Origin of the sequence: Rhodococcus sp. NPDC077669, assembly GCF_040686915.1 — a bacterium.
In the GTDB taxonomy this organism is placed as follows: Bacteria; Actinomycetota; Actinomycetes; order Mycobacteriales; family Mycobacteriaceae; genus Rhodococcoides; species Rhodococcoides fascians.
Window position 1 is genome coordinate 57,672 of the sequence record NZ_JBFBMD010000001.1, and the last position, 461,373, is coordinate 519,044.

Genomic DNA, 461,373 nt, shown 5'->3' on the forward strand with positions numbered 1-461,373 from the left:
ACCAACGCCACGTCCCGACGACGACGCACACTCCCCGGAGAGACTCCCATCGCCCGTTTGAACGCTTTGCCGAATGCTGCCTCCGACAAATAGCCACTGCGCCTGGCCAATTCGGCCAGCACCACGTCCTCGGACCGCAATGTGTCGTACGCGACCTGCATCCGCCACGTCGCCAGGTAACTCATCACCGAATCGCCGACCAATGCGGTGAATCGAGCCGAGAACGCCGAACGTGACATGTGTGCACTCGACGCCAGGGCCGCAACGGTCCATCGCTCGTGGGGATTTCGATGAATGCGAGCCAGCGCGCCCCCGATGCGCTCGTCCTGCAACGCTCCCAGCCAACCGGACTGCGCGCTCGGAGTGTCCGCAATCCATGACCTCAACGCCTGAATCACCAGAACGTCGGAAAGCCTCGTGATCACTGCCTCTCCCCCGGGCTCGAGCGATCGTGCCTCGTCGGCCACCATCGCGAGGACGGTCTGCATACGTGTGCGCCGCCGTTCGCTGTCTGCGTCGATCACGATCAGCGCCGGCAACAAACGAAGAAGCTGCTGCGCCGCAGGATGATCCATCCGGACGGCCCCGCAGACCAACACGGTGTCGGGTCCGCTCGCATCGCACTGGGCGATCACCGCGTACCGGTCGCTGACGTAGTCGTGTGGCACCTCGTACACGCTGGTCGCGTCGCCGACAGACTCGATGTCGGCCGCCAATACGTGCCCACGCCCGTGGGGAACCAAGGCGAAGTCGCCGGGAACGAGCTCCCGCGTCGACTCCCCGGGGACCGACAGCACACACGACCCGTCGACCACGGTGTGGAACCACACAGCGTCGTCCATCGCGGGCAGGGCCAGCCCCCACGAGCCACTCATCTCGGAACGCACGTAGAAGGACCCGGTCATTCGGAGGAAATGCAAAGCCTCACCGAGCGGATCGGGTGACTTCCAGGGGTCGGCTCCACGCACCGGACAATTGTCCCCCACGGCCGGGACGATCGGACATGAATTCGAGCCCTGCGCGCATTGTCCATCCACCCGTGACGCGGAAAGGTCGGAAGCGCACGACGAATCCCCGGGAAGGAAAACCGATGATCGACAAGATCTCCTCGATCGCCACCCTGGTCGCAGCAGTCGGATGCGGCCTCGTCGCGGGCGTCATGCTCGCGTTCTCGGTCAGTGTTCTTCCTGGCCTGGCGTCGTTACCGGTGCCCGACGCGATCGCCGCGATGCAGAGATCGAACGCCGCGATCCTCAACCCACTGTTTCTGACGCTGTTCGTCGGTACGGCGTTGACCTGTTCTCTCGCAACCGTTCTCGCGATCACCACGGAGGGTGGGCGATCGACCTGGGTCGGCGCGGGAGCAGCGCTCTACGTGGTGGGCTGCTTCGTGGTCACGGTGGCGTTCAACGTCCCACTCAACGATGCATTGGCAGCGGTGGATCCGGCGAGTCCGTCGGGAGCCGACATGTGGCAGTCGTTCACGTCGAACTGGACGCGGTGGAACACCGTCCGGATCATCTCGTCGACGGCGGCGTGCGCCGTGCTGATCCTCGGTCAGGGCAGATCCGCGCTGGGCTGATCGGACTCACCGTCCTGGTGACGCCTGCGAATCTCGTCCTCGAAGCGGGCGATGAGATGATCGGTATCGGCAGTGGACACATCTCGCGCGCCTTCGTCCATCGCGGCGTCGCGTCCTCTGCGCAAGGCGGCGAGTTCGGCTTCGAGTTCGTTGTTGTCGAGTACGCGTGGATCCAACATCTCTCCATTGTGGTCCCACCCGAGTGCCTGCGCGCGCTGTTTGCTGTAATCGCGACATGAACGTCGTGCACAGCTTCGAACCGATAGTCGACGAGCACGCTCACACGCTGATACTCGGTTCGATGCCCGGTGTCGCATCGCTTGCTGCTCAGCAGTATTACGCTCATCCCCGAAATGCGTTCTGGCCGATCATGGGCGCGCTGTTCGGTGCCGGTCCCGAACTTCCGTACAAGGCGCGAACTAAGCGACTGGCGCGCAGCGGGATTGCCGTATGGGACGTACTGAAGCTGTGCACTCGGACCGGAAGCCTGGACTCGGCCATAGTCGAATCATCCATCGTGGCAAACGATGTCGCGAACCTCATCGCAGGTCATCCCGGCATCGACACCGTGCTGTTCAACGGAGCCAAAGCTGCCGACAGCTATCGCAGATACGTCGCGAACGCGGTGCAGCAGGACGTCGAGTGCATCCGTCTGCCGTCCACCAGTCCAGCGCACGCCTCACTCACCCTCGAAGCCAAGACTCGACTGTGGTCGGCAGCACTCAGGCGCGAACGCGTTTCGGGAAGTGGCGAATGAGGCCCTCCTGCACGACGGTTGCGAGCAACTGACCGTCCATCGAGAAGAACCGGCCGGTGGCGAGTCCCCGCGATCCGGCCGCGACCGGCGATTCGGTCGCATACAGAGCCCACTCGTCGAATCGGAACGGTCGGTGAAACCAGATGGAGTGGTTGACCGTCGCCGCCACGATGCGGTCGAGTCCCCAGGACAGTCCATGGGTGGTGATGATCGAATCGAGCACCGTGGTGTCCGACGCGTAGCCCATGGTCGCGGCGTGAAAGATCGACTCGTCCGGCAGATCGCCGTCCGCTTTCATCCACACTCGATTGTGGTTTAGCTTCTCACCGGTGCCGTGCATGATCCACGCCGGATCGTTCGCGTACCGCATGTCGATCGGTTTGAGTGCGTCGACGAACATCTGCAGTCGGTCCTCGAACCCCACGAAGTGGTCGCCGAGAGGCGGCAGAGCATCGGGATACGGAACCTCGGGCACCTCGACGCTGTGCTCGAGGCCCTTACCGAAATCCTGGAAAGCAGCGAGCATGACGAACAGCTCGTTACCGTCCTGCAGCGCAGTGACCTGCCGGTTGGCGAACGCCCGGCCGTCGCGCTGACGACTCACCCGGTATTCGATGGGCTTCTTGACGTCACCACCGCGGATGAAGTGCGCATTGATCGCATGAACGTCCCGGGACGTTCCGGATACGGTCCGGCCGGCGGCGATGAGCGCCTGAGCGACGAGCTGCCCACCGAACGTCCGGCTCCCCACCTGCTCCGGATGCTGTCCGATGAACACATCCTCCTCGGTCTCCTCGAGGGCGAGGAGACCGAGAAGGGTTTCGAGATCGGTTCCGCGTACTGCTGTACTGCTCGGCGCGCTCTCGCTGACGCCGGTTCCCCCCGCTTCGACCACTTACCGGTCCTCTTCTCCGATTCGGTGCACATGGATCAAGTTGGTCGAGCCTACTGTGCCGGGAGGGGCACCGGCGACGATCACGACCTGATCGCCTCGGTTGTAACGACCGAGTTCGAGCAACGCCTTGTCGACCTCTTTGACCATCGCGTCCGTCGAGCCCACATCGGGAACCAGGAACGTCTCGGTGCCCCAGCTCAGGGACAGCTGACTGCGGACCTCGGAGATCGAGGTGAATGCGAGCAACGGCAGTTTGGTGTGGAGGCGAGCCAACCGTCGCACGGTGTCACCCGACTGGGTGAAGGCCACGAGGGCCTTCGCGTCCAGACGCTCGCCGATATCGCGGGCGGCGTAGGAAATGACACCGCGCTTGGTGCGAGGAACGTGAGTCAGAGGAGGAACGCTGTCGCCTTCGGTTTCCACGGTCTCGACGATCCGAGCCATCGTCCGCACCGTCTCCATGACGTACTTGCCGACCGAGGTCTCGCCGGACAGCATGACCGCGTCGGTACCGTCGAGCACTGCGTTGGCGACGTCGGACGCCTCGGCGCGGGTGGGACGGGAGTTCTCGATCATCGATTCGAGCATCTGGGTCGCAACGATGACGGGCTTGGCGTTGGCGCGGGCGATCTGGATCGCGCGCTTCTGCACCAGGGGCACCTGCTCGAGTGGCAACTCGACGCCGAGGTCACCGCGGGCGACCATGATCGCATCGAACGCGAGCACGATGGCTTCGAGGTTGTCGACGGCCTCGGGCTTCTCGAGCTTGGCAATGACCGGAACTCGGCGGCCGACGCGGTCCATGACTGCGTGGACGAGTTCGACATCGGCGGGAGAGCGCACGAAAGAGAGCGCGATGAAATCGCATCCGAGCGCGAGGGCGAACTCGAGGTCCGCAATGTCCTTCTCGCTCATGGCAGGAACGGAGACGTCCATGCCCGGGAGGGAGACGCCCTTGTTGTTACTGACCGGACCACCCTCGGTGACCCGACACAGCACGTCGTTGCCTTCGACGCCGGTGACGACGAGGCCGACCTTGCCGTCGTCGACGAGCAGGCGGTCGCCTTCCTTGGCGTCCTGAGCCAGCTCCTTGTACGTGGTCGACACGCGATCGTGGGTGCCCTCGCACTCCTCGACGGTGATGCGGATGAGTTCACCGGCGGCCCAGGTGGTGGAGCCCTCGGCGAATCGGCCGAGTCGGATCTTCGGTCCCTGCAGGTCGGCCAGGATGCCCACGGCTTTGCCGGTGGCGTCCGATGCGGCGCGAACTCTCTCGTAGTTGGCCTGGTGATCGGGGTGATCGCCATGGCTGAAGTTCAGTCGTGCGACATCCATTCCACTCTCGACGAGTTCGCGGATGCGCTCTGTGGTTGCGGTTGCGGGTCCAAGGGTGCAGACAATCTTCGTACGTCGGCTCACGGTTGCGAGCGTAGCCGCTGGACGCCTTGTTCTCTATCGCAGAGGAACCCGGCCGGATACTACCGACGGGTAGCCTCGCCGGGCCGCTGCTGAAAGCACCTGTACCGGTACAGAGACGAGTGTCACACCACCGCCAGAGGCAGTGCCGTGGGGTGTACCGGGGACGGCAATTCCGAGTGTCCGGTGAGGTAAGCGTCGACCCCGTTGGCAGCCGAACGCCCCTCGGCGATCGCCCACACGACCAACGACGCACCGCGGTGGGCATCCCCACAGACGAACACACCCGGGGCCGTCGTCTGCCAATCGGGACCACACGACAACGCGCCGCGCTTGGTCAGCGCCAGGCCGTAGTCGTCGAGCAGCGGTCCGTGTTCGACACCCTCGAATCCGATGGCGAACAATGCCAGATCACAGGGCAATTCGACCTCTTCACCGATGGGCGTCACGATGCGTCGCCCGTCCGCGTCGCGCTGCACCTCGACCTCGGCGAGCACCATGGCGCGCACATGTCCGCGCTCGTCGCCGAGAAATCGCTGCACCGCGACCTGATGACGCACGACGCCACCCTCCGCATGAGCAGGCGACGTCCGAAGCACCAACGGCCACGACGGCCATGGCGAAAGGCCGTCGTCACGGGCACCGGGAAGAGCAGGGTTGTAGTCGAGCTGAGTGACCGACGCGGCACCCTGACGGTGAGCCGTGCCGAGACAATCGGCCCCGGTGTCTCCGCCGCCGATGATCACCACATGCTTGCCGGCAGCGGATATCGACGTCGGCCCGTCGCCCTCACATTCCTTGTTCGACGGCACCAGATGCTCCATCGCGAGGTGAATGCCGTCGAGTTCGCGGCCGATCACCTCGGTATTGTCGCGAGCCCGCAAAGCGCCGACGGCGAGCACGACCGCATCGAAGCTCGCGCGCAGTTGCTCGACGGTGAAGTCGATGCCGACCTCGCACTCGGTGACGAAATGCGTGCCCTCGGCCCGCATCTGCATCAGCCGCTGATCGAGCACCGACTTCTCCAACTTGAATTCGGGGATTCCGTATCGAAGCAATCCACCGAGCCGATCGTCGCGCTCGTACACGGTGACATCGTGCCCGGCCCTGGTGAGCTGTTGCGCCGCAGCCAGTCCCGCCGGACCCGAACCCACGACGGCCACTCGCTTACCGGTGGTGATCGTCGGAGGCTGGGGAACGACGCTGCCCTGTTCCCAGGCCAGGTCTGCGATGGTCTGCTCGACCCGCTTGATCGTCACACTTCCGCCGGTGGCGGCCTCGGAAATGGACAGGACACAGGCAGATTCACACGGAGCCGGACACACTCGTCCGGTGAACTCCGGAAAGTTGTTGGTGGCGTGCAACCGATCACTGGCCGCGTCCCACCGATCGCGGCGCACGAGATCGTTCCATTCCGGAATCAGGTTGCCCAGCGGGCATCCGGCAGTTCCGGAGTGGCAGAACGGAATTCCGCAATCCATGCAGCGGCGCGCTTGTTCCGAGACCTCGGCTGCGCGTTCGCTGCTGGGCTGATCCGAGTACACCTCGTTCCAGTCCCTGACCCGTTCGTCGATAGGACGCTTGGCGGCCTCACGCTTGACGACCTTCAGAAATCCCTGTGGATCAGCCACGTGCAGCCTCCATGATCGCAGCGTCGACGTCGCGCCCCTCGGCGCGCGCCATTCGTGTCGCCTCCAGCACTCGCTGGTAGTCGACGGGCATGACTTTGGTGAACAGAGCGGACCGGCGGGGCCAGTCGGCGAGCAGCGATGCCGCGACGGTGGAGCCGGTCCAGCGCTCGTGGTTCTCGACCGTCTCGCGCAGCCACACCAGATCGTCCGGATCGGGAACCTGCAACTCGACCATTGCCGTGTTCACGTCCGCGGGGTCGAGACCCAGAACGAAGGCGATACCGCCCGACATGCCGGCCGCCATGTTGCGTCCGGTCGGCCCGAGCACGACCACCCGTCCGCCCGTCATGTACTCGAAGGCGTGATCTCCCACGCCCTCGTTGACCGCAACGGCTCCGGAGTTGCGCACGGCGAACCGCTCCCCCGCCTTACCGCGCAGGTACACCTCCCCCGACGTGGCTCCGTAGAGAATCGTGTTTCCGGCAATGACGTTGTCCTCGGCAACGAACGGTGCGTCCTCGGCCGGTCGGACGACGATGCGTCCTCCCGACAGGCCCTTGCCCACGTAGTCGTTCGCGTCGCCGACGAGATCGATCGTGATTCCGGGCGGCAGGAATGCCCCGAGCGATTGCCCGGCAGAGCCGGTGAACGACACGCGAATCGTGTCGTCGGGTAACCCGGCCGCGCCGTAGCGTCGCGTGACCTCGGACCCCAGAAGTGTTCCGACCGTGCGGTTGACGTTGCGCACGGGCAGCTCCAGCGTCACCGGATGCGCGTCCTCCAATGCGCCCTCGGCCAGCTGGATCAGCGTGCGATCCAGCGCGAAATCGAGGCCGTGGTCCTGATCGCGTAGGCGTCGACGCTGCGTCATGGGCGCGCCGTGTCGATCCACCGGCATCGCGAAGATGGGTGCGAGGTCGAGTCCCTTGCTCTTCCAATGTGCGACGCCGGCAGCGGTCTCGAGCACGTCGGCATGGCCGACGGCCTCGTCGATGCTGCGGAACCCGAGCTGCGCGAGGTACTTTCGCACATCCTCGGCGACGAACCTGAAGAAGTCCTCGAGGAACTCGGGCTTGCCGGTGAATCGCTTGCGCAGTTCGGGGTTCTGAGTCGCGACACCCACTGGGCAGGTGTCGAGATGGCAGACCCGCATCATGATGCATCCCGCGACGATCAGAGGTGCCGTCGAGAACCCGAATTCCTCGGCACCGAGCAGCGCCGCGACGATCACATCACGGCCGGTGCGCATTCCGCCGTCGCACTGGACGGTGATGCGATCGCGAAGTCCGTTGAGCACCAACGTCTGTTGGGCGTCGGCCAGCCCGATTTCCCAGGGCGCACCGGCATGCTTGAGAGACGTCAACGGAGCCGCGCCCGTGCCACCGTCGTATCCCGAGATCAGTACGACGTCGGCGTGCGCCTTGCTCACTCCCGTCGCCACCGTGCCCACTCCTACCGAGCTGACGAGTTTGACGTGGACGCGCGCGTTCTCGTTGGCGTTCTTGAGATCGTGGATCAACTGCGCGAGATCCTCGATGGAATAGATGTCGTGGTGCGGAGGCGGGGAGATCAGGCCGACCCCGGGCGTCGAGTGCCGAGTCTTGGCCACCCACGGGTACACCTTGTAACCGGGCAGCTGCCCGCCCTCACCGGGTTTGGCACCCTGCGCCATCTTGATCTGAATGTCGGTGGCGTTGACCAGATAATCGCTGGTCACCCCGAACCGTCCACTCGCGACCTGCTTGACCGCACTGCGCCGGCTCGGATCGTAGAGGCGGTCGACGTCCTCTCCGCCCTCACCGGAGTTGGAGCGCCCACCCAGATTGTTCATTGCAACGGCCATGGTCTCGTGCGCCTCGGCAGAGATGGATCCGTAGCTCATCGCGCCGGTGTTGAACCGAGTGACGATGGACTCGACCGGCTCCACCTCGTCGAGCGGAACAGGCGTGCGCACCTGGTCTTTGAACTCGAACAGGCCCCGGAGTGCGCCCCCCTCACGGGCGAGCCGGTTCACTTCGTCGCTGTATTTCTGGAACACGTCGTAGCGACCGGTGCGTGTTGCGTGCTGCAACAGGAACACCGTCTCGGGAGTGAACAGGTGAAGTTCGCCCTCACGCCGGAACTGGTACTCGCCGCCGATCTCGAGGCGGCGGTGAACACGGTCGGTGGGATTCTCCGGGTATGCCTTCCGGTGACGGAGTTTGACCTCTTCGGCGAGGACGTCGAGACCGACTCCGCCGAGCTTGCTGACGGTGCCCTTGAAGTACTCGCGCACGACCTCGCGATCGAGACCGACCGCCTCGAAAACCTGTGCGCCGGTGTAGGACCCGACGGTCGAGATGCCCATCTTGGACATGACCTTGAGCACGCCCTTGCCGAGCCCGTACAGGTAGTTGCGCACCGCGACAGTGGGTTCGACCCCGGTGAGCTCGCCTTCGCCGACCAGGTCCTCGATCGACTCCATGGCCAGGTACGGGTTGACCGCCGCCGCACCGAATCCGATCAGCAAGGCCAGGTGGTGCACTTCTCGTGCATCGCCGGACTCGACGACGAGAGCGACCTTGGTGCGTTCCTTGGTGCGCACCAAGTGGTGGTGCACAGCTGAGGTGGCCAGCAGGGACGGAATCGGTGCCCGAGTGTGGTCCGAATCGCGATCGGAGATGATCAGCGTGCGGTAGCCGGCAGCGATGGCTTCCGATGCCCGCATGCGCAGTTCTTCGATGGCCTCGGCCAGACCTTCCCCACCACGCTCGACCTCGTACAGTGCGCGCAGCACGATCGCCGACAGACCGGGATGATCACCGTCGTCGTCGATGTGGATGATCTTGTTGAGTTCGTCGTTGTCGAGCACCGGCCACGGCAACACGATCTGCCTGCACGACGCGGCAGTGGGCTCGAGCAAATTCTGCTCCGGTCCCATCACTCGCGACAACGACGTCACGATCTCTTCTCGGATGGAGTCGAGTGGCGGGTTCGTGACCTGCGCGAACAGTTCGATGAAGTAGTCGTACAGCTGACGAGATCGCTGGGACATCACCGCGGACGGGGTGTCGGTCCCCATCGACCCCAGTGGCTCGCCCCCGGAGGCGGCCATCGGCGTGAGCACGACGCGGAGATCTTCCTCGGTGTAGCCGAAGGCGATCTGTCTGCGAATCACGGACTCGTGGTTGTACTGAATGTGGGCGCGCTCGGGCAGGCTCTTGATTTCCAGCAATCCGGCGTGCAGCCATTCCTGGTAGGGATGTTCCTGCGCCAGTTGCAGTTTGATCTCCTCGTCGGGAACGAGACGCCCGGCGACGGTGTCGACCAGAAACATCTTGCCCGGTTCGAGGCGGCCCTTGGCGACGACCTGAGATTGCGGCACGTCCAGGACACCCGCCTCGCTGGCGAGGATCACCCGACCGTCGGCCGTCTGCCACCACCGACCGGGGCGCAGACCGTTGCGATCGAGAACGGCCCCGACGTAGCTACCGTCGGTGAACGTGACGCAGGCCGGACCGTCCCACGCTTCCATCATCGACGAGTGGAACTGATAGAACGCCCGTACCCGCGGATCCATCGTGCGATGGTTCTCCCACGGCTCCGGCACCATCATCATCACGACGTGGGGAACGCTCCGGCCGCCCAGGTGCAGCAATTCGAGGACCTCGTCGAGCGACACCGAATCGGATGCATCGGGATTACAGATGGGGAAGAGCCGCTCCAGATCGCCGGGGATGAGATCGCTGGACAGCATCGCTTCCCGAGCTCGCATCCGGTTCCTGTTGCCCTTGACCGTGTTGATCTCTCCGTTGTGCGCTACGTAGCGGTGCGGGTGCGCCAACGGCCACGACGGGAAGGTATTGGTGGAAAAACGACTGTGCACGATGGCAATTGCACTCGTACACAACGGGTTACGCAGCTCCGGGAAGAACAGGGGCAGCTGCATGGTGGTGAGCATGCCCTTGTAGACGATGGTGCGTGCGGACAGCGAAGGGAAGAACAGGCCCGAGCCTTCTGCCTCGATCTCCGGGGTGACGCGCTCCGACCGCTTACGCAGCCCGTACACCAATCGGTCGAGTTCGAGACCGGCCGGACGTGAACCGTCGACCTCGGGGGCCGCGACGAAGAGATAGCTCATGTACGGCATGCATCCGAGCGCCGTCAGTCCGACATCGGCACGATCGGGATCGACCTCGACCGGAACCCACCCCAGGACCTCGAGACCCTCTTCGGCTGCAATGGATTCGACTCGCTGCACGGCCGACCCGCGCTCACGGATGCCCTGCGGCAGAAAGCAGACACCCGCCGCGAAGGTGTTCTCGCCGTCGCCGTTGGCGGACGGTAACTCGAACGACGACAACGAATCGAGAAGTTCTACGGGCAGCTGGATCAGAATGCCCGCGCCGTCACCACTGTTGGGCTCGGCACCGGCAGCACCACGATGTTCCAGATTCTCCAGTGCCAGAACACCGTCGGACACGATCGAGTGCGAACGGCGTCCGGCGATGTCCGCGATCATCGCGACGCCGCAGGAGTCCTTCTCCGCGCTCGGGTCGTACAGTCCTTGCTCGGCAGGCATCCGAGAAAACAACACCACGATCACCTCCACGTAGACCGGTGGGTGCTTCGGATGGCGCAGTGTCGACACGCTGCACTGTGAGCCTCGGCTACCCCGCCGGCTGGTCGCCCGAACCGACATAAAGTGCCGGATCGACCGAATTCGATGCCTATCGGGAATTCACCGGGACAGCTCTGGCCCGCGAAAGAATCCGAGATCGCTCTCGGATGGCGAAATCGTATCAGTTGCCGATCGCAACGATGCAATCGCGAACGGCGCTGGGCTCAGTCGCGCAGGGGGCGCCCGTGTTCATCGCGCACGCTGCCCGTGAGCATCATGATCCCGTCGATCAGCGGCCAGATACCGCCGATGCCGCACGTGAGCCACGTGACCGCGATCTGCGCCACCGCAATTCCCGGCTGATTCAAATAGAAGCGTCCTGCGCCGAAAACACCCAGCAGGATGTTCAGCAGCCCGGCAGTGAGCTTCTGCTTGTCCGAGAACGGTTCACCGGTGACGGGATGCCGTCCGTAAGGAGCGCTCGGATCCACCCAACCGGGAGCACCGGCGTACTGGGGGCCTAGGTAGTGGGGTCCTCCGTACTGGGGTCCTCCGTACTGGGGACCTCCGTATTGGGGACCGCCCGGAAACGGGGGCGGCGGGTAACCCGCACCGGGCGGTGGACCGTCCGGTGCACCGGAGCTACGGTCGTCACCTCCGGACGCGCCGTACGGATCACTGCCCCAATTCGGCGGACCGTAGCTGGGGTCGGGTGCGCCGTACACCGGGCCCGGTGCCGCGTTCTTCTCGAACGAGATGGTGGGCTCCGAACCCGAGCCGTCTCCCGCCGATCCGCCCGGTGTCGATCCGTCCGATGACGATGTACCTGAATCACTCACAACGAACTCCCTCGACGACGCGCTACGGGTAGGTCGATCAGTCTCGCAGCTTGAGCCCGCGACTGTCGGGAACATTGCCGACGAGAATCAGCACGGCGTCCACGACATGCCACACGAACAGTCCGAACAACAGAATCAAGCCGAGGCCGAACACCACGGTCAGCAGCACGCCGAAGAAGAACAGCAGCAACTGCGCGACACCGATTCCGGTGCTACCGATGTAGAAACGACCCACACCGAGCCAGCCGAGGAACAGCTGAAGTAGTCCAACGACGATCTTCGATTTGTCCGACAACGGTTCACCGGTGACCGGATCCCGCCCGTACGGCGCGTCGGGTCCGACACCGAAACCGGGCCCGGCCGAAAAGCCCTGTGCTTGGCCATAGGCCTGCTGGCCATACCCCTGCTGGCCGTAACCCTGCTGGCCGTAACCCTGCTGGCCGTACCCTTGCTGGCCGTAGCCCGACTGCTGGCCGTAGCCCGAGTGCTGGCCGTACCCCGGCTGGCCATACCCCTGTTGGCCGTATCCCCCAGTCTGGCCGTACCCCTGTGGTGGACCGTAGGGCGACTGTTGGCCGTAACCCGGCTGACCGTATCCCTGGTACTCGGATCCCGGTGTCGGGTAACCGGCGGACGGCGGAAGGCCACCGATCGAATTGTCGATACTGCCGTCTGGGCTGGGGGCCGGATAGCTAGGAGTACTGGACCAGCCGGGCCCGTTGCCGATACCCGAATAGGTGTCCCAGCCCGGTCCGGTAGAACCGGCGGGACCGTGCGAGGGTGCAGACTCGGATGTCGCGGGCGGCTCGGAGAGCGACGCCTCGGCCGTTGCGTCGTAGTCGAACGGTGTACCGAAAGAGCCGGCCGACTTGTCGGTGCCGCCGCCCGAATCAGCAGGGTCGGGGTGTGCCCTCTTCTCGAAATCAACCACGGGTACTGCCTTCTTCCTCGGCTTTCTTCTCGGACGATGTCTCGCCCGTGCCTTCCTGCGTATCGCCGTCGGCGGACTCGCCACCCGTCTTGTCTTCGCTGTCGCGACCGTCGTCGTCGTTCGACTTCAATGCCGCCGGGTCTTCGCGACCCTTGGTGGCGAGAACGAAATACGCGACCGCGAGCACGAAGATGATCGCCGAGGTGAACGAGTTCACGCGAATGCCGGCGATCTTCGTCGCGAAGTCGTCTCGCATGAGTTCCACCCAGAACCGACCGACGCAGTATCCGGCCACGTAGAGCGCGAACAGTCGACCGTGGCCGATCGTGTACTTCCGGTCGACGAGTACCAGGAGGACGACGATCAGGACGCTCCACAGCAGTTCGTAGAGAAACGTCGGGTGGACGACCTTCTCGACCATTCCGGTGGACACGCCGTTCAGCGGATCGAGCCGGCCGTTCGCATCGAGTCGCTCGTAGATCTCGAGACCCCACGGTTGCGTGGTTTCGCGACCGTAGAGCTCCTGGTTGAAGTAGTTGCCGATGCGGCCGATTGCCTGGGCCAGCAGGATCGGCGGGCCTACCGCGTCACCGAATGCCGGGAGTGGGATGCCGCGTCGACGACACGCGATCCAGGCGCCGACTCCGCCGAGGAACACCGCGCCCCAGATTCCGAGGCCGCCATTCCACACGTAGAGCGCCTCGATCGGCCGACCGCCGGCACCGAAGTACGTCTTCCAGTCGGTGGCCACGTGGTACAGCCGGCCACCGAGAAGCCCGAAAGGTACGGCCCACACGGCGACGTCGAGGACCGTGCCCTTGGTTCCGCCGCGAGCGACCCACCGGCGATCTCCCCACACCACGGCCACCACGATGCCGATGATGATGAACAGGGCGTAGGCACGGAGCGCGAGCGGTCCGACGTGCCACACCCCCTGCGCGGGACTGGGAATGTAGGCCAGGAAGGCGGTCGAAGTCACGACGCTACGTTAGCGGAGCGGACACCCTCGGCGAGTTCGGTCGTCAGGTCACGAACCGCGTCGAGACCGTTGTCGACAGCGGTCACCAAAGCCGAGCCGACGATGACCGCGTCGGCATACTTCGCGATCTCGGCAGCCTGTGCGCCCGACCGAACGCCGAGACCGACGCCGATCGGAATGTCGGAATGCTCGCGGATACGCGCCGCCAACGCCGGTGCCATCGAGGACACCGCGTCGCGGGCACCGGTCACGCCCATCGTCGAGGCGGCGTAGACGAAGCCGCTGCTGGCTTCGACGGTGCTGACGAGTCGCTCCTCCGTCGTCGACGGTGCGACGAGGAAGATTCGGTCGAGTCCGTACCGATCCGAGACCTCGATCCATTCCTGAGCCTCATCGGGGATCAGGTCGGGAGTGATGATTCCGAGTCCACCCGCATCGGCGAGGCTCCGGGCGAAATTCTCGATGCCGTATTTGAGCACCAGATTCCAGTAGGTCATGACGACCGCTTTGCCACCCGCGGCTGCGACCTGCTCGGTGACGGCGAAGACGTCCTTGACCCGGGCACCGGCCCGCAGCGCCACGTCTGCAGCAGCTTGGATCGTGGGGCCGTCCATCACCGGATCGGAGTACGGGATGCCGACCTCGACGATGTCGCACCCGGCATCGACCATGGTCTTGAAGACCTCGATCGACCGGGGGACGGTCGGAAAGCCGGCGGGCAAGTATCCGACGAGTGCAGCGCGCCCTTCGGCACGGCACTGGGCGAACGTCCCGGAGAGGCGAGAGTCGTTGTTGCTCATGGCTTGATACCTGCTTCGTCGTCCACGTTCGCTTCGCCGTCTCCGTCGATCAGACCGAACCACTCGGCTGCGGTGTCGACGTCCTTGTCGCCGCGACCGGACAGGTTGACCAGGATGATGGCACCTTCACCCAGTTCCTTGCCGAGGGTGAGTGCGCCGGCGATGGCGTGCGACGATTCGATGGCCGGGATGATGCCCTCGGTGCGGCACAGCAGCTTGAAGGCGTTCATCGCCTCGGTGTCCGTCACGCCGCGGTACTCGGCGCGCCCGATGTCGTGCAGGTACGAATGCTCGGGTCCGACCCCGGGATAGTCCAATCCTGCTGAGATGGAATGGGATTCGACTGTCTGGCCGTCCTCGTTCTGCAGCAGGTACGAGTAGGCACCGTGCAGGGCTCCAGGCGTACCACCGCTGATGGTCGCCGCGTGACGACCGGTCTCGACTCCGTCGCCGGCAGCCTCGAACCCGACGAGACGCACATCGGCGTCGTCGATGAACGCGTGGAAGATTCCGATGGCGTTGGACCCGCCGCCGACGCATGCCGCGATGGCATCGGGCAGGCGGCCGGTGGATGCGAGGACCTGCTGCCGCGCTTCGAGGCCGATGATGCGCTGGAAATCGCGGACCATCACCGGGAACGGATGCGGCCCCGCGACGGTTCCGAAGCAGTAATAAGTGTTGTCGGCGTGGGTGACCCAGTCTCGCAGTGCCTCGTTGATCGCATCCTTGAGAGTGCGCGAACCGGACTTCACTGCGACGACTTCCGACCCGAGCAAACGCATCCGGGCGACGTTGAGGGCCTGGCGCTCGGTGTCGACCTCACCCATGTAGACGACGCAGTCGAGACCCATCAGGGCACAGGCCGTGGCGGTCGCGACGCCGTGCTGACCGGCACCGGTCTCTGCGATGACACGAGTCTTGCCCATTCGCTTGGCGAGCAGAACTTGCCCGAGCACGTTGTTGATCTTGTGAGAACCGGTGTGATTCAGGTCTTCTCGCTTGAGCAGGATCCGAGCGCCACCGGCATGCTCGGACAACCGGGTCGCCTCGAACACCGGAGATGGGCGACCGGTGTAATCGCGCTGCAGCCGATCCAGCTCACCGAGGAACTCGTTGTCGCTGCGCACTTTCTCGTACTCGGCGGTGACTTCCTCGATCACACCCATCAACGCCTCGGGCACGAACCTGCCCCCGTACACGCCGAAGTGACCGCCCACGTCGGGCTCGTGCGCGCTGCGATCGGTGAGGCCGATGCTGCTCTGCGGCAGATCAGCGCCCTTGAAGCGGACTACCTGAGGGGCGTCCGCGGCGGAAGAAGTTTGGCTGGTGCTCACCCCTCCAGTGTGCCCCAACGGCGGACCGTCGCCGCGTTCGGGTGGGGTGCCGGTTCAGCGTGCGGGTTTCGGGCACGACGGGTGCGTGCCCGCCGTCACCAGGTCCGAGACCGCAGTGCGCGGATCGCCCGCGGTGACCAGACCTTCTCCGACCAACACTGCGTCGGCGCCGGCTCCGGCGTACGCGAGAAGGTCGGCAGTGCCCCGCACTCCCGACTCGGCAACGCGAATGATCTCACTGGGCAGACCGGGCGCGATACGGCCGAAACTGTCGCGATCGATCTCGAGGGTCTTGAGGTTGCGGGCGTTGATACCGATGACGCTGGCACCCGCCTCGAGTGCGCGATCGGCCTCGGCCTCGGTGTGGACCTCGACGAGTGCCGTCATGCCGAGTGACTCCGTGCGATCGAGAAGAGACGTGAGTGCGTCCTGCTCCAGGGCCGCGACGATCAGCAAGATGACGTCCGCGCCGTGGGCTCGGGCCTCGTGGATCTGGTACGGACCGACGATGAAATCCTTGCGCAGCACAGGAATCGAGACTGCGGCTCGCACCGCGTCGAGATCGGCGAGCGATCCCCGGAAACGACGCTCCTCGGTCAACACGCTGATGACCCGAGCGCCACCCTGCTCGTAGGCACGCGCGAGCACCGCAGGATCACCGATGTCGGCCAACGCGCCCTTGGACGGGCTCGCACGCTTGACCTCGGCAATGACGCCGATGCCGTCCTCGCGGAGGGCAGCCGCCGCGTCGAGAGGTGCCGGGGCCAGCTTCGCTGCTGCCTTCACCGCAGCGAAATCGATCACCGATTCACGCGCGGCGACGTCGGCTCGTACACCGTCGAGAATCGAGTCGAGAACAGTCATGGTGCCCCAGTCCTTTCTGAGCATCGACATTCGATGTGAGGAATCTCATCGAGGTCGGAACCTAGCGTAGAGGGCCGAATCAATCCGACGAACGCCGGGTACCGGACTCGTCGGTAGGGTCTTCACCGGCATCGAGCGCGTCCCACATCATGCGCTCGGTCAGGTCTTCACCCTCGTCCTGTGCACCCACGGCGGACGTGGTTCCAGCGGCCCGGCGAGCCACTTCGTCGCGCCGCACAGCCGGAGCTGCGTACTTGGACGAGAGTACCTGTGGGCCAAAAGATTTCCGAATCGACAGGGCAGCCGCCGCGAACGCACACAGGGCCCCTGCGAGCGTGATCAGCGCGGGCAGTGTCGATGCCGTCGTCATCGTCACCTCGGCACGAGCCGGGAGCTCGGCGAGCGCAGCCGCCTCCGAGTCCGAAGCCCCCGCGGCGAGTAGCCGAACGGCCGGAATCGCCGCAGCGATCGCAACCACCGCGATGAGCAACGCCAGAACCCGAGATGCCCACCCGCGCACCGCGAACGAGGCCGCCACAGCAGCGACAAGCACCAAGGCGAGAGGAGTCGTCGCCGCGGCCCAGGTACTGCCGACGAGATCGTCGGTCCGGCTCTCGCCGAGACCGTCGGAGGACGTCACGCTCACCCACGTCATTCTGGGCGCACCCCACAGGCATGCGGCCGCAACCACGAGCAGCACGACAGGCAGAACGGCCGATCCGCGGCCGCCGGAGCGTTCGGTCATCGGCCACCTACCTCACGCAGCGTTTCGGCTGCTGCGACGGCACTCAGCACGGCCATGGCCTTGTTCCTCGCTTCTTCGTCCTCGTACTCCGCTACCGAGTCGGCCACGACTCCGGCACCGGCCTGCACGTACGCCGTGCCGTCCTTGATGAGCGCGGTGCGAATCGAGATTGCGGTATCGGCGTCCCCGGCGAAGTCGAGATAGCCGACGATGCCGCCGTAGATGCCACGCCGCGTCGGCTCGAGCTCGTCGATCAGTTCCATCGCCCGCACCTTGGGTGCACCCGACAGCGTGCCCGCGGGGAAGCACGCCTTGACTGCGTCCAGAGCCCGCTTTCCCTCGGCGAGCCGTCCCGTCACCGTCGACACCAGGTGCATGACGTGGCTGTAGCGCTCGATATGGCGATAGTCGCCCACGCGCACCGTCCCGGGAGCACACACTCGGCCGAGATCGTTGCGACCGAGATCGACGAGCATCAGATGCTCCGCGTTCTCCTTCTCGTCGGCCAGCAGATCCTTCTCGAGCAGCACATCGTCCTCCTCGGAGGCACCGCGCCAGCGCGTACCGGCGATCGGGTGCGTGGTCGCGAGACCGTCCTTGACCGTCACGAGAGCTTCGGGGCTGGATCCGACGATCGAGAACGCAGTCTCGTCGTTCTCCCCTGGTACGTGCATCAGATACATGTACGGGCTGGGATTCGAGGCCCGCAGCATGCGATAGACGTCGAGAGGAGACGCCTCGGTGTCCATCTCGAAGCGCTGCGAGAGCACCACCTGAAACGCTTCACCGGCCTCGATCTCCTCGACCAGCCGCTCGACATCGGCACCGAATCCCTCCGATGTCCGCTGCCTGCGGAAACGGGGCGCGGACTTGGAGAAGACCGACACCGTCGACGCAGCAGGCTCGGACAGATCCGCGCACATCCGGTCCAGGCGACTCACCGCGTCGTCGTAGGCCCGGTCGACGTGCTCGTCGGTGCCGTTCCAGTTGACCGCGTTCGCGATCAGGGTGATCGATCCTTCGTGATGGTCCACGGCCGCCAGATCGGTGGCCAGCAACATGACCATCTCGGGAATGCCGAGATCGTCCTGCGCATGTTCGGGCAACTTCTCGATGCGCCGCACCGAGTCGTATCCGAGGTATCCGACCATTCCGCCGGTCAACGGCGGCAGGCCCGGCACGCGCTCGGAATGGAGTAGCTCCAAGGTTCGGGCCAACACGTCGAGGGGGTCACCGCCGCTCGGGACGCCTGCGGGCACGTTGCCGCGCCACGCCGCCTCGCCGTCGACCACCGTCAGCGCCGCAGGCGCACCCGCACCGATGAACGACCATCTCGACCACGAACGCCCGTTCTCCGCGGATTCGAGCAAGAACGTTCCGGGTCGGTCGGCGGCAAGCTTGCGGTACGCCGACAACGGAGTTTCGGAGTCGGCGAGCACCTTTCGCGTCACCGGCACCACTCGATGCTCGGCGGCGAGCTGGCGGAACACCTCCCGGGACGTGGTCGAGTCCGCGGCATCGGTGGGTTGGGCGTCGATGGGTGCGGCGTCCATGGATGCGGTCTCGGTGGGGCTCGTGTGGGGAGTCGTCTCGCCGTGCATGACCCCATCCTCCCAGGTTCGGCGGCGACACCCTCGCGCGCGGTAACCTGCCGACCATGAAACCAGGCGAGCTCGTTCCCGATTTTTCCCTGCCGGACCAGACCGGAAAGCTGCGAACGCTGACCGAATTGCTGACCGACGGTCCGATAGTGCTGTTCTTCTACCCGGCTGCTTTCACCCCCGGATGCACCGCCGAAGCCTGCCATTTCCGCGATCTCGCAGGCGAATTCGCCGAGGTGGGTGCCACCCGGGTCGGCATCAGCGCCGACGCGGTCGCCAAGCAGGCCGAGTTCGCCGCCGCCAAATCGTTCGACTATCCGTTGCTCTCCGACGAGGACGGTGCCGTCGCGACGGCATTCGGGGTCAAGCGCGGCCTGCTCGCCAAGCTCTCCCCGGTCAAGCGCGCGACGTTCGTCATCGGTACCGACCGCAAGGTCCTCGAGAGTTTCTCCAGTGAGGTGCGATTCGAGGCCCACGCGGACAAGGCGCTGGAATACCTGCGCGCGCACCGCAGCTAGGTCGATTGTTCGACGCGATGCCTCGGGCCCGGGGATGCTCGAGGCATCATGTGCAGAACACAACTGTCTCGATCGAAAGGTACCCGCGATGGACACGTCGGCGACACCGAATGATGCGGTGGATCCCCGCTGGCTCACCGAGAGCCAGCAAGAGGCGTGGCGTGCGCTCGTCGCCCTGGTCACCCGACTGCCCGCAGCATTGGACGCCCAGCTGCAACGCGATTCGCAGTTGACCCACTTCGATTACTTCGTCCTCGCGGTCGTCAGCGAGAATCCACAGCGACGAATTCAACTGCGCGATCTCGCGGAGTACGCCAACGCGTCACTGTCACGTCTGTCGCACGTGGTCACCAAGCTCGAGAAAGCGGGATGGGTTCGCCGCGAGAGTATTCCGGGGAGCCGCGGTTCCTATGCGGTGCTGACCGACGCCGGTATGGAGAAGGTCGTGGCGTCGGCACCAGGACACGTCGAGACAGTGCAGGCTCTGATATTCGACGGATTGTCCGACGCGGAGGTGGGTCGACTGTCGACTCTGAGTACGACGCTACTCACTCAGCTGGACAAGGGAATTGCCGCAGGAACCGGTCACGCCTGAGCCGCGGGCCCCAACAGCACGTCGGAGTCGAAGCAGGTGTGGGTGCCGGTGTGGCATGCCGCGCCGATCTGGTCGACGACCAACAGCACTGTGTCCCCGTCACAATCGAGCCGCACCTCGTGCACGTACTGCGTGTGCCCCGAGGTCTCGCCCTTGACCCAGTACTGCTGCCTGGACCTGGAGTAGTAGGTGCCCTTGCGCGTCGCGAGCGTGCGCGACAACGCTTCGTCGTCCATCCAGGCAACCATCAGTACCTGGCCGGTCGAGCGCTCCTGCACCACAGCACTGAACAGCCCGGCCTCGTTTCGCTTGAGCCGGGCGGACAGCGTCGGGTCGAGAGTCATCGAAAACCTCTTCGCTAGCGGACGACGATGCGCTCGGCGCGCATCGATTCTTTGACCTGGCCGATGGTGAGGTCCCCGAAGTGGAACACGCTTGCGGCAAGGACGGCGTCGGCTCCGGCGTGGACGGCGGGCGCGAAATGTTCGACGCGCCCTGCTCCTCCGCTGGCGATGACGGGAACGTGCACGGCGGACCGGACCGCCGCGATCATCGGCAGGTCGAATCCGGCCTTCGTGCCGTCGGCATCCATCGAATTGAGAAGGATCTCACCGACTCCCAGTTCGGCACCGCGTACTGCCCATTCGACAGCGTCGATACCGGTTCCACGCTTGCCGCCGTGGGTGGTGACTTCCCAGCCCGACGGGGTGTCCTGCTGTCCCTGCGGGACGGTGCGTGCATCGACCGACAGGACGATGCACTGGGACCCGAATCGCTCACTGAGCTCGCGCAGCAACTCCGGCCGAGCGATGGCCGCGGTGTTGACGCTGACCTTGTCGGCACCGGCCCGCAGCAGTAGGTCGACGTCGGCGACAGTGCGTACTCCCCCACCGACGGTCAGGGGAATGAACACCTGCTCGGCGGTGCGGCTGACGACGTCGAGCATGGTTCCTCGATCGGATGTGGACGCCGTGACGTCGAGGAACGTCAGTTCGTCGGCTCCCTGTGCGTCGTACGCTGCCGCGAGCTCGACGGGATCACCTGCGTCGCGGAGGTTTTCGAAGTTGACGCCCTTGACGACACGTCCGGCGTCGACATCGAGGCACGGGATCACTCTGACCGCAACGCTCATCGCACCGGTCCTTCCAGATAGTCGCCGGGTGCACCGAGTTCGGTGATCACCTTCAGCAGTTCGCCGTGTACTCCGGGGCCGGCCGCGAGCACCGACTTCGAATCGATGGTCCACGGTCGGCCATCGAGATCGGTGACGATTCCGCCCGCAGCACGAACCAGCAGGGCCCCGGCAGCGTTGTCCCAGGCGCGGTATCCGAAGACCACCGCACCGCCCAGTACGCCGCTGGCGGTGTACGCCAGATCGACTCCGGTGGCACCGTGCATGCGCAGCCGCGAGGAGTGCATCGACAACTCTTCGAGAATGCGAAACCGGAAGCGGCCGGGGATGGATCCACGGCTGGCAACGTTGAACGCACCGAACCCGATCATCGACTCCCGCAACGACTTCGGTTGCAGTGCGGGTAGCGGTGCCCCGTTCAGAAGCAACGGGCCGTCTGCCACGGCAGAGAATCGCTGATTCACCAGCGGTAGCCACGTGAGCCCGAGGACCGGCACCCCGTCGTCGAGCAACGCCAACAACGTTCCGGCAGAGGGCAATCCGGACGAGTAGTTGAATGTGCCGTCGATCGGGTCGAGTACCCATACGAGACCGGAGTTCAGATCGGGACCGCCGAACTCTTCACCGTGAACGGCGATTCCGGTGGCGTCGTACAGTTCCGCGCCCAGACGACGCTCGAGTTCGAGATCCACCGCGGTGGCGAAGTCGTCGGGGCCCTTCTGCACGGCACTCGGTGCGCCGACGCCCGCGAGGAACCGATCATGGATGCCGTCGAGCAACCCACGGGCGATCTCGAGCAGACGACTCGGTTCCTCGGGAAGGGTCATTCGTCGTTACCGAGACACTGCCGCGAGGGCATCGGGCAGTGTGAAACGCCCGGCGTACAAGGCTTTTCCGACGATGGATCCCTCCACGCCACGGTCGACCAGTCCGGCGATCGCTTCGAGGTCGGCGATCGTCGACACGCCGCCGGACGCGATGACCGGCTTGTCGGTCCTGTCGCACACGTCGGCGAGAAGTTCGAGGTTCGGGCCGGTCAGGGTGCCGTCCTTGGTGACGTCGGTGACGACGTACCGCGAGCAGCCGTCGCGTTCGAGCCGCTCGAGTACCTCCCACAGGCCACCGCCGTCACTGACCCAACCGCGGCCACGCAGACGAGGCGCGCCGTCCACCATCAGCACGTCGAGGCCGACCGCGACACGATCGCCGAATTCGCCGATCGCCCGAGCGCACCACTCGGGGTCTTCCAGAGCCGCCGTACCCAGGTTGACGCGTGCGCATCCGGTTGCGAGGGCGGCGCGCAGGGAATCGTCGTCGCGAATTCCGCCCGAGAGCTCGACCTTCACATCGAGCTCACCGACGACCGAGACCAACAGTTCACGGTTGGACCCGCGCCCGAACGCTGCATCGAGATCCACCAGATGGACCCACTCGGCGCCGTCGTTCTGCCACGCCAGGGCGGCATCACGGGGCGAACCGTACTTCGTTTCGCTACCGGCTTCCCCTTGAACGAGACGGACAGCTTCGCCGCCTGCGACATCGACAGCAGGCAATAAGACCAGGCTCACGTGCGGTTATGCTACGGGCCGACTCGCGTCGAATTCAAAACGGGTCAGCACTGCCTGGATCCGCAGGCCGCCGGGACGAACCGTCAGCTGTCGGGACCGAGTTCCTTGCGCGTCATGCGCGTGGACACGACCCCCATGGCCGTGATCGCCCCGACAACTCCGGCCAACGCGATGAGCAGAGCAACGCCGGCGGTGGGCTGCCACACAGCAATCGACACGGTCGCGAGGGCGAGTACCGCAACTGCCGCCCCGAGCGCTCGAAACGCCAACCGGCCGAGCGAGAACTCGCGTTCGCTCACACCGATCGAACCCAGTTCTCGAGCAACGCGGCACCGGCGTCGCCGGACTTCTCCGGGTGGAACTGCGTGGCCGAGAGCGCGCCGTTCTCCACGGCAGCGAGGAAGCGGCCACCGTGATCGGCCCACGTGAGCAACGGCGCGGCGATGGTCTCGCTCGGTTCGAGTTCCCACTGCTGCGCGGCGTACGAATGGACGAAATAGAACCGTGTCTCGGGGTCGATGCCGTCGAACAGCACGCTGTTCTCCGGAGCCTCGACGGTGTTCCAACCCATGTGCGGGAGCACTTCGGCCTGCAGGCGTTCGACGGTGCCCGGCCATTCGCCGCACCCGTCCGCCTCGACGCCGAACTCGACACCGCGATCGAAGAGGATCTGCATTCCGACGCAAATTCCCAGCACCGGGCGGCCACCCGCGAGACGACGCCCGATGATGCGCTCACCTCGAACGGCCGTCAGACCCTCCATACAGGCGGCGAATGCACCGACCCCGGGAACCACCAGCGCTTCTGCATTCAGGGCTTCGTCGAAGTCGGAGGTCACCGTCACGTCGGCACCGACGCGGGCCAACGCCCTTTTCGCCGAGTGCAGATTGCCCGAGCCGTAGTCGAGCAACACCACAGAAGTCATGGAACGAGTCTATCGGGGACGTGGACGCGCGATCAGTGCCACCGCCGCGACAACGGCAACGGTGGCTGCACCTGCAGTGAACCCGGCGGTGTAGCCCACACTCGTCGCGATCACACCGAGGGCGAGCGCCCCTGCGCCGGTACCGGCATCGAAGCTGATGTTCCACACGGCACTGGCGCTGCTGTACCGCGCGGGCCCCGCCGCGTCGAAGGCCATCACCAGACTGTCGTTCTGGCATGCGCCGTAACCGATTCCGAACAACACCGCGGCAACGAAGAACAGTGCGGCAGGCATGGCACCCGCGGCGGCAACGGCGAACAAACCGACGCCCAGGGCCGCGGAGATGAGCGCAGGCACCACCGACCGGCCGATTCCGATGCGATCGGCAACCGAGCCGGCGGCATATCGACCGACCAGCATCGCGGCACTGACCACGGCGAGGGCCACGCCGATCATCGCGGCTCGCTCGGATTCGGCGATCGGCAGCAGACTGGTGATGCCGCCGTACGACGCCGACACCGACGCAACGACGAGGCACGGCACCAGGAACCGCCGAGCGTCGAGGCGGACCCGGTCGACCCGAGCCGGTTGCGGTGCGGGGCGGGTCGGCGGTAACAGAGCCACCCCGATCAAGCCCGCAGCGGGAACCAGAGCCCCCAGTACGAACACCGCCGTCGGGCTGGCCGCGAAGATCACCAGGCCCAGCGGCAACGTCACCATCTGCGACAACGCAACCGCGATCCCCTGTGCTCCCGTCGCGCGGCCGAGCAAGTGGGTCGGTGCCAACTCGGCGACGATGGCGGCCCCGGCGACCGTCAACATTCCGAAACCCGTGCCCCGCAGCGCCGATACGGCCAGTGCCGGTACGGCCTGCACCGACACGATGAACAGCAACGCCGGAACACCCAGAAGCAGGCAACCGGCCGCAAGTACGGGCCGATGGCCGACGCGAACCAGCATCGAGGGAACGAACAGTTGGGTGATGACCGTGGTGGCCATGAAGATCGCGGTGCTGGCTGCCGCCACCGCGTCGGACGAACCCGATTGCGACACCGCCAGCGGAACCACCGGGAGCAACAGGCCCCAGCCGCCGAACGCGGCCGCACCCATGGCCATCGCGGCCGGGAGGCCACGAATCGAACTCAGACCACTCAACGCACGAGCACCGCTCGACCGATCACAGACTGCCCTTGGTGGAGAGAATTCCGGTGACCCGAGGGTCGTATTCGGTGGCCTGACGCAGCGCCCGAGCGACGGCCTTGAACTCCGCCTCGGTGATGTGGTGCTGGTCGCGGCCGTAGATGACGCGGACATGCAACGCGATCCGAGCGTTGGACGCCAAGGTCTCGAACACATGCTTGTTGATCACGGTGGAGTAAGGAACACCCGGGTAGCCGCCGATCACCGAGTGCACCATGTAGTCCGGCTCGCCGGTGTGCACGCAGTAGGGACGGCCGGACACGTCGACCGCCGCATGCACGAGTGTCTCGTCCATCGGAATGAACGAGTCGCCGAAGCGGGTGATGCCGGACTTGTCGCCGAGGGCTTGGCCCAACGCTTGCCCGAGCACGATCGCAGTGTCCTCGACCGTGTGATGCGCCTCGATCTCGATGTCGCCCTTGGCCCGCACAGTGAGATCGAAGCGGGCATGGGTGCCGAGGGCAGTGAGCATGTGGTCGTAGAACGGCACGCCGGTGGAGATGTCGACGATGCCGGTGCCGTCGAGGTTCAGCTCGACGGAGATGTCGGATTCCTTGGTGGTGCGCTCGATCTTGGCGATACGGGGAGCGGGTGTGGTCACTGCAGTGCCTCTGCTCTTTCGGTCGATGCGAGTTCCGAGCTGACGGTGAGGAATCGGTCGTTCTCGTGGGCGAGTCCGATGGTGACACGCAGATACCCGGGAATACCGACGTCGCGAATGAGGACGCCGTCGTCGAGATATCGCTGCCACGTCCGGGCGGCATCGGCGAATCGGCCGAAGAGCAGGAAGTTGGCGTCGGACGGGATCACGTCGTATCCCTGGTCGGCGAGTGTTTCGGCAACACGATCGCGTTCGGCCGACAGTTCGGCCACGCTCGCGAGGGTGTCGTCGGCATGCCGCAACGCGGCCCGAGCGGCGGCTTGTGTGACCACCGAGAGGTGATAGGGCAAGCGCACCAACAGCATTGCGTCGATCACGGCCGGGGCCGCAACGAGGTATCCCAGCCGTCCGCCGGCGAACGCGAATGCCTTGCTCATGGTCCGACTGACGACGATCTTGCTGGGGTAGCTCTCGATCAATCCGATTGCGCTTGCCGCCGAGGAGAATTCGGCGTACGCCTCGTCGACCACGACGATTCCCGGTGCGGCGTCGAGGATTCGACGTAGATCTGCCTCGTCGATACTGTGCCCGGTCGGATTGTTGGGGCTGGTCACGAACACGACGTCCGGCTTACGCTCCTCGATCGCCTGCACGGCGTAGTCGACGTCGAGAGAGAAATCCGCCCGACGCTGCGCCGGAATCCACTCGGTCTGAGTCCCCGACGAAATGATCGGGTGCATCGAGTACGACGGCACGAAACCCAGCGCGGTACGGTCCGGCCCACCGAAGGCCTGGAGGAGTTGCTGCAGAATCTCGTTGGAGCCGTTGGCCGCCCACACGTTGGCAGTGTCGACCGCAAAGCCGGTTTGCCCGGTGAGATAACGCGCCAGGTCGGCTCGCAAGTCGTCTGCGTCGCGATCCGGATACCGGTGCAGCTGCGCCGCGGCGATGCGCACCGATTCGGCAACGTCGTCGATCAGTGCCTGCGTCGGCGGGTGTGGATTCTCGTTGGTGTTCAACTGAACCGGCACGGTGAGCTGCGGCGCGCCGTACGGCGACTTGCCGATCAGCGCCTCGCGCAACGGCAGATCGTCGAGCGAAATTGATTGCCCCAGAGCATCACTCATGATGTACCACCGGTACGCAACCCCTCGAAACGCAGCCGAACGGCCTCACCGTGAGCCGGGAGATCTTCGGCGTTGGCCAGCGCAATGACGTGCGCAGCAACATCTTTCAGTGCGGCCTCGCTGTAGTCCACCACGTGGATCCCACGCAGGAACGTCTGCACACTCAGGCCGGACGAATGCCGAGCGCACCCGGCCGTCGGCAGTACGTGATTGGAGCCGGCGCAGTAGTCACCGAGGCTCACTGGAGACCACGCCCCCACGAATACAGCACCGGCGCTGCGCACGCGAGCGGCGACGTCGGACGCGTCCTTCGTCTGAATCTCCAGGTGTTCGGCCGCATAGGCGTTGACCACGGCCAGGCCCTGTGTGACGTCGTCGACCAGAACGATTCCGGACTGGCTACCGCTCAGCGCCGTGGTGACGCGTTCCGCGTGCCGGGTGGACGCCATCTGCGCATTGACAGCCTCGTCGACGGCATCGGCGAGTTCGAGGCTGTCGGTCACCAGCACACTGGCGGCCATCACGTCGTGCTCGGCTTGACTGATCAGGTCTGCTGCGACGTGCAGCGGATCCGCGGTGGCGTCGGCGAGAATCGCGATCTCGGTAGGGCCTGCCTCGGAGTCGATTCCGATGAGCGAACGACACAGTCGCTTGGCCGCCGTGACGTATATGTTGCCCGGGCCGGTGATCAGATCGACCGGCGCCAGTTCTTCGCCGTCGGTGTCGACACCGCCGTACGTGAGCAGAGCGATGCCCTGACCGCCGCCGACGGCCCAGACCTCGTCGACTCCGAGGAGCTGCGCGGCCGCCAGGATCGTCGGGTGGGGTAATCCACCGAAGTTCTTCTGCGGCGGCGACGCCACCACCAGCGAACCGACGCCAGCGATCTGCGCAGGCACCACGTTCATCACGACCGACGACGGGTACACAGCGTTGCCACCGGGCACGTAGAGACCCACGCGATCGACCGGAATCCAGCGCTCGGTCACCGTGCCGCCGGGCACGACCTGGGTGGTGTGGTCGGTGCGGCGTTGATCCGAGTGCACCAGGCGGGTTCGCTCGATCGCGACCTCGAGGGCGGCCCGGACGGCCGGGTCCAGCTCGTCGAGAGCTCGAACCAATTCCTGCTGCGGAACCCGAACGCGGTCCGGACGGACTCCGTCGAACTTCTCGCTGAACTCGAGGGCCGCGTCGGCCCCACGGTCCTTGACGGCGTCGACGACGGGCCGAACCTGATGCAGCACCGAATCGACATCCACTCCGCCTCGGGGAAGAGCGCCGCGTAGTTCGGCAGTGGATGGAGTTCGTCCGCGTAGATCGACGCGGGCGAGCTCGATGCGGGCAGGCATAGTGGGCCCCTTCGTGGAGTCGGTTCGGTGCCGGGGTTCGGTCGAATCAGTGTTGTCCGAACCACCAGGATAGTTCCACCGAATTCGGCTCAGCCCCGCACGTCCCACAGATGGTGGATGGGATCGTGAATGTAGTAGGCCGCCAGAGTTTCGACGGTGAAGTGGGAACCGTCGCTGCGTCGCCCTCTGCGATCACGGTCTTCCGGCGGCACAGCCGAGAAGGCGTCGGCCAATGCATGTGCCGCTTCCCCGAGTTCCGACGCCACCGTCGCCGGACTCTGCGCGTTGTAGTTCTCGGCCACGGCCGTGGCATCCTGATCCCAGTTGTCGAACTCGGGATCGTCCTCGGTCAGCACCAGCGCCAACCGAGTGCGGAATATGCGGTGTGCATCCCGAACATGTGCGCCGTATTCGAGCGCCGACCACGTCGAATCGTCGGGCCGCACTGACGCGTCCTCACGATGGAGCACTGCGATCCATCGATCCACGTCGCCGCGAATCAACTCGGGCACGGCGTCGTATTCGACGGAGCTCGAGTCGAACCCGCAGTCGGGGCAGGCACTGTCGAGGACCCACGTCCAGTTCTTGGTATCGGGTTCGATCGGCATGCGGGTCACTGTAGAGCAGGGCCCGTACCGCCACGGGCTGTCCGAGAGGTCAGGCGTAACGAGCAGCCAGATTGTGCAGTGTGCTCGTGATGCCCTGCGCATTCTTCTGCGGCATCTTGAACAACTCGAGCATTTTCGGAACCTTGGCGGTGCCGTAGACGAAGCTCTCGGTGACAGTGGTCAGGCCCGGCTGCTTCTCCTCGAATTCCCAGCGCCAGCTGTGGCCCATCGGGTGCTGCCACTCGATGATCTTGTGTCGATCCGCATCCACGAACTCGGTCACGGTGCTGGTGATCTTGTACGGCACGCCGTACTGCTTCATGCCGACGGAGAATTTCGCGCCGCTGCTCAGCCTCTCGGGTCCACGGACGGTGTCCTTGACTGTGCCGGATCCGTCCAGCTCGCCGTGCCGGGTGGGATCGGCCACGATGTCGAACAGTTCGGCTGCCGGTGCCCGAACCTCGGTCTGTCTCGTGACCTGCTGGGGACCGCTGTCGATGGTTCTGATGTCTGCCATCTGCAGCGTCTACCCCACAATGACCGTATCGACACCCGGCCACCGCGCAGAATGCGAATTGACGGGCGTAGTTCAATGAACACATGTCCTGGTCAGTGTGGCTCGCCTTCCTCGGCGCGAGCATCGTCATCAGTCTGTCTCCCGGAGCCGGAGCCATCGCGTCGATGTCCACAGGTCTGCGCTACGGCCTGCGCCGCGGCTACTGGAACATCTTCGGGCTGCAGATCGGCCTGCTGGTCCAGATCGGCATCGTCGCAGTCGGACTCGGTGCTGTCCTTGCCAATTCGGCCCTGGCCTTCACCGCGATCAAGTGGTTCGGTGTCGCCTATCTGGTCTACCTCGGCATTCGCCAGTGGCGGTCGGCTCCGTCCGAAGTCGCGGACGCCCCCGCGGTGGCGGATCGAGGCACGACGATGCTCGCGCGAGGATTTCTCGTCAACGCGAGCAACCCGAAAGCCGTCGTGTTCATGGTCGCTGTACTGCCCCAGTTTCTCGACCCGACGCGGCCGCTGATCACCCAGTACCTCGCCATCGCCGCGACCATGGTCGTCGTCGACATGCTGGTGATGACCGGTTACACCTCTCTGGCATCGCGAGTCCTCCGCATGATGCGGTCGCACCGTCAGCAGAAGACCATGAACCGCACGTTCGCCGGCCTGTTCTTCGCCGCCGCAACATTTCTGGCCACGGTACGAAGGGTGACCCCATGAGGAAATACCGCGTGATCATGAAGAATGCGCTCGGCGGAGATCCGATTCCGTTGGGGCTGTTCGACACTCTGCTCGAAGCCAACACCTGGATTCAGGACGTGGGCAAGCGGGACGAGCACGAACTCGGTACCTACACAGTCGAAGTGGAGGTCGACGAGTGAGTACACGGTGTCCGTGTTCGAGTGGGGACACGTTCGATGCCTGTTGCGAGCCGTACCTGACGGGCTCCGTCGAAGCGCCGACGGCCGAGAAGCTGATGCGCTCGCGCTTCACCGCGTTCGCCGTCGGCGACGTCGCCTACCTGCGGACGTCCTGGCATCCCGACACCGCACCGGCCGACCTGGAGTTGAACCCCGACCAACGGTGGTATCGACTCGACATCCTTGCCGCCGACGCAGGCGGGATTTTCGACGAGACCGGCACCGTGCAGTTCGAGGCACGGTACAGGCATCCCGACGGTGCCGGCACGATGTCGGAGATCAGCCGTTTCGTTCGGGTCGACGGCCGGTGGCGATACCTCGACGGAGTCGTCGCGCCCTAGAGGTTGCGTAGTTTCGTGGGCCGATTGCCCGCAGTGCGACGCGCTTCCTGCTTCTCCTTGATGCGCTCGGCATCCTTGCGAACCTGGATCTGAGTCCGACGCTCGCGTACCAGCCACTGCGGTGGGCTGGCGATCAATTCCTCGATCTCCACACTGGTCAACGCTTCGGTGACTCCGCCGCGTGCCAATCCGGCGATGGACACGTCGAGCTTCTTCGCGATCACGTCGCGGGGGAAGGGTCCGTCGGTCTGCAAGTCGGTCAGCCACTGCGGCGGATCGCTGCGCAGGGCGTCCAGGTCGGATCTGCTGATCATCGAGTTCTGGAACTCTTTTGGCGCTGCGGGTAGATAGATGCCGAGCTTGTTCGCCGCGGTCAATGGCTTCATGGTCTGCTGTTTGTTCTCCGGGCTCACCGGACCAGCTTATCCGGCAATCGGCGGTCCCGACGCCACCGTCCCGCGCTTCGTGCACCGTCCCATAGGCTCGACTCCGTGAACATCGATGTGCAGACACTGCGCTGGTATGCGGCAGTGGCGCAACAACTGCATTTCGCCCGCGCTGCTCAGTCGCTCGGAATCTCCCGAATCCGCCTCAGCAAGACCGTGGTGGAACTCGAAGAGTTGCTCGGCGTCGACCTGTTCGTGCCGGGTGCCTCCCCCACCGAACTCACCGCCGACGGACGCGATCTGCTCGAACGCGCGTTGGTCGAGATCGCCGAGGACGATCGGCGTTCGGAGGTTGCACAGGTTGCTGCCGGCGAGCCGCGCAGTTTCACCATCGGATACGCCGAGGGCGTGACACTGACCAAGTGGACGCGAATCTGGGCCGATCGGTTTCCCGATGTCGCGTTGTCCGTCGTGGCGACGACTCCGGACACGCAGGTGTCTCATCTGCGTGACAGAACGGTCGACGTCAGCTTCGTCAGGCCGCCGATCGACCGTGAGGGTCTGAACGCCATCGGGCTGTATCAGGAAGTTCAGGTCGTGGTGGTGCCCAAAGACCATGCGGTCGCAGCATTCGACTCGGTCACCGCGCTGGACCTCGCCGACGAACACCTGCTCGCCGATCCGACCTCGGTGCCCGAATGGGCCGCTGTTGCAACAGAACTGAGCACCGGCGATCGTCCCGCACTGCCACCGATGACCAGCACAGCGGAGACTTTCGAATACGTGGCTGCCGGGCTGGGCGTGGCGATCGTCCCGCACTCGGTTGCGCGATTCAACGCTCGCAAAGATCTCGTGTACCGCCCGGTCACCGACGTCGAGCAGTCGCAGATCGCACTGGCCTGGGTGGCGGAGCGGGAAGACGACCGCATCGAAGAATTCATCGGCATCGTGCGGGGCCGGTCGACGCGAAGTTCACGCGGATCGTCGGACGACGCGCCCGTCAAGAAGAAGGCGCAGCCCTCCAAACCGGCTCGACCGGTCGTCAAGACGAAAACGAACGCACGTCGCAGCGGAAAGAGACGCTAGCCGGGCTTCGCCCTCGAGCGCGTTGTGCGCCCCCGGAGGTACGCAAAACGCTCACGACTACGAGGGGCGCAGCCGCAGCCGATCGATGTCACGTCGATCACGCTTGGTCGGACGGCCCGTTCCGCGGTCACGTCGGGGAACCGACGCCAGAACCTCTTTCGGTGGCGGCGGCGGACTGCGATCGATCATGCACTCGGCTACCACCGACGCGCCGACGCGTTTGGTGATGGCACGTACGACGACGACGATCTTCTCCACGCCCTCCACGCGCAGCCGGATCTCGTCGTCCGGCCCGACGCGTTGGCCGGGCTTTGCGGGGGTGCCGTTGACGCGGACATGCCCACCGCGACAGGCTGCGGCGGCGGCAGACCGCGTCTTGAACAGTCGCACCGCCCAGATCCAGCTGTCCAGACGGGCACTCTGCAATTCCATCTTCGAACGTCTTCCTCGAATCGTGAGGCTCGGCTACATGTCCAGGCCGAGGTCGAGCACTGTTACCGAGTGTGTCAGACCGCCCACCGCCAGGAAGTCGACCCCCGTACGCGCGAAATCCCGAGCCACGTCGACGGTCAGTCCACCCGAGGATTCCAACTTGGTGTCCGGCGCGAACTTGTCGCGGCGCTGCACCGCCATCTGCGTCTGCCACAGCGCGAAGTTGTCCAGCAGAACGAGTTCGACGTTCTCGGCGAGCACCTCGTCGAGTTGTTCGAGACTGTCGACCTCTACCTCGCAGGCGATGTTCGGCGCAGCGGCACGCACGGCTCGCAGGGCAGCGACGACGGAGCCGGCCGCCGCGACGTGGTTGTCCTTGATCAGCGCGGCGTCACCGAGACCCATCCGATGGTTGACACCGCCGCCCGCCCGTACCGCGTACTTCTGCAGCGATCGCAGTCCGGGCAAAGTCTTTCGACTGTCTCGAATGCGACACTCGGTCTCTGCGACCTCGGCGACCCAGCCGGCCGTGGCAGTTGCGATACCCGACAGGTGACAGACGATATTGAGCATGGTGCGCTCGGCGGTGAGCAATCCACGGGTGGGAGCTTCGACCGTCAGAACAGCCTGTCCGGGTTCGACATTCGATCCGTCGGCGGTCCTGTGGCGGATCGAGTACGCGCCCGAACCGATCACCTCGTCGAGAACCAGCAGTCCGACATCGAGGCCCGCGAGGGTGCCGAACTGTCGAGACACCACCGACGCCGTGGCCACGGCGTCCTCGGGAACCGTTGCCATGGTGGTGATATCCGGCCCGTACCGGAGATCCTCGTCGAGCGCGGTGCGGATGAGTGCGAGAACCTCGTCGCGGTCGACTCCCGGGTTCACTTCGTCGGCAGTACCGGTCATGTCAGCTTGCTCCCGTCATCACGTCATCGTTCACGATCGTCAGTCGTCCGTTCTCGTCGCGTTCGACATACGGGCTCCGTCGGTACTCGGGCATGCTGTCCGGGAAATCCCGTCGGGTGTGACACCCTCGGCTCTCTCGGCGGTGCGCCGCAGCCAGCACGATCACGTCTGCCGCTGCCGTCAGGGCGGCATCCTCGACCGCTACGCCGTCGACCGGCGGTTCCGACACCACGCCGTGTGCCAGCACGTTCTGTGCGTCCGCAAGACCGGACGCATCGCGGACGACACCGACGTGCGTGGTCATGGTTCGCTGCAGTACCGCGCGATCGATCCGCCGGTAGACAGGCAGTGCGGTATCGGACACCGCGACCGTGGTTCCGACCCGCTCCGCGGCGACGAGCGCAGCGCGTTCGCCGACCACCAGACCCTCGAGCAGACTGTTCGACGCCAGCCGGTTGGCACCGTGCAGCCCGGTGCGCGCCACCTCACCCGCAGCGAGCAATCCCGAGACGGACGTCCGTCCGAACGTGTCGGTCACGACTCCCCCGCACGAGTAGTGCGCGGCGGGTGCAACGGGGATGAGATCCGTTGCGGGATCGATGCCGGCGTCCAGGCACGATGCCGTCACGGTCGGGAAACGCTCACGCACGTGCTCCACGCGACGGGCGTCCAGCAACACGTGGTCGTCGCCGCTGCGGTACAGCAACTCGGCGATGGCACGCGAGACCACGTCGCGTGGTGCGAGGTCGCCCATGGGGTGAACACCGTCCATGAATGCGCGGCCGGTGGCATCGACCAAGCGTGCACCCTCTCCACGCACCGCTTCGCTGATCAACGGGCGACGGCCCGTCGACCCTGCGGCGAACAGCACGGTCGGGTGGAACTGAACGAACTCCAGATCCGCGACACGTGCGCCCGCATCCAGAGCCAGCGCAATGCCGTCGGCCGTGGCACCGGCCGGGTTGGTACTGCACGAGAACAGTTGTCCCAGGCCGCCTGTCGCGAGCAACACCGTCGGAGTGCGAACGACGCCGACACCGCGAGGCCCGCGCACGAGGAGTCCGGCCACCTCGCCGTCGGTGGTCAGTACACGGAGCGCGGTGGTGTCGAATTCCACCGAAGGCACTGCGGAGTCCAGTGCGCGTTGTACCTCCGCTCCGGTGGCATCGCCGCCGGAATGGATGATTCGGCGCACACTGTGGCCACCCTCTCGGGTGCGGGAAACCGAACCGTCGGGCGCACGATCGAAATGTGCGCCGGCGACTTCGAGCGACGCGATCGCCGCACGGCCGCCGGACACGATGGAACGCACCGCATCCTCGTCGCACAGGCCCGCGCCTGCTGCGCAGGTATCCGACACGTGCGCATCGATCGAGTCGCCGAGATCGGTGCCGACGACTGCGATTCCGCCCTGCGCATACTTGGTCGCGGTGTCGACCGAACTGCCCTTGCTGACCGTCAGCACGCGCAGACCGCGAGCGGCGGCCGTGCGAGCCGCGGTCAGTCCGGCGATTCCGCCGCCGACGACGACGAGGTCGGCCGCGGTTTCCCAGGCGACCGACGGGTTCACTCGCCGCCGCCGGGTGTGCCGATCTCGATCATGCGTTGCACCGACTTGCTGGCGATGTTCGCCGTTTCGAGGTCGACGTGGACCTCGTCGCGCCCTTCGACGAGGCAGCGCAACAGCGCGGCGGGCGTGATCATCTTCATGTATCCGCACGACGCGCGGTCGTTGACGGCCAAGAAGTCGACATCGGGTGCAGCCCTGCGGAGTTGATGCAGCATCCCGATCTCGGTGGCGACCAGAACCTGCTTGGATTCGGTGGCGCGGGCCGCGTCGAGCATGCCGCCGGTGGAAAGGATCTTGACCTTGTCGGCGGGCACGAATCCTTCGCCGGCGAGGTAGAGAGCCGAGGTGGCGCAACCGCATTCGGGATGCACGTACAGCTCCGCATCGGGGTGGGTCCGAGACTTCTCGGCGAGCTCGTCGCCGTTGATGCCTGCGTGGACGTGGCATTCACCGGCCCAGATGTGCAGATTCTCTCGCCCGGTCACGCGCTTGACATGAGCCCCGAGGAACTGGTCGGGCAGGAAGAGGATGTCGCGGCTCGGATCGATCGATTGCACGACCTCGACCGCGTTGGACGAGGTGCAGCAGATGTCGGTGAGCGCCTTGATCTCAGCGGTGGTGTTGACGTAAGAGACGACGACGGCATCCGGGAAGTCTGCCTTCCACTCGCGCAACTGCTCGGCAGTGATCGAGTCGGCGAGCGAGCAACCCGCACGCTGGTCCGGGATCAGGATCGTCTTCTGCGGGCTGAGGATCTTGGCGGTCTCGGCCATGAAGTGCACGCCGCAGAACACGATGGTGTCCTCGGATACCTCGGCGGCCATGCGCGAGAGCGCGAGCGAATCACCGACGTGATCGGCAACGTCCTGAATCGCAGGCAGCTGATAGTTGTGCGCCAGCAGGGTCGCACCTCGCAGATCGGCGAGCCGTCGCACTTCCGCGGCCCATTCCGCCGACGCGTCGACTCCCCCGTAACCACCGGCTCCATCGACGATGTCGCGGACTCCGGCGAAAGCCGAGTCCAGGAAGTTCACCTGGGTAGCGCTGCTGGTCATGACGGTTCTCCTTCACCGATCATCCGGTCGTCGGTGACCGAATTTCCTCCGAGGAAGTTTTCGACTTATGATCGAAAACATGATTCATCGTAGCACCGTCCACGAAGTACTCATTGCGGTGTTCCAAGTTCGGGTCTTTTCCGACCCCGACACCCCTGAACTGGCGGTCCTGCTGTGGCAGCGTGCGCTCGACCCCGAGGCGGGCACCTGGTCACTCCCCGGGGGCACCCTGCGCTACGACGAGAACCTGGCCACGTCCGCGCGGAGGCAGCTCGCCGAGAAGGTCGACGTACGCAAGGTGGCACACCTCGAGCAGCTGTCCATCTTCAGCGAGCCCGACAGAGTGCCGGGAGATCGCCGAATCGCGTCGACGTTCCTGGGCCTCGTACCGATCGCGGCCGAGCCGACCCTGCCCGCGGATACGACCTGGTACCCGGTGTCGGAGCTGCCCGCCATGTCGTTCGATCACGGAACGGTCGTCGAGCACGCACGGCATCGACTGGTCGCCAAACTGTCGTACACCAACATCGGATTCGCCCTCGCTCCTGCAGAATTCGCGATTTCGACGCTTCGCGAAATCTACGGCGCAGCCCTCGGCTATCAGGTCGACGCCACCAATCTGCAACGGGTACTGAGCCGCCGCGGCGTCATCGAACCCACCGGACGGCGTGCACCGTCGGGTCGAGTGGGTGGACGGCCTCCAGCATTGTTCCGGTTCGCCGACAACAGCATTCGCGTCACCGACGAGTTCGCGGCATTGCGGCCACCACAGGCATGAACGAGATCCGCCGTCAGTCGGGCACCCGCGAGTCGAACGACGGCGGCGGCGGAGCGACGTCGAATTCGATCTCGTCGAGCTCGGGATCGGAATCGGGGTGCTGCAGATCGTCGTTGGGATTCATCGCCGCGAGCAGCAGTATCACCAACGACGCCGTCAGCGCCTGCACGATCAGTGCCGTTGGCGTGTCGATACTCGGTGCAACCCGGACGATCGATCCGACGGCCGGCTCGTCCGCCCTCGGGAATCGCAGCGCCGCAACGCCGTTGCCCACCAGCACTGCTGCGATCGAGCCGACGAACGACCCGACGAACACGGCCACGAACAGCCGTGGACCCCGCTGGGAAATCCACAGCCACCACCCGATCGGCACGAGAATGCCGAGAGCGAACGAGACGAGGACGAACAGGGCGAGAGCGTCGAATCGATGCAGACTCTCCCCGGTCAGTGTTGCTCCTCTGTCCTGCGCGACGACGAGCAACTGCTGGCTCGGTGCCAGGAATCCCCACAGCAGACCGCCGACGGCGGACAGCGCGATCGTCACACCGCCGACCAGAGCCACAAAGCGAAGCGTTCGACGCCGCTCCGGAGTCTCGACGGCAGACGAGGTCGTCACCTAACGCCTACCCGTCGCGGCGGAATCGATCAGGCCGTGCCGCGAGCACACCGACGTCCATCCGTCGGGCACGATCTGCACCACCATCCTGCGACCGCACCGGTCGCAGTACCTCGGCGGCTCCAGCCCGAGACCGACGGCAACCGAGAACGACGGTGCCCCCGCATCCGTACCGACCTCGACAGGCCGACCGGTGTGCGGGTCGTACCGGCTCTCGCTCGTCATTCGACCCACCTTAATACGCGCATCAGATCGTCGAGTTCAACGCTTTGATCGGCATCTGCAGTTCCCCGAGAAGATCGAGATCCTCCTCGGCGGGACGACCGAGCGTCGTCAAGTAGTTTCCGACGATGATCGCGTTGATGCCGCCCAGAATTCCCTGCTGAGCTCCGAGATCACCGAGAGTGATCTCGCGGCCGCCCGCGAATCGAAGAATCGTCCGCGGCAGGGCCAGCCGGAAGGCGGCAACGGCTCGCAACGCATCCGATGCAGGCAGCACGTCCAGATCTCCGAACGGCGTTCCGGGACGTGGGTTCAAGAAATTCAGGGGAACCTCGTCGGGTTCGAGAGCGCCGAGATCGGCTGCGAACTCAGCTCGCTGCTCCAGCGTCTCGCCCATACCGAGGATGCCTCCGCAACAGACCTCCATGCCGGCCTCGCGGACCATCCGCAGTGTGTTCCAGCGTTCCTCCCAGGTATGGGTGGTGACCACGTTCGGAAAGTAGGACCGCGAGGTCTCGAGGTTGTGGTTGTAGCGGTGCACACCCATTGCGGCGAGTTGGTCGACCTGATCCTGGTCGAGCATGCCCAGCGAACAAGCGATGTCGATGTCGACCTCGCCGCGAATGGCCTCGATTCCTGCGGCGACCTGCGCGAGCAGTCGAGCGTCCGGACCCCGCACTGCGGCCACGATGCAGAACTCCGTGGCTCCGGTCTTCGCGGTCTGTTTCGCCGCCTCGACCAACGACGGAATATCGAGCCAGGCCGCCCGCACCGGAGAGGCGAACAGGCCCGACTGCGAGCAGAAGTGGCAGTCCTCGGGGCAGCCTCCGGTCTTGAGGCTGACGATCCCCTCGACCTCCACTTCCGGTCCGCACCATCGCATCCGAACCTCGTGCGCCAGTTGCATCGTCTCTTCGAGACGATCCTCTCCGAGCTCGAGTACCTCGAGCACCTGGGATCGATCGAGCGCAATGCCGTTGTCGAGCACCTGCAGGCGCGCCGTACGCAATATGTCCATACCGGTCCCCTCGTCGTCGAACGGTCTCGGAATTGAACACCGTTCAAGTTGAACGGCGTTCACGTTAGGCACCGCACTCGGCTACTGTCAAAGCGAAACACCGCGTCGAACGGCAGGGGTAGGAAGTGCAGCTACGCAGGCAGGACGTCCTGGACGGTGCAATAGCCATTCTCGACGAGTACGGCCTCGCGGATCTGACCATGCGCCGCCTGGCGACCTCACTGCACGTCCAACCCGGAGCGCTGTACTGGCACTTCCCCAACAAGCAGACGCTGCTGGGAGCGATCGCAGATCACATACTGTCCGGTGCCGACGCACCGTCGACGGAAGAACTGTGGGACGCGCAGATCTCGCAGATCGCACATCGACTTCGCGACGCGCTGCTCTCCCGGCGCGACGGAGCCGAACTGGTCGCCTCGACCTACGCCTCGCGGCTCACCACCAACCGCATCCGTGAACGCATCGCCGCGGTCTGCATTCGTGCCGGGTTGCCCAGAGTCGACGCCGAACTGACCGCCGATACGTTGCTGTACTACGTGCTCGGCCATACCGTGGACGAACAGGCTCGGCTCCAGATGGACTCGGCCGGGGCGCTGACCGCCGACGCGTCCCCGATGTTCGAGCGCCCCGATCCCACCAGCAAATTCGACTTCGGTCTCCGGCTCTTTCTGGACGGCGTGCGCCACGCCGCGTCCGAACCACGCTCCGTCAGGATTCGGTGAACACGATTCGGTCGCGTCCGTTGTCCAGAGTCATCGTGTCGTCTTCTCTGGACCATTTCGGCTTCGAGGACAGAAACTCCGACAGCCACCGATCCTGCTCCATGAGCTCGGCCGGGCACCCCATCCGCGTGGCACCCAGGGAATCGACGGTGAGCGTCCCCAGCGAAGTGTCGACGGTGCCGAACAACCTGTTGCATCCGGCTTCGGCCGAGATGCGGTCGTCGGCGAACTCGAGCCGGATCGTCGTACCCGAGACCGGGGTGTAGGAACCGTCGGCATCGACGGAGGTGTAATTCTTGTCTGCCGGGAATTCCCCGTACGAATCGGTGCAGCCCGAGGCCAACACGCTCACGCCACAGGCGAGAGCGAGCAGTGCCCGGCGCGCGTCAGCCACCGAAGATCGGCCCCAGACCGGCCGCACCGGCATTTCCGCGGGAGGCAAACGGGTTGTCGTGCACCATGTACGTCCACGTCGACGTCGGTCGGCGCATACCGGCATTGTCGAGATCGATTCCGTCGGAGGTGATCTCGGCCGACTCGAATGTCGCGTGGGACAGATCCATGGCCTTGGCGGAGACAGTCTTGAAGGCCTCGACCGCAATTCGGTGGTACTCGTCGAGTGGATTCTCGCGACCCAGCGCACGGAGGTGGATGCTCTCGCGCACGTCGGCCAGGTGCGCTAGGTAGTCCGACCACGCGCGGTCGAGGTGGTGAAGAACGATTCGGCGGGCGACCACCACGAGGGTCTCCTCCGACACGTTCTCGCGAAGTTCCTTCGATCGCGTCGGCGACTGCTCCTCGAGCAGAGCCAACGCCTCTCCGGTGTCCAGCAACGCTGCCCTACGACGGTCCAGAATCTCCCGATGCTGCGCCGTCAGTTGGTTGTAGCGCCAGGTACGCGAGTGTATTTCGAGCATCTGTCCTTCGGCGATGCGCTGGGCATGATCGACTCGATCGGCTGCCGCGGCAGAGGTGAACAGGCCGCTGTCGTCGATGCCTTTCGGTGCGTCCTTGTCACCGATGTTGTTCTTGACGACGTCGTCCTCCCAACTGCCGAAGAACACCGAACGGCCCGGGTCGCCCTGCCTGCCCGCACGTCCTCGCAATTGATTGTCGAGCCGCTCGGTGGTGTGGCGGCCGGTGCCGACGACGAACAGCCCACCCAACTCGGCGATGCGGTCGCGGTCGGTCCCCTCCGGTCCCCCGAGCTTGATGTCGGTTCCGCGCCCGGCGATCTGCGTCGAGACGGTGACCGCGCCGTGCACTCCGGCGGCAGCGATGACCGCGGCCTCCTCGGCGTCGTTCTTGGCGTTGAGTACGACGGCGTCCACACCGGATTCCGCGAGGATCGCCGCCAGCGTCTCCGACTCCGCGACATCGTGCGTGCCGACGAGTATCGGTTGCCCGGTCTCATGAATTTCCTTGACCTGCTGCGCAATTGCGGCATTCTTGTGCTCGACCGTGTCGTACACCCGGTCGACCTCGTCGACCCGCAACGTCGGCACGTTCGGCTCGATGACCGAGACGCCGAGCCCGTAGAACGTACGCAGCTGCTCCCCCGCCGCCATTGCCGTGCCGGTCATTCCACATACGGTGGCATACCGGTTGATCAGCGCCTGCACCGTGATCGTGTCGAGAATTTCACCGGTCTCGGTGGGCTCGAGCCCCTCCTTGATCTCTACGGCCGCCTGTAACCCGTCCGGCCAACGCTGCAAGTCCGCCACTCGGCCACGGGAAGCGTTGATCAGCTGAACACGTCCCTCACGCACGATGTAGTCGACATCGCGTTGCACCAGCACCTGAGCGTGCAGCGCGACATTGACCGCAACGAGGGTCGATCCGACGTGCTGCTCGGAGTAGAGATCGATTCCGCCGAGTTCCTTCTCGAGCCGAAGCGCGCCCTCGTCCGTGAGGAACACATTGCGTCCTTCGGCATCGGTGTCGAAGTCGATCCCCTTGTCCAACAGGCGGACTGCGTCCATCACCGTCGAGGTCGACACGTCACCCGATACCGAGCCGGCCAACACCAACGGCACCAACGCTTCGTCGACCAACACCGAGTCGGCCTCGTCGATCAGTGCGACATCCGGGACGGGCGACACCAGATCGGCACGATCGTCGACCAAATGGTCACGGAGAACATCGAATCCGACCTCGTTGACCGACGCGTACGTGATATCGCACGCGTAGGAATCCCGACGTTCCTGCGCGGAGGACGACTCGGCGATGGAACCGACGGTGATACCCAGAGCCTCGAACAGCGGAGACATCCACCGCGCATCACGTTGTGCGAGAAAGTCGTTGACCGAGATGACGTGAACCCTGCGACCGGACAGAACGTATCCCACCGCAGCCACGGCCCCGGACAACGTCTTTCCTTCGCCGGTCGCCATTTCCACCACGTCACCGGCGAGCAGTCGCTCGGCTCCCAGAAGTTGTACGTCGAACGGTCGCATGCCGAGCGTGCGGTCGCTCGCCTCACGCGTCAACGCCAGGTACCGCGGAACGTCGAGTTTCGACGCGCTCGGGGCCCGCAACGCAGCGGCCTCGGTGGCCAATTCGGCGTCCGACAAGCCCGAAGCCCAGCTCGCATGGTCTCCTGCCTGCTCGACGCGCCGACGCGACGCGCTCTGCGCCTTCTGCGCAGAGCGGCCGAGTACACGCCAGAACCGGTCGGAGCCCACAGCCATCTGTCATCCCTACTCGAGAAAGTACGTGATCTTCTTTCCCACAGTACCGAGTGCCGATTGCCCACTACCCCGCGTCGAGCGGCGTTGTCACTGCAATTCTGCGCGTGCCGTCGGCCGACGTCACCACCTGGTAGGCGTTGCGCTCGGTTCCCACGGGCGAGCCGTCGGCGTCGAGGTTCTCCAACAGCAGATGCCCGACCCACACACCGGGCGTCTCGATCTCGGTGACGATGCCACGTGCGCGAACGCCCTCGATCCCACGCGAGCGATAGTAGGACTGGCCCTGGGCGAAGAAGTCTCGGGTCTGCTGCGGGTCGGAGATGGCGGCGCATCCCCCAGCCGTGACGGCCAACGCCGGGTAGTTGTAAATATCTGCTAGCCCGTCCAAATCGCCGGCCGACAAGTAGGCGGTGTAGCGAGCGAAGAATTGGTCGATCGTTTCGGTGTCGGGTGTCATGTCGTAGAACGCTACGACTCGCTCCCGCGCTGCCACTGTCACCGCGCTGATCGCCCTCCGAATATCGAGATCCGAACAGAGCATGGACAAACCGAGGGGTACGTATTAACGTCTTCCACTAATCAACTAGTGAAAGGCTTCTGGTGATCGCCTACCGTATCGATCGTCAGTCCGGCATTCCCACCTATGTCCAACTGATACTGCAGACCAAACAGGCCCTACGACTGGGAACACTCGCCGTCGGTGACCGACTGCCGACAGCAAAAGAAGTGGTCACGGCGCTGGCCATCAATCCCAACACCGTCCTCAAGGCGTACCGAGAACTCGAACGCGACGGGCTGGTCCAACCACGAACCGGTTCCGGGACGTTCGTCGTCGCCTCGCTCGCAAAACCTGGCATGGCCGAACGATCGGCGCTCGAGACCGAACTCGACCGCTGGATCCGACACTGCACGGCCGCAGGACTGGACAGACCTGACCTCGAAGCCATCGTCACCGCCGCACTCGACAAGCAATTCGACCGAACCGAAAGAGACGAAACATGACCGACGCGGTGCTCACCATGGACGAGGTGGCCAAATCGTTTCGCAGGAAGACCGTCCTCGACGGATGCTCGTTCGCAGTCGAAAGAGGAAGCGTCACAGCGCTGGTCGGCTCCAACGGTGCCGGAAAGTCGACGCTGCTGTCGCTGGCGGTCGGCCTGCTGACACCGGACGGCGGAACCATTCGGGTTCTGGGCGAAAGCGTGACCCAACGCGGAATCTCGCCCGGCCTGTCCTATCTGGCGCAGCACAAGCCCCTCTACCCACACTTCACCGTCGCCGAACTGTTGCGATTCGGCCGAAACACGAACTCGCACTGGGACGATGCGTACGCGAAGGAAATCGTCGACGCCGCAGGAATCGCCACCTCCGCTCGGGTCGAGTCCCTCTCCCCCGGCCACCGCACGCGGATTGCCCTCGCACTGGCACTCGGGCGTCGACCCGAAGTACTGCTGCTCGACGAGCCGCTTGCCGATCTCGATCCGGTCGCTCGCAGGGCGGTGGCACGCACCCTGATGCGCGATGCAGCCGAGAACGGTACGACGATCGTGCTGTCCTCACACGTGCTGTCCGAGCTCGTCGACGTCGCCGACCGGCTGTTGCTACTACGCGGTGGGCGAATGCGACTCGACGGGGACCTCGACGCCATCACCGCCGACCACCACCTTCTCGTCGGCAGCTCCGACGCCGACCCGACGGTCGAGGACGGCACCATCGTGTCCGAGGTGTTCGGTTCCGGGGCAACAACATTCGTCGTACAGGGCAAACAACCGACAACGACACCACCGGGGTGGACAGTCGAGAACGCCACCCTCGACGACGTCGTACTCGCCCACCTCGGAACGGAGACCACCTGATGATCTGGGTGACTTGGAGACAATTTCGCGCGACCATCCTGTTCGGGGCGTTGACGCCACTGCTGTTGGCTGCGATCACGATTGCCGTCACGGTGATCGGCGGCGGTGTGATTCCGTCTCCGTATCTGCAGGGTTGTCGATCCTTCGGTTCGTCCGACTGCACCGTCGGGACCGTGCAGACTATAGCGATACTCACGACGATCGTCTTGCCCGTCGCCCTGGGGGCATTCGTCGGGGTGACCGTCTTCTCCCGCGATCTCGAACGTCGCACCCACGTACTCGGTTTGACTCAATCCGTGAGCAGACGCCGCTGGTACAGCGTGCGCATTCTGGTCGTGTTCACACCGATCGTCGGGGCGATGACGGTGCTCGGATGCGTGCTGTTCGCAGCCAAGTACAACACTGCACCCGATTCCTTCGCGATGTCCTTCGCGGGGTCGAGCGCATCGCGGTTGGACTTTCCCATCTTCGGGGCCACGGGATTCGTCGCAGGCGCGTACACGGCCGTCGGATTGATGGTCGGTTCGGCATGCGCACTTGCGATGCGGAACACGATCGCTGCGATGATCACCACCGTCATCGTGTCGACTGCATTCCTGGCACTGCTGCCGACGCAGTTACGCGAGCACTATGCGACTCCCCAGACAGACCGAGTATCGGTGGAGCAGAAGGTCGACGACATGTACGGCGGCACTCCGGACTACTACAGACCAGGCGACTCGATCAGTTTGTTCCCACGTTGGGAATTCTCTGCCGACTACGTCGACAGCAACGGCAGTCCGGTGCCCGTCGACTTGATGGACTGCAATTGGACCCAGAACTACAGGGATCTGAGCGAATTCGAGACGGTCGCCGAGTACGAGGAGTATTCCGACCGCAAGAGCGTGGAACGTCGCAACATCGAGATCCAGTGCATTCGGGATCAGGGTGCCGAGGCCTACGAGACGCGCTATCACGAGGACAGATCGTTCTGGCGGTTCCAGGCGATCGAGTCGGCGTTGTCGTTGGTGGTTGCCGGGCTTCTCGGGGGCGTATCACTCCTGCTGCTGCGCAGGCTGCGTCCCTAGGGCAGGTCTGCCGCAGCTACCTCTGCGCTGGAATTCCGAGCGGTTTCCGATTCCTGATCACTGTGGCCACGAGGGCGGGGAGGCCGAGGACCAGAACCATGATTCCGACTACGAGTGCAGCAGTGGACCACGGCCTGGACACCCCCAGCTGATCGGCCAGGGTGACCGCGCCGACGATGCCGAGGATCCAGGCGAGAAATTCGATTCGGCGAACGCGTCGAGATGTCGGATCCGAGGTTGCCCACCACGCACCGACGGACGAACACGCGAGGGCGCACACGAGCAACCAGTACTCCGCCATCTCGGCCTCCTCGAAGTCGATGGTGTGATCAGGGTAGTTCGCGCGCCGCCCGTCCGTTCACAATTGTGCGACCAGCAGTGGCAGACCCACCGCGGCCGTTGTGCGCCATCGGTGGTCGGCCATGTCGGATACCTCGGTCTCGACCGGGTTGATCTCGACCACCGTTGCGCCCGCACTGCGTGCGACGGCGGGCAGTCCGGCGAACGGGTACACCACGCCCGACGTACCGACCACGAGCACCAGATCTGCAGCGCGCACAGCATTCTCGGCTGCTTCCCACGCCTGTTCGGGCAGCGATTCGCCGAACCACACGGCCCCGGGACGGATGAGTCCGCCGCACCGGGGACAGTCCGGCGGCGGAACACGCTGATCTGCGTCGATCAGAATGCCGTCGTCCAGAATGTCGGTGTCGTCGAGTTCCGCGCGCACTCCACACTCGCTGCAGTACGGCTCGAAGAGGCTTCCGTGTACGTGTGCGAGCACTGTGGATCCGGCTCGTTCGTGCAGATCGTCGACGTTCTGCGTGGCGATGTCCACCTGCGCATGCTGCTGCCATTGCGCGACGGCGCGGTGGCCGGCGTTGGGTTCGGAACGACGAACCAATGCTGCACGCCACCGGTACCAACCCCACACGAGGTCGCTGTCGGCGAGCCAGCCCTCGGGACTGGCGAGGTCCTTCGGATCGAAGTCCTGCCACAGACCGGTCCGGTCGTCGCGAAACGTTGCAATTCCGGATTCGGCCGACATGCCGGCCCCGGTCAGAACGACGATGCGCGATGCCGCTCGTGCGGCGTCCACGATGGGTTGTGGAACGGCGTCGACCGTCTGCTCGTGCGAATGGGTCACACAGCTATTGTGCCAACCGGTGTTCGCTCACGCGCTACCGTGTGGGCATGAGCATCGACACCGATACCCGCACGCGGCGACGCTGGCCCCTGTGGACCGCAGCGGTCACCGCTGTGGTCGTGGTGGTGGCCGTCGGTGTTCTGTGGCTCGCCCCGAGTCGCTATCTACCGTGGGACACCGAATCGTTCCCCGAGGTGAACAGCGCCGAGTTGACCGTCGACCAGGCACGTGTGGTGGACCTGCTGCGAGTCGAGCACGAGAAGCAGCGTCCGGGAACCTTCTATGCAGAGGGCGTGGACGAGGCCTGGTGCGCCGACTTCGTCAGCTGGATCATGAAGGAAGCGGGCATGCCGTTGTCGAATCCCAACTCGGGTTCGTGGCGCATTCCCGGCGTCTACACGCTGCAGGAGTACTACCAGCAACAGGGACGGTTCGAGACCGTCGGCAACTACACGCCGTCGGTGGGTGATGTGGTGTTGTACGACAACAGCAGTTGGGTCGGCCAACACACCAACGTCATCGTGGCTGTCGACGGCAGCGAGGCCGTCACCGTGGGCGGGAACGAAGCCGGCAAGATCAGGATTCACACTCTGAATTACGAATCCGACTCGGGTGTAGTCGGATTCGGCCGATTGGCATCCTGAGGGCCGTCATTGCGACGGGGTGCTGGAACGGTCGCCGAGTGATCGCGCCCCTCCGTCTCTCTTCGCTCTGTACAGCAACAGGTCTGCTCGGTCGAAACAGTCGTAGAGCGATTCCCCCGGACGCAATGTCGTGTAACCGGCGGAAAATGTCTGCTCGTCCGGGACGACGGCTGCGAGTTCGGTCAGCACGGTTGCCATCGTCGTCGACCCGGTATCGGGCATCGCGATGGCGAATTCCTCCCCGCCCCATCTGGCGACATACGCTCGCCCTGCAAGCAACTGCATTGCAGCAGTGGAGAACTGGACCAACAGGCGATCGCCGCGGCCGTGTCCGTATTTGTCGTTGAACGACTTGAAGCGATCGAAATCGATCATCGCCATGGCCAGCGACACGTCGAATCCGCGCGGAGTCGTCAACTGAGACAACCGATCTCGCCAACCGCGCCGATTGAGCAGCCCGGTCAAGGGATCGGTCAGCGCAGCCTCCCGTAGGTCGTCCTCCAACCGCCGCCGGTCGGTGACGTCGTGGACCACCGCCATGGTCCATCGTCGGCCGTCCGGGCCGGGGACCTCGCTGGCCGACACCCAACCCCACCGCACTGTGCCGTCGGGATGCAGGTATCGCTTCTCGACGTGTACGGATTCACCACGGGCCTCGGCGTCGTCCATCATCTGTTCCATCGCCGCGTGTTGGTCCAGGTCGTCGGGGTGGGTGAATTCACGGGAGGATCGGCCCCACAGTAGATCCCTGGGGCACCCCACGATTGCCGCATACGCCTCGTTCGCGAGTAACAGCAGCCCGTGTTCGTCGGCGAGTGCCATTCCGACCGTGCTGGCCTCGAACATCTCCCGATACCAGCGATCGGCGTCGACCATGATTGTCCGGTTCACTTCCTCGAACGGTGCGAGCCACATCGATTCACACGACACACCGACGATACGCCGTCGTGGGGACCCGAACAGTATCCGGCGATCGGTCTTGACCTTGACGCTACGTCAACGTTCACACTGGACGCATGAGAATCGGATCCCTCGCCGATGCCGCCGGAACGACCCCGCGGACGGTGCGCCACTACCACCGACTCGGCTTGCTCTCCGAGCCTCGGCGGCTGTCCAACGGCTACCGCGAGTACACGATCGACGACGTCGTTCGGCTGATGCGAATCCGATGGTTGGCCGAGTGCGGAATGCCGCTGGGCGCGATAGCGGCAGTGCTCGACGGAAAAGCGACGGACGAGCCCGACGTGGTCGGGGACCTGCGAGCCCTGCTGGCCGGCATCGAGACCGAGCAGACGGCATTGGCACACAAGCACAGTCGCTTGTCGGCGTTGCTCGACGACGCTGTCGCACGGCGTCCTCTGACCGCGCTCCCACGAGATGTTGCCGCGACGTTCGGGTCCTTGCTCGATGCAGCGGACGAACGGGACCGGCCCGCGCTGATCCGCGAACGCGATCTACTCGAAGTGATGGCAATTTCGGGCCGCGTCCCGGCGGCATTCTTCGAGACGATGTCCGCCGCGCTCGACGATCACGACCTACGTCGGAAATACCTGGTGTTGCTACGACGCTTCGGTGCCCTCGAGGGCCGAAGCGTCGCCGAATCCGAGCACGACATCGACGCGTTGGCCGACGAGTTGGTGTCCGTACTCGATGTCGAGTCCTTCGCTCAGGCGCCCGAGTCCGCTGCGCTCGGTAGCGACTCGACCGCGCTGCTCGACATCGAGGACATCGTTCCCGACGCGGCCCAACGCGCCGTCGTCCTCCGCACCACAACTCGTCTGCTCGACGGTGCGCATCCGGCAGGAACCTCACAGTGACCCCGGATCGGGGTGCCCAGGTCGGCAGATGGCACGCACTGCTGTTGTGGGCACGCGGCCGCCACGCTCCGATCGGGGCCGACTCTGCCGAGTTCACCGCGGTGCGCGGAACGGGTTCGATGCCGTTGATGTTCGGTGTGGCCTCGGTCGTCGAGATCGTCGTCGTGCATCTCCTGGTTCCGTGGTTGTGGCTCGATATCGTGCTCGGTGCGCTCTCGGTCGTATCGATCGTTCTGCTGGTGTCGGCTTTAGCCGTCGGCCGGGTGCACCCCCATGTCCTCACGCCCGAAGCACTCGTCCTGCGCACCTCCGGCGAGGTCGTCACCACGGTGGAGAGATCGACGATCGTCTCGGCCCGACTCCATCGCCGGTTCGGCGTGGTGGCTCCCACTGTCCGCGACGACCGAGCCGTGTTACCGAACCAGGACGGCACGAACGTCGACATCACGTTGTCGACCCGCACCACAGTCGTCGTACCCGCACCCCTACGTCGGTGGCGGGTCGAGGGCACCGCGACGTCCATCGGCCTGTACGTGGACGATCCCGTGGCCCTGGTCGCCGCGTTGTCCTCGGTTCCGGCCGACGGTGGCATGTGAACCCGAACTGCTGCGGGACCGGTGAGACCACGCTGTGAGAAACCGGCGACGAGCTGGGACCGGCACCGCAGTACGGACTCCGAGGAGTGCGTCACCGCGCGTACACGTATTGTTTGCTCAGAACGTCTTCTTGTTTGCGACGAACCTCGTAGTCTGCCGAGCAGCTTCCGAGACGAACACCACCGACCGTGACCGCCCGACCAGTGGTCGATCGACAGCCGGAGCCATTCCCCTTTCATGCAGGTACACCCGAGCGGCACCGATCACGAATCGGCAACCGATTCCGCGGCCCCGAGTTCGGTGTCGGCTCCCGTCGTGCCGCGACCACCACAGCGCCAGGATCTGAACGGCCTGCGTGGTGTCGCCATCGCTCTGGTGGTCGTGTTCCACATCTGGATGGGCCGGGTGTCGGGCGGAGTGGATGTCTTCCTCACGCTGTCCGGCTTCTTCTTCACTGCGTCGTTGCTTCGATCGGCCGAGGCCGGTGCGAGCCTGAACCCGATCACCCGCATCGTTCGCGTGCTCCGCAGACTCGGACCGCCTCTGGCGCTCACCCTGTTGGCGGTAGCGGCCGCGTCGGTGTTCCTGCTACCGAGGACCCGCTGGGCCGACGTGGGCGACCAACTCGTCTCCGGCGTCTTCTTCTTCGTGAACTGGCAGTTGGCGACGACAGCCAACGACTACCTGGCGGCCGACCCTTCGGTGAGCCCGGTCCAGCACCTGTGGTCCGTCGCGGTGCAATTCCAGTTCTATCTGCTCGCGATTGCCGTCGTGTTCGGTCTGGCGTGGATTCTGCGGACGATGCGACCGGAAGGACCGCGAAGTCTGCGACCACAGACCTTCGCCGTGATCTTCGCCGTCATCGCGGTGTTGTCGTTCGTGTATGCAGCGGACGGTGCTCGACGCCATCAAGCGTGGAACTACTACGACACGGGCGCGCGACTCTGGGAGATCATGCTCGGTGCGGCGGTCGCGGCCACGTTCGCGGCATTTGCCGGCAGAAACACCGGGGCCGATGCCCGCGTGAGTCGGGTGGGATCGACCGCCCGGGGCGCGCTCGCCGCCGGTGCGATGTTCGTCATCGTCGTCTGTGGATTCGTGGTGGACGGCGTGACCGCGTTCCCCGGTCCCTTGGCGCTGATTCCGGTACTGGCCACTGTGGCGCTGATCGTCGCAGGCTCCAACACCGTGGTCGCCGCGACGTTGTCCAACCGGTTCTTCGCCTGGGTCGGCTCGATCGCGTTTCCGTTGTACCTGTGGCACTGGCCGCTGTTGATCTTCTACCTGTCGGCCACCGGCAGGTCCCACGCGGACATACCCGGCGGACTCGGCATCGTCGGTGCATCGGTCGCACTCGCGTGGCTCACCGTCCGCTTCGTGGAGCGTCCTACGCAGGCCACCACATTCACTCCCGGCCGCATTGCGGTCACGGCCGTCGCCCTCGTTGCTGCCGTGGCGGTGACAGCCGGTTCGGTCGGCTGGAACGCCTACATCGAACGATCGATCTCGGCCGTGCAGGCCGACGAATCGGTCGACGAAGCCACGCACCCGGGGGCGCTGGAATTGACCGACGGCATTCGCGTCGAACCGGCCGAGATGACGCCTCCCCTGTACTCCGCTCCCGAGGATCTTCCCGTCACCACCCTCGAGGGCTGCATCGCGGATTTCGAGACTCGCGACGCTCTGTCCTGTACCTACGGCGACGTCGATGCGGCCCGAACGATCGTGCTGGCGGGGAGCTCACACGCCGAGCACTGGGTGACGGCTCTCGACACTCTGGGGCGGCGGCACGGCTTCAAGGTGGTCACGTTCGTGAAGATGGGGTGCCCGCTCAGCCTGGACACGATGCCGATGCTCGGGCAGAACGAGTACCCGGATTGTCTGGACTGGACCCGGACCGTGCTCGACGACGTCGCATCGATGCAACCGGAATACGTGTTCACCACGGCCACCCGGCCCCGCGACGACTTCCCCGGCGACTTCACCCCGCCCTGGTACGTCTCGGTCTGGCAGCAGTTGATCGCCGACGGTGTCGGCGTCCTCGGTATCAGGGACACCCCGTGGCTCGCGTATCGCGCCATCGACTGCCTGGCCGACGGCGGCTCCGCCACCTCGTGCGGCATCCCGCGAGACGAGGCGCTCGACTCGGTCAACCCCGCTCTGGCGTCCTCGTTCCAGCTGAGCGGATTCTCCGCCCTCGACCTCTCGGACGCGGTGTGCGACGACGCCGTCTGTCGCGTCGAGCAGGGGAACGTACTGATCTATCGCGACGAGCATCATCTGACCGCCACCTACGTGCGAACCCTGACCACCGAGCTCGGCCGGCAGCTCGGATCTGCGACCGGCTGGTGGGCCGGACCGTGAGCGGAACGGCTCGCGCTCGGTAAGCCTGGTCCCACCGGTCACAGTAGGGTTGATCCATGCTGCACGACGCCTCCGACGACACGCCCGCCATCGCCGTATGGCCGGGATCCCCTTATCCACTGGGAGCGACCTACGACGGAGCAGGAACCAACTTCGCCTTGTTCTCCGAGGTCGCCGAGGCCGTGGACCTGTGCCTGATCGCCGAGGACGGTACCGAAACTCGTATTCGTTTCGAGGAGTCCGACGGCTATGTGTGGCACGCGTACCTGCCCACGGTGGTGCCGGGACAACGCTACGGCTACCGCGTCCACGGGCCGTGGGATCCGGCTGCCGGACATCGTTGTGATCCCAGCAAGTTGCTGGTCGATCCTTACGGAAAAGCATTCGAGGGGTCGTTCGACGGAGACCGATCGCTCTTCTCTTACAACATCGACATCCCGGCCGCCGAACCCGAGCCCGTGGAGTCCACGGACTCCGCAGCCGCGGATCCACTCGACGCCGACGGCGGGTTCGAGGACGCGGCGGATCTTGCCGATCCGGACGGCGAAATCGTCGACGAGGCACCGATCGCCCACGACGACGAGCCGAACAACGATTTCCCTCAGCACGATTCGCTGGGGCACACGATGACCACTGTGGTGATCAACCCCTTCTTCGACTGGCAGGCCGACCGCGCACCGAAGAGGCCGTATCACGAGACGGTGATCTACGAGGCCCACGTCAAGGGCATGACGATCACCCATCCGGACATCCCCGAGGCCGAGCGCGGCACCTATGCCGGTCTGGCACATCCGGTGATCATCGAGCATCTGCAGCACCTGGGCGTCACCGCGATCGAGCTGATGCCGGTGCACCAGTTCATGCAGGACCAGGTACTTCTGGACAAGGGACTGCGAAACTACTGGGGCTACAACACCTTCGGATTCCTCGCGCCTCATGCGGAGTATTCCTCGCATCAGTCGCCCGGTGCCGCGGTGACCGAATTCAAGGCGATGGTCCGTTCTTTCCACGCCGCCGGCATCGAGGTGATCCTCGACGTGGTCTACAACCACACCGCCGAGGGAAACCACATGGGCCCCACCATCAGCTTCCGCGGCATCGACAACGCGGCCTACTACCGACTGGTCGACGGCGATCTCGAGCACTACATGGACTACACCGGGACGGGCAACAGTCTCAATGCTCGACACCCACACACGCTGCAGCTCATCATGGACTCGCTGCGCTACTGGGTCACCGAGATGCACGTCGACGGATTCAGGTTCGACCTCGCATCCACCCTTGCCCGTGAACTGCACGACGTGGATCGACTGAGCGCGTTCTTCGATCTGGTGCAACAGGACCCGGTCGTCAGCCAGGTGAAGCTGATCGCCGAGCCGTGGGATGTCGGCGAGGGCGGATACCAGGTGGGTAATTTCCCCGGTCTGTGGACCGAGTGGAACGGCAAGTACCGCGACACCGTTCGCGACTACTGGCGCGGTGAGCCCGCGACGCTGGGCGAGTTCGCGTCCCGCCTGACCGGATCGTCGGATCTCTACGAGGCGACGGGCCGTCGCCCCGGTGCCAGCATCAACTTCGTCATCGCGCACGACGGCTTCACCCTCAACGACCTGGTCTCGTACAACGACAAGCACAACGAGGCCAACGGCGAGGACAACAACGACGGCGAGAGCCACAACCGGTCGTGGAACTGCGGCGTCGAGGGTCCGACCGACGATCCCGAGATCCTCGATCTGCGTGCCCGCCAAATTCGAAACATCATGGCCACGCTGCTGCTCAGCCAAGGCACGCCGATGATCGCGCACGGCGACGAACTCGGCCGAACTCAGCAGGGCAACAACAACGTCTACTGCCAGGATTCGGAACTGGCGTGGATGGATTGGTCCCTGGCCGAGACCAACGCCGACCTGATCGAGTTCACCCGCAACGCAATTGCGCTGCGCAACGAGCACCCGGTGTTTCGCCGTCGCCGATTCTTCGAGGGCAGGCCCATCCGATCGGGCGAACAGGCACGTGACATCGCCTGGCTCACCCCCGCAGGCGAGGAGATGACTCCCGAGGACTGGGACAGCGGTTTCGGCAAATCGCTTACCGTGTTCCTCAACGGTGAGGGCATTCCCGAGCCGAATCAGCGCGGGGAGCGGGTGGTCGACGACTCGTTCCTGTTGTGCTTCAACGCACATCACGAGACGATCGAATTCGTCACCCCGGACGGAAACTACGCCAAGGAATGGACGGTCGCCCTCGATACGGCAGCGCGCACGGGAGCGGGTGAGAAATCGATCGAAGCGGGTACACCGGTGGAGGTCACCGCTCGATCCCTACTCGTTCTACGAAAGACTGCCTGACTCATGCCGCTGCCCACCAGCACATACCGGTTACAACTGCGGGGCGATGCCTTCACCCTGGCCGACGCCTCGGACGTGGTCGACTACCTGCACGACCTCGGAGTGAGCCATCTCTATCTCTCGCCGATACTGACCGCGACCGACGGTTCGACGCACGGGTACGACGTCACCGACACCTCGAGCGTCTCCGCCGCCCTCGGCGGGCGAGATGCATTGACTCGCTTGCACACTCGGGCTGCCGAGGTGGGCATGGGGATCATCGTCGACATCGTTCCCAACCACGTCGGGGTGGAGGATCCACGACAGAACGCGTGGTGGTGGGACGTTCTGCGGCGCGGTCGTGACTCGGAGTTCGCCACCTACTTCGACATCGACTTCGCAGCGGACAACGGAGTGGACGGCAAGATCGCGATCCCCGTGCTCGGCAGCGCGAGCGATGTCGCCGAGCTCACCGTCGACCGCTCCGAGGACGAGCCTCTGCTGGCGTTCTACGAGCACCGCTTCCCCATCGCCGACGGTACCGACGGCGACGACGCCCAGGCCGTGCACGACCGTCAGGCCTACCGCCTCGTCAGTTGGTCCGCCGGGCTGATCGGCTACCGGCGCTTCTTCTCGGTGAACGGCCTGGCCGGTGTCCGGCAGGAAGACCTCGACGTCTTCACCGACTCGCATCGCCAGGTGGCGAGCTGGATCGAGGACGGGCTGATCGACGGTTTGCGCGTCGATCACCCCGACGGCTTGGCCGATCCTGCCGGTTATCTGACCGAGCTACGCGGGCTGCTCGGTCCCGACCGCTGGCTGGTGATCGAGAAGATCTTGGCCGACGGCGAACCGTTGGACGAGTCGCTGCCCGTCGACGGCACGACAGGGTACGACGCGTTGGCGGCCGTGGGCGGGATATTCGTCGACCCGGAAGGGGCGCCGGCACTGACCGCACTGTCTCAGGTGCGCTCCGGCATCGCCTACGACGACGAGACGTTGCACGAGACAGAACTCGATCTCAAGACCGCTGTCGCGCGCGGCGACCTGTCCCCCGAGGTGCGACGCCTCGCCCGCGCCGTGGTTCGTGAATCGGGTACCTCCATCGAGCTCGAATCGGTGATCGACGCCATCGTCGCCGTTGTTGCCGCAGTTCCGGTGTACCGCACCGACTACGCGCCGCTGGCCGGTGTGCTTCCGGGTGTCGTCGCCGCCATCGGTGAAGAGCAGCCGGAATTGGCCGGCGGTCTCGACGCTCTGACAACCGCCTTGATCGCCGGTACCGAATCCCCCGTGCGTTTCGATCAGGTGTGCGGTGCCGTCACGGCCAAGGGCGTCGAGGACTGCCTGTTCTACCGCGCCAACCGGTTGATCTCGCTGCAGGAGGTCGGCGGCGATCCCGCTCGGTTCGGTTGCAGCCCAGCGTACTTTCATCTGAAGAACGCCGACCGCGCGAAGCGCTGGCCCGCCGCGATGACGACACTGTCCACGCACGACACCAAACGCGGTGAGGACGTGCGGGCGCGTATCGGCGTGCTCTCGCAGACGCCGGAGCTGTGGGCCCGGTCCATCGCCGATTGGGAGGAGCTGACCCCGAGCCCCGACGGCACCACCGGGATGTTCTTGTGGCAGAACGTCTTCGGTGTCTGGCCGGTCGACGGGGTGATCACGTCGACCCTGCGGGAACGGCTACACGCCTACGCCGAGAAGGCCATTCGCGAGGCCGCTCTCCGTACCACGTGGACCGATCCGGACGAAGATTTCGAGACTGCCGTTCACAACTGGCTCGACGCAATTCTCGACGGTCCGGTGGCACGTTCGATGACTATGCTCGTCGAAAAGCTCTCGCCCCATGGACACTCCGATGCACTCGGGCAGAAGTTGCTCACACTCGTCGGTCCCGGAATCCCGGATGTGTATCAGGGCACCGAGCTGTGGGAGGACTCGCTCGTCGACCCCGACAACCGCAGACCCGTCGACTACTCGGTACGCCGGTCCGTTCTGGCCGGACTGAACGGATCCGCGCCGTCGGTCGATACCGGTGCTGCGAAGCTGGCCGTGGTTCGTTCCGCGCTGACGGTACGACGCGAACGGCCTGCGAGCTTCGTCGGCGGTAGTTACACGCCGATCGTCGCGGACGGGGCCGCGGCCGAGCATGTCGTCGGATTTGCCCGAGGTCCGTTGCCCGGCAACTCCGATGTGGTCGCGCTGGCCACGAGGCTGTCCCTCGGTGTGGCCGAGGCAGGGTGGGGCGAGACATTCGTGACACTGCCCGACGGTCGGTGGCGCGACCGCATCACCGACGTCGAACACAGCGGGACCGTTGCGGTCGCCGAGCTGTTCGCCTCCCTGCCGGTTGCACTTCTGGTGCGCAACAACGAAGGAGAGTCAGCACGATGACATCCTCGACCACTACATCCCCGGCCACGACATCTTCGGCCACCACCCGTGAATTCGCAGTATGGGCACCGACCCCGGAACGAGTACGTCTGCAACTGGACGACTCGGTCCACGACATGGAGCAATCCTCGGACGGCTGGTGGCGAGCAGAGGTGGCCGCCGCCGCGGACAGTCGCTACGGATTCCTCCTCGACGACGCCGAGAAGGCGCTGCCGGATCCACGCTCGCCTCGGCAACCCGACGGTGTGCACGAATTGTCCCAGGTGTTCGAGGTCGATCCGTCGTTGTGGACCGATTCCGCATGGACCGGTCGTCAACTCCCCGGATCGTCGATCTACGAACTCCACATCGGCACCTTCACTCGCGAGGGAACGTTCGACGCGGCGATCGACAAGCTCGATCACCTCGTCGACCTCGGCGTGTCTTTCGTCGAAATCATGCCGGTCAACGGATTCAACGGCGTGCACAACTGGGGCTACGACGGCGTCCTCTGGTACACCGTGCACGAGGCCTACGGTGGCCCGGAAGGGTTGCAGCGCTTGGTCGATGCATGCCACGGCCGCGGGATCGGTGTGGTTCTCGACGTCGTCTACAACCATCTCGGCCCGTCCGGCAACTACCTGGAACGCTTCGGTCCCTACATGACCGAAGGGGCCAACAGCTGGGGCCAGGCGATCAACTATGCCGATGCAGACTCGGGCGAGGTGCGGCGCTACGCCCTGGACAACGCGTTGCGCTGGTTCTCCGAGTTCCACATCGACGCGTTGCGTCTCGACGCGGTGCACGCCATCGTCGACCACACCGCTGTGCATCTCCTCGAGCGGCTCTCGATCGAAACGCGCACCCTGTCAGCGCATCTCGGCCGTCCACTGACCCTGATCGCCGAGAGCGACCTCAACGATCCGTCGCTGATCACGGCACGGTCGGGTGGCGGCTACGGACTCGACGCACAGTGGGACGACGACATTCACCACGCGATCCATGCTGCGGTCTCCGGCGAACGGCAGGGCTACTACGGCGACTTCGGGTCCTTGCAGGGCCTGGCGAACACGGTGCGGCAAGGCTTCTTTCATGCCGGAACGTACTCCAGCTTCCGCGGCCGAATCCACGGGCGACCATTGGACACCCGCCGCATTCCCGCCAGCTCTCTGGTGGCCTACACGACCACCCATGATCAGGTCGGTAACCGTGCGATCGGAGATCGCCCCGGCTTCTACCTCTCCCCCGGACAGCTCGCGATCAAGGCAGCTCTGGTACTCACCTCGCCCTACACTCCGATGCTGTTCATGGGCGAGGAATGGGGAGCGTCGACTCCGTTCCAGTTCTTCACCTCGCACCCCGAACCCGAGCTCGGCAAGGCCACGGCGGAAGGACGCAAAGCCGAGTTCGCCGCACACGGGTGGGACAAGAGCGACATCCCCGACCCACAGGATCCCGAGACGTTCACACGATCGAAATTGAATTGGTCGGAACTGGGCGACGGCGACCATGCCCGACTGTTGGCCGTCTATCGAGACCTACTGGCCCTGCGCCGCGAGCGGACCGAACTGACCGACCCGTGGCTCGATCACGTGAAGGTCGAGTACGACGAGGACGCCCAGTGGATCGCGATTCGCCGCGGCCGCGTCAGCGTGGTGTGCAATCTGTCCGAGTCCGCGGTGACGGTGCCGGTCGGCGGCTCCACACTGCTCGAGTGGGAGCCGACGACCTCGAACGACACCGGGTCTGCCACCACGGTTCCCGGTCACTCCTTCGCGGTGCTCGAATCCTGATGAACCCGTAGGTTCACCAGCACGAACACGGCGGTGACCGCAAGGACCACCGCGGTGGCGACGGCCGCAACGTGCATGCCCGAGACGAACGCGGCATGCGCGGAGTCCAGGAGGACCGTCGCCACCGAGTCCGGTAGCTCACGGGCCACCGCGTCTGCGCCGCCGAGCGTTTCGGCTGCTCTGGCACCGAGCTCGGGTGTGAGCTGCGAGGTGTCGATCCCGCGTCGGAAGATGGCCATGACGACCGTGCCGAGGATCGCCACTCCCAGCGCGATGCCCAGCTCGTACGCGGTTTCCGAGACCGCGGACGCAGCCCCAGCTCGTTCGGGTTCGACGGCGCTGACCACGAGGTCGGACGTCAGAGTGAGCGCGAAGCCGACGCCGGCACCCACCAGGACGAATCCGGCGATGAACAACGCCGGGCTGGTGTCCGTGCCGAGACCGACCAGGATGCCCGCGCCCGCAGCGGCAGCGATCATGCCTGCGCCGAGGACCGTGCCTGCGGTGAAGTACCGAACCAGAACCGCCGCGAGCAATGAGGTCACGATGCTGGCGGCCGTGCCCGGCAGCAACAGCAGTCCGGCTTCGAGCGGGCTGTTGCCCAGGACGAGCTGCAGGTACTGCGAACCGAAGAACAGCACGCCGGCGAGTGCGAACACGGACAGGAAGTTCGTCGCCACACCCGTCGAGAAGGCACGGTTGGCGAACAGCCGGATGTCGATCATCGGGGCGTCCAGAATTCGCTGCCGCCGCACGAACACCACACCGGCGATCATGCCGACGACGGCGGAGACCACGTAGGCCGGGTGAAGGCCGTGCGCTGCGATCTCCTTGACCGCGAACACGATCGGAACGATAGCGAGCATCGACAACGCCGAGCTGGGGAGGTCGAAACGGCCCGGGTTCGGATCCTTGGACTCGGGAATGACCAACGGCCCCAGCGCGATCAGCGCAATCATGACGGGAATGTTGATGAGAAACACCGAGCCCCACCAGAAGTGCTCGAGCAACCACCCGCCCACGAGCGGACCGGCGGCCGCGCCGCCGCCAGCCATTGCGCCCCAGACGCCGATAGCGGTCACCCGTTGGCGCGGATCGAGGAAGATCGTGCGAATCAAGCCGAGAGTGGCGGGCATCAAGGTCGCGCCGGAGATACCCTGCAGAACTCGCGCCGCGATGAGCATCTCCGGGCTGGTCGAGACAGCCGCAACGAGAGAGGCGATTCCGAAGCCCGCTGCTCCGATCAGCAGTAGGCGACGCCGACCGATCCGGTCACCGAGCGTGCCCATCGTGATGAGCAAGCCGGCCAGTACGAACGAGTACACGTCGATGATCCACAGCAGCTGATTGCTCGACGGTGCCAGATCGGCGCTGACGAACGGCAGGGCGAGATCGAGCACGGTTCCATCGACCGCGATGAGAAGGACGGCAAACGCGAGCACCACCAAACCGAGCCAGTCACGCGCGGTGGCCCTGGAGGCCGATCCGCCGTCGATCTCGTGCACCGCACCGGTCCGCACGTCGCTCACCATGACTCCATTTCGCCCGCCCGGTCCGCGACCGGGCACATTCTCGATACCAACCGTCCAGCCGGTACAGCTCCGAAGACTACCTCGAACCGTCCAGCCGGTAAAGTGAGTTTCATGTCATCTGACACACGCGACCGAATTCTGGATTCGCTCGAGACATTGCTTCTCGAACACGGCATGACCAAAGTGACCCTGGACAGCGTCGCCGCCGCCGCCGGGGTATCGAAGGGCGGCTTGCTGTACCACTTCAAGACCAAGGACGCTCTGGTCGCTGCCATGGTCCGGCGGCTCGCCGTTCAGGCCGATCAGCAGCGAGCCGACGCCGGCGCAGGTGGCACCTCCGTGGCGGAGTGGTATCTGCAACCACCCGATTGCATTTCGGAGAAGGAAATCGCGCTCTACCGCTCCACGCTGGCGGCACTGCGCAGCGTCGACGGAAACTCCGGTGAGGTGCAAGACGCCGTCACGGACATGATGCAGCAGTGGGACGAGGGCTTACGGACCGAGATCGACGATCCGGTGCAGGCCGAGATCATCCGACTCGTCGGCGACGGGATATACCTCGGAGCCGTCCTCGACCTGCCCGCCGTCGACCCCGAACTGCACAAGCAGGTGGTCGACCGCCTGCTGGGTCGGTGACTCAGGTCAAGTAGCGGTAGACGGGCGAACCCGGCTCCAGCTGCTCCACCTGAAGGTGCGAGGACCGCATACGTTCGAGGAGGGCCGAAAGGCCGTGCGCCGCACCGAGTTGGATGCCGACGAGCGCGGCACCGGTCTCCCGGTTGTTTCGCTTGACGTACTCGAACAAGGTGATGTCGTCCTCGGGCCCGAGTACCTCGTCGAGAAAGCGACGCAGTGCGCCGGGCTCCTGCGGAAAGTCCACGAGGAAGTAGTGCTTGAGGCCGAGGTGGACGAGCGATCGTTCGAGAATCTCGCCGTACCGTGAGACGTCGTTGTTTCCCCCGGACACCAGGCACACGACGGTACTTCCCGGTGCGATGTCGAGGTGCTCGAGCGCGGCGACCGCCAACGCGCCTGCGGGCTCGGCGATGACCCCTTCGTTCTGGTACAGCTCGAGCATTGCGGTACAGACCGCGCCCTCGTCGATCTGGGTGATCAGGAACGCACCGGGGCCGGAACTTTCGAACACCGGCGCGGTGATCAGGGGCAACGATGCATGGGACACCACCGTCGCGCCCAACGACCGCAGCGCCGAGTACGGAACATCGCCGATGCGCCGGACCGCAGCCCCGTCGACGAACGGATCGATATCCGACAGCGTCACCGGCCCACCAGCAATCAACGCAGCGGTCATCGACGCAGCACCGGATGGTTCGACGCCGACCAACGATGTCTGCGGAGCGCGCTCACGCAGGTAGCTCGAGATACCCGCGATGCAGCCGCCCCCGCCGACGGGCATCACCACCACATCGGGTGTGCCGCCGAGCTGATCGACGATTTCCTTGGCGATCGTCCCTTGGCCCGCCACCGTTCGTGGATCGTCGAACGGCGGGACCATGGTGGCCCCGGTGCGGGCCACGTCCGCGGCGGCCGCCGCAGCTGCGGCGTCGAACGTGTCGCCGATGACGATGAGCTCCACGAAATCGCCTCCGTGGACCCTGATCCGGTCACGCTTCTGCTTGGGGGTGTTGGCCGGCACGTAGATCCGACCTCGCACCTGCATGGACCGACAGGCGAATGCCACACCCTGCGCGTGGTTACCGGCACTCGCCGTGACCACGCCGACGCTGCGCTCGGCATCGGTCAGCTGATCCATCAGGTTGTAGGCACCGCGGATCTTGTACGAGCGGACGATCTGCAGGTCTTCGCGTTTGAGGTAGACCGTCGCTCCGGTCTCTGCCGACAGGCGCTCGCACAACTGCAGGGGTGTCGCGGCGACCACCGAGGAAATTCGCATCGCAGCTGCATCGATGTCGGCCGCGGTGACGGCTACCGACGAAGGGTGCTGGGAGGCGAGCTCAGGTGATGAAGACACCAGCACATGCTGCCACCAGCGTGGAACGGTCACCCACTCGGGACCGTTCCACGGGCAGGCCGATCGTGCTCAGGCGCGCGCGAGGACGAACACCGGGATCTCCCGGTCGGTCTTCTTCTGGTAATCCGCGTAATCGGGGTAGACCGCGACCGAGCGCTCCCACCACACGGCTTTCTCGTCGCCGGTTACCTCCCGAGCGACGTAATCATGCTTTTCGGGTCCGTCCTGCAGCTCCACCAGCGGCTCGGCTTTGACGTTGAAGTACCAGACGGGATGCTTCGGCGCACCGCCGAGGGAGGCCACGATGGCGTACTCCCCATCGTGTTCCACCCGCATCAACGGCGACTTGCGCAGCTTTCCGCTCTTGTTTCCCTTGGTGGTCAGCAGCACGACCGGCATCCCGTTCATCGTCGTGCCTTCGGTTCCGCCCGAGTTCTCGTACAGCTCGGCCTGCTTTCGGGCCCAGTCGGATGAACTCGGTTCGTATTCTCCTGTCAATGGCATGGTTTCAGTCAACACCCACGACCGCCGAGACGCCACCGAATCTCGATCGTCGCAGGTCGGAACCGCGAGTTCGGTGGACCGAATCTTTGCGTGGGTATAGTCTGAACTTCACCCGCCGGACACCCGAATCATCGAACCGGACGGGCGTACCCGAGGAGGACGCGATGACCTACACGAGCAACCAGGTGAGCCGTCGAACTGTCCCCGTTCTGCGCACGGTCGATGTCGCCGGAGTCGAATGGCCTCTGTACAAGCTCGAGTCATCGGCGATCGGGCTCGTCGTGTTCGTCGCCACCCTCGCGCTGGTCGGATCACTGCAGGCAGCCGTCCTCGGCGGCGCAGCAGTCGCAACCGCCGCGTGGTGGACTCTCCGATTGACCGAGGTCCACCCCGCCCGGACCGGCTCACCCCGTCAGGCAGCCGGGCCCCAGTAGCGCCTTCAGGTCTCCCATCAACGCCGACGTCGGCGTCACCCGCAGACTGTCGTCGAGCTTCATCGTGGTGATCTTGTCGCCACTGACCAGACGTAGATGCACGTCCGAGGTCCCAGGGTGGCTGATCAACACCCGCTTGAGCGCGCCGACCTTGTCGGCCGTGCACAGTCTCGTCGGCAAACTCACCGCGAGCGGCTTGTCGATACCGATCGCCGAAAGATCCGGCACCGCAAGATCGTTCGCAATCAACGACACCCGGTCGTCACGCACCGACACGCGACCCTTGACGAGCACCACCGAGTCCTCGGTGACGTCGGCACCGAACACCGAGTAGGCCTGCGGGAAGAACAGCACCTCGATGCCGCCGGCAAGGTCCTCGAGCTGAGCCGACGCCCACGTCAGACCGTTCTTGTTGATCCGCCGGTTCACCGAGGCCAGAATTCCGCCGACGGTGACCTGGGTGCCGTCCTTGATGTCCCCTTCGAGAATGGTCGGGATGTTGCAGTCGGACTTCGCGGCCAACATGTGCTCGACACCGAGCAGCGGGTGACCCGACACGTAGAGACCGAGCATCTCGCGTTCGAGGGCCAGACGGTGCTTGGACTCCCACTCCTCGTCCGGCACGCGGACGTTGAACACCGAGGAAATGGACTCGTCGGCGTCCTCACCGCCGAACAGATCGAACTGTCCGATCGCCTCGGCCTTCTTGGTGCCCATCACCGCATCGATCGCGTCGGCATGGATCAACATCAGACCCTTGCGCGGATGATCGAGAGAGTCGAAAGCGCCTGCCTTGATCAGAGATTCGGTGACCTTCTTACTGCACGCGATCGCGTCGATCTTGCCCAGGTAGTCCGAGAAATCCGTGTATTTGGACTTCTCCGACCGCGCTCTGATGATCGATGCGACCACGTTCGTGCCGACGTTGCGCACCGCGCCGAGACCGAATCGGATGTCCTTGCCCACCGATGCGAAGTTGAGCTCGGATTCGTTGACGTCCGGTGGCAGCACCGTGATGCCGAGCTTGCGGCAGTCGGCCAGGTAGATCGCGGCCTTGTCCTTGTCGTCACCGACACTGGTGAGCAGGCCGGCCATGTACTCGGCCGGGTAGTTGGCCTTGAGGTACGCAGTCCAGTACGAGACCAGGCCGTAGCCGGCCGAGTGCGATTTGTTGAACGCGTAGCCGGCGAACGGCAGCACGGTGTCCCACAGCGCCTTGATCGCGGCCTCGGAGAAGCCGTTGTCCAACATGCCCTGCCGGAATCCGGCGTAGGCCTTCTCGAGCTCGGAGAGCTTCTTCTTTCCCATGGCACGACGCAGCAGGTCGGCTTGGCCCAGGGTGTACCCGGCGACCTTCTGCGCGAGCTGCATGATCTGCTCCTGGTAGACCACCAGGCCGTACGTCTCGCCGAGAATCACCTTGAGCGGCTCTTCGAGCTCGGGGTGAATCGGCTTGACCTCCTGCCGCCCGTTCTTGCGGTCGGCGTAGTCGTTGTGCGAGTTCATGCCCATCGGACCCGGGCGGTACAGCGCGAGCACGGCGACGATGTCCTCGAAACCGGTGGGCTGCATGCGGCGCAGCAGGTCTCGCATCGCGCTGCCGTCGAGCTGGAAAACACCGAGAGTGTCTCCGCGAGAAAGCAATTCGAAGGTCGCCGGATCGTCGAGCGGCAACGCGTCGAGATCGATGTCGATGCCGCGGTTGGCCTTGATGTTGTCGATCGCGTCGCCGATGACCGTGAGGTTTCGCAGACCGAGGAAGTCCATCTTCAGCAGGCCGATGGCCTCGCACGACGGGTAGTCCCAGCCGGTGATGATCGCGCCGTCCTGGGCCCGCTTCCACACCGGGATGGCGTCGGTGAGCGGCTCCGAGGACATGATGACCGCGCAGGCGTGCACGCCCGCGTTGCGGATCAGGCCTTCGAGGCCCTTGGCCGTCTTGTAGATCGTGGCCACGTCGGGGTTGGAGTCGATGAGCGCTCGGACCTCGACGGCCTCCTTGTAGCGCTCGTGCGACGGATCGGTGATGCCGGCCACCGAGATGTCCTTGGCCATGATGGGCGGCGGCAGAGCCTTGGTGATCTGATCGGCGATGCCGAAACCGGGCTGGCCGAACTGCACACGTGCGGAGTCCTTGATGGCAGCCTTGGTCTTGATGGTGCCGAAGGTGATGACCTGCGCAACCCGGTCGCTACCCCACTTCTCCGTGGCGTAGCGCACCATCTCACCGCGACGACGATCGTCGAAGTCGATATCGATATCGGGCATCGAGACGCGCTCGGGGTTGAGGAATCGCTCGAAGAGCAATCCGTGCGGGAGCGGATCGATATTGGTGATGCCCATGGCGTAGGCAACCAGGGATCCGGCGGCGGAACCACGGCCCGGTCCGACGCGGATGCCGACCGCTTTCGCGTGGTTGATGAGGTCGCCGACCACGAGGAAGTAGGCCGGGAAGCCCATCTCCAGGATCACCTTGATCTCGTACTCCGCTCGCGCGAGGTAATCCTCGGCCGGACCGTCGGGGAACCGACGTTCGAGTCCGGTCATGACCTCGTGCCGCAGCCACGTTCCCTGCGTGTATCCCTCGGGAACCGGGAAGATCGGCATCCGGTCGCGGTGCGCCCACACCTCGTCGTAGGGCTGGACTCGCTCGGCGATGAGGAGCGTGCTGTCGCAGGCACCGGGTACCTCGTCGTCCCAGAGGGCACGCATCTCGGCAGCGGACTTGAGGTAGTAGCCGTCGCCGTCGAACTTGAAGCGCGTGGGATCGCTGAGCGTCTTACCGGTCTGGATGCACAGCAGAGCCTCGTGGTTCTCGGCGGCGTCCTTCGTGACGTAATGGCAGTCGTTGGTGGCCAACGGCGGAATGGACAGCTTCTTGCCGATGTCGAGCAGGCCTTCGCGGACTCGTCGCTCGATGGACAGACCGTGGTCCATCAACTCGAGGAAGAAGTTGTCCGGTCCCCAGATCTCCTGCCACTTGGCCGCGGCCTCGAGTGCTTCGCGGTCCTGGCCCAGACGGAGGCGCGTCTGAACCTCACCGGACGGGCATCCGGTGGTGGCGATGATGCCCTCGGCGTGCTGAGCGATGATCTCCTCGTCCATGCGGGCCCACTTGCCGAGCTGACCCTCGATGGACGCCAGCGAAGACAGCTTGAACAGATTGCGCACGCCGGTCGCGTTCTCCGCCACCATCGTCATGTGCGTGTACGCACCGCTACCGGAGACGTCGTCGGACTTCTGGCTTCGGTCGCCCCACAGCACGCGCTTCTTGTTGAACCGGGATTCGGGAGCGATGTAGGCCTCGATGCCGATGATCGGCTTGATGCCGGCCTTCTTGGCCTCGTTGTAGAACTCGCTGGCTCCGTACATGTTGCCGTGGTCGGTCATGCCGACCGCCGTCATCTCCAACCGCGCCGCCTCGGCGAACATGGCCCCGATCTTGGCGGCACCGTCGAGCATCGAATATTCGGTGTGGTTGTGCAGATGAACGAACGAATCGGCCACGAAGGTTCTCTCCTGAAGGTCGTGCGTTTTCGAAAATACGAGCCGCGAATGCACCCACTCTAGGCGGTGGAACCGACAGATTTTTCAGGCCGACGGTGTGTCCTGGGAGGACGTGACGGGTGTGACGAACGAGACTGAAGTTGCCTCATTCGGCGGGAACCGGCCCGTCGTCCGGCAGCGGCCCGACGACGTCGATGTGCTCCGGAAGCAACGGCTCGACGGCGAACTTCCCGGACACCGCGTCGGGCGGAAGTGCCTCCACCGCCCGCACCCCGTCGCGGCCTGCCACCTCGCTCAACTCGGCCGCGGTGCCCCGCACGACCACCGTCACCACGCATGCGCATCCGCTCAGCAACCGGCGCTGCGACACAGCGTCTATCTGAGCCTGCCGGTCCTCCACGCCGAACGATTCCTGGATCTGGCCGGCAGCGCGCGCGGTCGCATTCAGTATCGACCGTTCACTGCCGGGAACACCGACCGTGAGGATCGGAGTTTGCACGCGATCGAGCGGTACTCGAAAGAGCACCATCGAGATGCGCACGCCGTTCGCGGCGGCGTAGGCCTGTTCGGCGGTGAGTTCGCGATCGAACGACACCGATCCCCAGCGAGGTTCGGCATCGTTGCCGAGCAGACTCGCCTCGGCGCGAGCCAGGTAGTCGGTCACCTGCTCGCCGCTCTCCGGGCCGAGCCGGTCGGTGCCCACGCGCAGCTGCCGTTGCGGGTTCAGATGGCCGACGACGGCCAGGCCACCGACCACCAGAGCGATCGTGACGACGACACCGACCACACCCGAGACTCCGCGCATCACGCCTTCCGGAGCACCTCGAGAGCGTGTTCGAGGTCTGCCGGGTACTTGCTCTCGATCTCGACCCAGCGGCCGTCGGACGGGTGCGCGAAGCCGAGCGAACGCGCGTGCAGCCACTGACGTTCCAGGCCCAACCGTTCGGCCAACCGCGGGTCGGCCCCGTAGGTCAGGTCGCCGCAACACGGGTGCCGCAGCGCCGAGAAGTGCACGCGGATCTGGTGCGTGCGACCGGTTTCCAGGTGGACGTCCAGCAGGCTCGCGGCCTGAAAGGCCTCGACCGTGTCGTAGTGGGTGACGCTGGGCTTGCCGTCCGCGCGGACGGCGAACTTCCAGTCGTTGCTGCCGTGCCGTCCGATCGGAGCATCGATGGTTCCACTGCTCGGATCCGGATGTCCCTGCACCAGGGCGTGATAACGCTTGTCGATCGTACGAGCCTTGAACGCCCGCTTGAGCACGGTGTATGCCCGTTCGGACGTCGCGACCACCATCACCCCGGACGTTCCCACATCGAGTCGGTGCACGATGCCCTGACGCTCGTGCGCGCCGGACGTGGAGATTCGGAAACCGGCGGCCGCGAGGCCGCCGATGACGGTCGGCCCGGTCCAGCCCACACTGGCGTGCGCGGCGACGCCCACGGGCTTGTCCACGGCCACGACGTCGTCGTCGGCGTAGAGAATCTCCATCCCTTCCACCGGCTCGGCCTCGATCGTCAGCTCACGTGCAGGTTCGGGCAGAGTCACTTCGAGCCACGACCCACCCGAGAGGCGATCGGACTTCCCGACGGCACTGTGATCGACCAGCACCGAGCCCTCTTCGGCCAAGGCTGCGGCGACCGTGCGCGAGAGCCCGAGAAGTCGCGCCAGGCCGGCGTCGACGCGCATGCCGTCCAAACCGTCGGGCACCGGCATGGAACGCGATTCCCTCACGAGTCGGCCTTCTGCGGGGCATCGGACGTGGACTTCGTCACCCGTTCGCCGTTGGGCTCGAAACCGAACAGGCTGAGCGCGACGAGCAGGATGGCCCCGCACACGATGGACGAATCGGCGACATTGAACACCGGCCACCATCCCACCGATACGAAATCGACCACGTGACCCTGGAACGGGCCCGGTGCGCGGAAGAACCGGTCGATCAGGTTCCCCAGAGCGCCGCCGAGAACCAGCCCCAGACCCAGCGCCCACCACGGCGAACGCAGCGTTCGACCGATCTTCACGACCCCGATCACCACGGCCACGGCGACCAGCGTCAACAACCACGTCATTCCGGTGGCCATGGAGAACGCCGCTCCGGGATTGCGCACCAGCCGCAGTGTCACGACGTCGCCGATGATCTCGATCGGGTTTCCAGGCTTCACGTAGTGCACCACCACGATCTTCGTGATCAGGTCGAACAGCAGAATCACTGCCGCGATCGCCACCAGGAGTCGGGTACGCAGAGGTGCGGCGGGCCGAACCGCAGCACTGTCGGCACCGGACACCTGCTCGTCTGCAGCCTCGTGGAGGTCGGGGGTTGCACTGGTCTCGGTGGTCGGATCGTCGGGTCGGTCGTCACTCACCCGTCCATCATGGCGCATCGACAACCGTCGGTCCGCATCCGAGCCGCGTGGTAGCGGTCTGCGCACCCGGTGTCATCAGTAGCCTGGTGCCCGTGAAGTCGACCGATCGCACCCGCACCGTCCGCTCCGGCTTCGTGGCCGCCTCCTGCGCAGTGGCTCTACTGGCCGGATGCTCGAGCGGTGATTCGGATCCCGCACCCGAACAGACCCCGTCTTCGAACGAGGTCACGATCGCGGTGACGCCCACAACCACCACCGTCGTCGATCCCGGTAGCGAGCCACGGCGCGCGCTCACCTTCGACAGCTCCGACACGGACGCGCAGAACCAGAGCGTCGACCTCACCACCACCTCGACCGTGCAACAACAGATCAATGCTGCTGCGCCGCAAGACTTCTCCAGTCCGGAACTGACCGTGCCACTGACTGCCTCGGCGTCCGACACCGTCCCGGACGAGGACGCGTCGAGCGGGGCCACCACCTCCGTCGAGCTGACCATCGGAGCCGCGACGTCACCGGACGCGGGACTGACCGACGCACTCTCCGCATCCGAGGGATCGACTGCGCGATTGGCCAGGACCGATTCCGGAGCGATCACCGCCCTACACATCACGCCGGCCGACGATGCCCTCGATACCGCCCGCGCCGCGATCGAACGCTCCTTGAACGCGGCGGTGTACCGATCCATCGACTTTCCCGACGAGGAAGTGGGGGTCGGCGCGGTCTGGACCGTCGATCAGCAAGTGCTCAGCGGCATCACACTGAACCAGCGCACCACGGTCACCTTGCGTGCACTCGACGGCGACCGCGCGACCCTCGACGTGGCCATCACCCAGACGCCCGAATCGTCGGTGTGGAATCTGCCCGACAATGCGGGCACGCTCAACATCGCGTCCTACACCTTCACGGGCGCGGGAACACTCGATGTCGATCTCTCCCGACCACTTCCGGTCGGAGGTTCGATCACCGCAGGCGGCGAGCAGATGTACACCGACCCCGACAGCACCACGGTGCTCCGGCAAACCGTCGGCGATTCGATCACCTGGACCGCCCGATGACGCGCGCTGCCACCCGGGTACTGGCGACGTTGTCGATTCTCGGGATCGCTGCTGCCGCCGGATGCAGCACGGACGAGCCTGCCGAAACGGCCGCGCCTGCCGTCACCACCGTCGCGGCTCCCGACCCGCTGCGCAGTCCGCCCATCACCGACCCGGCGGCGCTGACTGCCGCGATGCTGGGGCTCGCAGACCTGCCGGACGGCTTCTCCTCGATTCCCGATCCGGTTCGAGATCTGGGATTGGATCCGGCGCCGGAGTACGACTCGCCTGATCGCTCGAGCACCGACCCGGCCGAGTGCGCCGCCGTCCTCGCGCCGGTATCGCAACAGCAGGCCGGAGCCGCGTCGAGCGCGGTGGTCCGCTTCTCCGGTCCGAATTTCTCGTCGATCGACGAGGACGCGGCGAGCTATCCCGTGCCGGGAGCCGCCGAGGCTTTCGCGAACATTCAGCGAGCGTGGGCCGCGTGCTCGACGTTCACCGGAACCGACGCGGACGGTATCGGCGTCGACTACTCGGTGGCGGGGCGTGACCAAGCGACCGTCGGCGACGCGTCCGCATCGATTCGACTGACCACCACGAGCGAGGGCTTCACGCTGGTCTCCGACGTCGTGGTGGCGGTGGTCGACTCGACCGTGGTGCAGATCGTCGTCTCCGACCAGAGCGGACTCGAACCGGAGACCGTCACCGCCGTCGCGGGGTCGGCAGCGGATCGCATTCGATCGGCCGTGCCCAGCGCCTGACCGCCGTCCCTACGCAAAACAAACTGCCGGTGACGCCCACTCGAAAGAAGGCGTCACCGGCAGTTCGCGGTTGGTCAGAGACGATCGGCAGGACTCAGGGTGCGGGGCACGCCGGGCTGGTCAGCTGCGCGAGAGACACGATGCCGCAGGCGTTCTCCTTGGAGAGCTTCCACACACCGTCCTCGGGGACGAACTTGAACGTGCCGGGGTTGGCCTGGCCGTTGAGGGTGATAGTGATGCCGGCGTTGAGCTCACCGGTGCCCAGATCGTCGATGCTGGTGATCTCGATCTGTGCGTTGTTGGCCACAGCAGCGGCGGCAACCTGGTTGATCAGACCCGGATCCTCGGACGCACCCTGGATCAGAGCAGCCTTCTCCTCGACCGGAACGTTGGGATCGAGTCCGCGGTTGAGCTCGGTGTTGAGCTGCTCGACGGTGGGCACCGGCGGGTAGTCCCCGCCCGCGGGTGGCGCGGCGGTGGTGGTGGCAGCCGTCGTCGTCGTGGCAGTCGGCTCGTCGCCGCCACCGGAGCTGCAGGCAGACATCGTCAGTGCACCGGCAATGGCGATACCGGCAACCATGGCCCGTCGGGTGTTGCGAAGCTTCAAGTGCTTGTCCTTTTCACTCTGAGTCACGTATCGATCGTTCTGTGACTCGTCGGTCGTCTGTATGGGGGTCGTCTCGGACCGAGTCCACTATGTCAGCTCGACTCGCCCGAGTCACAACGCGAAGGGCATACCTGTGAAACCTCACAGAGTTTCCTCAGCCGCGCCACAACTCACGCCAAGCTGTCCAGAACATCGGCCACGACCAGGTCGGTGTCCGATTCTGCAAAGGTGCGGGCCGTTCCCGGACCGGTGGTCCGTGTCTCGAAACGGACCGTCACCACCGAGTGTCCCGCGCCCTGCACCCACCCGTGACCGTACCGAACATGCCGAACGTCCATACCCGGTTGCCACCGCGGACCGTCCTCGACCACGGCGAGATTCGCGGCCTCCTCCGTCGCGGGTAACGGCTCGTCCGGGACCGGAGCAACCGGCTCGTACTCGAGTTCGGGGAACAACGATCCTTGCCGAACCGCGGACAGACCGGCGAGCCCTACACCGACGAGCCGGATCGGTCCGACATCCACCGGATCGACCGCCAACCGCTGAGCAGTGGCCACGATCGTCTGCTTGTCCACCGTCGCGTAGGGCAATGTCGCCGATCTGGTGATGATGCTCATGTCGGACTTACGCAACTTGAGCACGACCGTGCGGGCCCCCCGGCCGTCCTTCAGCAACCGGCGATGAGTCGACTCGACGATGGACTCGATCGCCGGGCGTAGTTGAACGAGAGTCGTCAGGTCGTTCGCGAACGTCGTCTCGGCACTGACCTGCTTGGCCTCGGCCCGCTCGGCCACCACCCGGTTGTCGATGCCGCGCGCCAGCTGATGCAGGCTCGGGCCCATGGTCGCGCCGAGAATCGACGCCACCTCCGACTCGGGCGTAGCCACGAACTTGCCGATGGTGTCGATCCCCAAGCGGTGCAACCGTTCTCCGGCAACAGGGCCGATCCCCCACAACTTGCGCACCGGCAGATCGGCCATCAACTCGGCCTGGATGCCGGGCGCTACCACCGTGATTCCATCGGGTTTGGCCAGACCCGACGCGATCTTGGCGATCTGTTTCCCGGACCCGGCACCGATGGAGGCGACGAGCCCGGTCTCTGCCAGTACCAGCGCCCGCAGATCGGCACAGAAGCGCTCGACCTCGGCGACCGTCGCGCCCGCCAGCTCGAGCGGCTCGCCGAAGGCCTCGTCGATCGAGAGCTGTTCCAGCACGGGCATGCGCACCCGAAGCGCCTCGAAGGCACGTCTGCTCAGCTCCGAGTACAGCGGGAAGCGCGGCGGCAGGACCACTGCGCTCGCACCGACGAGTCGACGGGCCTGATGCATCGGCATCGCCGAACGAGCCCCGAACGCCCGGGCCTGATAGCTGCACCCGGCCACCACGCCTCTGCCGCCTGCACCGCCGACCAACACCGGCCGACCCCGCAGCGTCGGCCGCGTCAGCTGCTCGGCGGACGCGAAGAACGCGTCCATGTCCAGATGCAACACCCAACGCCGGCTCCGCAGAGTCCGATCGACACTGTCGGGCATGGTCAACGACGGCCGTCGGGCGGCTCGGACGGGGCGTCGGCACCGAAGCCGAGCACACGTGCGGCCCGCTCCGGTCCGGGATCGGACCACCGTGCGGAGTACTGCTCCGTCGTGGTCAGCGACCGTGTGTGCGCACGATCGATGTACAGCGTGCCGGCGAGGTGATCGCTCTCGTGGGCCACGATCCGTGCGGGCCAGCCACGCACCACCTCGTCGATCTCTCGGCCGGTCTCGTCGGTGCACAGAAGCCGGACTTCCGCGGCGCGGGTGACGACGGCCTGATACCCCGGCACACTGAGGCAGCCCTCGTAGAACGAGGCCGTGCGTCGCCCTACCGGGGTGTACCGAGGATTGATCAACGCTCGGAACGACAACGGGGTGCGCTCCCGGACCCGGGCGACGCCCTCCGCGACATCGAAGAGATCCTCGATCACCGCGATCTGCAACGGAATTCCGATCTGCGGTGCAGCAAGGCCGACACCGGGCGCATCGTGCATCGTCGCACGCATCACCTCGATCAACTCCATCAACACATCACGCTCGAGCTGGCCGGTGTAGCGCAGCGCCGGGGCACGCAGCACCGGATGGCCGGCGGCGACGATGGGAACGACGCCGCCGCGAGCCTCGGAGAGACGCTCGTGGACGGCATCGACCACCTCCTCCTCGGTCACGACGACCCGGTGCCCCTCGCTCATATGCCCTCGGTCACGACGACTTCGTGATCGCTGCCCGAACTCCCTCACCGAGATCGCTGCCGTCGTCGCCGACCGAGCCGTCGACCAGCGACAACGCGAGTACCTCGCGCGCGATCAGATCCCGATGAGCGTCCAGCCACGCCCGTCGATGTTCGGGTACCTCGATGACGATGTCGATACGGTCGGACACATCGAGTCCGTGGCTACGACGCGCATCCTGCAGCTCACGGATGCGGTCCTTGGCCCACCCCTCGGCCTCCAGCTCTTCGGTGACCGCCGAATCGAGCACCACGAGTCCTGCGTTCCCGGGCAGCGGTGCCGTCGATTCCGGCTCCGCGGCAACGAGTCTGCGGGTGTACTCCTCGGGCAGCAACGCGATGCCTGCGGCGCTCACGACATCGGCTTCGTCCTCGGACCAGTCACCGGCCTTGACTGCCTTGATGACCTTCTGGACATCCTTGCCGATTCGCGGCCCGGCAGCGCGTGCGTTCACGACGAGCTCGAATTTGCCGTGCACGGCAACGTCTTCGGTCAGATCCACCTTCTTGACGTTGACCTCGTCGGCGATGATGTCGAGGAACGGACGCAGCCGCTCGGCGTCGGCGGCCGCGACGGTCACCTCGGGCAGCGGCAGCCGCACGCGCAGATTCTGTGCCTTACGCAGACCGAGCACCGTGGAGCACACGGTACGAACCTCGTCCATGCTGTCGACCAGCTCCGGGTCGGACGGCAACTCGTCGGCCGTCGGCCAATCCGTCAGGTGCACCGATCGGCCACCGGTCAACCCGCGCCAGACCACCTCACTGATCAACGGCAACAACGGAGCGGCGATGCGGGTGAGCACTTCGAGCACCGTGTGCAGGGTGTCGATCGCGTCGGCGTCCTCGCCCCAGAAGCGTGAACGTGACCGTCGCACATACCAATTGGTCAGTGCGTCACAGAACGTACGCAGTTCGTCGCACGCCCCGGCGATGTCGTTCCCTTCGAGCGCGTCGGTGATCGCATCCCGCGTGGCGGACAGTTTGGCCAGCACGTATCGATCGAGCACATGCGGAGAATCGGTCCGCCACTGCCCCGGCGTCGACGCGTAGAGCTGCAGAAAGCTCCACGCGTTCCAGATCGGCAACAGCGCCTGCCGTACTCCCTCGCGGATGCCCTGCTCGGTGACGATCAGGTTGCCACCGCGCAGGATCGGCGACGACATCAGGAACCACCGCATGGCATCCGAGCCGTCGCGGTCGAAGACCTCCTTGACGTCCGGGTAGTTCCCCTTCGACTTACTCATCTTCAGACCGTCGTCACCGAGCACGATGCCATGGGCAGCAACGGTTTTGAAGGCAGGCCGGTCGAACAAAGCAGTCGCGAGCACGTGCAGGGTGTAGAACCAGCCGCGCGTCTGACCGTTGTATTCGACGATGAAGTCGCCCGGGTTGTGCGTCTGGAACCACTCCTCGTTCTCGAACGGGAAGTGCACCTGCGCATACGGCATCGAGCCCGATTCGAACCAGCAGTCCAACACCTCGGGAACGCGACGCATGGTCGACTTGCCGGTCGGGTCGTCCGGGTTGGGACGCGTCAGGTCGTCGATGTACGGCCGATGCAGATCGGTGGGACGCACTCCGAAGTCACGCTCTAGTTCGTCCAGGCTGCCGTACACGTCGAGACGAGGGTAGGCGGGGTCGTCGGACGTCCAGGCCGGGATCGGGCTGCCCCAGTACCGGTTTCGGCTGATGTTCCAGTCGCGGGCACCTTCGAGCCACTTGCCGAACTGACCGTCCTTGATGTGCTCGGGCACCCAGGTGATCTCCTGGTTGAGCTCGACCATCCGATCGCGGAACTTGGTGACCGCGACGAACCACGACGGAACCGCCATGTAGATCAGCGGCTGACCACTACGCCAACTGTGCGGGTACGAGTGCTCGATGGTCTCGTGCCGCAGCAAGCGGCCCGAGGCCTTGAGATCCTTGATGATCACCGGATTGGCGTCGAACACCATCAGGCCCTCGTAGGGCGGCACCAACGACGTGAATTTGCCGCCCGCATCGAGCGGTTGCACGACCTCGATCCCGTTCGCGGTGGCGACGTCCATGTCCTCCTCACCGAATGCCGGTGCGAGATGAACGATTCCGGTGCCGGAGTCGGTGGTGACGTAATCGGCCTCCAGAACGCGATGCGCATTCTCGTGGCCGAGGAAGAAGTCGTAGGGCGGTGCGTAGGCGAGGCCGACCAACTCCGCGCCGGTGTGCTCCGAGAGCACCTCCGGCTCCTCCCCCAGTTCCTTCGCATAGTGCGCGAGTCGGGCAGAGGCGAGCACGTAACGCTCACCGTCGGCACCGCGGACCTGAACGTAGTGCACCTCCGGATGCACCGCGATCGCGAGGTTCGACGGCAGAGTCCACGGAGTGGTGGTCCAGATCAGTGCGTTCGCGCCGTCCAGGGGTGTGCCCGGTGCCGTCAGGGGCATGGTGACGGTGACCGCGGGATCCTGACGCATCTTGTAGGCGTCGTCGAGCCGGGTCTCCTGGTTGGACAGCGGCGTCTGCTCGTACCAGCTGTACGGCAGCACTCGGTAGCCCTGGTAGATCAGGCCCTTGTCGTGGAGCGTCTTGAACGCCCACATGACGGACTCCATGAATTCGACGTCGAGGGTCTTGTAGTCGTTGTCGAAGTCGACCCACCGCGCCTGCCGAGTGACGTAATCCCGCCACTCGTCGGTGTACTGCAACACCGATTTCTTGCAGTAGGCGTTGAACTTCGCCAGGCCCATCTCGTCGATCTCGGACTTGTCCTTGATGCCGAGTTGCTTCTCCGCTTCCAATTCGGCGGGAAGGCCGTGACAGTCCCACCCGAAACGACGCTCGACCTTCTTGCCGCGCATGGTCTGGAACCGGGGCACGAGATCCTTGACGTACCCGGTGAGCAGATGGCCGTAGTGCGGCAAGCCGTTGGCGAACGGGGGTCCGTCGTAGAAAACGAATTCCTCGGCATCGGCGCGGTTGTCGATGCTGGCGCGGAACGTGCCGTCCTCGGCCCATTCGTGCAGCACGATGCGCTCGAGATCGGGAAACGGAACGCTTCCCGATCGACCTTCGGCCAGATCCACCAGCGGGTACGACGCGTTCTCGGGGCGTGCGCTCGAATCTGTCATATCTGTCTCCTCCGTGCCGGACGCGTACAGGACGCGACATCGATTGGCACGGGGACGACATTCGGCGATGGGGACGCCGAGTACCGCGGTACCACCCCGCTTGCTCGGACCGATGGAACCCGTCGGACCGAGCCTCTCCACACGAGCTGTGACGGGCTCACCCGTTCGGTTCTACTGAACAGCCCATTTCGGTCGTTGCAGACCGAATCGTCACTGTCGTTCTTCCGAAGGCTCCCCGGTGATGGCCGGATCGATGCCTGATTGTTCTTTCGTCTGACAACCGTCGAACTGATGCACTACCGCCTGGTGTACTGCTGCCTGATGCACTACCGCGTAGATGCTACCTGTCGATCTCGGGCGGTGGCCGTCGCCCGAGCAGGGCCCCGACCAGGAGCAGCACCGCCCCGACTATGCAGATCACGATGCAGGCCCAGGCCCAGACGACCGATCCGGTCATCAGGGCCAACACCAGGAACCCGAACCCGACAGCCGCCGCGCCGAGAGTCAGAATCAGCACAGGATTCCTCGCTCACCACTCGACGCTACAACCGAGCCCGACGCTGCCCCGAGAGGCAGCGTCGGAGAACGATCGCGTCAGTTGTTGCCCTTGGCGTACGACTGGCTGTAGCCGGACGTCTGGTTGTCCTGGTTGAAGTTGTCCTGGCCGTTGTCCACCGGCAGCGCCGAGGAACGGTTCTCGAGCTCTTCGAGCTGCGATTCGAGGTACGACTTGAGGCGCACCCGGTATTCGCGCTCGAACGTCTTGAGCTGCTCGATGCGACCTTCCAGCACGGACCGCTGCTGGTTGATCGTCGCCATGATCTCGGTGTGCTTGCGCTCGGCGTCGGCCTGCAATGCGTCGGCCTTCTCCTTGGCCTGGCGAAGCTGGGTCTCGGAGCGAGTCTGTGCATCGGTGAGCAGCGACTCGGACTTCTGCCGTGCTTCGGACATCATCGACTCCGAGCGAGCGCGGGCATCCGACACCAGCCGTTCGGCGTTGGTGCGCGCATTGCCGAGCAGCTGCTCGGACTCGGTCTTCGCATCGCCGGTGAGGCGATCCGCCATCTCCTGCGCGAGACCGAGAATCTTCGCGGCCTGCATGTTGGAGTCGCCGCTCTGCTGCGGTGCTGCGGCCACGGGAGCGACCGGCGCGGGCTGCTGAACCACTGGTGGCGGCTTGGGGGGATCGACCGGCCGCTGCGGCTCGGCTTTCGGTGCGGCGACCGGAGCCGACTGTGGGCTCTGGCGCGCAGAGTTCTTGGCGTCCGCAAGCTCCTGGTCGAGCTCACCGACGCGCTGGCGCAGGTCGGCGTTCTCTTCGATCAGTCGGGACAACTCTTGCTCGACGAGGTCGAGAAATGCGTCGACCTCGTCTTCGTTGTAACCGCGCTTACCGATGGGCGGCTTGCTGAACGCAACGTTGTGCACATCAGCTGGAGTCAGCGGCATGGAAGGATCCCTTCACGCGTCTTGGGGCGGTAGAGCAAGCATTCAGTTATATGCCATTCCGCGCGAGTGCAGAACAATCAAACTGTAACTGGCGTCCATTCTGTCACACGGGACACGCAGCTTGCGCTGGGTCCCGAGTTCTAACATTCCATCTTCGGCCTCAGGCCGCGAGGCTGCTGGTCACATTCCACAGAATGAACACAACGAACAGCAAGACCATGATCGACAGGTCCAGTCGCACACCACCGAGGTTGAGCGGCGGAATTATCCTGCGCAGGAACTTCACGGGCGGGTCGGTGACCGTGAAGATCGCCTCCAGAAGGATGACGACCAGCCCGGTCGGTTGCCAATCTCTCGCGAAAGTCCTGATGAACTCGACGATGATTCGACCGATGAGAAGGAGCCAAAAAAGAAACAATACGATGTTGATCACCGTGAACACGATCACGGCTATACTCTGCCTGACTTCGCCGGGCTGAGCAAAGTGCGCTGGTCACAGCTCCGACTTGCCGCCCCAAGGGGAGAAACGATCACTGCTGGCTGTAGAAGCCGGTTTCCGCGATTCGCCTGCGCTCCTGCGGGGATACATCGACATCGGCCGGCGAAAGCAGGAACACCTTCGTGGCCACCTTGTCGAACGATCCACGGAGCGCGAAGGCCAATCCGGCAGCGAAGTCGACGAGTCGCTTGGCGTCGGCGTTGCTCATTTCGACGAGATCCATGATGACCGGAGTGCCGTCACGGAAACGCTCACCGATGGTGCGCGCCTCGCTGTAGTCCCTCGGGCGCAGGGTGGTGATCTTCGAGAGTGGGCCGCCGTCGTCGACGATCGGGCTGCGTCGGGTCTCGGCCCGCACGTCCATGCGGGTGTCCATCGCCAGCGCGCCACGAGTGGCAGCGCCTCGGGTCGACGGTCCTGCTGTGCCGCGTGCGCGTCCACCGATCGGAGCGAGCGTCGCAGCGGGGCGAGGAGCCTCGTAATCGTCGTAGTCGTCGTCGGCCTGCGCGTGCCGCGAGCCACCGAACGACGGCTTGACGAAGTCACGATCGTCGATGTCGTCGTAACCGTCACGGCCACCACGGGGACTGCGGCGGGTGTCCGGATCGTCGAGGTAGTCGTCCTCGTAGTCCGCGAGCGGAACCATGCCGAAGTACGCCTTGAACTTGTGCAGGGTGCTCATCGTTCTGCCTTCCGTGGCCGTGTCTACTGTCCATCTCCAGGTTCGCAAGTGTCTGTTGTGACTGATGTGATCCGTGGACTGTTATTGGGAGGCTATCGGCCGCGCACCGAGTATTGCGGTACCGACACGCACGCACGTCGATCCGTGTCGCACAGCAGCTTCCAGGTCCCCCGTCATGCCGGCCGACAACTCGCGGGCATCGGGATGATCACGCAGAAGTCGCTGATGCAGCACCTCGAGATCACCGAACGCAGCGTCCGCATCGGCGTCCAACGGAGGTACGGCCATGAGTCCGGCCAGACGCAAGCCGGGTGCGGTCGACACCGCGTCGGCCAACTCGTACAGGTCCCCGCGTTCGACGCCGCCGCGGTGGACATCGCCGTCGAGACTGACCTGAACGAGGACGTCGAGCGGCGTCGTCCGAGCGCCGTCGTCGAGTGCTGTCTCGGTGGCCTTGGACAGCGCGGTGACCAATCGAGCACTGTCCACCGAGTGAATGGAGTGCGCCCACGCAGCGATGGACTTCGCCTTGTTTCGCTGGAGATGCCCGATCATGTGCCACCGCGGCGGATCACCGCGGAACTCTTCGGCGGTCTCGGCCACCTTGGGCGACGCATCCTGCTCTCTGGACTCGCCGAACTCACGGCAGCCCAGCTCGTACAGGATCCGAACGTCGGACGCGGGGAAGAACTTCGTCACCGGCAGCAGAGTCACGGTCGAGTCTTCACGACCTGCGTCCGCACATGCTCGCGCCAGTCGTTCGCGTACCGACGCCAACGCGGCGGCGATCTCGGCAGCTCGGTCGGTGGACTCGCTCACGACATCCTCTCCTGGCCGGAGTCGGGAACCTCGTCTGCGGATGCGGAATCCATCCACACGACGCTCGCGATACGGCCGGTCGAACCTTCCCGGCGATGGCTGAACAGGGTGCGATCCTCGATGGTGCACCGGGGATCCTGAGCCACTCCGTGCAGTCCTGCGGCGATCAGCTGCGCGCGCACACCTGCCGGAATATCGAGACCGGGGGTGTTCCGAACCGTCGTCGTCGCGCTTCCGGGAAGGTGCTTGTCGACGTCGGCACGCATGTGTGCGGGTACCTCGTACTGACGCCCACTGGCCGCCGGGCCGAGGAAGGCCCCGATCCTCTCCGGGACCGCGCCCAGCTCGACCATCGACGCAAGTACCCGAGGAATGATGCCGATGCGGGCACCGACGCGGCCGGCGTGTACCGCGGCGATCACGCCCGCCTCTTCGTCGGACAGCAATACCGGGACACAGTCGGCGGTCAACACCACGAGCGCGAGATTGCGCTGCGTCGTCACCAACGCATCGGTCATGGGAACGGGCTCGGACACCGGCCCGTCCACCACCGTGACGGTGCGGCCGTGGACCTGTTCCATGAACACCATACGTTCGATGCCCATACCCAACCGGTCACCGAGGCGCCGACGGTTGGCCTCGACAGCAGCCGGGTCGTCGCCTACGTGGTCACCGAGATTGAAGGTGTCGAACGGCGGGGCCGACACGCCGCCTGCTCGCGTCGTCGACACCCGCCTGACCCGAAAGGAGTCACTCACCGCCGCATGAAGGACGGCACGTCGACCTCGTCTTCGCCGTCGTCCTCGGCGACGGGAACGCGGCGTCCGGATCCGACCGACTCACGGCCCTGACCGCCGGAATCCCGGCCGTGACCGGCTGCGGACTCGCGGCTGGACGATTCGCGGTTCGACGAACTGGACGAGTTCAGCGGGGGCAGGCTCGATCCGCTGGGTGCGCCGACCGGGTCGCGGAACACAGCGCCTTCGGTGCTGTCGTTGGAGCGTGAGGAGACCTCACCCGAGCGTGCCGATCCGATCGGGCCGCGGGTGGATGCCGCTGCCTCGACCGGACGACGCGTGGGCGTTCCTCCGTCGAACCCGGCGGCGATGACGGTGACACGAACCTCGTCGCCGAGAGAGTCGTCGATGACGGTTCCGAAGATGATGTTGGCGTCGATGTGCGCAGCTTCCTGGACCAGCGAGGCGGCCTCGTTGATCTCGAACAGGCCGAGATCCGAGCCACCCGCGATGGAGAGCAGCACTCCGCGGGCACCTTCCATGGACGCTTCCAGCAGCGGCGAGTTGATCGCGGATTCCGCGGCCTTGATCGCGCGGCCTTCACCGCGGGAGGAACCGATGCCCATCAGCGCACTGCCTGCGCCGGACATGACGCCCTTGACGTCGGCGAAGTCGACGTTGATCAGCCCGGGGGTGGTGATCAGATCGGTGATGCCCTGCACACCGTTGAGCAAGACCTCGTCGGCACTGCGGAACGCATCCATGAGGCTGACGGCCGCGTCGCCGAGCTGAAGCAGACGATCGTTGGGAATGACGATGAGCGTGTCGCAGGATTCACGCAGCTGCTGGATACCGGTGTCGGCCTGGCCACCACGGCGCTTGCCCTCGAAGGAGAACGGACGCGTCACGACGCCGACGGTCAGCGCGCCGAGCTTGCGCGCGATGTTGGCGACGACGGGAGCGCCACCGGTGCCGGTTCCGCCGCCCTCACCTGCGGTGACGAAGACCATGTCGGCACCCTTGAGGACCTCTTCGATCTCGTCCTTGTGGTCGTCCGCTGCGCGGCGACCCACCTCGGGGTCGGCCCCGGCACCGAGTCCGCGAGTCAGCTCACGGCCGACGTCGAGCTTGACGTCGGCGTCACTCATCAGCAAGGCCTGAGCGTCGGTGTTGACGGCGATGAACTCGACTCCCTTGAGTCCCTGTTCGATCATCCGGTTGACCGCGTTCACGCCGCCGCCGCCGATGCCGACGACCTTGATTACGGCGAGGTAGTTGTGCGGGGGCGTCATGGGCTCTCGCCTTCCGTGGATTGTTGCTCGAAAAATGTGGAAAACCCTCAACCTAAACCACAGGCTTAGAGCTATGTCAAGTACTCGACTGATCGGAACGCTATTCACCGACGGCCACGATCGCCATTAGGCGCGCCGATGCCGCGCCGAAAATATGAGCCTTTCGGGCCCGTTGCTATTTCGTGGTCGGAAGATCGGGACTGGACACGTCGAAAATCTGACCCGGTTGCGACAGCAACGCGATCGCCACCGCCCCCTTGCGCTCGGAGTTGTCCTTGTTCCCCCACACGACGGTCCGCCCGTCCAACAGGAGGATCGAGATGTCGGACAGCGTGCTCGCGCGCACTTCGCCGACCTGACCTCGGATCAGCGGCGGCAGCGAATCGAGCACAGTCAGTGCATCTTTCGTCACCGGATCGCCGAAGACAGGATTGTCGGTCACCAGTCGGACCACCCCGGGCGGAGGCGGTGCGACGGCGAAGTCCACGCCCGTTGCATCGAGCAAGTGAGCGCCGTCGGGGGAATCGACGAACGCCACCGGGACACGTTCTTCGACGGTGACCTGCACGGTGGACGGGTATTTCCGTTGCACCCGAACCGATGCCAGCTCCGGTATCGACGCAACACGCTGGGCCGCGGCCGCGGCGTCGACACGGACCAGCGGCAGGCCGGTCGGCACCTCGAGTCGGTCGAGGATCTCCTGTTCGGACACCGACGAGGCTCCCACGACCGAGATCGTCCGAACCGACAGCAGCGGCGTGAAGTAGACCAGTACTGCCGACCCGACGATCACTGCGACAACCGCCACGACGGCAAGCACCGCGCGACGGCGTGACCGTTTCACGCGAGCGCGCTCTTCTTCCCTGGCCTGCGCGCGAGCTTGCCTGTCTGTGACCGACGACGTCGAATCACCCTGCCCGGCAACGGGTTCCGATCTGGAAGCGCGGTCTCGATCGGACCGACGAGTCACGTCGACGGCCGATCCTTCGGTACCGCGCGGCCGGTCGTGGCACCGAAATCGGTTTTGGAACGAAGGGCGTCGAGAATGGGACCGCCGAGCATGGTCACGTCGCCCGCACCCATCGTGATCACCACGTCGCCGGGACGGCTGAGATTGGCCACCTGCTTGGCGACCAACGACAGATCCGGTTGGTAGTTCACCGGTTTGGTCACCGACGCTGCGACCAAGGCCCCGGTCACACCGGGCAGGGGTTCCTCGCGAGCGCCGTAGACGTCGAGCACCACGATCTCGTCGGCCAACGACAGTGCGGTACCGAATTCCTCGGCGAACGTCGCAGTACGTGAGTACAGATGCGGTTGGAACACCACCACGACCCGCCCCCGCTCGCCCGGAAGTGCTTGACCCGCGACCAACGCCTGCGCAGCGGTCAGCACGGCCCGCACCTCGGTGGGGTGATGGGCGTAGTCGTCGAACACTCGTACTCCGTGCTCGCGTCCGGTGAACTGGAACCGCCGGTGCACTCCCCCGAATCCGGTCAGCCCGGCCAGCAACTCCTCGACCCCCGCGCCCACCTGGCGGGCAGCCACGAACGCCGCCAGGGCGTTGAGGGCGGTGTGCCGTCCCGGTACTCCCAGCCGAACCGTGCGGGCAGAGTCCTCACCGGCGATCTGCAACTGCGCGACGCCGCCGATGTCCTCGGGCTCCCAGGCCAACAGGCGAACGGCCATCTCGACCGGTCCGGCGTCGACGTCGGACGACCCGTAGCCGAGCACCGTCACTCCGGGGAGATTCTTCTCGACCACGCGGCGGGCCAGAGCTGCCGAACCCGGATCGTCCATGCATGCCACCAGCACACCGCCCGGGTGCAGCAGCGCGGCGAAATCGTCGAACACCTTCACGTAGGCCTCGGTCGTACCGAAGAAATCGAGATGATCGGCCTCGATGTTCGTCACGATGATCACGTTCGCGGAGTACTGCAACAGCGAACCGTCACTCTCGTCCGCCTCGGCGACGAAGACGTCGCCACTGCCGTGATGCGCGTTGGTGCCGGCCTCGTTGAGCTCACCGCCGACGGCGAACGACGGGTCGAACCCACAGTGCTGCAGTGCGACGACCAACATCGATGTGGTCGACGTCTTGCCGTGCGTGCCCGACACCAGCAGGGTGCGGTACCCCTCCATCAACGACGCGAGGACGGCGGGCCGCAACACCACCGGAATCCCGCGATCGCGAGCCTCGACGAGTTCGGGGTTGGTCTTGGGTATGGCCGCGTGGGTCGTCACGACCACGGTGGGGCCGCCGTCGATCATGTCCAGCGCGCTTGCATCGTGCCCGATTCGCACCAGCGCACCGCGGGCTCGCAGCGCCAACACCCCGCGCGATTCCTTGGCATCCGATCCGGACACCTGACCACCGCGCGCCAGCAGAATGCGTGCGATCCCGGACATCCCGGCACCGCCGATTCCCACCATGTGCACCCGTTCGAGCACTGCCGGCAACTCCGACATCGCCGCACCCTCAGTTGTCACGCGGACGTCTCCCTCGTTCTGTGGCATTCTCGTCGCCGCCCGGTTCAGCGCCGCGCCGCGTGCGCGGTATCGAGCACGATCTGCGCAACGGCAGCCGCAGCACCCTTGTGACCGGCTCCTGCCGCAGCACGGGACATCGCGGCGATGCGCTCGGTGTCGGCCACCAAAGCGACGACCGTGTCGGTCACGTACTGCGCGCTCAGCGTCGCGTCGGCTACCAGGATGCCACCTCCGGCGTCGACGACGGGACGGGCATTGAGCTCCTGCTCACCGTTGCCGTGCGGTAGAGGCACGTACACGGCAGGAAGCCCGGTCGCGGAGACTTCGGCGACCGTCATGGCACCGGACCGGCAGATCGCGAGGTCGGCCGCCGCGTAGGCCAGGTCCATCCGGTCGATGTAGGGCACTGCGACGTACGGAGCATCCGGATTGCTCTGCTCCGCGTCCAGTGTGTTCTTGGGACCGTGTGCGTGCAGAACCGAGATGCCGGCGGCGGCAAGGGCGGCCGAGGCACCGGACACTGCGTCGTTGAGTGAACGCGCGCCCTGTGAACCGCCGAACACCAGCAGCACCGGCCCGTGTTCGGGCAGACCGAAATGAGCGCGAGCCTGCGACCGCATCGCTGCGCGATCGAGACCGGTGATGGTGGGCCGCACCGGAATTCCGATCACTTCTGCATCCTCGGACCCCGGTGCAGAGATACCAGATCCGGCGACGGCGGCAAGGACTCGTTCGGCGCTGCGTGCACCGACCTTGTTCGCGATGCCGGCGCGGGCATTGGCCTCGTGAATGATCACCGGAATACGGCCGCCGCGACCGAGAAGACGACCGCGGGCAGCGAGATACGCAGGAAGCGCGACGTAGCCGCCGAAGCCGACCAGTACATCGGCCTCGACCGCAGCGAAGATCTCCCGGGTTCGACGCACCGACCGTGCGACCCGAACCGGTAACTTCACCAGGTCGAGAGTGGGCTTGCGCGGCAGCGGCACGGGCGGTATCAGTTCCAGCGCGTAGCCGCGGGCGGGTACCAGTGTCGTTTCGAGCCCCCGGCTGCTGCCGAGGGCCGTGACGGTGACGGTGGGGTCGAGCTCGCGTAGGGCGTCGGCCACGGCGAGCGCGGGCTCGATGTGTCCGGCGGTTCCGCCTCCGGCCACCACCACGGATATCGGCCTCGATGTCTGCTTCACCGTCGATATCCTCGCTCACCCGAGCGGACCGGCGGACGACCGGGTTGCGGTTCCGGACGCGGCCGATACGGCGACCGAGGTCCGGCGGCGTACCCGCTGCCGGTGTCTCGGCGTTGGGGCTCGGCACGGCGGGCGTGGCCACGGGGTGCGTTCCTGACCGACCCGTTGGGGCCGGCCGTGTCCACCCGTGAACTCGACACCCGGGTACGTCCGGGCTCGGGTGACCGTGCCCCGCGGCCGTCCTTGTTCTTGCGGGACTCGAGACGTGTGCGATCCTGCGCCGCCAACGTGGGACGGGTCGATTTGGAGCGTGCCATCGCGGCCCGCTTCGGTGAGAAGACAGCAGGCAGCGGCAATCTCAGAGCTCGGGCGATACGACCCTCTTGCCCGGCGTGCAGTGCGGCGATGGCTTCCGGTTCGTGTCGGGCCGCACTGGCGATGATCCCGAACATCAACAGCGTGATGGCCGTGGACGTACCGCCGTAGGACACCAGCGGAAGCTGCAGACCGGTCACCGGCAGCAGCCCGACCACATAGCCGATGTTGATCATGGCCTGACCGAACACCCAGCACGTTGCGCCTGCAGTCAACAGACGCAGGAACGGATCGACCGACCGCATCGCGATGCGTAGGCCGGTGTAGACGAAGAGACCGAACAATCCGATGACGGCAAGGCAGCCGATCATGCCGAGCTCCTCGCCGATGATCGCGAAGATGAAGTCGTTGTGCGCGTTGGGGAGGTAGCTCCATTTCGCGCGACTCTGTCCCAATCCGCGACCGAAGAGTCCGCCGTCGGCCAAGGAGTACTTGGCCTGGGTGGACTGATACGACAGACCCTGGGTGTCCTCCCCCGGGTTGAGCCAGGCCTTGACGCGGTTCGAGCGGTAGCCGGCGGTGAACGCGAGCACGGTCGCCAGAGCCAAACCGGTCACCAGGACTGCTCCGAACAGCCGGGCGTTGAGGCCGGCGAACCACAGCAGTGCGACGAGAATGATGCCCAGGGCGATCGCGGTACTGAGGTTGGGCTGGAGCACGACGAGCAGACACATGAGCAGGCCCGCAGGCAGCAACGGCACCAGCAGTGACTTGATGTTGCCGTGCTCGCTGCGACGGGAGGCCAGCAGGTGCGCTCCCCACAGAACCAACGCGACCTTCGCCAGCTCGGACGGCTGGAACGAGACGACACCGAAGTCGAACCAACGCCGTGCGCCCTGACGCTCGGCACCGATACCGGGGATCAACACCAGCATCAACATCGTGATCGAGACCAGGAAGAGCGGGAACGACAATTTGCGCAGGTATCGCACCGGCAGTCGAAGCGCCGCATAGAACGCGACCACACCCAATGCGACACCGATCAGCTGTTGCGTGAACAGCGCGTAGCCGGACTCGTCGGCTGCGAACGATTCGGCCGACGACGCGGACAGCACCATCACCAGTCCGAGCACGGTGAGCAGCACCGCGATCGTGACGATGAGGTGGAACGACGCCAGCGGCCGACCGAACCACAGTCCGATTCGGGTGCGCGGCGTGGTGGTGCGACGAGGTGGACGCGCCGGTCGAGCTGCGGTGGTCACGATCGCGGCGATCCGAGGGCGGCGATGTCGAGGCGCTCGACGGACTCGGCGAAGCTTCGGCCGCGGTGACCGTAATCGACGAACATGTCCAACGACGCAGCCGCGGGGGCCAGCAGGACGGTATCGCCGGAGGCGGCGAACCCCGCAGCGTGGTCGACGGCCGCTCGCATCACCGCATCTGCATCTTCAGCCTCATGAGTCACACCAGCATCGTCTCCCGAAGGGAGCCTGACGACCGGAACATCGGGGGCGTGTCGCGCCAAAGCCTCTGCGATCTGCATCCCATCGCGGCCCAACACCACCGCAGCCACGAGCCGATCGGCGATTTCGACGACCAGATCGTCGATCACCGCACCCTTCAACAACCCGCCCGCGATCCACACGACCCGATCGTGCGCGAGGATCGACGAGCGCGCGGCATGCGGATTCGTCGCCTTGGAATCGTCGACGAACGTCACCCCAGCGAGTTCACGCACCACTGCGGCCCGATGCGGTCCCACCCGGTACGTCCGCAAACCGTTTCGGACGGCCTCGGCGTCGACACCGATCGATCGCGCCAACGCAGCCGCGGCCAACGCGTCGAGCACACCGGACGGGCCACTCGGTTCCACCTCGTCGGCCCGGAGCAACTCGACGTTGTCCCCGAACGCACGGTCGACGAGCATTCCCGCCCGCACTCCCAACTCGCCCGCGGCGGGTTCGTCCAGCCGGAAACCGACGACCGTCTCAGCAGGTGCCCCCGCCCGCAGACCGGCCGCCACCGCATCGTCGAGTCCCACGACCCCGACGTCCCCGCTCAACGCGCGCGCCTTGGCCTGGACGTACCCGTCCATGCCCCCGTGCCAATCCAAATGATCCTCGGCAATGTTGAGCACCACCCCCGCCGCGGGACGAACCGACGGTGCCCAGAACAACTGGAAGGACGACAGCTCGACCGCGAGGACACGGGGATGCGGGGTACCGCGCAACGCGTCGGCGATGGGGAGGCCGATGTTTCCGCAGGCGACGGAGTCGATTCCGGCAGCGACGAGGATCGACGCGAGCATCGAGGTGGTGGTCGTCTTACCGTTCGTGCCGGTGACCACCAGCCAGCGAGCTCGCGGGCCGTACACCTCGGCGCGGTCGAGATGCCACGAGAACTCCACGTCGCCCCACACCGGGACGCCGTGGTCGGCGGCCGCAGCCAGCACCGGAGAGTCCGGCCGGAACCCGGGACTGGTGACGACGAGCGCAAAGGCCGCGATCGCGTTCGAATCGGCGAGCAGATCGTCCTGAACCACTACGGCAGCACCGAGCGCCGACGCCTCGTCGAGCGCAGCTCGGTTCGAGTCGGTGACGGTCACGAGTGCGCCGAGGTCCAGCAGTGGGCGTACGACGGCCAGCCCGGAGATGCGCGCACCGGTGACCAGCACGGAACTACCGCGCAACCAGGACAGATCGGTCGAGGCTTCGGTCATCGCCTAACCGCCCACAGCCGCGAGGTATTCGCTGTAGAACAGTGCCAAGCCGACGGCCGAGGCAATCGCGGCGAGCAACCAGAACCTGATGATGACCGTCGTCTCGGCCCAACCGGCCAACTCGAAGTGGTGATGGAACGGGGCCATTCGGAACACGCGTCGCCGACTCGACCGGAACACTGCAACCTGGATGACGACCGACGCTGCTTCGGCGACGAACAACGCGCCGATGACCACCATGATCAGTTCGGTCTTGGTGACCACGGACAGTCCTGCGATCAGGCCGCCCAGAGCGAGGGATCCGGTATCGCCCATGAAGATCTTGGCGGGCGCGGCGTTCCACCACAGGAAACCGATGCAGGCACCGGCCGCCGACGCGCACACCAGCGCCAGGTCGAGAGGGTCGCGTACGTCGTAGCAACCCGGCGCAGGACCGGCAGGCCCTGCACACGCCTGCCGGTACTGCCAGAAGGTGATGACGGTGTACGCCCCGAGGACCAATGTCATGGACCCGGCCGCCAGGCCGTCGAGGCCGTCGGTGAGATTGACCGAGTTGGACCACGCGATCACCAGCAGACAGACGAAGAACACGAAGACAGCAGCCGACATCGACCACGTTGCGATGTCGCGCACATACGACAGTTGAGTGCTGCCCGGAGTCAATCCGTCGTCGCTGCGAAACTGCAGGACCAGGATGGCGAACAGCACCGCCGCGGTGATCTGGCCGACGTACTTGCCGGTGGCGTTCAGACCGAGGTTCCGCTGCTTACGAATCTTGATGAAGTCGTCGAGAAAGCCGACGAGGCCGAGCACGGTGGTCAGGCCGAGTACGAGTAGAGCCGAGGCCGACGGCCCCTCGGCGTCGTATCCGATGCCGATCAGGTGCGAGCCCCAGTAGCCGGCCCAGATCCCGACCAGGATCGCCACGCCGCCCATGGTGGGAGTACCGCGCTTGGACTGATGGCTCGCCGGGCCCTCGACCCGGATCTCCTGGCCGAAGCCCTGTTTCGAGAAGGTCTTGATGAGCACCGGAGTCAGCAGAATTGCGACTGCAAGTGCGATCCCTCCGGCGAACAGGATCTGTCTCACTGCTCGCCCTCCGACGGTTCGGCCAACAGGGCGTCGGCCGACGGTTCGGCCAACAGGGCGTCGGCAACGGTCCACATCGCGCCCGACTGCGAGGCCTTCACCAGAACGATGTCGCCGGCGCGAACCTCGTCCTCGAGCACGGCGATGGCGGTCTCGCGGTCGGGTACGAGCATCGATTCCTCGCCCCAGGACCCTTCCATGACGGCACCCTGATGCAGCGCACGCGTGGGCCGACCCGAATCGACGATGATCAACCGATCGACGTCCAGGCGGACGGCGAGCCGACCGATCGCATCGTGCTCCACCACCGATTCGCCGCCTAGCTCGCCCATCTCCCCCAGCACCGCCCAACTGCGCCGCTTCGGCCCGTCATCACGCCGCGACATCGACACCAGCGCCTTGAGGGCGGCCCGCATCGAATCGGGATTCGCGTTGTACGAGTCGTTGATGACGGTGACGCCGTCCGCGCGGGTGCGTACATCCATCCGGCGGATCGAGGTGGGTACCGCGGTCGAGAGCGCTTCGGCAACCTGGGCCACGCCGGCCCCGCACTCGAGCGCGACGGCCGCGGCAGCCAGGGCGTTGCCCACCTGATGTTCACCGTGCACCGCCAGGGTGATGTGCGCTGTGCCTGCCGCACACACGAGGGTGAACGACGCTCGCGCATCGGTGTCGACCACGACGTCGACGGCCCGGACGTCGGCGTCCGCGTTGAGTCCGACGGTGACGACGGCCGCCTTCGTGCGTGTCGCCATCTCGGCGACCAGACGATCGTCGATGTTGAGGATCGCCACGCCGCCGTCCGCGGCAGCGGGCAGTGCCTCGACCAATTCGCCCTTGGCCAACGCGATGGCGGCACGTGAACCGAACTCGCCGAGGTGCGCGGTTCCGACGTTGAGGACCACCCCGATCCGCGGCGGCGCAAGCCTGGCGAGCTCGGCGATGTGGCCGATTCCCCGGGCGGACAGCTCGAGGGCGAGGAAGTCGGTATCGGCGTCGGCCCGCAGAGCAGTCCATGGATGCCCGAGTTCGTTGTTGAACGATCCGGGTGGGGCCACCACGGATCCGAGCGGACGCAGCACCGCCGAGATGAGATCCTTCGTCGACGTCTTGCCCGACGACCCCGTCACGCCCACCACGGTCAGGTCGTGGCGCGCGGTCAGTTCGAGCACCGATTCCCGGGCCAACGCACCGAGCGCGGTCAGCACCGCAGCGCCGGCCCCCTCCGGGTCGTGTTCGAGTGCCATCGCACGGCTCGAGTGCGGTGCCGGCCGAACGACGACAGCCGGGACGCCTACCGGACGCGCCGCGAGAACGACAGCAGCGCCTGCGGCCACGGCGTCGGCCGCGTGCTCGTGGCCGTCCACCTTGGCACCGGGCAGGGCGAGAAAGACACTGCCGGGTGTGACCTTGCGTGAGTCGAACTCCACCGGCCCGGCGACCAGCACCGTCGGGTCCGCCACGTCGTGCAGTTCGCCGCCGACGATCTCGGCGATGCGAGCGATCGAGAGCGGTATCACCGTGCGCCTGCGCTCGTGGTGACCAGTCGTGCGTCGATGGCCGATGCGAGTACCACTCGGTCGTCGAACGGATACTTCACCCCCGCCACCTCCTGGCCCGTCTCGTGTCCTTTACCTGCGATCAACACAACGTCCCCCTCACGTGCCCACGCCACGGCTTGTTCTATCGCCGCTGCGCGGCCTTCGACATTTCGTACTTCGCCACGAGCGTCGTCGGGCACCGACAGTGCACCGTCTTCGACGGCATGCCGTATCGCTGCCGGATCCTCACTGCGCGGATTGTCGTCGGTCACCACGAGCAGATCGGCACCGCGCGCTCCGGCCGCGCCCATCAGAGGGCGCTTGGCGGTGTCTCGATCCCCGCCGGCACCCAACACGACGGCGATACGTCCACGGGACGACTCTCGCAGAGTCGCCAGCACCGCTTCGACCGCAGCGGGCTTGTGGGCGTAGTCGACCACCGCGAGGAAGTCCTGGCCGCGATCGATTCGTTGCACTCGACCGGGCACGTCGACGGTCGCGATTCCGGGCGCCGCCGTCGCGGCATCCACGCCTGCCGCTTCGCAGGTCGCGAGCGCGAGCACGGCGTTGGCGACGTTGTAGCGACCCGGCAGACGCACCGACACCGGCAACGACGTTCCGTTCGGATCGGCAACGGTGAACGACTGCGTTCCGTCGTCGTGCTTGGCCCACTCGGAGACGGTCCACTGCGAGTCGGCACCGGTGGACACCGTGACGACCGTGGATCCTGCCGACCGGGCGATATCGGCCATCCGCACGCCCCAGGCATCGTCGACGCACACGACCGCTGTGTCTGCCCGTACCGGCGAATCGACCCCGAACAGCCGGCTCTTGGCCAGAAAGTAGTCCTCGAGCGAGTCGTGGAAGTCGAGATGATCCTGGGACAGGTTGGTGAACGCGCCGACCGCGAAGTCGGTGCCGTCGACTCGGCCGAGGGACAACGCATGGGAGGACACTTCCATCACCACGGTGTCGACTCCGGCCTCGACCATGACGGCGAAGAGCGCGTGCAACTGCGGAGCCTCGGGGGTGGTGAGAGCGCTCGGTACGTGCCGGCCCACTACGCGGGTCTCGATCGTGCCGATCAGTCCGCAGCGGCGGCCTGCGGTTGTCAGGCCGGCCTCCACGAGGTACGCGGTCGTCGTCTTGCCCGACGTGCCGGTGATTCCGACGACCGTCATCTTCGACGACGGATTGCCGTACACGAGGGCGGACACGGTTCCGAGCACCTGGCGTGGTCGGTCGTGCACGAGGACAGGAACCTGGCGATCGGCGGTGGCGAGGACGCGGCGGACGATGTCGGCACCGGATGGGTCGGTGAAGACCGCCGCTGCACCCCGCTCGATCGCGTCGGCGGTGAACTCGGCTCCGTGCCGAGCGGATCCGGGTAGCGCGGCGAAGAGATCGCCGGGACGAACGGACTGCGCTCGCAGATCGATTCCGGTGACCTGCACTCCGTCGAGGTGTCCCCACTCGATCGTTGCACCGACAGCGGACGCCACGTCGGATACGTCGGTGTGCGGCGGATTCGCCGGCCGAGACCCCGGAGCGGGTTGTGAATCCGATGACACAGTCACTCCTGCTCCCTTCCTCTGTACTGCCACCGCACACTGCGTCAGCTCGAACACGCTGCGGTGGCTGATCGACGAACACGCCTCGAGCCGATGTGTCAGATTACCGGCGACCGCGATCGGCATGCTGCCGCCCCGATTCCCGGACCGACAGATTCGAGCCTCAGTCGGCCTGAAGAACCAACTTGGGGCCCGGGTCTGCGGACATCGGAACACTGTCGCGCTGCAACAGCCAGCTGGCGATGTTGTGGAACAGCGGTGCGGCCGATTGCCCTCCCGAGCCGTCGGCACTGCGGGACGGCGCGTCCAGCATGATCCCGATCACGTAGCGAGGATCGTCGGCCGGAGCGATACCCGCGAACGTGATCCAGTACTTCGAGTTCGAGTAGCACTTGCACTCGGGATCGACCTGCTGGGCCGTGCCGGTCTTACCACTGATCTGGTAGCCCTCGACACCCGCGGCGACTCCGGTACCGCGCTGATTTCCAGTGTCGTCCTGGGTGACCGACCGGAACATGTTGCGGACCGTCTTCGCCGTATCGGAACTGACCACGTACACCCCGTCGGGTCGCGGCGTCTCGGATCGTTCGCCGTTGGCGTCCACCGTTGCCGCGACGATCCGAGGCGGGATGCGCACACCGTCGTTGGCGATCGCCTGGTACATCCCGGTCATCTGCAGGAGCGTCATCGACAGACCCTGCCCGATCGGCAGGTTGGCGAAGGTACCGCCCGACCACTGATCGCGGCTGGGCACGCTGCCTGCGCTCTCGTTGGGGAGGCCGACGTCGCTGCGCTGGCCCAGGCCGAACTTGTTCAGCATGTCGGCATACCGATCCTCGCCGACACGTTGAGCCAGCATCAGAGTCCCCACGTTGGAGGACTTACCGAACACTCCGGTGGAGGTGTACGGCGCAACTCCGTGTTCCCAGGCGTCCCGGACCGAGACACCGGACATGAAGATGTTGCCCGGTACCTGCAGCACCTCGTCGGGTGTGGTGAGCCCGTACTCGATAGCGGCTGCAGCAGTGATGATCTTGTTGACCGAACCGGGCTCGAACGGCGTCGTGACGGGCAGATTGCCCATCTCCTTGGTCCGTTCGTTGTTTCCGACGCCGATTCCGGGGTTGAACGTGTTGTCGTTCGACATGGCCAGCACTTCGCCGGTGTGCGAATCCTGAACGTAGGCAGACGCATTCTTGGCCCCGGACAGATCTTTCGCCAGCTGCACTTGCTGCTGTACGTAGTACTGCAGGTCCGCGTCGATGGTCAGTTCCACGTTCGAGCCGTTGACCGCGGGCTGCTTGTCGCGCCAGCTGCCGGGAATGACGGCCCCGTCGGAGCCGCGATCGTAGGTCTGCGATCCGTCGGTACCGGCGAGCGTGGCGTCGAGCGAATCCTCGAGCCCGAGCAGGCCGTGTCCGTCCCACCCGGTGGCCCCGACGATGTTCGCGGCGAGCGAGCCACCCGGGTACTCGCGGATGTCCTGACGTTCGAGCCCGACCTGCTTGAATTCCTTGCTGATGTTCGACGCCACGGTGGCGTCCACACCCCGTGCCAGATAGGTGAATTCGTCGTTGCTCTTCAGTTTCGCGAGCAGATCCTTCTTGCTGACGACGTCACCGAGATCGCTGTGGATCCGCTCGGCGATGTCGTCGAGGTACTTGTCGGTTTCCGGCTTCGTCGGATCCTTCGCGCGTGCCTCGTCGAGTTCTCTACGAACCCGGACCGGCTGGAACGTCAGCGCTTTCGCTTCCATGGTGAAAGCGATCGGGTTTCCGTTGCGATCGAGGATCGAGCCGCGCATCGCCGGATCGACGAGGGTGGTGGTGCGCTGCGAGGCGGACTCGGCCGACAGTGTCGGCGCATCGAATCCTTGTATCCAGAGCAACTGTGCCGCGACGACCGCCAAGGCCACGTACATCAAGATGCGGCCCGTACCGTGCCGAAAACGAAATGTGGACGAGTCCAAACGCTTTCGTCCCGGCCGCGCTCGATCTGCGGGCCGGGGACGTGACGCAGGCGACGGCCTGGTCACTGCTCGTCACCGGAGGATTCGCCGGGGGCGGGAGCCGAGGGGGTGCTCATGGGAACCAATTGTTCAGCAAGCGCGGCAGTTCCGGCACCATTGGGCGCACTCGGCGTGGCGGCACGGGTGTCACCTGTGCCCGTCGGCCTGGTGGGCTGCGACGCACTTCTCGGAGTCTGCGACTGCGCCGACTGTTGTGCGGGATTCTGTGTCGACGCACTCGGAACCGAGCCCTCCCCCGAGCCGGTGGCGGGAGGCGGATCGAGGGGTGCAACCGGCGCACCGTCGGCGGGAGCGGGCGTGCCGACGACCTGCACACCGCCCTCGGGGGCTACGACGAGGCGGGCGGGGTTCTTGGCGGGGACCATTCCGATCGCGGCGGCTTTGCGCGCGAGCTCGGGCGCAGATTCCGCGAGCTCGACGTCACGCTGCAAGGAGGCACGCTGTTGTGCGAGCTCGGCGTTGACGGCCTTGGCGGCACTGAGGTCGTAGGAGTCGCCCGCCGAGCGCGTCGTCAACAACAACGTCAAGCCGAGCCCGAGGGCAAGCAGACCGATGACCAGGGCTACGAACGGGATTCGAGCCGCAATGGCGCTGCCGTTGAGCGTCGGGCGAAGTGAGGCCGCTGAACCGCGAGCAGAATCCGACGTATGTATCGAGGCACGCTGCTGCCTGCGCTCGTAGGCGCGCAATGCGGCTCCGGACCGACCACCGCGGCCGGCCCGCTCGGGTCGAGTAGCCGGAACCCGATTGCGTTGTGTTCCAACAGTTGTGCCTGGAACCGTCATTCCGCTCTCCTTGCAATCCGTTCGGCGGCGCGCAACCTCACCGGGGCCGAGCGTGGGTTGACTTCGATTTCCTCGTCCGAGGCGCGTTCCGCACCTCTGGTCAACAGCCGAAATTCCGGACCCATCCCGGGAAGTTCGACCGGCAATCCCTCGGGACTTCGAGACTTGATCCGAGGGGCCAACTCCTGCTTGACAACTCGATCTTCGAGCGACTGATACGACATGAAGACGACGCGGCCGCCGACGGCCAAGGCGTCGAGTCCGGCCGGCACCGCGGCTTTGAGCGAATCGAGCTCCCCGTTGACCTCGATACGCAGCGCCTGGAAAGTTCGCTTTGCCGGATGCCCACCGGTGCGGCGAGTCGCGGCCGGTATTGCGGCATACAGCAATTCGACCAACGGGCCGCTCGTCGTGAACGGCGTGTGCTCACGTCGCCGCAGAATTGCGGACGCGATCTTGCCTGCGAACCGCTCTTCTCCGTAGGTGCTGAGCACGCGAGCGATATCGCCGTGCGAGTACGTATTGAGCACGTCGGCTGCCGTGATGCCCTGCGTCGGATTCATCCGCATGTCCAGCGGTGCATCGACGGAATACGCGAAGCCGCGGTCCGACTCGTCCAGCTGCATCGACGACACTCCGAGGTCGAACAGGATGGCGTGAACGGAATAGGTCGCGGGAAGTCCGGCCTCGTCGAGGGCGGCGGCAATGCCCTCGTATGTGGTGTGCACCAGAGTCGTTCGATCCGAGAAAGCGGCCAGTCTGGCACCCGCCTTGTCGAGCGCGTCAGGATCGCGATCGAGTCCGATGAGGTGCAGACCGGGATACTTCCGTAGAAAGTGTTCGGCGTGACCGCCGAGTCCGAGCGTGGCGTCGATCATGACCCGAGTCGTGTCGGGGTCGTCCGCCGATTCCACTGCGGGCCCGAGAAGCTCGTCGGCACGCTCGAGTCGAACGGGGACGTGGATCGGGCCGCCGGAGCGACGGTGAGTGCGGTCGGCGGACGCGTCGTTCTCGTCCGGCCCGGCTCCCTCCGTCATGGTCCCTCCCGGTTGCGTATACGTACTTCTCGCCCGGGTCCGGGCCCTGCGGGTCGTCCATTGCGGCCGGTGCGAATGCTTCGAGGTCCCTGTCCGATAGGGAACCTGGCGTTGGGGAAGAACGTCAGGGTCCTGATCTGCGAAACCTGGCGTTGGGGAAGAACGTCAGGGTTCTGATCGGGCAGAGGCCTCGCTGCACTCGCAGCCGGCCTCGGTGGTCTACAAGATCCCTCCGAGGGATTCGTCGAACGCGTCGGAGAAATCCTGCTCGTTCTCGGCGGAGTAGCGGGCCCAGGCTTCGTCGTTCCAGATCTCGATGAAGTCCATCGATCCGATCACCACGCAGTTGCGTTCGAGTCCCGCATACCGACGGTGCTCGGGACTGATGGTGATACGGCCCTGTCCGTCCGGCCGCTGTTCGTCGGTTCCCGAAAAGAACTGGCGCACATAGGCACGGGCTTTGGGGTTGGCACGAGAGGCCGCCGTCAACTTTCGAGAACGCTCTGCGAAGTCTGCCGCGGTGTAGACAGCAAGGCTGAAATCCTGCCCCTTGCTCACCATGACACCTCCCGCAAGCGCGTCCCGAAACTTGGCCGGCAACGTGAGTCGACCCTTGTCGTCGAGCTTCGGCGTGTAGGTACCGAGAAACACTCGCCACCTCCAGCCTCGACTCTCCGCTGCGGACCACTTTACCCCACTCTCCCCCACTTCGAACCATTCACAGCCCGAAAACTTTGTGGACAACCACATATCCGCAGCTCAGACGCAAGAAGATTGCCCGTTCAGGTTGCCGCGTTCGACGTCGGCCCTGATCTGGCCGACGCAATCCCCCGGGGCGCGCGGCGTCGCGAGCAGGCACTTTGTGCGACAACCCGCCTGACAAGCGCAGCTGGACCCTGAAAGTGGGGACTGGGTGGGGTGAAGTGGGGACAATGGCGGCTGTGGGGGGAAGTGGGGAGTTCGCCCCGGAACCACCACCCGGGAACCACCGCACGGGAACGATCGCCCCGCGTCGTCGCTGGGGCGCACTTGATCGAGCACGCCGCGCGACAGGGGCTACGGAATGCTCGCCGTATCGAAGAGCCGTGGAACGACAGCAGCACCTCACCCGAGGGTGAGGTGCTGCTGTCGAATCGGTGAAGTTGTGGTGGGTGACCGTCAGGCCCAGGAAGATCCGGACGGCGGAGTCATATCACTCCTGATCGAACCGCTTACGAAAACGGTCTTCCATTCGAGAGGTGAAGCTGCCGCCCTTGCGGCCACCACTCGATTTCGGCTGAGCACTACGACCTTGCGTGCCGGCTCGGTCGCTTGCGCTACCTTCTTCGCCGGTCGCGGCAGCTCCCTTCTTGGAGCCGCCGAACAAGAACAGTGCCCCGGCACCGAACATGAAGAGAAAGCCGATGAGGCTGACGACGAGAAAACCCAGACTGTTCGTCGACAGTGCTACACCGGCGACGAGCAACACGAGTCCCACGACGAACAACGCGGCAGCCTGAAAACGCCTCTTGCTCGACGCCGCGCGAACGCGACCGCCCCTCACATGGGACGCGAATTTGGGATCCTCGGCGTAGAGAGCGCTCTCGATTTGATCGAGCATGCGCTGCTCGTGCTCGGAGAGTGGCACGGTACCTCCCCCTGCACAGATAATGAGAGTCGTTTCGGTTCAGAAGCGACGGGAAGCTGACCTTGGCGGCTACCTACTGACGATGATACGAGCTGAATCGGCCGCTTACCACCTACTCGCACTATGTGTTCCTGAGAAACGACCAAGTTTTCGAGACGGACGTCTCGGAAACACTTGTCGAACACCGTGTGACGTGGCCGTTCACGTCCGTTCGAACTCGAGGAATCGACGCGGCGGGCTATGCGGACAGCGGTGCCGCCATCGGATCGACGGGCTGGAACCTCGACTGACCGCCCAACCGGTCCTCGACCGCGTTCAGAAAACGACTGACGTGTCGATAGAAGTCGTCGGCGTCGACGTCTCCGACAGCGGACGAGGCACCCGCCTCGACTGCCGCGCGGGTTGCGGAGAAGGACGAGAAGTACTCGGACCAGATCGCCAGATCCGGCGCAGCCTTCGCCATCAGAACCCAGGCGTTGCGTGAACGTGGCCGCGAGCCGATCGAATTGGGCAGCGATGCCAGGACTGCGGCAGCACCCTTGAGTGCGGCGATGTAGCTTCCGAGGAAGCGGTCCCCCGCATCGCGCTCACCGATGGATTCGGACAGCAACGCATCGGCTCGACCGAGCAGGACCTGCGCCTGACGCGACACCGGCGACCGCACGCCGACATCGAATGTCTTCGTCATCGTCATACTCGAACACCTCCAGTTCGAATCTCCGGGCGCGCTACCGACACGCCTGGAACCGTGATGAAGCCTTACAGTCGAACTCCGGGAGAATCCGCCTCGTTCGTCGAGGTGATCCACCGGCGCGCTCGGCCCCGATCATCGAACACCCGTTCGACACATTCAATATAGCTGTGCCCACCGACAAGTTGCCGAAGAAAGGGTGAGAACCGTCGTCACCGATGCGCAGACAACCCCCTACGTGGTCGATCTGACGCCCCAGGAATTCCGTCGGCGCTTGTTCGAAGCTCTGGCGATCTACGTCGAGGCCATGGGATATCCCCGCGGAACCGAGCACAGCCGCGCACCGATGTGGACTGAGCATCTGCACCGGCCGGGCTGGCGAGCGGTGGGAGCCATGGTGCCCAATCCCGACAAGACGCAGCCGGACACGCTGGTCGCCGTTGCGTACGGGTATCACGGCGCGCACCATCAGTGGTGGCATCAGCAGGTCCGCGACGGATTGCGCCGCGCCGGACACTCGACACAGCACGTCGACGCCACCCTCGGCGACTACTTCGAATTGACCGAATTGCACGTACTACCGAGCGCGCAAGGACACGGACTCGGCGGGCGTCTCTGTCGCAAGCTGCTCGACGGTGTCCGAGCGCACTCTGTGATGTTGTCCACACCCGAGGTCGCGCAGGAGGACAACCGCGCCTGGCGGTTGTATCGACGGCTCGGCTTCGAGGACGTACTGCGGCACTTCACGTTCGCCGGCGACCGGCGCCCCTTCGCGGTGCTGGGCCGCCGGTTGCCGCTCGACGGGCCCGTAGCCTGAAGGTGTGATCGATGCTGTGGTGGTGGGCTCCGGCCACAATGCCCTGACTTCTGCCTGCTACCTGACCGATGCCGGAATGTCGGTGGAGATCGTCGAACGCGACACCGTCGCGGGCGGTGCGGTGTCGACGGTGGAGCGCTTCCCCGGCCATCGAGTCGACCGCGGCTCCTCCGCGCACATCATGATCAGGCACACCGGGATCGTCGAAGAGCTCGGACTCGAAGAATTCGGGCTGCGCTACATCGACTGCGATCCGTGGGCATTCGCCCCGGGCGACGTCGACACCGCCGAACGCGCCATCGTCTTCCATCGCAGCCTCGATAGAACGTGCGAGTCCATCGCTGCCGCCTGCGGGCCCGCTGACGCGCGCGCCTACCGTTCCTTCGTCTCGGTGTGGGGCCCGCGCAGCGAACGCACCATGCGCGCATTCGGTGGGCCGCCCACCGGGTCCAAACTGCTCCGATCCTTCTGGGGACTCGGTGCGCCCGACGGCGGCAGCTCGCTCTCGCGCGAGTTTCTCGCCACCGGCGATTCCCTGCTGGACGAAATGTTCACGAGTGAGCGACTCAAGGCTGCGCTGGCATGGTTCGGAGCGCAGTCCGGCCCGCCGATGTCCGAGCCCGGCACCGCCCCGATGGTCGGCTTCGCGGCTCTGATGCACACGCTCCCACCGGGCCGCGCCGTCGGCGGTAGCGGCGCACTGACCGAGGCGATGATCGCCCGGCTGCACCGGGACGGGGCAGCGCTGACGCTCGGCGATGCCGCCGTATCGCTGACGCGTCGCGCGCACGGCTGGACGACGAGGACCGCGTCGGGACGGGAGATCGACAGCACGATCGTCGTGGCCGGATGTCACATCCTGACCACGCTCGACCTGCTGGCGGAGGGCGGACACGACGCGGCGCAGCTGGCCCGATGGCGCTCCACCATTCGGGTGGGTCCGGGGATCGGTACCGCGGTTCGGTTGGCCACCGACGCGCTGCCGCAGTACCCGAGCGCCGACTGCATCGAGGACGGTACCCACGGTCTCGCGCTGCTCGTCCGCGACCGCGCGCAATTGCGGTTGGCTCACGGGCACGCCCTCGCCGGGGAGCTGCCGCCGACACCCGCAGTTCTCGGCATGTCGTTCAGCGCCCTCGATCCGACGATCGCGCCGCCGGGTCAGCATCAGATCTCCCTGTGGTCGCAGTGGCATCCGCACACTCTCGCCGATGGCCGCCGGTGGCGCTCGAACGTACCGGGGCAACGTTCTTTGGCCGAGGTCGAGGGTGATCGAATCGTCGCCGAGCTCGATCGCTACGCCCCTGGATTCGCCGCGTCGGTCCTCGATCGGTACGTACAGTCGCCGCCGGACATCGAGCAGGAACTCGGAATGATCGGAGGCAACATCATGCACCTGGACATGTCACTGGACCAGATGATGATGTGGCGTCCTCATCCCCAACTGGCCGGCCACCGCGTTCCCGGAGCAGACGGTCTCTATCTCACCGGCGCGTCGACTCACCCGGGAGGCGGCGTCACAGCGGCCAGCGGCCGTTCGGCGGCGAGAATCGCACTCGCGGACGCACGCGCGGGGCGTCGTCGCGCATTCTTCAGCAGGAGACGAGCATGAAGATTGCCCCGACGGTCTTCGCGATCGGTGCCGTCGCCGCCCAGATCTGCTATCCGCTCGTATCGGGTTCGACGCGGGACGCGGTGACCATCGCGGTGGTCGCGCTACTCGCGCTGGCGTCGATCGCGCACGCCGTGCTGTACCGCGGAAAGCTGTGGGCGGCGGCTCTCGTGATCCTGACTGCAGGAACGGGATTCGTGTCCGAACTCGTCGGCACAGCCACCGGGTTTCCCTTCGGCGAGTACTTCTACGCGCAGAATCGACTCGGCCCCAGCCTGTTCGAGGTCCCCGTGGTGGTTCCACTCGCCTGGACGGCGGGGTTCTATCCGATCTGGTGCGCGGTCACGTTCATCGTCGGCCATCTCAGCGCGACACGGCTCCGAGCGTCTGCATTCCGAATCGCCGCGGTCGCAGTCGGGATGGTGGGCTGGGACCTGTATCTCGATCCTCAGATGGTCACCGACGGCCAGTGGACCTGGACGTCCGGTGCCGTCGGACTGCCGGGTGTGTCGTCGATCCCGTTGACCAACTACGCGGGTTGGCTGTTGGTGGCGACATTGATGGCCGCAGTCATGGAAGCGGTGAACCGCGTGGTGGCCCCGCGCGCGTCCGACGACGTCGTTCCCATCGGGCTGTTCCTGTGGACGTGGCTGGGTTCGGCGCTCGCGCACGCGGTGTTCCTCGACGGACCCGAACTACGATTCTCGGCCGTCTACGGATTCGTCGTCATGGGTAGTGTCGGAATCCCGTTGCTGTGGATCGCACGTCGTCGCGGATCTCTACGTAGCCGACACGCACCGATGGCAACCCCTGCCGACTGACACCGACGCGACGCCCTGGCACGATGTCGCTGTGCAGTCGACATCACGAACATCCGCTCGAACCCGCCGACGCCGAGTTCTCTCGGTGCTCGCCCTGACGCTGCTGGTCGCGCCGATGCTGGCCGGCTGCTTGCGGGTCCAGGTCACGATGGGTGTGTCGGCCAACGACCGGGTGGCGGGTCAGATCGTCGCGGCGACGGTCCCCACCTCCGACACCGACACCGGCCCCGAACTCGTGGTGCCCTCCTCGATCGAGGACAAGGTCCGCGTCGAGCCGTACAACCAGGACGGGTACGTCGGGTCGCAGGCCATCTTCGACGACCTCTCGTTCGGTGATGTTCAGACACTCGGTTCGATCTTCCAGAACGCGGCCGGATCGTTTCAGCTGACCCTGCAGCGTTCGGGCGACACCGTGACGCTCGCCGGTAACGCCGACCTGTCGTCGGTACCGGTGCAGGGGTCCGACGTGCAGTTCACGATTGCGTTTCCCGCCCGTATCGGGACCACCAACGGCACTCGCGAAAGCGACAACTCGATCTCGTGGAAGCTGCCGGCAGGCGAAGTCACCTCGGTGCGTGCCGAGGTCAACTACCCGGACCCCAACACTCGTAGCTTCGCCGGCTGGGCGGGCATCGTGGGCGGCGTGACCGTCGGAGTGGCCGCTATCGTCGGTGCCATGGCCTGGGTGTCGCGGAACCCACCGTTGGGCAACCGTCGTAAGCGCGCTGCCGAGACGGGCGAGTCGAACGACCGAACGTCGGTGTGATCGCCCCCATCTCGTCCCGCACGACAGATCTCGCCGAATGACGGTCCTGACCCGGGCGACTCGGGCGACTGCCGTTCTCGCCTCCACCTCCGCTGCCGTCGCGGTGTTCAATGCGCTGTTCGTGCCGGGTTTGCGTCGACCGAGCCGTGACGTCACCGAACGGGTCGCAGTGTGCATCCCCGCGCGCAACGAAGTCGACACGCTGCCTGCGTTGATCGGCGATCTCACGCGTCAACGATTCTGCACCGACCTGCAGGTCGTCGTCCTCGACGACGATTCGACCGACGGAACGGCAGCCGCTGCCGTCACCGCGGCGAACGGCGATCCGCGATTCCGCGTCGTGACCTCCCACGCGTCGCCGCCGCCCGGATGGACGGGTAAAGCCGCCGCGTGCGCCGAACTGGCCGACTCGGTCGACGTGGATACGACGATCGTCATGTTCGTCGACGCGGATGTCCGGCTCGAACCCGAGGCCGTCGCCGCCGCGGCGAGGAGGTTGCGCCGCCGCGGCGACGCTCTGATGTGCCCCTGGCCCGAGCAGGTGGCGGGTGGTCTCGCCGAACGCCTCGTTCAACCGCTGCTCGCGTGGTCGTGGATGTCGACGCTGCCCGTGCCGGTCGGCAATGCGACGCTGCTGCCGTCGATGGCCGTCGCCTGTGGGCAGTTCATGGCGTTCGATGCCGCCGCGTATCGCGTCGTCGGCGGCCACAGCTGCGTCGCGTCGAGTGCCACCGAGGATCTGGACATCGCGCGTGTCCTGCGTCGACGCGGGTTCTCGACGTCGGTTGCCTCCGGTGCCGGGTTCGTACGGTGCCGGATGTACCGCTCGGCCGCCGATGTTCGGGCGGGTTACAGCCGGTGGCTGTGGAACGAGTTCGGTGGGCCCGTCGGTTCGGCCACGGCTGCCCTTACGCTGAGTACGGTCTACCTGTTGCCGCCGGTCGCGGCAGTCTTCGGTTCCGGTTCGACGCGGCGACTGGGTGTCGTCGGTTACCTCGCCGGGACCATCTCGCGCGTGGCATCTCGTCGGCGCGAGTCGGGACCCCGATTCGGCGCTCGCGACGTCGTCGACGCCGCGGTGCACCCGCTGTCGATTCTCGCCTTCGTGGGGCTCGTTGCGGAATCCCACGTGCGACGACGCCGCGGCGCGCTGAGCTGGAAGTCGCGTCCGATGCCGACGTCGTAACGCCGATCGCAAGTCAGACGCGCGCGGCTGCCAGCCCCAGGTTGCTCAGGACCTCACGTGTCGCGCGCGCGAAATTCAACGTGATGAAGTGCAGCCCGGGCGCACCTTCCGCGATGAGCCGCTCGCCGATGTTCGTGGCGAGCTCGATACCCACCTCTCGAACCGCGGCCTTGTCTTCCTCGGCTCCGGATCCTGCTGCGCGAGTGAACTTCTCGTCCAGATGCGACGGCAATGTCGTGCCCGAGAGCTCGAGCATCCGGCGCACCGAACGCAGCGAGGTGATGGGCATGATCTCGGGGATGATCGGCTTGGCACCCTGCTCGGGGTCGTATGCGCTGACGCGATCACGCAGCCGCAGGTAGTCGTCCACGTCGAAGAACATCTGCGTGATCGAATACTCCGCTCCCGCACGCAGCTTCCCGACGAGGCACCTGGTGTCCTGCTCGAGATCGTCGGCGCGGTGATGGCCTTCCGGGAACGACGCCACTCCGACGTGAAAGTCGCCCAGTTCGCGGACCATACGCACCAGCTCTTCCGCGTACTCGACTCCCTCGGGATGCTTCTCCCACTCGCCGAGTGGATCTCCCGGGGGGTCACCGCGAAGAACGAGGATGTTGGTGATGCCGCGGTCGGCGTACGACCCGACCATCGAGCGCAACTCGGCGACACTGTGCGACACGGCAGTGAGATGCGCCACTGGCAGCAGTGTCGTCTCCTCGGCGATCTGACCGGTGACGCGCACCGTTCGATCGCGGGTGGAACCACCTGCGCCGTACGTCATCGACACGAACGCGGGCTGGAGTTGCTCGAACTCTCGCACTGCTTGCCACAACCTGGCCTCGGCAGCCTCGTCGCGCGGGGGCGAGAACTCCACCGAGAACGGGATCCTCGCTTCGGGTTCGGTCCGCAATCGGTCGACGATCGACGGCGTCCTCGTCACGAATCCTCGGCTCGACCGCCCCCTGACGGAATCTTCGCTCACCCGAAGATCATAGGTTGCGCTGCGCCGCCGGCCCGCTGGGCATCCCCCGACGGCGTAGTTCACTGCTCGTCGGTGCCGGGTTCGGGTGCCTATTACTGTGGGACTGTAACGCGTCTTTCCCACGAAGACCTTGGAGGATCGTCCTGTCCGGAGACCTGTCCGCGCCCACCAACTCTGTGTCCGTGAATGCGACGTCGCTACGGGATTCCGTCGATGCGAAGCTCGCGGAGTTCTTCGCCTCGCGTCGTGCGGTCGTCGACAGCGTCGGCGGTGGCTACCCGGCCGCAGTGGCCGACCTCGAGGCGTTCGTACTACGCGGCGGCAAGCGCATGCGCCCAGCCTTCGCGTGGACCGCGTGGCTCGGCGCGGGCGGTGAGCCCACCGGGGACCGCGCCGACGCAGTACTGCGTGCGTGCTCGGCACTCGAGTTGATCCAGGCCTGCGCATTGATCCACGACGACATCATCGACTCGTCCCGCACCCGCCGAGGCTTTCCGACCGTGCATGTCGGCTTCGCTCAGCGACATCGCGATGCGGGGTGGTCGGGCTCGGCAGATCACTTCGGTGTCTCCGCTGCCGTTCTCGTCGGCGACCTGGCGCTGTGCTGGGCCGACGACATGCTGCGCGAGTCGCGTATCGACACGGACGCGGCGCGGCGGGCGCAGCCCGTGTGGTCCGCGATGCGTACCGAGGTGCTCGGCGGTCAACTCCTCGACATCGAGGCCGAAGCCGGGACGGACGAGAGCGTCGCGGCAGCCATGCGCGTCAACCGGTACAAGACCGCCGCCTACACAGTCGAACGCCCGCTGCACCTCGGGGCCGTTCTTGCCGGGGCCGGCGAACCGCTGACTGCGGCGTACCGCAGCTTCGGTGCCGACATCGGCATTGCCTTCCAGCTGCGCGACGACCTGCTCGGCGTGTTCGGCGACCCGGAGATCACCGGCAAGCCGTCGGGTGACGACATCACCGAGGGCAAGCGCACGGTGCTCATCGCCGTGGCCTTGCAACAAGCGGACGCGAGCCGTCCCGATCACGCGGCGAAGATTCGAGCCAGTCTCGGTACCGAGCTCAGCGAGAGCGAGGTCGCCGACATCCGATCGATACTCACCGAACTGGGCGCCGTCGACGCCGTCGAACGACAGATCGACGAACTGGGCACCCGGGCCGTTGCCGCGCTGGACGACAGTTCCATCGATCCGATCGCCGCCGAACACCTTCGTGCCATGGCCACCGCCGCCATCCAACGGCAGTACTGAAAGAGAGCGTCATGTCTACGATCCGAACCGTTCCCGGCCGCACCGACTCGGTCGTCGTCGTGGGAGCTGGATTGGCCGGCCTGGCCGCGGGGCTCCACCTACTGGGCGCAGGCAAGAAGGTCACGATCGTCGAGCGCGACGACACCGTGGGCGGCCGCGTGGGGGTGTATCCGGTGACCGACTCCGACGGAACGCATCTCTACGACATCGACAACGGTGCGAGCGTACTCACGATGCCGAACCTGGTGCTCGAAGCGTTGGCCGCCGTGGGTGCCGACTTCGAGTCCACGACGCCGCCGATCCGGCTGACGTCCCTGTCGCCGTCATACCACACGCGGTACGCCGACGGCACGTCCATCGACGTCTACTCGGACCCGGCGGCAATGGCCGCCGAGGTCGAGCGGACCTGCGGTACGGCCGAGGCGCAGGGCTACCGCGATCTCCGGCGCTGGCTCGCCGACATCTTCGATGCCGAATTCGACCGCTTCATCGACTCGAACTTCGATTCGCCGCTGGACCTCGTGGGATCCAAGGCCGCGATCACCGATACCGCAACGCTGACGAAGCTGGGCGGCTTCGGTCGCCTCGGGCCACGGGTCGATCGTTTCCTGAAGGACACCCGTCTGCGCCGAGTGTTCACGTTCCAGGCCCTCTACGCCGGCATGGCACCGCAGAAGGCGCTGGCCGTCTACGGTGCGATCGCACACATGGACACCTCCCTCGGGGTGTTCTTCCCCGAGGGAGGCATGGCGGCTATCGGGCGGGCCATGGCCGACGCGTTCGTGACGGCGGGCGGCACGCTCGAACTGGGCACCGACATCGTCGACATCACCGTCGACCGCGGCCGTGCCGATGCCGTCCTCACTGCCGATGGACGTCGAATCGCTTGCGACGCATTGATTCTCACCGCCGACTTGCCCGTCGTCGATCGCCTGCTCGATCGCGCCTCGGTGTCGAAGAAAGGCAGGCGCAACGGGTACGGCGTCGTGTCGCCGTCCGCCGTCGTGGCCCACGGAACGGTTCCGGTCGAACTCACGGCGTCGTGGCCTGCGCGGGCGCACCACACCATCGACTTCGGTGACGAATGGGCCGAGACCTTCCGCCGGATCACCGCCCGCTCCGGCAAAGGATCTCTGATGGCCGATCCGTCACTGCTGATCACGCGGCCGTCGGTGAGCGATTCGGGCCTCGAGGTCGTGCGCGACGGGGTCCGCAGCGAGCCGGTCTCGATCCTCGCCCCGTGCCCCAACCTCGACAGCGCTCCCCTCGCCTGGACCGAACTGGCTCAGCCCTACCTCCGAGAGATTCTGGCGACGCTGGAGGGCCGCGGATACACCGGACTCGCCGACGCTTTCGTGCTCGATCACATCGACACACCGCAGACGTGGGCGGACAAAGGCATGTTGTCGGGCTCGCCGTTCTCGTCCGCGCACGTCTTCCGGCAGACCGGGCCTTTCCGGAGAAAGAACATGGTCGCCGGCCTCGACAACGTGGTTCTCGCCGGCTCCGGAACCACTCCCGGTGTGGGCGTGCCGACCGTCTTGGTCTCGGGCAAGCTGGCGGCAGAACGAGTGACAGGGCCGCGAGGGCGGTAGGTTCGTCCGATCGACTGCGTCGACCAACTAAGCTGAGCGCGATCGTTTGCCGGTCGCGATCTTTGCTGCGACCATGATCCTTCGGCCGACAGCGAGAACGCGTCGGCGCGGAGCCACATCTCGACACACACGACTCGCAGCAGAGGAGGAGCAGGCGGCAATGTCTTCGGTTTCGTCGCACTCCACCTCCGAAGGGCGCTCGTCGGACGGGTCTGCACCGGTGCCTGCGCGGCATCCGTCGAGACTGACGACCACCGGAAACTTCCTGCGAAGTCCCGAGGGCAAAGCAGCGATCCTCGGGGTTCTCGGTGCGGTCTGCATCATGTTCGGTGGATTCGGCGCGGGCAGCGTGCGCCGTCGTGACCCTCTGCTCGAAGAGATGCATCTGTCGTGGCTGCGATTCGGCCACGGCTTCGTGCTGTCGACCGTCATCGTCTGGGCCGGTGTGCTGTTGATGATCACCGCCTGGGTCAGGCTCGGCAGAGCCACGCTGCACGGCCGCACCACGGTGGGCGAGCTCCGGTGGATCGTGCCCGCGTGGACGGCACCGCTGCTGCTGTCGGTGCCGATGTTCAGCCGCGACGCTTACTCGTACCTCGCTCAAGGTGCGTTGCTACGGGACGGCTTCGACCCGTATGCCGTTGGGCCCGTCGCCAATCCGGGAATCCTGCTCGACAACGTCAGCAACGTGTGGACCACGACCACTGCCCCGTACGGGCCGCTGTTCCTTCTCCTCGGTCGCGGCATCACGAGCCTGACCGGCGACAATGTGATCGCCGGAACCATGCTGCTTCGCCTGACCATGCTTCCCGGGCTCGCTCTGATGATGTGGGCCGTCCCGCGACTGGCCACCCATCTGGGCGGGCGCGCCACAACGGCGGTGTGGCTCGCCGTGCTCAATCCCCTGGTGCTGATCCACCTCATCGGCGGAGTGCACAACGAGTTGCTCATGGTCGGCCTGATGACCGCGGGCATCGTGCTTGCGCTCGAGCGTCGCCACGTGGCCGGCATCGCGCTGGTGGCGATCGCCGTGGCCATCAAGGCAACTGCCGGTCTCGCTCTGCCGTTCCTCGTGTGGATCTGGATGCTGCACCTCCGCGACAAGGCGCGCGAAGAAGGCCGCACACCGCCTGCACCGATTCTGGCGTTCACGAAGACCGCGGGCATCGGAGCGGCCGTCTTCGTCGCGGTGTTCGCCGTCGCGTCCGTGATCGCCGGAGTCGGCATCGGCTGGCTCACGGCGTTGTCCGGCTCGGCGAAGATCATCAACTGGCTGTCACTGCCGACGATCCTCGCGCATCTGGTGACCGTCAGCACCTCGTGGTTCCTCGATCTGCGTCTCGGACCGGTTCTCGACGTCACCAGGTTGCTGTGCGCGATCGCCTTGGTGGTCATCCTGGCCGGGGCGTGGTGGTTGGGCCGCCGATCCGAGCGGGACGCGGTCAAGGGCATCCTGATCGCTCTTGTCGCCACTGTCGTTCTCTCCCCCGCCGCGCTGCCCTGGTACTACTCGTGGCCGTTGGCGATCGCGGCCGGCTTTGCGTTGTCCCGCCGAACTCTGATGGTTCTCACCGGCCTGTCGACCTGGCTGATGCTGGTGTTCCAACCCGACGGATCCATCGGCCTGTACACGTTCGTGCACGTGGCCCTCGCAGTTTTCGCTGCAGTCGTTGCCGCGCTGGCGCTGACCCGAGTCGACCCGTTGCGTTTGCGATCGGACCGCTCCCGGGAACACCGTGCCGTACCCAACGCCCCCAAGACCGCGCCCGTCTCCACCGAAGACGACGCCACACCGTGAGGTCCCGCGCCATGAGTGCCCGCGTATCGAGAGAACTGACCGACATCGATCCTGCTCTGCACGAGGCGTATCGCATCTGCCGCGAACTGAACGCCCAGCACGGCAAGACCTATTTTCTGGCAACCAGACTGTTGCCCGTCGACAAGCGCGCAGCCGTGCACGCTCTGTACGGTTTCGCTCGGATGGTCGACGACATCGTCGACCTCGAGGGCACCGACATCGCGGTCGGTTCGGACGAACTGAACGCCCGCAGAATCGTCGAACTCGACATCATCGAATCCCGGGTGCGCGACGCCTTGGCCGGAAAACCGCTGTCCGACAGCACATCCGATCAGGTGTTGAGCGCATTGTGCGACACGGTCGCTCGGTACGAGATTCCCCACGATTACTTTTTCGCGTTCATGCATTCGATGCGCATGGACATCCCGGGCAGCGCGATGTTCGTCTCGCGGTACCGAACGATGGAGCAGTTGAACGAGTACATGTACGGATCGGCCGCAGTCATCGGACTGCAGATGTTGCCGATTCTCGGAACGGTGGTTCCGCGAGCCGAGGCGGAGCCGTCGGCTGCGGCGTTGGGCGAGGCGTTTCAGCTGACCAACTTCATCCGCGACATAGGTGAGGACCTCGACCGCGACCGCATCTATCTCCCGACCGACGAACTGGCGGCCTTCGGGGTCGACGAGGATCTGTTGCGGTGGTGCCGGACCACCGGCTCGGTCGATGCCAGAGTCACCCGCGCCCTCGCCCACTCGATCGCCGTCACCCGGTCGATCTACCGGACGTCGGACGCCGGGATCGACATGTTGGATCCGCGAGTGCGTCCGTCCATGCGAACGGCGTCCATTCTGTACGGCCGCATTCTCGACGAGGTCGAAGCGCAGGGCTACCGGGTGCTTTCCCAGCGCGCGACCGTGCCGCAGTGGACTCGCGCACGCGTCGCGCTACCGCAGTTCGCCGTCACCGGCTGGAAGCGCGCCACGGTCCGCTGACGACCGCTGTTCCAGCTGCTAGAAGGCCATTGCCTGAGCGCGTCTGATCACTTCGCGCATCAGGTCACCGTGCAACGCTGCGACCGGGGTACCGGGCAGACTGTCATCCTCGGTGAACAACCACCGCAGAATTTCTTCGTCCTCGTAGCCGCCGTCGTGCAGCACCGCCAGCAGGCCGGGCAGGCCCTTGACGATTTCGCCCTTGGTTGTGTCGAAGAACTGCTCGGGCACGCCGGGGACGCGGGAACGCTTGAGAGCCAACAGCTGACGATCCCGCACGAGCTGCTCGACGCGCGTCTTGGGGACGTCGAGGATCTTGGCGACATCGGCGAACTGCAGCAGAGAAACCGACGGATCGAGCACGTCGTCGGCGTAGGGAATGGCACTCACGCGGGTAACGTTAACGGGTCCGGCGTCCAGACTTCAAAAGTGACGCGGCCCGCCACGGAGACCGAAGACACGAACCACGATCGTCGGTGAGCACCCACGGCGCCGATACCATCGTCGTCAGGCGTCCGGATTTCGAGCGGACACATCGAGGACGACGAGGGGAGGTTCGGTGATACCGGGTTCGATGCTCGATCGTCGATATCGAATAGACGCACCGATCGCACGGGGCGGAATGTCGACGGTCTACCGCGGACTCGACACCAGACTCGATCGACCTGTCGCGGTGAAGATCATGGATCCGAAGTTCGCCGAGGACCCGCAGTTCGTTCAGCGATTCGAGTTCGAGGCACGCGCGGTGGCCAGGCTGAGCCACCCCGGTCTGGTGGCCGTGTACGACCACGGGCGGGACGGCGATCACGCATTCCTGGTCATGGAGCTCGTCGAGGGCGGAACGTTGCGCGAGCTGCTGCGGGAGCGCGGGCCCATGCCGCCGCACGCCGCAGTCGCCGTGGTTCGCCCCGTGCTCGAGGCTCTCGCCGTCGCACACCGCGCCGGTCTGGTGCACCGAGACATCAAACCGGAGAACATCCTGATCAGCGACGACGGAGACGTCAAGATCGCCGACTTCGGGCTGGTCCGAGCCGTCGCCGCCTCCACCGTCACCTCGAGCAGTGTGATTCTGGGCACGGCCGCGTATCTGTCTCCCGAACAGGTCACCACCGGCTCCGCGTCCGCGAGCAGCGACGTCTACGGCGTCGGAATCGTACTGTTCGAGCTGCTCACCGGACGCACCCCGTTCACCGGCGACACATCCCTGTCCATCGCCTACCAGCGCATCGACAACGACGTTCCGCTCCCGTCGACCCTCATCGCAGGCGTGCCACCACAGTTCGACGACGTGGTCCAACACGCCACCGTCCGCGACCCGGAACACCGATACCGCAACGCCGACGACATGGCCCGCGCGCTGCGCACTGCCGCGTCGGCGCTGGCACTTCCCGCGTACCGGGTGCCCGCTCCCCAGCGTTCGGCACAGCACCTGAGCTCCGCGGCTGCGGGCGCACCGACGACAGTCGCCGGCGATCGACAACCGCCCACCCGCACCCAGGTAGTGCAGAGTGCTCCCCCGGTACCGCCGCCCGACGGCGTGCACCACACCCGAGTGGTCACGTCACCGACATCCCGCGAAATCGAGTACGAACCGCAACCGGACGACCCGCAGCCGGCGGCACCCCTGGGCCGGCGACACTACGAATTTCCCGACTTCGCCGCCGATCGCCAACGGTCCCGGCGGGCCATCGTCGTCTGGTTGGTGGTCGTTGCATTGCTGGCGGTGTTGGTCGGTTTCGGCGGCTGGTGGATGGGCTCGGGCCGATACACCGCAGTTCCGATGGTCGACGGTCTCGACACCACCGGTGCCACGAGCGCGATCGAAGCGTCGGGCTTGGAAGCAACGGTTCGGGGAACGTACTCCGACACCGTCTCGACCGATCTGCTCATCGGCACCGACCCCGTCGGTGGTTCCCGAATCGCCAAGGGCGACACCGTGTTCCTGCTCGTCTCACTGGGCAGCCCGATCGTCCCCTCCATCGACTCCGACGCCTCCGTCGAAGACATGCAGCAGCAATTGCGCGACAGAACCTTCACCCCGGTCGACGGCGGCGAGGCATTCAGCACCACCGCACCGATCGGCGGCGTCGCGGCGCTCGATCCCCCGCCGGGAACGGTGTTGAACACCGGTGCCGCAGTCACCGTGCTGCGCAGCAAAGGTGCACCGCCGGTGCAGGTTCCCGACGTCCGCGGACAGAGCGTCGATCAGGCACGGACGACTCTCGAATCGGTCGGCATCACCGTCGACGAGGTCCGCGAGACGTTCGACGAGGACACCGACGGCGGAAAAGCGATCGGCACGAATCCGAAGGCCGGCCAGACCGTCAAGTCCGGCACCACCGCCGTCCTCGACGTGTCGACCGCAGTCACCGTGCCGTCGCTCCTCGGCCGTTCGGTGGGATCCGCACGCACGACTCTGGACTCGCTGGGACTGACGATCGATGTTCGTCAGGTGGTCGACACGGACGGCTCGTTGGTCATCTCCCAGAGCCCCGGAGCCGGTTCACGGGTGGAACCGGACTCCGAGGTCATGGTCGTCTCACTGCCCTGACCCCCGGCTGCCCTCACCCGCCAGGGCGGTGCCGGCGATCAGCCGCGAAGCATCTCGGCGACGAGGAATGCCAGCTCGATGCTCTGCTGAGTGTTCAGTCTCGGGTCGCAGGCAGTTTCGTAGCGCCCGGCGAGGTCGAGATCAGAGATGTCCTGGGCTCCGCCGAGGCATTCGGTGACGTCGTCACCGGTCAGTTCGACGTGGATTCCGCCCGGATGGGTGCCGAGGCCGTTGTGCACCTCGAAGAAGCCCTGCACCTCGTCGACGATGCGGTCGAAATGCCGGGTCTTGTATCCGGTGGACGCCTCGTGCGTGTTGCCGTGCATCGGGTCGCACTGCCAGATCACCTGGTGTCCGGTGGCCTGCACCTTCTCGATGATGGCGGGCAAGATGTCGCGAACCTTGCCGTTGCCCATGCGCGAGATCAGCGTCAGGCGGCCCGGCTTGTTGGTCGGGTCGAGGCGCTCGACGTATTCGACGGCCATCTCGGGGGTCGTGGTGGGTCCGATCTTCAGCCCGATCGGGTTCGAGATCAGTTCGGCGAGCGCGATGTGCGCGCCGTCGAGCTGGCGAGTGCGGTCGCCGATCCACAGGAAGTGAGCCGACAGATCGTAGAGCTTGGGGTGATCGTCGGTGTTGTCGAGCCGCAGCATCGCGCGCTCGTAGTCGAGGACGAGTGCTTCGTGGCTCGCGAAGATCTGGGCGGTGTGCAGATTGGGGTCGGAGACGCCACAGGCATCCATGAACCGCAGGCCGCGGTCGATCTCCCCGGCCAGCGCCTCGTAGCGGGCTCCGGCGGGTGACTGCGCGACGAATTCACGGTTCCAGTCGTGTACCTTGTGCAGGTCGGCCATCCCGGCTCCGGTCAGTGCCCGAACCAGGTTCATGGCCGCACTCGCGTTGGCGTAAGCGCGCACCAGCCGTGACGGATCGTGGCCGCGCACGCTCTCGTCGGCCACCAGCGAGTTGATCATGTCGCCGCGGTAGGACTGCAGGCCGAGCGCATCGATGTTCGACGAGCGAGGCTTGGCGTACTGGCCGGCGATGCGCGCGACCTTGACCACCGGCATGCTCGCCCCGTACGTGAGTACGACGGCCATCTGCAGCAGCGTGCGAATGTTGCCCTTGATGTGCGGTTCGGTGTTGTCGACGAACGTCTCGGCGCAGTCGCCACCCTGAAGCAGAAACGCCTCGCCGCGGGCGACGGCAGCGAGCTTGTCCGACAGCGCCTCGACCTCACCTGCGACGGTGATCGGCGGAACGCTCTCGAGCACCTTGCGCATCTCGCCGGCCTGCTCGGGATCCCACTGCGGCTGCTGCGCAGCCGGCTTGGCCAACGCGTCGTCCAATCGAGTGCGCAGTGTCGGAGACAGCGGCGGCAGGTCGGGCAAGCGATCGATGGGTACGTCGACAGTCCAGTTCACCGCTACAGGATATTCGTACCGCCGTCACCGCAGGACAACGGGTGTTCAACCGCGGTACGAGTACTCCTCGATCGCCTGGAACTTGGCCAGATTGTGGCGCGCGTCGGCCAGGGCATCGTGGGCGTCGTCGGGCACCGCGGGAAGCGCGGGACTGCCGCGATCCTCCCAGTGCTGACGGAGCTCACGGGTGAATCGAGGCAGGGAACGCGGCAATTCGGTCATCGATCCCCACAGCTGGCAGAGCGCCACGTGGTCGTACGCCGCCACCCATGCCCATAATTCGACCTCGGCACCGTAGTGCGGAACGAGGAATTCGAGCAGTTCGTCGCGAATTCGGGATCGGCTCATCCACAACGGCGACGAGTACGGTGGCAGCTTGGGTAAGACGTTGCGCCGGACCCACCGGCCCGCCCGCTCGGGGTCGAACTCGGAGGACACCGCATAGAACTCGCGACCGTCCTCCGACACCACACCGATCGACACCAACTCGATTGTGCGACCATCCTCGATGAACTCTGTGTCGTAGAAGTAGCGCACGCGGCTCACCCTAGCGCGTGCCCCGGCACGTCCCCCACACACCGCAGAACCGAGCCGAACAAGCCCTGAAAGGGAACGTTGTGACTTCGTCCGACACCAACCGTCCGGTCGCCGAAGCGTCGGAGCCTGCCGGCCCGACGCGACGCCGGTGGCCGCGTTGGGCGGTGGCGTCGAGCAGGGTCGTCGTTGTCGTCGCGGCGGCGGTCGGTGTGCTCTTCCATCTCAACGGGTTTCCCGGGCTGCGAACGTTGGGTGAGCATTATCGACTGGATCTCGACGTCTACCGGCTCGGCGGAGAGGTGTTCGCTCGGGGCGGGGATCTGTACGGCCAGCTTCCTCCCATCGCGACCGGTACCACGTTGCCGTTCACGTATCCCCCGATTGCTGCCGCTCTGTTCAGCCCGCTCTCGAAGGTCTCGCTCTACGCCGCATCGATGACGGTGACGTCGTTGTCCATGCTCGCGTTGCTGGCGACCGTTGTGCTCACGCTGATCTCGTTGGGGGTTCGCCCTCGCACGCTCGTGTGGTGGAGTGCAGGCGCGGTGTTCGCGGTGTCCGTCCTCGTACTGGAGCCGGTCACGTCCACGTTGAACTACGGGCAGATCAACATTGTTCTGATGATGTTCGTCGCGCTCGACTGCTTGCCGAAGAAGACTCGGTGGCCTCGGGGTGTGCTGATCGGTCTGGTCGCCGCCGTCAAACTCACTCCCGCAGTTTTCGTCTTGTTCTTCTTGCTGCGCAAGGACTTTCGCGCTGCGGTGGTATCGGCACTGAGCTTCGCGGTGTTCACGGCGATCGGGTTTGCGCTCACGTGGTCGGACTCGGTGAAGTACTGGACCGAGACGATCATCGATTCCGATCGGATCGGCGGACCGGGGTACCCGGCGAATCAGTCCATCACAGGTGTACTGGCCCGCCTCGGAATGGACGAGCTCCCCCGTTCCATTCTGTGGATCGCACTGTCGGTAGGGGTACTGCTCGTGGCGGGAATCGCGATGCGCAAAGCATTCGCCGCCGGTGAGATCGCCCTGGCGCTGACCGTGAACGCGATGTTCGGCCTGTTGGTCTCGCCGGTCTCCTGGTCACACCACTGGGTGTGGGCAATACCGTTCGCGATGGTGCTGGCCGCCGTCGGATACCGCCGTCGAAGCGCACTGCTACTCGCTCTGGTTGCCGTCGGACTGGCGATCATGGTGTACGCACCGCACTGGAAACTCGGTGAAGGTCGATGGAGTGGACTCGACTGGCCGCTGGTCGATCAGTTCGCCGCATCCGCCTACGTGTGGTGGGCGCTGGCCTCTGTGGTCGCCGTCGCGGCCGTGAACCTCTCGCCTCGGGTCACCCCGAAGGAAAGCGACACCGCGGTTCACTGACCGCAGACGTCAGCTGGCCTTCGAGTCGGGGATACGGCGCGCGGACGGAGCCGAATCTTCGGGTGTCGCAACCTTCTTCAGCGAGGCCGCGTACACGTCGACGTACTCCTGACCCGAGAGCAGCATCAGGTCGTACATCACCTCGTCGGTGACGGCGCGCTCGACGAATCGGTTTCCTGCCATTCCCTCGAACCGGGAGAAGTCGATGGGCTTGCCGACGCGAATGGTGACCTTTGCCGGACGCCACAGGCGCGAACCGATCGGGTTCATCTTCTCGGTGCCGATCATGGCGACCGGCACCACCTGAACGCCGGTCTGCAATGCCAGGCGCGCCATTCCGGTCTTGCCCTTGTAGAGCCGGCCGTCGGGCGACCGGGTGCCTTCGGGGTAGATACCGAGCACCTTGCCGGCTTCGATCACGCGGGCACCGGCGTTCAGTGCGTCCTGCGCCGCGTCGGCTCCGGTGCGGTCGATGGGCACCTGACCCACCGCGGTGAAGAACCACTTCTGGAACGCACCCTTGAGACCCGAGCCGGTGAAGTACTCACTCTTGGCGAGGAAGGTGATGCGCCGCGGGGTCTTGAGCGGAAGATAGAACGAGTCGAGAACCGCTTTGTGGTTGCTGGCCAGGATCACCGGGCCGTGCGTCGGAATGTTCTCCGCACCCTCGATCGTGGGCCGACCCAGGGCAATGAGCAGGGGCCCCACGATGACGAATTTGAACAGCCAGTACCACATTGACGTGCTCCCTGATCATGGTCGGCAATCGATGGTGTGCCGGCCCGCGCGGAGCGAACCGACTGCGGCCGTGCGTTCTCGAACCGTGCCGCGTAGTGAACTGTACCCAGGGTTTATGACACCAGCCACATCGACGAGGAGGAGACGTGCGACATCACACGGGGTGGGTCCGAACCGTCATCGTGCGGTGGTGACGAACTGTGCTCGCGCGAGCTCGGCCGCACCGATCATCCCCGCGGCCTCGCCCAGTTCGGTGCTGCGAATCCGTGCCAGCGGGCGATGGCCCGCGCCGGTGACGAGCTCGGCGTACTTGTCCGTGGCACGAGCAAGGAACTGACTCGATGAAGTGGCCACACCGCCGGCCAACACGATCAGGTCGGGGTCGTACACATCGCTGACCATCGAGAGTCCGACGCCGAGCCAGTGTGCGAAATCCTCCATGGTGCGTCGGCCGATCGAGTCGCCGTCGTGCGCGGCGCTCGCGATCCGACGCCCGGTCAACGAGCCGGGATCGAGGAAGACCTCGCGCGCCAACCTCGTCGAGGACGACGGGTCTGCGGCCAACAACTCCACCGCCGTATCCACCAGTGCGGTACCGCTGCAATACCGTTCCCAGCACCCGCGTTTGCCGCAGGGACACGCTCGTCCGTCGGGCACCACCTGAATGTGACCGAGTTCGGGAGCCACCCCGTGGCTCCCTCGATAGATTCGGCCGTCGATCAGCAGCGCCGCACCGATTCCCGTTCCGATCGCCACCATCACCACGTTGCGGCCACCCGAAGCCGCTCCGAAACGGTATTCCGCCCACGCCGCGGAGTTGGCGTCGTGTTCGAGCAACACCGGTAGTCCGATGCGTTCGCTCATCTCGGTTGCGACCGGCGTGTCGACCCACGGCAGGTGCGGGGCGAACCGGACCGTCGTGCGGTCGGAATCGATGAAACCCGCCACGGCCAGACCGACGGCAGCGATGTCGTGTCGGCCGGCCAGCTCCTGCACGGCGCGGTCGAGACCACGCTCGAGTGCACGAGCAGTGTGGGGCGTGGGTGCTGCGGTCGAGTCGAGCACCTGACCGTCCGCGTCGACAACCGAGGCGCGCAGGCTCGTGCCGCCCACGTCGATCCCGACCGTCAATCGCTGATGATGACGCTTCATTCGTTCATGCCTTCCTCGGCCGTCCCCCCACGGCGATGGTCACTCCTTGACCCGAACGGTAATCGGTACGAACGCCGGTCGACGAACGGACGGCGCAGAGGTGTCCTCCGACACGTCCGCGGCGGCGTCGACCCGGTCGGCAGCGGACGCGGTCGACTCGGTGCCGGGCTCGCTGCTACCCCCAGCGGCGTGTTCGGTGCCCGGCGCGGTGTGGTCGATCAACAACTGACGCAGCAGTGCGACGACGACGGCCCCTTCCGAGGCAACGAGTTCGACGAGATCGTGCCGTTCACCGCGCACCAACGCCGCGAGCGCACACACCGGGCACCAGCTGCAGCCCTGCTGATCGCGGTCCTGCTGTGTCTCGGCAACTCGGCGCAGGATGGGCTCGAGACGTGTCAGGACGGTGTCGGCCAACGCCAGCAGGTCCGCGCCCAACTCCGAATGCCCGGCCGTCACAGCGTCTCTCCGCTCACAGCTCTTACGGTCATGGCTCGGCCGCTCACAGCGGCCACACATCGGGGTCGGGTCGGAAACGCACCACCAGGAACGGGCCGTCGAGTTCCGCAGAATCGGCGATACACCGACGCAACACCGACGCCAACGTGACGCGTCGCCGCCTACCGTCGGCACTCACTATCAAGTCGTCCTCCACTCGCCCCAGACCCAAGGTGGTCGAATCGACTACCGGCAGAAGCATTCTCATCGCGTACACGGATTCGAGTCCGCTCCCCGACTCGAGTTCGACCGACGGTCGACCGGCCGGGCTCGACGCACGTCGTTCGAGGGAGTGCGGTGCCAGGTGCTCGGCCACATCCTGCAAGGGGCCCAACCCTACCGGTTCCACTTCACAGTGCTCCACCTCCACGATCGGAACCGAGCCGACGCGTCGTCGGAGTTCGGCCACGGCGTCGAGCTGCGCGGCCCGCCATCGCTCGAACCAGAACACCGCAGGATGAGCTCCGACCAGACCGATCGACGAGGAATTGAGGGCCGGGAGCATCCGGTTCACCAGCAGTCGGTCGACGCGAACGCCGAACAGAGCCGCTGCGGAGAGCGTGCGTTCGGCGTCGACGATGGACAGGTGCTCGGGGGTCAGGACCACGGTTGCCCCGGTCCGGTCGGGATCGGTGATCAGCGCCCGGACCGATTCGATCTGTCCGAGGATTCGCTCGATCATGGCCACCACGAGCGTGAGCCGCACGTCGGTTCCGGTGCCGGCGACCATGCGATCGTGGCGCGGCCACACGCGCTCGAAATAGGACGAGACGGTGTCGGGCAGCTGCAGTGTTCGCAGCGCATCCCCCGATGCCGGAAGATCGACTATCACTGTGTCCCAACGACCTTCGTCGACGAGCCGGGACACCTCGTGCAATCCCAACAGCTCCTCGATACCCGGGAACCCCATCAGCTCCTCCGGCTCGATCGCGCCGAAACTCACGCCGTGTTCGTGGCCTGCCGAGGCCACCGACAGCATCGATCCCAGACCGCGGTACCGCTCTTCGAGCAGCCGCGAGGTATCGATCTCGACGACGTCCAGGTTCGGAGCAACCGCTCCGATGCCCGCGTCCTCGTCGGTGTCACCTTGTGCGCCGACGGCGTCGCGGAGCGAGTGCGCCTGGTCGAGGGAGGCGATCAGCACCTCTTGGCCCGAGGCCGCGAGCGCAAGACCCGACGCAGACGCCAGGGTGGTCTTCCCCGCGCCACCTTTGCCGATGAACAGCGATACCGTGGTGCGGGGTTCGGGGCGAGCGTCGGTCAGCCTTCGACCCGCTTCTTCAATTCCTTGAGCGCAGTGTCGGTGATGACCTTCTCTGCTTTGCGCTTGAACAGGCCGATCATCGGAATGTTCAGATCGACAGTGAGCTCGTACGTCACGTCGGTGCCGTTGCCGGTCTCACGCAGCGAGTACGACCCGTTCTGAGATTTCTGCATTTCGCCCGAGACGAGATTCCACGACACCGAATTGCCGTCCGCCGCCCAGTCGTACTCGAGTTCGTACGTGTCTTTCACCATTCCGGCGTCGAGCACGAACTTGACCCGCTTTCCCCGTCCGTCCGCACCGACTTCGAGGACCTCGACGGACTTCGCGGCGGACACCCACGTGGGATACGCGTCGAAATCGGCGATGACGTCCATGACCCGACTCGGTGGGGCTTCGACGACGATCGACCTCTGGGTTTTCTCCGCCATGACTACTGGTCCGCTTCCTCTCGGGTACTTCGATCCGCTTCGTTCGCTGCCTGCTGTGTAACCCGCGGCAGGCCTATCTCACACGATCGAACCGCCGACGCACAACGCGAACCGGCCGACCGTACCGCGCGGTTCATTCGGGAGCTGAACTCGACGCTACGTGGTGGGGTGCCTCGCCCGCTGACCTCCCGGCCTCGAGCTCCCGCTTCAGCTCGAAGGTCATGGCGCGGCCGGCCACCCGACGCGCATGCTGCTCGGTGGCCGACTCACTTGCTGAGGCCGGCTCGGCGTGCAGGAAGTAGTGGACGATCACGCCGTCGAGTACGGGCTCGAGCCACAGCTCCATCGTTCCGACGACGCCGCCGCGGACCGACCACCGAATGCCCTTCTCGCCGCGATCCTCGGTCACGGTCAGCGACAGGTCCGGCCACCACCGCCGCCACCGCTCCGGCGAGACGAACGCCTGCGCCACCGCCGCACCGGGCGCTGCCACGAATGTCTGATCCGCAACTTGAATACTGCTCATCGTCAGAGCTTCACATATCGGGTCCGAGACCAGGACCGCCGAGGCACATTCGGGACCGCGCGCCCTGGGTCTAGAGTATCTGTGAAGCCGAGCTATCGACTTTCTCCAACCCGTTCGATCCGGAGGTAATCCCGTGCGCGAGTTCACTGTTTCCGCCGAGTACGACATCGCGGACACCGACTCCGCTGTCGACAGCGTCTTCGCCCGCGCTCGGACGTCGCCGGATGCCGTGGTGTTCCGTCGGCTCGACGACGGCCGATGGACCGATGTCGGTGCCGCAGAATTCGAGCGACTGGTCGTCGACGTGGCCAGGGGCCTCGTCGCGGCAGGTATCGAGCAGGGCGATCGCGTCGCGCTCATGTCGTCCACGCGATTCGAGTGGTCGGTCATCGACTACGCGATCTGGGCCGCGGGCGGAGTGACCGTGCCGATCTACGAGACGTCGTCGGCGGGCCAGGTCGAGTGGATTCTCGAAGACGCCGAGCCGGTTCTGTTGGTCCTCGAGAACGACGCGCACGTACGGGAGACAGAAGCCGTCGTAGCTGCGGCGCCGTCGGTACGTCGAACGTTCGTGATCGACAACGCTTCCGGCACGGGCGCAGTGCAGGCTCTGATCGACAACGGCGCGGACGTCTCCGAAGACGTTGTGCACGAACGAGTCTCGACACTTCGCTCGTCCGATCCGGCCACGTTGATCTACACCTCGGGCACTACCGGCCGCCCCAAAGGTGTGCAATTGACGCATGCGAACCTCCTTGCGGAATCTCGCGGCATTCGCCAGACGTCGTTGAAAGCTCTTCTGACACAGGGCCGCAGTACGTTGATGTTCCTTCCGATGGCGCACGTCCTCGCTCGCGCGGTGAGTATCGCGTCGTTCGATGCCGGAGTCACCCTCGGCCACACCAACGACATTCCCAACCTGGTCGCGACCTTCGGGACATTTCGACCGGACTTCATTCTGTCCGTGCCGCGCGTGTTCGAGAAGGTCTTCAACACTGCGAAGCAGAAGGCACACAGCGACGGCAAGGGCAAGATCTTCGATCTCGCGACCGAGTGCGCAGTGGCGTGGAGCCAGGCGCAGGATTCCGGTGGCCCGTCGATCGTGTTGCGCGCCAAGCATTTCGTGTTCGACAAGCTGGTCTATGCGAAGCTGCGGACCGCTCTCGGCGGCAAGTGCGAACTTGCCATCTCGGGCGGCGCACCACTGGGAGCGCGACTCGGCCACTTCTACCGCGGCATCGGCGTGACCATCTACGAGGGCTACGGCCTGACCGAAACCACTGCGGCGTTCGCGGTGAACACCATCGGATTCCAACGTGTGGGCAGCGTCGGACGCCCGCTACCCGGGAACACCGTCCGCATCGCCGGCGACGGTGAGATCCAACTACGCGGACCCGTTGTGTTCGACGGATATTGGCGAAACGAGAAGGCGACCGCGGAATCCCTCGACGACGGGTGGTTCCGCACCGGCGATCTCGGATCCGTCGACGAGGAGGGATACATCACGATCTCCGGCCGCAAGAAGGAACTGATCGTCACCGCCGGCGGCAAGAACGTCTCCCCCGCGGGCCTCGAAGATCACCTTCGTGCCGGAGCACTGATCAGTCAGGCCGTGGTGGTCGGTGACCAGAAGCCCTTCATCGGTGCCCTCATCACCCTCGATCCGGATGCGTTCGACAAGTGGAAGTCCGCACACGGCAAGGACTCCGACGCCACCGCAGCGGATCTGCAGGCCGACCCCGATCTCGTCGCCGAGATCGACGCCGCCGTCGCCGACGCCAACAAGTCGGTCTCGCACGCGGAATCCATCAAGAAGTACCGCCTGCTCCCCCACGACTTCTCGGAGGAGAGCGGCGAATTGACGCCGACGATGAAGCTCAAGCGCAATGTCATCACCAAGGCGTACGCCGACGAGATCGAGGCGATCTACGCGAGGTGACACGCGTGGCGTGAGCCGTGGTGCGAGCGGCCCGCCCGGTCAGATCAGTGACCGCAGTTTCTCCGTCAGCACGTCCCAGCGCCATTCCGCGTCGACCCATGCCCGACCGGCGTTGCCCATCTGCGTCGCCAGTGTTCGATCGGACAGGATCGTCACGATCGCGTCGGCGATGGACGACACCGAAGTCCCGTCGACGACGAGCCCGGTCTTGTTGTGCTGCACAGCTTCCGGAGCGCCTCCCGACATCCCGGCAACCACCGGAACGCCACAGGCCGACGCCTCGAGGTAGACGATTCCGAGCCCCTCGACGTCGAGGCCCGCGCCTCGGGTGCGGCTCGGCATCGCGAACACGTCGGCGATCGTGTGATGGGCAGCCAGTTCCGCAGACGGCACCGTCCCGGTGAACACCACGTGCTGCTCCATCCCGGTGGAGCGAACGAGTTCGCGCAACGTGTTCTCGTACGGACCGCCGCCGACGATCACCAGAACCGCCCCGTCCACCGCGCGCCGGATCTCCGGTAGCGCCCGGATCAGGAAGTCCTGGCCCTTGCGCGGCACCAGCCGCGACAGACACAGAACCGTCGGTCGGTCACCGAGGCCGTACCGAGCACGTAGCTCCGTCCTCGCGGCATCGTCGGGCACGAAGCGATCGGTGTCGACCCCCGGCGGCAGATGCTCGAGTGCCGCCGACGCCCCGAACGCCGAGCTGAATCGGCTCCGCGTGTACTTGCTCACGTAGGTCACCACATCGGTGTTCTCTCCGATGGTGCGCAGCGTCGCGCGACCACCGGGCACCATCGACCACCCCACCTCGTGGCCGTGTGTGCTCGCCACGATGCGATCCGCCCCGGCTTTGCGCAGGTGTGACGACATCACCGCCAACGGGGCCGCGGCACCGAACCACACCGAGTCGCACCCTCGGGTCTTCACGATGCGCGCTGCGCGGCGAGCCACCAACGGAGTCGGCAGCATCAACGTGGTCGGATGCCTGATGACTTCGAAGGGTTGTTTCGCATCGAACTTCACGTGCGAATCACCACGCCACCGCGGCGCGTAGACCACGAGCTCGTCGGCGGGCAACTGCGAGGCGAAGCTGTGCAAGTAGGACTGGATTCCGCCCGGCCGGGGCGGAAAGTCGTTCGTCACCAGAAGAGTCCGACGCATGACGACAACCGTAGCGCTCCCGATCGGACAGCTCGTGTCGACGACGCGCACGTCCGGGTCAGCGTGACCGAGCGGCCACCCAGTTGCCCCACTCCGCGACGAACCGAGTTCGGCCCGAACTCAGGACCGAGGTGATCGCTGCGTCGACGACTCCGTCCGACCCGGGTCCGGACGCCAGCGCCTCGTAGAACCTGCGCAACGTGGACTCGCCGTACCGGTCGGCCACGAACGCGAAGACCGACCAGGCGGACTCGTAGGCCACGTTGGAGCGGGTGCCGCCTGCACCGAAATCCTCGTCTTTCGGCAACACGGTCGGCGGGCCACCGGCAGCCACGATCGATGCCAGAGTAGGTGCCAGCTGCCGGAAGTCGGCACCGGAACTGCGATACCCGGAGTAGTCGGCGAAACCCTCCGCCACCCACAATGCGGTGCCTTCCGCCGTCTTCGCCCGCGCCGCCACATGCGTCAACTCGTGACGAAGCACCGAACGAAGAGTGAACGGAGACAGCCGCGACGCGGCATCGGGACCGAACACCACCCGCTGACCCGTCGGACGCGACCCGCCGGCCACGGCGTCGGACACGGTCACTGCAGCCACGTCCGTCGAGGGCGAGGACCCCGTCGATTCGTCGAACTCCTCGGCCGTCGAACTGACGAACACCAGTCCGTCCCGGGCCCAGTCGGCTCCCCAGAAGTCGGTGACCGCAGCGGTCGCCGCGGGCAGCTCGGCGGCCACATCTGCCACGAACTGCTCACGGTCGGGATGTCCCAACACCACCGACGTGCCGGATGCAGTGGCGACCGAGCGCACCGTCACGGGCCCGAAATCCCACGGACCGCGCCAGGTGTGGCGACGGTAGGTCGGCAAGTCGGCGTCGTCGACCAGTCGCCACTGGCCGTCGCGTTCGGCGACCACCAGCGAAACCGGCCGGCGGGTCGGAGAGGCATCCGGGCCCTGCACGGCATATCGCAGGTACACCGGTGGAGCCCACACATCGGTGGCATCCAGCTGCTCGGCAATCGACGACGGCACGGGGGTCTCGGGTTCGTCACCGATCTCGTAGTCGAAGTCCGAGAAAGGAACCGTCGGAACGACAGTCGCCCGGCGAACCTGCGCATCCACGAACGTCGGATCCGCGAGGGGGTCGAGCAACCCACGCAGCGCCGATTCGTCGCCGGAACGGAGGGCAGCCGCCCAGCGCTCGAGCAGCTGGGTCACTTCAGCGCGGCGCTGCTCGTCGTAGGTCGGCGGATTCTGGGAGGCCGACGGATCGGACGAAGTCGATGCGCTCGATGTCGCCGCTCCCGATGCAGGACCGTCGTGACGATGAACCAACAGCAGCGTCGACGCCACTGCCAGAACGACCAGGACTGCCGCCCATCGCGCCCGCCCCGACGCGGTGAGAGCGTGGACAACGGACGGCCGTTCCGTACCGCTCATTCAGGCGTCAGTCGTCGTTCGCGGCACAGTCAGTATCGACGGGCCCCGTAGAACGGGAACGACGCCATCGACTGCACCTTCACCGGTACCCCGAAGGTGGAGGCATGCAGAACGTTGCCGTTACCGGCGTAGATACCGACGTGTGATGCGTCCGGGTAGAACAGAACGACGTCTCCCGGCTGTAGATCCTTCTGATCGACGGGAGTTCCGCCGGCAGCCTGAGCCTGACTCGACCGCGGCAACGTCTTTCCGACCTGCTTGTAGGCCCAGACGACCAACCCGGAGCAGTCGAAACCGTCGGGGCCGGTCGCTCCCCAGACGTACGGCTTGCCGATCTGTGTGAGACCGGCTTGCAATGCGCTGGAACCGGAGCCCGGCGTCAAGTTCTTCAGAATCGTGGAGGGGTCGAAACCTTCGGGAAGCGCCGATCCCGCGAGAGCCAGCTGCTCGGACGAGGAAAGCGCGCTGTACGCGGCCATGACTTCGGCGATCTGGCCCTGAAGTTCACTCTGCTTCGCCTGCAGATCGTCGCTGACCGCTTTGGCCTGCTCGGCGGCGACTCTGGCCTGTTCTGCGGCGGTCGCGGCGGCCTGCTCTGCTGCGGATGCATCCGCGCTGGCCTGCTGGAACTGAGCTACCTGACCGGCTGTCTCGGCGGAGATGACATCGAGGGCCGACATTTGGTCGAGCAACTGTTGCGGGGAGTCGCTGACCATGACCGCGAACAACCGGTTGGTGCGAGCGCCCTGGTAGTTGACATTGGCCACCTTGTCCATGGCGGGTTTGAGCTGCGCCAGCTGCGACTGGGCGGCGTCGAGGGCCGCCCGACTGGCATCGACGGCGGTCTGCGCATCGAGCTGCTCGCGAGCCCGAGCGTCGAGATCGATCTGCGCGTTGTGCAGCGACTCGTTGGTCTGTTCCGACTCCCGGGACAGCTCCGCCAGCTTCGCCTGCGCGTCGGAAGCCGAGCCGAAGCCCGGATCGGCGGTCGCCGTCGTGATCGGCACCACCATGATGCACGCGGCCGCAACGGCTGTGGTCACCGAGCTACCTACTAGCCGTAGAACTCGGGTGGTTCTCGATATCGCCACGGAAAGCGACTCTCCGTCCTGACATATGCCATTCCAGCTGGAGTGGCGGTTGGAAAAGTGACCGGAACCGAACGATACCCATGCTCAGCTGGGCGCGGACGTGAACACGGTCCGAAATCGACGCAGTCTGCACGTGACAGATCACAAACCAAACGTCGGAGAGGTCTCGATCAGATTACGAACTGGACGCTCTGCTGTCCACCGTACCGGCGTGTCGCCCGGAAACCGTCCCCGGAAACGACAACAGGGCCGAACCGTCGAAACGGATCGACCCTGTCGGTCGGTACACAACTCCGGTCGGAGCGCTCGGCTCAGTAGCGTCGAGCACCGTCGAACGGCATGGAGTCCACGGGAGCAACCTTGACCGGCACGCCGGACGTGGATGCGTGCACGACGTTGCCGTCGCCGATGTACATACCCGAGTGCGAGCCGCCGTAGAACGAGACGACGTCGCCGGGCATCAGGCTGTCACGCGAGACCGGAGTGCCCGCGGCTGCCTGGTCGTAGCTCGTACGGGGCAGGCTGACGCCGGCCTGCTTGTAGGCCCACTGGATCAGGCCCGAGCAGTCGAACGAATCCGGACCCGATGCGCCGTACACGTACGGAGCGCCGATCTTGGACTCCGCTGCCTGGACGGCCTTGGCAGCCGGGGTGACCTGCGGGGCAAGGGGCGCACCCGGAGCGGGCATGCCCGGAATGTTGAGGGGAGGGAGACCCGGGATGTCAGGAATCTCGAAGGTTCCGACGCCGGGGATGGTGACTGGGGCCGCCATTGCCGGTGCAGCGGGGAGAATCACCACGCCTGCCGTGAGCGCTCCGGCTACGAGAGCTCGCCGCAATGTTCGGTTGGAAAGTTGTGACGCCACGAAAGATGGTGCTCCGTTTCTTCCACTCGTCCGCCGACCGAGTTAGCTGACGGGTTCGGGCTGGGAAGAGCAGCCCTACCCACCGGCCACCATCGGTGACTCGGCGGGATTCACCCCAGTAAATATCGGGTTCCCGGTACGAACACTCTCGCGAGTGATCGATTAGGCGGTGACTTGCGACGCCACTCCGGTTTGGACTGGCAAGACTCCGCAAGGTCTCAGGAAGGTTACGAAATGGCATACCCCTGTGTCGACCCCGACGCGCCGAACGGACCGAATTCGGCCGTGTTCTCGCTACCCGGCGCGTTGATCGCCCGGTGTGTCACGAGTCGATAACAGGGGAACATCCGCGGTGCCGTCGTCGTTCACGACGAGCTTGAGCGCGGGCACCATACCGACGTCGGCGAGCACTCCCATGGCACCGAGTTCTTCCTGCTCGAGGGTGATACGAGACGGTGAACCGACCCAGTGCCCATCCGATCTCGCGGGCATCCCGGGAGCCCCCAGAAGCACCGTCACAACGCAGTCGGCGCAGGCGATGTCACGAACCAGGCAGTCACTGCAGTCGATGATCATTGTGATCCTTGTCTCTTTGTCGCGTCGGACGGCGTAATCGGCCGATCGAACGAAAGGTAGCGCCAGCCACCGACAGGTTCCGCGACTCGACAATCGGCACCGACCGACACGATGCCCTCCGACGCCGTGTTCGGCGTTCTTGTCGGAGGTCGGCCCTAACGTCGTCGCAGTGAGCCTGCCGATCCAGCTGACGTTCGACGAACTCGACACCCCGCTTCACGCCACCACGTTCGTCGTCGTCGACCTCGAAACCACTGGTGGCAGCGCTGACACGGAGGCGATCACCGAAATCGGGGCAGTCAAGGTCAGAGGTGGCGAGATCATCGGCGAATTCGCCACCCTCGTCGACCCGGGCAGATCGATCCCGCCCTACATCGTCGAGTTGACCGGCATCACGACGGCGATGCTGATCGGGGCTCCCCGCATCGAACGCGTTCTCCCCGGCTTTCTCGAGTTCGCTCGCGGATCGGTACTGGTGGCACACAACGCCGGGTTCGACACGGGATTTCTCAAGGCCGCAGCGAGTCGACTCGACATCGCCTGGCCCCGCTTCCAGGTGCTCTGCACGGTCAAACTCGCCCGACGAGTGCTCACGCGCGACGAGGCACCCTCGGTGAAACTGTCCGCCCTGTCGACGTTGTTCAGATCCAGCACTCGGCCGACTCACCGAGCATTGGACGACGCGCGTGCCACGGTGGACGTGTTGCACGGCCTGATCGAACGAGTGGGCAACCAGGGCGTACACAGCTACGCGGAACTGGTCGACTACCTCCCTGCGGTGTCGGCGGGGCAACGAGCCAAACGCGGCCTGGCCGCACACCTGCCCGATACACCCGGCGTCTACCTCTTCCGTGGACCGTCGGACGAGGTCCTGTACGTAGGCACCTCGAACAACCTCAAGCGTCGGGTGCGCAACTACTTCACCGGTTCCGAGACACGTGGGCGAATGAAGGAGATGGTCTCGCTCGCCACTCGCGTGGACCACGTCGAATGTGCGCACGCACTCGAGGCAGGCGTCCGCGAATTACGGCTTCTCTCGGCTCACGTCCCGCCTTACAATCGCCGATCGAAGTTTCCCCGCAAAGGGTGGTGGGTCACCCTCACCGACGAAGCGTTTCCGCGTCTGTCGATCGTGCGCACTCCCGCACCCAACAGCCTCGGACCGTTCGCTGTTCGGGCGGACGCGGCGGAGGCCTCCGCCCTCGCCGCAGAATTCTGTCGACTTCGTACATGCACCCGCCGGTTGGGCCGCGCGGTTCGACACGGTGACGAGTGCACCGCGACGGACGTCGGTGGCTGCCCAGCGGCGTTCTCCGGGCCCCTGACGGCCGAGGAGTACTCGGGTGCCCCGGCGAAATTTCTGGCGTTCGTGTGTGGACACGACGACGAGCTGCTGTTCGCGATGCGACGCCGCGTCGCCGAACTCGCGGACCGTGAACTGTTCGAGACAGCCGCGCGTCTCCGCGATCGAATCGCGGTGACGGTGAATGTGCTCCGCAGGATGCACCGGGCGGCCGCCGTTGCGGCCATCGCCGAGCTCGTGGCGGCCAGGCGGACGGCCGACGGTGGCTGGGAGCTGATGGTGGTGCGCTTCGGCCGCTTGGCCGGGGCGGCCGTCGCACCGCGAGGGGTGCACCCGATGCCCGTCGTCGATGCGATCACGGCGTCGGCCGAGACGGTGATGCCCGATGCGACGCCACTTCGCGGTGCGCCGCCGGAAGAGGTGGGCCTGATCGCGTCGTGGCTCCACACGGACGGAGTGCGCATCGTTCGCACCACCGGTGGCTACTGCAGCCCTGCTCGGTCTGCGGGTTCGTGGGAGGAGTGGTGTCGAACGGCCCGAGAAGCAACGAGGCAGGAGTGGAGCCCGCGGAACGACCGATGAAGCGAGAGTGGAGTCGGTTGAGCAACTAGTGTTGTCTCGGTTGGGTCGAGCTCGCGTCGTGTGTGAGCCCGGAGATGCGTGAGGAGCACAGATGATCAATGCCATCGTCTTGATCGACGCCGAGGCCGATCTGATTCCGGAGGCGGCGCAGGCCGTTGCCGATGTGGACGGTGTGTCGGAGGTGTATTCGTGCGCCGGCGACGTCGATCTGATTGCCATCGTCAAGGTGCGTGATCATGCGTCGATAGCCGAGGTCATCACGAAGCACATCAATCGTGTTCGTGGTGTTCGCAGTACGACGACTCACATTGCGTTTCAGTCGTATTCGAGTGCCGACGTCGATGCAGGATTCTCGATCGGCGAGTAGTTCGGTGTGATTCAGTCGGCCAGCGCTGTGGTGCAGCGTGCCCAGTCGGCAAGCAGGCGGGCCGCGGAACCGTTGTCGACAACCGTTGCCGCAGTTGCCAATCCGGCTTCGATTTGCTCGTGCAGGTTTCCCGAGACTCCACGATGCGCGGCCATGGCCGCGGCGGCGTTGAGTAGCACGGCGTCACGGACGGGTCCGTGTTCGCCTGCGAACACGCGATGTGCCACTGCTGCATTGAATTTCGCGTCCCCGCCTCGGAGGGCCTCGATGGGCGCCCGAGCGATTCCGTAATCGGCCGGGTCGATCGAGTCGACGGTGACGGTCCCGTCGGACACCACGTGCACGGTGGTCGTGGTGGACAGGGTGATTTCGTCGAGCCCGTCGTCACCACGGACGACGAGAACCGAACTACCGCGTCGAGCGAACACGCCGGCGACGACGGGCACCAGATTCTCGAATGCGCAGCCGATCAGTCCGGCGCGTGGGCGGCCCGGGTTGGTCAAGGGGCCCAGCACATTGAAGATCGTCGGAATGCCGATCTCCTTGCGCGCCGGACCGGAGAACCGAAGTGCGGGGTGGTGGATCGGCGCGAAGCAGAACCCGATCCCAACCTGCTCGACGCTCGACGCCACCCCGGCGGGACCCAGGGTGACCCGCACGCCCAGCGCCTCGAGCACATCGGTCGTACCACTCTTGGACGACGCTGCACGGTTACCGTGTTTGACGACGCGTATTCCGCTGGCAGCGACGACGATCGCGGCCATCGTGGAGATGTTCACCGTGTCCGCACCGTCGCCGCCGGTTCCGACGACGTCCACCGCGTCACGGTCGGTCTCGACCAGAAATGCGTGCGAGAGCATGGAGTCGGCGAGACCCTCCAGTTCCGCGGGAGTGGGGCCCTTCATCTTCAGTGCCACCCCGAAGGCAGCGATCTGAGCGGCTGTGGCGTTGTCGGACATGATCTCGTCCATCACCCAGCCGGTATCGGCGCTCGACAGGTCGGCGTGCGTGGTCAACGCTCCGAGGATTCGACGCCACGTTCGCGGCTGCTCGTCACTGGTCCCTGCGGTCATGGTGGATGTGCCGTGCCCTTCTGCTGTCGATGCGCGCGGTGCGGTGGAAGCTTAGTCAGACGTGTCGGCGGGTGAGGCGGGCTGCAGCGCATCCCACCCCAGTACCGCTCCCCCACGCCGTTGCGCGAGACCCGCCATGCGAGACCTCTCCTGCGAACAGTGCAACGCGTCGAGCACCTGTACCCGCTGCAGGACCAGAGCGACACCGTCATCGACTTGCGGCCGATACCCGGTGTCGTCCGGTAGTTCGACCTGCGGACCGACCTCGTACGCATCCTGCGCCGCGACGGCTGCCGCATCGTCGACTTCGTGCGCGGGCAGCACGAGGTGATGCCGCAACAGCACCTCGGAGGACTCGATCCACGTGGGTTCTGTGTTCGCCGCCTCGTCGAGAACGGCGGAGCACGCCCGCGCGTCGTCGAAGCAGCTCGCCACTACCACCAGATCTTCGCGCGTGGGGTCCAGACGTTCCGCGGTCGACCGCGAGAACAACCGCCGAAACCACCCACCTGCACTGCTCTTTGCCATGAGGCCAGCCTTGCACGACTGGACCCTACCGGCCCGTACAGGCCCCTCCACCAGCGCGGGAACAACGGCGCGCTCGGAATCGTCCCTCCGCGACGCGCCAAGACCGGACCCGGATATGCCTTCCGTACTACGACGGGTCATACTTCTTTCTGTGACGAGCGCTGTAGGGACTCAAGGATCGGCAATCACCCAACGCGTGCACTCGCTGAACCGTCCCAATATGGTCAGCGTCGGCACGATCGTGTGGCTGTCGAGTGAACTCATGTTCTTCGCCGGGCTGTTTGCGATGTACTTCGTCGCACGCGCGCAGGCGAATGGAAACTGGCCGCCGGAGCCGACCGAGCTGAACCTCGGGCTGGCTGTTCCGGTGACGGCCGTGCTGATCGCTTCTTCGTTCACCTGCCAGCTGGGCGTGTTCGCTGCCGAGCGTGGCGACGTGTTCGGGCTTCGTCGGTGGTACATCGTCACCCTGGCAATGGGCGCGTTCTTCGTCGCCGGTCAGGGATACGAGTACTACCACCTGGTCCACGAGGGCACGACGCTCTCGAGCAGCGTGTACGGCTCGGTCTTCTACATCACGACCGGCTTCCACGGTTTGCACGTGATCGGCGGACTCATCGCCTTCGTCTTCCTGATCACCAGAACCCTGGTCAGCAAGTTCACGCCCGCGCAGGCCACCGCCGCCATCGTCGTTTCGTATTACTGGCACTTCGTCGACATCGTCTGGATTGCCCTCTTCGCGACGATCTACTTCATCCGCTAGTGACAGTCAGCAAGCCACAGATATCGAGCGAACGGATTCAGCCCCCGACGTTCGGCCCGTCCCGACACGACAAGGGATAGAAGATGAGTACATCTCCCCCAGCAGCAACCGACGACACTTCGGCCTCGAAGGCGCGACGCAAGCGTAAGACGCGTCGACGCGTCACCGGTGCACTCGTTCTGATGATGGGCCTTCTGAGCGCGGGTTTCCTCGCGTCGGCCCTGACGCCTACACCCCAGGTTGCAACAGCCGACACCGATTCGGCGGCGCTGATCCGCGAAGGCAAGCAGCTCTACGACACGTCGTGCGTGACATGCCACGGTGCCAATTTGCAGGGTGTTCAGGATCGCGGACCGAGTCTCATCGGTGTCGGTGAAGCTGCCGTCTACTTCCAGGTGTCGAGTGGCCGTATGCCGGCTGTTCGCAACGAGGCACAGGCACTGCGCAAGCCGCCGAAGTTCGACGACAAGCAGATCGACGCGCTCGGTGCTTACATCCAGGCCAACGGCGGCGGCCCGACGGTCATTCTCGACGAGAACGGTGAGGTGGCGCAGGAGTCGCTTCGCGGCGACGACATCGCCCGAGGCAGCGAGCTGTTCCGCTTGAACTGCGCGTCCTGCCACAACTTCACCGGCCAGGGCGGCGCACTGTCGTCGGGCAAGTTCGCGCCGGACCTCGGGCCTGCCAACGAGCAGGAGATCTACACCGCGATGGTCACCGGTCCGCAGAACATGCCAAAGTTCTCCGACCGTCAGCTGACGATCGAGGAGAAGTCGGACATCATCGCCTACGTCAAGTCGGCCCAGGAAACCAAGGCTGCAGGCGGCTGGGGTCTCGGTGGCTTCGGTCCCGGTACCGAGATGATCGCCCTGTGGGTTGTCGGAATCGCCGCTGTCGTCGGCGCAACATTGTGGATCGGAGCTAGATCATGAGCGACGGCGATTCCGGCCGTAAGGACGCCGACAACACCGACGGCACCAATGCCGAGGGTGTGAATCCCGACAAGAAGTACACCGACGAGGAGTTGGCAGCGCTCAGCCGGGACGAGTTGGTCGAACTCGGCACCAATCTCGACGGTGTGGATGTCGCATTCCGTCGCAATCGCTGGGCTGTGGAAGGTACTCGCGCCGAGAAGCGCGCAGAGCGCAGCGTGGCGATCTGGTTTGCCATCGCCGGCCTGTCGGCAGTCGCGTTCATCGGCGTCTACCTCTTCTGGCCTTGGCAGTACGCAGGCATCGGTGACGACAACTACAACCTGTACTCGCTGTACACGCCGCTGATCGGCGGAACGATGGGTCTTGCGATCCTCGCCGTCGGCGTCGGTGCCGTGCAGTTCACCAAGAAGTTCATCCCCGAAGAGGTCTCCATCCAGGACCGCCACGACGGAAGTTCGTCGGAAACGGACCGCAGGACGCTGGTCGCCGAGCTGGGCGATTCGCTCGACACGTCGACCATCGGACGACGCAAGGTCATCAAGCGTTCGCTTCTGTTCGGCGGCGGCGCTCTCGGCGTGATGGCACTGCTCCCCCTCGGCGGCCTCATCAAGAATCCGTGGGCCAAGGGCGAAGATTCTCCGTTGTGGGTATCCGGCTGGACGCCTCGCTACGATGGAGAGACGATCTACCTCCGACGAGACACCGGGCGACCGGAAGATGTTGTTCTCGTACGGCCCGAGGACTTGGACGCTGGTGCCATGGAAACTGTCTTCCCGTTCCGCGAGGCGGACCGCGAGAGCGAGCACGACCTGCTCATGTCACTTCGCGGTATCCGTAACGCAGTCATGCTCATCCGTTTGCGTCCCGACGACGCAAGCACGGTCATCAAGCGCAAGGGCCAGGAGAGCTACAACTACGGCGATTACTACGCCTACTCCAAGATCTGCACGCACCTGGGTTGCCCGACATCGTTGTTCGAGCAGCAGACCAACCGCATTCTCTGCCCTTGCCATCAGTCGCAGTTCAACGCGCTCGAGTACGGCAAGCCGATCTTCGGACCGGCTGCGCGCGCGCTGCCTCAGCTTCCCATCACAGTCAACGAGGAGGGTTACCTAGTGGCACAGCACGACTTCCACGAAGCACTGGGTCCCGCCTTCTGGGAACGTCGACCGGAGCGTGATTCATGAGTCCTTCACTGCAAACCCTCGCCGCCAAGCAGGCGGACGACGTAGACAGTCGTTACCACTTGGCACCAGGTTTGCGCCGCCAGATCAACAAGGTGTTCCCCACCCACTGGTCGTTCCTGCTCGGTGAGATCGCGCTGTACAGCTTCGTGATCCTGCTGATCTCCGGCGTCTTCCTCACCCTGTTCTTCGATCCTTCGCTCAGCGAGGTCGTCTACCAGGGCGCGTACACCCCGCTGAACGGCGTGACCATGTCACGTGCCTACGCGACAGCACTCGACATCTCGTTCGAGGTGCGCGGCGGTCTGTTCATGCGCCAGATCCACCACTGGGCAGCACTGATGTTCGCCGCGTCGATCATCGTGCACATGATGCGCATCTTCTTCACCGGTGCGTTCCGTCGTCCCCGTGAGGCCAACTGGGTCATCGGCTGCCTGCTGCTGATCCTGGCGATGTTCGAGGGCTTCTTCGGATACTCGCTCCCCGACGATCTGCTCTCGGGCACCGGCCTCCGCGCCGCGTTCTCCGGAATCACGATGAGCATCCCGATCGTCGGCACCTGGATGCACTGGTTGATCTTCGACGGGGACTTCCCCGGCACGATCATCATTCCTCGCCTGTACGTGGCGCACGTGCTGCTGCTGCCGGCCATCATCCTGGCGCTGATCGCAGCTCACCTGGCTTTGGTCTGGTACCAGAAGCACACGCAGTTCCCCGGACCCGGTCGTACGGAAACCAACGTCGTCGGCGTTCGTATCCTCCCGGTCTTCGCCGTCAAGTCCGGCGCGTTCTTCGCCGTGACGTTCGGCGTGATCGCCGCCATGGGCGGACTGCTGCAGATCAACCCGATCTGGGCGCTCGGTCCGTACAACCCGTCTCAGGTGTCCGCAGGTTCGCAGCCCGACTTCTACATGATGTGGACCGACGGCCTGGCGCGTCTGTGGCCGGCATGGGACATCTACATCGCTGGTCGCTACACGATTCCTGCAGTCTTCTGGGTGGCCGTGATCATGGGCCTCGTCTTCACCGTGATGATTGCCTACCCGTGGATCGAGAAGCGTCTCACCGGAGACAACGCACACCACAACCTGCTGCAGCGTCCCCGCGACGTGCCGGTCCGTACTGCAATCGGCGCAATGTCCATCGCCTTCTACGTCGTTCTGACGCTCTCGTGCGTCAACGACCTGATCGCGTACAAGTTCGACATCTCGCTCAATGCGATGACGTGGATCGGTCGAATCGGAGTGCTCATTGCTCCGCCGATCGCATACTTCGTCGCGTACCGGTTCTGCATCGGCCTACAGCGCAGCGACCGGGCAGTTCTCGAGCACGGCATCGAAACCGGAATCATCAAGCGACTCCCGCACGGCCAGTACGTGGAAATCCACCAGCCGCTCGGACCGGTCGACGATCACGGTCACCCGATCCCGCTCGATTACCAGGGTGCAGCGGTCCCCAAGAAGATGAACAAGCTCGGTTCTGCCGGCAAGCCCGGCTCGGGTTCACTGTTCACCCCGGACCCCGTTGCGCAGAGCAAGGCCCTCGAGGATGCACTCCACAAGGGCGAGCACGAGCAGCTGGCAATGCTTCGCAACTACCAGGCGGGCATTCTGGGCAATGGCCACTCGAACGGCAACGGTCACGCCAACGGCAACGGCCATACGAACGGCAACGGTCACGCCAACGGCAACGGTCATTCCAATGGCCACGCCAACGGCAACGGCCATGCCAACGGGCACGAAGACACCTCGATTTCTTCGGGTCGTCAGGACAGCGATCGCGATCACTGAGTCCTGACAACGCATTCCGCTGAAGGGCGGCACCGGCAACGGTGCCGCCCTTCTTCGTGTGGTGGCGGTACTACCCGATCGACACATGTCCGGAGACGATCCGGCTGGATCTCCATCGGTCCGCGGGAGTCCTGTGAACGGAGGCCGCAACTCTCACAGGCTCCACTCCCCTCCCCCGCCCGAGGACTGCCGATTCAGAGCGCGGTAAATGCTCGACTCGGAGCCGGCACTCACCTGCTGGTAGCCCGCAGACCCATCGGTGACGAGCATCGGCCCGGTCGGTCTCGACCGGTATTAGTATCGGTGTATGGTCCGTATCCCACTCAGTCCCGGTGAACTCGCGCGTGGTGCTCGCTTGGGCACAGCTTTGCGCCGTTTCCGGGGTAGCCGGACCATGACCGAGGTTTCCGACGCCGCCGGCATCTCCGTCGAAACGCTCAGAAAAATCGAGACCGGGCGTATCGCAACCCCGGCATTCTTTACCGTCGCCGCACTGTGCACTGCGTTGGAGATCTCACTCGATGCACTGCTCGAATCCACGGCGGATGCGTCGTCGACCCTGCGGGAGGCAGACGCGTCCTGACTGGTTCGGATCCGCGCCGTGGTCTTCCGGGACGTTCATGCGTTCCAGTCCATGACGAAAGACCGGGGTGCGGCCGGTCTCTCACCGACCCGCAGTAGGTAGGCGTGGTGCTTCTCAGTCGATCGGCGAGACCCTGATGAGGTTGCCGTCGGGGTCCGCGATCACGAAAGTGCGGCCGAAGACGGCGTCGTGTGGCTTCTGCACTACGGCAACTCCTTTCGCGACCCAATCGGTGAATATGTCGTCGACTGCTTCCGAGGGGCCGGGCACCATGAGTCCGATCTCGCTCATGCGGGGTGTGCTCGGTACAGAGTGCTCGGCGTAGCCCGTCCACAACGCGAGCAGTACACCGGGGGCAACGTCGAAAGCAACATAGTGGGGACTGGTGAAAGTCGGTTCGATCTCGAACAGGTCGCTGTAGAAGGCGGTGGCGGCCTGGGTCTCCCGGACGCCGATCAAGAACAGGTTCGGTGCAGGCATGGAGGGCTCCTCGAGTGGATGTCGTATCGATACCGAACCATCCAATCGCCTCATCGCGACAGAACCTGTCACCTTTTTCTGCCAACATCGGTCCGCATGAAGGCTTCGAGGCTGCTGCATATCTTGCTGCTCCTACAGACCCGTCAGCGCATGACAACTACCGAGCTCTCCGACCGTCTGGAAGTGTCTCGGCGCACTGTGCCGCGAGACGTCGAGGCGCTCTCGGCGGCTGGTGTGCCCGTCTATGCCGAACGCGGACGGAACGGCGGGATTGTCTTGCTCCCCAATGCACGACTCAACGCATCCCATCTGGATCCACCAGAACTCGAGGCCCTCTCCATAGCCGGTTTGGACAGCGCGCAGCTCGAACGTTTGGGGCTGTCTGCGGTATGGGAGTCGGCCGCGCGCAAGATCGCCGCCCGGCAGGCTGCGGCACCGGATATACCGGGCATGCTGGGTCTGGCGGACCTGGTACTGGTCGACAGCACCGCATGGTTCGCCGACTCGGAAACAGCGATCGACGTATCGGACCTGGCCTCGACACTTCGACGCCGACGACGACTGCAAATCCAGTACCGGCGTAGCGCCGAGAATCAGGCCTCGACGCGGGTGGTCGACCCGTACGGGATCGTAGCGAAATCAGGTCGCTGGTATCTCGTCGCCGACGACCAGGGAGACGGTCGACTGTTCGCGCTGGAACGGCTCTCGACCTACGAACAACTCGCCGCACCAGCTGCTGTTCAACCCGGGGAAACCCTCCGCACGAAATGGGCAGCGTTGAAAGGTCGCACCGAGAGACGAGGTCACGTGAGCGTCACCGTCCGCCTGCCGGAGAAAGGCCTCGACCTGGCTCGACGGGTACTCGCCGGTCGCATCCACGAGGTCTCCGCCGCGAAAGACGGCTGGTGCACCGTCGTCGTCCGCTATCCCGATATCGAGTCGGTACGTCAACTACTTCAATTCGGCGATCACATCGAAGTACTCACACCAGCCGCAGCTCGCGAACGCATCGGTCAGCTCGCCACAGTTCTGGCCGAAAAGCACTCGACCCCCGCCGGCTGACCCGGTCGGAATGCCCCTGCACTCGAGCGATGTCCCCGGTGTGCACGTTCCAGCACAGAAAAGGGCCCCGATCGCTCTCGTGAACGATCGGGGCCCTTTTCGGGTGTCTACAGGTCAGTGGCGTTCGGCACCGATGTGGTACTCGAAGACCAATCCAGCGGCCGAGGCGATGACGCACACGACGCCCAGAGCAATCAACCAGGGCTGGAAGAAGGCAAAGCCCAGAGCGGTGATCGACGCCGCCACGGCCAGCACGAACGGCCAGAAGCTGCCGGGGCTGAAAAAGCCCAGGTCGCCTGCGCCGTCACTTACCTCGGCGTCGTCGAAGTCTTCGGGCCGAGTGTCGAGCCGTCGCGCGACGAATCGGAAGTACGTTCCGACGATCAGCGTCAGGCCGACCGACAGGAAGATCGCCGTGACGCCTGCCCACTCGACGCCGGTTCGGCTCAATCCTGTGAACAGCGCATACACGATGCCGACCAGGAGGAAGAAGACCGTGAGGATCTCGAAGATCTTCGCTTCGATTTTCATATCAGCATGCTTCCTTGGTCAGTTGCCTTCGGCGACGGTGGCGGTACGGACGGTGCGATCGGTCTCGAACGGCGAGGTGCTGGTCGCGAGCGGGCTCTCGCCGATGGCTTCCAGTGCCTGCGCGTTGGTCAGCGCTTCGCCACCCTCGGACAACGGCTTGCGCAGCTCGATGTACTGCTCGAACTTGTCCGGGGACACGGCGCGAACCTCGAAGTTCATCATCGAGTGGAACGTGCCGCACATCTCCGTGCATCGACCGACGAACGAACCTTCGCGCTCGATTTCGCTGATCTGGAACACGTTGTCGGAATGGTTCTCCTCGGGGTTGGGGAGAACGTCACGCTTGAACAAGAACTCCGGAACCCAGAACCCGTGGATGACGTCCGAGGATGCCAGCACGAATTCGATGCGCTTTCCGGTGGGAAGGACGAGCACCGGAATCTCGGCGCTGGAACCGACCGTTTCGATCTTGTTGTAGTGCAGGTAGGACAGATCCTGGGGAATGGCACCGTGGATCGCGCCGGGCACGAACTCGCCGTCCTCGCTACCCTCGGCGCCTTCGCCGGGAGTTGCGGCGGCTTCTGCGGCGGCCTGCTCCTCTTCGTCGGTGCCCTCGTACTTGGCGGCACCGTCCTTGAGGTCGATCGTCCGGTATCCGAACTTCCAATTCCACTGGTATGCGGTCACGTCGACCTGGACGTCGGGATCTGCCTGCTTCTCGTCGACGTAGTTCTGCACCACGACGGTGAAGTAGAAGAGCACGGCGATGATCACGAACGGAACCGCCGTGTAGAACAGCTCGAGCGGAACGTTGTACGCGGTCTGACGCGGGAACTCCGGGGAGCTCTTCTTCTTACGGTGGAAGAGCACCACCCAGAAGATCAAGACCCACACGACGATGCCCATGACCAGGGCGGCGATGACCGACCAGGTCCACAGGTCGCCGATGCGTCGTCCCTGCGGAGTGACGCCCGAGGCGAAACCGAAATTGAGTACGTTGTCACTGCTGATGGAACAGCCCGACAGCATCAACGCGGCTACACCGAGAAATGCTGTCAGCCCCGCTCGCCGAAGGATCCGACTATGCGCCACGTTCACGCCTTCCTGATTGCCCACCACTGAAGAATAAGGGCTTCCACATGGAGATGCCCGAGTACTACGCAGCGTAGACCAAAGCTGACGCGGAGCCACCCTTGGGTCGTTACCTAGGTTCGAGCGTGTCTGCGGCATACTCGGTTGCTGATCGACCGTCCCGCTGACGACACGCGGAGATCCGGCCCCCGGCATTGTCCCCAACTGCGAGAAGAGGTAGCAGACGCTGTGTGTGGACTGCTCGGAGTACTGACATCTCACGGAACGACCGCCGCCGGCGTCGAGCTGGTGAGCTCGGCGACTCACTGCATGCGCCATCGAGGCCCGGACGAGCCCGGTGGCACCTGGCACGACGACGACGTCGTGTACGGCTTCAATCGACTCTCGTTCATCGACATCGAACACTCGCATCAGCCGATGCGGTGGGGACCTCCGGGTTCACCCGACCGGTACGCGTTGGTGTTCAACGGCGAGATCTACAACTACCTCGAGTTGCGTGCTGAGCTCGCGCGCGATCACGGTGCAGAATTCGCCACCGAAGGTGACAGCGAATCGATCGTTGCGGCATTCCACTACTGGGGCGCTGCCGCCGTGCAACGTCTGCGAGGAATGTTCGCCTTCGCCATCTGGGACACCGAGACGCGCGAGATGTTCATCGCGCGCGATCCCTTCGGCATCAAGCCGCTGTTCTACGCCACGGGCCCGGGTGGAACCGCGTTCGGCAGTGAGAAGAAGAGCGTTCTCGAACTGATGGAGCTGCTGGGCGTCGAGCTCGATCTCGACCCGCGGGCCATCGAGCACTACACCGTGCTTCAGTACGTCCCGGAACCGGAGACGCTGCACGCGGGGATCAGGCGGCTCGAGTCGGGTTGCTACGCCACCCTCTCCCCCGGTACGCCGCCGAAGATCACCCGATACTTCACACCGACGTTCCCGGTGAAGCCTTTCGCTCCCGGCAGCGAGAAGGCTCGCTACCAGGAGATTGCCGAGGCGCTCGAAGATTCGGTCGCCAAGCACATGCGAGCCGACGTGACCGTCGGTTCCTTCCTCTCGGGCGGCATCGATTCCACGGCCATCGCGGCACTGGCGATTCGACACAATCCGAACTTGATCACCTTCACGACCGGCTTCGAGCGCGAGGGTTACTCCGAGGTCGACGTTGCAGCGGAGTCGGCAGCCGCGATAGGTGCTCGGCACATCGTGAAAGTGGTCGGACCTGAAGAGTTCGCGGCGTCCATTCCCGAGATCGTCTGGTACCTGGACGACCCGGTGGCCGATCCGGCGCTCGTACCGCTCTACTTCGTCGCCAAAGAAGCTCGCAAACACGTCAAGGTCGTGCTGTCCGGAGAGGGTGCGGACGAACTGTTCGGCGGCTACACCATCTACCGCGAGCCGCTGTCGTTGAAGCCGTTCGAGTCTCTACCCGCATTTCTACGCCGCGCAGCCGGATCGTTGAGCGAGCGCATTCCCGAAGGCACGCGCGGCAAGAGCTTGCTGCACCGAGGATCGATGACCCTCGAGGAGCGCTACTACGGCAACGCACGCAGCTTCAACGACGCGCAGTTGCGATCGGTGCTGCGTGAGTTCCGTTCGGAGTGGACGCATCAGGACGTCACCGCGCCCATCTACGCGCAGTCGCAGGGGTGGGATCCCGTGGCTCGTATGCAGCATCTGGATCTGTTCACCTGGCTTCGCGGCGACATTCTGGTCAAGGCCGACAAGATCACCATGGCGAACTCGCTCGAGCTGCGCGTCCCGTTCCTCGATTCCGAGGTCTATCGCGTGGCAGAGAAGTTGCCACTGGAGCAGAAGATCACCAAGAGCACTACCAAATACGCGCTGCGCCAGGCGCTGGAAGGCATCGTTCCCGGTCATGTTCTGCACCGCGCCAAGCTCGGTTTTCCGGTGCCACTGCGCCACTGGCTGCGCGGTACCGAACTCTTCGACTGGGCTCACCAGCAGATCGCCGAGTCACAGACCGATCACCTTCTGAACAAGGCCGCCATCGTCGCCATGCTCGACGACCATCGGGCAGGCAAATCGGATCACAGCCGTCGCCTGTGGACGCTGCTCATCTTCATGGTGTGGCACGGGATCTTCGTGGAGAAGCGCATCGTGCCGCAGATCGCCGAACCGGAGTACCCGGTCAACATCTGACGTGAGGCGACCGTGCCCGTCTCACCCATCCTCTGCGGATGGGTGAGACGGGCACGGTAAGCCTGAGACTCAGGCGGGCAGCAACGCGCCGATCTCCTCGCCGGCTTCGGCACCGTACGCCGCGCTCAAGCGCTTGATCGCGTCGTCGCGGTTGAGACTCCATTCCTGCGTTCCGGTGGTCTCGAGGACCAGCACGGCTACCAGAGAACCGAGTTGAGCAGCTCGTTCGATGCTCGCTCCGGCGAGGTGGCCGGTGAGGAACCCGGCACGGAACCCGTCGCCCACTCCGGTGGGATCGACCTTGCTCGTCTCGGGCACGACACCGATGTGGGTATGCTTCCCGCCCTTTTCGACGATATCCACGCCCCGCTTGCCCAGCGTGGTGACCCGCAGGTCCACCTTGTCCGCGATATCGGCGTCGGACATCCCGGTCTTCTGCTTGAGCAGTGCCCATTCGTATTCGTTGGTGAACAGGTAGGCCGCCCCGTCGATCAGGTCGGTGGCCTGTGCGGCGTCGAGTCGCGCGAGTTGCTGGGACGGGTCGGCGGCAAAGGGAACACCTGCCGCGCGGCACTGGTCCGTGTGGGCGGTCATCGCATCCGGATCGTTGGCCCCGATCAGCACGAGATCGAGCTCGTGCTGTGCGGCCAGCGCGTCGATGGAGATGTCGCGGGCTTCGCTCATGGCACCGGGATAGAACGACGCGATCTGCGCCATGTCCTCGTCGGTGGTGCAGACGAAGCGTGCTGTGTGCGCGGTGGCAGACACACTGACGCCACTGCAGTCGACTCCGTGCTCTTCGAGCCAGGTCCGATACTCGGCGAAGTCCGGCCCCACGGCTCCGACGAGGAGCGGAGAGCCGCCGAGGACCCCGAGTGCGTAGGCGATGTTTCCGCCCACTCCCCCTTTACGGATGACCAGGTCGTCCACCAGGAAGCTCAGCGAAATGTTCGCGAGCTGATCGGCGACGATCTGCTCGGCGAACCGACCGGGGAATCGCATCAGATGGTCGGTTGCAATCGAGCCGGATACCGCGAGAGTCACGAAGAAGAGCCTTTCGGAGTGAAGTTCTGGATGACCGACGAGCAGACACGACTGTGACCGATACACGAATACGTGTATCGGTCACAGTCGAGAGCGAGTCAGCTCAGTTGAACGAGTCGCCGCACGCGCACGATCCGGTCGCGTTCGGGTTGTCGATCGTGAAGCCCTGCTTCTCGATCGTGTCCACGAAGTCGATGGATGCACCCTCCACGTAGGGAGCGCTCATCCGGTCGACTGCGAGGGTGACGCCGCCGAAGTCGACCGCGAGGTCGCCGTCGAGGCTTCGGTCGTCGAAGAAAAGCTGATAACGCAGTCCTGCACACCCACCGGGCTGTACAGCAATGCGCAGCGCGAGGTCGTCGCGGCCCTCTTGATCCAGCAACGCCTTGGCCTTGGCCGAAGCGGTCTCCGTCATGGTGACCTTGTGCGCCGTGGTTTCGGTCGTTGTGGTCTCATTCGAAACGGTCATGGGCTCTCCCTATCAGTCGTACCAAACCCGTGAACAAACTCAACCGTACTCCGGGTTGCTCTATTCCTTGCGCGCGCCGCCCCTGTTCGAGGGCCCGGCAACAGCACTGCTCGCCACGTGCGCGGCCAGCTTTTCGAGCTGATTGGCCGCATCGGTCATGGCCACCTCCACAGACCCGGCGAACTCGCTGATCGAGTGAGCGGCCGAGATACCGGCCGACGCCAAGTCGTCCTTGCTCAACGTCACCTGGCCGGCGAGCACCACGGTCTCGATTCCGGTGGCACCGCCTGCAGCGGCGATTCTGGTCACCAACTTGCCTCGCAGCGACTGCGAATCGAACTTTCCCTCGCCGGTCAGCACAAGGTCGACGGAGTCCAGGAGTTCCCGCTGACCGGTTCGTTCCGCCACGACGGCAGCACCCGGCACCTGCCTGCCACCGAGCGCGAACAGGGCGGCCCCCATCCCGCCCGCGGCACCCGCACCGTGACGGTCTGCCACATCGTGGCCCGCAGCCGACAGAACGGCAGCCCAGTCGGCGTTCAGTTCTTCGAGTCGCTCGACCGTCTCGGTGTCGGCGCCCTTCTGCGGCCCGAACACCCGAGCAGCACCGGCATCGCCGAGCAGGGGGTTCTCCACGTCCGACGCGGCGACGAGGTCGATTCCCGAGAACCGTTCGATTGCCGACCCCAGCCCGCCGAGTGCGCGGATCATCGCTCGTCCACCGTCGGTGCAACTGCTTCCGCCGAGTCCGACCACGATCGACGTGGCGCCACTCTTCAACGCCTCGCTCAGCAGCTGTCCGACGCCGTAGCTGTTCGCCTTCAGCGCCGACTGCGGAGTCAGTGGACCGTCGACGAGGTGCAGCCCGCAGGCCTGAGCAGATTCGATGTACGCCACCGTCCCGTCGAGCAGCCAGCGGGCCTGCACCGGCGTCCCGAGCGGTCCGTCCACGTCGGCGCCGTGGATTGTGCCGATGCGCGAGGCCAGTACCTCGACGAACCCCGGTCCACCGTCGGATTGGGGGGCCAGTTCCAGCTCGTCACCGCTCCGGACGCCCGCCCATCCTCTGGCAATGGCGGCGGCTGCATCTGCGGCAGTCAGGGTGTCCCCGAAGGAGTCCGGCGCAATCATCACTCGCATTCCCGGAAGTGTAGGACCGCAGTGCCCGAACAGCATCCCGCGCTGCGCCGCTGACCTGGCCGGTGTTCGAGTGCCTCCGCTCATCCCATACTCTGGTTGCGTGAAGCTGCTACGCCGTGGAAACTCTGACAATTCGGACGGACAGGACTCGAACGAGCCCGAGTCGACTGTGTCCGCCGGCGAGGCGACCTCGCCGGTGTCTCTCGGCAAAGGCCGACCGACCCCCAAGCGCCGTGACGCCGAGGCCCGCCGCCGCGGGCCGGTCGCTCCGGCTCCCCTGACGAGCAAAGAGGCACGAGAGCGCCGCAAGGCGAACAAGGGCAGCAAGGAAGACCGTAAGGCTGCCTCGAACGAACGGCGTGCAGCAGCTGCGGAGCGGCGGGCGCGCATGCTTGCGGGCGACGACAAGTATCTGCTGCCTCGCGACAAGGGCCCGGTGCGTGCCTACGTTCGCGACATCGTCGATGCGCGGCGCAATCTTGTCGGCTTGTTCATGCCGCTCGCTCTCATTCTCATCTTTGCGCTGTTCCTGCAGCCGCAGGTACAGCAGTACGTCACTCTCGGCATGTTCGTGATGATGCTGTTCATGGTCGGCGAGGGCATCTACCTCGGCAAGATGATCAACAACCGCATTCGCGTCCGGTTCCCCGACACTCCCGACGGCGGCTTCAAGATCGGCTGGTACGCCTTCGTACGGGCGTCGCAGATTCGGAAGATGCGTGCCCCCAAGCCGCGAGTGAGCGCCGGCGAGGCCGTCTGACGTCGGTGGCCGTGCCGTCTCGAACGCTCGTCCTCGGCGGAGCCAGATCCGGTAAGTCCGCGCACGCAGAATCGTTGGTCACGACCCGCCCGGTCCGCTACGTCGCGACCGGACAGCGCGATGCGTCGGACGAAGACTGGCAGCAGCGCATCGAACTCCATCGTGCGTCGCGTCCGCCCGAGTGGACCACGGTCGAAACCGTCACCGGGCTGGCGACGGTGGTGGCTCAGCCCTGGGGCGGCACCACGATGGTCGACGATCTGGGTACCTGGCTCACGGGAATGCTCGACGACGCAGCGGCCTGGGACCTGCCTCGCGGGACGATTGCTCCGGCCGTGGACGACTTGGTCTCAGCGGTCTCGGACTGCAGGTCGACTCTCGTGATCGTCAGCCCCGAGGTCGGCATGTCCGTGGTTCCCGAGTCGCGTTCCGGTCGACTGTTCCGTGACGAGCTCGGTGTCCTCAATGCGCGTCTCGCGCACGTGTGTGACAGGGTTCTGCTGGTCGTCGCGGGCCTCGCGCTGACCCTCAAAGAACCACCGGCGGATTCCCTGACCGCGAAAGGCCCAGTGTGACAACTCCTGTGGACGAGATTCCGGCACCCTCACCGTTTCGACCGGTGCCTTCGCCGTCCGATTCCGCGCGGTACGAAGCTGCCGAGCGGCAAGGTCGGTTGACCAAGCCGGCCGGTAGCCTCGGCCGTCTCGAGACGCTCGGCGAGTGGATCGCCGCCTGCCAAGACGTCAGTCCGCCGAAGTCCTTCGAGCGCGTCCGTGTCGTCGTCTTCGCCGGCGACCACGGCGTCGCCGCTCATGGAGTGTCCGCCTACCCGCCCGAGGTCACGGCGCAGATGGTCGAGAACATTCGCGCGGGCGGTGCTGCGGTCAACGTCCTCGCGACCATCGCCGGGGCCACTGTTCGAGTGGTCGACATCGCTGTCGACGCCGACACCGATCCGTCGGTGTCCACCTTCAAGATTCGGCGCTCGAGTGGTTCCATCGACCGCGAGGACGCACTGAGCGAGGACGAGGTGCGCGCCGCCGTCGCCGCCGGCGCTGCCATCGCGGACGAGGAGGTAGACGCCGGTGCGGATCTTCTCGTCGCAGGCGACATGGGCATCGGAAACACCACGCCCGCAACCGTATTGATCGCCACCCTCACCGATACCGAACCGGTCGCTGCCGTCGGCCGCGGCACCGGAATCGACGACGCCGGGTGGATCAGGAAGACCGCTGCGATCCGGGACGCGATGCGGCGGGCTCGGCCGGTCGCCAAGAATCCCACCGACCTGCTGCGGGTGGCCGGTAGTGCCGACATCGCCGCCCTCGCCGGCTTCCTCGCCCAGGCGGCCCATCGTCGTACCCCGGTGATCCTGGACGGTCTCGTCGTCACAGCAGCAGCATTGGTGGCGGAAGACGGTGCGGCCGGTGCCAGTGCCTGGTGGGTCGCCGGGCATCGTTCGGCCGAGCCCGCCCATTCACTTGCCTTGCGGCACTTGCGACTCGAGCCGTTGGTGGAGCTGTCGATGCGACTCGGTGAAGGCTCCGGCGCGTTGGCGGCGTTGCCGCTCGTTCGTGCGGGAGTCGACACGTTGAATTCGATGGCGACGTTCGCCGACGCCGGCGTCAGCACCGGCGACCCCGAAGTCCGCTGACCGTGAGGCTGCGGGCCGAGGGTCTGGTGCTCGCGTTCTCGTGGTTGACGGTGCTGCCCGTGCGCGGCCCGTCGCAGGTCGACAGGGTCCGCGCCGGTAGCGCGATAGCGCACGCTCCCCTGGTCGGTCTCGTCCTCGGGTGCGTGTGTTCGGCACTGCTGTGGGCGACGACGGTTGCCGGGCTGTCGGCAATCCTGTGCGGCCTCATCGCCGTTGCCGCCGCCGCGCTGCTGACGCGCGGGATGCACATCGACGGGTTGGCCGACACCGCCGATGGGCTCGGCTGTTACGGCCCGCCCGAACGTGCGCGGGAGGTCATGAAGTCCGGTAGTGCCGGACCGTTCGGGGTGGCGGCCATCGCTCTGACGTCGGCCATTCAGGCCGCGAGTCTGGGTCAACTCGCGCAGGAGCGACTGTGGTGGGCTGTCGTCGTGGTTGCGGTGACTGCCCGGGTGGCGGCAATCCTGGCCTGCCGCAAGGGAATCGACGCATCGACGTCGGGCGGCTTCGGTGCGCTCGTGGCCGGAACGCAGTCCAACGCCGTCCTGACGCTGTGGGTCATTGCGGCAGCAGCTGCGTCGGTCTTCGCGCAACCCGATCGACCCTGGCAAGGGCCGCTGGTCGTCGTCGCGGTCCTGACCCTGTCGGTGTTTGCCGTTCGACACTGCGTCCGACGCTTCGGTGGCCTCTCGGGCGATGTTCTCGGTGCCGCGATCGAGACCACCACGGCGTCGGCCGCGGTGGGCCTGTTGATCGGCAGCTGATCAGCGGAGCTTGGTCATCCAGCCGTGGGTATCGGCGAAGGTGCCGCGCTGGATGCCGGTGAGGGTGTCTCGCAGTGCGAGCGTGATCTCACCGGGTTCTCCGCCTGCGATCTCGAAAGAACCGTCGGTGGATTTGACGCTGCCCACCGGGGTGATGACAGCTGCTGTGCCACAAGCGAACACTTCGGTGATCTCGCCCGCTTCGGCACCCTTGCGCCACTCGTCGGTGGAGATCCGTCGTTCTTCGACGGGGATGCCGGAGTCCGTCGCCAAGGCCAACAGCGAGTCGCGCGTGATTCCGGGGAGCAAGGACCCGGACAGCGAGGGCGTCACCAACCGGGCGTCGGAACCCGAGCCGAAGACGAAGAACAGGTTCATGCCGCCCATCTCCTCGACGTAGCGGCGCTCGGTGGCGTCGAGCCAGACCACCTGATCGCAGCCCTCGTCGCTGGCCTGCGCCTGCGCGAGGAGGGAGGCGGCGTAGTTGCCTGCGAACTTCGCGGCACCGGTGCCACCCGGTGCTGCCCGGACGTATTCGGTGGACAACCACACGCTCACCGGTTTGACGCCACGTGGGAAGTACGCGCCTGCGGGTGAGGCGATCAGCATGTAGCGATACGCGTCGGCGGGGCGCACACCCAGACCGGCTTCGGTGGAGAACATGTAGGGCCGCAGATAGAGCGCGTCCTCGCCGCCCGCCGCCGGGACCCACTCGTGATCGAGCTCGAGCAACTTCTCGATAGAGCCGATGAACAAGTCGTCCGGCATCTCGGGCATGGCAAGCCGCTTCGCCGAGGTACGGAATCGTTCGGCGTTGGACTGCACCCGGAAGGTGGACAGATCGCCGTTGGGCTGGCGGTAGACCTTCAGGCCCTCGAAGATCGCTTGGCCGTAGTGCAGGACCATCGCCGCGGGGTCGAGCTCGATCGGACCGTACGGGGTGATCCTCGCATCGTGCCAGCCGCCGTCGCGGGTGTAGTCGATGCTCACCATGTGGTCGGTGAAGTGCTTTCCGAATCCGGGCGCAGCGAGTACCACGTCACGCGCCGCGGAGGTTGCGGGCGAAGGATGCTGCACGTACGTGAATTCGGAAACACCTGTCATGCCGGGAATCCTATCGTGGGGTTCGTGGCGGTCTCACGCGGTCACCTGGTCTTGGCGACGACGAACGGCGGTGCGACCACTTCGCAGCGCAGGGCGCGGCCCCGAACGTCGACCTCGACCTCCGAACCCACCGCGGGAGCGGCCTGCGCGTCGAGGAGTGCAAGGGCGATACCGACCTTGAGAGTGGGCGAGAAAGTGCCGGAGGTCGTCGTTCCGAGATCGCGTCCCGACGCGCGCACCGTGAGACCGGGGCGTAGAACGCCGCGATCGAGAGCTTTGAGCCCGCGCAGAATCCGTGCCGGACCGTCTGCCTTCTGGGCGGTCAATGCGTCCTTGCCCCAGAACGAGTCCTTGTTCCACCCGATCGCCCAGCCGCATCGTGCTTCGAGGGGCGAGATGTCCTGCGCCAGTTCGTGTCCGTGCAGCGGGTACCCCATTTCGGTGCGCAGCGTGTCGCGCGCTCCGAGCCCGCACACCTGACCGTCCCGAGACCGCACCGCAGCCAGCAGCGCCAGGAACAACGGTTTCACGTCGTCGGCAGACGGGATCAGCTCGTAGCCCTGTTCGCCGGTGTAACCCGTGCGGCAGACCCGGACAGGCAGCGAGTTCCAGGTGGCGTCCTCGAATGCCATGTAGTCCATATCGGTCGGTAGACCCAGTTCCTGCAGAACCTCGGACGCCTTCGGCCCCTGCACGGCCAGCACTCCGAACTCGCGGTGCCGGTTCACCACCGAGACCCCGGCGGGGGCAGCGGCAGCCATCGCCTCGACCACAGCTGCCGTGTTCGCAGCATTGGGTACCAGAAACACGTCCTCGTCGGAGACGAAGTAGGCGATCAGGTCGTCGACGACGCCACCGGACTCGGTGCAGCACAGCGTGTATTGCGCTTTGCCCGGTTCGATTCTGGTCAGGTCGTTGGTGAGGACGGAGTTCACGAATGCGGCGGCCCCGGGGCCGGTCACCGACGCCTTGCCGAGGTGGCCGACGTCGAACAGACCCACCGTTTCACGCACTGCCGCGTGCTCGACGACGACGCCGGCGTACGAGACCGGCATGGTCCATCCACCGAACGGTGCGAACGTCGCGCCGAGTTCGGTGTGCACGGCGTGGAGTGGTCCTTCGATCAACTCGGTGTCGGTCATGGCGGCCACGCTAGCTCACCTCGCGGAGCGTCTCAGGTCGGTCGCCCCGGTGCGTCCCTCGATCGTCGACGCCGCCGACCGTCATTAGGATCGAGGGACATACACGTCAACCCCTACAGGAGCAGCCACGTGCCTTCCCCCTCGACGCTCACCCGCACTCTCGGACCCGACCTGGTTCTCGCGGGCAAGCTCGGTAAGAAAGTCGACGTACTCGTCGTCGCATTGAGCACGAGTGACGACGGCCTCGAACTCTCCATCACCGACGACATTTCCGACGATGCGATCGCCACCGAATTGCTCGACGCGTTCGAAGCCGTCGGTGCCACCGGCAAGGCCGACGAAGTGGTGCGTATTCCGGCTCCGGCCGGCCTGGCCGTGGCGAGTGTGTTGGCCGTGGGCCTCGGCAACGCCGCCGACATCGACAGTGAACGCATTCGTCACTCGGCCGGCACCGCGGCTCGCGCGCTGTCCGGTGTCGAGACGGCGGCCACGACGCTCTCGGCGCTCGATCTGGGTGCGGCTGCCGAGGGCTTCTTCCTCGGCGCGTACCAGTTCGCCGAGTTCAAGTCGGCTCTCTCGGCACCGAAGCCGTCTGCGCTTCCGGTGACTCGGATCGAGTTGTTGGTGCCCGACACTCGCTCCAAAGATGCCAAGCGCGAATTGGAGAGGTCGATCGCGATTGCCGAATCAGTGGCTGTCGCAAGGGATTTCGTCAACACTCCACCCAGCCATCTCTATCCGGAGGCGTTCGCGGATCAGGCCAAGGCGCTGGGCAAGGCGGCCGGTCTCGAGGTCGAGATTCTCGACGACAAAGCACTCGAGAAGGGCGGCTACGGCGGCATTCACGGAGTGGGCAAGGGATCGTCCCGACTGCCTCGGCTCGTGCGCCTGACGCACTCGGGAGGCAAGCGCGGCGCGAAGAAGGTTGCCCTCGTCGGTAAGGGAATCACGTTCGACACCGGCGGCATCTCCATCAAACCTGCTGCCGGCATGGAGAACATGACCTCGGACATGGGCGGTGCGGCAGCGGTCATCGCCACGGTGGTGCTCGCCGCCAAGGTCGGTCTGCCGCTCGACGTCATCGCCACCGTCCCGATGGCGGAGAACATGCCGTCGGGCACCGCCCAGCGCCCCGGCGATGTGCTCACCCAGTACGGCGGCATCACCGTCGAGGTGATCAACACCGACGCCGAGGGCCGCTTGGTACTCGCCGACGCGATCGTGCGGGCCTGCGAGGACGATCCGGACTACCTGATCGACACCGCGACGCTGACGGGCGCTCAGGTCGTCGCACTCGGCAACAGGACTCCCGGCGTGATGGGTACCGACGACTTCCGCGACCGCGTCGCAGCAATCTCGCAGGCGATCGGCGAGAACGGATGGGCCATGCCGTTGCCGAAGGAGATTCGCCGCGAACTCGACTCCAAGATCGCAGATCTCGCGAACGTCACCAACGGTCGAGCAGGTGGCATGCTCGCCGCTGCTCTGTTCTTGAAGGAATTCGTCGCCGACGGCGTGGAATGGGCTCACATCGACGTTGCCGGCCCGGCATACAACACCGGTGGTCCGTTCGGCTACACCGGCAAGGGCGGCACCGGGGTTCCGGTCCGAACCATGTTCGCGGTTCTCGAGGACATCGCCGACAACGGTTGATCGTCTCCCGTCCGTGCGCGAGGCCCATGCCCTCGCGCACGGACGGTGTCAGCTGTCGCGCTGCTGTTGTTCGCGCTGCCGAACGATCTTCTGCCGAGCGTCGTGATCACGCATCCGCTGCGGATAGCCCGTCTTGCGGACGTCGTACACCGGAATCTTCAGGTCCGATCCGATCTTTCGTACATATTTTTCATCGAGCGGTCGACGCGTCCACTCACCGTCGTTCGCGACCAGAACCACCGTCAGCGGCGTGACCGTCGTTTTCGGTTCCACGTAGGCCTCGACGCCGATTCGCGCCGAGGTCCAATCGGCCAGGTACTGGGCAACCGAGCCTTCGGGTGCCCGTTTCGCGCCCCCGCCGCTCGACTTGAATCGATCGAACAATCCCACGCGAACTCCTCTTTCGTACGGCCGGCGAAGTCCGAGTTTCGGTGCCGGATCTTTGTTACCCACCAGTTCGACAGGCGTGTTGCACGCCCTAGGGGAACGGCGAGGCGACATCAATGGAAGGATGACATTAGAGGGTTCAGCTCTCTTGATTGTGAACCAAGGCTCGTGAAGTGAGTAAGTGAGTTGCCGAGAGGGAGTGTCGACGTGGGCGCTGGATCGAGCCGAACGTGCTCGGTGAGTGTCGATCGCACCGGTGCCTCCGTCGAACCGAATCACCCAACTCTCGTCCATGAACCCTGTTCCGCCAGCACAATGGTCTGCGACCACAAGTCGTAAGAACTACATCACCCGCATACAACTGTCGAGGAGTCAACAGACATGGCCTTCTCCGTCCAGATGCCAGCTCTCGGTGAGAGTGTCACCGAGGGAACTGTCACGAGGTGGCTCAAACAAGAAGGCGACACCGTCGAAGTCGACGAGCCATTGCTCGAAGTCTCCACGGACAAGGTCGATACCGAGATCCCGTCGCCTGCTGCCGGTGTTCTCACCAAGATCGTCGCTCAGGAAGACGACACCGTCGAGATCGGTGGCGAGCTCGCTCAGATCGGTGACGCGGACGAGTCTTCCTCGTCCGACGCGCCGGCCGAGGACGCCGCTCCCGCCGAGGAGTCGGCGCCGGAGGAGCCTGCCGAGGAGCCCACTCCCGCAGCCGAGCCCGAGCCGCAGGCCGAGCAGGAAGCTCCCGCAGCAAGTGCCTCTTCCAGCTCCTCCGACTCGTCCGGATCCGGCACCCCGGTGACGATGCCCGAGTTGGGTGAGTCCGTCACCGAGGGCACCGTGACCCGCTGGCTCAAGGCCGTCGGCGACGAGGTTGCAGTGGACGAGCCGCTTCTCGAGGTATCCACGGACAAGGTCGACACCGAGATTCCGTCTCCGGTCGCAGGCACCCTGCTCGAGATCTCCGCCGAGGAAGACGACACCGTGGCCGTCGGCGGCCAGCTCGCAGTCATCGGCTCCGGCTCGCCCGCCGAGAAGGCCCCCGAGCCCGAGGCAACTCCGGAGCCCGAGGCCCCGAAGGCCGAAGAGCCCAAGGAAGAGCCGAAGCCCGAGCCGAAGCAGGAAGCCCCCAAGAAGGAAGCTCCCAAGGCCGAGCCGAAGCCCGAACCGAAGCAGGAGGCTCCCAAGGCCGCTCCCGCCAAGGAATCGGCACCGTCGGGCGATTCGAGCCCGTACGTCACTCCCCTGGTCCGCAAGTTGGCGTCGGACAACGACGTCGATCTGTCGTCCGTCAAGGGCACCGGCGTGGGTGGACGCATCCGCAAGCAGGACGTTCTCGCTGCAGCCGAGGCCAAGAAGGCTCCCGCTGCTCCGGCCGAGGCCGCGGCACCCGCCGCAGCGTCGAAGCCCGCAGCACCGGCGACCGCGGGAGTTCGTCCCGAGCTCGCACACCTGCGCGGCACCACGCAGAAGATCAACCGAATTCGTCAGATCACCGCGAAGAAGACGCGTGAGTCGCTGCAGACTTCTGCTCAGCTGACGCAGACCTTCGAGGTCGACGTGACGAAGATCGCCGGCCTGCGTACCAAGGCGAAGGCGAAGTTCGCCGAGAACGAGGGCGTCAACCTGACGTACCTGCCGTTCTTCGCGAAGGCGGTCGTGGAAGCACTCAAGGCTCACCCGAACGTCAACGCCAGCATCAACGAGGACGCCAAGGAGATCACGTACCACGCCGATGTCCACCTCGGCATCGCCGTGGACACCGAGCAGGGCCTGCTCTCCCCCGTCATCCACAACGCCGGCGACCTGTCGCTGGCCGGACTCGCGCGGGCGATCAACGACATCGCCACCCGCGCCCGTTCGGGTGGACTCAAGCCCGACGAGCTGTCCGGTGGCACGTTCACGATCACCAACATCGGCAGCCAGGGCGCGCTGTTCGACACCCCGATCCTGGTTCCGCCGCAGGCTGCCATGCTGGGTACGGGTGCGATCGTCAAGCGTCCCGTCGTCGTCAAGGACGACTCGGGCAACGAATCGATCGGTGTTCGCTCGATGTGCTACCTGCCGCTCACCTACGACCACCGGCTGGTGGACGGAGCCGACGCAGGACGCTTCCTGACGACCATCAAGCAGCGTCTCGAAGTGGCATCGTTCGAGGCCGATCTGGGTCTGTAGACAACCGGCGAGTGTCGCGCCACGTATTCTCGTAGGAGCGCGAAACATTCGCATCGGGGTCTCGTTCACCAGGGGCACGGACAGAGCATCCGGGGCATCATTCGTTCGCGAATGGTGCCCCGGAGTGCGTCAAGGAGGCTTTCGTTCACATGCGCGTAGTCATTGCAGGTTCATCAGGCTTGATCGGCACAGCTCTCGTTGCAGCGTTACGCGGCCGCAGCCACGACGTCACCAGACTGGTCAGACGTTCACCGGCGGGACCGGACGAGTCGCAGTGGGACCCGTCGCACGGCAATCTCGACCCCGCTGTGCTGGCCGGTGCCGATGCGGTCGTCAATCTGTGTGGTGTCGGTATCGGCGACAAGAGATGGTCCGGTGCGTACAAACAACTGGTCCGCGACAGTCGCATAGCGCCCACCGAGGTGATCGCGTCGGCTGCGGCCGACGCGGGTGTCCCCACCCTGATCAATGCCAGCGGCGTCAATTTCTACGGTGACACCGGCGACCGCGTGGTCGACGAGACCGCTCCGGTAGGAGACGGATTTCTCGCCGAGGTGTGCCGCGATTGGGAGAACGCCACGGCTGCGGCGTCGGAGGCCGGTGTTCGCACGATTCTGTTGCGCACCGGAGTGGTGCTGTCGCAGCGCGGCGGCATGCTGGGCAAGCTGCGCCCGCTGTACCTGTTCGCGCTCGGTGGTCGATTGGGCAGTGGCCGACAGTACTTCCCGTGGATTTCGTTGGAAGACGAAATCGGTGCCATCGTGCACGGTATCGAGAACGACTCGCTGCGCGGACCGGTCAACATGGTGGGGCCGACTCCGGTGACCAACGCCCAGTTCAACAGCGCGATGTCGCGAGCGGTGCATCGTCCGGCCCCGTGGGTGGTGCCCGGATTCGCCCTGAAAGCGGTCATCGGTGAATTTGCCGAGGAGGCGATCCTGACCGGGCCGCGAGCCATTCCCAAGGCACTCGAGGACGCCGGCTACACCTTCGAGCACAACACCGTGGGCGAGGCACTGCGGGTGGCTGTCGGCTCATGACCCGGCGTAGCGTCTCGGTTCATGAGTGACGTGAACGCCCCGTCGATTCCGGCCACCGGCACCGACTCTGCCCGGGCCAGCAGCGAACCGGTCGTCGTGCGAGAGCTGGGCACCGTCGAGTACACCCAGGCGTGGGCTCTCCAGCGGGAACTGGCCGACGCCCGCGCCGACAATCGGGGCCCGGACACGTTGCTGTTGCTCGAGCACCCTTCCGTGTACACCGCGGGGCGGCGCACCTCGGAAGAAGACATGCCGCGCGACGGTACCCCCGTGGTCGAGGTGGACCGCGGCGGCAAGATCACCTGGCACGGGCCGGGTCAACTGGTCGGCTACCCCATCGTCGCGCTGGCACAGCCCATCGATGTCGTCAAGTACGTCCGCCGGATCGAGGAAGCGCTGATTTCCGTGGTGTCCGATCACGGCATCGCGTGCGGGCGGGTGGACGGCAGGTCCGGGGTGTGGCTCGCGTCCGAGGTTCGCGACGGCGTGCTTCTACCCGAACGCAAGATCGCGGCCATCGGCGTGCGAGTTCAGCGCGGAGTGACCCTCCACGGCTTCTCCCTCAACTGCAATTCGGCGATGACGGGTTTCGACGCGATCGTGCCGTGCGGAATCGCCGACGCCGGTGTGACGTCGCTGTCGCTCGAGCTGGGGCGAGACGTCCCGGTCGCCGAGGTACTCGAGTCGGTCACGACGGCAGTTCTGGCTGCGTTGGACGGATCGATGCCGGTCAGAGAGCACGAGCTCGAGCACCCGGAGATCACCACCGCGACGGTGAACCCGCAATTCACGACGGTTCGGTTCGGCGCGTAGCATTGCTGGCGTGACTGTGGCCCCAGAAGGACGCAAGCTGCTCCGCCTCGAGATCCGAAATGCGGAGACCCCCATCGAACGCAAACCCAGCTGGATCAAGACCAAAGCCAAGATGGGCCCGGAATACACCGAGCTCAAAGGTCTTGTGAAGCGTGAGGGTCTGCACACGGTGTGCGAGGAAGCCGGCTGCCCGAATATCTACGAATGCTGGGAAGATCGCGAGGCGACCTTCCTCATCGGCGGCGAACAATGCACCCGTCGATGCGATTTCTGCCAGATCGATACCGGCAAGCCCGAGGATCTCGATCGCGACGAGCCTCGCCGCGTGGCGGAGAGTGTGCAGGCCATGGGCCTGCGCTACTCCACGATCACCGGAGTCGCCCGCGACGACCTCGAAGACGGTGGTGCGTGGCTGTACGCAGAGACCGTCCGGTACATCAAGAAGCTCAACCCCAACACCGGCGTCGAGCTGCTGATCCCCGACTTCAACGCCAACCCCGACCAGCTGGCCGAGGTGTTCTCCTCCCGCCCGGAGGTGTTGGCCCACAACGTCGAGACCGTGCCGCGCATCTTCAAGCGCATCCGTCCGGCTTTCCGGTATCAGCGGTCGATGGACGTCATCACCGCAGCGCGTGACGACGGTCTGGTCACCAAGTCGAATCTCATTCTCGGCATGGGCGAGACTCCCGAGGAAGTCCAGGAAGCGATTCGCGACCTGCACGAGGCGGGCTGCGACATTCTGACGATCACCCAGTACCTGCGACCGTCACCGCGGCACCACCCCGTCGAGCGGTGGGTCAAGCCGGAGGAGTTCGTCGAGCACTCCGACTACGCCACCGAGGTCGGGTTCGCCGGAGTTCTGGCCGGCCCGTTGGTCCGCTCCTCGTACCGCGCCGGACGCCTCTACGCGCAGGCCATGGCGCACCACGGTCGCGAACTGCCCGAGAGCATGAGCCACCTCACCGACGGCGGTGAAGCTTCTCAGGAGGCCAGCTCGTTGATGGCTCGGCTGGCTCCTCGCTGATCGCTCCCCTCGACCCGGCGCCATGCACGTGAGCGTCGGCACAGGCCGTATCCTGTGAGGTATGGCGAACGGCAGTAAAGCTGGCAAAGCGGCAAAGCCCAGCAAGGAAGCAAAGGCGGCTGCCAAGGCAGCCCGCAAGCAGGCATCGAAGGAACGGCGCAGCCAGTTGTGGCAGGCGTTCCAAATGCAGCGTAAGGACGACAAGGCTCTCCTTCCGCTGATGATCGGAGCGGTGGTCGGTCTCGGGCTGATCGGCTTCCTGATCGGTCTGGCCTTCGGCTTCCAGTGGTTCCTTCTCCCCATCGGTCTCCTGTTGGGCGTGCTGGTCGCGTTCATCATCTTCGGCCGGCGGGTCCAGAAGTCCGTGTACAAGAAGGCCGACGGTCAAGCCGGTGCCGCGGCGTGGGCCCTGGACAATCTTCAGGGATCGTGGCGTGTCACCAATGCGATCGCAGGCACCACTCATCTCGATGCCGTGCACCGGGTGATCGGAAAGCCGGGAGTGATTCTCGTTGCCGAGGGTGCCCCGCAGCGTGTGAAGACTCTGCTGGCCCAGGAGAAGAAGAAGACCGCCCGGCTGGTGGGCGACACCCCGATCTACGACATCATCGTCGGCAACGGGGAGAACCAGATTCCACTGTCGGGTTTGCAGAAGTACCTGTCGAAGTTGCCGAAGAACATCGACGGCAAGCGGATGGACACCATCGAGTCACGGCTGGCCGCGTTGGGCACCAAGGGTGGCCCGGCAATGCCAAAGGGACCGATTCCCGGCGGGGCCAAGATGAAGGGCGTTCAGCGAACCATGAAGCGACGCTGACCCGTATTTCGACCGACAGCCCTGGTGCGTCGACCCCTCAGCGGGTCCGCAGCAGGGCTGTTCCCGTTGCGCGGTCGTGCATTCCCCTGCCGTCCATATCGGTGATCACGGCCGGGACGACGAACAGCAGGATGAGCTGGCGCACCAATGCCCGGACGAAACCGACTCGCGCATGGGCGTCGATGCGTCCCACCTGTACTCCCACGATGAACTGCCCCGGGGTGAACGAGAACAGCGAGACGCTCGCGATTCCTACGACGAACCACACGGCCAGCACGATCGTCGAGATCAGCCCGCTGGTGGTGTAACCGCCGAGAATCAGCGACGCCACACCGGTAGCCATCGTCCAGTCCAGCAGCAACGCCAGGACTCTACGACCGGTTCCGGCGAGTGCGCCGATGCCCTGTGCGGGCAGACCGAGTTGTTCCCCACGGAAGTTCTGCGGCGGTCGTGGGTTCGCGGCCGCCGGTCCGGACAACCAGGACCCTGTCATTCGTGCCATGATTCCCAGGATAGGCGCGGTCGGGCGCGCGGAAAAACGGGTGGACGTACTGTTGTTCGTGCCAACCGTGAACCACGACGTGTAACACGGGCGAAACACGAGCTTGACGGGCGGGCAACACCGAGTCCATACCGTCAGTTCGACGGACTCTCAACTAAGGAGCAAAAGCGTGGCGTTTTCCACGGCCCAAGAGGTCATCAAGTTCATCGCAGATGAAGGAATCGAATACGTCGACATCCGATTCACGGATCTGCCGGGTGCACAGCAGCACTTCTCCATCGCTGCCAAGGCGTTCACGGCCGACACCCTGGAAGACGGCCTCGCGTTCGACGGCTCGTCCGTCCGCGGCTTCCAGTCGATCCACGAGTCCGACATGATCCTGCTGCCGGACTACGCCACCGCTCAGATCGACCCGTTCCGCAACGCGAAGACCCTCAACATGGACTTCTTCGTCCACGACCCGTTCACGCGTGAGGCGTACAGCCGCGACCCGCGCAACGTTGCGCGCAAGGCCGAGGAGTACTTGGCCAGCACCGGCATCGCCGACACCGCATTCTTCGGTGCCGAGGCCGAGTTCTACATCTTCGACTCCGTGCGCTTCGACTCGCAGGCCAACGGCGCGTTCTACGAGCTCGACTCGTCCTCGGGTTGGTGGAACACCGGAGCCGAGACCGAGGCCGACGGTGGACCGAACCTCGGCTACAAGGTCCGCTACAAGGGTGGCTACTTCCCCGTCGCACCGTACGACCACTACGTCGACCTGCGTGACGAGATCTCGACCAACCTGCAGAACGCAGGCTTCGAGCTCGAGCGTGCCCACCACGAGGTCGGCACCGGCGGTCAGCAGGAGATCAACTACAAGTTCAACACGCTGCTCCGCGCGGCCGACGATCTGCAGCTCTTCAAGTACATCGTCAAGAACACCGCATGGAAGAACGGCAAGTCCGCGACGTTCATGCCGAAGCCCCTGTTCGGAGACAACGGCTCGGGCATGCACGTGCACCAGTCGCTGTGGAAAGACGGCAAGCCCCTCTTCCACGACGAGGCCGGATACGCCGGACTGTCCGATCTGGCACGTCACTACATCGGCGGCATTCTGCACCACGCTCCGTCGCTGTTGGCCTTCACCAACCCGACGATCAACTCGTACCACCGTTTGGTGCCGGGCTACGAAGCTCCCATCAACTTGGTCTACAGCCAGCGCAACCGCTCCGCCGCGGTGCGTATCCCGATCACCGGCAACAACCCGAAGGCCAAGCGCCTCGAGTTCCGCGCGCCGGACTCCTCGGGTAACCCGTACCTGAACTTCGCCGCTCAGATGATGGCGGGCCTCGACGGAATCAAGAACAAGATCGAGCCGATGGCTCCGGTCGACAAGGACCTCTACGAGTTGCCGCCCGAGGAAGCCAAGAACATTCCTCAGGCACCCACCTCGCTGAACGCGGTCATCGACCGTCTCGAGGCCGACCACGACTACCTCACCGAGGGTGGCGTCTTCACCACCGACCTCATCGAGACGTGGATTTCGCTCAAGCGTGAGCAGGAGATCGCTCCGGTCAACCTGCGTCCGCACCCGTACGAGTTCTCGCTCTACTACGACGTGTGAGTCGGTAGATTTCACGAAGAAACGCCCGGCCGAAGCTTTTCGGCCGGGCGTTTTTCGCGTTCTCGATTGTTTCCGATCGGCAACTTTTGTGGCAATCCGCAAAGAAATTCAGACCGGTCGGCGTTTGATAGTCGGTACGCGGGGTAAAGACAACTACCGCTACCGGCGAACAGAGGACGACGACTGCATGGATGCACTGTGGGATTTCATCGTCGGGCGGCGAAGGCAGTTGGCGATCGATTCATATCTCCACGTGTCGGCCGTCATTCAATGCGTTGTCATTGCAACCGTCATCGGGGTGGCGATCGGTGTGCTCGTGTACCGAAGCCCCGCGGGCTCCGCAGTCGCCACGGCCCTGGCGAGTACGGTGCTCACCATTCCGTCGTTCGCACTGCTCGGAGTTCTCATTCCGGTGCTGGGTCTGGGCGTCAAACCCACTGTGACAGCTCTTGTTCTGTATTCGCTTCTCCCTATCATTCGAAACACCGTGGTGGGCTTGGCAGCCGTCGATCCGGCCGTTGCCGACGCGGCCCGCGGAATCGGAATGAGCCGCGCTCTGGTGTTGCGCCGCATCGAGATCCCACTCGCGTGGCCGTCGATCCTCACCGGGATGCGCGTCAGTACGCAGATGGCCATGGGCATTCTCGCCATCGCCGCGTACGCCAAGGGTCCCGGACTCGGCAACCTCCTCTTCTCGGGCCTCGCCCGCGTGGGTAGCCCCACAGCTCTACCGCAGGCTCTGACCGGCACTGTCCTGATCGTCCTGCTGGCGTTGATCCTCGATGGGATCTACGTGTTGATCGGCAAACTGACCACCTCGAGGGGTATCCGTGAGTGACTCGACCCGTACATCGAATGTCTCCGGCGCGGAAATCGTGCTCGAGAACGTGACCAAGAGCTACCCGGGGCAGAAGCTCGCTGCCGTCGACAACGTGTCGATGACCATCCCCGCGGGCGAGGTCGTCGTACTCGTCGGGCCGTCCGGTTGCGGCAAGACGACGACGATGCGCATGATCAACCGTCTGATCGAGCCGACATCGGGCCGCATCACGATCGGTGGCAAGGACGCACTGTCGATCGATCCGAACGAATTGCGCCGCACCATCGGTTATTCCATTCAGCAGGCAGGCCTGTTCCCGCACATGACGATTGCGCAGAACGTCGGGATGGTGCCGGGTCTGATCGGGTGGAACAAGAAGCGAATCGACGACCGCACGGACGAGATGCTGGACCTCGTCGGCCTCGATCCGGCGGTCTATCGCCAGCGTTATCCGCGGCAGCTCTCCGGCGGTCAGCAGCAACGCGTCGGAGTCGCACGCGCTCTTGCCGCCGATCCCCCGGTGCTGTTGATGGACGAACCGTTCGGCGCCGTCGACCCGATCACCCGCGGGTTGCTGCAGGACGAATTGATGCGTCTGCAAGCAGAATTGGGCAAGACCATCGTTTTCGTCACGCACGATTTCGACGAGGCGGTCAAGCTCGGTGACCGCATCGCCGTGCTCGGTAACCAGTCCACGATCCTCCAGTACGACACTCCCGAGGCGGTGCTCGCCAACCCGGCCGACGACACCGTGGCCGGGTTCGTCGGAGCCGGAGCCGCTTTGAAGCAGCTGACGTTGATGCGAGTACGCGACATCGAGCTGTCCGACGTGCCGGTGTTCGGCGAGGACGACTCGGTGGAGTCGATGAACTCCGCGCTGGGATCGGATCCCGAAGCCTGGGGAATCATCGTCGACTCCCGTAGACGCCCGATTCGGTGGACGGATCGACGCCACCTCGCGGGTGTGGGCAGCCTCCGTGACGTCGGGGTGCCGATGGGAGAACTGGTGTCGACCCAGTCGACCCTGCAGGATGCTCTGGAAGCTCTACTGTCCGAGGGCAATGCGACGGCGACCGTCACCGGCAATCGCGGCGAGTACGTCGGCACCGTGACCATCGACGTGCTGATCGACACCATCAAGTCGTTGCGGTCGCAACACGCGAACGATCACGACGAGCCGCGCGAAGCTGCTGGGACTCCGTCGTGACGACACTCGCCGATACCGGCGACGAGACCAAGGACGCCGCTCGTACTGCCAAGCGCGCCGAGCGAATTCGTCTTCTCATCCAGCCGGCCCTGGTGCTGGTGATCGTGGCGATTCTGTTGGTCTACGCGTTGACCAGAGACCTCACCGCGACGCAGGCCGAGACGATCAACATCAGCACGATCTCCACCCGGGTTCTCGAGCATGTGCTGATCACCTTCGTCGTCACCGCGTTGGTGCTCGTCATCGCCGTGCCTCTGGGTATTCTGTTGACTCGCAACGGGTATCGCAAGGCTGCACCACTGTTCATCGGTATCGCGAACATCGGGCAGGCCGCACCGGCCGTCGGCTTGCTGGTGTTGTTGTTCCTGTGGACGGGCGCAACGGGTTTCTGGACCGGCGTTCTCCCGATCGCGTTCTATTCGTTGCTCCCCGTTCTGCGCAACACCATGTTGGGCTTTCAGACAGTCGAGCCGAACTACATCGATGCCGCTCGCGGACAGGGCATGTCGAACATGGGCATTCTGCGCCGCATCGAATTTCCGCTCGCGGTGCCGTTCATCCTGGCGGGTCTGCGCACCTCGCTCGTGCTCGCCGTCGGCACCGCAACTCTGAGCTTTCTGGTCGGAGCAGGCGGGCTCGGTGTGCTGATCGACACCGGCTACAAGCTCAACCAACCACTCATTCTCGTCGTGGGTGCCGTTCTCGCGGTAGCACTCGCGCTGTTGGTGGATTGGCTGGGCGCACTCGCCGAGGCCTACCTCGGACCGAAAGGACTCCGCTGATGCGGCGCACCACCCGACGACTCGCAGCGCTGTCCGCCACCACCGTTCTCGCGCTGACGGGGTGCGGATTGCAGTCCGGCGGCGCGATGCCGTTGTCGGTCGAGGCCGGCAGCATCACTCCGCTCGAGGGGCTCGAAGGTGCCGAGTTCACCGTCGGATCGAAGGACTTCACCGAGCAGATCATCCTCGGCTACATCCTCGAATTCGCGCTGAGCGCAGCCGGTGCCGACGTTCGAGACCTCACCAACATCGTGGGCTCGCAGAGCGTTCGACTCGCGATGCAGAACGGCCAGGTGGACCTCGCCTACGAGTACACCGGAACCGGGTGGATCAACTACCTGGGCAACGAGAAGCCCATTCCCGATGCCACGGAACAGTTCGAGGCAGTGCGCGACGCCGACAAGGCCAACGGCATCGACTGGGTCAATCCCGCGCCGATGGACAACACTTATGCGCTGGCCATGAATCAGCAGGTCGCACAGGAAACCGGTGTGCGCACGCTGTCGGACTACGCCGCTCTGGTGAACCGAGATCCCGCCGCCGCGTCGCTGTGCGTCGAGACCGAGTTCAACAGTCGCCAGGACGGGCTCCCCGGCCTCGCCGCCACGTACGGTTTCGACGCCAACGCGATCTCGGTGCAGATTCTGCAGACCGGCGTCATCTATCAGGCAACTGCGGACGGTTCGCAGTGCCGATTCGGTGAGGTGTTCACCACCGACGGCCGAATCAAGGGCCTGAATCTGACCGTGGTCGAGGACGACAAGGCGTTCTTCCCGCGGTACAACGCGACTGTCGTCGTGCGGCAGGAGATCGCCGATCGCTATCCGGAGATAGCCGAGGTCACCGCGCCCATCTCCGCTGCGCTCACCAACGAAGCGATCTCGGAGTTGAACAAGCAGGTCGACATCGACGGCCGCGAACCCGCGGACGTCGCACGTGACTGGATGGTCGAGCAGGGCTTCGTCACCGCGGGCAGCGACTAGAGCCCGCCGAACGTCCTCTCCACGACTGCCTTGGCCCGACGCGTGACGCGCAGATAGTTGTCGAGGAATGCCCCGGCGTCGCCGTTCTCCCACCCCGCCACCTGTGCGACGGCGGACAGGACGGCACCCGGTCTCGGCAGTTGGTCGGTCGGCTTACCGCGAACCAGGACGAGCGCATTGCGCGCTTTCGTCGCCAGGATCCACGCTTCGCGCAGCAGCTCGATGTCTGTCTCACTCATCAGCTCGGCTGCGCCGATCGCGTCGAGAGTTTGCAGCGTCGAGGTGTTGTGCAGTGACTCGACCTTGTGTGCGTAGCGGAGCTGGATGAGCTGTACGGTCCACTCGATGTCCGCCAGTCCCCCGCGTCCGAGCTTGGTGTGGGTGGCCGGGTCGGCTCCCTTGGGGAGACGTTCGGAGTCGATCCGCGCCTTGATACGCCGAATCTCACGGACGGCGTCGGCGGACACTCCCCCCTCGGGGTAGCGAACCTTGTCGGCCATCAGCAGGAAGCGGATGCCCAGGTCCTGATCTCCCGCCACCTGATGCGCACGCAGCAGAGCCTGTACCTCCCAGGCCTGAGCCCACTGGGCGTAGTACGCGGCGTAGGACGACAGCGTGCGCACCACCGGGCCGTTGCGACCTTCCGGGCGCAGGCCGGTGTCGACTTCGAGAGGCGGGTCGGTGCTCGGCGCTCCGAGCAGTTTCCGGATGCGATCGGCAATGGTGTTGGCCCACTTGACCGCAACGGTCTCGTCGACGCCGTCCACCGGTTCGCAGACGAACAGCACGTCGGCGTCGCTTCCGTAGCCGAGTTCGCCGCCGCCGAGGCGTCCCATGCCGATGACGGCCAGGGTCGCCGGTGCCGGTTCGCCGCGCTCGATTTCGCTGGCTCTGATGGCAGCGGCCAGAGCGGCATTGATCACGGCGGCCCACACCGACGACAGCGCCCGACACACCTGAGGTACGTCGAGCATGCCGAGGATGTCTGCCGACGCCACCCGTGCCAGCTCGTGACGCCGCAGCGCCCTCGCCGCGTTGATCGCTCGCACCGGATCCTCGTACCGAGCCGAGGACGACAGGATGGCGCGGTAGGTCTCCTCCGGCTCGACGTCGAGCAGACGCGGGCCGGTGGGGCCGTCGGCGAACAAGCGAATGACCTCGGGGGCCTTGATCAGCAGATCCGGCACATAGGCCGAGGATCCGAGCACGATCATCAGCCGTTGCGCCACTGCGCCTTCGTCGCGAAGTACCCGCAGGAACCACGTCTGCTCCCCCGCCGACTCCGAGAGCCGGCGGTAATTGAGCAGTCCCGCATCCGGGTCGGGGGTGTCTGCGAGCCATTCGAGCAGGGTCGGCAGCAGCACGGCCTGAATCTGACCGCGGCGAGTACCGGAACCGACCAGCGCTCGCAGGTGGCCCAACGCATTCTGCGGCGTCGCATATCCCAGCGCGGCAAGCTGACGCGTCGCCGCGTCGGGGGTCAAACGCACTGTCTCCGAGTCGAACTTGACCACCGAATCGAGCAACGGCCGGTAGAAGAGCTTCGCATGCAGCCGACGGATGCGCTGGGCATTCCTCTTGATCTCGGCGTTCAGTACACCGAGCGCATCGCGATTGCCGTCGGGTCGCATGTGCGCCGAACGGGCCAGCCACCGAAGCGATTCCTCATCGTCCGGTGGAGGCAGGGTGTGTGTTCTCCGCATTCTCTGCATCTGCAGGCGATGCTCGATGAGTCGCAGGAATTCGTAGGACGCGGTCAGATTCGCGGCGTCGTCGCGGCCGACGTACCCGCCCTCGGTCAGAGCCGTCAGTGCATCGGTCGTGCCCAGTACGCGTAACGACTCATCCGTTCGGCCGTGCACCAATTGCAGGAGCTGGACGGCAAATTCGACGTCGCGCAGACTGCCGCGTCCGAGTTTGATCTCCCGCTCTCGAAGCTCGGTCGGCACCATCTCCTCGACTCGTCGCCGCATCGCACGGACCTCGGGCACGAAGTCCTCGCGCTGACTGGCCAGCCACACCATCGGGTTGACGGCATCGACGTAGTCGTTGCCGAGGGCGATATCGCCGGTCATCGGCCGAGCCTTGAGCAGGGCCTGGAACTCCCAGGTCTTGGCCCAGCGCTTGTAGTAGGCCACGTGCGAGTCGAGCGTGCGAACCAGCTCGCCGCGCTTACCTTCGGGGCGAAGCGCAGCGTCGACCTCGAAGAACGCCGAGGACCCGATGCGCATCATCTCGCCGGCGATCCGACTCGCCTGTGAGTCCGCCGGCTCGGCGACGAACACGACATCGACGTCCGAGACGTAATTGAGTTCGCGCGCACCGCATTTGCCCATGGCAATGACGGCCAGCCGCGTCGGACACGGGGCATCGGGACACACGGTCGCCACCGCCACCGCCAGAGCCGCAGTGAGCGCCGCATCCGCCATGTCGGACAGTTGGGCTCCCACCACCGTGTACGGCAGGACCGGTTCGTTCTCGACGGTCGCGGCGAGGTCGTAGGCGGCCAACACCATGATCTGGTCGCGGTACTTCTTGCGCAGGGCGATCACGGCGGGCGGGCCGGTGACGGACGCCCGGTACAGATCGGGTGCGGCATTGGGCCCGGTCTCCGGCTCGGCCCCGACGGCCTCGAGCAGTTCCGCGACCAGCGTTGCCTTGCTGGGCAACTGGATCTTCGCCGAGACACCGCTGCTCTGACCTTCCGCGGTCAGTAACAACCGCCAGGTGGTGTCGTCGGCAACGAGGTGGTCGGCGAGCGCACTGGACGCGCCGACGAGTCCCAGGAGGCGGCCGCGGAATCCCTTGTCGTTACGCAGTGCGGTGTCGAATTCGGCCCAGCCACTGCCGAGCATCTCGTACATGCGCACCAGCGTGCGCAGTGCGAGATCGGCGTTGGGGGCACGCGAGAGCGACCACAGCAGCTCCAGACTCTCTTCGCCCGTCCAGCCCAGGGTGCGCAGATCGGACGGCGCAGTCTCCTCGACGAGACCGAGGCGGCCAGGTCCGGGTACGACCGACCTGGAAGTGGGAGGACGCACCATCAGAATCCACCTCGGGGTGCCACAGATATACCTCGTCGTCAGTAATGCGACGCGAGGGTGCCCACGCCGGCATCGAACCTACATTCGGGATCGACTAGAACGTAGCCCATGGCAGCGGTGGGTTGTTACAGACCCCGCTACTCTACAAACCGAGGTACGCCCTCAGCTCGTACGGCGTGACGTGGCTGCGGTATTCCTCCCACTCGCGACGCTTGTTGCGCAAGAAGAAGTCGAACACGTGCTCGCCCAGTGCTTCTGCGACCAGCTCGGAACCCTCCATCGCGTTGAGCGCTTGGTCGAGGTTGCCCGGCAGTTCCTTGTAGCCCATGGCGCGACGCTCCGCGGAGGTCAATGCCCACACGTCTTCCTCGGCCTCGGGAGGAAGGGTGTACCCCTTCTCGATTCCGCGCAGGCCTGCCGCGAGCAGCACCGCGAACGCGAGATACGGGTTGCAGGCCGAATCGGGGCTACGAATCTCGACGCGTCGCGACGACGTCTTGTTCGGGGTGTACATGGGCACACGAATCAATGCCGACCGGTTGGCCGGTCCCCAGGATGCAGCGGTCGGGGCTTCGCCACCACGCACGAGACGCTTGTACGAGTTGACCCACTGGTTGGTCACGGCACTGATCTCGTTGGCGTGCTCGAGGATGCCGGCGATGAAGGACTTGCCGGTTTCGGACAGCTGCATCGGATCGTCCGGGTTGTGGAAGGCGTTGGCGTCGCCCTCGAACAAACTCATGTGCGTGTGCATCGCCGAGCCGGCCTGGTCGCTGAACGGTTTGGGCATGAACGTCGCGCGCACGCCCTCTTCGATGGCGACTTCCTTGACCACGTAGCGGAAGGTCATGATGTTGTCGGCCATGGACAGTGCGTCCGCGTACCGCAGATCGATCTCCTGCTGGCCCGGCGCTGCCTCGTGGTGGCTGAACTCGACCGAGATGCCCATCGACTCGAGCGCGTCGATGGCATGCCTGCGGAAGTTCGGAGCCGAGTCGTGCACGGCCTGGTCGAAGTAGCCGCCGTTGTCTGCCGGGGTCGGCGGTGAGCCGTCCTGGGGAGCGTCTTTGAGCAAGAAGAATTCGATCTCGGGGTGCACGTAGCAGCTGAATCCGAGGTCGGCAGCCTTGCTCAGCTGGCGACGCAGCACGTGGCGCGAATCGGCCCAGGACGGCGAGCCGTCGGGCATGGCGATGTCGCAGAACATGCGGGCAGAGTGCTGGTGACCCTTGCTGGTCGACCACGGCAGAATCTGGAACGTCGACGGATCCGGCTTGGCGACGGTGTCGGCCTCGGAGACGCGGGCGAATCCTTCGATGGCGCTGCCGTCGAAGCCGATTCCCTCGTCGAATGCACCTTCGAGTTCAGCGGGCGCGATGGCCACCGATTTGAGGTACCCGAGGACGTCGGTGAACCAGAGGCGGACGAAACGAATGTCGCGCTCTTCGAGAGTCCGGAGCACGAATTCCTTTTGACGATCCATGAACGCGAGAGTAAGCAAACGGAGTTAAATCTGTGTTACATCGTGAATTCAGTCTCACTTCGTGGAACTCTCCGCTCACCGCGCGCCCGGTGAGGTACGTGTCAGCAGACCAGCCCTTCGCCTGGTGGGACGAGGTCCACGAGGTAGTTCGTCAGCGGATCGTCGATGCACTCGACTCCCGAGAACGCCACCGTGTGTTGGGTGCCGTTGTAGGTGACCAGGTCGCCGCGCAGCTGGTCGGCCAGTTCCACGCCCGCTTGGTAGGGCGTCGCCGGATCGTTCGTCGTCGAGACCACCACCAGCGTGGGCAGCCCCTCCACCTCCACGATGTGGGGCTCACTGGTGTTCGGCACCGGCCAGAAGGCACACAGATCCAGCGGCGCGTTCCCGGCGGAGCGGCCGTCGTCGAGGTACGGCGCTGCCGCGCGGAACCTGGCGTCGGCCTCGTCGGCCTCCCCCCGGTCGGTGGTCGGCGGGCCGTCGACGCATCGGACGGCGTTGAACGCGTCGTCGATGTTGGTGTAGCTACCGTCCTCGAGCCGTCCGGAGTAGGTGTCGGCGAGGCGCAGCAGTGTGTCTCCCCTTCCCTCTCGCAGTTCGCTCAGTCCGGCTCGCAGCAAGCGCCAGAGCTGCGGTGAGTACAGCGCCTGTTGCGCTCCGGTGATCGCGTCGTCGTAGCTCAGTCCGCGCGGGTCGGTGGTGTCGGCGGGCTTGTCGACCAGCGGATCGACCAAGGTCCGGAACTGCGCCACGGCCTGGGACGGATCGGTGCCGAGCGGACAGGTATCCGTCTGCGTGCAGTCCGCAGCGAACTGGTCGAACGCGGTCTGGAACGCCGCACCCTGGGCGACGGCCTCGTCGACGGGCGACTGGTCGGGATCGAGTGCTCCGTCGAGCACCATGGCCCGGACGTTCGACGGGAACGCCTCGGCGTAGGCGGTACCGATGCGTGTCCCGTACGAGTACCCGACGTACGTGAGCTTCTCGTCGCCGAGCACTGCGCGGATGACATCCATGTCGCGGACGACTTCACGGGTGCCGACGTGTTCGAGCACGTCGGCCCCGGTGCGTTCGACACATTGCGCCGCGTAGTCGCGATGATCGGCTTCGGTGGCGGCGATCCCTTCCGGGCTGACGTCGACGTCCGGTTCCCGACGCTCTTCGTCGACTCCCTCGGACGTCAGGCAGCGCACTTCGGGTTCGGAGGCCCCGATTCCACGTGGATCGAATCCGATGCGGTCGAACCGGTCGGCGATCGGGGTGCCGTCGGCTTGCTCGGCGAGGTAGAGCCCCGACGATCCCGGACCGCCCGGGTTCATCAGGATCGACCCGATCTTCTCCCCCGTCGCCTGTGTGCGTGAGATCGCGATGTCGATGGTCTTGCCGCCCGGATCGGCGTAGTCGAGTGGCACGGTCACTCGGTCGCACTGGACTGCGTCGCCGAGTTCGGACCCATCCGTGTTGTAGGACTCGCACGATTCCCACTGCAGATTCTGGGTGTAGAACGCCTCGAGCCCGGCAGGAACAGGACCGGCCGGAGCCGAGAACGTGGAGTCGGACGCGGTGGACGGATCGGGGTCGGCACCGGGCCCGGGCGCGGAGCAGCCGGCGAGGACGAGGGCGACTGCGGACAGTGCCACGACCGACGTCGTGGTGCGCGTTCTCATGAGTCGATCGTGCCAGGTCTTTCCGGCCACACTCCATTCTCGCTGCCCGGCAGGGACGGCCGTCGAGCACTAGCGTCTACACGGTGCAGGCCCTCAGACTCGCCCTCGCCCAGATCAATCCCGTCGTCGGCGATCTCGAAGCGAATGCGGCGGCAATCGTCGATTGGACCGTCCGTGCCGCCCATGACGGTGCCAACGTGGTCGTGTTTCCGGAGATGGCCCTGACCGGGTATCCGGTCGAGGATCTGGCGTTGAATCCGTCGTTCGCCGCGGCATCGGCGCGGGCACTGACGGGGCTGGCGGAGTCCCTGGACCGAGCGGGGTGCGGCGATCGCATCGTCGTGGTCGGGTATCTCGACCGCGATGTCGAGGGCTCGAGAAACAGCGCGGCGGTGATCGTCGACGGCCGGGTCGCAGCTCGGTACGACAAGCATTCATTGCCCACCTACCGGGTGTTCGACGAGGCACGTTATTTCGCGCCCGGCTCCCGTTTGAGCATCGTGACGGTCAACGGCATGCGACTCGGACTCGTTGTGTGCGAGGATATCTGGCAACCCGGTGGATCCGTTGCCGCCTACGCCTCGGCCGGAGTCGATCTACTGCTGTGCCTCAACGCGAGCCCCTTCGAGCAGGGGAAGGACACGATTCGTCACTCTGTCGTCCAGCGCCGAGCCACCGAGATCGGGACCCCCATCGCGTACGTGAACGCGGTCGGCGGTCAGGACGAGCTGGTGTTCGACGGGGGAAGTCTCGTGCTCGGTCCCGACGGCTCGACGTGGGGCCGGGCTCCGCAATTCGTCGAGCACTTGCTGATCGTCGACGTGGATGCCCCCGCGGATCCGGTCGCGGACTCCCCCGCGGTGGCGGGCTGGACGATCGATCGCGTCGCTCTGCCCGACGTCGCGATCAGCGGCTGGCAGCGTACCGAGCCGTCCCTGGCTCAGCCCCTCGGCGCCGAGGAACAGGTGTGGGGCGCGTTGGTGACCGGGCTACGAGATTACGTGCACAAGAACGGCTTTCGTGCGGTCACCCTCGGTCTGTCCGGTGGAATCGATTCGGCGGTCGTCGCCGCCATCGCCGTCGATGCCCTCGGCGCTGACGCGGTGTACGCAGTGTCGATGCCCTCGGAGTTCTCCTCGGAGCATTCGCGCGTCGATGCCGAGGATCTCGCCGCGCGCACCGGCATTCACTTTCGAACCGAACCGATTTCCCAGATGGTCGCCGGCTTCGTCGACCAGCTGCACTTGACCGGCGTGGCCGAGGAGAACGTCCAGGCGAGATGCCGGGGAATCGTGTTGATGGCGCTGTCCAACACCTTCGGCCATCTGGTCCTTGCCACCGGGAACAAGTCCGAACTGGCGGTGGGTTATTCGACGATCTACGGCGACGCGGTCGGCGGCTTCGCACCGATCAAGGACGTGCCCAAGACGCTGGTCTGGGGATTGGCGCGCTGGCGCAACGAGTCCGCGATCGACCGCGGAGACGTCCCGCCGATCCCCGAATCGAGCATCGACAAGCCGCCCTCGGCCGAGCTTCGGCCGGGTCAGCTCGATACCGATTCACTGCCCGACTACGACACCCTCGACGCCATCCTGTTTCGGTACGTCGACCACGATCAGGGCGTCGCAGACATCGTCGCGGCGGGTTTCGACGCGTCCGTCGTGGCGGACATCGTGCGCAAGGTGGACACAGCGGAATACAAGCGGCGGCAGTATCCGATCGGCACCAAGGTCACCTCGCGGGCGTTCGGGCGCGATCGCCGGATGCCGATCACGGTCGGGAGGGGCGCGTACGAGCCCCCGATGTGACGATCAGCTGTTGGCGCGACTGTGACAAATTGCACTCCCTACCAGCATTCCTGCGACGGAAGGGCGGTGGCAGACTGAGCACGTCATCACACCCCATCCCGGGGACCCGCCAGGCGGGCCTCGAGGACCAGAAAGGGACAAAGATGTCCGAAAATGCTGTGTACGGCGGTTCGTCCACCGAATCTCCGGCGACCGCGCTGACCCGCAAGACCCGTACCCACCATCTGCTGCAGATGAAGGCAGAGGGTGAGCGCTGGGGAATGCTGACGGCGTACGACTACTCCAGTGCCCGCATCTTCGAGGAAGCCGGCGTGCCTGTGCTTCTCGTCGGTGACTCCGCGGCCAACGTCGTGTACGGCTACGACACCACCGTGCCGATCACCGTGGACGAGTTGCTTCCTCTCGTACGTGGAGTGGTACGCGGCGCACCGCACGCGCTCGTCGTCGCAGATCTGCCCTTCGGTACCTACGAAGCCTCACCGCAGCAGGCCCTCGAAACCGCTGTTCGTTTCATGAAGGAAGGCCTCGCGGGCGCGGTGAAGCTCGAGGGCGGCGAGCGGGTCGCACCGCAGATCGCCGCCATCACCGCTGCCGGCATCCCCGTCATGGCCCATGTGGGATTCACCCCGCAGAGCGTCAACACCCTCGGCGGATTCCGCGTTCAGGGTCGCGGTGACGCGTCCGAACAACTCGTCGCCGACGCCATCGCCGTACAGGAGGCAGGTGCCTTCGCCGTCGTCATGGAGATGGTCCCCGCCGACATCGCCGGCCAGGTCACCCGCAAGCTCACGATCCCGACGGTCGGCATCGGAGCGGGCAACGAATGCGACGCTCAGGTTCTCGTGTGGCAGGACATGGCCGGATACACCAACGGCAAGACCGCCAAGTTCGTCAAGAAGTTCGCCGACGTGGGCGATTCGCTGCGCACCGCAGCCACCACGTACATGTCCGAGGTGCGCTCGGGAGTCTTCCCCGGACCCGAACACAGCTACTGACCGTCGTCGTCTGATCCCGGTTCGGATGGCACACTCGGGCCATGACAATCAGACGGGGTACGACGTCCATTGCAGGACGAAGCGCAGTCGCACTGGTCGGTGCGGCTGCGCTTCTCGCCGTAGTGGGGGCATGCAGCACCGACACGACCAATACCGGTTCGTCGTCGACCACAACGACCGCTCCGAGCACGACGGTGGCGACGACGACTCCTGCGGGAGCGGCTGTCACCGATGCCCAGAAGCAGCAGCTGTGCACCGATCTCGAAGCGCAGCTGTCGAATTGGCGCGTGCAGGGCCCCACTCTCGGCCGCGGCGGTCTGAACATTCTGGTGCAGACCTGGGCTGCGCAGAGCGGCGTCATCAATCTCCAGGTGGTGCAGAATCGCGCGCTCGTCGACGACATCACGAAGGAAACGTGCTCGGACGTGCGGGACGAGGCCATCCGCTCCCTCGACATCCCGGATCTGGCCTCCGGTCTGGTCGGTTTCTAGGATGCGCACCTTGTACCCGGAGATCGAGCCCGTGCAGACTGGTCACCTCGACGTCGGCGAGGGGCAGCGGATCTACTGGGAGATCTCCGGCAACCCCGACGGCGAACCGGTGGTGTTCGTGCACGGCGGTCCCGGCGGTGCCACCAATCCACTGCAGCGTCGCTACTTCGATCCGCAGGTCTACCGCATCGTGTTGTTCGATCAGCGAGGCTGCGGGCTGTCGACCCCACATATTGCCGACGGGGCAGATCTGTCGGTCAACACCACCGATCGCTTGATCTCCGACATGGAGAAACTCCGCGAGCACCTGAACATCGACACCTGGTTGGTGTTCGGCGGATCCTGGGGCTCCACGTTGTCGCTGGCCTACGCACAGACGCATCGCGAGAGGGTGCGAGGACTCGTGCTCCGAGGAATCTTCCTCGTCCGGCCGTCGGAGATCGACTGGTACTACCGCGGCGGTGCCGGACACATCTTCCCGGACCTGTGGGAGGAGTTTCTCGCCCCCATTCCGGAAGGCGAACGAGACGGGGATCTGGTCGAGGCATATCACCGACAGTTGATGTCCGAGGACGACGCTGCCGCGACCCGGGCCGCGGTGGCGTGGTCGTCGTGGGAGGCAGCGACGAGTTACCTGCTCCCGAAACCCGATGCTGTACAGCATAATTCGGATGCGCGTTTCGCTCGCGCCTTCGCCGGAATCGAGAACCACTATTTCCGCAACGGGTGCTTCCTCGAAGAGAACCAGTTGCTACGCGACGCGCACCTGCTCGACGGTATTCCTGGTGTGATCGTGCAGGGCCGCTACGACGTGGTGTGCCCGGCCACGAGCGCGTGGGCACTGCACAAGGCCTGGCCGAGTGCAGATCTGGTGATCGTCGACGATGCCGGCCATTCTGCGGCCGAGCCGGGCATCGTCCACCACCTGGTCGAGGCGACCGACCGATTCAGGCCGTGACAGACGGATAGTCGAATCGGACTGTGCGCGAGTCGGTGTCGGCCCGAGTCAATCGGACCTTCACCGACTCCCCCGCAGGCGGCTCGCCGTCGCACTTGCCCATGACGATCGGTTCGGACACGAGCACCTCGGCGTCGCGCTTGCCCTCGGCACCGCGCAGCACCACTGCGTCGAACGTATGACCTACGCGGTCTTCGAGCACGTGCGCTTCGGTCAGATCGATGCAGGCTCGGTCCACTTTCGATGCTGCAGAATCCGATCCACGCATGATCGCCGGTAGCTCCGGCAGCGCCTGCGCCGCCCACTCGGGGACGGGCACACCGGCGACCACGGCCAGACACACCTCGGTGGCGAACCGATCCGACAGCCGTCGCAACGGGGCCGTCACATGGGCGTACGGCGCTCCGATACCCGAGTGTTCGACGGAATCGTCGGTGCCGGGTGCATCGATGGTCGAGTTCGGAGTTCGACTGTCGAACGCCGAATAGTCCGCTCCCCGAAGCAATCCCGTGGCCTGAGTCATCATCGCCAGAGTCGACGGTTCGTCGGTGGGCAGGCCGGCGAGTACCGCGCCGGCGGACGCGCCGGCGGGCCACTCGATTCCGAGTGCGTTCGCGGTCTTCTTCAGGGTCTCGACGGCCTCGGGCGGTGCGGGCGGAAGCGTGCGTACGATGCCGATTCCGGCGTCGAGCATGATTCTGGCTGCGCACATGCCCGTCAGCAAGGACACCTCGGCGTTCCAGCCGTCCACTGCTGTTCGCGGTTGCAGAACGATTCGCCAACCGTGCCCGTCCGGAACCACTTCCTGCTCGGGGAGCGTGATGTCGATGGCTCCTCGACGCCTCGCTGCCTCCGCCCGTAGGTGTCCGAATTCGGCAAGGGCAGCGATCGACGGGTGCGGTGTGCCGGCGTCGAAGTCGGCTTGCACTCCCGCGTAATCGAGACGCGCGGTCGAACGCACGAGCGCCCGAGTGACGGTCCACGCCGCGGCTTCACCGACGTCGTCGAGTTCGATGGTCCACAATGCAGCGCAGCGAGTCTGTCCCTCCAACAGGCTTCCCGAGCCCTCCGACAACTCACGCGGGTGCAACGGAACAGATCCGTCGGGGAGATAGTACGTCTGGCCGCGTCGGCGGGTTTCCACGTCGAGCGCTCCCCCCGGCATCACCAGCGCACCGACGTCGGCGATCGCGTAGTGCACCACCAAGCCGTTGGCCGTCTTCTCGATGTGTACGGCTTGATCGAGGTCCTTCGAGCCGGGTGGGTCGATGGTGACGAAAGGAATGTCGGTGCGGTCGATTCTGCTGTCGGCGTGCAGGTCTCGGGCTTCGATCGCTTCGCGCATCACGTCTGTGTCGAAGACATCGGACAGACCGAACTCGGATCTGATGGACTCGAAATCGAAGTTCGGAGCCCTCAGCCGGGTGAGCAGCACCGTCAGTTGTTCCAGTCGTCGTCGGAGTCGGCGGCCTTGTTGCGGGCGGCTGCGATCTTCAGCGCCTGCTCTGCGGTGGCCTTGTCCGGATACGGACCCATGCGGTCGAGGGCATTGGTCTCCTTGCCCTGTACAACCTGCTTGGTGCTGATGTCGTAGTACCAGGAGCTGTCGTCGTCGGTCATGACTTCCAGTGTGCCCCATACAGCCACGCCGCAGGTGTACCGCGCGAGAAATTGGAGTGCGAACGAGTCGGCCTGTAAGCCGGATCCTGTGCATCGACCCGCTCTCGCGAGATCGAATAGACGACCATCCATCTGGGCACACCGTTGCCGGGTACCTCGAGCAGTCCACCCGCAGGCTCGGGCGAGCAGCCCTCGAGCACCTGCGCAGCTGCACCCCTTGCGCGATGCAGCCTTCGACCTTGCTCCGGGCGGGGTTTACCTAGCCACCCCAGTCACCTGGGATGCTGGTGCGCTCTTACCGCACCGTTTCACCCTGACCTGCGTTTCGTTTCCGAAGAACCGAACCGCAGGCGGTCTGTTTTCTGTGGCACTGTCCCGCGAGTCACCTCGGGTTGCCGTTAACAACCGCCCTGCTCTGTGGAGTCCGGACTTTCCTCGGCCCGAAGCGGAACGGAACCTGTCCGTCGGTACTTCGAGCCGCAGCCGTCCAGCCAACTCGTTCGCGATTGCGTACTCTACCCGCCTCACGTCGGATGCCCGGCGATTGCCCGGCCATGAAGAACAGAGGCACTCACGATGGCCGCGGCAGCGGTGACGACCACCCCCACCCAGGCGGCGGACGTGTAGGCATCCTCTCCGGGGAAGGTGGAGCCCGGACTCGTTCCGGCGGCGAGTACCAGACCACCGACCGCGCTTCCGAAAGAGAATCCGACACTGCGCACCACCTGGTTGATACTCATGACGCTCGAGGTCTCCGCGGAGGGCACCACCGGCAGCACGACGGCCGGCAGCACGGCCGAAAAGCTTCCGACTCCGAAACCCAGAATCGCCATCACCGCACAGAGTTCAACGACGCCGGCGCGGGTACCGGCGAACAAGGCGAGAGCCACCAGAACGATCAGTGCGCTGACCGTCAGCGCGCTGGCTGCCCCCACCCGAGGCAGCGCTCTGGGTACCAGCTTGCCGGCGAGAAATCCGAACACCGAGAACGGAACCAGGACGAGGCCCGCCGCGAACACGTCGAGGCCGAAACCGTATCCGGCACCGGAAGGCGTCTGCGCGTAGCGCGTAGCGAGGGTCAGCAGCAGATACATTCCGATGCCGCCGAGAAACATTGCGCCGTTCGCTCCGACCACGGCCCTGTGACGAAACAACCGAAGATCGACGAGCGGCGCCGAGCTTCTCAGTTCGACGCGTACCCATATGCCCGCAGCGACGACCGCGATTGCAGCCAGCACCCCCGCCGTCCAAGGGCGGCTACTCCACAGCGCGGTCTCACTGATGAGAACGAGCACCAGGGTGAGAGGGAGCGCCAGCAGCACCGCACCCGGAACGTCGATCCGGGTCGCACGCTTGCGCGTCGAGGCAGGAACAACTCGCAGAGCAACGGCAAACGCCATGACCGTCATCGCAGCACCGAATCCGTAGGCGAGCCGGAGACCGCCGTGCTCGGCCAGAAACCCCGACAATGGATAGCCCACACCGACACCCGCAGTAGACGCGACCGACAACAAAGCGATGGTCGATCCGGACCGCTTGTCGGACAGATGATCTCGCACCACACCCATCAGCATCGAAGTCAGGGCCAGTCCCACTCCCTGGGCTGCGCGGCCGAGGAGCAGCCAGGAGAAGGACAGCGGCAGTGCGGTCAGAATGCCTCCGGCCGAGACGACGCCCAGTGTCCCGAGTATTGCTGCCCGTCGATGCGGACCCGATCCGAGGCGGCCCAGAACCGGTGTCGTGACGGCACCGGTCAACAAAGCCAACGTCAACGTCCATTGCGCACTGGAGAGGGAGACGTCGAAAGTGGTTGCGACGCTGGTGATCAGCGGGGCACCGAGGCTACCGACAGCGGCGACGACGACTCCGACGAACAACAGAGAAGGCACGAACATTCGTGATTCGTCGTGCTCGGAGCCGGAGATCAACGGTTCGTCTCGCTCGTGATGTGGTCGAACAATCCGGCGTGGATACGAGTGCCCACTCCGTTCGCCCAGGGTTGGTCGACGTCATGAATCTGCAGGGCCGCGCCACTGTTGAGCAGCATGCCGAACGCCAGAAACGCTTTGACGGTCACGGCGTCGAGACCGGTGACCTCTACGACGGTGTTCCACATCCGGCCGAACGCCTCTCGAACGGCGTCGCGCACCTCTTTGTCGCCACACGCGGCGAGGCCCTGCAGCTGCAGCAGGAGTGAGGTTCGATCCTCGAGCATGGCGTAATAGCACTCCCCCATCGAGGCCAAGGCTTGCTGACCGGTGGCAGTACCTGCGGCCTCGCGCATCCCATCCGCCACACGGTCGAACGACGCGACCACCAGCTCGGAGAAGAGTGCCTTCTTGGTTCCGAATATTCGAAAGATGTAAGCCTGGGTGATCCCTGCTTCGCGGGCGATCCTGTCGGTCGAACCGCCGTGCAGTCCGGACGCTGCAAATTCGTCTGCCGCTATCCGCAGTATTTGCTGCCGTCGATCCGGGCCTGTCATCCGTCCTCTCTGCGCCATACCGCCAAGTTACTGGTTACTAACTACTTACTTCAATGGTTGTTCTCGTGCGCTTCACTACAGTTCCTTCCATGAGTGAATGGGTTGTGCTGCTGCGCGGCATCAACGTCGGCGGCATCAACATCAAGATGGTCGACCTCCGCGCAGCTCTGGCCTCGGCCGGCTTCACGAATGTCCGCACGATTCTGGCGACCGGCAACGTACTGCTGCAGTCGCCGCTGGCGGCCGCCGCCCTGAAAGCGCAGGTGGAGAGCACGCTCGCCGAGGCGTTCGGCTACCGAGCCTGGGTTGTCGTACTCGACGTCCCGACACTGAGGGCGATAGTGGAGTCCTACCCGTTCGACGCCGAACGGGAGGGCTGGCATCCTTATGTAGTGTTCGGTAACGACGATAGCCATTTGACCGAATTGTCCGCTCTTGCAGTGGAACTCGACTCCGATCTCGAGAGGATTGCCGAGGGGAACAGCGTGCTCTACTGGGAGGTGCGCAAGGGCAACACCACCGACAGTACGTTCGGAAAAGCCACGGCGAAGGCGAAGTACAAGGCCACGACCACCACGCGGAAAGTCCGCACTCTCGTGAAGATTCTCGCGTGACCGTTCTCGCTGCGGCATTGGTCGCCGCCGTTCTCGTATTCGCCATCGTTCGCCCGCGCGGTCTTCCCGAGATCGTTGCTGCACTTCCAGCGGCCGCAGTTGTTCTTCTCGTCGGCCTCGTCAGCCTCGACGCGGCCCGTGAGCAGGTACTCGAACTCGCACCCACCGTCGTCTTTCTGGCGTTCATCCTGATCCTGGCGCATCTGTCGGATGCCCTCGGTGTGTTCACCTGGATCGCTGCGAAGCTACGCCGCGGATCCAAGGGCAGCCCCCGCAGACTGCTGACCCTCGTGTTCGCCGCTGCCGCTGCCACCACAGCCGTACTGAGCCTCGACGCCACCGTTGTTCTGCTGACACCGGCCATCATCGGTGCCGCTCGGATCCTGGGGATGTCGCCGCGTCCAGACAGTTACGCCACTGCGCACCTGTCCAATTCGGCGTCGACCTTGCTGCCGGTGTCGAATCTGACCAACCTGCTGGCCTTCGCTGCGACGGGCCTGACCTTCCTGCACTTCACCGCGCTCATGGCACTGCCGTGGATGTTCGCGGTCGCCATCGAACTGGCGGTGTTCCTGATCTTCTTCCGCAAGGATCTGACCCGCACTGCGGCACCGACGGACTCCGCGACCGAACACAGGATTGACGACGTCCCAGCACCGCGCAGCACGCTCGCCATCCTGGGCGCGACCCTCGTCGGATTTGCCGTCGCGGGACTGTTCGATATCGAACCGTTCTGGGTGGCTGCCGTGGGGTCGATTGCGCTCGCGATCCCGGCACTTCGAGCTCGCCACACCACGCCTCGCGCGATCCTGCGCGGTGCCGATCTGCCCTTCTGTGGCTTCGTCTTCCTTCTCGGCATCGTCGTGCTCGGCGTGACGACGGGCCCGATCGGCGACTGGCTGGCGCGAATTCTGCCGTCCGACACCACCTTCGCGTCCCTGTTGGCAGCCGCAGCCATCGCGGCGGTGGCGTCGAACATCGTCAACAACCTGCCCGCAACGTTGCTGCTCCTAGCGGCCTTCGGCGCGGACGCTCCCCCTGCGTTGTTGCTGGCCATGGTGATCGGGGTCAACCTCGGCCCCAACCTCACCTACGTCGGTTCACTGGCGATCATGCTGTGGCGACGCGTCGCGTCGGCCAACGACGAGCCGGCAGACCTGCGCACATTCACCGTGCTCGGTGTCATCACGACCCCGTTGACCATCGTCGGAGCAGTGGCGGGCCTGTGGCTGGCGCTGCAGATCTGAGACCCGCACCTCCGCAGGATCAGGTCAGGTGAGACGTGTCGTTGACCAATTTCACCGATGCCCCGCCGTCGGGGTAGAACTCCGCGATGCTCAGCGACGCGAGGTCCAGATGCATTCGGTAGAGCAGTGACGGTCCGACGTCCAGTGCCAGTTGCAGCAGTGTTTTGATCGGCGTCACGTGTGTCACGACGACGATCGTCTTGCCCGCATAGTCTTCGATCAATCGGTCGCGGGCCGATTCGATTCGAGTGCGCACTGCGTCGAAACTCTCACCGTTGGGCGGGGCCACCGAGGTGTCACCCAGCCAGGCCCGATGTTGTTCGGGATAGCGGTCTTTCGCCTCCGCGAAGGTCAGACCTTCCCAGTCGCCGAAGTCCGTTTCGGTCAGATCGTCGACGGTGGTCACGTCGAGTCCGAGTGCACCGGCCGCGGCGTCGGCGGTCTGTCGGGCGCGGCCGAGGGGGGACGAGACGATCGCTGCGATGTCGTCGTGTCCGCCGAGCCGTGCCGCTGCAGCGGTGGCCTGTCGAACCCCCAGCTCGGTCAGTTCCGGATTTCCGCGGCCGGAATATCGCCGGTCGACCGACAGCGCGGTCTGGCCGTGGCGCAACAACAACATTCGGGTGGGGTCGCCCACTGCACCGGTCCACCCGGGGGCCGCCGCGGGCTGCTTCGCGGCCGGTTCGGAATCGGGCAGATCAGGGAGGTCGATTCCCTTGGCTGCGGCGTCCATCGCCTCGTTCGCCAGACCGTCGGCGTGTGAGTTCTGCTCCCGCGGAATCCATTGGAAGGTGACGTGATCGAACGTCCGAACAAGCTCTGCCGCTCGGCGATTGAGCGGAATCATGTCGGGATGCTTGACCTTCCAGCGTCCCGACATCTGTTCGACGACGAGTTTGGAGTCCATCCGAACGTCGACCTCACGGGCACCCACGTCCGCGGCCGCCGTCAACGCAGCGATGAGGCCCCTGTACTCGGCCACGTTGTTCGTTGCGATTCCCAGCGCCTCCCGGCGTTCGGCCAACACCTCGCTGCGATCTGCCGAGAACACCACGGCTCCGTATCCGGCGGGACCCGGGTTGCCGCGGGAACCGCCGTCGGCTTCGACGACGACCCGTTGCGCGGCACTCAAATTCCGGACTCCTTGGTGCGCACCAGGATTGCGTTGCATTCCGAGCAACGAACCAGAGCATCGGCAGGCTTGTTGGCAATGCTCGCAATTTCGTTGCGATCGAGCTCGATTCGGCATGCGCCGCATCGGCGGGCCTGCAGCAACGCTGCGCCTCGACCGGTCAGTGCGCGCTGCTTCTCGTACAGAGCCAGCAGATCGGCCGGCATACCCGAGATCAATGCCTCGCGACGCTCGGCGCTCCGCTTCTCGGCGACGTCCAGGTCTGCGACAGCGTCGTCGCGGCGACGACCGGCGTCGACCATTTCGTCCTCGATCTGCGTCAGCTGCGCCCCGGCGTGTTCGTAGTCGCGCTCGCTGGCCTCGCGCTGTTCCATGACTTCGAGCAGTTCTTCCTCGAGGATGCTCTGCCGCCGTTCGAGACTGCCGAGCTCGTGCTGCAGCTCGGTCATCTGCTTGGGCGCAACCGTGCCGCTCTCGAGCATCTTCTTGTCGCGCGCCTCGCGCTGGCGAACGGCATCGACTTCGCCCTCGAGCTTGCGGATGTCGCGATCGAGGTCGTCCATCGAGATCTGCACCGTGACGGCAGCATCCTTGCGGGTGATGCGCTCGGCCTCGAGTTTGTCGACCTCCTGCTGCTCGGGGAGGGTCTTTCGGCGATGGGCGATCTGCGAGAGTTCGGTATCCACACCGGCCAATTCGAGTAGCGAGGCCTGGACTTTGGGATCGACGTTCACGCTTGATGACTCCTGCGACTATGGAAGTTGATTCCGATTACCCTACCGGCTGCGCAGAACGTACCGAGCCGGATCCGTCCACTCCCCCGGTCGCGGGGTTCGTCGGTCACAACGTCCACGGGTCGGTACGGACATCGCTGACCCTGCTGCTCCAGCCGTCCGTATCGCCGAATTCGGCGTCCACGATGCCCCTCGCCTGAGCACACCACGGGAACTCCGAGGCCCAGTGGGCCGTGTCGATCACCGCGGGCCCACCCGCCCTCAGGTGCTCGTCGACGGGATGATGCCTGAGATCGGACGTGACATAGACGTCGGCGTCGGTCCGCGCGACGGTTGCGAGGAACGAGTCCCCTGCTCCCCCGCACAGGGCGACGATCGACACCGTGGCGTCCGGATCGCCTGCCGCTCGCACTCCCCAGCTGGTGGCCGGCAGAGCGGCTCGGACGACATCGGTGAACTCGGCGAGGGTCATCGGATCAGGCAACCGTCCGATCCGCCCCAGACCGGTGCACGACGGTAGGGCCGCGGATTCGAAGACATCGAACGCGGGCTCCTCGTACGGATGCGCGCGCCTGAGCGCGGCCTGCATCCGGGCGCGGTCGGCCCGGGATGCAACCACCTCAATTCGGTCCTCGGTCACGGTGTGGACTTCGCCGACGACACCGAGCGTCGGATGAGCACCGGGCTGCGGCCGGAACTGGCCGAGCCCCTCGGTGTGCCAGCTCGCTTCGCTGTAGTCGCCGATCTCACCGGCTCCGGCGTCGAACAGCGCTTGGCGCACCGCCGCAGTATCGGCGGACGGCACGAATACGACCCATTTGTCGTGCGCCGGAGCAGGAATGGGATCGAGTGGCCTGGTGTCGATCACACCGAGGGCCGACGCGAGTGCGTCGGAGACACCGGGATCGGCCGAGTCGGCGTTGGTATGGGCGGTGAACAGCGCGCAGTCGGCCTTGATAAGGCGGTGGATCACCGAGCCTTTGGCGGTGTCGGCCGCAACCGAATCGACTCCTTTGAGCAGCAGAGGGTGATGGGCGACGATGAGGTCGGCGCCCCAGGAAATGGCCTCGTCCACGACGGCCGGGGTGACGTCGACGGCGTAGAGCACCTGTCGCACAATGCAATCCGGATCTCCGCATACCAATCCCACCGAGTCCCAGCTCTCGGCCAATCGAGGCGGGTATGCCTTGTCGAGAACCTCGATGACGTTCGCCAGAGTCACTGCCATGTCGATTGCTCTCCTCACAGAACGGTGTTCAACGCATGCACCAGTATGTCGACGTGTGCCGGGTCCCGTACGGCGACGCGTAGGTAGTTGCGATCCAGTCCGGGAAACGTGTCGCCGCGCCGAACCGCAATTCCCTTCGTGCGCAAACGTTCTCGGATCCGGTCGGCGTCATCGACCCGCGCCAGAAGAAACGGCGCTCGCGCCGGCCCGGCAATGTCGAGACCGAATGCGGTCAGTCTCGCGATCATGGCGTCACGTTCGGCGTCGATACGCAGCGCTTCGGCTCGGGCCTGCTCGACCGCGAACGGCTCGGTACAGGCACGGATTGCTTCGAGTTGCAGAGTGCCCAGGGGCCAGTGCGCACGGCCCCGCTGCATTCGTTCGAGTACGTCGGGATGGGCCAGGGCGTAGCCGCACCGCAACCCCGCCAATGCCCACGTCTTCGTCAGGCTCCGGAGTACCAGCACGTCCGCGACGCTGTCCGAGGAGACCGATTCTTCTGCTCCCGTCACTGCGTCGGCGAATGCTTCGTCGACCACGACGATACGGCCGGGCCTACGCAGACCGAGCACTTCCTCGCGGGGATGCAGCACCGACGTCGGATTGGTGGGATTGCCGACGATCACCATGTCGGCGGCCTCGGGCACCAGGCCCAGATCTAGAAGAAACGGCGGCGGGAGTAACACCCGATGCACGGGAATGCCGGCCTGCTCGAGCACCCAGTCGGGCTCGGTGAACGACGGGTGCACGGTTGCCACGAGGGCCGGCTCGAGCCGTGGCAGCATCGCGAATCCTTCGGCTCCGCCACCGAGCAGCAGTACCTCGTCCGGCGAGCGCCCGTGGTGTGCGGCGACCTGCTCCCGAGCCGCCCGCTCGGCTGCCCCCGATGGATACGAACCGAGCGAGTTCAGGGCTGCAGCGAGCCGATCACGAAGCCACGGGGGCGGTCCGTCACCGCGCACGTTGACGGCGAAGTCGACGAGGCCTGAGCCGACCTCGAGATCCCCATGATGACGGAGAAGTGCATCGGGGCCGGGCGCTGTATCGGACATCGCGACGAGCCTAGCCGTCATGTGCACCGATAGGCTCAAGCCATGTCTGCCGCTCTGCCCGCATCCGTTGTCCTGTTCGATCTCGACGGAACGTTGACCGATTCCGCACCGGGAATTCACGCAGGATTTCGCCACGCGCTGGCCTCGGTCGGCGCTCCCGAACCGACCGAACAGCAACTCTCTCTCGTCGTCGGTCCACCGCTGATCGACACGCTGCGCTCGATGGGCCTGGACGAGGAGGCAGCTCAGCGCGCGCTCGCCGCCTATTTCGACCGCTACGACGAGCGGGGTTGGGCCGAGAACACCGCCTTCGACGGCATCGAGACAGTGCTGACGCGATTGCAGGATCGCGGTGTTCGGCTGGGCGTGGCGACGTCCAAGTCGGAGCGCTTCGCCGTCCGGATTCTCGACCACTTCGGCTTGTCCCGGTACTTCGACTTCATCGGCGGTGCCAGCAACGACGGGTCGCGGCGAGCGAAGTCCGACGTCATCGCGCACTCGCTGACCAATCTCGGCATCGATCCCGTGGAATCCTCGGACGGCGGCACCGCAGGGGTGATCATGATCGGCGACCGCGATCACGATGTGCACGGCGCGGCTCGGTTCGGAATTCCGGCGGTCTACGTGGAATGGGGCTACGGCATCGACGGCGAGAGCGACGACGCCGCGTTCACCGCGTCGGACATAGACGAACTGGCCGCCGTGCTCGAGCAGAACACGCAGGCGTCACGATGAGCGAGCCACTGCACGTGACGTTCGTGTGCACCGGAAACATCTGTCGATCACCGATGGCCGAGAAGGTGTTCGCCGCGCACCTGAGCGAGGCGGGCCTGAGTGATGCAGTCCGCGTATCGAGCGCGGGAATCGACGGGTGGCATGTCGGCGACGGCGCAGACCCCCGAACGGTCGCAGAACTCGATGCGCACGGCTACGAGAGCGAGCACGAAGCGAACCAGGTGGGACCGGACCACCTCGCTGCCGATCTGATCGTTGCTCTCGACACCGGCCACGCTCGATCTCTACTGCAGTTGGGTGCACCGGCCGATCGGGTGCAGCTGCTGCGTTCGTTCGATCCCGACGCCGACGATGCGTCGGTCGCAGATCCCTACTACTCGTCGGATTCTGCGTTCACCGAGGTGCGAGAACAGATCGAGGATGCCGTGCCCGGCTTGATCGATTGGGCGCGGTCTCGGCTGACTGCCTGACCCGGCTACCGTGGTGGGGTGGAGAAGTTACGGTTCTTGCTGCGTCCGAAGTGGTTGGTGCTGGCCGCCGTCGCGCTGGCGTTCGCATTCTTGTGCTTCAGCGTGCTCGCTCCGTGGCAGCTGGGCAAGAACACCTCGACTTCAGCGCGCAACGACTTGATCACCCGATCGGTCGGGGCAGTTCCGGTGCCGATCACCGACGTTCTGACCGCGAACGGTTTCGCGGCCGACGACGAATGGCGGCGGGTGATCGCGCAGGGCAGTTACGTGGAGAATTCCGACGCCCTGGTGCGGCTGCGCAGCATTCGTGAGCAGCCCGCGTACGAGGTCATCACTCCGTTCGTCATCGACGGTGGCCCTACTGTTCTCGTCAACCGCGGATACGTGCTCCCGGTGGAGGGAACGCGACCGCCCGAGTTCGCAGCAGCCCCAACCGGCCCGGTCACTCTCGATGCCCGCGTTCGTCAGGCCGAAGGAACATCACGTGAGCCGATCCAGGAGGACGGCCGCCTGCAGGTGTACAACATCAACCCGGAGCAGATCGGCGCAGCGGTCGGTGTCGACGCGATCGACGGGTACCTGCAGCTCGACGACGGTCAGCCCGGTGGCCTCGGCCTCATCGAGCTCCCGCAGACCGACGCGGGCCCCTATCTGTCCTACGGGCTGCAGTGGCTGGCGTTCGGCATCATGGCACCGTTGGGTCTTGCGTATTTCGTCCGCGCCGAGCTGCGGGAGCGACGCATGTCTAGAACCGAGATGGCCGACGCGATGTCCGATGAGTCCGACCCCACGTCCGACGACGATTCCGCGTCGGACGACGAGGAAGAATTCACTCTTCCGACCCGGCGCGAGAAGCGGGCCAGGGCCCGCGCGGCATCACAGGCGAGAACGCCGACGGATCCTCGCCTGGCGGATCGATATGGCAAGAACCGCTGACGCAGCCGTCGCGATCTCTTGCACCCGCGTCGACAGGACGACTGCTCGCCGAAGGTCCCGTGCCGTGGGCGCTCGCCCGTCGCCGAGTGTCGGCCTGATCTCCACGCCGTGCCGGTACTGGGTGCGCCCGCCGAGTTGTAGTCCGAGCGCTCCCGCCGACGCGGCTTCGGGCACCCCGGCATTGGGGCTGGGATGACGGGACGCGTCGCGTCGCCACACCCGTAGCGCGTGTGCAGCAGAACCCTGCACCAGCGGTGCCGCGAGAACGGTCGCCGCACCCGTGACTCGTGCCGGCACCAGGTTCAGCGCGTCGTCGAGGCGTGCGGCGGCCCATCCGAAACGTAGGTATTTCGGAGACCGGTATCCCACCATTGCATCGAGTGTGTTGCTGGCTCGGTACGCCAGGATTCCCGGTACGCCGGCCAGGGCTCCCCACACCACGACACCGACTGTTGCGTCGGATGTGTTCTCGGCGATGGATTCGAGTGCCGCGCGTGCCAGCCCGTCGGAGTCGAGGAATGCCGGGTCACGTCCGCACAGTGACGGGAGCAATGCGCGTGCGCCGGGCAGGTCGTCTCGGTCGAGGTGATCGGCCATCGAGCGACCTACTACCGACAGCGATGATCCGCCCAGCGCGGCCCACGTCGCGGTAGCCACCAGAGCGGCCTCGGCCGGTGGGCCGAGACGCCACACTGCTCGCGTGGACGCGATTCCGAGTGCGGTGACGCCCCCGACCAGTACGGCGGTATGGATGACACCCGCAATCCTGTTGTCGCGGTAGAGCCGAGCCTCGACGCGAAGGGCAGCCGTTCCGAATCCTGCTACCGGATGCCAGCGCTGTGGGTCTGTGAACACTCGATCCAGGACGTAACCGACCAGCAATCCGATCGCTCGGGGGTGTGTCCACATCGCACGAATCTATCCACCGGCCATCCGGTGTGCGGAATCGGTACGGGTCAGGCCCAGCGCCGGTTGTACGCGCCGGAGAGCTGACGGCTCCTGAAGTCGATGTCGCTTCCGTCGTTGAGCAAGGCGATGGCCATACCGACGAAACCGATTGCTGCTACTACGAACATGGTCATGATTCCCCCAAGAATCGTTGTGGGCCTGCCGCGGCGGTGCCGTGGCCGACGTGTTCCGTAACAGATTGTCACCCGCCGGTAGGGCGATTCCCACTGCTTTGAGGTCGGCGTCACGTGTGTCTGTCGTCACGAGACGCCGGACACATAGAACGTCCAAAATTCAACGGCCACCGCCGATCTCGTGCATTTAGTGACCGCGACTATCGACCGACGGGCACCGCATGCATGTGCGGCTCCTCGGCCACGACCGAGCCGATGAAATCGTCCACCACCTTCACCCGCGCCAACCCCGTCAGCTCCCGCGGAATCACCGTCCAGTAGGTGCGTTCGACCGAGACGAGGCCCGGCAACACCGGAATCAACGTGTCGTCCGGTTCGCCGATGTAGCTGGGCAACGGCGCAATTCCCACGCCGGACCGCGCCGCGATCCACTGGCCGGTGATGTTGTTGGTCTGAATCTGCGCCCGACCGTCGGGCAGAATCGAATCCAGGATGCGCAACGGCGCAACGTCGAGCAGCGCATCCACGTAGGAGATCAGGGTGTGCCCACGCAAACCGTCGACCGAGTCGATCGTCGGCTGCGCAGCCAAATATCGCTCGGCGGCATAGAGCGCCAGGGTGTAGGTCGCCAGTTGCCGGGCCACCACCAACCTGGGCGACGGCCGTTCCAACGTGATGGCAATGTCGAATTCCCTGGTGGCCAACGAGTTGTGCTCGGTGGCGGTGACGAGTTCGATATCCAGATCGGGGTGCTTGTCACGAAGCGCACCCAGCTTCGGCGTCAGAACGAAGGCACCGAATCCGTCCGGGGCAGCGATGCGTACCGTCCCTCGCAGCGATCCGGTATCGGATGTCTGATCTTCGAAGGCGGCGATCAGCGTGGACTCGACGGTTTCGGCGTACCCGACCAGCCTTCGCCCCGCCTCGGTCAATCGCCATCCCGTCGGGGTTCGGTCGAAAAGACGTTGCCCTGCGGACTTTTCGAGTGCCGTGATGCGTCGACCGACCGTGGTGTGGTCCACGCCGAGCGTTCGAGACGCATCGGTCAGACGTCCCGTTCTCGACACTTCGAGGAAATAACGAAGGTGGTCTGGGTTGAACACTCGCCCAGCCTATCCCCCTGTGCATTTATGCACGGCAATCTGCGATTTTGGCCTTTGACATGTGCATCTATTCGAATGAGACTCGAGACACACCGATGGAAGGAACGAACGTTGACCGACGTCATCTCACACTGGCTCGATGGTAAGACTTTTTCCGGATCTTCCGATCGGACGTCACCGGTCACCAACCCCGCCACCGGGGAGGTCACCGGCACGCTCACGCTCGCCGATCGGAGCGATGCCCGCGCCGTCATCGACGCCGCCGCAGCTGCCTTTCCCGCGTGGCGCGACACCTCCCTGGCCAAGCGCACCTCGATCCTCTTCTCCTTCCGAGAACTGCTCAACGCGAAGAAGAACGAGCTGGCCGAGATCATCACGGCCGAGCACGGCAAGGTGCTCTCGGACGCCCTCGGCGAGATTTCTCGCGGCCAGGAAGTGGTCGAATTCGCCTGTGGCATAGCCCATCTACTGAAGGGCAGCTACACCGAGAATGCGTCCACCGGAGTGGACGTCTATTCCATTCGTCAGCCGCTCGGGCCGGTGGCCATCATCTCCCCCTTCAATTTCCCTGCCATGGTGCCGATGTGGTTCTTCCCCATCGCCATCGCCGCCGGTAACACCGTCGTGCTCAAGCCGTCGGAGAAGGACCCGAGTGCCAGCATCTGGCTCGCGCGGCTCTGGGCCGAGGCAGGCCTGCCCGACGGCGTGTTCAACGTGCTGCAGGGAGACAAGGAGGCCGTCGACGAACTGCTCGAGAACAAGAAGATCAAGTCGATCTCCTTCGTCGGATCGACGCCCATCGCCCAGTACGTCTACTCGACAGGCACCGCCAACGGCAAGCGTGTTCAGGCCCTCGGCGGTGCCAAGAACCATGCCGTCGTCCTCCCCGATGCAGATCTCGACCTGGCCGCGGACGCCATGGTCAACGCCGGCTTCGGCTCGGCGGGTGAGCGATGCATGGCCATCTCCGCTCTCGTGGCCGTCGGGAAGATCGCCGACGAGCTCGTCGCCAAGATCGCCGAACGCACCACACCACTGGTCACCGGCGACGGCACCCGCGGCGCCGACATGGGCCCGCTCGTCACCCGGGTACACCGCGACAAGGTTGCGTCCTATGTCGACGCAGGCGAGGCGTCCGGCGCCACGATCGTCGTCGACGGCCGCACCGTCCAACCCGACGGGGCTGCGGACGGATTCTGGCTCGGCCCCACGCTCATCGACCATGTGACACCGGACATGAGCATCTACACCGACGAGATCTTCGGTCCTGTGCTCTCGGTCGTCCGTGTCGACACCTACGACGAAGCCCTCACACTGATCAACGACAATCCGTACGGCAACGGCACGGCGATCTTCACCAACGACGGCGGGGCGGCACGGCGGTTCCAGAACGAGGTGGAGGTCGGCATGGTCGGTGTCAATGTGCCGATTCCCGTTCCCATGGCGTACTACAGTTTCGGCGGCTGGAAGAGCAGTTTGTTCGGCGACAGCCACGCTCACGGCACCGAAGGAGTGCACTTCTTCACGCGGGGTAAAGCCGTCACCAGTCGCTGGCTCGATCCCAGCCACGGCGGTATTGATCTCGGCTTTCCTGCAAACAACTGAGTTCTACAAAGCCCATGTGCGTGGAAACTCGTAGCCCACTACGAAGTTCCACGCACATGGAGATACCGCGAAGGAGCACTCCATGGTTGCCAACATCTCTTTTCCACGCTTTCTGAAGCTCGGCGGCGGTGCCGTCGCGGAGCTGGGTACGGTACTGACCGACCTGGCCGTATCTCGTCCCCTACTCGTCACCGATGCGTTCATGGCAGGCAACGGATCGGCCGATCGACTGATGACGATCATGACCGAGGCCGGTAAGTCGCCTGCTCTGTTCTCGGGCACCGTGCCCGATCCGACGACGGATTCTCTGGTCGCCGGTCTCGAAGCGGTGCAGCAGCATTCGGCCGATTCGATCATCGGGTTCGGCGGCGGCAGTCCGATGGACACGGCCAAGGCGTTGGCCATTCTCGCTGTTCAGGGCGGGACTATGCGGGACTTCAAGGCCCCGGTGCTCTCCACCGGTCCGGCGCTTCCGATCATCGCCATTCCGACGACCGCGGGAAGTGGTTCGGAGGCAACGCAGTTCACCATCATCACCGACGTGGCCTCGGACGAGAAGATGCTGTGCCCCGGGCTGTCCTTTCTGCCGATAGCATCGATCATCGACTTCGAACTGACGATGTCGATGCCGGCGCGTCTGACCGCCGATACCGGCGTCGACGCTCTGACACACGCCATCGAGGCATACGTCAGCAAGAAGGCCAACCCCATCTCCGACGGCTTGGCGCTCAGCGCAATTCGCACCATCGGAACGTCGCTGCTTCGGGCGTATCGAGACGGAGAAGACCGGCAGGCACGCGAGGACATGATGCATGCGTCCACCCAGGCGGGAATGGCGTTCTCCAACGCCAGCGTCTGTCTGGTACACGGGATGAGTCGACCGATCGGCGCGCATTTCCATGTCGCACACGGACTGTCCAATGCGATGCTCTTGCCTGCCGTCACAGCCTTCTCCATCGGCGGAGCCCAGTCCCGCTACGCCGACTGCGCCCGCGCCCTCGGTGCGGCATCGGAAGCCGATTCGGACGCGGTTGCCGGAGGCAAGTTGCAGGACGCCATCGTCACGCTGTGCCGTGAGGTCGAAGTTCCCACTCCGCAGACGTTCGGCATCGACAAGTCGACGTGGGACGACATGTTGCCGCTGATGGCCGAGCAGGCTCTCGCGTCCGGCAGCCCCGGTAACAATCCGGTCGTTCCGACGGCGGAGCAGATCGTCGATCTGTACCGCCAGGTGTATGCCGGGATCTAGGCCGAGTCACCGGACACGCGGGCGGCAACCTTGTCGCGCCGCGTGTTTCGGCGTTGAACGATGATTCCGCCGATCACCGTCACTGCCGCCAGCACGGCCGAGAGCAGGATGGACGATCGCTGCTCGGGTCGCACGACCATCATGACGAGGACGAAGACGATGAATCCGATGGCCAAATAGGTGAGCCACGGGTAGAGCCACATCAGAACGGCCGGGCGTTCGCCGTCGCGATCGAGTTGGCGACGCAGCACGAGTTGACTGCTGGCGATAGCCAGGTAGACGAACAGAGCTACGGCACCGGTGGTCGCGAGCAGGTAGGTGAAGAGTTTTTCCGGAAGAATGTAGTTTCCGACGACGGCGAGGAAGCCGAGCACCATCGAGGCGATGACGGCAACCCACGGCACTCCGTTGGCGGTGATCTTCTTGACTGAGCGAGGCGCATCGCCGCGATCACCGAGCGAGTAGAGCATGCGGGAGGCGGTGTAGAGCGCCGAATTCAGGCACGACGCCACGGCGGTCAGAATGACGATGTCCATGATGGTCTCCGCGTGAGGAATTCCCATCTTGGACAACACATACTGGTAGGAGCCGGTTGCCGGGTCCAATTCGTTCCAGGGGACGAGCGCGACGATGACGAAGATCGATCCGAAGTAGAAGATCGAGATACGCCAGATCACCGAGTTGGTGGCGCGGGTGATCCCCTTTGCGGGGTCCTTGGATTCGGCTGCAGCGATGGTGACGATCTCGGATCCCATGAACGAGAACATCGTCGTCAGCATGGCTGCGATCACCGCACCGAAGCCGAGCGGCATGAAGCCGCCGGAGGCCCACAATTGGTCCACGCCACTGACTTCGGAGTTCGGCAGCCAGCCCAGGATGGCCGCGATGCCGAGACCGATGAACGCGACGATGGCCACTACCTTGACCAACGCGAACCAGAACTCGAACTCGCCGTAATTGCCGACGCTGATCAGGTTGGTCGCGGTGAGCGCAACGACGATGATCAGGGCCCACATCCATTGGGCACCGCCCAGCCAGTTGGTGAGGATGGCGGCAGCGGCGGTCGCCTCCACGGGGATCACCAATACCCAGAACCACCAGTACAGCCAACCGACGGAGAAGCCGGCCCAATGTCCCAGTGCCCGGGTCGCATACGTCGAGAACGAACCGGTGTCGGGGTTGGCGGTGGCCATTTCCCCGAGCATGCGCATCACCAGGATGACGAGGAGTCCGGCGAAGAAGTAGGCCAGCAACACCGCAGGTCCTGCGGTGGCGATGGCGTTGGCGGAGCCGACGAACAGTCCGGCACCGATCACTCCGGCTATCGAGATCATCGTCACGTGCCGCGGTTTGAGACCGGTTCCCAGTCCGTGCTCTCCGGTATCTGGCTTATCCGTAATTGCCATTTCAACAGTTCAGCACAAGGTCGGGCCCTTCGCAGCGGGTGACCGAATTGTCCAGACAATGCGTAGTACATAAGGCGGGCTTACTTACTTGGTCCGCCGGGCATACTGACGATATGACTGTCGATGTTGGGCGCACCACGGACTCGATCACCATTGTCGGCGCGGGTATCGCGGGTGCCGCCTGTGCCCGAGTACTGCGCGCGGCGGGCGTCCCGTTCCGCATCGTCGATCGAGGACGTGCCCCGGGCGGACGGATGTCCTCCCCCGAGCTTCACGGGCGTCGTGTGGATTTGGGTGCCGGTTACTTCACCGTCCGAGATCAGGATTTCGCTACGGTGGTGTCGGACTGGGAGTCGAGGGGCCTTGCGCGCCAGTGGGCCAACACCTTCGGCATCCTCAAACCCGATACCACGCCGTGCACCACCACCGGGCCGGTCCGTTGGGCCACACCACACGGGCTTCGTTCTCTGGTGCGAGACTTGCTGGAAGACTTCGATATCGAAGGCTCTTCCGAGTTGAGCGGCCTCCCCGACGGCCACGTCGTGGTTGCGATGCCCGATCCTCAAGCGACTCGACTGACCACAGTCCCCGACGCCGTCGGTTACGAACCGGTCATCGCGGTGGCATGTGGATTCGACGGGTTGGATGTGCCGTTCCGCGACGCGGCCTTCGTCAACGATCATCCCGATATCGCGTTCATCGTCGACGACGGTGCCCGGCGGGGTGACGGTGCGCCCGTGCTGGTGGTTCACACGACCCCCGAGCGGGCACAGCAGCACCTCGCCGATCCCGACGCAGTGATCGCCCCGGTCCTCGACGCGCTACGCGAACTGTCGGTAATCTCCACGGCACCCAACTGGACTCACGCCCATCGCTGGACGTTCGCAAAGCCTGCGGCGCAACATGATTCCACCTTTGCGCTCGAGCTGCGGGACGGGCGGCTCGTCGGATTCGCAGGCGATCAATGGTGTGAATCCGGCGCGCCCAGGGTGGAAAGCGCATGGCGATCGGGCACGGATCTGGGTACGGAACTGGTTGGTCGGCTCCAGAGCTGACGCCGTCACACCTCAGCTGATGAAGGTCACCGTCTCACTCAACGGTGCACGGCTGGTGCGGAATCCGTTGATCGGGTGGCTCTCGTCGGGGTAGCCGAACGAGATGCCGGCTACCACCCTGCGGGTATCGGGGATATCGAACCATTCGTGGACGAACGGCGAGTACGCGGCGAGCGCGGCCTGAGCTATCGCGCCGAGCCCGAGACTCTGCGCGCCCAGCAGGAACGTCTGCAGATACAGCCCGCAGTCGACGGCACCGTAGACACCCAGGTCCGCATCGGTGGTGATGATTGCCGCGTGCGGGGCGTCGAACAGCTCGAAATTGCGAATGAACTGACGCGTCGTCGCCTCGGTGTCGGACTTGACCACGCCGATGCTCTCGTAGAGCGCACCGCCACACTCACGACGACGTGCCCGGTGCAGGGCGTTGTAGTTGGCCGGAAACGGAAAATCCGGTTGCGGCACACCGGACGCCACATGTTCCACCAAGGCCTCGGAGAACTTTCGCGTGGCATCGCCCTCGGTCACGATTATTTGCCACGACTGGGTGTTCGACCACGATGGAGTGCGCTGGGCGGCCGCCAACAACTGTTCGAGCACGTCCCGTGATACCTGCTTCGGCAGGAACTGCCGGCATGAGTACCGCTCGTCGAGGAGTTCGGTCAATGCTTCGTACCGGGTCACGTCGTCCGCCTCGTGTCATCGCCATCGGGTGCGGAACGAACGTAGCAGGATGTCTTTCACCCGAGGGGCGGTGGCCAGGAATACCTGCACCTCAGGGTCCTTGAATGCGGCGACGAGGTTCTTGATGTTGTCGCTGTCCCCCCACCGACTACCGATCGTGAGCTGGCCGGCGAACTCGTCCGATGCCGGTGGTGCGACGATTGCGTCGAATCGGCCACCGCCGCAGGCTCTTCACGGTGCCGGACATTCATCTGGTCGAGCCGTCACCGCAGCGGGCGCCGGTGATCTTTCAGGCCGGAGCGTCGACGCGCGGCGTTCGTTTCGCGGCGCAGAACGCGGAGGTGATCTTTGTCGGCGCGCCCACCGAGGACACCTTGAGTAGACGGTCTCGAGTATGAGGCGGGCGTTGCGCGACGCCGGTCGTGATCCATATTCGGCACGGACTGTGAGCTGCTCGCCATGATCACCGAACAGATATCGGAAGTCGCCTACGCGGAGCACAACGCATATCGGCCGTTTGCCAGTGCATCGGCGATGCCGGTCCACGCATCGTCGGCTCCCCCGGCGAAGTCGCAGGAGTGGGTGGACGAGACCGAAATTGCAGCGTCGCAGTGTCTGCCGAACCGAATACACACCGGGCACATTGCGTCACAAGCTCTTCGGTAAGGGTGACCGACTGCCCGAGGAACATCGGGCGCAGCAAATCGTGCGGGAGGTTCGGTCAAGCCGAGAATCAGCGTCATGGTGGGCGCAGAGGGGTTCGAACCCCCGACCGCTGGTGTGTAAAACCAGAGCTCTACCGCTGAGCTATACGCCCCAGTACCGGTGGCCCGGAGATATCCCCGGGCCACCGGAACGCTTGGAGAAATTTATCGTGTCTGCTGTCTAACTACAATTCCGCAGGTCAGCTCACCTGTGCGAGTGCCTCGGCCCACGATGAACTGTCTCGGGCTTCCCCGGGACCGTTCATTTCGGCGAATCTGATGATTCCGGACTTGTCGACCACGAAGGTTCCACGATTGGCGAATCCTGCGCTGTCGTTGAACACGCCGTACGCCTGAGCCACTTCACCGTGTGGCCAGAAGTCGGACAGCAGCGGAAAGGTGTAACCCTGCTCTGCTGCCCAGATCTTGTGGGTCGGAGGCGGACCCACCGAGATCGCCAGGATCGCGGTGTCGTCGTTCTCGAATGTCGGTAGCTCGTCGCGCACTCGGCACAGCTCGCCCTGGCACGTGCCGGTGAAGGCCAGTGGGTAGAACACGAGCAGAACGTTCTTCACGTCCCGGTACGACGACAACGTGACCAATTGGTTGTTCTGGTCTTTGAGGGTGAAGTCGGGCGCAACAGCGCCAACCTCGATCGGCATCTAGAACCGTCTTCCTGTGTCGAGCATGGGCCTACCGCTTGCTGGCAGGGGTCTTGGGCTGAACCAATCGACTTCCGATCCAGTCACCGAGATTGGCCGCAGAGGTCTGCGTCAATCCGGCTGTCGGAGCGGACTCGGCAATCTCGCTGGGCTCCACATGACCGGACATGCCGGTCTTGGGGCTGAGGACCCACACGATTCCATCGTCCGAGAGCGGACCGATGGCATCCATGAGTGCATCGACCAGGTCACCGTCTCCGTCGCGCCACCACAGCAGTACGACATCGATCACCTCGTCGGAATCCTCGTCGAGGGTCTCGCCACCGATCGCATCTTCTACGTCGGCGCGCAGATCATCGTCGGTGTCCTCGTCCCAGCCCAGCTCTTGAACGACCATGTCGCGAGTGATGCCAAGTTTCTGAGCGTAGTTCTGAGCGTCCGCCGCGGCGACCACGGTGGTGACCTCCTTGAATTGTGGGTGCAGTAGACAAAGCGAACAGGGTCGAAGCCGTTCGCGCAAGCTGACCGCGCCGAAATTGCGTACATAAATTTCTACTGGTGGGTATCGGACCTCTGTACTACCAGAACCGACGAGATGCGGCAGGATTGGGGAGGAATCACGAGAACGAGGAATGTAGATCGCCGTCACAGGGGCGAGCTACCGGACCGGGCGCCACACCGAGCGTCCGCCACATTGAGGAGTGCACACGTTGTCCGAAGTGAACAGCGGCGAACGGCAGAACACATCGTCTGCAGGCAAGAAGGGCTCGGACGGCCGGGTCCGCGTCATCCGTGAGGGTGTCGCGTCGTACCTGCCCGATATCGACAACGACGAGACCAACGAATGGATCGAATCGTTCGACGGCTTGTTGGAGAGGTCCGGCCCCAACCGCGCTCGCTACCTGATGCTCAGGTTGCTCGAGCGCGCCGGCGAGCGCCGCGTTGCGCTCCCGTCGCTGACATCGACGGACTACGTCAACACGATTCCCACCGAGAACGAGCCGTGGTTCCCCGGCGACGAGTCGATGGAACGCCGCTACCGAGCCTGGATCCGCTGGAACGCCGCGATCATGGTGCACCGCGCACAGCGTCCGGGCGTCGGCGTCGGTGGCCACATCTCGACCTACGCGTCGTCGGCTGCGCTGTACGAGGTCGGCTTCAACCACTTCTTCCGCGGCAAGGATCACCCGGGCGGCGGCGACCACATCTTCATTCAGGGCCACGCCTCCCCCGGCATCTACGCCCGCGCGTTCCTCGAAGGCCGCATCCCGGCCGAGCGCATGGACGGCTTCCGCCAGGAAGCGAGCCACGTGAACGAGGGCGGCGGACTGCCGTCGTACCCGCACCCACGGCTGATGCAGGACTTTTGGGAGTTCCCGACGGTGTCGATGGGCCTCGGTCCGATGAACGCCATCTACCAGGCGCGCTTCAACCACTACTTGAACGACCGCGGCATCAAGGACACCTCCGATCAGCACGTCTGGGCGTACCTCGGCGACGGCGAGATGGACGAGCCGGAATCGCGTGGACTCGCACATGTGGCTGCGACCGAAGGCCTCGACAACCTCACGTTCGTGGTCAACTGCAACCTGCAGCGTCTCGACGGCCCGGTGCGCGGTAACGGCAAGATCATCCAGGAACTGGAGTCGTTCTTCCGCGGTGCCGGCTGGAACGTCATCAAGGTCGTCTGGGGCCGCGAGTGGGACTCGCTGCTGCACAAGGACCGCGACGGCGCACTGGTGAACCTCATGAACACCACGCCCGACGGCGACTTTCAGACCTACAAGGCCAACGACGGCAGCTACGTCCGCGATCACTTCTTCGGCCGCGACCCACGAACGAAGGAGCTCGTCAAGGATCTCTCGGACGACGAGATCTGGAACCTCAAGCGCGGCGGTCACGACTACCGCAAGGTGCACGCCGCCTACGCGGCTGCGATGTCGCACAAGGGCCAGCCGACGGTCATCCTGGCGCACACCATCAAGGGCTACACCCTGGGCAAGCACTTCGAGGGCCGTAATGCCACGCACCAGATGAAGAAGCTGACGCTCGACGATCTCAAGACGTTCCGCGATCTCCAGCACATCCCGATCTCCGACGAGGAGCTCGAGAAGGATCCGTACATGCCGCCGTACTACCACCCCGGTGCGGACGCTCCCGAGATCCAGTACATGCTCGATCGTCGCAGCAAGCTCGGCGGATTCGTCCCCGAGCGCCGCGTCGACGTCAAGCCACTGCCGCAGCCCGGCGACGACACCTACAAGACGCTCCGCAAGGGCTCGGGCAAGCAGGAAGTCGCCACCACCATGGCGCTCGTGCGCGTCATGAAGGAGCTGTTGCGAGACAAGGAGATCGGCCACCGAATCGTGCCGATCATTCCCGACGAGGCCCGCACGTTCGGTATGGACTCGTGGTTCCCGTCGCTGAAGATCTACAACCGCAACGGCCAGCTGTACACCTCGGTCGACTCGGAACTGATGCTCGCCTACAAGGAGAGCTCGGTCGGTCAGATCCTGCACGAGGGCATCAACGAGGCAGGCTCCACGTCGTCGTTCACCGCGGTCGGTACCTCGTACGCGACGCACGGCGAGGTCATGATCCCGCTGTACATCTTCTACTCGATGTTCGGTTTCCAGCGCACCGGCGACGGTCTCTGGGCTGCAGCAGACCAGATGGCCCGCGGGTTCGTGCTCGGTGCCACGGCAGGTCGCACCACTCTGACCGGTGAGGGTCTCCAGCACGCCGACGGTCACTCGCTGCTGCTGGCGTCGACCAACCCCGCGGCCGTGGCGTACGACCCGGCGTTCTCGTACGAGATCGCGCACATCGTCAAGGACGGTCTGCGTCGCATGTACGGCGGAACCGAAGGTGTCGAGGGCTTCGGCGGCGAGAACGTCTTCTACTACATCACCCTGTACAACGAGCCGTACGTACAGCCGGCCGAGCCCGAGAACCTCGACGTCGAGGGGCTGCTCAAGGGCATCTACCGGTTCGCAGAACCCCAGGAGGGCGAGGGACCCGAGGCACAGCTGCTCGCGTCCGGCGTCGGCATCGTCTCGGCCCGCAAGGCACGTGAATTGCTGTTCGAGGAGTGGGGCGTGCGTTCGGCCGTGTGGTCGGTCACCTCGTGGGGCGAACTGCGCCGCGACGGCGTCGAAGCCGAGAAGGAGTCGCTGCGTAACCCGGGTGCCGTCAAGCGCGTTCCGTTCGTCACCTCGGCTCTGGCCGATGCCAACGGCCCGGTCATCGCGTCCTCCGACTGGATGCGCGCCGTGCCGGATCAGATCCGCCAGTGGGTTCCGGGCGACTACGTCACCCTGGGCACCGACGGCTTCGGCTTCTCCGACACCCGCCCGGCTGCACGACGGGTGTTCAACGTCGACGCCGAGTCCATCGTCGTCGCCACACTGTCCGCTCTCGCGGCATCGGGCGAGATCGACAAGTCCAAGGCCGTCGAGGCTGCCGAGAAGTACAAGATCGACGACGTCACCGCAGCTCCGACGTCGTACGCCGATACCGGCTCGGCGTAGGTCTCCGCCATGATCGGCCGACCCCCGTTCCACCTCGCGACGAGAGTCCAGCGCGAGGTGGGCGGGGGTCGGGCGTAGGTTCTCCTTATGTCCGATGCGAAACCCGATTCACCGGACAGTTCGTCCGCGCGTGATGTCTCCCGGCGCGACGCTTACCGTGAAGCGTTGCGTGAGTCGTTGGCTCGTGACTCCCCGGCCCGTGACTCCCCCACCCGTGATTCGCTCACGACCGACAACGAGGTCCACCTTCCGGTCAACTCGTTGGCCCCTTCGCGCCAGAAACGCGACCCTCTGCCCGACGCCCTGTTGCGACGCGTCAAACAGTTCTCCGGCCGCCTCTCGACCGAGGCAGTGACCACGATGCAGGGCCAGTTGCCGTTCTTCGGCGACCTCGACGCCGCCCAGCGGGCCAGCGTCCAGCTGCTGATCCAGACGGCCGTCGACAACTTTCTCGAATGGCTCAAGAACCCGAACAGCGACATTCGATTCAGCCTCGACGCCTTCCAAGTGATCCCGCAAGACCTTGCCCGACGCCTCACACTGCGTCAGACCGTCGACATGGTCCGGGTGGCGATGGAGTTCTTCGAGCAGTGGCTCCCTGCGCTCGCCCGCAACGACCAGCAGTTGGTCGCGCTGACCGAGGCAGTGCTGCGGTACGGCCGCGAGCTGGGTTTCGCAGCGGCGTCCGTGTACGCCAGTGCAGCCGAGTCACGAGGGGCGTGGGACACCCGCCTCGAAGCCCTAGTCGTCGACGCCGTCGTCCGCGGCGACACGGGATCGGACATGCTTTCCCGAGCCGCCACGTTGAATTGGGACGCCACTGCGCCCGCGACGGTATTGGTGGGCACTCCCCCGGAAGATCGCGGCGTATCCGTCGTGGGCACCGTGCACTCCGTCGCTCAGAAGCACGGTCGAGCTGCGTTGGCGGTGGTTCAGGGGACCCGACTGGTGATGGTGGTCAGTGGCCAGCTCGACGACACCGCGGCGCATCACGCGTTCATCGACGACATGTTGCAGAACTTCTCCGACGGCCCGGTCGTCATCGGTCCCACCACCCGCACCTTGGGCGCAGCGCACTCGAGCGCGGTGGAGGCCTTTGCCGGCATGCAGGCCGTGGCGGGCTGGCGGGGCGCACCGCGTCCGGTGCACGCCGGCGAGTTGCTGCCCGAACGAGCGTTGCTGAACGACGGGGCGGCTATCTCGGCTCTCAACGATCATGTCGTCGTTCCGTTGGCCGCGGCAGGTTCGGGTTTGGCCGACACGCTCGATGCGTATCTCGACTGCGGCGGTGCGGTGGAAACCTGCGCTCGGCAGCTGTTTGTTCATCCAAATACCGTCCGGTATCGGCTCAAGCGTATTGCCGAGGTGACCGGTCGTGATCCCACTCACCCGCGCGATGCGTACGTCCTTCGGGTCGCGGCAACGGTAGGTAGGTTGGCTCGAACGCATCACGAACCGACATATCCAGCCCCATATGTCACACAAGTCACATTTGGTGAAGTGGTCACGTAACGCCGAACCGCCTTCCGGCGATAGCGGGTCTCCACGAGGCAATTTGTAGGGTTCCCACAAATTGCTTGTCGAGAGTTCATCGAGCGCGACATCACTGATGAGGGGCCCGACAGTGTTCTCTTAACCCTGTGATTGCGTTGCTTGCGCCCGGTCAGGGCTCCCAGACTCCCGGCATGCTGCTGCCTTGGCTCGAAATCCCGGGCGCGGCCGATCGGTTGGCGCTGTGGTCCAAGGCCTCCGGCCTGGATCTCGTGCGACTCGGCACCACCGCCACCGCTGAAGAAATCACCGATACTGCGGTGACTCAGCCACTGGTCGTGGCGTCGGCCCTACTGGCCTTCGAGGAAATCGCCTCGCGTGGACTGTTCCCCGACGACGCCATCGTGGCCGGCCACTCGGTCGGCGAGCTCGCGGCTGCTGCCATTGCCGGCGTGATCTCCTCCGACGACGCGGTATCCCTGGCGGCGGTGCGCGGTGCTGCGATGGCCAAGGCCTGTGCCCTCGAACCGACCGGCATGTCCGCCGTGCTCGGCGGCGACGAAGCTGCAGTTCTGGCCCGGCTCGAAGAACTCGATCTCGCCCCGGCCAACGTCAACGCTGCCGGTCAGATCGTTGCTGCAGGTCTGCTGACCAAGTTGGCGGAACTGGCCGAGAGCGCACCCGAGAAGGCGCGGGTTCGTGCACTCCCGGTCGCGGGTGCTTTCCACACCAAGTACATGGCATCGGCAGGCGACACCGTCGCCGCGGCCGCAGCCGCCATCACTCCGTCCGAGCCGACGCACACCTTGCTGTCCAACTCGGACGGTCAGCCGGTCGCATCGGGTGCCGATGCGCTCACCAAACTTGCTGCCCAGGTCACACGCCCCGTGCGGTGGGACCTGTGCAGCGCGTACCTGCGTACCGCGCAGGTCACCGGACTTGCGGAGCTGCCCCCGGCAGGCGCACTGGTCGGTATCGCCAAGCGTGAACTGCGCGGCGTGCCCAACCTCGGCCTGAAGACACCGGCGGACATCGCCGCATTGGCCGAGCTCGGATAGCTCGGTCACCTTCACACCGCAGTCTCGGTACTGCGGATCGACTTCCACTCCCCGAGTGGCAGAAATGCACAACCGCGTCTCGAAGCACATGACTTCGGCGTTCGACACAGAAGAGAAGGGAGCCACAACAGTGGCCAGCCAGGAAGACCTCATCGCCGGACTTGCAGAGATCATCGAGGAGGTCACGGGCATCGAACCGTCCGAGGTGACCATCGAGAAGTCCTTCGTGGACGACCTCGATATCGACTCGCTCTCCATGGTCGAGATCGCAGTGCAGACCGAGGACAAGTACGGCGTGAAGATTCCCGACGAAGACCTCGCAGGTCTGCGCACCGTCGGCGACGCCGTCAACTACATCCAGAAGCTCGAAGCGGAGAACCCCGAAGCCGCAGAAGCTATCAAGGCCAAGCTCGACGACTCCGCGAGCGAGTGACACGACCCATGACCAACCCATCCACCGCCAACGGACGCTTCCCCAGTGTCGTCGTCACCAGCCTTGCTGCGACCACGTCACTCGCGGGTGACGTCGATGCCACGTGGAAGGGTCTGCTGAACGGCGAAAGCGGAATCGGCACTCTGGAAGACGATTTCGTCACCGAGTACGACCTGCCCGTGCGGATCGGCGGACACCTCGCGGTGAACCCGCAGAGTCTGCTCTCGCGGGTCGAGATCCGTCGCCTGAGCTACGTGGAGCAGTTGTCCACGGTGCTCGGTCGCGAGGTCTGGAAGAACGCCGGCTCGCCCGACGTCGATCCCCTTCGCCTCGGCGTGTCGATCGGTACCGGACTCGGTGGCGGCGATTCTCTCATCGACGCCAACGACAAGATGAAGGCCGGCGGTTACCGCAAGGTGTCCCCGCTCGCCGTTCAGATGGTCATGCCGAACGGCCCAGCAGCGGTCGTCGGGCTCGAGCTCAAAGCACAAGCCGGCGTCATCACGCCCGTCTCCGCCTGCTCCTCGGGATCGGAAGCCATTGCGCATGCATGGCGGATGATCGTGATGGGCGACGCGGACATGGTCGTCACCGGCGGCGTCGAGGGATACATCGACGCGGTTCCGATCGCCAGCTTCTCCATGATGCGGGCGATGAGCACCAACAACGACAACCCGAAGGGTGCGTCACGTCCGTTCGACAAGGATCGTGACGGCTTCGTCTTCGGTGAAGCGGGTGCGCTCATGGTCATCGAGACCGAGGAGCACGCCAAAGCACGCGGCGCAACGATCCACGCCCGCCTGCTCGGTGCCGGAATCACCTCGGACGGGTTCCACCTCGTGGCCCCCGACCCCGAGGGCAAGGGTGCCGCGCGTGCGATGCAGCGCGCCATCGAGACCGCAGGCCTGCAGAAGTCCGACATCACCCACGTGAACGCACACGCAACGGCAACTCCCATCGGAGACACCGCCGAAGCGCTGGCGATCAACAAGGCAGTCGGAAATCACGCAGCGGTGTACGCACCGAAATCCGCTCTGGGCCACTCGATCGGTGCCGTCGGTGCCCTCGAGTCGGTACTGACGGTGCTGGCAGTGCGAGAGGGAATCATCCCTCCCACACTGAATTTGGAGAACCAGGATCCCGAAATCGATCTCGATGTCGTCAAGGGCGAGCCCCGCGTCGGACAGATCGACTACGCGATCAACAACTCGTTCGGATTCGGTGGGCACAACGTAGCGCTCGCCTTCGGTAAGGCGTGATCCACTGAGTCGACTTCTCGACTCAGCGAATCCCGCTCTCGCAGTGCATGATCCGAGCTGGGGCCGTTCTTTCGACGGACGGTCCCGGCTCGGGCCTCGCCCCCGCCAGGGGCCCTGAAGAAGGACAACGCGATGACCATTCTGGCCCCTGTCACACGATCCGGCACCTCTACCGATCCGCGCGACCCCCTGACCCGCCTCGAAAAGCTCTTCGACGCCGGAACCACTGTCCCCCTGCATGATCGGGACAAGTCGGGAATTCTGGCCGCATCGGGCGAAATCGACGGCGTCCACACCATCGCCTACTGCTCCGACGCCACCGTCATGGGCGGTGCCATGGGGGTGGACGGCTGCAAGCACATCGTTGCCGCGATCGACACCGCCATCGAACAGCGCGCCCCGATCGTCGGCGTCTGGCACTCGGGTGGTGCTCGCCTCGCCGAGGGCGTCGAGGCTCTCCATGCCGTCGGACTCGTCTTCGAGGCCATGGTGCGAGCGTCCGGCCTCGTCCCACAGATTTCCGTCGTCCTCGGTTTCGCAGCCGGTGGTGCAGCGTACGGTCCCGCCTTGACCGACGTCGTCATCATGGCTCCCGAGGGACGCGTATTCGTCACCGGACCCGACGTCGTTCGCAGCGTCACCGGCGAACAGGTCGATATGGAGTCGCTCGGCGGCCCCGACACGCACCACAAGAAGTCCGGGGTCTGCCACATCGTCGCCGACAGCGAGATGGACGCGTTCACCCGCGCCCGCCGTCTGGTGTCGATGTTCTGCGAGCAGGGCGAGTTCGACATCGCCGCCGCAGAACACGGCGACACCGATCTACGCGCACTGATGCCCGAATCCAACCGTCGTGCCTACGACGTGCACCCGATCATTCACGAATTGCTCGACAACGTCGAAGGTGAATCGACGTTCGAGGAGTTCCAGGGCGGCTGGGCTCGCAGCATCGTCATCGGTCTCGGCCGTATCAGCGGCCGCACCGTCGGCGTGATCGCCAACAACCCCATCCGACTCGGCGGCTGCCTGAACTCCGAAAGTGCCGAGAAGGCAGCGCGTTTCGTTCGTCTGTGCGATGCCTTCGGTATTCCGCTCATCGTGGTCGTCGATGTTCCGGGCTACCTGCCGGGCGTCAGCATGGAATGGGAAGGCGTCGTTCGCCGCGGAGCGAAGTTGCTGCACGCGTTCGCCGAGGCCACCGTCCCCCGCGTCACGCTGGTCACTCGCAAGATCTACGGCGGCGCGTACATCGCCATGAATGCCCGCGCACTCGGTGCCACTGCGGTCTATGCCTGGCCCGGCTCCGAGGTGGCCGTGATGGGCGCGAAAGCGGCCGTCGGCATCCTGCACAAGAAGGCGCTCGCCGCCGCACCCGAGGAAGAGCGTGAGGCACTGCACGACCGCCTCACCGTCGAGCACGAGAGCATCGCAGGCGGTGTCGATCGCGCAGTGGCCATCGGCGTGGTCGACGAGGTCATCGAGCCCAGCAAGACCCGAAGCACGGTTGCCAAGGCTCTCGCCGCAGCACCTGCGGCTCGCGGAAATCACAAGAACATCCCGCTCTGACCGACCCGACCACTACCTACTGCGGTCCGTCAGCCCTGCCCCGAGACCCCACCCCGGTTGGGAAACCCACCCCGGTTGGGATCAATGCGCCTTTCAGGCACTCCATGTGCAAGAAAGCCACATTGATTCACACCGGCGACGGGCGAACGAGGTCAAAGGACGGGCAAACGAGGTCGGTCAGCCCTGGATCCATCGGTGATCGTGGGCCAGTCGAACGACGGCCGATCGCACGTCGAGTATCTGCGCAGCCGTCAGCGTGCCGTTCGACGTCAGTAGTTGCTCGGTCAGCTCGGTGGTGAAGTCCGCCTCGGACAGGACGTCCGCGCCTGCGTCGTCGTGGCGCTGGTGACCACTGACGGGTGCGGTGTTGTGAAATGGGACGTCGGGTTTGTGACGGGTCACCAGAGCGGTCGACGTCGGCCCGTCGATGATCTGAACCTCGGTGGCCTTCAGACCCCGGTCACCGTCTACGGCAACGTATTCGACGCGTACTCCCGGTGCCAACAGTCGTTTGTCGAAGTCCAGATCGTTGACGTGGATGAACACGTCCTCGCCGCCCTCGTCCGGCGCTACGAATCCGTACCCCTTGAACTCGTCGAATCGAATCACTTTTCCGGTCGACAACATCGAACTCACCACTCCACGGTCGTTCCCACATGCCTACCCCAGGCACGAACGCGAAACTACCGCTGCGACGAATCCCCGGCAACCGCTGCTAGCCGACGTTGCGGCTGAGCCAGGTCACTTCTGCTCCTGCGCCTCCGGTGCGGAACGGTTCGAGTGAGGCATCCCAATCCGAGCCGAGCGCGTGCTCCACTGCGGCGGCGAGGTTGCCTTGGTTGTTCTCCATCAGCGCGCGAAGTCGCATCTCGCCGAGCACCACGTCCCCGTTGGCACTCGTCGATCCGCGCCACAGACCCAAGCCGGGTACGTGCGAGAACCGTTCGCCGTCGACGCCTTCGCTGGCGTCTTCGGTCACCTCGTAGCGCAGCATCTGCCAGGAGCGCAGGATGCCGGCGAGCTTCGCTCCGGTGCCTACGGGCCCGATCCAGTCCGTGGTGGCGCGCAGCTGTCCGTCGGATGCCGGCTGCGCGGACCACTTCAAATTGGCACGGCAATCGAGGGCGTCGGACAACGCCCATTCGACATGCGGGCACAGCGCAGCGGGCGACGAGTGGATGTACACAACACCCGACGTCGCATCTGCGAATTGGTTCGATCCACGCATTGCACTACCTCCAGCTTCGACGAGGGACGTCTTCCCCAACGACCTCGACATGCTCGAACTGGTTGCAGCGATTCAACGCGTGTGTGTACTAGTGTGCCCCGAGTTGCCCCTGTTGCGCCAGTGCAATCTGTGAACGGTGGTGTTTCACCCGGCCAGGACGGCGTCGGAGAGCTCGGGCCAGAGCGGTTTGGCCCAATCTCCGAAGTTCCGATCGGTCAGCACCACACACGCGATCCTCACCGACGGGTCCACCCACAGGAACGTCCCGGCCTGTCCGAAGTGGCCGAACGTAGCCCTCGAGTTGTTACTCCCAGTCCAGTGCGGGGTCTTGTCATCGCGCAGCTCGAACCCCAGACCCCAATCGCAAGGCTTGTGCGATCCGTACCCGGGCACGATTCCGTTCAGGCCGGGAAACTGCACGTCGACGGCCGAAGACAGTGTCTGCGACGCGAGGAGAGTCGGTTCCAACAGCTCCGCGGCGAACTTGGTCAGGTCTGCAACGGACGAACGGGCACCGTGACCGGCCGACCCGGGCAGCGACGTGTCGACCATCCCGAGCGGTCCGCAGACGGCCTCATCCAGGTAGTCGGGAAAGGTGATTCCCGACTCTGCTTCGATGAGTTCGGCCAAGACCTCGAATCCCGCGCTCGAGTAGATCCTCTTGGTGCCGGCCGGAGCCTGCACCTTCCGCTCGCCGAACGCCAGTCCCGAGGCATGCGCCAGCAGATGCCGCACAGTCGACCCCTCCGGCCCTGCGGGCTGATCGAGCTCGACGGCACCTTCCTCCACGGCAACCAGCACCGCATAGGCGGTGAGCAATTTGGTGACCGATGCCAGCTCGAAGACGCGCGCGGTGTCCCCCACCTCCTCCCGCACTCCGGCGTCGGTGACGACGGCAGCACTGACATGGTCGACGGGCCACGAGGCAGTGAGATCGAGGGTAGTCACGACTCCAGAGCCTAATTGTCTGTCGATGCCCGTGGATCGGTCCCCCGCCGGGCTAGTCTCGGACGACGAGAATGGGAGAAATGCGATGTCGGTTGTGTATGGATCGTGCAATCTGTGCGAGGCGATCTGTGGTCTCGAATTCACGGTGGAGAACAACGCGGTGGTCTCGATCCGCGGCGACGAGAAGGACCCACTCTCCCGGGGCCACATCTGCCCGAAGGCTCTGTCGTTGATCGACCTTCATGCCGACACCGATCGGCTCACCACACCGGTCAAGCGGGTGGGTGAGAAGTGGGAGAAAATCGGCTGGACGGAGGCGTACGACCTCGTCGTCGATGGCCTCGTCTCGACGCGGAAGAAGTACGGATCCAACGCTGTCGGGCTCTATCAGGGCAATCCCAACGTGCACTCGATGGGTGCGATGACCCACGGCATTCCGTTCACGTCGCTGCTGCGCACCCGCAATCGGTACTCGGCGACGTCCTTGGATCAGTTGCCGCACCAGCTCGTCGACCATCTGCTCTACGGCCACCAGCTCCTGCTGCCCATTCCGGATATCGATCGAACCGATTTCTTCCTCGTCCTCGGCGGCAATCCGATGGCCTCCAACGGCAGCATGATGACTGTGCCCGACTTCGCCAAAAGAGCACGCGCACTCCGTAAGCGGGGTGGCCGACTGGTAGTGGTCGATCCACGCAAGACCGAAACGGCGGATATTGCCGACACCCACTTCTTCGTTCGTCCCGGCAGCGACGCGCTGCTGTTGCTGGCGATGATTCACACGATCGTCGCCGACGGCTCCGTCCGTGTCGCCGACTACGTCGATGGTGCCGATCGACTTGCCGATCTCGTCGCCGAATTCACGCCGACGGCGGTGGCACCGATCGTCGGCATGTCGGCAGACGACATCTCCTCTCTCGCACGCGACTTCGCTGCAGCGAAGTCTGCAGTGGCGTACGGCAGGATGGGGGTGTCGACGCAGCAGTTCGGCACGGTGTGCCAGTGGGCGATCCAGGTACTCAACATCATCACGGGCAATCTCGACCGACCGGGCGGTGCGATGGTGACCGATCCGGCGATCGATCTGATCTCGCAGGGCATCGTCGGTCGTGGCCATTTCGACAAGTGGCGCAGCCGCGTTCGCGATCTCCCCGAGTTCGCCGGCGAGTATCCCTGTTCGACGCTCGTCGACGAGATCACCACCGAGAGCAAGGACCAGATTCGTGCCATGGCCGTCCTGTCCGGCAATCCGGTGCTGTCGATGCCCGGCGGTAGTCGCCTCGACGAGGCCTTCGCCGGTCTCGATTTCATGGTGTCGTTCGACTTCTACATCAACGAGACCTCGCGGCACGCACACGTGATTCTGCCGCCGACGATGTCCCTCGAACGCGATCACTACGATCTGATCTTCAATTCTTTCGCGGTACACAACACTGCCAAGTACATGCCCGCAGTTCTACCCAAACAGACTGACGCCAAGCACGATTGGGAGATCTTCCGCGACTTGTCACTGCGCTACAAGAACCGCATGGCAGGCTCCACCGTCGATCGACTGAAGGCACGATTGACGCCGAAGAGCGTCATCGGCGAGGCCCGTCTGCGCCTGTCCCCTGCTCGCACTCTCGACATCCTGCTCCGTAGCCGACGAAAAGGGTTGTCGCTGAGGAAGCTTCGAGCCAACCCGCACGGCATCGATCTGGGACCGCTGCGTCCGGGCTTTCCCCAGAAGCTGAAGACCAAGGACAAGCGCATTCAATTGATCCAGGACGTCGTGGTCGGTGAACTGCCTGCCCTGGTGGACCTGATGCACTCGAGCGCGGTTCCCAAGGACGACGAGCTCCTGCTGATCGGTCGACGACATCTACGTAGCAACAATTCGTGGATGCACAACACCGCTCGACTCACCAAAGGCAAAGCGCGACATCAGCTTCTGGCGCACCCGAACGATCTCCTCCAGCGCGGGATCGAGGACGGTTCGATGGTGTCGGTCACCTCCGCGGCCGGTACCGTCGACATCGAGGTCGCGGCGTCCGAAAAGATGATGCCCGGGGTGGTGAGCATGCCGCACGGATTCGGTCATCAGCGCCCCGGCGTGCAGCTCTCGGTCGCCACCACTGTCACCGGACCGAGCGTCAACGACATCACCGACCCCGCCCGAGTCGACGCGGTATCGGCGAACGCGATTCTCAACGGCGTTCCGGTGCAGGTGAGGGCCAAGTAGCGCCCCCGATGGAACCACGAGACGGGGTGATTCTGTACGATTCTGCTGGCTCGTACCTGGTACGGGATTGGGGCGGTAGCTCAGTCGGTTAGAGCCGTGGACTCATAATCCATTGGTCGCGGGTTCGAGCCCCGCCCGCCCCACTCACATTCGCGCAGCTCAGGGCCAACTATCCTCGATCCTGCAACAGTTCGACTGCTGGTCTTGCCCACATTTTGCCCACGGCCACAGATACATCCAATGTGGGCAAGCAACTCATGCATTCGCAGCATCGCCACCACCACCGCCCGGTTGTCGGGGTCAAATCCCTCGTCGGCGATCGAGGCTCGCTGCTCTGCATCCATACCCACCTCGACGTCGCTGTCCGACGTCCGGTTTCGGGAGATCCCATGTCCAATCCACAACCCTGACGACGGCTCGCCGCGGCACCGTCTTCCTGTCCCTCGTCTGCTTCGCGATCTCCTACATCGCCCTCGCGGACCTCGCTCGCATCGCCGGCCTCGGCCCAGAGGCGTACCTGTGGCCGGTCATGATCGACGGCACGATCGCTATTGGCACCGCGGCAGTAGTCGGTCTCGGCGGTGACCGAACGGCGTGGTCACTGCTCGCCGCGTCGGCGCTCGTGTCGATCGCAGGCAACGGCATCCATGCATGGCTGACACAGGGCTCGTGGATCGCCGTCGGGGTCGCGCTCACTCCCCCGGTGTTCCTGCTTTGGGTCACGCACCTGACCGTGCGGCTGGGCCGAGAGGGCGGCGAACACATCGACAATTCCGATGAGTTGCCCGAGCCGGTCGAGGCTGTCGCAGATCCGCGCACCCGGTCGCTCGAGCTCATCGACGAGGGCGGGGTGTCGTTGCGCGAGATCGCCCGCCAGCTCGGAACGAACGACCGAACCGTGTGGCGATGGAGGGATGCGCGCGAGTCGATCCCGTCCGCCTGAATGCGGCAAAAGCGCCGAATGAAACATTCGTACCTGAAAGTCTGATAAGCAATCCAAACCATCCGAAACGACCAAATGGAGTCGCAGTGACCAACCCCAACGACCCGAACCAGCCCTACGGCCAGCAGCCGTACGGGGCACCTCAGGGTCAGCCCTACGGGCAACAGCCGCCCGAGGCACCGGTGAAGAAGAAGCGCAAGTGGCCGTGGATCGTAGGTGCCGTGGTCGTACTGTTCGTGATCATCGGAATCGTGGGCGGCGGAGGTGATTCCGACAGTGAGACGACGGCTGCGCCTGCAACCACGTCGGCCGCTCCGGCCGCAGTCGCACCCGCCCAGACCACGGTCGCGCCCCAGCCGGCCCCCGCGGCACCGCAGGCCACGGCCGAATCGGTCGAAGAAGTCGAGACGGCAGCTCCTGCCCCCGCGGCACCCGCCGAGAGCGCCGGTCAGCGCAATGCGATCCGGTCCGGTGAGCAGTACCTCGACGTCGCCCCCTTCTCACGTGATGGCCTCATCCAGCAGCTCACGGCAGGTGACGGCTACTCCACCGAAGACGCTACCTACGCTGTCGACAACATCGACATTGACTACAACGAGCAGGCATCCAAAGCTGCCGCAAACTACCTTGACCTGACCGGGTTCTCCCGAGACGGACTCGTGCAGCAGCTGACCGTCGGTGACGGTTACACCACGGAGCAGGCGGAGTTCGGAGCGGACAGCGCAGGATTGTGACCGCCTGACCGAGCCGAGGAGGCAGCCTTGGCCGAACGCGAAAAAGCGCCCCACCCCTCCGCACGTGGCGGAGGGGTGGGGCGCTTCGTGTTGGCAGTCGAGCTGGTGTCAGGCGGTGGGCTCTTCGGTGGTGACGGTCTCGTCGGGCACGGTAACGATCGGCTCCGACTCGCCCGGCACGGGAAGAGGCTCCACGACCAAAGCGTCCGGTGCCGGCTGCACAACGGGGATCTCGGTGACCGGAGGGGCGACCTGACCGGGATCGACCGCGGGGACGAGCACGGCCTCGATCTTCTTCGCGTCGCCGAGGATCGGGTCGAGGCCCGAGGTGTCGATGTCGAGGGCCTTGAGGCGGGCGATCTCAGCCTCCAGGTTGGCGGTGTTCTGCAGGGTCGCATTCACGCCTCCGGCGACGACTGCGAGGGTGGACGAGATCGCGGAAACCTTGGTGTCGAACTATGCCTGAGTTGTCATGATTTGGTTGACCTTTCGGTTGATTGCGCCGTGTGAGCGCTGGATGTCGTCGACCCAGTCGGGTCGACTGAAGAGCTGCCACATGGGTGGCACCTCCCTGTTGTGAGGAGATCTGCGAGCCCAATGCTGGGCATGAAAAAACTACCGCACTGCTCGCACGGGTGTTCGATTTCCGTTAGGTTGCGAAAGCGGGACGCGGTCAGGAAGGGAAGCCTGGATCGTGTCCCGCGACTACTTTCGGGAGGCGTCGTGGAGCTGTACCGGCGCGGCGATCGATGGTCCTAGCCTGCGCCTACTCACTGCCCGGTTGGGCACAAATTAGGCGCAGGTCGGGTGCTCGTCGGATCGCAGGTCTGCTCCTGCGAGATCCACCATCACCGGACGCACGCGTGCCGGGAATGCGGAGCGGTGATCTACACGCCGCCGATGACCAAAGCCTGCACCGACAGCAGCTTCGACGGCCGGGCTCGATAGTCACTCCCCCGGTTTTAGATCGGCCAACTGAGCCTGGACCATTGCCGTACTCTTCCGGTTTATGCGGATTGGGATCATCTTCGCGGCGCTCGCTGTAGCCACCCTGGCAGGCTGCGGCACTGCGGAATCCATGGAGGGCTCGAAGTCTGAGGACGACTCGACGTCGAGCCCTCGCTCAAGTATCGCGGCCAAACCTCCTGCCGACACCGTCACAATCATGGTCCAGATCGCACCTGCGCGAACCAAGATTTCGCCCGAAGGCGATTGCCAAGGCGACGTGTTCTTCAATGGCCTTCGGAAAAATGGCTACGTGTCAGTGGCCGACGCTGCTGGCGTCACGGTCGGTGCGTCAACCTATCAGAGCGCAACTTTGCAACCGGATGGCTCTTGCCGTCTGCTCGCGCCCACCGACGTCGTGAGGGGCAGCGCGTTCTACAGCGTGAACCTCGGTGTAGGCGACCCCGTCATCCGACCCGCCGACGAAGCCCATTCCGAGGGGATCGGCGTCGGATACGGGTACTAGGTCAACTCCGCACATCCATAACTACTCAGATGCAGGCGTCTCGACGGTGGTTCCCTTGTCGATGATGAGGTCGTCGGAGCCTTCGTAGCGGTACGCGCGGCGGCCGTCCGGGAGTAGCACCCAACCAGCCTGTCCTTCGTCGGCGGGCGGGGTGAAGGGGTTCGCGTCGGTCATCCGTCGGGTATTCCAGGAATCACAACTGGCCTTTGATGTCCTTCTGCGCGGACTCGCGAAGCTGGTTGACGAGTTCGCGAAGCTTCTCCCGATTCAGAGTGACGTTCCAGCGCTCGTAAAGTTCGAGAGCAGCCTTCTCAGAATGGCGATGTTCAGCCGCAGCTTCGAACTCGCGGGCGTCGATCGCGGCCTCTTTTGAATCGCGGTAGATAACCACGTGCGTGAGATCGTGCATCGCTGGGCCCAAGCTCTTGTTGACAAACGCAAGAAGTGCTTCCATCGCCGTCGAAGTGGCGGCGTGGCCAAGGGCGGTCACAGTTGCACCTGCTGGACCCGTCAATGTCCGCAGCTGCCGGTCGACACTGGTGATCTCGTAGGTCGCGAGCGACGGCTGGGGGTCCGGTCCACCTGTCACTCGATCCATTTGCACGCACGCACCAATAACTTCCAACAGTGCTGAGCTCTTCAGCTCCCAAGATCGTTTCTCGAAGTCAAGTCCGCTCGCGTGTTTTCGATCTCCACGTTTCGACAACGCATTGACAACCACAGTTGCCGTCGCGACCACTGCGGACGACACCACCGATGCGAAAGCGATCCAGTCCACGAGCGCATTGAACCAGGTTCGCCGCGAGGTCGCCAGCGCCGACATCCGCCTGAACCCCGCGGCGCACTCGGCTGCATTGCTCTCGTTATGCGCCCGTTCGGCGCAGCGGTTCAACCACCAGATTCGGACGGTCGACGACCTGGCGAGTGACCGGGTCACGTGTTACTTGCGGTTGCCGCACCACACGCTTCGCGCCAATAGTCGGCTCGTACGTTGCGCGATACCTGTCGATTGCGCCGGACTCATCGTCGAATGCCTCAGCGTTGAACAATCCGTAAGATCCGCCTGTTCGAGGACGATCTGAACGACGTCGCCGACAGGATCGAAGGCCCACCCATGGCCGACGTCGTGACGCTCCGAGTGGTCAATTCGGGCTGACTGGAGCCGTTTCGCGAGCGCCGATCAAGTCCCGACCACCCTGCGATACACAGCCGACCAATACAGCAGCAGTGCAGCAGCATTGGCCCCGAACCACAGCCACGTCAGGAATGCCGCCACCACGCCGGTGACGAAGAATCCCAGCACGAGTGCCACCACCCAGCCGAGTAGGTAGGCGAGGATCGTGATGACCGCCGCTGCGGTACAGCGCCACGGGGATTGCTTCACGGTGTGTAGTGCAGCGCGCAGAGGGTTTCGGCAACCGTCCACTGCCGCTGGAAGTATCAGCAGCGCAATGACTATGACAATAGCCGGGAGCAGGGGGAAGAGAATTGCGAACGCAACGGCCGCCACGGTCAGCACCACGCACCACGCCAGTACCCGCGGTCGTCGCCACGTCCGGCTCAGTGCACCCGACGCGTTGCCGTCCACCACATCGAGTGCCGTCGAGGCGGTGAACCACAGCGCACACATCACCGTTGCGGCGGAAACGACGACCAGCGCAGCGAATCCGAGGGAGGACGTCGGAGCCGGATCCCCCACCACGGTCAGCGCCTGAATCAGAGCCGAGACAGTCGCCACCGATGCGAGCAGCAGCACCCCTTTCACGGCGCACCGACCGTCGAATTGCGATCGAGCACGTCCTGCACCGAACCCGAGTAGAGAACGGTCAGGCCGACCTTCACTTCGACGGTACTGGCATCGTCGGACGTGGCCGTACCGGTGATCGTCTCGTTACCGGTTGTCGTCCCGGCACATTCGATGTCCGCCCCGGTGCCCGAGCACACGGGCGCAACGAGGATCTCGATTCCTTGCTCGAACAGCACGTCGTTCACCGCGTAGCGGAGGTTACCGAGTTCCGCTCCCCCGACCGGGGCGAGCGCAGCGGTCTGCGAGCACCCCGCGCAGGCCAGCACCATCACCACCGTGAAGAGCTGCCTACGAACACCGTTCATCGCCCCTGCCTCGTCTCGTACGCAATCAGTCTGGCGTGCTCGTCGAGATGTTGCTGTTCCAGAGCGGCGTCGGTGATGGCGCTCAGGTCGAACGGCGCGGGCAGCAGGAGTTCGGTGTTGCGGTCGAGGCGCGAACCTCGTCGCATCAGCGGATTCTCGGCCCAGTCGTTCGCAGCCAACTCACGACTACGCGAGGCGAGGTCCAGGTAGCTGCCACTGTTTCCGGGCGTGATCGGCGACGCGTGATCGAGCACCGTGGTGAACAGCGACAATGTCTCGTCTCTGTTGTCGACGATCTCCACCACCTGCTGTTGCTGCGGAAAGTCGATGCACGACGCGGTGGTGATCTCCCAGAACCCTCGTCCGTCTCGCGAATGCGCCACGATTTGATTCTGGTGGGTGTGACCGTTGAGCCAACCGATCACCACAGGATATTTCAGAAGCAGATCGATGAATTCGTCTGCGCCGTAGAGCTTCACCGACTGTCCCGGCCGCTGTGCACGGTTCTCCAGGGTCAGGCTGTTGTGGTGGGTGTAGATCAGGACGAGCTTGCGTTCGGCCTGTGCCTTCTCCAATTGCTGAGTGAGCCAGTCGAACTGGTCCTCGGGCACCGCCCCGTCGGGGCCGGCGACGGCGTTGCACGTGTCGAGTCCGAACGTGCGAACGTTCGGAGTCGGGTCCGCCGCCCACCAGGTTTCACCCGAGTCGAGGTTGTGCTGGGTGAAACCGTGCCCGATCGGCCCTGGGGTGGGAGTCGTCTCGAAGTGCTCTTGCATGAACTCACGCTGCTCGAAGAGATACCGAGCCGGATCCGCCGACACTGCCCGAAACCCGGGCCGGGCGCCGGATCCGACCCCGAGCGCATCGACCATCCTCTGCAGCGGACTACCCGTCGATGCGTACCCGGCCAATGCCGACGTGGCCGTCGCTTCGAGTGTGTACGCCTTCTGTCCCCCGACCGCGAGGGCATGCAGCTGAGAGGAGAGATCGAACGTGCCGAGCAACAACGTGTCGTGATTGCCGTAGACGGAATACCACGGGACGGGTAGCCCCACCGATTCGACGGTCCCCGACATCGCCTGCGTCAACAGATCGGGAAGCGTCGGAAATCCGTAGTCCCCGAACGACCCTCCCGACGGATCGCCCGGCCGATACGCCCACTGCGCCTCGGGCCACGCTTGCACGCCCTCGAAGACGTCGGATGCGCCACTCGTAGGCCGGACCGCGACGCCGTCGAGAACGTCTATGTACCAACGAAGTTCGAGATGAGAATGCATGTCGGCGCTGTCACCGGTGACAACCGCGGCTCCCATGGGAGCGCCGGTGACCGAACTGATTCGCGCATCCGCAAATGCCTTCACCATCGCGGCGGTGACGTGCACGGTCAGCGGGTCCTGCGGGTGGAAGGCCGAGCCCCATGCGGCATGGTCGGAGACGATCATGGGCTCGATCCGGCCGGGCGATTGCGCATCGATGACATGCATGTCCGACAGGTGCCCCAAGTAGAGCAACGAGCGTCTGGCCTGCACCCGAGACGCGCTGGGTGCCCGCCCGAGGATGTCGAGGCGAGGGACGTAGGGCTCCCCCGGCCCCGCAGCGAGCACCCGGTACCGACCGGGGCCGGTCGACGATCTCAGGATGGTCTGCGCCAGCGTTCCGCCGACATCGGTCTCTCCTGACGCCGGCTGCGCCCGAGCGACAAGGACGTGGCCCAGAACCTGCGGTGCGATTCCCCATGCCGCGGCGAGAGTGCCCACCCGAGTGACGAATTGACGACGCGACAGACCAGCCATGGAACTCCCCGAATCCGAGAACCGCACCACATGCGCCTTGCATCCGACGAGGTGACTGCCTATTTTTACAGGGAAAACCGCGGACTGGTTGGAATTCGAGCCTTCATGGCACCACTGTGACCGGCCAGCGGCCCGCCTTGACCAGTCGCACTGCCACAGATCCCGCCAATCGGTGCCCGGCGCGTTCGGAGGCCCCCACCACGACGGCGTCGGTGCGGAGTCCATCGGCAACCGCGACGAGTCCGTTGTAAGGATCACCCTGCGCAGTGCGGAATTCCCAGCGAACCTGCTCTCGCTCCCCGAAGCGGGCCACCGAGGTTCTGATGTAGTCGAGGAGTTCGTCGGCGATCTGTCGGCCCGTTTCCACCATCGAGATCCCCGCCTGGCCCCACGACGCGGTGGCGATGGGCTGCACGTAGACCAGCACCAGAAGCGATTGTTGCCTACGGGCCAGTCCTCCGGCGTATGCGGCGGCCCGCCAGGACGAATCCGAGCCGTCGACGCCCACCACGATGGACTTCGGGCCGTCGTGGCCGTACTCGAATCCCGTAGATTCCTGCGCATTGCTCACGACATGAGGCTACTGCCAGCCCGTTGGTGCAGGGACCCCGGCGCAGGGCGGTACGGTTGATGTGCTGCGCAACCGGTTTGCCCGGCATGCGCCACACGACGGGAGAAGCAATGACCGACGACGAACAGTTCGACGCTCCGTCGACCGACCCGGCAACTGTATTCGCCGCTCTGGCCGACATCGTGTATCGCGGCAGTAGCGCAGAAGAGGTCTACACCGCTATCTGCAACGCCGCGACGATGGTTGTCCCTCACTGCGATCACGCGAGTCTCATGTTGTTGCGCCACGGAAAGGCCGTCACCGTCGCGGCCTCGGATGACGTGGCACGCGTCGTCGACGACATCGAACGCGCCACAGGTCAGGGACCGTGCTTGGATGCGCTGACCACCGAGGCCGTCCAACTCGAGCCGGATTTCAGCAGCCCCACCCAGTGGCCCGCAATGGCTCGGGGTGTCCTGAACCGCACGCCGGTCCGGGGAGCGATGGGGTTCCGCCTCAAGGTCGACGAGCAGAAGGTGGGTGCTCTCAACCTGTTCACCGACACCGCGGGTGCCTTCGATGCCGACACCGCCGACAAAGCCGTCATCCTGACTGCGTTCACTTCTGTGACGGTCGGGGCGATGCTGAACGGCCAAGAGGCATCGACCTTGCGCGACGGCCTCGAGAGCAACCGTGAGATCGGCAAGGCGATCGGCCTCATCATGGCGTTGCACAAAGTATCCGACGAAGAAGCGTTCGCACTGCTCCGCAAATCGTCGCAGGATCTGAACGTCAAGATCGCCGATCTCGCATCGACGGTCGTCCAGCGGCACGGCAAGGGCCTGTCGAGCTGAACGAGCCGAGATCAGTGACCGCTCTGCACCTTCTTCGGTAGAGCGAACACCAACGCCAACGCAACGACGCTGAACGCGGCACTGACGGCCATGGCCATGGCGGCACCGTGCAGGAAGCCGGATCCCACGGTATCGGGGCCGGTGATGGTGAGTGAGCCGAACAGCACACTACCGATGACTGCGATACCGATTGCGGAGCCGACGCGCTGCATCGTCGAGATGACGCCGCTCGCGGCTCCTGCGTCGTCGCGGTCGACGGTTGCGACGATGAACTGCGCGTTGGGAGCGATGAACGCGCCGTTGCCCAAGCCCGCGATGAACAGCGGGACCAGCAGAGTCCAATGGGAGATGGTGTCGGCGGAACTGGTCGCCAAGATGATCCACAGCCAGATCAAGCCGATCGACACCAGCGATGCGCCGAGGATCAATACGGTGCGGCCGAGTCGGATCGTGAGCTTGTTGCTCTGCGAGGACGCGATGATGCTGCCGATCGCGAACGGTATCGAGACCAACCCGGACGAGAGGGCCGTATTGCCGAGCCCGGTCTGCCACAACAACGAGATGGTGAAGAAGATGCTGGTGAACGCCGCGAAGTACACCAGCGCGAGAATCACACCGCCGGTGAATGCCGGTCGGGTGAACAGTCGCGGCGGCACGAGCGGATTGTGTCCACGACCGGTGTGGATCACCTCCCACCAGCCGAACACTGCAATCAGGCCCACGCCTGCAGCAATGGTCACGTAGGTCCACAACGGCCATCCGAGCTCCTGGCCTTCGATCAGCGGTACGAGCAGCGCGATGAGGCCGGCGGAGATCAGCACCAACCCGAGCCAGTCGATGCCCGGCCTTGCAGTCGGCTCGGATTCATCCTTCTTCGGCAGCAGAACCGCCGCCGCGATCAGACCGACGATGCCGATCGGCAGGTTGACCCAGAAGACCAACCGCCAGCCGTTCTCCTCACCGAAAGCCTGGATGATCAACCCGCCGACGATCGGCCCCAACGCAGTCGACACTCCGATGACCGCACCCATGATCGCAAATGCCTTGCCGCGCACAGGACCTGGAAACAGCAGTTGGATGAACGCTGTGACAGCGGGCACGAACATTCCGCCTGCCAGACCCTGAACCACTCGGGCAACCACCAACTGCAGATCGTCCTGAGCGAGTCCGCAGGCGAAGCTGGCCACCGTGAACAGAGCGAGGCCGGTGAAGAACACCCACTTGTGCCCGATCCGATCCCCGACCTTGCCCGCCGGAATCAGGGCGAGACCGAACGCGAGCGCGTAGCCCGAGATGATCCACGACAGAACGGATTCCGACGCCTCCAGCGTCGTGCTGATCGTCGGCAATGCGACGTTGACGATGGTGGTGTCGAGCAGGGCCATGAACATCCCGAGCAACAGAACCACCAGGGCTTGCCAGGCGCGCTTGGGTACCTCGATCGCCGGTGGGGTCGCTGACGCAATACCGTCGGTCACTGCACTGCCCTTCGTAGTAGTCGCTGAGCAGTATCGACCGAACGGTCTGGTATTGCTAGCCGATCATGGCGGACGCGGCGAACAACCAGGACAGGCCGGTGGCCAGAGCCACGAACCCCGAGGCCACGATTCGACCTGCCCACTGACCTTCCAGCAGAGCTGTTTCCACGCGAGCCGTGTCGGCGTCGGTCGTCTCCATCGGTGTCATGTTCCACTTCCCACCCTGCATCCGCGGCCGTCGTTTCCGGCCGCCGGATACCCCGGGATTCGACGCCGAAACTAGCGCGACTCCACAATGGCCTCCACTGCGTCGAGAAATGGGTGCTGCGCGGCCAGCAGCTTTGTCCTCGCCAGCGACACAGGAAACCATTCGATGCGGTCTACCTCGGGAAACGATTGCATCTTCCCGGATTTCGGCGGCCACTCGATCTCGAATGTGTTGCTCATCGCAGTGGAGACATCGAGGTCGGACTCGATCCCGAACGCGGTGACGATCTTCCCGCCGCGCTGTGTGACGGTGCCGAGCTCGATGGGGTTGCCCGCAGGCACCTCGATGCCGACTTCCTCTCGGAATTCACGCTGAGCCGCCGCCCACGGGTCTTCGGCCTCGGTGAACTGCCCCTTCACTATCGACCACGCACCGTCGTCCTTCCGCGCCCAGAACGGGCCGCCGGGATGGGCGATCAGAACCTCCACCACGTCGGCGTTCACCCGAAACAGCAGAATGCCCGCGCTCTTGTTGACCATGTGATGAGCGTGCCATCAATTTGCACGCTCACCGTCATTCCCCATCACCATTCGAGCAGGCCCGCACGGTTCGCCCCTTGGGCATCGACACCGATTTTCGGTGAATTGCCGTCTTTTGACTGGGAGAGTGCCGCGAAAGCGGGTACCAGCTATTGTCTACCGATGCAAGAGCGCGCAGAATCGACCAGGCAGGCCGTACTCGTGGGAGCCGCATCGAGCTTCGACAAGTTCGGCTACGGCACAGCCAGTCTGAGCACCATCATCGCCAACGCCGGCGTCAGCAAGGGTGCGATGTACTTCCACTTCTCGTCGAAGGAAGATCTGGCGCAGGCCGTGATCGAGGCACAGATGGCTCTTGCCACCGCTGCCACCGTCACCATCATCGAAAGCACACCGAAGGCCATCGATGCCCTGATCCTGATCACCAAGGAGTTGGCGCGTCAGCTGCAGACCGACCCCATCGCACGTGGCGGCATGCGGTTGACGTTGGAATCGACGACGGCTCAGAATCCGAATGCGCAATCGTTCGACGACTGGATCGGAATGATCGCGAAGTTGACCGAGCGCGCCCGGACCGAAGGCGACATCGTCGACGACGTGGACACGGCCGCACTCGCCAGGATGATCGTTGCATCGTTCACGGGAGTTCAGACCGTCTCGGAGATGCTCACCGGACGCGCCGACCTCCAGCTTCGGATGACCGAGATGTGGCACCTGTTGCTACCGTCGATCGCCCCTCGCCGGCGACTGGCCCGGATACGAGCGGTAGCCGATGCACCGCTCATCGACTGGAACGATCGCTGAGCGGTAGCCACGGTTCGGGTGTCGCCGTGACGGACATCGCCGAGAGCACGACCCCGTCGTGCTCGAACTGAATGCGGTGAATGCCGTCGGTCGTGTCGCTGTCGACGATGACCGTGCACGGGTTGGCCCATTCGGCGAACCCCAAGAACCTGACCTCGAGGGACGTGAAATCCAGGTCCACGCAACCGGTGGCCGAACGCAACGCCTGACGGGCGGCTTCGAGCATGGTGACGCCCGGTAGGTATTCCACCGAATGATCGAACATCGCCAGGTTCCGCGGATCCGGAGCCACCACGAGCGTCCCGTCCGAGGTATGACGAGCCAGTACGACATCTGAGGGGTCGAGACGGCCGACTCCGGCCGGTTCTACCACCTCGGTTCCGGCGGGAAGGTACCGAAAGTGTGGGTCGGCCATGGTCGGCTTGCGGACCTTGGAGTAGACGTCCGGTCCGATGGGACGCACGGACGCCGTTCCGGAGGCGACGACCTGACCGCGGTTGAGCAGTCGAGCTGACAGCTTCAGGTTGTCCAGCGACTCGTCCTCGAATGTGCGGTCGGTCGTGATCGACTCGGCGACAAGCGAATCGTCGATGTTGTCGACCGACAGCAGGTCGAGAATGTCGAACCGGAAGTGCTCGATGTAGACCACGTGGTCGAGTGGGACGTCGTGTTCGACGTGACAGAACAGGCTCACTGCCTGCCGTAGCGCCTCGGCGATCATCAACGAATCGTGGGTGCGACGTACCGGTACGAACATGCGATGCGACGTCGGCAGCTGTACCGCCGCACGATGCGTACCGTCGACCGTCTCGTAGTCGGTCAACAGCACGTCCGCCGGAGAGCGCCGATGCACGAGCTGGCGTGGAACGGTGGATGCGTAACTCAAACTCACTTCAAAGCCCCTTAGAACCCGACCGATCCGTCTTTTTCCAGCACTTCCGAGCGTCCCGGATCGCACGAACAGTATGTCGCGAGACACCGACAAAACTGGCATCCGACGACCTGATTCATTCGATCGATATACAGAAGATTCGGTCACGATCTGATAGCTGTCCGGGACTCTCGGTACCACATGTGCGGTACGTTCTCGCCGACCGATCCGGTCACGGGCGAGCGACCCCGGACAGCAAAAATCCCCGCCCGGACAAGCCGGACGGGGACTGCGCTCCCCCACCTGGACTCGAACCAGGAACCCTTCGATTAACAGTCGAATGCTCTGCCAATTGAGCTATGGGGGATTACCTTGCGGCGTCACACTCTCGTGCGAGCCGTTGGAAACAATAGCGCACACCCCCTTGTGAGTACCAAATCGGGCCCACGTGAGCGCCGGAACAGCTTCCGCTGTGTACCGAATCGCCCTGCTCGAGGTTCGTCGGGCAAGATGGAAGAACGGCCGCACGCTCTACGGAAGGACCCACTGATGATTCGTTTGGTACTGGCGGCTGGAGCTGCATATGTACTGGGAGCCAAGGCCGGACGGGGCCGGTACGAGCAGATTCGTAAGACGGCCAGCGCCGTCGCGTCGAGCCCGGCCACCAAGAAGGCCATCGAGGTCGGCCGTCAGAAGTTGTCCGACTCTCTGAACACGCAGCCGAGACTCGAGCCGATGAAGCCGGTCGACGACGAAGACCAGGTTTTCGTCCCGCGCGATCAGCTGCGGCGCTAACCGACCTCGGCGACGCTTCCCACGGCGAGTTCGAGCAGGCTGCGGCGGTACTGCTCGAGGGCGATGAGATCACCGAACAGGGCGTTGTAGTCGTCCGGCTTCTCGGCGGGCGACATGCGCTGCAGCTTGGACTTCAGTTCGGCGACCTGTTGGCCCACCCACACCTCTTGGAGCCGGGCGAGCACACCGGAGATGTAGCGTGTCAGAGCGTCGTCGGCCACGCGCATCGGGTCGACGGCCAGCTCCGTCACCAACGACACCACCACTGCGTCCTTGGCCTGCTTGGCCACTGCGTCGACCCACTCCCCACCGCCCAGGCCCGCGGCAGTGCCGCCGGCCGCGGCCACAGCATCGCGCACCGCTGCGTACGCCGGATGGTGGAAGCTCTCGGGCGGTAGCGAATCGAAGACGGTGCCGGCGACCGCGGGCATCTGCAGCACCGCTTTGAGGGCCTCTCGTTGCGGCCACAGCGTCGGATCGGTGGGGTTCGGACGCGGCGGCCCGGCCGGGGCTTCCGTCGGCGCTGCCTGACGCTTCTCGAAGGGCACGCGTTTGCCGCTGGTGTCGCCTCGGGCACCCTTCTTCGCCTCGTCGCGCACGCGCGCGAGCACCATCGCAGTGTCGTCCCAGCCGGTCCATCCGGCGAGCTGCCTGGCGTACTCGTCGCGCAGTGAGGCGTCCTTGATCCGTGCAACGACGGGAACAGTGCGTTTGAGGGCTTCGACGCGCCCCTCGGGCGTGTCCAGATCATGCTCTCGCAGCAGCGATTTGACGACGAAGGCAAACATCGGGGTCCGCCGGGCCACGAGATCGCGAACAGCGTTGTCACCGGATTTCAGGCGCAGGTCGCACGGGTCCATTCCGTCGGGTGCGACGGCGACGAAGGTCTGCCCGGCGATCTTCTGATCCCCCTCGAACGCCTTCATGGCCGCGGCCTGGCCGGCGTCGTCACCGTCGAAGGTGTAGATCACCTCACCGCGAAAGTAGCTGTCGTCCATCATCAGTCGGCGCAGCATCGCGAGGTGGTCTTCGCCGAACGCGGTGCCACAGGACGCCACCGCGGTCTTGACGCCGGCGAGGTGCATCGCCATGACGTCGGTGTAGCCCTCGACGATGACGGCCTGATGCGACTTCGCGATCTCCTTGCGTGCCAGGTCGAGCCCGAACAACACTTGAGACTTCTTGTACAGCATCGTTTCCGGAGTGTTGATGTACTTTCCGGGCATCGTGTCGTCGTCGAACAGCTTGCGTGCGCCGAAGCCGATGACGTCGCCGCTCTGACTGCGAATCGGCCACACCAACCGGCGCCGGAATCGGTCGATGGGTGTGCCGCGCTTGCCCGGGGTCGCCAGGCCGGCGTCGACGATCTCCTTGGCTTCGAAGCCCTTGCCCAGCAAGTGTTTGGTGAGGGTGTCCCAGCCGTCGGGTGCGTATCCGCAGCCGTAGGCCAGTGCGGCGTGGCCGTCGAAGTTGCGTTCGGTCAGGTAGTCCCGGGCGGCCTGGGCATCGGGCCCGCTGAGCCGACCTGCGTAGAACTCCTGAGCCGCCGCGTTCGCGGCGATCAGGCGCGCTCGGGTCCCGCGGTCACGTTGGACCGATGGCCCTCCGCCCTCGTAGGAGATCGAGTAGTTCAGCCGATCGGCGAGTTGCTCGACGGCCTCGACGAACGAAATGTGCTCGATCTTCTGGAGGAACGAGTAGGCATCACCACCTTCGCCGCAGCCGAAGCAGTGGTAATGGCCGTGATTGGGCCGAACATGGAACGACGGAGACTTCTCGTCGTGGAAGGGACACAACCCCTTCATGGAGTCGCCGCCCGCGCGCTTGAGCGAGACGTAGTCGCCGACTATGTCTTCGATCCGTGTGCGTTCGCGAATGGCGGCAATGTCACGTTCAGGAATTCGGCCGGCCACGACTGGAGTCTAGCGTCGAACAAGACGCCCGACACCCGTCGATCAACCCCAGCTGGCCTGAGCCCCGAGCGACCGCTTGTCCACCAGTTCGAGTCGACTCTCGGTGTACGACGCGATCTGATCCACGACGACGCGAGTCCGTTCGGCGTCGCTGTTCGCGCGTTGCCACGCGGGCACCAGGATGGGATCGAGTTCGCCCGGCGCCGAGCGCATCAACCACTCGGCGACACGATGGATCCGGTCACGTTGACGTTCCTGCCGAATCTTGTGCCCAGCGTCGGACATGACGTACCGCAGTGCCATGGTCTTGAGCAGAGCCACTTCGGACGCGACGATCGACGGCACCACGAGGTCGGCATCGTACCTCGTCAACGCTGCCGTGCCGTACTTCTGGCGGGTTCCGTCGATGGCAGCCGTGGCGAATCGCCCGACCAGCTCGCTGGTCATGTGCTTGAGCGCCACGGATGCGGTGAGAGTGCCGTCGTATCTGCCGACCGCGACGACGACGTCCATCTTGGACAACCGGCTCGCCGCCTCGATCAACTCGTCGACGTCGAGTCCGCGGAACTCCGACACACCGAGTTCGGCCAGTGCCCGCTGCTCGATCGGATCGGACAGTGCGCGCAGGTCGATTCTGGCGTCGATGACGCCGTCCTCGACGTCGTGTACCGAGTAGGCGACGTCGTCGGACCAATCCATGGTCTGCGCTTCGAGGCACTTGTGCTTGTCCGGTGCACCGTCGCGTACCCAGCCGAGAATGGCCGAGTCGTCGTCGTAGGCACCGAATTTCGCGCCCGGCGCGGGCCTGGTCCACGGATACTTCATCGCGGCGTCGAGGGCGGCGCGGGTGAGGTTGAGTCCCGCGCTGTTGCCGTCGGAGTCGAGGATCTTGGGCTCGAGGCCGGTCAGGATGCGCAGGTTCTGCGCGTTGCCCTCGAATCCGCCGCAATCCTGGGCCACCTCGTCGAGGGCCCGCTCGCCGTTGTGTCCGTAGGGAGGATGACCGATGTCGTGTGCCAAGCCCGCCAGATCGACCAGATCGGGGTCGCTGCCGAGCCCCTCCGCGATGCTGCGCCCGATCTGCGCGACCTCGAGCGAATGCGTCAACCGGGTGCGCGGGGTGTCGCCGTCGCGGGGCCCGGTCACCTGGGTCTTGTCCGCAAGACGACGCAGGGCAGCACAGTGCAAGACCCGCGCACGATCTCGCGCGAACGCACTCCGATGCGAGGCGTTGTCCGCCCCGGATCGAAGCCCAGCGGTCTTGGGCGGTTCGGGAACGAATCGTTCGACGTCGTGCTCGGAGTATGTGCCGGTCATCTACTGGCCTGCCGTGTAGGAGAAATCAGCGGTGAAGTGCGTCAACTGGTACCACAGCAGAGCGCCTGTCTCCCTGGCTATTCCGTGCGCCTGCGACTCGCGGGTGTAGACGGCAGGCCCGGTGCGGGTGGGCGACGTCCACGCATCGAGATCGGCGTCGCGCGCCATGGTTCGGGTGCGCAGCGAGTGCCACGGATCGCTGACCAGCACCACCGATGTCTTGCCCTGATCTCGTAGCGTGGCACTGACGGCTTCGATGCTTTCGAGGGTGTCCGATCCGGTTTCGACGGCCACGATCGCGTCGGCAGGCACGCCCTGATCTATCAGGTAATTGCGACCCGACGCCGCCTCGGTGAACAGGTCACCTTCTTGCTTGCCGCCGACGGTGACGATCTCGGGAGCGATGCCCTGCTCGTACAACGACGCGGCCTGCGCCAAGCGTGCCTCGAACACCGTCGAGGGCGTACCGCTGTACTGCGCAGCACCGAGTACGACGATGGCGTCCGCCGCAGTATGGTCGTCGATTCGAGCCACCTGCCACACGCGCACCGCGGTGCCTGCCACCAGAACGAGGGCCATCAGTATCACTCCCGCGACCAACCGACCCGTCCAGCGTCCGAGCGTTCCGAAGAAGCCCAGCCGCTCGGGACCGGGGTCCGGGGCATACCGGTCGTCGTACGGGTCGCCGTACGAATCTCGGTCGAGAGTTGGATTCACCCCTCGAGTTTGCCAGGCCCGCGCATCTTCGGCGGTCACGGCGCGCCTCGGAAGGTCAGAGCCACCCGCGGTCCTCGGCGACTCGGACCGCTTCGGCCCGGGTGCTGGTGCCGGTTTTTCCGATCGCCGAAGAGAGATGGTTGCGCACTGTCCCTTCCGACAGGTGCACCTGCGCCGCGATGGCACCGGCCGTTCCACCCTTCGACGCTGCGCGAAGAACTTCCTGCTCACGGGCGGTCAGCGGCGAGACGCCCTCGGTGAGCGTCTCGGTGGCGAGCGCGGGATCGACGACGCGCAGACCCATGTGGACCCGTCGTACGGCATCGGCCAACTGTTTGGCTGGAGTGTCCTTGACGACGAATCCGGAGGCTCCGGCATCGATCGCACGGCGCAGATATCCCGGCCTGCCGAACGTCGTGACGATCAGCACTTTCGACTCCGGTACCGCCTGAGCCAGCTCGGCGGTGACGTCGATGCCGTTCTTGCCCGGCATTTCCACGTCGAGCAGCACGACGTCGGGTCGATGTTCGAGAACCGCCGCCACCACTTCGTCGCCTCGTCCCACCTCGGCGACGATGTCGAGGTCGTGTTCGAGCCCCAACAATGCCGCGAGAGCACCACGCACCAGCGCCTGGTCGTCGGCCAGCAACAGTCTGATACTCATGGTGCCGAGACCTCCACCTTGAATCCGCCGGTCGGAACCCGGGCGACCGTCAGTGAACCACCGGCAGCGCTCACGCGTTCACCCAACCCGCGGAGCCCGTTTCCTCCACAGTTTTCCTCGGCCGGCCCGCATCCGTCGTCGACGACGGAAATGCTCGACGGCGTCAGCATCACTCGGCAGCGGCGTGCGTGGGAGTGTCGCACCACGTTGGTCACCGCTTCGCGCAGGACCCAGCCGAACAGTTCGCGGTGTCGCAGTGGAACGACGTCGGCATCCGCGGGCAGCTCGACGTCGATGGCTGCAGCCAGCAAAGCTGTTCGTGCGCTTGCCAGTTCGGTGCCGATGTCGATTTGCCGCATGCCGCCGACGGTGCTGCGAACGTCGGCCAGTGCTTGCCTTGCAAGGGTTTCCACCTCGGCGATCTCGACAGCTGCTCGGGCAGCATCGATCTCGAGCAATCTGCCGGCCAGTTCACTCTTGACAGTGATGACGGTCAGGGAATGCCCGAGAATGTCGTGCACGTCTCGGCTCATCCGCTCACGTTCGGCGACGATGGCCAGATCCGCCAATTGCTGCCGCGCCACGGCCAATTCGTGGTTGCGCTGGAAGACCTGGGTGATACCCCACGCGGCGGCCGAGCTGATCAGCAACTGAAACGCGAAAAAGTTGTCGGGCTCCCAGGACGGGATGACCCGCGGTGCCACTTCGATGGCCACCACCATCACCGCGACCAACGTCCATGCCTGCCGAACCGGCAGCGTCATCATCGCCAGCACCGCGATGTAGATCGTTGCACCGAATCCGGTGGTTCCGATCAGCGCGCTCATCGCCGCGGTCAGGGCCAGCATTGCCGCGAGCGCGATCCAGGCCTGCCGTACCGGCAGCGGGTGTCCGCGGCGGTGACCGTTGCGAAAGCGCCAGAAGGTGGCCGTGAACACGACTCCGAACCCGACGATCGCGGCGATACCGAGGACCCGTGCCGCCACAGACTCCAACGACAGAATCTCGTTCAACGGATAGATCAGGTAGATCAGCCAGATGGCTCCGAACATCCAGCCGTACCGCCAGACCCTGCCCTCGGGGAGGTCGGCGGTGAACGTGGTCATGTCGCCCACGGTATCTCCGTGGGCGACACGATCGGTGGTTTCCGCGTCAGGCACGCTTGGTGTCTTTCCGGAACAGCAGCGCCGCTCCTGCGATGAACACCACCGCCCACACCACCAGGTTGACCACTGCGACGGCGAGGATGCCTGCGTCGGCCGAGGTGAACGGAGCCCGGGCCACAGTCGCCAGACCGTACAGCGGGGTGAACTTCGCCAGCATCGGGAACCAGCCGCTGTCACCGAGCGGGACGAACAATCCGCCGGCCAGAGCGAGGAAGGCCAGTACCGGTCCGAGGATCTGCATGACGTTCTCCGAGGGCAGCAGGTACCCCATGAACAACCCGAATGCGGCGAACACCGCAGATCCGAGCCACGCGATCACTCCGCACGCGAGCCACACCCAGATCGGCATGTCGGCTCCGAAGAATGCCGCGACGACGAACACCACGACGATCGCTGCAGCACCCATTGTCATGGCGACGAGCATCTTGGTGACGATGTAAGCGACAGGTTTGAGCGGAGTCAGTCGCAACTGCCTGCTCCAGCCCTGAGCGCGTTCGACGGAGACCATCGCTCCCCCACTCGTGGTGGCCAGCATCGCTCCGTAGACGGCCATGCTGATGGCGATGTAGCCCGTGACATTGCCGTGCGCGAAAGGGTAGTTGGTCCGGTAGTCCGACTGCGTACCGAAGATGACGAAGAACACCGGCGGCATGACCAACGTGAAGACCAACGTGCGCTTGTTCCGGAACAGGCGACGGATTTCGAGTCCGAGGAACGTGGGCGAAAATCCGCCGTAAGCAACGGCTCTGGCAGCGGTGGGGCGGGGCGAGGTCGTGGTCATCGGATACTCCCGGCGAGTTCGGTGTCGGCATCGGTGGTCAGGGCGAGGAACGCGTCCTCGAGGTTCCGCGAGACAATTTCGAGATCGGTCGCGTGCGCGTCGTTGAGCAGGTAGCGGGCAACGCAGTCGGAGTCGCGTCCGTGCACGATCACCCGGTCGCCGCGCGTCTCGACCCGGTCGACTCCGGGAAGAGCGAGCAACATTGACCGGTCGACACCGGGCAGAGTGGCGGTGACCGTGCGTCCCGCCGCGAGGTTCTTGACCTCGGCGGCGCTGCCGTCGGCGACGATCTTGCCGTGCCGCACCAACACGATTCGGTCGGCGTAGGCATCGGCCTCGTCGAGGTAGTGCGTTGCGAACAGCACTGTTCGGCCGGTACTCGCGTCCTGGCGAATGGCGTTCCAGAAGTCACGACGACCCTCGACGTCCATGCCGGTGGTCGGCTCGTCCAGCACCAGCAGATCCGGGTCGGGCAACAGTGCAAGTGCGAATCGCAGTCGCTGTTGCTGGCCGCCGGAGCACTTGGCCACTCGCCTGTCGCCGATGTCGGCGATGCCGGCCCGAGTCAGCACTTCCTTCACCGACCGAGTTCGGGCGAACAGGGCCGCGGTCAGTTCGACGGTTTCGCGGACGGTCAGGTCGCGAAGAAGTCCGCCGGTCTGCATCACCGCCGAGATGCGCCCCTGGGCGATGGCGTCGGCCGGAGTTCCGCCGAACACCGATACCGTCCCGGTGGTGGGTGTGGCCAGGCCGAGCATCATGTCGATGGTCGTGGTCTTGCCGGCACCGTTCGGTCCGAGAAAAGCGACTACCTCGCCCGGCTCGATGGACAGGTCGATCCCGTCCACCGCACGGACCGATCCGTATGTCTTCGTGACGCCTCGCAGTTCGACTGCCTTCGTTGTGGTCATGACAGCTACTCTGCTGCGATCCGAGCCCGACCACCTCGACCGAGCGTCACGATTGCACGATGACAACTGTCATGGATCGACCTGCTCGTTTCGGACACCCTGGAGCCGGTAGATTTCAGCGCATGGCAGTCCAGCACCGGCGGCATTCCAGCGCCACAGTCCGTAGGTCGGTCCATCGATTCCGTCGCCTCGCCGCAACAGGTGCTCTGACCTTGTTCGCTGCGGTTCTCCTCGCCCCCGGCGTCGCCTCCGCCGAGGCACCCTCGCGCCTCGCCACCCAGATCACCGACAACGTGCAGGCACTCGATCCGGACTCGCTGGCCGAGGTACAGACGTCCATCGACGACCTGTACGGCGGCAGTCAGCTCAGGCTGTGGGTCACCTACGTTGCGGATTTCGACAACATGTCGGCGGCCGACTGGGCACGGCAGACGTACGAACGGAGCGATCTCGGTCAGCGAGACGTCCTGCTCGCAGTGGCGACCGTCGATCGGTCGTACTACCTCGGCGTCAACACCGGGCTCTCACAGATCACCACGGCGGAGCAGGACGACATTCGTGTCAACGACGTCGAACCTGCGCTGGGCGAAGAGGATTGGTCGGGAGCGGCCATAGCGGCGGCCGGCGCTCTCGGCGAGGCCTATGCGTCGAGCGGTGGAGGTGGGTCGTCGGCACCGCTGCTGATCGGTGTCGGGGTGTTGGCCGTCGCAGGCGGCGGAGCTGTTGTCTACTCCTCACGGCGCAAGAAGGCTCGAGTGGCCGCCGAGGTGGAAGCGGTGGCGAAGATCGACCCGAGCGACCCGGCAGCATTGGCCCAATTCCCGATCGACGTTCTCGACACCCGCGCCAAGGAAATTCTGATCGAGACCGACAACGCCGTGCGAGCCAGCGAGGAGGAATTGACCTTGGCCCGAGGCGAATTCGGCGATTCGGCAGCCGCTCCCTTCATCACGGCGTACGACAACGCAAAGAAAGCTCTGGCCTCTGCCTTCGAGATCCGTCAGCGGCTCGACGACGCCATTCCTGAAACCCCCGATCAGCGACGGGCGATGCTCGTCGAAATCATCTCCTCGTGCGGCCAGGCAGATCGCGAACTCGACTCTCGGGTCGAGGAATTCGACGGATTCCGCGACCTCGTCATGAACGCCGGTTCGCATCTCGACGAGCTCACCCAAGCCATCATCGGCTTGACGGTGCGCATTCCGCAGTCCGAAGCCGTACTCGCTCAACTGCATTCGGAATTCTCCGAGACCGCATTGAAATCGATTGCCGACAACGTCACGATGGCCAAGGATCGAGTTGCGCTGGCCGAGGAGAACATCGAAGCCGGCCGCAAGGCCGCAGCACTGCCGCCCGGTAAGCAGGGCCCGGCCGTCACAGCGATTCGGACCGCGGAACGAGCCGTCGATCAGGCGAAGTCACTGCTCGACGGAGTCGACCACGCCCGCGACGACATACGGCACGCAATAGCCACCCTGCCCGACGCCATCGCGGACGTCCGCCGGGACATCGAGCAGGCTCGCGGACTGGCCGAACACGGCGGCACCGAACTGCAGGCGGCGATGACTGCGGCACAGACGGCATTGAAGAAGGCCGAGGCGGCACAGTCGAGCGATCCGCTCGGTAGTTACACCGCCCTTGCCGCAGCAGATTCCGAACTCGAGAAGATCGTCGACGAAGCATCGGCCGAGAAGGCCGCCGAGGATCAGCTGCGTGCGCGTCTGGAACGCGATATCGCGGCTGCTCAGGCGCAGATCACTGCTGCTGCGGACTACATCTCGACGCGCCGCGGCGGCGTGGGTGCCGATGCTCGAACGCGTTTGTCCGAAGCCGAACGGCATCTCGGTGCAGCTCGTCAGCTCGAGCCGGACAATCCCGACGAGGCTCTCAAGCACGCGCATGCCGCCAGCCAATTGGCTTCGCGCGCGTCGCAGATCGCCCAGTCCGATGTGCAGAACTGGGAAAATCGGCACGGCCCACGCGGCGGCAGTAGCGGCGGCAACGTAGCAGGCGCCGTGCTCGGCGGAATCCTGATCAACAGCGTGCTGCGCGGAGGCGGAGGCGGATTCGGTGGTGGATTCGGCGGCGGGGGCTTCGGCGGCGGTGGAGGCGGAGGCGGCGGCTTCGGTGGCGGCGGCGGCCGCTTCTGATTCGACCCAGACATGCGACAGGGCCCGATCTCTCACCGAGAGATCGGGCCCTGTGTATTGCCTACAGCCCTACGCGCCGATCAGACGGGCGGCGATATAGCCCTCGACCTGATCGAGAGCCACGCGCTCCTGTGCCATCGTGTCGCGCTCACGAATGGTGACGGCGTGGTCGTCGAGGGTGTCGAAGTCGACGGTGATGCAGAACGGGGTACCGATCTCGTCCTGGCGACGGTAGCGACGGCCGATGGCTCCGGCATCGTCGAATTCCACGTTCCAGTACTGACGCAGTTGCTGCGCAAGATCTTTCGCCTTCGGCGTCAGGTCGGCGTTACGCGAGAGCGGGAGCACCGCGACCTTCACCGGGGCAAGACGACGATCGAGCTTGAGCACGACACGCTTGTCGACGCCGCCCTTGGCGTTGGGGGCCTCGTCCTCTGTGTACGCGTCGACGAGGAACGCCATCAGCGACCGAGTCAAGCCGGCGGCCGGCTCGATGACGTACGGGGTGTACCGGGTGTCGGTGGCCTGCTCGTAGTAGCTCAGGTCCTGGCCCGACGCCTTCGAGTGCACCGTCAGGTCGTAATCGGTGCGGTTTGCGACGCCCTCGAGCTCACCCCAGGCGCTGCCCTGGAAGCCGAAGCGGTACTCGATGTCGACGGTGCGCTTGGAGTAGTGCGACAGCTTTTCCTTGGCGTGCTCGTACAGCCGCAGGTTCTCCGGATCGATGCCGAGATCGGTGTACCACTTCATGCGGTAGTCGATCCAGTACTGATGCCACTCGTCGTCCTCGCCGGGCTTGACGAAGAACTCCATCTCCATTTGCTCGAACTCGCGAGTGCGGAAGATGAAGTTTCCCGGTGTGATCTCGTTGCGGAAGCTCTTGCCGATCTGGCCGATGCCGAACGGCGGCTTCTTGCGTGAGGTCGTCAGCACGTTGGCGAAGTTGACGAAGATGCCCTGGGCGGTCTCGGGGCGAAGGTAATGCAGCCCCTCTTCGTTGTCGACCGGGCCGAGGAAGGTCTTGAGCAGGCCGGAGAATGCGCGCGGCTCGGTCCACGAACCGGGCTCACCGGTCTCCGGGTCGCGGATATCGGCGAGTCCGTTCTCGGGCGGGTGGCCGTGCTTCTCCTCGTAGGCCTCGATGAGGTGATCGGCACGGTAGCGCTTGTGGGTGTGCAGCGACTCGACGAGCGGATCGGAGAACGTCTCGACGTGGCCGGAGGCCTCCCACACCTGGCGCGGCAGAATCACCGACGAGTCGAGCCCGACGGTGTCGTCGCGGCTGGTGACCATGTTGCGCCACCACTGCTTCTTGATGTTCTCCTTGAGCTCGACGCCGAGCGGACCGTAGTCCCAGGCCGACTTCGTACCGCCGTAGATTTCGCCGCACGGGTAGACGAGACCTCTGCGCTTGGCGAGGTTGGCGACGGTTTCGACCTTGGACTTGGGTGCCACTGGCGGAGCTCTCCATCTTCGGTTACATCGTGTACGAGGTGACGTGGGCGGTTTTCGCCCTGATCAGACTATCTGGCTCGGTCGTCGATTCCGAACAGCGGTCGGGCACCGAAATTGACATGCGCACCTGTGCATATCACAATGAATATGATTTGCAATAACGATGACTGCACTAGCCTGAGTTCATGACGTCGACCGTGCAGGGAGAATTCGACAACCGACCGGTGACCGAAGGAGCCGCAGCCATGTCCACGGTGCACACCCACAGAACCGACTCGTCCATGGAGAGGGCGGCGCATCTGCAGGATCCGGAACGCCCGGTGCACGACGACCCGTTCGCCGCCACTCCCCCGGCGTTACTTCCGCCGAAGGAGACCTTGGCCGCGGCCGGCGACATCCTGCGTGCACTGGCCGCACCGGTTCGGATTGCGATCGTCCTGCAGCTCCGAGAATCCGAGCGCTGCGTTCACGAACTCGTCGTCGCCCTCGGTGTGACACAGCCGTTGATCAGCCAGCATCTGCGGGTTCTCAAGGCGGCCGGTGTGGTCCGCGGAGAACGTAACGGCCGCGAGGTCCTGTACCGACTGGTCGACGACCATCTCTCCCACATCGTCGTCGACGCCGTGGCTCACGCCGAGGAAGGCCGAAACCTGTGACCGAGAAGACGACCGATACCGCCACTCCGAGACGACCCGTCGTGGTCGGAGTGCGCGCCACCAAACAACGAAGTGCGATCTCGGACCTGCTCGACACCATCGAGGAGTTCAAGTCCGCGCAGGATCTGCACGACGAGCTGCGCAAGCGCGGCGAGGGTATCGGCCTGACCACCGTGTACCGCACACTGCAGACTCTCGCCGACGCAGGAACGGTCGACGTCCTGCGTACCGACAACGGCGAGTCGGTCTACCGGCGTTGCTCCTCGGGCCATCATCACCACCTGGTGTGCCGAGCATGCGGATTCACCGTCGAGGTCGAGGGTCCCACCGTCGAGAAGTGGTCGCAGAGTGTCGCCGAGTCCAACGGCTTCAGCGACGTGAGCCACACGATCGAGATATTCGGCACCTGCAGTCAGTGCAGCACGGCCGATCACTGACCAGCTCTCACCCCACCGCACCCGCCAGGCGAGGCACCACCGAATCGATGGCGAACGGAATGGACAGCACCGAGTTGTACGTGATCGCCCCACGCTGATCGGTGGACAACGGAACGATGGCGTCGTTGCGGGCGGCTGTCAGTGTTCCGAAGATTGGATTCTCCGCCACGACGTCGTTGTCGTCGCCGGTGCCGAGATAGAGCACCACATCGGCGTCGAGCTTCGAGATGTTCTCAGCCGAGACCGGAACGAAGAAGTTGGTTCCGTTGTCCTCGGCCAGGATCGGGTCCGGAATCCCGAAGCCCAATGACGTGACGAACGTCCCCCGCGCGTCCCCCGGCAGATATGCGCCGAACTGACCGTCGTACGGAAGTACCACGGCGGCAGTCTTACCCGCGAACTCCGGATGTGCGGCTCGAACCTGTTCGAGTGCAGCCGTGGTCTGGGCGTTCAGCTTCTTGCCACGATCGGATTCGCCCATCGCGCGGGCGATGGTGTCGGTTGCCACCTCGCGATCGACGGCGTATGCCGCCGATCCGGCCGGTCGAGCGACGGTCGGGGCGATGTCACTGAGTTGCGCGTAGGTGGCCTCGTCGAAGCCGGCGTTCAGCCCGGTGATCAGATCCGGTTGCAGAGAAGCGATCAGCTCGAAGTTCGGTTCGGACTCCGAGCCCAGCAGCGTCAGTGGTGCGTCGCCCACCAACTCGTCGGTCCACGGACCGACTCCGGTCTCGTAGAAGGTGTATCCGGTGTTTCCGACCGGGACGGTTCCGAGCGCGATGACGGCATCGGCGTCGGACACCCCGAGCGTGACTATGCGGGTGGGCTTCTCCGGAACGGTCGTGCTGCCGTAGATGTGGTCGATGACCACCGGGAAAACACCGTCCGCAGACTGGGCCGCGCTGTCGTCGGGTTCTGCTGTGGAGCAGGCAGTTGCGGACGCGCCGATGGCCATCACCGCCACCACTGCCGTCAGCATTCTGGATACTCGAACCGCCATTGCAACCGCCTTCACGTGAGTAAGTAAAGGCTTACCTTAGACGACCGTTCAGGGCAGCAAACCCTCGCGGGCCTTCTCGACCCCGGCGAGCACCAGAATCAACATCGTCAACATCGCTTCGTCGTCCAACCCGTTGGCCGGAAAGGTGTAGCGCAACAACACATCTGCCAGCTTGTCGTGGGTGTTGACCGAAATCGCGCCGAACTGCGAATCGGCATTGCGGTCGGCTACCTTCTTGTGTAGTGCGGGCTTGAGCGGTCGATCCCACGCCAGCACCGCGGTGAGCGAAAGCACCTCGAGCTCCGGCGAGAGCTGCACCGCGCGTAGCGAGCACAGCGCACCTGCATAGTCGAACCCCAGAGAGCCTTCCTCCCCCACAGTGACAGTGGCGAACTGCGCCAACGCCAACTGAGCCCGCGTCTGCAAGGTGAGGCCAGATACATCGTCACTCATATTTCACTCCACCGAATCGTCGGTCCCGCGACGCGAATTCGATGCAGGCCTCCCACAGATCTCGACGATCGAAATCGGGGAACAGTTTCTTCTGGAACACGAACTCCGCGTAGGCCGACTGCCACAGCAGGAAATTGGAGGTTCTCTGCTCCCCCGAGGGACGCAGGAACAGGTCGACGTCGGGCATGTCCGCCTCGTCGAGGTACTTCGCGACGGTCGCCTCGGTGATCTTTTCCGGGTTGATCTTTCCGGCGGCAACCTGACGCGCGATTTCCCTTGTGGCGTCGGCAATTTCGGCTCGCCCGCCGTAATTGACACACATGGTCAGCGTCATCACCGTGTTGTGCTTCGTCAGCTCCTCGGCCACTTCGAGTTCTTTGATGACGCTGCCCCACAGTCGCGGTCGCCGACCTGCCCAGCGCACCCGCACACCCATCTCGTTCATCTCGTCTCGTCGACGCCGGATCACGTCGCGATTGAAACCCATCAAGAACTTGACCTCGTCGGGACTGCGCTTCCAGTTCTCCGTCGAGAAAGCGTACGCAGACAACCACTGCACACCGATTTCGATGCAGCCACAGACGGCATCCATCAGTACTGCTTCGCCCTGCTCGTGCCCTGCGGTTCGCGGCAATCCACGATCCTGAGCCCACCGGCCGTTACCGTCCATGACCAGAGCGACGTGACGAGGAATCAGCTCCGGCTGCAAGATCGGCGGCCGCGCACCCGAGGGGTGCGGGTCCGGCGGGCGAACCGCCGGCCGTTCGTCAGGCCGGTGTTGCGGCTCGCGTCGTCGAATCACGGTCCCCATCCTGCCCGACGGTGTCGGCGAACACGGAGTCAGGTTGGGCCAGCGGCACCTGGTGTGGATGCGAGCGCTCGATGAGCGGAAGTGTGCGGAGCTGGCGTTCGAGGTGCCACTGCAGATGAGCCGCCACCAGGCCACTGGCCTGCTTTCGGACCGCATCGGAGGTGGTGACGGTGTAGTCCCACTCCCCTCGTTCGAGGGCCACCATCAAATCCAGAACACCGGTCGATGGCGTCGCAGATCCCGGCGGTCGGCAATGCACGCACACAGCGCCACCCGCGGCGACGTGGAACGCACGATGCGGCCCCACCGCAGCGCATCGAGCGCAGTCCGTCAGTGCGGGAGCCCATCCGGCGAAACCCATCGCACGCAGCAGATACGCGTCGAGTACCAACTCGGGCGGCCGCATGTGCTGCGCAAGGGCACGCAGCGCGCCGACGGTCAGCTGATGCAGGCGCTGCGCGGGGGCGTGTTCTTCGCCGGCCAGACGCTCGGCGGTTTCGAGGACTGCGCAGCCGGTGGTGTACCGGCCGTAATCGGCAACGATGTCCCCGCCGAACGCGTCCACCGTGTGCACCTGAGTGACGATGTCGAGGTTGCGTCCGGGATAGAGCAGGACGTCGATGTGCGCAAACGGCTCCAGCCGTGCGCCGAACTTGGACTTGGTGCGGCGCACCCCCTTGGCCACCGCACGGACGATGCCGTTCTCCCTGGTCAGCAACGTGACGATGCGATCGGCCTCACCCAGCTTGTGCTGGCGCAGGACGACTGCGTTGTCACGGTATGGCCTCACGCTCTCCAGTGTCCCACGTGGGCGTCGACGAAGATCGCTCCCGCGCTGACGGTGAGTCGATACTGTGCACACGTGGATTTCCATCGGTCGACACTCGTTGCTCAGGCTGCCGAACTCGCGTCGAGACGCGTCACCTCGGTCGAGGTGGTCACCGCTGCGCTGGATCGCATAGAACGCAGTCAACCCACCCTCAACGCGTTCCGGATCGTGCGACGCGATGCCGCCCTCGCCGAAGCCGCCAAGGCCGATCGGCTGATCGCTGCGGGCTCGTCCGCTCCCCTGCTCGGCGTTCCTATCGCAGTCAAGGACGACGTCGACATCGTCGGCGAACCGACCGCCTTCGGCTGCGCGGGCCGGTTTCCTCCTGCCACCGAGGACTCCGAGGTGGTCCGCCGACTGCGTGCGGCAGGGGCGATCATCGTGGGAAAGACGAACAGTCCCGAACTCGGGCAATGGCCGTTCACGGGCGGCGCGTTCGGCCACACGAGAAATCCGTGGCATCGAGACCGGACTCCGGGGGGCTCCTCCGGTGGTAGTTCTGCCGCGGTAGCAGCCGAATTGGTTTCCGCCGCTTTGGGTTCCGACGGTGCCGGTTCGGTGCGCATCCCGGCGTCGTGGACCAACCTCGTCGGCATCAAGCCGCAGCGCGGCCGAATTTCCACCTGGCCCGATGCCGAGGCGTTCAACGGCATCACCGTCATCGGACCGCTCGCCCGAACAGTGGCCGACGCAGCCCTCCTTCTCGATGTGGTCTCCGGTGGGCACGACGGCGATCTGCACCGGCCCACTCCGCTGACGGTTTCGGACGCCGTCGGCCGTGACCCCGGTTCGCTGCGCATCGCATTGAGTCTGCGCAAGCCGTTCATTCCGACACCCGCGGCACTGGATCCCGAGATCACGGCTGCGGCGTACGAGATGGCGGCCGTGCTGCGGTTGCTCGGTCACCGCGTGGTCGTCGACGATCCGGCGTACGGAATGTTGTTGGGGCTCAACTTCTTACCGCGGTCGTTGGCCGGAGTCGCGGCCTGGCTCGACCGCCTGCCCGACCCGTCTCTGGCCGACCCCCGGACCCGAGCCAACGCGAGGAGCGGACGAGCCCTCGCCGGCGCACCACTGCGGGCGGCCCGCGCGGCAGAGCCACGGATAGCCCGCCGCATCGGCCAGTTCTTCGACGACTACGACATCGTGCTCGCCCCGACGACGGCCACGCCGCCTCCGCGGGTCGACGCCATCGACGGCATCTCCAACGCCGACACCGACCGTGTGATCACCGAACACTGCCCGTACACGTGGCCGTGGAACGTCCTCGGTTGGCCCAGCGTCAACGTCCCCGCGGGACTGACGAAAGCCGGTCTACCGATCGGTCTGCAGCTGATGGGCCACGAATCCACAGAGCCTCTGCTGGTCTCGGTGGCCGCTCAACTCGAGAACGTACTGCAGTGGCATCGCCGACGCCCCGAGCCGTGGTGGACCCAGGTGCGCGACACCTCGTAGCCAACTCACCTGGGCACGTCAGAAGCCGAGCTTGCCCATCTGCTTGGGGTCGGTCTGCCAGTCCTTGGCGATCTTGACGTGCAGATCCAGGTAGATGCGGGTACCGAGCAATTTCTCGATCTGCAGTCGCGACGCGGTGCCGACCTCTTTGAGTCGCGAACCGCCCTTGCCGATGATGATGGCCTTCTGGCTGGACCGTTCGACGTACAGGATCGCGTGCACATCGAGCATGTTGTCGTGGCCCTCGCGCGGCACGACCTCCTCGATGACCACTGCCAGCGAGTGCGGGAGCTCGTCGCGGACACCTTCGAGCGCTGCCTCGCGGATCAGCTCGGCCATGAGGATTTCCTCCGGCTCGTCCGTCAGTTCCCCGTCGGGATAGAAGGCGGGACCCGGCGGCAATTCGGAGGCCAGGAGGTCGACGAGCTTCTCGATCTGCTCACCGGATTCGGCCGATACCGGGATCACGTGCGAATTCTCGCCCAGCAACTTCGACAACGACATCAACTGCTGTACGACGCGTTCCTTCTTGACCTTGTCGATCTTGGTCACGATGCCGATCAGGGTGGTCTTCGGCGCGATGTGCCGCACTTGTTCGAGGATCCATCGGTCGCCCGGTCCGATCTTCTCGTCGGCGGGGATGCACAGTCCGATGACGTCGACCTCGGAGTAGGTGTCCTGCACCAGGTCGTTGAGACGTTGGCCCAGAAGCGTTCTCGGTCGGTGCAGCCCCGGGGTGTCGACGAGGATCAGCTGCGCGTGGTCGCGGTGCACGATGCCGCGGATCGTGTGGCGCGTGGTCTGGGGTCGCGAGGACGTGATGGCGATCTTCGACCCCACCAGTGCGTTGGTCAGGGTGGACTTGCCGGTGTTGGGCCGGCCTACGAAACAGACGAATCCGGATCGGAACTCTTCGGTGTGTTGCTCGGACATCGAGCACCTCCAGATTTCAGTGTTGGTGAGTGACGTCCGACGAGTCGTCGTCCTCGGTGGATTCTTCGTCGGGTTCGAGCTTTTCGACCAGCACGGTGGTGATGCGGACGCGGCCCTTGGGGTCGGCTCCGCCCTCGCCGCGCAGCAACAATCCGTGAGTGGTCACTTCGGAACCGGGCAGCGGCACTCGGCCGAGCTCGTAGCCGAGGAGTCCGCCGACGGTATCGACCTCCTCGGATTCGATGTCGATACCGAAGATTTCGCCCAGATCCTCGAGCGGTACCCGCGAGGACACCCGGAACCGTCCGTCTTCGAGTTGCTCGATGGGTGCTACCTCGTCCGAGTCGTATTCGTCGGCGATTTCGCCGACGATCTCCTCGATGACGTCCTCGATGGTCACCAGGCCCGCGATGCCGCCGTACTCGTCGACCAACAACGCCATATGGTTTCGGTCTCGCTGCATCTCGGCGAGAAGACTGTCGAGCGGCTTGGAGTCCGGCACGAACACCGCCGGACGCATCAGTTCGGAGACCTGTACGCCTCGCCCACCGTCGGTGGAGTAATACGTCTGCTGCACAAGGTCTTTGAGGTACACCACGCCGACGATATCGTCCACGTTCTCGCCGATCACCGGGATGCGAGAGTGCCCACTGCGCACGGCCAGCGACGTCGCCTGCCCCGCCGACTTGTCGGATTCGATCCACACCATCTCGGGCCGCGGCACCATGACCTCGCGGGCCGAGGTATCGCCCAGCTCGAACACCGATTGAATCATTCGGCGTTCGTCGTCGGCCACGACTCCGCGCTCGCGAGCCATGTCGACGAGCTCACGTAGCTCGATCTCGGATGCGAACGGGCCGTTGCGAAATCCCTTGCCCGGGGTGATCGCGTTACCGATGAGGATGAGCAGCCTGCTGATCGGCCCGAGGAGCCAGCCGAGGGCGCGCAACGGCAACGCTGCGGCGAGCGCGATCGAGTACGCGTTCTGCCTACCCAGCGTTCTCGGACCGACGCCGATCACGACGTAACTGACCAAAACCATTGCCACAGCGGTGATCACGAGCGCGGTGGTCGAGTCGATCAATTGGGTCAGGCCGCCTGCGAGCAGCACCGTGCCGCCGATTTCGCACAGAATACGAAGCAGCACCATGAGATTGACGTACCGCGGGCGGTCGGCAACCACGACGACGAGGCCGGTGGCACCCGGTCGCTCGTCCTTGACCATGTCTTCGATTCGCGCCCGCGAGACGGTGTTCAGGGCCGAATCGACGGCGGCGAACAAGCCGCCGAGAGGAACCAGCAGAACGGCGAAGACGATGAGTGCGGCAGCACTGCTCACGCGCTAGGACCCCGCACTCCCGCTGGTCCGAACACGCACATCATCGGTCGAGACCGTCGACGAAGCCGGCCTTGCCGAGCAGCCGAGCGTCTCGAACGGCCTGTTCGGCTGCCTGCTCCGCCCGCCTGGCGTCTTCGTACCATTCGGCCAGCAGACGGTTCTGCAGCTCGAACATTTCCTTCTCTTCGTCCGGCTCGGCGTGGTCGTAGCCGAGCAGGTGCAGCACGCCGTGCACGGTGAGCAGCGCGAGCTCGTGTTCGAGCGAATGTCCTGCTGCCGCGGCCTGATCCGCCGCGAAGGACGGGCACAGCACGATGTCTCCGAGCATCGCCGGTCCGGGCTCGGGAGCATCGGGCCGACCGCCCGGTTCGAGCTCGTCCATCGGAAACGACATCACGTCGGTGGGGCCGGGCAGATCCATCCAGCGCATGTGCAGATCTGCCATGGTTGCCGAATCCACCAGCACCATGGACAGTTCCGCAGCGGGGTGCACGTCCATGCCTGCGATCGCGAACCGTGCGACCGAGACCAGTTCGGGCTCGGAGATGTCCATCCCCGACTCGTTGGACACTTCGATACTCATCTAGCCACTACCCACGCTCTCGTTGCCTGCATTGCCGTTTCCGTACGCCTGAATCATCTTCTCGCCGAACGCGGCCCACCGGCACGGCGTTGCGCGCGGTTCGCGATGACGCCTTCCGATGCGGACTCGAAGCGCTCGTAGGCGTCGACGATTTCCGAGACGAGCCGGTGACGCACCACGTCACTACTGGTCAGTTGCGCGAAGTGGATGTCGTCCACGTCGGTGAGAATCTCCGACGCCGCACGAAGGCCCGACCGGGCACCGCCGGGTAGGTCGACCTGCGTCACGTCTCCGGTGACGACGATCTTCGATCCGAAACCGAGACGCGTGAGGAACATCTTCATCTGTTCGGCCGTGGTGTTCTGCGCCTCGTCGAGAATGATGAACGCGTCGTTGAGCGTACGGCCACGCATGTAGGCGAGCGGCGCGACCTCGATGACTCCGGCCTGCATCAGCTTGGGGATGGCCTCGTCGTCCATCATGTCGTGCAAGGCGTCGTGCAGTGGACGCAGATACGGGTCGATCTTCTCGTGCAAGGTTCCGGGCAGAAAGCCCAGACGCTCACCTGCCTCCACCGCAGGCCGCGTCAGGATGATGCGGCTGACCTGCTTGGTCTGCAATGCCTGCACTGCCTTGGCCATGGCCAGGTAGGTCTTGCCCGTTCCGGCAGGACCGATTCCGAACACGATCGTGTTGGCATCGATCGCGTCGACGTAGCGCTTCTGGTTCAACGTCTTGGGCCGAATGGTCTTGCCTCGACGCGACAGAATGTCCAGGCTCAGCACCTCGGCGGGAGAATCCGACACCCCCTCGGTGAGCATGGCGATCGACCGGCGCACTGCGTCGGGAGTCAGTGGCTGAGCACGTTTGGCCAATGCCGCCAATTCGGTGATCACCCGCTCGGCCAACGCCACATCGGGCACCTTCCCGGTGAGCGTCACGGCGTTTCCTCGTACGTGGATGTCGGCCGTCAGCATCTGCTCGAGCGCCCGGAGGTTCTCGTCGGACTGTCCCAGCAGCGGCATCACTGCTTCGGGGGCGAGCTCCAAGGTGGACCGAACGTCGCGCTCGGCGGGAAATTCGCTGTGTTCACTCACGTGGTGGCTATGGCCTGCTCTCTTGTTTCGACCGGTGACGCTGATGTTTCGAACGCGTCCGTCAGGTCGCGCTCGGACCAAGTTTAACGCCGCAGGATCGATGCGCATTCCTATTACCCACGGCGCTCGCCCAGGACGGCCTCGAGCGAGAGCGCCCAGCACCGCGAATCCGGGTTCAGGAAGGCGAAGTGGTCCTCGCCCGGCACGATCGCCGGCTCCGCGTCGTCGCCCGCGGCTCGTGCGGCCTCGACGTACCTCGAGCTCTGCGAAGCCGGGACCTGAAGGTCATCGGATCCGTGCAGACAGATCGTCGGGATGCCGATGGGTAGTCGGGCCAGAGGTGAGGCCGACCGGTACAGCTGGGGCTCGTCGTCGTAGCGGGCCTGCAGCAGGGCCTCGACCGCCGGATTGGTACGTCCCGACGCACCGCGCGGCTCCAGATCGAGGACACCCGCCTGCGAGACGATGCGCGACGGCCGGACCGTCGTGTCGGTTTCGCCGCCGAGCCACACTGCCAGGTGGCCGCCCGCCGAGTGCCCGATGACGCGGACATCGTCGACACCGACCGGGGCGTGGTGCTGTACCACCCCGACCACGGCGTCGAGTGCGGCGCGCACGTCGGCTTGCATCTCCGGCCAGTGCCCGCCCGCACCGACGCGTCTGTACTCGATGTTCCAGGCCACCGCACCGGCTCCGGCGACAGCTCGGGCGAACTGGGTGCCCAGATTCGACGCGTACTGCCCACTCCAGAATCCACCGTGCACGATCACGACCACCGGTGTCGCGGGCGTGACCGGCGCGGACGGCAGATAGAGGTGACCGAACTGTTCCGGATGCTCGCCGTACGCGATCTTGATGCGAACGCTCATGCGTTCGGGAAATCGGGCGGAAGTTGCGCCCACCGTGTCGTCAGAACGCCGAGAGCTCCCAACGCAACAGCTCCGGCCGTCGAGGTTCGCAGCACCGTCGGCCCCAGCACCACCGGGGTCGCGCCTGCCTCGGTCAGAGCCGCGATCTCTCTGTCGTCGAGGCCACCCTCGGGTCCGACGACGATCGCGACCTCGGGCACCGAATCGAACGGCAGGTCGCGGAATGCCGAGGTGGCCGCTTCGTGCAGGACGGCGACGATGCCGCCGCCCGCCACGATCCGGTTCACGAAGGCGTACACCGAGCGTGAATCGTGCAACTCGGAGACCTCGGGGATGTATGCGCGACGCGATTGCTTGGCCGCCTCGGCGGCGGTACTGCGCCAGCGCGCGACCCCCTTGGTCGCCTTGGGCCCTTCCCAGCGAGCGACGCATCGCGCCGACTGCCACGGCACCACGGCGTCGATCCCGGCCTCGGTGGCCAGCTCGATCGCCAGTTCGGAGCGGTCCGCCTTCGGCAACGCCTGAACCAGCGTCACCGTGGGCGTGGCTCGCGGCATGTCCGTGCGCGACTGCACCGTCAGTTCGAGTCGGTTCTTCTCGGCACCGACGACGACCGTGTCGGCCAGACCGCCGGCACCGTCACTGAGCAGCAGCCGCTCGCCGACTCGGATCCGCCGCACGGTCGCGGCGTGATGACCTTCTTTGCCGTCGAGCACGGCGAGCTCTCCCACGGCCGGCAGCGGCGTGAGATAGAAGACCGTGGGGGCCATGAATCAGCGCCCGCTGAAGGCTTCCCGCAACCGCGAGAACAGGCCGCCGCTGTGCGCCGAACCGGTGGTGACGACCTCCGCCGAATCGCGGTCGCGCATGGTCTTGAGCTGTTCGAGCAGGTGGGTCTGCTTGCTGTCCAGCTTGGTCGGCACGATGACCTCGAGGTGGGCGTGCAGGTCACCGCGGATACCGGAACGGAGCTTGGGCATCCCGTGCCCGCGCAGCACCGTCGTCGAGTTCGGTTGTGTCCCTTGCTCGATCGAGATCTCGGTCGGGCCGTCGATGATGGCGTCGACCGTCACCGACGTACCGAGTGCCGCGTCGACCATCGGGACGCGAACGGTGCAGTGCAGATCGTCGCCGTCACGGACGAACACCTCGTGCTGCTGCTCCACGATTTCCACGTAGAGATCGCCTGCGGGGCCGCCACCCGGCCCGACCTCGCCCTGCGAGGCCAACCTGATGCGCATGCCGTTGCTGACGCCGACCGGGACCTTCACCGAGATGTCCCGACGCGAACGCACCCGGCCGTCGCCGCCGCACTTTCGGCAGGGGTCCGGGATGGTCTCGCCTGCACCGCGGCAGGTGGGGCACGGACGGCTGGTCATGACCTGGCCGAGGAACGAGCGCTGCACCGACTGCACTTCGCCGGCACCGCCACAGGTCTCGCACCGAACGGGCTTGGAATCGCCGTTGGTGCCCGAGCCGGCGCACAGGTCGCACAGGATCGCCGTGTCGACGGTGATGTGCTTGGTGACGCCGGTGGCGCATTCGTCGAGGGTGAGTTTGGTTCGCAGCAGCGAATCGGCTCCGGGTTGTACGCGTCCCTTGGGTCCGCGCTGTCCACCGCCTGCGCCGCCGCCGAAGAACGCTTCGAAGACGTCGCCGAGGCCGCCCCCGAATCCGGCACCGCCGAATCCGCCGCCACCACCGCCGCCGCCCTGCTGCAGAGGATCGCCGCCGAGGTCGACGATTCGACGCTTCTCCGGATCGGAGAGCACCTCGTATGCGGTGGAAATGTCCTTGAACCGGGCCTGTGCGGCCTCGTCCGGGTTCACGTCCGGGTGCAACTCTCGCGCCAATTTGCGGTACGCGCGTTTGATCTCCTGGTCCGTAGCCTGCTGGCCGACGCCCAAAGTCCCGTAATAATCCCGTGCCACGTCGTCTCTTTCGTCCTAGAAGATGAATCTCGTTCGTTGATGCTGTGTCGCGGCCGCTGTGCCCCCGCGGCCGACGATGGATCGTCGGCTCGCGTCAGCGCTCGGCCAGGACCTCGCCGATGTACCTGGCAACCGCCGCGACCGACGCGATTGTTCCTGGATAGTCCATTCGGGTGGGGCCGAGAACGCCCATCCCTCCCAGGACCATGCCAGCAGAGCCGTATCCGGTGGAAATCACCGATGTTCCGCGCATCTCCTCGACCTGCGTCTCCTCGCCGATACGCACGGTGACGGTGCGGGTGTCCTGCGTCACGGCGAGCAGCTTGAGTACCACCACTTGCTCTTCCAGCGCTTCGAGTACCGCTCGGAGCGATCCCGGAAACCCTGCGTCTCCCGCGAAGTCCGCCGCATTGCGCGTCAGATTGGCCGTTCCGCCGAGAACCAGCCGCTCCTCGGGATGTTCGACGAGCGATTCCACCAGCACCGTGGCCGAACGAATCATCGCGTCACGCAGGGCGGGAGGTGCATTCTCGGCCAGCTCGGCCACGGCTGCGGACGCCGCCGCCAGCCGCTTGCCTTCCAGTGCGCCGCCGAGCAACCGCCGCAACTGGGCCAAGTTCTCGTCGTCGATGACGTCGCCGAGTTCGACGATGCGTTGATCGACCCGGCCGGAGTCGGTGATGAGCACCAACAGCAGCCGAGCCGGTGTGAGAGCGACGACCTCCAGATGTCGAACCGAGGACGCCGACAGCGTCGGGTACTGAACCACGGCTACCTGCCGGGTCAGCTGAGCGAGCAGTCGAACCCCACGGCGCAGCACATCGTCCAGGTCGACGCCGTTCTCGAGAAACTCCAGAATGGCGCGACGCTCGGCCGCTGACAACGGTTTGACGTCGGCGATCCGGTCCACGAACTGGCGGTAGCCCTTGTCGGTCGGCACCCGCCCGGAGCTGGTGTGCGGTTGGGCGATGTAGCCCTCTGCCTCGAGGACCGCCATGTCGTTGCGCACGGTCGCACTCGACACACCCAAGTTGTGACGCTCGACAAGAGCACGCGATCCCACGGGCTCCTGAGTGGACACGTAGTCCGCCACGATCGCTCGCAGAACCTCGAACCGCCTGTCGTCGGTGCTCGACATCGGTGCCCACCTCCGTTCTCGTTGTCAATCGTCGCTCGAGTCTAGTAGCCGAGGAACGCATGCTCGTGCAAGGCCTTACTGTGGTCCGAGTGGAAACTGTCTTTCGATTCGGTCCAGCGGTTCGAGGCTCGCGATGATCTTCAAGGGTGTACGAGACGGAAAGCCCTACCCGGAGCACGGCCTGTCCATCAGGGACTGGTCGAGAATTCCTCCACGCCAACTGCGTTTGGACGAGATCGTCACCACCACCAAGGTGCTCGAACTCGACCGGTTGTTGTCCGAGGACTCCACCTTCTACGGCGACCTGTTCCCCCATGCTGTGCAGTTCCGAGGCGTCATCTACCTCGAGGACGGCCTGCACCGCGCTGTCCGGGCGGCGCTGCGCAGTCGAACGGTGTTGCACGCCAGAGTGTTCGACTACGACGCCCTGGGAGCCTGAGGGTTCGAGGGCCTGAGAACACTGCAGCCTGAAACAGATCGTTCAGGCCGCGGCGATGGTGCGCACCACGGCGTCGGCGAGCAACCGGCCGCGGTCGGTCAGCACGAGGTGATCACCTCGCTGCACCATCAACCCGTCCGCCACGGTCTGCTCGGCGGCTGCGAGCTCGGTCGGCCCCAGCAGACTCATCGGCACCCCTGAGCGCAGACGCACGGTCAGCATCAGTTCTTCGAGATGACGGTCCTGCGCGGTGAGCAGCTCACTGCCCTGCACCGGCAGCTCGCCCGCGGCGAGCCGATCGGCGTAGGTGGCCGGGTGTTTGACGTTCCAGAATCGCGTGCCGCCGATGTGGCTGTGCGCTCCCGGCCCGGCACCCCACCAATCGCCGCCGTCCCAGTAGCCGATGTTGTGCCGGCAACGCGCATCGGCATCGGCGGCCCAGTTCGATACCTCGTACCAGGACAGGCCCGCCGCGTTCATGGCCGTGTCGATGCGCTCGTATCGGCTCGCCAACACGTCGTCGTCGGGTGCGGGCAACTCACCTCGACGCACCTTTCGCGCCATGGCGGTGCCGTCCTCGACGATCAGTGCGTACGCGGAGACATGGTCGACACCCGCGTCGAGCACCGCAGCGAGGGACTGATCGAGATCGCTGTCTCGCTCGCCCGGCGTTCCGTAGATGAGGTCGAGGTTCACGTGCTCGAAGCCGGCTGCGGACGCTTCCTTCGCCGCGGCCACCGCTCGTCCCGGAGTGTGGGTGCGATCCAGAACCGCCAGAACGTGCGGTGCCGCGGACTGCATGCCCAACGACACCCGCGTGAACCCGGCGTCGCGCAGCCGCTCGAAGAATGCAGGCGACGTCGATTCCGGGTTCGATTCCGTGGTCACTTCCGCACCGTCGGACAGCCCGAAGCTCGACCGGACCGCGCCCAATACGTCCGCGAGGCCGTCGCCCCCGAGCAACGACGGCGTCCCACCTCCGACGAAGACTGTGTCGGCCATCGGTACTCGACCCGCGCCCGTTCCGATCAGGTTCGCCGCAGCGTCGAGTTCTCTGCGCAGGCCCTCCAACCAGGACTGCGGCGACGCCGATGTGCCCAGCTCCCCGGCCGTATACGTATTGAAGTCGCAGTACCCGCATCGCGTGGCGCAGAAGGGCACATGCACGTAGATCCCGAACGCACGTTCCCCCACTCCGTCGAATGCGCCGGACGGCAGCTCGAAGACTGAGGAGGTATCGACGACGGTATTCACGGACTCCAGTGTCCCAGAGTTCACCGGCGGCCCGATCCACGCGCCGCCCAGGGCGCTGTGCACGCACGACTCGCACCCTGCCAGCCTATTTACCGGAATTTTGGGGTAAATAGGCCGCCGCGGTCGGCACCCGGTCGATGACGTGGCACAATGGCACCCGTGACCGACTCAGGAATTCGACTCGTGGCGCGCCGCCATGTCGATCTCGGCCGCGTCTGCAGCGCGTCGTGTCGACACACGACCGGCTGCTGACCCAGCCCTCCTTAGAGCAAGTCCATTCGAACCACCGGTTCCGCACCATCTCGTGAGCGCTCTTCTGCGCAACGATCGGAGCCGGCCCGCACCGAAGATGCAGGAGCATTGCATGTCGTCGACCAGCGACGCGACCACCGACGCTGCCTCCGCCACACCGCGAGAGCGAGCGCCGCGGCCGACCAAGCGTCGCGCCGAAGGCCAGTGGGCTCTGGGCTATCGAGAGCCGCTCAACGCCAACGAGCAGTCCAAGAAGGACGACAACCCGCTCAACGTGCGCGCCCGCATCGAGAACATCTACTCGAAACAGGGTTTCGACAGCATCGACAAGGGCGACCTGCGCGGCCGATTCCGCTGGTGGGGTCTCTACACCCAGCGTGAACAGGGCTACGACGGCACCTTCACCGGTGACGACAACATCGACCTGCTCGAGGCGAAGTACTTCATGATGCGCATCCGGTGCGATGCCGGTGCATTGAATCTGGAGCAGCTGCGCACTCTGGCTCAGATCTCGAAGGAGTTCGGCCGCGACACCGCGGACCTCTCCGATCGCGAGAACGTCCAGTTTCACTGGATCGAGGTCGAGAACGTCCCCGAGATCTGGCGTCGAATCGAGGCAGTCGGCCTGAAGACGACCGAGGCATGCGGAGACTGCCCCCGTGTGGTGCTCGGTTCCCCGCTGGCAGGTGAAGCGGTCGACGAGATTCTCGACCCGACGTCGGCCATCGACGAGATCGTCGAGCGGTACATCGGCAAGCCCGAGTACTCGAACCTGCCACGCAAGTTCAAGACCGCGATCTCGGGTCTGCAGGACGTAGTGCACGAGATCAACGACGTCGCCTTCATCGGTGTGAACCACCCCGAGCACGGACCAGGACTCGACCTGTGGGTCGGCGGCGGCCTGTCCACCAACCCGATGCTCGCGCAGCGCGTCGGTGTCTGGGTTCCGCTCGCGGACGTCCCCGACGTCTGGGAGGGCGTCGTCTCGATCTTCCGCGACTACGGCTACCGCCGGCTTCGCACCAAGGCGCGCCTGAAGTTCCTCATCAAGGACTGGGGCATCGAGAAGTTCCGCCAGGTCCTCGAGGACGAGTACTTGCACCGCAAGCTCATCGACGGCCCGGCTCCCGAGAAGCCCGCTCGGCCCCGTGATCATGTCGGGATCCAGAAGCTCAAGAACGGCCTCAACGCCGTCGGCGTTGCCCCCATCGCGGGCCGCGTCTCCGGCACCATCCTCGCCGCGGTGGCCGACGCCGCCGAGAAGGCCGGGTCGGATCGCGTCCGATTCACGCCGTACCAGAAGCTGATCGTCCTCGACGTTCCGGACGAGACGCTCGAGCAGCTGATCTCGGACCTCGACGCGCTGGGCCTACCTGCCCGCCCCTCGCACTGGCGCAAGAACCTGATGGCGTGCAGCGGCATCGAATTCTGCAAGCTCTCGTTCGCCGAAACCCGCAAGCGCTCACAGGTTCTCGTCCCCGAGCTCGAAGAGCGCTTGTCCGACATCAACAGTCGACTCGACGTTCCGATCACGATCAACATCAACGGCTGCCCCAACTCGTGCGCGCGATCGCAGATCGCCGACATCGGCTTCAAGGGTCAGTTGGTCGACGACGGGGACGGGAATCAGATCGAGGGTTTCCAGGTTCACCTCGGAGGCAGCCTCGGCCTGGACAGTGCGTTCGGCCGAAAGTTGCGTCAGCACAAGGTCAACAGCTCCGAGCTGGGAGATTACATCGACAGAGTGGTGCGCAATTTCGACAAGCACCGCGAAGACGGCGAACGGTTCGCTCAATGGGCCGTGCGAGCAGACGAGGCGGATTTGCGATGAGTACCAGACTGAATTTGACGGTCGACCAACTGAAGGACATCGCCGAGTGCGGTGCCCGCGAACTCGACGGCGCAAGCCCGCTCGAGTTGTTGCAATGGACCGAGGACACCTTCGGTAGCGATTTCATCGTCGCCTCCAACATGCAGGACGGGGTTCTCGTTCACCTCGCCGCACAGGTTCACCCCGGAGTGGACGTCCTGTTCCTCGACACCGGCTACCACTTTGCCGAGACCATCGGAACGCGCGATGCCGTCGAGGCCGTCTACGGCGTGCACGTCGTCAACGCCCGCGCCGAGAAGACCGTCGCAGAACAGGATGCGATCGACGGCAAGGACCTGTTCGCCCGCGAACCGAACCGCTGCTGCGCGATGCGCAAAGTGGCGCCGCTGAAGAAGGAACTGGCGAACTACAGCGCGTGGGTCACCGGCATCCGGCGAGTCGAGGCCCCGACACGCGCCAACGCTCCGTTGATCTCGTTCGACGACGCCTTCGGCCTCGTGAAGATCAACCCGATCGCACCGTGGTCGGACGAGGAGATGCAGGCCTACATCGACGAACATTCGATCCTGGTCAACCCTCTCGTCGACGAGGGATATCCGTCCATCGGGTGCGCACCGTGCACCGTCAAACCTGCCCCCGGAGCCGACCCGCGCAGCGGTCGTTGGGCCGGCAAGGCCAAGACCGAATGTGGGTTGCACGCCTCATGACACTCGACCTCACGACGGCGACCGTCGGACGCACCCATCTCGATGCAGATCGGTTCGACACCCTCGACGCACTCGAATCCGAAGCCATCCACATCTTCCGAGAGGTGGCCGGCGAATTCGAGCGCCCAGTCATCCTGTTCTCGGGTGGCAAGGACTCGACGGTTCTGCTGCATCTGGCCATCAAGGCGTTCTGGCCAGCTCCCCTGCCGTTCGCACTGCTGCACGTCGACACCGGGCACAACCTGCAGGAGGTGCTGGATTTCCGCGACCACGTGGTTGCGAAGTACAACCTGCGCCTGCACGTGGCCAGCGTCGAGGAGTACCTCGCCGACGGACGTCTCACCGAGCGCCCCGACGGCATCCGCAACCCTCTGCAGACCGTTCCTCTCCTCGACGCGATCTCCGAGAACCGGTTCGACGCCGTGTTCGGCGGTGCCCGACGCGACGAGGAACGCGCCCGCGCCAAGGAGCGAATCTTCTCGCTGCGCAATGCATTCGGACAGTGGGAGCCCAAGAAGCAGCGCCCGGAACTGTGGAACCTGTACAACGGCAAGCACTCCCCCGGCGAGCAGGTGCGCGTGTTCCCGCTCAGCAATTTCACCGAACTCGACATCTGGCGCTACATCGCTCGCGACGACGTGGAGTTGGCCAGCATCTACTACGCCCACCAGCGCCCGGTGTATCAGCGCGACGGCATGTGGATGACGCCGGGCGTCTGGGGCGGACCGGCCGAAGGTGAAGAGTTGCAGACACTGTCGGTGCGCTACCGCACCGTCGGCGACGGATCCACCACCGGTGCCGTCCTGTCCGATGCTGCCGACAATCAGGCAATCCTGGCCGAGGTCGCCGCGTCCAGGCTGACCGAACGCGGAGCCACTCGCGGCGACGACCGCGTCTCCGAGGCTGCCATGGAAGACCGCAAACGAGAAGGATACTTCTGATGAGCAGCACGGGCATATCCAATGGTCATTCCGCAGGCTCCACTCGCGGCACCCAGCTTCTTCGCCTCGCCACCGCGGGCAGCGTCGACGACGGCAAGTCCACTCTCGTCGGACGGCTGTTGTACGACACCAAATCCGTTCTGGCAGACCAGATCGACGCCGTCACTCGGGCCTCGGTGGACAAAGGATTGTCCACTCCCGATCTGTCGCTGCTCGTCGACGGCCTGCGTGCCGAGCGCGAACAGGGCATCACGATCGACGTTGCCTACCGGTACTTCGCGACGCCCAATCGCTCCTTCGTTTTGGCCGACACCCCCGGCCACGTGCAGTACACCCGCAACACCGTCTCGGGCGCGTCGACGGCGCAGTTGGTCATCCTGCTCGTCGACGCCCGCAAAGGCGTGATCACTCAGACCCGAAGGCATGCAGCGGTTCTGGCCCTCCTCGGCGTTCCGCGCCTGGTGCTCGCCGTCAACAAGATCGACCTGGTCGAAGACCCCGCGACGGTGTTCGCCGACATCTCGGCCGAATTCAATTCACTGACCTCCTCGCTCGGGTGGTCCACCGAGGACGTCATCGAAATCCCCGTCTCGGCGTTGCACGGCGACAACGTGGCAGTGAAGTCCGACAAGACCCCGTACTACGACGGGCCCACCCTCATCGAGCACCTCGAGTCGGTCCCGGTGGACGCCGAACCTCACCGGGTCGGTCTGCGATTCCCCGTGCAGTACGTGATCCGGCCGCGCACAGCGGAATTCCCGGACTACCGCGGATATGCCGGCCAGGTCGCAGCGGGCTCCGTCGACGTCGGCGACGAGGTCGTCATCCTGCCCTCGGGCACCCGAACGACAGTGGAGCGCATCGACACCGCGGACGGCGAGCTGCGTACCGCGCATGCCGGCCGTAGCGTCACCCTCGTCCTCGCCGACGATGTCGACGTCTCGCGCGGCGACACCATCGCCTCCCCGCAGGACGCACCGGAACCGATCGGCGACTTCGAGGCCACGGTGTGCTGGCTGGCCGAGAAACCGCTTCGCCCGGGCGCTCGTCTGCTGCTCAAGCACGGCACTCGTACCACCCAGGCCATCGTCGGGGCGCTCGTCGAGCGTTTCGACGAGCAGGACCTCACTGCGCACGAGGGCCCGGAATCGTTGGAGCTCAACGAAATAGGACGCATCTCTGTTCGCGTCGCCGAGCCGATCGTGGCCGACGACTACGCCGTCAACAGGCACACCGGCAGCTTCTTGCTGATCGATCCGGCCGGTGGCAACACACTGGCAGCCGGTCTGGTGGGCAACGCACTGGCCGCCGTCGAGCTGGGGTCGGCAGTTCCGACGTGACGGCTTTGCTCGCGGTAGCGCACGGCAGCCGCGATCCCCGCTCGAGCGAGACGATCCACCGCGCCGTCGACGTCCTGCGTCGACGGCGTCCGGATCTCGATGTGCGCGTCGCGTTTCTCGACCTGAGTGAGCCCAGCGTCGAGCAGGTACTCGACGACTTGGCCGATGCAGGGCATGTTCGCATCGTCGCGGTTCCGCTGTTGTTGGGCAGTGCTTTTCACGCCCGAGTGGACCTGCCCGCGCTGTTGGGTGCAGCACGGGTCCGGCATCCGCGCGTGTCGATCGGTCAGTCCGAGGTGCTGGGCGACGACCCACTTCTCGTCGACGCCGTTCGTGATCGTGTTGTCGACGCCGGTGCGGTGCTCGGCGATTCGACCGTCGGAGTCGCCTTGGCTGCCGTCGGATCGAGCCAGTCCTCGGCGAACGACCGTAGCCGTCGAGTTGCGAACGAAGTGGTGTCCGGCACCGGCTGGGCGGGAGTTGTCACCTGTTTCGCCACGTCCGTCGATCCGTCTCCACTCGACGCGGTCGCACAGCTGCGCGCGCTGGGAGCCACCCGGATCGTGGTGGCTCCCTGGTTCCTGGCACCCGGGAGGCTCACCGACCGCATCTCACAGGTGCTGGACGGCGTCCCGAACGTGACGTACGCCGATGTTCTGGGCCCTCATCCGGCAGTGGCCGAGCTCGCCTCCAGGCGGTACGACGCAGCTCTCGCGCACGATCGCTCGATCGCATAGCACGAAAGGTACTGCTCGTCGGATCAGTGCACCGGAGCCGATTCGGTCGTATCCGTGATCGTCGGAACCCGAGTCGCGCGGACGTAGACGGTTTCGCCCTCGTGCAGCCCCAGCGCCTCGCTGTCGCCGCGCGTGATCTGCGCCGCGAACAACTCGCCGGTGGCCGCGTTCTTGAGCTCGACCTTCACCTCGAAGCCGAGGCGTACGACCCGTTCGACGACGGCCCGCGTCACCCCGGCAGATTCTGCCGTGCCACTCGCCTGCGCCTGTGCCAACGACGGGTCGCGTCCGACACGAATGTCGTGCGGGCGCACCAGAAGTCCGTTCAGCCTGGCCACCTGACCGAGGAACGACATCACGAAGTTGTTTGCAGGGCGATCGTAGAGGTCCTCCGGGGTGCCGACCTGTTCGATTCTGCCCTTGTTCAGCACCGCGATTCGGTCGGCGACGTCGAGCGCTTCTTCCTGGTCGTGGGTCACCAACACAGTGGTGACGTGCACCTCGTCGTGCAATCGGCGCAGCCACGTCCGTAGATCTGCGCGCACCTTGGCATCGAGGGCACCGAAGGGCTCGTCGAGGAGGAGAACCTGCGGGTCGACGGCGAGTGCACGTGCCAGCGCCATGCGTTGACGCTGTCCTCCGGACAGCTGCGCCGGGTAGCGGCCTTGGAAACCCGCCAGACCGACGATCTCGAGCAGTTCGTCGACCTTCTTGGCAATTTCGGCCTTGGGACGCTTGCGGATCTGCAAGCCGAACGCCACGTTGTCGCGCACCGTCAGGTGTTTGAACGCGGCGTAGTGCTGAAACACGAACCCGATCTCGCGACGCTGCGGGCTCACCCAGGTCACGTCCTGGCCTGCCAGCACCACTCGGCCCGTATCGAGCTGCTCGAGGCCTGCGATGGATCGAAGCAGCGTGGACTTGCCCGAGCCACTGGGTCCGAGCAGCGCCGTCAACGAGCCCTTCGGGATGTCGATGCTGACGTCGTCGAGGGCGGCGAAATCGCCGTAGCGCTTGTTCGCGCCGACCACGGAGATCTCGATCTCGGAAGATGTCTCGGTCATTACTTCGTCCTCTTCTTGTCGAGAACCGTCATCAGCAGCAGCACGATGACGGCGATCGCCATGAGCAACGTGGACGCCGCGTATGCGCCCTGCTGATTGAAGTCCTCGTACCGTGAATTGACCAGCAGTGTGAGCGTCTGGGAAATGCCGGGCAGGTTGGTGGAGACCATGATGACGGCGCCGAATTCTCCGAGCGAACGTGCGACGGTGAGCACCACGCCGTAGGTCAGTCCCCATCGGATGGCAGGCAACGTGATCCGCCAGAACGTCTGCCAGGTACTCGCACCCAGGGTCGAGGCAGCCTCTTCCTGCTCTTCACCGATCTCGTACAGGACCGGTTCCACTTCGCGAACGACGAACGGCAAGGTGACGAATATCGTCGCGATGACCATGCCGGGTAGCGCGAAGATGACCTTGAAACCGAGGCTTTCGATGCCACCGAACCATCCGTTGGCACCCCACAGCAGGATGAGCGCGACGCCGGTGATGATCGGCGACACCGCGAACGGCAGGTCCACGATCGCTTCGAGTATCCCCTTGCCGCGGAACCGTCCGCGTACCAATGCCAACGCTGTGACGATTCCGAACACGACGTTGATGGGAACGACGATCGCCACGATCAACAGGGAGAGTTGGAGAGCGGATTGCGCGGCGGGAGTGGTGATCTGCTCCCAGAACGCCACCACCCCGTCCTCGAACGTGCGAAACAGGATGGCACCGAGGGGGAACAGCACGAGCACGGCGAGATAGATCAGTGCGACGGCACGCAGGGACAGTTTGATCGGGAGACCGATTTTCACGAGATCTGCTCTTCCCGTCTGGCCAACCTGTTGCCGATGATGCGGAGCACGAACAGCACAGCGAAGGCGATTGCCAACAGCACCACGGAGATTGCGGCTGCGTCGATCGGCCGGTCGTACTCGATGAGTTCACGGATGTACTGCGAAGCGACCTGCGTGTCGTTGGGGATGTTGCCGCCGATCAACACCACCGACCCGAATTCGCCGATGGCACGGGCGAACGCGAGCCCACCGCCCGAGAGCACAGCCGGAAGCAGTACCGGCAACACGATGCGCCGAAAGATGGTCCAGTTGTTCGCACCCAGTGATGCGGCCGCCTCTTCGACATCCTTGTCGAGTTCTATCAGCACCGGCTGCACCGCACGCACTACGAACGGGAGCGTGACGAACAGCAGCGCCACGATGACCGCAGGCTTGGTGGCGTTGAAGACGATGCCGATCGGACTCGACGGTCCGTACAGCGACAGCAACACCAAGCTCGCCACGATGGTCGGTAGTGCGAACGGCAGGTCGATCAGGGCATTGACGAAACGCTTGCCGGGAAACTCGTCGCGTACCAGAACCCACGCGATCAGAGTGCCGAGAAAGAGGTTGATCACGGCGGCAGCCACGGACACCAGCAGAGTCACCTTGAACGTGGCGATGGCACGTGTCTCGGTGACCGCATCCCAGAAACCACCGAGGCCGCCGTCGAACGACTGAACCGTCAACGCCGCCAACGGCAGCAGCACGATGACACTGAGCCACAGAACGGCGACACCGAGGCCCAGCGGACCCACCGAACCGGGGCCCCGGAACTTGCGGCCTTCCCGCCCAGCACGAAACCGAGGTGTCGCACTGGGCGGGACGATCGAACCCGGGGCCGCGGGTTCACCGGTCGACGACGACATCTACCGAGTACTTTCCTGGTAGATCGTCGCAATTGCGCCGTTGTCTCCGAACAGGTCGGCGTCGACCTGAGTCCAGCCGCCGAGATCATCGATGGTGTAGAGCTTTTCGGGCGTGAAGAACTTGTCCGAGTACTCGGAGGCGATCTCCGGGTTGGTCGGCCGGAAACCCGCCTCGGCCCAGATCTTCTGGCCTTCGTCGGAGTAGACGAAATCGTTCAGAGCATTCGCACGCTCGAGGTTCGCACTGCTGTTGATCACTGCCACCGGGTTGTCGATGCGGAAGGTGACGGGGACGTCCACGTGCTCCACCTTCTGTCCCTGCTCTTCGATGAGCAGTGCCTCGTTCTCGTAGCTCAGTAGCGCGTCGCCCTGTCCCTGCAGGAACGCTTCGGTTGCGGCGCGGCCGGATTCGGGCTGCACAGGGAAGTGATCGGCGACGAGCGTACGAACGAAGTCGAGACCGGCCTGCTTGTCCTGGCCACCGTTGCTCTTGGCGGCGTACGGCGCGAGCAGGTTCCACTTCGCCGATCCGGAGCTGAGGGGGCTCGGGCTGATGACCTGAACGTCGGGCTTGATCAGGTCGTCCCACGTCTGGATGTTCTTCGGATTGCCCTCGCGGACGACGATGGTCACCACCGAGCCGAACGGCACCCCGCCGTACGCGTTCTGGTTCCAGTCCTCGTCGACCTTGCCCGCCTTGACAAGTCGAGTGACATCCGGCTCGACGGAGAAGTTGACGATGTCCGCAGGCGCGCCGTCGGCGACCTTGCGCGACTGGTTTCCCGATGCGCCGTAGTCGGCGTTGATCGCCGTACCCTCTCCATCCTCGGTGGCTGCGAACGCCGGACCGATTGCGTCCCAGCCGTTCTTCGGCACTGCGTAGCCGACGAGTGTCAGAGCCGGGCCACTGGCAGTGTCCGACCCGCCCCCGACGACATCGCTGGAACCGCCGCCGCAGGCGGTGACCAGAAGAGTTCCCACAGCTGCGAACGTGGTGAGCAGATAACGAGAACGATGCCTCATTGCGAAAGGCCTTTCATGGTGGTGTGACGATGAGGAAAGAACACAAGACACGCAAGGTGATTCGCGCTGAGCGCCGTAGCAGTCAGGACCCGGCCGGCGAAGCAGCGAACTGGCGGCACGGACTCCGGTCCGTCGTGCGGACACACTGCGCTACGCGGCGACAGTGGATCGACGAAACCGATTCGCGAAGGAAAGAATCAACAACAGTCGATATCGGCGACTGCCAGCATGCCGACAGCAATCAACGCCAACTGGTGGCGGACGCGGTACTCGGCGGCAGAAGACACGGTCAGGAATCTAGCAGAGGTTCCGGACCGACTCTAATCAGAGGAGTCGTGCATGTGCACGACGGGCGCGTGTCAGCGAGTGATCAACCACGCGATGACGACCAACGCCAGCAGCGCGATCAGAGCCCATGTCACCCGAGACCGCGGCATTACAGTCCATCCTTCGTCGTAGACGTCGAGGCCGAGAGCTCGGCCTCGCGTGCTGCGCTGGCGTCACGGCCCAACACGCGCAGGATCACTGCCAGCACGCGATCGAACACCCGAGCCGAGACGAACGCAACCGGAACGAGCACTGCGAGGACGACCACCGACTGCGGAACGAACGGAAGGCCCGTCACCCACAGCTCGACGCCGTCCCACCACCGCGCGAACGATTCCATCCTCGCAGCTTAAACCAGGGCTCCACCTGAGCCGCGCCACGCCGAGTACGGCCTCTCAGTGGACGGCTGCCACGGATCGGTCGATGATTACGCCATGACGGCATTCGATGAGGTTTCGCCCGTGCCCCCGGTCGCCGAGGAGCCGGCCATGGGCTCTGGACATCCAGGCCTGGGCGGAACGGAGGTCCAAGGTGCGTTGGGCAGCACCGATGCGCCGGTGTCCACGTTGGTCTCCTACCGCAGCGCGTTTCCGCCCATCGACGACTACGCATTTCTCTCGGACTGCGAGACGACGTGCCTCATCGCCCGAAACGGCTCCGTCGAATGGATGTGTGTACCGCGGCCGGACTCCCCCAGTATTTTCGGTGCCGTCCTCGATCGCAGCGCGGGCCACTTCCGCGTCGGGCCGTACGGACAGTCGGTACCCGCCGCTCGTCGATACCTGCCCGGCGGGCTCATCGTGGAGACGACCTGGCAGACCGAGACCGGGTGGCTCATCGTGCGTGACGCGTTGGTGATGGGTCCCTGGCACAACACCGACCAGCGTTCTCGAACTCACAAGCGCGCACCGAGCGACTGGGATGCCGAGCACATCTTGCTCCGAACCATCAAATGTGTCAGCGGCACAGTCGAATTGGAGATGAGCTGCGAGCCCGCCTTCGACTACCATCGGGCACCCGCGACATGGGAGTACACCGGCAAGGTGTACGAGGAGACCACCGCGACCTGCGAGGCGAGCGCCGACGGCGACCAGCCCACCCTGAAATTGACCACCAATCTTCGGATCGGCATCGAGGGCCGCGAAGCACGCGCGCGAACCCGAATGACGGAGGGCGACAATATCTTCGTCGCGCTGTCGTGGTCCGATCTTCCCGCACCGCAGACGTTCGAGGAAGCGGCCAGCAAGATGTGGCAGACCTCGGAATGCTGGCGGCAGTGGATCACGATCGGCCGATTCCCCGATCATCCGTGGCGCGGCTACCTCCAGCGCAGCGCTCTGACCCTCAAAGGACTGACCTACGCACCCACGGGAGCACTGCTCGCCGCGTCGACCACGTCGCTACCCGAAACACCTGGTGGGGAACGCAATTGGGACTATCGCTACACCTGGGTCCGCGACTCCACATTCGCTCTGTGGGGTCTGTACACGCTCGGGCTCGACCGTGAGGCCAACGACTTCTTCGCCTTCATGTCCGATGTAGCCACCAGTGCAGACGGGGAGGTCAACCCGCTTCAGGTGATGTACGGCATCGGCGGTGAGAAGACCCTCGACGAGGCCGAGCTGCCGCACTTGTCCGGGTACGACGGTGCCCGACCGGTACGTATCGGCAACGGTGCCTACGACCAAGAGCAGCACGACATCTGGGGCACCATGCTCGACTCGGTGTACTTGCACGTCAAGTCGCGTGAACACGTCCCGGAGTTCCTGTGGCCTCTGCTCAAGCGGCAGGTCGAGGAAGCGATCGCGAACTGGCGCAAACCCGACCGTGGCATCTGGGAGGTACGCGGTGAGCCCCAGCACTTCACGTCCTCGAAGCTGATGTGTTGGGTTGCGCTCGATCGCGGTGCGAAGCTCGCCGATATCCACGGCGAGAAGGACTACTCGACCAAGTGGAACGAAATCGCCGACGAGATCAGGGCCGACATCCTCGACAACGGCGTGGACTCGCGCGGCGTGCTGACGCAGCGGTACGGAGATCCCTCTCTGGACGCGTCGTTACTACTCGCACCGCTCCTGCGATTTCTGCCGGCCGACGACGAACGCATTCGTGCAACAGTGCTCGCCATCGCCGACGAGTTGACCGAGGACGGCTTGGTTCTGCGCTATCGAACCGACACCACCGACGACGGTTTGTCCGGCGAGGAGGGCACGTTCACGATCTGCTCGTTCTGGCTCGTGTCCGCTCTGGTGGAGATCGACGAACTCCCGCGCGCCAAGCACCTGTGCGAACGCCTGCTTGCCTACGCGAGCCCGCTCAAGCTCTACGCCGAAGAGATCGACCATCGCACCGGCCGTCACCTCGGCAACTTTCCGCAAGCATTCACGCACTTGGCGTTGATCAACGCCGTGGTGCACGTCATCCGAGCAGAGGAAGCGCAGGCATCGGGACACTTCCAGCCCGCCCACGCCAACCCCTGAGCTGTCCGGTTCAGCGGCCGAGTTGCCTCGCCCATTCGGCGACCAGCTCGGCCGCCGGTTTCGCCTGAGCGCGGCGATAGCCGGTCCCGGCCCACATCGACAGTCCCGACGGGTCACCCGCAGCTGCGGCCTTCGCGCGCATCGGCGCGGTCAGATAGTGCAGATCGGGATACGCCAGCGGGGCGGCGTCGGAGTTCTCGCGCATGAACTCGTTCACCAAGCCCCGCGCAGGACGGCCCGAAAACGCCTTCGTCACGGCGGTACCCGACGCACTGGCCAGCTGCTCGCGGTGCACGGGCTTCGTTCCTGCCTCGGGAGTGTTCAGAAACGCGGTACCCAGCTGGGCTGCATGCGCGGCACCCGAATCCAGCAGCGGCGCAATGTCGTTGCCGTCCATGAGCCCGCCGGCCGCGATTCGGGGCAAATCCGAAATTTCACGTACGGCGACCAGTAGCTCCGTCAACGGCTCTTCCGGGGCCGATCCGTCGAACGTGCCTCGGTGTCCGCCCGCCTCGGGACCCTGCACCACCAGCGCGTCCACACCGTTCGCGGTGGCGATGGACGCGTCGGAGGCGGTTGCTACCGTTGCCCACACTTCGGTTCCCACCGAATGCAGCTGGGCAACCTCGTCGGCATCGAAGGTGGCGAAAGTACTCGACACCACCGGCACCGGATGGGCAAGCAGCCAGGCGAATTTCTCCGGGTAGTAATCATCGCGGCGTTTCAGCACGCCGGGTTCGGCGTCGAATCGCTCGAACCACGATGCCAGATGCTGGGCGTAGGAGTCGACATCCGCGCCCGACGGCTCCTCGGGTAGGAAAAGATTGACCCCGAACACCAGACCCCGCATCGAATCCACCTGCGCGGCAAAGGCATCCGGCGTCAACAACGCGCCGGCGATCATTCCGAGTCCGCCGGCCTCGGACACAGCCCGGGCGAGCTCGGGAGTACTCGGACCGCCCGCCATGGGCGCACCGACAACGGGAACACGCAATTTCTTCAAGATCGGCGTCGTCACAGATTCGAAATGTACTCTCCGAGCGATATCACGGACCACCGACACCTTCCGATTCCCGAATCCTTCTGCACAGCAATAGTTTTCGATTGCATCATCATTGCGCATCGAACACACGTTCGATACACTTGGTCCATGACCACGGAGATCTGGCAACTGAGCGAGGCAGAACTCCTCGCCGACGCTGCTGATGTCTCCCACAAGATCCAACTGTTGGAGGCCCGGCGGATTGCTCTCGTCGCCGACATCGACACCCGCGTGAGCCGAGAGAAGCTCGGGTTCCCCGGACCCGCCGGCTGGCTGACCTCCACCACCCTTCTCTCACCATCCAAAGCCACCAAGATCGTCGCCCTCGCCCGCGGCATGAAGAACTTCCCCGACATCGCCGACGCCGTCAACACCGGCGTGATGACCATCGACCACGCCGCGTTGATCCTCACCTTCGCCGAAACACCCCCGAAGAACCTCCCCCAAGAGGGCCGCGATCTCGCTCGTACAGCCATGATCACCGCCGCCACCGGCCCCGAAGCCCGTACCGACCGCATCCGCGCAGCCATCACCAAGTTGCAGGACACCTTCGGCGGTAAGAAGCCGCCCGCCGAGGACACCGACCGCAACGAACTCTTCGCCTCGAAGACCTTGAACGGGCGGCTGATGTTGAAAGGCGATTTCGACGCGATCACCGGCGAAGAACTGCTCACCGCACTCTCACCGCTGACCGAACCCCGACCAGCCTCAGACGGCACCCCAGACGACCGCAGCCCCGCCAAGCGACGAGCCGACGCCTTCGGACACATCCTCGACCGCTACCTCGCCTCCAGCAACAGGCCCACCGAAGGCGGCGAAAAACCACACGTCAACCTGCACGTCCGGCTACAGGACCTCCAAAGCCAGAGCAGCCAGAACAACAGCGACATCACCGACGACGAAACGACCCGCGCCACAGCAGAATACGAGACAGATCCAGCCGATCCGGTTGACATCGACACCGGAAACCCGATCCACCCCGACACGGACGAGTCCGATCGCCGGGGCGAGGCGGATCCCCGGGGCGAGTCCGATAGCCCGACCGCGAACCGGAGCGCGTATCGGGATCTCTTCGGTGACGGCACGTCGGTCGGGTGGCTACCGTGGATGGGACCCCTCTCCCGCAACACTTCCCGACAACTGGCCTGCGATTGCCTCCTCACCGCCATCGTCATGGACGAGAACGGCAACCCACTCAACCTCGCCCGCACCGTCACCGCAAAACAGAAACGCGCATTGACTGCCCGCGATCACGGCTGCGCGTTCCCGGGATGCGGAAAACCCGCCGCCTGGACCGAAGGTCACCACATCTGGCACTGGGCCGATGGTGGCCCCACCGACATGAACAACCTCGTCCTCCTGTGCGGATCATCACCGCCTCGTCCACCACTCCGATTGGGAAGTCTTCATCGGCACCGATCAGCACCCCTGGTTCGTACCCCCGGCATCCGTCGACCCGTACCGAGAACCCCGACAATCCCACGCACGAGCCGGCCCCCACATCGCATGAGCCCGCGCAAACACGCACCAGCCCCACACAAACACACCAGCCCCGCACCGAGAACACGGTGCGGGGCCGGAAAGGTTGCGTTACAACGATTTCAGAGAGCGGAAGTCCCGTCCCTACTTCTTCGGCTTGTCCGACGAGGACTCCGAGGACAGTGCCGCCACGAAGGCTTCCTGCGGAACTTCGACCCGTCCGATGGTCTTCATTCGCTTCTTGCCTTCCTTCTGCTTCTCGAGCAGCTTGCGCTTACGGCTGATGTCGCCGCCGTAGCACTTGGCAAGCACGTCCTTACGGATGGCGCGGATGTTCTCGCGGGCGATGATGCGAGATCCGATAGCAGCCTGAATCGGCACCTCGAACTGCTGCCGCGGAATCAGTTCCTTCAGCTTGGTCGTCATCTTGTTGCCGTAGGCCGCAGCGGCGTCCTTGTGGACGATCGCGCTGAAGGCGTCGACGGCCTCGCCCTGCAGCAGGATGTCGACTTTCACGAGCGCTCCGCTCTGCTCGCCGATCTCCTCGTAGTCGAGGCTGGCGTATCCACGAGTACGTGACTTCAGGATGTCGAAGAAGTCGAAGATGATCTCGGCCATCGGAATCGTGTAGCGCAGTTCGACACGAGTCTCCGACAGGTAGTCCATACCGCCGAGCTCGCCTCGTCGCCCCTGACACAGCTCCATGATCGAGCCGATGAACTCGCTCGGCGAAATGATGGTGCACTTGACCATGGGCTCGAACACTTCCCGCGCCTTGCCCTCGGGCCAGTACGACGGGTTGGTGACGATGTGCTCGGCACCGTCTTCCATCTCGACGCGGTAAACGACGTTCGGCGAGGTCGAGATCAAGTCGAGGTTGAATTCACGCTCGAGCCGCTCGCGGGTGATCTCCATGTGCAGCAACCCCAGGAAGCCGCAGCGGAAGCCGAATCCGAGAGCCACGGAGGTCTCCGGCTCGTAGGTCAGGGCCGCGTCGTTGAGCTGAAGCTTTTCGAGGGCGTCGCGCAGATCCGGGTAGTCGGAGCCGTCGAGTGGGTAAAGGCCCGAGTAGACCATCGGCCGTGGCTCGCGGTAACCGGTCAGCGGCTCGGTAGCACCCTTGCGGAACGTGGTGACGGTATCGCCGACCTTGGACTGACGGACGTCCTTGACGCCGGTGATCAGGTACCCCACCTCGCCGACGCCCAGGCCCTTCGTGGCCTTCGGGTCCGGCGACACGATGCCGACTTCGAGCAACTCGTGCGTCGAGCCGGTCGACATCATCGTGACCTTCTCACGAGGGTTGAGTGCGCCGTCGACCACTCGGACGTAGGTGACGACGCCTCGGTAGGTGTCGTAGACCGAGTCGAAGATCATCGCGCGGGCAGGCCCGTCCGGGTTGCCGACCGGAGCCGGCACCAGCTTGACGACCTCGTTGAGCAGTTCTTCGACGCCTACTCCGGTCTTGCCGGACACCCGCAGCACGTCGTCGGCCTCGCATCCGATGATGTGCGCGATCTCGGCGGCGTAGCGATCCGGGTCGGCAGCAGGCAGGTCGATCTTGTTGAGCACAGGGATGATGGTGAGCTCTTTGTCGAGAGCTAGGTAGAGGTTCGCCAGTGTCTGCGCCTCGATGCCCTGAGCAGCGTCGACGAGCAAGACAGCACCTTCGCACGCTTCGAGCGCGCGGGACACCTCGTACGTGAAGTCGACGTGGCCGGGGGTGTCGATGAGGTGCAGAACGAATTCTTCGCCGTCGACGACCCAGGGCAGACGCACGTTCTGCGCCTTGATGGTGATGCCGCGTTCGCGCTCGATGTCCATCCGGTCCAGATACTGCGCACGCATCGACCGGTCGTCGACGACGCCGGTGAGCTGCAACATCCGGTCTGCCAGCGTCGACTTTCCGTGGTCGATGTGGGCGATGATGCAGAAGTTCCTGATCCTGGACGGATCGGTGAACGTCGTGTCGGCGAAGCTGGGCACTCGTATCCTTCGGCTGGCGTGTTCGAAATGAGCGAACGGGTTTCCCTATCGTCCCACGAGCGGAACGGTGCGCCGTCCCCGGCTGTCCGTCGTGGCTGGTCGCCCGGTGAGTCAGGGCGGTTTGTAGCGCTGCCGCCGTGGCTACACTCGCCGCATGGCTGGCAACTGGAGCAGATTCGGCAAGGAACTGGGCAAGATCGCACTGCGCGAGGGCCCGAGGCTACTGCGTCAACTACAGAACTCCGGTGCGCTGCAGAAAGGCAAGGACGCGATCTCCGGAAGCGCGTCGCGCACACCGGCTCCGGCACCTCGCCCCGGCCGTCCGGTGGCATCGCAGACCAGGCCGACCGCCCAACGGGCGCGGACCATCGAGTACTCCCCCGATCTGGACGGCAAGGCCGATCCGGGTGAGATCGTCTGGACCTGGGTTACCTACGAGGAAGACGCCACTCAGGGCAAGGACCGCCCGGTGCTGGTCATCGGGCGTGAGGGCAACGATCTGCTCGGCCTGATGCTGTCGAGCCAGAGCAGCCGCGACGGCGACCGCGACTGGCAGTCGATCGGATCCGGTGCGTGGGACGCCGAGGGGCGACCGAGCTGGATTCGTCTGGACCGAGTTCTCGACGTGCCCGAGGACGGTATTCGTCGCGAAGGCGCAATCCTCGGTAGAGCTCAGTTCGAGTCCGTGGCAGATCGGTTGCGTCGGGACTACGGCTGGAACTGACCTCGTGCGCGTTTTGCGTATCCCTGGGTACGCAAAACGCGCACGACGCTAGGCCAGCCGCGTGATCTCCACGACCACGTCGAGAGCCGTCGAACCGCCGCCGGAGAAGATGCCCTTGAGCGGCGGGACGTCGGCGTAATCACGGCCGAGTCCGACCGACACGTGCTGCTCGTTGACGGCGATGGCGTTGGTCGGGTCGTAGCCCCACCACGCCCCGGTCCAGGCCTCGATCCAGGCGTGGCTCTGGCCTTCCACCGTCGCACCGATCGCGGCCTGTTTCTTCGGGTGCAGGTAGCCCGAGACGTACCGGCTGGGGATGCCGACGCTGCGCAGCATCAGCAGCGTCAGGTGGGCGTAGTCCTGACACACACCCTTCTTCTCCGACCAGGCCTCCACCGCCGAGGTGTGCACACCGGTGGTACCGGGAACGTACGACATCTCCTGGTTGACCCAGTTGGAGATCTCGACGACCGATTCCTGCGGCGGCAGACCCTTCGACAGCTTTTTCGCGACCGACGCGAGTTGCCTGTTCTTCGGCACGTACTCGGTGTTGTCGAGCACCTCGTTGAAGCGGTCGGTGATCGGGTCGCTGGCCAGCTCCTCCCATGAGGCGTTCTCGTCGGGGTAGACGAAGGGGTCGGTCTCGACCACCGACGAACCGGTCACCTCGAGCTCGGTGTGCGGCGCGTGCAGGTCGAATGCCGTCACCGCCGTTCCCCAGTAGTCGGTGTACCGGTAGGAGCGGGTCACCGGGTTGGTCTCGACTCGGTTCAGAATGACGTTCTGCCGGTTGTCACTTCGCGGCGTCAGTCGAGCCTCGTTGTACGACGACGTCACCGGTGCGTCGTACTGATAGCCCGTGGTGTGCACGACACGCATACGCCAGCTCACAGTTCACCTTCCAATTGATCTTCGTATGTGCCGGACCCGGCATCGGTCCACGCCACCCACGGCGCGGCATGGAAGTACTGCTTCGAGATCGCCTCGCCGAGTTCGCGGCAGGTTTCCTGCAATGCCAGCAGCCGATCCTGCAGGTCCTCGAGAATTGCACCGGGACGCAGGAATTCGAGCTCACTTCGAGCGCGACCGAGTAGGCGCTGCGCCTCGGCGCGGGCACCGACGCGACTGTTCGGCTGATGATCGAGCTGGTCGAGAGACCGTTCCGCCTCGGTCAGTGCGTAGAACACCGAACGCGGAAAGAGTCTGTCCAACAACATGAATTCCAGTACTCGCTGGGCATCGAGCGCGCCGCGGTAGGTGCGCAGGTAGGTGTCGTGGGCACCGGCCGAGCGAAGCACAGTGACCCAAGCCGGCGACGACGGCCGGTCACCGGCTCGCGAGAGCAACAACCGAACGATCATGTCGATGCGCTCGACCGAGCGACCGAGCAGGAGAAAGCGGTAGCCGTCGTCGTGGCTGAGGGTGGAGTCCGCGAGACCGGCGAACATCGCGGCGCGCTCCTCGATGTAGCTGAAGAACTCGGCCGGGCCGGTGCGCTTGGACGCCCTGATGCGCTCGTTCAATCCGTTGTACGTGGTGTTCAAGCACTCCCACATCTCACTGGACGTGACTTCACGCGCACCTCGGGCGTTCTCGCGCGCACTCGACAGTGAGTCCACGATCGAACCCAATCCGTCGCGGCTGAAGGCGACGACCTCGGTAAGCGACCACACGTCGAGCGAGACGTCCGGCTCGTGCTGGAAACCGAGCACTCGCAACAACACTCGCGAAGTGTGGTCGGGATCGACTGTGGCGTCTTCGAGAAGTTGGTGGACGGTGACATCGAGAATGCGGGCCGTGTCATCCGCTCTCTCCACATACCGCCCGATCCAGTAGAGCGACTCTGCGTTGCGCGCGAGCATTTACTGTCCACCGCCGTTCGAGTCCGAGTTCGTTGCCTGCTGCTGTTGCTGCTGCTGCTGCTGCTGATTCATTTGTTGGTCCATCGTCAGCTCCGGGCCTTGTTCGGCCATCGGTGACTCCGGCGGAACGCTGACGATCTCGTCGCCAGCAAGTTCCTGCTCCTCCTGAGAGGTCCGAGTGGCGAGCACCCAGGTGTCCTTGCTGCCACCGCCCTGGCTGGAGTTCACCACCAGGGACCCCTCCGGCAACGCCACTCGGGTCAGTCCGCCGGGCAACACCCAGACGTCGTCGCCGTCGTTGACCGCGAACGGCCGCAGGTCGACGTGGCGGGGTACCAAGCGATCGCCGATCTTCGTCGGCACCGTCGAGAGCTGTACGACGGGCTGGGCGATCCAGCCGCGCGGATCCGCGCGGACCTTCTTGCTGATGGTGGCGAGTTCCTTCGGCGAGGCGTCGGGTCCGAAGACGATGCCGTAGCCGCCAGAACCTTCCACCGGCTTGATCACCAGTTCGTCGATGCGGTCGAGGACTTCCTCGCACTCGTCGTCGAGCCAGCACCGGAACGTGTCGACGTTGGCCAGCAGCGGCTTCTCGCCCATGTAGTAGTCGATGATGGTGGGAACGTAGGTGTAGACGAGCTTGTCGTCGCCGACGCCGTTTCCGACGGCACTCGAGATGACGACGTTGCCTGCGCGGGCGGCGTTGACCAGACCTGCCACCCCCAGCACCGAGTCGGGACGGAACTGCATGGGGTCGAGATAGTCGTCGTCGATTCGTCGGTAGATGACGTCGACTTGACGCTCACCCTCGGTGGTGCGCATGTAGACGATGTTGTCTCGGCAGAACAGGTCTCGACCTTCGACGAGCTCGACGCCCATCAACCGAGCGAGCAGCGAGTGCTCGAAGTACGCCGAGTTCGCCACGCCCGGAGTGAGAACCACCACGGTCGGGTCTGCCTCGTTGAGGGCGGCCGATGCGCGCAGTGCCCGCAGCAGGTGCGAGGCGTAGTCGCCGACGGCACGCACGCGGTGACTGGCGAACAGGTCCGGGAACACCCGGGCCATGGTCCGGCGGTTCTCCATGACGTAGGAGACGCCCGAGGGTGAACGCAGGTTGTCTTCGAGGACACGGAACGTGCCCTGCGCGTCGCGGACGAGGTCGATTCCGGCGACGTGGATACGTACGCCGTTGGGCGGGGTGATGCCGACGGCCTCACGGTGGAAGTGCTCGCACGACGTGATCAGCCGTTTCGGAACGACGCCGTCTCGCAGGATTTCCTGGTCTCCGTAGATGTCGGCGAGGAACATCTCGAGAGCCTTGACGCGTTGCTTGATGCCGCGTTCGAGACGCGACCATTCCCCTGCTGCGATGACTCGGGGCACCTGGTCGAGCGGGAACGGGCGTTCTTGGCCGGACAGCGAGAACGTGATGCCCTGGTCGACGAACGCGCGTCCGAGCGCATCCGATCTGGCGTCCAGGTCCACGGCGTTCGCCGGGGCGAGCGCCGTGTGGATTCCTTTGTACGGCGTTCGAGTACGACCGTCCGAGTCGAACATCTCGTCGAAGGCGAGGCTGTACTTTCCGACGTCGGAGTACCCCCCGAACACCCCGTCTGCATCGGGTTCGACACGATCCGCTGACTTCGTTCTGGTCGCTTTGGCCTTGGAGGCGGCATGCGTTGCCGATCGCGGACTCATCCTGGCAATGTTGCTACAGAGACAGGAGTTAGGCGCGGTAGAAGCGTTAAATTCTTGAAACGGCTGTGGAGGGCGGCGCCGGATTGGGTTCTGCCGTCCTGTGCTGGTATTCTCGATCTTCGGCGCAGGGCTCAACGCTCAGCAGCAGACTTCGGGCATTCCAGCATGGATCGCCCTGACCGGAATACCGACGAAGACGACAAGGATTTTACGCGTGGCCAATATCAAGTCCCAGAAGAAGCGGATTCTCACCAACGAGCGTGCACGCCTGCGCAACCAGTCGGTGAAGTCCTCCCTTCGCACCGTCATCCGCTCGTTCCGCGAGGCACAGGCTGCGGGCGACAAGGACAAGGCTTCCGAGATTCTCCTCGATGCCGGCCGCAAGCTCGACAAGGCCGCCAGCAAGGGCGTCATCCACAAGAACCAGGCCGCCAACAAGAAGTCGGCACTGGCTCTCGCAGTCAACAAGCTCTGATCTCGTACTGAGCTCGATCGAGCCCGCTGCATCCGACGAGGACGCAGCGGGCTTTGTCGTGCGCCGGGCACCCCGCTAGCGGTCACCCAACGAGGCGACCTCGGCGACAGCTCGCTCCACCGCGTAGTCCGCGTCCGCTGCTTGGCCTTTGACGTCGGCGTTCAGCTGCGCCACCACGCGCAGGGCCTGCGCTATCGAGCGGCCGTTCCAGCCGCGCGCTTGGCCCTGCGCCTTCTTGATTTTCCAGGGCGGCATTCCCAGTTCGCCTGCCATCCGGAACGGGTCACCGCGACCGGCCGAGCCGACGAGCGCGATGGTGCGCACGGCATCGGCGAGCGCATCCGCGAGAAGAACGTGGGCCACTCCCCGGTGCATCGCCCACCGCAAGGCTTCGAGAGCGCCGGCTCGATCACCGATGACGGCCTTGTCCGCGACGTCGAATCCCGATACCTCCGCCTTGCCCGAGTAGTACCGACGCACGGCGGCCAGATCGACTTTGCCTCCGGTATCGGAGACCAACTGCGAACACGCCGAGGCCAATTCGCGGAGTTCGTTACCGACGGACTCGACGACAGCCTCGATCACCTCGCCGCTGACGCGGACGTCCGCCGCGCGAAACTCGCCTCGGACAAAATCGATCCGCTCGGCCGGTTTGGTGAGCTTGACGCATTCGTGGACCTGAGCCCCGCATTTCTGGAGGGCACCGACCATCGCTTTGGCGCGGCCGCCGCCGGAATGCATGACCACCACGACGGCACCCTCGGGTGGATCGGTAGCCGCGTCGAGCACCAGAGCGACTGCATCCTTACCGGCCTCGGCCGCCGCCTCGAGTACGACGACACGATCTTCGGCGAACAGCGACGGACTCAGCAGTTCGGCGAGCTCGGGAGCACTTGCGTCACCGGTACGCAGCCGGGTCACCGGGAGGTCCTCCCCCGGGATCGCCGCATTCGCACGCACCTGCGTCACGATCGCGGCCACCGCACGATCCATCAATAGTTCCTCGTCGCCGAGTACCAGATGCAGAGGAGCCACACTCGAAGTCACGACCATGATCGTGCCATGCGCCGCCGACACCACGGACATCCGCTTCGGACCGTCACTCACCACACGACGTGGGCCGTCCACAGCGCCAGAAGTGCAATCGCGAGCGAGGCCGACACCCAGCGGAACAACGCCCATCGCAGCGCGCCCAGGAGCACGACAGTGCCGACGATCGCCGCCGCGATTCCACGGACACCCTCCGGAACGACGATCGATGCTGCCGGCACCGACGCCGCACGCTCGGCCACCGTGATCAACCACCACAACGGTGCGGACGCCAGCTGCGCCGTCATTTCGGCGAGCGAGGTACTGACCACAGCCAACACCGCAGTCACGATGCCCACCACGGTGATGGGAGCGACCACCGGCGAGACCAGTACGTTCGCAACCACACCCACCACGCTGAACGTTCCCGCCATTGCCGCGACGACGGGTGCCGTCACCACGTGGGCCGCCGCGGCGACCGCCACCACCTCCGCAGCTGCCCGGGGCCATCCTCGGGCCCGCAGCCAGTCCACCCAGATCGGTGCCACCAGCACCAGCCCCGCGGTGGCGAACACAGACAACACGAATCCGACGTCCACGGCGAGCCGCGGCCACCACCCGAGTAGTGCCAACACCGCGCCGCACAAGGCCGGGACCGCTTGCTTCCGTCTGCCGGTCACCAAGGCCAGCAAACCGATCGACCCCATCACCGCGGCGCGCAACACGCTGGGGGACGGTCGGGCCACGACGACGAAGGCGATCAGAACGACGAAGGCAATCGTGACGGTGGCGCGAGGCCCTATCCCTATGCCGCGCAACACCAACAGCACGGCACCGATCAGGATCGAGAAGTTCGCACCCGACACCGCCGTCAGATGCGTCAAGCCCGCGGCTCGGAAGTTCTCGACTACCTGCTCGTCCAATCGTGAGACATCGCCCACGACGAGGCCCGGCAGTAGACCTGCCCGGTCCGACGGGAGCGAATTCTGCGCCACGTCTGCCAGATTCGAGCGAAACGAGCCCGCCGCCGACGAGACCGGTCCGGGCTCACCTACTGCCACCGGCGGACCGGTCGTTCGGATGACGGCCACGGTCATATCGGACCTGGCGGGCACCCCGAGCCGGCCTCGGACCGTGATCTGCTGGCCCGGAAGTAGTGCCGACCATGTCGACTCCGGCGCCACGACCGATACCCGGCCGCCGACGTAGAGCGCCTCGCCGCCGACATCGACGCGGGTCATCTCCGCCTGCAACATCACCATCGGCGGCCCGGGCGCGGGTAGGCGTCGCGGATCTTCTTCGAGATCGACCACTGCCGTGATCCATGCCCGATTCTGCGCGGCCGCAGCCACTGGATGCTCCGCCACCGAGCGCATCTGGAGCCAGATCGCACCGCCGAAACACAACGCCACGACGATCACCGCGGCCGCCCCGGACCACACGTGTCTCGCAGTGTCCGCTCGACCCGTCGAGATCCTGTGCAGCACAACGGCTCCCAGCACCACGATCGCGCACGTCACCACCGTGGCCGTCACCGCCGCGCTCGGACCGGCGAGAATACCGGTCGCAGTGATAGACCAGGATGCCGCCGCCGCAGGAATCAGGCGGATGTCGAAAGGAACTGGTTCCTCCGAGTCCGTCGACGACGGCACCCCGGTCACGAGACTCGGACCAGGTCGCGAATCTTGGTGAGCCGGCCCGGGCCGATACCGTCGACCTCGGCGAGCTGATCGACCGATACGAAGCGGCCGTTCGTGTCTCGCCAGCTCACGATCGACGTTGCCGTCACCGGTCCCACACCGGGCAGCGCATCCAATTCTGCGACCGTGGCCGTATTGAGGTCCACTGCTCCGCCGGCGGCCGGGCCCGCCTGGTCCGTCGTCGAACCGGCAACTCCGCCCGGCCCTGCGCCCTGACCCGACGTGGTGCCGCTGACCGGAGGGGCCGCCGGAGCCGGCACGAGCCCCACGACGATCTGATCGCCGTCCGACACCCGAGCTGCCATGTTCAGCGCCAACAGATCGGCACCCTCCACGGCCCCTCCCGCTGCGGCCAAGGCGTCGGCGATGCGCGAGCCCGGTTGCAGCCGAACGAGACCGGGATGCGCGACGAGTCCGACGACACTGACGACAAGTTCTGTTTCCGCGACCGGTGCCGTCACAGCCGTCTTGTCCGGCGACCGGCCCGACGACCCGGATTCGGACATCGTTGAGTCCGGCGCGCGGGTATCGGCGGCGTCGGTGGAGACCACCGCCAGTGGCGGTGCGGGCGCAGGCGTCGGCGCATCTCGAAACACCGCGAAGCCGGCGACGAGGACCACGAACACACCCGCCGCCGCCAACGCCTTCACACCGGGTCGGCCGGGATCCACCCGCGCGAATCGCCACCGCTGCGGTAGCAACGACGACCATGGTGATTCGGGACGCTGCGCGGCAGGAAGCAGCCACTCCGGATCGGGACGCACGACGCCGTCCTGTGGTTGCCCGATCGGCGGCTCGCCCTGGGGGTCATCGAATTCGTCGACTCGGCGCGGCTCGGCGCGCGCGGAATCATTCTGCCTCCGCACGGAATTCAATCGTGCCACCGTGTGTGCCCGATCGTCGTCGCCGCCCATGTCTCAGGACGCTAGCGCCTTCCGGACGAACCCGACCGGGGCGAACGGTGGTCGCGAACTGCCCTGTGCACAACCGAGAGTCTGTGGATGACGCGGCTCGATACGCCCTACCGATGACCAGGAGCGACGACTACGCCGACGGCACCGGGACCGACGTGTGCACCGAGCACCGCACCGAACGGCAGCACGTCGACGCTGGTCAGGTCCGGGATACGCGCCATCAGCATGGCTGAGACGTCCTCGGCTCGCTCGGCGCACTGCATATGATGCACAGCCACGACAACCCCGGATTGCGTACCGATGTCGGCCGCCGCGGCAGCTGCCGCGTCCACCAGCTTGCTCAGTGCTTTCGAGGAGGTTCGCGTCTTCTCGCGCAACACCAGCGCACCATCGCTGATGTGCAGCACCGGCTTCATCGCCAGGGCCGTACCGAGCAGGGCTGCGGCAGTGCCGATACGGCCGCCGCGGCGCAGGTGATCCAATCGATCGACGACGATGAAACATCTCGACGACGCAGACCTGCGAACAGCATTGTCGTAGACCTCGTCGAGTCCGGCTCCACCCGCTGCGGCATACGCTGCTGCCAGCGCCGGGTAGCCCAATCCCATTCCGGCAGAACCGGAATCGACAACCTTCACCAACGATCCGATCTGCTCGGCGGCCTGCCGCGCAGCCTCCCAGGTGCTCGACAGGCCCCGGGAGATGTGCAGTGCGACGACGCCCGCCCCGCGACTGCGTTCGAGAGCTGCGGCATAGACCTCGGTCAGCTCGCCCGGAGACGCCCCCGCGGTCGTCACCGGCTTTCCGTCGGTCGATTGTTCGGGAATCTCGTCGATACCCTCACGATGGTCGACGCCGTCCACCAACACATGCAGCGGTGCCACCGTGATACCGCACTCGGCGGCTATGGACGCGGGCAGGCAGGACGACGAATCGGTGACGACGGCGACGGTCATGGGTGCCGGATCGCTGCCGCCGCTGCCACCGGTCGCAACACCGTCAGCATTGCGTCGGCCACGGCCACGTGTGCATCCCAACCCCAGTGGATTCCGTCGGGGTTGGCGTTCTCGGACTCGATGTTCGGACGAACTGCCTCCGCGAGATCGACCATCGGAACACCGTTTTCGTCGCTCCAGGCACGCAGCGCTCGTACCGCGGGCTCGCGCCCCGAATGCACCCGCCCGTAGGCGTCGCACCGATGCACCGACGGATAGGTACCGATGACGGGCAATTCCGGCCGCACGTAGGCCAATGCGGCGCGGGTCTGCTCGAGGTAGTCGACACTCAGTCGCGGCGGAAGCGCCACCGGCCAACCCAGATGCGACAGGACCGGCTGCACCGCTTGATAACCCGCGCGAACGACCCGCCGAAGTGCGGGCGGACGGATGTAGCGGATCTGCTCACGCAACGCGGTCGGTAGCGGCGACGGCAACGAGTCCATGCCGCCGATTCCGAGTACGACGGCACCGGCCCGCGGTATCACCGCCCACACTCGCGGATCCTGGGTCAGAGCCCACCACGCATCGCGGCTCGTCCAGCCGATGCGGGCTACCAGCTCGACATCCCAATCCAGCTCTGCAGCAACGATATTGGGCCACAGCCGAGGATCGTCGACCGGCAGCCCGCCCTCGGGTCCGTAATAGCTCAGCGAGTCCGCCAGCACGAGCAGCACGGGGCGCGCGGCGGCCTCCTCAGAGGACGTCACTGGCCACCCGCGCCGAGGCGTTCCAGACGTCGAGCCGCCAGGACGGGTTGTCGCCGGGTCCGTGCGCACCGAGCTGTACCCAGCTGGTGTTGGCGAGGCCGCCGAGCACCGGCCAGCGATCGGTCGGCAGTGCGAGCAACGCTGCGGTCAGGGCAGCGATCAACCCTCCGTGCGCCACGAGCACCAGTGGTCGCTGGTCGCCGTCGGCACCCCACTCGGGGACGCCGCCGAGGAGCTCACGCACCAGCGGCACGCTGCGGTTCGCAACGTCGATGCGACTTTCCCCACCGGGCGGGGCGACGGTTGCGTCGGCACGCCAGGCCGGACGCGCCCCGGGGGCGATGTCGTCCACCTCGGTGTGGGTGAGTCCCTGCCAGTCGCCGAGATGTGTCTCCCGCAGCCGCTCGTCCGTGGACACCGGGACTCCAGCCGCGTCCCCGAGAGCTTCCGCAGTGTCGAGAGCGCGCTTGAGATCGGACGAGACGATGCGGATGGGCGCGCGGACAGCCAATTCGGCCGCAGCCGTCTTCGCCTGACTGCGGCCCAGCTCGGACAGATCGGTATCGAGCTGGCCCTGCATACGGTCGGTGGCGTTGTAGTCAGTCTGACCGTGGCGAAGCAGGATGAGCCGCCGGATCATTGCTCCGGTTCCGGTGTCGGATGCTGACCGAGGCCCGGAACCTCGATCGTCGGGCAGTCCTTCCACAGTCGCTCGAGCGCATAGAAGTTGCGCTCTTCGTTGTGCTGGACGTGCACCACGATGTCGGAGTAGTCCAGCAGCGCCCAGCGGCCCTCTCTGGTACCTTCGCGACGCACCGGCTTATGTCCGGCCTCACGAAGCTGGTCCTCGATGTTCTCCACGATCGAGTTGACCTGACGCTCGTTGGGCGCGGAGGCGATCACGAAGCAATCGGTGATGTAGAGCTGGTCGGAGACGTCGAGGATCACCACGTCGCTGGCCAGTTTGTCGTCGGCTGCGAGCGCGGCGATACGCGCCATCTCGGCGGCTTCGGCTGTTGCAGTCACTTCGGTGTACTCCCACTCGTATGGCTCGGGTTCGCGGTCACTGCGCTGGTGACCGACCCGGCCGGTTGCTTCTTCTGTGGCGCCGGTTCCGACATGGTGACGGATCCGTCGAGGCGCTGCGCGCCCCGTGGTCGATAGAGGTTCCTCTTCGAGATGTATTGCACGACGCCGTCCGGGACGAGGTACCAGACCGGCCGATTTTCACCGGCACGACGTCGGCAGTCCGTCGACGATATCGCGAGTGCCGGGATTTCCATCAATGTGAGAGTGTCGGCGGGCAACGATCGTAGATGGTTGGCCAGATGATCGACGCCGAGCTCGAACCCCGGCCGCGTCACTCCGACGAACTTCGCGAGCTCGAAGAGCTCCTCCCAGTTCTGCCACGTCAAAATGGACTCGAGCGCATCGGCACCGGTGATGAAGTACAACTCGGCATCGGGGTGCTGCGCTCGAAGATCCCTCAGGGTGTCGACGGTGTAGGTCGACTTTTCTCGGTCGACGTCGACCCGGCTCACCGAGAACCGAGGATTCGACGCGGTGGCGATGACCGTCATCAAGTAGCGGTCCTCGGCCGGGCTGACCGACCGGCCCTCCTTCTGCCACGGGGTCCCGGTGGGAACGAAGATGACCTCGTCCAGACCGAACGTGGCCGCCACCTCGCTCGCAGCCACGAGGTGACCGTGGTGAATGGGGTCGAAAGTGCCGCCCATGACCCCCAACCGGAGAGTCGGCGTGGTGTTCGTGTCCTCACCGGGGCCGGATTCGTGCTGCACAACCGACGATTCTACGTCCGTGGCAGCGACGCCGGTTACACGCCTCATACCGGCAACAGTCGTGAGACCACCGTCGCGAGCTGTTGGGCCGACCGACACTCGTGCATCGCAATCACGTCCGCATACACCTTGGCCGCCGAATCACCGGATCCCCACTGAGATTTGGGCTCGGGGTTGAGCCAGTAGGCGTGCTTGGCCACCGAGACGATTCGGGCCAACGCCGGCAGCTTCGGTTCGCGATAGTTCGTCCGGGCATCGCCCAGAACGAGAACCGAACTGCGGCTGGTGATGACCTGCGCGTACTTCTCGTCGAACGTCGTCAGGGCATGCCCGTAATCCGAATGACCGTCGTAGGTCACGAGGTCCGCTTCCCGCACGATCCGGCTCATGGCTGCCCCGAGGTCTGCCCCGGAATCGAAGAACCGCGTCACCTCGTCGGTGGAGTCGACGAACGCAAAGATTCGCACCCGGGAGAACTGTTCACGAAGAGCGTGCACCAGCAGCAGGGTGAAGTTGCTGAATCCGGCCACCGACCCCGAGACATCGCACAGCACAACCAGTTCCGGCCGGGCACGACGCGGCTTACGCTCCACCAGATCGATGGGAATACCGCCGGTCGACATGGATTTGCGCAGCGTGCGTCGCAGATCGATGGAGCCGTGCCTGCTTCGACTGCGGCGCACCGCAAGTCGCGAGGCCAGCAACCGCGCCAGCGGTGCGACATTACGCCGCAATGCAACCATCTCCGCGTCCGAAGCACGCAGGAAATCGACTTCCTCCGCCAGTTTCGGCACGCCGTAGCTCGCTACCCGGTCGCGGCCCAGTTTCTCGGCCGACCGTCGCCTCGTCTCGCTCTCGACCATCTTGCGTAGGTCGGCAATGCGTTGCGCTGCAGTACGTTTGGCCACCTCCGACTCGTAGTCGTCGGTGGGCCGATCCGGCGCGTCGTCACTCCGGCCCAGCAGGCCGTCGAGGATCTTGCGAAGCAGCGTGTCGGGAGCAACATCACGCAACGCCTGATAGGCCGAGAACGACGGCCCGTTCGAAGACTTGTACTGACCGAGCTCTTCGACCATCTGGGCCGCCAGCATCTGGGTCAGTTCGGCCGCCTCCGCCGAGTCGTCCGAGAGCAGTTCGACGATCAGTTCACGCAACGCATCGATATCGACCTCGCCTGTCTCGGTGCGAGGCAGCGCGGTGTCGATCTGCCCCGAATCCCTGGTACCCGATGCCACCGGAAACCACAGGTCGAACAACGCGTCGAACACCCCGCGGTGCGTCGGACGTCGCAGCAGCGCGCAGGCCAGCCCCTCGCGGACCGCTTCTCGGTCCAACAGATCCAACACCGCCAGCACGCGTCCGGCATCGACGGTCTCCGACGGCCCCACCGAGATCCCACGCTTACGCAACGCCTCGACGAAACCGACGAGATGCCCGGGAATTCCGTGTGGGGCGAGCATGTCAGTTCAGCCGCAGTTCGGCGGCGGCGCGCACCTGATCCGACTGATGCTTGAGCACGACTCCGAGCGTCGACCGGACCGCGTCGTCGTCGAGGGTGTCCATGCCGAGGGCCAGGAGTGTGCGACCCCAGTCGATCGTCTCGGCCACCGACGGCAACTTCTTGAGCTGCATCCCTCGGAGCACGCGGACGGTCTTGATCATCTGCTCCGCGATCGCCTCGGGCAGTTCGGGAACGCGGCTGGCCAGGATTCGACGCTCGAGGTCCGCGTCGGGGAAGTCGAGGTGCAGGAACAGGCAGCGGCGCTTGAGAGCTTCCGACAGTTCGCGCGTGGCATTGGACGTCAACACGACGAACGGGGTGCGCTCCGCCGTGATCGTGCCCAGCTCGGGAATGGTGATCGCGAAGTCGCTGAGCACCTCGAGCAGCAGGCCCTCGATCTCGACATCTGCTTTGTCGGTCTCGTCGATCAGGAGCACGGTCGGCTCGGTTCGGCGAATGGCCTGCAGCAACGGCCGAGCCAGCAGAAACTCCTCGGAGAACACGTCGAGCTTCGTCGAGTCCCAGTCGGCACTCGAGCCGGATTGGATACGCAGGATCTGTTTGGCGTGGTTCCACTCGTACAGAGCCCTCGCCTCGTCGACGCCCTCGTAGCACTGCAGTCGCACCAGTTCGGCTCCGGTCGACTGCGCGACCGCGCGCGCCAATTCGGTCTTGCCGACTCCGGCGGGACCCTCGATCAACAGCGGCTTGCCGAGGCGATCGGCGAGAAAGACCGATGTGGCCGTGGCCTTGTCGGCCAGATACCCCGTCTCGGCCAGACGGGCCTGAACATCGTTCACGCTCGCGAACAACGGTGGTGTCGTCGGTAGGGCACGGTCCACGTCACAACTCCTGGAAGATCGGGTCTGGCGGGTCGAGTGGCTGCAGGCCGGTCAGACGGGTCTGACGTGCCCGTCGCCCCACACCGTCCATTTGGTCGAGGTCAGCTCGGGCAGGCCCATGGGGCCGCGGGCGTGCAGCTTCTGGGTGGAGATGCCGATCTCGGCACCGAAGCCGAACTGCTCGCCGTCGGTGAACGCGGTGGAGGCGTTGACCATCACGGCAGCCGCGTCGACTCGTCGGGTGAATTCGCGCGCAGCACCGATGTCCGACGCGACGATCGCCTCGGTATGGCCGGTGCCGTATCGGTCGATGTGGCCGATTGCCTCGTCGATGCCGTCGACCACCTTCAGCGCGATGTCGAGCGAGAGGTATTCCTGCGACCAATCGTCGTCGCCTGCAGGAACCAACCCCGGCAGATCACCGTGCACCGTGACACTGTGCATCTGGAACGCCTGCAACAACCTCGGCACCATGGTCTCGGCGATCGCGGCATCGACCAGCACCGTTTCGGCGGCGTTGCACACGCTCACCCGGCGGGTCTTGGCGTTGAGCACGATCTTCTCGGCCGTCTCCGCGTCGGCGGAGGAATGCAGATAGACGTGGCAGTTACCCACCCCGGTCTCGATGGTGGGAACCGTGGCATCACGCACGACCGCGGCGATCAGACCCGCTCCCCCACGCGGGATCACGACATCCACCAGCCCGCGGGCCTGAATGAGGTGGGTGACCGTCGACCGATCAGCACTACCGAGCAGTTGTACGGCCGATTCCGGCAGCCCGTGGCTCGTGAGCGCACCCTGCAGCGCCTCGACCAGGGCTGCGTTCGACTGCGCCGCGGACGAGGACCCCCGCAGCAGCACTGCGTTCCCGGATTTGAACGCCAGACCGAACGCGTCGACGGTCACGTTGGGACGCGCCTCGTAGACCATGCCCACGACGCCCAGCGGAACCCGCATCTGCCTGATCTCGAGCCCGTTGGGGAGCGTCGATCCGCGGATGACCTCGCCGATCGGATCGGGTAGGCCCGCCACCTGCCGCAGCCCGGCGGCAATACCGTCGATGCGCGGTGCCGTCAGCCGCAGCCGATCGAGCAGACCCTCGTCCGTTCCCGCAGCGCGGGCGATCTCGATGTCGGCGGCGTTGGCTGCGAGCACCGGCTCCGCTGCGGCCAGCACGGCGTCGGCCGCGGCATGCAGCAGCGAATCCTTCTCCGCAGTGGTCAGCAACGCCAGTGCACGTGAAGCGACGCGGGCTCGGCGAGCAGCCGAGTGCACGTTCTCGCGCTCGTCGGCAGAGGACGGCACCGAAGCGGCCGAGACGGAAGCAGTCATGCACTACACACTAATAGGGCCGGGGAATGAAGCTGCATCTCCACGTCGTTGCAGCACAGCGTGGACATCGCCGACGTCACCGACGTCGAGACCGACAGACCGGAGGAACCACCTGTGAGTGCCCTGTTCGAGCCCCTGACATTGCGCGAGCTCACCTTTCCCAACCGGGTATGGATGGCACCGATGTGCCAGTACTCGGCCGACGAGACGGGCGAGAACGTCGGCGTCGCGGGCGACTGGCATCGCACCCACCTGGTGAGCCGCGCGATCGGCGGAGCCGGCCTGATCATCACCGAGGCCACAGCGGTCAGCCCCGAGGGCCGAATCAGCCCGTCGGACCTGGGCATCTGGAACGACACACAGGCCGACGCACTGGCCGAGATCGTCACCGAGATCTCGTCCTTCGGTACCGTGCCGGGCATCCAGCTGGCGCATGCGGGCCGGAAGGGCTCGACGGCGGCTCCCTGGCTCGGTGGCACATCACTGCCCGCCGAGGATCCCCGGAGCTGGGAAACCGTGGGCCCGAGCGCCGTACCGTTCGGTCGTTACGCGACACCACGGGAAGCGACAGCCGACGACATCGCAAAGATCGTCGACGATTTTCGTAACGCTGCGCAGCGCGCACTGAAGGCCGGGTTCCAGGTAGCCGAGATACACGGCGCGCACGGATACCTCCTGCACCAATTCCTCTCGCCTGCCAGCAACACGCGCACCGACGCCTACGGCGGCGACTTCGCGGGACGGACTCGCCTGCTGATCGAGGTGGTCGACGCGGTCCGTGAGGTGTGGCCGGCCGAGCTTCCGGTGTTCGTCCGTCTGTCGGCAACGGACTGGCTCGACGAACCCGAGAAGTCCGATGCTGCAGCCGACTTGGAAGCTCCGAGTTGGACCTCTGATCAGACTGTCGCGCTGGCGCAGATACTCACCGAGCACGGCGTGGATCTCGTCGATACGTCCACCGGCGGGAACGTACGCGCCGAGATTCCGGTCGAACCCGGCTACCAGGTGCCGTTCGCACGGCGTATCCAGAACGAGACCACGATGCCGGCCGCAGCGGTGGGGATGATCACCGAACCGAAACAGGCCGAGGACATCGTTTCGCTCGGCGAGGCGACTGCGGTGCTCCTCGCCCGTGAGCTGCTGCGCGATCCGTACTGGCCACGGCGCGCGGCCCGCGAACTCGGAGTGGAGATGGCACCGGCAGTGGCACCGCAGTACGAGCGGGCCTACTGACAGTCACATCACGAGACCGGTCACACCACGAAACCGAGCTTCTTGTCGACGACGTTGCGCAGCTGTTCGCCGCGGAAGTATCGCTGCACGTTGTCGACGAAGACGTCGGCGAGACGACTCTTCCACCCCGACGCGTCCCCGCTCATGTGCGGAGTGACGACCACGTTCTCGGCCGCCCACAGCGGGTGGTCGGCCGGGAGCGGCTCGGTCTCGAAGACGTCGAGCGCAGCCCCGGCGAGGTGTCCCGAATTGAGATGTGTGAGCAGGGCATCGGTGTCGAGTAGCTCGCCGCGACCGACGTTGATCACCCTGGATCCGGGCTTCATCGCGGCCAACACGGAATCGTCGACCAGGCCCCTCGTCTGTTCGGTCAGCGGGGCAACCAGAACCAGGTAGTCGGCCCGCCCTACTTCGTCCACCAGATCATCACTGGCGTACACGGTGCCGAAGTCTCCGTCGCCGCCTCGCGCTGTTCGACCCACACCGGAGACCGACATTCCCACAGCACTCAGCAGAGTCGCGATGGCACGCCCGATTGCTCCGGTGCCCACGATCATCACGTGTGCACCGTCGATGCGTTCGGTCTCGCGGTGCTGCCAGGTCTTCGAATGCTGCAGTGTGCGCGAACGTTCGGAGTCCTTGGCGAACGCGAGGATCTGGGCCAGCACGAACTCCGCGATAGGTCGGTCGAACACTCCACGCGAATTGGTCACGACCACATCGGATTCCACCAGCTCGTCGAACATCAACGAGTCCACGCCGGCAGCGGCGATATGGATCCACTTCAGCGATCCGCAGCGCGGCCACGCGGATTCGACTGCAGGCGAGAAGAAGTCCCACAGCAGCAACGCGTCTGCGCCGTCGACTGCATCCGCCAGGGTGTCGGCCGTGGCGTATCTGACGTCGGCGATCTTCTCGACGGGCTCGAGACCCTCGGGAAGATCGCCGGCGTGCAGAACGACGAGAACCGGTGCCACTTCTACTTCTTGTAGCCGACGAGCTCGACGCCGGACGCAGCGACCTCGTCGTCGTTGTCACCGGGGCACTGGGTGCCGCGCAACGACCGGCCGGCGGTTTCGGGCATCAAAAGGATCGGAACGAACGCGATGGCAGCTGCGATCATCATGTACCAACCCGGGATCAGGTTGGAACCCGTTCGGTCGATCAGGAACGTCAGAATCAGCGGTGCGGTGCCACCGAAGAGCGCCGTGGAGACGTTGTATCCGATGGCGAACGCTCCGTAGCGCACCTGGGTGGGAAACAGTGCGGGCAGCGTCGACGACACGCAGGAGCACATGATGACCAGCAACACGCCGAGACCGAGCAGGCCGATGCTCTGGCCGATCAGGCCGGTGTTGATGATCAACAGAAACAGCGGGACGCTGAAGACGAAGTACCCCACACAGGCGACCAGCAGCAACGGCTTTCGGCCCACCCGGTCGGACAGAGCGCCGATGGGGTTGATGATCAACATCATGATGATCATGATGGCCACGAGAGTGAAGTTGGACTGAGTCGTGCTGTGCCCCAACGTGTCGCTGAGGTACGAGGGCAAGAACGTGAGCACCGTGTAGTACGCGATGTTGAGCAGCAGCACGAATCCCATCAGAATCAGGATTCGCTGCCAGTACGTCAGGGTGGCCTTGAGGGAGGTGACTGCTCCACCTGCACCTTCTTCGACCGTGCCGCCGTCTTCCTTGGCCTCGGCGAACACCGGAGAGTCCTCGAGCCGGGTCCGCAGCCACAACGCGACGATGCCCAGCGGGAGCGTCACCAGGAACGGGATTCGCCAGCCCCAGGCCTCCATGGTCTCGTCTCCGAGCCCGACGTTGAGCAGGGTGCACAGGGTGGCCCCGCCCACCGTGCCTGCGAGGGTGCCGAATTCGAGGAACGACCCGAAGAATCCGCGGCGCTTGTCGGGCGCGTACTCGGCCATGAACACTGCTGCGCCGCCGTACTCACCGCCGGTGGAGAAGCCCTGCACCAGTCGGCAGACGAGCAACAGCAACGGTGCTGCGATACCGATGGTGTCGAACGTCGGCAGCACACCGATCGCCGCCGTGGCCAACGTCATCATCGAGACGGTCAGGACGAGGACCTTCTGACGACCGATGCGGTCGCCGAGCGGGCCGAGCACGATGCCGCCGATGGGGCGAATGATGAACGACGCGGCCAGCACGGCGAACGTGGAGAGCAGGCTCGCTCCCCCATCGTCCGACGGAAAGAAGTTGGCGGCGATGTAGACGGCCAGGTAGCCGTACACCGCGTAGTCGAACCACTCCACGGCGTTGCCCAGTGCGGACCCGCCGATCGCGCGATGCAGAATTTTCGTTTCGTTCGCGCTGAGTGTGTCGGTACTCGGCGGATATCCGGTCGGCGAAGCTGCCGACCCTGAAGTTTCGGTCACGGTCCAATACCTCTCGCTTTATGACAACGTGGAGCGTCGGTTTGGTACTTCGCAGCGTCCGACTTTACGTCGACGCCGGGCGCACGTCTCGAACAACCCCCTCTTGGAAAACTAAAGACCAGGTGGCGCAGCGATTCTGGTGGCGATCAACGCGTACGCCTTTGCGCTGTCGGTCAATTGCTGCACGGCGACGGACTCGTCCGGCCGGTGCGCCTGGTTTTCGATCTCCCCGGGACCGAGCACGACGGTGCGGATACCCATCTGCTGTGCCACGAAACCACCATCGCACGAAGCAGTCCAGATGTCAGTGAAACCGGCAGATCCGATGTCGCGAACCGATTGCATTGCAGTGGTGACCAATCCATCGTCCGCAGCGGTCAGAAAGCCCGGCATTTCCATCGACACCTCGAGATGTACCTCGATTCCCGAACCGGTGATACCTGCCGCGTCGATGCGCGAACGCAGGTCGTCCACCACCTCCGCAGCGCTCTCGCCGGGTAGCAGCCGACGGTCGACCGTGAGTACGCACCGGTCGGCAACCATCGACGTACCGGTGCCTCCCGTCACGGTGCCCACGTTCCAGGTAGCGGGACCGAGTTCGGCGTGTGGATCCTCGTCCAATTCGATCTGCCAGTCCTCGATGACGGCGACGATGCGGGCGGCAGCGGATATCGCATTGGCACCGTTACGCGGCCGACCTGCATGAGCCGAACGCCCGCGCACGTCGATCTCGATATTCGCGGCTCCTCGGCAACCGACGATGGTCACCAGGTCCGTCGGCTCGGCCACCACGCAACACTGGAAACGACGGGGCCCCGGGTCGGCGACGAATGCTCGAATACCCAAGCCCGTGTCTTCCTCGTCCACCAGACACGCCAACGTCATCGGGAAGCGATCTGCAAGACCGGCACGGTTCACCGCATCCATAGCGGCCACCACTGCGGCCACTCCCCCCTTCATGTCGCATGCTCCCCGTCCGACCATGCGCCCCTCTCGCACGACCGCGGTGAACGGATCCGTCGTCCAGCCCGTGCCCGCCGGAACGACGTCGGAGTGGCCGACGAACAGGACCCCGGGGGTGTCATCGGGTCCGATCGAGGCGATCACGTTCGGTCTGCCGGGAGCGACCTCGATCGTGCGAACGTCGAATCCCAGTGCGCGACATCGCTCCGCGAGTATTTTCGCGCATTTTTCTTCGGTGTCGCCCGGATTTTCACCGCCCGCCTCGATCAACGCGGCTGTGAGAGAAACGATCTCGTTCTCATCGACGGCGTCGAGCAGAGACTGCTGGGCACTCGGAACGGTCATCGCGTGGGGTCGGAGGCGAGCAGATGCTTCGATTTTTCCACCGCGACGGCCAACCGCCTGATGCCTTCCTCGATGCGCTCGGGTGTCGACGAGGCGAAGCACAGCCGTAGCGAATCGTGAAACTTGCCGCCCACCGACAACGCCGGTCCTGGAATGTAGGCAACACCCTCGGCCAGTGCGGTTTCGAACAGATCCTGCGTCGAGAAATCGTGGTCGTTTCCACGCAATGTCGCCCACAGGAAGAAGCCCCCGTCGGGATCCGTGGTGGACATCGCGTCACCGAAGTGTGTCGCAATGCTGTTCTGCATCGCCATCTTTCGCGGTAGGTACACCGCAGCCAGCGACCGCAGGTGCTCCTCGAGCAGCCCGCGCCGGATGTACTCGGCCACCATCCTCTGGGCCGGAAGATTCGTACAGGTGTCCATCGCCTGCTTGGCGTTGACGATCAACCGACGCGCTTCGGGGGCCGCGTCCACCCACCCCACGCGCAGACCGGGAGCGATCATCTTCGAGAAGGTCCGCACCGAGAAGATCAGCGGATCGTTCGGACTCAGCGCCCCGAAACTCGGAATCGGGTCCCCCGAGAAACGCAGCAGGCCATAAGGATCGTCGTCGAGAATCACCGAACCCCATCGGTGTGCCAACTCGATCAACAACAGTCGACGCTCGAGCGAGAGCGTGACCCCGGACGGATTCTGAAAGTTGGGAATCACGTAGATCATCTTCGGTAGACGCCCGGCTCGCTCGACGAGTTCGGGTAACGCCTCGACGATCAGACCGTCACTGTCCATCGGTGCCTCGAGAATGTCGCCGCCGTAGCTCAACACGGTGGCAGTTCCGTTGGTGTACGTGGGACTTTCGACGATGACCAGATCACCGGGATCGACGAACAGCTTGCAGGCGATGTCGAGACCCTGCATGCCGCCCGAGGTGATGACGACCCGATCCTCGGACGTGGGTTCGCCGACGGACTCGAGATACGCCAACAACGCGTCGAGCAGACCCGGATCACCCTCGGTGGCACCGTAATCGAAGGCGTCCGCTGTGAGGACACTGCCGGCGATCTCGGTGAACGCGGCAGCCGGAACCGTCTCGGCTGCAGGAGATCCCATCGCGAACCTGACGATGTCGTGTTTCTGGGCAGCGAGAAGCGATGTCGACGAGTCGATCACCGATCCCACCAGTTGGTCGGTGCGCAGGGCCCAGGGAATGGCAGGAGTGGAGCCCGCGGAACGACCCTTCTGGGCGGGAGTGGAGCCCGCGGAACGACTCGGGGTGGCAGGAGTGGAGCCTGCGGAACGACCCTTCTGGGCAGGAGTGGAGCCTGCGGTGGAGGTGGTCATGTCTCACTCCTTCGTCAGTAGTTCTCGGGGGTATGCGGTGAATGTTTCGACGCCGGTGTCGGTGACTCGGACTGCTTCGGACACCTCGTATCCGTAGTCGTCCATCCACATTCCGCCGATGATGTGAAAGGTCATGTTCTCGGCCAGGACGGTCTCGTCGTCGGTGCGTAGGCTCACCGTGCGCTCGCCCCAGTCGGGGGCGTACGCGACGCCGATCGAGTAGCCGATGCGCGAGGGTTTGTGGAGGCCATGCTTGGCCAGGCTGGTGTTCCATACCTGAGCCAGCTCGGTTGCGGTGACCCCGGGGCGGACCGTTGCCAGTACCTCGTTCAGCGCTTCACCGGTGGATTCCGCGAGGTATTTCAGACGCGGACTCGGCTTGCCGAGCACGATCGTGCGGGCCATCGGAACGTGGTACCGCCGGAACACGCCGGCCAGTTCGACGACGGTGGTCTCGCCGCGTACGAACCGTTGATCCGACCACGTCAGGTGCGGAGTGTCCGCTCCTGCCCCGGTCGGCAGCATCGGCACGATGGCTGGGTGATCGCCGCCGAAGTCGGCAGTGCCGCGTACCTGTGCGTTCATGATGGCGGCAGCGGCATCGCACTGCCGTTCCCCTACCGAAATTGCTTGGTGCGCAGCAGACATCGCGGCCTCGCACACCGTCGCCGCACCGCGCATCAACGCGATCTCGGCCGGCGACTTGACCACGCGGATCCAATTGACCAACTCGTACGAGTCGGTGAATCGGTACTCGGGTAGCGATTTGACCAGCGCTTCGAAGGCTTTGGGGCTGAAGTAGTACGAGTCCATCTCCAGTCCCACTTGACCGTGCTCGAAGTTGTTGACCAACCCCAACTCTCGTAGCTTGGCGGCTACCCAGACGAACGGGTGGGTGTCTCTGCGCTGAACGAACGTCTCCGGGTATCCGAAGGTGTGGTCCTGCGGCAACCACGACGTACGGAACGCACCGTTGGCATCCATCTCGCGAGCGAAGAAGTACAGCTCGCCGTCCAGCGGCACGTACAGCATCTGCGGGGTATAGAACGAGAGTGCGTTGTAGCCCAGCAGATAGTAGAGATTCGCGGGGTCGGTGACGATCAGCGCAGTCAGGTTCTGCGACGCCATGCGCTGACGGACGGCTGCGAGCCGGTCGGCGTATTCCTCGTCGGTGAACGTGATGGGCGTGCTGTTCGGTACGTCCGGGTAGCGAGCCAGGCCGGGAGCAGCCCGTCCTGGAGTCTGCGCGGGTCCGATTGCGGTGACGTAGGCATCGTCGGATGAGGCGTTCACGGGCACCCCCTTCGGGAGGTCTTTTAGTAGATTGTTGACAATCAGGCTATCCGCAGGTGCCGGTGGGGAGCAAGGGCTGCCGTGTTAAAGCTGTGTTGCGCCCGAAGGCTCTACCCGGGTGTGGCGAGTACGGATTGCTCGGCCTGCTCGTCGACCATGGCTCGCGTCAGATCGTGCACGGCGGTGTCCATGTGTTCGTGGACGCCATTCTCGAGCGCATCCCAATCCGATCCCAGCAGCAGATCGACGATCAGCTGATGTTCCTCGACCAGGGCTTCGGGACGGTAGTAAGCAGTTTCGAGATTTGCCATGCAAATGCGTGCCTCGGCCGCCAGCGTGGCGTACATACGAGACATCCGACTGTTTCTCGTGGCCGCTACCAGGGCAGTGTGAAAGGCAAGGTCGCGTTCGGCGAGGCCACGCCAATCCGCCCGATCGATGAAAGGCTGCATCTGCATCACGATGGCCGAGAGTTCGTCTGCGGTCTTGATCAGCTGGGCACGATCTCCATGTACCAGAGTCCATGCCGCACCGACCTCGATCGCTGCACGCGACTGGTAGATCTCGGCGACGTCGCCGCTGCTGAGCTCGACGACGAACACACCGCGGTTGCGGTAGCTGACGAGCAGTCCCTCCTGATTCAGACGCTGCAACGCCTCTCGCACGGGGCCACGTGAAATCTCCAGCTCCGCCGCGACATTCGCCTCGTTGATCTGTTCTCCGGGCGCGTAGGACCCGTCGATGATGCGATCGCGAATCTGATCCGCGATCACCATCGACGTGTTGCGTGCGTCGATCGGTGTCAGGCGTCTCGAACCGGGCATGATCAGAACCTTCCTCAGCTGCGGGGAATCGCGAAGTATTTGTACTCCAGAAACTCGTCTATTCCGACTTTCCCGCCCTCGCGGCCGAGTCCCGATTGTTTGACACCACCGAACGGGGCTGCCGGATTCGACACCAACCCGGTGTTGAGCCCCACCATGCCCACCTCTAGGCGCTCCCCCATTCGCAGAGCCCGATCGATGTCCTGGGTGAACACGTATCCGACCAGTCCCCATTCGGTGTCGTTGGCCAGCGCGACGACCTCGTCCTCGGTGTCGAAGGGAACGATGGCGGCCACCGGTCCGAATATTTCCTGGGACATCAGATCCGATTCGGTATCGACATCGGTCAGGACGGTCGGTGGGTAGAAGTAGCCCGGCCCGTCCGGGGCCGCACCACCGACGACGGCGCGGGCACCGCGCGCGAGAGCATCGTCGACCAGAGCCTGGACCTTGCCCCGGCCTGCGTCGTCGATCAGCGGCCCCACCTCGGTCCCGTGAGAAGCGCCCGCGCCCACCCTCAGCGCGCCCATTCGGTCGGCCAAAGCATCCGAAAAGCGTTGTGCCACACTGCGGTGAACGAAGAACCGGTTCGCTGCGGTACATGCTTCGCCCATGTTGCGCATCTTGGCAACCATGGCTCCGTCGACGGCGCGGTCGAGATCTGCATCGTCCATGACCACGAAGGGTGCATTCCCGCCCAGCTCCATCGACGTCCGCATCACCGTCGCCGCCGCTTGTTCGAGCAGAATCTTGCCCACTGCCGTGGATCCTGTGAAGCTGATCTTGCGGGCAGCGCCGCTGCTCATCCACGACCCCACGACACCCGACGCATCGGTGGTCGGCACGATGTTGACGACGCCCGCAGGCACCCCCGCCTCGTGGAGAATCTGCACCAGCGCAAGTGCCGTCAGCGGCGTCTGCTCGGCGGGCTTGAACACGACGGTGCAGCCTGCCGCAAGGGCAGGCCCGATCTTGCGAGTTCCCATGGCCAGCGGGAAGTTCCACGGCGTGACGAGAATGCAGGGCCCGACCGGCGCGCGGGTGACCACGATGCGGTTCTTCCCGTCTCCGGTCAGGGTGTGATCACCCGAAATGCGTACCGCTTCCTCGGAGAACCAGCGAAAGAACTCGGCTCCGTACGCCACCTCGCCGCGCGCGTCGGCGAGCGGTTTACCCATCTCGGCGGTGATGATCGCAGCGAGCTCCTCCGAGCGGGCCATGATCATCTCGTATGCCGTCCGCAGTATGTCGCTTCGCACTCGCGGTGCGGTGGCCGCCCACTCCGCCGCGGAGTCGACGGCTGCAGCGAGCGCTTTCTCTGCGTCCGCGATACCGCCGTCCGCAACCGTGGCGATGACCTCGCCTGTGGCCGGGTCCACGACATCGAATCGGGCGTCCGATACCGACGGCACCCACTCACCACCGATGAAACAGTCTGTGGGAGAGGTGATGCGCGGACGCGTGAGGCTGGTGGTCGAGCTGGCGGTCATGGCCGCGGTCCTTTCGTCGAACGTGGATCGAGTATCTGTGCCAGGTGTACGGATGCATCGTCGCCCGAGTCACCGGTCAGTTGGCGCACCTGCATGTGACAGCTGAATCCGTCGGTCAGAACAGGAGTGTCGGGTTCGGTGGCCCGCAACGCGGGCGCGAGAGCCTGCTCGGCGACATCCATGCTGAGCTCGTAATGCCGACTCTCGAAACCGAAATTACCTGCTACACCGCAACATCCGGTGGCCTCACGTACCGACTCGATGCCCACGGCGGCGAGGGCTCGGCGCTGCGTTGCATCGCCGAAGACGGCGTACTCGTGGCAGTGAGTCTGCACCGTGACCGCAGCCGGCATGTCGCCCGAGGGCTGCCAGCCCGCGCTTGCCTGATCGATCACCGCTCCCGCGAAGCTCTGGACGCGTGCCGCGACCCTCCTCGCCGCGTCCGTGGGGACCAGTTCGGGCATGTCCTTACGGAACGCGGCCGCACAGCTCGGTTCGGTCACGACGATCGGCCTGTCGGTACCGTCGTCCAGCGCCGCAACGGCTTTCGTCAGCTGCTTGCGAGCGGACTTCAGCTGACCCGTCGAAATCCACGTCAAACCGCAACACACATCCGTTCGGCATTCGGTGGTGCGTCCGGAGTCTTCGAGAACGCGTTGTGCCGCACCCGCGACCTCGGGGCGAAAACCTTGTGTGAACGTGTCGACGACGAGCACCACATCGGCGTCGCGGCCACCGCCGACTCGGACGGCATCGGCCAGTTCCTTCGACGACGCGAACCGAGGCAATGCGCGTTCGGTGGTCAGCCCACCCAGACGTGCCGCCACTGCCGACACCCGGGGTGTCAGCAGACGATTGAGCAGCGGTGCCGTTCGCTTCGTCACCGCGAGCCATCGAGGCAACCACCCGAGCGAGTAGTGCGACAGCGGCCGCAGCCGCCTCGCGTAGTGATGGTCGAGGAACTCCGATTTGTACGTGGCCATGTCGACGCCGACGGGACAGTCCGAGGAGCAGGCCTTGCACGACAGGCAGAGATCGAGCGACTCCGCAACGTCCTTCGATGCCCATCCGTCGGCCACCGTCGGAGAACTGCGCACCATCTCCTGCAGCACCCGCGCCCGGCCCCGCGTCGAATCCTTCTCGTCACCCGTCGCACGGTAGCTCGGGCACATGACGCCACCGGTTGTCGTTCGACATTTCCCCACGCCCACACAGGATTGGGTGGCATGGACGAACGGGTCCAGATCGGGTCGCGACCCTATCTGGTGCAGATCGAAGCTGGTCTTCCACTCCCGGGCCGGGATGCCTTGAAGCATCAGGTTGTCCATCAGGGGTTCGGGGTCGGTGATGGATCCGGGGTTCAGGATTCCCGCGGGGTCCCAGATGCGCTTGAACCGGGAGAAGGCGTCGAGCATGCGAGGGGAATACATGACCGGCAACAGCTCCGAGCGTGCGCGGCCGTCACCGTGCTCGCCCGAAAGACTGCCGCCGTGCTTGACGACGACGCGTGCGGCAGCGCGCAGGAAGTCGTACATCACTCGTCGTCCGGCGTCGGTGCGTTGGTCGAAGGTGATCCGTACGTGCATGCAGCCGGCACCGAAGTGGCCGTACATCACTCCGGTCAGATTGTGTTCGGCCAGTAGCGAATTCAGGTCCGCGAGATACGCCGACAGGTTTTCCGGTGCCACGGCGGCGTCTTCCCAACCGCCCCAGGACTCGACTCCACTCGCCAGGCGCGTCGCCAAACCGGCACCGTCCTCGCGCACCCGCCACAACGCTGCGCGATCGGCCGCATCGGTCACGATACGACCCTCTTTGACGCGCCCGAGCCGACCGAGAGCCTCGAGCAACCGAGATGCCTTGTCCTGCACCTCTGTCGCGTCGGCCCCGTCGAGGTCGACGTACAACCAGGCATTTCCTGCAGGGAGCCCTCGTACCGAGTCCGGTCCGCGGCGATACTCCATCGTGCCGGCGATGTTGTCGTCGATTCCTTCGACGGCGGCGGGTGAGAACTCGAGAATGGTCGTCACGTCCGCCGCGGCGGCCACCACGTCGTCGTATCCGAGACACAGCAGCAGTGCGGCTGGGGGTACGGGCACGACGGCGACGGTCACCGACACGATCACCGCGCAGGCACCTTCGCTTCCGACGAGGGCCCGGGCAACGTCGAAACCGTTCTCCGGCAACAGATGCGAGAGGTGGAATCCCGATACCTGACGCGGGATGCGACCCAACTCGACCCGTAGAAGGGCCAGATTGTCCGACACCAGCGAGCGCAGCTCGTTCGAGATACGTTCGGCTGCAGCGACAGCCGCCGAGTCCTGGGTTCGCAGCGCCTGCACACCACTGCGGGTGACTCGCAGCAGGTATCCGTCGGCGGTCACCACGTCCATGGCCACCGTGTGGTCGGCGGTGCGTCCGTACCGCACGGAGTGGTTACCGCACGCGTCGTTGCCGACGGCTCCGCCCACCGTCGCGCGGGTCTTGCTGGACGGATCGGGCGCAAAGGTGAAGGCACCGTCGGTCCGCGTCACCAGCTGACGTTGCAACTCCGAGATGACGATTCCGGGCTCGACGACGGCAGTCCTGGACTCGGTGTCGACCGAGAGCACCCGGTTCATGTGGCGCGAGAAGTCGAGGACGATCCCACGGCCGATTGCGTTGCCCGCCATGGAGGTACCGCCGCCACGCCCGATGACGACAACGTCGGCGGCGGCACACAGCGACACGACCGTAGCCACTTCGTCGGCGCTGCGCGGAAAGACGACAGCGGCCGGCGGGACTCGGTAGTTCGACGCGTCGTAGGAGTATTCGGCCAACCGTCGGGACGAATCGTCGACGTCGATGCCCAGTCTTCGCACTCGCTGTACGAGTGCGGGCACCTCGGAACGAACTGGGGCTGCTGTCACAGCACGTTCTTCAATGTCCGCGACAACGCGTCGAGTCCGAACGTCATCTCGTCGTCGCTCACGATCAGTGCGGGGATGATACGAACCACGTTGCCGAGCGCACCGCAGGTGAGCAACAGCAGCCCTTCGTCGATGGCACCCTGTTGCACCCGCAGAGCAGCGGCGGCGTCGGGATTGCCCGAGCTGTCGACGAATTCGAGCGCCTGCATCAATCCGAGTCCCCGAGCATCACCGATGGCCGGGTGCTGTTCCTTCAGCGCGAGAAGGCCGTCGAGGAGAACTCGGCCCTGCGCTGCCGCGTTGTCGACCAGCCCTTCCTCGCGCACGACGTCGAGGGTAGCGACTCCCGCCGCAGCAGCGACGGCGTTGCCGCCGTAGGTTCCGCCTTGCGACCCCGGCCATGCCTTGCCCATCAGCTCTGCCGATGCGGCGATCGCCGAAATCGGGAACCCGCTGGCGAGTCCTTTTGCGGTGATGAGGATGTCGGGGGTGATCGACGAGTGCTGATGGCCCCAGAACGTTCCGGTGCGTCCGACTCCGGCCTGCACCTCGTCGACTATCAGGACGATGCCGTGGGTGTCGGCGCGTTCGCGCAAGCCCTCGAGGAATGCAGGGGGTGTGGGGAGGTATCCGCCGTCGCCCAGCACCGGCTCGATGATGAACGCAGCCGTATCGGCGGGGCTGGACATCGTCATCAACAGGTAATCGAGTTCCTTCAGCGCGAAGGCGACTGCGGTGTCCATGTCCCATCCGTACCGAAATGCATACGGAAACGGTGCGATGTGCACCCCACCCATGATCGGCGAGAATCCCGATCGGAACTTGGTTCCCGCCGTGGTGAGCGATGCAGCCGCCACCGTTCGCCCGTGGAAGCCGCCGTGGAATGCAACGATGTTCGGTCGACCGGTTGCCATGCGCGCCAATCGGATCGACGCCTCGACTGCCTCGGATCCCGAGTTCGCGTAGAACACACTGTCCAACCCGGCAGGCAACACTTCTCCGAGCTTGTCCGTCAGCGCGAGCAGAGGCTGATGCATGACGGTCGTGTATTGGGCGTGGATGATCTTGCCCACCTGTTCGCGAGCTGCCTCGACCACGCGGGGATGGCAGTGACCGGTGCTGGTGACGCCGATCCCGGTCGTGAAGTCGAGGTACTTGCGCCCGTCGGTCCCGATGATCCAGCTGCCCTTTCCGTGGTCGACGACGATCGGGGTCGCCTGCTTGAGTGCGGGGCTGAGGTGGGTGCGAGTCGACGCTGTCATGGGTGCCATCGTCACCCACCGATTACGGATTGTCAACAATCTGCAATTACGAATTCGGGGCCGGATCACGCCGTTCGGTCGAGCCCAGGGCGATAGGTTTCGGTCGTGTCCGCATCGAACCCTCGCTCGAACAGCCCACGCATCGTCGTACTGGGCAGCATCAACATGGACCTGATCACTCGGACCCCCGCCCTGCCGGAACCGGGCGAAACCGTGTTGGGGACCTCGTTCGACACCGCTCCCGGCGGCAAAGGTGCCAACCAGGCGATCGCGGCGTCGAAATCGGGAGCTCGCGTGAGCTTCGTCGGGGCGGTCGGGGACGACGAATTCGGGCCGACACTGCGGCACACACTCACCAGCGCAGGCGTCGACGACCGTGCTCTGCGAACCGCAGCAGGAGCGTCCGGTATCGCCGCCATCACCGTCGACGACCGAGCCGAGAACAGCATCGTGGTCGTCGCCGGAGCCAACGGCGGTGTACACGAGCTCACCGACGACGACCTGGCAATCATCGACGAGGCCGATATCCTGCTGTGCCAGTTGGAGATTCCTCTCGAGACCGTGCTCGCGGCGTTCGAGTACGCGCACTCCCACGACATCGTGACGATGCTCAACCCGTCCCCCGTCCGGGATCTGCCCGACGCTCTGGTTGCCGCCACCGACGTCCTGGTGGTCAACGAGGCCGAGGAAGCGCGCATCGGGAGCCGAGCGGACGACATAGAACATGTGGTCACCACGCTGGGCGCACGAGGCGCGAGATACCGCGGCTCGGAATCGTTCGATGTACCGGCGCCGAAGGTCGAGGCGGTCGACACCACCGGAGCGGGCGACGCTTTCGCCGGGGCACTCGCGGCGTCCTGGTCGAGCGGTCCCCGCGCTGCAGTCGAATGGGCCGTCGCCGCAGGTGCTTTCGCTGCGACGGGAGCCGGCGCGAGCGCGTCCTCGGGAACGACGTCCCAGATCCAATCCCTCCGCAGTTCGGACGCGCGATGAGTGCGTACGACCCGACCGAGCTCCGCCTGCTGCGCCGCGCACGCGATCGAATGGATCGCGATTTCGCGCAACCGCTCGACGTCCCGTCACTCGCCAGAACCGCGCTGATGTCCACTGCACATTTCAGTCGCCGGTTTCGGGAGGCCTACGGCGAGACGCCGTACGCGCATCTGATGACACGACGAATCGAGCGCGCCAAAGCACTGCTGCGACGCGGAGACGTCACGGTCACCGAGGCGTGCTTCGCCGTCGGCTGTACCAGCCTCGGGTCGTTCAGCTCGAGATTCACCGAGATCGTGGGCGAGACACCGAGCGCCTACCGCGCCCGCGATCATCGTGGCAGCCACGCCGTACCCAGCTGCACCGCGATGGTTCTCGGACGCCCGATGCGAGGGCCCACATCCCCGACGGCGGCGGTGACCGAGCCGAGCAGAATCGAAGAAGCATCTGCGGCCGGGGCGTCCTAGCCTTCATCCATGACACTTTCACTGAGCCACGTTCACGTCTACACCGACGACCCCGATGCCTCGGTTGCGTTCTACCGAGACGCTCTCGGACTCGAGGTCAAGAGCGAGGTGGCCAACGACGGCTACCGCTGGATCACGCTGTCCACCAGCGAACAACCCGAGATCGAGGTCGTGTTGTCGCAGCCGCACGCGGGCCGTTCTCGGGAACTGGGCGATCAGCTCGCCGCGCTGCTGGCCAAGGGCGAGTTGCCGGGACTGCTGTTCCGCGCCGACGACCTCGACGCCGCGTTCGAGCGGATCCGCGCGGCGGGTACGGGCGAGATACTGCAGGAGCCGACGAGTCAGCCCTGGGGTGCCCGCGATGCCGCGTTCCGTGATCCGGCCGGAAACATGGTGCGCGTCAGCCAAGCCTGAAGTGTGGCGCCCGCCTCGACTACAGAGCCGAGGCGAGCGCCAGACCGCCGCCGCACGCGAGTACGGACGCCACCAGCGTGCCGATCGCGTTGACGGCGGCGTCGACCCGGCGGCCCTGCTGCAGTAACCGCACGGTGTCCACGGTCGAGGTACTGAAGGTGGTGTAGCCCCCACAGAACCCGGTTCCGAGAACTGCCTGCGCATCGGTGGAGCCGGCGCGCAGCATCACCCAGCCGGCCAGCAACCCGAGCAGGAACGAGCCCGAGATGTTGATGCCGACGGTTGCCCACGGGAAGCTCGTGCGCGAGCTCAGCCGTGACTTCACCTCCGCATCGACGAAGAATCGCGCGACCGACCCGAGCGCGCCGGCCAGGATCACCAGGGCCGCGATCATCGGATCACTCTGTTGGCGAACATGATTCCGGCTCCGGCCGCCACAACTCCCAACACCACACTGACGACGGCATATGCCGACGCCAGTCCGGTGAACCCGCCCCGGACACCCTCGACCGCTTCGAGGGCGAAGGTGCTGTACGTGGTGAACGCGCCACAGAACCCCGAACCGCCGAGCAACCGGAGCCGACGCCGTCCACCCGTATCGGGACCACTGCGCAGCAGCGACTCGAGCAGCAACCCCAGCACGAAAGCACCGACGATGTTGATTCCGAAGGTGGCGAGAGGCCACTGCGACGTCGTGTGCGGGAGACGTTCCTCGATCGCATAGCGAGCAGCAGTGCCTGCCGCGCCGCCGACGAACACCGTCGCCAAGGCCGCGAGGTTGCGGTGCGATGCCGGGTCGCTCACCGCCGGCTCTGCTCTCTGTCGTACCGATGCTGCACGATGAACAGTATGACGACAGCGACGCACGCGACCGTAGGCAACTTGCGCGAAGACGCCGAAAGGCTGCTGCGTGAGCTCGCCGGCCCCGAAGCGGTGTTGCGCGAGGACCAGTGGACGGCAATAGAGGCGCTGGTCGTGCACCGTCGGCGTGCGTTGGTGGTCCAGCGGACCGGTTGGGGTAAGTCGGCTGTCTACTTCATCGCCGCGAAACTACTGCGCGCCCAGGGTCTGGGACCGACGGTCATCGTGTCGCCACTGCTGGCGTTGATGCGAAACCAGGTCGCCTCTGCGCAGCGCGCCGGGGTGCGGGCGGCGACCATCAACTCGGGCAACATGACCGAGTGGGACGAGATCCATCAACAGGTGAACTCGGGCGAGCTCGACGTGCTGTTGGTCAGCCCCGAGCGCCTGAACAATCCCGACTTCCGCGACCAGGTGCTGCCGTCGTTGGCCGGTGACGCCGGCCTGGTCGTGGTCGACGAGGCCCACTGTGTCTCCGATTGGGGACATGATTTCCGGCCCGACTACCGGCGGATCCGCACCCTCATCGCCGAACTGCGCGACGGCATACCCGTGCTGGCCACCACGGCGACCGCGAACGACCGGGTGGTCGACGACGTCGCCGCCCAACTCGGGGTCGGCGGCGGAGACACCCTGGTCCTACGCGGCGGACTCGCACGAGACTCACTACGGATGTCGGTGGTGCGGATCGAGAACGCCACCGAGCGCGCAGCGTGGCTCGGCGATCACCTGAAGACCCTGCCGGGCTCGGGAATCATCTACACGCTGACGGTCTCGGCCGCCAAGGATCTCGCCGCGCTGCTCACCGACCAGGGCCACGTCGTGGCGTCGTACACCGGTCAGACCGACCCCACCGAACGCGAATCACTCGAAGCCGACCTACTCGCAAACCGGGTCAAGGCGCTCGTCGCGACCTCCGCACTCGGCATGGGGTTCGACAAACCCGACCTCGGCTTCGTCGTGCACATGGGGGCACCGTCCTCGCCGATCTCCTACTACCAGCAGGTCGGTCGCGCCGGCCGCGCCACCGAACGCGCCGACGTCGTGCTCCTCCCCGGCCACGAGGACCGGCAGATCTGGAGTTATTTCGCCTCCGTCGCATTCCCGCGGGAACATCTCGTGCGACAGGTCATCGAGGCACTCGATACCGACAAGGCTCAGTCGACCCAAGCTCTCGAGCCACTGGTCGAGCTCAATCGCAGCAGGCTCGAGATGGTGCTCAAGGTCCTGGACGTCGACGGTGCCGTCAGACGCGTCCGTGGCGGTTGGATGGCCACCGGTGAGTCGTGGACGTACGACGCGAGCCGCTACGAACGCCTCGAGCAAGCCAGGGACCGTGAGCAGCAGGCGATGCTCGACTACCAGAGCACCGATGGGTGCCGGATGGAATTTCTTCGTCGGCAGCTCGACGACCCCGATCTCGGCGCACCCGGCACCGAGTCCGACCGTTGCGGCCGATGCGACAACTGCACGGGCGAGCATCTCTCGTCCGCGGTCGATGCCACGTCGGTCGACTCTGCGAGGGCCCGGCTCGATCGCCCCGGACTCGATCTCCAGCCCCGAAAGCAGTGGCCCAGTGGGATGAAAAAGCTCGGTGTATCGCTCTCGGGCAAGATCGGCAACCCGCACCGACCGGGTCGCGTTCTCGGCCGCCTCACCGACCTCGGGTGGGGTGGACGCTTGCGAGCCCTGCTGGATGCACCCGACGCTCCCGTCACCGAAGCGCTGGAGAAGGCCTGCATCTCGGTGCTGGCCAACTGGGACTGGGCCGACCGCCCGACCGCCGTGCTGGCCCTGGACTCCCCCACCCACCCGCTGCTGGTGCGCTCGGTAGCCGAGCGCCTGGCAACCGTCGGGAAGCTGGAGAACCTGGGAGTGATGCAGGTCAGACCGGGACATCCTCCGGTATCGGCCGCAAATTCGGCCTTCCGAGTTGCCGGCCTGGTGGACTCGTGGGAGGTTCCGGACGTATCGTCCGTAGACGGGCCGATTCTGCTCGTCGATCTGCTCACCGACACCGGTTGGACGTTCACGTGTGCGACCGCTGCACTGCAGGCTGCGGGAGCGGATGCGATCCTCCCCTTCGCATTGGCAACGCCCAAATAGGGCGCATTGGCATCGCCGAACCAGGGCCTTCTCGGAATGCGAGTTTGAAAACGCGCCAGATGGGTACCGCCAGCCGATCCCGAAATATGTGAGCACCATCACAATCGGCGGTTAACCAGGCAAAGCATGTTCGATTCGGGCGTCGATTCTCCGACGCACTCGATATGCTCCCGACTCCTTGTTACGGTCGTATTTCCTATGAAGCCTGCATTGCTGAGAGGTACCCCGCTCACTGCGCCGGACGCAGTGAAGTTTCGTAAGCCACAGATCTCCGACGGAGTCCGGCTCTGGGAGATCGCAAGAGATTCACGAGTTCTGGATCTGAACTCCAGCTACTCGTACGTGTTGTGGTGCCGAGATTTCGCGGCCACCACCGTCGTGTCCGACATCGACGGCCGCGCAGTCGGTTTCGTCACCGGATACATCCGCCAGGACGCCCCTCGAACGCTGTTCGTGTGGCAGGTCGCCGTGGATGCGGACCAGCGCGGCAAGGGACTTGCCGGTCGCATGCTCATGGAGCTGCTCGACCGCCTCGAGCCACAGGGCATCACGCACCTCGAAACCACGATCAGCCCGGACAACGAAGCGTCCATCGCAACCTTCACCAGCCTCGCACGCAAGCGAGGTACCGACATCGTCAAGTCGGATTTGTTCGCGCCCAACGATTTCCCTGATAGCCACGAAGCAGAAGAGCTCTACACCGTAGGCCCGGACGCATCGCGGAATTACGAAAGGAACAAGCAGAACATGACCGAAAAGAACACAGTGACAACAGAGAAGCCCGACGTATTCGAGACCGTCGAGTCCGGCGTGCGTAGCTACAGTCGCCAGTGGCCCGCCGTATTCACCACAGCGAAGAACTCGGTCATCACCGACGAGAACGGCAACGACTACCTCGATTTCTTCGGTGGCGCAGGCGCACTCAACTACGGCCACAACAACGACATGATCAAGAGCGCGTTGGTGGACTACATCACCAGCGATGGCATCACGCACGGACTCGACATGTCCACCGTCGCCAAGCGTGAGTTCCTCGAGTCGTTCAAGAAGAACATCCTCGACCCCCGCGGCTTGGACTACAAGGTTCAGTTCCCCGGTCCGACGGGCACCAACACCGTCGAGGCAGCGCTCAAGCTCGCTCGCAAGGTCACCGGGCGCGAGGCGATCATCAACTTCACCAACGCATTCCACGGCATGACACTTGGCGCGTTGTCGGTCACCGGCAACTCGATGAAGCGAGCTGGCGCCGGAATTCCATTGGTGCACACCACTCCGATGCCGTACGACAACTACTTCGGCGGCGTCACCGAGGACTTCCAGTGGTTCGAGCGCGTTCTCGACGACTCGGGCAGTGGATTCAACCGACCGGCCGCGGTGATCGTAGAGACCATTCAGGGCGAGGGCGGAATCAACGTCGCACGACCGGAGTGGTTGCGCGCGTTGGCCGAACTGTGCTCGCGACGCGAAATTCTGCTGATCGTCGACGACGTGCAGATGGGCTGCGGCCGCACCGGCCAGTTCTTCTCGTTCGAGGAAGCCGGCATCACCCCGGACATCGTCACCCTGTCGAAGTCCATCGGCGGCTACGGCATGCCGCTGGCGCTGACACTGTTCAAGCCCGAGCTGGACGTCTGGGCACCGGGTGAGCACAACGGCACCTTCCGCGGCTTCAACCCGTCGTTCGTCACGGCAAAGGCAGCCATCGACCACTACTGGTCCGACGACAAGTTCGAGAAGGAAACCCTCGCCAAGGGCGAGCACATCCAGGATCGGTTCATGAAGTTGTGCGCCAAGTTCGACGGCATCTCGACTCGCGGTCGCGGCATGGTCCAGGCTCTGGTGTTCGACGACGCGGAGTTGGCCGGCAAGGTGTCTCAGCTGTGCTACGACGAGCGTCTGCTCGTCGAGACCGCGGGCCCCAAGGACGAGGTCGTCAAGCTTCTTCCCCCGTTGACCACGACGATCGACGAGCTCGACCGCGGCCTGGACATCATCGAAAGTGCAGTGGCGAAAGTTCTGTCCTAGCAGCGTCCAGCACACACCGACATCGAAGGAGACATCGCATGATCGTTCGCACCACCGAAGAAATCACCGGAACCGACCGCGACATCTCGAGCGAGGACGGCAACTGGCGCAGCAAGAGAATCATTCTGGGCGGTGACAAGGTCGGCTTCTCGTTCCACGAGACCACCATCCAGCCCGGAACGGTGAACAACTTCCACTACGCGAACCACGTCGAAGCGGTGTGGCTCATCGAGGGTGAAGGAACGCTGACCGATCGCGAGACCGGACAGACGTACGAGCTCGGACCGGGGTCGATGTACCTGCTCAACGGGCACGAGCGTCACACCGTGGAGCCGCGCACGACAATGCGCATGCTGTGTGTGTTCAACCCGCCGGTCGTCGGCAACGAGACGCACGACGAAAACGGCGTGTACCCCCTCGTCGAGGTACCTGCGTAACGCATTTCGTCACAACACCGGGCCCGCACCGACGCATCGTCGGTGCGGGCCCGGTGTCGTCGTTGTCGGTCGATGCGTGACACGACTCTTCGCTATCCTGGACGAGGTGAATGCTCCGACCGCGCCCGCGGAAACGTATCGGCAATTGCTCTCGATGCTGGACGGAAGAACTGTTGCAGTGCTCACCGGTGCCGGCATGTCGACCGACTCCGGAATTCCGGACTATCGGGGTCCGAAGTCACCACCGCGCAATCCGATGACTTTTCAGCAGTTCATCGGTGATGCCGAGTTCAGAAGGCACTACTGGGCGCGTAATCACGTGGGTTGGCGACACATGGACGCGGCAGTGCCCAACGACGGCCACCGAGCCCTGACCCGTCTCGAACGCGCAGGAGTCGTCACCGGCATCATCACCCAGAACGTCGATATGCTGCACACCAAGGCCGGCAGCCGCAACGTCATCGATCTCCACGGTGTCTACGCCCGCGTGCGCTGCCTGAACTGCGAGCGGTTGGTGTCGAGGTTCGAGTTGGCCAGACGCTTGGATCGAGCCAACCCCGGCTTCGTCGAATCCGTTGCTCCGGCCGAGGGCGTCGAGATCGCACCCGACGCCGACGCGATCATCTCGTCCACCGCGCATTTTCGGATGGTCGATTGCGAATCCTGTTCCGGCATACTCAAACCCGACATCGTCTATTTCGGCGAGAGTGTCCCCAAACCGCGCGTTGCCGAGGCCTTCGACCTCGTCGATCGCAGCGACGCGCTGCTGGTGCTGGGGTCCTCGCTGACCGTGATGTCGGGCCTGCGATTCGTCAGACACGCGTTCAAGACCGGCACGCCCGTTGTCATCGTCAATCGGGGTTCTACCCGTGGCGACGAATTCGCCTCTCTCACACTGCATACCGGCTGTTCGGAAACAGCGACAGCGCTGGCCGACGCGTCCGATCAGGCGCGGACGAGATCGTCCGCGTGAACCACCGGACGCTGTAGCTCCGCGGCCAACTCCCCCGTGGACCGCCCGAGCATTCCGGACAACTCCCCGGAGTCGTAGGCGACGACCCCACGGGCCACCAGTACACCGTCGGTATCGACGAGAGAGACGACGTCTCCGCCGTGAAAAGAACCGGACACGGCCGTGATCCCCGCAGACAACAACGACCTGCGCCGCTCGACGACTGCTCGCACGGCACCGGCATCGAGGTGTAGCTCACCTGCCGCATCGGCCGCATGCCGCACCCAGAACTTTCGTGCCGACAACCGCGTCGGGCGCGCCGCGAAGGCGGTGCCCACTACGGATGTCGTCAGAGCGTGAGCAGCATCGGATGCCGCGGCCAGCAGCACCGGAACCCCGGCGTCGGCCGCCAGGCGCGCAGCAGAGAGTTTGGAGGCCATACCGCCGGTACCGAGCGCTCCCCCGGACCCGGCGACGACGCCGTCCAGATCCTCCGGGCTGGTCACCTCGGGGATCAACGTGGCCGAGCCCTTACGCGGGTCACCGTCGTACAGCCCGTCCACATCCGAGAGCAGGAACAGCGCGTCGGCACCGACGAGGTGTGCCACGAGTGCCGCCAACCGATCGTTGTCACCGAACCGAATCTCGGCGGTGGCCACGGTGTCGTTCTCGTTGACGATCGCTACTGCGCCGAGCGACCGTAGCCGATCCAAGGTGCGCTGCGCATTACGGTGATTGGTTCGCCGCGCGATGTCCTCGGCGGTCAGCAACACCTGCCCGACCGTGCGGCCGTACCGGTGGAACGACGAACTCCAGGCGTGGACCAGAGCAAGCTGCCCTACGCTCGCCGCAGCCTGCTTCGTTGCGAGGTCACGCGGGCGTCTGGTGAGGCCGAGTGGTGCCATGCCTGCACCGATCGCGCCCGACGAGACGACGACCACGTCGGTGCCGCTACGCATCCGCGACTCGATGGCGTCGGCCAACAGGTCCAGTCGAGCCAGATCGAGACCGGCATCGAGGCTGGTGAGCGCCGAGGATCCGATCTTGACCACGATGCGCTTGGCGTCGGCGATCGTACGACGGGTATCGGTGAGAGCCTCTGCGGGCGAATCGGATTCACGCACCGACACCTCGTCTACTCCTGTTCGGTATCGAGCCCGCGGCGAACCTGACGGGCGTGCTTGCGCTCGGAGGCACCGATGCGCTCGACCTGATCGAGTCGAGCATCGGTGCCGCGACCGGTCATCGTGATCTCGACACCGGCCGGGGTCTGCGGTTCCCAATCGAAGGACACGTCGCCGATGGTGACCGACGCGCCCGGCTGAGCGCCCGCCTTGATCAGTGCATCCTCGACGCCGAGCCGCGCGAGGCGGTCCGCGAGGTAGCCGACAGCCTCGTCATTGGTGAACTGCGTCTGGCGCACCCACCGTTCCGGACGGGTACCGCGCACGATGAAGCCGTCCGGGATGTCCGGATCCTTGACGACCTTGAAGCTGTCGTCGTTTCGTGCGACGGGACGCAGCACCTGACGCCGCGGCTCCGGTGCCGGGTGCGCTGTGCGGTAATCCTCGACGAGCTTCGCCAACGCGAACGTCAGAGGCTTGAGACCGGCGCGCGTCACTGCGGAGATGGTGAACACCGGCCAGCCGCGAGACTCGAATTCCGCGGTGACCATTTCGGCGAGCTCGGCACCCTCGGGAATGTCTGCCTTGTTCAGTACGACGATGCGGGGCCGGTCGGCGAGATCACCGAGGCTGGCATCACCGGACAGGGCCGGCTTGTAGGCCGCCAGCTCCGCTTCGAGAGCGTCGACGTCGGAGATCGGGTCACGGCCCGGATCCAGTGTCGCGCAATCGACTACGTGTGCGAGCACAGCGCATCGCTCGAGGTGACGCAGAAAGTCCAGTCCGAGACCGCGGCCCTGACTCGCGCCGGGGATCAGTCCGGGGACGTCGGCGACGGTGAACGTGGTGTCTCCACTGGAGACGACACCGAGGTTGGGCACCAGTGTGGTGAACGGGTAGTCGGCGATCTTCGGCTTCGCTGCGGAAAGAACCGAAACCAACGAGGACTTACCGGCCGACGGGAATCCGACGAGGCCGACGTCGGCGACGGACTTGAGTTCGAGGACGAGTTCGCGTTCGATGCCCTCTTCGCCGAGCAGAGCGAAACCGGGCGCTCGACGAGCCTTGGACGCCAGTGCTGCGTTGCCGAGCCCGCCGCGCCCGCCGGGAGCGGCGTCGAAACGCGTTCCCTCACCGATCATGTCGGCGAGGACGTTGCCCTTCTTGTCGAGCACGACGGTGCCGTCGGGGACCTTGAGAATCAGGTCCTCTCCGTTGGCCCCTTCTCGGTTTCCGCCCATGCCCTGAGTTCCGTTGCCGGCCTTCGCATGACTGGAGAAGTGGAAGTCGAGCAATGTGTGGACGTTGCTGTCGACGACGAAGATGACTCCGCCACCCTGACCGCCGTTGCCGCCGTCCGGGCCGCCGAGAGGCTTGAACTTCTCGCGGTGAACCGAAGAGCAGCCGTTGCCACCTTTGCCGGCGCTGACGTGCAGCACCACGCGGTCGATGAATCGTGACATAGCTGTCTTCGATCCTTTCTGGAAGAAAAACGGGGTGAAAAAAGCGATAGGGGCGGACCGGTCTCGTGACCCTGGTCCGCCCCTATCGGGCGCTGTGAACGTGCGCGGTGGACGTCCGACCCGGGCAGTTGCCTGCCGTGCCGGTCATCGTGAGCGCGAGCTGCAGAAGGACTAGGCCTCTACAGTGACCGGAACGATGTTCACGGTCTTGCGTCCGCGCTTGGCACCGAATTCGACTGCGCCGGGAGCGAGTGCGAACAAGGTGTCGTCGCCGCCACGGCCGACGTTGACGCCGGGGTGGAAGTGCGTGCCGCGCTGGCGGACCAGGATCTCGCCTGCGCCGACGGTCTGGCCGCCGAAGCGCTTGACGCCGAGGCGCTGTGCGTTCGAGTCGCGACCGTTACGGGAGCTTGATGCACCCTTCTTATGTGCCATGTTGCATACCCTCCTCGGGGTGAATCAGCTGAAAAGAACTCGGGTCCGGTAAGACCTGGTTACTTGATGCCGGTGACCTTGAGGACAGTCAGCTTCTGCCTGTGTCCCTGACGCTTGTGGTATCCGGTCTTGTTCTTGAACTTGTGGATGCGGATCTTCGGGCCCTTGGTGTGCTCGACGATCTCACTGGCGACCGAGATCTTTGCCAGCTTGTCTGCATCTGTGGTCAGGTCGGATCCGTCTACGACGAGGACCGGAGCAAGCGAGACAGCAGTGCCGGGCGCTCCCTCGATCTTCTCGACCTTGACGAGGTCACCAACAGCGACCTTGTACTGCTTTCCGCCGGTCTTGACGATCGCGTACGTTGCCATCGGAGGGCTACCCCTTGCTTCTTCGAACTTGCTCGCGTTGCGCATGGCACCGCGACTGGTCTGGTAAAACGTGTTTGCTTGCTCCCATTCGGCCGATTCGGACCGAACTGCATCCGAACCACTCGAGAACTGTTTCCACTTGCAGGACCGCTAGGCACAACAAGACAGTGTCACCGGGAGCGACTTATCAAGGTTACGGCAGAGAGACGGCCAGGGTCAAACCGCCTCGACCCCTACACATCGATGTCCACCGGCGGGCCTGCCGGACGTGCCGCTGCCCGTCTCCTGCGCGGACGTGCGGTCGGCACGTCCACCTGCTCGACAGGCTGCTCCGCCGCCGCTGTCAGCGGTGCTGAATCGGCCACCGTGTCACCGCCGACCGAACCTGCGTCGGCACCATCGTCGGCGTCTGCCGTGGCCGAAACCACCATCAGCACACCGGCATCCGGCGCAGCACTGGTCGGCGCGGCGGCCTTCCGCGCCACCCGTCGACCCCGGCGTGGAGTGGCCACCACCGGCTCCGGCTGAGCGGGGGTGGCGTCGGAGGACTGCGTCGCCCCGGTATCTGCGGAACCGCCGTCGCCGGCGGATTCTGCAGCCGGCACCGGCTCGTGAGACTGCGCGCTGTCCACGGTTGCCTGCGCGACGTCCGCGTCCTCGTTCGCCGCTGCCGCGACAGCCACGTCCTCCGCCGAGACCACGGTGACCGACTCGTCCTTGTCACCGGCGGAGCCGGACGATGCCTGCGAGACCTCCGCGGGGCTGACATCGGCCACCACGTCGTCGTGATGCGCTGCCATCGCCAGAGCCACGGGGTGTGCCCGCTTGATCGACGGGTCGACCACCGGGTGGTCGGTCCCGTCCGTCGTGCCCGACTGTCCGTTGGGCGTCGACCGCTCGGTGTTGTCGGACCGATCGTTTCCGTCGGACTTGGCGTCCTTGCCGCGTCGACGCCTGCTGCCGTTGCCCGAACCGTTCGAGTCCGAACGTGACGAGCTCGGGCGTCCACCGTCGGAGTCCGGCTTGGCGTCAATGGGGAACGGATGCACGATGATTCCGCGACCCTGGCAGTGCTCGCACGTGGTGGAGAAGGCCTCGACCAATCCCGTGCCGAGCTTCTTGCGCGTCATCTGCACCAGACCGAGGGAGGTCACCTCCGACACCTGATGACGGGTCCGGTCACGGCCCAACGCCTCGGTCAGGCGGCGGAGCACCAGATCACGGTTCGATTCCAGCACCATGTCGATGAAGTCGACGACGATCATGCCGCCGATGTCGCGCAGACGCATCTGGCGGACGACTTCTTCGGCCGCCTCGATGTTGTTGCGGGTGACGGTCTCTTCCAGGTTGCCGCCGGAGCCGGTGAACTTTCCGGTGTTGACGTCGACGACCGTCATCGCCTCGGTGCGATCGATCACCAGCGTGCCGCCCGAGGGCAACCACACCTTGCGATCGAGGGCCTTGGCCAGCTGTTCGTCGATGCGGTGAGCTGCGAACACGTCCACGGAGCTGCCGTTGGCCTCGTAGCGCTGCAGGCGCTCCATCATGTCCGGAGCCACGGTCTCCACGTAGTTCGACGTGGTCGTCCACGCCTTGTCGCCCTCGATGACGAGCTTCGAGAAGTCCTCGTTGAAGAGGTCGCGGATGACCTTCACCAGCATGTCGGGCTCTTCGTACAGCGTCTGGGGCTGCACGCCCTTGCCTGTTTCGGCGTTCGCGGACCGCTCTTCGATGCTGGCCCACTGGGCCTGCAGCCGCGTCACGTCGCGCGCGAGTTCTTCCTCGCTGACGCCCTCGGCCGCGGTCCTGATGATGACGCCGGCCTCGGGGGGAACGATGTCGCGCAGAATTTCCTTGAGTCGCTTGCGCTCGGTGTCGGGCAGCTTGCGGCTGATGCCGGTGGAACTGCCACCGGGAACGTAGACGAGGAAGCGTCCGGCCAACGACAGCTGAGTCGTCAAGCGAGCGCCCTTGTGGCCCACCGGGTCCTTGCTGACCTGCACCAGAACCTGATCGCCCGGCTTGAGGGCCTGCTCGATCTTGCGCGCGCTTCCGCCGAGACCGGCGGCGTCCCAGTTGACCTCGCCTGCGTACAGCACACCGTTACGACCACGGCCGATGTCGATGAACGCTGCTTCCATACTGGGCAGGACGTTCTGCACGCGGCCCAGGTAGACGTTGCCGACCATCGAGGCGGTGGCGCTACTGGTCACGAAGTGCTCCACCAGAACGCCGTCTTCGAGCACGGCGACCTGCGTGGTCAACGGATGGTCCGGGGTGGCCTTCTCGCGAACGACCATAACGCGGTCCACGGACTCACGACGAGCGAGGAATTCCGATTCGGTCAGAATCGGCGGACGGCGTCGCCCGGCATCGCGGCCGTCACGGCGACGCTGCCGCTTCGCCTCGAGCCGAGTCGAACCGGAGATGCCCTGCACCTCGTCGCGCGCTGCGCGGCTCTTGTTGCGCGGCTCGCGTTCGTGCACGACGGTGTTGGGCGGGTCGTCCTCGGACGACGCAGCTGCTTCTGCCGCGGCCTCGGCTCCGGTCTTACGACGGCGGCGGCGCCGACGACGACGGCTCGAGCCGTCTCCGTCCGAATCGCCGTTGTCGGAATCACCGTTGTCGGAGTCGCCGAAGTTGTCCTGAGCGCCGGACTCGGACTCGTCGTCACTGTCCTCGCCCTGCTTGTCCGACCCGTCGGTGGTGGCGTCGGTCGTGGCGTTCTGCCGATCGGACCCGCGGCCGCGTGACCGCGAGCGACGCGAACGCCGTCCCGAACTCGAGGGCTGGTCGTCGCCGGAGGTCTCGTCGGCATCGGAATCGTCGGACTCGTCCGCTCCGGTGGACTCGCCGTCTGCCGAAGAGGCGGACGTGCTGCTGTCCGTCTCGGAGTCGGTGTCGTCCGAATCCTCGTCGGTCGAGTTGTCGTCGGTCGAGTTGTCGTCGGACGACTGCTCTCCGCGTCCACGCCCACGACCGCGGCGACCGCGCCGACGGCGACGGGGCTGAGACTGGTCGTCGTCGTCTCCCGAGCCGTCCGCTGCCGAGGAAGCCCCGGACTCGTCGGAGGACGCATCCGAAGCACCGGACTCGGACACGGGAGCACCGGACACAGCGGTGTCCTGCGTGGCGGTGTCGGAGGCGACCGTAGAGACGTTCTCGGCGACGGGTGACTCGCCGGTGGCGGGCTCGTCCGTGGCCTTGTCGGACGTAGCGTTGTTATCGGACGGTGCCTCGTCCTTGGGTGCGGCCTTGCGGCTACGTCGACGCCGCGCGGGGGCCTCGGACGGCGCATCCGCCGATTCTGCTGCGGGCTCTGCCGCTGCCGGCTGCAGGAACACCGGCGTCGCAAAGGTCGTGGCCGTGGGTTGGGCGGCCTCGGGCTCGGCCGTGGGCGCGCTGGTGAACAGCGTTGCCTCGGCAGCGGGGACCTCTACCGAGGGAGCCGTCTCGGCCGGCACCTCTACCGATGCGGGCTCGGGCTGCTGGTCTGTCGACGCATCCGGTGCCGGCGACTCCGCTGCGGAGGCATCGGGGGCGGGTGCGGTCGGCCCGTTCACCGAATCGCGCACCGACTCGGCAACGTCTCGGCTCAGACTCGACTGCGCGCTGCGGGCTTCGATGCCGAGCTCACCGAGAGTGACGAGCAACTGCTTGCTGGTCACACCCAGAATCTTCGCCAGTGCATGCACGCGCAGCCTGGTCGGCAATTCGATGGTGTCGGGTTGCACGGAAACCGCGTCGGATTTCGCGGACGACACCGCGTCGGTGTCCTCCGGATTTCCTGCGTTCGTGCTCTGTACATCTTCGGGCGGGCTTTGATCGGCCACGTAGTCTCCTCGGGCCCCCGGGCGCGTTCATCCGAAATCGGGTGTGACGCGGCCACGCGAGGGCAATCCTTGTGTACTCACGTCGGGTTGGACGTCAGCTGTTCGGTCTCGCTCTCCACAAATCGTGTGAGCCACCTCGTGAATCTCGGTGGCCGACGACGGCGTGTGCAGTGCCTGGCTGGATGGTGGTGTCTCGGCGATCCGAGCGCCTGATCATCAAGCATGAACGCGAACGAGCCTGTCTCTCGTTCGCGACTCTGCGATGACGGGCAGCGGGTCGACGACAGTCATCCGATCGATCCCACGAGCACTTTTTCTCTAGCGAACTTCGGTGGAGCTGAACAGAGGTGGAGCGTGTGAACGTACAAGTGCTGTGGGGTCGATCTCCGTCGAGTATCCCACACGCGATGATCCGTACGAGCCACGCCGCACCGATCGGACGTCGAGCGGGTGCGGCGTGACTGCGGAAAGGCTCTGCGACGGGCTTCTAGGAGGCGGTCAAGTCGGGGAACCACAGGGCGATCTCGCGCTCTGCGGATTCCACCGAATCGGATCCGTGTACCAGGTTCTGCTGACCGTCGAGGGCCAGGTCACCTCGGATGGTGCCGGGAACTGCTTTGGCAACCGGATCCGTGCCGCCGGCGATCTGACGGAAGGCTTCGATGGCACGGGGGCCTTCGAGAACCGCGGCCACCACGGGCCCGGAGGTGATGAACTCGAGAAGGTCGGGGAAGAACGGCTTGCTCTCGTGCTCCGCGTAGTGAGCCGAGGCCACGTCGCGAGAGACGGTCTTGAGCTCGAGGGCGACGATGCTCAGACCCTTCTTCTCCACGCGGCCGAGGATCTCTCCTACGTAACGCCGGGCAACTCCGTCTGGCTTGATCAGTACTAGGGTGCGATCGGTCACGTCGACGACAGTAATGGACACCGGCACCCGGTCGCGCGGCGCATGGCCCCAACCGACCGGTCCGGTGTCAGTCGCGTTGCCCGGGCAGCATGCCGCGTCGAATGCGTTCGGTGATGTCCCGGCGCAGATAGAGCAGATACAGCCACACGGCAAGGAAGATCAGACCCACGGCGCCGATGGACAGATGGAACACCGCCCCGGCCATCACGAAGAACTGCAACGCGAGGTTGAGCTTCATCGCCCAGGGTTCGCCCTGTTTCCCCGCGGCCAGAATCATCACCACGGCGAGCGCCACGATATAGGTGGTCGAGAACCACGTTGCGCCGCCGCCGAGAGTCGCCACGACCGGAAGAGCGAGCAGAGTCACGATCGCTTCCAGTACCAGTGTGCCCGCCGACACACCGCGAAATCCCTTCCACGGGTCGGTTGTCGGTGGTCGAAACTCTGCTTCGCTCACGCGGGATCCTTTCCGAACAACGTGCGCGCTGCGCCCACGGTCACCACCGAGCCGGTGACGACGACCCCGGCACCGGACACGGCTTCGCCGGGCTCGGCCACTTCTTCGGCCAACCCGATTGCCGTTTCGAGCGCATCGGGCAGCGTCGACGCCACCACGACCCGCTCGTCGCCGAACTTGGCCACGGCTATGTCGGCCAACGCGTCGACATCCATCGCTCGACCGGACCCGTTGTGGGTGACGACGATGTCGTCGAACACCGGTTCCAATGCTTCGAGGATCGCGCCGACGTCCTTGTCCGCCATGACACTGACGACCCCGACGAGTTTGCGGAAGTCGAATTCGTCGGTCAGGGCGGCCGCCAGTGCAGCGGCCCCGTGCGGGTTGTGCGCGGCATCGAGAAACACCGTGGGCGCGTTACGCACTCGCTCGAGACGACCGGGATTGACCACGGTCGCAAAGGCTTCGCGCACGGTGTCCTGGTCGAGTTGACGGTCCGGGCCCGCCCCGAAGAATGCCTCGACTGCTGCGAGAGCGAGAGAGGCGTTGTGCGCCTGGTGCTCTCCGTGCAACGGCAGGAAGATGTCGGTGTAGACACCGCCCAGCCCCTGCAACTCCAGCTGTTGTCCGCCCACGGCTATCTGCCGACCGAGAACGGTGAACTCCGATCCGGCACGTGCCACGGCAGCGTCTGCCTGCACCGCCGCACGAAGCAGGACCTCGGACACCTCGGGTTCCTGCTTGGCGAGGATGGCCACCGTGTCCCGTGGCACGAGTAGTTCCGGTGCCTTCTTGATGATGCCGCCCTTCTCCCCCGCGATCGTGGACAGATCGTCCCCGAGGAATTCGACGTGGTCGAGACCGATCGGGGTGATGACGGCGATCTCACCGTCGACCACGTTGGTGGCATCCCAGCGGCCGCCCAGCCCGGTTTCGATGACGGCGACCTCGACCGGTGCCTCGGCGAAGGCCGCGAACGCCATGGCGGTGACGACCTCGAACTTGCTCATCCGCGGTCCACCGGCGGCCTCGGACTGTGCATCGATCATCTCGACGAACGGTGCGATCTCGTTGTAGGTGTCCACGTAGGTGCGCGGGGACACCGGACGGCCGTCGATACTGATCCGCTCGGTGGCCATCTGCAGATGCGGGCTGGTTGTCCGGCCGGTACGCCGATGGAAAGCTGTCAGCAACGCATCGATCATGCGGGTGACGGACGTCTTGCCGTTGGTTCCGGCCACGTGGATCGACGGATACGCCTTCTGCGGGGAACCGAGCAGGTCCATCAGGGCCGAGATTCGGGCGGTAGACGGCTCGATCTTCGTTTCTGGCCAACGCTTGTCGAGCTCGGCCTCGACGAGTGCGAGCTCGGCCAGGTCGACCGGGGTCGGTGGTGGTGACGGCAGGGCGTCGTCCGGCTCGGTCACTTAGCTTCCCATCGATTCGAGGCGCGCGCCGATGCGCGCGATCTCTTCGCGAGCGATCGTCTGACGAGTTCTGATCTTGTCCACCACCGCATCCGGGGCTTTGGCCAGAAATGCCTCGTTGCCCAGTTTGCCGGTCGTCTGGGCCAACTCCTTCTCCGCAGCAGCGAGATCCTTCACCAGTCGCGCGCGTTCGGCGACCAGATCGACTGTGCCCGAGGTGTCGAGCTCGACGACGACGGTGGCCTTGCTCGTGCGCACCTCCACCGATGCCGTCGCCGCGAAGTCCGCACCCGGCTCGGTCAACCGGGCCAGCGAGGTCACTGCCGAGATCTGGCCCTCCAGGTCGGCGTCGCCCACTCCCACGATGCGAGCGGCGACCTTCTGCGAGGGCTTGAGCCCCTGATCGCTGCGGAACCGACGAATTTCGGTGATGAGGCGCTGCATGTCCTCGATGCGTTGCGCAGCAACAGGATCGACCGGATCGGCGGCAGGGGTCGGCCACGTGGCGACCACCAGGGACTCGCCCCCGGTCAGCACCTTCCACAGGGTCTCGGTCACGAACGGGACGACCGGGTGCAGCAGGCGCAGCACCGCGTCGAGAACGTTGCCCAGGACTCCACGGGTGGATTCGGCGATGCTCTCGTCGGCGAACTGCACCTTCGCAATTTCGAGGTACCAGTCGCAGACCTCGTCCCACGTGAAGTGGTAGAGCGCCTCGCACGCCTTGCTGAACTCGTAGCGATCGAACGCCGAATCCACCTCTGCTCGAACCTGATCGAGCCGGTCGAGGATCCAACGGTCGGCGTCGGTGAGTGCGGCGCGCGACGGCAGCTCGGCCGGCGCTGCGCCGTTCATCAGGGCGAACTTGGTGGCGTTGAACAGTTTGTTGGCGAAGTTGCGCGAGGATTGCGCATGATCCTCGCCGACGGACATGTCGGCACCCGGGTTGGCACCGCGGGCCAGCGTGAACCGCAGTGCATCCGCGCCGAAGCGGTCGACCCAGTCGAGCGGATCGATGCCGTTGCCCCGAGACTTGGACATCTTCTTACCGAACTGATCGCGAATCAGTCCGTGCAGGAAGACATCTCGGAACGGAACCTGTGGGCCCTGCTTTCCTGCGGTGATGGCGTCGTCGGCTCCGACGTAGGTGCCGAACATCATCATCCGGGCGACCCAGAAGAACAGAATGTCGTAGCCGGTGACGAGTACGCCGGTCGGATAGAACTTCTCCAGTTCGGGAGTGGCCTCCGGCCAGCCCATCGTCGAGAAGGGCCACAGGCCGGAAGAGAACCAGGTGTCGAGGACGTCGGGGTCCTGCTCCCACCCCTCGGGTGGGGTCTCCCCCGGTCCCAGGCACACCGTCTCGCCGTCGGGGCCGTACCAGATCGGAATTCGGTGGCCCCACCACAGCTGACGCGAGATGCACCAATCGTGCATGTTGTCGACCCAGGCGAACCAGCGCGGCTCTTGACTCTTGGGATGAATGACGGTGTCGCCGTTGCGAACTGCGTCACCGGCCGCCTTGGCCAGGGTGTCGACCTTGACCCACCACTGCAGCGACAGACGCGGCTCGATCGGCTCACCGCTGCGCTCGGAGTGTCCGACGCTGTGCAGGTACGGGCGCTTCTCGGCGACCACTCGGCCTTGCTCGGCCAGGGCCTCACGGACCTTGACACGCGCCTCGAATCGGTCCATACCGTCGAACTGCGTTCCGGTATCGGCGATGCGGCCGGCCTTGTCCATGATCGACGGCATCGGCAGTGAGTGTCGAACGCCCATCTCGAAGTCGTTGGGGTCGTGCGCCGGAGTGATTTTCACTGCGCCGGTACCGAATTCGGGATCGACGTAGTCGTCGGCGATGATCGGTATTTTTCGTCCGGTGAACGGGTGCTCAAGGGTGGTGCCCACCAGAGCCCGGTAGCGCTCGTCGTCGGGGTGCACCGCCACAGCAGTGTCGCCGAGCATCGTCTCCACTCGAGTGGTGGCCACGATGACGTGCGGTTCGGAGTCGTCCAGCGACCCGTATCGAAGCGAGACGAGTTCGCCCTCGACGTCCTCGAACTTCACCTCGATGTCGGAGATGGCCGTCTGCAGCACCGGCGACCAGTTGACCAGCCGCTCGGCGCGGTAGATCAGACCGTCGTCGAACATGCGCTTGAACATGGTCTGCACGGCCTCGGACAGGCCGTCGTCCATGGTGAATCGCTCACGGCTCCAGTCGACACCGTCGCCGATACGACGCATCTGGCCGCCGATCGTGCCGCCCGACTCGCGCTTCCAGTCCCACACCTTGTCGATGAACAGTTCGCGACCGAACTCTTCCTTGGTCTTTCCGTCGGCGGCGAGCTGCTTCTCCACCACCGACTGCGTGGCGATGCCCGCGTGGTCCATTCCCGGGAGCCACAGCACCTCGTACCCGAGCATGCGCTTGCGCCGACTCAGCGCGTCCATCAACGTGTGGTCGAGGGCGTGGCCCATGTGCAGGCTGCCCGTGACGTTGGGCGGCGGCAGCACGATGGAGTACGGCGGCTTGTCGCTGGTGGCATCGGCCTCGAAATAACCGGCATCCACCCAACCCCGGTACAGCTCGGCCTCTACCTCGCTGGGGTCCCAGCTCTTGGGCAAACGGTCGGCTGGGTTGTCTGGGGTCTCTGGCGCTGAACTGGTCACCGGTCGATTCTAGTGGCCCAGTATTCGCGGCATCGACGCGCTCTCGCCCAGGACATGCCCCGCCAGAAATGCCAGTACCACCTCGTACCAGACCTTGGCGTGTTGAGGCGTCAGAATCCAGTGGTTCTCGCCGGGGAAGTACAGGAATCGGTGCTCGGTCTGACCGTCGTCGTCGGCGGGCAGTCCCGATTCGCTGAGCAGTTCGTACCACAACCGTAGGCCCTCGCCGATCGGCACGCGATAGTCCTTGTCACCGTGGATGACCAGCATCGGCGTCGAGATGTCCGCGACGAACAGGTGCGGAGAGTTCTCCACCGCCATCTCGGGGGACATCTCCCGCGCCCAGTACCACGGTGCGTCGGTCGTCGGTCCGAACTGATCGAGTGCCCACAGACTGGCGTGGGTGACGATGGCGTCGAATCGGTCGGTGTGCCCGGCGATCCAGTTGGCCATGTACCCGCCGAACGAGCCACCCATTGCGGCGGTGCGCGTGTCGTCGATATCGGTTCGGGCAACCGCCACATCGGTCAACGCCATCAGATCGGTGAACGGGGCACTGCCCCACGCGCCCCAACCACGCTGCACGAAATTCTGGCCGTAGCCCGTGGACAACGCCGGATCCGGGAGCAGCACCGCGTACCCTCGCGCCACCATCAGCCATGGATTCCACCGCCAGGACCACGTGTTCCACGAACCCAGTGGGCCGCCGTGCACCCACAGCAGCAGCGGCGCGGGCGAATCGTCCGACACACCGTGCGGCAACGCCAGCCATCCTCGGACTCGACTGCCGTCCTCGACGGCGGTCTCGATCTCGGTCAACGTGCCGGGCAGCGGGCCGTTGTCGATTCCGGCGTCGAGGTCGACCACGGTGCCGTCGGACAGGTCGATCGAGACCGGGTGCGGGGCGGCCAGATACGAGGCGGCCACAGCGACTACGCGCTTTCCGTCCGACGACACATGGATGTGGGTGTACGCGTCGTCGGTATGCGTCAGACGACGCGGCTCCGCACCCGCCTCGATCACGAAGATCGGCGACCGGCCGTCGTCGTCCGCGGTGACCAACACGCCGGACCCGTCCGGCAGCCAGACCGGACCGATCGGCCATCGATCCCAGCCCGGAGCGAGATCGGTGACGGAGTCCGTACCGAACTCGTACTGCTGCAACGTCATTCGTGGCGCTTGTTCGGGAGTCGAGATCGATTCACGGACGAACGCGACGGCACGGCCGTCGGGCGAGATGGCCGGTGCACCCAGATCGGCATCCGCGTCGTCGACGATCGTGGTCCGTTCTCCGGTCCCGGTGTCGATGCGCACCAGTATCGTGCGGACGGTTGCCAGCGGGCCGGGCACCGACCACGTGGAGACGACGAAAGTGCCGTCGGCGCTGATGTCGAAGGCCGCTTCCTGCAGAGCGCCTGCCGCGTCACGCGTCAGATCACGCAGTGGTGCCGACTCGAGGTCGGTTTCCGTCTCGCCTGCGAACAGATGCGGGGTTGCGGGACCGAGATCGTGATCCCAGAAACGCACCGGCACACCGGTGTGCAGAATTGCATCCACCTTGTTCGTCTTGCGCTCGGTACGCAGGCCGTCGTCGTCCTCGTCTGTCGTGGACGAGCCGAACACCGGCGAGAAGCCGGCGAACCGATCGACGGACCGAGCCGCTCGCACGTCACCGATTCCCGCCGACCGGGTCTCGACCACGTGGGCCTCCCCGCCGGCGGCGGGCAGTATCCACAACTGTGCCGGATCATCCTCGCTGGAGCGGCGCGAGAACATCAGATTCCCGGACGCGGTGAACACCGGCGCGCTCTCGCCCAGCTCGCCGTGGGTGATTCGCCGCGCCGGAGACCGTCCGTCCACGTCGATCTCCCACAGCGACGTTCGGTACTCGGTGCGCGAATCACTCAGAGCAGCAACGACAACGACCGCACGAGAACCACTGCGATCCACCGCCAACCCCGTGACACGTCGGGCCGCGATGTACTCGTCGATGTTGTCGTAGACACTCATGCGAACGACAGTAGTGGCAACAGATCGTTCCGCGTCGGCTGTGTCCGGTTCAGTCCTCGCCGAGATCCTCACGCAACTGAGCGAGCGTGCGCGCCAGAATGCGCGACACGTGCATCTGCGAAATTCCGACCTTTTCGGCGATCTGCGTCTGAGTCATCGACCCGAAGAACCGGAGCACCACGATGCGACGCTCGCGCTCGGGCAGCTTCTCCAGTGCGGGCCGCACAGCGAGGTAGCTTTCCATCTTCTCGAGTTCCGGGTCGTCGGCACCGAGCGTGTCCATCAGCGGGAGGCGATCCTCGCTCACCACCGAATCGACCGACACGGTCTGATACGCGCTGCGGGCAAGCAGTGCCTGCGATGCTTCCTTGACGTCGATCCCGAGTTCGGCGGCGATTTCGCTCGCGGTCGGGGCGCGACCGAGCTTCTGCGACAACGATCCCACCGCCTGCGAGATCATCGAGTTCAGCTCTTTCATGCGTCGCGGTACCCGTACCGACCAGCCGGCGTCGCGGAAGTAGCGACGTGCTTCGCCCATGATGGTGGGGACGGCGAACGAGACGAAATCCGACCCACGCTCGATGTCGAACCGGTCGACTGCATTGACCAGACCCAGCCTGGACACCTGCAAGAGGTCCTCGTGCGCTTCACCGCGCCCACCGAATCGGCGCGCGATGTGTTCGGCAAGGGGAAGGCAGCGCGTGATGATGCGGTCACGCAGCACGGAACGCTGCGGTGAATTCTCGTCCAGCGCCTGCATCTGCTGGATCAGCGCGACCACGTCGCTGTAATCGTCGGACTCTCGCCGTGTGCTTCGTTCCTGCGGCACCGGCACTAGACCTTGCTCCTCCGCTTGACCACGTCGATCGCGACGGTGCGGCCGGCAACGTCGTCGATCGCGTCGTCGGCGCGGAGTTCGATGGAGTCTGCGAGAGTTTGCAATACGTGCCAACCGAAGCTGTCCTGCTTCGGGACCGACGTCGGAGTCAGCGTGGACGTCACGACGATTCGGATCCCGGCATCGTTGACGGAGAACCTGCACGAGAGTTCCGCGTCGGCGACCGAACCTTTGATGAGCTGGGAGCACACCTCGTCTACGACGAGTTTCACGTCGGCGATGTCGTCGAGAGTGAAGTCACTGAGCACCACGAGAGTCTCCGCGACGGCCCGCACCACCGGCAATTGGTCGGCTTCGGCGCGCACCCTCAGCTCGACCGGTGCACCGGAATCTCGCTCCAGTTCTTCGATCTTGCTGACCCCAGCCATCCGCACTTCCCATCGTCGCCAAGCAGTTCGTTTCTCGTGTGCCGAGCAAGACTACCCAGCGGGGAAGCTTTCAACCCTCGCAGTACACGGGTGTCGCCCCCCGAACACACCGCGGAACGAACCTGCGGTGAACGGCCGACCGGTGCGGGTGACGTGCGCCCGTCGAACTGGCACGATCGACACCGTGGCACATTCGGATGAGGATTACTCGCAGGCCCTACGAACTCTCGCCCAGCGGCTCGGTACGTCGACGTCGTACCGAGGCTGGGACGACACCGAGCACGACGTGAGCGACGCGACCCTGCGGCAGGTATTGGCTGCACGCGGTTACGCGACCGAGACCACCGAGGATGTCGATCGGGCACTGGAGGACATCGAGAACGCACCGTGGCGTCGCCTGCTTCCTCCTGTGGTCGTCACGACCCAGGGCACCGAGGCGACGGTGTGGGTGCATGTGCCACACGGCAATCCGGTGGAAGTGTCGATGGTGTCCGAGGACGGCGACGCCATCGAGGTACCGCAGGCCGACGTCTGGGTCGATCCGCGCGAGGTGGACGGACGGCTGATCGGACGTGCCACGTTCGTGGTGCCCGGCGATGCCCCGCTGGGATGGCACAGCCTCACAGCGACGACGATCGGTGAGGACAACACCGTCCGAACCTCGGACACGGTCGTCGTGGTCACACCGAAGTCGTTGTCGCCCAATGCCGAACTTGCCGACAGGCAACGTACCGGTCTGCTGGCACAGCTGTACTCGGTGCGCTCGACGCGTTCGTGGGGCATCGGTGATCTCGCCGACCTGGAGGACATGGTCGACATCGCCGGCCGCGTGCATGGATTCGACTATCTGCTGGTCAATCCGCTGCACGCCGACCGGCCGACGACGCCCGTGGAGGCCTCTCCGTATCTACCGACCACGCGACGCTTCTTCAATCCGCTGTACATCCGTGTCGAGAACATTCGGGAGACGGCGCTGCTCTCGCCCAAGCAGTTCGGCAAGATCCAGGATGCCGCGGCTCGATTCGACAAGGCGAACGTTCGCACCAAGAAGCTGAACCGGGACGCGACGTTCAAGGCCAAGCTCCGCGCCCTCGAACGCGTCCACAAGGTCGAGCGCAGTCCGGCCCGCGAGTCCGCGTTCCGGGCGTTCGTCGAACGCGAGGGCACCGGGCTCCGGGATTTTGCGGTGTGGAGCGCGCTGGCGGAGAAGTTCGGCCCGAACGATCCCGCATGGACCGATCGCGCAGCGCACCCCCGCACCGACTTCGTCCTCGAACAACGCGCAAAGCTGGCCGGGCGCATCGACTTTCACATGTGGCTGCAGTGGATCTGCGACGAGCAACTGGCCGCTGCCCAGCGGGCCGCGCTCGACGCCGGGATGGAGATCGGCGTCATGCACGACCTCGCGGTGGGAGTCGCCCGCGGCGGGGCCGATGCGTGGACGCTCGGCGACGTGCTGGTGTCCGGAGTCACCGTGGGAGCGCCGCCGGACAACTTCAACCAACAGGGCCAGAACTGGAATCAGCCGCCATGGGATCCGGATCGACTGCGCGAGATGGCCTACGTCCCGTACCGAGACATGCTGCGCACGATTCTGCGTCACGCCGGGGGCATCCGCGTCGACCACATCCTGGGCCTGTTCCGGTTGTGGTGGATTCCGCAGGAGGCCGAGAACGCCGGCGGCGGAACGTATGTCGAATACGACCACGAGGCGCTGATCGGCATCCTCGCCCTCGAAGCCGAGCGCGCGGGTGCGGTAGTGGTCGGCGAGGACCTCGGGGTGTTCGAGCCGATGGTGCAGGAATACCTCACCGAGCGCGGAATCTTCGGCACCTCCATCCTCTGGTTCGAGGCCGATGATTCCGGACCCATCCCGCCCGAGGACTACCGGACTCTGTGCCTGACGTCGGTGACGACGCACGACCTGCCTCCCACCGCTGGATACCTCGAAGGCGAGCACATCGAACTGCGGTCCCGACTCGGCCTGCTCGAGCGCGACATCGATGCGGAAAAGGAAGTGGATTCCCGTGCGCGAGAGGCGGTCCTGGACCTGGCCCGCACCCGTGGTTTACTCGCTGCCGATGCCGACAACCACGAGACCGTCGAGGCCCTGCACCGGCTGGTCCAGCGCAGCCCGTCGCTGCTGATCGGCGTCGCTCTCGTCGACGCGGTCGGTGAACATCGCATTCAGAACCAACCGGGTACGGACGAGACCCAGTACGGCAACTGGAAGGTCCCGCTCGCCGACTCCGACGGCTCGGCAGTGCTGGTCGACGACCTCGCCGAACACCCGCGATTGGTGTCGCTCGTGCGGGCAATGGCAACCGAGTCGTCGGACCGATGACACGAGGGTCCACAATCGAGGTATGAGCTTTCGACGTCGCCGCGTATCGAGTCGGCACTGATGGGCCGGATCACCGCTCGCAGACCCGTCGTCCGAATACGCGGCGAACACCGAGTCGACCGTCCCGACACCTTGGTGGTGGAGGAACCGATGGAACTGCGCGTCGACGGCAGAGCCCTTGCCGTCACGATGCGTACGCCGGGCCACGACGTCGAACTGGCCCACGGTTTCCTGCTGACCGAGGGCGTCATTGCATCGCGTGCCGATATCGCTGCGGCGCGGTACTGCGACGGCGTCGACGACGAGGGCGCGAACACCTACAACGTCCTGGACGTCACGCTGGCACCGGGCGTAGCAGCCCCCGAGACCGGGGTGGAACGCAATTTCTACACGACCTCGTCGTGCGGGGTCTGCGGCAAGGGATCACTCGACGCAATCCGGTTGCGCACCAAGCATTCTCCTGCTGACGACGACGTCGTGGTGACGTCCGATACCCTCGCCGGGCTACCGGACACCCTGCGCGCAGCGCAGAAGGTCTTCGACACCACCGGCGGCTTGCACGCTGCGGCACTGTTCACTGCGGACGGCGACATGCTCGTCCTCCGCGAGGACGTCGGACGCCACAACGCGGTGGACAAGGTCGTCGGCTGGGCCACCGAGCACGATCGAGTTCCGCTGCGCGGCACGATATTGATGGTCAGTGGCCGCGCCTCGTTCGAGCTGGCACAGAAGGCGGTGATGGCCGGGATCCCCATACTTGCAGCGGTGTCCGCACCGTCGTCTCTCGCGGTCGATCTCGCGACCGAATCAGGACTGACGGTGATCGGCTTTCTCCGCGGCCGGTCGATGAACATCTATTCCCGCGCCGACCGCGTCCTTGTGTCAGACGGTATCTTCTGAGTCGTTCCGCAGGCTCCACTCCCCAGCGACATCGACGAGTAGCTCGGCTGCGGTGGCGTTCCTGACGTCGTCCACCGAGATTCCCGGCGCGGTCTCGACGAGGCGCAGTCCGTTGTCGGTGACGTCCAGAACCGCCATGTCCGAGATGATCCTGTGCACGCAGGCCTTTCCGGTCAGCGGCAGAGTGCAGGACTGCAGAATCTTCGGTTCGCCCTTCCGGGAGACGTGCTCCATCATGACGATCACGCGGCGGGCACCGTGCACCAGATCCATGGCACCACCCATCCCCTTGACCATGTGCCCGGGGATCATCCAGTTCGCGAGGTCGCCGGTGGCGCTGACCTGCATCGCACCCAGCACGGCGACGTCGACCTGACCGCCGCGGATCATTCCGAACGACTGCGACGAGTCGAAGTAGGACGAGCCGGGAAGCACCGTGATGGTTTCCTTGCCCGCGTTGATGATCTCGGGATCGAGTTCGTCCTCGGTGGGATAGGGGCCGACGCCGAGCACGCCGTTCTCGGAATGCAGAATCACCGAGACGTCGGTCGGAATGTAGTTGGGCACCAGGGTCGGCATGCCGATTCCGAGGTTGACGTACTGCCCGTCGCCGAGCTCCTGCGCCACCCGAGCGGCCATCTGTTCGCGGGTCATCTTTTCGCTCATGCTCGTACCGTCCTCTGCTCGATGCCGACCTCGACCGGGCCGACGTGCACGACCCGCTGCACATGGATGCCCGGGGTGTGCACCTCGTCCGGACCGATCTCCCCCGGCTCGACCAGGTGCTCGACCTGCGCCACGGTGATCCGACCCGATGCGGCGGCGGGTGGATTGAAGTTTCGTGCGCTGGCGTGGAACACCAGGTTGCCGTGCCTGTCGCCCTTCCAGGCGTGGACCAGGGCGTAGTCGGCGACGATGCCGCGCTCCATCACGTAGGTGATCCCGTCGAAGTTCCGGGTCTCCTTGGGCGGACTCGCCACGGCGATGCCGCCGCTGCCGTCGTAGCGCAGCGGCAAACCGCCGTCGGCCACCTGCGTCCCCACGCCCGCGGGGGTGAAGAACGCCGGAATGCCGGCACCGCCGGCTCGCAGCCGCTCGGCGAGGGTGCCCTGCGGGGTCAGCTCCACCTCCAGTTCACCACCGAGGTACTGCCGGGCGAATTCCTTGTTCGATCCGACGTACGAACTGATCGTGCGCCGAATACGGTGGTGCGCCAGTAGCACTCCCAGACCGAAGCCGTCGGTCCCACAGTTGTTGCTGATGGTCTCGAGGTCCGTTGCTCCTTGCTCGAGCACAGCGGCGATCAGGATCTCCGGCACTCCCACCAGCCCGAACCCGCCCACTGCGATCGACGACCCGTCGGGGATGTCCGCTACCGCTTCTGTGGCACTGGCCACGACTTTGTCCAACATGCCAGCGACGGTACCCGACAATGTGCGTGATGTGAACAGGTTGCCACCATGCGAACACCTGTATACGGTGATGAGTGCGCTTGATCACCACGATTGTCAGGAGCTGTCGATGCTTCATCTCCCGCCCGAGTACCGGGACCAGACGGGTGTCCATGCACCACGCGACTTCGCCGAGTACCGGACCACTGCCCTGCGGCATCCGGCGCAGCCGTTGACGCTCCTCCCCCAACGATTGACCGAAATCACCGGTCCGGTTCTGGGCGAGGGACGGGTCACGGCTTCCGACGCCGACCTGACACTTGCGCGAGGTGGTGAAGCTCAGGGTCAACGCATCATCGTTCACGGACGAGTGCTCGACAGCGACGGCAAAGCGATCCCGAACACACTCGTCGAGGTGTGGCAGGCAAACGCAGGCGGACGGTACCGACACTCGGGTGATCGCTGGCCTGCACCTCTAGACCCACATTTCGACGGCGTGGGCCGAGTACTCACCGATGCCGACGGCCGATACCGGTTCACCACGATCAAGCCGGGCGCGTACCCCTGGGGTAATCACCACAACGCATGGCGGCCTGCCCACATTCACTTCTCGCTGTTCGGTCACGCCTTCACCCAGCGGTTGGTGACGCAGATGTACTTCCCCGACGACCCCATGTTCTTCCAGGATCCCATCTACAACGCAGCTCCCGAAGACGCGCGCGCTCGCATGATCAGTACCTTCGATTACGAAGCCACACAGCAAAACTGGGCTCTCGGATTCAGGTTCGACATCGTTCTGCGCGGACGCAACGCCACCCCGTTCGAGGAGGACGACCACGATGACTGACCCCGAGTTCGCTCCCCGGTACCCGGTGGTGACCGGTGCCGATTTCACCACCGCACCGTTCGGTCAGACGCCTTCTCAGACGGTCGGGCCGTACGTCCACATCGGTCTGCTGTGGCCGGACGGACAGGACGTGGTACCTCCCGGCACCGCCGAGGCGATCATCCTGACGTTCACCCTCGTGGACGGGGCTCGTCAACCGGTGTCCGACGCGATGATCGAGACCTGGCAGGCCGACTCCGACGGACGCTTCGACCATCCGGACGATCCACGGGGTGCCGTGGCACCACGTGTCGCAGGTTTCCGCGGCTTCGGTCGAGCATTTGCCGATGCACGGGGAACGATGACGATCACGACCATCAAGCCGGGGCCGTTGCCCGCCGAGAACGACCTCGTCGAAGCACCCCACATCGACGTCGGAATCTTCGCCCGCGGAATGCTCGAGCGGGTCGTCACGCGGATGTACTTCCCGGACGAGGCCGAGGCCAACGAAATCGATCCGGTGCTGTCCGCCTTGCCCGCCGACAAGCGAGCCCGACTCGTCGCCACCACAGTGGACGGCGGCTACCACCTCGATATCGTGTTACAGAACACCGATCCGGACGGAGACGAGACCCCGTTCTTCGCGCTGTGATGCACGCTCCCGAACTGATCGACGATGCGGTGAAAGAGGACCATGGCTTCCGATAGAGGGGCACTGTTCGATCCGACATTCGGCAGCGAGATCATCGCACCGATCGTCGGCGACCGAGGCTGGGTTCGGGCGATGTTCGATGTCGAGGCAGCCCTCTCCCGGGCCGCTGCCTCTGTCGGCGTGGTCGACGCGAAGCATGCGGACATCATCACCGCGGTCGCGGCAGAGCTGGGTGAATCTCTGGACATCACAGCACTCGGAGCGGCTGCAGCGGCCGGTGGGAATCCGGTGATACCACTGGTGAAAGTACTGCGAAACGCGGTGTCCGAGCGCGGAGTTCCTGCTGCTGCAGTGCACCCCGGGGCGACCAGCCAGGACATCATGGACACCGCGTCCATGCTCGTCGCACGTGACGCACTCACGGTCGTCGAGGCGTCGCTCGGTGATGCACATACCGCGGCGCGAGGCCTGGCGCTGGCGCACCGGACCACTCCTATGGTCGCGCGCACTCTCGGCCAGCAGGCGTTACCCACTACTTTCGGGCTGGTGGCCGCAAATTGGGCTGGGGCGCTGCATCGTTCGAGTCACCGTCTCGCTGCGGTTCGGCGGTCGTGCTGTGTGCAATACGGAGGTGCCGCCGGAACGATGGCCGCCGTACATCCGCACGGTCCGGCCATTGCCGCCGCGCTCGCGGAAGCACTGGATCTGGCACCACAGACTGCGCCCTGGCACACCGACCGCGTCACCGTCGCAGATCTGGCGTGCGCGTTGGGTATTGCCGCGGGCTCCATTGCGAAGATCGCCGGGGACATCGTGTCGATGTCCGCCACCGAACTGGCCGAGGTGTCCGAGAACGCACCGGGAGGTTCGTCGGCAATGCCACACAAGCGCAACCCGATCGCCGCCGTCACCGCGCGAGCTGCGGCCCGCCGGGTGCCGGGAGCCGTTGCGACAGTGCTGGCGAACATGGACCACGAGCAGCAGCGCGCCGCTGGACCGTGGCACGCCGAATGGGAGACCGTCACCGATCTGCTACGCCTCACCGGCGGCGGTGCGCATCGTATAGCGACGAGCCTGACCGGTCTGCATGTGCATCCAGATGCCATGGTGCGCAACCTCGAAGCGACGGGTGGTGCACTTCTCGCCGAACGGGTCACGGCGGCGCTGGCACCGCACACCGAGCGCGCCCGCGACATCGTCACCGACCGATGCGCAGCAGGTGCGCCACTGGACACGGATCCCGCCATCACCGCCTTCTTGACGCCGGCGGCGGTGCGCGAGATGTTGGATCCAGCAGGCTATGTGGGTCACGCACCCGACTTGGTCGACGACATCCTCGCTGCGTGTGCACCGGACACCGAACGCCCCACGGACTCGAAGGACATCTGATGACAGTCACTCTGGCTCACCACCGCACCGAGGGGCCGCACCCCGATGCGGATACCGTCGTGCTGATCGGCTCGCTCGGCTCGGACCGATCGATGTGGGACCCGCAGGTGGGCGCACTGTCGGCTTCCGTCCACGTGTTGACGGTCGATCTACGGGGACACGGTCGATCACCGGTACCCCCCGGCCCCTATTCCGTGGCCGATCTCGCCGGTGACGTTCTTGCACTGCTGGATTCACTCGCTCTGGAACGCGTCCACGTGGTCGGACTCTCCCTCGGCGGTGCCGTCGCTCAATGGATTGCGATTCATCGCCCCGAGCGGGTGCGCACTCTGACCCTGCTGTGCACGTCCGCCAAGTTCGGTGAAGCCGTGCAGTGGATCGACCGTGCCGCGACCGTCCGCGCCTCGGGGACAGCAGCACTCGCGGACGCTGTACTCGCACGGTGGTTCACGCCCGAACTCGCCGCCCGCGACACCGATCTCGTCGCACGGTGTCGACGCATGATTGCCGAGACCTGCGACGAGGGCTACGCGGCATGCTGTGAGGCGTTGTGCGAGTGGGATTCTCGCGCGGACCTTGCCAGGATCGCCGCTCCCACCCTCGTGATCGCGGGCCGACAGGATCCGTCGACCACTCCGGACGATCTGCGCATCATCGCCGATGGCATTGCAGGATCGACGTTCCTGACACTCGACCCGGCCGCACATCTGGCCAATGTCGAACAGGCAGGCCGCGTCACGGCGGCCATTGCCGCTCACGTCGGAGCGAATGCGTACTCCGCCGGACGGTCCGCGGCGCACGACACCGGAATGGCCGTACGGCGCAGTGTGCTCGGTGACGCCCACGTCGACCGCAGCATCGCATCGAGAACCGAATTCACGTCCCCGTTCCAGGATTTCATCACCCGAACCGCATGGGGCGACGTCTGGGCTCGTCCCGGACTCGACCACCACACCCGCCGACTGCTGACTCTGGCCGTTCTGACGGCCCTGGGTAACCACCACGAACTCGACATGCACATCCGAGCGGCGTTGCGTGCCGGTATCGCACCCGACGAACTCGCCGAGGTGTTCTTGCACACCGCCGTCTACGCGGGAGTACCGAACAGCAACAACGCTTTCGCATTGGCTCAGGCCGCCATCACCGAGAGCGAAACCTCGTGAGTGCCGCGGACACACCGCCGTCCTCGGATTACGTCCAGTCTCTCGGACGCGGCTTGGCAGTGATCAGAGCCTTCGACGGCGAGCATCCGCGTCGAACGCTGGCGGACGTGGCCCGAGCGACCGACCTGACTCGCGCGACCGCCCGGCGGTTTCTGCTCACACTCGTCGAACTCGGATACGTGCGTACCGACGGCTCGATGTTCTGGCTCACCCCGCGAGTACTCGAATTGGGGTACAGCTACTTGTCGAGTCTTTCGCTCCCCGAGGTCTCGGGTCCCCATCTCGAGGCGCTCGCCGAACGAGTGCGTGAATCGTCCTCGGTGTCGATACTCGACGGTGACGATGTGGTGTACGTCGCCCGGGTTCCGGTGAGCCGCATCATGACCGTCGGCATCAACATCGGCACCAGATTTCCGGCGTTCGCGACCTCGATGGGCCGGGTGCTGTTGGCCGGTCTTCCCGAGGACGAGCTGGATGCGTACCTGGAGCGAGTGCGGTTGACGCCGTTGACGGGCAAGACGATCACCACCGCGGCCTCGCTCGCGCGGGAACTCGAACGAGTGCGGGTCGACGGCTTCTGCCTGGTGGACCAAGAACTCGAAGAGGGACTGCGTTCGATCGCCGCACCCATCCGCGACAGCGCCGGCGTGGTTGTCGCCGCAGCCAACGTCTCGACCCAAGCTGCACGTCATTCTGCGGACGCCGTGCGCGCCGAACTACTCCCGGCCTTGCTCGACGCCACCCGCGCCATCGAGACCGATCTGCTCCGGGTGAGTACCGGAGCCAACGACAAGCGAGGAAACACCCATGCCTGAAGCCGTGATCTGCGAGCCCCTGCGTACCCCCGTCGGCCGTTTCGGTGGCCAGTTCCGCGACATTTCCGCCCAGGCCCTCGCGGCCACGGTCATCACCGAACTCGTTGCGCGAACGGGCATCTCCGGAGCGGACATCGACGACGTGATCCTGGGTCAGGCGTCACCGAACGGTGATGCACCGGCCATCGGTCGAATCGCCGCCCTCGACGCCGATCTCGGCATCGACGTGCCCGGCATGCAGATCGACCGACGCTGCGGCTCCGGCCTACAAGCAGTACTGCAGGCGTGCATGCAGGTGCAGTCCGGCGGCAACGACCTGGTTCTGGCAGGCGGCGTCGAAAGTATGAGCCAGACCGAGTTCTACGCCACCGGCATGCGGTGGGGCGTCAAGGCCGAGGCGGTCGCCCTCTCCGACCGACTTGCGCGGGCCCGAGTGACGGCGGGTGGCAAGAACTTTCCGGTGCCCGGCGGCATGATCGAGACCGCCGAGAATCTTCGCCAGGAGTTCTCCATCAGCCGCGCCGATCAGGACGCGCTGGCCGTGCAGTCGCATCGGCGGGCGGTCGCCGCGCAGAACAGCGGCGTGTTCGCCGAGGAGATCGTGGGTGTGGCTGTCCCCCAGCGTAAGTCGGAACCTGTTCTGGTCTCGACCGACGAGCATCCACGGGCCGACACCACCGTGGAGTCGTTGGCGAAGCTGAAGGCAATCCGTGCATCGATCGATCCCGAATCGACGGTCACCGCGGGCAATGCCAGCGGGCAGAACGACGGTGCCGCGATCGCCATCGTCACCACCCCCGAAAAGGCTGCGGCGCTGGGACTCCGACCACTGGCGCGACTCGCGAGCTGGGGCGTTGCCGGAGTCGCTCCGCGCACCATGGGAATCGGCCCGGTGCCCGCAAGCGAGAAAGCGCTCGGACGCCTCGGGCTCACTCTCGACGACATGGGCGTCATCGAACTCAACGAGGCCTTCGCCGCCCAGGCGCTGGCCGTGACTCGGTCCTGGGGTATCGAGTCGGACGACCCGCGGTTGAATCCTCACGGTTCCGGCATCTCGCTCGGCCACCCGGTCGGGGCCACCGGTGCCCGAATCCTTGCCACCCTGCTTCGTGAAATGGACCGCCGAGAAGTCCGCTACGGACTCGAGACGATGTGCATCGGCGGCGGACAGGGCTTGGCCGCGGTGTTCGAGCGACTGTCCTGATCGCTACTCACTGCTGTAGTTGCGCAGCCAGGCGCACAGCCGAGTTGGTCTCCCCGTAGCCTTCGTACCCGCCTGCCCGCTGCACCACCTCGAAGAAGAGGTCGTCGCCCACGGTGCCGGTGAAGAAGTGGAAGAACTCGCCGCCTGCGGAGTCGGCGTCGTACAGGATGCCGAGCCGCTGCATCGCGTCGAGGGTGTCCGGACCGAGACCGAACCGTGCGTTCAGGTCGCGATAGTAGTTGGGCGAGATACGCAACGGCGTGAGACCGCGTTCGGTCATCGCCTCGGCCGCGGCGTAGATGTCCTCGCATCCGAACGCCACATGTCCGACGCCTCCGCGGCGGGCGGCGGGCAGGGGGTCGGCATCGGACGGGCGACCGGGAACCATGTTGAGCGACAGGCGAATGGTGCCGTTCGTGGTCGTCAGGGTGAGGGCCTGGCTTCGCACCAGTCCGATCGCGTCCACGACGTCCTGACCGTCCCGGGGCACCATGCCGAACACCGAGCGGAGCAACAGCATCACGCCGTCCCAGCTTTCCGCCGGGACCGCGAGGGCGATGTGGTCCACGTGCGAGACCAAGGGCTTCACCTGCGGCACAGGCACTCTGGGAGCGAGGTCGAATGCGGACTGCCAGGCACCGGCGCTGTCTCGGGTGCGTAGGTCGAGCGAGGTTGCACCGGTGACGGCAAGCCGCACCACCGCGTCGTTCGCGTCGGCCACGCCCGGCATGGTGACCGTCGCGGCGGGGACACCCAGAGCGCGGGCTCTGGTCAACCACAGATCGGGCCGTTCGCTGCGGACCCCGATCTGGGCCAGAGCGGGCAGGTGGGCGGGGACGCCCGGTGCGGTCCACAGGGTATCGACGGTCGTGTCGACCGCGACGGCGAGTGGGCCCTGGGTGAACAGCGACAGTCCGTGTTCGCTGTGCGCGGCGGTGAGGTCGAAGCCGAGGTGACGCAAGGTGGTGCCCAACTGGGCGGCCTTGGCAGGGCCCGCGGCGATACGTAGGGACACGATGTTCTCGATCGGGCCGGGCGGAGGCGGGGAGAACAGATCGGGATTCGGCACGACGGTGTCGACGCTGCGGACCTGCTCCTGCAGGTGGAGCAGCGAACGGTGCGCGTCCGACGCCGTTCGGCCGGTGTCGGAATGTCGGAAGACGTCGTTGAAGATTTCGAGCGACCACGGGCCCGTGTAGCCCGAGGCCACGACGTCGGCTCCGAAGGTTGCCAGATCGAAGTTCCCCTGACCGGGGAAGCATCGGTGATGGCGACTCCACTGCAGGACGTCCATCACCAGGTGCGGGGCGTCGGCCAGTTGCAAGAAAAAGATCTTCTCGCCGGGTATCTCGCGGATGCCGGATGGGTCGTCGCCGCGGGAGAGGATGTGAAAGCTGTCGAGACAGGTCCCGAGCGCTGGGTGGTCGACCTGCCGGACGATGTTCCAGGCATGACGGTAGGTGTCGACGTGGCTACCCCAGGCGAGCGCTTCGTAGGCCAGCCGCAGTCCGCGGCGATGTGCACGCTCGGCGAGAGTTGCCATCTGTTCGATCAACATGTCGTCCTCGCGCACTGCGCCGGCCAACGGTGACGAGCAGACCAGCAGCAGGTCGCATCCCAGCTGTTCCATCACGTCGAATTTGCGTTCGGCGCGAACGAGGTTGCGCGCGAACTGGTCCGGGTCGTCGGAGTCGGCGTCACGGAAGGGTTGGTAGAGATCGACGGTCAGTCCCAGGTCTGCAGCCTTCTTCGCAATGTCTGCAGGCAGGTCCGGTGAGCTGATCAGATCCGGCTCGAACACCTCGAACCCGTCGAACCCGGCTTCGGCGATGGCGCGCATCTTCTCGTCGAGAGACCCACTGAGCGAGACAGTGGACACCGACGTGGCAATGGCCGTCATGCGGAGGCCCCGGCAGCAGCGACGCGATCTTCGCTGTCGATGAGGGTGCCCATGTGCGCGATCATCCGATCTGCGTTCGCAATTCGGCCGGTGAATATCTCGAAGGCGTCCGCTGCCTGGAATACGGCCATGCCGGTGCCGCTCAGGGTTCGGCACCCCGCTCGCGCTGCCTGCATGAGCAATTCGGTCTCGGCCGGCCTGTACACGACCTCCGAAACCCACATCTGCGGACGCAGAAATTCCTGCGGCACAGCAGATCCCGGGTGCTCGAGCATTCCGACCGGCGTTGCGTGCACCAACCCCGACGCTGTGCTCAGCACGTCGCCGAGCCGATCGAGGCCGGTCGAGCAGATCTCGGACTCGGGGAACAGCGAGGCCAGCGAGTCTCGAAGTTGCTGCGCCCGAGAACGATCGGCATCGACGAGTGTCAGCTTGACGGCTCCCCGGCGTGCCATTGCGTACGCGACGGCCGCACCTGCTCCCCCGGCTCCGAGTTGCACCACATCACTCAGATCGGCTCCCGGTAAGCCACGTCCGAAATTTCGGTCGAACCCGGACCAGTCGGTGTTGTGACCGATCGCGCGCCCGTCGGAGAACACAACGGTGTTGACGGCACCCAGACGCGCGGCATCCTCCGAGAGATCGTCGAGGCAGTGAAGAACCCGTTGCTTGCACGGGTGGGTGATGTTGAGGCCGCGAAATCCGAGGTCGGCTGCCGTGGCCACCAGCCGCGGTAGGTCGTCCACGGTCAGCCCGCGCCGATCGAGATCGATGATCCGATAGAGGTAGGTCAGACCGTGCTCGGCACCCTCTCGCTCGTGCATCGCGGGCGTGAGCGATTTGCCGATACCCGTCCCGATCAGCCCGCAGAGCAGGGATTCCGGCATGTCGATCTCCTCGAGCTTTAATGTACTAATTGGTGAGTTAGCTCGACGGTACTACGGTGACGGCACGCACACACCCTTTCTCCGCAATTCGCGGCGATAGAGTCGACCCATGGCTCCGCGTACAACCGACACCTCCGACGACAGCGGACCGGCCGTCAAACGTCGGCGCAACAGCGATCTGACCCGACACAACATCCTCGAGGTAGCCACGGAGGAGTTTGCGGACAAGGGCTTCGCCGGCGCGCGCATCGACGAGATCGCCGAGCGAACACACACGACCAAGCGGATGCTGTACTACTACTTCACCGACAAGGAAGGCCTGTACAAGGCCGTTCTGGAGCGGTCCTACCTCCGCATCCGCGAGCGCGAACGAGCCGTGGACGTCGAAGGACTCGGTCCGGTCGAGGCGATCCGCGCCATCGCATCGCTCACGTTCGACCATCACGAGCAGAACCCGGACTTCATCCGGCTGGTATCGACCGAGAACATTCTGCGCGGCGAACATATCGGCACTTCCGAGGCACTGAACAATCTCGGCAATCCGGCCGCCGAGCTGTTGGCCGACATTCTTGCGCGCGGGCAGGCCGACGGGCTCTTTCGAACCGATGTCGACGCGTTGGACATCCATATGGCGATCAGCAGCTTCTGCGTGTTCCGGCTGTCCAACCGATACACGTTCGAGGCACTGTTCGGGCGCGACCTCACCGACCCGGCGCACCGCACACGACTGCGGGCCATGCTCGGCGACATGATCATCGCGTTCCTCACCTCCACCGACGCCTGACACCGAGATCGAGCGACCCGCATCGCATCGGGGGTTGACACGTGGCATGGATCACGTTCAATATCTAAGAGCGCCCGGAGTTAACTATTTCGTACATTAGCGGCCGATCGGGTCGTGGATGTCGAACTGTGCGCCCGGCTTCCCGTCACACGAAAAGAGACGACACCGATGGATCCCCTCACGTCCGGTCACCCGCCCCTGCGCCCCGGAGCCAACCCGCGTAAAGCCGCAACCGCGGCCTGGGTGGGCAGCGCCCTCGAGTACTACGACTTCTTCATCTACGGCACCGCCGCTGCGCTGGTCTTCGGCCGCGTGTTCTTTCCCGGCTCCAACCCCGCCACCGGAACGTTGTTGGCCCTGGCGACTTTCGGGGTCGGCTACCTGGCCCGCCCACTGGGCGCATTGGTGCTCGGTCACATCGGTGACCGTTACGGCCGCAAGAAGGTCATGGTTGCCACCGTCCTGCTGATGGGAGTCGCCACTCTCGGAGTCGGCGTCCTTCCCTCGTACGAATCCATCGGCCTCGCGGCCCCGATAATCCTGGTCGTGCTGCGCCTGGCCCAGGGCTTCTCTGCGGGCGGTGAGCAGGCGGGCGCCAACTCCATGACCCTCGAGCACGCACCCGACCACCGACGGGCGTTCTTCACCAGCTTCACCCTCAGCGGCACCCAGGGCGGTCAGATCCTTGCCACCGCAGTCTTTCTCCCGGTCGCCATGCTCCCCGAGGACCAGTTGCTCAGCTGGGGCTGGCGAATCCCGTTCTTCCTCAGCGCATTCGTCGTTGTCGCCGCATTCCTGATCCGACGCTCGCTCGACGAGACCCCCGTCTTCGAGGAAGAGGTGGCGTCCGCCGAGCCGCAGCGTCTCCCGCTGACCGAACTGCTGTCCGAGCACTGGCCCGCCGTTCTTCGAGTCATGTTTGCCGCCGTGATCGCCTCGGTCAGTACGATATTCACCGTCTATGCGCTGTCGTACGCAGTCAACACAGTCGGCTTGGAACGAACTCCGATGCTGTGGGTCGGCGTACTCGCCAACGTCGTCGCGCTGTTCGCACTCCCGTTCTTCGGGTCGCTGTCCGATCGCATCGGTCGCAAGCCGGTGTTCCTGTTCGGATCGATCGGTTGCGCAATCCTCATGTTCGGATACCTCTGGTCCATCTCGGTCGGAAACTACGCGCTCATCTTCGTCTTCGGCATCGTCATGTTCGGTTTCGTCCACAGCGCGACGGGCGGTGTCTGGCCCTCGTTCTACGGCGAGATGTTCCCGGCTCGGGTACGTCTGACCGGAACTGCGCTGGGTACCCAGATCGGTTTCGCCATAGCAGGATTCGCGCCCACCATTGCCGGTGCCATCGCCGGGGCCGAGATCGGTGCGTGGTTGCCGGTCGCCATCGTCACCGCCGTGTTCTGCGCCGTCAACGTTGCGATCGTGTCCACGTCCAAGGAGACCTATCGCACGCCCACCGACGAGCTCGGACGATCCACTCGAACGACTCGGCGCGAGTCGGTCGCTCGTACGACGTCGAACTGACCCGCGATGATCGACGGACTGCGACCGGATCGCAGCGGTGAATGGCGTGTGTACGCCGTGCGCTATGCGAGCCGAACTTCCCTGCGCAGCAAGCACTTCCACTATGCGGACGAGCGCGGTCACGAGCCGCACCCCACCGCGTACTACGTGTGGCTCGCGCTGTCGGACACCGAGACCGTCCTCGTCGACGCCGGTCTCGCACCGGCGACGGCGTCACGGATGAAGGGACTGGACTACGTCGGCTCCCCCGTGGACCTCATCGGAGAGCTGGGAATCTCCCCCGGTGACATCGACGTATGTGTGCTGACCCATCTGCACTACGACCACACCGGAGTCGTCGCAGATCTGCCGTCGGCCCGCTACATCGTCCAGCAGAAAGAGCTCGACTACTGGAACGGTCCGTGGGCGACCCGCGTCGGGCAGGAACGCTGGTTGCACTCGCGGTCCGACATCGACCACGTCACGGGAAGTCCGCGTCTCGACATCGTCGACGGCGACCGCGAACTGGCACCGGGACTCTCGGTGCATGCGGTGGGCGGACATACCGCGGGCATGCAGGTAGTCAGCGTGCACACCGAGCGCGGGACCCTGGTGCTGGCGTCGGATGCGAGTCACTTCTACGAGAACATCGAATCCGACAGTCCCTTCGCGATTCTGCACTGCCTGCCGGACATGTTCGGCGCGTTCGACCGGATCAAGGAACTCGCCGACAGCCCCGAGCATGTCGTGCCGGGCCACGACCCGTTGGTGGCGCAGCGGTGTGTTGCGGTCGACCCGGACCTGCACCCGCACATCTCGGTCCTCGGCTGACAACCTCCCTGAAACAGAACGAGCCCCGATCATCGCGTTCGATGATCGGGGCTCGTTCTGTGTCGTGCCGGAGCTGGTCAGGCCGACTTGTCGCGTCGCTCCGGGCGTTCGGGCTTGCGCGGAACGATGGTCGGCAGGACGTTGTCGTTGACCGTCTCTGCCGTGACCACGACCTTCTCCACGTCGTCCCGGCTCGGGATGTCGTACATCACCGGAAGCAGCACTTCTTCCATGATCGCGCGCAACCCACGAGCACCGGTGCCACGCAGGATCGCCTGATCGGCAATTGCCTCGAGTGCCTCGGACGTGAACTCGAGCTCGACGCCGTCCATGTCGAAGAGTCGACGGTACTGCTTGACCAACGCGTTCTTCGGTTCGGACAGGATGGTGACCAGTGATTCCTTGTCCAGGTTGGTCACCGACGCGATCATCGGGAGACGACCGATGAACTCGGGGATCAAACCGAACTTGATCAGATCCTCGGGCATCACCTCGGCGAAGTGATCCTGCGTGTCGATCTCGGCCTTGGAACGCACCTCGGCTCCGAAGCCGAGACCACGCTTGCCGACGCGATCGGACACGATCTTCTCCAGACCGGCGAAAGCACCGGCGACGATGAAGAGCACGTTGGTGGTGTCGATCTGGATGAACTCCTGGTGCGGATGCTTACGTCCGCCCTGCGGCGGGACGCTGGCCTGGGTACCTTCCAGGATCTTCAGCAGTGCCTGCTGCACGCCCTCACCGGAGACATCGCGCGTGATCGACGGGTTCTCGCTCTTGCGAGCGATCTTGTCGACCTCGTCGATGTAGATGATGCCGGTCTCGGCCCGCTTCACGTCGTAGTCCGCGGCCTGGATGAGCTTGAGCAGGATGTTCTCGACATCCTCACCCACGTACCCGGCTTCGGTCAGTGCGGTGGCGTCGGCGATCGCGAACGGCACGTTGAGCATCTTGGCGAGGGTCTGGGCCAGATACGTCTTGCCGCACCCGGTGGGACCGAGCATCAAGATGTTCGATTTGGCCAGCTCGACGGATTCGCCGCGCACATCGCGCGCCTTGTCGCCGGCCTGAATGCGCTTGTAGTGGTTGTAGACAGCGACGGCCAACGTGCGCTTCGCAGCGTCCTGGCCGATCACGTAGTTCTCGAGAAAGTCCTTGATCTCGGAAGGCTTGGGCAGGTCGTCGAGCTTGACTTCGCTCGATTCGGCCAACTCCTCCTCGATGATCTCGTTGCACAGGTCGATGCACTCGTCGCAGATGTACACCCCTGGTCCTGCAATGAGCTTCTTGACCTGCTTTTGGCTCTTGCCGCAGAACGAGCACTTCAGCAGATCGCCACCGTCACCGATGCGTGCCATTCGGAGGTTCCTACTTCCTTGTCCGCGTACGACCCGGCCGACCGCATACGCGGAAGGACGGGCTACTTCTCGATCGATGGCATGCCGAGTTCGAGATGCTTCGACCGAGTTCTTGGATGCGACGCTACCCGTGTTCGCCGAACATGGGCGGGTTGTTTCCGGTGATTCGCCGCCCGTTTTCACCAATCACGGCATTCGGGGCGTGAATCGAGACAGCCGGGCCGAGTTGTCCACTCGTGCCCGGCGTCCGATCGTCTGCCGGACCGCGAGGCGATCCGACCGGTGGTACTTGCGTGCTACTTCTGAGCCGAGAGCTTGCGGTACTCGAACACGGTGTCGATGATGCCGTAGTCCTTGGCCTGCTCGGCGGTGAGAATCTTGTCGCGATCGGTGTCCTTGCGGATCACGTCGGGATCCTTGCCGGTGTGGCGGCCGAGGGTGGTCTCCATGAGTCGACGCATACGTTCGATCTCGGCGGCCTGGATCTCGAGGTCCGAGACCTGGCCCTGGATGCCGCCGCTCGAGGGCTGGTGGATCAGCACTCGTGCGTTCGGCAGAGCCGCGCGCTTGCCGGGGGTGCCGGCTGCGAGCAGTACCGCGGCAGCCGAAGCCGCCTGGCCGAGGCACACTGTCGCCACGTCGGCGCGGACGTACTGCATCGTGTCGTAGATGGCCATCAACGAGGTGAACGAGCCACCGGGCGAGTTGATGTACATCGTGATGTCACGGTCGGGGTCGAGGCCCTCGAGCACCAGCAGCTGTGCCATGACGTCGTTGGCAGACGCATCGTCGACCTGGACGCCGAGGAAGATGATGCGCTCCTCGAACAGCTTGTTGTACGGGTTCGACTCCTTGACGCCGTAGCTCGAGTGCTCGACGAAGGACGGAAGGATGTACCGCGAGGACGGCAACTGGTTGGGATCGAACAGGTTTGTCATCGTTTCTCCAAGATGTGAGTGATCGAGGGTCGCCGGTAGCGGCCGAATTACTCGCCGACTCCGCCGGCCTGCCGCGCGCGGCTGACGACGTGATCCACGAACCCGTATTCCTTGGCCGCCTGTGCCGTGAACCACCGGTCACGGTCGGAATCCTCGGTGATCTGCTCGACGGTCTGGCCGGTGTGCTGAGCGATGAGCTCGGCCATCTCACGCTTGGTGTGCGCGAACTGCTCGGCCATGATCGCGATGTCCGAAGCGCTTCCGCCGATACCGGCCGAAGGCTGATGCATCATGATGCGCGCGTGCGGCAGGGCGTACCGCTTGCCCTTCGCACCGGCCGAGAGCAGGAACTGGCCCATCGAGGCAGCCAGGCCCATCCCGTAGGTGGCGATATCGCACTCGGCGAATTCCATGGTGTCGAAGATCGCCATACCTGCGGTGACCGAGCCACCGGGCGAGTTGATGTACAGCGAGATGTCGCGGGTGGGGTCCTCGGCCGACAGGAGCAGGATCTGCGCGCACAACTTGTTGGCGATGTCGTCGTCGACCTGGGTACCGAGGAAAATGATGCGGTTTTGAAGCAGACGCTCGTACACGGAGTCGCTGAGATTCAGCCCTGCTGCGGCCGAAGTCATGACGGGACTCTGCTCGTGCGAAGCCGCCGGATTCTGAACAGTCACGGTACCTGCCTTTTCCATAACAAATCGTTGGTTCCTGACACAGACACTAACGAAAGACGGCGGCTCCGGAGTCCCGGAACCGCCGTCGTTCGCTGTGAGCGTTACTTCTCTTGTTCGCCCTCGGAAGAATCAGCTGCTTCGACCTCGTCGGGAGCATCGGCAGGGCTGCCGAACAGCTCGGCGGTGTCGACGCTGGCTCCGTTGGTGTCGGTCACGGTGACGCGCTCGACGACCGAGGCAAGCGCCTTGCCGCGCTTGACGTCGGCGAACACGGCACCGAGCTGGTTGGCCTGCTGCACCTGCTGGATGAACTGCTCGGGCGGCATGCCGTAGCGCTGGGCCTGGAAGATGATCCGCTCGGTCAGCTCGTCCTGACCGACCTGAGTGTTCTCGGCCTCGGCGATGGCGTCGAGGAGGAGCTGGGTGCGCACCGACTTCTCGGCACCCTCCTTGACGTCCTTGTCGAACTCCTCGCGGCTCGAACCCTGCGACTCGAGCAACTCGGCGAGCGCTTCCTCGTTGTGATCGAGGCCGTGGATGGCCTCGTGCACCTGGGAATCGACCTCGGCCTTGACAACGGCCTCGGGAGCCGGAATCTCGAGGGTCTCGAGCAGCGTCTCGAGCACCTTGTCGCGGATCTGACCGGCCTGCTCGACCTTCGCGACTCGCTCGACGCGCGTCTTCAGATCGGCGAGCAGCTCGTCGAACGTGTCGAACTCGCTGGCGAGCTGGGCGAACTCGTCGTCGGCCTCGGGCAGCTCGCGCTCCTTGACGGAGACGACCTTGACCGTGACGACGGCTTCCTTGCCCGCGTACTCACCGGCAACGAGCGTGGAGGTGAACTCCTTCGACTCGCCGGCCGAGACGCCGATGATCGCGTCGTCGAGGCCCTCGATGAGCTGACCGGAGCCGACCTCGTGGGACAGTCCGCTCGCGGTGGCCTCTTCGACGTTCTCGCCGTCGACCGTGGCCGAGAGATCGATGGACACGAAGTCGCCGGACTGAACCGGGCGATCGACACCGGTGAGGGTTCCGAAACGCTGACGGAGCGACTGCAGCTGCTCGTCGACGGCTTCGTCCTTGATCTCGAGCGGATCGACGACGACGCTGATGGTCGAGTAATCCGGAAGCTCGATCTCGGGACGCACGTCGACCTCGGCGGTGAACGTGAGCTCGGTGCCGTCTTCGATCTTGGTGATCTCGATCTCGGGCTGGCCGATGACCTTGACCTTCTCGTTGGTCACGGCCTCGGAGTAGCGAGAGGGAAGAGCGTCGTTGACGACCTGCTCGAGTACTGCACCACGGCCGACTCGCGCCTCGAGCAACTTGGCCGGAGCCTTGCCGGGACGGAATCCGGGGAGGCGGATCTGCTGAGCCAAAGCCTTGTACGCGCGGTCGAAATCAGGCTTGAGCTCCTCGAAGGGCACCTCAACGTTGATACGGACTCGCGTCGGGCTCAGCTGCTCGACGGTGCTCTTCACGGGACATGCTCCTTTGTGGTGATTCTTGCTTGCTGGCAGTTCTGGCTTGCTGTCTTCCGCTCGCCACGAGCACGGTGAGCCGTGCCCGCGGCTCTCATTTGTCGGGGTGACAGGAATTGAACCTGCGACCCTCCGCTCCCAAAGCGGATGCGCTACCAAGCTGCGCCACACCCCGTCGTACGGACACCATTGAACAGCAACCGATAGTAGCCCCTCATGGGCGCCCCACCCATGACGTTCCGTGAGACCGGGCTCGACGGGCCGGTTTGGAATCCGGCAACCGCTTTGGGTACAGTCTTGAAACGCAGGCGACGGAACTGGCGATCCCACGACTGTTGTTTGCACGCCGATGTAGCTCAATGGTAGAGCCCCTGTCTTCCAAACAGGCTACGCGAGTTCGATTCTCGTCATCGGCTCCATCGAAAGCCCCGCACTTCACGAGTGCGGGGCTTTTTCGTGTCCGCGTATCGTCGACAGTGTTCGAGTGAATCGGACGAACTGGACATGTATCGCCGATGGAAGGCTCAGAAGTGGAAATCGTCCTGATCGTCATCGTCGTGGCCGTAGTGGCACTGCTGGTGCTTCGCAGCAAGAAGAAGTCCGCCGCAGCCGCGGCCACCGCACTGGCCGATGCCAAGGCCGACGCCCGCCAGTCGATCGAACGGCTCGGCGGCCAGGTCTACAACCTCGTCGGCTCCGACACCGCATCCAAGCAGGCCCTCGCCGACGCATCCGAGCGCAATATCGCAGCAGGCTCGCAGATCGACCAGGCGACAACCGTCGAGCAGGCGAGGCTGGCCAAGCAGACCGCGTTGGAAGGGCTCTATTACATTCGCGCAGCGCGCCTGGCGATGGGCATGGACCCGGGCCCCGAGGTGCAGGGCATCGACGGCCAACAGCAGGCAGGCCGTGTCACCGAGGAACGCAAGGTCGACTTCGAGGGACGAGAGATCGCGGCCTCACCGGACCCGTCGGACCGGACCCCGAACTACTACCCCGGCGGACGAGTAGCGGGCCGACCCGTCCCCGCAGGCTGGTACTCCGAACCGTGGTGGCGTCCGGCCTTGGTCGCCGGCGCATGGGGAATGGGCTCGATGTTCCTGTTCTCGGCGATGTTCTCCGGCATGGCCGGGGTTCCGGACGAGACCGCAGCGGGTGGCGACCTGGGTGCGGACGGTTCCGACGGGGGTGCTGGCGACAATTACGACGGTGGCGACGCCGGAGCAGGTAACGACGGCGGTGACGGCGGCGGCTTCTTCGACAGCGGAGACGGCGGTGGCTTCTTCGACGGCGGCGGAGGCGGAGGGGATTTCGGCGGGTTCTAGCTCGCCGGCCCTACGTCGCCTGACAGACGGGGCACCAGAACAGGTTTCGCGCCTGCATCGTCGAGTGCAGGATCTCGGCTCCGCACACGCGGCACGGGAGGCCTTCCCTGCGGTAGACGTACGAACGCGGTCGGCGGGCACCGTAGGTGTCGCCGTGATCGTCCTCGGGCCGGATGGTGATGATGCGACCGCGTCGGACACCGATGGCCATGAGGTCCACGAGATCCAGCCAGATGGCGTCCCACTCGGCTCGGTCGAGGTCCTTTCCGGGGCGCATCGGGTTGATCTCGTGCCGGAAGAGGATCTCGGCGCGGTAGACGTTGCCGACGCCGGCGAGCACCTTCTGATCCATCAGCAACGTGCCGATGGCCGTGCGTGACTTGGATATTCGTGCCCAGGCGGCGTCGGGGTCCGCATCTTTGCGGAGCGGGTCCGGCCCCAGACGCGCCAGGAGGGCGTCGACCTGCTGCTCGGTGTAGATCTCGCAGGCCGTGGGGCCGCGGAGGTCGGCACCGTACTTCTCCCCCACGATGCGCAGACGCACCGCACCCACCGGATCGTCCAGTGGCACAGCGTGTTCGGTGAACTTTCCGTACAGGCCGAGGTGAATGTGCACGATCAGGTCGGATTCGTAGCGGTGCAGCAGATGCTTGCCCCACGCCTCGGCCTTCTCGAGGACGAGGCCGTCGATCAGCGCGGCACCGGAGACGAACCGTCCCTGGGGACTGCTCGCCTCCACCGGTGCCCCGCCGAACCGACGTTGATGCAACCGAGCGAGTCGGTGCAGGGTATGCCCTTCGGGCACTTACTCGGGCTTTCCCGGAACCTCGGGTGCTTCGCCGCTGCGCTCGTACTCGGACAGGATGTCGATGCGACGCTGGTGGCGCTCCTCGCCCGAGAACGGGGTGCCGAGGAACGCGTCGACGATGGCAAGTGCTTCGGGCAACGTGTGCATGCGGCCGCCGATGCCGATGAGCTGCGCATCGTTGTGTTCGCGAGCCAACTTTGCCGTCTCGACGCTCCACGCGAGGGCACAGCGTGCGCCCGGCACCTTGTTCGCGGCGATCTGCTCGCCGTTTCCGGATCCGCCGAGCACGAGGCCGCGACTGCCCGGATCGGCGACGACGCGACGTGCTGCGTCGATGCAGAAGGCCGGGTAGTCGTCGACCGGGTCGTAGTCGAACGCACCGCAGTCGACGGGCTCGTGCCCGGTTGCCGTCAGGTGTTCGATGATCTGATTCTTGAACTCGAGGCCGGCGTGGTCGGCACCCAGGTATACGCGCATGCCTAGAGTCTGACAGGTGAACTCACGAGCCGAGAAATTCGCCGGTGTCGACGGCGCGAAGGGTGCGTGGGTGGTCGCAGTGTTCGACGGCACGAGAGTGACGTGGACGGCCTGCTCCTCCGTCTCCGACGTGTTGGAGCACACCCGAGACTGCGCGCGAGTGGGCGTCGACATGCCGCTGTCGCTACCCGTGGACGGTTATCGCGTCAGCGAACTGGAGGCGAAGAAGTTCTTGGGGACGGCGCGCAGTTCGATCTTTCACACCCCGGTCGCGGATGTTCTGGACGCGGTGTCGTACGAACAGGCGTGCTCGATCTCGCGGTCGAAGACCGGCAAGGCGATCAGTAAACAAACGTGGCACATCCTGCCCGCAGTTCGGGCGTGGCGAGATTCGGACTTCGATCCGGAACGGTACGTCGAAGTGCATCCCGAATGCTCGTTCAGAGCGATGTCACCGACCACGGTCTACGCATCGAAGAAGACCGGCCGAGGCGTCGGGCAACGGTTGGCGGCACTGACCCGATGGACCGGGGATCTCGATCTGGACGACCTGCCGAACGGGCCGCTCGTCGACGACGTCCTCGATGCCGCCGCAGCGGCGTGGTCGGCCAGGCGCTTCCATTTCGGCGAGCATCTGACGTTCGGCACCGACAGCGGCTCGGATCGAATCGTCGCCTGATCCCCCGTGCGTGAACCAGCCCCTCATGCGTGAACTGGCCCCTCGTGCGTGAAAGTTCGGCTCCTGCTACGAGTTTCCACGCACGAGGGTCTCGCGATCAGTCGAACTGCGGGTCCTCGTTGCGGGTGCGCTTGAGCTCGTAGAAGTGCGGGTACGCCGCGAAGATCACCGACGCGTCCCACAACTTGCCTGCCTCTTCACCGCGTGGAATCCGCGAGAGCACAGGGCCGAAGAACGCCACGCCGTTGACGTGAATGGTGGGAGTGCCCACATCGGGGCCGACCTTGTCCATTCCTGCGTGGTGGCTGGTGCGCAGGTCCTCGTCGTAATCGGTGCTCTCGGCTGCCGAGGCGAGATCGGCGGGCAAGTCGAGTTCGGCCAAGGACTCTCGGATGACGACGTCGAAATCCTTGTTGCCCTCGTTGTGAATTCGCGTGCCCATGGCCGCGTACAGCGGCGCGAGGATCTGGTCGCCGTTGCTCTTCGCCGCGGCGATCGCCACCCGCACCGGACCCCACGCCTTCTTCATCATCGCGGCGTACTCCTCGGGCAGGTCGCGACCCTCGTTGAGGACGGCCAAGCTCATGACGTGGAAGTTGACGTCGATGTCGCGCACCTGCTGCACCTCGAGAATCCAACGTGAGGTGATCCAGCACCATGGGCACAGCGGGTCGAACCAAAAATCAGCGGTGTCTTTCTGTCCTGAACCGGCCACTGTCTGCTCCTCGAAAGTCGATGTCGCTGTCTCTTCATGTCGTAACACCCGGCCACCGCGCGGACATTCCACGCGACCCGTCAGCCAGCGCGCGACACGGCGGACGTGATGGGATGGACGGCACTACCCATAACTACACGAAGAGGTGTCGACTGAAGTGGTTGCTCCCAACCTGACGCGTGACCAAGCCTCCGAGCGCTCGGCGATCATCGGGGAAACGAAGTACGCGATCGTTCTCGATCTCACCGACGGCGAGGGCAATCCCGGCGAGAAGACGTTCCGCTCGCTCACCACCATCACGTTCGCCGCGACCGCCGGAGCGTCGACTTTCGTGGACATCGTCGCAGGCACCATCCGGTCGGCGACGCTCAACGGCACAGCGCTCGACACGACGAGCTACGACGAGTCGACGGGGCTGGCTCTGGTCGATCTCGCCGAGCACAACGAACTCGTGGTCGATGCCGACTGCGTCTACTCGCACACCGGCGAAGGCCTGCACCGTTTCGTCGATCCGTCGGACGGTTCGGTGTACCTGTATTCGCAGTTCGAGACTGCGGACGCCAAGCGCATGTTCGCGTGCTTCGATCAACCAGATCTCAAGGCCACGTTCGATCTGAAGGTCACCGCTCCCGAGAGCTGGACCGTCATCTCCAACGCAGCGCACGGTGCCGAACCGGCCGCAGGTGAGCACGTGTTCGATACGACGCCGCTGATGAGCACGTACCTGGTTGCTCTGATCGCCGGTCCCTACGCCGAGTGGACCGATTCGTACACCGACGATCACGGCACCATCCCTCTCGGAATCTACTGCCGCGCATCGCTTGCCGAACACATGGATGCCGAGCGACTGTTCACCGAGACGAAGCAGGGTTTCGGTTTCTACCACGAGAACTTCGGCACCCCGTATGCGTTCGGCAAGTACGACCAGCTGTTCGTGCCAGAATTCAACGCCGGTGCCATGGAGAACGCCGGGGCCGTCACGTTCCTCGAGGACTACGTCTTCCGGTCCAAGGTGACGCGGTACTCCTACGAGCGACGCGCCGAGACCGTGCTGCACGAGATGGCGCACATGTGGTTCGGCGATCTGGTGACGATGACGTGGTGGGACGACCTGTGGCTCAACGAGTCGTTCGCGACGTTCGCCTCCGTGTTGTGCCAGTCCGAGGCGACCGAGTACACCAACGCGTGGACGACGTTCGCCAACGTCGAGAAGGCCTGGGCATACCGACAGGACCAGCTGCCCTCGACGCACCCCATCGCCGCGGACATCCCCGATCTGGCCGCCGTGGAGGTCAACTTCGACGGCATCACGTACGCCAAGGGTGCCAGCGTGCTCAAGCAACTGGTTGCGTACGTCGGTAAGGAAGACTTCCTGGCCGGGTTGCGGGCCTACTTCGTCGATCACGCGTTCGCCAACGCAACGTTCTCGGATCTGCTTGCGGCACTGGAGAAGTCATCGGGTCGCGATCTCTCCGATTGGGGTGCGCAGTGGCTGCGGACCACCGGCCTGAATACTCTGAGCCCCGATTTCGACGTCGACTCGGAGGGCAAGTTCACCCGGTTCGCAGTGTCGCAGACCGGCGCAGCACCGGGCGCGGGCGAGCATCGCGTACACCGCATCGCGATCGGCATCTACGACGACGTCGACGGCAAGTTGGTGCGTACCGACCGCGTCGAGCTGGACCTCGATGCTGCCGAATCGACGAATGTCGAAGCGCTCGTAGGTGTCTCGCGCGGCAAGCTCGTGCTGGTCAACGACGACGACCTGACGTACTGCGCAGTGCGGCTCGATCCGGATTCGCTCGGTGTTCTCGTCGATCGGATCGGCGACATCGCCGAGTCGCTCCCCCGCACTCTCGCCTGGTCGGCCGCATGGGAGATGACTCGGTCCGCCGAGATGAAGGCACGCGACTTCGTGGCTCTGGTCCAGCGCGGAATCGGTAGCGAGACCGAAGTGGGTGTGGTGCAACGCCTTCTGCTCCAGGCGCAGACGGCTGTCACCAGCTACGCCGATCCGGCGTGGGCGGCCGAACACGGAGTCCCCGAGTTCGCCGACGCAGTTCTCGAGCTGGCCCGCGGTGCCGAGTCGGGCTCGGATCACCAGTTGGCGTTCGTCAATGCTCTGACCGGTACCGAACTCAGCGAGCGCCATGTCGAGGTATTGCGCGCTCTCCTGGACGGTGACGCCCAGGGGCAGTCCTTGGCCGGACTCGACATCGATACGGATCTGCGGTGGCGCATCGTCACCGCTCTTGCAGCGGCTGGAGCCATCGATGCCGACGGGCTCGACTCGCCGGTCATCGATGCCGAAGCCGAGAAGGACAACACCGCCGCCGGGGCGCGGTCGGCTGCCGCTGCACGAGCTGCGCGTCCCAGTGCCGAAGTGAAGGAGCGGGCATGGACGACCGTCGTCGACGACGACGCGGTTCCGAACATCACGGCGCGATCGATCATCGGTGGTTTCGCGGGCCCCGGCCAGGGCGAACTACTCGAGCCGTACGTCGACCGCTACTTCGAGGCGATCGACGGCGTGTGGGCTCGTCGATCGAGTGAAGTCGCACAGACCGTCGTGGTTGGTCTCTACCCCTCGTGGTCGATCAGCGAGCAGTCGTTGGCCGCAGCCGACAGGTTCCTCGATGGCGACCTTCCACCTGCTCTGCGCCGACTGGTGATCGAAGGCCGGGCCGGAGTCGTTCGGGCACTCGCCGCCCGGGCATACGACGCCGCCTGATCACAGGTACACACACGACGAGGGCCGGTTGCGTCTCACCCGCGAAGGTGGGATGCAACCGGCCCTCGTCGTCGCCGGGACCGCCGGCCGAGAACTACGGGGATGGAGCGCGACGAGCTACGGCGCGAGGATGGATGCTGCCATCACGCGGACCGAGGTCACGAGACCGTCGATGAGGTTGCCGTCGCGGAACGGGCCGAGCGCAGCGGTGACGCCGAGCTGAGCAACCCGATCGGTAGCGCGGTTCGAGACTCGCTTTCCGGTGCGGATCTCGAGCGCGTGCCGGTTGGGGTCGACAGCGATCAGAACCGAACGAATCGCATCGGGGGTGCCGGGGAAGACCGAATCCGCTCCCGCAGCCGGATCGACCCCCAGGTCACCGACGTAGATGTTGAACCGAATCTTCGTCTTCCGGGTCGCCTCGCTCAGTGCGTCGTCGAGCGCGACCAGATCCTGCGTCGCGAAAGGCAGGTGCTCCGGGCTCGGCGTGCCGAACTCGTGTGCCACCGATACGCGACCACTCGCCGTCAGCGCAGCCCCGAACGGCAGGTCCTCTTCTCGGATGTCACCGCCACGTACCAGTTCACCACTTGCCACTTGCAGCACCTCCGATCGAATCGGCTGTGTCCGCGTCGTGCGATCCGTGGCCCCCGAACGGAGTCACCTCGTCCGTAGCGCTCCACAGCAATGGCTCGCGCGTCCACTCGTCCGTCAGCCGGTACGGAGCGACGTCCATCCCCGGCTGCTTGTCGGTCAAGTAGGACAGCGCGCCGACGATTCCGATCACCGCAACCGGAATCACCCCGAATATCAGCGTGGTCTCCAAAATGCTCACGGGGTGTGACGTTAGTCGACAATTGCCCGTCGGACCACGTCGGGGCCGGTGTTGTGACCGAAAAGAGCCAACGGCCGACAGTCAGGCAGCACCTTCGCCGAGGTACGCCAACCAGCTCGGGTCCAACTCCTTGGTGGTCGCCAGCAGACGCCAGTGCGGGCCCTTCGGCGGCACGAGCTGGGCTCGCAACGTCCACCCGATCTCACTGAGCAGCTTGTCCGCCTTGCGGTGATTGCAGGAGGCGCAGCACGCCACGCAGTTCTCCCACGAGTGGCCGCCGCCGCGGCTGCGAGGCACGACGTGATCGACGGTCTCGGCCTTGCTGCCGCAATAGGCGCAGCGGAATCTGTCGCGATGCATCAGTGCCGCGCGCGTCATCGGCACCCGCGCTCGATAGGGAACTCGGACGAACGTCCGCAATCGAATCACCGACGGCACCTGGACGGAGTAATCGGCCGACCGGATGAACGGCCCCTCCGGATCGTCGTGGATCACGTCGGCCTTGCCGCAAACGAGAAGAACCACCGCCCGGCGCATCGGAAGCGCGGTCAGTGGTTCGAAAGTTGCGTTGAGCAGCAGCACACGGCGCTTGACCCACGCCGGGACGGCGTCGTCGCCCGTGGCGTTGTGGGCCGTCGGCACCACGCGCAGCGGAGAAGCCCCCGAGGCCGTCTCACGCTGGTCGTGCGTGGTGCGGCCCTCAGTGGGCGGGAGTTGTCGGTGGCGGTGTTGAGAGTTCTTCATGCATTACTCCAGGGAGTGTCGGCGCCCGCGCATGGCTTGCGTGGAACACGGTTCACAGTGGAACACGAATACACCGCCCGCGCACAGCCTTTTTCTGCGCATTTTCTGTTGCCGATCGGTGAACATTCCGGTTTCCGATCAGCGAGTTCGAGGATCGATACCGCTATGCGCTGCGTGACTGGCAAGATTTCTGTGTCTCCGTAGACTTTTCGGGTGGCTGTATCAACCCTTCTGTCCGTATCGCCGTTACCCGAACCTTCGCTGCTGCGTGAGCTCGACACCCGAGCATTCGAACTGACCGACACCGGACGCGACTGGCTGGTCGACCGTCCGTTGCAGATCCTCGGCTATCTGGTTCTGGCGATCGTGCTCAGGCTCGTGTTGCACCGAATGATCGACCGCTTCACTCGACACGACGCCGGCCGATCACCTGCACTTCTCCGGCCGTTACGCGACCGGTCCTCGGGAACGGTGAAGGGCGAGATACTCAACGAACGGCGCAGACAGCGGGCCAACACGATCGGTTCGGTACTCCGATCTGCGGTGTCGGTCATGATCCTGACCTGGTTCGTGCTGTCGGTGCTCGACGTCGTGGGTGTGAACGTCGCCCCGTTCATCGCGTCGGCGGGGATCGTCGGTGTCGCCCTCGGTTTCGGTGCGCAGAACCTCGTCCGCGACTTCCTGTCCGGAATCTTCATGCTTCTCGAGGATCAGTACGGGGTCGGCGACGTCGTCGATCTCGGTGAGGCGATCGGCACGGTCGAAAGCGTGGGATTGCGCGTCACCACGATCAGAGATGTCAACGGCACCGTGTGGTACTGCCGAAACGGTGAAGTTCTGCGGGTGGGCAACATGAGCCAAGGGTTCGCGGTAGCTGTCCTCGACCTCCCCGTCTCCCACACGGCCAACATCGACGAGGCCTGCGCGGTGGCCGAGAGAACCACCAACGAGGTCGTGGACTCCGGCGACTTCGACAGTGACATCCTCGAACCCCCGGAGATGCTCGGCGTCAATGCCGTCAGCGCCGATACCGTGACCATCCGGATCACGATCAAGACCCGACCCGGCCGCCAATGGGCAGTGCAGCGTCGCCTCCACCGCGACATCCTGCAGTCGTTCGACGATGCCGGTATCAAAGCCCCGTATGCGCTGGGCCGTCCGGGTGGGGTTGCAGTCGAGAGCAGCAGCTGAGGGACAATGAGCGTGACCGACGCCGACGAGGAACGAACAGAGAGAGTGTGATGACCGAACCGCAGCAGACGTTCTACGACGCGGTCGGCGGTGCGGAGACGTTCCGGTTGCTCACGGCGAAGTTCTACGAGGAAGTGGCCAAGGACGAGATCGTGCGGCCCCTGTATCCCGAGGAGGACCTGGCTCCGGCCGAACGGCGGATGCGAATGTTCCTCGAGCAGTACTGGGGCGGGCCTCGTACGTACTCCGACGAACGTGGTCATCCACGATTGCGGATGCGGCACAACCCGTTTCGGATCGGGCCGCTCGAACGTGACGCCTGGCTTCGATGCATGCACATCGCGATCGCCTCGATCGACCCGGCGGTCCTGGATTCTGCGCACCGAACGCAACTCGTCGACTACATGGAGATGGCCGCCAATTCGATGATGAACTCGGCAATCTGAGAGCTACGGCGTCACGTTCTACGGCGTCACGAACTACAGCGATGCGCCTCGCCGCAGGCCCGCTGCGCCACCTCGGAGGCGGCCGAGCCGGCGGCGGAGCGAGCCGGCTACCCCGAGCACGAAGCTCAGCGGCGCGGGCAGGTGCTGCCGCAAGATGGCGTGCTTGCGCACGTAGTTCTCGACGTGCCACTCCGACCAGGTGCCGGCCCGGAACAACGCTGCGTCGCCGGCGACCAGAGTCCGGGGCGCGTGGTCTTCGCTGGACACCACGACCGACCCGTCCATGATGTGGACGATCTCGTCGACTGCGAAGTACCACCGAAAGCGACCGGCCGTGCAATCCCACACATTGGTGGTCGTGGTGCCGTCGGTGCTTCTGGACCACTCCGCGACGCGCGCCCGCGGGTTTCCCTCGAGGATCCACGTGGGTTCGATGGGACTGTCGGAGAGCGAAACATCTTCCAGCCGCACAGCAATGGTCGAGGTTCTCATGGTGTCGTCGCGTCCTCACCGTCGGGCGCGGCACCGGCCGCTGCACATTTTACGTTGCAGAACATACAACACTTTCCAAACGTGGGGATACGTGTCGGTCATGTGAATGAGCACAATCCTTTACCTTCCGATCGACCGCCAGTGCAGGGTGCCGGGTGCACCCCAGCGCCCTCGAATCGTTCGCAGCCCATTCGTTTGGCACTATTGCCAGTTGTGACCGATCCGATCGAAAGCACCGAGTTGTCGTGGTGGCAGGACGCCGTCTTCTACCAGATCTATCCCCGGTCGTTCGCAGATGCGAACGGTGACGGAATCGGTGATCTCGACGGCATCAGAGACAAGCTCGGCTACCTCGAATTGCTCGGTATCGACGCCATCTGGATCGGACCGATCACGCGGTCGCCCATGGCCGATCACGGCTACGACGTTTCCGACCCCCGAGACATCGACCCCATGTTCGGCAGTCTCGAGATCTTCGACGCGTTGCTCGACGAGGCGCACGCCCGCGACATCAAGGTCACGATGGATCTGGTGCCCAATCACACCAGTAACGAACACCGGTGGTTCCAGGCGGCTCTGAACGCCCCTCGTGGCAGCGCCGAGCGAGCGCGCTACATCTTTCGAGACGGGCTCGGCGACGACGGTTCGCGGCCGCCGAACAACTGGCCGAGCATCTTCGGGGGTCCCGCCTGGACGCGAGTCGACGAGAAGGACGGCTCCCCCGGTCAGTGGTACCTGCACATCTTCGCGCCCGAACAACCGGATCTGAACTGGGACAACCCCGAGGTCTTCGACGACTTCGCGCGCACACTTCGGTTCTGGCTGGACCGAGGCGTCGACGGATTTCGACTCGACGTCGCCCACGGCATGGCAAAACCTGCCGAGCTGGCCGACATGAGCCTCGAGTTCAACGCACTGATGAAGAACGACGACGACGATCCCCGGTTCAACAACCCCCGAGTCCACGAACTGCACCGCCGCATCAGAGCCGTCATGAACGAATACCCCCACGCGGTGACGGTCGGCGAGATCTGGGTCCAGGACAACGTCCGGTTCTCCGAATACATCCGCCCCGACGAGCTGCACCTGGGCTTCAACTTCCGCTTGGCCAGTGTCGATTTCGACGCCGAGACCATCCGCGATGCGATCTCCAACTCGCTCGCGGCCGTCGAACTGGTCGGGGGCACCCCGACGTGGACACTGTCGAACCACGACGTCGAACGCGAGGTCACCCGATACGGCGACGGAGACCTGGGCTATCACCGGGCCCGGGCCATGATTCTCGTCGAATTGGCCGTTCCTGGAACAATCTTCGTCTACAACGGTGCCGAGCTCGGGCTACCGAACGTGCAGCTGCCCGACAGCGCCCTGCAGGACCCGGTGTGGGAGCGGTCCGGGCACACCGAGCGCGGACGCGACGGCTGCCGAGTCCCCATGCCGTGGGAGGGTGATGCCCCTCCGTTCGGGTTCTCCACCACCGATCGCACCTGGTTGCCGATGCCGCCGGAGTGGAAGGGGCTGACCGCCGAGGCGCAGCTCGAAGAGGTCGATTCGATGCTCAGCCTGTACCGCACGGCGTTCGAATTGCGCACCCTGCGGCCGGAGTTCACCGGCGGCGGAATCGATTGGTACGGTGCCCCTCCCGGGTGCCTGGCCTTCCGGCGCCGCGGGGGCTTGATCTGCGCCCTCAACGCCTCCGACGAGTCGATCCCACTCCCACCCGGCGAAGTGTTGCTGACCAGCACTCCGCTGGTCGACGGGATGCTTCCCGCGAACGCGGCCGCCTGGCTCGTCTGAGCCGGCCGGCCGGCCGGCCGAACCGGCCGACCGGCCACGCTCAGCGTTCGACGGTGAGCGACAACTGTCGGCCCGGGCGGCGAACGAACACCGACCCGAACCTGGCGTCGAGGCGCAACCACACCTTGGTGGCGCGTACTCGTACCACCTCTGCGGCGGCGATCCTCTCCGGGTCGACGTCGATCGTCAACGGATCGTTGCCGTCGTGCGGCACGAAACCCATTGCGGTCAAAGCAAATACGGTGCGCATGGTGACCGAGACGTCGTCGCCGTCACCGGTCACGTGCAACACCTGCTGTTCGAGCAACGAGCTCGGCGGCCCGTGACTGCTGCCGTGTTCCTTCGCCAGTGCCGCACCGCGCTGTGCGAGTCCGATGAGCACCCGCGCGGGGACGTCGTCGAGATGCTCGAATCCGCTGTCGGGAGGAAGGGTGCCACGCCACGCGGAGTCCATCGAGAAGCCCGGGTCGATCACGCCGTCGTCCGCGTTCTGCAGTGCGGACACCAACACATCGGCACCCGCACTGGTGTCGTCGGGCACGATGGTTCCCGCAATCACACGCGCGGCGAGCGCATCGAAACCGGTTGCCGCCCAACACGACACGCCCCCGCCGGCCCGAGTGCGCAACCGAACGACAGCAGCCTCGTCCAAGCGCAATGCCCTGCTGCAGAACGTCTGGAGGTTCTCCCGCTCGACCGCATCGGGAACGGTCAGAACGCGCTCATACACGCTGCCAACTCACCAGGAACTCGCGCTCGGCGGGAGTGAGCCGACGCAGTCGCTGCGCGTCGATGTCGAACGCCGCGATCTGCGTCGACGCCACCACCGCTGCCGGAGTATCCAGCGACGCCCCGCGTGCCCGCACCTCGTACCCCACGACGAAGTCCACCGCGCGGACCGCATCGATCCACATGAAGACGTCGAGGGGTCCGTCCTCGTGTCGCAGCTGGCCGCGATACTTCACGTGCAGATCGGCAATGACGGCACCGTGACGCAGATTCGCAGTCGGCCTGCCGTCCACCAGCAGCCACGGGATCCGCGCCTCTTCGAGCAACGTCACCATTCGCGCGTGGTTGATGTGTTGATACACATCCATATCCGACCACCGCACATCCACAGCGGCGTGAAAGCCCACCCGCTCGGTGGCGGGTCGCTTGTCGGACAGATGGTCGTCGGGCACACTCACGCGCTTACTACCTCTTCTCGATCGAACGGAAGTTCCATGGTGTCAGGGAACCATGTTTCTCACCTGTCGGGCGGCAACCGAGAGTGTGGCCAGGTCCAGCGTCCCCGTCTCGGCGATCTCGGTGAGCGCTGCACGCGAGCGGGCCAACCGCGACGAATTGGTCGATTCCCATTCGGCGATCTTCTCCGTGACCGACTCGTCCGGTTCGCCCGCGGCCAACACGGCCTTGGTGATTCCGCGAAGGGAGGCGTACAGATCGTCACGAAGAGCCAAGCGCGCCAACGAATGCCATCGATCGCCGCGGGCAAGCTTCGAGACCGCGGTGAGCAACCAGTCGATGCCGATGTGCGCGTCGAGCGCGAAGTAGAGCTCGGCCACCTCCGCCCCGTCCCGGTCGACGATGTCGGCGATATCGATGATGTCGAGCAAGCAGTACACGTCGAGCAAGCCGTAGATCCGACGTGCCAGCTCGGCCGGAGCACCTCGTTCCATCGCGGCCCCCGAACGCCGGTCCAAATCGACCGCCTGGTGACCGGAGATCCACGACGCGACCCGCGGCTGCAGAGCGCGAACCTGCCCGGCATAGCGACTGATCTCGGCCCCGACCGCCAACGGCTGCGGCCGATTGGCCAACAGCCACCGGGATACTCGATCGAGCATGCGACGCGATTCGAGCAGCAGCTCGGCGGACACTGCGGTGGGTACGTCGGCCGCACGAATCGAATCCCACACCTCGTCGAGGCCGAAGATTTCGGTGGCCGCGGCGAACGCGCGAATGGCGTCGGTGCCTGCGGCACCGGAGTCCTCGGTCAACCGATACGGGTAGGTGATTCCACCACAGTCGATGGCCTCGTTGGCGAGCGTCGTCGCCACCAGTTGACGCCGTAGCGGATGCGCCTTGATGGCATCTGCGTACGGATCCCGCAGTGGCTCGGGGAAATACTTGGGTAGCCGGGGGGCGAAGACGTCGCTGTCGGGAAGCTCGCTGTCGAGCAGTTCAGCTTCCAGTGCCAATTTCACGTGCGCCATCAACGTCGCGAGTTCCGGCGACGTCAGTCCACGCCCGTCTTGCTTGCGACGACGGAGATCGGCCTCGGTGGGCAGAGCCTCGAGCTCCCGGTCGAGCCCTCGACGCGTCTCCAGATCCTCGATGACCCGGCTGTGCACCGTCACCAGATGTGGTGCGTCGAATCTGGACGTACCGAGCAACTCGTTCTGCATGATGTTGTCCCACAACACCAATCGCCCGACCTCGTCGGTCATGGACGCAAGCAGCTCATCGCGGTCTTCGCGCGCCAGGTTTCCGTTAATGATGGCAGTCTCGAGCAGGATCTTGATGTTGACTTCGTGATCGGAACAGTCGACGCCCGCCGAGTTGTCGACGGCGTCGGTGTTGATCTTGCCGCCGGCTGCGGCGTACTCGATCCTGCCCAGTGCGGTGGCACCGAGGTTTCCGCCCTCCCCCACCACGGCCGCCCGCACATCCACGCCGTCGACCCGCACTGCATCGTTGGCCTTGTCGCCGACTTCGGCGTTGCTCTCACTGGAAGCCTTGATGTAGGTGCCGATTCCGCCGTTCCACAGCAGATCGGCGGGAGCCTTCAGGATCGCGTTCACCAACTCTGGTGGTGACAGTGCAGCAACCGATTCGTCCAACCCGAGGGCCGAACGTGCTGCGGCGCTGATGGGTACGGATTTGCGGGTCCGCTCCCACACCCCTCCGCCGGCACTGATGAGCGAGGTGTCGTAGTCCGCCCACGACGACCGCGGCAGGGCGAACAAGCGCTCCCGCTCGGCGAACGACGACTCCCGATCGGGGTCGGGGTCGAGAAAGATGTGCCGGTGGTCGAACGCCGCGAGCAAGCGAATGTGTCGGCTCAGCAGCATGCCGTTACCGAATACGTCTCCGCTCATGTCGCCGACGCCGACGACCGTGAAATCCTGACTCTGCGTGTCGATTCCGAGCTCACGGAAGTGCCGCTTGACGCTCTCCCACGCACCCTTCGCGGTGATTCCCATGGCTTTGTGGTCGTATCCGGCGGATCCACCGGACGCGAACGCGTCACCGAGCCAGAATCCGTACTCGGCAGCGATGCCGTTGGCCATGTCGGAGAAGGTCGCGGTGCCCTTGTCCGCCGCGACGACGAGGTAGGTGTCGTCTCCGTCGCGGCGCACCACCCCGGTAGGGACCGATACCGACCCGGTGGCGCGGTCGAGATTGTCGGTGATGTCGAGCAACCCGGCAATGAACAGTCGGTAGCAGGCTTTGCCTTCCTCGGCGTATGCCTGTCGATCTCGGTCGGCTTCACCGGTGGTCACCGGAGGACGCTTGACGACGAATCCACCCTTGGCCCCGACGGGCACGATGACTGCGTTCTTGACCATCTGAGCCTTGGCGAGCCCGAGAATCTCCGTCCGGAAGTCCTCCCGTCGATCGGACCAGCGCAACCCGCCTCGGGCCACCGCACCGAACCTCAGATGCACCCCCTCGACGCGCGGGGAATACACGAAGATCTCGAACGTGGGCTTCGGTTTGGGCAGCTCTGCGATGGATTGCGGGTCGAACTTGAGCGAGAGGTACGGGCGATGTGCACCGTCGGATCCCACCACGAAGTGGTTGGTGCGCAACGTCGCTCGAATGAGCTCGAACATGCTGCGCAGAATGCGGTCGGCATCGAGGCTGACGACCTCGTCGATCAGCTCGCCGAGCTGGGTTCCGATGGCCTGCGCGTCCGCCTCGGCACTGGTCTCGGGGTCGAACTGCGCCTCGAACAGTCCGACGAGCAGCCGCGCGGTACGCGGATGCGCCAGGAGGACGCCCTCGATGTTGAACTGACTGTAGGGAAAACCCGCCTGCCGCAGGTACTTGGCGTATGCACGCAACACCACGGCCTGCCGCCAGTGCAGACCTGCACGCATCACCAGTTCGTTGAAACGATCCGCTTCTGCCGCGCCGCTCCACACGGCCGCGAATGCGTCGGTGAATCGATGCTGGACCCGGCTCTCGCGATCGGCCGTGCCTGCCTCGGACAGCTCGGCGTCGAGGTCCCCGTCGATGGCCGAGCGCAACATCTCACGCGAGGCGGAGAGACCGAAATCGTATATCCAGCAAGACATTCCGTCCGGACGCACCACCGGGTACGGCCGCTCGTCGTCGACCTCCACACCGAGACTCTGCAGAATGGGCAACACCTGGGACAGTGATACGCCCGCACCGCCGATGTACAGCGAGAAGCGCCAACTCCCCACGGCCGAACGCTCGTTTCGGTAGAGCTGCATGTCGATCGCTTCGTCGCCGAGTGCTTCGAGGCGGGCAATGTCCGTGACGGCCCTGGCCGGACTGAAGTCCTGCTTGTACGCCTCGGGAAAAGCCTCGGTGTAGCGCTGAATGCGCGCCGGGTCGACGGCTCGGTCGAGGGACACGGCGTCACCCAACGAGTCCTCCCACGTTCGGGTGGTCTCGGTCAGCGCCGCTTCGATCCGGGTGATGTCGTCGGCGGACAGGTGGGGAGAGACAGTGCCCGGTGCGCGGCGCACCGTCACGTGCAGCAGCGCGAGATCCGATTCGGTGACGCGTGCGGTGTAGTCGAGCGAGGTACCACCGAGCTCTCGGAGCAGTCGGTCCTGGATCGCGAGTCGGACGCGAGTGGTGTAGCGATCTCGCGGCAGGTACACCAGAGCACTGACGAAGGACCCACACGCATCGGGTCGCACGAACAGCTTGACCTTGCGCCGGCGACCCAGCGCCAGAACAGCACTCGCCGTTTCGAACAGCCACGAAGCAGAGGTCGCGAACAGTTCCGACCGCGGCATCGACTGCAGCACCTCGAGCATGGCCTGGCCGGAGAAGGACCCGAGATCATGGCCGGCCTTGGCGATCACCGACCGCACTCGACGCTCGATCACCGGAATGTCGAGGACGTTCTCGTGCAGCGCGGTGACGGTGAAGACTCCGACGAATCGATGCTCGGCGGAGTCGTCGGCGTCGATCACACTGACGAAATAGGGGTAGACAGCACGATGAACCGTGGCGGGGTTCGGACCCTGCGTCAGAGCAACCAGGTCGCGCTCACCGACCGGTTCGGGTCCGTCTCCATGTTGACCGGCATCGCGCAGCACACCCAGGCTGCTCGATTCCACACCGGTTGCGGTTCGGTCACCGTCGCTACCGTCGATCGTGTATCTCCGGTAACCCAGCAAGGTGTAATGGCCGTCGCCCAGCCAACGCAGCAAGGCAGCCGCATCCCGGTGTGCGACGGCTGCTTCGGAATCGAGGTCGCCGGACGCCGCGGCGACACCGTCCAACCGATCGGCCACGGCAGCCTGCACGCGACGCATCTCGTCGGTGTCGCCGACGACCTGACGCACATCGGCGAGTACTCGACTCGTCTCCTCTTCCAACTGCGCGACGGCATCGTCGGAGGTGGACGGGTGCAGCTGGACGTGTATCCAGGATTCGGCGATGCCGGCCGAGCTCAGCCCGACGAGCACTCCTTCTGCGTTCCGATCGACGGAGAGAATGGGATGGACCACGTCGGTGTATTCGATGCCGAGACGCGAGAGCAGCGACATGATCGATTCGACCAGCAACGGCATGTCGTCGGTGACGATTTGTAGGTAGCTTCCCGCAGCCTGCTGTGCTGCAGACTCGTTCGGTCGATGGACCGCCACTTTCGCCGTCCCCGGCAGCCGCCGCTCTGCGGCGAGCCGAACGTGCCGTCGGAAAGAGGTGATGTCGGGGGTATGCGCGGACACTGCGACCGCAGTGGCGTCGGTGTGCTCGAAATACTCCGTACGCAATGTCGCCAACTCGGCCACAAGCCTGTCGTCGAGCCGGTCGGCCCAGTCGTCGTCGGTCAGGTCAAGCGAGCGTGACATTGTTTTCGAGTACTCCCTCGTGAGGATTTCCCGACGCCCGCCGATCGCCGGTCGTCGATGACCCCTCGACCCTAGTGCGGGTGACCCCGCAACCGCAGAGATCTCGGGAACCAGCGCGTCAGGCCGATCCGGCAGTCAGGACGAATCGCTGTGTAGATACTCGCTCAGTGCAGTTCGTTCGTGTTCGCGCAGCGGCCTGGACGAGGAGGTGTCGAGATCGAAGGCCACCATCAGTGCCTCCGCGTCTGCACACACCGTTCCGTTTCGATCGGTGACGACGTGCCGAACGCCGTACGAGGTGGTCCCGATACGAGTGATCCACAGCTCGATCACCAGCGGGCCGGAGTCGTCCAGGATCGGGTGCAAGAAGTTGGTGGTCAACGTACGAACCACCACCGCGCCGCGACCTTTCGAGCCCCCCAGGACCGCGTTCAGAAACTGAACGCGGCCTTCCTGAAGGTACTCGACGAACCGGGTGTTGTTGACGTGCCCGAGGCGGTCGGAATCACCCCACCGCACCTGAAGTGTGCAGGTGAAGGTCTGTGCCGACATGTCAGTCTCGGGTCAGCTTCCGGTGCGTGACGCGGTGGGGACGCGCCGCGTCGGGGCCGAGCCGCTCGACCTTGTTGGCCTCGTAGCCCTCGAAGTTGCCCTCGTACCAGTACCAGGCAGCCTCGTTGTCTCCGAAGCCACCTTCCCACGCCAGGATGTGGGTGCAGGTGCGGTCCAGGAACCACCGGTCGTGCGAGATGACCACGGCGCAACCGGGGAATTCCTCGAGCGCGTTCTCGAGCGATCCGAGTGTCTCGACGTCGAGGTCGTTGGTCGGCTCGTCAAGCAGGATCAGGTTGCCACCCTGCTTGAGCGTCATTGCCAGATTCAGACGGTTGCGCTCACCGCCGGAGAGAACTCCAGCGGGCTTCTGCTGATCGTGGCCCTTGAATCCGAACGAGCTGATGTACGCGCGCGACGGGAATTCCGAGTTGCCCACGGTGATGAAGTCCAGGCCGTCGGAGACCGTTTCCCAGACCGTCTTCTTCGAGTCGATGCCGGAGCGGTTCTGGTCGACGTAGCTGAGCTTGACGGTCTGCCCGATCTTCACCTCGCCGCCGTCCGGCTCCTCGAGCCCGACGATGGTCTTGAACAGTGTCGTCTTACCGACACCGTTGGGTCCGATAACGCCGACGATTCCGTTGCGCGGCAACGTGAAGGACAGATCCTTGATCAGCACGCGGCCGTCGAAGCCCTTATCGAGGCTCTTGACCTCGACCACGACGTCGCCGAGGCGCGGCGGGTTGGGGATCTGGATCTCGTCGAAGTCGAGCTTCCTGGTCTTCTCGGCCTCGGCCACCATCTCGTCGTAGCGAGCCAGACGAGACTTGCTCTTGGCCTGGCGAGCCTTGGCACCGGAGCGAACCCAGGCGAGTTCGTCCTTGAGTCGCTTCTGCAGCTTCTGGTCCTTCTTGCCCGAGACCTCGAGGCGCTCGGCCTTCTTCTCCAGGTAGGTCGAGTAGTTGCCCTCGTACGGGTACAGATGTCCGCGGTCGACCTCGGCGATCCACTGCGCGACGTGGTCGAGGAAGTACCGGTCGTGAGTCACGGCGAGAATGGCACCGGCGTAGGCGGCCAAGTGCTGCTCGAGCCACAGCACACTCTCGGCGTCGAGGTGGTTGGTCGGCTCGTCGAGCAGCAACAGGTCGGGCTTGCTGAGCAGCAACTTGCACAGGGCGACGCGACGCTTCTCACCACCGGAGAGGTTGGTGACCGGGGACTCGGGCGGCGGGCAGCGCAGCGCGTCCATCGCCTGTTCGAGCTGCGAGTCGATCTCCCAGGCGTCGGCGTGGTCGAGCTTCTCCTGCAGCTCGCCCATCTCTTCCATGAGCTCGTCGGAGTAGTCGGTTGCCATCAGCTCGGCGATCTCGTTGTAGCGCTTGAGCTGGACCATCGTCTCGCCGAGGCCGTCCTCGACGTTCTCGCGAACGGTCTTGGTGTCGTCGAGAATCGGCTCCTGCATGAGAATGCCGACCGAGGCACCGGGAGCGAGGAACGCCTCACCGTTTCCGGGCTGATCGATTCCCGCCATGATCTTGAGGATGCTCGACTTACCGGCGCCGTTCGGGCCGACGACGCCGATCTTCGCTCCCGGGTAGAAGCTCATCGTCACGTCGTCGAGGATCACTTTGTCGCCGTGCGCCTTGCGCACCTTCTTCATGGTGTAAATGAATTCAGCCATGCCGCCCAGCTTATCGGTGCGGCCGCGTCGGAACACCATCGACCGAGTCCGCGCCGAGCCCACATCCGTCGTCCGCGGTCGTGCGCGGGTTGCATCCACCGGGGACGACGGATGTCGGCGGGCCGTCAGGCGGGTACCGCCTCGCGGACGTCGTCACCGATTCGATCGTGATCCGGCTCGTCCTCCGGTGGTTCGGCGGCACCCCGATCGTCGTCGGTGAGTGCCTCGTCTGCAGGTACTTCGGGCGCCACCGTCCTGGTCCGATGGATTGCCACGTTGCAGCGCGCAAGGTCCGGCCCGACGGCGCTGGCCCGCATCTCGAGGTCGGATCGTTCGACGCCGTCGCGATTGGTGTATTCGTTGGTGCGCAGCTGTCCGTAGGCGATGATCGGATCGCCCTTCATCAACGATGCGCCGACGCCGCGCACGAGTCGACGCCAGCACGTGACCGTGAGATAGAGGGTGCCGCCGTCGGTCCATTCACCGGTGTTGCGGTCCTGCCGTCGGGCATTGCTCGCCATCCGAAAGCTGAGGACCTCGTCGCCGGTGGGCGTGGAGCGCTTGACGGGATTGGTGATGACGGTGCCCACAACAGCGCACTGAGCTTCGTACATGGTGTCTTCCTCTCGATGAATATCGCGTGATTGCGATCGAGATCGACACTGCTACGCCGGAGCCGCCCGTGACGGACGTGTTCGCGAAATGTGGACAACCGCTGAGCCTGTGGATGAACGTCCAGGATCGGCTGGTCATGACGCCACTCGTGTCGGACCGGTGTGCTACTCGGTTGTTTCTACGTAAACGTGCCCACCGAGAGCCGGCACCACCCGTCCGGCGGTGAGCGACGCCACCAGCGCTGCAGTCGAATCGGCGTCTGCGACGGCGACGGTGAGCACGGCTCGAGTGTCGTAGGCGGTATCGAGCACCAAGGCCCCGTGTCCGCGTAACTCCGATTCGACGCGTCCCACCTCGGCGTGGTCGAGTTCGAGGGTCAGCACGTCGCGTCGCTCTCGGGTGAGAAACCGAGCCTGGGCAAGTGCCTCGGTGACCGCACCGCCGTACGCGCGGGCCAATCCGCCGGTACCGAGCTTGGTGCCGCCGAAATATCTGCCGACCACCGCGACCACGTTGGTCAGCCGATGACCGCGCAACACCTCGAGCATGGGCGTTCCTGCCGTGCCGCTGGGTTCGCCGTCGTCGTTGGATCGCTCGATGCGGTGGGTCAAGTCTTCGTGGACGACAACGATGCCTGCAGCCGAGGATTCGACGATGAATGCCGAACAGTGATGTCCGGCAGTCGGATCCGCTTTCCGCGCCGCTGCGATGACCGCGCGAGCGTCGGCCTCGGTGCTCGCCCTGTCCACCACGGTGACGAACCGCGATCTCTTGACCTCGGTCTCGCACACAACCCGGCCGGCGATCGTTCGAAGCTCGCTCACGCGGCAGCCCAGCTCATGCAACAACCCTGATCATGCAATAGCCCTGATCATGCAGCAACGCTGTCCACGACATCGTCTGCGGCACGGACCAATTGGGCGTACATGCCGTCTTCGGCGAGCAGCGCCTCGTGGCTTCCGACCTCGCGCACGATGCCGTGATCGAGTACCGCGATGGCGTCTGCTGCTCGCACGGTGGACAGGCGATGGGCGATCAGAATGGTGGTACGGCCGTGCATCAAACCGTCGAGCGCTGTCTGCACTGCGCGTTCGGTGCGATTGTCCAGGGCGCTCGTCGCTTCGTCGAGCACCAGAATCGGCGGGTTGCGCAGGACAGTTCGGGCGATTGCGATGCGCTGCTTCTCACCGCCGGAGAATCGGTAGCCGCGCTCGCCGACCATCGTGTCGTAACCGTCGTCGAGGCCGTCGATGAAGTCGTGTATCTGGGCCGTCCGAGCGGCAGCCACGATCTCGTCGTCGGTGGCGTCGGGTTTGGCGAACCGCAGGTTCTCCCTGATGGTGGCGTGGAACAAGTAGGTCTCCTGAGAGACGACGCCCACCAGGTCGGCAATGTTCTCCGACGCCATGTGCCGCAAGTCGACACCGTCGATGGTCACCGAGCCGGCTGTCGGATCATGCAGGCGGGCAACGAGGTATCCCAGCGTGGTCTTGCCCGATCCGGTTGCGCCGACGAGCGCGAGCGTGCTCCCGGCCGGTACGTCGAGATCGATGTTGCACAGTGTCGGGACAGTCGCGGCGGCATAGGTGAAGTCGACGCCGCGGAAAGCGACATCGCCGCGCACGCTCTCTCGCGAGAGTGTGACCGGGTGCTCGGGTTCGGCGACATCGATGGGCAGGTCGAGATACTCGAAGACTCTGCCGAACAACGCCAAGGATGCCTGTACTTCGACGCCGGTGTTGAGCAATTGCATGGTGGGCCGGAACAATTGGGTCTGCAATGCGGTGAACGCGACCAGGGTGCCGATCGTCAATGCACTCCCCTGACCGATGGTGATGCCGGCGAACCAGTACACCAGAGCGGGCATCACGGCGAAGCTGATCTGAATTGTCGCCATCCGCCACTTGCCCGCCATCATTGCGGCCAGTTCGACACCGGCCACCTCGTGCGATCGGTCGGCGAATTTGTCGGTCAACGCCTGGGCGGAACCGGTGGTCTTGCCCAGAAGAATTCCACTGACGGACAGTGATTCCTCGATCTGGACGGACAGATCGCTGAGCAATTTCTGCCGCTTGGTCGAGATCTTGCGACGCTCGTCGCCGATACGTCGAGCGACTCGCACGAAGATCGGCAGGATGATCAGCGAGAACGTGGCGAGCTTCCAATCGAGCAGGAAGAGCGCGACCACGGTCGCTGCGACCGTCGTGGCGTTCTGCGCGATGGACGTCGCGGTGTTGGTGACGACGGATTGCATGCCGCCGATGTCGTTCGCGATACGCGATTGCACCTCACCGGTGCGCGTTCGCGCGAAGAATCCGAGGGACTGTCTCTGCAGGTGCGAATAGACCTGCACGCGCAGATCGTGCATGAGTTGCTGACCGACGCCGTTGGACATCCAGGTCTGCACCACGCCGAGAGTGTTGGTGGCGACTGCAACAGCGATCATGCCGACCGCGATGAGGCTGACGAGCGTGACGTCGCGGTCGGGAATTGCATGATCGAGGAGTTCGCGAAGAAGTAGAGGAGAGGCGAGCGCAATGATGGCGCTGGCCACGATGATCGCGCTGACGGCAGCGATCTTGCGCCGGTAGGGCGTGAACAGAGCCAGGACTCGTCGGACGGGCGCTGGATCGGAAGCGAGTGGTACGCGTTCGGGACGGCTTTCCAAGTAGACCCCCGTGGTAGCTGAAGTAATATGCAGAGGTTACCTCACTATGAGGTTGTGAGCAAGCCTCGCTATGATCCGTCGTATGAACACCGGACACTCGCCCAACCTGAGCGATTCGTTCATGGCCGTTGCCCGAAGAATTCGGCGAAGCCACATGACTGCGCTGGAACCGTTCGGACTCAACCCGTCGCAGAGCAGGGCCATGCACGTCTTGGCCCGCGAACGAGAATCGGTCCGATTGCGTGATCTGGCCGAGCACCTCCGTATCGTCGCTCGATCGGCCACCGACATCGTCGACTCACTCGAAGCGGCAGAACTGGTGACGCGAGCGCCGGACCCGAGTGATCGACGCGCTGTCCTGGTCGAGCTGACCGACGCCGGCCGCGCCCTGCTCGACCGCGTCGACGAGGCACGACGTCAGGTGTCCGCGGACCTGTTCGACGGCCTCGAGCCGGCCGAACGCACCGAACTCGACCGGCTTCTGCACAAGATCGCCGGCAGCGACTGACGAGAAGCTACTGCCTGCCGTCCCGATCACGACGGGCCAGCTCGGCGAACATCGCGTTGTGCGCGGCCAGGTCGGCGTCGTGGTCACGCTCGGCGGCTCTGTCGCCGCGCCTGGCGTCGCGATCGTCGCTGCGGGACCACTGGATCAGCAGTGCGAGCATGACCAGCACCAGAGGCACCTCGCCGGTTGCCCACGCGATGCCGCCACCGAGCTTCTGGTCCCCCAGTAGGTCGGAGTTCCAGTCGAGGCCGAGCGTGCGGTAGAACCAGGCACCCATGACGGTGTTCATGCTCATCAGCGCCACACCGAAGAACGCATGGAACGGCAGTGAGCCGAACACCACGGCGAGTTTGGTGACCGGAGCAATCTTGCGCGGAGACGGATCGACGCCGATGACCGTCCAGTAGAACAGGTATCCGCTGAGCACGAAGTGCAGGTTCATCAACAGATGAGCTCCGTGACTGTCCAGTACGGCCCCGAAGATTCCGCCGAGGTAGAGCACGTAGAAGCCGCCCACGAAGATCAGCGCCGCGACGAGCGGGTGGGTGACGAACTGCGACAGTCGACTGTGCAGGCCCATCAGCAACCACTCGCGCATCCCCGGGACGCCGTCCTTGCCTGCTGCGGGCAGGACACGCAACGCCAACGTCAGTGCACCGCCGAGCGCGAGCAGAACCGGCGCGAGCATCGACAGCATCATGTGTCCGGTCATGTGCACGCTGAACACTGCCGTGGAATACCGTCCGATGCCCGAAGACGTACTGATCAGCAGTGTGAGGCAGCCCAGGACCCAGGCGACGGTGCGACCGACGGGCCACGCGTCGCCGCGCAGTCGCAGCCGACGGACCCCGATCAGGTACACCACGGCCAGGACGATCGCGGCGGTGCCGAAGATCAGGTCGAAGCGCCAGTCGAAAGCCATACGGGCGAACGTCGGCGGTCCGCTGAGGTCGTATCCGAGCGCGGCCTCGGTCGGCGTCAGGTTCGGGTCGATCTCGGCGGGCGGTGGTGTTCGCCCGAGGCCGACGGCCAGACCGACGGTCGCGGCGAGAACGAGCACCTCGGCCCCGGCGAACCGGAGCAGCGGTCCACGGGCGGTGGGATCGGCGATCAGTGCGGGCAGAGCGCGGCGCCGCTGCATCCAGCCGAATCCGCCGAGCACGATCAACGCGAGAATCTTGCCCACGATCAGCAGGCCGTACGTCGTGGTGAACAGGTCGGCGAGGGACACCCGAACCAGGGCGTTGATGACTCCGCTGATGCCCATGACGACGAAGCAGACGCCGGCGATCGTGGAGAACCGCCGAGCAGCGACGTCGGTGTGCGCGCCGCGTCTGCGGACATGTGCAAGCAGTGCGAACAGCCCGCCCGCCCACAACGACGCGGCACCGAGGTGCAGGATCAGCGAGTTGGTCGCGATGTCGTGCGATCCGCCCGCCGAGGAATGACCACTGAGCGCAATGGGCAGCAGGGTGGCCAGCGAGAATCCGAGCAGCGCAGGCGTCCAGGACCACCGCAGTACCGTCCGCGAGGCAATGGCGACCACGACGGCCATGATGGCCGTCCACCGCCATGCACTGGCGATCTCCACCTGATCCAGCGCGATCCACAGATTCGCCGGCTTTACGGCCTCGGCGAACGGCTGGCCGGAGGTGTCGGACAGCGTCAACGGCACGAGGAGAAGCGCACATACGGCCCAGACGATGGATGCGACCGAGCCGGTGCGAACCGCCCGGTAACCGTCCACGTCGAGGACGCCGTTCTTCTGCGGCGGAACCAGGAACGCCGCCAGCAGGAACGAGCCGACCGCGATGACCGCTGCGATCTCACCGATCGCACGCAGGGCGGGCAGTCCGTAGGTGGTGGCCGGGCCGGGATCAGGGATACCGAGCAGGACCAACGCGTCCGACGCGGACAGCATGACGACCAGGGCAGCGACGACACCGGCGATGACGCCGGCAGTGACGAACACCGACGTGGTTGTCGAGCGGGGATCTGCACTGCCCGTACCCTCGTCCGACCGCACATCGCCGGTGGAGTCCCCGGCGTGCGACGGGTCGGTCTTGTCGAGATCCGGTGTGGCCATACCACCAGAGTAAGAGGTGTTCGGCAGTACTCGAAACGCGAGTCCTACACAGCGTCGTACTTTGCCCCGTCCTCGGCGTCCAGCGAGTCGTGGTGGATGCGTCCGTGTTGCTGCCGGAGAGGCGTGCCGCTCCCGCCCCATCTCTGGGCGATGATCTCCGCCGCAATGGACACCGCGGTCTCCTGCGGCGTGCGTGCACCCAGGTCGAGTCCGATCGGGCTCGACAATCGCGCGAGTTCGGTCTCGGTCACTCCTGCCGCCCGTAACCGGGCGATGCGGTCGTCATGGGTTCGCCGCGAGCCCATCGCTCCGACGAACGCCAGGGCCGGAATCCGCAACGCCACTTCGAGCAGTGGCACATCGAACTTCGGGTCGTGAGTCAACACACAGACCACGGTCCTCTCGTCCAACTCCCCCGCCGCCCACTGTTGGTTCAGGTAGTCGTGCGGCCACGCGACCACCACCTGCTCGGCAGCGGGAAAGCGCTGCGGGGTCGCAAACACGGCTCGGGCGTCGCAAACGGTGACGCGGTAGCCCAGAAAGGCACCCTGCTGCGCAACCGCCGCAGCGAAGTCGATGGCACCGAACACGAGCATTCTCGGCGACGGCGCATGACTGGACACGAACACCTGCATTCCCCGACCGCGGCGCTGGCCGTCGGTTCCGTACGTCAGAACGGCCGAACGTCCCGCTGCCAGTAACCCTTTCGCGTCGTCGGCAATGGCGGCGTCCGCCCGCGAGCTGCCGAGAGAACCGCGAATACCCGACTCCGTCAGAACTGCTCTCCGACCGACCCGTGTTGCGTCGGCATGAGCAATCACGGTGGCCACTGCAACCGGGACGTTGCGGCGCACGTTCGCCACGACGTCACCGAACTCGGGAAAGGTGTGCTTCGACACCGCCTGCACGAACACATCCAGCGTGCCCCCGCACGTGAGCCCGACTGCGAATGCGTCGTCGTCCGACACCCCGTATCGAGTGAGTATCGGGGTGCCGGACTGCATCACGTCGTGCGCCGACTCGTACACGGCACCCTCGACGCAGCCGCCGGACACCGAACCGGCGACCGCACCGTCCTGGCCGACCATCATCGACGCACCCACAGGACGCGGCGCGGAGTCGAATGTCTGCACGACCGTTGCCACCGCGGCCGCGTCGCCGGTCTGCCAGGCGTGCAGCAGCTCGTCCAGAATGTCGTGCATCGAACCTCCTTCGGGTGCCGGCCGGAACGTCTACGACATCACAGGCTTCCCACTGCACTGCTCCCTCAACCCATGCCGGTGTGATCGCCGTAGGCGGAAAGGTACACTCGTCAACCGTGCTCGAGCGGGCCTGTCCGCGCGTGCCAGCCTCCGTAGCTCAGGGGATAGAGCAAGGGCCTTCTAATCCCTTGGTCGCAGGTTCGAATCCTGCCGGGGGCACCCTCTGACCAGCGCGAACGCTGGCCGACTCGCGTTACTGTGGTTGACTTCGCGTAACGAAGGGTTACACGTGCATCAGCTCACTCTCGGAGTCCTCTCACGTTCGCGCAAGCCCGATGAGCGTCGACTACCGATTCATCCTCTTCATTTCGATCGCATCGACGCCGACATTCGAAGCCGAATGTTCCTCGAATCCGGCTACGGCGAACCGTTCGGAATCTCCGACGAGCACCTGGCCACGCAGGTCGCGGGTATCGGCACCCGCGCCGAACTCATTGCTCGGTGCGACGTGATTCTGCTGCCGAAGCCTCAGGCCGAAGATCTCGAGTCTCTTCGACCCGGCCAGACGCTCTGGGGTTGGCCGCACTGTGTGCAGGACGAAAGGCTCACCCAGATCGCCGTCGATCGCAAGCTCACGCTGATCGCCTTCGAGGCCATGAACCACTGGACGCAGGACGGCTGGTTCAATCTTCATGTGTTCCACAAGAACAACGAATTGGCCGGGTACTGCTCGGTGCTGCACGCATTGCAGCTGATCGGTTCCACCGGGGACTACGGCCGCAGGTTGCGGGCCGCTGTCATCGGTTTCGGAGCCACGGCGCGCGGCGCGGTCACCGCGCTCAGTGCACACGGGATCCACGACGTCGATGTCCTCACTCAGCGTGGGGTCACGGCGGTGGGTTCGCCGATCCACTCGGCCAACATCGTCAATTTCGATCTCGACGACGCCGATCCCCGCCAGAGCCGAGCTCTGACTCCCGACGGTCGAATCCCACTCTCGCAGTTTCTGTCCGACCACGATGTGATCGTCAATTGCGTACTGCAGGATACGAACTCACCACTGACGTTCTTGGCGAACGAGGACCTGCCCACATTGACGCCGGGCACCCTGGTCGTGGACGTCTCGTGTGACGAGGGAATGGGATTCGAATGGGCTCGGCCCACGTCGTTCGCCGACCCGATGTTCACCGTCGGTGACAACGTGCACTACTACGCCGTCGACCACAGCCCGTCCTATCTGTGGAATTCGGCGACGTGGGAGATCAGCGAATCGTTGCTGCCCTACCTTCGCGTGGTTCTCGACGGGCCCGCGGCGTGGAGTGAGGACGCCACCATCGAGCGTTCCATCGAAATCAGGGAGGGTGTCATCGTGAACCCCAATATCCTTGCCTTCCAACATCGCAGTGCGGAGTACCCGCACACTGCAGCATGAGCGTCACGTGGGTCGAGGACGGCATCGAACGGTCCGCGCGATGGCAGTCGGAGAACGGTGCGCCGCCACCACGGGTGGTGCGGATCGTCGACGACGCGACGACGGCGGACGTGGCCTACAAGCTGGCGACGATCGGCGAGTCCCTGCTGTGGCGTGGCGATTACAACAACGCTCGCCAGCTCCTGTCGGCCATGACGCGGCGGGTACCACCGGCCACACAGCCCGAGAACGCGTCGCCCGCCGAGCGGTTCCACCTGCATCGTCAGTACCAGGCGCGGCGCGCACGGGTATTGGGAATGCTTCTGGTGCAACTCGATTCGGATCTACGGCTCGATCTCGGCCGAGCGCCGGAGGTGCGATCGGCCGTAGCGGAAGCACTGGGTTCCGATGCCTCGGCCTGCGTGCTGTCACTCCGTGAACTCCTCGGGATCATCGGCGCACACGAGTGGCGCCGCAAGGGAGTGTTCGTGCCGGCGCTGGACGCGTCCGTTCATCCCCACTACGGAGTGTTCTCGCCTGTCCGCGGTGAGTACATCCAGCTCGTCGCCGACGCACCGCTACCTGCCACGGACCGGGCTTTCGACATCGGGACGGGCTCAGGTGTGCTGGCTGCGGTACTCGCGCGCCGGGGCGTACCTGCGGTGGTGGCGACCGACAAGGACCCCCGATCGGTCGCGTGCGCCCGCGCCAATCTCGACGCACTCGGGTACAGCGATCGGGTCGAGGTGGTGCAGACCGACATCTTCCCGAGCGGCCGCGCGGGATTGATCGTCTGCAACCCGCCGTGGATCCCCACCAAGCCGACGTCGGGGATCGAGCATGCCGTCTACGATCCCGGTTCTCGCATGCTGAAATCGTTCCTCAGCCGCCTCGGCGGGCATCTGACGCCCGACGGCGAGGCCTGGTTGGTGTTGTCCGACCTCGCCGAGCTGCTCGGATTAGTCACGCGCACAGACCTTCTCGCGTCGATCGACAAGGCCGGCCTGACCGTCGTCGACCGGATGGACACCGTGCCATCGCATTCTCGAGCGACCGACGCCTCCGATGTTCTGCACGAAGCCCGGTCGCGCGAAACCACGTCACTGTGGAGACTGCGCCGCCGCTAGCCATCCGCGCCGAGACACGAGAAAGCCGCCCGAGCAATGCTCGGGCGGCTTCGTCGATCGTGCGGTGAGTCAGTGCCGGTCGCGGGTCTCGAACTCCCCGTTGATCACGGTGCCCAGCGGCGCGTCACGCTCGGCCTTCTTCGCGGCCTCGCGCATTTCGATTCCATCGGTGATCAGATCACCGATCTCGCGAGTGACGTCACGGACCGCTCCGGCGATGATCACCACGATTCTGCCGACGTGTGTCGCCGCAGACTCGGTGAAATCCTGCACGGTGTCCTTGTTGCGCTCGAACCTTCCCACCACCAGGACCGCCCCCTTCGAAGTCGTCACGCTGCGTCGGTCTTCTTACGCTCGACGATAACACTGGCCGGGGCAGCCGATCCGGTGAGCGAGTTGGGCAGAGCGAGCTTGAAGATCTTGCCCCACACGGTACCGATCTGGTGGAAGAAGCCGCCGGTGTTGTACGGCAGGTCGTACTTCTGGCACAGAGCCTTGACCTCGGGTGCGATCTGCGGGTAGCGGTGCGCGGGAAGATCCGGGAAGAGGTGGTGCTCGATCTGGTGCGAGAGGTTGCCGGACATGATGTGGAACAGCGGCGAACCCTCGATGTTGGCCGATCCGAGCATCTGACGGACGTACCATTCGCCCCGGCTCTCGTCGGCGGTCTCTTCCTTGCTGAAGGTCTGCACCCCCGTCGGGAAGTGGCCGCAGAAGATGATCGAGTACGTCCACACGTTGCGGATCAGGTTCGCAGCAACGTTGCCGACCACGGTCGAGGCGAAGAACGGCCCGGTCAGAGCGGGGAAGATGACGTAATCCTTGAGAGCCTGCTTGCCCGCCTTGCGCCACATTCCCTGCAGCAACGGCTTGACGTCGTGCCACTTGCGCTTACCGGCGACGATGTTCTCGGTCTCGAGGTCGTGCAGCATGACGCCCCACTCGAAGAACGTCATGAGCAGGAATGCGTAGACGGGGTTGCCGAGGTAGTACGGGTTCCACTTCTGGTCCTGATCCATGCGCAGGATGCCGTACCCGATGTCGCGGTCCATGCCGACGATGTTGGTGAACGTGTGGTGCATGTAGTTGTGCGAGTGCTTCCACTGGTCTGCCGGGCAGACTGTGTCCCACTCGAACACCTCGGAGTTCAGACCCGGCTCACGCATCCAGTCGTACTGGCCGTGCATGACGTTGTGGCCGATCTCCATGTTGTCGAGGATCTTCGCGACGCCGAGTGCGCCGACACCGGCGAGCCACGCCGGCGGGACGAAAGGCAGGTACATGAGTGCGCGTCCGGTGATCTCGAGCCCGCGCTGCGCCTTGATGATCTTGTAGATGTATTCGCGGTCCTCGTCGCCCAGTTTGGCGACGGTGCGGGCCCGCAGGTCGTCGAGTTCGCGGCCGAGCTCTTCGACCTGTTCGTACGTCAGTACGGTCGGCTCGTCAGGCAGCGTTTCGTTGCGTCGGAAGGGAATGACGGCGGTGGGCAGGATCGAGAGAATCGTTCCGAGCATCTGCTGATCTCCAATTCGATCGGGTGGTGGGCGGGAGCTCCGGGACTAGATGTCGATGTCGACGTCGCCGACGGCAACGGACACACAGAGCTGGATCTTCTTGTCGGATTCGGTGTCGGTCTCACCGGTCTTGATGTTCTTGGTGCAGCCGGACTTCTTCACCGAGGTGCAGGTGAAGCAGATGCCCATTCGGCACCCGTTGGCCGGCGACAGACCGGCTCCCTCGGCTTGTGCGAGCAACGTTGCACCGTCGTTCTCGGCGGCGACGTCACTTCCGGAGAACGTGGTGGTTCCCGTGACGTCGTCGCTCACGGTGGCGAAGGACGGTGTGAATTCCTCGAGGTGCAGTCGGTCGCCGAGCCCTGCGTCGTCGAAGAACGACGTCACGCCCTTCATCAGCCCGGGCGGACCGCACAGGAAGGTGTCCGCGTCTGCGAACCACGGTGCCACGGCGTCGAGGTGCTCCTTGCCGAAGAACCCGTGCAGGTCCCCGCCGGTCGTCTGCTCGGTGTACGCGAAGACGAGGTTCACGTTGTCGTGCTCGGCGGCGATCTTCTCGAGCTCCTGCTTGTACGCGACGTCGTTCTCGGTGTACGCGTAGTGCAGGAAGGTCAGGTCGCTGCTGTACCCCTCGTCCAGCAGCGACCTGAGCATGGACAGCACGGGCGTGATGCCGCTGCCGCCGCTGATCAGCAGCGTGCGCGCCGGGCGTGGCTGGGGAAGCTTGAACGTGCCGTCCGCCTGCGACAGGCTGACGACGAGGCCGACGTGGGCGTTCTTGTGCAGATACTGCGAGACCAGCCCCTCGGGGTGCGCCTTGATCGTCAGCTCGATTCGGCCGTCCTTGCGGTACTGCGAACAGGCCGGCGAGTAGCAGCGAGTCTGACGTACGCCGTCGATGACCACCCCGACCTGAACGAACTGGCCGGCCTGAAAGCCCTTCCACTGTCGGGTGGGGCGGATGGTGAGCGTCAGCGAATCTTCGGTGGACCGGTGTATCTCGGTCACTTCGCCGCGCAGATCACGAACGGTCGTCATGGGGTCGACCAGCTCCAGGTACCGATCGAGCGCGTGGGGCGTGGCCATTGCCTCGAACAGGGAAAGAAGCGAGAACTTGCGCGAACCCGTGGGTCGCGTCGGACGTTCTTGAAGCGTCATTCCATCCTCCCTAACCGGATCGAACCCTACGACCCATTCAGTGAACGATTGTGCACTAACATGAGTGTGACAGAGCGACACCGGTACCTGTCAACGTTTATGTGACCGCCATTACAGACCTCATGTGAAGTTCACGGGGACCGCGGAAGCAACCGGAGGGGAGATCACAGAGTGCCCGCCCATAAACTGGACGCCGTGACAGAACCGGGTACCCGCGCGGAGCGCAAGGAGCGCACGCGGCAGGCCTTGATCGACGGCACACTCGATCTGCTTCGCGAACGGTCGTTCGCGAGCGTGAGCCTGCGTGAGGTCGCGCGGTCCGCCGGCATCGTCCCCACCGCGTTCTATCGACACTTCGCGTCCATGGAAGACCTCGGGGTCGCGTTGGTCGAGGACAGCATGCGCATGCTGCGCCAGATGCTGCGCGACGCCAGACGCAACCCGAGTACCAAGACGGCCACCGAATCCTTCGGCATCCTGGTTCGTCAGGTCCGCAGCCACGAGGATCAGTTCCGCTTCCTCAGTCGCGAGCGCTACGGCGGAGTCACCGAGGTACGTCGCGCATTCGCCACCGAGCTCCGGCTGTTCGTCAGCGAGCTGACCATCGACCTCTCTCGCATGCCCGGTCTCGAACGATGGGACGTCTCCGATCTCGAGATGACGGCCGACCTCCTGGTCTCGACGATGCTGACGGCGGTGGTCGGTCTGTTGGAAATCGACCGACCGGGTAGTCAGAACGAGAAAGACCTCATCGAACGCACCGAGAAGCAGATCCGGATGATCATGCTGGGGATGAGCAAATGGGAACCGCGACGGGCTTGACCGTCGGGCACGAGCGCGAGCCGCGAAGGAGCATCATGACCACCGAGGTACACATCGGCGAGTACACGTTCGAGCTGGCGCAGGCAGGTCCCGTCGACGGCGTACCCGTCGTTGCGCTGCACGGCTTTCCACAGACCAACGCGTCGTGGTCGCGGGTGACCCCCGAATTGACGGCCGCGGGCTGCCGCGTCCTGGCCCCCAACCAGCGGGGCTACTCCCCCGGTGCCCGCCCGATCGGCGTCGAGCACTACCGCATCGAGCGTCTCACCGAGGACGTCCTCGGTCTGCTCGATGCCTTCGACCTGAACTCGGCGCACCTGGTGGGTCACGACTGGGGCGCTGTGGTCGCCTGGCATGTCGCCTCCGAGCATCCCGACCGCGTCCGAAGCCTCACTGCCGCATCCGTTCCGCACTCTGCGGCGTTCAACTGGGCCATTCGCGAGGACCCGGACCAGCAACAGCGGTCACAGTACTTCGGTTTGCTTCGCGAACCCGAGAAGGCCGAGCGAGTGCTGACCGAGAACGACGCGCAACGGCTCCGCGCGATGTTCGGGGCCGAGAGCCTGGACGACGAATACGTACGGCATCTGACGGTGCCGGGAGCACTGACCGCTGCGTCGAGTTGGTATGCCGCGATGACGCGGGAGTTCGCGAACCTACCTGCGGTGACGGTGCCGACCACCTACGTGTGGAGCAACGGCGACACCGCCATCGGTCGAGCCGGCGCGGAGCGCTGTGGCGAGTTCGTCGATGCACCGTACCGATTCGTCGAACTCGACGGCATCTCCCACTGGATCCCCGAGGAAGCCCCCGACAGACTCGCAGCCGAGATCTTGGATCGTATCGGGTCGGTCTAAACCTGTTCCGGGGCGCGAACTTTCAGCAATGCCAGCAGCCCGGCGGCGAGGACGATGATCAGCCCGGCGATACCTGCGCGGTCGGCGTCGAACATCCACACGAACAGCCCGAACAGCGAGGGCGCGAGAAACGACGCGGCCCGACCCGTCGTCGCGAACAGTCCGAAGAACTGACCCTCGCGCCCGGGCGGTGCCAGTCGGGCCAGGAAGGTACGCGCAGACGATTGCGCGGGCCCCACGAACAGGCACAGGATCAGCCCGAAGATCCAGAACATCGTCGGTCCCGACACGAACAGCAGAATGGTTCCGGCACCGATCATGGACGTGAGCGAGAAGACGATGACCTTCTTGGGTCCGATTCTGTCGTCGAACCGCCCGGCGACGATGGCACCGAGGCCTGCGATGACATTGGCGGCGACGCCGAACAGCAGTACGTCCGCCGCGCCGATGCCGTAGACGCTGACCGCGAGAACGGCTCCGAAAGTGAACACGCCCGCCAGTCCGTCTCGGAACAGTGCGCTGGCGATCAGGTAGTAGACGGCACGCCGGTCTGCGCTCCACAACTCGCGCACATCACGAAAGAGAACGCGATAGGACTCCGCGAAGCCGGCCTGTGCCGCCTCGGGATCGGCGATGGCCCTGGGTACTTCGGGAACTGCGAACATCACCGGGATGGCCGAGACCGCGAACCAGACGGCCGCCAGCACGGCGACGAGCCTGATGTTGAGCCCTCCATCGGTGCTCAGCCCCAGCAGGCCCCGAGTGTCGCCGTCCCCGACGATGAAACCGAGGTAGCCCAGAAGGAGTAGGACAATTCCACCGAAATAGCCCATCGCCCAACCGAATCCGGACACACGTCCGATATTGGCCGGGGTGGAGACCTGCCGCAGCATCGAGTTGTACGGAATACTGGCCAGCTCGAACATGATGGATCCGAGACCGAGCAGCAGCAGCCCGAGCCACAGATAGTGGTAGTCGTCCTGTACGAAGAACAAGCCGGCCATGGCCACGACCGTCAACGCGGTCAATAGCCCCAGCAGCCATTTTCTCTTGCCGCGGGCGTCGAAGTACTGCCCGCACACCGGTGCCAGCAGTGCGATTACGACGCTCGACAGCGCGATGGACCAGCTGAACCACGTGGTCGCCGAGATGGATCCGGGTAGGTCGTCACCGACGGCATCGGTGAGATACACCGAGAACACGAACGTGAGAATGACGGCATTGAACGCGGCCGATCCCCAGTCCCAGAACCCCCAGGCGGTGACCTGCTTACGCGTTGTGGCGACTCCGACGACAGCGGCCTCCGGCTGGGTTCCCATGGTTGCCAACACTAGCCCGCGACGGGCCCACGTTTGGGTGCACCTAGTTGCATAGTCACCACGTTGCATACATACTCTCGGGTGTGGCTTTGGAACACGCGATTCTGGTCTCCCTCACCGAGCTGAGCGGCTCGGGGTACGAGCTCGCCCGACGGTTCGACAAGTCCATCGGCTTCTTCTGGAGTGCAACTCATCAGCAGATCTACCGCACTCTGACGCGGATGGATGGAGCGGGCTGGATCACCGGCGAGGCAGTCGCACAGGACGGCCGTCCCGACAAGAAGGTCTATTCGGTCAGCACCGCGGGCCGCGCCGAGCTCGATCGCTGGATCGCCGCGCCGACCGATCCCTCGCAGCTTCGCGAGGAGCTCGCCGTGAAGATTCGCGGTGCGGCCAACGGTGACATCGAAGCGTTGAAAGTCGAAGTCGCCCGCCACCGCGACGTACATGCCACCCGTCTCGACGTGTATCGACTGATCGAGAAGCAGGACTTTCCGGCCCCCGCTGCCCTGACCGGTACCGCGCTGCATCAATACCTGGTGCTCCGCGGCGGGATTCGTGTCGAAGAAGGATTCACCGAATGGTGCACCGAGGTATTGGAGAAACTGTGAAGACCGAGCAGACCACTGGTCCGTACCCGATTCTGTTGTCGCCGTTGAACGTCGGCGCAACCACGCTGAAGAACCGCGTGATCATGGGATCGATTCACACCGGCCTCGAAGATCGCGCCCGCGACACCGGCCGCCTGGCTGCCTACTTCGCCGAGCGTGCCCGCGGCGGAGTCGCACTCATCATCACCGGGGGTTACGCCCCCAATCGCACCGGGTGGCTGTTGCCGTTCGGGGCCAAGCTGACCAACCGCATCGAGGCCCGTCGGCACCGCAGGATCACCACTGCCGTGCACCGCGAAGGCGGCAAGATCGCGCTCCAGATCCTCCATGCCGGACGCTATTCCTACCAGCCGCTGAGTGTGTCGGCATCGTCGATCAAGGCTCCCATCAATCCTTTTCGGCCCAGGCGATTGACCTCGAGGGGCGTTCGCTGGCAGATCAGAAACTTCGTGCGGTGCGCCCGACTCGCACAGAGCGCCGGCTACGACGGCGTCGAAATCATGGGCGGCGAAGGCTACTTCATCAACCAGTTCCTCTCCGAGCGCACCAACAAGCGACGCGACGAATGGGGTGGTTCCGCGGAGAACCGTCGCAGAATGGCAGTCGAGATCGTGCGGCAGATCCGTGCCGCCGTCGGATCCGACTTTCTCATCGTGTTCCGGCTGTCGATGGCCGACCTCGTCGAGGAGGGCCAGAGCTGGAACGACATCGTCGCCCTCGCCGAGGACGTGGAGGCCGCAGGCGCGAACATCATCAACACCGACATCGGCTGGCACGAATCGCGGGTGCCGACCATCGTCACCTCGGTTCCGCGAGCAGCATTCGCCGACATCACCGGCAAGCTCGAAAAATACGTGAGCATCCCCGTCGCCGCGTCCAACCGCATCAACATGCCCGAGATCGCCGAGAACATCCTCGCCCGCGGCGACGCGCAGCTGATCGCCATGGCCAGGCCGATGCTCGCCGATCCGTTCTGGGTCGAGAAGGCTGCTTCCGATTCCGCGGATCGAATCAACACCTGCATCGCCTGCAATCAGGCCTGCCTCGACCACGCCTTCGTACACAAGAAGGTCTCGTGCCTGGTCAACCCTCGCGCCGGTCGCGAGATCGACCTGCAGTTGTTGCCGACGAAGAAGACCAAGAAGGTGGCGGTCGTCGGGGCCGGGCCCGCCGGACTGTCTGCGGCGCTCACCCTTGCGCAACGCGGACACGCCGTCAGCCTGTTCGAGGCCAGGGGCGAGATCGGCGGCCAATTCGGTATCGCCCGTCTGATTCCCGGCAAGGAAGAGTTCGCCGAGACCATTCGCTACTTCTCCACCGCTCTGCGCGACGCGGATGTTGCGGTACACCTCGATACTCGGGTTACCGCCGCAGAACTCGCCGCGGGCGAATTCGACGAGGTGGTCCTGGCCACCGGTGTCACTCCCCGGATGCCGCAGATCCCAGGTATCGATCACCCGTCCGTGCTCTCGTACGCGGAACTGGTGCGCGACGGTAGGGCCGTCGGCGACCGGGTCGCGGTCATCGGTGCCGGCGGTATCGGCATCGACATCTCCGAGTTCCTCACCACCGACGCCTCCCCCACGCTGGACCTGAAGGAATGGAAGCAGGAGTGGGGAGTCACCGAGCCCGAGGCCGCGCCGGGCGCGTTGACCACCCCGGTGCCGGCCGCATCTCCTCGGGAGGTCTACCTCCTGCAACGCAAGCCGGGACGTATCGGGGCCGGTCTCGCGAAGACCACCGGGTGGGTTCACCGCGCAGCGTTGAAAGCCAAAGGCGTGCATCAGCTTTCGGGGGTGAACTACGAGAAGATCGACGATGCGGGCCTGCACATCTCGTTCGGCGAGAAGCACGAACGCCCACGCTTGCTCGAGGTCGACACCATCGTGATCTGCGCGGGCCAGGAGTCGGTCCGGGATCTGGTCGACGAGCTGAAGGCCGCGGGCACCACCACACACATCATCGGCGGTGCGGACGTGGCGGCAGAGTTGGACGCCAAACGGGCGATAGAGCAGGGCACCCGGCTCGCGGCCACGATCTGATCTGTCCGCTAGCCTGTCTCACCGTGAGCCTGCCCAAGCCCAGCCCCGATGCCCGCGCCGTCGTCACCGGAGCCTCCTCCGGTATCGGTGAAGCGCTGGCCACCGAACTCGCCACCCGTGGTCACTCGTTGATCGTCGTGGCCCGACGCGGCGAACTGCTCGAGGCGCTGGCCTCGAAGCTCACCGCCGAGCACGGCGTCACCGTCGAGGTGCGGGCGTCGGATCTGTCCAACCGCGAGCAGCGCCAGGAGCTGGTCACCGAGCTCTCCGAGCGTGAGATCTCGATCCTGTGCAACAACGCAGGCATCGCGACGTTCGGACCCGTGGCCGGGCTCGATCCCGCGTACGAGCGCGATCAGGTGGAGCTCAATGCCGTTGCCGTACACGACCTCACGTTGGCGGTCATGCCCGGCATGATCGGTCGCGGAGCAGGCGGCATCCTCATCACCGGTTCTGCGGCCGGCAACATGGCCATCCCCAACAACGCGACCTACGCCGCGACGAAGGCCTTCGTCAACACGTTCTCGGAGTCACTGCGCGGTGAGCTCGCGGGCACCGGCGTCAACGTCACCCTGCTCGCTCCGGGCCCGGTCCGCACCGAGACACCCGACCCGGCCGATGCGTCGATCGTGGACAAGATGGTTCCCGACTTCCTGTGGATCGACAGCGCCTACACCGCGAAGCTGTCACTGGACGGCCTGGCGAAGAACAAGATGCGCGTTGTGCCGGGTCTGCTGAGCAAGGGCATGTCGGTCGCCGGGCAGTACAGCCCGCGCAGCATTTCGGCACCGATCATCGGCAGCTTCTACAAGAAGCTGGGCAACTAGTACCCGAATCCTGGTCGTTCCGCGGGCTCCTCTCCCGACCGAGCAGGCTCAGCGCCGCCGACGCCGTCCGGTTCCGAAGATGCTGCGCGAGATTTCCCGACCGGCGGCCGAGGCAGCCGATCGAAGGAAGCTCTTGACCGCTGGGTTGCCCATGATGCGCTCGGCGGCCGAGGGCCCGTCCGGCTCATTCGGGGGTAGATCCGGCAGATCGGCGGGCAGCGGCGGAATGTCGAAATTCTCGACCGGAGCGGGCGCATCCACCACCCGTGCGTTCATGCGCTCGTAGGCGGACTCGCGGTCGATGGTCTCGCGGTACTTCACAGACAAAGTGCTCGACGACGCGGCGGCCGCAATGGCGTCGTTGCCGATGGTGTCCATCAGGGAGCGGGGCGGGCGAATCTTCGTCCACGCCACCGGTGTCGGCGCGCCTTTCTCCGAGAGCACCGTCACGATCGCTTCTCCGGTCCCCAACGACGTCAGTGCCTTCTCGAGGTCGTACGCGTCGGTCTTGGGGTACGTGCGCACCGTCTTGTTCAGTGCTTTCTGGTCGTCGGGCGTGAAGGCGCGTAGAGCATGCTGGATTCGCGCACCCAGTTGGGAGAGAACGTCGTTGGGGACGTCGGTGGGCAGCTGTGTGCAGAAGAAGACGCCGACGCCCTTCGAGCGAATGAGCTTGACGGTCTGTTCCACCTGCTGCAGAAAGGCTTTCGACGCGTCGGCGAAGAGCAGATGCGCCTCGTCGAAGATGAACACGAGCTTGGGCTTGTCGACGTCACCGACCTCGGGCAACGTCTGGAACAAATCGGCCAGTACCCACATCAGGAAGGTGGAGAACATCACCGGGCGTGACGCCTGAGCACCGAGCTCGAACAGAGTGATGACGCCTCGTCCGTCGGGTCCGACGCGGAGCAGGTCCTCGGTCTCGAGTTCCGGTTCGCCGAAGAAGGTGTCGCCGCCGTCGGCCTCGAGATTGGCCAAGGCGCGCAGGATGACTCCGGCGGTCGCCGACGACACACCGCCGATGCCTTTCAGGTCGGCTTTGCCTTCGTCACTCGTCAGATGCATGATCACCGACCGCAGGTCCTTGAGATCGAGCAAGGCAAGTCCCTGGGAATCGGCCCAGTGGAAGATCAGCCCCAGGGTCGACTCTTGAGTGTTGTTGAGCCCCAACACTTTGCTGAGCAAAATCGGTCCGAACGCGGTGATCGTGGCCCGCACCGGCACCCCGATCCCCTCGGTGCCGAGCGAGAGAAATTCCACCGGGTGTCCGGCGGGAGCCCAGTCCGTCAGGCCGGTGTCCGCAGCGCGGCTGCGGATCTTGTCGTTGTCTTCGCCCGGCGCGGACAAGCCCGAGAGATCTCCTTTGACGTCGGCCATGACGACGGGAACCCCTGCGGCAGAAAGCTGTTCGGCTATCCCCTGAAGCGTCTTGGTCTTGCCGGTTCCGGTGGCCCCGGCAACGAGACCGTGCCTGTTCAACGTTGCCAACGGAATACGAATGCGGGCAGCGGGGTCGGTGACACCGTCCAGAACGACGGTTCCCAGTTCCAATGCCGCACCTGCCGATGCGTATCCGGCGGCGATCTCGCTTGCTTTACCCTGCACCGCCGGTGCCGACCCTTGCTCTGCGGCACGCGCCTCGGCCTCGGCGGCGTCGGCCGCAGCCAGAGCTTCGGCAGCCACCCGTGCGGCTTCCACGGCCGCCGCTTTGGCCGCCTTCGCCTTCTCGGCAGGGCTGAGCGTGGGTGCCGGCTGCGTCGGGTCGCCTGTCATGTCCGCATCCTTTCGTGAACGTGCGCTGAAGCGAACGGGGTCGATCGCCACCGCAAACCCTAGTGGCTGTGGTGGGCGCACTACTGTGGAGCGAGTGCAGGACAAACTCGTGTGGATCGACTGTGAAATGACCGGCTTGGACCTGAGCAAGGACAAGCTGATCGAAATCGCGGCGTTGGTGACGGACAGTCATCTCAACATCCTCGGAGAGGGTGTCGACATCGTCATCCACGCCGACGACGATGCGTTGGCGAACATGCCGGCCGTCGTCACCGACATGCATGCCAAGTCGGGCTTGACCGACGAAGTGCGCGCATCGACGGTGACGCTGGAGGAAGCCGAGCAGCGCGTGCTGGCGTACATCAAGGAGCACGTCCCGGTGGCCGGAACTGTTCCGCTCGCGGGAAACTCCATCGGGACCGACCGTGGATTCATCTCTCGCGACATGGCCGCGCTCGACACCTACCTCCACTACCGAATGATCGACGTCAGCTCGATCAAGGAACTTTCCCGACGGTGGTACCCGCGGATCTACTACGGGCAGCCGGCCAAGGGCCTCGCCCACCGCGCCCTGGCGGACATCAAGGAGTCGATCAAAGAACTGCAGTACTACCGCCGGACGGCCTTCGTGGCTCCGCCGGGGCCCTCTACCAGCGACATCGCAGCAGTTGTTGCCGAACTCGACACGCAATCGGGGGCGGATTAGCAACCTCGGATTCAACCCGCTAGTATTGTCGACGCTGCTGATGCAGAGCCCGAAAAGGTTCTGCGGACGCGTGCAATGGTGGGCGTAGTTCAGCTGGTAGAGCACCAGGTTGTGATCCTGGATGTCGCGGGTTCGAGTCCCGTCGCTCACCCCACACGAAGAAGGCCGGTCTCCTCGCGAGACCGGCCTTTTTCGTGCATTCACTCCACCCTTCGCCAGGGTGTTCGAGCGGACGGTGCGTACCCACCCTGACCTCGAATTACGTTGTTGTAATTCACTTTTCGAGTTTCTTATGGGGTTTCTGTGACGTACGGTTACCAATGGCACTTTTGGGGAAGAAAAGTACCAACGTGATTCATGTGTTTTCTGCTACGTGAGTTCAGCGTGCCCCGAAGCGTCACCGAACATGCTCGACGCCCAGCTCGCACCCATCCGACGGGTGCACGGCGGGCAGAGACGAGGAGGCTTTTTCGTGGGTCGCAGAATGCACAGAGTCATAGCGGGTTCGATCTTGTCGGCAGCACTGTGCATCGGCACAACCGGCTTGCTCAGCCCAGCGGTGGCCACCGCTCAACCCACGATCGAATTACCTCAGATCCCGATCCCCCAGCCCGATGCGCAGCAGCGGGCCGCAATACTCGCCGCGGTGCTCGACGCCACCGGTGTGCTCATCAACCAGGTCGCGGCGATCGTTCTCGACGGCGACGTGCTGTCGGTGCCGGATACCGCAACTCCCGCGGATGTACCCGAGATCGAACTTCCGAGTGCGCCGCCCACGGTGGGGCTCGGCGGTGCCGTGCTTCCGATCGACGCAGGCAAATATCGCATCACTTCGGGTTACGGCGGACGCAACAACCCGACCGGCAACGGCGCGCAGTACCACCAGGGTGTGGACCTGGCTGCCGACAGCGGAACCCCGATCCATGCGGTGACCGGCGGAACCGTCGTTCAGGCCGGAGACGCGGGCGACGGCTACGGCAAGCTCGTTCGGGTCAAGAGCGGAAACACCGAGACCTACTACGGCCATCAGTCCAGCCTCGCTGTGTCCGTCGGTGACGAGGTGGCACCGGGAGATGTCCTCGGGGCGGTCGGCAGCACCGGCAATTCGACGGGACCGCATCTGCACTTCGAGGTCCGCAACAACGGCTCGAGCATCGAACCGGTCGCGTACCTGAAGACACTCGGGATAGATCCTTCGCTCTACCAGACCCGCGATCGAAGCTGATCCACCCGATCGATACCGATCAGACCGTGGTGGCGTTGCCCGCTTTCCACTCGTCCCAGGGAATGTTCCAGTCGCCGAGACCATCGGTGCCCGACAACGTTCCACCGACGGTGTTCTTGACCACGACGATGTCACCGCGCTTGGTGTTGTCGTAGACCCACTTGGCGTTGGTCGGACTGAGGTTCAGACACCCGTGCGAGGCGTTGGAGTAGCCCTGCTGCCCCACCGACCACGGTGCGGAATGGAAGAAGATGCCGCTGTACGACATACGCGTCGCCCAGTCGACCGGAGTGCGGTACCCGGTGGACGAGTTGACCGGCACACCGTAGGTCGACGAATCCATGACGAGATGCTCGAATCGATCACCGATGATGTAGACGCCGTTGTCCGTCGGGGTGGAGTCCTTGCCCATCGACGTCGGCATCGTGATGACGTCCTGGCCGTTGACGTTGAACGTCACCTGCTTGGTGTTGTCGTCCGCAGTGGCAATGACCGCGTCGCCGATCGTGAACGACGTCGTCGCATTCTCCTGGCCGTAGATGTCGTCACCGAGATCACGCCCGTACACGTTGACGGCCACGTCGACCTTGGTGCCCGGTGCCCAGTAGTTCTGCGGTCGCCAGCGAACCTCTTTGTTGTTCACCCAGTAGAACGCACCTTCCACGGCCGGCGTCGTGGTGACCGTGATCGCATTCTGGGCAGCAAGCTTGTCGGTGATCGCCTCGTCGAACTGGACCGCGACGGGCTGCCCGATACCCACCACGTCGCCCGGGTTCGGCAGAACGTAGGGCTTGGTGAAATTGCCCGGCTGGCTGGTGGTGAAGCTCGACACCGTGCTCGACGATCCTCCGAGACCGTACGCATCGGCCTGCACTCGATACTCGCGGTTGTAGCCGAGGGGTTCGGTGTTGGTCCACGACAGCCCGTCCGGAGCAATGGCTCCCGATACCGGCTCGCCATCGGGGTTGAGCATGGTGACCGAAGACAACTTGCCGTCGGCAACCGAGACGGTCACCGGGTCTGCGGGTGAGAATCCGACTGCTCCGTCGAGCACGCTCGCGGTCAGCTTCGGTTTCATCAGTTCGGTCATCGGATTGGAATCGATCGGAACGGAGGGTTCGGAGATGTCCGTCTGCGAGCTGCACCCGGACAGCACCGCCACCGAAGCGACAACTCCCACCGCGGCGAGAACGAATCCTCGAGACACCCTCATGAACACACCACTTCCCACTTCGAGCCCGACCCGGACGATTCTGCCAGCGCAGAATCCACACATTCCACTCGACAGCCCGTTCGACGAATAACGTTCGAGTACCAATCGCACTGCAGAAAGTTGGTGTTACCTCCCTGCCACACAGAGCGGTGCCGCGAACGCACATCACCGCATCGTTCGACGCCCGGTGAGGACAACGTCATATCCGGCTAACCGATGTGTAATGGCCGCGCACACTGCACCGGGCACTGTGGAAGCCATGGTCACCACGGTGAAGACGCTCTGCGCATACTGCGGCGTGGGATGCGGCATGGTGCTCGAGGTCGGTGGGCCGTCGGCGGCGAAGTCCCAGTCGAGCTCCCGGTCGACGCTGCCGATCGGGCCTACGGTCACCAAGTCGGTCGGCGACAAGACCCACCCGGCGAACTTCGGCCGACTGTGCACCAAGGGAAACACCACCGCAGACATGCTTGCTGCGCCGGGCCGCCTCGACAAGGCTCGGATTCGCCACCGGCGCGGTGACCGGCCGGAGAGTACGGACACCTCGGTGGCCATCACCGATACTGCCCGCAGGCTCCGCACGATCCTCGACGAACACGGACCCGATTCCGTTGCGCTGTACGTATCGGGGCAGATGTCGATCGAGGCTCAGTACCTGTCGAACAAACTGGCCAAAGGGTTCATCGGTACCAATCAGATCGAATCCAACTCACGATTGTGCATGGCCAGCGCGGGGACCGGCTACAAGCAGTCACTCGGAGCCGACGGTCCGCCGGGGTCGTACGAAGACTTCGACAACGCCGACGTGTTCCTCGTCATCGGCTCCAACATAGCCGACTGCCACCCCATCCTGTTTCTGCGAATGATGGACCGGGTCAAGGCCGGTGCGAAACTGATCGTGGTCGATCCGCGGCGCACCGCCACCGCCGACAAGGCGCACCTGCACCTCATGCTCGAACCGGGATCCGATCTGGCGCTGCTCAACGGCCTGCTGGCTCTGATCGTCGACAGCGGAAACACAGACCCTGACTTCATCGCCCAATTCACCGACGGCTGGGACGCGATGCCGGAGTTTCTTCGCGATTACACCCCCGAGAAGGTCTGCGCTGCAACCGGTCTCGCCGAGGAAGATCTGCGTGCCGCAGCGGAGATGATCGGGACTGCAGAGAACTGGATGAGCTGTTGGACGATGGGACTCAATCAGTCCACCCACGGCACCTGGAACACCAACGCACTGTGCAATCTCCACCTGGCGACGGGTGCTATCTGCCGGACCGGCAGCGGCCCCTTCTCGTTGACCGGTCAGCCGAACGCGATGGGTGGCCGGGAAATGGGATACATGGGCCCCGGACTGCCGGGCCAACGGGCGGTCACCAACGACACCGACCGCGCGTTCGTCGAGCAGGCCTGGGGAATCCCGCCCGGAACACTGCGCACCGACGTCGGTGGTGGAACCATCGAGATGTTCTCGAAGTTGGCTGCGGGCGACATCAAAGCTTGCTGGATCATCTGCACCAATCCTGTTGCGTCCGTGGCTAATCGAACAACCGTGATCGACGGTCTCGAACGTGCCGAACTGGTGATCACCCAAGACGCCTTCGCCGAGACCGAGACCAACCGATACGCCGATGTCATGCTGCCCGCTGCGCTGTGGACCGAGGCCCATGGCGTCATGGTCAACTCCGAGCGGAACCTCACGCTGTTCCAGCCGGCTGTCGAAGCACCCGGCGGAGCACTCCCCGACTGGAAGATCATCGCCGACATGGCCTGCGCTCTCGGCTATTCCGAGTCGTTCACGTACTCCAGCGCCGAAGAGATCTTCGAGGAGATCAAGCAGTTCTCGAACCCCGCCACCGGTTACGACATTCGCGGCGTCACCTACGACGGGCTCCGCGAGGGTTCGATTCAGTGGCCGTGCCCGCCCGAGTCGACTACCACCAGACACCCCATCCGGTACCTCAACGACGGAGTCAGCCAAACCCTGCGGGTGTCGGAGGACGGCTCGATTCCTGCCCTGTCGTTCCCCACCGCAAGCGGTCGAGCGCAGTTTCTCGCCCGACCCGCCATGGCACCGGCCGAAATGCCGGACGACGACTATCCGTTCCTGCTCAACACGGGGCGACTCCCCCATCAGTGGCACACCATGACCAAGACCGGCAAAGTCGCGAAGCTGAACAAACTGAACCCCGGCCCGTTCGTGGAAATACATCCGACCGATGCGGGCCGGCTCGATCTGTCCGACGGCGATACCGTCGAACTGTCGTCGCGTCGAGGCCGTGCGGTACTGCCCGCCGTGGTCACCGATCGAGTCTTACCCGGCGGCTGCTTCGCACCGTTCCACTGGAGCGACGAGTTCGGTGAATCCCTGGCGATCAACGCGGTGACCAATGACGCCGTCGATCCCTACTCGCAGCAACCCGAGTTCAAGGCCTGCGCGGTGTCGCTGACGAAAGTATCTGCTGCTCAATTGGATTCGCCCAATACGTCCGAGGACGTGCACGATCCGGTCGACGCTCTCGCCGTGTTGGTCGGCCGACCGAGCCGACCCGCAGAACCTTTCACCGTCATCGAGCAAAGTTACATGGCAGGCCTGCTGGAGGGACTTCGGACCGACGCAGGTCGCTCCGCGCCGGGAATCCCCACGTTGCCCGAACGGACCCCGCTGACTCCCGAGACGCACGCGTGGCTCGACGGTGTTCTCGCAGGCCTGTTCTCGCGCACTCCCCCGCCGGGCACCGAAGCAACCGCCGGGGACACCTCGTCGGCAGCGGGCAGACCACTGCTCCTGCTGTGGGCCTCGCAGACGGGAACTGCCGAGGAGTTCGCCCAGTCCAGTGTTTCTCATCTGCGAGCTGCTGGGTCTGCCGTCACCGAACACTCCATGGACTCGTTCACCGCAGACCGACTACCGGCCGAGGCCGACGTGTTGATCGTCAGCAGTACCACCGGAGACGGCGAAGCACCCGACAACGGCGCAACCTTCTGGGAGAGCCTGACAACCGATTCGGTACCCGCACTGGACGGAATCCGTTACGCCGTGCTGGCGTTCGGCGACTCGAGTTACGCAGACTTCTGCGGGCACGGCCGCAAGATCGACGAACGTCTCGAGCAACTCGGTGCGCGGCGACTACTCGGCAGGGTCGACCTCGAGCCCGACTACGAGAACGAGGCCGCCGAGTGGCTCGACTCGGTGAGCGCGCTGCTGGCAGGTGACTCGCCAACGTCCGACCCCACGACCGCGCCTGCGGCACCCGCACGTCGGCCTGCGGCCGCTGACGTAGAACCGCGGTACAGCAAGAAGTCGCCCCTCGTGACCACTCTCGTTCGGAATCGAGTGCTCACCGCACGCGGATCGCTCAAGGACGTCCGTCAACTCGGATTCCACCTTCCCGCGGGCACCCTCGAATACGAGGTGGGTGACGCACTCGGGGTCTGGCCTCGCAACAGTGACCAGTACGTGCAGGAGTGGCTCGGTGCCACCGGACTCGACGGTGACGCCGTCGTCGACTTGGCCGAGCACGGTGAAATGCCGCTCCGTACGGCGTTGGGTCGGCACCTCGAGATCGCCCGTGCCACACCGGATCTGTTGAAGTTCGTACACCGGCGTACCGCGGACGACGACCTCGAGGCCATGTTGCATCCGGACAACAGACACACGCTCGCCGACTGGATGTGGGGACGGCAATCGATCGATGTACTTGCCGCACATCCGGTTCGCGCGTCGGTGCACGATTGGCTCGGCGTTCTCAAGCCGTTGCAGCCGCGTCTGTATTCCATCTCGTCGAGCCCGAAGGAGAATCCCGAGGAGGTGCAGGTGACCGTCTCGGCTGTGCGATACAACGTGCACGGCGTCGCTCGACGCGGGGTGTGCTCGACGTATCTGGCCGACCATGCCGCCAACCATGACATCGGGATATTCGTACAGAAATCGACCCATTTCAAACCGCCCGAGGATCCCGCCACGCCGATGATCATGGTCGGTCCCGGCACCGGCATTGCACCGTTCCGGGCGTTCCTGCACGAGCGGCGCGCGCTCGGGCACACCGGCCCGAACTGGCTCTTCTTCGGCGAACAGCACGCGGACACCGACTTCTACTACCGCGACGAACTCACCGCGATGCTGAGCGACGGGTCGCTCGACCGTCTCGACGTCGCCTTCTCCCGGGATCAGAAGGACAAGGTCTACGTGCAGGATCGCATGCGCGAACACGGCAGCGAGCTGTGGAACTGGATTCACCGAGGTGCCCACTTCTATGTCTGCGGCGACGCGTCGAGAATGGCCAAAGACGTGGATGCGGCCCTGAAAGGCGTGGTCGCACAGCACGGGAAACTGGCCCCGAGCAGCGCCGAGGCGTACGTCAAGGCTCTCGCTGCGGAGAAGCGGTACGTGCGCGACGTCTACTGATCCGCAGCCACCAGCGGCGGGACAGTGCGCAGGAGGAAGGCGATTTGGTCTGCGACCACCTGCTCGAAGTCAGCACCGAGATAGATGTCGAAATGGCCTGCGTCGTAGGTTTCGATCTCGCCGAGCGGGGCTGTCCGGGCGTATCGCAGGGTGGCCTTCGCCGGTGCCACAGAATCCGTGTTGCAGACGACGAAGAGTATCGGGCAGCGGACGTCCTTCGCTCGACGTCCGGGCCGATGGCGCACGATCTGCAGCGCGAAGCGGGCGGCAACCCGATTGTGGAACGACTCGTCGGAGTCCGGAGCGAGCGCGAGGTACCCGTCGTAACTGTCGGGTGACGTCATCAATGCGGTAGTCCCCGGTCGTCCGGCGGTCGCCACCATCACCGGCGGCCGCCCGATCACCGATCCCAGCAGATCGCGCACGGCCCGCACGGACAATTTGACCGAGGTCCATGTGTTCGATGCGAGCCCGGAGGCGATGCCGTCGGTGAACGGACACTGCGCGACCACCGCGGCGACACGCTGATCCCGTGCTGCCGCGACGATGACGTGGCCACCGCCGAACGACGAGCCCCACAACACGATTCGCGAACCGTCCACGTCATGCCGACCCCGGGCGCACGCGATCGCTGCCGCCCAGTCCTGCAACTGGGACTCGATATCGAGCAATTGTCGCGGTCGCCCGCCACTGTCTCCGAAGTACCGATAGTCGAACACCAGGCACGCGTAGCCCTCGGCGCGAAATCGTTCTGCGTAGGCGTCGAGTCGCATTCCCCTTGTTCCGCCGAGACCGTGCGCCATGACGATCACCGGGGCCGGCTCGGTGCTGTCGGGCAGGTACAGCCACGCCGCACAGTCGACGCCGTTCGAGTCGAACGTGATGTCCTTACGATCAGGGACCGCGCCCCCCGGCTGCGAATGCATGGGCGAACCATAGCCCACGAACACCGGCAGCGGAATCGGTCGATCTACGGTGCCGAATGCTCCGCGGCGTAGGCATCGACGCGACCGTAGGCGATCTTGGGGGTCCAGTCTCTGCGAACCAAGCCGAAGTTCTGTTCGGTGTCGGCGGTGTCGGACCCGGCGTCTCGGAGACTGTAGACGTAAGCCGGCCCGAGCCAATCGTTGCCGAGGACGGCGTCGAGGACGATCCCGATGCTGTCCGATTGCACCTGCTCGCTGACGCTGTTGGGGTTGGTCCCGGTCGGTGCGCCGAATTCGGTGATCCAGATCTGTTTGCCACTGTCACCGCCGGCAACCATGGTGTCTCGCATCGACCACATCTTCATGGCGGTGTTCCATGACGCTGTGCTGGGGTCGTTGGGTAGGAACGGCCACGTGTAGGGATGCACGTTGAAGGCGTCGAAGTACTTGTTGGATCCTTGCGCGTACATCTTCGACAGGAACGACGTACCCGCGATGTTGCCGTTCGTGTCCTCGGACGGTGCCATCCCACCGACGAGCACGGTCGAACCGGGCTGCACCTGTTTGATCGCCGTGTAGGCCGCTCGAAGCAGCGCCGAGTACGCCGTGACGTCGGGAACGGGCTTGAAGAACGTCACGATGTTCGGCTCGTTCCATACTTCCCAGATCTTGATGCGGTTCTGGTACCGCTGAACCACCGTCTTGGCGAAAGCCGCGTAAGTGGACGGGTTTGCAGGACGGGAGTGAGAATCGTTGACCGCGGCAGCTACTCGCGCCCATCTGGGGGTGTAGGCGATGATCCCGTGCGGGCACATCCCGTGGGCCACGACGGCATCGATCACTCGGTCCGTTCGACTCCAATCGAAAGCGCCCCGTGTCGATTCGATTGCGGACCAATCGATGTCGAGACGAACCGCGAAGGCTCCCGCGGCTTTGGCAAGCGTCAGTTCGCGATCCAGATCTGCTGGGGAGAGGCTACCTACCGACGCGCCCGGCGAGACTCCGATCCGGATGGCGTCGGACTGCCCGCCACAGTTCACCGGACCGGCCTGAGCCCGCACGACGGGAGCTGCACCCACTGCCGGCGTCGCAGCGAACGGCAACACCAGAGCCGCAAGAACGGCCATCACCCGCAGAGGAGCATTTGCTTTCATCTGCGGGATGATAGCAACACCGGTAGGCTATCTTCGCCGAAACGGATTGTCATACGCTTTGTGGCAATTACGGCAACGATTCGGATTGACGCAGAATTCGACCCCGCAGTCATCGGTAGGACGACATTGCCTGTACTACCATATGCCCAATGACAACAGGATTTCCCGGTTTCGACGAGCGTCTCAACGAGTTACTCGCCCGGCAGGCGGAGAAATCCGGCCTCGGGACCGATGAATTCATTCGGCGGGCCGTGGTCGATCGACTCGTTCGTGAACTGTCCGACGATCAGGATTCCGAGGTCGGTGCTTTGCTCCGGGCTCTCCAGGCCGGCGCGGAGAAGGGCGTCGGCCCCGCCGAGGTGACCCGGGCGTTCGGTACCCCGATCGACGATCCCGACAGGCTGGCCGCAGTGGCTCGAACAGGTTTGATGGACACCGGTTCCGACGCCGGCTACGACCGGATCGTCGCGATGGTCGCCGATGCCTTGAGCGCCCCGTCGGCCGCATTCTCTCTGCTCGACGACCGACGTCAGTACTTCAAGAGTGCACTCGGACTTCCGTCGGAACTCGGTGGCGCGCAAGAGGTTCCTCTCGACGGATCCATCTGCCGCTACGCGATCGACCTCGGCCAACCACTGGTGGTGGAGGATGCGCGACTCAACGACGTCCTCAAGGACCATCCGTCGGTCCAGGGCAATCTGCTCGTGTCCTATCTCGGAGTTCCGCTCGTCGACGACGACGGCCATTCCGTGGGCACCCTCTGTGTGTGGGATCGACAGCCGCGGCAGTGGACGACCGGTCACATCCAGATTCTGCAGGATTTGGCCTGGATTATTCGCGAGCGAGTTTTCGAATAAAGGACGATTTCCCCGACGGGCATTAGCATTTTCGACCTACAACCGACTTCGAGTTTTTTTCATGAAGTCGACCGGGTGTCCTCTTTCCTGGCGGTATACATTAATTGGGATATTCAGGACCGACCTCATTCGAAACTAACCACCGGAAGAAGCCGTGCCCGAAACACTGGAATCACCGCATACTCGCCCGCGGGCTGCCGAGCCCGACGTCGTCGTAGCCCGTCGCACACTCGCGGACCGACTACGGGCCGATCCGTTGAACACCGCGATCAACGTCGCGGTCGACGTGCTCGGTGCCGCGGTCGCGGTGGCCGGAGCGCTGCTGTGGTACTCGGGCAGTCTCGTCGAGACCGGCTGGCTGCCATGGCTCTTCCTGCCGCTGCTCATCGGAATCATGGCCGGCAAGTCGATGTACAGGCGCAGCCTTCGTCGTAACTTCCTCGACGAGATCGGTCCGGCCGAAACGGCTGTTGCGTTCGCTGTGCTCGCGTTGACGGTGGTGATGTTCCTGTCCGACACCGACTACCGGCCCAGCGCGGTCGTGTTGCGACTGTGGCTACTCAGCGCATTCACGATCGCGATCGCCCGTCTCATTCGCATCGTCGTCCAGCGCATGCTGCGCACCAAGTTCGGCTCCGCGGCCCCCACCATCGTGCTCGGCAACGATCCGATTGCACACCAACTCGTCTCTCGCACACGACAATTCCCCGAGTACGGTCTCGCTCCGGTGGGCTACGTCGGCGAAGCCCCGATCGCCGACGTCTCGCCGGGGGGCGAGCTCCCCGATCTGCCGCACCTCGGACTCCCGAGTGATTTCGAGGCAATTGCGCGCAGGACCGGTGCGGAAGAGCTGATAGTTGCGTTCGCTCCGACAGAAGACCGAGTATTGGTCGGCGCGATCAGGACTGCGCACCGACTCGGAATGCGGGTGTGGGTGGTGCCCAGGCTGTACGACGCCGTCGGCGTCAACACTCGTGTCGAACACATCGGCGGCTTGCCGCTGATGGTGCTGCCGCACGTCAATCCCAAGGGGTGGCAGTTCGCCCTGAAGGGTGTACTGGATCGAGTCCTGACGGCATTCGGACTCCTGCTGCTCTCCCCCGTCTTCCTGACCCTGATGCTGCTCGTGCGCCTGAGCTCCCCCGGCCCGATCTTCTTCGCGCAGGAGCGAATCGGCCGTGATGGGTTGCCGTTCGACTGCCTGAAGTTTCGGTCCATGCGCCCCCCGCGGGCATCCGACGCGGCGTTCGAGCGGAAGGCCGGGGACGCACCCGGTGGCGTCGAGGGTGTCGACCGGAGAACGCGTATCGGAAAGATCATGCGACAGACCTCGTTGGACGAGCTGCCCCAGCTGCTCAACGTCCTTCGTGGTGACATGAGCTTGGTCGGCCCCAGGCCGGAGCGGCCCGAATACGTGGACCTGTTCGAGATGCAGATCCGTCGGTACGGCGAACGGCACCGGGTCAAGGCCGGCGTGACGGGATGGGCGCAGGTGCACGGTCTTCGGGGCCAGACCTCCATTGCCGACCGCGCGGAGTGGGACAACTACTACATCGAGAACTGGTCCATCTGGCTCGATGTCAAGATCCTGTTCCTCACCGTGCTGGCCGTTCTGAAACGCGCCGAGGACTGATCGTGGTCTACGCCGAACACCGCCACGTTCGGGTCACCCCGTGATCACGTACGTTGCGCTTGCTTTCGGCGCAGCGGTGGTCCTCGTGCTCGGCTGCGCGGTGGCATCGGCCATCTACCGCCGCCCGCAACGTGGAGTGTTGCTGTTGGCGGGATTGGTTCCACTGCACGGACTTCTGGTTCTCGTTCCCCTTCCCGGGATTGTGTCGGGCTGGAAGGAAGGCCTTGTCGTCTTCACGGTTCTGTGTGCGTGGTTACGCCGACCACGACATGTCCCCGGCTCGCCTGCGCGGGTGTTCGTGCCGTGGTGGCCGGCGGCCGCGGTCTTCGTCGTGTTCGGCAGCGTGTCTGCATTCGCCACGTTCGGAATAGTCGGTCTGTTCGGCATCAAGGTCACCTTCTTCTACGTTCTGCTGGTAGTCGTCATGTGGCTCGCGCCGTTCGACGCCAGGGACCGTGACCACCTCGTCTCGGTTCTGATGGGCATGGGTGTGTTCACGTCTGCCGTCGGCATCGCTCAACTGGTGGCCGGGCCCGCCGCACTGGTCTCGCTGGGTTACGAATACGGCACGCAGGTCCGAACATCGGGCGGTCTGCTGCGCACGTTCAGCACGTTCAATCTGCCGTTCCCGTTCGGGCTGTACGTGATGTTGGCGTTGCTCGTCGGCGGTGCGGTCGCACTGGCCGATCCGCGCCGTCGCCGAAACTTGTTGTTTCTGTGCGCGTCTCCGATGATGGTGGTCGCGATGTCCAGTTCGATCGTGCGTGGCGCGATTCTCGGGCTCGCGGTCGGGGTCATCTACTTGATCGCCGTGCGTTTTCGATACCTCGCCGCGCCGTTTGCTCTGGCGGCACTGGCCGTCGCCGTCACGGTCCCCTTCGTACCCAAGATCACGTCGGTCTTCTTCTCGTCCAGCAGTCTGGGTCAACGCGGTGACGGTTGGGCCAATATCATCGCCAGCATCCTGATTCATCCCTTCGGCACGGGTCTGGGATCGAGTGGGTCTGCCGCAGACCGCATTTCCACCGCCGAGGGCCGAGCGTTCACTCAATCTGGACTCTCGACCAATTACCAACCCGACAATTACTACGTGAAGGCCCTGCTCGAACTGGGGCCGATCGGCCTCTGGGCGGTGGTGGCACTGTTGGTGACGTCGTTGCTGTGGTGCACACGCCTGTCCCGGGCACTACGGGGCGACGACGGGGCGCTCGCTCTCGGTGTCGGCGCTTCGATCGTCGCCGCCATGTTCGCCAGTCTGGTCTCCACGTATTTCGAGATCTTTCCGATCGATGTCTATTTCTGGCTCTTGTTAGGAGTGGTGGGATGCGCAGCAGCGCAACACGAATCGTCTTCGGGGCGCTCGCCCTCAGGCCGGGCGGAAGTGGAGTACAGACCTACATTCGCGAGCTCCTGAACGAGCTACCGGATCGTCTGCCCGACGCGGATCTCACCGCGGTGGTGCAGCGCGACGCCGTCGGTGAGCTGCCGCCCTCGGTTCGGGCGATGGAACGGCCTGTCACCAGTGGTGCGGCTCGGGCGGTGCTCGGCGCACTCCCCGTCGGCCGGTGCGATGTCGTACACGGCCTGGACGTCGACCTTCCGTTTCTCACGAAGGCCTTCACAGTCGCCACGGTGCACGATCTTTCGGTCATCGACATGCCGTCGGCCTCCAGTAAATTTCGCGCGCTCGGTGAACAGAGACTGGTGCGGCGAGCTCTGCGCCGTGCCGATCTGCTCATCGCTGTCTCGCAGTTCACTGCCGACCGGATCAAGGCCGTCAGCGGCCGCGACGCCACCGTCGTCGGCCTGGCACCCGCAGCGTGGGCAGAAGTCCCCACCGACAGCCGAGTGGACGCAATTCGGTCCAAGTACGACCTACCGGACCGTTTCGTCATGCAGGTCGGAACGGTGGAGCCTCGCAAGAACGTTCAGCTGGTGGCCGACGCAGCGGAGAATCTGGGTATCCCGTGCCTGCTGGCCGGAGCCGGCTCGACCGGTCCCCACGCTCCCCGCAATTCCCGCGGGCTCGGGTACGTCGATGTCGAGGACCTGCCTGCCCTCTATGCAGCTGCGACCGTCACCGCGTACGCCTCTCGCTACGAGGGCTACGGGCTCCCACCCATCGAGGCCATGGCCTCGGGTGGCGCGGTCGTCGCCAGTGCAGTCGGTGCCCTCCCCGACGTCGTCGGCGACGGTGCCGTGCTCGTCGCATCGGAGAACGTGGACGACTGGGTGCACGCGATGAAACCCATCGCTTTCGACGCGGATGCACGCGCAGCCCTCGTCGGCGCGGCAGCCGACGCCTCTCGCGAGATCAGTTGGCGTCGAACGGCTGAGCTCACTGCCGACGCGTATCGAGCCGCGGGCGTGGTTTGATGTCGGACGAGCTCGCGCTCGACGGCACAGAGCAGCCCCCGGACTACCGCGCGATCGCAGCGGATCCGAAGGCCGCAGCCAAGGCGACGATTGCCGTTCTGATCAGCAGAGTGATCATCGCGGCGCTGGGCTGGGTCGGCAGTGTCGTCGTCGCGAGGTCCCTCGGAGCGGACGACTGGGGTCAGTTCAGTTTCGTCTTCGCACTGCTGGGCCTGATGTCCGTCGTCACCGACCTGGGAGTCGGACGCGTCGTGCTGGCGAAATTGATGGACGACGATCCCGAGGAAATCGGTCGAACCGCGTCGTCGTTTCTGGCCCTGCGTACTGCCCTCGGACTGGTGGGTTACGTACTGGCCGTGGCATACGTTCTCCTGCTGCAGTATCCGAGCGAGGTGGTCCTCGCGACGGTGCTGGGTGGACTGGTGGTCGTGTTCGCCACACCGGGCCACGCCTTGAGCGTCCTCTTCCAGAGTCGTCACCGGCTGATCCTGGTGGCGGTGGCCGAAAGTGCCGGTCAGGCAATCCAGTTGGCTTTGACCGTGTTGGCGGCCGTGCTCGCTCCCACCCTGCTGATCTTCGTGCTGCCGGCTGTGGTCAACGAAGTGTTCAAACTGATCACCAAGGGGTTCGGCATCGGCAACCGTTCCATGGGGTTGCGACCGTCGAGGCACATCGAGGTGCGCCGCTGGGGTCCGTACCTGAGGGAGGCCGTGCCCCTCGCCATCGGCTTCGCCCTCACCATTGCCATGCTCAAGATCGACATGCTGATGCTCAGCCTCCTCGACACGTTCGAGGCCGTCGGTCTGTACTCGATCGGCTACAAATTCTCCGACATGATCGACACCTTCGTGTTGGCGGCAGTGGCACCGATCAGCACCCTGCTCGTGGCATCGTGGCCTCACGACACCACTGCATTTCGAGCGCGCACCCGTTCGGCCGCACTGCTGTTCGCAGTCTTCGGTGCAATGGCCGTGGCGGCATTCGTACCGTCGGCCGAGCCGTTGATCGGCCTCCTGTACGGCGACAGATTCGTGGACGGAGCGCACGCGGCCCGGCTGCTCGTCATCGGCGCGGCACTGATGTCGTTGGTGATGCTGGGCATCTTTCTGCTGGCCTCGGCCGGGATGCAGCGTCACTACCCCGTGGTTGCGTTGGTCGGCCTGGCCCTGAACATCGGATTGAACGTCGTGCTGATCCCACGGATGTCGTACGACGGAGCTGCCATCTCCACGGTCGCGACGATCGGAACCACCCTCGTCCTGCTGTGGATCGTGATAGCGCGAAGCATGCCCATCCCCGGACTACTTCCGGTGCAGTCCCTTTCGGTCGTCGTCGTGATCACCGCGGCCGTCACAGTCGGCGGCTGGCTCCTGGTACAGCACTACCCCGGCCTGTGGCTGCTCATATCCGTCGGGGCGGCATTACTGGTCGCGACCTCGCTCGCCGCGTTCGTTGCCATCGGAGTCGTCGAGTCACCGATGCCGGGATCAGCCGAGAAAGGACGACACCGTGCGCACGTGCAGTGAGAAGCGGACACACAACAGACGAATCGCCCGATTCCGGCGGCAGCCTTCGGAGCCGAAGTTCGGTTTCACGATCTTTTCCGACCACCGCCCCTGCTATTCCAATGTCGTTGAGATGCAGTTTCATTCGCAGTCGGCACGGCTACGCGGACTGTATCCACACCCAGCTATCATCGAGCCTGTCGGCTCCACGAACCACCGAAGCGGTCCATCCGCTCGCATCGAAGACGGAAGGGTACGCGGTTGATGTCCGTCCACGATGCCGTACACCGGGGCGACGTGCCCCCACCGATCGACCTCGCAGGACACATGCGCGAACTCGGCCGGGCATTGCTGCCCGCCGTGATCATTGCCGTGTTGGTCGGTGCAGGCATGTTCTACCTCAGGAGCGAACTCACCGACAAGCAGTACGCCGCGTCGATCGTCGCGGAGATCGAACCTGCCCAAACGCTCGTTCCCGGTGACGCGTTCATCGAGCAGATGCGCGCACCGTTCATCGAATTGGCCACCGATCGCGGCGTTCTCGATCAGGTCCTGGAACAGGTCGACGCCGATATGGACGCGTCGCAACTGGCCTCGAGCGTCGAACTGTCTCCCGGCACCTCACCCGCGCTGCTGACAGTGACCGTGACGACCCGATCTCCCGAACTCGCCGCGGAACTGGCCGAGGCGATGGTGTCGACGATGGCAAGTACGTCCTCCGCCAACGCGATCCGCGACTCGCAGGAACGAACGGCCGAGGGACAGTCCACCGTCGACGCGCAACAGGCTCGGGTGGACGCCCTGCCTGCCGACGATCCGAGTCGACCTGCGGCACTGTCCGAACTGGCCCAACTACGCACCCAGCAGAGCGAACTCGAAGCAGCTGCCAGCGGAGATCGACTGGTCGTGTTGTCGAAACCAGAGCAGAGCACAACTCCGGTCTCACCGAAACCGGTCTCGGAGGCACTCGTCGCAGCTCTGGCTGCACTCATCGTCGCGGCCGAACTGATCGTGTTGCTTCGAGGACGGCTCGGCCGCAAGCCCTCTCGCTCCTGGGCTCGTCGGGTGTCCCGGAAATACGGTGCACACTTCGACCCGGCGACCGGCGACACGGTACCGCCCGTCGTGGCTTCCCGGATCGCTGCCCTCGAGCGTGGCGACCGACCGGCATCGAGAAGTGCGCGACACGCAGCCCCGAAGGGCGACAGCGTGATTCTCGTCCTGGTCGGCGACGGTGCAGTCTTCGAGTCGACGCACGGCGACGGACCGACCACCGGCCACCATCGAGCCACCGCCGAATTCGGCCTGTCGGAGCAGTGGTGGCAGTACACCGAAGTCGGTGACGTCGAGACCGTCGTTGTGCTGGTGTCGAAGCGTGGACGGGACAAGAAGGCAGCAACTGCGGCGCTGCGACGGCTCGACGACTTCGACATTCCCGTACACCTGGTATTGCAGAACAAGAACTCGACCCGACGAGCAGAACAGACCGCGCAGACGATCGCGCCGGAAGGCCAACGCCATGCCAGCTGACAGAATTGCCGTCGTACACGAAAGATTCACGGAGATCGCAGGATCCGAGCACGTCATCGAACAGCTGGCCTTGCACTGGCCCGCTGCCGAAGTGTTCGCACCGATCTCCCGCCCGTCCGGGGTTCCGTCCGGAATCAGCCGCGCGCCGCACACGTCCGCCCTCAATCGGGTGTACAACGCATTGGGCCAACGGTCGTACGCACCCGTTCTTCCGATGATGCCGTTGGCCTTTCGTCGGATGCCGCTGCGCGGTTACGACGCCGTCGTGGTGAGCCATCATGCCTTCGCGACTCAGGCCGTGTTCGCCACCGACTCCCCCGTGATCGCCTACGTGCACAGTCCCGCACGATGGGCCTGGGATCCCGAACTTCGCGCAGGTGAAGGCGGCGGCAGAGCCGGAGCTGCGATACTGACGGCGCTGTCGGCCGTTGCCCGTCGATGCGAGATCGCCGCCGCACCGAAACTGACGACCGTGGTGGCCAATTCGACGGCGGTCGCTCGCCGCATCGATGACTGGTGGGGCCGAGACGACGCCGTGGTGGTTCACCCTCCGGTCGACACCGAGGGTTTCACGCCGGATCCGTCGATCGAGCGTGAGGACTTCTTCCTGCTTGCCGGCCGCCTGGTCCCCTACAAGCGTCCTGACATCGCGGTGCGCGCGGCCGCCGAGGCCGACGTTCCCCTCGTCGTGGCGGGAGACGGCCGTGCAATGAACGCCTGCCGGGAACTGGCCGGACCCAAAACGACCTTCCTGGGACGGGTTTCGCACGAGAAGCTTCTCGAACTGCACCGCACGACGCGCGCCCTGCTGATGCCCGGAGTGGAGGATTTCGGGATAGTCCCGGTCGAGTCCATGGCCACCGGAACACCGGTCATCGCACTGGGAGACGGCGGTGCCGTGGACTCGGTGATTCCCGGTGAGACCGGCTTGCATGTACAGCCGGGCTCCGACGAGGCCGTCATCGCCGGGTTCGCCGAGGCCATGCGCTCGTTCGACCCGGCCGACTACGATCGCGCCGCCATTCGTAGATGGGCGGAAGGCTTCTCACGGGCCAACTTCCGCAGTCGAATGCAGGAGGTCGTCGATGCCGTCCGCTGAGCGTAGTTATCGCTCGACTGCACTGGATCGCGTCTTCGCCGACACCCGGATAGTCACCGCGGTCGGGCCCGTCCGCGGTCTCGACATCGAGCGGACGCGTCGAACGCTCACCGCCGCCGAACACGTCGACGCAGAGCCGCACATCGCGCTGGAACCACGCTCCGATGCGCGACGGTGGCGATACCGCAGCAACATCGCCGGCGACAACGTCACCTCGAGCAGTAGCGGCACCGAAGACCTGGGGCAGATGCTCACCGACATTCGGTCGCGACAGGGTGCTCGTGGTCCACTCGAGGTAATCGTGTTCGACGACCACCTCGCCCTCGACTATTCGCACGGAATCGGGGACGGCCAGATCGGCGTCCTGATGCTGGCGGCATTCTGCGACGATGCCGACGGATCACTGGTTCCCGGGCTCGCCGTAGGCTTGCCACCGAGCACGACATGGAAAGCTCTGTGGCGTCACTACTCTCGACATCCGAAGACGCTGGCGGACTTCTGGTCACTGCGTGCTCGACACCGGCGCGCAGCGAACGGCGGGTCCGGTCCCCGTCGTCGGATCGAGAACTGGGAAGCCGGAAAGGTCAGCCGGGCCGGGTACATGAGCAAAGCCCACGTGGACGAGCTGAAGAACTGGACTGCGGAGAACCTGCCCGGAGCGACCGCTGCGTCGATCTCGATTGCCCTGTGGAGCGCGGCGCTACGAGCAGAATCCGTCGACGTCGACGATCACATCATGGTGTTGTTCAACAGCCGCCGCTATCTCGATCCGGCCCAGCAGGGCGCGCACGGGAATTTTGCCGTCGGTATCCCCCTGCATCTTCCTGCCGACACGACGCCCGTCCGAATCACCGCATCGATGCGCGAGGTGATCGAATCCGGCTGGCCCATCGCGGTACTGGGCATGTCGCATCTCCGCGATGTGGCGTCACGCATTCGGCCGTCTGCACCGTCGCAGGACAAGAAATCGGTCGTCGAGGTACCCGAGACCTTGCGGTTGGCCGTGAGCGACCTCGGGAAAGTGCGGGTGTTCGACCACCTCGACTGGGCCGACGACGGCAGGCCCCCGCAGATGGCCGCGTCGCTCGAACCGGACGGTCCGGACGGCTGCACGATGCTCATCGCCGAAATCGCCGGTGGCCGAACCTATACGGCCTCGTTCTGCAGCAAGATGGTCGATGTGGCCGTCATGGATGCAGCGCTACGCAGAATGTGTGAAGACCCAGTGGCACTGCTCCGCGATGCGTACTGATCCGCCAGAACCACCTTCGCCGCACAGACGGGCCGATACATGACCGACGAATCGACAGTTCTCTTCCTCGCGCACACCGGCCAGGTGTCCGGTGCCGAGAAGGTGCTGCTGGATTTGATCGACGAGGCCACGCGCCGCGGCCATGCCACCGTGATCGCCTGCCCCGCAGGCCCATTGGCAGACCGTCTACCCGACACGACGCGGCACGTCCGCATCGACGAGCTCGGACTGGGTGGGCAACGAGGTGCCGCGCGCGGTATCGCGGCGATCAGGATGGTCGCACGATGGGTCGGGGCGGCGCGCGCCGTGCGCACGATCGCCCGCGCACCGGGCACCGCCACGGTCGTCAACTCGCTGTTCGCGCTTCCGGTGGCGCGGTTTGCGCGGCCCGCTCGCGGGGCGTCGTGGCTCGTCCACGACACGATGACCTCTCTCAAGCAGCGTGTGGTGGTCCGGTTCGCCCGGCCGGCCGTTCGCGTTGCGGTATCGGTGTCCGAGGCCACCGCAGAACCGCTCCGAAAGGCCGGCCTCCCCGTGGTGGTGTCACACAACGGCGTGCCGTGGCCGGTTCCGCGGTTCGGCGGTGCGCTGCACTCTCCGCCGGTCGTCGGGATGCTGGCGTTGTTGACGCCGTGGAAGGGGCACCGCGTGCTGCTCGACGCCGTCGCCATGCTCCCTGACGTCCGAGTCGAATTGGCCGGGGGAAGCTTCCCCGGTGATCGCGAGTACGTCGACGAACTCCGCGCGCGCGCCGCGGAACCGGATCTTGCCGGACGTGTCGAGTTCCTCGGGCACACCGATGCCGAGTCCGCTCTTCGCAGGTGGGATGTCGTCGTGTCGGCCAGTACTTCTCCCGAGGCAGGTCCGTTGTCGGTCTTGGAAGCGATGTCGCACGGATTGCCGGTGATCGGAACCGATCACGGTGGCACGCACGAATTCCTCGCCGACGGTGCTGGAATTCTGGTCGAGCCCGGCAACTCCGATGCTCTCGCTGCCGCCGTCTCGGCGGTGGTCGACGACGCCGATCGACGGCGGCTGCTCGGTGAGGCCGCCCGCTATCGGGTGGCCAGCCGGCACGACATCAGCGAGACACTGCCGGAGCTGTTACACCAATTGACCAGCTGATCGTGCCGCACCGTCGGCCAGAACACGGTGAAAGCCGAACGTCGAGCGGTGCGACTGTGTTTCAATCGACTCCCGATTGGAACGAGGGGGCACTGTGACTCGCGCACTGACGAGGTCCAACGAGCATTACCAATGGGGCATGGGCGTGATGACGTCGCTCGCTGTCACGACGCTCGTCAAGCGGATCGTGTCCGCCGCCGCCCTGGCCATGGCCGTCGTGGTCACCCTCGAGCTGGCGTTCGGGTACGGCGCGACCACCCCCATCCCCTCGATCGTGCAATGGACGTGCATGATCGCCGCATACATCATGGGCGCGTTCTGGTGGTTCGGACCGTGGCCGACGCTCGGGCAAGCCTTCGCCTTCGTCGTCATCGCCGATCTGTCGATCTTCGGAGCCACCATCACCGCGAATTTCGCGCCGGAAGTCACCCTCGGCAAATGCACCTTCCTCATCCCGATGGGAATGTTGGCCGGTTTCTTCTTCGACAAATGGCGACTCGCTGCTCACATCGCCCTGTGCCTGTTGGGAACGTCGATCGTCGCGGTGTACATAGTGCTGGAACGGGATGTGGACACCTTCGTGGCGGTGGTGCTGTGGGCCCCGATCGTGGTGACGCTGACCGGCTTCGTGCTGATGCTGCAGCTCACGACACAGTCGATACGAACCGAATTCGAGTAGTAGCCCGTCAGAACGTCAACAGGACTTTGCTCGATCGGGATGCATCGGCGGCGAGCGCGAACGCGTCGAGGGCGTCTGCCACGGGATACTCCGCGGTGATGACGGGTGCCACATCGAGTGAACCGTCGGCCAGAGCTCGGATCACATCGTCCATCTCGGTGTTGAACCGGAACGACCCGATCAGGTCGATCTCCCGGGTGATGGCCAATGACAGCGGCACCGGCTGAGGCCCGGCCGCAGGCAACCCCACCATGACGACACGACCACCGCGAGCCGTGCCGTCGATTGCAGACGCCAGAGCATGATGGTTGCCCGAGCACTCGAACGTCACATCGGCCTCGACCGCCGCGACTTCCGCCCCGTCTCGGGCGTCGACTGTTCGATGCGCTCCGAGTCGACGCGTCACATCGAGCGCAAAGTCTTCGAGGTCGACCGCGACGATCCGAGCTGCACCGGCTCGGCGAGCGACCGCCACGATGAGGGCACCGATCGGACCGGTCCCGACGACGAGAACCGTCTTGCCGGACACCGCCCCAGCACGCTCGACGGCATGCCATGCGATGCTCGCCGGCTCGGCCAACGCAGCAATTCTCAGATCCAGACCGTCGGGCAACACTCTGAGCATTCGTGTCGGGACGGCGACGTGACCGATGAACAGACCGTCGTCGTGCGGTACCTGCGCGGCGCTTCCCATGTAGCGGCATCCGGGAGACAGGTTCGGACGATCGACCGGGTACTTCGCGCCGGTGGCGGCGGGTGTCGCCGGATGGACGGTGACCGGGGTGCCTTCACCGGGGCCAGTGCCGTCTCCTGCGCGCCGAACCACGGTGCCCGACGCCTCGTGCCCCAATCGCATCGGCGCCTTCAGTACCGATTGCCCTGCCGCCCCGTGCTTCCAGTAGTGCAGATCGGAGCCGCAGATTCCGCCGTAGGCAATTGCGACGATGGCCTCGTCCGGCGAGGGGTCGGCCACCGCCACTGTTTCGACGCGGATGTCATCGGTGCCGTACGCGATCAGGGCGACCGTTCTGTCGGGCACAGGATTCGGTTCGGTGGTCATCGTGTCGTCCGTTCCGTTCGAGGTGGGCAGGTCAGACCCGGTCGAGCACCGGATCGGTTGCGTTGGCCGGATCGGTCAGATCGCGATCCCGAGTTTCCGGTGCGAAGGATGCGGCGACGAGCACCGAGACCGCCATGATCATCATGTAGACCGCGACCGGGACCCAGGATCCGGAGAACGCGGTGATCAGTGCCGCGCACAGCAGAGGAGCGATTCCGCCGCCGAAGACGGACGCGAACTCGCGGCCGAGAGTGACTCCGGCGTACCGGTATCGAGCCCCGAAGATCTCCGGGAAATAACTCATCGTGACACCGACGGCCCCCTGGCACGCCAGGATGAATCCGATGATCATCACCAGGGTGATCAGTACGTGCGAACCGGTACTGAGAGCCATGAACGTGGGAACCGGAAGAACGACGAGCAGGCTGACGATACCGATGTACACGGGCTTACGACCCACCTTGTCCGACAGCCATCCGAAGCCCCAGGCCGCGATACCGCCGCAGATTGCGCCGATGAGCAGAACCTTGGGTATGAACGTGGGATCGACGCCGATGTCGTTCTTCATGTAGGAGGCCATGAACACCTGGTACGTGTAGGACTGAGCGCTGATGCCGACGGTCATGAACATGACGATGAACAGCGGTCGCTTGCCGTTGGTGAACACTTCCTTCACCGGTGCCTTGGGTCGCTCCTGTGCTGCCTTCAGTTCCTGGAACACCGGTGACTCGTTGAGCTTGCGCCTGATGATGAACGCGGCCACGGTGACCAGGATGCTGCTGAGAAACACCATCCGCCAGCCCCAGGACATGAGCTGATCGTCGGGGAGCAACTGGGCGAGGATCCAGGCGATGGCTCCGAGAGCGGTGCCGAGCGCCGCGCCGGTCATCACAAGAGCGGCCAATCTGCCACGCTTTCCGATCGCGGCCGCTTCCGTCAGAAGCGTTGCGCCACCTGATTGTTCGGCACCAGCGCCGAAGCCCTGAAAGAATCGACACAGGACCAGCAAGACCGGGGCCAGTAGTCCCACTGCTCGAACGTCGGCAGCAGACCGATCGCCATGGTAGCGCCGCCCATCAGCATCAGCGTGGCGACCAGAACCCACTTGCGCCCGAGCCGGTCACCGTAGCGTGAGAAGAACAGTCCACCCAGTGGCCGGGCGAGGAAGCCGACGGCGTACGCGCTGAAGCTGGCAATGATGCCGGCCGCCGGGGAGATGTTGGGAAAGAACAACTTGTTGAAGATCAGCGCGGACGCTGTGCCGTAGATGACGAAGTCGTACTGTTCGAGTGTGGTTCCGATGAGACCGGCCCACGCTGCGCGTCGTACGGCGGACGGATCATGTTGGGCCGGAGCGATTCTGGGAGAATCTGCCGGTTCTGTGGTCGTGTCCATGGTTGTCCTCGGGTGAGTTTCGGCTTCGGCCGAACGAAGGAAGGAGAATGGGTCAGTCGAGTGCGGTCGGAGATGCCGTGACGACGGGGCGGAGCGAAGAACTCGCCGCTTCGACGGCTGCAGCCATCGGACCGTGACGGACAACAGTATCCATGAATTCCGCTGTGCGTGTGATGAATTCGGGAAACTGCGCCAACTCGATGGGGAGTATGTCGCCGCGTTCGAGAACCGAGCGGACGAAATCCTCACTGGACGCTGCCGAAGCGGCAAGTCCTGCCAAACGCGCACGTGCAGGGTCGGCCATCGCATGCGCGTGCGGGCCCGGGTCGAAACCGTCGGGCGGGCACACGCAGCAGAGATAGGCGGCGATGGTCAAGGAAAGGTGTTGCGGTACAACAATGTTCCGTAGGTGGTGGAGCGCTGGGTCCGGGATCCTCTGCGCGAGCTTCGCCGAGCCGTCCGAACCGACCTGCGCGGTCTTGTGCCCCGGAGCGGAGTTGGACCACCGCACGAACAGCTGGGCGATGTAGTCGTCGATATCCACCCAGTCCGGAACGGGCACGGTCGGGAGGTATTCGTCGACCAACACCGCTCGAGCTGCGGCCTCCACGAACGGGCGACCGGTCGAGTCCGGAATTGTCGCGCGACCGTCGAGTGCGCCGAGATAGGCAATGAGAGAGTGGGTTCCGTTGAGCAGTCGAACCTTCATCAGTTCGTACGGTTCGACATCCTCGGTGAACACGGCACCACCGGCTTCCCAGCGGGGACGTCCTGCGGCGAACTCGTCCTCCATCACCCACATCGTGAACGGCTCCGCCGGCACGGCAATGGTGTCCACAGCGCCCAGCTCGGCGGTGGACTCGGCGTCGTACAACGCACTGCTGGACGGAACGATGCGATCGACCATGGAGTTGGGGAACGTCACCGCCGCCGCCAGCCACTCGAGCACGTCGTCCGCACCGCAACGGTCCAAGAACTGACGCACGAGTACAGCGGTGCGATCACCGTTCCCCAACAGGTTGTCACAGCTGGCCACGGTGATGGGAGCCCCGTGCGTTCGTGCCCGCATCGCCAGAGCCCTCGCGAGCTGCCCCACCGTGGTCGTCGGCGTTTCCGGCCGCTGCAGGTCCTGTTGCACTGCAGTCGATTCGAGGTCGAGGGAGCCCGTCCGGGACGACAGCGTGTAGCCCAACTCGGTGACGGTGATCGTCACGATTCGGACGTCCTCGTCCGCAATGGCCCGTACGACGGCGGCGGGGTCGTCGGCGGCGACCATGGCTCCCGTGTGCGCTCCGGGCACGCTCACCCTTGAACCCGACGGCGATATCTCGACGACGCCGTAGAGCAGTTCCTGAGCGAGCATGGCATCGACAATCGTCCGAGATCTGTTCGCTACACCCAGAATTCCCCACGAGCCGCCGTCCTGTGCCAGTGCCGCAGCGGTGTACACGGCCTGATGCGCGCGATGGAAGTTGCCCAGCCCCAGATGGACGATTCCGGTGCCGTCCGGTCGTGCTGGGACGGCCCCCGAGCAAGCGAGTGCCGAACGAGACAGTCTGGATTCGCTCATCTCGTCACCAGTCCGTCATCGAGCCGTCGAGGCGGCGAGCGACGGGGAGATACGCGGGCTCGTACGGGTACCGCGCCGCCAACGACTCGTCCATGTCGACGCCGAGGCCGGGGGCGTCACCGGGGGTCAGGTAGCCGTCGGCGAACGACCATGCGTGTGGGAACACCTCGTCGACCAGTGGGTCGTAGCCCATGAATTCCTGAATGCCGAAGTTCGGAGTGGCCATTCCGAGGTGCACGCTCGCGGCGAGGGTGATCGGCGAGACGTCGGAGGGCCCGTGCGGTCCGCAACGAACCTGGTGTACCTCGGCCAGCGAGAAGATCTTTCGGACATGACTGATACCGCCGGCATGCGCGATGGCCACCCGAATGAAATCGATCAGCTTCTCGGAGATCAACTGCTGGCAGTCCCAGATGGTGTTGAACACTTCACCGATCGCGAGCGGGGTCGTGGTGTGGTGACGCACCAGCCGCAGGGCGCTCTGATCCTCGGCGGTGGTGACGTCCTCGAGCCAGAACAGATCGACGTCCTCGAGCGACTTGCCCAGTCGCGCAGCCTGTTGCGGTGTCAGCCGGTGGTGCGCGTCGTGCAACAGCTTGAGCTCGGATCCCACGTGGTCACGCACCGCTGCGAGCACCCCGGGAACGTGATTGAGATACGCATCGGTATCCCAGACCTCTTCGACGGGAACGGCACCACGGCCTGCGGGTTCGTATCCCTGCGCGCCTCGGTGCACTCCGTACACGGACTCCAGGCCGGGAACACCTGATTGGGCCCGCACGGCGCGAAAACCCTGCGCTCGACGTCGATCGACGGAATCGATCAATTCCGACGTGTCCCAGCCGGTGGCGTGGGTGTACGAGATAATGCGGTCGCGGACGGCTCCGCCGAGCAGCTGGTAGACGGGTTGCCCGAGGGATTTGCCCTTGATGTCCCACAAGGCGAGGTCGACGGCGCCGATCGCGGCCATCGTCACCGGCCCACGGCGCCAGTAGACACCGCGATAGAGGTACTGCCAGGTGTCCTCGATGCGTGCGGGATCCCGGCCGATGAGAAGCGGCGCGACATGATCTCGCAGGTACGACGCCACCGCGAGTTCCCTGCCGTTCAAGGTCGCGTCGCCGTAGCCGACGACTCCGTCTGCGGTGGTCACTTTCAGCGTGACGTAGTTGCGCGTGGGGCTGCAGACGATGACGTCCGCAGCGACGATCGTGTCGGTCACGAGTGCTCTGCCTTCTCCGTGAAGTTCTCCCCGGCAACGACATCGGTCAGCGGTTCGCGCGCGGCGAGTCGACCGATGTTGGCGGTGATGTCGTCGACCCGGCCCTCGAAGGTTTCGCGTGTGATGCCGGACGAATGAGGTGTCATCAGGATGTTGGGCAGTGTGTGGAACGGATGCCGCGAAGGAGCACCGATGCCGTCGGCCGACGGGTAGTCGTACCAGACGTCGATGGCGGCGCTGCCGAGCGATCCGGCGGACAGCGCGTCGAACAGTGCATCCTGCTGCACGAGGGGGCCGCGCCCGACGTTGATCAGCACGCCGTCCGGTCCGAGAGCTGCGAGTTCGGTGTCGCCGATCATGCCGGTGGTGCGCTCGTTCAGTGGTGCGGACACCACGACGACATCTGCTTCGGTCATCAGGTCGGACAGACGATCGGTCGATGCGGCCCAGGCCAATCCGTTCTCGGCAGCGTTCACCGATCCGCTTCCTGTGACCGCGATGCCCCGGCAACCGAAGGCCCGCAGCAACTGCCACGACTGCGCACCGATATGACCGAAGCCCACGAATCCCACCGTTGCCGAACCCAGCGAAGTCGACTGCCGAAGCGTGCGGTCGTACACCGGTGACGCCCACCGATCCTCCCGCATGAGGCGGTCCTGGCCGAGAAACCCGCGCCGGAGCACGACGGCGGTGGCTACGACGTATTCGGCGATCGAGCGTTCGTGGTGAAAAGTGTTGGCCACCAATGTCCGAGCGCTCAGGTCGTCGAAGGAAACGCCGTCCGTGCCTGCCCCCGCAACGTGCACCAGCTGCAGATCGGGTGCCGCCTCCGCCAGAACGGCCGGGAACTTTCCGCCGACATACACGGTCGCATCGGCGATGTCCGCGACGAGTGCATCGACGTCGAACTTCTCGTGCCACGACAGCTCGATATCGGAGGCGACTCGGCTCTCGAAGCGGCCACGATGCGGTAGGAGGTTGGAATCTGCGATGACGACCTTCATTTCGAGTCGTCCTTTCCTGGTGCGAGAGTGCGAATCCGAGCGGGCCCCGATGAGCCGCGGACCACGAGTTGGGTAGGGAGGTGGATGGTTCTGGGCGACGACTCCGGTTCGGCTGCCCGCTGGAACACCAGATCGGAGGACACCAGACCTGCACGGCCCATCGGAACGTTGATACTCGTCAGAGCGGGATGCGCGAGTTCGGCCAGGGGCGAATCGTCGATGCCGATGACGCTGAGGTGTTCCGGTACTGCCAGGCCCATCGACCGGACCCCGTTCATGACGCCGATGGCCATGGGGTCGTTGTGGGTCATGACGGCGGTCGCACCCGTGGCGACGACGCTGGCAGCCGCAGCATGGCCGCCGGCCAAGGTCTCCTGCTGCCACCCCAGTACATCGAGCACGATTCCTCGTGCTGCGCAGAACTGTTCGACGGCGTCGACGCGTCGCTCGTTGGACCACGATTGCGGTGATCCCTGGACGTACGCGAGATGCGTGTGACCGAGAGCTGCCAGGTAATCGACGGCCTGCCGGATACCGTCCTCGGAATCGGCCACGACACAATCGCATTCGCTGGAGGATCGGTTGACCAGCACCAGCGGTGTGTCGCCCGCCAGCTGCACGATGTCCTCGGCCGGTAGTCGTGGAGCACAGACGATCAGAGCGTCGACTCGGCCCTGCAGGTCACCGATCACTTCACGCTCACGGTCTGCGCTTCCGTCGGTGTCGGTGAGGACGATGGTCTGTCTGCGATGCCAGCCCTGCGCTTGCGCGGACTTGACGAAGCTGGCGAAGACGGTGTGGCCGATGTCGGGTACCACGACTGCGACCGTCGTCGCCGAGACGCGGGTGTCGGAGGAGCGCCCCGAGGCCGCGACATAGCCGATCTGGTCGGCGACGGCGATGATCCGAGCCAACGTGTCCGCCCCGATTCGATCCGGGTTGCTGAAGGCGCGCGATGCCGTCGACAGCGACACACCTGCTCGTTGTGCGACCTGCGTGAGCGTGGGTGCCACGGTTCACCTCCTGGGATCTTTGTGATGCCGAGCACAACGATGGCAGAAGTTGCGCAATATTGTCAACGCCTTGCGCAACAGAGGCCCGGGCGTACTGGGTCCGCGGTTTGACACACTCGACTTCGACCACGTCCGCACAGAGGGAGACTCACCTTGCGCACCTTTACGCACCCCCAGACCGGCACAACCGTGTCGAGCATCGTCCTCGGGTTCATGCGCATCCTCGACCTGGACGACGACAGGATTCGCAGGTTGGTCGACACCGCCCTGGACGTGGGAGTGACCGTCTTCGATCACGCCGACATCTACGGCGGCAGACCCCACGGGTGCGAGGAGCGCTTCGGACAAGCGGTGACACTCACTCCGTCGCAGCGTGAGCGCGTCAGCATTCAGAGCAAGGTCGGCATTCGCGACGGCTATTTCGACTTCTCGGAAGACCACATCGTGTCGACCGTCGAGGGTTCGCTCTCGGCTCTCGGCGTCGATCATCTCGACACCCTGCTGCTGCATCGACCGGACAGCCTGGTCGAGCCCGACGAGGTCGCGGCGGCATTCGACACACTGCACACGTCGGGCAAGGTGCTCGGTTTCGGCGTCTCGAATCACACTCCCGGTCAGATCGAATTGCTCGAAACGGCAGTCACACAACCACTTCTGTTCGATCAAGTGCAGTTGAGCGTCGTCCATTCGCCGCTGATCGCTGCGGGCCTGACCGCCAACATCGGCGCGCTGGACCAGTCGGTGAATCGTGACAACGGGTTGCTCGACTACGCGAGGGCACGCGGCATCACCGTGCAAGCGTGGTCGCCACTGCAGAGCGGGACCTCGTCGGGTGTGTTCGTCGGAGATCGCGAGAATCACCCTGCCCTCAACGATGCGCTCGACGACATTGCCGGCCGATACGACACGACACCGTCCGCGATAGCGGTCGCGTGGATAACACGCCACCCGGCCGACATTCAGGTGGTCCTGGGGACCACCACGCCGGATCGGATAGTAGAGGCCGCTACGGGGTCGGACATCCGCCTGACCAGGGCGGAATGGTACGGCCTGTTCCGCGCAGCGGGTCACACATTGCCCTGATGCCGGGCATCGAACTGCGTTACCTTGCCGTTACCAAGTAGCGACGAATCCGTGATGTTGCAGGCTCGGTTCGGTGATGTTGCGCTGTCAGGATTACGGGACAGCGTGCACCGGAACCTGCAGCCCTCGGGTTCCACACCGAGCACGCCGGTTCGATAGGCCACCCGAACTGAGAGGTTCGCACCGTGACTGTTTCCGATTTCACCGATGTTCGCTCCACCGCCCCCGCTCGACGCCACTCGATCGGTATCGAGTCCTACTCCCCCGATCTGACCGTTGTTCGCGCCGTCGGCGAGCTGGACATGAGTGCACGAGCAGATTTGGTGAACGCCCTCGACGGTGCCCTACGAGGCAATGCAGTTGTGCTGCTGGACTTGTCGGCGGTGGACTTCATGTACTCGGGTGCCGCGAGCGTGATCGTCGATGCTGTCGAACGTTCCGACGGACGCGTCGAGGTCTTCGCTCCTACCCGGCCGGCGCGCCGGGTGCTCGATGCGGTGGGTGCGAGCTCCATTGGGGAAGATCCCTCCGCGCGCTGATTCGCAAGGTTTGCGTGCCGGTACAACCGGCAAACCTCGTGTGGACAGCGACTCCAGTCGGTAACGACCGTGAATCGTCTCGAGAACTGGGGCGGCTTTGGTTTTGCCGCAACGGGTCCTCTTCACACGAGGCAAGGATCGACAATGTCCGACCAGTTCACCAAGAGCGACCCCACCACTGCTTTCTCCATGCCCGATCGGGACGACCAGCCCGAGCTCGAGCATCCGGGATTGACTCGCGACATGGTCACCGCACCGGATCACGGCGAGAAGTCGTACCGGGGTTCGGATCGGTTGCACGGCCGAAAAGCGTTGATCACCGGTGGTGATTCCGGGATCGGACGAGCGGTGGCGCTGGCATTCGCGCGAGAAGGTGCCGATGTCGTCATTGCTCATCTCGAATCCGAGGGCCCCGATGCCCAAGCGACCGTCGACCTGATCGAAGCCGCTGGACGGTCGGGCCGAGCGATCGCCTGCGACCTCACCGACGAAACGCAGTGCACCAAGTTGGTCGACACTGCCGTGGAGGTTCTCGGAGGCCTCGACATCGTCGTCAACAACGCCGCGTTATAGATGGCCCAGATGGGCGGCATCGCCGATATCACCACCGACCAGTTCGACCGTGTGCTCAAGACCAACTTGTATGCCTTGTTCTGGATTTCGAAGCACGCCGCCGCCGTCATGGGTGCGGGCTCCACCATCATCAACACCACCTCGATTCAGGCATCGAATCCGTCACCGGAGTTGCTGGACTACGCCACCACCAAGGCAGGCATCGTCGCATTCACCAAGGGCCTGGCCGGCGACCTCGCCGGCCAGGGCATTCGAGTCAATGCCGTTGCGCCCGGACCTATTTGGACTCCCCTGATTCCTGCGACCATGCCTGCCGAGAAGTACGGCGAGTTCGGCGAGACGGTTCCGTTGGGCCGCCCGGGCCAGCCCGCGGAATTGGCTCCGGCCTACGTTTTCCTGGCCTCGAACGAGTCCAGCTACATCACAGGCGAGACCATTGCGGTCACCGGGGGCACCCCGTTCAACTGATCTCGGGGTCTTCGGACTTCGGTGCCCGCCACGCCAACAGCACCCCGTCTCCTTCGGGTCGCCGCCATGGCAGGAAGAGCGCCACAGCGATCGCGCATGCCATGGCGGCCCCGACGGTGACGAACGACGCGAGCTGAAATCCCTCCAGAGACGCGGCTTTCATCGCATACACGAGCTCCGCCTTCTGCGTCGCGAAGATCGGGTTGGTCGGCGCTTTGACGATTTCGATGACGCTGACGACGGTCTCCCGGGCAAAGGCCTTCTGGTAGGGCTCCATGATTGCATCGGGAATGGCGTCGATTCGGGGGCCCACTTTCGTGGTGTAGATCGACGCGACGATCGAGCCCAGCACCGCGACGCCGAGTGTTCCACCCACCTCACGGGTGGTGTCGTTCACCGCCGAGCCCGCACCTGCTTCGTCGAGCGTCACCGACGACATGATGGATTCGGTGGCCGGGCCTTGCACGATCGCCAACCCGAGGCCCATCAAGATCATCGAGACGACGACCGGTCCCAGGTACGGCGTTTCGACCTCGACCTGGCCCGCAATGAACATGCCGATGCTCATCACGACGAGTCCGAAGACGATGACGGCTGTCGTTCCTATTCGCTGCCCGATCAGTGTGGCCATTGGTGCTCCGACCGCGATGGATACTGCGAACGGCAGTGAATGAACGCCGAACTGCAACGGCGTCAGTTCCATGACACCCTGAAAATACTGGGTGATCATGAACAGGAAGCCGAACATACTGAAGTACCCCACAGCAATGGCCAAGGCGGGCAGCGAGAATCGTCTGATTCGGAACAGATTCAGGTCCAGTACCGGAGACGGTGTTCGCAACTCCCACCACACGAACGCAGCAAGCGCGACGCATCCGGCGATGTAGCCTCCGATGCTCGCCGGTGACAACCAACCGTTGTGCGGCGCTTCGATGATCGCCCACACCACGACCGTGATGCCCGTCAACGACAGCACGATTCCGACAGGGTCGTACTTGCCCACATGTTCGGCTCTCGACTCCGGAACGCAGGCCAGTGCGGCCAACAGAACGAGCAGGGCAACCGGAACATTGATCCAGAACACCGAATGCCACGAGAAGTGCTCGAGCAGAAAGCCGCCCGCTGTCGGACCGATGGCGATGGCGAAACCTGCCATCGCCGTCCACGCTGCGATGGCCAGCGCTCGCTCTTTGGCGTCGGTGAAGATATTGATGATGAGAGCCAACGTGGCCGGAAAGACCGCCGCCGCACAGACTCCCATCGCGGCGCGGGCGGCAACGACCTGCCCGAGGTCGGCGGCGACCGCGCCGCCCACCGACATCAGCGCAATGCCCGCCAGGCCGATGATCATCACCTTCTTGCGCCCGTATCGGTCTCCGAGGTGGCCGAAAGCAAGCAGCAATCCCGCGAACGTCAGCGTGTAGGCGTCGACCACCCACTGCAAGCCGCTGATGTCGGCGCGTAGCTGTAGCCCCATCGACGGCAGGGCGACGTTGACGACGGTGTTGTCCAATACGACGAGCAGCTCCGCAGCGCAGATCACGAGTAGAGCCAGATATCGGCCGCGAAGCTTCGTACCCTCTACGCGGTGTCGAGAAGTGGTGAGTGACGGCATGAGATCCCCTCCGGCTATGACGGTCGACATAGTTCCTGAAGGGAAAGTAGCTGTAACTCTGCGTTATAGCAATAGGTGCTATCGGGAACTCTGCCCACCCGCTGCGTCCAGGACCGCGTCGAGCAGAGCCAACAACTCTCCCTCGGTCCGATCCAGCGCGGTGGTCGATCGCTGCGCTTTCGCCACGATCAGCGCACCCTCGATCGCCGATATGGAGAACGTCGCGAGCGCCTGCGCCCGCTCTCTCGTCAACCCGTGCTGCCAGAGCGATGCGGCGATCGTGTCTTCCCACGACGAGAACGACTCACCAGCCGCGGTGACGGCACCGGGGGCATTCGCCCCCTCGAGTGCGGCAGGAGCAATGGGGCAACCGGACACGAAATCGGTGCTCGACAGTTCACTGCGAAAGCCCTCGATGATCGCGCGCACCGTCGCCGCCGGCCCGGCCTGGGCCAACCCCTCGGAGATCATGGCCCCCATCACCGCGCCGGCCGTTCGCGTGGCCTCCTCGACCAGTTGAGGCTTGCCCCGTGGAAAGTGGTGATAGATCGAGCCTCTCGGCGCACCTGCGTGCTCGATGACGTCGGCCAACGAAGTCGCTTCGACTCCGCGCTGCCGAAACAACTGCGCGGCACTGCGCAGCATGTCCTCACGAGCACTGCTTCGATTCGCCATCCATCACCTTTCCGAACACGATCATTGGCGTGACACCGAGTTACATCTACAGTCGCGTGTGACTATGACGGCAATCATATCCCGTCACGCTATCGCTGAACCGGAGTCACGCCATGCCCACCGAGACCGACGTCGTCGAACTGAGCACCCCGCTCCCACTCCCCTGCGGGCAGACCCTTCCGAACCGCGTGATGAAAGCGGCCTTGAGCGAGGGCTTGGGGACTGCCGAGCACGCACCCGACACCCGGCTCGAAACGCTGTACCGCCGTTGGGGCGCGGGTGGCTACGGACTGGTAGTGACCGGCAACGTGATGGTCGACCGATCTCACCTGGGCGAACCCGGCAACGTCGTCATCGAAGACGACCGCGACCACGATGCGCTGGCGCGCTGGGCGAAATCGACCTCCGACGGTGGCGTCCCCATCTGGGTACAACTCAATCACCCTGGCAAGCAGGCCAATCCGATCGTCACCCGTGCCACGCCCGTCGCCCCGTCTGCCATCGCGTCCGGCGTACCCGGGCTACCGACACCGCGTGCGTTGAGCGAGAACGAGATTCGAGACATCATCGACAGGTTCGCCCTGGCCGCGTCGGTAGCGGAGGCGGCCGGCTTCGATGGAGTGCAACTCCACGGTGCCCACGGATACCTGGTGTCTCAGTTTCTCTCACCCCTGTCGAACCGACGCGAGGACGCGTGGGGCGGAGACCTCGACGGCAGGATGCGATTCGTTCTTCACGTCGTGCGCGCCATCAGAGCGGCCGTGTCCCCCGGCTTTGCAGTGGGAATCAAACTGAACTCTGCAGACTTCCAGCGCGGCGGATTCAGCGAAGAGGAATCTCGCATCACCGTCGAGCATCTCGTCGAGGAAGCGATCGATCTGATCGAAATCAGTGGCGGCAGCTACGAATCACCCGCGATGATGGGCACCTCCAGCACTCGCGATCGCGAAGCCTACTTCTTGGAATACGCCCACACGGTGCGCGACGCAGCCGGGAGCGTTCCACTTGCAGTGACCGGCGGCTTCCGCACCCGCTCGGTGATGAGTGCGGCCGTACGATCGGGAGAGTGCGACGTCGTCGGTCTCGGTCGCCCGACTGCTCTCGCCCCGGCAGTAGCCCGTTCACTGGTCGACGGCTCACTGGATCGGGTCGAGACTCCGCTCGTCTCCCTGCGAGTTCCGTCGAAAGCTGGTGCTTTCAAACAGATCAACGGCGCTCTGGACTTGCAGTGGCACACCGACCAACTGCAGCTCATCGGCGACGGAAAGCAACCCGATTCGGGACGCCCCGCCTGGCGAACGGCGATTGCAATGGTGCAGCGCAACGGCTGGGACGCGTTTCGTAGTCGGCGCGCCGGGGGCACCACGACAGCGTCCGCCGCAGCTGCGAAGTTCCGCCGGGAGCGGTGGATCGGAAAGCACGTCGCCAACCCGCTCGTGAACGGGCTGGCATCCGTCGGAGTCAGAACATCGCTGGTCACCGATATCGAGACCGTGGGCCGTCGATCCGGTCTGCGCCGACAGGTACCGGTCTCTGCGTCGTTCGACCGGGCGGGAGCGTGGGTGATCTCCCAGCACGGAACCAGATCCGGTTGGGGAGCCAACATCGGCGACGAGCCGCGTATCAGGATTCGCGTCGGCGATCGCTGGCGAGCGGGCACAGCTACGTTCGTGCCCGAGGACGACGTCAGTGCGCGAGCGCGTTCCTTTTCCGCGAACCCACTGTTCGGGCGGCTCATCGGCGCAGGTTTTCGCGCCCTCCAGACCGACCCGATATCTGTTCGGATCGATTTCACCGATTGACAGGATGAGTGCTCGACGGTGGATCGTCGCACGACGCATAATGACCCGATGGCACCGATACCCACGGGCACGCTGCGCGAGACCGAGACCGGCTACGCCCTCGAGCTGAGCCGAACCGTCGCCGCGTCACGAGAGGATGTGTGGGCCAGCCTCACCGAATCCTCTCGGACCGCGTTGTGGTTCGGGCCCTGGGAACGGGTGACGGACGACAGCATCCGCGTCACCATGATCTTCGAGGACGGCGAACCCGTCGCCGACATGGCGATCGACGCCTGCGAGCCGCCCCAACGACTGGCCGTCCGTATGTCAGACGAGGGCGGCTGGCCGCTCGAGGTCAGGCTCACCGAGAAGGGCCGCGACACACTCGTCGTGCTGACCCACGGCCTCGACAGCACGGACGGCATCGGCGACATAGGTCCGGGCTGGGAGTACTACCTGGACATGCTGATCGCATCCAGGGACGCCGCACCGCTGCCGAGCTTCGACGACTACTACCCCGCACAGCAGGAGTACTACTCGTCTCTGCGGCCGGAATGACGTCAGTGATTGCGTAGCGCCTCGATCAGCTCTTTCTTGTTCAGCTTGGAGTAGCCCTCCAGGCCGATCTCTTTGGCTCGATCGGTCAGTTCGTCGACGGTCCAGTCCTCGTACGATCCGGACTCGCCGCCCTTCTTGCCTACGTTCTTCCTGCCCTCGTTGGCCGCGGCATTCGAGATGCGCGCCGACTTCTCCTTCGAGTTTCCTTCGTCACGGAGCTTTTCGTACAGATCCTGGTCCTTGAGCTGGGGCTGGTCATCGTTGGTGGGCATGCTGGTCCTCCGTTCGATCGTTTGTACTGATACAACTACCCGGTGCTCCCGCCGGCAAACACACGTGCCTTCTGTCGCTGTGGGGTAGAACAACGAAAGCTGGGTACCTTCGGGACATGCCATACCTGGATCGTGTCGCGGACGTGTTCGTATTGAATCTCGGCACTCGCGACGTCGAGGACACCGAGAACCGGATGGGGCCGGATTGGGTGGCCGAGGTCAACGCTCTGCTCGACGAGGTGGAAGCCAGTAGTGGCCCGACTGCACTGGTCACGACGGCCACCGGCAAGTACTTCTCCACCGGAGTCGACTTGTCCTGGGGTGCCGAGAACCTGGACCAGATCAACCGGTTCATCGGAACGGTGCAGGAACTGCTGGTGCGGTTCTTGACCCTCCCGATGCAGACGGTGGCGGCCATGCAGGGGCACACCTACGGGGGTGCCGCATTTTTCGTCATGGCACACGACTACCGCGTCATGCGCTCCGATCGCGGCTTCCTGTGCTTTCCTGGCGTCAACATCGGTGCCACCTACAGCCCGGGAACAGTCGACATGGTCCGAGCCAAGCTCGCCCCGCACACGTTCCACGAAGCACTGACCACGGGCCGACGCTACGGCGGAGTGGACGCAGCCGCCCTCGGCTTGGTGGACGCAGTGTCCACCGAGGATCGGCTGCGTGACGACGCACTCTCGCGGGCAACGGATTTGATCGGAACCCGCGGCCCCGTCCTCGGCGAAATCAAGCGCACGATGTATGCGAGCGAGATACGTTCGCTGTCCACTCCGGTCGCCGGTGTGGACGAAATGGAATGGGCCGCAAACTGATTCTCGCTCGCTGCCGCTTACGCGTCGGCGACCAGCGGAGCGACCTCGGTACCGAGTAGCTCGATGCCGCGCAACAGATCACCGTGGGCGAGACGCGGATTGGTCATCTGCAGCGACAGTCGATCCACACCGCCGAGTTGCTCGCTCACCCGAACGATCTTGTCGGCCACGGTTTTCGGGTCTCCCATGAAGAACGCACCGTTGGGTCCCGACGTGGCGTCGAACTGCTGTCGGCTCGGTCGAGCGAACCCGCGCTCGCGAGAGATCTTGGTGAACATCTCGTTCCAGCCCGGGTAGATGGTGTCGGCTGCCGCCTCGGTGGTGTCGGCGACGAATCCGAACACGTGCAATCCGACTTTCAGCTTCTCCGGCGAGTGACCCGCTTGCGCGCCCGCGCGCCGATACAGGTCGACGAGCGGCGCGAACTGGCGCGGCTCTCCGCCGATGATGGCAATCATCAGGGGTAGGCCCAAAAGCCCTGCACGAGCGAATGATTCGGGGGTGCCGCCGACACCGACCCAGATGGGTAGCGGATCTTGCAGCGGACGAGGATAGATCCCCTGACGGTTCAGCGCCGGCCGGTGCCGGCCGGACCACGTGATCTCCTCGTTGTCGCGAATCTGCAGCAGGAGATCCAGCTTCTCGGCGAACAAGGAATCGTAATCGGCCAAGTCGAGTCCGAACAGTGGGAAAGACTCGGTGAACGAGCCTCGGCCGACCACCAAATCGATCCGGCCCTTCGAGATCAGGTCGAGAGTGGCGAACTCCTGGAACACTCGCACCGGATCGTCGGCACTGAGTACCTTGACCGCGCTGCCGAGCCGGATGTTCTCGGTGCGCGCGGCTGCTGCGGCCAGAATGATCGACGGAGCGGAGTCGTAGTACTCGCTGCGATGGTGCTCACCGATGCCGAACGAGTAAAGACCGACCTGATCCGCGAGGGCGATCTCCTCGAGTAGGTGCCCCATCCTCTCCTCCGGCGCGATGACGCGGCCGTCGGTCGGATCGGTCACGGAAGAGACGAAGCTGTCTACGCCCAGGTGCATTGGGTACCTCTCGATTCGGGATGACGAACCCATCAGCGTCGATGAAGGTTCAATTATTCCAGTGGACGGTGGGCAGAAAACTACTACTCTCCCCAACGCTTCGCCTCATCCGCAGCGAAGTACATCCGATTACTTGCACCGAAGCCGACCGACGCAACGCGTCACGCATGAGCTGTTATCGTGCGTGGGCGTTGGTTTTCGATGGCCGTGCTGGTCATCGGATCGTAAGAGGGAATCCGGTGAAAATCCGGAACTGCCCCGCAGCGGTGAGTGGAAACGACCGCGGTCATCGAGCACTGGGATTCGTCCCGGGAAGCGACCGCCAGTAGGAATCGTCCGAGCACGTGGTCGGACGGCGCGTCCGCGAGTCCGAAGACCTGCCACCGCGGCTGCGCCGCCGGCGTGGTCGCCTGTCGATCCCGAGGGACACGGTCGACGAGGTCGTCGTTCGCGCTGCGCGGATTGGCCTCGGATACCGTGCTTTTCGCAGGTCGCCAGGTCAGGGATCAGCGGAGAAAGTTGCGCATGCAGTCCAGATCGGTCCTGCCCCTCACTGTGCTCGCCGCCGCGATCTGGGCAGTGTCAGCCCTGTCGGCACTGATGTTCGGGGCCGCGCACATCCCGGCAACCGACGCGATGGGCTATCTGTGGGCCCAGCTGTCCGGCGGCACGATCACCGTCGGTGACGTTCCCGACTACCGCATCGTCGTCGATTCTCGGCTGCCGCGGGTGTTGCTGGCGACGCTCATCGGAGCAGGTCTCGCAGTGGTCGGACTGGTGGTGCAGGCGATGGTGCGCAACGCGCTCGCAGACCCCTACGTTCTCGGAATCTCGTCGGGTGCATCGGTAGGCGCGACGTCGGTGGTCCTGTTCGGCACGTTCGGCGCCCTCGGCATCTACGCCCTCTCGAGTGCAGCGTTCCTCGGCGCACTCGCCGCAACCGCCCTGGTGTATCTGATGGCACGCTCCCCGGTAGGGCTGGTGCCACTGCGCCTGGTCCTGACAGGTACCGCGTTGGGATACGGGTTCTCTGCAATGACGACCGTGCTGATCTTCCTGGCACCTCAGGGCGACGGCGCTCGCAGCGTGATGTTCTGGTTGCTCGGCAGCCTCGCCGGTGCTACCTGGGCCAGCGTCCCGCTGGCCGCCACAGTCACCGTGGCCGGAGTAGCCGCGACCGCTCTGACGGCCCGCAGACTCAACGCGCTGTCGATGGGAGACGAAGTCAGCGCGGCACTGGGCTTGAACGCAGCACGGCTACGGCTGACTCTCTTCGTGACATCCGCGGCGATGACAGGGTGCTACGTATCCATCTGTGGCGCAGTGGGATTCGTCGGTCTGGTCGTCCCTCACTTAGCACGGTTACTGGTCGGGGCCGACCACAGCAGGCTTGTCGTGATCACCCCGGTCCTGGGTGCGGCTTTCCTCGTCACCGCGGATCTGGTGTCCCGAACGGTTCTACCGCCGCAAGAGCTCCCCCTGGGGGCGATCACCGCGGCAGTCGGAGTTCCGGCGTTCGTACTGCTGATGCGTCGCCGCGGCGCGATGATCGGCGACCGTTGATGCGCGTCGACTACGACGACGTCGCAGTCGATATCGACGGCACCCGCATCATCGACGACATCACCATGAGCCTGGACGCCGGCAGCATCGTCGGCATCGTCGGCGCGAACGGGAGCGGCAAGTCGACACTGCTGCGGTGTCTGTATCGAGCGACCGAGCCCTCGACCGGACGTATCGAGGTAGGTGGCCGCGACATCACCGCAATCACCATGCGAGAGAACGCACGTCAGGTCGCAGCACTCACCCAGGACTCCTCGATGCACTTCGACTTCACCGCGCGCGAGGTCGTCGCCACCGGACGTCTTCCACACAACTCCACGTTCGGACGCAACCGCACCCAAGACGACGACGCGTGCGCTCGTGCCTCGACCGTCGCCGACGTGGAACATCTGTTGGACCGATCGTTCCTGTCATTGTCCGGAGGCGAACGCCAACGTGTTCTGATCGCACGGGCTTTCGCCCAGCAACCGAACGTGCTCGTGCTCGACGAACCCACCAATCACCTCGATATACGACACCAATACGCAGTGCTGAGCGCCGCTGCGAGCCTGCAGATCACCGTGATCGCCGCGCTTCACGATCTGAACATCGCCGCCCAATTCTGCGACCGCTTGGTCGTACTTCACGCCGGCCGCATCGTCTGTGCGGGTTCACCCGACGAAGTCGTGACCGAGAAGGTGCTCTCGACCTGGTTCGGGATCGGCGGACACATCGTCACCCACCCACGCCTGGGAGTTCCCCAGGTTCTCTTCGACGACAAGGACACTCGATGACCCACCTCTTTTGCCGGCCCCGCACGATCGCCATTGCCGCGACCGCCGTTGCAGCACTGGTCAGTTCGTGCGGAGCCCAGGTCGACACAGCCACCGAGCAGGGTGGCGATCAGGTGACGGTCACCAACTGCGGCGAGCCGCTGACCGTGACCGGTACCCCACAGCGGGTACTGACCAACGACACCGGCATCACCGAGATGATGTTCGCCCTCGGCCTCGCCGACCGCCTCGTCGGATACACCAGCTACCCGGGCAAGGAGCGAGACATCGACTCCTCGCCGTGGAGGAGCGGCTTCGACGCGGCACCTGAACTGGCCGACGCCTTCACCCGTGAGGTGATTCAGTCCGCGAACCCGGACTTCGTCTTCGCCGGCTGGAATTACGGCTACAAAGAGTCGACCGGCGTGACTCCCGATTGGATTCGCAGCATAGGCGCAGTTCCCTACCAACTCACCGAAGCATGCCGGCAACCCGGCAGTACTGCACGCGGAGTCATGGAACCCCTCGACGCGCTGTACACCGACCTACGAAACCTCGGCGACCTCTTCGGAGTTCGGGCCCGGGCCGACCGACTGGTCACCGATTACGAGAACCAGATCGGTTCAGCGAACGCCGGCGCCCCTGACGACCGCGACCCGGCACGGGTGTTCCTGTTCGACAGCGCCGATCCCGAGCCCTTCACCTCCGGCCGCACCGCAGCTCCGTCGCAGATCATCCGAGAAGCCGGTGGCAGCAACATCTTCGACGACCTCGACGATTCCTGGACCACCGCATCCTGGGAAGCCGCAGCCCAACGCGACCCCGAGTTCATCGTCATCGTCGATTACGGTGCCGGACCGTCGAATTCGGTGGACGCCAAGATTGCACAACTACGCGCACAACCCCTGATGTCCGGCACCACCGCTGTACGTGAGAACAACATCATTGCCCTCCCCTACGCAGCGCTCGTCGAAGGACCACGCAACCCCGCCGCCGTCACCACGGTGGCGGACTTCCTCCGATCCAAGGGCCGCTGACCGTCCACAAGAACGGTGCAGCGACACCTCGGTGGTTGCGGCTTCCGAGGCTCGAATCCAGTGCAGGCGCTCAGTCTTCGATCGTCACGATCGGAGAAGCCTGCTGCACGGTAAACGAGTTCCACGGCAAAGTCGCGAGGACGTCGGACAGCCCGGGATAGTCAAAGACCCACGCTGTTGTCGGATCGACGTCTTCGGTACCGCACGATGCGAGCGCGACGTAGGTGCCGGCCGGGATATCGGTGACGTGTTGGGTGCTGATTCCGATCTGGCCCCCGTCGTCGGTCGAATACAGCGACTGGCCGTTGCCGACGACTTCCCACACCGGCGGCAGCACTCCGCCCGGTGCGGGAGCCAACGATGTGCCGCAGGCCAGGTCGCTACCGGAGTTGTTGGTGATCGTGTTGGTCACCGTCGATCCGTCGACCTTGAACGCATACGTCACGTCTGTCGATTGCGCCGCTGATGCCGTCGCTGGAAACGCCGCTAGTGCTGGCGCACAAAGTAGCGCTCCGATCAGAATCTGACTGGTCGATCGCATGGCAATCCCCCTGGTTCGCGTGAACTATGTCCGAGTTGCCAGTCTGCATCAAAAAATACCGATCAGCATCTTTCGACCGAATGCAGCCCAACGGGGTGAGAAACAGGGTCGAGAACCGTTGTGTCGGTGTAAGTTTGCAGACCCCTACCAGCCGTCGCTTAACGCTTCGCTTCGGCGCGCTTCTTGATGTACGCATTCCGAACGCACAGGACGCGCCGGAGATACAACTTGCCTGGAATATCCAGGACCGCAGCGCCGAGTCGTCCGCCACGGAATTCGACCGACATGATGTCGACCATCTGCGTCTGACCCCGGCGTGCGAGAAAGAAGTGCTCGTGGCGCATCGAGGCAAAGGGTCCGGTGACCTGCTCGTCCACGAAATATCTCGCGGGCTCGTACTCGGTGATGCAGCTGGTCAAGGTGAACCACACACCGAGATGCCTGGAGCGGATGTCGATTTCATCGCCCAAACGAAGAGCACTCCGCTTCGAATCGACTCGCACGCTCTCTCCGTACGCTCCCTGAGACTCGGCGTGAACGATTGCATCCGACTCCAGATCGAACACGTCAGCGGGGTTCGCCGCGATCGAAGTCGTGAGCCTGATGGTGAACGCCACGGGCACAGCTTTGCAGGTCGGTGGCAGGGTTGGCCGATGAGCTGATGGCACCGCTGTCGATCGGTGGCGAGGCCCTCACGTTCGCCAATCAGGTCGGCCACAGTAATTTCGCCCAGTGGGTCGACGGTGCTCGAACCGCTATGTTCGATGCGCTCCTGAAGGACGGGCCGGGTTTCGACGAACCTGACAGCCCCTGGCGAGATCGCATGCGTGAGGCTGGCTATGACCCCGACGGCGAGGGTCCGATGCCCGACGGCCTGTTTCACACGCCGGAGGTCTACATAGCAATGATCGTCAACCACACTGGAATCGATCTGACGCAAGAGCTGTTGCGCAGCGGACAGTTTCAGGTCGGCGACTCCCGCAAATAGTGGAGGGCTCAGCCGAGTACAGCCGGCTGTTGCGAGATGCCGAGGGATGAGCGACTCGAAGGGGCGTGGTGGCCGGCCGAGTTGCTGACTGTTTCTCCCTGCCGCTCGACTGGATCCGAGCACTCAGCGGCGGAAACGGTCGAGATGGGTTGACGACGCGGGCTACCGAACAAAAATGCCCGTTCACCAACTTCGGTGAACGGGCATTTCGCTGTGCGCCATCAGGGATTCGAACCCCGGACCCGCTGATTAAGAGTCAGCTGCTCTAACCAACTGAGCTAATGGCGCCGATCCGCACCGCGTGTTCTCTGCGGTGCGGGAGAAACATTAACAGCAGATGCGGCCAGATGTGAAATCGGCTGGTCAAGGCACCTGTTGCGTCAGTTGAAGATCCTGCGAACCACGAGAACTGCTACCACTGCGCCGACTCCGAGCAGAGTGAACTTCACGGCCGGCTCGTTGAGCTTGGCCACCACCGTCTGCTTGGTGTTGGCGACGATGTTCTTGGGGCTGGCACGGACGCTCAGCTCGTCCAGCGTGCTGGCCAGCTGATTGCGAGCGGCCTCGATCTCGCGCTCGATTCGGTCGGTGTCCTTGGCCACGTGTCCTCCAACTTGTCTGCAAATAGTCTTGGTCGTACTCGAGCCTAGAGCACGGCGGTATTTCGATACTCTCGTGCGGTGACCGAATACAGCAAGCTCGAGCCGGGCGACACCGCTCCGGCGTTCACCCTGCCCGATGCCGACGGCAACGATGTCTCGCTCGCCGATTACGCCGGCAAGAAGGTGATCGTGTACTTCTACCCCGCCGCAAGCACCCCGGGCTGCACCAAGCAGGCCTGCGACTTCCGCGACAGCCTCGCCGAGCTCAACGGCGAAGGCCTCGAGGTCGTCGGCATCTCCCCCGACAAGCCGGCCAAGCTCGCCAAGTTCCGCGACAAGGAGGAGCTGACATTCCCGCTGCTCTCCGACGAGGAGAAGACGACGTTGCAGGCGTGGGGTGCGTTCGGGGAGAAGAAGAACTACGGCAAGGTTTACGAGGGCGTCATTCGTTCGACGTTCCTGGTCGACGAGGAGGGCAAGATCGAGGTGGCTCAGTACAACGTTCGCGCCACCGGCCACGTCGCCAAGCTCCGCCGCGACCTAGCTGTCTGAACCGGCCAGCCGCTGCAGGAACAGCGCCTCGGCGACGGCCATCTTCTCGATTTCCGTCGGGTCCACGCTCTCTTTCGGGGCGTGGATCCGGCATCGGGGCTCTTCGACGCCCATGAGCACGATCTCGGCGTCCGGCAATGCCTCCGCCAACGCGTTGCACAATGGAATGGACCCGCCCTGCCCAGCCGTCCCCATGGGACGTCCGAATGCCTCTTCCAAGGCACCTGACAACGCCGCGTACCCCGGGCCGTCTGTTCTGGCCAGGAACGGCGAACCGATCGCCTCACGCTCGACGGTGACACGCGCATTCCACGGCGTACGTGCCTCCAGATGCGCCACCAACGCGTCCTGCGCCTGCTGCGGATCCATCCCTGGCGGAACTCGCAAATTGAGCCGTGCCGAGGCTCGAGGGGAGATTGCGGCGGCCGAGCCCACGACGGGCGGGCAGTCGATTCCGAGAACGGTCAGAGCCGGGCGCGCCCATACCGCGTCGGCCACGGTGCCCGAACCCGCAAGAGCGACTCCGTCGAGCACCCCGGCGTCGGATCTGAACTGCTCAGCGTCGTACGGCACCCCATCCCAGGTCCGCGTGCCATCGAGACCGTCGACCGTGGTGTCACCGTGCTCGTTACGCAGTGTGGCCAGCACCTGGATCAGCGCGCCGAGCGCATCGGGTGCCGGCCCCCCGTACATTCCCGAATGCACCTCTCCGGCAAGCGTTTCCACATGTACGACGACGTTGGCTATCCCACGCAGGGTAGTGGTGACCGTCGGCAGACCCACCGCAGTGTTGCCGGTGTCCCCGATCACCACGACATCGGCAGCGAACAACTCGGGCCGCTCGTCGACGAGTGCTTCGAGCCCGCCCGTGCCCATCTCTTCGGAACCCTCGCAGACGATGCGCACGCCGACGTCGAGCGACTCCCCCACCGCGCGCAGCGCCAGCAGATGCATCAAGATGTTGCCCTTGCAGTCGGCCGCGCCTCGGCCGTACCACCGACCGTCACGCTCGGTCAGCTCGAAAGGCTCACTGTCCCAGTAGCTTCTGTCGCCGGGAGGCTGGACGTCGTAGTGCGAGTACAACAGAACGGTCGGTGCCCCCGCCGGTGCCGGCCGGGAACCGACGACAGCCAGTGAGCCGTCGTTGGTCTCGATCAACTGCACGTCGGGAATTCCGGCATCGACGAACGCCCGCTGCACCCATTGCGCTGCACCGACGCATTCTTCCACCGGGAACTGCCGAGGATCGTGCACAGATCGGAACCGGACCAGTTCTGCCAGCTCCGATTTCGCACGAGGCATCGACTTCGCGATCGCGGATCGAATGTCGGCGGGGCGTACATCGGTCGGCATGGTTCCTCCAGACGAGAAATGACAGACGGGCTCTCGCCAGTCTGTCATTTGCTCGCACCTACCGAAGCGACACGTCAGCCTCCGGCCAATTCCTGCGCGATCCACTCACCTGTGTGCTGCCAGTGCCGATCCCAGGCTTCCTGCTCGAGTTGCTCCTGGGATTTACCCGGCTCGGGAACGACGGTGGGCACAGTCAATTGCGGCGGATCCACAGTCGCCGCAGCGGGCTTCGGGGTACCTGCAGGCGCAGCGCCCGGCGGCACCCAGGACGGCGGAGTCCCTTGCTGTGGAGTCCACTGCTGCGTCGTCCCAGTCGGCGGTGTGGTCGTCGGCTCGAGGGCTGAATCCGCCGTGGGCGGGAGCGTCTTCGGCAGGGCGTCGGCCGGAAGCCCAGGCGCAATCGGCGCAACTGTCGTCGGATCGACGTATCGCGTTGCGCCGGCCAAATCGGCACCGCCATTGCGTCGGTCGACGCTCTGCCCGGCGGTCGCATCCCCATTACTCGGCAGCGTGGCTGCAACGGCGACACCGGCCGAGGCCACCCCGGCGAGCAGCACCGCAGCAAAGATCAGTTTGCGGCCGCCGGTCGCTGAACTCGACCTGCCCGTTGCTGCCACCGGGGACGTGAGCACCACCGAAGGGACCGTCTCCGGCACTGCGGCTTCTTCCGCGTCGTCGGCCCTCTCCGTTTCCACGAGAGCGGCCTGATCCTCGACCAAAACCGACGCGAGCCAGGCCGCCCCGCAGGCGGCGACCCGATCAGCGGCACCCACCCGCACGACGGGCACCCCGAGACCGAGGGAGAGAATGTCGATCAAGTCCCGGTTGCTCGATCTGTCTTCGAACAGCGCCACCGCCTGTGGTTTCTTGCCGGATTCGTCGACCACTTCCCAGGCCAGCGGAATCGTGCTGCCGATTCGTTCGGGGGACATCGAGTCCAGGGCAGCATTCTTGGCGGGCGTGAGCGTGGCATCGGCTGCGTCGGCGAGAGAGATGGATACGCCGTGTTCGCCCATGTAATAGAGCAGCACCGTGCTCGCGTCGGCGAGGTCCTTCGTACGGGCCAACCAGGACAGGAACGACTGGGATGCCGAGACGAACACCGTCGACTCGTCGGTCACTGCCGTGGCGAGTTCGGCGCGCTCGGACTCGGACCGATGCACGACGGCGACGGCGTCGACCGACACGTCGAGCATTGCTGCCTCGGCACGCATATCCGAGATCGCGCGCGGTAGGACGGCGGTCACGTCGGGGTCGAGCGAGGTGGTGGAGTGCGCGAGCACCTCCCCCGAGGTCGGCTCGAGCAGGACCGTCTGCATCGAGCCGGATTCGATCGCTGTACCGATTGTTGCCACTGCAGTCTCCCTGTGCTCGGGGTGAGGCTCCCGACCATGAACGTCGTCCCACGGACACGAACGACGGCCACCCTGCACGGAAATTGATTCAATACCTATAACCATACCGGTTGCCCGTTTGGCTGGCCCATATTGAACTTGGGGATTGTCACAGCAAGACGGTCCGACAGCTGTCGACGCACACAGCGGTCCCCCACAAGAACGACCGAATCCGGAGTGGGCGATGCGACCCGCACGACAGAAGTGGATACCGTGCACCCGCGACGGATAGCCTGACCGGGTGGAATCCTCTGCTCGTGCCCAGTCCTCGCGCCGTCTCGACGCCGCGCTCGAGTCGACGGCGCAGACTCAGGAGCTGATGCCGAGGCGCCGTCCCACGCAGGAACGCAGCCAACGCAAATTCGACGCGTTGCTCCAGGCGTCGCGTGAACTGCTCAGCGACGTGGGCTTCGAGTCGTTCACGTGTGAAGAAGTCGCATCACGGGCAGAGCTGCCGATCGGCACGCTGTACCAGTTCTTCGCCAACAAGTACGTCATCGTCTGCGAACTCAATCGTCAGGACCTCGTGGGCGTCCAACAGGAATTGGCCGAGTTCGACGGCGAGGTCCCGTCCCTGGACTGGGTGCGGTTCCTGAACAATTTCGTCGACCACATGGCCGGCATGTGGATGACGGACCCGTCGCGCCGCGAGGTATGGCTCGCGATGCAGTCGACACCGTCCACCCGCGCCACCGGTGTCATTCACGAGCGCGAGTTCGCCGATCAGGTCTCACGCATGCTCGGACCGTTGACGCCGCGCACACCGCGGCATCGTCGCAATCTGATGGCCCAGGTGTTGGTGCACATCGTCTACTCGATGCTGAACTTCTCGGTGCAGGACGGCCAGAGCCACGAAGATGCCGTGGCCGAACTCAAGCGAATCATGATGGCGTATCTGCTCGTCGCAGAGAAGGAGAGCAGGCGCTCGGGTGGGTCGGTCACAACCGACGAAGCCTGACCCGCCCGCTTCACCCACACGAAAGGCCCGCCCGATCTCGTGGGCGGGTTCTAACGATCCCCGCAACACCCTCGATTTGAGGGAGTTGCGGGGATCGTGGCATGTGCTGGGTTGAAGGTGCGGTTTTTCGAGGCGTTGGACCGTGAGGACGGGAATGTCAGCGCGGAGTTACTCCTCCAGGATCGCCACCGCGGCGGCGATATCGCCGTCGTGCGTCAGCGACAGGTGAATCTTGACCGTCGGCAGAAACTCCTGTGCCATGCCGTGCAGCTTGATGGACGGTCGACCCCACGCATCGTTGACGACCTCGATCAACGGGTACGGATTGTCGCCGATCTGCGGCGGGCGTGCGAAACGTGATGTCGCCCAAGCTTTCAAGACTGCTTCCTTGGCTGCCCACCGTGCCGCGTAGTGCCGCGTCGGGTCGGAGCTCTTGGTCGCCGCGTGCCGACGTTCACCCGCGGTGAAGCTGTCGCGAATCATCGTCGTGCCGACCTTTTCCATCTGCTCGGCGAAGTCGGACACCGTCACCAGGTCGAAACCCACTCCCAGGATTGCCATCAGATGGCACCCGGCAGACCGGAGGAGTAGACGTCGTCCTCGCCGAGGCGAGCGGACTCGTTGAGCAACACGTTGGCCTCCAGTTCGCGTGACGCCTTGGCCGGCGTCCCGTCATGTCCCAGTCGTCGATCGTCGGGCCGCTCGTAGAGGGAGTCGCCACCCACCATCGCGGAGATCAGCCTGCGCTGACCGGCGATACGACGCTCGTTCGCCTTCGCGATGTACTCCGCACGCCGCTCGGCCGGAACGGCCTCGAGGAATGCTTGCGGGTGCACCAACGCGATGAGTCCGGACACGTGCCCGAAGCCGAGCGAGGTGAGCAGACCCGCCTTCAGCGGAACCGAGTCACCGAAGCGCAGCGGCTCGCGAGCCCACACCAAGTGCTCGAAACCGGTCATCTTGTCGTCGACGCAGTCGAGGCTGCGGTTCGGCGGGATGACGCCGTTGGCCAGCACCTGGCACAGGCCGATGAGCTGCCAGGCAGCCGCTCCGCCCTTCGAGTGCCCGGTGAGGGACTTCTGCGAGACGACGAACAGCGGAGCGCCGTCCGAGCGGCCGATGGCCTTGGCGAGGCGCGTGTGCAACTCGGCCTCGTTCGGGTCGTTGGCTGCGGTGGACGTGTCGTGCTTGGAGATCACGGCCACGTCGTCTGCGCTGACGCCGAGTGCGTTGAGCGAGAGCGCCAGTGCCGAATCTCTGCCGCCGCGACCGGCGCTGAGTGCGCCGAGTCCCGGAGCCGGGATCGACGTGTGCACTCCGTCGCCGTACGACTGTGCGTAGGCCACCACTCCGAGGACGGGCAGGCCCATCTCGAGTGCCAGATCGCCGCGAGCGAGCAGAATCGTTCCGCCGCCGTGCGATTCGACGAATCCTCCGCGCCTGCGGTCGTTTGCCCGGGAGAAGCGTCGATCGCTGATTCCCTTGGCGGACATCGCTGCCGAGTCCGCCGTGGCCGACATGTCGCCGAAGCCGATGATGCCTTCGGTGCTCAGGTCGTCGAATCCGCCGGCGACCACGAGCTGCGCCTTGCCCAGCTTGATCTTGTCGACGCCCTCCTCGACCGAGACGGCCGCGGTGGCGCAGGCGGCGACGGGGTGAACCATCGCGCCGTAGCTACCGATGTACGACTGAACCACGTGTGCAGCAACGACGTTCGGCAGAGCCTCCTGCAGGATGTCGTTCGCACGGGCATCGCCGAGCAGGGTGTCGATGTACAGCGAGCGCATGGACTCCATGCCGCCCATGCCGGTGCCCTGAGTGTTGGCGACCAGCGTCGGGTGCACCCAGCGCATCAGTTCCGACGGGTTGAAGCCCGAGGAGATGAAGGCGTCGACCGTGGTGACGATGTTCCACAGGGCAACACGATCTACCGAACTCGCCATGTCGGGCGAGATGCCCCACTTGGTGGGATCGAATCCGGTCGGAATCTGACCACCCACGGTACGGGTGAGCTTCATCTTGCGCGGAACGCGAATCTCGGTGCCCGCCTTGCGAGTGACCTGCCAGTCGCTCGAATCGGGAACCGGTGTGATCAGCGTGTGCTCGGGATCGGCAGCCGCGAACGACCGTGCGTCGATCTCGGTTCCGACGACGAACGTGAGGTCGTTGTCGAGGAAGATCGAGGTCATCAGCGGAGCGGTGTTACCGACCATTGCGCCGTCGTCGCCGTACGTGCGGATACCGCACTTCTCGACCACGATGTCGTGGTACTTGTCGGCGATGTCCTCCTCGGGAACGAGGTCACCGGACTCGATGTCGTACCAGCCCGGCTTGGGATCGTTCTCCCAGGCGATCAGGCCGGTGTTCCACGCGAGTTCGAGAACGCCTGCGGCAGAGAGCTGCTCGTCGACCTCCATCTCGAAGCGAGTACGCGCCGAACCGTAAGGTCCGAGCTCACCTGCACCGACGATGACGATCAGGTCCTTCGGATCGACATCGAGGGTCGGCCACGCCGGAGCGGTCGTAGGAGCGAGTCGCGGAGGTGCGGGCAGCGCGGCGATGACCGAACTGTCCACGGCCTCTTCGGTTTTCTCGGCCGCAGCAGCGGCCGCGTCGCGAGCAAGCTCGACGAGGTTGAGCTTGGTGTTGGCCAAGCCACCCGTCAGATCGGCGACGATGGGCTCCTGCGCGGCCCGACGACGTGCGTCGAAGGTGCACAGCCGCAGCAGCTCGGTCGCCATCTCCTCGGTCGACCAGGTACGGACACCTTCGGCTTCGACCGCCTCGACGATGGGATCGTTGCCGCCCATCAGGCCGGTTCCGCGAACCCACCCGATGTGAGCGTGCGCCATGGACACCCGCTCGGCCCAGTTCTTCTCCGAGCCCCACTTCGCGACGACTGCATCGAGTGCGGCCTTCGACTCACCGTAGGCACCGTCGCCACCGAACATTCCACGGTTCGGCGATCCGGGTAGCACCACGTGCAGATGAGTGTCGATGTCGTTGTCGTAGCCGACCTTCGACAGTCCGGTGATCAGACGCTCGACCGACCAGAGCAGCACGCGCATTTCCATCTCGGCGCGAGCTCCGGCGTCGGACATCTCGCCCATGACCCGGGGTGCGGCGAACGGGAACAGCATCGTCGGAGTGGCAGCTGCCTTGACCAACGTCTTTGCGCCACCGGCAGTGTCGATGTAGTCGCTGCCGATCCACTCGATGAGGGCATCGACGTCGGTGTACGACGCGATGTTGGCCGGAACCACCCACAGCGACGCTCCATTGCGAGCGTTGTCGCGGTACAGCGAGCGGTAGAAGCCCAGGCGCTCGTCGTCGAGCCTGGAGGTGGTGACGAAGACCGTCGCTCCCCCGGCCAACAACTGAGCGGTCACGGCCGCGGCGATGGATCCCTTGCTGCCGCCGGTGACGACTGCGACGTCGTCGGCCCACTGTCCCTTGTCCTCGGATGCGACCGCGATGTCTGCGATGCGTCCGAAGGTCTCGGCGAGCACGGCCTTGTTCTCGTAGTCGGCCTTGGCCTTCCACCACTGAGCCTGTGCTGCAACGGCATTGCCTGCACCGGCGAAGGACTCGACAGCGACATCACCTGCGGTACCGAGCCACAACCGAGCCAGATCCTCACGGGCAGTTGCCCACCGGTCGTCGATCAGCACGGCGCGCTTGGCGTCGAACGCGGGAGCGACCAGGCGAGGCCAGTCGGAGCCGAGCTCGGCCGAAACCAGCTCCACCAGAGCAGCATCGGGGTTCTCGGCCAGCAGCGCGTTGGGTGCGTCCGCCAGGCCGAGCTGTTCGAGCACCAACCGAGCTGCGGAGGCGAGAACGCCGTCGCGACCGGTGATGTGCTCGGTGAACTCGCCCAGAGCAGCAGCGTCGACGGTTCCGCCGGCCCCGCCACCTGCCTGAGGCATGGACACTGCGATTCCGCGACGAGCGGCAACCGAAGCAACCGCGGCGTCGATGACGTTGTCGACAGCAGTGCCGTCGGCGAGAGCGCCGTCGGCCAGGCCGCCGAGTGCACCGCCGCGGACCGACGCGCCGTCACGGGTACCGAGAGCGACCTCGGCAGTGACGTGATGCGCCCAGCCGTCGCCCAGTTCCCAGGTCTTCTTGACGCGATCGGCGATGGACGCCGGGCGTCGACCCGAGGGGCCGAAGACCTTGCGGAGATGGTCGTTGATCGAGTCGCTGAGCACCGGGCCGAACGGCTTGTAGGTACGAGCCAGCTTGTTCACCGTGCCCGAGAGCGCGCCCATGTCGGCATCGGCTGCGCCGTCGATGGCACCGAGCGAGAGCTCGGAACCGAGGTCGACGAGCAGCTGGTTACGACGTGAGGACACGCCGTCGCACAGCGCCTCGATGGTGTCGGCGGGTCCGATCTGATCGAGCTGCAGCTTGGTCCACAGTCCGATGAGGATCTTGGTCGCATCGGCGGCGACGAACGCGATGTCGTCGGGACGAGGTCCACCCGACGGTGCAGCGGCCGGAGCGGGTGCGGCAGCCGGAGCGGCCGCTGCTGCAGGAGCAGCGGCCTCGGGAGCGGGAGTCGCCTCGTCCTCGTCGGCCGGAGCCGGGTCGGTATCGGTGCCGTAGACGATCGCGGCTTCGCGCTCGAGGTTCAGCACCTCGACCGGGTGGCCGAAGCGGCCGGGCAGCTTGAGAGTCTGCGACGCGAGGTTGGCCACGGTCGGTGTTGCACCGAGCCCGATCTCGACGAAACGCTCGACGCCCATACCGCCGTCGGACTCGTCTGCGAAGAGCAGATCCTGAGTCTCGATCCACCGGACCGGGCTGGCGAACTGCCATGCGAGCAATTCGGTCAGAATCACGCGGCACAGATCGCTCGGCCGTGCGGCCCACGAATCGAACTCTGCAAGAACGGTGTTCAGCGGCTCGGACGGTACGAGGTCGGCGATCTCCTGAACGAAGGCCCGGTCGAGCGAGAACGGCTTGGGCACCAGGTTCGGAATGTAGCGACCGACCAGGATCGCGGGATCGAGCTGCTCGGGCAGCAGGGTCTCGAGGCGGCTACGGAAATCGTCGACTCCACCGCGCAGAACCGTCGAGTGGAACGGCACGTCGATGCCCGGAACCATGATGTAGGCGGCCTTGCCGCCGAACTCTGCCCGGCGGATGGCGATCTTCTTCTCGAGCTCACCGAGGCCGGCAACGGTGCCTGCGATGGCGTACTGCGAGCCACGCAAGTTGAGGTTGACGATCTCGAGGAACTCACCGGACTCTGCTGCGACACCGGCGACGAAGCCTTGCACGTCCTCGTCGGCCAGGCCGATCTGGGACGGGCGGATGGCAGCCATGCGGTAGTCACTGCGGCCGTTCTCGTCACGGGGAACGAGTGCGTGCATGGCCGAGCCGCGCTGGAAGACGACCTCGAGAACGGCCTCGAGCGGGAGCACACCGGCAACAGCGGCCAGCGCGTTGTACTCACCCACCGAGTGGCCGGCGAGAATCGAATTCTCCACGAACGCACCGGATTCACGCAGTTCGGCAACCTGTGCGACACCGAGAACGGCCATCGCAACCTGGGTGAACTGCGTCAGGTGCAGCACACCGTCGGGATGCTTGTGCGTGACCCCGCGGGCCTTGAGCGACGTCGGATTGTCGCGCACGACAGCGAGAATCGAGAAGCCGAGCGCGCTGCGCGTGTGCTTGTCGGCACGCTCCCAGATCTCACGCGCAGCCTTGGAGCGAGCGCGTGCGTCCAGTCCCATACCCGGGCGCTGGATGCCCTGGCCGGGGAACGCGTAGACGGTCTTCGGCGCGGCGGTGCGTGCGGTGGCGACCATGACCAGTTCGCCGCCGACTCGGCAGGACACCTCGACCAGTTCGGCACCCTGATCGAATCCGGTGCGGTCGACGCGAACGTCGATCTCCGCTCCGGGACGGACCATTCCGAGGAAACGAGCAGTCCAGGCAGTGAGACGACGCGGAGGAGTCTTGGTGTCCTCATGGTCGACTGCGGTGACGGTCTGCTGCGCCGCAGCCGAGAGCCACATGCCGTGCACGATCGGGCTACCGAGGCCGGCGAGCAACGCCGCGGCATCCGAGGTGTGAATCGGGTTGTGATCGCCCGAGACCTGGGCGAACGCGGCCATGTTGCGCGGGGCCACGATGGTGGCCTGGCGACGGCGACGACGCGGGGTGTCCTTGGCGTCGGCGCTCAGCGAACCGCCGGCGCGAGCCGGATCCACCAACTCGCCCTTACCGGTGCGTCCACGAATGGCGAAGCGCTCCACCAGAGTTGCGACGGCCGGGGCGTCGAGCCCCTCACCGAGCATGGCACCGATTTCGACGGTGACCTCGACGACGCGACCGAGATCGGTATCGAGCACCTCTCCTGCAGCGGCCTTGACCACGAGAATCGAAGTGTCGGTCGGCAATTCACCGACGAGGTTGACGCTGTGATCGAGGTGCACCAGGTCGAGCATGCCTTCGATGACGTCGATGCCTTCGGCGTTGCGCGTCGCTCCGAGCACGGCGAAGACGGCGGGCCAGCAGGCGCCGACGAGGACGTCGGGAACGGCCTTGCCGCTGACGGTCAGTGTGTCGGGCAGTCCGGATCCGGTGACGCCGGCGTGGTCGGCGATCAGATCGGGGATCCAGGCGATGTTCAGCCGCGCGACACCGTTCTTGACCGTCGGAAGGTCCTGTCCTGCCGCAACTCCGAGCAGTGCCGACATGGCCTGCTGTGCATCCTCTGCGGTGACGACCGGAGCGCCGCCGTCGATGGTGGAGGCGGGCACCGTCAGACGGATGCGTACTTCCTTGCCCGGGGCGAGCGGGACCAGCAGTTCGACGTGCTCGGAGTCGAGCACGGTCAAGGAGGAGCCGGTCTGTGGATGCGAGGCGACCGTATCGGAGTCGACGGTCCAGTCGGCCGGATCTCCCAGGCGTGCAACGGGGTTCTGCGTCATGCGCGAGGCCCAGGTGACGTCGGGAGCTGCCAGCACGATGCCCAGCAGTCCCGGTGCGATCTCGGCGTGGCGCCGGCTGGCGATGGCCGCCGGCTCGACACCCTCGGCGAGAAGCTGGTCCGCGGTGGCCTTCTCGAAGCGGTTCAGCAGTTCGCCCACCGGCTCGTCGACGCGAGTGATACCTGCGACGGCAACGGTTCCGGGGATGATGCAGACCTGATCGGCAGAGTAGCGAGCGTCGTGTGCCTGCCACAGCGAGTCGCTGCGCCACCAGCGGCGCACGTCACCGTCGACGACGGGAACGAAGTTGACGGGCTTGCCGGGCATGCGGCACAGCGAGGTGAAGAAGGTGATGTCGGCCGGGTGCAGCACCACGTCACCGGCGTCGGGGAACTGAGCGAGCAGTGACTTCAGTGCTGCGCGCGGACGCTCGAGTACCTCGGCGTCGGCGAACAGGGTGGGGATGGGTCCGCGATCGACCGGGTGCAGACGTGCCTCGGCGCGCTGCAGCATTTCGAGGAAACGGGTGCGCCAGGTGACGTCGAGCCACACCGATTCACGGGCCTCGGTCACGGCATCGGTGAACTCACCGCCGCAATCGAATTCGCTGCGCGAGTCCGTTCCGATGGCCAGATCCAGGTAGCGGCTCAGCCACTGCTGGTAGGTCATCTCGGCGACGTCCCCGAAGAACGGCTTGGCGGTGCCGTCGAGTGCGGCGATGATCTCGTCGCGGCGCTCGGCCACGGCGTCGGCGTTACCGGCGACCTCGTCGAGCAGCCGACCGCAACGTGATGCCGCATTGTCGATCTCGTGAATGTCGGCACCGAGCTGGCTGCGGCCCGAGGCCATTCCGCCGTTGGCGGTTCCGGCACCGACCCAGTCGGGAGTTCCCGGCGTGTCGACGAGAAGCTGCTTGACCTCGGGAGCCGTCGTGGCTTCCAGAGTGGCCATCGCAGCGGTACCGACGAGGATGCCGTCGAGAGGCATCTTCGGGTATCCGTGCACGGCAGACCAGGTTCCGGTCAGGTAGTCCGCGGCCCGCTCGGGTGTTCCGATACCGCCGCCGACGCAGATCACCAGGTTGGGGCGCGAGCGGAGCTCGGCGTAGGTGGTCAGCAGTAGGTCGTCGAGGTCCTCCCACGAGTGGTGTCCGCCTGCGCGGCCACCCTCGATATGGACGTTGACTTGGTAGGACGGAACCTCGTTGGCGATGCGGATCACTGCGCGAATCTGCGCGACGGTACCCGGCTTGAACGAGACGTAGCTGATTCCGGCCTCGGAGAGCTCCTCGATGAGAGCCACTGCCTCGTCCAGTTCGGGGATGCCTGCCGTGACGACGACGCCGTCGATGGCCGCACCCGCTGCACGGGCACGCTGCACGATGCGGCGACCGCCGAGCTGCAGCTTCCACAGGTACGGGTCGAGGAAGAGCGAGTTGAACTGGATGGCTCGGCCGGGCTCGAGCAACGTGGAGAGCTCGGCGACGCGGTCGGTGAAGATGTCCTCGGTGACCTGTCCGCCACCGGCGAGCTCGGCCCAGTGGCCTGCGTTGGCTGCGGCCGCGACGATCTTCGCGTCGACCGTCGTCGGCGTCATGCCGGCGAGCAGGATCGGCGAACGTCCGGTCATCTTGGTGAAGGAGGTCTCGACGACGACACGGCCGTCGGGGAGCGTCACGGGCTTGGGTGCGAATGCCGACCATGCCGGCTGCACCTCGGGTGCGGCTCCTGGAGTGAGCAGATTGCGGTGGCCGCCGCGCGAGGATGCCGCGATGATGCCGACGCCCTGTCCTCGCAGCGCCGGGGTGGTCATGCGGGTGAGGAGGTCACCGGGTCCGAGGTCGAGGATCCAGTCCGCGCCGGCCTCGACGACACCGTCGATGGCGTCGACCCAGTCCACGGAATCGACGAGGATCTTCTGCGCCAGTTCGCGGGCCAGGGCGGCGTCGAGACCGCACCGCTGCGCCCAGGCGTCGACGAGCTCCACGGCGTCGTTCAATGCGGGGTGATGGAAGCCGATCTCGACCGGGAGCTGCTCGAAGACGGGTGCGAACACCGCGCCGCCGCGCTTCTTGGCATCGCGCTCACGTTCTTCCCGAGCCGCGATCTGCTCGCACTTCTCCTGCACGCGAGCCAACTGAGCCGGCGGGCCGGACAGCACGACGCGGCGACGACCGTTGCGGATGGCCAGAGCAGCGGAGCGTTCGGGTGCTCCCGGTATCTCGAGCTCGTCGACGATCGCCTGAAGACGTTCGGGCTCGACGTTGCCGACCGAGACCATCGGCGCACGGTCACCGGCACCGATGATGCCGCGGCGACGTCCGACGAGTCCGGCAGCGGCGCCGACCAACTGAGCGATGGCCAGGAAATTGGCGTCCTGTGCGCCGTCCGCGGCGACGGACTCGGCGGCGATGAGGCCCTGCGAGTGTCCGACCACCTTGACCGGCGGGGTCTGGGCGGGGTCGAGGCCCTGCAGCTTCAGCGCGCGCAACGCGGCGACCTGAGTGAGGAAGACGCCCGGCAGAGACACCGCAGCCGAGGTCAGTGCCGCTTCGGAGGGCCCGTAGGAGCCGGCGGTGTCGTCGTCGGCGAGGTCCTGCTCGAGCATCCAACCGATCGGGTCGAAGCCGACCGAGCGGACGACCAGCAGCTCGTCGGACACGGGCGCGAGCACTGCTGCGGCCTCGTTGACGAGATCGGTCAGTTCGGGCTCGAGTGCGGAATCGCGCGCGAGCTCTTCGAGCGAACTCAGCCAGGGCGCACCCTGACCACCGAACGCCAGAGCGTACGGCTCGCCCGCGGCGAATCGATCTGCCAGAGTCCGAGAGCCGCCACTGCTTCTAGGGGCTTTGCCTGCGTTGCCTGTGCTTCGCGAGCCGCGTCCGTGTGATGGTGTGCTCTCGTTGATCGTCAAGGCTGAAGATTCCTCTCGTGGACGTCTCGGGGGGTCGAGGCGTTCGCTGTGATGACTGCCGTGGTGCGTCGTGGGCAACAGGGCAAAGCGTGAGCCTGTCTTCGTCGACAGGTCTCCTTCGCGCTGCTCCAGGTTGACACAAAATCATGAGGAAATCCTCAGGTTTGCTCGGACGTCCGAGTGCTACCAGCGAGTACGTCCGCGTAAGCGCCTTTACTTTTTGTTTACCCAACTCTCGAGTAACCCGCATCGACCCTGGCGGGAGACTCGGCGGCGACGGCGAAATATGAGGGAACCCTCGCATTTTTCGTTATCTTTTTGTGATGTGATCTCGAGCACTCCGTGAGCGTCCGGTGACCTGTCGGTGGGGTCGTCTAGCTTTCTCCTACGAACCGCATCCGACAGGGCGGTCCACGAACTCCGGGGGGAATTCATGTATTCATCGGTTACGGACACTTGCACGACGGGCGAGCTCGAAGCAATGCTGTCGCACATCGAATCGTTTGCCTCGCAATCGAATTCGCCGCACTGGACACCGGGGTGGCGCGGCGAATCCGAGGCGGCGCTACTCGACGCGATCTTCTCCGCGCGCGCTCCTTACGGAGGACCGACCAGTGGGGTGCGAGCGGTCATCGGACGGTGGCGGTCACACCGCGGCGATAACCGACTCGACGACTTGACAACCCTTGCAGAACTGACTTCGGATCCGGATCAGCTCGTGCAGATCCTGTCCAACCGTCAGCTCGTTCCAGGAAACAGCCGAACCAAGGCGGCGGCAGCCGCTGTGGCAGCGCAGACGCTGATCGCGTCGGGGTTGAGCCGTTCGACCGATTTCGAGCAGCACACGAAGGAACATTTCGATGCGTTCCGCGCGATCCCTGGCCTCGGCGAGACCACCTGGGAGTGCATGCTCATGCATCTGGGCGTACGCACCGACAAGGCGACCGCACATCTGACCGCGTTCGTTGCCGACGCTCTCGAACCACTCCATCGAGACCTCGCCGCCGACATCGCCGAGGAGCGCTCCCCCGTGATTCTCGACGCCGTAGCGGACGCACTCCACGTCGATCTCGCCTCGCTCGAGCACGCGCTCTGGCGTTACCAGCACAAGCTGCGCAGACCGCCGCAGCGTCATTCCGAGGCTGAGCTCCGATCGGCGGGCTGACTCTGCAGAATTATCACCTCTGCGAGATCATCACCTCGACGCCATCGAGGATGCACTCCACACCGAAACGATAGGCATGCACGGGGTCGCTGGCGGCGTCGTACGACGTCGCCGCGGCCGTCCCGATGCGGGACGACACCGGAAAACGCTCGCGCGTCATCACCCGCTCGATGACGGGTGCGGTAGCCGCCCACCACTGAGCGTCGGACATTCCCGACTGCTTCTTCACCCGATCGACAGCGGCCGAGGCCCTCGCGGTCCCCGACACGTGAGTGAGAACAAGTGTCAACACCGAATCGATCTCGACGTCACCGAGCCCGGTACCGACGAGGGTGCGCAGCTCTGCCTCGTACTTGTCGTTGGTGTGCGGACCGAGCACCGGACGCGCACCGACGGCGTCGAGCAGCCACGAATGTCGTTGATAGAGCTCCCAATTGCGCTCGGCAACGAATCGCAACGCGGACCGCCACCCACCGGGAACCGATGCCGGCTCGTCGACGTGTGCATACAGATCTGCCAGGGACCGATCGATCATCAGGTCCGTCAACTCTTGACGCCCCGGCACGTGGGTGTACAGCGACATCGCACCGACCCCGAGATGCTCGGCCACATTGCGCATCGACACCGACTCCAACCCGTTCGCATCGGCCATCTCGATTGCCGCGTCGACGATCGCGTCGACGCTCAGGCCGGTTCGGCTCGGTTTCGCGTCGACCCGCCACAGCAGTTCGAGGATGCGCGCCGGATCGAACGAGTTCTCCTTCTTCACCACCCGGCGAGCCTAATCGGACGTCGACGTGGCTCGAAGAACCGCGTCGCACGCACAGCAGCATCGGTTGTAGACTTCACCGGCACGCGCGAGTGGCGGAATTGGCAGACGCGCTGGATTTAGGTTCCAGTGTCTCAGGACGTGGGGGTTCAAGTCCCCCCTCGCGCACAACGGTCGTTCGACCCGGCTTTTCTCGAGACTCCCAGGTCTACCGGTTTCAACGTGTGAAGGTGGCTCGTATGTCCAGCGATCCCGACGACGACGCGATCTTCGCCGAAACTTCCGACGAACGACGCTCTCTCGCACGCACTTTCGACACCCTGACACCCGAACAGTGGGACACCCCATCGCTGTGCGACGCCTGGACGGTCCGCGACGTCGCCGCCCATCTCGTGGTGCCCCTGATAGTCCCGCTCTGGCAGTTCGGACTCGCCATGGTGCGCACTCGAGGGAACTTCGACCGGGCCAATCAGATGATGACCCAGCGAATGAAGCGCAAACACGGCGACGAATTACCCGCGCTCCTGACAGCTCACGCAGACAAGAAGTTCACCCCGCCGGGCCACGGTCCGCTGGCCCCCTTGTCCGACGTCATCGTGCACGGACTCGATGTATGCAGGCCGCTGGGAATCGAGCACCACGTTCCCGAGCACCGCATGGTTACGATGCTCGACTTCCTGGTGCCGGAAAGCGGTGCGGCACCGTTCAAAGGACCGGATCTTCGACTGCAGTGGCGCGCAACCGATCTGGACTGGAGTCGGGGCGAGGGCCCCGTCGTCGAAGGATCGGCGGGCACCCTGGCGTTGGTGCTGACGGGGCGCAGCAGCGCTCTCGCCGACATCACCGGCCCGGGTGCCGAGCAACTTGCCGAAGCACGGGCGAACCGTCGTCGGTCGTGAGTCGCACCCGGCTCGTCCATGGTGAGAATCACCGGCCGGCCACCCGACGTGACTACCTTCGGTAGTAGTTGCTCCGGTACCGTCGAGTGGTGACCTCATCCCGCCCGAAGCGTCGACCCGCGCTCATTGCGCTGGTGATCGTATCCGCGGCGGTGTGTCTCGGTCTCGGCTGGTGGCAGTGGGAACGCTTCGAGGCGGTCGGCGGCAACGGCCAGAACCTCGGCTACGCGTTCCAGTGGCCCTTGTTCGCGGCGTTCGTCGTCTACGCCTACCGCAAGTTCGTCCGCCTCGAAGACGAGGACCAGGACGAGCCCGACGCCGGGCAGCCCGAAGGACCGACCGAGGTCCCTCTCGATCTGCTCCCCCAGCGCCGCGTGGCAGACCCGGACGTCGGCGATCTGGACGACCCCGAGGCCAGGCAACTTCTCGAGTACAACAGCTACCTCGCGGAGCTGAACGAATCCCGCGGGACCGACAGGAGCACCACGTGAGTTCGGCACCGGACAAGACCAAGGCGTCCACCAACAAGACTCGGAAGATCGCGTCGGCGCTGCTGCGCTATCGCGTGCTCGCCTACGTCACCGGTATCTGGTTGCTCGTCCTCGTGACCGAAATGGTCGCGAAGTACATTTTCAAGGTCGAGAATGTGCCCAACTGGATTGCGGTAGTGCACGGTTGGGTCTACCTCGTATACCTGATCCTGACGATCGACCTTGCCATCAAGGTGCGGTGGCCGGCCGGTCGGACCATCGGCACGCTGCTCGCCGGAACTGTTCCGTTCCTGTCGTTCTACGTCGAACACAAGCGCACCAAGCAGGTCAAGGCCGACTTCGGCGTCTGACGTCAGCAGGTGATCGGCTGTGCGTTCTCCGGATCCAGCGCGTTCTCCACCAGCCGCTGCGCCAGCGGATCGTACGAGATTCCTGTGTGCTCGACGACATTGCCGGGGCACACGTCCTGCAGCACCACGTTCGTATTTCCCGCTCCGGTAAGGAGCGACGCCGTGTACGGAACGACAACCTGGTCGTATCGAGTCACGATCGTCGTGTAATCGATCCCCGCGACTGTGTCGCTGCCCTCGTTCAACCGCTCGAGCACGTCGTCCTGCACCGGCGGACCGGCGGTCGGATAGTTCGGCGGAGACAGCGCCACTATGCGCGAGACGGTGCGATCACCGCCGAGGAAGCGGGCGTAGTAGCGCGGCACCGTCCCGCCCTTCGAGTGACCCACGATCGACACCCTCGATGAGCCAGTCGACTCGAGGACGGAATCGACGAACGTGGACAGCTCCGCGGCACTCTCGGGAATCGTTCCCAGCGCTCCCAACCCGGGCACCGGCCCGGTGTTGCCGTAGTCGAGTGCGAACACGCAGTATCCGGCGTCGACCAGGGCCGGTGACAGCGACGACCAGTTCGCGTAGGAGTTCTCCAGGAACCCGTGTACCAAGATGACCGGTTCGGGATGTCGAGCGCTGGGAACGCACGAGTAATCGTTCGCGCCCGCCGGCGTCGCACCTGGATGGGCCACCGAGTAGACCAAGGCCTCGGCGAACGATCCCGCGACCGGCGCTGCCGAAGCGGGGGTTCCCACCGAACACAGGGCAGCGGCAGCGAGCACGACCGTGGTTCTCGTCAACACTGCCCGCGCCGCCACGACTATCGCCCTGTCAACGCTTCGAGAGCAGGAACCAGCTTGCGCAGCGCGCGGCCGCGATGAGAGGCCGCGTCCTTCTCGTCCGGAGCCAACTGCGCGGCACTGCGGCCGTCCCCCTTCGGCACGAAGATCGGATCGTATCCGAATCCGTTCTCCCCCAACGGCTCTCGCGCTACAACGCCGCGCCACTCGCCGCGAACGACGGTCTCGGCTCCGCCCGGGACCACCAACGCACATGCCGACACGAAAGCCGCCCCGCGTCGTTCGTCGGGGGTATCGCTCAGCTGCGCCAGCACGAGCGCCGTGTTGGCCTCGTCCTGCCCGTGAGTTCCGGACCAGCGCGCGGAGAGCACCCCGGGCATTCCATTCAATGCGTCGATTTCGATTCCGGAATCATCGGCGACGCAAGGCAACCCGGTTGCCGCCGCACCGTCGCGCGCTTTGGCCGCCGCGTTGTCCTCGAACGTCGCTCCGGTTTCGGGTGCCTCGGGAAACGGCGGCACCTCGGCGAGACCGACCAACTCGATACCCACGAGGCCGGCGGCGTCGAGTACCCGTCGCAGTTCTCGCAGCTTCTTGGCGTTACGACTGGCTACCAGTAGCTTGGTGTCAGGCACCGAACTTCTTCTTCGTTTCTGCGGTGGCAGGCTCGGGCAGATCCCCCGGGTACGGCAACGCCAGCGCCTCCCTCTGCACCTCGAACAGCTTGTCGATGCCGACGAACGCAGAGTCGAGGAGCTTGTCGAGGGTGGTGCGCGGGAAGGTCGCGCCTTCGCCGGTTCCCTGAATCTCGACCAGAGTGCCGGTATCGGTCGCGACGACGTTCATGTCGACCTCGGCTCGCGAATCCTCTTCGTACGGAAGGTCGAGACGCACCCGGCCGTCGACGACGCCGACACTGACCGCGGCGATCATGCACGAGATCGGCTGCGGGTCGGCCAGGCGTCCGGCTGCTCGTAGGTAGGTGACGGCGTCACTGAGAGCCACGAACGCTCCGGTCACGGCAGCAGTACGGGTGCCGCCGTCGGCCTGCAACACGTCGCAGTCGAGGGCGATCGTGTTCTCGCCGATCGCTGCCAGATCGATGCACGCGCGCAGTGAGCGTCCGACCAGTCGGGAGATCTCCTGAGTGCGGCCGCCGACCTTGCCCTTGACGGACTCGCGTCCGTTACGCGTGTGGGTGGCAGCGGGAAGCATTGCGTACTCGGCGGTGAGCCAGCCGAGGCCGGATCCCTTCCGCCAGCGCGGTACGCCCTCCTCGACGCTGGCCGTGCACATCACCCTGGTGTTGCCGAATTCGACCAGCACCGACCCTGCCGGGTGAGTGGTGAATCCGCGGGTGATCTTGATGGTGCGGAGCTCGTCGTCCGCTCTGCCGTCTTCTCGTCTGGACACGCCTCGAAGCCTAGCGCGTCGTCATACGGTGAAGGCGTCCCCTGGCTCGACGGCATGCACCGGTCCGCTGAACTCTGCCTTCGCCTCGGCTATGACATCCTCGCGAGACGTCCAGGGCGGAATGTGGGTGAGCAGCAGCTCCCCCACTCCGGCTTCCCGAGCGATACGACCGGCCTCGATACCGGACAGGTGGACGCCCTCGGGCCGATCCGGGCTGTCGGTCCACGACGCCTCGCAGAGAAAGACATCGGCACCCTGAGCCAGATCCTGCACCGCCTGGCACATACCGGTGTCGCCGCTGTACGCGAAAGTCTTTCCGCCACCAGTGGTGACCCGCATGCCGTACGACTCCGGCGGATGGAACACCTGCCGGGTCAGAATCGACAGCTGTCCGAATTCGATGGTCCGGCCGTCCACCCAGCGGCGTAGATCGATGGTGTCGGACATGTCGTCGATCTGACCGCCGCACTCGGCCGACGCCACTCCGAGCCGAAACGCAGTGTCCTTCGGTCCGTAGACGATCGCGCGCCCTTCCGGCGGGTTCGGATGGTAGCGACGCCACACGAGCAGACCGGGAACATCGAGGCAGTGATCGGCGTGCAGATGCGAAAGCAGAACGCTCACGTCACCCGGATCGACATAACGCTGCAACGCCCCGAGGACGCCGGGCCCGAAGTCGAGAACGACCGGCGCGGTCTCCTCTTCTTCCAGGAGGTAACCCGACGCGGGTGAATCGGGTCCGGACACACTGCCCGAACATCCCAGGACGGTAATTCGCATGTAAGCCATGCTGCCACGCCGAGCGCGTCACTCGAAACGTTCGGGCAGTATTGACCGCGCGAGTCGGCGAATTTCACGCCCGAACACAGCTGTGCTCGCGGTTACCTACCGCCTACGGAGTGGGACGATCGAGTGCTCTGGCGCGCGCTCTGTCGGCCCGGGCGTCGGCGGACAGCAGCCGAGCTGCGACGACCCCACCCACTGCGCCGAACAGATGGCCCTGCCAGGAGATGTTGGGATCGCTCGGCAGCACGCCCCACAGCGCGCTGCCGTACAGCACGAACACCACGACCCCGATCGCGAGCTGGCCGAGGTGTCGGGTGAAGAATCCACGAACGAGCAGGTACGTGATGAAGCCGAAGATCAGAATCGACGCGCCGATCGTGTTGCTGTACGTGCCGGCCGTGAGCCAGGTACCGACGCCACCGATCACCCAGACGATCCCGGTGGCAGCCAGACCACGCGCGATGCCCGAGAGCAACACCAGGAATCCGAGCACAATCAGGGGAACCGTGTTGGCGATCAGGTGCTGCCAGTCGTCGTGCAGCACGGGCGCGAACAGGATGCCCCACAAGCCGTCGGCGGAACGAGGCTCGATACCGTTCTGCTCGAGCCGTGAACCGCTCGCGACGTCGATGATCTCGATGATCCACAGCAGCGCCACGAATCCTCCGACGAAGACGGCTGCCTGCATCCACGCGGGCCGCACTCGCTCACCGGGAAGCTTGCCGGTCTCACTCATGATCGCCTCCAACCTCGGTCTCTCCACGGTACCGGTAGCGGCTACCTGCCGGTCAGAGACGCGACGCCGTGAATGCGGAGGGGAAGATCTGGCGATAGGTGGGGATGCCGGCCACCGACGTGGCGTCGAGCAGGGCCCGGACGATGGCTCGCTCGACGACGATCGCCGCGGCTTCGGTGACCGCCGCCAACACCGGTAGTTCCGGGGAGAATGCTGCGGGCACAGAGGACTCGGCGGTGACGGCCCTGGTGCCCGTGGACACGGCGAAGACGGTGTCGCCGTCGAGTGGCGAGTGCGCAGGTCTGATGGCCCGCGCGAGTCCGTCGTGACCCGCGACGGCTATTCGCTTGCACGACGCCGACGACAGCGGCGCATCCGTCGCAACCACGCCGATCGTGGTGTTCAGAGCAGTGGCCTTGGGTTCGAGCGCCGCCGCGGTCCGCACCTCGTCGACGTCGGGACTGCGCATGCCGAATTCCGCAGGCCCCAGTGTGCCGGTGCCCCACAACAACCCGGTGCGCGGATCGAACACCGCGCCCACAGGGTTGGCGACCATCAGTGCCGAGACCGTCACTCCGTCGGCCGGACCGCCCTCGATCACCGTGCTCGCGGTGCCCACCCCACCTTTGAGCACGCCGGCGCGAGCACCGACTCCTGCCCCGACCGATCCCGTCGCGAACTCGGTCGTCGCCGTGGCCGCAGCACGGTAGCCGAACTCCGCGGTCGGGCGCGCGGCCCAGTCGCCGACCGGAAGGTCGAAGATCACCGCAGCCGGCACGATCGGCACGACGTGAGCCGGACTGCCCATCGGGATGCCTTGTTCGTGCTCTTCGAGCCACCGCATGACGCCGTCGGCGGCCGCAAGCCCGTACGCACTGCCCGCGGTCAACAGGATGGCGTCGACCTGCTGAACGGAATGGCTCGGATCGAGCAGATCGGTCTCGCGTGTTCCCGGTCCGCCGCCTCGCACGTCGACTGCCGCCGTCGCCCCACCGAGAACGCGCACCACAGTGCAGCCGGTGGCCGAACCGGACCCCATCGCGGCGTCGTCGTCGAGTTCGTGATGATGGCCGACCAACAGACCTGCCACATCGGTCAAGCAGTCTCGGGGGCCGGGTTTCGACAAGGCTGCGGTCACGTCGGCACCCTAGGGAACGAGGACCTGGACGAGGGAATCCTGCATCCAGGTCAACCAGTGGTACACGTCCAGATGGGGAGCACGAGGATCGCCCTCGTCGAGTACGTCAGGAGTGTCCGCACTGATGCCCAGTGTGGTCCCGAGCGCCAGCCTCACGTCGTTGAGACCCGTCAACCACGCGTCGGCCTGTTCCTGGGTGAGCACGATCTTTCCGCCGGAATCGGGCAGGGTCGCGAGGATCACTGCCCCGGCAGCCAACTTCTCGTCGATGATCTCGGGCTCGTGCAACCCGCGGAGCGCACCGTTCAGATCGGCCGGATCCTGATCGTCGTGTTCGGGATCGGCGCGGTGGAAGTCCGGCAGCAGCCGGGCCAGCGCTGCATCGTCCGGCGGGCTGTTGTGGCCGGTACGCAGCCCGGTCAGCGCAGCGAGCTCGTCGGTGGGTGCCGCGGCGGAACGATCGCGTAGCAGGCCGAGAACGGATGCGACCAGGGACTTGAGCACCGCCGCCTCACGAGCGTCGATCTCGGACTTGATCTTGACCCCGGACAACGAATTCCGTCTCGTCCACGTGCGCACTGTCGGTGATGTCCTTCTCTGACGTAGAGGTGGCGAACTGCTGACTACTTGTCCTGCTGCATGGTGGCCCACAGGCCCGCCGCGTGCAGCCTTTTGACGTCGTTCTCCATCGCATCGCGCTCGCCGCTCGACACGACCGCCTTGCCCTCGGAGTGCACCTGCATCATCAACTCGGTGGCCTTGGCCTTGCTGTAGCCGAAGAGCTTCTGGAACACGTAGGTGACGTAGTGCATCAAGTTGACCGGGTCGTCCCACACGATGGTGACCCACGGAGTGTCGTGCGCTTCGTCGGCAGCAACGGCCTCGGTTTCAGCCGGCACCGCCTGCGGCGACGCCGCCGCGACTTCGAGTGCCGAGAAGCCGTCCACGGGCAGAAGCGATCCATCCACCGTCAACCAAGGCATGGCAACAGGGTACGGCGTGTCGGGCCGACCCCACACGTTCGCCCCCGCGCTCGTAGTGTGATCGAGGTGAGCAATGACGCGACCACCGATCACACGCTTTCCAGCGACGGAGCCAGCACTGCACTGCTGACCGACCAGTACGAGTACACGATGCTGTCCGCGGCCCTGGCCAGCGGCTATGCAGACAGACCGTGCAGTTTCGAGGTCTTCGCCCGCAGGCTACCCGGCGGCCGCCGATACGGCGTCGTGGCCGGCACCGAGCGCATTCTCGACGCCGTCGATCGCTTCCGATTCGGCCCGGACGAGCTGCGTGTCGTGTCGAAGTTTCTCGACGCCGACACCGTCGAGTGGCTGCGCAACTACCGCTTCACCGGCGACATCGACGGTTACCGCGAGGGCGAGCTGTACTTTCCCGGCTCCCCCGTCCTGACGGTCCGCGGCACGTTCGCCGAGTGCGTGGTCCTGGAAACCGTGGTGCTGTCGATTCTCAATCACGACAGCGCAATCGCCTCTGCGGCAGCGCGCATGGTCGCCTCCGCCGAGGCCAGGCCGATCATCGAAATGGGATCGCGGCGCACCCACGAGGAGGCGGCGGTCGCGGCATCGCGCGCGGCCTACTTGGCCGGCTTCACCGCGACCTCCAACCTCGAAGCAGTCCGACGCCACGGCGTCCCCGGAGCAGGCACGTCGGCCCACTCGTTCACGCTGCTGCACACCACCGCCGACGGCCCCGACGAGAAGGCCGCTTTTGCCGCTCAGGTCCGAGCGCTCGGGGTGGGAACGACACTGCTGGTCGATACCTACGACATCAAGCAGGGCGTGGCCAACGCGATCGAGGTGGCCGGTCCGGAGCTCGGTGGTGTCCGCATCGACTCCGGCGACCTCGGTGTCCTCGCCCGTCAGGTCCGCGCCCAATTGAACGCTCTCGGTGCGCCGAACACGCGGATCGTCGTCTCCGGAGACCTCGACGAGTACGCGATCGCCGCGCTGCGCGCCGAACCCGTCGATTCGTACGGCGTCGGCACGTCGCTGGTCACCGGTTCGGGCGCGCCGACGGCAGGAATGGTCTACAAGCTGGTCACCGTGGACGGCATACCCGTCGCCAAGCGCAGCAGTCACAAGGAATCGCGCGGGGGTACCAAGGCAGCGCTGCGGACCGCGCGTGGGACCGGTACGGCTGTCGAGGAAATAGTGCACCCGTTCGACGCTGCCCCGACGGTCGAGGACGGTCTGACGGTGGAGACGTTGACCACGCCGCTGATGCGTGGCGGCCGGCGCGTCTCCGACCTACCGACCCTTGCCGAGGGCCGGGACCTCCTCGCGCGACGCCTGGTCAGCCTGCCGTGGGAGGGGCTCGCCCTGTCCCAGGGCGAACCGGCGATACCGACCCGGTTCGCCCTGGGCTAGGGGCGGTGTCGGTGCCGAACCCGGTGGGCGATCGGCAGTAGTCTGCTTCGGTGCCGTCGAAGACCGAGTTGCCCACCGTTCCCGCTCTCCTGCAGGTTGCGGTGCACTCGCTCGGTGGCAAGGAACGCAGCAATCAGCTGACGATGGCCTCTGCCGTGGCGCATTCGATCGACACCGGCGAGCATCTCGCGGTGCAGGCGGGCACGGGCACCGGCAAGTCCCTCGCGTATCTCGTGCCCAGCATCAGGCATGCGGTCGAATCGGGGAAGACCGTCATCGTCTCGACGGCCACGATCGCGCTGCAGCGACAGTTGGTCGACCGCGACCTTCCACGTCTGTCCGACGCACTGACCGAAGCTGTGGGTCGGCGTCCGAAGTTCGCGATCCTCAAGGGCCGCAACAATTATCTGTGCATGAACAAGATTCACACCGGTGCCGCACAGGAGGCACCGGACGCGGAGTTGTTCGACCCGTTCGCCGTCTCGCGGATGGGCCGCGAAGTGGTCCGGCTGACCAAGTGGTCCTCGGAGACCGAAACGGGAGATCGCGACGACGTGGTGCCCGGCGTGAGCGACCAGGCGTGGCGTCAGGTCAGCGTCACCGCTCGCGAGTGCCTCGGGAAATCGCGGTGCCCCGTCGGCGAGGACTGCTTCGCCGAGCGCGCCCGCACCGAGGCCGCACAGGTCGACGTGGTCGTGACCAACCACGCGCTGCTCGCCATCGACGCGATCACCGGAATTCAGATCCTGCCCGAGCACGACGTCGTGGTCGTCGACGAGGCCCACGAATTGGTCGACCGAGTGACCGGCGTTGCTACTGAAGAGCTTTCGGCCGCCACCGTCACCGCGGCCGCACGCCGTAGCGCCAAGCTCATCGAGGAAGAGACCGTCGATCAGCTCGAAGGAGCTGCCGAGAACTGGGCCGCGATTCTGGACGAACTACCGCCCGGTCGATGGCAGTCCCTTCCCGACGGCGTCGGACCGGCCCTGGCGTCCGTCCGCGACGCCGCCTGGGCCGTGCGCACCGCGATCGGCCCGAACAAACAGGGCATGGCGGGCAGTGATCCCGAGGCCGCCGCGGCCCGCAGCGCAGCACTCGTGGCAGTCGACGAGGTGCACGACAGCGCCGTACGAGTGCTCACTGCCTTCGACGAGCCCGACCCGGCCAAGCGCAAGGACGTCGTCTGGCACGCCGTCGACGATTTCCGAGGAAACGTCAAACGCACCGTTCGCATTGCTCCGCTCTCGGTGGGCGGGCTGCTGCGCGCACGGTTGTTCGCCGAATCCACCGTGGTGCTGACCTCGGCGACGCTCACCGTCGGCGGATCCTTCGACGGCCTGGCCGTCAATTGGGGCCTGCCCGCAGAGAAGCCCTCCCGCAGTGACACAGCCATGGCGTCGGGAGTGGAACCACCCTCGGACAACGGATCCATTCGCTGGAATTCGTTGGACGTGGGCTCGCCGTTCGATCACGCTCGCGCCGGCATCATGTACATCGCCAAACATCTGTCTCCGCCCGGACGCGACGGCCTGTCCAAGTCCTCGCTCGACGAGATCGAATCGCTCGTCGAGGCAGCCGGTGGTCGGACGCTCGGGCTGTTCTCGTCGATGCGCGCCGCCAAGGCCGCGGCAGAGGAGATGCGCGAACGACTCGACACCCCGATCCTCTGCCAGGGTGACGATTCCACCGGCGCACTGGTGCAGAAGTTCGCCGACGACGAGGCCACCTCACTGTTCGGGACGCTGTCGCTGTGGCAGGGCGTCGATGTGCCCGGTCCGTCGCTGAGCCTGGTGATCCTGGATCGAATTCCGTTCCCCCGGCCCGACGATCCGCTACTGGTGGCTCGGCAGCAGGCCGTCGAATCACGTGGCGGCAACGGCTTTCTCGCGGTGGCCGCCAACCACGCTGCCCTGTTACTGGCGCAGGGCGTCGGTCGACTGCTCCGTAGCGTCGACGACAAAGGTGTTGTCGCCGTGCTCGATTCGCGCCTGGCGACCGCCCGGTACGGCGGCTATCTGCGCGCGTCCTTGCCGCCGTTCTGGGAGACCTCCGACCCGGAGGTGGTCCGCAAGGCCCTCACCCGCCTGGCCGGAAATTAGCTGCCCCCTACGGCGTCGACACCAGACCGAGCTCGGAATCGGAGGCAAGCCCGTGGTGCCGCGGCAACACCCGCACCGTGTAGCCCACCGCTCCACTGTGCGGTAGCCGCGTCTCGCCCGCGTACACGTGCTCGTCGCCCTCACTGCCCACGTGCGACATCTCGGTGGTGCGAATGTCGCTGAGGTCCTCGCCCTCGTCGACGCGTCCCACCACGGTCTGCACCACGACGGCACCGGGTTCCATACCGCCGAGGTCGACGATGGCGCGCAGCGACAGTTCGGCACCGATGACGGGGGTGTCAGGCAACCCCTCGCTGTCGACTCGGGTGACTTTCACGTTGCGCCACGCCTGCTCGACGCGGCCGCGGTACGACGCAACATCCTTCGCGCCGTGGTAGCCGTCGGACGACACCGCCCGGGCGGAGTGCGCAGCGGGCGCGTAGTAGCCGAGTGTGTAGTCCTGAACCATGCGCGATGCCAACACTTTCGGTCCCAGCTGTTCCAGTGTGTGTCGGACCATCTCGATCCAGCGAGCCGGCACACCGTCCTCCCCGCGATCGTAGAATTTCGGCAGCACCGCCTGCTCGAGCAATTCGTAGAGGGCAGCGGCTTCCAGATCGTCGCGGCGATTGTCGTCGGTGATGCCGTCGGCCGTCGGGATCGCCCACCCGTTTTCGCCGTCGTACATCTCGTCCCACCATCCGTCGCGAATCGACAGGTTGAGGCCGCCGTTGAGCGCCGACTTCATTCCGGACGTACCGCAGGCCTCGAGGGGTCGCAACGGATTGTTCAGCCACACATCGCATCCCCAGTACAGAAAGCGCGCCATGGACATGTCGTAGTCGGGTAGGAACACGATGCGGTGTCGCACATCGGCCTCGTCGGCGAACTTGACGATCTGCTGAATGAGCGCCTTTCCTCCGTCGTCGGCCGGGTGCGATTTTCCGGCTACCACCAGCTGAACCGGGCGGACGGGATCGAGCAACATCGCCCGCAATCGCTCGGGTTCGCGCAGCATGAGCGTCAGACGCTTGTACGTCGGTACGCGTCGAGCAAAGCCGACGGTCAACACGTCGGGGTCGAAAACATTTGCAGTCCAACTTATCTCGGCCTCGGTCGACCCTCGCTCCAGTGCCGAACGCCGCACCCTTCGGCGCACCTCGTCCACCAACTGCGCGCGCAACGCATTTCGAGTGGACCACACCTGCTCCGAGGACAACGGCCCACCTGTCTCGGTCTCCCCCTCGGCCCATTCCCGCGCCGCCCACGTCGGCGCATGGACACCGTTGGTCACCGATCCGATCGGCACCTCCGACGCGTCGAATCCTTGCCACAGGCCGTTGAACATCTCGCGGCTGACGATTCCGTGCAGCTTCGACACTCCGTTGGCGCGCTGCCCCAAGCGAAGGCCCATGTGCGCCATGTTGAACACCGACGGATCACTCTCGCCGCCCAGCGCCAGAATTCGGCTCATCGGCAATCCCGGCAACAGGGCCGAGTCCGGTGCACCGTCGCTACCGCCGAAGTAGTGCCGCACCAGATCGGCGGGGAACCTGTCGATGCCGGCAGGCACCGGGGTGTGGGTGGTGAACACCGTGCCCGCCCGGACGGCGGCCAACGCCGAATCGAAGTCCAACCCGCTACCGGTGACGAGTTCACGGATGCGTTCGACCCCGAGGAAGCCGGCGTGGCCCTCGTTCATGTGGAACACCTCGGGATCGGGCAGACCGTGCGCGCGCGTGTAGGCCCTGATCGCGCGTACTCCGCCGATACCGGCGAGGATCTCCTGCTTGATGCGGTGGTCCTGATCGCCTCCGTACAGGCGGTCGGTGACTCCTCTGAGCTCGGGATCGTTGTCGGCGATGTCGGAATCGAGCAGCAGCAGCGGAACGCGTCCCACCTGAGCGATCCACACGCGGGCCCGCAGCACGCGCGACCCCGGCATCGACACGTGTATCAACACCGGTGAGTCGTTGTCGTCGGTGAGCAGTCGTAGCGGCAGACCGTGCGGGTCCAGGGACGGGTAACGCTCGGCCTGCCAGCCGTCGGCCGTCAGCGATTGCCGGAAGTACCCCGAGCGGTAGAGCAGTCCGACGCCGATCAGCGGTAGACCGAGATCCGACGCCGCCTTGAGGTGGTCGCCGGCCAGAATGCCGAGCCCACCCGAGTAGTTCGGCAGCACCTCGGTGACTCCGAACTCCATCGAGAAATAACCGATGCCCGACGGCAGAGCTCGCCCCTCGGCGAGCTCGTTCTGGTACCAGAGGGGTCGGGCGAGGTAGTCGTGTAGATCCGCCTCGGCGGCGTCCAGTTCGGCCAGGAACGATGCGTCTTCGGCGAGTTCTTCGAGCCGTCCGGGTGCGACGGCACCGAGCACAGCCACCGGATCGCGTTCGAGTTCGGTCCACAGCAGCGGATCGATGTGCTCGAAAAGATCCTGCGTGGCCGAATGCCACGACCACCTGAGGTTTGTCGACAGCTCGGCGAGGGCATTCAGACGGGCGGGAAGGTGGGCTCGGACGGTGAATCGACGCAAGGCTTTCACAGAGCCGAACCCTACCCACGGATACCTGTGTCGATGGGGCGCTCGGCGAAAATTTCCTCGTGCGCCCGTCGCGGGCAGTATGCGTCGGCGCACGCGCCATCTGCGCTGCTGCACTACGGTTGACGAGTAGAAGCACACCAAATATCGGTTCGATCAGAGGTTGCGCCCGCGCAGCCATACCTCTAACGAAGAATGGAGTGTGAAGTGACAGGTCGACTTGGTATCGACAATGTCCTTCCAGATACGACGACCGGGAAATACCCCGCGAAAGCGGTGGTGGGCGAGACGTTTCCAGTTTCCGCCGACGTCTGGCGCGAGGGTCACGACGCAGTGGCCGCGACGCTGTCGGTGCGTGGACCGGGAGGCAAGCTCGAACGCATCCCGATGACGCCCGGCCACGAGCCGGACACGTTCGACGCGGTGTTCGTCCCATCCCGGCCCGGCTACTGGATCTGCCGTATCGAGGCGTGGAGCGACCCGATCAGCACCTGGCGTCACGCCGTCGAAGCGAAGCTCGGAGTGGGCCAGAGCGCCCACGAACTCGCCAACGACCTCGAGATCGGGGCCCGCCTGTTCCTCCGCGCTGCCACCGGCGTTCCTGCGGAGAGCAGGCAGCTGCTCGCCGACGTCGCCGCCGGCCTGCGCGACACCGACCGCCCGCTGCCCGCGCGCGTGTCCTCGGCGTTCGCATCGTCGGTCACCGAACTGCTGTTCCAGCACCCGCTGCGCGAGCTGGTGACCAGATCGCGGGCCGTGAACGTGTGGGTCGACCGAAACCTGGCCCTCAACGGTGCCTGGTACGAGTTCTTCCCGCGCTCCACGGGCGGGTGGAACGAGGACGGATCACCGCGGCACGGCACGTTCGCGACATCCATCGAGCAGTTGCCGCGCATCGCGCGCATGGGCTTCGACATCGTCTACCTGCCACCGATCCACCCGATCGGCACGATCAACCGCAAGGGCCCGAACAACACGTTGACTCCGGGCCCCGAGGATGTCGGTTCGCCGTGGGCTATCGGATCCAAGGACGGCGGGCACGACGCCATCCATCCCGAGCTGGGAACCGAGGACGACTTCCGTGCGTTCGTCGACGCCTCGCGAGAGCACGGCCTCGAAGTGGCGCTCGATCTGGCCCTGCAGGCCGCTCCGGATCATCCATGGGCCGCAACACATTCCGAGTGGTTCACGGTGTTGCCGGACGGCACGATCGCCTACGCCGAGAATCCGCCGAAGAAGTACCAGGACATCTACCCGATCAATTTCGACAACGACCGTCGTGGCATCTACGAGGAAGTGCTACGCGTGGTCCGATACTGGATCTCGTTGGGCGTCAAGATCTTCCGAGTCGACAATCCACACACCAAGCCACCGGACTTCTGGGAATGGCTCATCGCCGAGGTCAAGAAGACCGATCCGGACGTGCTGTTCCTGGCCGAGGCGTTCACCCGGCCGGTGCGCATGTACGGTCTCGCGCAACGTGGGTTCACGCAGTCGTACACGTACTTCACGTGGCGTACCGCGAAGTGGGAGCTGACCGAGTTCGCCGAGGAGCATGCCCGACGCGCCGACGACGCGCGTCCGAACCTGTTCGTCAACACCCCGGACATCCTGCACGAGAGCCTGCAACACGGTGGACCCGGAATGTTCGCTCTGCGAGCAGCTCTGGCCGCGACACTGGCTCCGACGTGGGGCGTGTACTCCGGGTACGAGCTGTACGAACATCAGGCCGTACGCGAGGGCAGCGAAGAGTATCTGGACTCCGAGAAGTACCAGTTGCGACCGCGCGACTTCGAGGGTGCGCTCGCCCGCGGTGAATCGCTGGAGCCGTGGATCACCACCCTCAATTCCATCCGCCGTGCGCATCCGGCCCTGCAACAACTGCGCAACATCCATTTCCACACGATCGACAACGACGCGCTGATCGGATACTCCAAGTTCGATCCGCAGACCGGCGACTCGGTGTTGGTGGTCATCAACCTCAACCCGTTCGGAGCCGAGGAGGGCACCGTCCATCTGGACATGCCCGCGCTCGGTCACGACTGGCAGGACACCCTGACGATCAAGGACGAGGTAAGCGGCATCCATTACGACTGGGGCCACACCAACTTCGTCCGACTCGAGCCCTGGACCTCGGTGGCGCACATATTCACGCTCCCCCACATTCCCTATCCGGCACGAATCGAACTGGCCTACCGCGGCAACCGAAAGTGAGTGGATTCAACGTGACCAAGAATCCGACGACGCCCGAAGACACCGTCGCAGCCCCGTCCGACAACGACCTCGATCTCCTCGCCGCTGGTCGGCACTACAACCCGCATTCCGTGCTCGGCGCGCACCCCGTGCCGGGCGGAACAGCGATTCGTGCGCTGAAGCCCGACGCGGAGAAAGTGATCGCGCGCGTCGGAGGCGTCGACCACGAGTTGACCCACGTCGCCCACGGCCTCTTCTCTGCGCTGGTGCCGGTCGAGGACCTGATCGATTACCGGCTCGTGGTCACCTGGCCAGGTGGGCACGTGTCCGAATCTGCCGACGGGTACCGGTTCCTACCGACCCTCGGTGAACTCGACCTGCACCTGTTCGGCGAAGGTCGCCACGAGCGTCTGTGGGACATCCTCGGAGCGCACCAGCAGTCGTACGCCACTCCCGACGGTCCCGTCACCGGCACCTCGTTCGCGGTGTGGGCCCCTGCCGCCCAGGGCGTCACGCTGGTGGGCGACTTCGACGGGTGGACCGGCCGTAGTTGGCCGATGCGCGTCCTCGGCTCCACCGGAGTCTGGGAGCTGTTCGTCCCGAACATCGAACCCGGTGCCCTGTACAAGTTCCGCGTCCACGGCTCCGACGGTTCGGTGAAAGACAAGGCCGACCCGATGGCCTTCGCCACCGAGGTTCCGCCGTCCACCGCGTCGGTCGTGACCGCGTCGACGTACACCTGGAACGACGAGAAGTGGCTCGACACCCGAGCCGGCATCGAACCCACGCAGGCTCCGATGAGCGTCTACGAGATCCATCTGGCGTCGTGGCGACCGGGCCTGGGTTACCGGGAGCTGGCCGAGCAACTGGCCGAGTACATCATCGAGACTGGCTTCACTCACGTGGAGTTGCTCCCGGTCGCCGAGCACCCGTTCGGCGGATCCTGGGGCTACCAGGTGACGTCCTACTACGCACCGACGTCCAGGTTCGGCAGTCCGGACGACTTCCGGTTCTTCGTCGATCACCTGCACAGCGCCGGCATCGGCGTCATCGTCGACTGGGTCCCCGCTCACTTCCCCAAGGACGAATGGGCCCTCGCCCGCTTCGACGGTGGGCCGCTCTACGAGCACGGAGACCCGCAGCGAGGCGAGCAACTCGACTGGGGCACACTGGTTTTCGACTTCGGCCGACGCGAGGTCCGCAACTTCCTGGTCGCGAACGCGCTCTACTGGATCGACGAATTCCACATCGACGGACTGCGCGTCGACGCCGTCGCCTCGATGCTGTACCTGGACTACTCGCGTCCCGAGGGCGGCTGGTCGCCCAACATCTACGGTGGCCGAGAAAACCTCGAAGCGGTGTCCTTCCTGCAGGAGATGAACGCCACGGTGCACAAGAAGCACCGCGGAGTCGTCACCGTTGCCGAGGAGTCGACCGCCTGGCCGGGCGTCACTCGCCCGACGAACGTCGGCGGGCTCGGGTTCAACATGAAGTGGAACATGGGGTGGATGCACGACACCCTCGGCTTCGTCGGGCGCGATCCCATCCACCGCAGCTACCACCACCACGAGATCACGTTCTCGCTCGTCTACGCGTGGAGCGAGAACTACCTGCTGCCCATCAGCCACGACGAGGTGGTGCACGGCAAGGGCACGCTGTGGACCCGCATGCCCGGGGACGACTACGCCAAGGCCGCAGGGCTGCGCGGAATGCTCGCCTACATGTGGGCACATCCGGGCAAGCAGTTGCTGTTCATGGGTCAGGAGTTCGGTCAGACTCGCGAATGGTCCGAGGAACGAGGCCTGGACTGGTACCAGATCGACGAGGAGCCGTTGCACCGAGGTGTGAAATCGCTTGTCGCAGATCTGAACTCGACGTACCGGTCGCATCCGGCACTGTGGACGCTGGACACCTCGCCCAGTGGCTACTCGTGGATCGACGCCAACGACACCGAGAACAACGTGCTCAGCTTTCTGAGGTACGGCTCCGACGGTTCGGTTGTCGCGTGTATTTTCAACTTCTCCGGTTCCGAGCACGGCAGCTATCGTGTGGGACTACCGGAACCAGGCCGTTGGATCGAGATCCTCAACACCGATGCAACGGAGTACGGCGGCTCCGGAATGGGCAACCTGGGTGAAGTGACGGCAACATCGCACTCGTGGCACGGTCGACCGGCATCAGGCCAGGTTGCACTTCCCGCCAACGGGGCGATCTGGATCAAATTGGAGCAGTAGATGACCGGCGGCCGCAGACCACGACTTCTGGCTGCGGCCGCCACTGCAGGGTTACTACTGTTGACATCGTGCGCCGCCACCGTCGGCGGTAATGCAGTGTCGATCTACGAGAATCCGTTCACGGTCGCCGGCCTTCCGGTCACCAGCGGACCGAGCGGACCGCGTCCGGGAGTACCGGATTCGACCATCGCCGTCGAGAACGCCGAAGGCACCGACTCGGACATCTTGGCAACCAACGCGATCGACGACATCCAGCAGTTCTGGGCCGAGCAGTATCCGGCCCTGTTCAAGGGCTCGTTCACGCCGGTCTCGACATTGACCTCGTGGGATGCGTCGGAGGACGAGGGATCCGGCATCCGGTTCTGTGGAGACAGAACCGGTGGAGTCCCCAATGCCGCGTACTGCACCCGCGACGACTCGATCGGGTGGGACCGCACCATTCTGCTTCCGGCGTTGGTCGACGCGTTCGGGCCGATGTCGGTGGTCATGGTGATCGCGCACGAATACGGCCACGCGATCCAGCATCAGTCGGGACTCGTCGGCGACGACACCCCGACCATCGTGGCCGAGCAGCAAGCCGACTGTTTCGCCGGCGCATTCATCCGCCATGTCGCAGAAGGCGATTCGCCGCACTTCACCATCAACACCTCGGATGGGCTCAACGGTGTTCTTGCTGCGACCGTCGCGGTGCGCGACGTGGACCCCAACGATCCCGAATCGGTGCACGGGTCTGCATTCGAGCGAGTGACTGCCGTTCAGATCGGGTTCACCGACGGTGCAGCTGCCTGCACACGCATCGACGAGGCCGAAATCGATTCACGCCGAGCGTCGTTGCCGCAGAAGT

Annotated in this window: 422 protein-coding genes, 9 tRNA genes, 1 other RNA gene, 5 pseudogenes and 2 riboswitches (2 of these 439 running past the window's edge); of the genes and pseudogenes, 173 read left to right on the forward strand and 264 right to left on the reverse strand. The window is 65.0% G+C overall.

Going from position 1 to position 461,373, the window contains the following annotated elements; genetic code table 11:
• On the reverse strand, positions 1–968 hold the 5' portion of the coding sequence (locus AB0P23_RS00255; protein ID WP_206498129.1) for an AraC family transcriptional regulator. The gene continues 22 nt to the left of window position 1, outside the view; the window shows 968 of its 990 coding nt (coding positions 1–968); its start codon is at positions 966–968; its stop codon lies beyond the left edge, outside the window.
• Between the two features lie 122 nt (positions 969–1,090).
• Here AB0P23_RS00255 and AB0P23_RS00260 point away from each other — a divergent pair, with 122 nt between their 5' ends.
• Positions 1,091–1,582: an anthrone oxygenase family protein gene (locus AB0P23_RS00260; RefSeq protein ID WP_032400008.1), complete on the forward strand. Its 492-nt coding sequence runs from the start codon at positions 1,091–1,093 to the stop codon at positions 1,580–1,582.
• Here the strand turns inward: AB0P23_RS00260 and AB0P23_RS00265 are convergent.
• Entirely contained in the window at positions 1,558–1,761 is a 204-nt protein-coding gene (locus tag AB0P23_RS00265) for a hypothetical protein (protein WP_027497271.1), read from the reverse strand. The genes AB0P23_RS00260 and AB0P23_RS00265 overlap by 25 nt on opposite strands.
• A gap of 56 nt (positions 1,762–1,817) precedes the next feature.
• Between AB0P23_RS00265 and AB0P23_RS00270 the strand changes: the two genes are divergently transcribed.
• Positions 1,818–2,339 carry a DNA-deoxyinosine glycosylase gene (locus AB0P23_RS00270; RefSeq protein WP_032400007.1) on the forward strand — a complete coding sequence of 174 codons (522 nt, stop codon included), beginning with the start codon at positions 1,818–1,820 and terminating at the stop codon, positions 2,337–2,339.
• Here AB0P23_RS00270 and AB0P23_RS00275 read toward each other — a convergent pair.
• From AB0P23_RS00275 to AB0P23_RS00330, 12 genes are all read right to left on the reverse strand, one after another.
• Entirely contained in the window at positions 2,305–3,234 is a 930-nt protein-coding gene (locus AB0P23_RS00275) for an acyl-CoA thioesterase II (RefSeq protein WP_032370334.1), read from the reverse strand. The genes AB0P23_RS00270 and AB0P23_RS00275 overlap by 35 nt on opposite strands.
• Entirely contained in the window at positions 3,235–4,653 is a 1,419-nt protein-coding gene (gene pyk / locus AB0P23_RS00280) for a pyruvate kinase (RefSeq protein WP_027497274.1), read from the reverse strand.
• A gap of 122 nt (positions 4,654–4,775) precedes the next feature.
• Positions 4,776–6,281 (reverse strand): glutamate synthase subunit beta, encoded by a 1,506-nt coding sequence (locus tag AB0P23_RS00285; RefSeq protein ID WP_027497275.1) that lies wholly within the window; start codon positions 6,279–6,281, stop codon positions 4,776–4,778.
• The gene (gene gltB / locus AB0P23_RS00290) at positions 6,274–10,857 is read right to left on the reverse strand and encodes a glutamate synthase large subunit (RefSeq protein ID WP_032400068.1); all 4,584 of its coding nucleotides are present in this window, start codon (positions 10,855–10,857) and stop codon (positions 6,274–6,276) included. The genes AB0P23_RS00285 and gltB overlap by 8 nt, the downstream gene beginning before the upstream one ends.
• A gap of 248 nt (positions 10,858–11,105) precedes the next feature.
• A complete protein-coding gene (locus AB0P23_RS00295) occupies positions 11,106–11,720 on the reverse strand; it encodes a TM2 domain-containing protein (RefSeq protein WP_052061431.1) in 615 nt (204 codons plus the stop codon).
• Positions 11,721–11,757: 37 nt separating this feature from the next.
• Complete coding sequence (locus tag AB0P23_RS00300) at positions 11,758–12,651, reverse strand: TM2 domain-containing protein (protein ID WP_283541657.1); 894 nt, start codon at positions 12,649–12,651, stop codon at positions 11,758–11,760.
• A complete protein-coding gene (gene lgt, locus AB0P23_RS00305) occupies positions 12,644–13,630 on the reverse strand; it encodes a prolipoprotein diacylglyceryl transferase (RefSeq protein ID WP_032368071.1) in 987 nt (328 codons plus the stop codon). The genes AB0P23_RS00300 and lgt overlap by 8 nt, the downstream gene beginning before the upstream one ends.
• Positions 13,627–14,430, reverse strand: coding sequence for a tryptophan synthase subunit alpha (gene trpA / locus AB0P23_RS00310; protein WP_027497278.1), 804 nt, complete (start codon positions 14,428–14,430; stop codon positions 13,627–13,629). The genes lgt and trpA overlap by 4 nt, the downstream gene beginning before the upstream one ends.
• Entirely contained in the window at positions 14,427–15,698 is a 1,272-nt protein-coding gene (trpB, locus tag AB0P23_RS00315) for a tryptophan synthase subunit beta (RefSeq protein WP_045841352.1), read from the reverse strand. Before trpB ends, trpA begins: the two co-directional genes overlap by 4 nt.
• A 120-nt stretch (positions 15,699–15,818) precedes the next feature.
• Positions 15,819–16,628, reverse strand: a complete 810-nt coding sequence (gene trpC, locus AB0P23_RS00320; RefSeq protein ID WP_027497280.1) for an indole-3-glycerol phosphate synthase TrpC — start codon at positions 16,626–16,628, stop codon at positions 15,819–15,821.
• Between the two features lie 79 nt (positions 16,629–16,707).
• The gene (locus AB0P23_RS00325; RefSeq protein WP_363796542.1) at positions 16,708–17,373 is read right to left on the reverse strand and encodes a TIGR02234 family membrane protein; all 666 of its coding nucleotides are present in this window, start codon (positions 17,371–17,373) and stop codon (positions 16,708–16,710) included.
• A complete protein-coding gene (locus AB0P23_RS00330) occupies positions 17,370–18,926 on the reverse strand; it encodes an anthranilate synthase component I (RefSeq protein ID WP_363796734.1) in 1,557 nt (518 codons plus the stop codon). Before AB0P23_RS00330 ends, AB0P23_RS00325 begins: the two co-directional genes overlap by 4 nt.
• A 104-nt stretch (positions 18,927–19,030) precedes the next feature.
• Between AB0P23_RS00330 and AB0P23_RS00335 the strand changes: the two genes are divergently transcribed.
• Positions 19,031–19,492, forward strand: a complete 462-nt coding sequence (locus tag AB0P23_RS00335; protein ID WP_032400005.1) for a peroxiredoxin — start codon at positions 19,031–19,033, stop codon at positions 19,490–19,492.
• A gap of 88 nt (positions 19,493–19,580) precedes the next feature.
• The gene (locus AB0P23_RS00340; RefSeq protein ID WP_045841353.1) at positions 19,581–20,087 is read left to right on the forward strand and encodes a MarR family transcriptional regulator; all 507 of its coding nucleotides are present in this window, start codon (positions 19,581–19,583) and stop codon (positions 20,085–20,087) included.
• On the opposite strand, the gene hisI is transcribed toward AB0P23_RS00340, so the two are convergent.
• The 12 genes from hisI to AB0P23_RS00400 all read right to left on the reverse strand — a co-directional run bounded on the left by hisI (position 20,078) and on the right by AB0P23_RS00400 (position 29,114).
• Positions 20,078–20,431: a phosphoribosyl-AMP cyclohydrolase gene (gene hisI / locus AB0P23_RS00345; RefSeq protein ID WP_027497285.1), complete on the reverse strand. Its 354-nt coding sequence runs from the start codon at positions 20,429–20,431 to the stop codon at positions 20,078–20,080. The genes AB0P23_RS00340 and hisI overlap by 10 nt on opposite strands.
• Before the next feature lie 14 nt (positions 20,432–20,445).
• Entirely contained in the window at positions 20,446–21,219 is a 774-nt protein-coding gene (gene hisF / locus AB0P23_RS00350; protein ID WP_027497286.1) for an imidazole glycerol phosphate synthase subunit HisF, read from the reverse strand.
• The gene (locus AB0P23_RS00355) at positions 21,216–22,046 is read right to left on the reverse strand and encodes an inositol monophosphatase family protein (protein WP_283348344.1); all 831 of its coding nucleotides are present in this window, start codon (positions 22,044–22,046) and stop codon (positions 21,216–21,218) included. Before AB0P23_RS00355 ends, hisF begins: the two co-directional genes overlap by 4 nt.
• A 6-nt stretch (positions 22,047–22,052) precedes the next feature.
• Positions 22,053–22,787 carry a bifunctional 1-(5-phosphoribosyl)-5-((5-phosphoribosylamino)methylideneamino)imidazole-4-carboxamide isomerase/phosphoribosylanthranilate isomerase PriA gene (priA, locus tag AB0P23_RS00360; RefSeq protein ID WP_283348345.1) on the reverse strand — a complete coding sequence of 245 codons (735 nt, stop codon included), beginning with the start codon at positions 22,785–22,787 and terminating at the stop codon, positions 22,053–22,055.
• 83 nt (positions 22,788–22,870) lie between these two features.
• Entirely contained in the window at positions 22,871–23,086 is a 216-nt protein-coding gene (locus AB0P23_RS00365) for a hypothetical protein (protein WP_027497289.1), read from the reverse strand.
• Entirely contained in the window at positions 23,083–23,712 is a 630-nt protein-coding gene (hisH, locus tag AB0P23_RS00370; protein WP_032382841.1) for an imidazole glycerol phosphate synthase subunit HisH, read from the reverse strand. Before hisH ends, AB0P23_RS00365 begins: the two co-directional genes overlap by 4 nt.
• Before the next feature lie 9 nt (positions 23,713–23,721).
• Complete coding sequence (locus AB0P23_RS00375; protein ID WP_032387815.1) at positions 23,722–24,828, reverse strand: MFS transporter; 1,107 nt, start codon at positions 24,826–24,828, stop codon at positions 23,722–23,724.
• Positions 24,829–24,889: 61 nt separating this feature from the next.
• On the reverse strand, positions 24,890–25,513 hold the full coding sequence (gene hisB, locus AB0P23_RS00380; protein WP_027497292.1) for an imidazoleglycerol-phosphate dehydratase HisB: 624 nt from the start codon (positions 25,511–25,513) through the stop codon (positions 24,890–24,892).
• Positions 25,510–26,640 carry a histidinol-phosphate transaminase gene (locus AB0P23_RS00385; protein ID WP_283550177.1) on the reverse strand — a complete coding sequence of 377 codons (1,131 nt, stop codon included), beginning with the start codon at positions 26,638–26,640 and terminating at the stop codon, positions 25,510–25,512. The genes hisB and AB0P23_RS00385 overlap by 4 nt, the downstream gene beginning before the upstream one ends.
• Positions 26,637–27,989: a histidinol dehydrogenase gene (hisD, locus tag AB0P23_RS00390; protein ID WP_206498138.1), complete on the reverse strand. Its 1,353-nt coding sequence runs from the start codon at positions 27,987–27,989 to the stop codon at positions 26,637–26,639. Before hisD ends, AB0P23_RS00385 begins: the two co-directional genes overlap by 4 nt.
• Before the next feature lie 89 nt (positions 27,990–28,078).
• Entirely contained in the window at positions 28,079–28,597 is a 519-nt protein-coding gene (locus tag AB0P23_RS00395) for a DinB family protein (RefSeq protein ID WP_283550176.1), read from the reverse strand.
• A gap of 49 nt (positions 28,598–28,646) precedes the next feature.
• Positions 28,647–29,114, reverse strand: a complete 468-nt coding sequence (locus AB0P23_RS00400) for an SRPBCC family protein (protein WP_027497296.1) — start codon at positions 29,112–29,114, stop codon at positions 28,647–28,649.
• An 83-nt stretch (positions 29,115–29,197) separates the two neighbouring features.
• Here AB0P23_RS00400 and rhtB point away from each other — a divergent pair, with 83 nt between their 5' ends.
• Genes rhtB through AB0P23_RS00415 form a run of 3 tightly spaced genes read left to right on the forward strand, consistent with a single transcriptional unit; the run spans position 29,198 to position 30,365 of the window.
• On the forward strand, positions 29,198–29,824 hold the full coding sequence (gene rhtB, locus AB0P23_RS00405; protein WP_032368077.1) for a homoserine/homoserine lactone efflux protein: 627 nt from the start codon (positions 29,198–29,200) through the stop codon (positions 29,822–29,824).
• Between the two features lie 11 nt (positions 29,825–29,835).
• On the forward strand, positions 29,836–29,985 hold the full coding sequence (locus tag AB0P23_RS00410) for a hypothetical protein (RefSeq protein ID WP_179273973.1): 150 nt from the start codon (positions 29,836–29,838) through the stop codon (positions 29,983–29,985).
• On the forward strand, positions 29,982–30,365 hold the full coding sequence (locus AB0P23_RS00415; protein ID WP_206498141.1) for a YchJ family protein: 384 nt from the start codon (positions 29,982–29,984) through the stop codon (positions 30,363–30,365). Before AB0P23_RS00410 ends, AB0P23_RS00415 begins: the two co-directional genes overlap by 4 nt.
• On the opposite strand, the gene AB0P23_RS00420 is transcribed toward AB0P23_RS00415, so the two are convergent.
• On the reverse strand, positions 30,362–30,778 hold the full coding sequence (locus AB0P23_RS00420; RefSeq protein ID WP_283550175.1) for a DUF5997 family protein: 417 nt from the start codon (positions 30,776–30,778) through the stop codon (positions 30,362–30,364). The genes AB0P23_RS00415 and AB0P23_RS00420 overlap by 4 nt on opposite strands.
• A gap of 78 nt (positions 30,779–30,856) precedes the next feature.
• Between AB0P23_RS00420 and AB0P23_RS00425 the strand changes: the two genes are divergently transcribed.
• The gene (locus AB0P23_RS00425) at positions 30,857–31,837 is read left to right on the forward strand and encodes a LysR family transcriptional regulator (protein WP_206498142.1); all 981 of its coding nucleotides are present in this window, start codon (positions 30,857–30,859) and stop codon (positions 31,835–31,837) included.
• A gap of 57 nt (positions 31,838–31,894) precedes the next feature.
• Here the strand turns inward: AB0P23_RS00425 and AB0P23_RS00430 are convergent, their stop codons facing one another.
• Genes AB0P23_RS00430 through nadA form a run of 4 tightly spaced genes read right to left on the reverse strand, consistent with a single transcriptional unit; the run spans position 31,895 to position 35,803 of the window.
• Complete coding sequence (locus tag AB0P23_RS00430) at positions 31,895–32,269, reverse strand: RNA-binding S4 domain-containing protein (protein WP_032368080.1); 375 nt, start codon at positions 32,267–32,269, stop codon at positions 31,895–31,897.
• Between the two features lie 33 nt (positions 32,270–32,302).
• Positions 32,303–33,178, reverse strand: coding sequence for a carboxylating nicotinate-nucleotide diphosphorylase (gene nadC, locus AB0P23_RS00435; RefSeq protein ID WP_363796549.1), 876 nt, complete (start codon positions 33,176–33,178; stop codon positions 32,303–32,305).
• Position 33,179: 1 nt separating this feature from the next.
• Entirely contained in the window at positions 33,180–34,748 is a 1,569-nt protein-coding gene (locus tag AB0P23_RS00440; protein ID WP_206498143.1) for an L-aspartate oxidase, read from the reverse strand.
• Positions 34,745–35,803 carry a quinolinate synthase NadA gene (nadA, locus tag AB0P23_RS00445; protein WP_048318691.1) on the reverse strand — a complete coding sequence of 353 codons (1,059 nt, stop codon included), beginning with the start codon at positions 35,801–35,803 and terminating at the stop codon, positions 34,745–34,747. The genes AB0P23_RS00440 and nadA overlap by 4 nt, the downstream gene beginning before the upstream one ends.
• Positions 35,804–35,882: 79 nt before the next feature.
• Here nadA and AB0P23_RS00450 point away from each other — a divergent pair, with 79 nt between their 5' ends.
• The gene (locus tag AB0P23_RS00450; RefSeq protein WP_363796551.1) at positions 35,883–36,581 is read left to right on the forward strand and encodes an NUDIX domain-containing protein; all 699 of its coding nucleotides are present in this window, start codon (positions 35,883–35,885) and stop codon (positions 36,579–36,581) included.
• A 13-nt stretch (positions 36,582–36,594) separates the two neighbouring features.
• Here AB0P23_RS00450 and AB0P23_RS00455 read toward each other — a convergent pair whose 3' ends face one another.
• The 3 genes from AB0P23_RS00455 to bioB are packed head-to-tail and all read right to left on the reverse strand — an operon-like array spanning position 36,595 to position 38,437.
• Positions 36,595–37,197, reverse strand: a complete 603-nt coding sequence (locus tag AB0P23_RS00455; RefSeq protein ID WP_027497306.1) for a DUF2567 domain-containing protein — start codon at positions 37,195–37,197, stop codon at positions 36,595–36,597.
• Positions 37,198–37,422: a hypothetical protein gene (locus AB0P23_RS00460; protein WP_032382834.1), complete on the reverse strand. Its 225-nt coding sequence runs from the start codon at positions 37,420–37,422 to the stop codon at positions 37,198–37,200. It abuts the gene before it with no gap.
• 22 nt (positions 37,423–37,444) lie between these two features.
• Positions 37,445–38,437 (reverse strand): biotin synthase BioB, encoded by a 993-nt coding sequence (gene bioB, locus AB0P23_RS00465; protein WP_032370319.1) that lies wholly within the window; start codon positions 38,435–38,437, stop codon positions 37,445–37,447.
• Positions 38,438–38,562: 125 nt separating this feature from the next.
• Between bioB and AB0P23_RS00470 the strand changes: the two genes are divergently transcribed.
• Positions 38,563–39,159: a TetR/AcrR family transcriptional regulator C-terminal domain-containing protein gene (locus AB0P23_RS00470; protein ID WP_027497309.1), complete on the forward strand. Its 597-nt coding sequence runs from the start codon at positions 38,563–38,565 to the stop codon at positions 39,157–39,159.
• Here the strand turns inward: AB0P23_RS00470 and AB0P23_RS00475 are convergent.
• The 3 genes from AB0P23_RS00475 to AB0P23_RS00485 form a co-directional block, all read right to left on the reverse strand.
• The gene (locus AB0P23_RS00475; RefSeq protein ID WP_052054876.1) at positions 39,146–39,553 is read right to left on the reverse strand and encodes an META domain-containing protein; all 408 of its coding nucleotides are present in this window, start codon (positions 39,551–39,553) and stop codon (positions 39,146–39,148) included. The two genes, AB0P23_RS00470 and AB0P23_RS00475, sit on opposite strands and share 14 nt — an antisense overlap.
• Complete coding sequence (gene secA2 / locus AB0P23_RS00480) at positions 39,546–41,849, reverse strand: accessory Sec system translocase SecA2 (RefSeq protein WP_363796555.1); 2,304 nt, start codon at positions 41,847–41,849, stop codon at positions 39,546–39,548. The genes AB0P23_RS00475 and secA2 overlap by 8 nt, the downstream gene beginning before the upstream one ends.
• A 64-nt stretch (positions 41,850–41,913) precedes the next feature.
• Positions 41,914–42,306 carry a hypothetical protein gene (locus AB0P23_RS00485; RefSeq protein ID WP_048318773.1) on the reverse strand — a complete coding sequence of 131 codons (393 nt, stop codon included), beginning with the start codon at positions 42,304–42,306 and terminating at the stop codon, positions 41,914–41,916.
• 143 nt (positions 42,307–42,449) lie between these two features.
• Here AB0P23_RS00485 and AB0P23_RS00490 point away from each other — a divergent pair, with 143 nt between their 5' ends.
• Genes AB0P23_RS00490 through AB0P23_RS00500 form a run of 3 tightly spaced genes read left to right on the forward strand, consistent with a single transcriptional unit; the run spans position 42,450 to position 44,772 of the window.
• Positions 42,450–42,851, forward strand: coding sequence for a GntR family transcriptional regulator (locus AB0P23_RS00490; RefSeq protein ID WP_027497311.1), 402 nt, complete (start codon positions 42,450–42,452; stop codon positions 42,849–42,851).
• Entirely contained in the window at positions 42,848–43,705 is an 858-nt protein-coding gene (locus tag AB0P23_RS00495; protein ID WP_032399991.1) for an ABC transporter ATP-binding protein, read from the forward strand. Before AB0P23_RS00490 ends, AB0P23_RS00495 begins: the two co-directional genes overlap by 4 nt.
• Positions 43,705–44,772, forward strand: coding sequence for an ABC transporter permease (locus tag AB0P23_RS00500; protein WP_363796557.1), 1,068 nt, complete (start codon positions 43,705–43,707; stop codon positions 44,770–44,772). Before AB0P23_RS00495 ends, AB0P23_RS00500 begins: the two co-directional genes overlap by 1 nt.
• A 16-nt stretch (positions 44,773–44,788) precedes the next feature.
• Here the strand turns inward: AB0P23_RS00500 and AB0P23_RS00505 are convergent, their stop codons facing one another.
• Together AB0P23_RS00505 and AB0P23_RS00510 are read right to left on the reverse strand one after the other, a co-directional pair.
• Complete coding sequence (locus AB0P23_RS00505) at positions 44,789–45,073, reverse strand: hypothetical protein (protein WP_032399990.1); 285 nt, start codon at positions 45,071–45,073, stop codon at positions 44,789–44,791.
• Between the two features lie 57 nt (positions 45,074–45,130).
• A complete protein-coding gene (locus AB0P23_RS00510) occupies positions 45,131–45,919 on the reverse strand; it encodes an NAD-dependent deacylase (RefSeq protein WP_094621165.1) in 789 nt (262 codons plus the stop codon).
• A 47-nt stretch (positions 45,920–45,966) separates the two neighbouring features.
• Between AB0P23_RS00510 and AB0P23_RS00515 the strand changes: the two genes are divergently transcribed.
• Positions 45,967–46,563: a CHAP domain-containing protein gene (locus tag AB0P23_RS00515; RefSeq protein ID WP_032382827.1), complete on the forward strand. Its 597-nt coding sequence runs from the start codon at positions 45,967–45,969 to the stop codon at positions 46,561–46,563.
• 6 nt (positions 46,564–46,569) lie between these two features.
• Here AB0P23_RS00515 and AB0P23_RS00520 read toward each other — a convergent pair whose 3' ends face one another.
• Positions 46,570–47,454: a diguanylate cyclase gene (locus tag AB0P23_RS00520; protein ID WP_196250993.1), complete on the reverse strand. Its 885-nt coding sequence runs from the start codon at positions 47,452–47,454 to the stop codon at positions 46,570–46,572.
• Between the two features lie 125 nt (positions 47,455–47,579).
• Here AB0P23_RS00520 and AB0P23_RS00525 point away from each other — a divergent pair, with 125 nt between their 5' ends.
• The 6 genes from AB0P23_RS00525 (at position 47,580) to treZ (ending at position 57,839) form a co-directional block, all read left to right on the forward strand.
• Entirely contained in the window at positions 47,580–48,380 is an 801-nt protein-coding gene (locus AB0P23_RS00525) for a MerR family transcriptional regulator (RefSeq protein WP_206498147.1), read from the forward strand.
• A complete protein-coding gene (locus AB0P23_RS00530) occupies positions 48,377–48,976 on the forward strand; it encodes a hypothetical protein (protein WP_052061427.1) in 600 nt (199 codons plus the stop codon). Before AB0P23_RS00525 ends, AB0P23_RS00530 begins: the two co-directional genes overlap by 4 nt.
• 237 nt (positions 48,977–49,213) lie before the next feature.
• Positions 49,214–51,340, forward strand: a complete 2,127-nt coding sequence (locus tag AB0P23_RS00535) for an acyltransferase family protein (protein ID WP_032399986.1) — start codon at positions 49,214–49,216, stop codon at positions 51,338–51,340.
• 56 nt (positions 51,341–51,396) lie between these two features.
• On the forward strand, positions 51,397–53,688 hold the full coding sequence (gene glgX / locus AB0P23_RS00540; RefSeq protein ID WP_032374340.1) for a glycogen debranching protein GlgX: 2,292 nt from the start codon (positions 51,397–51,399) through the stop codon (positions 53,686–53,688).
• Positions 53,689–53,691: 3 nt separating this feature from the next.
• Positions 53,692–56,067, forward strand: a complete 2,376-nt coding sequence (treY, locus tag AB0P23_RS00545; RefSeq protein ID WP_363796561.1) for a malto-oligosyltrehalose synthase — start codon at positions 53,692–53,694, stop codon at positions 56,065–56,067.
• A complete protein-coding gene (treZ, locus tag AB0P23_RS00550) occupies positions 56,064–57,839 on the forward strand; it encodes a malto-oligosyltrehalose trehalohydrolase (protein WP_363796563.1) in 1,776 nt (591 codons plus the stop codon). Before treY ends, treZ begins: the two co-directional genes overlap by 4 nt.
• On the opposite strand, the gene AB0P23_RS00555 is transcribed toward treZ, so the two are convergent.
• Positions 57,812–59,371: an MFS transporter gene (locus AB0P23_RS00555; RefSeq protein WP_363796565.1), complete on the reverse strand. Its 1,560-nt coding sequence runs from the start codon at positions 59,369–59,371 to the stop codon at positions 57,812–57,814. The two genes, treZ and AB0P23_RS00555, sit on opposite strands and share 28 nt — an antisense overlap.
• A 111-nt stretch (positions 59,372–59,482) precedes the next feature.
• Between AB0P23_RS00555 and AB0P23_RS00560 the strand changes: the two genes are divergently transcribed.
• A complete protein-coding gene (locus tag AB0P23_RS00560; RefSeq protein ID WP_032374344.1) occupies positions 59,483–60,007 on the forward strand; it encodes a TetR/AcrR family transcriptional regulator in 525 nt (174 codons plus the stop codon).
• Position 60,008: 1 nt separating this feature from the next.
• On the opposite strand, the gene ilvA is transcribed toward AB0P23_RS00560, so the two are convergent.
• Both ilvA and AB0P23_RS00570 read right to left on the reverse strand, forming a co-directional pair.
• Positions 60,009–61,364 carry a threonine ammonia-lyase IlvA gene (ilvA, locus tag AB0P23_RS00565; protein WP_283550172.1) on the reverse strand — a complete coding sequence of 452 codons (1,356 nt, stop codon included), beginning with the start codon at positions 61,362–61,364 and terminating at the stop codon, positions 60,009–60,011.
• Between the two features lie 69 nt (positions 61,365–61,433).
• Complete coding sequence (locus AB0P23_RS00570; protein WP_027497325.1) at positions 61,434–61,868, reverse strand: nitroreductase family deazaflavin-dependent oxidoreductase; 435 nt, start codon at positions 61,866–61,868, stop codon at positions 61,434–61,436.
• Between the two features lie 164 nt (positions 61,869–62,032).
• On the opposite strand from AB0P23_RS00570, the gene AB0P23_RS00575 reads away from it, so the two are divergent.
• Positions 62,033–62,302: a hypothetical protein gene (locus AB0P23_RS00575; RefSeq protein WP_052061425.1), complete on the forward strand. Its 270-nt coding sequence runs from the start codon at positions 62,033–62,035 to the stop codon at positions 62,300–62,302.
• On the opposite strand, the gene dnaE is transcribed toward AB0P23_RS00575, so the two are convergent.
• The 4 genes from dnaE to lspA form a co-directional block, all read right to left on the reverse strand.
• Positions 62,273–65,809, reverse strand: a complete 3,537-nt coding sequence (gene dnaE, locus AB0P23_RS00580; RefSeq protein WP_027497326.1) for a DNA polymerase III subunit alpha — start codon at positions 65,807–65,809, stop codon at positions 62,273–62,275. The genes AB0P23_RS00575 and dnaE overlap by 30 nt on opposite strands.
• A 145-nt stretch (positions 65,810–65,954) precedes the next feature.
• Positions 65,955–66,614: a hypothetical protein gene (locus AB0P23_RS00585; RefSeq protein ID WP_032399983.1), complete on the reverse strand. Its 660-nt coding sequence runs from the start codon at positions 66,612–66,614 to the stop codon at positions 65,955–65,957.
• Positions 66,614–67,540: an RluA family pseudouridine synthase gene (locus AB0P23_RS00590; protein ID WP_027497328.1), complete on the reverse strand. Its 927-nt coding sequence runs from the start codon at positions 67,538–67,540 to the stop codon at positions 66,614–66,616. The genes AB0P23_RS00585 and AB0P23_RS00590 overlap by 1 nt, the downstream gene beginning before the upstream one ends.
• Positions 67,537–68,169 carry a signal peptidase II gene (gene lspA, locus AB0P23_RS00595; protein ID WP_032399982.1) on the reverse strand — a complete coding sequence of 211 codons (633 nt, stop codon included), beginning with the start codon at positions 68,167–68,169 and terminating at the stop codon, positions 67,537–67,539. Before lspA ends, AB0P23_RS00590 begins: the two co-directional genes overlap by 4 nt.
• A 92-nt stretch (positions 68,170–68,261) precedes the next feature.
• Here lspA and AB0P23_RS00600 point away from each other — a divergent pair, with 92 nt between their 5' ends.
• Both AB0P23_RS00600 and AB0P23_RS00605 read left to right on the forward strand, forming a co-directional pair.
• Positions 68,262–69,224, forward strand: coding sequence for a hypothetical protein (locus tag AB0P23_RS00600; protein ID WP_230593425.1), 963 nt, complete (start codon positions 68,262–68,264; stop codon positions 69,222–69,224).
• Positions 69,221–69,964 (forward strand): hypothetical protein, encoded by a 744-nt coding sequence (locus tag AB0P23_RS00605; RefSeq protein WP_032399981.1) that lies wholly within the window; start codon positions 69,221–69,223, stop codon positions 69,962–69,964. Before AB0P23_RS00600 ends, AB0P23_RS00605 begins: the two co-directional genes overlap by 4 nt.
• A 94-nt stretch (positions 69,965–70,058) precedes the next feature.
• Here the strand turns inward: AB0P23_RS00605 and AB0P23_RS00610 are convergent, their stop codons facing one another.
• The 25 genes from AB0P23_RS00610 to AB0P23_RS00730 all read right to left on the reverse strand — a co-directional run bounded on the left by AB0P23_RS00610 (position 70,059) and on the right by AB0P23_RS00730 (position 98,508).
• Complete coding sequence (locus tag AB0P23_RS00610; RefSeq protein ID WP_174557287.1) at positions 70,059–70,544, reverse strand: hypothetical protein; 486 nt, start codon at positions 70,542–70,544, stop codon at positions 70,059–70,061.
• A gap of 197 nt (positions 70,545–70,741) precedes the next feature.
• A complete protein-coding gene (locus tag AB0P23_RS00615) occupies positions 70,742–72,103 on the reverse strand; it encodes a DNA polymerase IV (RefSeq protein WP_052061424.1) in 1,362 nt (453 codons plus the stop codon).
• Between the two features lie 2 nt (positions 72,104–72,105).
• The gene (locus AB0P23_RS00620; protein ID WP_363796569.1) at positions 72,106–72,798 is read right to left on the reverse strand and encodes a peptide deformylase; all 693 of its coding nucleotides are present in this window, start codon (positions 72,796–72,798) and stop codon (positions 72,106–72,108) included.
• A gap of 10 nt (positions 72,799–72,808) precedes the next feature.
• Positions 72,809–75,946 (reverse strand): isoleucine--tRNA ligase, encoded by a 3,138-nt coding sequence (gene ileS, locus AB0P23_RS00625; protein ID WP_363796571.1) that lies wholly within the window; start codon positions 75,944–75,946, stop codon positions 72,809–72,811.
• 340 nt (positions 75,947–76,286) lie between these two features.
• Complete coding sequence (locus tag AB0P23_RS00630; protein WP_027497336.1) at positions 76,287–76,463, reverse strand: hypothetical protein; 177 nt, start codon at positions 76,461–76,463, stop codon at positions 76,287–76,289.
• 77 nt (positions 76,464–76,540) lie between these two features.
• The gene (locus tag AB0P23_RS00635) at positions 76,541–77,395 is read right to left on the reverse strand and encodes a DivIVA domain-containing protein (protein WP_027497337.1); all 855 of its coding nucleotides are present in this window, start codon (positions 77,393–77,395) and stop codon (positions 76,541–76,543) included.
• A 160-nt stretch (positions 77,396–77,555) separates the two neighbouring features.
• Positions 77,556–77,843: a YggT family protein gene (locus AB0P23_RS00640; protein WP_027497338.1), complete on the reverse strand. Its 288-nt coding sequence runs from the start codon at positions 77,841–77,843 to the stop codon at positions 77,556–77,558.
• A gap of 82 nt (positions 77,844–77,925) precedes the next feature.
• A complete protein-coding gene (locus AB0P23_RS00645; protein ID WP_027497339.1) occupies positions 77,926–78,576 on the reverse strand; it encodes a cell division protein SepF in 651 nt (216 codons plus the stop codon).
• A gap of 81 nt (positions 78,577–78,657) precedes the next feature.
• Positions 78,658–79,395, reverse strand: a complete 738-nt coding sequence (locus AB0P23_RS00650; RefSeq protein WP_032374347.1) for a YggS family pyridoxal phosphate-dependent enzyme — start codon at positions 79,393–79,395, stop codon at positions 78,658–78,660.
• Entirely contained in the window at positions 79,392–80,153 is a 762-nt protein-coding gene (gene pgeF / locus AB0P23_RS00655; protein ID WP_045841251.1) for a peptidoglycan editing factor PgeF, read from the reverse strand. The genes AB0P23_RS00650 and pgeF overlap by 4 nt, the downstream gene beginning before the upstream one ends.
• Positions 80,150–81,424 (reverse strand): cell division protein FtsZ, encoded by a 1,275-nt coding sequence (gene ftsZ / locus AB0P23_RS00660; RefSeq protein WP_032374348.1) that lies wholly within the window; start codon positions 81,422–81,424, stop codon positions 80,150–80,152. Before ftsZ ends, pgeF begins: the two co-directional genes overlap by 4 nt.
• Positions 81,425–81,599: 175 nt before the next feature.
• The gene (locus AB0P23_RS00665) at positions 81,600–82,268 is read right to left on the reverse strand and encodes an FtsQ-type POTRA domain-containing protein (RefSeq protein ID WP_230595323.1); all 669 of its coding nucleotides are present in this window, start codon (positions 82,266–82,268) and stop codon (positions 81,600–81,602) included.
• A gap of 122 nt (positions 82,269–82,390) precedes the next feature.
• Positions 82,391–83,893, reverse strand: a complete 1,503-nt coding sequence (gene murC, locus AB0P23_RS00670) for a UDP-N-acetylmuramate--L-alanine ligase (protein ID WP_363796737.1) — start codon at positions 83,891–83,893, stop codon at positions 82,391–82,393.
• Between the two features lie 65 nt (positions 83,894–83,958).
• Positions 83,959–85,101, reverse strand: coding sequence for an undecaprenyldiphospho-muramoylpentapeptide beta-N-acetylglucosaminyltransferase (murG, locus tag AB0P23_RS00675; protein ID WP_218829783.1), 1,143 nt, complete (start codon positions 85,099–85,101; stop codon positions 83,959–83,961).
• Positions 85,098–86,678, reverse strand: a complete 1,581-nt coding sequence (gene ftsW / locus AB0P23_RS00680; protein WP_204847477.1) for a putative lipid II flippase FtsW — start codon at positions 86,676–86,678, stop codon at positions 85,098–85,100. The genes murG and ftsW overlap by 4 nt, the downstream gene beginning before the upstream one ends.
• Entirely contained in the window at positions 86,675–88,135 is a 1,461-nt protein-coding gene (gene murD, locus AB0P23_RS00685) for a UDP-N-acetylmuramoyl-L-alanine--D-glutamate ligase (RefSeq protein WP_032399979.1), read from the reverse strand. Before murD ends, ftsW begins: the two co-directional genes overlap by 4 nt.
• A 3-nt stretch (positions 88,136–88,138) precedes the next feature.
• Positions 88,139–89,224, reverse strand: coding sequence for a phospho-N-acetylmuramoyl-pentapeptide-transferase (mraY, locus tag AB0P23_RS00690; protein WP_032374350.1), 1,086 nt, complete (start codon positions 89,222–89,224; stop codon positions 88,139–88,141).
• Positions 89,221–90,744 carry a UDP-N-acetylmuramoyl-tripeptide--D-alanyl-D-alanine ligase gene (gene murF / locus AB0P23_RS00695; protein ID WP_032387832.1) on the reverse strand — a complete coding sequence of 508 codons (1,524 nt, stop codon included), beginning with the start codon at positions 90,742–90,744 and terminating at the stop codon, positions 89,221–89,223. Before murF ends, mraY begins: the two co-directional genes overlap by 4 nt.
• Positions 90,741–92,342 (reverse strand): UDP-N-acetylmuramoyl-L-alanyl-D-glutamate--2,6-diaminopimelate ligase, encoded by a 1,602-nt coding sequence (locus AB0P23_RS00700; RefSeq protein ID WP_027497348.1) that lies wholly within the window; start codon positions 92,340–92,342, stop codon positions 90,741–90,743. Before AB0P23_RS00700 ends, murF begins: the two co-directional genes overlap by 4 nt.
• Before the next feature lie 157 nt (positions 92,343–92,499).
• Entirely contained in the window at positions 92,500–94,305 is a 1,806-nt protein-coding gene (locus tag AB0P23_RS00705; protein ID WP_155289572.1) for a penicillin-binding protein 2, read from the reverse strand.
• Between the two features lie 62 nt (positions 94,306–94,367).
• Positions 94,368–95,150, reverse strand: a complete 783-nt coding sequence (locus tag AB0P23_RS00710; protein ID WP_228139226.1) for a hypothetical protein — start codon at positions 95,148–95,150, stop codon at positions 94,368–94,370.
• The gene (gene rsmH, locus AB0P23_RS00715; protein ID WP_032374353.1) at positions 95,147–96,187 is read right to left on the reverse strand and encodes a 16S rRNA (cytosine(1402)-N(4))-methyltransferase RsmH; all 1,041 of its coding nucleotides are present in this window, start codon (positions 96,185–96,187) and stop codon (positions 95,147–95,149) included. Before rsmH ends, AB0P23_RS00710 begins: the two co-directional genes overlap by 4 nt.
• A 219-nt stretch (positions 96,188–96,406) precedes the next feature.
• Entirely contained in the window at positions 96,407–96,838 is a 432-nt protein-coding gene (mraZ, locus tag AB0P23_RS00720; RefSeq protein WP_027497352.1) for a division/cell wall cluster transcriptional repressor MraZ, read from the reverse strand.
• A gap of 541 nt (positions 96,839–97,379) precedes the next feature.
• Entirely contained in the window at positions 97,380–97,814 is a 435-nt protein-coding gene (locus AB0P23_RS00725) for a DUF3040 domain-containing protein (protein ID WP_027497353.1), read from the reverse strand.
• A gap of 238 nt (positions 97,815–98,052) precedes the next feature.
• The gene (locus tag AB0P23_RS00730; RefSeq protein ID WP_027497354.1) at positions 98,053–98,508 is read right to left on the reverse strand and encodes an SAV_6107 family HEPN domain-containing protein; all 456 of its coding nucleotides are present in this window, start codon (positions 98,506–98,508) and stop codon (positions 98,053–98,055) included.
• A gap of 196 nt (positions 98,509–98,704) precedes the next feature.
• Between AB0P23_RS00730 and AB0P23_RS00735 the strand changes: the two genes are divergently transcribed.
• From AB0P23_RS00735 to AB0P23_RS00755, 5 genes are read left to right on the forward strand one after another with little or no spacing between them, the layout of a single operon-like run.
• On the forward strand, positions 98,705–99,322 hold the full coding sequence (locus tag AB0P23_RS00735; protein ID WP_222084365.1) for a GNAT family N-acetyltransferase: 618 nt from the start codon (positions 98,705–98,707) through the stop codon (positions 99,320–99,322).
• A 4-nt stretch (positions 99,323–99,326) separates the two neighbouring features.
• Positions 99,327–100,934: an NAD(P)/FAD-dependent oxidoreductase gene (locus tag AB0P23_RS00740; protein WP_363796577.1), complete on the forward strand. Its 1,608-nt coding sequence runs from the start codon at positions 99,327–99,329 to the stop codon at positions 100,932–100,934.
• Positions 100,931–101,755, forward strand: a complete 825-nt coding sequence (locus AB0P23_RS00745; protein WP_363796579.1) for a carotenoid biosynthesis protein — start codon at positions 100,931–100,933, stop codon at positions 101,753–101,755. The genes AB0P23_RS00740 and AB0P23_RS00745 overlap by 4 nt, the downstream gene beginning before the upstream one ends.
• 31 nt (positions 101,756–101,786) lie before the next feature.
• Positions 101,787–102,521: a DUF3153 domain-containing protein gene (locus AB0P23_RS00750; protein ID WP_045841254.1), complete on the forward strand. Its 735-nt coding sequence runs from the start codon at positions 101,787–101,789 to the stop codon at positions 102,519–102,521.
• 37 nt (positions 102,522–102,558) lie between these two features.
• A complete protein-coding gene (locus AB0P23_RS00755; RefSeq protein ID WP_363796581.1) occupies positions 102,559–103,707 on the forward strand; it encodes a glycosyltransferase family 2 protein in 1,149 nt (382 codons plus the stop codon).
• Between the two features lie 13 nt (positions 103,708–103,720).
• Here AB0P23_RS00755 and metF read toward each other — a convergent pair whose 3' ends face one another.
• A complete protein-coding gene (metF, locus tag AB0P23_RS00760; protein WP_032399971.1) occupies positions 103,721–104,647 on the reverse strand; it encodes a methylenetetrahydrofolate reductase [NAD(P)H] in 927 nt (308 codons plus the stop codon).
• A gap of 224 nt (positions 104,648–104,871) precedes the next feature.
• On the opposite strand from metF, the gene AB0P23_RS00765 reads away from it, so the two are divergent.
• The 4 genes from AB0P23_RS00765 to AB0P23_RS00780 all read left to right on the forward strand — a co-directional run bounded on the left by AB0P23_RS00765 (position 104,872) and on the right by AB0P23_RS00780 (position 110,330).
• Positions 104,872–105,945 (forward strand): polyprenyl synthetase family protein, encoded by a 1,074-nt coding sequence (locus tag AB0P23_RS00765; protein WP_363796583.1) that lies wholly within the window; start codon positions 104,872–104,874, stop codon positions 105,943–105,945.
• Positions 105,946–105,956: 11 nt separating this feature from the next.
• Positions 105,957–107,540, forward strand: coding sequence for a phytoene desaturase family protein (crtI, locus tag AB0P23_RS00770; RefSeq protein ID WP_196249560.1), 1,584 nt, complete (start codon positions 105,957–105,959; stop codon positions 107,538–107,540).
• A gap of 160 nt (positions 107,541–107,700) precedes the next feature.
• The gene (locus AB0P23_RS00775) at positions 107,701–109,338 is read left to right on the forward strand and encodes an alpha-(1->6)-mannopyranosyltransferase A (RefSeq protein ID WP_032374357.1); all 1,638 of its coding nucleotides are present in this window, start codon (positions 107,701–107,703) and stop codon (positions 109,336–109,338) included.
• An 11-nt stretch (positions 109,339–109,349) separates the two neighbouring features.
• Positions 109,350–110,330, forward strand: a complete 981-nt coding sequence (locus AB0P23_RS00780) for a phytoene/squalene synthase family protein (protein WP_032374358.1) — start codon at positions 109,350–109,352, stop codon at positions 110,328–110,330.
• Positions 110,331–110,348: 18 nt separating this feature from the next.
• Here the strand turns inward: AB0P23_RS00780 and AB0P23_RS00785 are convergent, their stop codons facing one another.
• On the reverse strand, positions 110,349–110,720 hold the full coding sequence (locus AB0P23_RS00785; protein WP_032384644.1) for an Rv2175c family DNA-binding protein: 372 nt from the start codon (positions 110,718–110,720) through the stop codon (positions 110,349–110,351).
• A gap of 184 nt (positions 110,721–110,904) precedes the next feature.
• Here AB0P23_RS00785 and pknB point away from each other — a divergent pair, with 184 nt between their 5' ends.
• Entirely contained in the window at positions 110,905–112,881 is a 1,977-nt protein-coding gene (gene pknB / locus AB0P23_RS00790; RefSeq protein WP_206498153.1) for a Stk1 family PASTA domain-containing Ser/Thr kinase, read from the forward strand.
• 38 nt (positions 112,882–112,919) lie between these two features.
• On the opposite strand, the gene AB0P23_RS00795 is transcribed toward pknB, so the two are convergent.
• Both AB0P23_RS00795 and AB0P23_RS00800 read right to left on the reverse strand, forming a co-directional pair.
• Positions 112,920–114,305 (reverse strand): class II 3-deoxy-7-phosphoheptulonate synthase, encoded by a 1,386-nt coding sequence (locus AB0P23_RS00795; protein ID WP_027497364.1) that lies wholly within the window; start codon positions 114,303–114,305, stop codon positions 112,920–112,922.
• A gap of 45 nt (positions 114,306–114,350) precedes the next feature.
• Positions 114,351–114,842: a polyadenylate-specific 3'-exoribonuclease AS gene (locus tag AB0P23_RS00800; RefSeq protein ID WP_032399970.1), complete on the reverse strand. Its 492-nt coding sequence runs from the start codon at positions 114,840–114,842 to the stop codon at positions 114,351–114,353.
• Positions 114,843–115,006: 164 nt separating this feature from the next.
• Here AB0P23_RS00800 and AB0P23_RS00805 point away from each other — a divergent pair, with 164 nt between their 5' ends.
• Positions 115,007–116,215 (forward strand): glycosyltransferase 87 family protein, encoded by a 1,209-nt coding sequence (locus AB0P23_RS00805; RefSeq protein ID WP_155288649.1) that lies wholly within the window; start codon positions 115,007–115,009, stop codon positions 116,213–116,215.
• Positions 116,216–116,224: 9 nt separating this feature from the next.
• On the opposite strand, the gene AB0P23_RS00810 is transcribed toward AB0P23_RS00805, so the two are convergent.
• The 6 genes from AB0P23_RS00810 to AB0P23_RS00835 form a co-directional block, all read right to left on the reverse strand.
• On the reverse strand, positions 116,225–116,953 hold the full coding sequence (locus AB0P23_RS00810) for a lysophospholipid acyltransferase family protein (protein WP_032399969.1): 729 nt from the start codon (positions 116,951–116,953) through the stop codon (positions 116,225–116,227).
• 177 nt (positions 116,954–117,130) lie between these two features.
• Positions 117,131–118,105 carry an ROK family protein gene (locus tag AB0P23_RS00815; protein ID WP_027497367.1) on the reverse strand — a complete coding sequence of 325 codons (975 nt, stop codon included), beginning with the start codon at positions 118,103–118,105 and terminating at the stop codon, positions 117,131–117,133.
• 39 nt (positions 118,106–118,144) lie between these two features.
• Positions 118,145–118,564 carry a hypothetical protein gene (locus tag AB0P23_RS00820; RefSeq protein ID WP_032368110.1) on the reverse strand — a complete coding sequence of 140 codons (420 nt, stop codon included), beginning with the start codon at positions 118,562–118,564 and terminating at the stop codon, positions 118,145–118,147.
• Between the two features lie 43 nt (positions 118,565–118,607).
• Positions 118,608–119,888: an ArsA family ATPase gene (locus tag AB0P23_RS00825; RefSeq protein ID WP_322843264.1), complete on the reverse strand. Its 1,281-nt coding sequence runs from the start codon at positions 119,886–119,888 to the stop codon at positions 118,608–118,610.
• A complete protein-coding gene (locus tag AB0P23_RS00830) occupies positions 119,864–120,298 on the reverse strand; it encodes an SRPBCC family protein (protein WP_027497370.1) in 435 nt (144 codons plus the stop codon). Before AB0P23_RS00830 ends, AB0P23_RS00825 begins: the two co-directional genes overlap by 25 nt.
• A 133-nt stretch (positions 120,299–120,431) precedes the next feature.
• Positions 120,432–120,824, reverse strand: a complete 393-nt coding sequence (locus AB0P23_RS00835; RefSeq protein WP_032370298.1) for a polyketide cyclase / dehydrase and lipid transport — start codon at positions 120,822–120,824, stop codon at positions 120,432–120,434.
• Between the two features lie 133 nt (positions 120,825–120,957).
• On the opposite strand from AB0P23_RS00835, the gene AB0P23_RS00840 reads away from it, so the two are divergent.
• Positions 120,958–122,763, forward strand: coding sequence for a long-chain fatty acid--CoA ligase (locus AB0P23_RS00840; protein WP_032370297.1), 1,806 nt, complete (start codon positions 120,958–120,960; stop codon positions 122,761–122,763).
• Between the two features lie 39 nt (positions 122,764–122,802).
• Here the strand turns inward: AB0P23_RS00840 and AB0P23_RS00845 are convergent, their stop codons facing one another.
• From AB0P23_RS00845 to AB0P23_RS00865, 5 genes are all read right to left on the reverse strand, one after another.
• Positions 122,803–123,927 carry a glycosyltransferase family 4 protein gene (locus AB0P23_RS00845; RefSeq protein ID WP_027497373.1) on the reverse strand — a complete coding sequence of 375 codons (1,125 nt, stop codon included), beginning with the start codon at positions 123,925–123,927 and terminating at the stop codon, positions 122,803–122,805.
• 58 nt (positions 123,928–123,985) lie between these two features.
• Positions 123,986–125,368, reverse strand: coding sequence for a hypothetical protein (locus AB0P23_RS00850; protein WP_363796588.1), 1,383 nt, complete (start codon positions 125,366–125,368; stop codon positions 123,986–123,988).
• 29 nt (positions 125,369–125,397) lie between these two features.
• Positions 125,398–126,381, reverse strand: coding sequence for an NlpC/P60 family protein (locus AB0P23_RS00855; RefSeq protein ID WP_080731736.1), 984 nt, complete (start codon positions 126,379–126,381; stop codon positions 125,398–125,400).
• Positions 126,382–126,770: 389 nt separating this feature from the next.
• Complete coding sequence (locus AB0P23_RS00860) at positions 126,771–127,325, reverse strand: C40 family peptidase (protein ID WP_027497375.1); 555 nt, start codon at positions 127,323–127,325, stop codon at positions 126,771–126,773.
• Between the two features lie 18 nt (positions 127,326–127,343).
• Positions 127,344–127,504: riboswitch (cyclic di-AMP (ydaO/yuaA leader) on the reverse strand.
• A gap of 115 nt (positions 127,505–127,619) precedes the next feature.
• Positions 127,620–127,901 (reverse strand): hypothetical protein, encoded by a 282-nt coding sequence (locus tag AB0P23_RS00865; RefSeq protein ID WP_032374543.1) that lies wholly within the window; start codon positions 127,899–127,901, stop codon positions 127,620–127,622.
• A 169-nt stretch (positions 127,902–128,070) separates the two neighbouring features.
• Here AB0P23_RS00865 and AB0P23_RS00870 point away from each other — a divergent pair, with 169 nt between their 5' ends.
• Together AB0P23_RS00870 and AB0P23_RS00875 are read left to right on the forward strand one after the other, a co-directional pair.
• Positions 128,071–129,786 carry a DEDD exonuclease domain-containing protein gene (locus tag AB0P23_RS00870; protein WP_032391006.1) on the forward strand — a complete coding sequence of 572 codons (1,716 nt, stop codon included), beginning with the start codon at positions 128,071–128,073 and terminating at the stop codon, positions 129,784–129,786.
• Positions 129,787–129,877: 91 nt separating this feature from the next.
• On the forward strand, positions 129,878–130,153 hold the full coding sequence (locus AB0P23_RS00875) for an Lrp/AsnC ligand binding domain-containing protein (RefSeq protein ID WP_027497377.1): 276 nt from the start codon (positions 129,878–129,880) through the stop codon (positions 130,151–130,153).
• A gap of 11 nt (positions 130,154–130,164) precedes the next feature.
• Here the strand turns inward: AB0P23_RS00875 and trpD are convergent, their stop codons facing one another.
• Positions 130,165–131,226, reverse strand: coding sequence for an anthranilate phosphoribosyltransferase (gene trpD, locus AB0P23_RS00880; protein WP_032368113.1), 1,062 nt, complete (start codon positions 131,224–131,226; stop codon positions 130,165–130,167).
• Between the two features lie 51 nt (positions 131,227–131,277).
• Complete coding sequence (locus AB0P23_RS00885; RefSeq protein ID WP_032370292.1) at positions 131,278–131,754, reverse strand: hypothetical protein; 477 nt, start codon at positions 131,752–131,754, stop codon at positions 131,278–131,280.
• Between the two features lie 151 nt (positions 131,755–131,905).
• On the opposite strand from AB0P23_RS00885, the gene AB0P23_RS00890 reads away from it, so the two are divergent.
• From AB0P23_RS00890 to AB0P23_RS00910, 5 genes are all read left to right on the forward strand, one after another.
• The gene (locus AB0P23_RS00890; protein WP_027497380.1) at positions 131,906–132,517 is read left to right on the forward strand and encodes a heme-copper oxidase subunit III; all 612 of its coding nucleotides are present in this window, start codon (positions 131,906–131,908) and stop codon (positions 132,515–132,517) included.
• An 83-nt stretch (positions 132,518–132,600) separates the two neighbouring features.
• On the forward strand, positions 132,601–133,449 hold the full coding sequence (locus AB0P23_RS00895) for a cytochrome c (RefSeq protein ID WP_027497381.1): 849 nt from the start codon (positions 132,601–132,603) through the stop codon (positions 133,447–133,449).
• A complete protein-coding gene (locus tag AB0P23_RS00900) occupies positions 133,446–134,639 on the forward strand; it encodes a ubiquinol-cytochrome c reductase iron-sulfur subunit (protein ID WP_230595325.1) in 1,194 nt (397 codons plus the stop codon). The genes AB0P23_RS00895 and AB0P23_RS00900 overlap by 4 nt, the downstream gene beginning before the upstream one ends.
• Entirely contained in the window at positions 134,636–136,426 is a 1,791-nt protein-coding gene (locus tag AB0P23_RS00905) for a cytochrome bc complex cytochrome b subunit (RefSeq protein WP_032368115.1), read from the forward strand. The genes AB0P23_RS00900 and AB0P23_RS00905 overlap by 4 nt, the downstream gene beginning before the upstream one ends.
• A gap of 307 nt (positions 136,427–136,733) precedes the next feature.
• Positions 136,734–137,009, forward strand: coding sequence for a helix-turn-helix transcriptional regulator (locus AB0P23_RS00910; RefSeq protein WP_032368116.1), 276 nt, complete (start codon positions 136,734–136,736; stop codon positions 137,007–137,009).
• A gap of 114 nt (positions 137,010–137,123) precedes the next feature.
• Here AB0P23_RS00910 and AB0P23_RS00915 read toward each other — a convergent pair whose 3' ends face one another.
• On the reverse strand, positions 137,124–137,489 hold the full coding sequence (locus tag AB0P23_RS00915; RefSeq protein WP_032387838.1) for a VOC family protein: 366 nt from the start codon (positions 137,487–137,489) through the stop codon (positions 137,124–137,126).
• Positions 137,490–137,585: 96 nt separating this feature from the next.
• On the opposite strand from AB0P23_RS00915, the gene AB0P23_RS00920 reads away from it, so the two are divergent.
• On the forward strand, positions 137,586–138,551 hold the full coding sequence (locus tag AB0P23_RS00920; protein ID WP_032374367.1) for a WYL domain-containing protein: 966 nt from the start codon (positions 137,586–137,588) through the stop codon (positions 138,549–138,551).
• Positions 138,552–138,665: 114 nt separating this feature from the next.
• On the opposite strand, the gene AB0P23_RS00925 is transcribed toward AB0P23_RS00920, so the two are convergent.
• Positions 138,666–139,082 (reverse strand): cytochrome c oxidase subunit 4, encoded by a 417-nt coding sequence (locus tag AB0P23_RS00925; RefSeq protein WP_027497386.1) that lies wholly within the window; start codon positions 139,080–139,082, stop codon positions 138,666–138,668.
• A gap of 18 nt (positions 139,083–139,100) precedes the next feature.
• On the reverse strand, positions 139,101–140,180 hold the full coding sequence (locus AB0P23_RS00930) for a cytochrome c oxidase subunit II (protein WP_027497387.1): 1,080 nt from the start codon (positions 140,178–140,180) through the stop codon (positions 139,101–139,103).
• Between the two features lie 222 nt (positions 140,181–140,402).
• Here AB0P23_RS00930 and asnB point away from each other — a divergent pair, with 222 nt between their 5' ends.
• The gene (asnB, locus tag AB0P23_RS00935) at positions 140,403–142,331 is read left to right on the forward strand and encodes an asparagine synthase (glutamine-hydrolyzing) (protein ID WP_032391002.1); all 1,929 of its coding nucleotides are present in this window, start codon (positions 140,403–140,405) and stop codon (positions 142,329–142,331) included.
• A gap of 69 nt (positions 142,332–142,400) precedes the next feature.
• On the opposite strand, the gene AB0P23_RS00940 is transcribed toward asnB, so the two are convergent.
• The 3 genes from AB0P23_RS00940 to AB0P23_RS00950 form a co-directional block, all read right to left on the reverse strand.
• Positions 142,401–143,375: a carbohydrate kinase family protein gene (locus AB0P23_RS00940; RefSeq protein WP_032374545.1), complete on the reverse strand. Its 975-nt coding sequence runs from the start codon at positions 143,373–143,375 to the stop codon at positions 142,401–142,403.
• Positions 143,376–143,478: 103 nt separating this feature from the next.
• Positions 143,479–143,844: an iron-sulfur cluster assembly accessory protein gene (locus tag AB0P23_RS00945; RefSeq protein ID WP_027497390.1), complete on the reverse strand. Its 366-nt coding sequence runs from the start codon at positions 143,842–143,844 to the stop codon at positions 143,479–143,481.
• A 60-nt stretch (positions 143,845–143,904) separates the two neighbouring features.
• Positions 143,905–144,984, reverse strand: a complete 1,080-nt coding sequence (locus AB0P23_RS00950; RefSeq protein ID WP_032374546.1) for a glycerate kinase — start codon at positions 144,982–144,984, stop codon at positions 143,905–143,907.
• 100 nt (positions 144,985–145,084) lie between these two features.
• Here AB0P23_RS00950 and AB0P23_RS00955 point away from each other — a divergent pair, with 100 nt between their 5' ends.
• Genes AB0P23_RS00955 through AB0P23_RS00970 form a run of 4 tightly spaced genes read left to right on the forward strand, consistent with a single transcriptional unit; the run spans position 145,085 to position 148,162 of the window.
• A complete protein-coding gene (locus AB0P23_RS00955; RefSeq protein ID WP_027497392.1) occupies positions 145,085–145,744 on the forward strand; it encodes a DUF3043 domain-containing protein in 660 nt (219 codons plus the stop codon).
• Between the two features lie 5 nt (positions 145,745–145,749).
• Positions 145,750–146,319 carry a bifunctional adenosylcobinamide kinase/adenosylcobinamide-phosphate guanylyltransferase gene (gene cobU, locus AB0P23_RS00960; RefSeq protein ID WP_032374369.1) on the forward strand — a complete coding sequence of 190 codons (570 nt, stop codon included), beginning with the start codon at positions 145,750–145,752 and terminating at the stop codon, positions 146,317–146,319.
• A gap of 44 nt (positions 146,320–146,363) precedes the next feature.
• Positions 146,364–147,398, forward strand: coding sequence for a nicotinate-nucleotide--dimethylbenzimidazole phosphoribosyltransferase (gene cobT / locus AB0P23_RS00965; protein ID WP_045841258.1), 1,035 nt, complete (start codon positions 146,364–146,366; stop codon positions 147,396–147,398).
• Positions 147,399–147,400: 2 nt separating this feature from the next.
• The gene (locus AB0P23_RS00970; protein ID WP_080736435.1) at positions 147,401–148,162 is read left to right on the forward strand and encodes an adenosylcobinamide-GDP ribazoletransferase; all 762 of its coding nucleotides are present in this window, start codon (positions 147,401–147,403) and stop codon (positions 148,160–148,162) included.
• Here AB0P23_RS00970 and AB0P23_RS00975 read toward each other — a convergent pair whose 3' ends face one another.
• The gene (locus AB0P23_RS00975; RefSeq protein WP_032374371.1) at positions 148,163–149,266 is read right to left on the reverse strand and encodes a branched-chain amino acid aminotransferase; all 1,104 of its coding nucleotides are present in this window, start codon (positions 149,264–149,266) and stop codon (positions 148,163–148,165) included.
• A 41-nt stretch (positions 149,267–149,307) separates the two neighbouring features.
• The gene (gene gcvT, locus AB0P23_RS00980; RefSeq protein WP_032374548.1) at positions 149,308–150,408 is read right to left on the reverse strand and encodes a glycine cleavage system aminomethyltransferase GcvT; all 1,101 of its coding nucleotides are present in this window, start codon (positions 150,406–150,408) and stop codon (positions 149,308–149,310) included.
• 129 nt (positions 150,409–150,537) lie between these two features.
• On the opposite strand from gcvT, the gene AB0P23_RS00985 reads away from it, so the two are divergent.
• Entirely contained in the window at positions 150,538–152,061 is a 1,524-nt protein-coding gene (locus AB0P23_RS00985; protein ID WP_363796596.1) for a leucyl aminopeptidase, read from the forward strand.
• A 48-nt stretch (positions 152,062–152,109) separates the two neighbouring features.
• Here the strand turns inward: AB0P23_RS00985 and AB0P23_RS00990 are convergent, their stop codons facing one another.
• Entirely contained in the window at positions 152,110–152,451 is a 342-nt protein-coding gene (locus AB0P23_RS00990; RefSeq protein WP_032368429.1) for a hypothetical protein, read from the reverse strand.
• Positions 152,452–152,829: 378 nt separating this feature from the next.
• Here AB0P23_RS00990 and sucB point away from each other — a divergent pair, with 378 nt between their 5' ends.
• From sucB to AB0P23_RS01015, 5 genes are all read left to right on the forward strand, one after another.
• A complete protein-coding gene (gene sucB / locus AB0P23_RS00995; RefSeq protein ID WP_032387845.1) occupies positions 152,830–154,623 on the forward strand; it encodes a 2-oxoglutarate dehydrogenase, E2 component, dihydrolipoamide succinyltransferase in 1,794 nt (597 codons plus the stop codon).
• Between the two features lie 149 nt (positions 154,624–154,772).
• Positions 154,773–155,663, forward strand: a complete 891-nt coding sequence (locus tag AB0P23_RS01000) for a TIGR01777 family oxidoreductase (RefSeq protein ID WP_363796599.1) — start codon at positions 154,773–154,775, stop codon at positions 155,661–155,663.
• A gap of 21 nt (positions 155,664–155,684) precedes the next feature.
• Complete coding sequence (lipB, locus tag AB0P23_RS01005) at positions 155,685–156,476, forward strand: lipoyl(octanoyl) transferase LipB (protein ID WP_032370282.1); 792 nt, start codon at positions 155,685–155,687, stop codon at positions 156,474–156,476.
• Between the two features lie 10 nt (positions 156,477–156,486).
• Positions 156,487–157,500, forward strand: a complete 1,014-nt coding sequence (lipA, locus tag AB0P23_RS01010; protein WP_363796600.1) for a lipoyl synthase — start codon at positions 156,487–156,489, stop codon at positions 157,498–157,500.
• 61 nt (positions 157,501–157,561) lie between these two features.
• Positions 157,562–158,317: a DUF4191 domain-containing protein gene (locus AB0P23_RS01015; RefSeq protein ID WP_027497404.1), complete on the forward strand. Its 756-nt coding sequence runs from the start codon at positions 157,562–157,564 to the stop codon at positions 158,315–158,317.
• A gap of 37 nt (positions 158,318–158,354) precedes the next feature.
• On the opposite strand, the gene AB0P23_RS01020 is transcribed toward AB0P23_RS01015, so the two are convergent.
• The gene (locus AB0P23_RS01020; protein ID WP_032406716.1) at positions 158,355–158,819 is read right to left on the reverse strand and encodes an RDD family protein; all 465 of its coding nucleotides are present in this window, start codon (positions 158,817–158,819) and stop codon (positions 158,355–158,357) included.
• Between the two features lie 169 nt (positions 158,820–158,988).
• Between AB0P23_RS01020 and glnA (AB0P23_RS01025) the strand changes: the two genes are divergently transcribed.
• The 5 genes from glnA (AB0P23_RS01025) (at position 158,989) to AB0P23_RS01045 (ending at position 164,217) form a co-directional block, all read left to right on the forward strand.
• A complete protein-coding gene (glnA, locus tag AB0P23_RS01025) occupies positions 158,989–160,425 on the forward strand; it encodes a type I glutamate--ammonia ligase (RefSeq protein ID WP_027497406.1) in 1,437 nt (478 codons plus the stop codon).
• Between the two features lie 187 nt (positions 160,426–160,612).
• Positions 160,613–161,263, forward strand: coding sequence for an ABC transporter permease (locus tag AB0P23_RS01030; RefSeq protein ID WP_027497407.1), 651 nt, complete (start codon positions 160,613–160,615; stop codon positions 161,261–161,263).
• On the forward strand, positions 161,256–162,452 hold the full coding sequence (locus tag AB0P23_RS01035) for an ATP-binding cassette domain-containing protein (RefSeq protein ID WP_027497408.1): 1,197 nt from the start codon (positions 161,256–161,258) through the stop codon (positions 162,450–162,452). The genes AB0P23_RS01030 and AB0P23_RS01035 overlap by 8 nt, the downstream gene beginning before the upstream one ends.
• On the forward strand, positions 162,449–163,234 hold the full coding sequence (locus tag AB0P23_RS01040; protein ID WP_027497409.1) for an ABC transporter permease: 786 nt from the start codon (positions 162,449–162,451) through the stop codon (positions 163,232–163,234). The genes AB0P23_RS01035 and AB0P23_RS01040 overlap by 4 nt, the downstream gene beginning before the upstream one ends.
• On the forward strand, positions 163,234–164,217 hold the full coding sequence (locus AB0P23_RS01045) for a glycine betaine ABC transporter substrate-binding protein (RefSeq protein WP_032382798.1): 984 nt from the start codon (positions 163,234–163,236) through the stop codon (positions 164,215–164,217). Before AB0P23_RS01040 ends, AB0P23_RS01045 begins: the two co-directional genes overlap by 1 nt.
• On the opposite strand, the gene AB0P23_RS01050 is transcribed toward AB0P23_RS01045, so the two are convergent.
• The 3 genes from AB0P23_RS01050 to AB0P23_RS01060 form a co-directional block, all read right to left on the reverse strand.
• The gene (locus AB0P23_RS01050) at positions 164,214–167,261 is read right to left on the reverse strand and encodes a bifunctional [glutamine synthetase] adenylyltransferase/[glutamine synthetase]-adenylyl-L-tyrosine phosphorylase (protein WP_363796604.1); all 3,048 of its coding nucleotides are present in this window, start codon (positions 167,259–167,261) and stop codon (positions 164,214–164,216) included. The two genes, AB0P23_RS01045 and AB0P23_RS01050, sit on opposite strands and share 4 nt — an antisense overlap.
• Before the next feature lie 142 nt (positions 167,262–167,403).
• On the reverse strand, positions 167,404–168,744 hold the full coding sequence (gene glnA / locus AB0P23_RS01055) for a type I glutamate--ammonia ligase (RefSeq protein ID WP_363796605.1): 1,341 nt from the start codon (positions 168,742–168,744) through the stop codon (positions 167,404–167,406).
• 101 nt (positions 168,745–168,845) lie between these two features.
• Positions 168,846–170,411 carry an alpha/beta hydrolase gene (locus AB0P23_RS01060; protein WP_206498163.1) on the reverse strand — a complete coding sequence of 522 codons (1,566 nt, stop codon included), beginning with the start codon at positions 170,409–170,411 and terminating at the stop codon, positions 168,846–168,848.
• A gap of 83 nt (positions 170,412–170,494) precedes the next feature.
• Between AB0P23_RS01060 and AB0P23_RS01065 the strand changes: the two genes are divergently transcribed.
• The 4 genes from AB0P23_RS01065 (at position 170,495) to pip (ending at position 174,663) form a co-directional block, all read left to right on the forward strand.
• On the forward strand, positions 170,495–172,219 hold the full coding sequence (locus AB0P23_RS01065; RefSeq protein ID WP_032374377.1) for an NAD+ synthase: 1,725 nt from the start codon (positions 170,495–170,497) through the stop codon (positions 172,217–172,219).
• A 143-nt stretch (positions 172,220–172,362) separates the two neighbouring features.
• Positions 172,363–173,214, forward strand: coding sequence for a 3-methyl-2-oxobutanoate hydroxymethyltransferase (gene panB, locus AB0P23_RS01070; protein WP_032368131.1), 852 nt, complete (start codon positions 172,363–172,365; stop codon positions 173,212–173,214).
• Positions 173,215–173,255: 41 nt separating this feature from the next.
• Positions 173,256–173,705 carry a hypothetical protein gene (locus AB0P23_RS01075; protein ID WP_045841259.1) on the forward strand — a complete coding sequence of 150 codons (450 nt, stop codon included), beginning with the start codon at positions 173,256–173,258 and terminating at the stop codon, positions 173,703–173,705.
• 1 nt (position 173,706) lies between these two features.
• Positions 173,707–174,663: a prolyl aminopeptidase gene (pip, locus tag AB0P23_RS01080; protein ID WP_032374378.1), complete on the forward strand. Its 957-nt coding sequence runs from the start codon at positions 173,707–173,709 to the stop codon at positions 174,661–174,663.
• Here the strand turns inward: pip and AB0P23_RS01085 are convergent.
• The 5 genes from AB0P23_RS01085 to AB0P23_RS01105 all read right to left on the reverse strand — a co-directional run bounded on the left by AB0P23_RS01085 (position 174,653) and on the right by AB0P23_RS01105 (position 178,786).
• Entirely contained in the window at positions 174,653–176,098 is a 1,446-nt protein-coding gene (locus AB0P23_RS01085; RefSeq protein WP_287453026.1) for an RNB domain-containing ribonuclease, read from the reverse strand. The genes pip and AB0P23_RS01085 overlap by 11 nt on opposite strands.
• Before the next feature lie 2 nt (positions 176,099–176,100).
• The gene (locus AB0P23_RS01090; RefSeq protein WP_027497419.1) at positions 176,101–176,283 is read right to left on the reverse strand and encodes a hypothetical protein; all 183 of its coding nucleotides are present in this window, start codon (positions 176,281–176,283) and stop codon (positions 176,101–176,103) included.
• 59 nt (positions 176,284–176,342) lie between these two features.
• Positions 176,343–176,782, reverse strand: an RNA gene (gene rnpB / locus AB0P23_RS01095) — RNase P RNA component class A.
• A gap of 25 nt (positions 176,783–176,807) precedes the next feature.
• A complete protein-coding gene (locus tag AB0P23_RS01100) occupies positions 176,808–178,178 on the reverse strand; it encodes an MFS transporter (RefSeq protein WP_052063049.1) in 1,371 nt (456 codons plus the stop codon).
• Positions 178,179–178,207: 29 nt separating this feature from the next.
• Positions 178,208–178,786: a TetR/AcrR family transcriptional regulator gene (locus AB0P23_RS01105; protein ID WP_363796608.1), complete on the reverse strand. Its 579-nt coding sequence runs from the start codon at positions 178,784–178,786 to the stop codon at positions 178,208–178,210.
• 71 nt (positions 178,787–178,857) lie between these two features.
• Between AB0P23_RS01105 and AB0P23_RS01110 the strand changes: the two genes are divergently transcribed.
• Positions 178,858–179,382, forward strand: coding sequence for a DUF1697 domain-containing protein (locus AB0P23_RS01110; protein ID WP_283550166.1), 525 nt, complete (start codon positions 178,858–178,860; stop codon positions 179,380–179,382).
• On the forward strand, positions 179,379–180,629 hold the full coding sequence (locus tag AB0P23_RS01115) for an ArsB/NhaD family transporter (RefSeq protein WP_363796610.1): 1,251 nt from the start codon (positions 179,379–179,381) through the stop codon (positions 180,627–180,629). The genes AB0P23_RS01110 and AB0P23_RS01115 overlap by 4 nt, the downstream gene beginning before the upstream one ends.
• Before the next feature lie 19 nt (positions 180,630–180,648).
• On the opposite strand, the gene AB0P23_RS01120 is transcribed toward AB0P23_RS01115, so the two are convergent.
• From AB0P23_RS01120 to cobC, 4 genes are all read right to left on the reverse strand, one after another.
• The gene (locus AB0P23_RS01120; RefSeq protein ID WP_241258033.1) at positions 180,649–181,761 is read right to left on the reverse strand and encodes a bifunctional RNase H/acid phosphatase; all 1,113 of its coding nucleotides are present in this window, start codon (positions 181,759–181,761) and stop codon (positions 180,649–180,651) included.
• The gene (locus AB0P23_RS01125; RefSeq protein WP_032387854.1) at positions 181,758–182,495 is read right to left on the reverse strand and encodes a C4-type zinc ribbon domain-containing protein; all 738 of its coding nucleotides are present in this window, start codon (positions 182,493–182,495) and stop codon (positions 181,758–181,760) included. Before AB0P23_RS01125 ends, AB0P23_RS01120 begins: the two co-directional genes overlap by 4 nt.
• Positions 182,496–182,601: 106 nt before the next feature.
• Complete coding sequence (locus tag AB0P23_RS01130; RefSeq protein WP_363796612.1) at positions 182,602–183,723, reverse strand: Nif3-like dinuclear metal center hexameric protein; 1,122 nt, start codon at positions 183,721–183,723, stop codon at positions 182,602–182,604.
• 14 nt (positions 183,724–183,737) lie between these two features.
• Positions 183,738–184,775: an Rv2231c family pyridoxal phosphate-dependent protein CobC gene (gene cobC, locus AB0P23_RS01135; protein WP_206498173.1), complete on the reverse strand. Its 1,038-nt coding sequence runs from the start codon at positions 184,773–184,775 to the stop codon at positions 183,738–183,740.
• Positions 184,776–184,817: 42 nt separating this feature from the next.
• On the opposite strand from cobC, the gene AB0P23_RS01140 reads away from it, so the two are divergent.
• From AB0P23_RS01140 to AB0P23_RS01150, 3 genes are read left to right on the forward strand one after another with little or no spacing between them, the layout of a single operon-like run.
• Positions 184,818–185,510 carry an HAD-IA family hydrolase gene (locus tag AB0P23_RS01140; protein ID WP_206498174.1) on the forward strand — a complete coding sequence of 231 codons (693 nt, stop codon included), beginning with the start codon at positions 184,818–184,820 and terminating at the stop codon, positions 185,508–185,510.
• A complete protein-coding gene (locus AB0P23_RS01145) occupies positions 185,507–185,980 on the forward strand; it encodes a low molecular weight protein-tyrosine-phosphatase (protein WP_176457143.1) in 474 nt (157 codons plus the stop codon). The genes AB0P23_RS01140 and AB0P23_RS01145 overlap by 4 nt, the downstream gene beginning before the upstream one ends.
• 18 nt (positions 185,981–185,998) lie before the next feature.
• The gene (locus AB0P23_RS01150; RefSeq protein WP_206498175.1) at positions 185,999–186,916 is read left to right on the forward strand and encodes an SURF1 family cytochrome oxidase biogenesis protein; all 918 of its coding nucleotides are present in this window, start codon (positions 185,999–186,001) and stop codon (positions 186,914–186,916) included.
• Here AB0P23_RS01150 and AB0P23_RS01155 read toward each other — a convergent pair.
• From AB0P23_RS01155 to AB0P23_RS01165, 3 genes are all read right to left on the reverse strand, one after another.
• Entirely contained in the window at positions 186,857–187,825 is a 969-nt protein-coding gene (locus AB0P23_RS01155; protein WP_206498176.1) for a cobalamin biosynthesis protein, read from the reverse strand. The genes AB0P23_RS01150 and AB0P23_RS01155 overlap by 60 nt on opposite strands.
• A gap of 47 nt (positions 187,826–187,872) precedes the next feature.
• Positions 187,873–187,998, reverse strand: coding sequence for a hypothetical protein (locus tag AB0P23_RS01160; protein ID WP_255032530.1), 126 nt, complete (start codon positions 187,996–187,998; stop codon positions 187,873–187,875).
• Between the two features lie 200 nt (positions 187,999–188,198).
• Positions 188,199–189,101, reverse strand: a complete 903-nt coding sequence (locus AB0P23_RS01165; protein WP_032384613.1) for a LysR family transcriptional regulator — start codon at positions 189,099–189,101, stop codon at positions 188,199–188,201.
• Between the two features lie 75 nt (positions 189,102–189,176).
• Between AB0P23_RS01165 and AB0P23_RS01170 the strand changes: the two genes are divergently transcribed.
• On the forward strand, positions 189,177–190,706 hold the full coding sequence (locus AB0P23_RS01170; protein WP_032384612.1) for a CoA-acylating methylmalonate-semialdehyde dehydrogenase: 1,530 nt from the start codon (positions 189,177–189,179) through the stop codon (positions 190,704–190,706).
• 82 nt (positions 190,707–190,788) lie between these two features.
• Positions 190,789–191,955 carry an iron-containing alcohol dehydrogenase gene (locus AB0P23_RS01175; RefSeq protein WP_027497434.1) on the forward strand — a complete coding sequence of 389 codons (1,167 nt, stop codon included), beginning with the start codon at positions 190,789–190,791 and terminating at the stop codon, positions 191,953–191,955.
• On the opposite strand, the gene AB0P23_RS01180 is transcribed toward AB0P23_RS01175, so the two are convergent.
• On the reverse strand, positions 191,952–193,361 hold the full coding sequence (locus tag AB0P23_RS01180; protein ID WP_206498179.1) for an amino acid permease: 1,410 nt from the start codon (positions 193,359–193,361) through the stop codon (positions 191,952–191,954). The two genes, AB0P23_RS01175 and AB0P23_RS01180, sit on opposite strands and share 4 nt — an antisense overlap.
• A 113-nt stretch (positions 193,362–193,474) precedes the next feature.
• On the opposite strand from AB0P23_RS01180, the gene AB0P23_RS01185 reads away from it, so the two are divergent.
• Entirely contained in the window at positions 193,475–194,416 is a 942-nt protein-coding gene (locus AB0P23_RS01185; protein WP_032399948.1) for an NAD(P)-binding protein, read from the forward strand.
• Positions 194,417–194,428: 12 nt separating this feature from the next.
• On the opposite strand, the gene AB0P23_RS01190 is transcribed toward AB0P23_RS01185, so the two are convergent.
• Both AB0P23_RS01190 and AB0P23_RS01195 read right to left on the reverse strand, forming a co-directional pair.
• On the reverse strand, positions 194,429–195,100 hold the full coding sequence (locus AB0P23_RS01190) for a nitroreductase (RefSeq protein ID WP_032399947.1): 672 nt from the start codon (positions 195,098–195,100) through the stop codon (positions 194,429–194,431).
• A 15-nt stretch (positions 195,101–195,115) separates the two neighbouring features.
• Positions 195,116–195,301, reverse strand: a pseudogene (locus tag AB0P23_RS01195) (hypothetical protein); the annotation flags it as partial.
• Positions 195,302–195,309: 8 nt separating this feature from the next.
• Here AB0P23_RS01195 and AB0P23_RS01200 point away from each other — a divergent pair.
• A pseudogene (locus tag AB0P23_RS01200) lies at positions 195,310–195,557 on the forward strand (LLM class flavin-dependent oxidoreductase); the annotation flags it as partial.
• Positions 195,558–195,842: 285 nt separating this feature from the next.
• Here AB0P23_RS01200 and AB0P23_RS01205 read toward each other — a convergent pair.
• The 3 genes from AB0P23_RS01205 to AB0P23_RS01215 all read right to left on the reverse strand — a co-directional run bounded on the left by AB0P23_RS01205 (position 195,843) and on the right by AB0P23_RS01215 (position 196,920).
• Positions 195,843–195,917, reverse strand: a tRNA-Val gene (locus tag AB0P23_RS01205).
• Positions 195,918–196,004: 87 nt separating this feature from the next.
• On the reverse strand, positions 196,005–196,466 hold the full coding sequence (locus AB0P23_RS01210) for a peroxiredoxin (protein ID WP_027497443.1): 462 nt from the start codon (positions 196,464–196,466) through the stop codon (positions 196,005–196,007).
• A gap of 31 nt (positions 196,467–196,497) precedes the next feature.
• Positions 196,498–196,920, reverse strand: coding sequence for a DUF3052 domain-containing protein (locus AB0P23_RS01215; RefSeq protein WP_027497444.1), 423 nt, complete (start codon positions 196,918–196,920; stop codon positions 196,498–196,500).
• A gap of 256 nt (positions 196,921–197,176) precedes the next feature.
• Here AB0P23_RS01215 and aceE point away from each other — a divergent pair, with 256 nt between their 5' ends.
• From aceE to AB0P23_RS01245, 6 genes are all read left to right on the forward strand, one after another.
• On the forward strand, positions 197,177–199,996 hold the full coding sequence (gene aceE / locus AB0P23_RS01220) for a pyruvate dehydrogenase (acetyl-transferring), homodimeric type (protein WP_206498196.1): 2,820 nt from the start codon (positions 197,177–197,179) through the stop codon (positions 199,994–199,996).
• Between the two features lie 87 nt (positions 199,997–200,083).
• Entirely contained in the window at positions 200,084–201,508 is a 1,425-nt protein-coding gene (locus AB0P23_RS01225) for a helix-turn-helix domain-containing protein (protein WP_228139233.1), read from the forward strand.
• Between the two features lie 128 nt (positions 201,509–201,636).
• Entirely contained in the window at positions 201,637–202,545 is a 909-nt protein-coding gene (locus AB0P23_RS01230) for an ACP S-malonyltransferase (RefSeq protein WP_032370259.1), read from the forward strand.
• An 88-nt stretch (positions 202,546–202,633) separates the two neighbouring features.
• Positions 202,634–202,978 (forward strand): meromycolate extension acyl carrier protein AcpM, encoded by a 345-nt coding sequence (gene acpM / locus AB0P23_RS01235; protein WP_045841363.1) that lies wholly within the window; start codon positions 202,634–202,636, stop codon positions 202,976–202,978.
• 8 nt (positions 202,979–202,986) lie between these two features.
• Positions 202,987–204,237 carry a KasA/KasB family beta-ketoacyl-ACP synthase gene (locus AB0P23_RS01240; RefSeq protein WP_027497449.1) on the forward strand — a complete coding sequence of 417 codons (1,251 nt, stop codon included), beginning with the start codon at positions 202,987–202,989 and terminating at the stop codon, positions 204,235–204,237.
• 132 nt (positions 204,238–204,369) lie between these two features.
• Positions 204,370–205,803 carry a carboxyl transferase domain-containing protein gene (locus tag AB0P23_RS01245; protein WP_206498197.1) on the forward strand — a complete coding sequence of 478 codons (1,434 nt, stop codon included), beginning with the start codon at positions 204,370–204,372 and terminating at the stop codon, positions 205,801–205,803.
• 177 nt (positions 205,804–205,980) lie between these two features.
• Here the strand turns inward: AB0P23_RS01245 and AB0P23_RS01250 are convergent, their stop codons facing one another.
• The 3 genes from AB0P23_RS01250 to AB0P23_RS01260 all read right to left on the reverse strand — a co-directional run bounded on the left by AB0P23_RS01250 (position 205,981) and on the right by AB0P23_RS01260 (position 207,979).
• Positions 205,981–206,430: a cold shock domain-containing protein gene (locus AB0P23_RS01250; protein ID WP_032368157.1), complete on the reverse strand. Its 450-nt coding sequence runs from the start codon at positions 206,428–206,430 to the stop codon at positions 205,981–205,983.
• An 88-nt stretch (positions 206,431–206,518) separates the two neighbouring features.
• Positions 206,519–207,031, reverse strand: a complete 513-nt coding sequence (locus AB0P23_RS01255) for a DUF3145 domain-containing protein (RefSeq protein ID WP_363796619.1) — start codon at positions 207,029–207,031, stop codon at positions 206,519–206,521.
• 144 nt (positions 207,032–207,175) lie between these two features.
• Entirely contained in the window at positions 207,176–207,979 is an 804-nt protein-coding gene (locus AB0P23_RS01260) for a serine hydrolase domain-containing protein (protein WP_363796621.1), read from the reverse strand.
• Positions 207,980–208,064: 85 nt separating this feature from the next.
• On the opposite strand from AB0P23_RS01260, the gene AB0P23_RS01265 reads away from it, so the two are divergent.
• The 4 genes from AB0P23_RS01265 to AB0P23_RS01280 all read left to right on the forward strand — a co-directional run bounded on the left by AB0P23_RS01265 (position 208,065) and on the right by AB0P23_RS01280 (position 211,877).
• The gene (locus AB0P23_RS01265; RefSeq protein ID WP_363796623.1) at positions 208,065–210,200 is read left to right on the forward strand and encodes a molybdopterin-dependent oxidoreductase; all 2,136 of its coding nucleotides are present in this window, start codon (positions 208,065–208,067) and stop codon (positions 210,198–210,200) included.
• 69 nt (positions 210,201–210,269) lie between these two features.
• A tRNA-Ile gene (locus AB0P23_RS01270) sits at positions 210,270–210,343 on the forward strand.
• A complete protein-coding gene (locus AB0P23_RS01275; RefSeq protein WP_363796625.1) occupies positions 210,313–211,143 on the forward strand; it encodes a DUF2637 domain-containing protein in 831 nt (276 codons plus the stop codon). Before AB0P23_RS01270 ends, AB0P23_RS01275 begins: the two co-directional genes overlap by 31 nt.
• A gap of 86 nt (positions 211,144–211,229) precedes the next feature.
• Entirely contained in the window at positions 211,230–211,877 is a 648-nt protein-coding gene (locus AB0P23_RS01280; protein ID WP_363796627.1) for an Ltp family lipoprotein, read from the forward strand.
• Positions 211,878–211,985: 108 nt separating this feature from the next.
• Here AB0P23_RS01280 and AB0P23_RS01285 read toward each other — a convergent pair whose 3' ends face one another.
• On the reverse strand, positions 211,986–212,279 hold the full coding sequence (locus AB0P23_RS01285; protein WP_363796629.1) for a hypothetical protein: 294 nt from the start codon (positions 212,277–212,279) through the stop codon (positions 211,986–211,988).
• A gap of 607 nt (positions 212,280–212,886) precedes the next feature.
• Between AB0P23_RS01285 and AB0P23_RS01290 the strand changes: the two genes are divergently transcribed.
• On the forward strand, positions 212,887–213,348 hold the full coding sequence (locus AB0P23_RS01290; RefSeq protein WP_222099331.1) for a hypothetical protein: 462 nt from the start codon (positions 212,887–212,889) through the stop codon (positions 213,346–213,348).
• A 21-nt stretch (positions 213,349–213,369) separates the two neighbouring features.
• On the opposite strand, the gene AB0P23_RS01295 is transcribed toward AB0P23_RS01290, so the two are convergent.
• The 6 genes from AB0P23_RS01295 to AB0P23_RS01320 form a co-directional block, all read right to left on the reverse strand.
• Positions 213,370–213,522 carry a hypothetical protein gene (locus AB0P23_RS01295; protein WP_222088960.1) on the reverse strand — a complete coding sequence of 51 codons (153 nt, stop codon included), beginning with the start codon at positions 213,520–213,522 and terminating at the stop codon, positions 213,370–213,372.
• A gap of 19 nt (positions 213,523–213,541) precedes the next feature.
• Positions 213,542–214,126 (reverse strand): hypothetical protein, encoded by a 585-nt coding sequence (locus AB0P23_RS01300; protein WP_363796632.1) that lies wholly within the window; start codon positions 214,124–214,126, stop codon positions 213,542–213,544.
• Between the two features lie 402 nt (positions 214,127–214,528).
• Positions 214,529–215,113 (reverse strand): hypothetical protein, encoded by a 585-nt coding sequence (locus AB0P23_RS01305; protein ID WP_363796634.1) that lies wholly within the window; start codon positions 215,111–215,113, stop codon positions 214,529–214,531.
• Positions 215,110–215,460 (reverse strand): hypothetical protein, encoded by a 351-nt coding sequence (locus AB0P23_RS01310; protein ID WP_032390971.1) that lies wholly within the window; start codon positions 215,458–215,460, stop codon positions 215,110–215,112. The genes AB0P23_RS01305 and AB0P23_RS01310 overlap by 4 nt, the downstream gene beginning before the upstream one ends.
• Positions 215,457–217,253 carry a TIGR03767 family metallophosphoesterase gene (locus AB0P23_RS01315; RefSeq protein WP_363796635.1) on the reverse strand — a complete coding sequence of 599 codons (1,797 nt, stop codon included), beginning with the start codon at positions 217,251–217,253 and terminating at the stop codon, positions 215,457–215,459. The genes AB0P23_RS01310 and AB0P23_RS01315 overlap by 4 nt, the downstream gene beginning before the upstream one ends.
• Positions 217,254–217,356: 103 nt before the next feature.
• On the reverse strand, positions 217,357–217,824 hold the full coding sequence (locus tag AB0P23_RS01320; RefSeq protein ID WP_027497473.1) for a universal stress protein: 468 nt from the start codon (positions 217,822–217,824) through the stop codon (positions 217,357–217,359).
• Positions 217,825–217,934: 110 nt separating this feature from the next.
• On the opposite strand from AB0P23_RS01320, the gene AB0P23_RS01325 reads away from it, so the two are divergent.
• A complete protein-coding gene (locus AB0P23_RS01325) occupies positions 217,935–218,657 on the forward strand; it encodes a GAF and ANTAR domain-containing protein (protein ID WP_027497474.1) in 723 nt (240 codons plus the stop codon).
• Positions 218,658–218,668: 11 nt separating this feature from the next.
• Here AB0P23_RS01325 and AB0P23_RS01330 read toward each other — a convergent pair whose 3' ends face one another.
• The 3 genes from AB0P23_RS01330 to AB0P23_RS01340 form a co-directional block, all read right to left on the reverse strand.
• Positions 218,669–220,135, reverse strand: a complete 1,467-nt coding sequence (locus AB0P23_RS01330) for an MFS transporter (RefSeq protein ID WP_204878792.1) — start codon at positions 220,133–220,135, stop codon at positions 218,669–218,671.
• Between the two features lie 55 nt (positions 220,136–220,190).
• Positions 220,191–220,343 carry a hypothetical protein gene (locus AB0P23_RS01335; protein WP_363796638.1) on the reverse strand — a complete coding sequence of 51 codons (153 nt, stop codon included), beginning with the start codon at positions 220,341–220,343 and terminating at the stop codon, positions 220,191–220,193.
• Positions 220,344–220,414: 71 nt separating this feature from the next.
• Positions 220,415–220,882 (reverse strand): NUDIX domain-containing protein, encoded by a 468-nt coding sequence (locus AB0P23_RS01340; protein ID WP_167327871.1) that lies wholly within the window; start codon positions 220,880–220,882, stop codon positions 220,415–220,417.
• 162 nt (positions 220,883–221,044) lie between these two features.
• Between AB0P23_RS01340 and AB0P23_RS01345 the strand changes: the two genes are divergently transcribed.
• Positions 221,045–221,686 (forward strand): ScbR family autoregulator-binding transcription factor, encoded by a 642-nt coding sequence (locus tag AB0P23_RS01345; protein WP_027497477.1) that lies wholly within the window; start codon positions 221,045–221,047, stop codon positions 221,684–221,686.
• Here the strand turns inward: AB0P23_RS01345 and AB0P23_RS01350 are convergent.
• Entirely contained in the window at positions 221,664–222,578 is a 915-nt protein-coding gene (locus tag AB0P23_RS01350) for an AfsA-related hotdog domain-containing protein (RefSeq protein WP_206498200.1), read from the reverse strand. The genes AB0P23_RS01345 and AB0P23_RS01350 overlap by 23 nt on opposite strands.
• 273 nt (positions 222,579–222,851) lie before the next feature.
• Positions 222,852–222,924, reverse strand: a tRNA-Asn gene (locus AB0P23_RS01355).
• Positions 222,925–223,106: 182 nt separating this feature from the next.
• On the opposite strand from AB0P23_RS01355, the gene AB0P23_RS01360 reads away from it, so the two are divergent.
• Entirely contained in the window at positions 223,107–223,352 is a 246-nt protein-coding gene (locus AB0P23_RS01360; protein ID WP_027497479.1) for a hypothetical protein, read from the forward strand.
• On the opposite strand, the gene dnaG is transcribed toward AB0P23_RS01360, so the two are convergent.
• The 7 genes from dnaG to AB0P23_RS01395 are packed head-to-tail and all read right to left on the reverse strand — an operon-like array spanning position 223,349 to position 230,821.
• Complete coding sequence (dnaG, locus tag AB0P23_RS01365) at positions 223,349–225,265, reverse strand: DNA primase (RefSeq protein WP_027497480.1); 1,917 nt, start codon at positions 225,263–225,265, stop codon at positions 223,349–223,351. The two genes, AB0P23_RS01360 and dnaG, sit on opposite strands and share 4 nt — an antisense overlap.
• 42 nt (positions 225,266–225,307) lie before the next feature.
• Positions 225,308–226,582, reverse strand: coding sequence for a deoxyguanosinetriphosphate triphosphohydrolase (locus AB0P23_RS01370; protein ID WP_027497481.1), 1,275 nt, complete (start codon positions 226,580–226,582; stop codon positions 225,308–225,310).
• Complete coding sequence (locus tag AB0P23_RS01375; RefSeq protein ID WP_027497482.1) at positions 226,583–227,299, reverse strand: YdcF family protein; 717 nt, start codon at positions 227,297–227,299, stop codon at positions 226,583–226,585. It lies immediately after the preceding gene.
• Positions 227,300–227,354: 55 nt separating this feature from the next.
• On the reverse strand, positions 227,355–227,963 hold the full coding sequence (locus AB0P23_RS01380) for a response regulator transcription factor (RefSeq protein WP_032374419.1): 609 nt from the start codon (positions 227,961–227,963) through the stop codon (positions 227,355–227,357).
• Positions 227,960–229,069, reverse strand: a complete 1,110-nt coding sequence (locus AB0P23_RS01385; RefSeq protein ID WP_363796641.1) for a sensor histidine kinase — start codon at positions 229,067–229,069, stop codon at positions 227,960–227,962. The genes AB0P23_RS01380 and AB0P23_RS01385 overlap by 4 nt, the downstream gene beginning before the upstream one ends.
• 46 nt (positions 229,070–229,115) lie before the next feature.
• Positions 229,116–229,910 (reverse strand): ABC transporter permease, encoded by a 795-nt coding sequence (locus AB0P23_RS01390; protein WP_027497485.1) that lies wholly within the window; start codon positions 229,908–229,910, stop codon positions 229,116–229,118.
• Positions 229,907–230,821, reverse strand: coding sequence for an ABC transporter ATP-binding protein (locus AB0P23_RS01395; RefSeq protein ID WP_032374420.1), 915 nt, complete (start codon positions 230,819–230,821; stop codon positions 229,907–229,909). The genes AB0P23_RS01390 and AB0P23_RS01395 overlap by 4 nt, the downstream gene beginning before the upstream one ends.
• Positions 230,822–230,943: 122 nt before the next feature.
• Here AB0P23_RS01395 and AB0P23_RS01400 point away from each other — a divergent pair, with 122 nt between their 5' ends.
• Positions 230,944–232,971, forward strand: a complete 2,028-nt coding sequence (locus AB0P23_RS01400; protein WP_032374421.1) for a TPM domain-containing protein — start codon at positions 230,944–230,946, stop codon at positions 232,969–232,971.
• 69 nt (positions 232,972–233,040) lie between these two features.
• On the opposite strand, the gene AB0P23_RS01405 is transcribed toward AB0P23_RS01400, so the two are convergent.
• Positions 233,041–234,426 (reverse strand): glycine--tRNA ligase, encoded by a 1,386-nt coding sequence (locus AB0P23_RS01405; protein WP_032368169.1) that lies wholly within the window; start codon positions 234,424–234,426, stop codon positions 233,041–233,043.
• A 281-nt stretch (positions 234,427–234,707) separates the two neighbouring features.
• On the opposite strand from AB0P23_RS01405, the gene AB0P23_RS01410 reads away from it, so the two are divergent.
• Together AB0P23_RS01410 and AB0P23_RS01415 are read left to right on the forward strand one after the other, a co-directional pair.
• The gene (locus AB0P23_RS01410; protein WP_080733342.1) at positions 234,708–235,082 is read left to right on the forward strand and encodes a metalloregulator ArsR/SmtB family transcription factor; all 375 of its coding nucleotides are present in this window, start codon (positions 234,708–234,710) and stop codon (positions 235,080–235,082) included.
• Positions 235,079–235,519, forward strand: coding sequence for a Fur family transcriptional regulator (locus AB0P23_RS01415; protein WP_032368170.1), 441 nt, complete (start codon positions 235,079–235,081; stop codon positions 235,517–235,519). Before AB0P23_RS01410 ends, AB0P23_RS01415 begins: the two co-directional genes overlap by 4 nt.
• Positions 235,520–235,526: 7 nt before the next feature.
• Here AB0P23_RS01415 and AB0P23_RS01420 read toward each other — a convergent pair whose 3' ends face one another.
• From AB0P23_RS01420 to recO, 4 genes are read right to left on the reverse strand one after another with little or no spacing between them, the layout of a single operon-like run.
• Positions 235,527–236,519 (reverse strand): iron-siderophore ABC transporter substrate-binding protein, encoded by a 993-nt coding sequence (locus AB0P23_RS01420; RefSeq protein ID WP_363796644.1) that lies wholly within the window; start codon positions 236,517–236,519, stop codon positions 235,527–235,529.
• Positions 236,520–236,567: 48 nt separating this feature from the next.
• Positions 236,568–236,972: a hypothetical protein gene (locus AB0P23_RS01425; protein WP_027497492.1), complete on the reverse strand. Its 405-nt coding sequence runs from the start codon at positions 236,970–236,972 to the stop codon at positions 236,568–236,570.
• The gene (locus AB0P23_RS01430; protein ID WP_045841262.1) at positions 236,965–237,783 is read right to left on the reverse strand and encodes an isoprenyl transferase; all 819 of its coding nucleotides are present in this window, start codon (positions 237,781–237,783) and stop codon (positions 236,965–236,967) included. Before AB0P23_RS01430 ends, AB0P23_RS01425 begins: the two co-directional genes overlap by 8 nt.
• Positions 237,740–238,573 carry a DNA repair protein RecO gene (gene recO / locus AB0P23_RS01435; protein WP_032374422.1) on the reverse strand — a complete coding sequence of 278 codons (834 nt, stop codon included), beginning with the start codon at positions 238,571–238,573 and terminating at the stop codon, positions 237,740–237,742. Before recO ends, AB0P23_RS01430 begins: the two co-directional genes overlap by 44 nt.
• A 72-nt stretch (positions 238,574–238,645) precedes the next feature.
• Between recO and AB0P23_RS01440 the strand changes: the two genes are divergently transcribed.
• Positions 238,646–240,067 carry an amidase gene (locus AB0P23_RS01440; RefSeq protein ID WP_363796646.1) on the forward strand — a complete coding sequence of 474 codons (1,422 nt, stop codon included), beginning with the start codon at positions 238,646–238,648 and terminating at the stop codon, positions 240,065–240,067.
• A gap of 18 nt (positions 240,068–240,085) precedes the next feature.
• On the opposite strand, the gene era is transcribed toward AB0P23_RS01440, so the two are convergent.
• The 8 genes from era to hrcA all read right to left on the reverse strand — a co-directional run bounded on the left by era (position 240,086) and on the right by hrcA (position 247,957).
• Positions 240,086–241,000 (reverse strand): GTPase Era, encoded by a 915-nt coding sequence (era, locus tag AB0P23_RS01445; RefSeq protein ID WP_027497495.1) that lies wholly within the window; start codon positions 240,998–241,000, stop codon positions 240,086–240,088.
• Between the two features lie 16 nt (positions 241,001–241,016).
• Positions 241,017–242,339: a hemolysin family protein gene (locus AB0P23_RS01450; RefSeq protein ID WP_027497496.1), complete on the reverse strand. Its 1,323-nt coding sequence runs from the start codon at positions 242,337–242,339 to the stop codon at positions 241,017–241,019.
• 40 nt (positions 242,340–242,379) lie between these two features.
• The gene (gene ybeY / locus AB0P23_RS01455) at positions 242,380–242,922 is read right to left on the reverse strand and encodes an rRNA maturation RNase YbeY (RefSeq protein WP_032368173.1); all 543 of its coding nucleotides are present in this window, start codon (positions 242,920–242,922) and stop codon (positions 242,380–242,382) included.
• 53 nt (positions 242,923–242,975) lie between these two features.
• Positions 242,976–244,019 carry a PhoH family protein gene (locus tag AB0P23_RS01460; RefSeq protein ID WP_027497498.1) on the reverse strand — a complete coding sequence of 348 codons (1,044 nt, stop codon included), beginning with the start codon at positions 244,017–244,019 and terminating at the stop codon, positions 242,976–242,978.
• A gap of 113 nt (positions 244,020–244,132) precedes the next feature.
• Positions 244,133–244,888, reverse strand: coding sequence for an alpha/beta hydrolase (locus tag AB0P23_RS01465; RefSeq protein WP_032374424.1), 756 nt, complete (start codon positions 244,886–244,888; stop codon positions 244,133–244,135).
• The gene (locus AB0P23_RS01470) at positions 244,885–245,658 is read right to left on the reverse strand and encodes a 16S rRNA (uracil(1498)-N(3))-methyltransferase (protein ID WP_032374425.1); all 774 of its coding nucleotides are present in this window, start codon (positions 245,656–245,658) and stop codon (positions 244,885–244,887) included. The genes AB0P23_RS01465 and AB0P23_RS01470 overlap by 4 nt, the downstream gene beginning before the upstream one ends.
• 3 nt (positions 245,659–245,661) lie before the next feature.
• Positions 245,662–246,819 (reverse strand): molecular chaperone DnaJ, encoded by a 1,158-nt coding sequence (gene dnaJ / locus AB0P23_RS01475; protein WP_287452512.1) that lies wholly within the window; start codon positions 246,817–246,819, stop codon positions 245,662–245,664.
• Between the two features lie 94 nt (positions 246,820–246,913).
• The gene (hrcA, locus tag AB0P23_RS01480; RefSeq protein WP_027497502.1) at positions 246,914–247,957 is read right to left on the reverse strand and encodes a heat-inducible transcriptional repressor HrcA; all 1,044 of its coding nucleotides are present in this window, start codon (positions 247,955–247,957) and stop codon (positions 246,914–246,916) included.
• Between the two features lie 133 nt (positions 247,958–248,090).
• Here hrcA and AB0P23_RS01485 point away from each other — a divergent pair, with 133 nt between their 5' ends.
• Complete coding sequence (locus tag AB0P23_RS01485; protein ID WP_027497503.1) at positions 248,091–248,396, forward strand: type II toxin-antitoxin system VapB family antitoxin; 306 nt, start codon at positions 248,091–248,093, stop codon at positions 248,394–248,396.
• Between the two features lie 42 nt (positions 248,397–248,438).
• Here the strand turns inward: AB0P23_RS01485 and hemW are convergent, their stop codons facing one another.
• Positions 248,439–249,650 carry a radical SAM family heme chaperone HemW gene (hemW, locus tag AB0P23_RS01490; RefSeq protein WP_032374426.1) on the reverse strand — a complete coding sequence of 404 codons (1,212 nt, stop codon included), beginning with the start codon at positions 249,648–249,650 and terminating at the stop codon, positions 248,439–248,441.
• A 364-nt stretch (positions 249,651–250,014) separates the two neighbouring features.
• Between hemW and AB0P23_RS01495 the strand changes: the two genes are divergently transcribed.
• From AB0P23_RS01495 to AB0P23_RS01515, 5 genes are read left to right on the forward strand one after another with little or no spacing between them, the layout of a single operon-like run.
• Positions 250,015–251,733, forward strand: coding sequence for a nitrite/sulfite reductase (locus AB0P23_RS01495; protein ID WP_032374560.1), 1,719 nt, complete (start codon positions 250,015–250,017; stop codon positions 251,731–251,733).
• Positions 251,730–252,440 (forward strand): phosphoadenylyl-sulfate reductase, encoded by a 711-nt coding sequence (locus tag AB0P23_RS01500; RefSeq protein WP_032374561.1) that lies wholly within the window; start codon positions 251,730–251,732, stop codon positions 252,438–252,440. Before AB0P23_RS01495 ends, AB0P23_RS01500 begins: the two co-directional genes overlap by 4 nt.
• Positions 252,437–253,381: a sulfate adenylyltransferase subunit CysD gene (gene cysD, locus AB0P23_RS01505; protein ID WP_032374427.1), complete on the forward strand. Its 945-nt coding sequence runs from the start codon at positions 252,437–252,439 to the stop codon at positions 253,379–253,381. Before AB0P23_RS01500 ends, cysD begins: the two co-directional genes overlap by 4 nt.
• A complete protein-coding gene (locus tag AB0P23_RS01510; protein ID WP_219519918.1) occupies positions 253,381–254,721 on the forward strand; it encodes a GTP-binding protein in 1,341 nt (446 codons plus the stop codon). The genes cysD and AB0P23_RS01510 overlap by 1 nt, the downstream gene beginning before the upstream one ends.
• A complete protein-coding gene (locus AB0P23_RS01515) occupies positions 254,718–255,458 on the forward strand; it encodes a sirohydrochlorin chelatase (protein ID WP_363796652.1) in 741 nt (246 codons plus the stop codon). The genes AB0P23_RS01510 and AB0P23_RS01515 overlap by 4 nt, the downstream gene beginning before the upstream one ends.
• Before the next feature lie 23 nt (positions 255,459–255,481).
• On the opposite strand, the gene AB0P23_RS01520 is transcribed toward AB0P23_RS01515, so the two are convergent.
• The 6 genes from AB0P23_RS01520 to AB0P23_RS01545 all read right to left on the reverse strand — a co-directional run bounded on the left by AB0P23_RS01520 (position 255,482) and on the right by AB0P23_RS01545 (position 259,902).
• A complete protein-coding gene (locus AB0P23_RS01520; RefSeq protein ID WP_032368179.1) occupies positions 255,482–256,522 on the reverse strand; it encodes a sulfate ABC transporter ATP-binding protein in 1,041 nt (346 codons plus the stop codon).
• Positions 256,522–257,322, reverse strand: a complete 801-nt coding sequence (cysW, locus tag AB0P23_RS01525; protein WP_027497511.1) for a sulfate ABC transporter permease subunit CysW — start codon at positions 257,320–257,322, stop codon at positions 256,522–256,524. Before cysW ends, AB0P23_RS01520 begins: the two co-directional genes overlap by 1 nt.
• A complete protein-coding gene (gene cysT / locus AB0P23_RS01530) occupies positions 257,319–258,212 on the reverse strand; it encodes a sulfate ABC transporter permease subunit CysT (protein WP_027497512.1) in 894 nt (297 codons plus the stop codon). Before cysT ends, cysW begins: the two co-directional genes overlap by 4 nt.
• A complete protein-coding gene (locus AB0P23_RS01535; protein WP_032368180.1) occupies positions 258,213–259,235 on the reverse strand; it encodes a sulfate ABC transporter substrate-binding protein in 1,023 nt (340 codons plus the stop codon). It abuts the gene before it with no gap.
• A 197-nt stretch (positions 259,236–259,432) separates the two neighbouring features.
• Positions 259,433–259,522 (reverse strand): Ms4533A family Cys-rich leader peptide, encoded by a 90-nt coding sequence (locus AB0P23_RS01540; RefSeq protein ID WP_310180897.1) that lies wholly within the window; start codon positions 259,520–259,522, stop codon positions 259,433–259,435.
• Between the two features lie 149 nt (positions 259,523–259,671).
• Positions 259,672–259,902, reverse strand: coding sequence for a hypothetical protein (locus AB0P23_RS01545; protein WP_027497514.1), 231 nt, complete (start codon positions 259,900–259,902; stop codon positions 259,672–259,674).
• 94 nt (positions 259,903–259,996) lie between these two features.
• Between AB0P23_RS01545 and AB0P23_RS01550 the strand changes: the two genes are divergently transcribed.
• Positions 259,997–262,042, forward strand: a complete 2,046-nt coding sequence (locus AB0P23_RS01550; RefSeq protein ID WP_257886160.1) for a glycoside hydrolase family 15 protein — start codon at positions 259,997–259,999, stop codon at positions 262,040–262,042.
• 10 nt (positions 262,043–262,052) lie between these two features.
• Here the strand turns inward: AB0P23_RS01550 and AB0P23_RS01555 are convergent, their stop codons facing one another.
• Complete coding sequence (locus AB0P23_RS01555) at positions 262,053–263,060, reverse strand: nitronate monooxygenase (RefSeq protein WP_048318615.1); 1,008 nt, start codon at positions 263,058–263,060, stop codon at positions 262,053–262,055.
• A 132-nt stretch (positions 263,061–263,192) separates the two neighbouring features.
• Between AB0P23_RS01555 and AB0P23_RS01560 the strand changes: the two are divergent.
• Positions 263,193–264,594 (forward strand): annotated as a pseudogene (locus AB0P23_RS01560) (DUF222 domain-containing protein).
• Positions 264,595–264,707: 113 nt separating this feature from the next.
• Here the strand turns inward: AB0P23_RS01560 and lepA are convergent.
• Positions 264,708–266,549: a translation elongation factor 4 gene (gene lepA / locus AB0P23_RS01565; protein ID WP_027497517.1), complete on the reverse strand. Its 1,842-nt coding sequence runs from the start codon at positions 266,547–266,549 to the stop codon at positions 264,708–264,710.
• A gap of 154 nt (positions 266,550–266,703) precedes the next feature.
• Between lepA and AB0P23_RS01570 the strand changes: the two genes are divergently transcribed.
• On the forward strand, positions 266,704–267,273 hold the full coding sequence (locus tag AB0P23_RS01570; protein ID WP_027497518.1) for a type II toxin-antitoxin system PemK/MazF family toxin: 570 nt from the start codon (positions 266,704–266,706) through the stop codon (positions 267,271–267,273).
• Between the two features lie 48 nt (positions 267,274–267,321).
• Here AB0P23_RS01570 and AB0P23_RS01575 read toward each other — a convergent pair whose 3' ends face one another.
• Genes AB0P23_RS01575 through AB0P23_RS01585 form a run of 3 tightly spaced genes read right to left on the reverse strand, consistent with a single transcriptional unit; the run spans position 267,322 to position 270,692 of the window.
• Positions 267,322–268,164: a transglutaminase family protein gene (locus tag AB0P23_RS01575; protein ID WP_196248540.1), complete on the reverse strand. Its 843-nt coding sequence runs from the start codon at positions 268,162–268,164 to the stop codon at positions 267,322–267,324.
• Positions 268,161–269,135 carry an alpha-E domain-containing protein gene (locus AB0P23_RS01580; RefSeq protein WP_032368183.1) on the reverse strand — a complete coding sequence of 325 codons (975 nt, stop codon included), beginning with the start codon at positions 269,133–269,135 and terminating at the stop codon, positions 268,161–268,163. Before AB0P23_RS01580 ends, AB0P23_RS01575 begins: the two co-directional genes overlap by 4 nt.
• Positions 269,136–270,692 carry a circularly permuted type 2 ATP-grasp protein gene (locus AB0P23_RS01585; RefSeq protein ID WP_205913094.1) on the reverse strand — a complete coding sequence of 519 codons (1,557 nt, stop codon included), beginning with the start codon at positions 270,690–270,692 and terminating at the stop codon, positions 269,136–269,138. It lies immediately after the preceding gene.
• A 355-nt stretch (positions 270,693–271,047) separates the two neighbouring features.
• Between AB0P23_RS01585 and rpsT the strand changes: the two genes are divergently transcribed.
• Complete coding sequence (rpsT, locus tag AB0P23_RS01590; RefSeq protein ID WP_027497522.1) at positions 271,048–271,308, forward strand: 30S ribosomal protein S20; 261 nt, start codon at positions 271,048–271,050, stop codon at positions 271,306–271,308.
• Between the two features lie 75 nt (positions 271,309–271,383).
• Here the strand turns inward: rpsT and holA are convergent, their stop codons facing one another.
• The 11 genes from holA to AB0P23_RS01645 all read right to left on the reverse strand — a co-directional run bounded on the left by holA (position 271,384) and on the right by AB0P23_RS01645 (position 282,130).
• Positions 271,384–272,361: a DNA polymerase III subunit delta gene (gene holA, locus AB0P23_RS01595; protein WP_179273972.1), complete on the reverse strand. Its 978-nt coding sequence runs from the start codon at positions 272,359–272,361 to the stop codon at positions 271,384–271,386.
• A 50-nt stretch (positions 272,362–272,411) separates the two neighbouring features.
• Positions 272,412–273,998: a ComEC/Rec2 family competence protein gene (locus AB0P23_RS01600; protein WP_230593413.1), complete on the reverse strand. Its 1,587-nt coding sequence runs from the start codon at positions 273,996–273,998 to the stop codon at positions 272,412–272,414.
• The gene (locus tag AB0P23_RS01605) at positions 273,995–274,951 is read right to left on the reverse strand and encodes a ComEA family DNA-binding protein (RefSeq protein WP_080736433.1); all 957 of its coding nucleotides are present in this window, start codon (positions 274,949–274,951) and stop codon (positions 273,995–273,997) included. The genes AB0P23_RS01600 and AB0P23_RS01605 overlap by 4 nt, the downstream gene beginning before the upstream one ends.
• Before the next feature lie 107 nt (positions 274,952–275,058).
• Positions 275,059–275,907, reverse strand: coding sequence for a DegV family protein (locus tag AB0P23_RS01610; protein WP_027497526.1), 849 nt, complete (start codon positions 275,905–275,907; stop codon positions 275,059–275,061).
• Complete coding sequence (gene octT, locus AB0P23_RS01615) at positions 275,904–276,656, reverse strand: diglucosylglycerate octanoyltransferase (protein WP_032399931.1); 753 nt, start codon at positions 276,654–276,656, stop codon at positions 275,904–275,906. Before octT ends, AB0P23_RS01610 begins: the two co-directional genes overlap by 4 nt.
• Positions 276,643–277,296, reverse strand: a complete 654-nt coding sequence (locus tag AB0P23_RS01620; protein WP_027497528.1) for a histidine phosphatase family protein — start codon at positions 277,294–277,296, stop codon at positions 276,643–276,645. Before AB0P23_RS01620 ends, octT begins: the two co-directional genes overlap by 14 nt.
• Positions 277,293–277,682: a ribosome silencing factor gene (rsfS, locus tag AB0P23_RS01625; RefSeq protein WP_287453141.1), complete on the reverse strand. Its 390-nt coding sequence runs from the start codon at positions 277,680–277,682 to the stop codon at positions 277,293–277,295. Before rsfS ends, AB0P23_RS01620 begins: the two co-directional genes overlap by 4 nt.
• The gene (gene nadD, locus AB0P23_RS01630) at positions 277,679–278,503 is read right to left on the reverse strand and encodes a nicotinate-nucleotide adenylyltransferase (RefSeq protein ID WP_080729207.1); all 825 of its coding nucleotides are present in this window, start codon (positions 278,501–278,503) and stop codon (positions 277,679–277,681) included. Before nadD ends, rsfS begins: the two co-directional genes overlap by 4 nt.
• Positions 278,500–279,915, reverse strand: a complete 1,416-nt coding sequence (locus tag AB0P23_RS01635; protein WP_032370229.1) for a VWA domain-containing protein — start codon at positions 279,913–279,915, stop codon at positions 278,500–278,502. Before AB0P23_RS01635 ends, nadD begins: the two co-directional genes overlap by 4 nt.
• 1 nt (position 279,916) lies before the next feature.
• On the reverse strand, positions 279,917–280,798 hold the full coding sequence (locus tag AB0P23_RS01640) for a MoxR family ATPase (protein ID WP_027497532.1): 882 nt from the start codon (positions 280,796–280,798) through the stop codon (positions 279,917–279,919).
• A 51-nt stretch (positions 280,799–280,849) separates the two neighbouring features.
• On the reverse strand, positions 280,850–282,130 hold the full coding sequence (locus AB0P23_RS01645) for a glutamate-5-semialdehyde dehydrogenase (protein ID WP_032389262.1): 1,281 nt from the start codon (positions 282,128–282,130) through the stop codon (positions 280,850–280,852).
• Between the two features lie 114 nt (positions 282,131–282,244).
• On the opposite strand from AB0P23_RS01645, the gene AB0P23_RS01650 reads away from it, so the two are divergent.
• Positions 282,245–283,363, forward strand: a complete 1,119-nt coding sequence (locus tag AB0P23_RS01650; RefSeq protein ID WP_032406844.1) for an NADH:flavin oxidoreductase/NADH oxidase — start codon at positions 282,245–282,247, stop codon at positions 283,361–283,363.
• A 20-nt stretch (positions 283,364–283,383) separates the two neighbouring features.
• Here the strand turns inward: AB0P23_RS01650 and AB0P23_RS01655 are convergent, their stop codons facing one another.
• The 9 genes from AB0P23_RS01655 to AB0P23_RS01695 all read right to left on the reverse strand — a co-directional run bounded on the left by AB0P23_RS01655 (position 283,384) and on the right by AB0P23_RS01695 (position 296,199).
• Positions 283,384–284,340 carry a D-2-hydroxyacid dehydrogenase gene (locus AB0P23_RS01655; RefSeq protein WP_052061415.1) on the reverse strand — a complete coding sequence of 319 codons (957 nt, stop codon included), beginning with the start codon at positions 284,338–284,340 and terminating at the stop codon, positions 283,384–283,386.
• Positions 284,341–284,342: 2 nt separating this feature from the next.
• Positions 284,343–285,770 carry an MFS transporter gene (locus AB0P23_RS01660; protein ID WP_045841267.1) on the reverse strand — a complete coding sequence of 476 codons (1,428 nt, stop codon included), beginning with the start codon at positions 285,768–285,770 and terminating at the stop codon, positions 284,343–284,345.
• Positions 285,771–285,881: 111 nt separating this feature from the next.
• Positions 285,882–287,078 (reverse strand): M20 family metallopeptidase, encoded by a 1,197-nt coding sequence (locus tag AB0P23_RS01665; RefSeq protein ID WP_032399930.1) that lies wholly within the window; start codon positions 287,076–287,078, stop codon positions 285,882–285,884.
• Complete coding sequence (locus tag AB0P23_RS01670; protein ID WP_032374436.1) at positions 287,075–288,421, reverse strand: PLP-dependent aminotransferase family protein; 1,347 nt, start codon at positions 288,419–288,421, stop codon at positions 287,075–287,077. Before AB0P23_RS01670 ends, AB0P23_RS01665 begins: the two co-directional genes overlap by 4 nt.
• A gap of 3 nt (positions 288,422–288,424) precedes the next feature.
• Complete coding sequence (locus AB0P23_RS01675) at positions 288,425–289,603, reverse strand: Xaa-Pro peptidase family protein (RefSeq protein WP_032374568.1); 1,179 nt, start codon at positions 289,601–289,603, stop codon at positions 288,425–288,427.
• 221 nt (positions 289,604–289,824) lie between these two features.
• Positions 289,825–290,538: a GntR family transcriptional regulator gene (locus AB0P23_RS01680; protein ID WP_230593412.1), complete on the reverse strand. Its 714-nt coding sequence runs from the start codon at positions 290,536–290,538 to the stop codon at positions 289,825–289,827.
• Between the two features lie 14 nt (positions 290,539–290,552).
• A complete protein-coding gene (locus AB0P23_RS01685) occupies positions 290,553–292,028 on the reverse strand; it encodes an NAD-dependent succinate-semialdehyde dehydrogenase (RefSeq protein WP_032368192.1) in 1,476 nt (491 codons plus the stop codon).
• Positions 292,025–294,910 (reverse strand): FAD-binding and (Fe-S)-binding domain-containing protein, encoded by a 2,886-nt coding sequence (locus AB0P23_RS01690; RefSeq protein WP_032374570.1) that lies wholly within the window; start codon positions 294,908–294,910, stop codon positions 292,025–292,027. The genes AB0P23_RS01685 and AB0P23_RS01690 overlap by 4 nt, the downstream gene beginning before the upstream one ends.
• 23 nt (positions 294,911–294,933) lie before the next feature.
• Positions 294,934–296,199: an aminotransferase class III-fold pyridoxal phosphate-dependent enzyme gene (locus tag AB0P23_RS01695; protein WP_032374571.1), complete on the reverse strand. Its 1,266-nt coding sequence runs from the start codon at positions 296,197–296,199 to the stop codon at positions 294,934–294,936.
• Between the two features lie 105 nt (positions 296,200–296,304).
• Here AB0P23_RS01695 and AB0P23_RS01700 point away from each other — a divergent pair, with 105 nt between their 5' ends.
• The 3 genes from AB0P23_RS01700 to AB0P23_RS01710 are packed head-to-tail and all read left to right on the forward strand — an operon-like array spanning position 296,305 to position 298,073.
• Positions 296,305–297,192 (forward strand): ribokinase, encoded by an 888-nt coding sequence (locus tag AB0P23_RS01700; RefSeq protein WP_080736431.1) that lies wholly within the window; start codon positions 296,305–296,307, stop codon positions 297,190–297,192.
• Positions 297,189–297,659 (forward strand): helix-turn-helix transcriptional regulator, encoded by a 471-nt coding sequence (locus AB0P23_RS01705; protein WP_032399929.1) that lies wholly within the window; start codon positions 297,189–297,191, stop codon positions 297,657–297,659. Before AB0P23_RS01700 ends, AB0P23_RS01705 begins: the two co-directional genes overlap by 4 nt.
• A gap of 9 nt (positions 297,660–297,668) precedes the next feature.
• A complete protein-coding gene (locus AB0P23_RS01710; RefSeq protein WP_027497546.1) occupies positions 297,669–298,073 on the forward strand; it encodes a VOC family protein in 405 nt (134 codons plus the stop codon).
• Between the two features lie 19 nt (positions 298,074–298,092).
• Here AB0P23_RS01710 and crcB read toward each other — a convergent pair whose 3' ends face one another.
• Positions 298,093–298,467: a fluoride efflux transporter CrcB gene (crcB, locus tag AB0P23_RS01715; RefSeq protein WP_027497547.1), complete on the reverse strand. Its 375-nt coding sequence runs from the start codon at positions 298,465–298,467 to the stop codon at positions 298,093–298,095.
• On the reverse strand, positions 298,464–298,877 hold the full coding sequence (locus AB0P23_RS01720; RefSeq protein WP_080736430.1) for a CrcB family protein: 414 nt from the start codon (positions 298,875–298,877) through the stop codon (positions 298,464–298,466). Before AB0P23_RS01720 ends, crcB begins: the two co-directional genes overlap by 4 nt.
• A 45-nt stretch (positions 298,878–298,922) precedes the next feature.
• On the opposite strand from AB0P23_RS01720, the gene AB0P23_RS01725 reads away from it, so the two are divergent.
• From AB0P23_RS01725 to AB0P23_RS01745, 5 genes and pseudogenes are all read left to right on the forward strand, one after another.
• The gene (locus AB0P23_RS01725) at positions 298,923–301,040 is read left to right on the forward strand and encodes a RecQ family ATP-dependent DNA helicase (protein ID WP_032399928.1); all 2,118 of its coding nucleotides are present in this window, start codon (positions 298,923–298,925) and stop codon (positions 301,038–301,040) included.
• Positions 301,041–301,238: 198 nt separating this feature from the next.
• Positions 301,239–301,739 (forward strand): annotated as a pseudogene (ectA, locus tag AB0P23_RS01730) (diaminobutyrate acetyltransferase); the annotation flags it as partial.
• Between the two features lie 48 nt (positions 301,740–301,787).
• Positions 301,788–303,065 (forward strand): diaminobutyrate--2-oxoglutarate transaminase, encoded by a 1,278-nt coding sequence (gene ectB / locus AB0P23_RS01735; protein WP_045841368.1) that lies wholly within the window; start codon positions 301,788–301,790, stop codon positions 303,063–303,065.
• A gap of 38 nt (positions 303,066–303,103) precedes the next feature.
• Entirely contained in the window at positions 303,104–303,502 is a 399-nt protein-coding gene (locus AB0P23_RS01740) for an ectoine synthase (protein WP_027497550.1), read from the forward strand.
• A gap of 154 nt (positions 303,503–303,656) precedes the next feature.
• A complete protein-coding gene (locus AB0P23_RS01745) occupies positions 303,657–304,475 on the forward strand; it encodes a Sir2 family NAD-dependent protein deacetylase (RefSeq protein ID WP_032368456.1) in 819 nt (272 codons plus the stop codon).
• On the opposite strand, the gene proB is transcribed toward AB0P23_RS01745, so the two are convergent.
• The 12 genes from proB to AB0P23_RS01805 all read right to left on the reverse strand — a co-directional run bounded on the left by proB (position 304,448) and on the right by AB0P23_RS01805 (position 320,417).
• On the reverse strand, positions 304,448–305,578 hold the full coding sequence (gene proB, locus AB0P23_RS01750) for a glutamate 5-kinase (protein ID WP_045841369.1): 1,131 nt from the start codon (positions 305,576–305,578) through the stop codon (positions 304,448–304,450). The two genes, AB0P23_RS01745 and proB, sit on opposite strands and share 28 nt — an antisense overlap.
• An 11-nt stretch (positions 305,579–305,589) precedes the next feature.
• Entirely contained in the window at positions 305,590–307,041 is a 1,452-nt protein-coding gene (gene obgE / locus AB0P23_RS01755; protein ID WP_032368196.1) for a GTPase ObgE, read from the reverse strand.
• Positions 307,042–307,212: 171 nt separating this feature from the next.
• Positions 307,213–307,476: a 50S ribosomal protein L27 gene (rpmA, locus tag AB0P23_RS01760; RefSeq protein WP_027497554.1), complete on the reverse strand. Its 264-nt coding sequence runs from the start codon at positions 307,474–307,476 to the stop codon at positions 307,213–307,215.
• 59 nt (positions 307,477–307,535) lie between these two features.
• A complete protein-coding gene (gene rplU, locus AB0P23_RS01765; protein WP_027497555.1) occupies positions 307,536–307,847 on the reverse strand; it encodes a 50S ribosomal protein L21 in 312 nt (103 codons plus the stop codon).
• Between the two features lie 233 nt (positions 307,848–308,080).
• Positions 308,081–311,680, reverse strand: coding sequence for a translation initiation factor IF-2 N-terminal domain-containing protein (locus tag AB0P23_RS01770; RefSeq protein ID WP_206498212.1), 3,600 nt, complete (start codon positions 311,678–311,680; stop codon positions 308,081–308,083).
• 487 nt (positions 311,681–312,167) lie between these two features.
• The gene (gene ndk, locus AB0P23_RS01775; protein WP_027497557.1) at positions 312,168–312,587 is read right to left on the reverse strand and encodes a nucleoside-diphosphate kinase; all 420 of its coding nucleotides are present in this window, start codon (positions 312,585–312,587) and stop codon (positions 312,168–312,170) included.
• Between the two features lie 67 nt (positions 312,588–312,654).
• Positions 312,655–313,044, reverse strand: a complete 390-nt coding sequence (locus tag AB0P23_RS01780) for a DUF4233 domain-containing protein (protein ID WP_027497558.1) — start codon at positions 313,042–313,044, stop codon at positions 312,655–312,657.
• The gene (locus AB0P23_RS01785) at positions 313,041–314,471 is read right to left on the reverse strand and encodes a folylpolyglutamate synthase/dihydrofolate synthase family protein (protein ID WP_206498213.1); all 1,431 of its coding nucleotides are present in this window, start codon (positions 314,469–314,471) and stop codon (positions 313,041–313,043) included. Before AB0P23_RS01785 ends, AB0P23_RS01780 begins: the two co-directional genes overlap by 4 nt.
• Positions 314,472–317,141 carry a valine--tRNA ligase gene (locus AB0P23_RS01790; RefSeq protein ID WP_032374441.1) on the reverse strand — a complete coding sequence of 890 codons (2,670 nt, stop codon included), beginning with the start codon at positions 317,139–317,141 and terminating at the stop codon, positions 314,472–314,474.
• A 9-nt stretch (positions 317,142–317,150) separates the two neighbouring features.
• A complete protein-coding gene (locus AB0P23_RS01795; RefSeq protein ID WP_032370219.1) occupies positions 317,151–319,151 on the reverse strand; it encodes an alpha/beta fold hydrolase in 2,001 nt (666 codons plus the stop codon).
• A gap of 49 nt (positions 319,152–319,200) precedes the next feature.
• Entirely contained in the window at positions 319,201–319,986 is a 786-nt protein-coding gene (locus tag AB0P23_RS01800; RefSeq protein WP_032368200.1) for a SigB/SigF/SigG family RNA polymerase sigma factor, read from the reverse strand.
• Entirely contained in the window at positions 319,986–320,417 is a 432-nt protein-coding gene (locus tag AB0P23_RS01805; protein ID WP_027497563.1) for an anti-sigma factor, read from the reverse strand. Before AB0P23_RS01805 ends, AB0P23_RS01800 begins: the two co-directional genes overlap by 1 nt.
• Before the next feature lie 184 nt (positions 320,418–320,601).
• Here AB0P23_RS01805 and malQ point away from each other — a divergent pair, with 184 nt between their 5' ends.
• Positions 320,602–322,761 (forward strand): 4-alpha-glucanotransferase, encoded by a 2,160-nt coding sequence (malQ, locus tag AB0P23_RS01810; protein WP_032374575.1) that lies wholly within the window; start codon positions 320,602–320,604, stop codon positions 322,759–322,761.
• A 60-nt stretch (positions 322,762–322,821) separates the two neighbouring features.
• On the forward strand, positions 322,822–323,661 hold the full coding sequence (gene fdhD / locus AB0P23_RS01815) for a formate dehydrogenase accessory sulfurtransferase FdhD (protein ID WP_032399923.1): 840 nt from the start codon (positions 322,822–322,824) through the stop codon (positions 323,659–323,661).
• Here fdhD and AB0P23_RS01820 read toward each other — a convergent pair.
• Together AB0P23_RS01820 and AB0P23_RS01825 are read right to left on the reverse strand one after the other, a co-directional pair.
• Positions 323,644–324,327, reverse strand: coding sequence for a CoA transferase subunit B (locus AB0P23_RS01820; protein ID WP_045841272.1), 684 nt, complete (start codon positions 324,325–324,327; stop codon positions 323,644–323,646). The two genes, fdhD and AB0P23_RS01820, sit on opposite strands and share 18 nt — an antisense overlap.
• Positions 324,324–325,073: a CoA transferase subunit A gene (locus AB0P23_RS01825; RefSeq protein WP_196249563.1), complete on the reverse strand. Its 750-nt coding sequence runs from the start codon at positions 325,071–325,073 to the stop codon at positions 324,324–324,326. The genes AB0P23_RS01820 and AB0P23_RS01825 overlap by 4 nt, the downstream gene beginning before the upstream one ends.
• A 109-nt stretch (positions 325,074–325,182) precedes the next feature.
• Here AB0P23_RS01825 and pcaH point away from each other — a divergent pair, with 109 nt between their 5' ends.
• From pcaH to AB0P23_RS01855, 6 genes are read left to right on the forward strand one after another with little or no spacing between them, the layout of a single operon-like run.
• Positions 325,183–325,899: a protocatechuate 3,4-dioxygenase subunit beta gene (pcaH, locus tag AB0P23_RS01830; protein ID WP_032374444.1), complete on the forward strand. Its 717-nt coding sequence runs from the start codon at positions 325,183–325,185 to the stop codon at positions 325,897–325,899.
• On the forward strand, positions 325,892–326,530 hold the full coding sequence (pcaG, locus tag AB0P23_RS01835; protein ID WP_032389268.1) for a protocatechuate 3,4-dioxygenase subunit alpha: 639 nt from the start codon (positions 325,892–325,894) through the stop codon (positions 326,528–326,530). The genes pcaH and pcaG overlap by 8 nt, the downstream gene beginning before the upstream one ends.
• A 42-nt stretch (positions 326,531–326,572) precedes the next feature.
• Positions 326,573–327,919: a 3-carboxy-cis,cis-muconate cycloisomerase gene (pcaB, locus tag AB0P23_RS01840; RefSeq protein ID WP_032399921.1), complete on the forward strand. Its 1,347-nt coding sequence runs from the start codon at positions 326,573–326,575 to the stop codon at positions 327,917–327,919.
• Positions 327,919–329,082 carry a 3-oxoadipate enol-lactonase gene (pcaD, locus tag AB0P23_RS01845; protein ID WP_032399920.1) on the forward strand — a complete coding sequence of 388 codons (1,164 nt, stop codon included), beginning with the start codon at positions 327,919–327,921 and terminating at the stop codon, positions 329,080–329,082. The genes pcaB and pcaD overlap by 1 nt, the downstream gene beginning before the upstream one ends.
• A complete protein-coding gene (locus AB0P23_RS01850) occupies positions 329,079–329,897 on the forward strand; it encodes an IclR family transcriptional regulator C-terminal domain-containing protein (RefSeq protein WP_027497571.1) in 819 nt (272 codons plus the stop codon). Before pcaD ends, AB0P23_RS01850 begins: the two co-directional genes overlap by 4 nt.
• On the forward strand, positions 329,890–331,101 hold the full coding sequence (locus AB0P23_RS01855) for an acetyl-CoA C-acetyltransferase (protein ID WP_027497572.1): 1,212 nt from the start codon (positions 329,890–329,892) through the stop codon (positions 331,099–331,101). The genes AB0P23_RS01850 and AB0P23_RS01855 overlap by 8 nt, the downstream gene beginning before the upstream one ends.
• Positions 331,102–331,108: 7 nt before the next feature.
• Here AB0P23_RS01855 and AB0P23_RS01860 read toward each other — a convergent pair whose 3' ends face one another.
• Positions 331,109–333,001 (reverse strand): sugar phosphate isomerase/epimerase and 4-hydroxyphenylpyruvate domain-containing protein, encoded by a 1,893-nt coding sequence (locus AB0P23_RS01860; protein ID WP_032399918.1) that lies wholly within the window; start codon positions 332,999–333,001, stop codon positions 331,109–331,111.
• Complete coding sequence (locus tag AB0P23_RS01865) at positions 332,998–333,888, reverse strand: shikimate dehydrogenase (protein ID WP_032399917.1); 891 nt, start codon at positions 333,886–333,888, stop codon at positions 332,998–333,000. Before AB0P23_RS01865 ends, AB0P23_RS01860 begins: the two co-directional genes overlap by 4 nt.
• 109 nt (positions 333,889–333,997) lie before the next feature.
• Here AB0P23_RS01865 and AB0P23_RS01870 point away from each other — a divergent pair, with 109 nt between their 5' ends.
• From AB0P23_RS01870 to AB0P23_RS01880, 3 genes are all read left to right on the forward strand, one after another.
• Positions 333,998–334,672 carry a TetR/AcrR family transcriptional regulator gene (locus AB0P23_RS01870; protein ID WP_032399916.1) on the forward strand — a complete coding sequence of 225 codons (675 nt, stop codon included), beginning with the start codon at positions 333,998–334,000 and terminating at the stop codon, positions 334,670–334,672.
• 168 nt (positions 334,673–334,840) lie between these two features.
• Complete coding sequence (locus AB0P23_RS01875) at positions 334,841–336,202, forward strand: MFS transporter (protein ID WP_032374578.1); 1,362 nt, start codon at positions 334,841–334,843, stop codon at positions 336,200–336,202.
• 6 nt (positions 336,203–336,208) lie between these two features.
• A complete protein-coding gene (locus tag AB0P23_RS01880) occupies positions 336,209–337,012 on the forward strand; it encodes an N-acyl homoserine lactonase family protein (protein WP_052061414.1) in 804 nt (267 codons plus the stop codon).
• A 77-nt stretch (positions 337,013–337,089) separates the two neighbouring features.
• On the opposite strand, the gene clpX is transcribed toward AB0P23_RS01880, so the two are convergent.
• The 5 genes from clpX to AB0P23_RS01905 form a co-directional block, all read right to left on the reverse strand.
• A complete protein-coding gene (gene clpX, locus AB0P23_RS01885; protein WP_027497577.1) occupies positions 337,090–338,370 on the reverse strand; it encodes an ATP-dependent Clp protease ATP-binding subunit ClpX in 1,281 nt (426 codons plus the stop codon).
• Positions 338,371–338,666: 296 nt separating this feature from the next.
• Positions 338,667–339,308 carry an ATP-dependent Clp protease proteolytic subunit gene (locus tag AB0P23_RS01890; protein WP_008715342.1) on the reverse strand — a complete coding sequence of 214 codons (642 nt, stop codon included), beginning with the start codon at positions 339,306–339,308 and terminating at the stop codon, positions 338,667–338,669.
• Positions 339,309–339,355: 47 nt separating this feature from the next.
• Positions 339,356–340,006 (reverse strand): ATP-dependent Clp protease proteolytic subunit, encoded by a 651-nt coding sequence (locus tag AB0P23_RS01895; protein ID WP_072692168.1) that lies wholly within the window; start codon positions 340,004–340,006, stop codon positions 339,356–339,358.
• A gap of 83 nt (positions 340,007–340,089) precedes the next feature.
• The gene (gene tig, locus AB0P23_RS01900) at positions 340,090–341,469 is read right to left on the reverse strand and encodes a trigger factor (RefSeq protein WP_032368208.1); all 1,380 of its coding nucleotides are present in this window, start codon (positions 341,467–341,469) and stop codon (positions 340,090–340,092) included.
• Between the two features lie 101 nt (positions 341,470–341,570).
• Positions 341,571–341,644, reverse strand: a tRNA-Pro gene (locus tag AB0P23_RS01905).
• Positions 341,645–341,814: 170 nt separating this feature from the next.
• Here AB0P23_RS01905 and AB0P23_RS01910 point away from each other — a divergent pair.
• A tRNA-Gly gene (locus tag AB0P23_RS01910) sits at positions 341,815–341,888 on the forward strand.
• A 111-nt stretch (positions 341,889–341,999) separates the two neighbouring features.
• Positions 342,000–342,794, forward strand: coding sequence for a hypothetical protein (locus tag AB0P23_RS01915; RefSeq protein WP_032400027.1), 795 nt, complete (start codon positions 342,000–342,002; stop codon positions 342,792–342,794).
• Between the two features lie 10 nt (positions 342,795–342,804).
• Here AB0P23_RS01915 and AB0P23_RS01920 read toward each other — a convergent pair whose 3' ends face one another.
• Both AB0P23_RS01920 and AB0P23_RS01925 read right to left on the reverse strand, forming a co-directional pair.
• A complete protein-coding gene (locus AB0P23_RS01920) occupies positions 342,805–343,599 on the reverse strand; it encodes a DNA-formamidopyrimidine glycosylase family protein (protein WP_032368209.1) in 795 nt (264 codons plus the stop codon).
• Positions 343,600–344,079: a ribose-5-phosphate isomerase gene (locus tag AB0P23_RS01925; RefSeq protein WP_032374451.1), complete on the reverse strand. Its 480-nt coding sequence runs from the start codon at positions 344,077–344,079 to the stop codon at positions 343,600–343,602. It lies immediately after the preceding gene.
• Between the two features lie 16 nt (positions 344,080–344,095).
• Here AB0P23_RS01925 and AB0P23_RS01930 point away from each other — a divergent pair, with 16 nt between their 5' ends.
• On the forward strand, positions 344,096–344,758 hold the full coding sequence (locus AB0P23_RS01930; RefSeq protein WP_080736428.1) for a DUF429 domain-containing protein: 663 nt from the start codon (positions 344,096–344,098) through the stop codon (positions 344,756–344,758).
• Positions 344,759–344,855: 97 nt separating this feature from the next.
• Here AB0P23_RS01930 and AB0P23_RS01935 read toward each other — a convergent pair whose 3' ends face one another.
• Entirely contained in the window at positions 344,856–345,473 is a 618-nt protein-coding gene (locus AB0P23_RS01935) for a DsbA family protein (RefSeq protein WP_027497584.1), read from the reverse strand.
• A gap of 157 nt (positions 345,474–345,630) precedes the next feature.
• Here AB0P23_RS01935 and pepN point away from each other — a divergent pair, with 157 nt between their 5' ends.
• Positions 345,631–348,204, forward strand: coding sequence for an aminopeptidase N (gene pepN, locus AB0P23_RS01940; protein WP_363796672.1), 2,574 nt, complete (start codon positions 345,631–345,633; stop codon positions 348,202–348,204).
• Positions 348,205–348,321: 117 nt separating this feature from the next.
• Here pepN and AB0P23_RS01945 read toward each other — a convergent pair whose 3' ends face one another.
• The 3 genes from AB0P23_RS01945 to AB0P23_RS01955 form a co-directional block, all read right to left on the reverse strand.
• The gene (locus AB0P23_RS01945; protein WP_032368213.1) at positions 348,322–348,801 is read right to left on the reverse strand and encodes a DUF5130 family protein; all 480 of its coding nucleotides are present in this window, start codon (positions 348,799–348,801) and stop codon (positions 348,322–348,324) included.
• Positions 348,788–349,039 (reverse strand): hypothetical protein, encoded by a 252-nt coding sequence (locus tag AB0P23_RS01950; protein ID WP_027497587.1) that lies wholly within the window; start codon positions 349,037–349,039, stop codon positions 348,788–348,790. Before AB0P23_RS01950 ends, AB0P23_RS01945 begins: the two co-directional genes overlap by 14 nt.
• An 81-nt stretch (positions 349,040–349,120) precedes the next feature.
• Entirely contained in the window at positions 349,121–349,783 is a 663-nt protein-coding gene (locus tag AB0P23_RS01955) for an HNH endonuclease (RefSeq protein WP_174557300.1), read from the reverse strand.
• A gap of 231 nt (positions 349,784–350,014) precedes the next feature.
• Here AB0P23_RS01955 and AB0P23_RS01960 point away from each other — a divergent pair, with 231 nt between their 5' ends.
• Positions 350,015–350,974, forward strand: coding sequence for a mechanosensitive ion channel family protein (locus AB0P23_RS01960; protein ID WP_045841372.1), 960 nt, complete (start codon positions 350,015–350,017; stop codon positions 350,972–350,974).
• A gap of 50 nt (positions 350,975–351,024) precedes the next feature.
• Positions 351,025–351,420, forward strand: a complete 396-nt coding sequence (locus AB0P23_RS01965) for a globin (protein ID WP_027497590.1) — start codon at positions 351,025–351,027, stop codon at positions 351,418–351,420.
• A gap of 33 nt (positions 351,421–351,453) precedes the next feature.
• Here AB0P23_RS01965 and AB0P23_RS01970 read toward each other — a convergent pair whose 3' ends face one another.
• Positions 351,454–351,912: a cupin domain-containing protein gene (locus tag AB0P23_RS01970; RefSeq protein WP_032399526.1), complete on the reverse strand. Its 459-nt coding sequence runs from the start codon at positions 351,910–351,912 to the stop codon at positions 351,454–351,456.
• A 213-nt stretch (positions 351,913–352,125) separates the two neighbouring features.
• Here AB0P23_RS01970 and AB0P23_RS01975 point away from each other — a divergent pair, with 213 nt between their 5' ends.
• Positions 352,126–353,709: a glycoside hydrolase family 13 protein gene (locus AB0P23_RS01975; RefSeq protein ID WP_283541621.1), complete on the forward strand. Its 1,584-nt coding sequence runs from the start codon at positions 352,126–352,128 to the stop codon at positions 353,707–353,709.
• Positions 353,710–353,749: 40 nt separating this feature from the next.
• Here AB0P23_RS01975 and AB0P23_RS01980 read toward each other — a convergent pair whose 3' ends face one another.
• The 8 genes from AB0P23_RS01980 to AB0P23_RS02015 form a co-directional block, all read right to left on the reverse strand.
• Positions 353,750–354,439, reverse strand: a complete 690-nt coding sequence (locus AB0P23_RS01980; protein ID WP_032374457.1) for a hypothetical protein — start codon at positions 354,437–354,439, stop codon at positions 353,750–353,752.
• Positions 354,432–354,896 (reverse strand): thioesterase family protein, encoded by a 465-nt coding sequence (locus AB0P23_RS01985; protein WP_045841282.1) that lies wholly within the window; start codon positions 354,894–354,896, stop codon positions 354,432–354,434. Before AB0P23_RS01985 ends, AB0P23_RS01980 begins: the two co-directional genes overlap by 8 nt.
• A gap of 42 nt (positions 354,897–354,938) precedes the next feature.
• Positions 354,939–359,774, reverse strand: coding sequence for an NAD-glutamate dehydrogenase (locus tag AB0P23_RS01990; protein ID WP_363796676.1), 4,836 nt, complete (start codon positions 359,772–359,774; stop codon positions 354,939–354,941).
• Positions 359,775–359,909: 135 nt separating this feature from the next.
• Positions 359,910–360,326, reverse strand: a complete 417-nt coding sequence (locus AB0P23_RS01995; protein WP_027497596.1) for a thioesterase family protein — start codon at positions 360,324–360,326, stop codon at positions 359,910–359,912.
• Between the two features lies 1 nt (position 360,327).
• Positions 360,328–362,007 carry an energy-dependent translational throttle protein EttA gene (ettA, locus tag AB0P23_RS02000; protein WP_027497597.1) on the reverse strand — a complete coding sequence of 560 codons (1,680 nt, stop codon included), beginning with the start codon at positions 362,005–362,007 and terminating at the stop codon, positions 360,328–360,330.
• Between the two features lie 125 nt (positions 362,008–362,132).
• Positions 362,133–362,621: a single-stranded DNA-binding protein gene (ssb, locus tag AB0P23_RS02005; RefSeq protein ID WP_048318588.1), complete on the reverse strand. Its 489-nt coding sequence runs from the start codon at positions 362,619–362,621 to the stop codon at positions 362,133–362,135.
• A gap of 165 nt (positions 362,622–362,786) precedes the next feature.
• Entirely contained in the window at positions 362,787–363,446 is a 660-nt protein-coding gene (locus tag AB0P23_RS02010; protein WP_094717959.1) for a YigZ family protein, read from the reverse strand.
• 47 nt (positions 363,447–363,493) lie between these two features.
• Entirely contained in the window at positions 363,494–365,290 is a 1,797-nt protein-coding gene (locus tag AB0P23_RS02015) for an ABC transporter ATP-binding protein (RefSeq protein ID WP_222088873.1), read from the reverse strand.
• A gap of 82 nt (positions 365,291–365,372) precedes the next feature.
• On the opposite strand from AB0P23_RS02015, the gene AB0P23_RS02020 reads away from it, so the two are divergent.
• Entirely contained in the window at positions 365,373–365,798 is a 426-nt protein-coding gene (locus AB0P23_RS02020; RefSeq protein ID WP_032368218.1) for a MarR family transcriptional regulator, read from the forward strand.
• Positions 365,799–365,805: 7 nt separating this feature from the next.
• Here AB0P23_RS02020 and AB0P23_RS02025 read toward each other — a convergent pair whose 3' ends face one another.
• Positions 365,806–367,884, reverse strand: a complete 2,079-nt coding sequence (locus AB0P23_RS02025; RefSeq protein ID WP_283541620.1) for a cytochrome c oxidase assembly protein — start codon at positions 367,882–367,884, stop codon at positions 365,806–365,808.
• A 44-nt stretch (positions 367,885–367,928) separates the two neighbouring features.
• Complete coding sequence (locus AB0P23_RS02030) at positions 367,929–369,086, reverse strand: XdhC/CoxI family protein (protein ID WP_283541619.1); 1,158 nt, start codon at positions 369,084–369,086, stop codon at positions 367,929–367,931.
• A gap of 146 nt (positions 369,087–369,232) precedes the next feature.
• On the opposite strand from AB0P23_RS02030, the gene AB0P23_RS02035 reads away from it, so the two are divergent.
• The 3 genes from AB0P23_RS02035 to AB0P23_RS02045 all read left to right on the forward strand — a co-directional run bounded on the left by AB0P23_RS02035 (position 369,233) and on the right by AB0P23_RS02045 (position 371,624).
• Positions 369,233–369,305: transfer RNA gene (locus tag AB0P23_RS02035), tRNA-Arg, on the forward strand.
• Between the two features lie 70 nt (positions 369,306–369,375).
• A complete protein-coding gene (locus AB0P23_RS02040) occupies positions 369,376–370,518 on the forward strand; it encodes a N(5)-(carboxyethyl)ornithine synthase (RefSeq protein WP_032406772.1) in 1,143 nt (380 codons plus the stop codon).
• Positions 370,515–371,624, forward strand: a complete 1,110-nt coding sequence (locus AB0P23_RS02045; protein WP_045841289.1) for a class I SAM-dependent methyltransferase — start codon at positions 370,515–370,517, stop codon at positions 371,622–371,624. Before AB0P23_RS02040 ends, AB0P23_RS02045 begins: the two co-directional genes overlap by 4 nt.
• Before the next feature lie 69 nt (positions 371,625–371,693).
• Here AB0P23_RS02045 and AB0P23_RS02050 read toward each other — a convergent pair whose 3' ends face one another.
• The 3 genes from AB0P23_RS02050 to AB0P23_RS02060 are packed head-to-tail and all read right to left on the reverse strand — an operon-like array spanning position 371,694 to position 374,296.
• Positions 371,694–371,930, reverse strand: a complete 237-nt coding sequence (locus AB0P23_RS02050) for a hypothetical protein (protein WP_027497606.1) — start codon at positions 371,928–371,930, stop codon at positions 371,694–371,696.
• Between the two features lie 23 nt (positions 371,931–371,953).
• Entirely contained in the window at positions 371,954–373,138 is a 1,185-nt protein-coding gene (locus AB0P23_RS02055) for an acyl-CoA desaturase (protein ID WP_045841290.1), read from the reverse strand.
• Between the two features lie 45 nt (positions 373,139–373,183).
• Complete coding sequence (locus tag AB0P23_RS02060) at positions 373,184–374,296, reverse strand: ferredoxin reductase (RefSeq protein WP_283541618.1); 1,113 nt, start codon at positions 374,294–374,296, stop codon at positions 373,184–373,186.
• Positions 374,297–374,491: 195 nt separating this feature from the next.
• On the opposite strand from AB0P23_RS02060, the gene AB0P23_RS02065 reads away from it, so the two are divergent.
• Together AB0P23_RS02065 and AB0P23_RS02070 are read left to right on the forward strand one after the other, a co-directional pair.
• Positions 374,492–375,118 (forward strand): TetR family transcriptional regulator, encoded by a 627-nt coding sequence (locus tag AB0P23_RS02065; RefSeq protein ID WP_027497609.1) that lies wholly within the window; start codon positions 374,492–374,494, stop codon positions 375,116–375,118.
• A 35-nt stretch (positions 375,119–375,153) separates the two neighbouring features.
• Complete coding sequence (locus tag AB0P23_RS02070; RefSeq protein ID WP_363796681.1) at positions 375,154–375,975, forward strand: alpha/beta hydrolase; 822 nt, start codon at positions 375,154–375,156, stop codon at positions 375,973–375,975.
• Here AB0P23_RS02070 and AB0P23_RS02075 read toward each other — a convergent pair.
• Entirely contained in the window at positions 375,972–377,294 is a 1,323-nt protein-coding gene (locus AB0P23_RS02075) for an MFS transporter (protein ID WP_206498221.1), read from the reverse strand. The two genes, AB0P23_RS02070 and AB0P23_RS02075, sit on opposite strands and share 4 nt — an antisense overlap.
• 83 nt (positions 377,295–377,377) lie before the next feature.
• Here AB0P23_RS02075 and AB0P23_RS02080 point away from each other — a divergent pair, with 83 nt between their 5' ends.
• From AB0P23_RS02080 to cmrA, 3 genes are read left to right on the forward strand one after another with little or no spacing between them, the layout of a single operon-like run.
• Positions 377,378–377,905 carry a PadR family transcriptional regulator gene (locus tag AB0P23_RS02080; protein ID WP_045194555.1) on the forward strand — a complete coding sequence of 176 codons (528 nt, stop codon included), beginning with the start codon at positions 377,378–377,380 and terminating at the stop codon, positions 377,903–377,905.
• On the forward strand, positions 377,875–379,947 hold the full coding sequence (locus tag AB0P23_RS02085; RefSeq protein ID WP_363796684.1) for an NADPH-dependent 2,4-dienoyl-CoA reductase: 2,073 nt from the start codon (positions 377,875–377,877) through the stop codon (positions 379,945–379,947). Before AB0P23_RS02080 ends, AB0P23_RS02085 begins: the two co-directional genes overlap by 31 nt.
• Positions 379,948–379,970: 23 nt before the next feature.
• Positions 379,971–380,774, forward strand: a complete 804-nt coding sequence (cmrA, locus tag AB0P23_RS02090) for a mycolate reductase (RefSeq protein ID WP_283541615.1) — start codon at positions 379,971–379,973, stop codon at positions 380,772–380,774.
• A 48-nt stretch (positions 380,775–380,822) separates the two neighbouring features.
• On the opposite strand, the gene AB0P23_RS02095 is transcribed toward cmrA, so the two are convergent.
• The gene (locus tag AB0P23_RS02095; protein WP_283541614.1) at positions 380,823–382,547 is read right to left on the reverse strand and encodes a helicase HerA-like domain-containing protein; all 1,725 of its coding nucleotides are present in this window, start codon (positions 382,545–382,547) and stop codon (positions 380,823–380,825) included.
• Positions 382,548–382,641: 94 nt separating this feature from the next.
• Between AB0P23_RS02095 and orn the strand changes: the two genes are divergently transcribed.
• The 3 genes from orn (at position 382,642) to AB0P23_RS02110 (ending at position 384,478) form a co-directional block, all read left to right on the forward strand.
• Positions 382,642–383,253 carry an oligoribonuclease gene (gene orn / locus AB0P23_RS02100; protein ID WP_283541613.1) on the forward strand — a complete coding sequence of 204 codons (612 nt, stop codon included), beginning with the start codon at positions 382,642–382,644 and terminating at the stop codon, positions 383,251–383,253.
• A gap of 78 nt (positions 383,254–383,331) precedes the next feature.
• A tRNA-His gene (locus tag AB0P23_RS02105) sits at positions 383,332–383,407 on the forward strand.
• A 357-nt stretch (positions 383,408–383,764) separates the two neighbouring features.
• On the forward strand, positions 383,765–384,478 hold the full coding sequence (locus tag AB0P23_RS02110; protein WP_231578205.1) for a M23 family metallopeptidase: 714 nt from the start codon (positions 383,765–383,767) through the stop codon (positions 384,476–384,478).
• Between the two features lie 19 nt (positions 384,479–384,497).
• Here AB0P23_RS02110 and AB0P23_RS02115 read toward each other — a convergent pair whose 3' ends face one another.
• Entirely contained in the window at positions 384,498–385,691 is a 1,194-nt protein-coding gene (locus AB0P23_RS02115) for an Ig-like domain-containing protein (RefSeq protein ID WP_032370364.1), read from the reverse strand.
• Positions 385,692–385,914: 223 nt separating this feature from the next.
• On the opposite strand from AB0P23_RS02115, the gene AB0P23_RS02120 reads away from it, so the two are divergent.
• Positions 385,915–390,096, forward strand: coding sequence for a bifunctional nitrate reductase/sulfite reductase flavoprotein subunit alpha (locus AB0P23_RS02120; protein WP_363796688.1), 4,182 nt, complete (start codon positions 385,915–385,917; stop codon positions 390,094–390,096).
• Here the strand turns inward: AB0P23_RS02120 and AB0P23_RS02125 are convergent.
• On the reverse strand, positions 390,090–391,022 hold the full coding sequence (locus tag AB0P23_RS02125) for an alpha/beta fold hydrolase (RefSeq protein WP_363796690.1): 933 nt from the start codon (positions 391,020–391,022) through the stop codon (positions 390,090–390,092). The genes AB0P23_RS02120 and AB0P23_RS02125 overlap by 7 nt on opposite strands.
• A 44-nt stretch (positions 391,023–391,066) precedes the next feature.
• Entirely contained in the window at positions 391,067–392,176 is a 1,110-nt protein-coding gene (locus AB0P23_RS02130) for an endo-1,4-beta-xylanase (RefSeq protein WP_032389276.1), read from the reverse strand.
• A gap of 149 nt (positions 392,177–392,325) precedes the next feature.
• On the opposite strand from AB0P23_RS02130, the gene AB0P23_RS02135 reads away from it, so the two are divergent.
• From AB0P23_RS02135 to AB0P23_RS02180, 10 genes are all read left to right on the forward strand, one after another.
• A complete protein-coding gene (locus AB0P23_RS02135; RefSeq protein ID WP_032389277.1) occupies positions 392,326–393,033 on the forward strand; it encodes a GAF domain-containing protein in 708 nt (235 codons plus the stop codon).
• Positions 393,034–393,187: 154 nt separating this feature from the next.
• A complete protein-coding gene (locus AB0P23_RS02140; protein WP_230590990.1) occupies positions 393,188–394,666 on the forward strand; it encodes a sugar transferase in 1,479 nt (492 codons plus the stop codon).
• A gap of 40 nt (positions 394,667–394,706) precedes the next feature.
• Positions 394,707–396,080 (forward strand): O-antigen ligase family protein, encoded by a 1,374-nt coding sequence (locus AB0P23_RS02145; RefSeq protein WP_094717969.1) that lies wholly within the window; start codon positions 394,707–394,709, stop codon positions 396,078–396,080.
• The gene (locus AB0P23_RS02150) at positions 395,990–397,042 is read left to right on the forward strand and encodes a glycosyltransferase family 1 protein (RefSeq protein ID WP_363796693.1); all 1,053 of its coding nucleotides are present in this window, start codon (positions 395,990–395,992) and stop codon (positions 397,040–397,042) included. Before AB0P23_RS02145 ends, AB0P23_RS02150 begins: the two co-directional genes overlap by 91 nt.
• Positions 397,042–398,568: a flippase gene (locus AB0P23_RS02155; RefSeq protein ID WP_363796695.1), complete on the forward strand. Its 1,527-nt coding sequence runs from the start codon at positions 397,042–397,044 to the stop codon at positions 398,566–398,568. Before AB0P23_RS02150 ends, AB0P23_RS02155 begins: the two co-directional genes overlap by 1 nt.
• A 243-nt stretch (positions 398,569–398,811) precedes the next feature.
• Positions 398,812–400,077, forward strand: a complete 1,266-nt coding sequence (locus AB0P23_RS02160; RefSeq protein WP_230593380.1) for a hypothetical protein — start codon at positions 398,812–398,814, stop codon at positions 400,075–400,077.
• Complete coding sequence (locus AB0P23_RS02165; RefSeq protein ID WP_032374485.1) at positions 400,067–401,176, forward strand: glycosyltransferase; 1,110 nt, start codon at positions 400,067–400,069, stop codon at positions 401,174–401,176. The genes AB0P23_RS02160 and AB0P23_RS02165 overlap by 11 nt, the downstream gene beginning before the upstream one ends.
• Complete coding sequence (locus AB0P23_RS02170) at positions 401,163–402,428, forward strand: hypothetical protein (protein WP_363796698.1); 1,266 nt, start codon at positions 401,163–401,165, stop codon at positions 402,426–402,428. Before AB0P23_RS02165 ends, AB0P23_RS02170 begins: the two co-directional genes overlap by 14 nt.
• 39 nt (positions 402,429–402,467) lie before the next feature.
• Positions 402,468–403,553: a glycosyltransferase family 4 protein gene (locus AB0P23_RS02175; protein ID WP_032368234.1), complete on the forward strand. Its 1,086-nt coding sequence runs from the start codon at positions 402,468–402,470 to the stop codon at positions 403,551–403,553.
• A gap of 94 nt (positions 403,554–403,647) precedes the next feature.
• A complete protein-coding gene (locus AB0P23_RS02180; RefSeq protein WP_032390917.1) occupies positions 403,648–404,232 on the forward strand; it encodes a hypothetical protein in 585 nt (194 codons plus the stop codon).
• Between the two features lie 7 nt (positions 404,233–404,239).
• On the opposite strand, the gene AB0P23_RS02185 is transcribed toward AB0P23_RS02180, so the two are convergent.
• The 7 genes from AB0P23_RS02185 to AB0P23_RS02215 are packed head-to-tail and all read right to left on the reverse strand — an operon-like array spanning position 404,240 to position 411,496.
• A complete protein-coding gene (locus AB0P23_RS02185) occupies positions 404,240–405,292 on the reverse strand; it encodes a zinc-binding dehydrogenase (RefSeq protein ID WP_363796700.1) in 1,053 nt (350 codons plus the stop codon).
• 31 nt (positions 405,293–405,323) lie between these two features.
• Positions 405,324–406,322 (reverse strand): MFS transporter, encoded by a 999-nt coding sequence (locus AB0P23_RS02190; protein WP_363796702.1) that lies wholly within the window; start codon positions 406,320–406,322, stop codon positions 405,324–405,326.
• Entirely contained in the window at positions 406,229–406,687 is a 459-nt protein-coding gene (locus tag AB0P23_RS02195; RefSeq protein ID WP_363796704.1) for a hypothetical protein, read from the reverse strand. Before AB0P23_RS02195 ends, AB0P23_RS02190 begins: the two co-directional genes overlap by 94 nt.
• A 52-nt stretch (positions 406,688–406,739) precedes the next feature.
• Positions 406,740–408,257, reverse strand: coding sequence for a mannitol dehydrogenase family protein (locus AB0P23_RS02200; protein WP_363796705.1), 1,518 nt, complete (start codon positions 408,255–408,257; stop codon positions 406,740–406,742).
• Between the two features lie 4 nt (positions 408,258–408,261).
• Positions 408,262–409,479: a D-mannonate dehydratase ManD gene (manD, locus tag AB0P23_RS02205; RefSeq protein ID WP_283541605.1), complete on the reverse strand. Its 1,218-nt coding sequence runs from the start codon at positions 409,477–409,479 to the stop codon at positions 408,262–408,264.
• Complete coding sequence (locus AB0P23_RS02210) at positions 409,476–410,483, reverse strand: 2-hydroxyacid dehydrogenase (protein ID WP_206498230.1); 1,008 nt, start codon at positions 410,481–410,483, stop codon at positions 409,476–409,478. The genes manD and AB0P23_RS02210 overlap by 4 nt, the downstream gene beginning before the upstream one ends.
• Positions 410,480–411,496, reverse strand: coding sequence for a LacI family DNA-binding transcriptional regulator (locus tag AB0P23_RS02215; protein ID WP_206498231.1), 1,017 nt, complete (start codon positions 411,494–411,496; stop codon positions 410,480–410,482). Before AB0P23_RS02215 ends, AB0P23_RS02210 begins: the two co-directional genes overlap by 4 nt.
• 153 nt (positions 411,497–411,649) lie before the next feature.
• Between AB0P23_RS02215 and AB0P23_RS02220 the strand changes: the two genes are divergently transcribed.
• From AB0P23_RS02220 to AB0P23_RS02230, 3 genes and pseudogenes are all read left to right on the forward strand, one after another.
• On the forward strand, positions 411,650–412,579 hold the full coding sequence (locus AB0P23_RS02220; RefSeq protein WP_363796707.1) for an aldo/keto reductase: 930 nt from the start codon (positions 411,650–411,652) through the stop codon (positions 412,577–412,579).
• Between the two features lie 185 nt (positions 412,580–412,764).
• The gene (locus tag AB0P23_RS02225; RefSeq protein ID WP_363796709.1) at positions 412,765–413,118 is read left to right on the forward strand and encodes an STAS domain-containing protein; all 354 of its coding nucleotides are present in this window, start codon (positions 412,765–412,767) and stop codon (positions 413,116–413,118) included.
• A 144-nt stretch (positions 413,119–413,262) separates the two neighbouring features.
• Positions 413,263–414,159: pseudogene (locus tag AB0P23_RS02230) on the forward strand (SDR family oxidoreductase).
• On the opposite strand, the gene AB0P23_RS02235 reads toward AB0P23_RS02230, so the two are convergent.
• Both AB0P23_RS02235 and AB0P23_RS02240 read right to left on the reverse strand, forming a co-directional pair.
• Positions 414,152–415,774 (reverse strand): MFS transporter, encoded by a 1,623-nt coding sequence (locus AB0P23_RS02235; RefSeq protein WP_363796711.1) that lies wholly within the window; start codon positions 415,772–415,774, stop codon positions 414,152–414,154. The pseudogene AB0P23_RS02230 and the gene AB0P23_RS02235 sit on opposite strands and share 8 nt — an antisense overlap.
• Positions 415,775–415,852: 78 nt before the next feature.
• On the reverse strand, positions 415,853–416,449 hold the full coding sequence (locus AB0P23_RS02240) for a TetR/AcrR family transcriptional regulator (protein ID WP_255175952.1): 597 nt from the start codon (positions 416,447–416,449) through the stop codon (positions 415,853–415,855).
• Positions 416,450–416,562: 113 nt separating this feature from the next.
• Here AB0P23_RS02240 and AB0P23_RS02245 point away from each other — a divergent pair, with 113 nt between their 5' ends.
• Complete coding sequence (locus AB0P23_RS02245; RefSeq protein ID WP_363796713.1) at positions 416,563–418,251, forward strand: nitroreductase family deazaflavin-dependent oxidoreductase; 1,689 nt, start codon at positions 416,563–416,565, stop codon at positions 418,249–418,251.
• Between the two features lie 48 nt (positions 418,252–418,299).
• Positions 418,300–418,788, forward strand: a complete 489-nt coding sequence (locus tag AB0P23_RS02250; protein WP_037146609.1) for an SRPBCC family protein — start codon at positions 418,300–418,302, stop codon at positions 418,786–418,788.
• A gap of 2 nt (positions 418,789–418,790) precedes the next feature.
• On the opposite strand, the gene AB0P23_RS02255 is transcribed toward AB0P23_RS02250, so the two are convergent.
• Positions 418,791–419,060, reverse strand: a complete 270-nt coding sequence (locus AB0P23_RS02255; RefSeq protein WP_027497643.1) for a Rho termination factor N-terminal domain-containing protein — start codon at positions 419,058–419,060, stop codon at positions 418,791–418,793.
• A gap of 116 nt (positions 419,061–419,176) precedes the next feature.
• Between AB0P23_RS02255 and AB0P23_RS02260 the strand changes: the two genes are divergently transcribed.
• Positions 419,177–419,884 carry an enoyl-CoA hydratase-related protein gene (locus tag AB0P23_RS02260; RefSeq protein ID WP_032368246.1) on the forward strand — a complete coding sequence of 236 codons (708 nt, stop codon included), beginning with the start codon at positions 419,177–419,179 and terminating at the stop codon, positions 419,882–419,884.
• A gap of 17 nt (positions 419,885–419,901) precedes the next feature.
• On the opposite strand, the gene AB0P23_RS02265 is transcribed toward AB0P23_RS02260, so the two are convergent.
• The gene (locus AB0P23_RS02265; protein ID WP_032370179.1) at positions 419,902–420,930 is read right to left on the reverse strand and encodes an LLM class flavin-dependent oxidoreductase; all 1,029 of its coding nucleotides are present in this window, start codon (positions 420,928–420,930) and stop codon (positions 419,902–419,904) included.
• Positions 420,931–421,105: 175 nt separating this feature from the next.
• Positions 421,106–421,330: riboswitch (cobalamin riboswitch) on the forward strand.
• Between the two features lie 125 nt (positions 421,331–421,455).
• On the opposite strand from AB0P23_RS02265, the gene AB0P23_RS02270 reads away from it, so the two are divergent.
• Genes AB0P23_RS02270 through AB0P23_RS02280 form a run of 3 tightly spaced genes read left to right on the forward strand, consistent with a single transcriptional unit; the run spans position 421,456 to position 424,282 of the window.
• Positions 421,456–422,493, forward strand: coding sequence for an iron ABC transporter permease (locus AB0P23_RS02270; RefSeq protein ID WP_032399536.1), 1,038 nt, complete (start codon positions 421,456–421,458; stop codon positions 422,491–422,493).
• On the forward strand, positions 422,493–423,266 hold the full coding sequence (locus tag AB0P23_RS02275) for an ABC transporter ATP-binding protein (protein ID WP_032399496.1): 774 nt from the start codon (positions 422,493–422,495) through the stop codon (positions 423,264–423,266). The genes AB0P23_RS02270 and AB0P23_RS02275 overlap by 1 nt, the downstream gene beginning before the upstream one ends.
• The gene (locus tag AB0P23_RS02280; RefSeq protein ID WP_363796716.1) at positions 423,263–424,282 is read left to right on the forward strand and encodes an ABC transporter substrate-binding protein; all 1,020 of its coding nucleotides are present in this window, start codon (positions 423,263–423,265) and stop codon (positions 424,280–424,282) included. Before AB0P23_RS02275 ends, AB0P23_RS02280 begins: the two co-directional genes overlap by 4 nt.
• 70 nt (positions 424,283–424,352) lie before the next feature.
• On the opposite strand, the gene AB0P23_RS02285 is transcribed toward AB0P23_RS02280, so the two are convergent.
• Positions 424,353–424,727, reverse strand: coding sequence for a hypothetical protein (locus AB0P23_RS02285; RefSeq protein WP_329955352.1), 375 nt, complete (start codon positions 424,725–424,727; stop codon positions 424,353–424,355).
• A 254-nt stretch (positions 424,728–424,981) separates the two neighbouring features.
• On the reverse strand, positions 424,982–425,326 hold the full coding sequence (locus AB0P23_RS02290) for a hypothetical protein (protein ID WP_155288587.1): 345 nt from the start codon (positions 425,324–425,326) through the stop codon (positions 424,982–424,984).
• A gap of 143 nt (positions 425,327–425,469) precedes the next feature.
• Here AB0P23_RS02290 and AB0P23_RS02295 point away from each other — a divergent pair, with 143 nt between their 5' ends.
• Complete coding sequence (locus AB0P23_RS02295; RefSeq protein WP_363796718.1) at positions 425,470–425,811, forward strand: DUF6461 domain-containing protein; 342 nt, start codon at positions 425,470–425,472, stop codon at positions 425,809–425,811.
• 214 nt (positions 425,812–426,025) lie between these two features.
• Here AB0P23_RS02295 and AB0P23_RS02300 read toward each other — a convergent pair.
• Together AB0P23_RS02300 and AB0P23_RS02305 are read right to left on the reverse strand one after the other, a co-directional pair.
• Positions 426,026–426,099 (reverse strand) — tRNA-Lys (locus AB0P23_RS02300).
• A 92-nt stretch (positions 426,100–426,191) separates the two neighbouring features.
• On the reverse strand, positions 426,192–426,413 hold the full coding sequence (locus AB0P23_RS02305) for a DUF3618 domain-containing protein (RefSeq protein ID WP_027497653.1): 222 nt from the start codon (positions 426,411–426,413) through the stop codon (positions 426,192–426,194).
• A gap of 78 nt (positions 426,414–426,491) precedes the next feature.
• On the opposite strand from AB0P23_RS02305, the gene bcp reads away from it, so the two are divergent.
• Positions 426,492–426,965, forward strand: coding sequence for a thioredoxin-dependent thiol peroxidase (bcp, locus tag AB0P23_RS02310; protein ID WP_032368383.1), 474 nt, complete (start codon positions 426,492–426,494; stop codon positions 426,963–426,965).
• On the opposite strand, the gene AB0P23_RS02315 is transcribed toward bcp, so the two are convergent.
• Both AB0P23_RS02315 and AB0P23_RS02320 read right to left on the reverse strand, forming a co-directional pair.
• On the reverse strand, positions 426,954–428,318 hold the full coding sequence (locus AB0P23_RS02315) for a dipeptidase (protein WP_363796721.1): 1,365 nt from the start codon (positions 428,316–428,318) through the stop codon (positions 426,954–426,956). The two genes, bcp and AB0P23_RS02315, sit on opposite strands and share 12 nt — an antisense overlap.
• A 74-nt stretch (positions 428,319–428,392) precedes the next feature.
• Positions 428,393–429,673: a hypothetical protein gene (locus tag AB0P23_RS02320; protein WP_052053181.1), complete on the reverse strand. Its 1,281-nt coding sequence runs from the start codon at positions 429,671–429,673 to the stop codon at positions 428,393–428,395.
• Between the two features lie 280 nt (positions 429,674–429,953).
• Here AB0P23_RS02320 and AB0P23_RS02325 point away from each other — a divergent pair, with 280 nt between their 5' ends.
• Positions 429,954–430,670 carry a TetR/AcrR family transcriptional regulator gene (locus AB0P23_RS02325; protein ID WP_048318537.1) on the forward strand — a complete coding sequence of 239 codons (717 nt, stop codon included), beginning with the start codon at positions 429,954–429,956 and terminating at the stop codon, positions 430,668–430,670.
• A 168-nt stretch (positions 430,671–430,838) separates the two neighbouring features.
• Here the strand turns inward: AB0P23_RS02325 and AB0P23_RS02330 are convergent, their stop codons facing one another.
• Together AB0P23_RS02330 and AB0P23_RS02335 are read right to left on the reverse strand one after the other, a co-directional pair.
• Complete coding sequence (locus tag AB0P23_RS02330) at positions 430,839–431,231, reverse strand: holo-ACP synthase (RefSeq protein ID WP_008715184.1); 393 nt, start codon at positions 431,229–431,231, stop codon at positions 430,839–430,841.
• Complete coding sequence (locus AB0P23_RS02335; RefSeq protein ID WP_363796724.1) at positions 431,231–440,530, reverse strand: fatty acid synthase subunit beta domain-containing protein; 9,300 nt, start codon at positions 440,528–440,530, stop codon at positions 431,231–431,233. Before AB0P23_RS02335 ends, AB0P23_RS02330 begins: the two co-directional genes overlap by 1 nt.
• Positions 440,531–441,206: 676 nt before the next feature.
• Between AB0P23_RS02335 and AB0P23_RS02340 the strand changes: the two genes are divergently transcribed.
• Complete coding sequence (locus AB0P23_RS02340; protein ID WP_155289588.1) at positions 441,207–441,695, forward strand: hypothetical protein; 489 nt, start codon at positions 441,207–441,209, stop codon at positions 441,693–441,695.
• 13 nt (positions 441,696–441,708) lie between these two features.
• On the opposite strand, the gene AB0P23_RS02345 is transcribed toward AB0P23_RS02340, so the two are convergent.
• Complete coding sequence (locus AB0P23_RS02345; protein WP_032390895.1) at positions 441,709–442,467, reverse strand: TetR/AcrR family transcriptional regulator; 759 nt, start codon at positions 442,465–442,467, stop codon at positions 441,709–441,711.
• A gap of 83 nt (positions 442,468–442,550) precedes the next feature.
• Here AB0P23_RS02345 and AB0P23_RS02350 point away from each other — a divergent pair.
• From AB0P23_RS02350 to AB0P23_RS02365, 4 genes are all read left to right on the forward strand, one after another.
• A tRNA-Leu gene (locus AB0P23_RS02350) sits at positions 442,551–442,632 on the forward strand.
• Between the two features lie 71 nt (positions 442,633–442,703).
• Positions 442,704–443,363 carry a maleylpyruvate isomerase family mycothiol-dependent enzyme gene (locus tag AB0P23_RS02355; protein WP_283541592.1) on the forward strand — a complete coding sequence of 220 codons (660 nt, stop codon included), beginning with the start codon at positions 442,704–442,706 and terminating at the stop codon, positions 443,361–443,363.
• A gap of 89 nt (positions 443,364–443,452) precedes the next feature.
• Complete coding sequence (locus AB0P23_RS02360; RefSeq protein WP_094644406.1) at positions 443,453–443,854, forward strand: transcriptional regulator; 402 nt, start codon at positions 443,453–443,455, stop codon at positions 443,852–443,854.
• The gene (locus AB0P23_RS02365) at positions 443,851–444,204 is read left to right on the forward strand and encodes a DUF3817 domain-containing protein (RefSeq protein ID WP_027497662.1); all 354 of its coding nucleotides are present in this window, start codon (positions 443,851–443,853) and stop codon (positions 444,202–444,204) included. The genes AB0P23_RS02360 and AB0P23_RS02365 overlap by 4 nt, the downstream gene beginning before the upstream one ends.
• Before the next feature lie 2 nt (positions 444,205–444,206).
• Here the strand turns inward: AB0P23_RS02365 and AB0P23_RS02370 are convergent, their stop codons facing one another.
• The 8 genes from AB0P23_RS02370 to clpS form a co-directional block, all read right to left on the reverse strand.
• Positions 444,207–445,016, reverse strand: a complete 810-nt coding sequence (locus AB0P23_RS02370) for an alpha/beta fold hydrolase (RefSeq protein ID WP_032368387.1) — start codon at positions 445,014–445,016, stop codon at positions 444,207–444,209.
• 2 nt (positions 445,017–445,018) lie between these two features.
• The gene (gene rdgB / locus AB0P23_RS02375; RefSeq protein ID WP_283541591.1) at positions 445,019–445,633 is read right to left on the reverse strand and encodes an RdgB/HAM1 family non-canonical purine NTP pyrophosphatase; all 615 of its coding nucleotides are present in this window, start codon (positions 445,631–445,633) and stop codon (positions 445,019–445,021) included.
• Positions 445,626–446,411 (reverse strand): ribonuclease PH, encoded by a 786-nt coding sequence (gene rph, locus AB0P23_RS02380; RefSeq protein WP_027497665.1) that lies wholly within the window; start codon positions 446,409–446,411, stop codon positions 445,626–445,628. Before rph ends, rdgB begins: the two co-directional genes overlap by 8 nt.
• Before the next feature lie 21 nt (positions 446,412–446,432).
• Positions 446,433–447,191: a cyclic nucleotide-degrading phosphodiesterase gene (locus AB0P23_RS02385; protein ID WP_027497666.1), complete on the reverse strand. Its 759-nt coding sequence runs from the start codon at positions 447,189–447,191 to the stop codon at positions 446,433–446,435.
• 112 nt (positions 447,192–447,303) lie between these two features.
• Positions 447,304–447,933, reverse strand: a complete 630-nt coding sequence (locus tag AB0P23_RS02390; RefSeq protein WP_032370159.1) for a rhomboid family intramembrane serine protease — start codon at positions 447,931–447,933, stop codon at positions 447,304–447,306.
• 52 nt (positions 447,934–447,985) lie between these two features.
• On the reverse strand, positions 447,986–449,071 hold the full coding sequence (locus AB0P23_RS02395; protein ID WP_283541590.1) for a P1 family peptidase: 1,086 nt from the start codon (positions 449,069–449,071) through the stop codon (positions 447,986–447,988).
• Between the two features lie 9 nt (positions 449,072–449,080).
• Complete coding sequence (locus AB0P23_RS02400; RefSeq protein WP_027497669.1) at positions 449,081–449,650, reverse strand: DUF2017 domain-containing protein; 570 nt, start codon at positions 449,648–449,650, stop codon at positions 449,081–449,083.
• Positions 449,651–449,694: 44 nt separating this feature from the next.
• Positions 449,695–450,054, reverse strand: coding sequence for an ATP-dependent Clp protease adapter ClpS (clpS, locus tag AB0P23_RS02405; protein WP_228139244.1), 360 nt, complete (start codon positions 450,052–450,054; stop codon positions 449,695–449,697).
• A 150-nt stretch (positions 450,055–450,204) separates the two neighbouring features.
• On the opposite strand from clpS, the gene AB0P23_RS02410 reads away from it, so the two are divergent.
• A complete protein-coding gene (locus AB0P23_RS02410) occupies positions 450,205–451,461 on the forward strand; it encodes a nicotinate phosphoribosyltransferase (RefSeq protein WP_230590992.1) in 1,257 nt (418 codons plus the stop codon).
• 50 nt (positions 451,462–451,511) lie between these two features.
• A complete protein-coding gene (locus AB0P23_RS02415; RefSeq protein ID WP_032399486.1) occupies positions 451,512–453,560 on the forward strand; it encodes an ATP-dependent DNA helicase in 2,049 nt (682 codons plus the stop codon).
• A gap of 7 nt (positions 453,561–453,567) precedes the next feature.
• On the opposite strand, the gene glgP is transcribed toward AB0P23_RS02415, so the two are convergent.
• Positions 453,568–456,105, reverse strand: a complete 2,538-nt coding sequence (gene glgP / locus AB0P23_RS02420) for an alpha-glucan family phosphorylase (RefSeq protein WP_032399485.1) — start codon at positions 456,103–456,105, stop codon at positions 453,568–453,570.
• Positions 456,106–456,309: 204 nt separating this feature from the next.
• Here glgP and AB0P23_RS02425 point away from each other — a divergent pair, with 204 nt between their 5' ends.
• The 3 genes in view from AB0P23_RS02425 to AB0P23_RS02435 are tightly spaced (at most 11 nt apart) and all read left to right on the forward strand, a layout consistent with a single transcriptional unit that may run on beyond the window.
• Positions 456,310–458,316 carry a maltotransferase domain-containing protein gene (locus AB0P23_RS02425; RefSeq protein ID WP_032399484.1) on the forward strand — a complete coding sequence of 669 codons (2,007 nt, stop codon included), beginning with the start codon at positions 456,310–456,312 and terminating at the stop codon, positions 458,314–458,316.
• 11 nt (positions 458,317–458,327) lie between these two features.
• On the forward strand, positions 458,328–460,529 hold the full coding sequence (gene glgB, locus AB0P23_RS02430; RefSeq protein WP_032368540.1) for a 1,4-alpha-glucan branching protein GlgB: 2,202 nt from the start codon (positions 458,328–458,330) through the stop codon (positions 460,527–460,529).
• Positions 460,530–461,373, forward strand: the 5' portion of a protein-coding gene (locus AB0P23_RS02435) for a metallopeptidase (protein ID WP_206498252.1). 605 nt of this gene lie beyond the right edge of the window; only the first 844 of its 1,449 coding nucleotides appear in the window; the start codon lies at positions 460,530–460,532; its stop codon lies beyond the right edge, outside the window.

What these genes read in the sequence shown, in the direction of transcription:
- AB0P23_RS01725 (WP_032399928.1), top strand. Translation starts at nt 298,923, where the DNA reads ATGACGACAGCGACGCACGCGACCGTAGGCAACTTGCGCGAAGACGCC.
- AB0P23_RS01610 (WP_027497526.1), bottom strand. Translation starts at nt 275,907, where the DNA reads ATGACCGTCGCCGTCGTCACCGATTCGTCGTCCTGCCTGCCCGCGTCC.
- AB0P23_RS01620 (WP_027497528.1), bottom strand. Translation starts at nt 277,296, where the DNA reads ATGATCCGGCGGCTCATCCTGCTTCGCCACGGTCAGACTGACTACAAC.
- AB0P23_RS02160 (WP_230593380.1), top strand. Translation starts at nt 398,812, where the DNA reads ATGTCCGTCCACGATGCCGTACACCGGGGCGACGTGCCCCCACCGATC.
- AB0P23_RS00875 (WP_027497377.1), top strand. Translation starts at nt 129,878, where the DNA reads ATGATCAATGCCATCGTCTTGATCGACGCCGAGGCCGATCTGATTCCG.
- treZ (WP_363796563.1), top strand. Translation starts at nt 56,064, where the DNA reads ATGACATCCTCGACCACTACATCCCCGGCCACGACATCTTCGGCCACC.
- AB0P23_RS01345 (WP_027497477.1), top strand. Translation starts at nt 221,045, where the DNA reads ATGCAAGAGCGCGCAGAATCGACCAGGCAGGCCGTACTCGTGGGAGCC.
- AB0P23_RS00830 (WP_027497370.1), bottom strand. Translation starts at nt 120,298, where the DNA reads ATGGCGGAGAAAACCCAGAGGTCGATCGTCGTCGAAGCCCCACCGAGT.
- ectB (WP_045841368.1), top strand. Translation starts at nt 301,788, where the DNA reads ATGACCGAAAAGAACACAGTGACAACAGAGAAGCCCGACGTATTCGAG.
- pcaD (WP_032399920.1), top strand. Translation starts at nt 327,919, where the DNA reads ATGACAGTCACTCTGGCTCACCACCGCACCGAGGGGCCGCACCCCGAT.
- AB0P23_RS01045 (WP_032382798.1), top strand. Translation starts at nt 163,234, where the DNA reads ATGCGGCGCACCACCCGACGACTCGCAGCGCTGTCCGCCACCACCGTT.
- AB0P23_RS01635 (WP_032370229.1), bottom strand. Translation starts at nt 279,915, where the DNA reads ATGCTCGCCCCACACGGAATTCCCGGGCATCTCGTCGGTTTCGTCGAG.
- AB0P23_RS02385 (WP_027497666.1), bottom strand. Translation starts at nt 447,191, where the DNA reads ATGCGAATTACCGTCCTGGGATGTTCGGGCAGTGTGTCCGGACCCGAT.
- AB0P23_RS00325 (WP_363796542.1), bottom strand. Translation starts at nt 17,373, where the DNA reads ATGACCGAACGCTCCGGCGGCCGCGGATCGGCCGTTCTGCCTGTCGTG.
- pip (WP_032374378.1), top strand. Translation starts at nt 173,707, where the DNA reads ATGCGCACCTTGTACCCGGAGATCGAGCCCGTGCAGACTGGTCACCTC.
- bioB (WP_032370319.1), bottom strand. Translation starts at nt 38,437, where the DNA reads ATGGACATATTGCGTACGGCGCGCCTGCAGGTGCTCGACAACGGCATT.
- secA2 (WP_363796555.1), bottom strand. Translation starts at nt 41,849, where the DNA reads ATGGCTGTGGGCTCCGACCGGTTCTGGCGTGTACTCGGCCGCTCTGCG.
- trpC (WP_027497280.1), bottom strand. Translation starts at nt 16,628, where the DNA reads ATGACTGTTCTCGACTCGATTCTCGACGGTGTACGAGCCGACGTCGCC.
- AB0P23_RS00560 (WP_032374344.1), top strand. Translation starts at nt 59,483, where the DNA reads ATGTCATCTGACACACGCGACCGAATTCTGGATTCGCTCGAGACATTG.
- AB0P23_RS01695 (WP_032374571.1), bottom strand. Translation starts at nt 296,199, where the DNA reads ATGACAGCGTCGACTCGCACCCACCTCAGCCCCGCACTCAAGCAGGCG.
- AB0P23_RS02095 (WP_283541614.1), bottom strand. Translation starts at nt 382,547, where the DNA reads ATGACAGGCGACCCGACGCAGCCGGCACCCACGCTCAGCCCTGCCGAG.
- AB0P23_RS01245 (WP_206498197.1), top strand. Translation starts at nt 204,370, where the DNA reads ATGACCATTCTGGCCCCTGTCACACGATCCGGCACCTCTACCGATCCG.
- AB0P23_RS00865 (WP_032374543.1), bottom strand. Translation starts at nt 127,901, where the DNA reads ATGATCATCGACTGCAGTGACTGCCTGGTTCGTGACATCGCCTGCGCC.
- AB0P23_RS01370 (WP_027497481.1), bottom strand. Translation starts at nt 226,582, where the DNA reads ATGACCGGCACATACTCCGAGCACGACGTCGAACGATTCGTTCCCGAA.
- AB0P23_RS01970 (WP_032399526.1), bottom strand. Translation starts at nt 351,912, where the DNA reads ATGAGAACCTCGACCATTGCTGTGCGGCTGGAAGATGTTTCGCTCTCC.
- AB0P23_RS01870 (WP_032399916.1), top strand. Translation starts at nt 333,998, where the DNA reads ATGGCTCCGCGTACAACCGACACCTCCGACGACAGCGGACCGGCCGTC.
- AB0P23_RS02175 (WP_032368234.1), top strand. Translation starts at nt 402,468, where the DNA reads ATGACCGACGAATCGACAGTTCTCTTCCTCGCGCACACCGGCCAGGTG.
- AB0P23_RS01855 (WP_027497572.1), top strand. Translation starts at nt 329,890, where the DNA reads ATGCCTGAAGCCGTGATCTGCGAGCCCCTGCGTACCCCCGTCGGCCGT.
- AB0P23_RS00925 (WP_027497386.1), bottom strand. Translation starts at nt 139,082, where the DNA reads ATGAAAATCGAAGCGAAGATCTTCGAGATCCTCACGGTCTTCTTCCTC.
- AB0P23_RS02200 (WP_363796705.1), bottom strand. Translation starts at nt 408,257, where the DNA reads ATGAGCGAATCCAGACTGTCTCGTTCGGCACTCGCTTGCTCGGGGGCC.
- AB0P23_RS01420 (WP_363796644.1), bottom strand. Translation starts at nt 236,519, where the DNA reads ATGGCGGTTCGAGTATCCAGAATGCTGACGGCAGTGGTGGCGGTGATG.
- AB0P23_RS01605 (WP_080736433.1), bottom strand. Translation starts at nt 274,951, where the DNA reads ATGGGCGGCGACGACGATCGGGCACACACGGTGGCACGATTGAATTCC.
- ssb (WP_048318588.1), bottom strand. Translation starts at nt 362,621, where the DNA reads ATGTACGAAGCTCAGTGCGCTGTTGTGGGCACCGTCATCACCAATCCC.
- AB0P23_RS01015 (WP_027497404.1), top strand. Translation starts at nt 157,562, where the DNA reads ATGGCGAACGGCAGTAAAGCTGGCAAAGCGGCAAAGCCCAGCAAGGAA.
- AB0P23_RS01390 (WP_027497485.1), bottom strand. Translation starts at nt 229,910, where the DNA reads ATGACCACGACCTCGCCCCGCCCCACCGCTGCCAGAGCCGTTGCTTAC.
- AB0P23_RS01295 (WP_222088960.1), bottom strand. Translation starts at nt 213,522, where the DNA reads ATGACCGACGCGAACCCCTTCACCCCGCCCGCCGACGAAGGACAGGCT.
- AB0P23_RS00340 (WP_045841353.1), top strand. Translation starts at nt 19,581, where the DNA reads ATGGACACGTCGGCGACACCGAATGATGCGGTGGATCCCCGCTGGCTC.
- AB0P23_RS01860 (WP_032399918.1), bottom strand. Translation starts at nt 333,001, where the DNA reads ATGACGGCCATTGCCACGTCGGTGTCCACTGTCTCGCTCAGTGGGTCT.
- ybeY (WP_032368173.1), bottom strand. Translation starts at nt 242,922, where the DNA reads ATGAGTATCGAAGTGTCCAACGAGTCGGGGATGGACATCTCCGAGCCC.
- AB0P23_RS00605 (WP_032399981.1), top strand. Translation starts at nt 69,221, where the DNA reads ATGACGCGCGCTGCCACCCGGGTACTGGCGACGTTGTCGATTCTCGGG.
- AB0P23_RS00900 (WP_230595325.1), top strand. Translation starts at nt 133,446, where the DNA reads ATGAGCGACGGCGATTCCGGCCGTAAGGACGCCGACAACACCGACGGC.
- nadC (WP_363796549.1), bottom strand. Translation starts at nt 33,178, where the DNA reads ATGACCGGTACTGCCGACGAAGTGAACCCGGGAGTCGACCGCGACGAG.
- AB0P23_RS01400 (WP_032374421.1), top strand. Translation starts at nt 230,944, where the DNA reads ATGGCAGTCCAGCACCGGCGGCATTCCAGCGCCACAGTCCGTAGGTCG.
- clpX (WP_027497577.1), bottom strand. Translation starts at nt 338,370, where the DNA reads ATGGCACGCATCGGTGACGGTGGCGATCTGCTGAAGTGCTCGTTCTGC.
- AB0P23_RS01510 (WP_219519918.1), top strand. Translation starts at nt 253,381, where the DNA reads ATGAGCAGCACGGGCATATCCAATGGTCATTCCGCAGGCTCCACTCGC.
- cobC (WP_206498173.1), bottom strand. Translation starts at nt 184,775, where the DNA reads ATGTCCGATACAGCGCCCGGCCCCGATGCACTTCTCCGTCATCATGGG.
- AB0P23_RS02355 (WP_283541592.1), top strand. Translation starts at nt 442,704, where the DNA reads ATGTCCAGCGATCCCGACGACGACGCGATCTTCGCCGAAACTTCCGAC.
- AB0P23_RS01310 (WP_032390971.1), bottom strand. Translation starts at nt 215,460, where the DNA reads ATGAACGGTGTTCGTAGGCAGCTCTTCACGGTGGTGATGGTGCTGGCC.
- AB0P23_RS02155 (WP_363796695.1), top strand. Translation starts at nt 397,042, where the DNA reads ATGTCGGACGAGCTCGCGCTCGACGGCACAGAGCAGCCCCCGGACTAC.
- AB0P23_RS01105 (WP_363796608.1), bottom strand. Translation starts at nt 178,786, where the DNA reads ATGGCGCAGAGAGGACGGATGACAGGCCCGGATCGACGGCAGCAAATA.
- AB0P23_RS00535 (WP_032399986.1), top strand. Translation starts at nt 49,214, where the DNA reads ATGCAGGTACACCCGAGCGGCACCGATCACGAATCGGCAACCGATTCC.
- AB0P23_RS02130 (WP_032389276.1), bottom strand. Translation starts at nt 392,176, where the DNA reads ATGAAAGCAAATGCTCCTCTGCGGGTGATGGCCGTTCTTGCGGCTCTG.
- AB0P23_RS02265 (WP_032370179.1), bottom strand. Translation starts at nt 420,930, where the DNA reads ATGCACCTGGGCGTAGACAGCTTCGTCTCTTCCGTGACCGATCCGACC.
- AB0P23_RS00780 (WP_032374358.1), top strand. Translation starts at nt 109,350, where the DNA reads ATGAGTGCCCGCGTATCGAGAGAACTGACCGACATCGATCCTGCTCTG.
- AB0P23_RS00395 (WP_283550176.1), bottom strand. Translation starts at nt 28,597, where the DNA reads ATGCCGATCGAACCCGATACCAAGAACTGGACGTGGGTCCTCGACAGT.
- AB0P23_RS01140 (WP_206498174.1), top strand. Translation starts at nt 184,818, where the DNA reads ATGTCTGCCGCTCTGCCCGCATCCGTTGTCCTGTTCGATCTCGACGGA.
- AB0P23_RS00500 (WP_363796557.1), top strand. Translation starts at nt 43,705, where the DNA reads ATGATCTGGGTGACTTGGAGACAATTTCGCGCGACCATCCTGTTCGGG.
- AB0P23_RS01315 (WP_363796635.1), bottom strand. Translation starts at nt 217,253, where the DNA reads ATGGCTGGTCTGTCGCGTCGTCAATTCGTCACTCGGGTGGGCACTCTC.
- AB0P23_RS00815 (WP_027497367.1), bottom strand. Translation starts at nt 118,105, where the DNA reads ATGAAGCGTCATCATCAGCGATTGACGGTCGGGATCGACGTGGGCGGC.
- AB0P23_RS01155 (WP_206498176.1), bottom strand. Translation starts at nt 187,825, where the DNA reads ATGTGGACACACCCCCGAGCGATCGGATTGCTGGTCGGTTACGTCCTG.
- AB0P23_RS00575 (WP_052061425.1), top strand. Translation starts at nt 62,033, where the DNA reads ATGACCTACACGAGCAACCAGGTGAGCCGTCGAACTGTCCCCGTTCTG.
- AB0P23_RS01325 (WP_027497474.1), top strand. Translation starts at nt 217,935, where the DNA reads ATGACCGACGACGAACAGTTCGACGCTCCGTCGACCGACCCGGCAACT.
- AB0P23_RS00505 (WP_032399990.1), bottom strand. Translation starts at nt 45,073, where the DNA reads ATGGCGGAGTACTGGTTGCTCGTGTGCGCCCTCGCGTGTTCGTCCGTC.
- murC (WP_363796737.1), bottom strand. Translation starts at nt 83,893, where the DNA reads ATGTCGGAGTTGCCGGCAGTGCTCGAACGGGTGCACATGGTGGGAATC.
- trpA (WP_027497278.1), bottom strand. Translation starts at nt 14,430, where the DNA reads ATGAGCAACAACGACTCTCGCCTCTCCGGGACGTTCGCCCAGTGCCGT.
- AB0P23_RS02255 (WP_027497643.1), bottom strand. Translation starts at nt 419,060, where the DNA reads ATGCCCACCAACGATGACCAGCCCCAGCTCAAGGACCAGGATCTGTAC.
- AB0P23_RS01100 (WP_052063049.1), bottom strand. Translation starts at nt 178,178, where the DNA reads ATGTTCGTGCCTTCTCTGTTGTTCGTCGGAGTCGTCGTCGCCGCTGTC.
- AB0P23_RS02030 (WP_283541619.1), bottom strand. Translation starts at nt 369,086, where the DNA reads ATGCACGACATTCTGGACGAGCTGCTGCACGCCTGGCAGACCGGCGAC.
- AB0P23_RS02165 (WP_032374485.1), top strand. Translation starts at nt 400,067, where the DNA reads ATGCCAGCTGACAGAATTGCCGTCGTACACGAAAGATTCACGGAGATC.
- AB0P23_RS01670 (WP_032374436.1), bottom strand. Translation starts at nt 288,421, where the DNA reads ATGACCACCTCCACCGCAGGCTCCACTCCTGCCCAGAAGGGTCGTTCC.
- AB0P23_RS02025 (WP_283541620.1), bottom strand. Translation starts at nt 367,884, where the DNA reads ATGGCCACACCGGATCTCGACAAGACCGACCCGTCGCACGCCGGGGAC.
- AB0P23_RS00375 (WP_032387815.1), bottom strand. Translation starts at nt 24,828, where the DNA reads ATGGCCATGGGTGCGGCCGCGTTCGGCGGCTGGGGCCTGTTGCTCCCG.
- AB0P23_RS01745 (WP_032368456.1), top strand. Translation starts at nt 303,657, where the DNA reads ATGCTGGACGGAAGAACTGTTGCAGTGCTCACCGGTGCCGGCATGTCG.
- glnA (WP_363796605.1), bottom strand. Translation starts at nt 168,744, where the DNA reads ATGGATCGTCAAAAGGAATTCGTGCTCCGGACTCTCGAAGAGCGCGAC.
- AB0P23_RS01470 (WP_032374425.1), bottom strand. Translation starts at nt 245,658, where the DNA reads ATGGCCCCCACGGTCTTCTATCTCACGCCGCTGCCGGCCGTGGGAGAG.
- AB0P23_RS02195 (WP_363796704.1), bottom strand. Translation starts at nt 406,687, where the DNA reads ATGGACACGACCACAGAACCGGCAGATTCTCCCAGAATCGCTCCGGCC.
- lipB (WP_032370282.1), top strand. Translation starts at nt 155,685, where the DNA reads ATGAGTGACGTGAACGCCCCGTCGATTCCGGCCACCGGCACCGACTCT.
- AB0P23_RS00950 (WP_032374546.1), bottom strand. Translation starts at nt 144,984, where the DNA reads ATGCGAGTGATGATTGCGCCGGACTCCTTCGGGGACACCCTGACTGCC.
- treY (WP_363796561.1), top strand. Translation starts at nt 53,692, where the DNA reads ATGCCGCTGCCCACCAGCACATACCGGTTACAACTGCGGGGCGATGCC.
- AB0P23_RS00485 (WP_048318773.1), bottom strand. Translation starts at nt 42,306, where the DNA reads ATGACACCCGACACCGAAACGATCGACCAATTCTTCGCTCGCTACACC.
- AB0P23_RS01965 (WP_027497590.1), top strand. Translation starts at nt 351,025, where the DNA reads ATGACCGAACCGCAGCAGACGTTCTACGACGCGGTCGGCGGTGCGGAG.
- era (WP_027497495.1), bottom strand. Translation starts at nt 241,000, where the DNA reads ATGTCCGAGCAACACACCGAAGAGTTCCGATCCGGATTCGTCTGTTTC.
- AB0P23_RS00745 (WP_363796579.1), top strand. Translation starts at nt 100,931, where the DNA reads ATGAAGATTGCCCCGACGGTCTTCGCGATCGGTGCCGTCGCCGCCCAG.
- panB (WP_032368131.1), top strand. Translation starts at nt 172,363, where the DNA reads ATGTCCGAAAATGCTGTGTACGGCGGTTCGTCCACCGAATCTCCGGCG.
- AB0P23_RS00585 (WP_032399983.1), bottom strand. Translation starts at nt 66,614, where the DNA reads ATGCGCGGAGTCTCGGGTGTGGTCGGTGTCGTCGTCACGATCGCTCTG.
- AB0P23_RS01380 (WP_032374419.1), bottom strand. Translation starts at nt 227,963, where the DNA reads ATGAGTATCAGACTGTTGCTGGCCGACGACCAGGCGCTGGTGCGTGGT.
- AB0P23_RS00910 (WP_032368116.1), top strand. Translation starts at nt 136,734, where the DNA reads ATGGTCCGTATCCCACTCAGTCCCGGTGAACTCGCGCGTGGTGCTCGC.
- pcaB (WP_032399921.1), top strand. Translation starts at nt 326,573, where the DNA reads ATGGCTTCCGATAGAGGGGCACTGTTCGATCCGACATTCGGCAGCGAG.
- AB0P23_RS01890 (WP_008715342.1), bottom strand. Translation starts at nt 339,308, where the DNA reads ATGACAAACCTGTTCGATCCCAACCAGTTGCCGTCCTCGCGGTACATC.
- AB0P23_RS01000 (WP_363796599.1), top strand. Translation starts at nt 154,773, where the DNA reads ATGCGCGTAGTCATTGCAGGTTCATCAGGCTTGATCGGCACAGCTCTC.
- trpD (WP_032368113.1), bottom strand. Translation starts at nt 131,226, where the DNA reads ATGACCGCAGGGACCAGTGACGAGCAGCCGCGAACGTGGCGTCGAATC.
- AB0P23_RS01185 (WP_032399948.1), top strand. Translation starts at nt 193,475, where the DNA reads ATGACTGTCGATGTTGGGCGCACCACGGACTCGATCACCATTGTCGGC.
- AB0P23_RS00525 (WP_206498147.1), top strand. Translation starts at nt 47,580, where the DNA reads ATGAGAATCGGATCCCTCGCCGATGCCGCCGGAACGACCCCGCGGACG.
- AB0P23_RS01645 (WP_032389262.1), bottom strand. Translation starts at nt 282,130, where the DNA reads ATGACTGCTTCCGTCTCGGCCGCTTCGGTGCCGTCCTCTGCCGACGAG.
- holA (WP_179273972.1), bottom strand. Translation starts at nt 272,361, where the DNA reads ATGGTCGTGACTTCGAGTGTGGCTCCTCTGCATCTGGTACTCGGCGAC.
- AB0P23_RS01990 (WP_363796676.1), bottom strand. Translation starts at nt 359,774, where the DNA reads ATGTCACGCTCGCTTGACCTGACCGACGACGACTGGGCCGACCGGCTC.
- clpS (WP_228139244.1), bottom strand. Translation starts at nt 450,054, where the DNA reads ATGCCTTGGTTGACGGTGGATGGATCGCTTCTGCCCGTGGACGGCTTC.
- AB0P23_RS01395 (WP_032374420.1), bottom strand. Translation starts at nt 230,821, where the DNA reads ATGACCACAACGAAGGCAGTCGAACTGCGAGGCGTCACGAAGACATAC.
- AB0P23_RS02330 (WP_008715184.1), bottom strand. Translation starts at nt 431,231, where the DNA reads ATGGCAATCCTGGGAGTGGGTTTCGACCTGGTGACGGTGTCCGACTTC.
- hisI (WP_027497285.1), bottom strand. Translation starts at nt 20,431, where the DNA reads ATGACTCTCGACCCGACGCTGTCCGCCCGGCTCAAGCGAAACGAGGCC.
- AB0P23_RS02120 (WP_363796688.1), top strand. Translation starts at nt 385,915, where the DNA reads ATGGCCGCGCACACTGCACCGGGCACTGTGGAAGCCATGGTCACCACG.
- AB0P23_RS01030 (WP_027497407.1), top strand. Translation starts at nt 160,613, where the DNA reads ATGGATGCACTGTGGGATTTCATCGTCGGGCGGCGAAGGCAGTTGGCG.
- AB0P23_RS00810 (WP_032399969.1), bottom strand. Translation starts at nt 116,953, where the DNA reads ATGTGGTACTGGCTGTTCAAATTCGTCATCGTGGGGCCCCTGCTCATT.
- AB0P23_RS01705 (WP_032399929.1), top strand. Translation starts at nt 297,189, where the DNA reads ATGAGTGCGTACGACCCGACCGAGCTCCGCCTGCTGCGCCGCGCACGC.
- cysT (WP_027497512.1), bottom strand. Translation starts at nt 258,212, where the DNA reads ATGTCGTCGTCGACCGGTGAACCCGCGGCCCCGGGTTCGATCGTCCCG.
- AB0P23_RS01145 (WP_176457143.1), top strand. Translation starts at nt 185,507, where the DNA reads ATGAGCGAGCCACTGCACGTGACGTTCGTGTGCACCGGAAACATCTGT.
- AB0P23_RS00850 (WP_363796588.1), bottom strand. Translation starts at nt 125,368, where the DNA reads ATGAGCGGTACGGAACGGCCGTCCGTTGTCCACGCTCTCACCGCGTCG.
- glgX (WP_032374340.1), top strand. Translation starts at nt 51,397, where the DNA reads ATGCTGCACGACGCCTCCGACGACACGCCCGCCATCGCCGTATGGCCG.
- AB0P23_RS02240 (WP_255175952.1), bottom strand. Translation starts at nt 416,449, where the DNA reads ATGGCGAATCGAAGCAGTGCTCGTGAGGACATGCTGCGCAGTGCCGCG.
- AB0P23_RS00920 (WP_032374367.1), top strand. Translation starts at nt 137,586, where the DNA reads ATGAAGGCTTCGAGGCTGCTGCATATCTTGCTGCTCCTACAGACCCGT.
- AB0P23_RS00610 (WP_174557287.1), bottom strand. Translation starts at nt 70,544, where the DNA reads ATGGTTGCCGGTATCGCCATTGCCGGTGCACTGACGATGTCTGCCTGC.
- AB0P23_RS00555 (WP_363796565.1), bottom strand. Translation starts at nt 59,371, where the DNA reads ATGGTGAGCGACGTGCGGACCGGTGCGGTGCACGAGATCGACGGCGGA.
- AB0P23_RS01430 (WP_045841262.1), bottom strand. Translation starts at nt 237,783, where the DNA reads ATGGGGACCGTGATTCGACGACGCGAGCCGCAACACCGGCCTGACGAA.
- AB0P23_RS00265 (WP_027497271.1), bottom strand. Translation starts at nt 1,761, where the DNA reads ATGTTGGATCCACGCGTACTCGACAACAACGAACTCGAAGCCGAACTC.
- AB0P23_RS01485 (WP_027497503.1), top strand. Translation starts at nt 248,091, where the DNA reads ATGATCTTCAAGGGTGTACGAGACGGAAAGCCCTACCCGGAGCACGGC.
- pcaH (WP_032374444.1), top strand. Translation starts at nt 325,183, where the DNA reads ATGCTTCATCTCCCGCCCGAGTACCGGGACCAGACGGGTGTCCATGCA.
- AB0P23_RS02075 (WP_206498221.1), bottom strand. Translation starts at nt 377,294, where the DNA reads ATGGGAACCCAGCCGGAGGCCGCTGTCGTCGGAGTCGCCACAACGCGT.
- rpmA (WP_027497554.1), bottom strand. Translation starts at nt 307,476, where the DNA reads ATGGCACATAAGAAGGGTGCATCAAGCTCCCGTAACGGTCGCGACTCG.
- murD (WP_032399979.1), bottom strand. Translation starts at nt 88,135, where the DNA reads ATGACCGAAGCCTCGACCGATCTGTCCTGGTTGCGCGGTAGTTCCGTG.
- AB0P23_RS01570 (WP_027497518.1), top strand. Translation starts at nt 266,704, where the DNA reads ATGGCTGGCAACTGGAGCAGATTCGGCAAGGAACTGGGCAAGATCGCA.
- AB0P23_RS01130 (WP_363796612.1), bottom strand. Translation starts at nt 183,723, where the DNA reads ATGGCAGTGACTCTGGCGAACGTCATCGAGGTTCTCGACAAGGCATAC.
- AB0P23_RS01360 (WP_027497479.1), top strand. Translation starts at nt 223,107, where the DNA reads ATGATTCGTTTGGTACTGGCGGCTGGAGCTGCATATGTACTGGGAGCC.
- AB0P23_RS02275 (WP_032399496.1), top strand. Translation starts at nt 422,493, where the DNA reads ATGCGCGTCGACTACGACGACGTCGCAGTCGATATCGACGGCACCCGC.
- AB0P23_RS00620 (WP_363796569.1), bottom strand. Translation starts at nt 72,798, where the DNA reads ATGAGCGAGGGGCACCGGGTCGTCGTGACCGAGGAGGAGGTGGTCGAT.
- AB0P23_RS01060 (WP_206498163.1), bottom strand. Translation starts at nt 170,411, where the DNA reads ATGAGAACGCGCACCACGACGTCGGTCGTGGCACTGTCCGCAGTCGCC.
- AB0P23_RS01665 (WP_032399930.1), bottom strand. Translation starts at nt 287,078, where the DNA reads ATGACCGTTCCGAGTGCCCAGCAGTCTCTGCTCGACGCCGTCGATGAG.
- rsmH (WP_032374353.1), bottom strand. Translation starts at nt 96,187, where the DNA reads ATGACGGAGGGAGCCGGGCCGGACGAGAACGACGCGTCCGCCGACCGC.
- AB0P23_RS01875 (WP_032374578.1), top strand. Translation starts at nt 334,841, where the DNA reads ATGGATCCCCTCACGTCCGGTCACCCGCCCCTGCGCCCCGGAGCCAAC.
- pknB (WP_206498153.1), top strand. Translation starts at nt 110,905, where the DNA reads ATGCTCGATCGTCGATATCGAATAGACGCACCGATCGCACGGGGCGGA.
- AB0P23_RS02085 (WP_363796684.1), top strand. Translation starts at nt 377,875, where the DNA reads ATGGTGCACCGAGGTATTGGAGAAACTGTGAAGACCGAGCAGACCACT.
- hisH (WP_032382841.1), bottom strand. Translation starts at nt 23,712, where the DNA reads ATGACTTCTGTGGTGTTGCTCGACTACGGCTCGGGCAATCTGCACTCG.
- AB0P23_RS00615 (WP_052061424.1), bottom strand. Translation starts at nt 72,103, where the DNA reads ATGCCCGACAGTGTCGATCGGACTCTGCGGAGCCGGCGTTGGGTGTTG.
- AB0P23_RS00775 (WP_032374357.1), top strand. Translation starts at nt 107,701, where the DNA reads ATGTCTTCGGTTTCGTCGCACTCCACCTCCGAAGGGCGCTCGTCGGAC.
- AB0P23_RS01410 (WP_080733342.1), top strand. Translation starts at nt 234,708, where the DNA reads ATGGAGAGGGCGGCGCATCTGCAGGATCCGGAACGCCCGGTGCACGAC.
- AB0P23_RS02390 (WP_032370159.1), bottom strand. Translation starts at nt 447,933, where the DNA reads ATGAGTGAGACCGGCAAGCTTCCCGGTGAGCGAGTGCGGCCCGCGTGG.
- AB0P23_RS02270 (WP_032399536.1), top strand. Translation starts at nt 421,456, where the DNA reads ATGCAGTCCAGATCGGTCCTGCCCCTCACTGTGCTCGCCGCCGCGATC.
- AB0P23_RS00270 (WP_032400007.1), top strand. Translation starts at nt 1,818, where the DNA reads ATGAACGTCGTGCACAGCTTCGAACCGATAGTCGACGAGCACGCTCAC.
- AB0P23_RS01925 (WP_032374451.1), bottom strand. Translation starts at nt 344,079, where the DNA reads ATGCGCGTATACCTGGGTGCCGACCACGCCGGCCTCGAGTTCAAGAAT.
- AB0P23_RS01895 (WP_072692168.1), bottom strand. Translation starts at nt 340,006, where the DNA reads ATGGAAAAGGCAGGTACCGTGACTGTTCAGAATCCGGCGGCTTCGCAC.
- AB0P23_RS02055 (WP_045841290.1), bottom strand. Translation starts at nt 373,138, where the DNA reads ATGCTCGGAACGATTCTCTCGATCCTGCCCACCGCCGTCATTCCCTTC.
- crtI (WP_196249560.1), top strand. Translation starts at nt 105,957, where the DNA reads ATGTCTACGATCCGAACCGTTCCCGGCCGCACCGACTCGGTCGTCGTC.
- rplU (WP_027497555.1), bottom strand. Translation starts at nt 307,847, where the DNA reads ATGGCAACGTACGCGATCGTCAAGACCGGCGGAAAGCAGTACAAGGTC.
- hisD (WP_206498138.1), bottom strand. Translation starts at nt 27,989, where the DNA reads ATGCCTGCCCGCATCGAGCTCGCCCGCGTCGATCTACGCGGACGAACT.
- AB0P23_RS01075 (WP_045841259.1), top strand. Translation starts at nt 173,256, where the DNA reads ATGACAATCAGACGGGGTACGACGTCCATTGCAGGACGAAGCGCAGTC.
- AB0P23_RS01290 (WP_222099331.1), top strand. Translation starts at nt 212,887, where the DNA reads ATGCGGATTGGGATCATCTTCGCGGCGCTCGCTGTAGCCACCCTGGCA.
- AB0P23_RS01585 (WP_205913094.1), bottom strand. Translation starts at nt 270,692, where the DNA reads ATGTTCGACTCGGACGGTCGTACTCGAACGCCGTACAAAGGAATCCAC.
- AB0P23_RS01865 (WP_032399917.1), bottom strand. Translation starts at nt 333,888, where the DNA reads ATGCCGGAATCCCTGCTCTGCGGGCTGATCGGGACGGGTATCGGCAAA.
- AB0P23_RS02020 (WP_032368218.1), top strand. Translation starts at nt 365,373, where the DNA reads ATGAACACCGGACACTCGCCCAACCTGAGCGATTCGTTCATGGCCGTT.
- AB0P23_RS01805 (WP_027497563.1), bottom strand. Translation starts at nt 320,417, where the DNA reads ATGGCTGGGGTCAGCAAGATCGAAGAACTGGAGCGAGATTCCGGTGCA.
- AB0P23_RS01955 (WP_174557300.1), bottom strand. Translation starts at nt 349,783, where the DNA reads ATGAAGAACTCTCAACACCGCCACCGACAACTCCCGCCCACTGAGGGC.
- AB0P23_RS00730 (WP_027497354.1), bottom strand. Translation starts at nt 98,508, where the DNA reads ATGACGATGACGAAGACATTCGATGTCGGCGTGCGGTCGCCGGTGTCG.
- AB0P23_RS01825 (WP_196249563.1), bottom strand. Translation starts at nt 325,073, where the DNA reads ATGTTGGACAAAGTCGTGGCCAGTGCCACAGAAGCGGTAGCGGACATC.
- AB0P23_RS01580 (WP_032368183.1), bottom strand. Translation starts at nt 269,135, where the DNA reads ATGCTCGCGCGCAACGCAGAGTCGCTCTACTGGATCGGGCGGTATGTG.
- AB0P23_RS00430 (WP_032368080.1), bottom strand. Translation starts at nt 32,269, where the DNA reads ATGGAATTGCAGAGTGCCCGTCTGGACAGCTGGATCTGGGCGGTGCGA.
- AB0P23_RS00755 (WP_363796581.1), top strand. Translation starts at nt 102,559, where the DNA reads ATGACGGTCCTGACCCGGGCGACTCGGGCGACTGCCGTTCTCGCCTCC.
- AB0P23_RS01495 (WP_032374560.1), top strand. Translation starts at nt 250,015, where the DNA reads ATGTCGTCGACCAGCGACGCGACCACCGACGCTGCCTCCGCCACACCG.
- AB0P23_RS01090 (WP_027497419.1), bottom strand. Translation starts at nt 176,283, where the DNA reads ATGACCGACGACGACAGCTCCTGGTACTACGACATCAGCACCAAGCAG.
- AB0P23_RS01265 (WP_363796623.1), top strand. Translation starts at nt 208,065, where the DNA reads ATGTCGGTTGTGTATGGATCGTGCAATCTGTGCGAGGCGATCTGTGGT.
- AB0P23_RS02250 (WP_037146609.1), top strand. Translation starts at nt 418,300, where the DNA reads ATGGCACCGATACCCACGGGCACGCTGCGCGAGACCGAGACCGGCTAC.
- gcvT (WP_032374548.1), bottom strand. Translation starts at nt 150,408, where the DNA reads ATGACCGACACCGAGTTGATCGAAGGACCACTCCACGCCGTGCACACC.
- acpM (WP_045841363.1), top strand. Translation starts at nt 202,634, where the DNA reads ATGACTTCGGCGTTCGACACAGAAGAGAAGGGAGCCACAACAGTGGCC.
- AB0P23_RS00855 (WP_080731736.1), bottom strand. Translation starts at nt 126,381, where the DNA reads ATGGTGGTGCCGATCACGACGGCGACCGCCGATCCGGGCTTCGGCTCG.
- AB0P23_RS00905 (WP_032368115.1), top strand. Translation starts at nt 134,636, where the DNA reads ATGAGTCCTTCACTGCAAACCCTCGCCGCCAAGCAGGCGGACGACGTA.
- AB0P23_RS00835 (WP_032370298.1), bottom strand. Translation starts at nt 120,824, where the DNA reads ATGAGCAGTATTCAAGTTGCGGATCAGACATTCGTGGCAGCGCCCGGT.
- AB0P23_RS02410 (WP_230590992.1), top strand. Translation starts at nt 450,205, where the DNA reads ATGCTGTCCGCGGCCCTGGCCAGCGGCTATGCAGACAGACCGTGCAGT.
- AB0P23_RS01685 (WP_032368192.1), bottom strand. Translation starts at nt 292,028, where the DNA reads ATGACCGCCAGCTCGACCACCAGCCTCACGCGTCCGCGCATCACCTCT.
- AB0P23_RS01465 (WP_032374424.1), bottom strand. Translation starts at nt 244,888, where the DNA reads ATGAGCGTTCGCATCAAGATCGCGTACGGCGAGCATCCGGAACAGTTC.
- nadA (WP_048318691.1), bottom strand. Translation starts at nt 35,803, where the DNA reads ATGACCAGCAGCGCTACCCAGGTGAACTTCCTGGACTCGGCTTTCGCC.
- AB0P23_RS01250 (WP_032368157.1), bottom strand. Translation starts at nt 206,430, where the DNA reads ATGTTGTCGACCGGAAAAGTGATTCGATTCGACGAGTTCAAGGGGTAC.
- AB0P23_RS00450 (WP_363796551.1), top strand. Translation starts at nt 35,883, where the DNA reads ATGATTCATCGTAGCACCGTCCACGAAGTACTCATTGCGGTGTTCCAA.
- sucB (WP_032387845.1), top strand. Translation starts at nt 152,830, where the DNA reads ATGGCCTTCTCCGTCCAGATGCCAGCTCTCGGTGAGAGTGTCACCGAG.
- AB0P23_RS00885 (WP_032370292.1), bottom strand. Translation starts at nt 131,754, where the DNA reads ATGGCAAAGAGCAGTGCAGGTGGGTGGTTTCGGCGGTTGTTCTCGCGG.
- AB0P23_RS00515 (WP_032382827.1), top strand. Translation starts at nt 45,967, where the DNA reads ATGAGCATCGACACCGATACCCGCACGCGGCGACGCTGGCCCCTGTGG.
- AB0P23_RS01500 (WP_032374561.1), top strand. Translation starts at nt 251,730, where the DNA reads ATGAGTACCAGACTGAATTTGACGGTCGACCAACTGAAGGACATCGCC.
- AB0P23_RS02150 (WP_363796693.1), top strand. Translation starts at nt 395,990, where the DNA reads ATGCGCAGCAGCGCAACACGAATCGTCTTCGGGGCGCTCGCCCTCAGG.
- AB0P23_RS01520 (WP_032368179.1), bottom strand. Translation starts at nt 256,522, where the DNA reads ATGACCGAGACATCTTCCGAGATCGAGATCTCCGTGGTCGGCGCGAAC.
- AB0P23_RS01160 (WP_255032530.1), bottom strand. Translation starts at nt 187,998, where the DNA reads ATGACCATGTTCGTAGTAGCAGCAATCGGTTTCGTCGGTATGGCCATC.
- AB0P23_RS00495 (WP_032399991.1), top strand. Translation starts at nt 42,848, where the DNA reads ATGACCGACGCGGTGCTCACCATGGACGAGGTGGCCAAATCGTTTCGC.
- AB0P23_RS02245 (WP_363796713.1), top strand. Translation starts at nt 416,563, where the DNA reads ATGCCCACCGAGACCGACGTCGTCGAACTGAGCACCCCGCTCCCACTC.
- AB0P23_RS01335 (WP_363796638.1), bottom strand. Translation starts at nt 220,343, where the DNA reads ATGACACCGATGGAGACGACCGACGCCGACACGGCTCGCGTGGAAACA.
- AB0P23_RS01425 (WP_027497492.1), bottom strand. Translation starts at nt 236,972, where the DNA reads ATGAGTGACGATGTATCTGGCCTCACCTTGCAGACGCGGGCTCAGTTG.
- AB0P23_RS01340 (WP_167327871.1), bottom strand. Translation starts at nt 220,882, where the DNA reads ATGGTCAACAAGAGCGCGGGCATTCTGCTGTTTCGGGTGAACGCCGAC.
- AB0P23_RS01240 (WP_027497449.1), top strand. Translation starts at nt 202,987, where the DNA reads ATGACCAACCCATCCACCGCCAACGGACGCTTCCCCAGTGTCGTCGTC.
- AB0P23_RS01795 (WP_032370219.1), bottom strand. Translation starts at nt 319,151, where the DNA reads ATGAGTGTCTACGACAACATCGACGAGTACATCGCGGCCCGACGTGTC.
- pcaG (WP_032389268.1), top strand. Translation starts at nt 325,892, where the DNA reads ATGACTGACCCCGAGTTCGCTCCCCGGTACCCGGTGGTGACCGGTGCC.
- AB0P23_RS00260 (WP_032400008.1), top strand. Translation starts at nt 1,091, where the DNA reads ATGATCGACAAGATCTCCTCGATCGCCACCCTGGTCGCAGCAGTCGGA.
- fdhD (WP_032399923.1), top strand. Translation starts at nt 322,822, where the DNA reads ATGGGCCGGATCACCGCTCGCAGACCCGTCGTCCGAATACGCGGCGAA.
- AB0P23_RS01050 (WP_363796604.1), bottom strand. Translation starts at nt 167,261, where the DNA reads ATGGTGCGTCCTCCCACTTCCAGGTCGGTCGTACCCGGACCTGGCCGC.
- ftsZ (WP_032374348.1), bottom strand. Translation starts at nt 81,424, where the DNA reads ATGACGCCCCCGCACAACTACCTCGCCGTAATCAAGGTCGTCGGCATC.
- AB0P23_RS01710 (WP_027497546.1), top strand. Translation starts at nt 297,669, where the DNA reads ATGACACTTTCACTGAGCCACGTTCACGTCTACACCGACGACCCCGAT.
- AB0P23_RS02125 (WP_363796690.1), bottom strand. Translation starts at nt 391,022, where the DNA reads ATGCATTCGCAGCCGGGGGGCGCGGTCCCTGATCGTAAGGACATCACG.
- AB0P23_RS00845 (WP_027497373.1), bottom strand. Translation starts at nt 123,927, where the DNA reads ATGCGTCGGACTCTTCTGGTGACGAACGACTTTCCGCCCCGGCCGGGC.
- AB0P23_RS02185 (WP_363796700.1), bottom strand. Translation starts at nt 405,292, where the DNA reads ATGACCACCGAACCGAATCCTGTGCCCGACAGAACGGTCGCCCTGATC.
- AB0P23_RS01740 (WP_027497550.1), top strand. Translation starts at nt 303,104, where the DNA reads ATGATCGTTCGCACCACCGAAGAAATCACCGGAACCGACCGCGACATC.
- ettA (WP_027497597.1), bottom strand. Translation starts at nt 362,007, where the DNA reads ATGGCTGAATTCATTTACACCATGAAGAAGGTGCGCAAGGCGCACGGC.
- AB0P23_RS01535 (WP_032368180.1), bottom strand. Translation starts at nt 259,235, where the DNA reads ATGAGGCATCGTTCTCGTTATCTGCTCACCACGTTCGCAGCTGTGGGA.
- hisF (WP_027497286.1), bottom strand. Translation starts at nt 21,219, where the DNA reads ATGAGCGTTGCGGTCAGAGTGATCCCGTGCCTCGATGTCGACGCCGGA.
- AB0P23_RS00355 (WP_283348344.1), bottom strand. Translation starts at nt 22,046, where the DNA reads ATGACCCTTCCCGAGGAACCGAGTCGTCTGCTCGAGATCGCCCGTGGG.
- AB0P23_RS01680 (WP_230593412.1), bottom strand. Translation starts at nt 290,538, where the DNA reads ATGCCCGGTTCGAGACGCCTGACACCGATCGACGCACGCAACACGTCG.
- AB0P23_RS00570 (WP_027497325.1), bottom strand. Translation starts at nt 61,868, where the DNA reads ATGCCATTGACAGGAGAATACGAACCGAGTTCATCCGACTGGGCCCGA.
- AB0P23_RS02170 (WP_363796698.1), top strand. Translation starts at nt 401,163, where the DNA reads ATGCCGTCCGCTGAGCGTAGTTATCGCTCGACTGCACTGGATCGCGTC.
- AB0P23_RS00975 (WP_032374371.1), bottom strand. Translation starts at nt 149,266, where the DNA reads ATGACAGGTGTTTCCGAATTCACGTACGTGCAGCATCCTTCGCCCGCA.
- AB0P23_RS02235 (WP_363796711.1), bottom strand. Translation starts at nt 415,774, where the DNA reads ATGCCGTCACTCACCACTTCTCGACACCGCGTAGAGGGTACGAAGCTT.
- AB0P23_RS01550 (WP_257886160.1), top strand. Translation starts at nt 259,997, where the DNA reads ATGACGGCATTCGATGAGGTTTCGCCCGTGCCCCCGGTCGCCGAGGAG.
- AB0P23_RS00460 (WP_032382834.1), bottom strand. Translation starts at nt 37,422, where the DNA reads ATGACGAGCGAGAGCCGGTACGACCCGCACACCGGTCGGCCTGTCGAG.
- crcB (WP_027497547.1), bottom strand. Translation starts at nt 298,467, where the DNA reads ATGATCGCGGCCCTGGTGATCCTGGCCGGCGCGCTCGGGTCGGTCGCG.
- AB0P23_RS02115 (WP_032370364.1), bottom strand. Translation starts at nt 385,691, where the DNA reads ATGAGGGTGTCTCGAGGATTCGTTCTCGCCGCGGTGGGAGTTGTCGCT.
- AB0P23_RS02280 (WP_363796716.1), top strand. Translation starts at nt 423,263, where the DNA reads ATGACCCACCTCTTTTGCCGGCCCCGCACGATCGCCATTGCCGCGACC.
- AB0P23_RS01225 (WP_228139233.1), top strand. Translation starts at nt 200,084, where the DNA reads ATGTCCGATGCGAAACCCGATTCACCGGACAGTTCGTCCGCGCGTGAT.
- AB0P23_RS02260 (WP_032368246.1), top strand. Translation starts at nt 419,177, where the DNA reads ATGCCATACCTGGATCGTGTCGCGGACGTGTTCGTATTGAATCTCGGC.
- cysD (WP_032374427.1), top strand. Translation starts at nt 252,437, where the DNA reads ATGACACTCGACCTCACGACGGCGACCGTCGGACGCACCCATCTCGAT.
- AB0P23_RS01995 (WP_027497596.1), bottom strand. Translation starts at nt 360,326, where the DNA reads ATGTCGGCACAGACCTTCACCTGCACACTTCAGGTGCGGTGGGGTGAT.
- AB0P23_RS01180 (WP_206498179.1), bottom strand. Translation starts at nt 193,361, where the DNA reads ATGGCAATTACGGATAAGCCAGATACCGGAGAGCACGGACTGGGAACC.
- AB0P23_RS02045 (WP_045841289.1), top strand. Translation starts at nt 370,515, where the DNA reads ATGAGCGTCACGTGGGTCGAGGACGGCATCGAACGGTCCGCGCGATGG.
- AB0P23_RS00400 (WP_027497296.1), bottom strand. Translation starts at nt 29,114, where the DNA reads ATGGCAGACATCAGAACCATCGACAGCGGTCCCCAGCAGGTCACGAGA.
- AB0P23_RS00635 (WP_027497337.1), bottom strand. Translation starts at nt 77,395, where the DNA reads ATGCCGCTGACTCCAGCTGATGTGCACAACGTTGCGTTCAGCAAGCCG.
- AB0P23_RS02315 (WP_363796721.1), bottom strand. Translation starts at nt 428,318, where the DNA reads ATGCCGACCGATGTACGCCCCGCCGACATTCGATCCGCGATCGCGAAG.
- AB0P23_RS02060 (WP_283541618.1), bottom strand. Translation starts at nt 374,296, where the DNA reads ATGACGCTTCAAGAACGTCCGACGCGACCCACGGGTTCGCGCAAGTTC.
- AB0P23_RS01210 (WP_027497443.1), bottom strand. Translation starts at nt 196,466, where the DNA reads ATGCCGATCGAGGTTGGCGCTGTTGCGCCCGACTTCACCCTCAAAGAC.
- AB0P23_RS01170 (WP_032384612.1), top strand. Translation starts at nt 189,177, where the DNA reads ATGAGACTCGAGACACACCGATGGAAGGAACGAACGTTGACCGACGTC.
- AB0P23_RS02070 (WP_363796681.1), top strand. Translation starts at nt 375,154, where the DNA reads ATGACCACCGAGGTACACATCGGCGAGTACACGTTCGAGCTGGCGCAG.
- AB0P23_RS01545 (WP_027497514.1), bottom strand. Translation starts at nt 259,902, where the DNA reads ATGGAATCGTTCGCGCGGTGGTGGGACGGCGTCGAGCTGTGGGTGACG.
- AB0P23_RS00895 (WP_027497381.1), top strand. Translation starts at nt 132,601, where the DNA reads ATGAGTACATCTCCCCCAGCAGCAACCGACGACACTTCGGCCTCGAAG.
- AB0P23_RS01255 (WP_363796619.1), bottom strand. Translation starts at nt 207,031, where the DNA reads ATGCGTGGATCGAACCAATTCGCAGATGCGACGTCGGGTGTTGTGTAC.
- nadD (WP_080729207.1), bottom strand. Translation starts at nt 278,503, where the DNA reads ATGAGGCGTGTAACCGGCGTCGCTGCCACGGACGTAGAATCGTCGGTT.
- AB0P23_RS00710 (WP_228139226.1), bottom strand. Translation starts at nt 95,150, where the DNA reads ATGACGGTTCCAGGCACAACTGTTGGAACACAACGCAATCGGGTTCCG.
- AB0P23_RS02135 (WP_032389277.1), top strand. Translation starts at nt 392,326, where the DNA reads ATGACAACAGGATTTCCCGGTTTCGACGAGCGTCTCAACGAGTTACTC.
- ileS (WP_363796571.1), bottom strand. Translation starts at nt 75,946, where the DNA reads ATGACAGATTCGAGCGCACGCCCCGAGAACGCGTCGTACCCGCTGGTG.
- AB0P23_RS00335 (WP_032400005.1), top strand. Translation starts at nt 19,031, where the DNA reads ATGAAACCAGGCGAGCTCGTTCCCGATTTTTCCCTGCCGGACCAGACC.
- AB0P23_RS01385 (WP_363796641.1), bottom strand. Translation starts at nt 229,069, where the DNA reads ATGACCACGTTCACCGCCGACCTCCCCGAGGGCAGGGTCTGGCGGTAC.
- AB0P23_RS00945 (WP_027497390.1), bottom strand. Translation starts at nt 143,844, where the DNA reads ATGACCGTTTCGAATGAGACCACAACGACCGAAACCACGGCGCACAAG.
- AB0P23_RS00385 (WP_283550177.1), bottom strand. Translation starts at nt 26,640, where the DNA reads ATGAGTGATGCTCTGGGGCAATCAATTTCGCTCGACGATCTGCCGTTG.
- rhtB (WP_032368077.1), top strand. Translation starts at nt 29,198, where the DNA reads ATGTCCTGGTCAGTGTGGCTCGCCTTCCTCGGCGCGAGCATCGTCATC.
- AB0P23_RS00915 (WP_032387838.1), bottom strand. Translation starts at nt 137,489, where the DNA reads ATGCCTGCACCGAACCTGTTCTTGATCGGCGTCCGGGAGACCCAGGCC.
- AB0P23_RS02210 (WP_206498230.1), bottom strand. Translation starts at nt 410,483, where the DNA reads ATGAAGGTCGTCATCGCAGATTCCAACCTCCTACCGCATCGTGGCCGC.
- hrcA (WP_027497502.1), bottom strand. Translation starts at nt 247,957, where the DNA reads ATGTCGAGCACCGACGACAGGCGGTTCGAGGTTCTGCGAGCGATCGTG.
- AB0P23_RS01880 (WP_052061414.1), top strand. Translation starts at nt 336,209, where the DNA reads ATGATCGACGGACTGCGACCGGATCGCAGCGGTGAATGGCGTGTGTAC.
- obgE (WP_032368196.1), bottom strand. Translation starts at nt 307,041, where the DNA reads ATGTCACGATTCATCGACCGCGTGGTGCTGCACGTCAGCGCCGGCAAA.
- AB0P23_RS01110 (WP_283550166.1), top strand. Translation starts at nt 178,858, where the DNA reads ATGAGTGAATGGGTTGTGCTGCTGCGCGGCATCAACGTCGGCGGCATC.
- AB0P23_RS00330 (WP_363796734.1), bottom strand. Translation starts at nt 18,926, where the DNA reads ATGGACGCCGCACCCATCGACGCCCAACCCACCGATGCCGCGGACTCG.
- AB0P23_RS01020 (WP_032406716.1), bottom strand. Translation starts at nt 158,819, where the DNA reads ATGGCACGAATGACAGGGTCCTGGTTGTCCGGACCGGCGGCCGCGAAC.
- AB0P23_RS01175 (WP_027497434.1), top strand. Translation starts at nt 190,789, where the DNA reads ATGGTTGCCAACATCTCTTTTCCACGCTTTCTGAAGCTCGGCGGCGGT.
- AB0P23_RS00645 (WP_027497339.1), bottom strand. Translation starts at nt 78,576, where the DNA reads ATGAGCACCCTGCACAAGTTCAAGGCGTACTTCGGCATGGTTCCGCTC.
- AB0P23_RS01820 (WP_045841272.1), bottom strand. Translation starts at nt 324,327, where the DNA reads ATGAGCGAAAAGATGACCCGCGAACAGATGGCCGCTCGGGTGGCGCAG.